The sequence below is a fragment of the Streptomyces sp. NBC_00377 genome, assembly GCF_036075115.1.
Taxonomy (GTDB): domain Bacteria; phylum Actinomycetota; class Actinomycetes; order Streptomycetales; family Streptomycetaceae; genus Streptomyces.
Window position 1 is genome coordinate 8817325 of record NZ_CP107958.1, and the last position, 378137, is coordinate 9195461.

At 69.6% G+C, this 378137-nt stretch carries 305 protein-coding genes, 2 tRNA genes and 53 pseudogenes (1 of these 360 running past the window's edge); 183 read left to right on the plus strand and 177 right to left on the minus strand.

Going from position 1 to position 378137, the window contains the following annotated elements; all coding sequences use genetic code 11:
- The 3 genes in view from kdpA to OHS71_RS39200 are tightly spaced (at most 29 nt apart) and all read left to right on the plus strand, a layout consistent with a single transcriptional unit that may run on beyond the window.
- Positions 1-194: the 3' portion of a potassium-transporting ATPase subunit KdpA gene (kdpA, locus tag OHS71_RS39190; RefSeq protein WP_328484072.1), read on the plus strand. It extends 1522 nt beyond the left edge of the window; 194 of the gene's 1716 nt are visible here — the last part of the coding sequence; the start codon falls outside the window, past its left edge; the stop codon is at positions 192-194.
- Positions 195-223: 29 nt separating this feature from the next.
- Positions 224-2320, plus strand: coding sequence for a potassium-transporting ATPase subunit KdpB (gene kdpB, locus OHS71_RS39195; RefSeq protein WP_328765846.1), 2097 nt, complete (start codon positions 224-226; stop codon positions 2318-2320).
- 24 nt (positions 2321-2344) lie between these two features.
- Positions 2345-3013: a potassium-transporting ATPase subunit C gene (locus OHS71_RS39200; RefSeq protein ID WP_328484074.1), complete on the plus strand. Its 669-nt coding sequence runs from the start codon at positions 2345-2347 to the stop codon at positions 3011-3013.
- Between the two features lie 223 nt (positions 3014-3236).
- Here OHS71_RS39200 and OHS71_RS39205 read toward each other — a convergent pair whose 3' ends face one another.
- Positions 3237-4025 carry an SGNH/GDSL hydrolase family protein gene (locus tag OHS71_RS39205; RefSeq protein WP_328484075.1) on the minus strand — a complete coding sequence of 263 codons (789 nt, stop codon included), beginning with the start codon at positions 4023-4025 and terminating at the stop codon, positions 3237-3239.
- An 852-nt stretch (positions 4026-4877) separates the two neighbouring features.
- On the opposite strand from OHS71_RS39205, the gene OHS71_RS39210 reads away from it, so the two are divergent.
- Complete coding sequence (locus OHS71_RS39210) at positions 4878-5462, plus strand: TerD family protein (RefSeq protein WP_328484076.1); 585 nt, start codon at positions 4878-4880, stop codon at positions 5460-5462.
- Between the two features lie 202 nt (positions 5463-5664).
- The gene (locus tag OHS71_RS39215) at positions 5665-6726 is read left to right on the plus strand and encodes a hypothetical protein (RefSeq protein ID WP_328484077.1); all 1062 of its coding nucleotides are present in this window, start codon (positions 5665-5667) and stop codon (positions 6724-6726) included.
- Between the two features lie 182 nt (positions 6727-6908).
- Here the strand turns inward: OHS71_RS39215 and OHS71_RS39220 are convergent, their stop codons facing one another.
- From OHS71_RS39220 to OHS71_RS39235, 4 genes are all read right to left on the minus strand, one after another.
- A complete protein-coding gene (locus OHS71_RS39220) occupies positions 6909-8888 on the minus strand; it encodes an amino acid transporter (protein WP_328484078.1) in 1980 nt (659 codons plus the stop codon).
- 434 nt (positions 8889-9322) lie between these two features.
- Positions 9323-10456 carry an MFS transporter gene (locus OHS71_RS39225; RefSeq protein WP_328484792.1) on the minus strand — a complete coding sequence of 378 codons (1134 nt, stop codon included), beginning with the start codon at positions 10454-10456 and terminating at the stop codon, positions 9323-9325.
- A 307-nt stretch (positions 10457-10763) separates the two neighbouring features.
- Positions 10764-12350: an erythromycin esterase family protein gene (locus OHS71_RS39230; protein ID WP_328484079.1), complete on the minus strand. Its 1587-nt coding sequence runs from the start codon at positions 12348-12350 to the stop codon at positions 10764-10766.
- Between the two features lie 478 nt (positions 12351-12828).
- Positions 12829-14976 carry an MMPL family transporter gene (locus OHS71_RS39235; RefSeq protein ID WP_328484080.1) on the minus strand — a complete coding sequence of 716 codons (2148 nt, stop codon included), beginning with the start codon at positions 14974-14976 and terminating at the stop codon, positions 12829-12831.
- A gap of 115 nt (positions 14977-15091) precedes the next feature.
- On the opposite strand from OHS71_RS39235, the gene OHS71_RS39240 reads away from it, so the two are divergent.
- From OHS71_RS39240 to OHS71_RS39255, 4 genes are all read left to right on the plus strand, one after another.
- Positions 15092-15478: a DUF302 domain-containing protein gene (locus OHS71_RS39240; RefSeq protein WP_328484081.1), complete on the plus strand. Its 387-nt coding sequence runs from the start codon at positions 15092-15094 to the stop codon at positions 15476-15478.
- A 603-nt stretch (positions 15479-16081) separates the two neighbouring features.
- Positions 16082-16783, plus strand: a complete 702-nt coding sequence (locus OHS71_RS39245) for an SDR family oxidoreductase (RefSeq protein ID WP_328484082.1) — start codon at positions 16082-16084, stop codon at positions 16781-16783.
- Between the two features lie 126 nt (positions 16784-16909).
- Positions 16910-17788 (plus strand): alpha/beta fold hydrolase, encoded by an 879-nt coding sequence (locus tag OHS71_RS39250; protein WP_328484083.1) that lies wholly within the window; start codon positions 16910-16912, stop codon positions 17786-17788.
- Positions 17789-18217: 429 nt separating this feature from the next.
- A complete protein-coding gene (locus OHS71_RS39255; protein ID WP_328484084.1) occupies positions 18218-18652 on the plus strand; it encodes a VOC family protein in 435 nt (144 codons plus the stop codon).
- 127 nt (positions 18653-18779) lie between these two features.
- On the opposite strand, the gene OHS71_RS39260 is transcribed toward OHS71_RS39255, so the two are convergent.
- A complete protein-coding gene (locus OHS71_RS39260) occupies positions 18780-19997 on the minus strand; it encodes a glycosyltransferase (protein WP_328484085.1) in 1218 nt (405 codons plus the stop codon).
- 508 nt (positions 19998-20505) lie between these two features.
- On the opposite strand from OHS71_RS39260, the gene OHS71_RS39265 reads away from it, so the two are divergent.
- Both OHS71_RS39265 and OHS71_RS39270 read left to right on the plus strand, forming a co-directional pair.
- Complete coding sequence (locus tag OHS71_RS39265) at positions 20506-21000, plus strand: MarR family winged helix-turn-helix transcriptional regulator (RefSeq protein WP_328484086.1); 495 nt, start codon at positions 20506-20508, stop codon at positions 20998-21000.
- Positions 20997-21476, plus strand: a complete 480-nt coding sequence (locus OHS71_RS39270) for a MarR family transcriptional regulator (RefSeq protein WP_328484087.1) — start codon at positions 20997-20999, stop codon at positions 21474-21476. Before OHS71_RS39265 ends, OHS71_RS39270 begins: the two co-directional genes overlap by 4 nt.
- A 249-nt stretch (positions 21477-21725) precedes the next feature.
- Here the strand turns inward: OHS71_RS39270 and OHS71_RS39275 are convergent, their stop codons facing one another.
- Positions 21726-21857, minus strand: coding sequence for a hypothetical protein (locus OHS71_RS39275; RefSeq protein ID WP_328484088.1), 132 nt, complete (start codon positions 21855-21857; stop codon positions 21726-21728).
- Between the two features lie 127 nt (positions 21858-21984).
- On the opposite strand from OHS71_RS39275, the gene OHS71_RS39280 reads away from it, so the two are divergent.
- A complete protein-coding gene (locus tag OHS71_RS39280; protein WP_328484089.1) occupies positions 21985-22467 on the plus strand; it encodes an ATP-binding protein in 483 nt (160 codons plus the stop codon).
- A gap of 127 nt (positions 22468-22594) precedes the next feature.
- Here the strand turns inward: OHS71_RS39280 and OHS71_RS39285 are convergent, their stop codons facing one another.
- Both OHS71_RS39285 and OHS71_RS39290 read right to left on the minus strand, forming a co-directional pair.
- Positions 22595-22903, minus strand: coding sequence for a hypothetical protein (locus OHS71_RS39285; RefSeq protein ID WP_328484090.1), 309 nt, complete (start codon positions 22901-22903; stop codon positions 22595-22597).
- Positions 22900-23718: a phytanoyl-CoA dioxygenase family protein gene (locus tag OHS71_RS39290; protein ID WP_328484091.1), complete on the minus strand. Its 819-nt coding sequence runs from the start codon at positions 23716-23718 to the stop codon at positions 22900-22902. Before OHS71_RS39290 ends, OHS71_RS39285 begins: the two co-directional genes overlap by 4 nt.
- A gap of 70 nt (positions 23719-23788) precedes the next feature.
- On the opposite strand from OHS71_RS39290, the gene OHS71_RS39295 reads away from it, so the two are divergent.
- Together OHS71_RS39295 and OHS71_RS39300 are read left to right on the plus strand one after the other, a co-directional pair.
- Positions 23789-24574, plus strand: a complete 786-nt coding sequence (locus OHS71_RS39295) for an AraC family transcriptional regulator (protein ID WP_328484092.1) — start codon at positions 23789-23791, stop codon at positions 24572-24574.
- A 365-nt stretch (positions 24575-24939) separates the two neighbouring features.
- Positions 24940-26094 carry a S8 family peptidase gene (locus OHS71_RS39300; protein ID WP_328484093.1) on the plus strand — a complete coding sequence of 385 codons (1155 nt, stop codon included), beginning with the start codon at positions 24940-24942 and terminating at the stop codon, positions 26092-26094.
- A 103-nt stretch (positions 26095-26197) separates the two neighbouring features.
- Here OHS71_RS39300 and OHS71_RS39305 read toward each other — a convergent pair whose 3' ends face one another.
- The 3 genes from OHS71_RS39305 to OHS71_RS39315 all read right to left on the minus strand — a co-directional run bounded on the left by OHS71_RS39305 (position 26198) and on the right by OHS71_RS39315 (position 29232).
- Entirely contained in the window at positions 26198-27286 is a 1089-nt protein-coding gene (locus OHS71_RS39305; protein ID WP_328484094.1) for a hypothetical protein, read from the minus strand.
- A 136-nt stretch (positions 27287-27422) separates the two neighbouring features.
- Positions 27423-28472, minus strand: coding sequence for a hypothetical protein (locus OHS71_RS39310; RefSeq protein WP_328484095.1), 1050 nt, complete (start codon positions 28470-28472; stop codon positions 27423-27425).
- A gap of 133 nt (positions 28473-28605) precedes the next feature.
- Entirely contained in the window at positions 28606-29232 is a 627-nt protein-coding gene (locus OHS71_RS39315; RefSeq protein WP_328484096.1) for a class I SAM-dependent methyltransferase, read from the minus strand.
- 202 nt (positions 29233-29434) lie between these two features.
- Between OHS71_RS39315 and OHS71_RS39320 the strand changes: the two are divergent.
- Positions 29435-29605 (plus strand): annotated as a pseudogene (locus OHS71_RS39320) (alpha/beta hydrolase); the annotation flags it as partial.
- 269 nt (positions 29606-29874) lie between these two features.
- Here OHS71_RS39320 and OHS71_RS39325 read toward each other — a convergent pair.
- Positions 29875-32226: an alpha-L-fucosidase gene (locus tag OHS71_RS39325; protein WP_328484097.1), complete on the minus strand. Its 2352-nt coding sequence runs from the start codon at positions 32224-32226 to the stop codon at positions 29875-29877.
- Positions 32227-32849: 623 nt separating this feature from the next.
- Between OHS71_RS39325 and OHS71_RS39330 the strand changes: the two genes are divergently transcribed.
- Entirely contained in the window at positions 32850-33299 is a 450-nt protein-coding gene (locus OHS71_RS39330) for a spore-associated protein (RefSeq protein WP_328484098.1), read from the plus strand.
- A 333-nt stretch (positions 33300-33632) separates the two neighbouring features.
- Here OHS71_RS39330 and OHS71_RS39335 read toward each other — a convergent pair whose 3' ends face one another.
- Positions 33633-34424 (minus strand): VOC family protein, encoded by a 792-nt coding sequence (locus OHS71_RS39335; protein ID WP_328484099.1) that lies wholly within the window; start codon positions 34422-34424, stop codon positions 33633-33635.
- 224 nt (positions 34425-34648) lie between these two features.
- Here OHS71_RS39335 and OHS71_RS39340 point away from each other — a divergent pair.
- Together OHS71_RS39340 and OHS71_RS39345 are read left to right on the plus strand one after the other, a co-directional pair.
- A pseudogene (locus OHS71_RS39340) lies at positions 34649-36116 on the plus strand (MFS transporter).
- Between the two features lie 298 nt (positions 36117-36414).
- Entirely contained in the window at positions 36415-36984 is a 570-nt protein-coding gene (locus OHS71_RS39345; protein ID WP_328484100.1) for a TetR/AcrR family transcriptional regulator, read from the plus strand.
- A 400-nt stretch (positions 36985-37384) separates the two neighbouring features.
- Here OHS71_RS39345 and OHS71_RS39350 read toward each other — a convergent pair whose 3' ends face one another.
- Together OHS71_RS39350 and OHS71_RS39355 are read right to left on the minus strand one after the other, a co-directional pair.
- Positions 37385-38110 carry an SDR family NAD(P)-dependent oxidoreductase gene (locus OHS71_RS39350; RefSeq protein ID WP_328484101.1) on the minus strand — a complete coding sequence of 242 codons (726 nt, stop codon included), beginning with the start codon at positions 38108-38110 and terminating at the stop codon, positions 37385-37387.
- Positions 38107-38421, minus strand: coding sequence for a hypothetical protein (locus OHS71_RS39355; RefSeq protein WP_443047138.1), 315 nt, complete (start codon positions 38419-38421; stop codon positions 38107-38109). Before OHS71_RS39355 ends, OHS71_RS39350 begins: the two co-directional genes overlap by 4 nt.
- Between OHS71_RS39355 and OHS71_RS39360 the strand changes: the two are divergent.
- Positions 38362-39009, plus strand: a pseudogene (locus OHS71_RS39360) (MmyB family transcriptional regulator); the annotation flags it as partial. The gene OHS71_RS39355 and the pseudogene OHS71_RS39360 overlap by 60 nt on opposite strands.
- A gap of 101 nt (positions 39010-39110) precedes the next feature.
- Here OHS71_RS39360 and OHS71_RS39365 read toward each other — a convergent pair.
- A complete protein-coding gene (locus OHS71_RS39365; RefSeq protein WP_328484794.1) occupies positions 39111-40055 on the minus strand; it encodes a GlxA family transcriptional regulator in 945 nt (314 codons plus the stop codon).
- A gap of 94 nt (positions 40056-40149) precedes the next feature.
- Here OHS71_RS39365 and OHS71_RS39370 point away from each other — a divergent pair, with 94 nt between their 5' ends.
- The 6 genes from OHS71_RS39370 (at position 40150) to OHS71_RS39395 (ending at position 47018) form a co-directional block, all read left to right on the plus strand.
- The gene (locus tag OHS71_RS39370; RefSeq protein ID WP_328484102.1) at positions 40150-40743 is read left to right on the plus strand and encodes an MBL fold metallo-hydrolase; all 594 of its coding nucleotides are present in this window, start codon (positions 40150-40152) and stop codon (positions 40741-40743) included.
- A 333-nt stretch (positions 40744-41076) separates the two neighbouring features.
- Entirely contained in the window at positions 41077-41256 is a 180-nt protein-coding gene (locus tag OHS71_RS39375) for a hypothetical protein (protein WP_328484103.1), read from the plus strand.
- A gap of 86 nt (positions 41257-41342) precedes the next feature.
- A complete protein-coding gene (locus tag OHS71_RS39380; protein ID WP_328484104.1) occupies positions 41343-42797 on the plus strand; it encodes a serine/threonine-protein kinase in 1455 nt (484 codons plus the stop codon).
- Positions 42798-43319: 522 nt separating this feature from the next.
- Positions 43320-44240 carry a non-homologous end joining protein Ku gene (gene ku, locus OHS71_RS39385; protein ID WP_328484105.1) on the plus strand — a complete coding sequence of 307 codons (921 nt, stop codon included), beginning with the start codon at positions 43320-43322 and terminating at the stop codon, positions 44238-44240.
- A 259-nt stretch (positions 44241-44499) separates the two neighbouring features.
- Positions 44500-46581, plus strand: a complete 2082-nt coding sequence (locus OHS71_RS39390) for a SpoIIE family protein phosphatase (RefSeq protein ID WP_328484106.1) — start codon at positions 44500-44502, stop codon at positions 46579-46581.
- A gap of 155 nt (positions 46582-46736) precedes the next feature.
- On the plus strand, positions 46737-47018 hold the full coding sequence (locus OHS71_RS39395; RefSeq protein WP_010358257.1) for a metal-sensitive transcriptional regulator: 282 nt from the start codon (positions 46737-46739) through the stop codon (positions 47016-47018).
- A gap of 127 nt (positions 47019-47145) precedes the next feature.
- On the opposite strand, the pseudogene OHS71_RS39400 reads toward OHS71_RS39395, so the two are convergent.
- From OHS71_RS39400 to OHS71_RS39420, 5 genes and pseudogenes are all read right to left on the minus strand, one after another.
- Positions 47146-47262: pseudogene (locus OHS71_RS39400) on the minus strand (ArsR/SmtB family transcription factor); the annotation flags it as partial.
- Between the two features lie 329 nt (positions 47263-47591).
- The gene (locus tag OHS71_RS39405) at positions 47592-48425 is read right to left on the minus strand and encodes a PIG-L family deacetylase (protein ID WP_328484107.1); all 834 of its coding nucleotides are present in this window, start codon (positions 48423-48425) and stop codon (positions 47592-47594) included.
- 502 nt (positions 48426-48927) lie between these two features.
- The gene (locus OHS71_RS39410) at positions 48928-49563 is read right to left on the minus strand and encodes an SMI1/KNR4 family protein (RefSeq protein WP_328484108.1); all 636 of its coding nucleotides are present in this window, start codon (positions 49561-49563) and stop codon (positions 48928-48930) included.
- A 341-nt stretch (positions 49564-49904) separates the two neighbouring features.
- Positions 49905-50285, minus strand: coding sequence for an antibiotic biosynthesis monooxygenase family protein (locus tag OHS71_RS39415; RefSeq protein WP_328484795.1), 381 nt, complete (start codon positions 50283-50285; stop codon positions 49905-49907).
- A 603-nt stretch (positions 50286-50888) separates the two neighbouring features.
- Positions 50889-51608: a DUF4142 domain-containing protein gene (locus OHS71_RS39420; RefSeq protein ID WP_328484796.1), complete on the minus strand. Its 720-nt coding sequence runs from the start codon at positions 51606-51608 to the stop codon at positions 50889-50891.
- 230 nt (positions 51609-51838) lie between these two features.
- Between OHS71_RS39420 and OHS71_RS39425 the strand changes: the two are divergent.
- Positions 51839-52871 (plus strand): annotated as a pseudogene (locus tag OHS71_RS39425) (PP2C family protein-serine/threonine phosphatase); the annotation flags it as partial.
- A gap of 95 nt (positions 52872-52966) precedes the next feature.
- Positions 52967-53182: an ANTAR domain-containing protein gene (locus OHS71_RS41450; protein ID WP_443047190.1), complete on the plus strand. Its 216-nt coding sequence runs from the start codon at positions 52967-52969 to the stop codon at positions 53180-53182.
- Positions 53183-53763: 581 nt separating this feature from the next.
- Here the strand turns inward: OHS71_RS41450 and OHS71_RS39440 are convergent.
- Entirely contained in the window at positions 53764-54129 is a 366-nt protein-coding gene (locus OHS71_RS39440; RefSeq protein WP_328484109.1) for a darcynin family protein, read from the minus strand.
- 72 nt (positions 54130-54201) lie between these two features.
- Positions 54202-55095, minus strand: a complete 894-nt coding sequence (locus OHS71_RS39445; protein WP_328484110.1) for an NAD(P)H-binding protein — start codon at positions 55093-55095, stop codon at positions 54202-54204.
- A gap of 107 nt (positions 55096-55202) precedes the next feature.
- Here OHS71_RS39445 and OHS71_RS39450 point away from each other — a divergent pair, with 107 nt between their 5' ends.
- The 3 genes from OHS71_RS39450 (at position 55203) to OHS71_RS39460 (ending at position 57886) form a co-directional block, all read left to right on the plus strand.
- Positions 55203-56150: a LysR family transcriptional regulator gene (locus tag OHS71_RS39450; protein ID WP_328484111.1), complete on the plus strand. Its 948-nt coding sequence runs from the start codon at positions 55203-55205 to the stop codon at positions 56148-56150.
- Positions 56151-56632: 482 nt separating this feature from the next.
- Positions 56633-57253: a DUF4232 domain-containing protein gene (locus tag OHS71_RS39455; protein ID WP_328484112.1), complete on the plus strand. Its 621-nt coding sequence runs from the start codon at positions 56633-56635 to the stop codon at positions 57251-57253.
- A 294-nt stretch (positions 57254-57547) separates the two neighbouring features.
- On the plus strand, positions 57548-57886 hold the full coding sequence (locus tag OHS71_RS39460) for a hypothetical protein (RefSeq protein WP_328484798.1): 339 nt from the start codon (positions 57548-57550) through the stop codon (positions 57884-57886).
- Between the two features lie 170 nt (positions 57887-58056).
- Here the strand turns inward: OHS71_RS39460 and OHS71_RS39465 are convergent, their stop codons facing one another.
- The gene (locus OHS71_RS39465) at positions 58057-59427 is read right to left on the minus strand and encodes a helix-turn-helix domain-containing protein (RefSeq protein ID WP_328484113.1); all 1371 of its coding nucleotides are present in this window, start codon (positions 59425-59427) and stop codon (positions 58057-58059) included.
- A 471-nt stretch (positions 59428-59898) separates the two neighbouring features.
- Here OHS71_RS39465 and OHS71_RS39470 point away from each other — a divergent pair, with 471 nt between their 5' ends.
- From OHS71_RS39470 to OHS71_RS39480, 3 genes are all read left to right on the plus strand, one after another.
- Entirely contained in the window at positions 59899-60837 is a 939-nt protein-coding gene (locus OHS71_RS39470; RefSeq protein ID WP_328484114.1) for an aldo/keto reductase, read from the plus strand.
- A 22-nt stretch (positions 60838-60859) separates the two neighbouring features.
- The gene (locus OHS71_RS39475) at positions 60860-61210 is read left to right on the plus strand and encodes a MerR family transcriptional regulator (protein WP_328484115.1); all 351 of its coding nucleotides are present in this window, start codon (positions 60860-60862) and stop codon (positions 61208-61210) included.
- Between the two features lie 101 nt (positions 61211-61311).
- Positions 61312-63405, plus strand: coding sequence for a protein kinase domain-containing protein (locus OHS71_RS39480; protein ID WP_443047139.1), 2094 nt, complete (start codon positions 61312-61314; stop codon positions 63403-63405).
- Between the two features lie 305 nt (positions 63406-63710).
- Here OHS71_RS39480 and OHS71_RS39485 read toward each other — a convergent pair whose 3' ends face one another.
- On the minus strand, positions 63711-65192 hold the full coding sequence (locus OHS71_RS39485) for an APC family permease (RefSeq protein ID WP_328484116.1): 1482 nt from the start codon (positions 65190-65192) through the stop codon (positions 63711-63713).
- Between the two features lie 89 nt (positions 65193-65281).
- Positions 65282-66937, minus strand: a complete 1656-nt coding sequence (locus tag OHS71_RS39490; RefSeq protein ID WP_328484117.1) for an amidohydrolase — start codon at positions 66935-66937, stop codon at positions 65282-65284.
- Positions 66938-67126: 189 nt separating this feature from the next.
- On the opposite strand from OHS71_RS39490, the gene OHS71_RS39495 reads away from it, so the two are divergent.
- From OHS71_RS39495 to OHS71_RS39510, 4 genes are all read left to right on the plus strand, one after another.
- Positions 67127-67744 (plus strand): TetR/AcrR family transcriptional regulator, encoded by a 618-nt coding sequence (locus OHS71_RS39495; RefSeq protein ID WP_328484118.1) that lies wholly within the window; start codon positions 67127-67129, stop codon positions 67742-67744.
- Between the two features lie 42 nt (positions 67745-67786).
- The gene (locus tag OHS71_RS39500) at positions 67787-68095 is read left to right on the plus strand and encodes a hypothetical protein (protein ID WP_328484119.1); all 309 of its coding nucleotides are present in this window, start codon (positions 67787-67789) and stop codon (positions 68093-68095) included.
- 86 nt (positions 68096-68181) lie between these two features.
- Positions 68182-69036, plus strand: a complete 855-nt coding sequence (locus OHS71_RS39505; RefSeq protein WP_328484120.1) for an endonuclease/exonuclease/phosphatase family protein — start codon at positions 68182-68184, stop codon at positions 69034-69036.
- 321 nt (positions 69037-69357) lie between these two features.
- Positions 69358-70722 (plus strand): glutamate decarboxylase, encoded by a 1365-nt coding sequence (locus tag OHS71_RS39510; RefSeq protein WP_328484121.1) that lies wholly within the window; start codon positions 69358-69360, stop codon positions 70720-70722.
- 242 nt (positions 70723-70964) lie between these two features.
- Here the strand turns inward: OHS71_RS39510 and OHS71_RS39515 are convergent, their stop codons facing one another.
- Positions 70965-71609 (minus strand): GAP family protein, encoded by a 645-nt coding sequence (locus OHS71_RS39515; protein WP_328484800.1) that lies wholly within the window; start codon positions 71607-71609, stop codon positions 70965-70967.
- A gap of 378 nt (positions 71610-71987) precedes the next feature.
- Between OHS71_RS39515 and OHS71_RS39520 the strand changes: the two genes are divergently transcribed.
- A complete protein-coding gene (locus OHS71_RS39520; RefSeq protein ID WP_443047140.1) occupies positions 71988-74120 on the plus strand; it encodes an eCIS core domain-containing protein in 2133 nt (710 codons plus the stop codon).
- Between the two features lie 207 nt (positions 74121-74327).
- On the opposite strand, the gene OHS71_RS39525 is transcribed toward OHS71_RS39520, so the two are convergent.
- Positions 74328-74549, minus strand: a complete 222-nt coding sequence (locus tag OHS71_RS39525; RefSeq protein WP_328484122.1) for a hypothetical protein — start codon at positions 74547-74549, stop codon at positions 74328-74330.
- 144 nt (positions 74550-74693) lie between these two features.
- Here OHS71_RS39525 and OHS71_RS39530 point away from each other — a divergent pair, with 144 nt between their 5' ends.
- Together OHS71_RS39530 and OHS71_RS39535 are read left to right on the plus strand one after the other, a co-directional pair.
- Positions 74694-75659: a PIG-L family deacetylase gene (locus tag OHS71_RS39530; protein WP_328484123.1), complete on the plus strand. Its 966-nt coding sequence runs from the start codon at positions 74694-74696 to the stop codon at positions 75657-75659.
- Between the two features lie 241 nt (positions 75660-75900).
- Complete coding sequence (locus OHS71_RS39535) at positions 75901-78771, plus strand: ATP-binding protein (protein WP_328484124.1); 2871 nt, start codon at positions 75901-75903, stop codon at positions 78769-78771.
- 21 nt (positions 78772-78792) lie between these two features.
- Here the strand turns inward: OHS71_RS39535 and OHS71_RS39540 are convergent, their stop codons facing one another.
- From OHS71_RS39540 to OHS71_RS39575, 8 genes are all read right to left on the minus strand, one after another.
- Entirely contained in the window at positions 78793-80115 is a 1323-nt protein-coding gene (locus OHS71_RS39540) for a hypothetical protein (protein WP_328484125.1), read from the minus strand.
- A gap of 91 nt (positions 80116-80206) precedes the next feature.
- A complete protein-coding gene (locus tag OHS71_RS39545) occupies positions 80207-80620 on the minus strand; it encodes a hypothetical protein (RefSeq protein ID WP_328484126.1) in 414 nt (137 codons plus the stop codon).
- A 511-nt stretch (positions 80621-81131) separates the two neighbouring features.
- A complete protein-coding gene (locus OHS71_RS39550) occupies positions 81132-82061 on the minus strand; it encodes a hypothetical protein (protein ID WP_328484127.1) in 930 nt (309 codons plus the stop codon).
- Between the two features lie 24 nt (positions 82062-82085).
- Complete coding sequence (locus OHS71_RS39555) at positions 82086-82871, minus strand: hypothetical protein (protein WP_328484128.1); 786 nt, start codon at positions 82869-82871, stop codon at positions 82086-82088.
- A 235-nt stretch (positions 82872-83106) separates the two neighbouring features.
- The gene (locus tag OHS71_RS39560) at positions 83107-84126 is read right to left on the minus strand and encodes a hypothetical protein (protein ID WP_328484129.1); all 1020 of its coding nucleotides are present in this window, start codon (positions 84124-84126) and stop codon (positions 83107-83109) included.
- A gap of 954 nt (positions 84127-85080) precedes the next feature.
- Positions 85081-85908, minus strand: a complete 828-nt coding sequence (locus OHS71_RS39565; RefSeq protein ID WP_328484130.1) for an SAM-dependent methyltransferase — start codon at positions 85906-85908, stop codon at positions 85081-85083.
- Between the two features lie 309 nt (positions 85909-86217).
- Complete coding sequence (locus OHS71_RS39570) at positions 86218-87513, minus strand: MFS transporter (protein WP_443047191.1); 1296 nt, start codon at positions 87511-87513, stop codon at positions 86218-86220.
- Positions 87514-87530: 17 nt separating this feature from the next.
- The gene (locus OHS71_RS39575) at positions 87531-88070 is read right to left on the minus strand and encodes a winged helix-turn-helix domain-containing protein (RefSeq protein WP_328484132.1); all 540 of its coding nucleotides are present in this window, start codon (positions 88068-88070) and stop codon (positions 87531-87533) included.
- 317 nt (positions 88071-88387) lie between these two features.
- On the opposite strand from OHS71_RS39575, the gene OHS71_RS39580 reads away from it, so the two are divergent.
- Positions 88388-89125 (plus strand): flavodoxin family protein, encoded by a 738-nt coding sequence (locus OHS71_RS39580; protein WP_328484133.1) that lies wholly within the window; start codon positions 88388-88390, stop codon positions 89123-89125.
- Between the two features lie 236 nt (positions 89126-89361).
- Here the strand turns inward: OHS71_RS39580 and OHS71_RS39585 are convergent, their stop codons facing one another.
- The 8 genes from OHS71_RS39585 to OHS71_RS39620 form a co-directional block, all read right to left on the minus strand.
- On the minus strand, positions 89362-89973 hold the full coding sequence (locus tag OHS71_RS39585; RefSeq protein ID WP_328484134.1) for a hypothetical protein: 612 nt from the start codon (positions 89971-89973) through the stop codon (positions 89362-89364).
- Between the two features lie 44 nt (positions 89974-90017).
- Entirely contained in the window at positions 90018-90821 is an 804-nt protein-coding gene (locus OHS71_RS39590; RefSeq protein WP_328484135.1) for a ferritin-like domain-containing protein, read from the minus strand.
- Positions 90822-91489: 668 nt separating this feature from the next.
- A complete protein-coding gene (locus OHS71_RS39595) occupies positions 91490-91642 on the minus strand; it encodes a hypothetical protein (RefSeq protein ID WP_328484136.1) in 153 nt (50 codons plus the stop codon).
- 120 nt (positions 91643-91762) lie between these two features.
- A complete protein-coding gene (locus OHS71_RS39600; protein ID WP_328484137.1) occupies positions 91763-91921 on the minus strand; it encodes a hypothetical protein in 159 nt (52 codons plus the stop codon).
- Positions 91922-92184: 263 nt separating this feature from the next.
- The gene (locus tag OHS71_RS39605; RefSeq protein WP_328484138.1) at positions 92185-94224 is read right to left on the minus strand and encodes a calcium-binding protein; all 2040 of its coding nucleotides are present in this window, start codon (positions 94222-94224) and stop codon (positions 92185-92187) included.
- A gap of 458 nt (positions 94225-94682) precedes the next feature.
- On the minus strand, positions 94683-95789 hold the full coding sequence (locus OHS71_RS39610) for a macro domain-containing protein (protein WP_328484139.1): 1107 nt from the start codon (positions 95787-95789) through the stop codon (positions 94683-94685).
- A 166-nt stretch (positions 95790-95955) separates the two neighbouring features.
- Complete coding sequence (locus tag OHS71_RS39615) at positions 95956-96717, minus strand: nuclear transport factor 2 family protein (RefSeq protein ID WP_328484140.1); 762 nt, start codon at positions 96715-96717, stop codon at positions 95956-95958.
- Between the two features lie 406 nt (positions 96718-97123).
- Positions 97124-97990: an NAD-dependent protein deacetylase of SIR2 family gene (locus OHS71_RS39620; protein WP_328484141.1), complete on the minus strand. Its 867-nt coding sequence runs from the start codon at positions 97988-97990 to the stop codon at positions 97124-97126.
- Between the two features lie 173 nt (positions 97991-98163).
- Here OHS71_RS39620 and OHS71_RS39625 point away from each other — a divergent pair, with 173 nt between their 5' ends.
- The 3 genes from OHS71_RS39625 (at position 98164) to OHS71_RS39635 (ending at position 103309) form a co-directional block, all read left to right on the plus strand.
- Positions 98164-99114, plus strand: coding sequence for a helix-turn-helix domain-containing protein (locus OHS71_RS39625; protein WP_328484142.1), 951 nt, complete (start codon positions 98164-98166; stop codon positions 99112-99114).
- A gap of 167 nt (positions 99115-99281) precedes the next feature.
- On the plus strand, positions 99282-100196 hold the full coding sequence (locus tag OHS71_RS39630; protein ID WP_328484143.1) for a hypothetical protein: 915 nt from the start codon (positions 99282-99284) through the stop codon (positions 100194-100196).
- Positions 100197-100903: 707 nt separating this feature from the next.
- Complete coding sequence (locus tag OHS71_RS39635; protein ID WP_328484144.1) at positions 100904-103309, plus strand: Orn/Lys/Arg decarboxylase N-terminal domain-containing protein; 2406 nt, start codon at positions 100904-100906, stop codon at positions 103307-103309.
- A 341-nt stretch (positions 103310-103650) separates the two neighbouring features.
- Here OHS71_RS39635 and OHS71_RS39640 read toward each other — a convergent pair whose 3' ends face one another.
- From OHS71_RS39640 to OHS71_RS39650, 3 genes are all read right to left on the minus strand, one after another.
- Positions 103651-104811, minus strand: a complete 1161-nt coding sequence (locus tag OHS71_RS39640) for a S1 family peptidase (protein WP_328484145.1) — start codon at positions 104809-104811, stop codon at positions 103651-103653.
- Between the two features lie 597 nt (positions 104812-105408).
- Entirely contained in the window at positions 105409-105792 is a 384-nt protein-coding gene (locus OHS71_RS39645; RefSeq protein ID WP_328484146.1) for a hypothetical protein, read from the minus strand.
- 207 nt (positions 105793-105999) lie between these two features.
- Complete coding sequence (locus OHS71_RS39650) at positions 106000-106647, minus strand: dihydrofolate reductase family protein (protein WP_328484147.1); 648 nt, start codon at positions 106645-106647, stop codon at positions 106000-106002.
- A 604-nt stretch (positions 106648-107251) separates the two neighbouring features.
- Between OHS71_RS39650 and rpmG the strand changes: the two genes are divergently transcribed.
- The 3 genes from rpmG to ykgO are packed head-to-tail and all read left to right on the plus strand — an operon-like array spanning position 107252 to position 107896.
- Entirely contained in the window at positions 107252-107416 is a 165-nt protein-coding gene (gene rpmG / locus OHS71_RS39655; RefSeq protein ID WP_328484148.1) for a 50S ribosomal protein L33, read from the plus strand.
- Positions 107417-107461: 45 nt separating this feature from the next.
- Positions 107462-107722, plus strand: a complete 261-nt coding sequence (locus OHS71_RS39660) for a type B 50S ribosomal protein L31 (protein WP_328484149.1) — start codon at positions 107462-107464, stop codon at positions 107720-107722.
- Between the two features lie 51 nt (positions 107723-107773).
- Positions 107774-107896, plus strand: coding sequence for a type B 50S ribosomal protein L36 (ykgO, locus tag OHS71_RS39665; RefSeq protein ID WP_310437034.1), 123 nt, complete (start codon positions 107774-107776; stop codon positions 107894-107896).
- 519 nt (positions 107897-108415) lie between these two features.
- On the opposite strand, the pseudogene OHS71_RS41455 reads toward ykgO, so the two are convergent.
- Both OHS71_RS41455 and OHS71_RS39670 read right to left on the minus strand, forming a co-directional pair.
- Positions 108416-108679, minus strand: a pseudogene (locus tag OHS71_RS41455) (RNA polymerase subunit sigma-70); the annotation flags it as partial.
- Positions 108672-109256: pseudogene (locus OHS71_RS39670) on the minus strand (NAD(P)/FAD-dependent oxidoreductase); the annotation flags it as partial. The pseudogenes OHS71_RS39670 and OHS71_RS41455, both read right to left, overlap by 8 nt.
- 254 nt (positions 109257-109510) lie before the next feature.
- Between OHS71_RS39670 and OHS71_RS39675 the strand changes: the two are divergent.
- From OHS71_RS39675 to OHS71_RS39700, 6 genes and pseudogenes are all read left to right on the plus strand, one after another.
- The gene (locus tag OHS71_RS39675; RefSeq protein ID WP_328484150.1) at positions 109511-109981 is read left to right on the plus strand and encodes a hypothetical protein; all 471 of its coding nucleotides are present in this window, start codon (positions 109511-109513) and stop codon (positions 109979-109981) included.
- 397 nt (positions 109982-110378) lie between these two features.
- The gene (locus OHS71_RS39680) at positions 110379-110975 is read left to right on the plus strand and encodes a GNAT family N-acetyltransferase (protein WP_328484151.1); all 597 of its coding nucleotides are present in this window, start codon (positions 110379-110381) and stop codon (positions 110973-110975) included.
- Between the two features lie 525 nt (positions 110976-111500).
- Positions 111501-111974 carry a nuclear transport factor 2 family protein gene (locus OHS71_RS39685; RefSeq protein WP_328484152.1) on the plus strand — a complete coding sequence of 158 codons (474 nt, stop codon included), beginning with the start codon at positions 111501-111503 and terminating at the stop codon, positions 111972-111974.
- A 279-nt stretch (positions 111975-112253) separates the two neighbouring features.
- Positions 112254-112769, plus strand: a complete 516-nt coding sequence (locus OHS71_RS39690) for a GNAT family N-acetyltransferase (RefSeq protein ID WP_328484153.1) — start codon at positions 112254-112256, stop codon at positions 112767-112769.
- A 163-nt stretch (positions 112770-112932) separates the two neighbouring features.
- Positions 112933-113126, plus strand: a pseudogene (locus OHS71_RS39695) (transposase); the annotation flags it as partial.
- Positions 113127-113462: 336 nt separating this feature from the next.
- Positions 113463-114329: a GNAT family N-acetyltransferase gene (locus OHS71_RS39700; RefSeq protein WP_328484154.1), complete on the plus strand. Its 867-nt coding sequence runs from the start codon at positions 113463-113465 to the stop codon at positions 114327-114329.
- Between the two features lie 673 nt (positions 114330-115002).
- Here the strand turns inward: OHS71_RS39700 and OHS71_RS39705 are convergent.
- Both OHS71_RS39705 and OHS71_RS39710 read right to left on the minus strand, forming a co-directional pair.
- Positions 115003-116121 carry a fatty acid desaturase family protein gene (locus OHS71_RS39705; RefSeq protein ID WP_328484155.1) on the minus strand — a complete coding sequence of 373 codons (1119 nt, stop codon included), beginning with the start codon at positions 116119-116121 and terminating at the stop codon, positions 115003-115005.
- A gap of 7 nt (positions 116122-116128) precedes the next feature.
- Positions 116129-117184 carry a ferredoxin reductase gene (locus OHS71_RS39710; protein WP_328484156.1) on the minus strand — a complete coding sequence of 352 codons (1056 nt, stop codon included), beginning with the start codon at positions 117182-117184 and terminating at the stop codon, positions 116129-116131.
- Positions 117185-117270: 86 nt separating this feature from the next.
- Here OHS71_RS39710 and OHS71_RS39715 point away from each other — a divergent pair, with 86 nt between their 5' ends.
- Positions 117271-118410 (plus strand): PucR family transcriptional regulator, encoded by a 1140-nt coding sequence (locus OHS71_RS39715; protein WP_328484157.1) that lies wholly within the window; start codon positions 117271-117273, stop codon positions 118408-118410.
- A gap of 124 nt (positions 118411-118534) precedes the next feature.
- On the opposite strand, the gene OHS71_RS39720 is transcribed toward OHS71_RS39715, so the two are convergent.
- Positions 118535-119056, minus strand: a complete 522-nt coding sequence (locus tag OHS71_RS39720; protein ID WP_328484158.1) for a MarR family winged helix-turn-helix transcriptional regulator — start codon at positions 119054-119056, stop codon at positions 118535-118537.
- Positions 119057-119169: 113 nt separating this feature from the next.
- Between OHS71_RS39720 and OHS71_RS39725 the strand changes: the two genes are divergently transcribed.
- From OHS71_RS39725 to OHS71_RS39735, 3 genes and pseudogenes are all read left to right on the plus strand, one after another.
- Entirely contained in the window at positions 119170-120015 is an 846-nt protein-coding gene (locus OHS71_RS39725) for an alpha/beta fold hydrolase (protein ID WP_328484159.1), read from the plus strand.
- A 217-nt stretch (positions 120016-120232) separates the two neighbouring features.
- A pseudogene (locus OHS71_RS39730) lies at positions 120233-120345 on the plus strand (transposase); the annotation flags it as partial.
- Between the two features lie 144 nt (positions 120346-120489).
- A pseudogene (locus OHS71_RS39735) lies at positions 120490-120597 on the plus strand (IS5/IS1182 family transposase); the annotation flags it as partial.
- A 40-nt stretch (positions 120598-120637) separates the two neighbouring features.
- On the opposite strand, the gene OHS71_RS39740 reads toward OHS71_RS39735, so the two are convergent.
- Complete coding sequence (locus OHS71_RS39740) at positions 120638-121042, minus strand: hypothetical protein (protein WP_328484160.1); 405 nt, start codon at positions 121040-121042, stop codon at positions 120638-120640.
- 463 nt (positions 121043-121505) lie between these two features.
- Here OHS71_RS39740 and OHS71_RS39745 point away from each other — a divergent pair, with 463 nt between their 5' ends.
- Positions 121506-122000, plus strand: coding sequence for an NUDIX domain-containing protein (locus OHS71_RS39745; RefSeq protein WP_328484161.1), 495 nt, complete (start codon positions 121506-121508; stop codon positions 121998-122000).
- A gap of 14 nt (positions 122001-122014) precedes the next feature.
- On the opposite strand, the gene OHS71_RS39750 is transcribed toward OHS71_RS39745, so the two are convergent.
- From OHS71_RS39750 to OHS71_RS39765, 4 genes are all read right to left on the minus strand, one after another.
- Positions 122015-122179 carry a hypothetical protein gene (locus tag OHS71_RS39750; RefSeq protein ID WP_328484162.1) on the minus strand — a complete coding sequence of 55 codons (165 nt, stop codon included), beginning with the start codon at positions 122177-122179 and terminating at the stop codon, positions 122015-122017.
- Between the two features lie 419 nt (positions 122180-122598).
- Positions 122599-123105, minus strand: coding sequence for a hypothetical protein (locus OHS71_RS39755; protein ID WP_328484163.1), 507 nt, complete (start codon positions 123103-123105; stop codon positions 122599-122601).
- 652 nt (positions 123106-123757) lie between these two features.
- A tRNA-Met gene (locus OHS71_RS39760) sits at positions 123758-123834 on the minus strand.
- Between the two features lie 456 nt (positions 123835-124290).
- Complete coding sequence (locus OHS71_RS39765) at positions 124291-125226, minus strand: helix-turn-helix domain-containing protein (RefSeq protein ID WP_328484164.1); 936 nt, start codon at positions 125224-125226, stop codon at positions 124291-124293.
- Between the two features lie 128 nt (positions 125227-125354).
- Here OHS71_RS39765 and OHS71_RS39770 point away from each other — a divergent pair, with 128 nt between their 5' ends.
- Together OHS71_RS39770 and OHS71_RS39775 are read left to right on the plus strand one after the other, a co-directional pair.
- Positions 125355-126398, plus strand: coding sequence for a saccharopine dehydrogenase family protein (locus OHS71_RS39770; RefSeq protein WP_328484165.1), 1044 nt, complete (start codon positions 125355-125357; stop codon positions 126396-126398).
- 597 nt (positions 126399-126995) lie between these two features.
- Complete coding sequence (locus OHS71_RS39775) at positions 126996-127448, plus strand: DUF1569 domain-containing protein (protein WP_328484166.1); 453 nt, start codon at positions 126996-126998, stop codon at positions 127446-127448.
- A gap of 66 nt (positions 127449-127514) precedes the next feature.
- On the opposite strand, the gene OHS71_RS39780 is transcribed toward OHS71_RS39775, so the two are convergent.
- Both OHS71_RS39780 and OHS71_RS39785 read right to left on the minus strand, forming a co-directional pair.
- The gene (locus OHS71_RS39780; protein WP_328484167.1) at positions 127515-129008 is read right to left on the minus strand and encodes a flavin-containing monooxygenase; all 1494 of its coding nucleotides are present in this window, start codon (positions 129006-129008) and stop codon (positions 127515-127517) included.
- Position 129009: 1 nt separating this feature from the next.
- A complete protein-coding gene (locus OHS71_RS39785) occupies positions 129010-129948 on the minus strand; it encodes a patatin-like phospholipase family protein (protein WP_328484168.1) in 939 nt (312 codons plus the stop codon).
- 58 nt (positions 129949-130006) lie between these two features.
- On the opposite strand from OHS71_RS39785, the gene OHS71_RS39790 reads away from it, so the two are divergent.
- Positions 130007-130594, plus strand: coding sequence for a TetR/AcrR family transcriptional regulator (locus tag OHS71_RS39790; protein ID WP_328484169.1), 588 nt, complete (start codon positions 130007-130009; stop codon positions 130592-130594).
- Positions 130595-130787: 193 nt separating this feature from the next.
- On the opposite strand, the gene OHS71_RS39795 is transcribed toward OHS71_RS39790, so the two are convergent.
- Positions 130788-131288, minus strand: a complete 501-nt coding sequence (locus OHS71_RS39795) for a GNAT family N-acetyltransferase (RefSeq protein ID WP_328484170.1) — start codon at positions 131286-131288, stop codon at positions 130788-130790.
- A 491-nt stretch (positions 131289-131779) separates the two neighbouring features.
- On the opposite strand from OHS71_RS39795, the gene OHS71_RS39800 reads away from it, so the two are divergent.
- Genes OHS71_RS39800 through OHS71_RS39810 form a run of 3 tightly spaced genes read left to right on the plus strand, consistent with a single transcriptional unit; the run spans position 131780 to position 135496 of the window.
- Complete coding sequence (locus OHS71_RS39800) at positions 131780-133225, plus strand: family 2B encapsulin nanocompartment shell protein (protein WP_328484171.1); 1446 nt, start codon at positions 131780-131782, stop codon at positions 133223-133225.
- A 45-nt stretch (positions 133226-133270) separates the two neighbouring features.
- The gene (locus OHS71_RS39805; RefSeq protein WP_328484172.1) at positions 133271-134596 is read left to right on the plus strand and encodes a family 2 encapsulin nanocompartment cargo protein terpene cyclase; all 1326 of its coding nucleotides are present in this window, start codon (positions 133271-133273) and stop codon (positions 134594-134596) included.
- Positions 134597-134611: 15 nt separating this feature from the next.
- Complete coding sequence (locus OHS71_RS39810; protein ID WP_328484173.1) at positions 134612-135496, plus strand: geranyl diphosphate 2-C-methyltransferase; 885 nt, start codon at positions 134612-134614, stop codon at positions 135494-135496.
- A gap of 117 nt (positions 135497-135613) precedes the next feature.
- Here OHS71_RS39810 and OHS71_RS39815 read toward each other — a convergent pair whose 3' ends face one another.
- From OHS71_RS39815 to OHS71_RS39840, 6 genes are all read right to left on the minus strand, one after another.
- Positions 135614-136036: an SDR family NAD(P)-dependent oxidoreductase gene (locus OHS71_RS39815; RefSeq protein ID WP_328484174.1), complete on the minus strand. Its 423-nt coding sequence runs from the start codon at positions 136034-136036 to the stop codon at positions 135614-135616.
- Positions 136037-136075: 39 nt separating this feature from the next.
- A complete protein-coding gene (locus tag OHS71_RS39820; RefSeq protein WP_328484175.1) occupies positions 136076-136753 on the minus strand; it encodes a response regulator transcription factor in 678 nt (225 codons plus the stop codon).
- On the minus strand, positions 136750-138006 hold the full coding sequence (locus OHS71_RS39825) for a sensor histidine kinase (RefSeq protein ID WP_328484176.1): 1257 nt from the start codon (positions 138004-138006) through the stop codon (positions 136750-136752). Before OHS71_RS39825 ends, OHS71_RS39820 begins: the two co-directional genes overlap by 4 nt.
- A 49-nt stretch (positions 138007-138055) precedes the next feature.
- Complete coding sequence (locus OHS71_RS39830; RefSeq protein WP_328484177.1) at positions 138056-140275, minus strand: MMPL family transporter; 2220 nt, start codon at positions 140273-140275, stop codon at positions 138056-138058.
- 364 nt (positions 140276-140639) lie between these two features.
- Entirely contained in the window at positions 140640-141914 is a 1275-nt protein-coding gene (locus OHS71_RS39835; protein WP_328484178.1) for an MFS transporter, read from the minus strand.
- 2 nt (positions 141915-141916) lie between these two features.
- Positions 141917-142405: an SDR family oxidoreductase gene (locus OHS71_RS39840; protein ID WP_328484179.1), complete on the minus strand. Its 489-nt coding sequence runs from the start codon at positions 142403-142405 to the stop codon at positions 141917-141919.
- A 56-nt stretch (positions 142406-142461) separates the two neighbouring features.
- On the opposite strand from OHS71_RS39840, the gene OHS71_RS39845 reads away from it, so the two are divergent.
- The 5 genes and pseudogenes from OHS71_RS39845 (at position 142462) to OHS71_RS39865 (ending at position 146584) form a co-directional block, all read left to right on the plus strand.
- Positions 142462-143466: an ArsR/SmtB family transcription factor gene (locus tag OHS71_RS39845; protein WP_328484180.1), complete on the plus strand. Its 1005-nt coding sequence runs from the start codon at positions 142462-142464 to the stop codon at positions 143464-143466.
- 34 nt (positions 143467-143500) lie between these two features.
- A pseudogene (locus OHS71_RS39850) lies at positions 143501-144013 on the plus strand (aldo/keto reductase); the annotation flags it as partial.
- Positions 144014-144463: 450 nt separating this feature from the next.
- Complete coding sequence (locus OHS71_RS39855) at positions 144464-144814, plus strand: hypothetical protein (RefSeq protein ID WP_328484181.1); 351 nt, start codon at positions 144464-144466, stop codon at positions 144812-144814.
- Positions 144815-145538: 724 nt separating this feature from the next.
- The gene (locus OHS71_RS39860; protein WP_328484182.1) at positions 145539-145886 is read left to right on the plus strand and encodes a hypothetical protein; all 348 of its coding nucleotides are present in this window, start codon (positions 145539-145541) and stop codon (positions 145884-145886) included.
- Positions 145883-146584 carry a restriction endonuclease gene (locus tag OHS71_RS39865; protein ID WP_328484183.1) on the plus strand — a complete coding sequence of 234 codons (702 nt, stop codon included), beginning with the start codon at positions 145883-145885 and terminating at the stop codon, positions 146582-146584. Before OHS71_RS39860 ends, OHS71_RS39865 begins: the two co-directional genes overlap by 4 nt.
- A 343-nt stretch (positions 146585-146927) precedes the next feature.
- On the opposite strand, the gene OHS71_RS39870 is transcribed toward OHS71_RS39865, so the two are convergent.
- Entirely contained in the window at positions 146928-148148 is a 1221-nt protein-coding gene (locus OHS71_RS39870; protein WP_328484184.1) for a metallophosphoesterase, read from the minus strand.
- Positions 148149-148595: 447 nt separating this feature from the next.
- Positions 148596-148805 carry a 4-oxalocrotonate tautomerase family protein gene (locus tag OHS71_RS39875; RefSeq protein WP_328484185.1) on the minus strand — a complete coding sequence of 70 codons (210 nt, stop codon included), beginning with the start codon at positions 148803-148805 and terminating at the stop codon, positions 148596-148598.
- Between the two features lie 203 nt (positions 148806-149008).
- Between OHS71_RS39875 and OHS71_RS39880 the strand changes: the two genes are divergently transcribed.
- Entirely contained in the window at positions 149009-149869 is an 861-nt protein-coding gene (locus tag OHS71_RS39880; RefSeq protein ID WP_328484186.1) for a helix-turn-helix transcriptional regulator, read from the plus strand.
- 259 nt (positions 149870-150128) lie between these two features.
- Here the strand turns inward: OHS71_RS39880 and OHS71_RS39885 are convergent, their stop codons facing one another.
- The 3 genes from OHS71_RS39885 to OHS71_RS39895 form a co-directional block, all read right to left on the minus strand.
- Positions 150129-150752, minus strand: a complete 624-nt coding sequence (locus tag OHS71_RS39885) for a hypothetical protein (RefSeq protein WP_328484802.1) — start codon at positions 150750-150752, stop codon at positions 150129-150131.
- Positions 150753-151007: 255 nt separating this feature from the next.
- Entirely contained in the window at positions 151008-151574 is a 567-nt protein-coding gene (locus OHS71_RS39890) for an HD domain-containing protein (protein WP_328484803.1), read from the minus strand.
- A gap of 145 nt (positions 151575-151719) precedes the next feature.
- Positions 151720-152127, minus strand: coding sequence for a RidA family protein (locus tag OHS71_RS39895; protein ID WP_328484187.1), 408 nt, complete (start codon positions 152125-152127; stop codon positions 151720-151722).
- Positions 152128-152266: 139 nt separating this feature from the next.
- Here OHS71_RS39895 and OHS71_RS39900 point away from each other — a divergent pair, with 139 nt between their 5' ends.
- Entirely contained in the window at positions 152267-152647 is a 381-nt protein-coding gene (locus OHS71_RS39900) for a winged helix-turn-helix transcriptional regulator (RefSeq protein WP_328484188.1), read from the plus strand.
- A 671-nt stretch (positions 152648-153318) separates the two neighbouring features.
- Here OHS71_RS39900 and OHS71_RS39905 read toward each other — a convergent pair.
- A complete protein-coding gene (locus OHS71_RS39905; RefSeq protein ID WP_328484804.1) occupies positions 153319-154041 on the minus strand; it encodes a trimeric intracellular cation channel family protein in 723 nt (240 codons plus the stop codon).
- A gap of 1397 nt (positions 154042-155438) precedes the next feature.
- A complete protein-coding gene (locus tag OHS71_RS39910; protein WP_328484189.1) occupies positions 155439-156563 on the minus strand; it encodes an FAD-dependent oxidoreductase in 1125 nt (374 codons plus the stop codon).
- 53 nt (positions 156564-156616) lie between these two features.
- Here OHS71_RS39910 and OHS71_RS39915 point away from each other — a divergent pair, with 53 nt between their 5' ends.
- Positions 156617-157309 (plus strand): TetR/AcrR family transcriptional regulator, encoded by a 693-nt coding sequence (locus OHS71_RS39915; RefSeq protein ID WP_328484190.1) that lies wholly within the window; start codon positions 156617-156619, stop codon positions 157307-157309.
- A 117-nt stretch (positions 157310-157426) separates the two neighbouring features.
- Here the strand turns inward: OHS71_RS39915 and OHS71_RS39920 are convergent, their stop codons facing one another.
- The gene (locus OHS71_RS39920) at positions 157427-157576 is read right to left on the minus strand and encodes a hypothetical protein (RefSeq protein ID WP_328484191.1); all 150 of its coding nucleotides are present in this window, start codon (positions 157574-157576) and stop codon (positions 157427-157429) included.
- Between the two features lie 545 nt (positions 157577-158121).
- Between OHS71_RS39920 and OHS71_RS39925 the strand changes: the two genes are divergently transcribed.
- A complete protein-coding gene (locus tag OHS71_RS39925; protein WP_328484192.1) occupies positions 158122-158688 on the plus strand; it encodes a hypothetical protein in 567 nt (188 codons plus the stop codon).
- A gap of 519 nt (positions 158689-159207) precedes the next feature.
- On the opposite strand, the gene OHS71_RS39930 is transcribed toward OHS71_RS39925, so the two are convergent.
- Positions 159208-159813: a TIGR03086 family metal-binding protein gene (locus tag OHS71_RS39930; RefSeq protein ID WP_328484193.1), complete on the minus strand. Its 606-nt coding sequence runs from the start codon at positions 159811-159813 to the stop codon at positions 159208-159210.
- 138 nt (positions 159814-159951) lie between these two features.
- Entirely contained in the window at positions 159952-160647 is a 696-nt protein-coding gene (locus tag OHS71_RS39935; protein ID WP_328484194.1) for an SDR family NAD(P)-dependent oxidoreductase, read from the minus strand.
- 369 nt (positions 160648-161016) lie between these two features.
- Between OHS71_RS39935 and OHS71_RS39940 the strand changes: the two genes are divergently transcribed.
- A complete protein-coding gene (locus OHS71_RS39940) occupies positions 161017-161421 on the plus strand; it encodes a type II toxin-antitoxin system PemK/MazF family toxin (protein ID WP_328484195.1) in 405 nt (134 codons plus the stop codon).
- Between the two features lie 506 nt (positions 161422-161927).
- Here OHS71_RS39940 and OHS71_RS39945 read toward each other — a convergent pair.
- Together OHS71_RS39945 and OHS71_RS39950 are read right to left on the minus strand one after the other, a co-directional pair.
- A pseudogene (locus tag OHS71_RS39945) lies at positions 161928-162116 on the minus strand (DM13 domain-containing protein); the annotation flags it as partial.
- Positions 162117-162304: 188 nt separating this feature from the next.
- Positions 162305-163294 (minus strand): helix-turn-helix transcriptional regulator, encoded by a 990-nt coding sequence (locus OHS71_RS39950; RefSeq protein WP_328484197.1) that lies wholly within the window; start codon positions 163292-163294, stop codon positions 162305-162307.
- 98 nt (positions 163295-163392) lie between these two features.
- On the opposite strand from OHS71_RS39950, the gene OHS71_RS39955 reads away from it, so the two are divergent.
- Positions 163393-163791: a VOC family protein gene (locus tag OHS71_RS39955; protein WP_328484198.1), complete on the plus strand. Its 399-nt coding sequence runs from the start codon at positions 163393-163395 to the stop codon at positions 163789-163791.
- Positions 163792-164497: 706 nt separating this feature from the next.
- Here the strand turns inward: OHS71_RS39955 and OHS71_RS39960 are convergent.
- From OHS71_RS39960 to OHS71_RS40030, 15 genes and pseudogenes are all read right to left on the minus strand, one after another.
- Positions 164498-166676: pseudogene (locus tag OHS71_RS39960) on the minus strand (FUSC family protein).
- A gap of 406 nt (positions 166677-167082) precedes the next feature.
- Positions 167083-168252, minus strand: coding sequence for a glutathione-independent formaldehyde dehydrogenase (locus OHS71_RS39965; RefSeq protein WP_328484199.1), 1170 nt, complete (start codon positions 168250-168252; stop codon positions 167083-167085).
- A 314-nt stretch (positions 168253-168566) separates the two neighbouring features.
- On the minus strand, positions 168567-169688 hold the full coding sequence (locus tag OHS71_RS39970) for a hypothetical protein (RefSeq protein ID WP_328484200.1): 1122 nt from the start codon (positions 169686-169688) through the stop codon (positions 168567-168569).
- A 324-nt stretch (positions 169689-170012) separates the two neighbouring features.
- Positions 170013-170405, minus strand: coding sequence for a DUF2267 domain-containing protein (locus OHS71_RS39975; RefSeq protein ID WP_328484201.1), 393 nt, complete (start codon positions 170403-170405; stop codon positions 170013-170015).
- 68 nt (positions 170406-170473) lie between these two features.
- Entirely contained in the window at positions 170474-172357 is a 1884-nt protein-coding gene (locus OHS71_RS39980; RefSeq protein WP_328484202.1) for an MFS transporter, read from the minus strand.
- A 462-nt stretch (positions 172358-172819) separates the two neighbouring features.
- Positions 172820-173317 (minus strand): Hsp20/alpha crystallin family protein, encoded by a 498-nt coding sequence (locus OHS71_RS39985; RefSeq protein ID WP_328484203.1) that lies wholly within the window; start codon positions 173315-173317, stop codon positions 172820-172822.
- 47 nt (positions 173318-173364) lie between these two features.
- On the minus strand, positions 173365-175146 hold the full coding sequence (locus OHS71_RS39990; protein ID WP_328484204.1) for an FAD-dependent oxidoreductase: 1782 nt from the start codon (positions 175144-175146) through the stop codon (positions 173365-173367).
- Positions 175146-175409, minus strand: a complete 264-nt coding sequence (locus tag OHS71_RS39995) for a UBP-type zinc finger domain-containing protein (RefSeq protein WP_020123227.1) — start codon at positions 175407-175409, stop codon at positions 175146-175148. The genes OHS71_RS39990 and OHS71_RS39995 overlap by 1 nt, the downstream gene beginning before the upstream one ends.
- A 5-nt stretch (positions 175410-175414) precedes the next feature.
- Positions 175415-175861, minus strand: a complete 447-nt coding sequence (gene trxA, locus OHS71_RS40000; protein WP_328484205.1) for a thioredoxin — start codon at positions 175859-175861, stop codon at positions 175415-175417.
- Positions 175858-178497 carry an ATP-dependent chaperone ClpB gene (gene clpB, locus OHS71_RS40005; protein ID WP_328484206.1) on the minus strand — a complete coding sequence of 880 codons (2640 nt, stop codon included), beginning with the start codon at positions 178495-178497 and terminating at the stop codon, positions 175858-175860. The genes trxA and clpB overlap by 4 nt, the downstream gene beginning before the upstream one ends.
- Complete coding sequence (locus tag OHS71_RS40010; protein ID WP_328484207.1) at positions 178488-178856, minus strand: chaperone modulator CbpM; 369 nt, start codon at positions 178854-178856, stop codon at positions 178488-178490. The genes clpB and OHS71_RS40010 overlap by 10 nt, the downstream gene beginning before the upstream one ends.
- A complete protein-coding gene (locus OHS71_RS40015; protein WP_328484208.1) occupies positions 178856-179794 on the minus strand; it encodes a J domain-containing protein in 939 nt (312 codons plus the stop codon). Before OHS71_RS40015 ends, OHS71_RS40010 begins: the two co-directional genes overlap by 1 nt.
- Positions 179795-179800: 6 nt before the next feature.
- A complete protein-coding gene (grpE, locus tag OHS71_RS40020) occupies positions 179801-180385 on the minus strand; it encodes a nucleotide exchange factor GrpE (protein WP_328484209.1) in 585 nt (194 codons plus the stop codon).
- Between the two features lie 10 nt (positions 180386-180395).
- Positions 180396-182309: a molecular chaperone DnaK gene (gene dnaK, locus OHS71_RS40025; protein WP_328484210.1), complete on the minus strand. Its 1914-nt coding sequence runs from the start codon at positions 182307-182309 to the stop codon at positions 180396-180398.
- A gap of 67 nt (positions 182310-182376) precedes the next feature.
- Positions 182377-182967, minus strand: coding sequence for a general stress protein (locus OHS71_RS40030; protein ID WP_328484211.1), 591 nt, complete (start codon positions 182965-182967; stop codon positions 182377-182379).
- A gap of 182 nt (positions 182968-183149) precedes the next feature.
- Between OHS71_RS40030 and OHS71_RS40035 the strand changes: the two genes are divergently transcribed.
- Both OHS71_RS40035 and OHS71_RS40040 read left to right on the plus strand, forming a co-directional pair.
- On the plus strand, positions 183150-184910 hold the full coding sequence (locus tag OHS71_RS40035) for a PucR family transcriptional regulator (protein ID WP_328484212.1): 1761 nt from the start codon (positions 183150-183152) through the stop codon (positions 184908-184910).
- Positions 184911-185129: 219 nt separating this feature from the next.
- The gene (locus OHS71_RS40040) at positions 185130-186167 is read left to right on the plus strand and encodes an acetate/propionate family kinase (protein WP_328484213.1); all 1038 of its coding nucleotides are present in this window, start codon (positions 185130-185132) and stop codon (positions 186165-186167) included.
- 481 nt (positions 186168-186648) lie between these two features.
- On the opposite strand, the gene OHS71_RS40045 is transcribed toward OHS71_RS40040, so the two are convergent.
- Positions 186649-187188, minus strand: coding sequence for a GNAT family N-acetyltransferase (locus OHS71_RS40045; protein ID WP_328484214.1), 540 nt, complete (start codon positions 187186-187188; stop codon positions 186649-186651).
- 312 nt (positions 187189-187500) lie between these two features.
- On the opposite strand from OHS71_RS40045, the gene OHS71_RS40050 reads away from it, so the two are divergent.
- A complete protein-coding gene (locus OHS71_RS40050) occupies positions 187501-188298 on the plus strand; it encodes a maleylpyruvate isomerase N-terminal domain-containing protein (protein ID WP_328484215.1) in 798 nt (265 codons plus the stop codon).
- A gap of 115 nt (positions 188299-188413) precedes the next feature.
- Positions 188414-188956 (plus strand): annotated as a pseudogene (locus OHS71_RS40055) (IS5 family transposase); the annotation flags it as partial.
- A gap of 7 nt (positions 188957-188963) precedes the next feature.
- Here OHS71_RS40055 and OHS71_RS40060 read toward each other — a convergent pair.
- Entirely contained in the window at positions 188964-189710 is a 747-nt protein-coding gene (locus tag OHS71_RS40060; RefSeq protein ID WP_328484216.1) for a 3-keto-5-aminohexanoate cleavage protein, read from the minus strand.
- A 563-nt stretch (positions 189711-190273) separates the two neighbouring features.
- Between OHS71_RS40060 and OHS71_RS40065 the strand changes: the two genes are divergently transcribed.
- The 5 genes and pseudogenes from OHS71_RS40065 to OHS71_RS40085 form a co-directional block, all read left to right on the plus strand.
- Positions 190274-190477 carry a cold-shock protein gene (locus OHS71_RS40065; protein WP_007387007.1) on the plus strand — a complete coding sequence of 68 codons (204 nt, stop codon included), beginning with the start codon at positions 190274-190276 and terminating at the stop codon, positions 190475-190477.
- Between the two features lie 326 nt (positions 190478-190803).
- Entirely contained in the window at positions 190804-192315 is a 1512-nt protein-coding gene (locus OHS71_RS40070; RefSeq protein ID WP_328484217.1) for a DEAD/DEAH box helicase, read from the plus strand.
- 52 nt (positions 192316-192367) lie between these two features.
- Positions 192368-192772, plus strand: a complete 405-nt coding sequence (locus OHS71_RS40075; protein WP_328484218.1) for a CBS domain-containing protein — start codon at positions 192368-192370, stop codon at positions 192770-192772.
- A 52-nt stretch (positions 192773-192824) separates the two neighbouring features.
- Positions 192825-193136 carry an SCO5918 family protein gene (locus tag OHS71_RS40080; RefSeq protein WP_328484219.1) on the plus strand — a complete coding sequence of 104 codons (312 nt, stop codon included), beginning with the start codon at positions 192825-192827 and terminating at the stop codon, positions 193134-193136.
- Positions 193137-193454: 318 nt separating this feature from the next.
- Positions 193455-194024: pseudogene (locus OHS71_RS40085) on the plus strand (serine/threonine-protein phosphatase); the annotation flags it as partial.
- Between the two features lie 991 nt (positions 194025-195015).
- On the opposite strand, the gene OHS71_RS40090 reads toward OHS71_RS40085, so the two are convergent.
- On the minus strand, positions 195016-198378 hold the full coding sequence (locus OHS71_RS40090) for an alpha-L-rhamnosidase-related protein (RefSeq protein WP_328484221.1): 3363 nt from the start codon (positions 198376-198378) through the stop codon (positions 195016-195018).
- 467 nt (positions 198379-198845) lie between these two features.
- Here OHS71_RS40090 and OHS71_RS40095 point away from each other — a divergent pair, with 467 nt between their 5' ends.
- The gene (locus OHS71_RS40095; RefSeq protein ID WP_328484222.1) at positions 198846-199472 is read left to right on the plus strand and encodes a TetR/AcrR family transcriptional regulator; all 627 of its coding nucleotides are present in this window, start codon (positions 198846-198848) and stop codon (positions 199470-199472) included.
- Between the two features lie 40 nt (positions 199473-199512).
- Here OHS71_RS40095 and OHS71_RS40100 read toward each other — a convergent pair whose 3' ends face one another.
- From OHS71_RS40100 to OHS71_RS40110, 3 genes are all read right to left on the minus strand, one after another.
- Positions 199513-199827, minus strand: coding sequence for a hypothetical protein (locus tag OHS71_RS40100; protein WP_328484223.1), 315 nt, complete (start codon positions 199825-199827; stop codon positions 199513-199515).
- A gap of 319 nt (positions 199828-200146) precedes the next feature.
- On the minus strand, positions 200147-200632 hold the full coding sequence (locus OHS71_RS40105; RefSeq protein ID WP_328484224.1) for an amidohydrolase family protein: 486 nt from the start codon (positions 200630-200632) through the stop codon (positions 200147-200149).
- Positions 200633-200871: 239 nt separating this feature from the next.
- Entirely contained in the window at positions 200872-202620 is a 1749-nt protein-coding gene (locus tag OHS71_RS40110) for a glycoside hydrolase family 6 protein (protein ID WP_328484225.1), read from the minus strand.
- Positions 202621-203304: 684 nt separating this feature from the next.
- On the opposite strand from OHS71_RS40110, the pseudogene OHS71_RS40115 reads away from it, so the two are divergent.
- The 3 genes and pseudogenes from OHS71_RS40115 to OHS71_RS40125 all read left to right on the plus strand — a co-directional run.
- A pseudogene (locus OHS71_RS40115) lies at positions 203305-203475 on the plus strand (glycoside hydrolase family 48 protein); the annotation flags it as partial.
- A gap of 246 nt (positions 203476-203721) precedes the next feature.
- Positions 203722-204846, plus strand: a complete 1125-nt coding sequence (locus OHS71_RS40120; RefSeq protein WP_328484227.1) for a GH12 family glycosyl hydrolase domain-containing protein — start codon at positions 203722-203724, stop codon at positions 204844-204846.
- Between the two features lie 263 nt (positions 204847-205109).
- A complete protein-coding gene (locus OHS71_RS40125; RefSeq protein ID WP_328484228.1) occupies positions 205110-206132 on the plus strand; it encodes a LacI family DNA-binding transcriptional regulator in 1023 nt (340 codons plus the stop codon).
- Between the two features lie 49 nt (positions 206133-206181).
- On the opposite strand, the gene OHS71_RS40130 is transcribed toward OHS71_RS40125, so the two are convergent.
- The 8 genes and pseudogenes from OHS71_RS40130 to OHS71_RS40165 form a co-directional block, all read right to left on the minus strand.
- Entirely contained in the window at positions 206182-206709 is a 528-nt protein-coding gene (locus OHS71_RS40130) for a LysR substrate-binding domain-containing protein (protein WP_328484805.1), read from the minus strand.
- A 30-nt stretch (positions 206710-206739) separates the two neighbouring features.
- Entirely contained in the window at positions 206740-207690 is a 951-nt protein-coding gene (locus OHS71_RS40135; RefSeq protein WP_328484229.1) for an expansin EXLX1 family cellulose-binding protein, read from the minus strand.
- A gap of 874 nt (positions 207691-208564) precedes the next feature.
- Entirely contained in the window at positions 208565-209767 is a 1203-nt protein-coding gene (locus OHS71_RS40140) for a heparin lyase I family protein (protein ID WP_328484230.1), read from the minus strand.
- 19 nt (positions 209768-209786) lie between these two features.
- On the minus strand, positions 209787-210209 hold the full coding sequence (locus OHS71_RS40145) for a hypothetical protein (RefSeq protein WP_328484231.1): 423 nt from the start codon (positions 210207-210209) through the stop codon (positions 209787-209789).
- Entirely contained in the window at positions 210184-211050 is an 867-nt protein-coding gene (locus tag OHS71_RS40150; RefSeq protein WP_328484232.1) for a response regulator transcription factor, read from the minus strand. Before OHS71_RS40150 ends, OHS71_RS40145 begins: the two co-directional genes overlap by 26 nt.
- A 204-nt stretch (positions 211051-211254) precedes the next feature.
- Entirely contained in the window at positions 211255-214014 is a 2760-nt protein-coding gene (locus OHS71_RS40155) for an ATP-binding protein (RefSeq protein ID WP_328484233.1), read from the minus strand.
- Between the two features lie 357 nt (positions 214015-214371).
- Positions 214372-214578: pseudogene (locus OHS71_RS40160) on the minus strand (response regulator transcription factor); the annotation flags it as partial.
- Positions 214579-214746: 168 nt separating this feature from the next.
- Positions 214747-215271: a PadR family transcriptional regulator gene (locus tag OHS71_RS40165; protein ID WP_328484234.1), complete on the minus strand. Its 525-nt coding sequence runs from the start codon at positions 215269-215271 to the stop codon at positions 214747-214749.
- A 110-nt stretch (positions 215272-215381) separates the two neighbouring features.
- Between OHS71_RS40165 and OHS71_RS40170 the strand changes: the two are divergent.
- Positions 215382-215921, plus strand: a pseudogene (locus OHS71_RS40170) (MATE family efflux transporter); the annotation flags it as partial.
- A 71-nt stretch (positions 215922-215992) separates the two neighbouring features.
- Positions 215993-216343: a hypothetical protein gene (locus OHS71_RS40175; protein WP_328482797.1), complete on the plus strand. Its 351-nt coding sequence runs from the start codon at positions 215993-215995 to the stop codon at positions 216341-216343.
- Between the two features lie 12 nt (positions 216344-216355).
- On the opposite strand, the pseudogene OHS71_RS40180 reads toward OHS71_RS40175, so the two are convergent.
- Positions 216356-217254: pseudogene (locus tag OHS71_RS40180) on the minus strand (IS5 family transposase).
- On the opposite strand from OHS71_RS40180, the pseudogene OHS71_RS40185 reads away from it, so the two are divergent.
- Positions 217238-218104 (plus strand): annotated as a pseudogene (locus OHS71_RS40185) (MATE family efflux transporter); the annotation flags it as partial. The pseudogenes OHS71_RS40180 and OHS71_RS40185 overlap by 17 nt on opposite strands.
- Before the next feature lie 401 nt (positions 218105-218505).
- On the opposite strand, the gene OHS71_RS40195 reads toward OHS71_RS40185, so the two are convergent.
- Together OHS71_RS40195 and OHS71_RS40200 are read right to left on the minus strand one after the other, a co-directional pair.
- Positions 218506-219087: a TetR/AcrR family transcriptional regulator gene (locus tag OHS71_RS40195; protein ID WP_328484235.1), complete on the minus strand. Its 582-nt coding sequence runs from the start codon at positions 219085-219087 to the stop codon at positions 218506-218508.
- Between the two features lie 263 nt (positions 219088-219350).
- Positions 219351-220238 carry an SDR family NAD(P)-dependent oxidoreductase gene (locus tag OHS71_RS40200; RefSeq protein WP_328484236.1) on the minus strand — a complete coding sequence of 296 codons (888 nt, stop codon included), beginning with the start codon at positions 220236-220238 and terminating at the stop codon, positions 219351-219353.
- Between the two features lie 868 nt (positions 220239-221106).
- On the opposite strand from OHS71_RS40200, the pseudogene OHS71_RS40205 reads away from it, so the two are divergent.
- Positions 221107-221247 (plus strand): annotated as a pseudogene (locus OHS71_RS40205) (transposase family protein); the annotation flags it as partial.
- A 49-nt stretch (positions 221248-221296) separates the two neighbouring features.
- Here the strand turns inward: OHS71_RS40205 and OHS71_RS40210 are convergent.
- The gene (locus OHS71_RS40210) at positions 221297-221698 is read right to left on the minus strand and encodes a hypothetical protein (protein WP_057603766.1); all 402 of its coding nucleotides are present in this window, start codon (positions 221696-221698) and stop codon (positions 221297-221299) included.
- 79 nt (positions 221699-221777) lie between these two features.
- Complete coding sequence (locus OHS71_RS40215) at positions 221778-222458, minus strand: hypothetical protein (protein WP_328484237.1); 681 nt, start codon at positions 222456-222458, stop codon at positions 221778-221780.
- A gap of 83 nt (positions 222459-222541) precedes the next feature.
- Between OHS71_RS40215 and OHS71_RS40220 the strand changes: the two genes are divergently transcribed.
- Together OHS71_RS40220 and OHS71_RS40225 are read left to right on the plus strand one after the other, a co-directional pair.
- Positions 222542-223405, plus strand: coding sequence for an SDR family oxidoreductase (locus OHS71_RS40220; protein ID WP_328484238.1), 864 nt, complete (start codon positions 222542-222544; stop codon positions 223403-223405).
- Positions 223402-224394, plus strand: a complete 993-nt coding sequence (locus OHS71_RS40225) for a 3-oxoacyl-ACP synthase III family protein (RefSeq protein WP_328484239.1) — start codon at positions 223402-223404, stop codon at positions 224392-224394. Before OHS71_RS40220 ends, OHS71_RS40225 begins: the two co-directional genes overlap by 4 nt.
- Before the next feature lie 26 nt (positions 224395-224420).
- Here the strand turns inward: OHS71_RS40225 and OHS71_RS40230 are convergent.
- Positions 224421-224585, minus strand: a pseudogene (locus OHS71_RS40230) (ATP-binding protein); the annotation flags it as partial.
- A 104-nt stretch (positions 224586-224689) separates the two neighbouring features.
- Between OHS71_RS40230 and OHS71_RS40235 the strand changes: the two are divergent.
- A pseudogene (locus OHS71_RS40235) lies at positions 224690-224932 on the plus strand (HNH endonuclease); the annotation flags it as partial.
- Between the two features lie 582 nt (positions 224933-225514).
- Here OHS71_RS40235 and OHS71_RS40240 read toward each other — a convergent pair.
- On the minus strand, positions 225515-228301 hold the full coding sequence (locus OHS71_RS40240; RefSeq protein WP_328484240.1) for a helix-turn-helix transcriptional regulator: 2787 nt from the start codon (positions 228299-228301) through the stop codon (positions 225515-225517).
- A 546-nt stretch (positions 228302-228847) separates the two neighbouring features.
- Between OHS71_RS40240 and OHS71_RS40245 the strand changes: the two genes are divergently transcribed.
- The 6 genes from OHS71_RS40245 to OHS71_RS40270 all read left to right on the plus strand — a co-directional run bounded on the left by OHS71_RS40245 (position 228848) and on the right by OHS71_RS40270 (position 236944).
- Positions 228848-229903: an MBL fold metallo-hydrolase gene (locus OHS71_RS40245; RefSeq protein WP_328484241.1), complete on the plus strand. Its 1056-nt coding sequence runs from the start codon at positions 228848-228850 to the stop codon at positions 229901-229903.
- Positions 229904-230250: 347 nt separating this feature from the next.
- Positions 230251-232587 (plus strand): FUSC family protein, encoded by a 2337-nt coding sequence (locus OHS71_RS40250; protein WP_328484242.1) that lies wholly within the window; start codon positions 230251-230253, stop codon positions 232585-232587.
- 657 nt (positions 232588-233244) lie between these two features.
- Positions 233245-234159: an MBL fold metallo-hydrolase gene (locus OHS71_RS40255; RefSeq protein ID WP_328484243.1), complete on the plus strand. Its 915-nt coding sequence runs from the start codon at positions 233245-233247 to the stop codon at positions 234157-234159.
- A gap of 22 nt (positions 234160-234181) precedes the next feature.
- On the plus strand, positions 234182-235672 hold the full coding sequence (locus OHS71_RS40260; RefSeq protein ID WP_328484244.1) for a carboxylesterase/lipase family protein: 1491 nt from the start codon (positions 234182-234184) through the stop codon (positions 235670-235672).
- A gap of 31 nt (positions 235673-235703) precedes the next feature.
- A complete protein-coding gene (locus OHS71_RS40265; RefSeq protein WP_328484245.1) occupies positions 235704-236087 on the plus strand; it encodes a RidA family protein in 384 nt (127 codons plus the stop codon).
- 140 nt (positions 236088-236227) lie between these two features.
- A complete protein-coding gene (locus OHS71_RS40270; RefSeq protein WP_328484246.1) occupies positions 236228-236944 on the plus strand; it encodes a hypothetical protein in 717 nt (238 codons plus the stop codon).
- Between the two features lie 365 nt (positions 236945-237309).
- On the opposite strand, the gene OHS71_RS40275 is transcribed toward OHS71_RS40270, so the two are convergent.
- Positions 237310-238257: a LysR family transcriptional regulator gene (locus OHS71_RS40275; RefSeq protein WP_328484247.1), complete on the minus strand. Its 948-nt coding sequence runs from the start codon at positions 238255-238257 to the stop codon at positions 237310-237312.
- An 80-nt stretch (positions 238258-238337) separates the two neighbouring features.
- Here OHS71_RS40275 and OHS71_RS40280 point away from each other — a divergent pair, with 80 nt between their 5' ends.
- The 6 genes and pseudogenes from OHS71_RS40280 to OHS71_RS40305 all read left to right on the plus strand — a co-directional run.
- On the plus strand, positions 238338-239444 hold the full coding sequence (locus OHS71_RS40280; protein ID WP_328484248.1) for a carbon-nitrogen hydrolase family protein: 1107 nt from the start codon (positions 238338-238340) through the stop codon (positions 239442-239444).
- Positions 239441-240400, plus strand: a pseudogene (locus tag OHS71_RS40285) (serine/threonine dehydratase). The gene OHS71_RS40280 and the pseudogene OHS71_RS40285 overlap by 4 nt, the downstream one beginning before the upstream one ends.
- Before the next feature lie 448 nt (positions 240401-240848).
- A pseudogene (locus OHS71_RS40290) lies at positions 240849-240953 on the plus strand (HNH endonuclease); the annotation flags it as partial.
- Between the two features lie 204 nt (positions 240954-241157).
- Complete coding sequence (locus OHS71_RS40295; protein WP_328484806.1) at positions 241158-241757, plus strand: isochorismatase family protein; 600 nt, start codon at positions 241158-241160, stop codon at positions 241755-241757.
- A gap of 498 nt (positions 241758-242255) precedes the next feature.
- Positions 242256-243092 carry a terpene synthase family protein gene (locus OHS71_RS40300; RefSeq protein ID WP_328484249.1) on the plus strand — a complete coding sequence of 279 codons (837 nt, stop codon included), beginning with the start codon at positions 242256-242258 and terminating at the stop codon, positions 243090-243092.
- Positions 243093-243964: 872 nt separating this feature from the next.
- Positions 243965-244687 (plus strand): annotated as a pseudogene (locus tag OHS71_RS40305) (prenyltransferase/squalene oxidase repeat-containing protein); the annotation flags it as partial.
- 209 nt (positions 244688-244896) lie between these two features.
- Here OHS71_RS40305 and OHS71_RS40310 read toward each other — a convergent pair.
- Complete coding sequence (locus tag OHS71_RS40310) at positions 244897-246297, minus strand: isopeptide-forming domain-containing fimbrial protein (protein WP_328484250.1); 1401 nt, start codon at positions 246295-246297, stop codon at positions 244897-244899.
- 824 nt (positions 246298-247121) lie between these two features.
- On the opposite strand from OHS71_RS40310, the gene OHS71_RS40315 reads away from it, so the two are divergent.
- Positions 247122-247985: an LLM class flavin-dependent oxidoreductase gene (locus OHS71_RS40315; protein WP_328484251.1), complete on the plus strand. Its 864-nt coding sequence runs from the start codon at positions 247122-247124 to the stop codon at positions 247983-247985.
- Here the strand turns inward: OHS71_RS40315 and OHS71_RS40320 are convergent.
- From OHS71_RS40320 to OHS71_RS40350, 7 genes and pseudogenes are all read right to left on the minus strand, one after another.
- Positions 247986-248348, minus strand: a pseudogene (locus OHS71_RS40320) (ATP-binding protein); the annotation flags it as partial.
- A gap of 881 nt (positions 248349-249229) precedes the next feature.
- Positions 249230-250948, minus strand: coding sequence for a cellulose-binding protein (locus OHS71_RS40325; protein ID WP_328484252.1), 1719 nt, complete (start codon positions 250946-250948; stop codon positions 249230-249232).
- Between the two features lie 285 nt (positions 250949-251233).
- On the minus strand, positions 251234-251455 hold the full coding sequence (locus tag OHS71_RS40330) for a hypothetical protein (RefSeq protein ID WP_328484253.1): 222 nt from the start codon (positions 251453-251455) through the stop codon (positions 251234-251236).
- A gap of 211 nt (positions 251456-251666) precedes the next feature.
- A complete protein-coding gene (locus OHS71_RS40335; protein WP_328484254.1) occupies positions 251667-252452 on the minus strand; it encodes a potassium channel family protein in 786 nt (261 codons plus the stop codon).
- Positions 252453-252598: 146 nt separating this feature from the next.
- Positions 252599-253510, minus strand: a complete 912-nt coding sequence (locus OHS71_RS40340) for a hypothetical protein (RefSeq protein ID WP_328484255.1) — start codon at positions 253508-253510, stop codon at positions 252599-252601.
- Between the two features lie 226 nt (positions 253511-253736).
- A pseudogene (locus OHS71_RS40345) lies at positions 253737-253935 on the minus strand (hypothetical protein); the annotation flags it as partial.
- Positions 253936-253944: 9 nt separating this feature from the next.
- Positions 253945-254673, minus strand: coding sequence for a TetR/AcrR family transcriptional regulator (locus OHS71_RS40350; protein WP_328484256.1), 729 nt, complete (start codon positions 254671-254673; stop codon positions 253945-253947).
- A gap of 89 nt (positions 254674-254762) precedes the next feature.
- Here OHS71_RS40350 and OHS71_RS40355 point away from each other — a divergent pair, with 89 nt between their 5' ends.
- On the plus strand, positions 254763-255623 hold the full coding sequence (locus OHS71_RS40355) for an SDR family oxidoreductase (protein WP_328484257.1): 861 nt from the start codon (positions 254763-254765) through the stop codon (positions 255621-255623).
- Positions 255624-255958: 335 nt separating this feature from the next.
- Here OHS71_RS40355 and OHS71_RS40360 read toward each other — a convergent pair whose 3' ends face one another.
- The 3 genes from OHS71_RS40360 to OHS71_RS40370 all read right to left on the minus strand — a co-directional run bounded on the left by OHS71_RS40360 (position 255959) and on the right by OHS71_RS40370 (position 257885).
- The gene (locus tag OHS71_RS40360; protein WP_328484258.1) at positions 255959-256657 is read right to left on the minus strand and encodes a hypothetical protein; all 699 of its coding nucleotides are present in this window, start codon (positions 256655-256657) and stop codon (positions 255959-255961) included.
- Positions 256654-257274: a hypothetical protein gene (locus OHS71_RS40365; RefSeq protein WP_328484808.1), complete on the minus strand. Its 621-nt coding sequence runs from the start codon at positions 257272-257274 to the stop codon at positions 256654-256656. Before OHS71_RS40365 ends, OHS71_RS40360 begins: the two co-directional genes overlap by 4 nt.
- Positions 257275-257486: 212 nt before the next feature.
- Entirely contained in the window at positions 257487-257885 is a 399-nt protein-coding gene (locus OHS71_RS40370) for a winged helix-turn-helix transcriptional regulator (RefSeq protein WP_328484259.1), read from the minus strand.
- Between the two features lie 77 nt (positions 257886-257962).
- Here OHS71_RS40370 and OHS71_RS40375 point away from each other — a divergent pair, with 77 nt between their 5' ends.
- Positions 257963-258880, plus strand: coding sequence for a zinc-binding dehydrogenase (locus OHS71_RS40375; RefSeq protein WP_328484260.1), 918 nt, complete (start codon positions 257963-257965; stop codon positions 258878-258880).
- An 87-nt stretch (positions 258881-258967) separates the two neighbouring features.
- Positions 258968-259186: pseudogene (locus tag OHS71_RS40380) on the plus strand (transposase); the annotation flags it as partial.
- A 563-nt stretch (positions 259187-259749) separates the two neighbouring features.
- Here the strand turns inward: OHS71_RS40380 and OHS71_RS40385 are convergent.
- Positions 259750-260328 (minus strand): TetR/AcrR family transcriptional regulator, encoded by a 579-nt coding sequence (locus tag OHS71_RS40385; protein ID WP_328484261.1) that lies wholly within the window; start codon positions 260326-260328, stop codon positions 259750-259752.
- 91 nt (positions 260329-260419) lie between these two features.
- Between OHS71_RS40385 and OHS71_RS40390 the strand changes: the two genes are divergently transcribed.
- From OHS71_RS40390 to OHS71_RS40425, 8 genes and pseudogenes are all read left to right on the plus strand, one after another.
- Positions 260420-260866, plus strand: coding sequence for a DUF1772 domain-containing protein (locus tag OHS71_RS40390; protein WP_328484262.1), 447 nt, complete (start codon positions 260420-260422; stop codon positions 260864-260866).
- A gap of 594 nt (positions 260867-261460) precedes the next feature.
- Positions 261461-262712, plus strand: a pseudogene (locus OHS71_RS40395) (IS256 family transposase).
- A 51-nt stretch (positions 262713-262763) separates the two neighbouring features.
- Entirely contained in the window at positions 262764-263318 is a 555-nt protein-coding gene (locus OHS71_RS40400; protein ID WP_328484263.1) for a hypothetical protein, read from the plus strand.
- A 70-nt stretch (positions 263319-263388) separates the two neighbouring features.
- Positions 263389-263685 (plus strand): annotated as a pseudogene (locus OHS71_RS40405) (helix-turn-helix domain-containing protein); the annotation flags it as partial.
- A 643-nt stretch (positions 263686-264328) separates the two neighbouring features.
- Entirely contained in the window at positions 264329-265684 is a 1356-nt protein-coding gene (locus OHS71_RS40410) for a GH25 family lysozyme (RefSeq protein ID WP_328484264.1), read from the plus strand.
- Between the two features lie 38 nt (positions 265685-265722).
- Positions 265723-266106, plus strand: coding sequence for a hypothetical protein (locus tag OHS71_RS40415; RefSeq protein WP_328484265.1), 384 nt, complete (start codon positions 265723-265725; stop codon positions 266104-266106).
- Between the two features lie 32 nt (positions 266107-266138).
- Positions 266139-266552, plus strand: coding sequence for a hypothetical protein (locus OHS71_RS40420; protein ID WP_328484266.1), 414 nt, complete (start codon positions 266139-266141; stop codon positions 266550-266552).
- 52 nt (positions 266553-266604) lie between these two features.
- Positions 266605-267384 (plus strand): D-Ala-D-Ala carboxypeptidase family metallohydrolase, encoded by a 780-nt coding sequence (locus OHS71_RS40425; protein ID WP_328484267.1) that lies wholly within the window; start codon positions 266605-266607, stop codon positions 267382-267384.
- A gap of 67 nt (positions 267385-267451) precedes the next feature.
- On the opposite strand, the gene OHS71_RS40430 is transcribed toward OHS71_RS40425, so the two are convergent.
- A complete protein-coding gene (locus OHS71_RS40430; RefSeq protein ID WP_443047141.1) occupies positions 267452-268573 on the minus strand; it encodes a helix-turn-helix domain-containing protein in 1122 nt (373 codons plus the stop codon).
- A 288-nt stretch (positions 268574-268861) separates the two neighbouring features.
- Between OHS71_RS40430 and OHS71_RS40435 the strand changes: the two are divergent.
- Positions 268862-268966, plus strand: a pseudogene (locus OHS71_RS40435) (IS5/IS1182 family transposase); the annotation flags it as partial.
- Between the two features lie 586 nt (positions 268967-269552).
- Positions 269553-270473, plus strand: a complete 921-nt coding sequence (locus OHS71_RS40440) for an NADP-dependent oxidoreductase (protein WP_328484269.1) — start codon at positions 269553-269555, stop codon at positions 270471-270473.
- 10 nt (positions 270474-270483) lie between these two features.
- On the opposite strand, the pseudogene OHS71_RS40445 reads toward OHS71_RS40440, so the two are convergent.
- Positions 270484-271171, minus strand: a pseudogene (locus OHS71_RS40445) (transposase family protein).
- Between the two features lie 236 nt (positions 271172-271407).
- On the opposite strand from OHS71_RS40445, the gene OHS71_RS40450 reads away from it, so the two are divergent.
- Both OHS71_RS40450 and OHS71_RS40455 read left to right on the plus strand, forming a co-directional pair.
- Positions 271408-271767, plus strand: coding sequence for an HGxxPAAW family protein (locus OHS71_RS40450; protein ID WP_328484270.1), 360 nt, complete (start codon positions 271408-271410; stop codon positions 271765-271767).
- 145 nt (positions 271768-271912) lie between these two features.
- Positions 271913-272193 (plus strand): annotated as a pseudogene (locus tag OHS71_RS40455) (helix-turn-helix domain-containing protein); the annotation flags it as partial.
- A gap of 241 nt (positions 272194-272434) precedes the next feature.
- Here OHS71_RS40455 and OHS71_RS40460 read toward each other — a convergent pair.
- Together OHS71_RS40460 and OHS71_RS40465 are read right to left on the minus strand one after the other, a co-directional pair.
- Positions 272435-273469, minus strand: a complete 1035-nt coding sequence (locus tag OHS71_RS40460) for an ornithine cyclodeaminase family protein (RefSeq protein ID WP_328484271.1) — start codon at positions 273467-273469, stop codon at positions 272435-272437.
- The gene (locus OHS71_RS40465; RefSeq protein WP_328484272.1) at positions 273466-274329 is read right to left on the minus strand and encodes a PhzF family phenazine biosynthesis protein; all 864 of its coding nucleotides are present in this window, start codon (positions 274327-274329) and stop codon (positions 273466-273468) included. Before OHS71_RS40465 ends, OHS71_RS40460 begins: the two co-directional genes overlap by 4 nt.
- A gap of 71 nt (positions 274330-274400) precedes the next feature.
- On the opposite strand from OHS71_RS40465, the gene OHS71_RS40470 reads away from it, so the two are divergent.
- The gene (locus OHS71_RS40470) at positions 274401-275255 is read left to right on the plus strand and encodes a LysR family transcriptional regulator (RefSeq protein WP_328484273.1); all 855 of its coding nucleotides are present in this window, start codon (positions 274401-274403) and stop codon (positions 275253-275255) included.
- 249 nt (positions 275256-275504) lie between these two features.
- On the opposite strand, the gene OHS71_RS40475 is transcribed toward OHS71_RS40470, so the two are convergent.
- The gene (locus OHS71_RS40475) at positions 275505-277694 is read right to left on the minus strand and encodes an MMPL family transporter (RefSeq protein WP_328484274.1); all 2190 of its coding nucleotides are present in this window, start codon (positions 277692-277694) and stop codon (positions 275505-275507) included.
- A gap of 431 nt (positions 277695-278125) precedes the next feature.
- On the opposite strand from OHS71_RS40475, the gene OHS71_RS40480 reads away from it, so the two are divergent.
- Entirely contained in the window at positions 278126-279256 is a 1131-nt protein-coding gene (locus tag OHS71_RS40480; protein ID WP_328484275.1) for an FAD-dependent oxidoreductase, read from the plus strand.
- 250 nt (positions 279257-279506) lie between these two features.
- Here the strand turns inward: OHS71_RS40480 and OHS71_RS40485 are convergent, their stop codons facing one another.
- Both OHS71_RS40485 and OHS71_RS40490 read right to left on the minus strand, forming a co-directional pair.
- Positions 279507-279722 (minus strand): hypothetical protein, encoded by a 216-nt coding sequence (locus tag OHS71_RS40485; protein WP_328484276.1) that lies wholly within the window; start codon positions 279720-279722, stop codon positions 279507-279509.
- 68 nt (positions 279723-279790) lie between these two features.
- Positions 279791-282199 (minus strand): helix-turn-helix transcriptional regulator, encoded by a 2409-nt coding sequence (locus OHS71_RS40490; protein WP_328484277.1) that lies wholly within the window; start codon positions 282197-282199, stop codon positions 279791-279793.
- On the opposite strand from OHS71_RS40490, the gene OHS71_RS40495 reads away from it, so the two are divergent.
- From OHS71_RS40495 to OHS71_RS40520, 6 genes are all read left to right on the plus strand, one after another.
- Complete coding sequence (locus tag OHS71_RS40495; RefSeq protein WP_328484278.1) at positions 282180-283382, plus strand: Acg family FMN-binding oxidoreductase; 1203 nt, start codon at positions 282180-282182, stop codon at positions 283380-283382. The genes OHS71_RS40490 and OHS71_RS40495 overlap by 20 nt on opposite strands.
- Positions 283383-283453: 71 nt before the next feature.
- The gene (locus OHS71_RS40500) at positions 283454-285028 is read left to right on the plus strand and encodes an MFS transporter (RefSeq protein WP_328484279.1); all 1575 of its coding nucleotides are present in this window, start codon (positions 283454-283456) and stop codon (positions 285026-285028) included.
- Positions 285029-285111: 83 nt separating this feature from the next.
- Positions 285112-285663, plus strand: coding sequence for a winged helix-turn-helix transcriptional regulator (locus OHS71_RS40505; RefSeq protein WP_328484280.1), 552 nt, complete (start codon positions 285112-285114; stop codon positions 285661-285663).
- A 58-nt stretch (positions 285664-285721) separates the two neighbouring features.
- On the plus strand, positions 285722-286393 hold the full coding sequence (locus OHS71_RS40510; RefSeq protein WP_328484281.1) for an enoyl-CoA hydratase-related protein: 672 nt from the start codon (positions 285722-285724) through the stop codon (positions 286391-286393).
- Positions 286394-286976: 583 nt separating this feature from the next.
- Positions 286977-287291 (plus strand): WhiB family transcriptional regulator, encoded by a 315-nt coding sequence (locus OHS71_RS40515; RefSeq protein WP_328484809.1) that lies wholly within the window; start codon positions 286977-286979, stop codon positions 287289-287291.
- Positions 287292-287536: 245 nt separating this feature from the next.
- Positions 287537-288019, plus strand: a complete 483-nt coding sequence (locus OHS71_RS40520; protein ID WP_328484282.1) for an NADAR family protein — start codon at positions 287537-287539, stop codon at positions 288017-288019.
- Positions 288020-288205: 186 nt separating this feature from the next.
- On the opposite strand, the gene OHS71_RS40525 is transcribed toward OHS71_RS40520, so the two are convergent.
- Both OHS71_RS40525 and OHS71_RS40530 read right to left on the minus strand, forming a co-directional pair.
- On the minus strand, positions 288206-288559 hold the full coding sequence (locus OHS71_RS40525) for an STAS domain-containing protein (RefSeq protein ID WP_328484283.1): 354 nt from the start codon (positions 288557-288559) through the stop codon (positions 288206-288208).
- 581 nt (positions 288560-289140) lie between these two features.
- Entirely contained in the window at positions 289141-290688 is a 1548-nt protein-coding gene (locus OHS71_RS40530) for an MFS transporter (protein ID WP_328484284.1), read from the minus strand.
- A gap of 292 nt (positions 290689-290980) precedes the next feature.
- On the opposite strand from OHS71_RS40530, the gene OHS71_RS40535 reads away from it, so the two are divergent.
- From OHS71_RS40535 to OHS71_RS40550, 4 genes are all read left to right on the plus strand, one after another.
- Entirely contained in the window at positions 290981-291562 is a 582-nt protein-coding gene (locus OHS71_RS40535) for a TetR/AcrR family transcriptional regulator (protein WP_328484285.1), read from the plus strand.
- Positions 291563-292627: 1065 nt separating this feature from the next.
- Positions 292628-293488, plus strand: a complete 861-nt coding sequence (locus tag OHS71_RS40540; RefSeq protein WP_328484286.1) for a hypothetical protein — start codon at positions 292628-292630, stop codon at positions 293486-293488.
- Positions 293489-293629: 141 nt separating this feature from the next.
- Positions 293630-294229 carry a TetR/AcrR family transcriptional regulator gene (locus tag OHS71_RS40545; RefSeq protein ID WP_328484287.1) on the plus strand — a complete coding sequence of 200 codons (600 nt, stop codon included), beginning with the start codon at positions 293630-293632 and terminating at the stop codon, positions 294227-294229.
- Between the two features lie 343 nt (positions 294230-294572).
- Positions 294573-295082: a GNAT family N-acetyltransferase gene (locus tag OHS71_RS40550; protein ID WP_328484288.1), complete on the plus strand. Its 510-nt coding sequence runs from the start codon at positions 294573-294575 to the stop codon at positions 295080-295082.
- A gap of 16 nt (positions 295083-295098) precedes the next feature.
- On the opposite strand, the pseudogene OHS71_RS40555 reads toward OHS71_RS40550, so the two are convergent.
- Positions 295099-295245 (minus strand): annotated as a pseudogene (locus OHS71_RS40555) (ATP-binding protein); the annotation flags it as partial.
- Between the two features lie 195 nt (positions 295246-295440).
- On the opposite strand from OHS71_RS40555, the gene OHS71_RS40560 reads away from it, so the two are divergent.
- From OHS71_RS40560 to OHS71_RS40580, 5 genes are all read left to right on the plus strand, one after another.
- Positions 295441-296454 carry a tyrosine-type recombinase/integrase gene (locus OHS71_RS40560; protein WP_328484289.1) on the plus strand — a complete coding sequence of 338 codons (1014 nt, stop codon included), beginning with the start codon at positions 295441-295443 and terminating at the stop codon, positions 296452-296454.
- The gene (locus OHS71_RS40565) at positions 296451-296765 is read left to right on the plus strand and encodes a helix-turn-helix domain-containing protein (RefSeq protein ID WP_328484290.1); all 315 of its coding nucleotides are present in this window, start codon (positions 296451-296453) and stop codon (positions 296763-296765) included. Before OHS71_RS40560 ends, OHS71_RS40565 begins: the two co-directional genes overlap by 4 nt.
- Positions 296766-297488: 723 nt before the next feature.
- Positions 297489-298415 carry a tyrosine-type recombinase/integrase gene (locus OHS71_RS40570; RefSeq protein ID WP_328484291.1) on the plus strand — a complete coding sequence of 309 codons (927 nt, stop codon included), beginning with the start codon at positions 297489-297491 and terminating at the stop codon, positions 298413-298415.
- Positions 298416-298448: 33 nt separating this feature from the next.
- On the plus strand, positions 298449-298913 hold the full coding sequence (locus OHS71_RS40575) for a DUF6228 family protein (RefSeq protein ID WP_328484292.1): 465 nt from the start codon (positions 298449-298451) through the stop codon (positions 298911-298913).
- Complete coding sequence (locus tag OHS71_RS40580; protein ID WP_328484293.1) at positions 298870-299376, plus strand: hypothetical protein; 507 nt, start codon at positions 298870-298872, stop codon at positions 299374-299376. Before OHS71_RS40575 ends, OHS71_RS40580 begins: the two co-directional genes overlap by 44 nt.
- Before the next feature lie 34 nt (positions 299377-299410).
- On the opposite strand, the pseudogene OHS71_RS40585 reads toward OHS71_RS40580, so the two are convergent.
- Together OHS71_RS40585 and OHS71_RS41460 are read right to left on the minus strand one after the other, a co-directional pair.
- Positions 299411-299542: pseudogene (locus OHS71_RS40585) on the minus strand (IS21-like element helper ATPase IstB); the annotation flags it as partial.
- Positions 299494-299832 (minus strand): annotated as a pseudogene (locus OHS71_RS41460) (hypothetical protein); the annotation flags it as partial. The pseudogenes OHS71_RS41460 and OHS71_RS40585, both read right to left, overlap by 49 nt.
- Positions 299833-299935: 103 nt before the next feature.
- Between OHS71_RS41460 and OHS71_RS40590 the strand changes: the two are divergent.
- A pseudogene (locus tag OHS71_RS40590) lies at positions 299936-300058 on the plus strand (IS5/IS1182 family transposase); the annotation flags it as partial.
- Positions 300059-300551: 493 nt separating this feature from the next.
- Positions 300552-301286 (plus strand): hypothetical protein, encoded by a 735-nt coding sequence (locus OHS71_RS40595; RefSeq protein ID WP_443047142.1) that lies wholly within the window; start codon positions 300552-300554, stop codon positions 301284-301286.
- Positions 301287-301522: 236 nt separating this feature from the next.
- Here the strand turns inward: OHS71_RS40595 and OHS71_RS40600 are convergent, their stop codons facing one another.
- On the minus strand, positions 301523-302242 hold the full coding sequence (locus tag OHS71_RS40600) for a TetR/AcrR family transcriptional regulator (RefSeq protein ID WP_328484294.1): 720 nt from the start codon (positions 302240-302242) through the stop codon (positions 301523-301525).
- Positions 302243-302335: 93 nt separating this feature from the next.
- Here OHS71_RS40600 and OHS71_RS40605 point away from each other — a divergent pair, with 93 nt between their 5' ends.
- The gene (locus tag OHS71_RS40605; protein WP_328484295.1) at positions 302336-302824 is read left to right on the plus strand and encodes a hypothetical protein; all 489 of its coding nucleotides are present in this window, start codon (positions 302336-302338) and stop codon (positions 302822-302824) included.
- Complete coding sequence (qcrB, locus tag OHS71_RS40610; protein ID WP_328484296.1) at positions 302821-304461, plus strand: cytochrome bc1 complex cytochrome b subunit; 1641 nt, start codon at positions 302821-302823, stop codon at positions 304459-304461. The genes OHS71_RS40605 and qcrB overlap by 4 nt, the downstream gene beginning before the upstream one ends.
- 427 nt (positions 304462-304888) lie before the next feature.
- On the opposite strand, the gene OHS71_RS40615 is transcribed toward qcrB, so the two are convergent.
- Together OHS71_RS40615 and OHS71_RS40620 are read right to left on the minus strand one after the other, a co-directional pair.
- Positions 304889-305356 (minus strand): GNAT family N-acetyltransferase, encoded by a 468-nt coding sequence (locus OHS71_RS40615; RefSeq protein ID WP_328484297.1) that lies wholly within the window; start codon positions 305354-305356, stop codon positions 304889-304891.
- Positions 305357-305664: 308 nt separating this feature from the next.
- On the minus strand, positions 305665-306546 hold the full coding sequence (locus tag OHS71_RS40620; RefSeq protein ID WP_328484298.1) for a class I SAM-dependent methyltransferase: 882 nt from the start codon (positions 306544-306546) through the stop codon (positions 305665-305667).
- A gap of 293 nt (positions 306547-306839) precedes the next feature.
- Between OHS71_RS40620 and OHS71_RS40625 the strand changes: the two genes are divergently transcribed.
- The 4 genes from OHS71_RS40625 (at position 306840) to OHS71_RS40640 (ending at position 312857) form a co-directional block, all read left to right on the plus strand.
- Positions 306840-307316 carry an ATP-binding protein gene (locus tag OHS71_RS40625; protein WP_328484299.1) on the plus strand — a complete coding sequence of 159 codons (477 nt, stop codon included), beginning with the start codon at positions 306840-306842 and terminating at the stop codon, positions 307314-307316.
- A 180-nt stretch (positions 307317-307496) separates the two neighbouring features.
- Positions 307497-307895, plus strand: coding sequence for a hypothetical protein (locus OHS71_RS40630; RefSeq protein WP_328484300.1), 399 nt, complete (start codon positions 307497-307499; stop codon positions 307893-307895).
- Positions 307896-308019: 124 nt separating this feature from the next.
- Positions 308020-309054, plus strand: a complete 1035-nt coding sequence (locus OHS71_RS40635) for a threonine ammonia-lyase (protein WP_328484301.1) — start codon at positions 308020-308022, stop codon at positions 309052-309054.
- A gap of 1175 nt (positions 309055-310229) precedes the next feature.
- Positions 310230-312857, plus strand: coding sequence for a LuxR C-terminal-related transcriptional regulator (locus tag OHS71_RS40640; protein ID WP_443047143.1), 2628 nt, complete (start codon positions 310230-310232; stop codon positions 312855-312857).
- A gap of 319 nt (positions 312858-313176) precedes the next feature.
- Here the strand turns inward: OHS71_RS40640 and OHS71_RS40645 are convergent, their stop codons facing one another.
- The 5 genes from OHS71_RS40645 to OHS71_RS40665 form a co-directional block, all read right to left on the minus strand.
- Positions 313177-313710 (minus strand): hypothetical protein, encoded by a 534-nt coding sequence (locus OHS71_RS40645; RefSeq protein ID WP_328484303.1) that lies wholly within the window; start codon positions 313708-313710, stop codon positions 313177-313179.
- Positions 313707-314600 carry a tetratricopeptide repeat protein gene (locus OHS71_RS40650; RefSeq protein ID WP_328484304.1) on the minus strand — a complete coding sequence of 298 codons (894 nt, stop codon included), beginning with the start codon at positions 314598-314600 and terminating at the stop codon, positions 313707-313709. The genes OHS71_RS40645 and OHS71_RS40650 overlap by 4 nt, the downstream gene beginning before the upstream one ends.
- Entirely contained in the window at positions 314597-315934 is a 1338-nt protein-coding gene (locus OHS71_RS40655) for an MFS transporter (protein WP_328484305.1), read from the minus strand. The genes OHS71_RS40650 and OHS71_RS40655 overlap by 4 nt, the downstream gene beginning before the upstream one ends.
- Before the next feature lie 12 nt (positions 315935-315946).
- Entirely contained in the window at positions 315947-316132 is a 186-nt protein-coding gene (locus OHS71_RS40660) for a hypothetical protein (protein WP_328484306.1), read from the minus strand.
- 328 nt (positions 316133-316460) lie between these two features.
- Entirely contained in the window at positions 316461-316658 is a 198-nt protein-coding gene (locus tag OHS71_RS40665; RefSeq protein ID WP_328484307.1) for a hypothetical protein, read from the minus strand.
- Positions 316659-316990: 332 nt separating this feature from the next.
- Here OHS71_RS40665 and OHS71_RS40670 point away from each other — a divergent pair, with 332 nt between their 5' ends.
- Both OHS71_RS40670 and OHS71_RS40675 read left to right on the plus strand, forming a co-directional pair.
- On the plus strand, positions 316991-317140 hold the full coding sequence (locus OHS71_RS40670; RefSeq protein ID WP_328484308.1) for a hypothetical protein: 150 nt from the start codon (positions 316991-316993) through the stop codon (positions 317138-317140).
- A 911-nt stretch (positions 317141-318051) separates the two neighbouring features.
- Positions 318052-320586, plus strand: a complete 2535-nt coding sequence (locus OHS71_RS40675; RefSeq protein ID WP_328484309.1) for a SpoIIE family protein phosphatase — start codon at positions 318052-318054, stop codon at positions 320584-320586.
- A gap of 419 nt (positions 320587-321005) precedes the next feature.
- Here OHS71_RS40675 and OHS71_RS40680 read toward each other — a convergent pair whose 3' ends face one another.
- From OHS71_RS40680 to OHS71_RS40695, 4 genes and pseudogenes are all read right to left on the minus strand, one after another.
- Positions 321006-322412, minus strand: a complete 1407-nt coding sequence (locus OHS71_RS40680) for an alpha/beta hydrolase (RefSeq protein ID WP_328484310.1) — start codon at positions 322410-322412, stop codon at positions 321006-321008.
- Positions 322413-322510: 98 nt separating this feature from the next.
- Positions 322511-322696, minus strand: coding sequence for a transposase (locus OHS71_RS40685; RefSeq protein WP_328484311.1), 186 nt, complete (start codon positions 322694-322696; stop codon positions 322511-322513).
- Positions 322697-322982: 286 nt separating this feature from the next.
- Positions 322983-323195 (minus strand): annotated as a pseudogene (locus OHS71_RS40690) (AMP-binding enzyme); the annotation flags it as partial.
- Between the two features lie 41 nt (positions 323196-323236).
- Positions 323237-323995, minus strand: coding sequence for a nuclear transport factor 2 family protein (locus OHS71_RS40695; protein WP_328484312.1), 759 nt, complete (start codon positions 323993-323995; stop codon positions 323237-323239).
- Between the two features lie 36 nt (positions 323996-324031).
- Between OHS71_RS40695 and OHS71_RS40700 the strand changes: the two genes are divergently transcribed.
- Positions 324032-324979, plus strand: a complete 948-nt coding sequence (locus OHS71_RS40700; protein ID WP_328484313.1) for a helix-turn-helix domain-containing protein — start codon at positions 324032-324034, stop codon at positions 324977-324979.
- A gap of 318 nt (positions 324980-325297) precedes the next feature.
- Here the strand turns inward: OHS71_RS40700 and OHS71_RS40705 are convergent, their stop codons facing one another.
- On the minus strand, positions 325298-326263 hold the full coding sequence (locus tag OHS71_RS40705; protein WP_328484314.1) for a glycoside hydrolase family 6 protein: 966 nt from the start codon (positions 326261-326263) through the stop codon (positions 325298-325300).
- A 448-nt stretch (positions 326264-326711) separates the two neighbouring features.
- On the opposite strand from OHS71_RS40705, the gene OHS71_RS40710 reads away from it, so the two are divergent.
- The 3 genes from OHS71_RS40710 (at position 326712) to OHS71_RS40720 (ending at position 329685) form a co-directional block, all read left to right on the plus strand.
- Positions 326712-327725, plus strand: a complete 1014-nt coding sequence (locus tag OHS71_RS40710; RefSeq protein ID WP_328484315.1) for a LacI family DNA-binding transcriptional regulator — start codon at positions 326712-326714, stop codon at positions 327723-327725.
- A 359-nt stretch (positions 327726-328084) separates the two neighbouring features.
- Positions 328085-328264, plus strand: a complete 180-nt coding sequence (locus OHS71_RS40715; RefSeq protein ID WP_443047144.1) for a hypothetical protein — start codon at positions 328085-328087, stop codon at positions 328262-328264.
- 467 nt (positions 328265-328731) lie between these two features.
- Positions 328732-329685, plus strand: coding sequence for a hypothetical protein (locus OHS71_RS40720; RefSeq protein WP_328484316.1), 954 nt, complete (start codon positions 328732-328734; stop codon positions 329683-329685).
- A 164-nt stretch (positions 329686-329849) separates the two neighbouring features.
- Here the strand turns inward: OHS71_RS40720 and OHS71_RS40725 are convergent, their stop codons facing one another.
- Positions 329850-330251, minus strand: a complete 402-nt coding sequence (locus OHS71_RS40725; RefSeq protein ID WP_328484825.1) for a hypothetical protein — start codon at positions 330249-330251, stop codon at positions 329850-329852.
- Between OHS71_RS40725 and OHS71_RS40730 the strand changes: the two are divergent.
- Together OHS71_RS40730 and OHS71_RS40735 are read left to right on the plus strand one after the other, a co-directional pair.
- Positions 330231-330614 (plus strand): annotated as a pseudogene (locus tag OHS71_RS40730) (transposase); the annotation flags it as partial. The gene OHS71_RS40725 and the pseudogene OHS71_RS40730 sit on opposite strands and share 21 nt — an antisense overlap.
- Before the next feature lie 11 nt (positions 330615-330625).
- Positions 330626-330949, plus strand: coding sequence for a hypothetical protein (locus tag OHS71_RS40735; RefSeq protein WP_328484317.1), 324 nt, complete (start codon positions 330626-330628; stop codon positions 330947-330949).
- A gap of 75 nt (positions 330950-331024) precedes the next feature.
- Here OHS71_RS40735 and OHS71_RS40740 read toward each other — a convergent pair whose 3' ends face one another.
- The 6 genes from OHS71_RS40740 to OHS71_RS41465 form a co-directional block, all read right to left on the minus strand.
- Positions 331025-331369, minus strand: a complete 345-nt coding sequence (locus OHS71_RS40740) for a hypothetical protein (RefSeq protein ID WP_328484318.1) — start codon at positions 331367-331369, stop codon at positions 331025-331027.
- 132 nt (positions 331370-331501) lie between these two features.
- Positions 331502-332035 carry a GNAT family N-acetyltransferase gene (locus tag OHS71_RS40745; RefSeq protein WP_328484319.1) on the minus strand — a complete coding sequence of 178 codons (534 nt, stop codon included), beginning with the start codon at positions 332033-332035 and terminating at the stop codon, positions 331502-331504.
- A gap of 209 nt (positions 332036-332244) precedes the next feature.
- Positions 332245-332673, minus strand: coding sequence for a MarR family winged helix-turn-helix transcriptional regulator (locus OHS71_RS40750; protein ID WP_328484320.1), 429 nt, complete (start codon positions 332671-332673; stop codon positions 332245-332247).
- Positions 332673-333089, minus strand: a complete 417-nt coding sequence (locus OHS71_RS40755) for a polyketide cyclase (RefSeq protein WP_328484321.1) — start codon at positions 333087-333089, stop codon at positions 332673-332675. The genes OHS71_RS40750 and OHS71_RS40755 overlap by 1 nt, the downstream gene beginning before the upstream one ends.
- A gap of 419 nt (positions 333090-333508) precedes the next feature.
- A tRNA-Met gene (locus tag OHS71_RS40760) sits at positions 333509-333582 on the minus strand.
- A gap of 348 nt (positions 333583-333930) precedes the next feature.
- The gene (locus tag OHS71_RS41465) at positions 333931-334062 is read right to left on the minus strand and encodes a hypothetical protein (protein WP_443047192.1); all 132 of its coding nucleotides are present in this window, start codon (positions 334060-334062) and stop codon (positions 333931-333933) included.
- 53 nt (positions 334063-334115) lie between these two features.
- Between OHS71_RS41465 and OHS71_RS40765 the strand changes: the two are divergent.
- Together OHS71_RS40765 and OHS71_RS40770 are read left to right on the plus strand one after the other, a co-directional pair.
- Positions 334116-334279: pseudogene (locus tag OHS71_RS40765) on the plus strand (IMP dehydrogenase); the annotation flags it as partial.
- A 207-nt stretch (positions 334280-334486) separates the two neighbouring features.
- Positions 334487-334948: a hypothetical protein gene (locus tag OHS71_RS40770; RefSeq protein WP_328484826.1), complete on the plus strand. Its 462-nt coding sequence runs from the start codon at positions 334487-334489 to the stop codon at positions 334946-334948.
- A gap of 368 nt (positions 334949-335316) precedes the next feature.
- Here the strand turns inward: OHS71_RS40770 and OHS71_RS40775 are convergent.
- Positions 335317-335628, minus strand: a pseudogene (locus OHS71_RS40775) (helicase associated domain-containing protein); the annotation flags it as partial.
- 199 nt (positions 335629-335827) lie between these two features.
- Here OHS71_RS40775 and OHS71_RS40780 point away from each other — a divergent pair.
- On the plus strand, positions 335828-336565 hold the full coding sequence (locus OHS71_RS40780) for a hypothetical protein (protein ID WP_328484322.1): 738 nt from the start codon (positions 335828-335830) through the stop codon (positions 336563-336565).
- 99 nt (positions 336566-336664) lie between these two features.
- Here the strand turns inward: OHS71_RS40780 and OHS71_RS40785 are convergent.
- A pseudogene (locus OHS71_RS40785) lies at positions 336665-337020 on the minus strand (telomere-associated protein Tap); the annotation flags it as partial.
- Between the two features lie 229 nt (positions 337021-337249).
- Entirely contained in the window at positions 337250-337816 is a 567-nt protein-coding gene (locus OHS71_RS40790; protein WP_328484323.1) for a TetR/AcrR family transcriptional regulator, read from the minus strand.
- Between the two features lie 259 nt (positions 337817-338075).
- Here OHS71_RS40790 and OHS71_RS40795 point away from each other — a divergent pair, with 259 nt between their 5' ends.
- The 3 genes and pseudogenes from OHS71_RS40795 to OHS71_RS40805 all read left to right on the plus strand — a co-directional run bounded on the left by OHS71_RS40795 (position 338076) and on the right by OHS71_RS40805 (position 339993).
- Complete coding sequence (locus OHS71_RS40795; protein ID WP_328484324.1) at positions 338076-338867, plus strand: SDR family NAD(P)-dependent oxidoreductase; 792 nt, start codon at positions 338076-338078, stop codon at positions 338865-338867.
- 406 nt (positions 338868-339273) lie between these two features.
- Positions 339274-339411: pseudogene (locus OHS71_RS40800) on the plus strand (alkene reductase); the annotation flags it as partial.
- A 153-nt stretch (positions 339412-339564) separates the two neighbouring features.
- Positions 339565-339993, plus strand: coding sequence for an ester cyclase (locus OHS71_RS40805; protein ID WP_328484325.1), 429 nt, complete (start codon positions 339565-339567; stop codon positions 339991-339993).
- Positions 339994-340206: 213 nt separating this feature from the next.
- Here OHS71_RS40805 and OHS71_RS40810 read toward each other — a convergent pair.
- Positions 340207-340495, minus strand: a pseudogene (locus OHS71_RS40810) (ATP/GTP-binding protein); the annotation flags it as partial.
- Positions 340496-340730: 235 nt separating this feature from the next.
- Here OHS71_RS40810 and OHS71_RS40815 point away from each other — a divergent pair.
- Positions 340731-341336: a hypothetical protein gene (locus OHS71_RS40815; protein WP_328484326.1), complete on the plus strand. Its 606-nt coding sequence runs from the start codon at positions 340731-340733 to the stop codon at positions 341334-341336.
- Positions 341333-345757 carry a cation-translocating P-type ATPase gene (locus tag OHS71_RS40820; RefSeq protein WP_328484327.1) on the plus strand — a complete coding sequence of 1475 codons (4425 nt, stop codon included), beginning with the start codon at positions 341333-341335 and terminating at the stop codon, positions 345755-345757. Before OHS71_RS40815 ends, OHS71_RS40820 begins: the two co-directional genes overlap by 4 nt.
- Positions 345758-345939: 182 nt before the next feature.
- On the opposite strand, the gene OHS71_RS40825 is transcribed toward OHS71_RS40820, so the two are convergent.
- Positions 345940-346569: a hypothetical protein gene (locus OHS71_RS40825; protein ID WP_328484328.1), complete on the minus strand. Its 630-nt coding sequence runs from the start codon at positions 346567-346569 to the stop codon at positions 345940-345942.
- Complete coding sequence (locus tag OHS71_RS40830; protein WP_328484329.1) at positions 346505-346885, minus strand: hypothetical protein; 381 nt, start codon at positions 346883-346885, stop codon at positions 346505-346507. Before OHS71_RS40830 ends, OHS71_RS40825 begins: the two co-directional genes overlap by 65 nt.
- Before the next feature lies 1 nt (position 346886).
- On the opposite strand from OHS71_RS40830, the gene OHS71_RS40835 reads away from it, so the two are divergent.
- Together OHS71_RS40835 and OHS71_RS40840 are read left to right on the plus strand one after the other, a co-directional pair.
- The gene (locus OHS71_RS40835) at positions 346887-347981 is read left to right on the plus strand and encodes a nucleotidyltransferase domain-containing protein (RefSeq protein WP_328484330.1); all 1095 of its coding nucleotides are present in this window, start codon (positions 346887-346889) and stop codon (positions 347979-347981) included.
- 442 nt (positions 347982-348423) lie between these two features.
- Positions 348424-349752 carry a HEAT repeat domain-containing protein gene (locus tag OHS71_RS40840; protein WP_328484331.1) on the plus strand — a complete coding sequence of 443 codons (1329 nt, stop codon included), beginning with the start codon at positions 348424-348426 and terminating at the stop codon, positions 349750-349752.
- A gap of 6 nt (positions 349753-349758) precedes the next feature.
- Here OHS71_RS40840 and OHS71_RS40845 read toward each other — a convergent pair.
- Together OHS71_RS40845 and OHS71_RS40850 are read right to left on the minus strand one after the other, a co-directional pair.
- Positions 349759-349995 (minus strand): annotated as a pseudogene (locus OHS71_RS40845) (transposase family protein); the annotation flags it as partial.
- A 609-nt stretch (positions 349996-350604) separates the two neighbouring features.
- Entirely contained in the window at positions 350605-351378 is a 774-nt protein-coding gene (locus OHS71_RS40850; protein WP_328484332.1) for a DUF3732 domain-containing protein, read from the minus strand.
- Positions 351379-351533: 155 nt separating this feature from the next.
- Between OHS71_RS40850 and OHS71_RS40855 the strand changes: the two genes are divergently transcribed.
- The 4 genes from OHS71_RS40855 to OHS71_RS40875 all read left to right on the plus strand — a co-directional run bounded on the left by OHS71_RS40855 (position 351534) and on the right by OHS71_RS40875 (position 356611).
- Complete coding sequence (locus tag OHS71_RS40855) at positions 351534-352082, plus strand: class I SAM-dependent methyltransferase (RefSeq protein WP_328484333.1); 549 nt, start codon at positions 351534-351536, stop codon at positions 352080-352082.
- A gap of 39 nt (positions 352083-352121) precedes the next feature.
- Positions 352122-352508 (plus strand): hypothetical protein, encoded by a 387-nt coding sequence (locus tag OHS71_RS40860; RefSeq protein WP_328484334.1) that lies wholly within the window; start codon positions 352122-352124, stop codon positions 352506-352508.
- A gap of 62 nt (positions 352509-352570) precedes the next feature.
- Entirely contained in the window at positions 352571-355075 is a 2505-nt protein-coding gene (gene fxsT, locus OHS71_RS40865) for an FxSxx-COOH system tetratricopeptide repeat protein (protein ID WP_328484335.1), read from the plus strand.
- Positions 355076-355723: 648 nt separating this feature from the next.
- A complete protein-coding gene (locus OHS71_RS40875; protein WP_328484336.1) occupies positions 355724-356611 on the plus strand; it encodes an SCO6745 family protein in 888 nt (295 codons plus the stop codon).
- Between the two features lie 365 nt (positions 356612-356976).
- On the opposite strand, the pseudogene fxlM reads toward OHS71_RS40875, so the two are convergent.
- A pseudogene (gene fxlM / locus OHS71_RS40880) lies at positions 356977-358554 on the minus strand (methyltransferase, FxLD system); the annotation flags it as partial.
- A 404-nt stretch (positions 358555-358958) separates the two neighbouring features.
- Between fxlM and OHS71_RS40895 the strand changes: the two are divergent.
- The 7 genes from OHS71_RS40895 to OHS71_RS40920 all read left to right on the plus strand — a co-directional run bounded on the left by OHS71_RS40895 (position 358959) and on the right by OHS71_RS40920 (position 363488).
- Entirely contained in the window at positions 358959-359777 is an 819-nt protein-coding gene (locus OHS71_RS40895; protein ID WP_328484338.1) for an inositol monophosphatase family protein, read from the plus strand.
- Positions 359778-359818: 41 nt separating this feature from the next.
- Positions 359819-360415: an NADPH-dependent F420 reductase gene (locus OHS71_RS40900; protein ID WP_328484339.1), complete on the plus strand. Its 597-nt coding sequence runs from the start codon at positions 359819-359821 to the stop codon at positions 360413-360415.
- A gap of 169 nt (positions 360416-360584) precedes the next feature.
- Positions 360585-361178 (plus strand): TetR/AcrR family transcriptional regulator, encoded by a 594-nt coding sequence (locus OHS71_RS40905; RefSeq protein ID WP_328484340.1) that lies wholly within the window; start codon positions 360585-360587, stop codon positions 361176-361178.
- An 88-nt stretch (positions 361179-361266) separates the two neighbouring features.
- A complete protein-coding gene (locus OHS71_RS40910; RefSeq protein WP_328484341.1) occupies positions 361267-361956 on the plus strand; it encodes a type 1 glutamine amidotransferase domain-containing protein in 690 nt (229 codons plus the stop codon).
- A 13-nt stretch (positions 361957-361969) separates the two neighbouring features.
- On the plus strand, positions 361970-362380 hold the full coding sequence (locus tag OHS71_RS41470; RefSeq protein WP_443047145.1) for a DUF1330 domain-containing protein: 411 nt from the start codon (positions 361970-361972) through the stop codon (positions 362378-362380).
- A gap of 252 nt (positions 362381-362632) precedes the next feature.
- Positions 362633-362755: a hypothetical protein gene (locus OHS71_RS40915; RefSeq protein ID WP_328484342.1), complete on the plus strand. Its 123-nt coding sequence runs from the start codon at positions 362633-362635 to the stop codon at positions 362753-362755.
- An 82-nt stretch (positions 362756-362837) separates the two neighbouring features.
- Positions 362838-363488 (plus strand): hypothetical protein, encoded by a 651-nt coding sequence (locus OHS71_RS40920; protein WP_328484343.1) that lies wholly within the window; start codon positions 362838-362840, stop codon positions 363486-363488.
- A 306-nt stretch (positions 363489-363794) separates the two neighbouring features.
- On the opposite strand, the gene OHS71_RS40925 is transcribed toward OHS71_RS40920, so the two are convergent.
- Positions 363795-364484 carry an NAD-dependent epimerase/dehydratase family protein gene (locus OHS71_RS40925; protein WP_328484344.1) on the minus strand — a complete coding sequence of 230 codons (690 nt, stop codon included), beginning with the start codon at positions 364482-364484 and terminating at the stop codon, positions 363795-363797.
- A gap of 143 nt (positions 364485-364627) precedes the next feature.
- Between OHS71_RS40925 and OHS71_RS40930 the strand changes: the two are divergent.
- The 6 genes and pseudogenes from OHS71_RS40930 to OHS71_RS40960 form a co-directional block, all read left to right on the plus strand.
- Positions 364628-364831, plus strand: a pseudogene (locus tag OHS71_RS40930) (helix-turn-helix domain-containing protein); the annotation flags it as partial.
- 385 nt (positions 364832-365216) lie between these two features.
- Positions 365217-366826, plus strand: a pseudogene (locus OHS71_RS41475) (transposase).
- A 113-nt stretch (positions 366827-366939) separates the two neighbouring features.
- Positions 366940-367203: pseudogene (locus OHS71_RS40945) on the plus strand (ATP-binding protein); the annotation flags it as partial.
- Positions 367204-367237: 34 nt separating this feature from the next.
- A pseudogene (gene tap, locus OHS71_RS40950) lies at positions 367238-369457 on the plus strand (telomere-associated protein Tap).
- 10 nt (positions 369458-369467) lie between these two features.
- Complete coding sequence (gene tpg, locus OHS71_RS40955; protein WP_328475501.1) at positions 369468-370016, plus strand: telomere-protecting terminal protein Tpg; 549 nt, start codon at positions 369468-369470, stop codon at positions 370014-370016.
- Positions 369992-370201, plus strand: a pseudogene (locus OHS71_RS40960) (hypothetical protein); the annotation flags it as partial. The gene tpg and the pseudogene OHS71_RS40960, both read left to right, overlap by 25 nt.
- A gap of 40 nt (positions 370202-370241) precedes the next feature.
- On the opposite strand, the pseudogene OHS71_RS40965 reads toward OHS71_RS40960, so the two are convergent.
- From OHS71_RS40965 to OHS71_RS40995, 7 genes and pseudogenes are all read right to left on the minus strand, one after another.
- Positions 370242-371316, minus strand: a pseudogene (locus OHS71_RS40965) (helicase associated domain-containing protein); the annotation flags it as partial.
- Positions 371317-371361: 45 nt separating this feature from the next.
- Positions 371362-371661, minus strand: a complete 300-nt coding sequence (locus OHS71_RS40970; protein ID WP_328475499.1) for a hypothetical protein — start codon at positions 371659-371661, stop codon at positions 371362-371364.
- A 418-nt stretch (positions 371662-372079) separates the two neighbouring features.
- Positions 372080-372994 (minus strand): helix-turn-helix domain-containing protein, encoded by a 915-nt coding sequence (locus OHS71_RS40975; RefSeq protein ID WP_328475497.1) that lies wholly within the window; start codon positions 372992-372994, stop codon positions 372080-372082.
- A gap of 86 nt (positions 372995-373080) precedes the next feature.
- The gene (locus tag OHS71_RS40980) at positions 373081-374091 is read right to left on the minus strand and encodes a helix-turn-helix domain-containing protein (protein WP_328475495.1); all 1011 of its coding nucleotides are present in this window, start codon (positions 374089-374091) and stop codon (positions 373081-373083) included.
- Between the two features lie 100 nt (positions 374092-374191).
- Positions 374192-376828: a DEAD/DEAH box helicase gene (locus OHS71_RS40985; RefSeq protein WP_328484347.1), complete on the minus strand. Its 2637-nt coding sequence runs from the start codon at positions 376826-376828 to the stop codon at positions 374192-374194.
- Positions 376825-377214, minus strand: a complete 390-nt coding sequence (locus OHS71_RS40990) for a hypothetical protein (protein ID WP_328475493.1) — start codon at positions 377212-377214, stop codon at positions 376825-376827. Before OHS71_RS40990 ends, OHS71_RS40985 begins: the two co-directional genes overlap by 4 nt.
- A gap of 91 nt (positions 377215-377305) precedes the next feature.
- Positions 377306-377689: an ankyrin repeat domain-containing protein gene (locus OHS71_RS40995; RefSeq protein ID WP_328475491.1), complete on the minus strand. Its 384-nt coding sequence runs from the start codon at positions 377687-377689 to the stop codon at positions 377306-377308.
- Positions 377690-378137 lie beyond the last annotated feature (448 nt).

The window sequence follows — 378137 nt, forward strand, 5'->3', positions numbered from 1 at the left end:
TGCCCATGGTGTTCGTGCTGGCGCTGGCCGGCTCGCTCGCCGAGCAGAAGCCGGTGCCGGCGACCGCGGGCACCCTGCGCACCGAGAAGCCGCTGTTCACGGGTCTGCTGGTGGGCGCAATCCTGATCATCACCGGTCTGACCTACTTCCCGGCCCTGGCGCTGGGTCCGCTGGCCGAAGGGCTGGCGTCATGAGCACCCGCACACAGAAGCAAGAGGAACCGATGTCCACAGCCACCCCGACGCGGGCGCCGCACAGCGACGTGCCCACCGGGTCCGCGCCCGCCGAGGGCCGCGTGGGAGCGGGCCTCTTCGACGCCAAGCAGTTGCTCACGTCCCTGCCGGACGCGTTGCGCAAGCTCGATCCGCGGGTGATGGTCAAGTCGCCCGTGATGTTCGTGGTGTGGATCGGCTCGCTGCTCACCACCGTCTTCTCCTTCAAGGATCCGGGCGACTGGTTCGGCTGGACGATCAGCGTCTGGCTGTGGCTGACCGTGGTCTTCGCCAACCTGGCGGAGGCGGTCGCCGAGGGACGTGGCAAAGCGCAGGCCGACACCCTGCGCAAGGCCAAGTCCGACACCGTCGCCCGTCGGCTCGTCGGGGACCGCGAGGAGCAGGTACCCGGTACCGAGTTGCGCATCGGCGACCTGGTCGTCTGTGCGGCGGGCGACATCATCCCCGGCGACGGTGACGTCGTCGAGGGCGTCGCGAGCGTCGACGAGTCGGCGATCACCGGCGAGTCCGCGCCCGTCATCCGCGAGTCGGGCGGCGACCGCTCGGCCGTCACCGGCGGCACCAAGGTCCTCTCCGACCGCGTCGTCATCAAGATCACGACGAAGCCCGGGGAGACCTTCATCGACCGCATGATCACCCTGGTCGAGGGCGCGGCCCGGCAGAAGACGCCGAACGAGATCGCGCTGAACATCCTCCTCGCCTCGCTCACGATCGTCTTTCTGCTGGCTGTCGCCACGCTCCCGCCGTTCGCCGACTACGCGGGCACGCACCTGACGATGGTGGTGCTGGTGGCGCTGCTCGTCTGCCTCATCCCGACCACCATCGGCGCCCTCCTCTCGGCGATCGGCATCGCCGGCATGGACCGCCTGGTGCAGCGCAACGTGCTGGCCATGTCGGGGCGCGCCGTGGAGGCCGCAGGTGACGTCTCGACCCTGCTGCTCGACAAGACGGGCACCATCACGCTCGGCAACCGGCGGGCTTCGGAGTTCGTGCCGGTGAGCGGCACCTACGAGGCCGAACTCGCCGACGCCGCCCAGCTGTCGTCCCTGGCCGACGAGACGCCCGAGGGCCGCTCCATCGTCGTGCTGGCGAAGGAGAAGTACGCACTGCGCGAGCGCCACCAGGGCGAACTCACCGGTGCCGAGTGGATCGCCTTCACCGCTCAGACCCGGATGTCGGGTGTCGACGTCGACGGGCGCAGGATCCGCAAGGGCGCGGCCGGATCGGTCGTCGCCTGGGTCCGCGAGCAGGGTGGCGAGGTGCCCCAGGACGCCGCCGCGCTCACCGAGCGGATCTCCGGGGCCGGCGGAACCCCGCTGCTCGTGGCCGTCGAAGACGCCGAAGGCGCACGGGTGCTGGGCGTCATCCATCTCAAGGACGTCGTCAAGCAGGGCATGCGGGAGCGGTTCGACGAACTGCGTCGCATGGGCATCAGGACCGTCATGATCACGGGCGACAACCCGCTGACCGCCAAAGCCATAGCCGAGGAGGCCGGCGTCGACGACTTCCTCGCGGAGGCCACGCCCGAGGACAAGATGGCGCTGATCAAGCGGGAGCAGGCGGGCGGAAAGCTCGTCGCGATGACGGGTGACGGCACCAACGACGCACCGGCGCTCGCCCAGGCGGACGTCGGGGTGGCGATGAACACGGGCACGTCGGCCGCGAAGGAGGCCGGCAACATGGTCGACCTCGACTCCGACCCGACCAAGCTCATCGAGATCGTCGAGATCGGCAAACAACTCCTCATCACCCGGGGCGCGCTCACGACGTTCTCCATCGCCAACGACGTCGCCAAGTACTTCGCGATCATCCCGGCGCTGTTCGCGGCCGTCTACCCGGGCCTGGACAAGCTCAACATCATGGGCCTGTCCTCACCGGACTCAGCGATCCTCTCCGCCGTCATCTTCAACGCCCTGATCATCATCGCGCTGGTCCCGCTGTCCCTGAAAGGCGTGCAGTACCGGCCCGTGAGCGCGGACAGGATGCTCCGCCGCAACCTGACGATCTACGGCGTCGGCGGTCTGATCGCCCCCTTCGTCGGCATCAGACTCATCGACCTGCTCATCTCCCTCGTCCCCGGGCTGTAATTTCCTGAAAGCGTGCTCAAGGCCATGAACAACTCACTGACCAGGACGGTCCGGTTGCTCGGGGCGGGCCTGCGCGCCCTTCTCGTGCTGACCCTCGTGACCGGCGTCATCTACCCGCTGGTCGTCACCGGCATCGCCCAAGGGCTGTTCCGCAGTCAGGCGAACGGTTCCGAGATCAAGGCGGACGGCAAGGTCGTCGGCTCCTCACTCATCGGCCAGTCGTACAACCTGCCGCTGAAGAAGGGCCAGGAGACCCCGGAACCCGACCTGAAGTGGTTCCAGGGTCGCCCGCAGAACGGCCTCGGCACCAACAGCGTCAACACCCGGTACAAGCTGATCCTGTCCGGCGCCACCAACCGGGCCGCCGACAACAAGGACCTGATCGACTGGGTCACCGCTGCCAAGAAGGCCGTCGTCCAGGACAACTCGACGGCCGACTACACGGTCCGCCCCTCCGATGTCCCCGCCGACGCCGTCACCTCCTCCGGCTCCGGCCTGGACCCCGACATCTCCCCGCAGTATGCGGACCTCCAGGTGCACCGGATCGCCGAGAGGAACGGGCTGTCCGTCGCCCGGGTCCGGAAGCTGGTCGTCGAGCACACCGACGGCCGCACCCTGGGCTTCCTCGGGGAGCCCCGGGTAAACGTCCTGGAGCTCAACATCGCGCTCAAGGATCTCGTGGCGAAGGGCTGATGGCGTGGCGCGCCCTGCCGGTGAGACGGGTCCGCGAGACCGCGCTCCGAGCAGCAGCCCGCCGACCACTGGGGCGTCCTCGACGGGGCCGAAAGCCGAGTGGCGTCACGCGGCGCCGCAAGCAGCACACCTGGCGCCACTCGGCGCCACACCCCGACCCCCAAACGCCGAATGGCGTGCGTGGCGCCAACATGACGCACATCGATGCCGCGCCGGGCCGTACTCAGGCCGCGCTCTGCTGTGTCACCGGCCCCGGCTGGGGCCTCTTCGCCGAGCAGCCGTCTCCCGACGAGCGTCCGCGCAGCCGCCGCCACAGCCAGGGGCCGAGGAAGTCCACCGCCCAACGCACCTCGGCGCCGACGGCCCTCCACATCGGGACGGGAGGCTGCACGGACAGCGGCTCGGCCCAGGTGTCGTGGCCCGGCAGGCCGAGCGCGTGGGCCATGCCGGAGGCGATCCGCGCATGGCCCAGCGGGCTCGCGTGCAGTCGGTCGTCGGCCCACAGGCGGGGGTCGGTGGTGACGGGGTGCGCGTAGACGTCCAGGACGACGACGCCGTGCCGTTCGGCGGCGGCACGCAGCCGGGCATTGAGGTCGACGATCCGGGGGAGCACGCGGCGCGCGAGCGGGGAAACCTTCCCCAGGTCCGGGAAGGTCACCGTGGCGACGCGGGCGCCCGACTCGGTGAGGCGGGCGAACATCTCCTCGATGTCCGCGATGACCGCCCCGGCGTCGAAGCCCGAGCGCACCAGGTCGTTCATACCGGCCATCACGGTCACCAGGTCAGGCCGCAACTCCAACGCGGGGGCCAGTTGTTCGGCCCTGATCTGCGCGGCGGTCTTCCCGCGCACGGCGAGGTTGGCGTACGACAGGCCGGGCTGGTGCTCCGCCAGGATCTCCGCGAGCCGGTCGGCCCAACCGCGGTGGCCGCCGGCCGGGTCGGGATCGCCGAGGCCCTCCGTCAGGCTGTCGCCGATCGCTGTGTAACGCGTATAGGGATGCGGGGAGGTCATCAGGGCACCCTATATTTGCGTGAAGTTCAATCAAATGGGCGCCGAAGGTGATCTGCCGAAACCGCCGAGTGGGAAGCCGCAAAACGGCCGGCGGCGGGCGGAGTGAAGCAAAGGCGGCGGGGTCTTCATGGCTGCCGCACGCGAAGTGCCTTCACGAATCACTCCCGTGGTGACCGTGGGGCCTCCGCGGGCAACTGGGCTCCCCGCTCGGTCGATTGCCGGTCGGCCAGGTGCGCCGGTCTTGACCGACTCCTTGGTTGACCCCTTAGCCGGCACCCTGCGCCTCGGCTGACGGGCGGACGCCCGGTGTCGCCCCGTGGCGAGGGAACACCTCCGGTCAGGCCGAGTTGTTCGGTGTGTCATGGAAAGGGGTGGCATTCGTCGTCTGCCAGTCTGTAGGCATTTCACCCGGAGCTCCAGATTGGCGGTGATCCGCAGGTGCGTGGGACGGGTTCCCCGGAGGGTCCTGACAGCCGTACGGAGCGCGCTTCGAGCCGACCGACGAGCCGACCGAGCGAAACCACGGCTCAGCGGTCGGCCGCGCCGGCCGGCAGCGAGGTTCTGTTCACCGCCGTGGACGTGTACGCCTGGCTCGTGGTCCGAGGAGCTCGGCCTGACACGTCCTGCCACTTCGACTGGCCGCCCGGCCGGCCGCTCTAGACTGCGCTGCTCCCTTCGCCCTGCCGGGCTCCGCCGGCCGCGCCGCGGGGGTTCCGACCGTCGTCGACCTCGACGACGGCGAGAAGCTGAGCGGAGTCCGTGCACGCTATCGGGACCCCTCACGTGGAACCACGAAGGCACCAGGCACACTCTGCGTGTTGTAGTTCTTCGAGGCGAAAGGATGAGCCACGCATGATCACCCTCACCAAGGAAGACGGCCCGGCCGACCTGGACGGAGTGACCCACCTGTCCATCGGGGTGTCCTGGGACCCCACCGCCGGCAGCAGCGGCGGGGTGCTGGGCAAACTCCGCCGCAAGACCGGCACCGACCTCGACCTGATCGCCGTCGCGATGCAGGGCGGCGACCCGGTGCGCCTCGCGGGTCTCGACTCTCTCGACCCCATGGGCAATGGTTCCCTGGTGCACAGCGGCGACAACCAGACCGGGCACGGGGACGGGGACGACGAGACGGTGACCGTCGAGTTCGCGCGGATACCGCCCAACATCACGTCGATCGTGTTCGTGGCCGCCGCGTACAAGAAGGGCAGTTCCTTCCAGAAAGCGCGCAACATCAGCTTCAAGGTCTACGACGCGACCGGGGGCAACTCCCAGCAGGTGGCCGACATCTGGCCGAGCCTGCTCACCCAGGACAACGGCTGTGCCGTGGCCAAGGCGATGCGGGTCGGCGGCAGTTGGAAACTCGAAGTGATCAACGTGACGGGCAAGCTCAAGCAGGGTGACGAGCACGCCCTGATGCGTTTCGCCGTCAGTAAGTAGCTCGTGTCTGCGGCCGCCTCGGGGAGGGGAGCCGACGCCTGAGGCAGGGCCCGCAGCATGCGTGCCGAGTGCGTTCGCGTTGCGGCCGAAACCCGTGCGCGGGTTCGTTTCCGGACCTCCGGACCTCCCACCCCCGTGACGCGGGTCCGCGGGCATATGTGAAGGTGGTTCCGCTGGGCCGGCTACGAATACGGGGGTAGTGGTGAGCCAGGTGCTCTATGGCGAACGGTCGTGGAATCCGCTCGCGCGGACCGTGGAACTGACCGAGGAGCAACTGCGCAACGGCGGCAGGACCGCGCCGCTGAGTGAGCTGAACCTCGCCGCCATGGCCGAGGTGTTCCAGCGAGGGTGCTGGCTCGGAGGCGGCGGGACGGAGCGGCCGCTCGAGCGGCTGACGGAGGGCGCGGGGACCGTGCCGGTGACCCGCATCACGGGCACCACCACGCCTGTCAGGGTCCGGCAGGCCGCCGAGTTCGCCCGCAAGTTGGGTGAGTTGGCGGTGCGGCAGTGCGGTGGGCCTGCCCAGGTGGCTGCTCTTGCGGAGCAGGCCCGGGCCGAGGAGGTACCGCTGTGGATCGCACGCCGCTTCGCGCCGGGCCCGGCCGGACCGATCGCCGTCGCCGTGGACCGGCGCCTGGTGCGCGTGGACGTCTGGGGGCCGCATGCTCCCGTCGTTCGGATCCGGGCGCCGCACGGCTTCGACCGCTACGGCGTCGAATCGTCCGGCGGTCTGCGCATGACGGTCGGAGACGTCACGGCGGAGCTCGCGCTGAAGAAGAAGCTGCGCAAATCCAGGAGTCTCGTGGAGATGCGACTGCCCGGGCAGCACTGGGTACTACGACGTGAGAACGCACTGAGCTCGCGGCTGCTGCGCGACGGACGGAGTGTCGCCGTGCTGACGCGACCCCCGCGCCGGCCGTCGCTCGAGCCAGGGACGGTGCTGCTGCCACTGGCCCCTGTGCAGTATGAGAGCCCTGATCCGCTGGATGCCGTCATGGCGCATGTCTTCGCCGTCGCCTTCGGACTCGGGGACACGACGGGCTCGGCACGGTTCCGGTCCGCGCGGCGCCCTGCGAGCGGGGGTGAGCCCGTCGCCGCCGACGAAGCGTGGGACCGCCCCTGGTTCGCCAACCTCGGTCAGGGGAGCGACGACAACGAATCCGGCGGTGGCGACGGCTGGGGCGCGGACGGCGGTGACGGCGGCGGAGGCGACAGCGGCGGTGACAGCGGAGGCGGTGACGGCGGCGGAGGAGGGGGCGACTGAGGCATCCTCTGACGATGTTCCGTCAGCGCGCCCTTGGCGAGCGTGACCGGATTCGTCGAGACGCAGAAGGCTCCCGAGTTGCTGCCCCCCTCTCCGCCCCGCGCGTGGCCGACGCTGCACCGCGGTGAAGCCACCGCTGCCCGATCGGCGGGGACAGCCAGGGACGCGCCGTCTGCCAGGTGTCAACCCGCGACGTGGATGCCGGGGCGCCGGGCGGGGTCGGGCTGGTGTTGGCGGATGATCTCGCGGGTGAGGGGGGCGGTGTCGCCGCGGCCCAGGAGGAAGTAGCGGAACATGTGGGTCAGGGGACTGCCCTCGGCCCAGGCGAAGTAGCAGTGCGGCTGGACGCCGGTCTTCTCGTGCAGGGTGAGGAGGATCGTGGCGATGGCGTTCGGTGCGGCGGGGGCATCGGCCCGCAGGATCCGGTGCCCGTCGATCTCCACACCCCGGACGGTGAGGGTTTCGCTGAAGTCGGAGGGGTCGACCACGTCGATCTCCAGGAACAGGATGTCCGCGAGACCGGGAACGGGGTTGGTGGCACGCTGCTCGCGTTCCTTGTCCGCGTACTCGGCGCCGTCCCCGGCCTGGCGGCGGTTGGCGATGATGTTGATGGCGTTGTCGTGGGCGAGGGTGTCGGTGATGAACCGGCGGGCGGCTTCGTCGAAAACGATTTTGTCGGCGCGCAGTTCGGTGGTGCGTGAGATGCGGGAGATCAGCGAGATGGTGATGATGCCGACGATGAACATCGCGGAGATGGTGATGCCGTCCGGCTTGTCGATGATGTTGGCCATCAGCGCGTAGAGCAGCACGGCGGTCAGGACGGCGAATCCCACGGCCAGGGTGCGTTGGCGACGGCGCAGGGCGGAGACGGTGACGGCGAAGGCGCCGGAGACCATCATGGCCAGGATGCCGGTGGCGTAGGCGCCGGCCTGGGCGTCGATGTCGGCGTCGAACACGATGGTGATGATGACGCACAGGGCGGTGTAGACCAGGACGACGGGGCGCACCGCGCGGCCCCATTCGGGGGCCATGCCGTAACCGGGAAGGTAGCGCGGGACGATGTTCACGAGTCCCGCCATAGCGGAGGCGCCTGCGAACCACAGGATCAGGATCGTGCTGATGTCGTAGGCAGTGCCGAACGCCTCCCCGACGTGTTCGTGGGCCAGCCAGGCCAGGGCCCGGCCGTTGGCCGCGCCACCCGCCTCGAACTCCTTGTGCGGAATGAGGACGGTGGTCACGAAACTGGCGGCCAGCAGGTAGACGCTCATGACGAGGGCGGCCGTCGTGAGCAGCCTGCGGGCGTTGCGGATGCGGGACTTGAGCCGCTGTTCGGAGTTCTCACCCGAGGCGGAGATGAGCGGCATCATGCTCACCCCGGTCTCGAAGCCGGAAAGCCCCAGCACCAGCAGCGGGAAGGCAAGCAGAGCCGGGCCCGCCAGGTCACCGAACCCCCGGCCTTCGGTGAGCGCGCCGGTCCACGCCGAGAAGGCGTCCGGGCTGGTGAACACATCCACCAGGCCGACGCAGATGGTCACGGCGTTGAGCGCCAGGAAGACGGCGACCAGCGGGATGGCCACGCTCACGGCCTCGCTGAAGCCGAGCAGGAACACCCCGCCGAGGAGTACCAGGAGCGCCACGGTGATGACGACCTCGTGCCCGTGGAGGCTCTGCGGGGCGTAGGAGCTCTCCACCATGTGCACGGAAGCATCGGCCGCGGACAGGGTGATCGTGATGATCCATGAGGTCACCACGAACCCGAGCAGGACCAGGACGAACAGCTTGCCCCGCCAGAACGGCAGCAGGTCCTCGAGCATCGCCACCGAACCGGCCCCGTGCGGACTCTCGCCGGCCACCCGCCGGTACATCGGAAGCATCCCCAGCAAGGTCAGCACCACGAGCAGCAGAGTGGCCAGGGGTGAGACCGCACCGGCCGCGAGGGCGGCGATGGCGGGGACGTAGGCCAGGCTGGAGAAGTAGTCGACACCCGTCAGGCACATCACCTTCCACCAGGCATGCGACTCGCCGGCGCCCGTCTCCGCGGCCGGATCGACCGCCTGCACCCGGTGACGCAGCAACCACCGCGCCAGAGCGCCACCTCGGCGCTCCGGTACGGCAGGATCCTCCACCACGTCCACAGCGGCCAGATCGTCCACGTCGGTCATGTCCCCTACACCCTTCGACCCGCCCGGCGTGCAGGGCTCCACAGCCCCGCGACGATCACCGAGTGGGCGGCCTCCCGCCACCGTCGCCCCACCGGGGGGACGGCTCGCAGGAAGGCGCGCGTCCCCGCCCTTCTTCCCCGCCGCTCGTCTCCTGTGCGCGCTGAGCGCAGAGGAAATGGCCACACCCGGGCGGTCGGTACCCGCGGCTGGACGTGCCCGCCGATGAGGTTCCCCCGCTGCGCGGGAGCCGCTGACCACCCGACCACGACGACAAGGTCACGTGTCTGGGCCCTGAGCCTCGACCGCACGGTCGGTTCGCCGGGTCACCGCCCCGCCGCCCCTCCGCCCGCGGGCATCAACTCCTCGCGGACGCTCGCCGTGAGCGGGACGAACGCAGCCGACTCGACACCCTCGCCGGGATTGCCGTCCTGACATCAACCGCTGCGGTGACGGTGTACCCGGCCGATGACCGGACCGACGGCGAGCAGCACGGCCAGCGCCGCGTACCCGTGCGTGAGGGTGGTCGCCGTGGCCACGGCGGCGACGAGCAACGGCCCGCCCGCGTCCCCGAGTTCGCGGCCGAGCTCGGCGGCGCCCATGGTCTGGCCGAGGCGTTCGGCGGGAGTGGACGCGGCGAGGGCGGCGAAGCCGAGCGGAGTGATCAGACCGGTTCCTACGCCGATCAGAGTCGCCCCGGTCAGGATGCCGGTCAGACCGGGAAGCGCCGCGCAGCCCAGCCCGGCGGCCGCCAGCAGCAAACCCGCGGTGAGGCCCGAACGGGTTGTCAGCCGTCCGTCGTCCAAAGCCCGCCCCGCCCGGAGCTGGACCACGGCTGCACAGGCGGCGAGCACCGACACGGCCGCCCCCGTGGCCACGGTCCCCAGACCGGCCGTCCGACCGGAGACGGGGAGGAAGCCCACGCCGACCGAGAGGGCCGCGGTCGCCGCGGCGAGGGCCGCCGTCGGCGCGAGGAACGCCGGGTCGACCAGCCGCCGGGCCAGGTCCAGCACCGTCTGCCGGGCCCGGGGGAGCGGCGGCACCGCGGGCACGGCGAGGGCGCACCAGACGGCGACCGCCGCGCCGAGCACCGCAAGGACGGTGAACAGCAGCCGCAGGCCCCCGGCCCAGACCAGGACCCCGCCGAGCAGTGGGCCCAGCGTGTAGCCCACGGACTTGCAGAAGCCGTACGACCCGAAGGCACGGCCGTGCTTGGCGGCCGGATTGAGCCGGGCGACCAGGGCGGAGGCGGAGGGAGAGAAGGCGGAGGCCGCGGCGCCCTGGCCGAGGCGGGCCGCCCACAGCCAGCCAGGGCTGTCCGCGACGACGTACGCCCCGGAGGCGGCGGCGAAGGCGACGAGGCCGCCGAGCAGCACGGGCCGGGCGCCGACGCGGTCGGCGAGCGTGCCGAACAGCGGCTTCAGCACCACCTCGGCGCCGTCGTACAGCGCCAGCAGACCGCCGAGCACCATCAGTGAGGTGACGGCGTCCTTGGAGTGGCCGCCGAGACTGGCGGCGATTCCATGCGCGCCGAACGCGGTGGTGAAGCCCGCCGCGTACAGCGGCCACATCCGGCGGGCCGGGGCCGGTCGCGCCGTTGCCCGTGTCATCGACGCTGCGCCGGGGCCTGGTGCAGGTCGGTGAAGGCCCGCTCCGCGTAGTTTTCGCAGGCGGCGGCGCACGGTGCGAGCCGCGCACCGGCCGAGGCCGCCCTGGAGGACGTGGCGCTCCGGCGCAGCTCCCGCCGGACCTCGTTCCGACGCCGGGAGGGTCGCACGGGAGGCTTCGACATGAGGACGAGCCGGTGACCACCGGGCTCGGCATTCGTCACGCTGCACAACGTAGCAGCCGTCACAACCAGCGGCGTGCGGAATCAGATCAGGCCTCGAGCCTGTCGGCGCAGAGATCGGCAACCCCGCTCGGGCGAGGATCCCTGACCGGAACGGAGGACACCCGCGCAGGGTCGTCCCCGTCGCCGATGACCGCATCCTGCAACGCCGGGGAATCGCCTGGGAGCGGGGGTTCAGGAGACGCCGGCCCCGGGCGGTGTGCCGTGCGTCGCTGCTCAGGGTCGCCCAGGTACGTGGTGGCTGCGACGTCGTGCAGGTGGATGAGGATGTCGTGAGCCCGGCCGAGGGCCGTCCTGTACTCGACGGGGTCGGGCCACCCGGCGCCGATGTTCCAGGTGACGCGTTCCGTGTCCAGCCAGGCGCGCACGAGCGCGGGGGCAGTGCGCATGTCGAGGATGTAGTCGTCCTGGCGGGCCTTGTCCAGCGTGTGTTCGTTGGAGCCCGGTTTCGCGGCCTCCACGCGGTAGGTGCGCATCACGTTGTCCTCGGTGCCGAAGGCCTTGAACGCACCCTGGTCGAAACTGAAGCCGATGCTGACGTAGTCGTTGTCCAGCGCATCGCGCAGGAAGGCACCTTGGGTCTTGGGATACCGGGTGTCGAACGAGTCGTAGGACACATGGGTGTTGTGTGCCGAAAGCAGGATCCGGTCGCCGGTGTGCCGGTGCCACCAGTCCACGTTCTCGGCCATCACCTGGTCACGGAGTCTCATCATCGCGGCGCTCTGGGTCTCGTCGGTGAAGTCGAAGGCCATGCCCCTGGCCATCTGGTGGATGGCCCTGGCGTGTTGCACCATCCACAGGTGGTCCTGCTTGGCCGCGCCGGAAGCGGGCCGCTGTTCCCGCAGCAGCTCGTACACCTTCCCGGTCCGCTCCGCCCGCTCCTGGCGCTCGGCCAGCGGCAGCTTGAAGTACTCCTCGCTGTAGGTGCCGGCGTCGGTGGTCGGCGCCAGGCCGCGGTAGAGCCCGGTGACGCGCTCCAGCAACTGCGGGTACCGACGGGACACGTAGTCGGTCACTCGCTTGTACAGCTCCGGCCCGACGTAGCCCATGTCGTCGCCCATGAACTGCACCGGATCGTTCGGGTGCCGCAGGTTGTAGCCGCGCATCCACTCGATGAGGTCGAGGTAGTCCTGGTTGTTCCAGATCCGGTAGGAACCCTGGAACTCCTCTCGCGCTACGTCCTTGAGGTCGCCCTTCCCGTCCAGCACGTACTCGTTGAGCCGCACACCGCTGCTCCACGGGAGCTCCAGGGAGAAGGACCGAAAGCCCTTCTTCTCGACCAGGTAGCGGAAGACGCGGTGCTTCATGCGGAAGAAGTCCTGCGAACCATGAGTGGCCTCACCCAGCCCGACCACCTCGGCGCTCCGGACCATTCGCCCCAGCGCGTCCAGGTCCCGCAGACTGCCGGTCGGCTCCGTGCTCCTCAGTGTGTGGGCGCTGCGCTCGATGGCAGCGACCACGCTGTCCGCGTGCTGACCGGAGGCCGAGACCGGCGATACCGGGATCGGGGTGGGTGACGACTCGTGCGCGGTGTCCGCGATGGCCGGAGTGGCAACCGCCACCGCACAGAGGGAGAGGAGGACCGAGGGGATGATCACTGCTTTGCGTCGCGTCATGCCGATAGATTTCCGTGCGCAGAGGGTGCGTCACCAACCCGTGCGCTGCCCACCTCCAGGTAGCGCGTGCACTACCGTCGGGACACCTGGTGCCACCCTGAACGACGGGGCCCGCTGTGCAGCGAGGATGATGCGCGCGGTGACCTCCTGCGTCCGGTCGTGGCTGGTGCCTTCTCGATGATCATTTTGGCGGGGGGCCGGTTGCGCTGCGCGTCTCGCCTTCACCGGAGCCGTACGCCGGCAGGGATCGGCCCCGTCGCCGCCTGCCGATCCGAGGGGCGCGACGGCCATACCGAGCCGTTGTCGGCGCCGGTCCCGAGCTTGTCCGAGCGACCGGGCTGCACGCACCTTGATGTGCCGGTTCGCGCCGTCCTGACGGTGCTCTACGGGCTCCTCCGGGTGAGTTGATGACGGTCGACCGGACCTTGGGGTAGCGGTGGGCCCGGGCAGGGCCGGGGCCCACCGGTGCCGGGAGTGCTCAGTCGTGGGAGAAACGGATGTCGGGCAGGACCTTGCGCAGCCGTGCGGGGCTCCACCACGCGGCACGGCCGGTGAGGCGGAGCAGGGCGGGGAGCAGGACGAGTCGGATGAGGAAGGCGTCGAGGAGAACGGCGGTGCCGAGGACGATGCCCATCTCCTTGGGCGGGAGCGGCTCGGCGAGGGCGAAGGTGAAGAAGACGGCGACCATGACGCCCGCTGCCGCGAAGATGACGCGGCCGGAGTGGGCGAGGGCGGCGGTCATGGCCTGACGGGGGTCGCCCGTGTGCTCGAAGTGCTCCTTGGCGGAGGAGAGCAGGAAGACGGTGTAGTCCATGGCGATGGCGAAGATCATCGCGAAGAAGAAGACCGGACCCCAGCCGTCCAGGAATCCCTGCGGTTCGAAGCCGAGCAGCCACGAGCCGTGGCCGTCCTGGAAGATCAGCCGGGCGACGCCGAAGGCGGCGGCAGTGGCGAGGAGATTGGTCAGCACCCCGAGGGCCGCGATCAGCGGGGCCTGGAGGGCGACGAGCAGCAGGACGAAGCCGAGGGCCAGGATGACGCCGATGACCAGCGGGGCCTTGTCGTCCAGAGCCTGCTTGAGGTCGATGTTCTCCACGGCCGCGCCGCCGACCAGTGCCTGGTTCGGTAGTTCGGCCCGGAGGGTGTGGACGGTGTTCCTCAGTGACCCGTCGGAGGGGTCGACGGACGGCATGGCCTGGACCAGGCTCCAGTGCGAGCCGTCGGCGGCCGACTGGGCCGGCAGGACGGCGGCGATGCCGTCAGCGGCGGCGAGAGTACGGGCGGTGGCCTGCGCCTGGGCGGTGGGCGTGAGGATCTGGAGCATGCCGGGGGCGCCCTTGCCGAGGGCCTGTTGCGCCATGGCGTAGCCCTGTCGTGAGCTGTCGGTCGCGGGGACGACGGTGATGGACGGCATCGCGGTCTTCAGCCCGGACACCGGGACGGCGAGCGCGACCAGGACCAGCACCGCGGGCACTCCGTAGCGCAGCGGGTGACGCCACAGCTGCTCGCCCCAGGCGCCGAAGCGGGGCGAGACGACCTGGTCGGTGCGGGTCCGGGGCAGGGCGAGCTTGTTGACGCGCGGGCCCAGCCTGCCGAGGACGGCGGGCAGCAGGGTCAGCGTCGCTGCGAGCACGAAGACGACGGAGAGCATGATGCCGACGGCCATGGTGCGGACCGCCGGGGCCGGCACGAGCATCACGGCGGACAGGCTGACGAGCACGGTCAGTCCGGACAGCAGCACGGCCTTGCCCGCGGTGTCCATGGTCTCCTGCACCGCTCGGCGGGGGTCGCCGTGGCGGGCGAGGGCGCCGCGGAAGCGGATGACGAGGAAGAGCGCGTAGTCGATACCGAGCGCCAGGGCGAACATCAGGGCGAAGTCCATGGCCCAGATGGAGATCGGCGTGACATGGCTGATCAGGACCAACGAGCCCACGGAGGCGGCCAGCCCGGCCATGGTGAGCAGCAGGGGCAGGCCGGCGGCGACGAGCGAGCCGAAGGCGATCACGAGCACGACCAGGGTGACCGGCCAGGACAGGATCTCGGCGTGGATCATCGCGTCCAGGTTGGCGGTGTTGAAGTCGCTCCACAGGACGGACGCCCCGGTGGCCCGCACGGTGATGCCGTCGGCGGACAGTGCGCGCAGCGGATCCTTGAGGTCGTCGGAGGCCCGCACCATGTCGTCCGGGTCGGCCTCGGCGCCGCCGAGCAGTACGGCGGTCCTGCCGTCCCGGCTGATCGTCGCCCCGGCCCGGGGCTGGACGACCTCGGAGATCCGGTCGTCGGCGGTCAGCAGCTTGGTCGCCTTGGTGAGCACGGTCTGCACGGCGGGATCGGTGACCGGCCGGTCGGCGTGGACGACGACCTGGATCGCGGTGGAGCCGGTGCCGCCGAAATGCTGCTGGGCCAGCTCGCGGACCGCGACGGACTCCGAGCCGTTGCTCTGCCAGCCCGCACCGGACAGCGCGGTGGTCACCTGCGGCGCGAAGACACCGAGCAGGCCGACCACGATCACCCACCCCGCCAGGACAGTCCTGAAGCGCCTCGCCGTCCAGTCGCCGAGGCGCCCCAGCGGGCCGGACGGAGAGGGTGGCGCTCCGGTGTTCGGGGCGTGGTCGACGACGGTCATGGAATCCTCCTGAGATACCCCGGGGGGTAATTGGTCTGCGACAAGGAGCGTACCTGAATACCCCTGGGGGTATCGTTGAACGCGTTCGCCCGCTTGTCCGTCACTGGAGAACCCCGTGAGCTATGACCGCACCGTCAGCCTGACCAGCGACTTCGCCACCACGGTCGACGCCGTACGCGAAGCCCTCGCCGCCCAGGGCTTCGGCGTCCTCACCGAGATCGACGTCAAGGCCACCCTCAAGGCCAAGCTCGGCCACGACATGGAGGACTACCTGATCCTCGGCGCCTGCAATCCGCCCCTGGCCCACCGCGCCATCGAAGCCGACCGCGCCATCGGCCTGCTGCTGCCCTGCAACGTCGTCGTGCGCCGAGCGGGCGACCACACGCTCGTCCAGGCCCTGGACCCGAACACCATGGTCACTCTCGCCGGCCTGCCCGCCCTGGAGCCCGTCGCGCAGGAGGCCGCTGCCCGCCTGGACGCCGCCCTCGCCTCGCTCGCCTGACCGCCCGTGAGGTCTCTGCCTGGCGAGGCGCGACCTGACGCGCCGCTGCGGACCGCCGCCGGGCGTCCCCCTCGCGTCGTTCGGCTGCCGGCGAGCGAAGGTGAGGACCTATGCCGACAGCCCGGGCGGCAGATGCCATGACGCGTTTCGGCCGCCCGTCGGACCGGTTCGGTGAGTCGTCGCGTCCCTCCATGCAGGGGAACGCGCAGGCGCTACCGGCGTGCTGGTCTGCTCATGGAGGACCTGGTGGCATCCTCGAGGCCGAGCGAGACGATCAGGTCGTCGACGGGGCCGGCTGAACCGCCAAGAAGATCTGCGCGGAGCCGTCGCCGTGACGCGGGCGTCGCGGGCGGCCGCTCCGATCAGAGACGGCCGGTTGGTCTTCTCCCTGCTCGGCGACCGCCCTCCGCCTGCCTCCGTCGAACCTCGCGGGCGGGCGCGTGAGGCCTGTGTGACGGCCGGGCTTCGCCTTTCGGGCGCGGATCGTCCGGGGCTCATCTGCCGACGCGACGGGGTTCGGTTCGGCACGGGGACTTGCGCGCGGAAACCGATCAGTTTACCGTGATGGAAACCGATCGGTTTCTCACCTGTGGAGGCACAGTCATGACCGCACTCAAGGGCGCCAACGTCTTCGTCACCGGCGGCAGCCGGGGCATCGGCAAGGCGCTGGTGGAGGAGCTGTACGCGCGCGGCGCCGGCAAGGTCTACGCCACGGCCCGCGACCCGCGCACCGTGACGCACCCCGACGCGGTCCCGGTGGCGCTGGAGGTCACCGACCCGGCCTCCGTGGCGGCGGCCGCCGCGCAGGCGCAGGACGTCACCATACTGATCAACAACGCCGGCGCCTCGGTCGGCGCGTCCTTCCTCGACTCCCCGGTCGACGACGTACGCCGGGAGTTCGAGACCAACTTCTACGGCCCGCTCCTTCTCACCCGGGCCTTCGCACCGGTCATCGAAGGCAACGGCGGCGGCCACCTCCTCAACGTGCACTCCGTGCTCTCCTGGATCGCCCTCGGCGGCTCCTACAGCGCCTCCAAGGCCGCCCTGTGGTCACAGACCAACTCCCTGCGCCTGGAACTCGAGCCGCGCGGCATCACCGTCACCGGCCTGCACGTCGGCTACGTGGACACCGACCTGACCGCCGGCGTCGACGCACCCAAGACCAACCCCCGTGCCGTCGCCCAACTCGCCCTCGACGGCATCGAGACGGGCGCCTACGAAGTCCTCGCCGACGACATCACACGCCAGGTCAAGACCGGCCTCGCCGGCGACCTGGCCGGACTGTACCCCCAACTGGCGAAGTAGCTCCCGCGCCCGGCGAGAGCCCCGACCGCCGACGACGGGCGTCACCGCCCCGCTGCCCAACCACCCCTCCACCCGCGGCCGTATCCGCACCCCCATCCGCGGTCCACCCGTCAAGGAGTCGACGAGATGCCCGACCACGAGCCCCGTCCCACGATCCACATCCCGGGAGCCACCAGCCACACCATCGCGCCGCGTCCAGGACGCCGCGGCCGCGAGGGAACGCTGCGCTACCTCAAAGCCGGCACCGGCGCCCCCCTGGTCCTGCTGCATACCGTGCGCACGCAGGCCGAGCACTTCCGCCTCCTCATTCCTTCGATCGCCGAGCACTACACCGTCTACGCCCTCGACCTGCCGGGCATGGGCTACTCCGAGATCGTGCCCGGCGCGTCCTACGACGAGCCGGCCATGCGCGAAGGCGTCAAGCGGCTCCTCGCCGAGCTCGACCTCCACGACGTGACACTGGTCGGGGAGTCCATGGGGGCCGTGCTCGCCCTGACCACCGCGGCCGACCTGCCGGAACGCGTCCGCCGCGTCGTCGCGGTCAACGCGTACGACTTCCGCGGCGGGATCGCCCGCTCCAGCCTCCTCGCCCGTGTGGTGGTCAGCGGTGTCCTCACCCCCGGAGTGGGCCCGGTGATCGCCAGTCAGGAGCCAAGGCCGGCCCTCAGCAAGATCCTCCAGGGCGGCCTCGGCGACAAGAGCGCACTGCGCGAGGACTACCTGGACGAGCTCCTCCAGGTCGGCGGCCGCGCCGGCTACCCGACCGTCGCGCGAGCCGTGTACCAGGCCCTGCCCAGCCTCATCGCAGCCCGCTCGCGCTACCCCGAGGTCAAGGCCCCCGTGCATCTCGTCTACGGCGAGAAGGACTGGTCCCGGCCCTCGGACCGGGAGGCCAACAAGCAACTGCTGCCGGCCGCGGACTTCACGCAGGTGGCGAAAGCGGGCCACTTCATCGCCCTGGAACGGCCCGACGTAGTGGCAGACCTGCTGGCCGCGGTGGCGTGACCACCCGGACGCAGGCCGGCGAGCGGGCTTCCGTGACAATTTCACGGGATTCTGGAACGCGGATTTCAGGACGGGCAAGTTGTAAACGGGCAAGTTGTAAACGGGCGAGCGGTCGCGCGGCGCGGTAGACGTCGCACGACGAGTTCAATGGTCACGATCGTCACCGGGAGCTTTTGCCGGGAAGCACGTGGTTCGAGCGGCGCGGCACTCGAACCGGTCCCTGTCCGCAGAACCGACGCCGCGAGGCGATGCCGGAGGGGGACGTGCCGGACATCGGCTGAAGCCTGGTCAAGGACGGCGCACCGTGTGGCGGTGCGGGTGCATCCGTCCGGGCTCGACGTCCTGCACGGGGCTCCACAGTCCACCGCCCATCGGCGCGTGCACATGTGCCGCCGGGCTGCGCTCCAACTCCCCTGCTATGGTGCGCCGATGTCACCGATCAGGCATTTCCAAGTCACCTTCGACTGCGCAGAACCTGAGCGGGTCGCTCGCTTCTGGTGCGAGGTGTTGGGCTACGTCGTACCGCCGCCACCGGAGGGGTTCGCCACGTGGGACGACTTCGATCACTCTCTGCCGCCCGAGCGGCAGGGAGCGGCGTTCAGCTGCAGCGACCCCTCCGGCGTCGGCCCGCGACTGTACTTCCAGCGCGTCCCCGAAGGAAAGGTGGTCAAGAACCGCGTGCATCTTGACGTCCGTGTCGGCACCGGACTCGTGGGGGAGGAGCGACTCGCCACGCTCGAAGCCGAGTGCGCACGGTTGGTCGCGCTCGGCGCTGCACAGGTGCAAGTGTTGCTTGCCGACGACCACAACGAGTCCTGCATCGTGATGCAGGACATCGAGGGCAACGAGTTCTGTCTGGACTGAGCGTCCTCCGAAACGGTGAGCTGGAGGGCCGTCTCTTCCGCTTCTGAAGGCGGCCTCGCACGGGGCGGGACCGGTCCCCGGCATGCGTCTCCACCGCGCTACGTGTGATGCACGCCGGCGCGGGCGACTATTCCTGGCCGACCGAGGCGAGCAGCAGTTTCGCGGCCACCGTCGCCCCGTCGCCGCGGATCGTGCCCGCCACCGTCCGTGCCCGTTCGCGGGTTTCGGGCATCAGGGCCATGGCGAGTGCGGCAGACGTGGAGTCGAAGGTCGGCGTAGGGCCGTCGTGAGCCGAGCCGATGCCCAGCTCGGCCACTCGGGCGGCCCAGTACGGCTGGTCCGCGATCCGGGGGATCACCACCTGGGGCGCACCTGCCCGGGCCGCCGCCGTCGTGGTGCCCGCACCACCGTGGTGCACGACGGCGGCCACCCGGCCGAACAGTGCCTGCTGATTGACCTCGCCGACGACGAAGCAGTCGTCGGCTTCGTCGACCGGGGCCAGTCCCGCCCAGCCGCGGGCGAGCAGCACGCGTCGGCCCTGCGCACGGCTCGCTTCGATGGCCACCTGCGCGATGTCCTTCGGAACGTGTGCGGCCATGCTGCCGAACCCCACGTACACCGGTGGTGTGCCGGCGGCCAGGAACGCCTCCAGGTCGTGGGCGAGCGGACGGTCGTCAGGCAGGATCCACGCCCCGGTCTGTACGACGTCGAGGTCCGTCATGCCCTGCGACGGACACAGCGTCGTGTCTGCCGCCAACCACGGCCGGTCGGTGAGGACGTGGTCGCGGACGTTGCCCACCGGCGGCAGACCGATCGCCGCCCGCTGGCTGTTGAGTGCCTCGCCGTACAACGCGTTCACCCTCTGGGCGTCCTGCTCCCACAGCACCCGGTTGTCGGTCTCGCCCTGCGGGGACTGCTTGCCCGGCCGCGCACCCGGAGGGAAATGCCGCGACGGCAGTCCGGACATGTGGAAGCACGCCAACACGTAAGGGACGCCCAGCTTCTCGGCCACGTCCCGCGCGCCGGCGGGCATCAGACCGGTGGCCAGCAGCGCGTCACATCCCTCGGCCGCCGCACCGAGCGTGGCGAACCGTGCGGCGACGAGCTCAGGAGCGAGCCTGAACGCGTCTTTCGCCGTCGGTGGCTTCGTCCCGGCGACCACCGAACGCACCGCCGGACCGAGAGGTACGTGCGGCACGCCGACACGCGCGAGCAGCGCCGTGAACTCCTCGTCCGGCGGCGCGCACACCCGCGCCTGCGCACCCAGTTGCCGTAAGCCCACCGCCAGGGCCGCCAGCGGTTCGACATCTCCGCGCGATCCCCACGCCGTCAACAGCACTCGCACTTCGCGTCTCCCCTGTCTGAAGGTCTGGCTTTCGGCCGCCGATTCTGCGGTACGACCCGGGTCTTGCCGCAAGCCCCCCGGTGCGCTATATGTTGAGAGTGGCAAGGAGTGGGATCTCCTTGCCTTTGTTTTTTTGGGTTGTTCCTCGGCGGTCGGACAATCCTTTTCGCGAGGCGAGCGCTCGTCGCGTGCGGCCTACGACGAGCTTCGACGCCCAGTCGGCAGGCGGTCGGACCGGCCGGGGCCGGCTGGGGAAGATGGCCGGTGAGCGGGAGGATGCGTTCAGTCGGTTGTCCGGTGAACCGGGTTCCGGTGAGGGCGGGTTCGGTAATCCGGCTCCCTCCCCACGGCCCGCGCCCTCGACTCCGGCCTTTCCTGGACGTCTTCCGTGCCGCGCCCGACCGCACCACGACGGACAGGACGGGGCGGCGGGCGGTGCTCTGTTCGTCCGCTGTCGCATCCGCCGAGATAGTAGCCATGGATATAGTGTCCATGTACTCTATTTGGTATGAGCACGGTTCCACCGGGTCCCACGCCCGGCTTCCTGGTATGGCGGCTCGCCAGCAAGTGGCGTGTCGCGGTCGATCGCGCGGTTGCTCCGCTGGGTCTGACCCATGCGCAGTACGTACTGGCCGCCTCGCTGCACGGCATGCAGCGCGAGGGCGAGCGGCCCAGTCAGCGTCGGCTCGCCGACCACACCGGCCTGGAAGCGCTGTACGTCTCGAAGCTGGCGCGCACCCTGGAGTCGGCCGGGCTGATCGAGCGGACCCGCGACCCCCGCGACCCGCGTGCGGTGCAGCTGGCCCTCACCGAGCACGGGCAGACCCTCACGCGGCAGGCCATCACGGCCGTACAGGAACTGCTTCAGCAGTTGCTGGAGCCGCTCGGCGGTCTGGACGCCCCTCGGACGCGCGCGTTCACCGAGGAGCTGGGGACCCTGCTCGACGCACCTCTCATTCCCTCAGCACCCGATGACGAGAGCACTCAGGGGGCACCATCATGACCACCACGGCATCCACCTCCACCGCATCCGCCACCACCGCACCCGTCGCCAACGCCCGCGATCTCGCCCTGGCCCACTACGCCGCCCGAGGCGTCCTGGAACGCGTTCTGGCCCGGCACGGCGTCACGTTCCAGCAGCATGTCGCCCTGCGCGCAGCCCTCGTGTGCGACGCCCCGCAGACGCCGGACGCGCTCCTCACCCAGGTTCAGCAGTCCCTCAAGGCGGATCCGGCGGACATCCGCGCCACGCTCCACGAGCTGCTGGCCGAACACCTGCTCGTCGCCGAGGATGGTCACCTCCGTCCCACCGACGCGGGGCGCGAACTGATCGCCGCCGTCGGCGCAGAGGCCGCCCCCGTCTCCGCCCGCATCTGGGGCGGGATACCCGCCGAGGACCTGGCCGTCGCCGGCCGCGTGCTCGCCCACGTCACGGAGCGTGCCAACGCGGAGCTCGAGGCGCTGGCTGCTGACGCCTGATCGCCGACGAGCCCCGGTTCCGGGCGGAACCGGTAGGGCGCCGGGCGTGGCGGAACTCCCTTCGGCCGCATGACGGAGTGCGGCTGGCGCATCTGCTCCCAGCAGGGCGCCTTCGCCGGCTGAAGCACGAGCCGGAGTTTCGCGCGCTTGTCCGGTTGTCTGTTCGGGAACGGTCCGACGACGGCATCCACGCGGACTCCGCCGTCGTCGGTCGGCCGGGGGCGTCCCCCGGGGTCCGTTCCTGTACGGCTACCAGGGCACGTCCCCGTTCTCGTCCTGGAAGGTTCCCGTCGGACCGTCCGCGTCGAGCGTCGCGAGACGCACGACGGGCCCGTCGAGGGCGGCCAGCAGGTTGCCGTGGCCGGTGGGTCGCCGACGCAACCCGGGTCAGCGAAAGCGCCGGGCCTGGCCGCCCGCAGAGCGGTCTGGCCGAACGGCACCCCTGGTGGCATGTATGACGCCGTCGCGGGTACCGGCGCACAGGAACGGGGGGAGTGAGGGCGGACGCGTGGGATCTCATGCCGACGGTGACGGCTGTACGACGCCGCACGCGTACCTGATGCGCGCCGGCTACACCCTGAGCGGGTACGACGGCTGCATCGCCGAAGCCCGCCACCACGCCGTTGCCTTCCTCGACCAGGCTCAGGCCGACCATCATCTGCCCGTAGCCGCTCGTACGAGAGAACTCACCCAGCTGGTGGTCAGCGAGCTGGTCACCAACGCCCGCAAGTACGCCCCCGGCCCTGTTCTGCTGGAACTGCGCATCAACGACCGCGCCGTGGACGTGGTGGTGTGGGACAGCGATCCCACCGTCCCCGCCGCCCGGTCCGTCGACCCCGACAGGATCGGCCAGCACGGCCTGGAGATCGTCAAGGCCGTCACCGAGAAGCTGTTCACCGAACAGGATCCGGTCGGCAAGCGCATCACGGCCCGCATCACCCTGTCCGACGACGACCTCGGCTCCTCCACCACCGGTCGCCGCTCCCCGTAGCAGCCGACGCGTTCCCCGGCGAACGCCGACGACGGTGGACCGCACACCCCGGGGTGGCGCCGCAGCCGGGCTCACCGCCGGCAGGATCCTTCTCCCGTGCCCGCAGCGCAGCCACAGCCGGCCATGGCTACAGGGACGTCGTCGTGTCCTGCCCGCGCTGCACGAGCTTCTCGAAGAAGAACTCGTGCTTGAGGAACGACGTCTCGTGTTCCGCCCCCGGGTAGGGCGGGATGAGCTGGGCGGCCTGGATGAGGCGCCAGCCGTCCTCCAGCGCGGCGACGCCCGTCTCGTACGGCGGTTCGTCGCTGTCGCCGGTGGTGGGTCGGGTCGCGCCGGTACCGTCGTAGCGGGCCCATCCGACGACCGGGGAGTCGAGGGCCGATGTGCCCAGGTACAGGACCAGCACCTGCTGCCGCACCGTGTTCGAACTGGTCACGCGCTTCTCCTCTGCGCAGGTCGGTTGGTGATGCGGGTGGCCCAGTACTCGACGTCGAAGTCCGGGTCGTCGGTCAGGGAACGCCAGAGCCTGATGCGGTTGTGGATCTCGAGCCTGCCGGTGGCCGGTTCGTACCAGGGGAACGTGTGTCCCAACTCCTCGCCCACGGCGGGGTCGTGCAGGTCCCCGGTGTCCCAGAGCCGCACCTGGGGCACGGTCGGGTTGAAGCGGATCTTGTACATGTGGCGGACGGTGTCGCTCTCGTTGCGGCGGCCCCCGTGCCAGATGCCGTGGTGCAACAGGACGACCGTGCCGGCCGGACAGGTCAGCCGGGTCTGGCCGCGCAGGTTCTGGTACCGGCCGGTGTCGGACTCGTTGATCCGGCGCAGATGACTCCCCGGGACGATGAGCGTGCCGCCCATGTCCGCGGTGACCGCCTGCGGGTAGTACATGAGCTGCACGTCGAAGGCGTCGGTCCGCAGATCGATCAGGGCGTCGGCGTGCAGTGGCTGCGCGCTGCCCTCGCGTGGTTCACGCGTGTGCACGTGGTGGTGGTCGACGGTCGGGTCCGGCCCCACGAGGCTCTCCAACGCGCCCGCTACGGCGGGCAGGTCGACGAGCCGTCTTGCGAAGGAGCCCTCGGGGAACGCCTTCGGTACAGGGGTGCCGTACGGCACGGAGGGCAGCCCCGCCGCGAAGACGCCGAGCGCCTCCTCGTTGAGTTCCCGGGGCACGACGCCGTCGAGGCGCAGGAAACCGTGTGCCACGAACCGCGCCGTCTGGAGCGAAGTCAGCAGCTGTCGTGTGGTTGGCATACGGCCACCGTAGGAAGAGACGGTGCGAAAGTCGTGGGCTGTATCCAGCGAGAACTGGTAATTTTCCACCATGACGCACTTCGTGGAGCTGGCTCTCGACCTCCCTCCGCAGGTGCACAACGCGGGTGTGGGCGTACACGGGTACGCCGGTCCTCACGATGTGTTCCGGCTGCCCCGGCTGTGGCAGCTTCACCTGTACGGCTACTCCGGCACCTTGGAGTTCGGCGGCTTCCGGCACGCGATCCGCCCGGGGCACGTGAGTCTGGTGCCACCCGGCACGGAGGTGCACTTCCACTACGACACCACCCCGTGCGAGCACCTGTATGCCCACTTCAGGTTGCCGGGCGAGGGCGAGCGGCGCCATGTCCCGGCGATGCAGGACGCCGGTCCGGACGCCGCGGTGCTCGGCGGACTGCTGCGGCAGACGGTCGCGGCCGGCACACAGTCCCCGGCGCGGGCCGCCGCGGAACTCTGGACGGTGCTGTGGCGCACGACCGGCCTGGCCGGTGCCTCCGGCGGCCGTGAGGGCTCCCGGCATCCTGTCCTGCGGACGGCCATGGCCCACATCGAGGAGCACCTGGCCGACCCGCTGGGCGTCCCGGACATCGCGCGTGCCGCCGGAGTTTCGCACACCCACCTGACGCGGTTGTTCCGGAAGGACACCGGGCTCACGGTCGTCGGCTACATCCGGCGCCGCCGCATGGAGCGCGCCCGGCACCTCCTGATCGCCTCGACGCTCGCCATCCCGGCGATCGCCGCGACCGTCGGCATCCCCGACCTCCAGGCGTTCAACAAGACCTGCCGAAGGGAACTGGGCGCCTCACCACGGACCGTCAGGCACTCGGGGCACCGATGAGCGCTTCGGCGCCGCCCCGGGTACACCCCGGGGGAGGGGGTACCGCGGACGCCGCCGACGAGAACACCGGGTGTGGACGCGCCGCCCCGGACATGAGCGCCGGGGATGAACGCGAGCGCCCCCGATCCGCGAAGGCCGCCGTCGCGGCGCGCCAGAACTGGCTGGAACGCCTCCTCGCCGCCGACTGACGGACTCTCCGGCAGGCGTCGGAGGCGAGCCGCCCTCGTCGTCGCCCCGAAGCGCTTGGGTCGGCCAGGCCGGTCGCCGGTCGCCGGGTCGCCGTGCCCGGTCCCGGCCGGAACCGCCCGCGCCCTGTGGTCGTCTCGTGCCTTGACTGTGCACGAAGCAAGGACGTGGGGGACGCTGTGACACGGAACGTGACGAAGGCCGCTCTCGTGGTGGTGGCCATGGCGACGGTGCTCGGGGCCTCGGCGTGCGGCGGGCAGGCCGGCGCGGCGGGCGGAGGGACCAGCGGGACGCCGCCTACGCCCTCCTCCGGGCAGGGCAAGGCGAAGTCCGTAACGACCTCCGGCAACGCGGCACCTTCCGGCCACGGGACGTCTTCCGGCTCGGCGCCGGGATCTGCCGGCACCGTGGAGGAGTTGTCCGCGGCCGCGCATACCGCGGCGTCACCCCTTACCCGGCACGTGCCGTGGAACCTGGACGTTCTGGACCAGCGATCACGGCCCCTGAACGGGAAGTTCACCACCACCGCCACGGGCCAGGGCGTTCACGTCTATGTGATCGATACCGGTATGGACATCGCGCACAAGGAGTTCGGCACACGTGCCCACCTCGGCGCCGACTTCGTGGGCCCGAAGGACTCGGGTGACTGCTTCGGCGAGAGCGGCATCGGCCACGGCACGTTCGTCGCGGGCATCATCGGCGGCGCGAAGTACGGGGTGGCGCCCAAGGCACAACTCGTGCGGGTCCAGGGCATCCTGTGCGAGAGCGGGGGCGGCGGCTCCGCGGCCGCGGCCGAGGCAGCCCTGGTGAAGTCGGTCAAGTGGGTCACCGCGCACGCGCAGAAGCCCGCGGTGGTGAACATGTCGCTCAACCTCGACCACCGGTCCGCGACCCTCGAGGCAGCGGTGAAGAAGATGGTCGACGTGGGGATCCCGACCGTGGTGTCGGCCGGCAACTTCCACGACGACGCCTGCAAGCACTCCCCGGCCGGTGTCCCCGGCACGATCGTCGTTGCGGCCTCCACGCCGAGCAACCGCCCCTGGAGCGACAGCAGTTCCTACGGATCGGGCTACGGACGGTGCGTCGATCTGTACGCCCCCGGCCAGAAGGTGACCGCCGCCCTCGCCGGCGGGGGAACGACCACGCAGGAGGAAGGCGCCACGTCCTGGGCCGCACCGCATGCCACGGGCGTCATCGCGCTGTACCTGTCGGCACACCCCCACGCCACCGCCAGGGAGGTCCACGTCTGGCTCGACCACACGGCCACCGTCGGTGTCCTGCGCGGCGTCCCCTCCGGCACTCCCAACCGGCTGCTCAACACCGGGGGCCTCTGACCGGCCTCGGCCGCACAAAGGACCGGAAGCCCTGGTACGAGGCATCCCGTCGATCCGCTCCCGGCGCGCAGCGCGTCTGATGGCCGATGCCGGGATCTCCTGATCAGGCGGTCGTCGCTTCCCCGCTCCCTCCGCACAGGCCGATGGTCTCCGGGAACCGGGAAGCGAATGCCCTGTGCGCCGGGTCGGTCTCCTCGCGGGCAGCTTCGAGGAAGAGGCGGATCAGCTCCTGCCGGTCTTCGTGAGGTGCCTGGTCCAGCCGCCTCAGCAGGGTTCCCGTCCATGCTTCAGTGATCTTGACGGCTTCATCGGCGTCGACGGTGTCCTCGTCCGCCATCTCGATACAGCCGAGCACCGTCACGTACGCGGCCGCGAGTATCCGGGACCGGGGCACCACGGCAGTGGCCACAGCCGGCGGCTCCTGCGTCGGGAGGCAGAGTACGTCGGGGAGTTCCAGCAGCGACCTGTCTGCCTTCCAGAAGCCTTTGCGCGCCATGTCCTGGCTGTGCATCGCTCCGGCGATCCTGCGGAGAACGCGGGCGAATTCCTGCCGGTCGTCGTCCGCCAGACGGTGAAGGCCGTCCTGCACGATCCGGATGCCCCGTCCGGTGAGCAGTGCCTTGCCCTCTGTGCCGATGCCGGCCGGCTCACCGGAATCGCCCCCGCTGGGATCGCAGGCGCGGATGGCGGCGATGAGACCGAGGACTCCCTCCGAGAGGATGGACTCGATGAACCAGTGTCTCGCCTGCCGGCCCGTGACATGGGTTCCGGGGGCCAGGTCGTTGAGCTCGAGCGCGTCACGGGTGCGGAAACCGGCGAGCGTGAGCACGCTTCTGATCGTCTCGTCCATGAGGGAACCGACGCGCGTGCCGTGCTCGATGACCGGTTCCAAGAGATCGAGGCGATCCGGCTCCATGGATCCGAGAGCGGCCTCGGTCATGGATTCACCGGCGTTCCAGCTGACGTGGACGCCGCCCGTCGCATCGTCCATGGTGTCGACCGAGACCCGCGCGCCGGCCTGTCTGTCGGCCAGGGTGCCGGGGCGTTCCACGTAGGCGGGAAGCCCGGCGTACTGCAACTCGCGGCATACCGCCTCCGCCAGCGCGTGCCACTCGGCGACGACTTCTTCCGGGGCGTGTGGAACGCCGTATTCTTCGGCGCTTGCGCGCTTCTGGGGGGCGACGTACGTCAAGGGTTCTCCGGAGGGAGTCGTCCGCGGCGAGAGGGATTCAGCTGACGATTCTTGCAGTTCCGTAGCTGAAACGCGGCGAGCGAGCGAGGTGCGGCCGGGACGGCCGCACCTCGCCCACGCCGTACGGATCAAAGGATCACGAGCAGCGCCACAGAGCCGGGAACAGCGAAGCCTGGGTGCCGGCAGGCGCGTTGGCGCCTCCCAGCGTGGCGTCGTCGCCGACCGTATACACCCTCCCGGCGCTGAGGGTGGCCACCGTCGTGGTTCCCTGCCACAGCGTGACGGCCCGGGCCCTGGCCGACGTGCCGACGATCAGACCGCTGCTGTTGACGTCGCTCGTGCCATAGGCGTCGGGCAGCTTCTTCGCCACGCCGTCCTTGCCCCACAGGACGGCGAACCGGTTGAAGTTCGCGGTCTGGCCGTCGCCCACCACCGTGCCGTTGGAGATCGCCGAGATGGTGGAGTTCGTCGCGCCCGCGGGCATTGCCAGGGCTTTGGCCGTACCGCCCTTCCAGAGGTACGCGCGCGTGGTTCCCTCGATGTCGGACACCGCGGTCACCGCCACCGTCCCGTCGGTGTCCACGCCTTCGACGCGGCTGCCCACGGGGAAGCCGGCCGGCGTCGTCACTGTCCCCGGCTTGTCGGCGGGCCAGAAGTAGACCGTGCGGTGATTGGGATCGGCGCCGTAGCCGTCGCCGTAGATGTCCCCGTTCGCCGTGACGGCCCTCGCCACGACGTCGTGCGCTCCGGCGGGCACGGGCAGTTGCTCCAGCTTCCCGTCGCGGGAGCGGAACGGGTGGTCCTCGCCCAGCGGCCAGCCCTCCGACGAACCGGTGAGTTCCCAGCCGTAGCCGACCGCGACGCCCGAGCTGTTCACGTCGTTGACGCCGAGCGTGTAGTCGGCGCCCGGCACGGTCCCCAGATCGGTGACTTTGTCTCCCGACCAGAGTGCCGCGTGCGTCTGCGCAATGACGGACCCGGGAAACTCGATCTCTCCGGCGGAGATGCCACCGCCGGCCATCGCCGTGACGGCGCCCGCGGTGGCACCGCCCGGTACCGGCAGCTGGCTCGGCCGGTAGGTACAGGACCGGGCATCGGCCTGGGCGGAGGGCGCGAGTGCGGCAACCGCGGTGGCCGCCACGACTCCGGCGACCACGGGCATGATGACACGTCTCATGGGACTCATTCATGACTCCTTGAAGGCGGCAAATACCAGACTTCAGCCTTCACGCCGGTTCTATACTCCCGCTCTGCTCGGCCTGGCGAGCATGCCCGCGCGCCGCCGCACCACCACGAGTCGAGGGGGGACACGCCTGGGTTCAGGGGGTGGCGCGGGAATGCACGCTCACGGCGTAGCCGCCGCCCGGAAGGTAGGCGTCGCCCGCCCAAGTGGCGAAACGTTGCCGCAGTGTCAGTCCGGCCTGTGCGCACCAGTGGTCGAATTCCGTCAACGTCACTGTCGGTTCCGCCAGTGGCAGGTGCTCGGCGTCCAGACCCATGCCGGTGACCAGCAGTCCGCCGGGGCGCAGTACGGCGGCGAGTTGCCGCACCACAACCGGTTCGGTGGCGGGGGCCAGCAGGGGGATGACGTTTCCGGCGGCGAGCGCGAGGTCGAACCCGGGTTCCAGACCCAGGCTGTCCAGGTGCGCCAGGTCACCGTGGAGCCATTCCTGCGCGGGGGCGTCGCGGCGCGCTACAGCGAGCATGGAGCGGTCGACGTCCACGCCGGTACAGAGGTGACCCAGCGTGGCGAGACGGACCGCGATCCGCCCGGTGCCGCAGCCGGCGTCGAGGACGCGGGAAGCACGTTCCAGCAGCGCGTCGCAGAAAGTGGCCTCGCCGTGGACGTCGTGGCCTGACTCGGCGAGCCGCGCAAACCGCCGGGCGTACTCCTCTCCGGCTTGTCCCCCTGTCAGTTCCGCCCAACGGTCGTGTCGGCTGCTCATGGTCTGCGTGCCTTTCGGTGGTCAGGACGGGAAGGGTGCCCTCGCACATTCTCCGCCCTCGTCGCTCTGAGGGCCGCGCGCAGCGGCCTCGGTCGCTGAGCGGCGGGCGGCCGCGACCTCCACCTGGGCGGCGGGAAGCTGGTCGGGGCTCGGGAGCGCTGCACGCCGGGGGATGTTCGCCACCGCACCGCCCTCGACGCAGTTCCTGATGCAGTGGGACGACGAAAGGATGGAACGGCAACCGATCCTGGACCTGTTCGGCGCCTTCGGCACCAAGGAGAAGACGCTGCACGCGAACCTGGGCGGGCACGCCGGCACCCCATGGTTCGAGGTGGACGACGCGGCCCGGTTCTTCGCCCGGCATCTGAGCTAAGGGCGGCCCCACCGTCAGACCCGTAGCGGACGGTGGAGCAACGGCGACGGCGCCGGCCATCGTCATCGAGGAGATGCCCCGCCCCTCCACGGTGACGATGGCCGGCAGACGCACCACCGCCCCGGTCGCGGCGGTGCCGCCACCGGCGGCACCGGCCCGTCGTTCCACGGCGCCGAGCGGCGCCGCGCCCGGGGGCCGCGTCGCGAGCAGCGTCATGCTGCCGTGACCACGGTTGTGCTCAGGGTCGTGCTCAGGGTCTCCCTCGGCAGTCAGGAACGCCAGTGCACCTTGAAGACCCAGGCGTGCTGCCCCGCCTTGCGTGCGGCTTCGGGGACGTCGATCACCAACGCCCCCTTGCTGAGGGTCCAGGTCAGGGGCCGGTCGTGGCCGAGCATGGTCACCTTGTCGCCGCTGCGGATCGGGATCGGCGCCTCGACGGTGAGTTTGGCGCCCGGCCTGGCCAGGGAGTGGATGTAGAAGGCTTCGTCCGGGCGGACGGTGAACCGCAGGTCCTCGCCGAGTTCGGCCATCCGGGACCAGTACGTGGTGTCGTAGATCGCCTCCCCGTTGGTGCGCAGCCAGCGGCCCGTCTCACGCAGGCGGGTCTGCATGATCTCGGGGATGGTGCCGTCGGCGCGTGGGCCGATGTCGAGGAGGAAGTTGCCGTTCTTGGAGACGACGTCGACGAGGCTGTGCACCACCGCTTCGGTCGTCATGTAGGCGTCGTCCGGTGTCGCCTGGTTGTAGCCGTAGCTGAACGGGTCCAGGCCGCGGCTGGACTCCCACTTGGCGACGACCGTGTTGTCGTATGTCGTGTACTCGGGCGTGGTGAAGTCGTGGAAGGCGATGCCCGAACGGTCGTTGACGGTGACCTCGACGGGCCGGGCGCGGTTCTTCGCGTGGTTGAAGTAGTCGGCGAGGACATGGAGGCTGTCGTTGGCGCCGCCGATGTCACACCAGATGACCTCGGGGTCGTAGCCGTGGATCAGCTCCTCCATCTGCGCGGCCTGGTAGTCCTTCACATAGTCCTTGCCCGCGGTGTAGCCCGTGTACGGCACCGGTTCCTGCGTGTACGGATTACGCGGGGCGTGGCCCATCCAGGGATTGTCCGGGTTGAACCACTCGGGCATGGAGAAGTAGAGCCCTCGGTGGAGTTCGGGTGTGTAGCGGCGCGAGGCGTCGAAGAGTTCCTTGACGAGGTCCCGTCTCGGGCCCATCTTGACGGAACTGCGATCAGAGACCTTCGTGTCCCACAGGGCGAAGCCCTCATGGTGCTTCGAGGTCAGCACGTGGTACTCCGCGCCCGCGTCCCGGAACAGTTCGACCCAGGCGCGTGGATCGAATTTCTTCGCGGTGAACATCGGGATGAAGTCGTCGTAGGCGAAGTCCTCGCCGTACTTCTCGCGGTGGTAGGCGAAGACGGCGTTTTCGGGATCCTGCATGTGGTTCCAGTACCACTCGGCGTACTGTTTTCCGACCGGCGACCAGGCGGGCACCGAGTAGACGCCCCAGTGGATGAAGATGCCGAACTTGGCGCCCTGGAACCAGTAGGGCGCCTGGTGGCCGGAGAGAGAGGCCGCGGTGGGCTGGTAGTCGGCGACACCGAGGGTCAACCGGCTTTTCTGCGCGGCGGCTTGGGTACCGCGTCCGGTGACGGTCACCGAGCCGTCCCGGGTGGTGCCGGGGGCTGTGCCCGCACGGTTGCGGATGCCCACACGGATGCGTGCCTCCTCGCCGGGGTCCAGGCGGCGGATGCGAGCGGCTTCGACGGTGCGGGCCCCCGGAACCTCGACGCGCACCGACACGCCGTCCGCGGCCAGGACGGCGACCGTCCCCGCGTTCACGACGGTGGTCTCGACGCTCTGGGCGCCGGACGATTCCAGGAGGGAGTTCGTGGACCGTGTCCCGCGCAGGGCCAGCGCGCGTCCCTGAGCGGCAGGTTGCAGGGACAGCGCGAAGATGTGGAGCGACGCCCTGTTCGCCTGCGCCGGGTTGGTCATCGGCAGCGTGACCGCTACGGCGTCGCGCTGCGGGTCGAGCCACAGCGCGGATGTCCCGATCCCCACGGGGTGTTCGTCCCTGGTGCCGTCCGGTTGGTAGCGGTACGGCACCGACAGGGATCCGCCCGTGGCGTACCAGTCGGATCCGCCGAGGGTGGCGGTCGTGGTCGAGCCGTCCGCGTAGTGCACCGTGGCCTTGCCGGAGGCGTTGCCGTAGCTGCCCGCGGTGAGGAAGACGGCCGAGAGGTAGCGGCCTTGGGGCAGTTCGAGGCGCTGGCCGAGGGCGACGACGTTGTTCTTCGCGCCGGCAGCCGAGGCCGGGAAGACAAAGGGCACGCCGTCGACCTCCAGGCGGCCCGCGGGGAGTTCCTCGCCCGGGAACGTGTAGCCCGAGCCGTCGAAGTCGCCGCCCCGGGCGGAGGCGGTGTCGACGCCGTCGTTGTCGTAGAGGGCGTCGAGCGGGACCGGGACGGGATCGGGGACGGGAGCCCACGGCCCGGCGTGTCCGGCGATCGGTTCGGCGGCGTGTGCGGCGGTGGCTGAGGTGAGGGGCAGCGCGGCTGCGGCGGCGGCGATTCCGACGGCGGTGCCGAGGACCTGACGTCTCTGATACGTACCCATGAGCGACTCCCATTCATCGGATGTCTAATGATTGGGTGGGTGTGTGGTGCTGTCAATGGCGCGTATGTAAAGGGTAGTTGGCGGGATAGGTAGGATGACAGGTGGGAGTGGCTGCGGCAGTCGGTGCGTTGAGGGGGCAGCAGTCCGGGCGCGTCGGCGACGAGCCACCGCCGCGCGAGAATGCCGCGCGCACCACCCGCGTCGGCATGGGTGACCGTCGGCGGCGGAGCGGACGGCTGCGGCGACCGGCCCCGGGAGGGCGGACGCCGTGGACTTCTACCGCTACGGCCTCGTCCCGTTCCCGGTGCTGGACCGCATTCCGGTGGCGCTGAAGGAGCGTTGACAGGCGTTCGGCAGGGCCTTCTGGCGGGCGTTCAGGTGCGACTTCCCATGATGGTGGCCCAAGCGGTCAGTCGTCGCCCCGAGCCCGAGTGTGAGCGCGAGTACGAGCCCGAGTACGAGCCCGCCACACACCGGGCACGTGCCTACGGTTGCGTCCCAACTCGGCCATCCGCGCCGCCAGTTATGACCGAAAACACCAGTAAATCCGGCACAACCATCCGAAGGCCCCGCCCATCACATAAGGCAGGAGCAAGCAACTCCTACGCATACAAGGGGGAAATATGCGCTTCACTCACTCCATGCTGGGCGCCGCCGCGCTGGCCGCTCTGTCGGTGGGGGCCACCACCGCCCTGGCGGCACCCGCCTCCGCGGCACCCAACACCACCCCGCAGAAGGTCTGCGGCAGCGGCTACAAGACCGTGAACTCCGCTGCCGTCGGCACGCTGGGCACCGTCTACCTCGCCTACAACGCCACCAACGGCAACAACTGCGTCGTCACCATCCGCAACAACCCCGGCACCGCGGTGGACATGTCCGCCTGGATCTACGTCCCCGACACCAACGAGGGCGACAGCGACGACGGGCGTTACACCTCGTACGCAGGTCCCTCCTACGTCATCGGCAAGGGCCACTGCGTCGACTGGGGCGGCGCCATCGCCAACACCTACGTCCAGGTGCTGGGCTCCAACTGCGCCTCCCTCAAGGAACAGCGGACCACCTACACCCGCTGAGCCGGCCCACCGAACCGTCCGTCGACCGGGCAGACCGCCGGTCCCGGCCGGAGGGCGGCGTGACGCCGGGCCGCGGGTCCGACCCAGGCGCCGAGCCCACACAGCCGCCCGCCCGAGCACTGACCGACTCGGGCGGGCGGCCGCGCTTCGTGGCCGTCCCGCTCGGCTCCCCTGAGTTTCCTGGTGATGAACCTCCCCTTCCTCCTGTGACGGCGGTTCGCCCCGGGGCTGAACACGCCGGCGGCGGAAATGACGGCCGTCGACCAGCAGGTCGCCGCTGAGGCTGCCGGCCTGTCCGACGTGTGCGGCTGCCCCGCCGCAGGGCCGGCCGCGTCACATCTGCGGGGCGGGCTTCAGCAGCGCGAACACCGCGCCGAAGGGGTCGGCGAGCCAGGCGATCCGGCCGACGTCGGGGACGTCCGCCGCCGGCATCAGCACGGTTCCACCCTTCGCCTCGGCCGCGGTGAGCACGGTGTCGACGTCCGTCGCATGGAAGTACGGCACCCAACGGGGCTGCTCGATTCCACCGCCCGCGCCGTCACCCATCGGCGCGGCTCCGCCGAAGGACGCGGCCTCCTGGTCGCCGTCCTTGACGCTCAGGACCCGGTACGTCATGCCGGGCGTCTGCATGTCCCGGCTGCGCCAGCCGAAGAGGCCCTCGTAGAACGAGATGCCCGCGACGGGGTCCGGTACGTGGAGCTCCACCCACAGCAGCGTGCCCGGCGCGGACGTGAGGCCCAGTCCGGTGGTTCTCCCCGGTTGCCAGAGCGCGAACTCGGCGCCCTGCGGGTCGGTGACCTGCGCCAGTCGGCCCTCGCCCATGACGTCCATGGGCTGCGTCCGCACCGTTCCGCCGCCGGCTGTGACGGCGGACACCGTTTCCTGGATGTCCTCGGTCTTGAAGTGGACCATCCAGGCGGACCTCGCTCCTTCCTCGGTGAGCGGCCCGAGGGCGGCGACGGTCTTCCCGTCGATCTGGAAGAAGCCGTACCCGCCCGACTCCGGCCCGGCGGATTCGAACTGCCACCCCAGGACCGCGCTGTAGAACTCGGCGGTTGCGGCGGTGTCGGGGCTGCCGAGGTCCAGCCAGTTGGGTGATCCGGTAACGAAGTCGGTGCCGAGCATGGGTCCTCCTGGACGACTGATGAGCCGGGCGAAGGGCCACGATGCCGCCCCGTGCCCCCACGGTCCGTGTACGGGGACGGGCGGGGACATCGATTTCACCCGCACGGAGCTCACCCCGGCCCGGGCCGTTCACTTGCACTGTGGAAACCGATCTGTTTTCCTATGGGGGAAACAGATCGGTTTCCGATGGGTGTTCCGCCTATGACCAGCAACTAAGGGGAAACGTGAGTACCACCTTCGACCGTGAGGCGCCCGCCTCCGGGAAAGCAGCGGGCCGTCGCGGCTCACATGCCGTGCGCTGGTGGGTGCTTGTCGTGCTGGGCACGGCACAGCTCATGGTCACGCTCGATGCGACCGTCGTGAACATCGCGCTGCCCGCAGCTCAGCATGACCTCGGCTTCAGCGACGGCAGCCGGCAGTGGGTCATCACGGGGTACGCCCTGGCATTCGGCAGCCTGCTCCTGCTCGGCGGCCGACTCGGGGACCTGTTCGGCCGACGTACCACCTTCGTGACCGGCCTGATCGGTTTCGCGGGAGCCTCCGTCCTCGGCGGCGCGGCCACCAGCTTCGACATCCTCGTCGCTGCGCGCATCGCCCGCGGCACTCTCCCTGCTCAGCGTGACCTTCACCCACCCGTCCGAAAGGGCCAAGGCCTTCGGCATCTTCAGCGCGCTGGCCGGTGCGGGCGGCGCGGTCGGGCTGCTGCTCGGCGGCATGCTCACCGAATGGGCGTCGTGGCGCTGGGTGATGTACGTGAACGTCGTCTTCGCGGCCGTCGCGCTGGTCGGCGCGTTGCTGTTGCTGGCCAAGCTCGCCGTCGCCGAGCGGCCCAAGCTCGACATCCCGGGCACCACCGTGGTGAGCGCCGCACTGTTCGCCATCGTCTACGGGTTCGCGCACGTCGAATCCACCAGCTGGATCGACCCGGTCACCCTCGGCTCCATGATCGTCGGCGTGGTGCTGCTCGCGGTGTTCGTATGGCTGGAGGCCAGGGTCGCGCATCCGCTGCTGCCACTGCGGCTCGTGCTGGACCGGACCCGCGGTGGTTCGTTCCTGGCGGTGTTCGTCATAGGCATGGGGATGTTCTCGATCTTCCTGTTCCTGACGTACTACCTGGAGGCCGGCATCGGCTACTCGCCGATCAAGACCGGTCTCGCGTTCCTGCCGATGGTCGCGGGCATCGTCGCCGCGTCGACCACGGCGCCTTCGCTGCTGCTGCCCAGGGTCGGTCCGAAGCTCGTGATCAGCGCCGGCTTCCTTGTCGCCGCATCCGGCATGGCCCTGCTGACCCGGCTCGAACTGGACAGCACCTACGTCGCCCACATCATGCCCGGTCTGATCCTGCTGGGCCTCGGCCTCGGCGGCGTGATGACCACCGCGTTCCAAGGCGCGACCGCAGGCATACATCACGAGGATTCGGGCGTCGCCTCAGCGCTGATCAACACCGGCCAGCAGATCGGCGGCTCGATCAGCACGGCCCTGCTGACCACCGTTGCGTCCTCGGCCGCGACCCACTACCTGTCCTCGCACAAGCCCGGCGCGCCGGCCGCGGCGCAGGCCGCGGTGGAGGGATACACGGCCACCCTGGCGTGGGGTGCCGGCTTCTTCGTGGTCGGAGCGGTGCTCGCCGCGTTCCTGATACCGAATGCGGCTCTGGCGCCGTCGGAGGGCGAGCCCGTGATCGCCCACTGAGCCTGCATCCACCCAGCCTGTATGCAGCGAGCCCGCTCCGTCGATCACAGCGAGCGAGGAGTGGGAAATGCCCTGTACCTGCGATGATCGGCGTTCTCGACACACGGTGGTGAGGGAAGTCGGTGCCCGCTGCCGGACGGTGGCCCTCAGCTGCCCACGTGCACGTGTGGCGGGGGCCGGTCGTCGCAGGGAGCGGGAGCCTACGAGGTGGGCTGAGTTCTCGAAGCCGCCCGTTCCCGCGCCACCTGCCGTAAACCGATCGGTTTTCAATTCGAGTGAAGCGGGTTAGCCTCACAGTATGACCACCGAGACGAAGCCAAGTCCCCGAGAGCGGCTGCTGGAGGCAGCGGCCACGCTCACCTACCGAGACGGTGTCAACATCGGCGTCGACGCGCTGTGCAAGGCGGCGGGCGTGTCGAAGCGTTCCATGTACCTGTTGTTCGAAAGCAAGGACGAACTGCTGGCCGCCAGCCTGGAGCAGCGCGCCTCCGCCTATGTGGCGACGCTCCTGCCCGCGGCCGACGACGGTCGTTCACCCCGCGACCGGATCCTGCACGTCTTCGACCAGGTGGAAGTGCAGTCGGGTGCACCTGAGTTCCACGGCTGCAGATATCTGGCCGTGCAGATCGAACTCAAGGATCCGGGTCACCCCGCGAGCCAGGTCGCCCGCCGGATCAAGAAGAACCTGACGGGCTTCTTCCGGGCCGAGGCCGAACAAGGTGGCGCGAGCGATCCCGGCCTGCTGGCCCGTCAGCTCAGTCTCGTGTTCGACGGAGCCAGCGCCCGTGCGGGCATCGGAGCCGACACACTGACCGGGCTCGTCGCACCCACCGTGACCACCCTGCTCGACGCGGCAGGCCTGCGCTGACGCAGCGTGGCGGGGGCCGGTCAAGAAGCAGGTGACGGAGCTGAGGCCGGATCCCGTGAAGACGACTGCGGGCCGGGCGGGCGAACCGCCCCGCAGACCGGCCCTGTCTCGCGAGCTGCGGCCCAGAGCGGCCTCCCCCGGGACGACCGCGCAGATCTGGAAGAAGATCACCGCATCGGGACGGCCCGGTCGGGGCGGCCTCGCCCGGTTCCGTGTCCTCGGTGGCCGCCCAGGAGGCGAGCAGGGCGAGGTCGTCGTCGGAGGCCGCGCCGGGCTCGGCGGTATGGGCGATCATCATCGTCGGACCGGATCGGCGGCCGGTTGCGGGAGTCCGTGACGCAGGTCGAGGTCGCCGACGACCGGGCGGTGCGCCCCCGGCCGAACAACCGCTCACAACGGCTCACAGTCCGATGCCCGTCTCCTCGGCCAGTGCATGCAGGAGGCGGTCCTGGAACGCCTCGTCGAGCACTGCCCGGTGGGGCTGCGTCCGCTCGCCGTGATACCAGTACCCGCCGGTCGTGAGGGCCTGCGGCTCGTCGCTGGAGGCGAGCCACTCCTGGGTGCGATGCCCGAGCTCCAGGTCGTCCGGTGCGCCGGGTCCGCCCATTTTGGTCGGCACCCAGCCCGGGTCCACCGCGTTGCTCAGCACGGCGGGGCGCAGGCGTGCCACGGCCGCCGCGAGCGCGGTGACGTACAGCTTGCTGTCGGAGTACGAGCCCGCGCTGTCGCCGCGCCAGTCGACTCCGTCGAGCCGGGGGCGCCCACCGAAGTGCGAGCCGCTGCTCAGGTAGACCAGCCGTCGTGGTCCACGCAGCAGGGCCGTGAGCAGGTACGGGGCGATGATGTTGACCGGCATGACCGCCCGGCCGCTCCACACGCCGGCGTTGTGGACGACCGCGTCCAACGGGTCGGCGTCGTTCAGCTCGGTGGCGATGCGCTCCACGGCATCCCGCTCCGTGAAGTCCCCTGTCACGAGGTGCGCCCCACGCTCCACCAGCGCCGACAGGTCCGCTGCCCGCTCCCGGTTGCGGGCGTGGACGACGACGTCGTGCCCCTGGGACAGCAGCGTGTCCGCGGCGGCACGTCCGAGACCGTCCGCGGAACCGGTCACCAGGATCCGGCTCACGAGCCCACCGCCCTTCGGGTGCGCACTGTCTCGGCTTGCCCTCCGTACACAGGCACCAGTGTGGTGCGTGCCGCGGCCTGGAGCGAGGTCGCGCCACCAGTCGCTCGGACGGTCGTCGTGCCCTGTTCCTCTGCGCCGACGTCGAGGTCGGCATGCGTGACTTCTCGCACGGGGACGTGTCCCTTCGCGGCCAGTCCGGTGCGGTTCCACACGTCCTCGAACAGGACGTCGTCGGTCAGCTCGGCGAGCTGCGGGGCGACATCACCGATCGTCCGGCGTCCGCCGCCGATCTGCCGGGGCTGCTCTGTCATGCACGTTCCTCTCGTGGCGCGCCGGGGCACGGGCTGATCATGGCCCCGCTCCCGGTGCGGACCGTCAGGCTGCGCCTCGACGTCCTCGCCGCCAACGACCTCGGCCGCGCCCTCTACGCCCCGCTGTTCACCGACGCCGGCGCCCGCTCCGTCAACATCGCCCGCTTCCAATTCCTCGATCCACACGGCCGTGACTTCTTCCCCGACTGGGACGAGTCCGTGAACACCACGGTGTCCCTGCTGCGCACCGAGGCCGGCCGCGCCCCGCACGACAGCGAACTGACCGGACTGGTGGGCGAACTCGTCACCCGCAGCGAGGAGTTCCGCACCGCTTGGGCCAAGCACAACGTGCGCCTGCACCACACCGGCCGCAAGTCCTTCCGTCATCCTGCCGTCGGTGCCCTCACCCTCGACTTCGACGCCATGGAACTCCCTGCCCAGCCCGGCCTCACCCTCACCGCATACAGTGCGGCACCCGGCACCCCTGCGGACGACTCCCTGCGGCTCCTCGCCAGCTGGGCCGCCACCCCCGACCGGCCGCTGCCCGCTGCCGACCTCGACGCCCGCGAGTTCCCTCCGGGCAGCTGAACAAAGCACGCCTGCGTCAAAAACCTCCTGACCGGCTTCTCGCCGTGAAGGTCACCGGCGACGTCCCGGAGAGACCTCTCGACGTCTACGGCGCGTTCCTCCTACGGCGTGTTCGTGAAGGAGCGCCGGTACGAGCGGGGCGGCACACCTCGGCGGCGTACGAACTGTTCGCGCAGGACGGCCGCGCTTCCGTATCCGACGCGGCGGGCGATCTCCTCGACCGGCAGGTCCGTGGTCTCCAGGAACTCCTCGGCGCTGCTCAGCCGCAGGCTCCGCAGCCAGGCGTGGGGGGTGGTGCCGGTCGCGGCGGTGAAGTGGCGGGCGAAGGAGCGTTTGCTCATCACGGCGCGCCGGGCCAGTTCCGCGACGGGAAGCGGCCGGTGGAGGTTTTCGCGGGCCCACGCGAGCACCTCGGCGAGACGCTCGTCGCGGCAGTCCTGCGGGACGGGGGCGGCCAGATACTGTGCCTGACCGCCGTCGCGGTGGGAGGGCAGGACCACGTCGCGGGCGACGGCGTTGGCCATCGCGGCTCCGTGTTCCCGCCTCAGCAGATGCAGGCAGAGATCGAAGCCGGCGGCGGCTCCCGCGCCGGTGAGGATGCGCCCTTCGTCGACGTAGAGGGCGTCGGATTCGACGGTGACGTTCGGATGGCGGCGGGCGAGCAGGTCGGCGAACCGCCAGTGGGTGGTGGCCCTGCGGCCGTCGAGCAGTCCGGCGGCGGCGAGCGCGAAAGCGCCGACGCAGTGCGCCGCGACCAGGGAGCCGCGCTCGTGTGCGGCCGACAGCGCCTCGAGTGCGGCGGGAGCGGGCGCTGTGCGGAAACCTGCCCATGGCAGGGCGATCACCAGATCGGCGGCGGCGAGCTTGTCCAGGCCGTTCGTGATGGTGAGCGGCACGCCGAAGTCGGTGGGGACAGGCCCGGGCCGGTCGGTGCACAGCGCGAAGTCGAAGCCCGGCAGTGTCTGCCCGTGCGGACCGAAGACCTCGGTGACGATGCCGACGGCGAGCATGCCGACCCCGGGCGGGGTGTACGCGGCGACGGTCATGAAGGGAGGCACGCGTGCAGTGTGGCACTGATCCTGCGATCAGTGGCATCTGTGCCACTCGTGAACGACCGGCCTGCCCGGAAGGATCGAGGCCATGACAGACGCACCGTTCGGCCGCAGCGCCGTGTACACGATCCTGACCACCGGATACGTCGGCTCCACCGGCCCCGGAGTCGCCGCAACCGTCTCCTACGTCTACGACGCCGGACGACATGTGGTCTTCGACCCGGGCATGGTGGCGAGCCGCGAACATATCCTGGCCCCGCTCGGGGAGTTGGGGCTCGGCCCCGACGACATCACCGACGTGGTACTCAGCCACCACCACCCGGACAACACGATGAACGTGGGCCTGTTCGGACGGGCCCGGGTGCACGACCACAAGGTGGAGTACCTCGGCGATCAGTGGAAGAACCGGGACGCGGAGGGTTACGAACTCACCCCGTCGCTACGGCTGATCCGCACCCCGGGCCACAGCGCCGAGGACATCACACTGCTGGCCGGCACGGCGTCGGGCGTGATCGCCTTCGCCGGTGACCTGTGGTGGCACGCGGACGGCCCGGCGGACGACCCGGTCGCCCCCGACCGTGAGGTGCTGCGCGCCTCCCGGCTTCGGGTGCTCACCGCCGCAGACCTGATCGTGCCCGGCCACGGCGGCCCCTTCAAGGCCGGTGACACGACGCCGCGCTAGTGCCGCGACAGGCAACGTTCGCCCCGTCGCGACGCCCGGCACGCACTCTCGCCGCACCGGCCGAAAGCCCAGGTACGTCCAGTACGAGGACTTCCGGCCGGCACGCCGAGAGCACGCACCGGACGCCGCTCCTTGACGGGCAAACGTTGCCCGCCGCGGCACTAGCCGCTCCGTCAGCTGCGTGCTGTGCCATGCCGTCCGGACGGGCCCGGCATGGGCTTTGCGGTGCCGGACGCGAGCCCCGTCGAATCCCGGGTCGGCTCGACAAGGCCGCCCGGGCCCGCATCCGCACGGGACCTGCTCCGCAGCGGCAGTGAACCGAGGCTCGGCGCCATGTCGCGGACCGATACCGACGTACTCCTCGCCCTCGCACTGACCGCTTGGGCGGCCGCACGCCGGGCCCTGTCCCTGACCTTCGCGCACTGCGCGTTCGGTGTCGCCGTCCAGTTCGGCCCGGACTCGGCCGCCGCGACCGGAACCCGGCCAGGACGATCGCAGGGACAACGGGGGTAACCAGGCGTCTCAGGGGTACTTGCGTCCGGCGTGCCTCGGTGAACGGGTGCCCGCGGCCATGGTGTATCGAAGCATGAGGAGAGGGAATGAGGCTCCGCGAGTCGGCTCTGGCGTTGGCCTCCCGGTGTTCCGCCGACATACTGGCCGGCCGCTACCGCCTGGACGCTCGTATCGGTTCGGGTGGCGCGGCCGATGTCTACCGCGGCTTCGACCTGCGTCTGAGGCGCGCGGTGGCGGTGAAAGTCTTCCGGCCAGGCACCGGCGTCGAAGCGCAGGAGGATTTCGAAAGCGAGGCAGTGATCCTTGCCCGGATGCAGCACCCCGGGCTGGTCACCGCCTACGACACCGGACGACATGACAGCCGCGCCTACCTGGTCATGCAACTGATCGAGGGCTCCACGCTGAAAGCCCGCATCACCGAAGGCCCGCTGCCCTGCGAGGAAACCGCGACACTGGGCGCCGGCCTGGCCCGGGCCCTCGCTCACGCCCACGGAGCGGGGATCGTGCACCGTGACGTCAAACCGTCCAACATCCTCCTCGACGTGTCGGGCCGCCCCTACCTGACCGACTTCGGCATCTCCCGCCTGGTCGACGCCACCACCCGCACCGCCACGGGCACACTCGTCGGCACCGCCGCGTACCTCTCGCCGGAACAGGTACTCGGACGGTCCGTCGGCCGGCCGGCCGACATCTACGCCCTCGGACTCGTGCTCCTCGAATGCCTCACGGGCAGGCTCGAGTACGGCGGAGGCCCTCTCGAAGCAGCGATAGCGCGGCTGCACCGCCCGCCGGTACTGCCCACCGCCCTGCCGGACGAACTCGGCGCCCTGCTGCGGGACATGACCGCCCAGGACGAGCAGATGCGTCCATCGGCATCCGACTGCGCCCGCACGCTGGACACTCTGGCTCACACCACCCACTCCGCACCCGCCGTGCTCACGCCGCCCGAGGCCGACGTCACGGCCATGGTGCGCAGCGGGGAACCGGCACATCATGACGACGTGACGCACCTGGACGCAGCGCGGGCTCCGGACCGAGCCGCTCCGAAGTCCGCTCCCGCACGGAGCCGGGTTCTGGTGACCGGGGGAACCGTCGCGCTCGTCACGGCCATGGCCGCCGCTCTCGCCGTCACCGACGTCTTCCCGCACCAGGGAAACGACGCGAACACGACACGAGCCGTCAGTAGCCCTGCCGAGAACGCCGGCCCCGACGGCAGCTCCGCAGGAAGGAGCGCCGCCCCCGCACCACCCGAGACTCCGCCGACCTCGACCTCGACCCCGGCCCGCGGCAGTTCCGGCGGACTGTTCCGTAATGCCGCCTCCGAGTGGAGTGTCCGTCCCACTCCCGGCGGCGCCAGCCCGAACCCGGTCGACGCGGCACGTGCCTCCCGTGACAACAGGTCGGAGAGCGGACCACAGGCCGGGACCAAGTCTGCGACACCCGGCAAGCAGTCCAGTAGGTCGGAGAAAGACGACAGAGCCGAGAAGGCGCAAGCGAAGAGCAAAAAGAAGGAGCAGGACAAGCCGGGTAAAAGTGGCTGACCGATCGAAGAAGAGGGGTGGACACCGACGGGGCGCCGAAGCGGGGGTCGGCCTGACCGGTCCGCAGCCCACCAGGTCGAGCGGGGCGCTCATCTCCGCACTGCCCGCTGAAGAATCCTGATGCTCGTGTCCAGGATTCTCGGGCCCAGGACTCTCTGGGGATGTACGGCCCAAGCTTCATCGTGAGGCCGTTCCAGCACGCCGTGTGCCAGTGCCGCCGTTCCTCCGCACCGTCGTTCGCGTTGGGCGGCCATGCCTTGCAGCGGAGGGCCTGAGCTGCGCAGGGGCCCCCGGGGCGCGGTGGTGATCGAGCAGGGTGACCGCGTGCTCTCGGTGGAGTTCGCGACCTCGGGCGGGCCGGTGCTCGCCATGAGCGGGACATGGGGCACGGAGCCGGGCCGTTCATGCCCGGACCGGTGAAGCCTGGCTTCAGCCCGCCCTCGAGGCGGGCGGCTGCACAGGTGCGAAAGCGCGGGGGCGCTCGTAGGCTGTTGCTGCTCGGGGTTACCGCGGAGGTTGGTCATGCCCCGAAGCATCTGGTCCGGCGCGATCTCGTTCGGGCTGGTCACGGTGCCGATTCAGGTTCAGTCGGCGCGGGAGGACCACTCCATCCGCTTCCACCAGTACCACCTCGAGGATCTGGGCAGGATCCGCACGAGGAAGGTGTGCGAACTGGAGGACCGGGAGGTCAGCCAGGCGGAGATCGGCAAGGGCTACGAGTACTCCAAGACCCAGGTGATCCCGATCACCGACGACGATCTGAGCAACCTGCCGCTGCCGACGGCGAAAGCGATCGAGATCGACGCGTTCGTGCCGTGGGAGTCGATCGACCCCATCCGGATCGGTGAGGGCTACTACCTGGCGCCGGACGGGCAGGTCGCGGCCAAGCCCTACACACTGCTGCGGCAGGCGTTGCAGCGGTCGTCGAAGGTGGCCGTCGCGAAGTACGCGTGGTCGGGCCGCGAACGCCTCGGTCTGCTGCGGGTGCACGGCGAGGCGATCGTGCTGCACGCGATGCACTGGACGGACGAGATCCGCGACCCTGCCGAGCTGCTGCCGCCGCCCGTGGAACTGAGCGAGGACGAGATCCAGAGCGCGCTCGCGCTGATGGAGCGCATGACCAGAGACGATCTCGAGGGACCGGAGTTCCACGACGCCTACACCGAGGCCATCGCCAAGATCATCGAGGCGAAGCGGGAGGATCGGGAACTGCCCGACGTGCCGGAGCCGGAGCAGCCGGGCAAGGTGCTCGACCTGATGGCCGCCCTCAACGAGTCCGTGCAGAGGGCGAAAGCCTCCCGAGGCGAGGACGACCAGGCGTCCGGGTCGGCGAAGCCTCGGAAGAAGGCCCCGGCAGGGAAGGCGAAGGCGGCGGCGAAGAAGCAGCCGGCCAGGAAGACCGCCGCCAAGAAGACGGCTTCGCGCAGACCGCGCAGCGCCTGATGTGGGGTGCCCGGGCATACCTGCACGACCCGAGCCGGGCACGGCAGACCGTGTAGTGGCCCGAGGTGCTGGATCCGACTCGGGGCGCGCGGCGCCGGCTCGGCGCGCCCCGTCGGCCTTCCGCAGGCGACGTGCCGCGTCGTGATCGGGTCGCTGACTTGCGGGTAGACGCCTATGTACGCGCGGGAGGGGAACCCCGCATGTGTGTGCCCAGGCGGCCGGTGTCCAGCTGAGTGACAGGTTCCGAGGGACGAGTGTGATGAGTCGAGCGAATCAGCACCCGGGGCGGGCCGGTCATTCGCGGAACGGGGTCGCGGATCCGAGCGGGTTGCTCGATCTCCTGGGCGTGTCTGCGGTACTGGTGGAGGCTGACGGCCGGATCGACATGTGGAGTCCGCAGGCCGAGGAGCTGTTCGGCTACACCGGTGACGAAGCGGTCGGCCAGTACGCCGCCCCACTGCTTCTCCATCCCGATGACCGGGAAGCGGGGATGAGGCTGTTCGCCGAGGTGATGGAGACCGGCCGGGGCTGGGCGGGATCGTTTCCCGTCCGGCACAAGGACGGCAGTGTCCGGATGGTGGAGTTCCGCAACATGCGGCTGACGGACAACGTCGGCGACCACTACGCGCTGGGGCTGGCCACCGACAGGGCCACGTTGCGGCAGGTCGAGCGCAAGGTGGCCCTGTCCAGCCAGCTCGTCACGCAAGCGCCGATCGGGTTGTCCGTCCTGGACACCGACCTGCGGTACGTCGCCGTCAACTCGGCCCTGGCGTCGATGCACGGCGTTGCCGAGGCCGACCACGTCGGCCGTCATTTCCGGGACATCCTGCCCGGCACGCCGTTCGCGACCGCGGAGTCCGACATGCTGGAAGTTCTGGCAACCGGCCTGCCTGTGGTGGACCGGCAGGTGGTGGGGCGCACCCGGGCCGACCCGGACAGCGACCACGCCTGGGCCGTGTCGCTCTACCGGCTGGCGGACCACGGCGGGCACGTGCTGGGGATCGCCAACGTGGTGGTGGATGTCACCGACCGGTACGAGGCGGCCAGGGAAGCCGACCGGGCTCAGCAGCGCCTGCGCCTGATGGCCGAGGGATCCGCCCGCATCGGTACCACCCTGGAGGTGGAGCGCACCGCCCAGGAGCTGGCGGACGTCCTGGTGCCCGACCTGGCCGACACGGTCGCGGTGGACATCCTGGACTCCGTCCTGCGCACGGGCCGCCCGGAGCTCGGCGAGGGCCCGCCGCTGTTCCGTGCCCTGGCGGTGAAGACCGCCTGCTCCACGGACGGCACGCAGGCGATGAGTGCGCCCGGCCGTGTCACCACCTATCCAGCCGACCATCCGGCTGCTCACTGCATCCGGACGCGCCGGCCGTCGCTGATCCGCCACATGGACGGCGGCGACCTCAGCCGTTTCGCCCCCGGCGACGGCTCCGCCCCGCTGCTTGCCCGAGCCGGTGTCCACAGCAGTCTGGTGGTCCCGCTCATCGCCCGCGAGCGGATCCTCGGAGTCATGTGCCTGGCTCGTGCCCGCAACCCCGAGCCCTTCGACGAGGAGGATCTCACCCTCGCCTGCGAGCTGGCATCGTCTGCCGCGCTGAGCATCGACAACGCTGTTCTGCACCAGCACATCCGCAGCGCCGCCGAGACCCTCCAGCGCAGCCTGTTGCCGCAGGTCCCGCCCCGGCACCCCGGTCTGGAGATCGCTGCCCGGTACCGGCCCGCGCAGGCCTTCAGCGAGGTCGGCGGGGACTGGTACGACATCCTTCCCCTCAGCGGTGAGCGGACCGCCCTCGTGGTGGGCGACGTCATGGGCAGCGGCATCCCGGCCGCCACCGCCATGGGCCGGCTGCGTACCGCCACCTCCACCCTCGCCGACCTCGATCTCGACGCGAGCCGGATCCTCACCCACCTCGACAAGATCACACAGGGCCTGGAGCCCTACATCGCCACTTGCGTGTACGCGGTCTACGACCCCCACCGCTGCCGTTTGCAGGTGGCCTGCGCCGGCCATCTGCCCCCGGTTCTGGTGCGGGCCGGCCAACCGCCCGAGCTGCTCGATGTACCCACCGGCATCCCGCTGGGGGTCGGCGGCGTTCCCTTCGAGACCATCACCCTCGCCCTGGATCCCGGTGATCAACTCGTCCTGTACACGGACGGACTGGTGGAGACCCGCGACGACCCCATCGACACACGCCTGGACGATCTCCTGCGCCTGCTCTCACCGCCGTGCCCCTCCGCGGAGGAATCCTGCGACCGGCTCCTGCGGGAGCTCCGCAAGCCCGCGGACCATGACGACGTCGCCCTGCTCATCGCGCATGCCCAGCCGTTGACCGCGCACTGAGCCCCCGGTCGGTGGCCGGTCGGCTCGTGCAGGCGGGCGGCCGCCCGGACGGCGGTGCGGGAGGTGAGGGGCGGCCAGGGGGATCGTCCTTTCGTGAGTTCGGGGCTCACCCTTCGGTAGGATACCCAAGGGGGTATCGCGAAGGAGTGTGGGCAGTGGAACTGGCGATGGCGGCTGAGGAACTGAAGACGGTGGTCAACCGGCTGCGCAGGGCGCAGGGCCAGATCGCGGGTGTGATCAAGATGATCGAGGAGGGGCGGGACTGCGAGGACGTGGTCACCCAGCTCGCGGCAGCGTCCCGGGCGCTGGACAAGGCGGGTTTCGCGATCATCGCCACCGGCCTGCAGCACTGCCTGACCGATGCGGACATGGCCGCTTCCGGCGATCGTGAGCAGATGCGTACCCGCCTGGAGAAACTGTTCCTCTCGCTGGCCTGACACGCAGTTCCTGAGGGCATCCGATCACTCGCCCGACTCGTCAGGTGAGGGCGTCGACCGGCATTTCTCTGTCAAATTCAGCGTGGTGAAGTGCCGGGCCGTTCGGGCGAAGCGATGAAGCTGTGACGGGAAAGTAGGAACGGAAGGCGAAGGAGAACACGTCGATCTCGCGTTTCAGCGCCGGCGACAGCCTGCGCATGGCCCGTACCCAGGCGTATTGGACGGGATGATGCTTGGGTTCCACATGTCGAGTCCGCTCTCGTCGTGCGCGGTTTCTCGCGCCACGTTGGCCACCAGGCACCAGCCCAGCAACCCGTCCGGCGTCTCTTCCGCGGTGGGTCCCGTGTCTGTCACACCGAGAATTGTGAGGCAGGAGAAGGGGCGCGAGCCAGTGCCGCATCAGGCTATGTCGCTGACCCCGTCCACCGTGCGGACGCTGAGTGCGCCGTCCGGCGTGCGTACAGGAGAGGGCGGCGCGGGCCTGGCAAGGCCACGCGCCGCCGCTGCTTCCTTCATTCACAGAGAGTGAGGAGATGAGCTCTTTCGGACGGGACGTCCGGGTGGGTGGTCGGGTCAGCGCAGTCCGCTGAAGAGGTCGTTCTCGGGCACGGCCGCGCCGGTGGCGTCCTGGACGCGTACGAAAGTCTCGACGCCCATGAGCTCGGTGAACCTTTCCTGGCCCATTTTGAGGAAGAAGATGTTCTCTCCCTGGCTGGCGTGGGCGGCGAGCGCATCGTACTTCTGGCCGCCGAACTCGCTGGTGTCCACCCAGGTGGTGATCTCGTCGTCGGGGAGTCCGATCTCGGCGATCGCGGCGGCCTCGGCGGGATCCGGCTCCCGCGCGTCCGCATCGAACTCGCGCATGACCTCCCCGAACCGCTGCATCATCGAGCGGGGCGCCGTCGTCCAGTACACCTTCGGTGTCAGCGCGGTCATCGTCAGCGCCGCCATCGTGATGCGGTTGGCCTGGATGTGGTCGGGGTGGCCGTAGAAGCCGTTCTCGTCATAGGTGACGACCACATCGGGCTGGTAGTGCCGCATGAGTTCCGCGAGTCGTGCAGCGCCCTCCTGCACGGGTGTCTGCCAGAAGGATCCGGGGGCGTCATTGGTCGGCCAGCCCATCATCCCGGAGTCCGCGTAGTCCAGCATTTCCAGGTGACCGACCTTCAGGACTTCACAACTCGCTTCCAGTTCCTGGCGGCGCAACAAGGCGACAGCGGCCGGATCGTGGCCGGGGTCGCCCGGCTTGACGCCTCCCGGTCCGTCACCGCAACCGCCGTCGGTGCATGTCACGAGAACCGTGCGGATGCCCTCCGCCGCGTACCGCGCGAGCACACCTCCTGTTCCCGTGGCCTCGTCGTCGGGGTGCGCGTGTACCGCCATGAGCGTCAAGGGCCGGTCATTCATGTGTCAGGTCCTCCTGTGCGAAAAAGCATCGGTCCGAGTCCGCGGCGGGCACATGAGCGCTCGCCCTTCACCGTCGGATCTCGGATGCCGGACGATGGGGCTCACCGCAGGGCTGAGAGCCCGGAGCGCGGGGGCATCGCCACCTGGTTACCGTGTTCCCCTCCCGCGCGGCACCGACCGGTCTTCGGCCGGTGCAACAACGACGGCCCGACCTGTTGTTCCCGCCGCACACCAGAACGCCCCGGGGCTTTCCCCTTGGCGAAGGCCCCGGCTCGCTGCACCGGGCCCGGGCCCCGGCAGGCCGATGCGCGCGTGCATGAAGACGGGAGTGGTCGCCGTGCGGTTCCCCCTGTGAGGCACGCAGGGCGGCGACGGCCCGGCAGGAACAGGCAGGAGAAGACGCAGCCTGCCCGGGTGCTGGGCGCCCGCCCGTGCCGATCGCGGTGACCGCCGCCTCCGGCGTTCGAGAGCGGGGCGCAGGAGACCGGATCAACTCGGTGATCTACGAACGGATCTCCCATGCGATGCAGGTCCTGCCGGAAGAGTGCGTGAAGGTGGTGGGCCAGTAGTGCATGAACGCAGTGCCCGTTTCCAGAGCGTCTGTCACGGCCTCGACGAACTCGGTCAGGCTCGAGCCCCAGAGAGTGCCCTCCAGATCGCCGGAGCCGATACCCATCTCGAACACGTGTCCGTACGTGAGTCCCGGCCGGTGGTCGATGAACGCGACGCCTCCGTCGTTGGGCAGCGCGAAGGGCACACACTGGTGCAGATGGCCGGCGACGTCCTCTTCGTCCGAAAACTCGGGATCGTCATTGTCCTCATGGAGCTCCACGAGAATCTCGTGCATCGACGCGATCTCAGCGGTGGAGACGAGCCGATGACTCAGCGGCAGAATGTCTCCGGCCGGGAAGACTTCTGACTCAGCTCCGATCTCCGGCTCGGCAACGCCGTTTCTGCGCTCCAGCAACCTCCTGAGCTGGGGATGGAGGGCGAAGCCCAGCTGTTCTTCCACCTCGGCGATCTCAGCGGCGGTTGCCGGAGGCCGAAGCGCGGCGTGATCCGCGGGCGAACGGGAAGCGAGCCACGATTCAAGGCGATCCCACGTCTGATCGAACGAGACAAGATCCGTCGATGTCATGGGCAGAAGATAGACGGCGGGTCTGACAGCGAGGTTGCAGGATGGCAAGTTCCTCCGCTGGGAGCCGGGTACGGTCCTGAGGTACTGCGTCCTGCGCAGGACCTTCCCGGAGCGGGACTGGTACGAGTCGGTCGTCGAGAACATGCGGCATGCCGCCGGCGACTGGTCGGCGACCTGTGGCGTGCAGTTCGAGCACGTCGAGGCCGCCGACGAAAGCGATTCACTGCGGCCGCCGGAAGTCGTCTTCCCGGTACGGCATCTCGACTCAGGGGACCAGTTCATCGCTACCCGGGCAGCTTGGCGGGACGGCGCTTGCCGCACCAGGAGGCGACTTCGGCTGGTCAGCCTGCTGTCGGGCTCCGCAGGGCCTGGGCTCGCATGAACCCGTGGCTCCGTTCCACTTTCGCGACGTGCAACGTGTAGCTCTGGTACCACTCGGCTCGCCCACGCTTTTGCGCTGCTCGGTGCTCGGCGTTGGTCCGCCACTCCGTGAGAGCGTCGGCGTCCCGGAAGTACCCGACGGTGATGCCCAGCCCGCCAGGAGTCTGCGCGTGGTCCATCCCCAGGAATCCCGGGACGTCCTTCACCAGGTCTTCCATGCGGGCGTTGGTCTCGCTGTAGCCGCTCTGTTCCTGGGCTCGCACCGTAGTGAAGACAGCTACATAGTAGGGGGGTTCATAGGCTTCGACGGGCGTGACAGAACCTTCCGGGTGATCGCTCATGGCGTCACCGTAAGGCGGGACGTGCTCAACGATCCAGCGTCTTTCCGGACCGGAATACCTGAAGGATCGCGCTCCGGAGCCCGCCTCCATGACAGGGCCACGGGCCTGCGCCGCCCAGTATGCGCCGTTGAGATCGACGGCGACGACGCTGCGCAAGCCCTCCGGGCGTTCCTTCGGGGCGGGAACCGCCGCGCCTCAGGCGTGCGAGCACGTCGACCAGGCCGTAGGCGCAGCGTGCGATCTCGCAGTTCGGCAGGGTAGACAGCTGCTCGACGGTCCGGATGACCCTGCCGTCGACGCGTTCGACGACCGAGAGGGGCACCCCGAGGACGTCGTCCGCGGACCCGAAGGCCACGACACGGGTCACCGGGACGTCACTGGCCGGCCGGCTGGGCGATGTCCAGCCCCGGGTGCCCGCGCACCAGCGGGTCCAAGCGGCGGACGTGGTCGTCCGGCTCACTGCCAGTCACAGGTTCCTGCCCTCGCAGGATGCCGAAGGGGCGGCCATGCGGGCTGGGGCGAGCCGCGTCTGCGCTGCTGCGAAGCGCCCCCGCCCGACCGCTCCCACGGGTGGGGTGCGCTTCCCGCTGCTGGACGAGCGCTCTATCCGCCGTTGACGGCCGCCCCGTTCATGGCGGGGCCCAGGTCGGCCGGGGTGGACGTGGCGTTCGGCGGCGGGGCCAGAACGACCAGGGGCTGGCCGAGAGGCGGGACCGGCGGAGTCGTGTCGGCCTTGGGGAGCTTGGGCGGGGTGGTCTGGGTGAACAGTGTGGTGTCGAAGTCGACCAGGCCGGTCTTCTCCATCACCGTGATGTGGTCCAGGACGGTGTCGTTGGCCTGGTCGGCCAGGGCGCGCACCAGAGTGTTCTTCGTCGTCGAGCGCACCTTCGCCACGGTGTTGAAGATCGATCCGTGCGTCATGCGCAGGATGTTGGCGAAGTCGACGTCGAACTGCTTGCCCTGGTCGGCCTTGAGGGTGTTGACGAACCCTTCCTGCTGCGGACTGGCGATGTTGGGCAGGACGACGTTCAGCATCGGCGCGATCTTGCGGCAGGTCTCGTCCAGTGCCGCGTGTCCGTCGATCAGGTGCTGGCTGGCGGTGAGCACGCCTTTGCTCTGCCCCTTCTGGAGCCCGATCTGCCCGACCGGATGCTCCCACAGCCCGGCGGCCCGCACCGCCACCACGAAGGCGCGGTCGCTCTCGGTGAACGGCCCCCACTGGGTGTTCGCGATGAGCCGGTCGCCCGAGGTGGACACGGTGTCGAGCCCGAGCATCGAGGGGTAGGCGAGGGCGCTCACCGTGAGGGTCAAAGCACCACCCACGACGAGAGTGCCCAGCGTGTTTCTCGAAAGTGGCACTGTTTCTCCTGCACGGTCGGGGAATCTGACGGTCACTCACTGCCCAGCCGGGGCCGTCGAAGACAAGTACGCGCGTGATGCCGTTCGGGCTCAACCCGTTCCATGAAAAGTTCAAGAGGAGGCAAAAGTCTGCCGTTGCCGGCCTCCCCGCCCTCGGCTCGCCCTTCGAACGAGGCGAGCGGGGCGATCCGGAAGTGGGCCGGCGTCTGCTGCGGGTGAGTGACAAGGGGGACACGCGGGAGCGGCGTGCCGAGCACGTCCCGTTGGCCGGCAGCAGTGTCTACGACGAGGTTCTGCGCACCCAGAAGCTGGTGCGGGCGCCGGGGGAGGTGGGGGGGGCAGCGGGTGCTGGCCCCGGTCACCAACCGGGGCGACACCATCGGGGTGCTGGAGCTGTTCCTCACCCAGGTCACGAAGGACGTGCTGGAGCAGGTCGAGGAGGCGGCGCACGCGCTGGCGTACATCATCGTCACCGACCGCCGTTTCACCGACCTGTACCACTGGGGCAACCGCACACCTCGGTCAGTCTGGCCGTGGAGACCCAGCGCCAGCTGCTGCCCTCGGCCTCCTCCTGCGAGGCCGCCGAGTTCGATCTCGCCGGCGCGCTGGTCCCGGCCTCCGACATCGCCGGCGACACCTACGACTACTCCCTCGACCAGGACACCCTGCACCTGTCCGTCACCGACGCCATGGGCCATGACGTCGACGCCTCGCTGATGGCGACCCTGCTGGTCAACGCCTCGCGCGGCGCCCGCCGTGCCGGAGCGGACCTCGCCGAGCAGGCCCGTCAAACCCATCAGGCGCTCGTCGACCACGGCCGTGCGGACCTTTGCCACCGGCCAGCTCGTGCGCCTGTCCCCGGACGGCAGCCGCGCCCAGCTCGTCAACGCCGGCCACCCCTGGCCGCTGCGGCTGCGCGACGGCAGGGTCGACGAACTGCACCTGGTGGTCAATCTGCCCTTCGGTGTGACCTGGCAGGGCGCCTATCGGGTGCAGGACCTGGATCTGCGTCCCGGCGACCGTCTCCTGCTGCACACCGACGGGATGCAGGAACGCGAGGCGGAGTGCGTCGATCTGCCCGCCCTCCTGCGTGACACCGCCGCCGAGCATCCGCGCGAGGTAGTGCGCGCCACGGTGGGCGCGGTCGCCGACGCCTACGGCGGCCACCAGCCCAAGGACGACGCCACCGTCCTGCGCCTCGACTGGCACGGTCCCCGCGCGAGGGCCCCCGTCAGGCCGCCTCGTCCGGGGAATACCGGCAGGGAGCCAGAGGCGTTGGGAACTCGCCTGCGGTCGACGCCCCCGCGACGGTCGACCCGGCCATCGGTGTTCTCCTCGCGGTTCACGGCGTTTCGCAGGCCGCTGCCCTCGACGTGCTGCGCGAAGTCTCCCGGCGCACCGACATCGACCTGCGTGCGGTCGCGGAAGCCGTGCTCGCTCAGGCGTCGGGGCATCCGCTGCCGGAACCGGTGGGCCCGGAACTGGACGCGGCGGTGCGACGCCGCAAAGCGGGAGACGCGCCGGAGGAGCCCGGGTAGGGGAGGTGCCTCTCCGGGCGGGTGGCCGGCCGGCTCGCGGAGATCCAGTACACCCTGGGTGAAGGGCCGGGCACGGAGGCTGTCCGGTTGCGGGCGCCGGTCTTCGCGGCGGCCGATCCGACGCGGGCCCCGGACACCCGACCGTTGGCCGCTGTTCTCCGTCCAGGCGACCGGGGCGGGCGCTTGGGCCGTGTTCTCGCTGCCGTTGACGGATTCGGGGGAGCCCTGGGCGCCCTGGACGGGATCCCCACGCACGGGAGGTGGATCCTCACGCACGGGAGGCGGCCCGTGCCCACGCCGGGTCGGCGGCCGGGGCGCCACGCGGGCGGTTTCCCGGCATGCGACGCTCCGTCACCTCGTCGTCGTACTCGGGCACCGTTCCAGCAGGGCGACCCTGTGGTCCCGGGCCGCCGCGGCGTCTGCTGAGCGCACCCGGCCCACTGCCCGCCGGTCCGCCACACCTCTACCCGCACGTCCTGTGTCACCTCCTCCGACCGCGCCCGGTAGCCTGCGCGACCACGGTCGCCCGTGGGCTGTCCGCACCCAGCTCGCTCGGAGTGATGCGCGGCTGGGCGAGTGCGTCAGGTGGAGACGGTGGCGACGGGTTCGAGGCCGTAGGTGCGGGCGTAGCCGTTCTCGGTGCCGACGAGGAGGTCGACGACCTCGAAGTAGCGATCCCAGAAGGGGGTTTCGCGCAGGGCGTCGACCAGGAGCTGGTAGGCGTGGTGGTCCACGGCTTCCCACACCCAGACATCGGTGACGCGAGCGGAGTAGAACTCTGTGTCGTAGAAGCGTGACCGGACGCCGGTGGTCTTCGCCTCGATGGCCGGCAGGACCTGGGTGGTGAAGGCGTCGACGCGCTCCTCGACGGTCAGAGAGAGCCACTCGGGGGTGGTCTTGACCAGCATGAACGCGGTGACCGGCGGTTCGGACTTCTCAACGGACAAAGGGTGCCTCCCATGGGGCGGGTGGATGTGGTTCGCCGGGCTCCATGGAGTGCCGGCGCCGGACAATGGGCTTCAGAACACGACGGCGGGCCTGAGGGTCCGGGCGCACCACTCACCGAAGCCGGTGGGGGAGGTCGTGTCCGGGGTGCGGGCGACGCCGGCGTCGAGGCCCGCGTCCTTGGCCCGCTTCATGTCGACCACGCCCTGGACGAACGCCTCGTCGAGGCCGTGGCCGACGAGGGTGGTGTACAGCTCGTCGAGCGACCGGCGTTCGTAGCGGACGGGGCGGCCGAGCTGCTCCGTCATGATGCGCGCGAGATCGTTGGGGGAGAGATCCCGCGGTCCGAGGACCGGGACGCTGCCGGTGCCGGTCCACGAGCGGTCCAGCAGCAGGCCGGCGGCGACGGCCGCGATGTCGGCGACAGCGACGAAGGGGGTCTTGCGGTCGGCGTCGAGGGTGTCGGTGAAGACGCCCTCCTCACGGATCGAGTCGGACTCCTCCAGGAGGTTCTCGAAGAAGGACGGGTTGGCCAGGGCCCGGTAGGCGACGCCGGTGCCCGCGATGAGGTCGTCCATCGCGAGGGAGGCGGTGACGAGGCCGGCCCGGTCGGCGAGCGGGGTGCCGCGGCCGAGCGCGGAGACGCCGACGACATGGCCGACGCCGTGGGCGGTGAGCGCCTTGGCGGCGGGCCGGGTGAAACCGCTGTAGGCGTCCTGCGGGGTCAGGGAGCCATCCGGGGGGACGAGCCAGAAGACGGCGTCGGCACCCTCGAACGCCCGGTCGACGACCCCGGCCTCCGCGTGCGAGCCGGTGACCACCTCCACGCGGCCGCGCACCGCGTCGGGAAGCCGGGCGGGATCGCGCACGATCACGCGCAGTTCCTCGCCCGCGGCGGGGGCGGACTCCAGGAGCCGGGAGAGCAGGTGCCGGCCGATGTTCCCGGTCGGAGCAGTGATGACGATCATGAAAACCTCGCAGGTCGTGCCGGTTCGGTACGTCCCTCATCCTGCTGAGGCTCTCCGTGCTGCCACAATGGGAACTTCGGCACGCAATCATTGACTGAAATGGAATAATGCTGGTGAGCAGCCCGGATCCGGTCATCGACGCCAATCTCGCCATTGCGCTGGACGCTCTGCTGGCCGAGCACAGCGTGACCCGCGCCGCCGCAAGGCTGCACACCTCACCCGCCGCCATGAGCCGCACCCTCGCCCGTCTGCGCCGCATCCTCCAGGACCCCCTCCTGGTCCGGGCCGGACAGACCATGGTTCCCACCCCACGCGCCCAGGCCCTGCGCGAGGAAGCCGCCACGGTGGTACGCAGCCTCGGAGCACTGCTCAGCCCCGGTGTGAACGTCGACCCCGCCGGCCTGCGCAGCACCTTCACCCTGCAAGCCGCGGACCTGGTCGGCGCGGCGCTGGCGCCCGGGCTGCTGCAACTGGCGCAGCGGGAGGCGCCCGGGGTCTCGTTCCGGATCCGGGCCGAAGAACTGGAGGCCGGCCCCGCACTGCGCGACGGACGGATCGACCTGGAGATCGGAGCCATCGACCACGTGGACCCCGAAACCCAGGTCGAAGAACTGGTCAGCCTGCGCATGGTCGCGGGCGTCCGGCCCGGCCATCCGCTCACCGAAGGGACGCTCACCCCGGCCCGGCTCGCTGCGGCCCCACACGTCGCGGTCAGCCGCCGCGGCCGGTTCACCGGCCCCCTCGACACCGCTCTGGCCGAGCAGAGTCTCCGACGGAGGGTCAGCGTCGTCCTCCCCAGTCACCTGGCCGCGATGACCCTCGCCTCTCGCAGCGACATCGTCTGCCTCGTACCCGTCGCATCGCCCGGTGCCGCCCCCTCACCTCTCACCCATGACGCCAGGGCCCTCGGACTGCACCTCCTCGACATCCCCCTCGAACTGCCTCCGCTGACCATCGGCATGGCCTGGCACCCCCGGCACACGGCCGACGGTGCCCACCACTGGCTCCGCAACACCGTCCGCCGGATCCTCTGCACGCCGGACAACAGCCTCTGAGGCCACCGCGGCGAACGCGATCGACACTCGGTGATCATCGCGTCGAAGCCGGTGTCGGTGCCGCCGATGCCGTTGGTGACCCGTCTGTGAGATGGCCGGAACGCGTGGCCCCCACGATGGAGTCGGCGCCCTGCGGGTCGAGGTCGCCGAGAACCTCTACGACCGCGAAGTGGTCTCCCATCCCGGACGGGCATCCCAGGCTCCCTTGTTTTTGCAGGTCAAGGCGGTGGGATCATCCCACTGTTGCAGGTTGGGCGGTGGCTGTTGTCCCAGGCCCACGAGGCAGCCGATGCTGTGGCTGTCGCACCGGCTGAAGCGGCCGACCACCCCACAGCGTCACGACACCTCGCCTCCCCTGTCCGCTGGGACACCCGTCTCCGGCGACAGCCGGCACGCACCTTGATCCGCGGTAACAGGCCGCGGACACCTGCGACTTCATACCGATCTGAAGACCTCATACCGATCAGAAAAGGAACACCCCTATGAACGTGAAGTCCTCTGCGGGCCGCCGTGTGGCCGTGGCCGCGGGTCTCGTCCTTGCCCTCGGGTGCGGAGTGTCGGCACAGGCCTCCGCCACCGGCCCGCGGACGATCACCGCCAAGACCTACGATGCGGCGGCGCACCGCTCGGGAGGCACCGCCGCCAAGGCCGCCACCATCGCCGTCTGCTCCCAGGACGTGCTCGGAGTGTCCGCCGTGAAGGAGCCAGCGGACAGCAAGACGGCCAGGCACCTCCTCCTGATCGTCCAGAACGCCGGCGACAAGAAGTGCAACCTCTATCGCCACCCCCTGGTGCGACTTGGCGCCGACGCCCGGACCACGGTTCCTGTGATCAAGGAGAGCGACCCGAACCCCGGCGTGCCCGTCACCCTCGCTCCGGGTGAAGAGGCGTATGCCGCTCTGCTCGTCAGTGGTGGCGCCAGGGACGAGTACGAGGCCAAGAGCATCACCCTCAGCCTCCAGGGCCGCACGGTCGGCAGCAGCGCGGGCAAGCCGATCGATGTCCCCATGCCGGCCCCCACGTTGTACGCGGACGACGGCCAGCTGGTCACCTACTGGACGACTGCTTCCGGCTTCGCCCTGGATTTCATCATGTCGAAGTGACAGACCTCGATCGGGCCCGGCAGGCGGGGAGAGGCCGATCAGCGATCGGCGGATTCTCCGCCTGGCCGGCAGGAACGTCCGAGGCATGCAGCGGAGCTGCGCGGGCCGAGTCCGGACGGGACGATCCGTAAATGCCTTCAGGGCGTGGGGAGTTCCGGCAGCGGCACCCGCGCACTCCAGGGCTATGCTCCCGCCTGTCATGTCCGTCGCCACTCAGGGACGGACTTGAACAGTTCACCCGTTTATGGAGGTTTGATGAAGTCCGTCATTCGTAAAGTCGCAGACTTGACGGCGGTGACCGTGGCCGTCGCGGCCATGTCGTTGGCCGGCGCGTCCGGCGCCCACGCGGAGGCCCCCACCCTGGGCTGCCCGTACCCCTGGGTCTGCTTCTACGTGGACAACGACGCCCTGCTCGCAGGCACGCCGATGTCGAAGTATCAGGACGTCACCAGTGGCTTTCAGGCGGTCACGCCCCGGCCGCACTACGGGGTCATGAACACCCGGAATGACGACGTGGTGTATCTGCGGCTCCAGGGCGGGGGCTCGATCTGCCTTCCGCCGAACCACTCGACCGTGTTCGCCAGCTCAGCCGTCGTCAACGGGATAAAGATCTCCAGCAGCTCCACCTGCTGAGCCTGTTGCAGGGGTCGGCAGGCGTGCGTGGGCGCGCCCGCCGCTGGGCGACGGGGGCTGCGTGAAGTGCCGCAGCGGGCGGCCGACTTGCCCGTGCGCGGCAAGGCCGCCTGAGTGACCCGTGCCACAGCGGTGCACCCCTCGGTCGAACCGCGCGGCCTGTTGCTGCGTCAATCGGCGGTTTCCGACTCGTCGTAGACGGTGGTCATGGGGACCCAGCCAGAGGGGTTGCGGTACCAGTAGTGCGGTAGCCCCTCGATGCTGGTGGTGCGGAACGGGTGGCCGTGGTCGTCGATGCGCATCGTGCCGGTTCTGCCCTGTGAGGACCAGTCGAGGTCGACGTACCACTCGCAGGTACAGGATTGCGTGCGAGCGGAGAGCAGCAGGATCTCCGGCTCCCGCAGGGACACCCGGTAGGGAAAGCCGACCACCGTGGTCGGTCTGCCCGGTTCGTTGCCGGACATCGGACGCGCCAGGGCCCGCGGCGCGTCGAGGTTCACGGAGAAGTAGCGGGGGATGAGGACGGCGCCGCAGCCCTCGTACATGGAGTAGGCGATGCCCCGGCGGACGGCGGGGACGGTGCGGTTGACCACGCGCACATGCAGTGCCTCAAGGACGACCGCGGCGGACCCGCGTCCCTGCACCGTGATCCGCAGATCGGTGGTGCGTCCGTGCACCGCTTGCTGGGAGGTGGCCCACCCCGCGGCGTCCGCCGGCGTGGGCGGCGGAGGGACCTGCTGCGGTGACTTGTCGATGACGTAGTCATGGTCGCATTCGAGTCGCCAGAGGTGGGAGTCGGCCGTCCAGGTCAGCGGGGCCGCCGGTGGGACCGTACCGGTGCTCGCCCGGTTCCTCTGCTGGCCACCACCGCCGGGCGTGGCCGGCGCCGAGGGTTTCGGCGTGGGGCGGGCGGGAGCGGTCGACTCACCGGCACCGGAAGGACGTCCGTCGGCGGGCAGCGGGCTGCCGTCGCTGCGTGCGGCCTGCGCCGGGGGAGTTGGCGTGATGCGGGCGGAGGCCGACGACCCACCGGCACCGGAGCGGGGTCCGGCAGCGGACGTGGCGAGGCCGGCGAGCGCAACGGCGAACAGGGCCGCCAGAGTTATCGACCGCAGGGCCCGCCGTCGGCCGTCGGGCGAGGCCGACCCCGGGCGCGCGTCGGCATGCGAGGCCGGCTCGGGTGCCTCGGCAGACGCGCTGCTGTGGCTCGCGGACACAGCCGGTGCCGCGGTGCTCGTGGTGGCGTGGGGCATCGGCGCCCGCCGGACCTCGGAGGTGCGTGAGCGTCGCCGTGCCGCGACCGCCAGGATCCAACGGCGGTGCAGTTCCACGCGTTCCTCGGGGGAGGCGCCGCACAGTGCGGCGAACCGCTCGATCCCGGTGAAGTCCAGGGGAACCGCCTCTCCCGCGCAGTAGCGGTGCAGCGTGGAGGCGTTCACGCCCAGGCGGCGGGCCAGTGCCGCGTAGCTGCGGTCCGTGCGCTCCTTCAGACGCCTCAGCAGTAACGCGAACTCCGCTACGTCATCGTGGATTGCTTCCATGTGCTCCGTGCTCGCATCCATCCGTCGGCCTGTGCAGCCATGACCCGATCCGGGACGGCATCCCAGGCGCTCCTCTCACCTGCACGTCAATACGGCTGGGATGGTTCCCGAGTTGCGCCGTCCCTGCCTTCGGCGCCCGGCGCCCGGCGCTCACGCAGCGCTCTCGGCACACGATCGCCGGTCCGGTCACGGCCGGTGACCCTCGATCCACCCCGGCCGCGCCCGACACGTCTGAGGTCCGTCCGCGGGATGCAGTGCGCGGTGCCTCGGACGGCCGGCCGGTCGACGAAACGGGATCGCGCGGAGATCGGCGGTGAGCTGGTCCCGCTTCGCGAGCCGCCGCTTCGGCTCCCCACCGAGCCGGGTGGCGGATACGGGCGACCCCAACTCCGCCCCCAGGGCGGCGGATTTCCCAACCTTTTCCCGGCACGTACTTGATCTGGAGCGCGCTCCAGGTTCGAGCATGGGGACATGAACATCACCGCCCCCCAGATCGTCCTTGGGACAATGGATTTCGGCACCCGTGTAGGTGCTGACCAAGCCTTCGCGATCCTCGATTCCTTCGTCGCCGGTGGAGGAGTGTGGCTCGACACGGCGAACTGTTACTCCTTCTGGGCCGATCCCAGTGGCGTCGGCGGCGCCAGCGAGGATGTCATCGGCTCGTGGCTGCGAGCCCGTCCCGGCGTGCGCGACGCGGTGCGGATCGCGACGAAGGTCCGGCAGAATCCGCTCGTCGCGCACTCCTGGCCGCAGAGCGCCGAAGGACTCTCCGCCCGCGCGGTACACGTCGGCGTCGAGAAGAGCCTGAGACGTCTGGGCGTGGAACACGTCGACATGCTCTGGGCCCATGCCGAGGACCGCACCGTACCCCTGGAGGAGACGGTGGGTGCTTTCGGAGAGGTGGTTGCCAGGGGAACGGCTGTGCGGATCGGGGCGGCGAACCACGCCGCCTGGCGCGTCGAGCGCGCCCGCTCGCTCGCACGGGAGCAGCGCGTGCAACCGTGGACGGCTTTGCAACTGCGCCACTCACTCGTCCAGCCGCGCCCGCTCACCCCGCTCGCGGAAGCCGGCCACCGCATGCTCACCGCCGACGACGTGGACCTCGCGCGGTCGGAGGGACTTGCCGTGTGGTCGTACAGTTCGCTCATGTGGGGTTCCTACGTGCGTGCGGACAAGCCGCTTCCGCAACCCTATGATCATCCCGGGACCACTCGGGTGCTCACCGTCCTGGACGACGTCGCCACGGAGCTTGCGGCCACGAGGAACCAGATCGTCCTGGCATGGCTGATGCGGCAGGGGATCGACCCCATCGTCGGCGCGAGCCGGGTGGAGCAGATCGAGGAAGCGCTCGCCGCGCGCCGTGTGCGGCTCAGCGACGAGCACCTGGCGCGCTTCGCCCGAGCGCGATGACAGCGCGCAGAGAAGGAGCCCCATGACCACCCCCCTGACTCCGGCCGCAGCCGCCGACCACACCGGCGTCTCCCTCGACACGCTGCGCTACTACGAGCGCGAAGGGCTCATCGGCCCGATCCGGCGCACCACCGGAGGGCGCAGGGAGTACACCGAGGAAGACCTCTTCTGGATCGGCCTGGTCACCTGCTTTCGTGAGGCCGGCCTCGGCATCGCGGATGTGCGGGGGTTCGTCGCCATCCTGCGCGCAGAGCATCCGGCGCAGGACCGGGTGGCCTTCCTGCGCAAGCGCCGTGCCGCCCTGGAGCAGCGAGTGGCGGCACTGTCCCGGGCGATGGAGGTCCTCGACGACAAGATCGCGTACTACAGCTGACCAGCGGGCCCTGTACGGAGTTCGCCGGTTCGTTGCCCGATCTCCGCAGGCCATCCAGGCCGCCACCTGGCCAGGAATTCGGTCCAGTCCTCACGCAAGAGGTGCGGATCCAGGGGCTTCAGACGTATCTGGTGCGGCCGGTCGGTCCACCACACCTCGAACTGTGCGACGGCGCCTTCCGTCGGCCAGGCCTGTGTTTCGGCAGGCAGGAGAAGGGCGTCGACGAAGCCACCCACCTCGAGCCCGAGATCCACGAACACGCCGATCGTCCCCGGCCTGGGAACCCGGACGACGGTGCCTGTGAACACCTGCCCAAAGCGCAACTGGGCGCGGATTCGGCTCCACTCGACGTCACTGACCACAGCACATCATCCCACCGCGGAGTTCTTCGGCGCGACAATACCGAGCAGTCGGCAGACCATGGAAAGGGGTGGGATCCTCGGCCGCATCACGGCGCGGAAGTGAAAAGCGCGGAAGTGAAAAGCCATGACGACACCCGATCGTTCCGCACGGTGTTCCCGCCTGCCCGCTCACGACGCGGAAGCGCCATGAGCGGCGACGAGGAGCGGCTGCTCGCTGGTCGGTATCTCCTCCTCGAACAGCTCGGACGCGGCGGAATGGGCACCGTGTGGCGTGCGCGGGACCAGGTGCTCAATCGCGAGGTGGCGGTGAAGGAGCTGACCGTCAGCGGTCTGCCACGCGAGGAGCTCGCGGTGTTGCACGCCCGCATGGAACAGGAGGCCCGGGCGGCGGCGCGGGTCAAACACCCGGGGATCGTCACTGTCTTCGACGTCCTGGAAGAGGACGGCCGGCCATGGATCGTCATGGAGCTGGTCGACGGCCAGTCACTCGCCGACGTCCTTGCCACGGAGGGAACACTGCTGCCGCGGGACGCCGCGCGGCTCGGAACGCAGTTGCTGTCAGCGCTGGATCGGGCGCATCAGCTGGGGGTGCTTCACCGGGACGTCAAACCCGCCAATGTGCTGCTCGAGCGCGGCGGCCGGGTGGTGCTCACCGACTTCGGCATCGCTGTCATGGGCGGCTCCAGCGGCCTGACGCGCACCGGAGACGTCATCGGTTCGCCGGACTACCTCGCCCCGGAGCGCGCGAAGGGCTACCGACCGGGCCCGGAGTCCGATCTCTGGTCCCTCGGCGTGACGCTGTATGCCGCAGTGGAAGGGCAGTCGCCGTTCCGCCGCACCACGACCATGAGCACCTTGCAGGCGGTGGTCGCCGAGGAGTTGCCGGAACCCCGGCGCGCGGGCCCGCTCGCCCCTGTCATAGAAGCACTGCTTCGGAAGGAACCGAACGAGCGCGCGACGGCTGAACAGGCCCAGCGGATGCTGGCCGAAGTGGCGGCCGGGGAGCCGGTGAGCACGCCCCTCCCCGGGGCGGCGGAGCATCCGCCCACGCAGGTGGCGCCACCGACGGACAGCGCTGACAAGAGGTTCCTCAGCCGGGAACCGACCCGGACGACACCGCCCACGCCGGTGCCGTCACAGGGAAGGAGCAAGCGAGCCGGGCCCGACCCGGGGGCATACGACGAGAACCAGGCCGATACGCCGCCGACCATCCGAGTGCCCCCCGGCGACGACCACGCCCCTCCGGGTGACGGGGGTGACGGTCGGCCCAGGCGGCGCAAGTCCTTGCTGATCGCCGCAGCGGCACTGGCGGTGGCGCTGGTGGGTGGCGGTGCCGCAGCCGTGGTGATGACCATCGACTCCCGAGACACCCCGCAGACCGCACCAGGCATCTCGCAGAGCGCGGTCGCTTCGCGGAGCACGGTCACTTCGCATGCCACCGTCACCCGGACGGCTGCGCCAAGTCCTCACCACAAGGCCGGTGATACCCCGACACCGGCACAGTCCAGCCCCGCGTCGACATCAGCCCCTGCGACCACCGCCGTCGCCACACCTCCCCAACGAGTCGTCGAAGGCTACTTCGCTGCCATCAACGCCGGGGACTACGCGCGCGCTTGGGACCTCGGGGGAAAGAACCTGGGCGGGTCCTACGATTCCTTCGTCGAGGGTTTCGCCGACACCGTCTCGGACACGGTCACCATCGAGTCCGTCTCGGGAGACACCGTGGCCATGCAGCTCGACGCGTTGCAGACGGACGGAACACACCAGTTGTTCGCGGGCACGTACACCGTTCGCGATGGCACCATCGTCGCGGCCGACGTCCGAAAGCAATGATGTCTCGCCCGACAGGTGATCGGGGTGCAGGAGCTGCTCGATGAGCGGAACGGCGAGGGCGCGGGTGTGGGCGGCGCTGCGGGTTGTGAGCGGCGGCATACGGCGCCCAGCTCCGTGTCGTCGAGCTCGGCGGCCGGACATGGCGTCGGGTTCTTGCGTCGGTTGAGCATGGTGGGTCCTGCACCGTCGTCGCGGTCGGGAGGTGGGTGGGAGAGTTGATCGGTGCACTGGAGAGGATCGTCCCGGTGCCCGGCTTCGGCCGGGTACCGGGACGCTGTCGTGAGCGCGTCGGGCCGTACGGTCGCTCAGTCGACGTCGGTGGTGGCGAGCCTGGCGTAGATGTCGGGCCGGGTGCGGCGCATCCGCCCGGCCAGGACGACGCCGGTGAGGAAGACGACCGGGGTGAGGGCGATCAGCGTCCAGTTGACGGCCGGGCCGGCGCCCGTGAAGAGGTTCAGGCGGTTGCAGACCAGGGCGGTGACGGCGGCGAGCAGGATCACCGCGACGCCGGGGGCGACCAGGGTGCGCAGCCGTCCCTCACCGCGCTGCGGGGGGTTGCGGCGGAAGAAGGCGACGACCGCGCAGGCCGCCAGCAACTGCAGGGCGAGGATGCCGATCACACCCGGGGTGTTCACCCAGAGCAGGAACTGGTTGTACGGATCGGCGCCGATCGCCGCGAACACGGCCACGGTCGCCGCCGCCAGGGCGGTCTGCACGAGGCCCGCGATCCACGGGGAGCCGTGCCGGGGGTGGATGCGGCCCAGGGACGCGGGCAGGGCGTGCTCGGTGGCGAGGGCGTAGCCGTATCGGGTGATGGCGTTGTGGAAGGCGAGCAGGGAGGCCAGCAGGCTGGTGACGATCAGGATGCGCTGGAGGTCGGTGGCCCAGGAGCCCACGTACTGGGTCATCGCCGTGAAGAACATCTCGGCCGGGTTCTTGGCCGCCGCGCCGACCGCGCCGTCGTTGCCGAACGCCTGCACGATGACCCAGACGATGAACGTGTAGAAGAGGCCGAGGAAGCCGACGGCGACGTAGGTGGCGCGGGGCACGGTGCGGTCGGGGTCGCGGGCTTCCTCCCGGTAGATCACCGTGGCCTCGAAGCCGGTGAAGGCGGCGACGGCCAGCCCCAGGGGCGCGCTCATCTGCGAGGTGAACACGTGGGACGGAGCGAAGGAGGCCAGGCTCAGGCCGTCGGCCCCGCCCTTGACCAGGATCGCACCCGCCAGCAGGACCAGGATCGCTGTTTCGGCGATCAGCAGTGCGGCCAGGACCTTGGCCCCCAGGGAGATGGAGCGGAAGCCGAGGAACCAGACGAGGGCCACCCCCGCGAAGGCGTACCCCCACCAGGGCAGGTCGACGCCGAGGAGGTCGTTGGCCGTGCCGGCGGCGAAGAAGCCGAACGCCCCGAACACGCCGATCTGCAGGGCGTTGTAGGAGAACACCGCGAGCAGTGCCGCGCCCAGGCCGGCCGGACGCCCCAGGCCCCGCGTGATGTACGAGTAGAAGGCGCCCGCGTTGCGGATGTACGGCGTCATGGCGGTGAAGCCCGCCGCGAACAGACACAGCAGGACGCCGATGGCCAGGTAGGCGACCGGGGCGCCGATGCCGCCGAAGAGGATCGCCAGGGGGGCGACACCGGCCATCACGGTGAGCGGCGCGGCCGCCGCCACCACGAAGAACACGATGTCGGCGAGGCCGAGCGTGCCGCGCCGCAGATGGCTGCTCGCGTCGGTCCCGGCGGTCTGCGGGGGCTGCTGAGGTGCGGTGGGGACGAGGGGCTCGGTCATGATGTCTCCGCGTGGTGCGTGATCGAGGGGATGAGCGGGTTGCCCCTGACCCGCGGGCCGGTCGTGGCGTCGGCGTACTGACCGTACGTCTATCCTCTTGCGGCACGCGAGGGGGTGGAGGGGACGGCGCCGTGTGTGCGGCGGCCGGCGAGCCAGGTGCCCAGGACGGGCAGGTGTGCGAGATCGGCCGGTGTGGTGGTGACCGGGTCGGCGGCGAGATGCACCAGGTCGGCGCGCATCCCGGGGCGCAGGGCGCCCCAGTCCTTCTCCTCGAACGCCTGGTGGGCGCAGCCCGCGGAGTAGGCGGCAAGAGCGGTCGCGGTGTCGATCCGCTCTTCGGGGAGCCAGCCGCCCTCGGGAGTTCCCCCGGGCGTCTGGCGGGTGACTGCGGTGGCGATGCCCCGCAGTGGTTCGTGGGCCGTGACCGGCCAGTCGCTGCCGAAGGCGACGCGAGTGCCGGAGGCGAGCAGAGAAGCGATCTGGTACTGCCGTCGGCCGCGCTCCGCGCCGATCCTCGGAAGGATCAGTTCGGTCATCAGGGGATCGCACTGCGCCCACAGCGGCTGGAGGTTGGCGATCACGCCGAGAGCCTTGAAGCGGGGAAGATCGACGGGGTCGATCAGCTCGGCGTGGGCGACGACAGGGCGCCGGTCGCGTGGGCCGTTGGCACGGTCAGCGGTCTCGACGGCGTCGAGGGCGGCGCGTACGGCGCCGTCGCCGATGGCATGGATGTGCGGCCGGAATCCGAGCGCGTCCACGGCGGTGACGGCCTCGGCGAGCTCGGCGGGCGTCCAGGTGGCCATCCCGTGTGAGTGCGGACAGTCGGTGTACGGCTCCAGCAGGGCGGCGGTGCCCGCCTCGATCACTCCGTCAGCGAAGAACTTCACACTCCGCACCGTGATCAGCCCCGGCGCTGCGCTCTCCACCCGTTCGCGGTCGGCCGCGAAGCGGGCGATCCGCTCCCGCCAGCCGTCGGGCTCCAGCAGGAAGCAGAGGTCGGCGCGGACCGGCAGGCCCGGCCCGGTGGTCGCGGCGGTGACCCAGACGTCGGCGAGGTCGGGCGTGACCAGGGCGTCCTGCACCCAGGTCACCCCGGCGGCGGCGAACCGGGTGGTCGCCTCACGAAGGGCGTCCACGTGCTCCGTGTGGGACGGCGTCGGAACGAGGGCGAGGACGGGGTTCAGGGCGCCGAACTCGCGCAGCGTGCCCAGGGGCTCCTCGCCGCCGTCCCGGCGGACGATCCGACCGCCTGCGGGATCCGGCGTGGCGGCGGTGTAGCCGGCGCGCCGCAGGGCCTCGCCGTTCACCCAGGCCGTGTGGTGGTCGGAGGTACGCAGCAGCACCGGGCGGTCGGGTACGGCGGCATCCAGCCACCTTGCGTCGAACAGCCCGTCCGGCGCCAGCCAGGGGTCGAAGCCGTCGCCGGTGATCCACTCCGCCTCGGGGTGCAGATCGGCCCAGCGCTTTACGGCCTCGACGATGTCCTCGACGGACGCGCACTCCCGGACGGGCACACCGCGCAGTCCGAGCCCGCCGAGCACCGGGTGGGCATGACCGTCACCGAAAGCGGGGAGCAGTGTCCCGCCCGCCAGGTCGACCACGGTCGTACGGGGACCGCGCGCGGCCGAGGCCTCCGGTCCCAGTGCGCTGATCCGGCCGTCGGTGACGGCGAGGGCATCGTGGACGGGAACGTCCGTGTCTCCCGTCCGGATGGTTCCCCCGGTGAAGACGGTGTCTGCGTGCATGGCGTGGCGGTGCCCTTCCCGACCTGGTTCTGACGCCCGAACACGTAAACTGAAAGGCGTTCGGTTTCCGGTAATGTAGGCGTCACCCCGACGGTGCGGAAGAGTTTTACTGAAAGGTATTCGGTAAAGTCTGGGTCACGGCGCCCCGAGCGGGTCCGCCTCTGGACACAGGAGACGAGGAACCACCCCGTGCCACGACCCCGCACGCCCCTGCTGGACCGGCGGCGCATCGGCGCCGCCGCACTGCGCCTGGCCGACGAGAAGGGCACGCTCACCATCCCCGCTCTCGCCCGGGCCCTCGGCGTGGCTCCATCCGCCCTCTACCACCATGTCTCGGGCCGCGCCGAGATCATCTCCCTCATGCGCGAGGAACTGGCCCTCACGACCAAAGGCGCCGACCAGGACTGGTCCCAGCCCTGGGAGCAGGCTCTGGAGGACTGGGCCCGCTCCTACCTCGCCGCCTTCGCCGCCCATCCCGGCGCGGTGTCGCTGCTCGCCGTGGCCCCGCTCGCCGAGCCCTTCATGCACGCCATGTACGAGAAGGTCGCCGAACTGCTGCTCGCGGCGGGATTCGCCGAAGCCCAGGTCATGCCGCTGATCAACGCGCTGGAGAACTTCATACTCGGCTCCGCCCTCGACCTGGTCTCGCCCCCGGTCATGGTCTCCGACGTCATCCGCGACACAGCCCCGCACCTCAGCGCCGTACTCGATCAGACCCCCACCGACCACACGCGCGCGGAGCACTCCTTCGATCTCGGCCTGAAGGCCATGCTCACCGGCTTCCGCCACCTGCTCGCCGACGACTGACCCCCGTCGGTTCACCCTTACCCGACACGCTTCCACGACCACATGGCGATCTACCAGGACGACGTATGGGAGGACCGCGACGCCGAAGGCTACGCGCTCTCACCGTCCATCACCCTGCGGAAGACCCCCGGGCACACGGCCGAGGACATCAGCACCCTCGTCACGACCGACCAGGGCCTGGTCGTCCTCACCCACCTGTGGTGGGGCGCGGACGGCCCGGCCGACGACCCCTTCGCCGACGACCGCGAGCGACTGCGAGCCACCAGGGAGCGGGTTCTCGCCCTCGGCCCCGCCGTGATCGTTCCGGGGCACGGGGAGCCCTTCGTGCCAGGGCCGTCCACGCCGCTCTAGACAGGGCGGTGCGCCCGGCCCACCCATCAAGCCAGGCCGGGTGAGTGTGCTGAGGCGGAGAAGGCGCGGTCGGGCCCTTCCGCGGCATGGGCGACAGTATGATCAACACCGTGCGCGGCTCCCTGCACGGCCCGAGGGGCCACCGGACGGAAGGTGACAAGTCCGTGAAGGCCCTGCGGCTGTTGACCATGAACACCCTCTTCACCGGCGATGTCCCGGCTCGGCTGCGCGCCCTCGGCGCGGCGCTCGACCGGGCCGACTACGACATCGTCTGCCTGCAAGAGGTCATGTTCCGCCGCAACGCCCGGCTGATCCGTCGCGCCGCCCCCGCATACCGGCACTGCGCATACTCGGGCACGGTCCTGCTCAAGGGCGGCCTGGTGCTGCTGTCCCGGTGGCCGATCAGCCGGTGGCGGTTCGTTCGGTATCCGATGACAGGCCCGGTGCGCGGCGAGCTCCTCATGCGCAAGGGCGCCCAGCTGGCGTCCGTCGCCACCCCGGACGGTGAACTGGTGGTCGTGAACACCCACCTGTCGGCCAACCGCGACGACGACTGGTCCCCCACGAATCGGTACACCCGGATCGCAGGTGCCGAACTGGCCCGGATCGCCGGGCTGATCGCGGCCGTCGAACCGTCCCTGCCCATCGCCGTGGCCGGTGACCTGAACGTCCCGCGCGACTCGGCGGCACTCGCCCACTTCGTCGCCACGACGGGGCTGCGCGACATCCTTGCCGACGACACACGTCCGACCTACCGGCCCACACCTCGATGGCCGTCGCCACCGGCGTTGGACCACGTACTGGTCCGGGCCGCAGCCGGGGAGACGCTGACCGGCGGCGCCGACCTGGTGTTCCAGGACAAGGTGACACTGGCCGACGGCCGCCAGGCCTACCTGTCCGACCACTACGGCGTGCAAGCTCACCTGATCCGGTCGAAGTGACACAGAGGCCACCTGAACGCCGAAGTGGCCGAGGGCCGTTCCCTCGGTCGGACCGCCGTCCTCGCAAGGCTGAGAGGTGCCTCGCAGCGCTGGAAAAGGCCGATGACGCCTGAGTACGCCAGGCCGCATGGTGTGGCGGCGGATCCGTCCGGCACAGGCGACGGCCTCGACGGGTCTCCTCCAGGGTCCGGCCGGCGTCATCGTCCGGCACCCGAACACAGACCGGCCTCGTGTTCAGGATCCCGTGCGTGACCGGGCGGACGGTGGGCTCATGGTGTGTCCCTCGCCCGCGGCGGACCGCGGTGCTGTTTGAATCACCGCATGACCAAGCGTGACGATGCGGATCTCTTCGGTAACCGGTTCTTGACCGTGCCCGCTCCCTCGGATTCCTTCCCCGAGAAGGGGATGGACGCAACGGACGCGATGAGGCTCGTGGATGTGGATCTCGCCATGGAGGGCGACCCACAGCGCAACCTCGCCACGTTCGTCACCACGTGGATGGAGCCGCAGGCGCAGCGGCTGATCGCCGAGAACCTGCACCGCAATTTCATCGACCATGCGGAGTACCCCATTTCCGCCGAGATCGAGCAGCGTTGCGTGCGCATGCTCGCCGACCTCTTCCACGCGCCCGGCAGGACGACCGGATGCCGGACGCAGGGCTCGTCCGAGGCGATCATGCTCGGCGCGCTGTCGCTCAAGTGGAAGTGGCGCCAGCGCCGCCAGGCGGCCGGTCTGTCGATCGACCGGCCCAACCTGGTGTTCGGGGGAGACGTCCACGTCGTGTGGGAGAAGTTCTGCCGCTACTTCGACGTCGAGCCGCGGATCGTGCCGCTTGCCGAGGACAAGTACACGATCGGCCCGGAGGACGTGGAGCCCCACCTCGACGAGAACACGATCGGCGTCGTCGCCGTTCTCGGTACCACGTTCACCGGCCACAAAGACGATGTCGTAGGGATCGACAAGCTCCTGAGGGACGTCCGCAAAGAGCGGGATCTCGACATCCCTATCCATGTCGACGGCGCCAGCGGGGCGTTCGTGTGGCCTTTCCTCTACCCGGACTCGAAATGGGACTTCCGGCTCGAGCAGGTGCGTTCCATCAACGTCTCGGGACACAAGTACGGCCTGGTCTACCCCGGCATCGGATGGCTGGTCTTCCGCGAGGAGTCGGACCTCGCCGAGGACCTCGTGTTCTACGAGAACTACCTGGGCAAGACCGATGCGACGTTCACGCTGAACTTCTCCACCGGTGCGTCGATGGTGCTCGCGCAGTACTACAACTTCGTGCGGCTCGGCCGTCAGGGCTACACCTACGTCATGAAGATGATGCAGGAGAACGCTCACGCCCTCGCGGACAACCTGCGCAGCAGCGGCCGCTTCGAAGTGATCGGGTCCGACCTCGAGCAGTTGCCGCTGGTCGCCTTCCGCCTTGCCGGCACCCACGCCTACGACGAGTCCGACATCGCCTGGCAACTCTCGGCCGAGCGGGGCTGGATGGTACCGGCATACACGCTCCCGCCCAACGCGGAGCGGGTGAAGATCCTCCGTGCCCTGGTCAAGGAGACTCTGAGCCGCGAGCAGATCGATCGCCTGAGCCAGGACATCGCCGACGCGTGCCGCACACTGGACGACAAGGGTGCGGCCCACGGCAACGAGCGGACCCAGGTCAAGCGCGGCACCGGCTACTGACGCACTCGAACCCCGGATCGGTGCTGCCCGGACTGCCGTCCCCGTGCCGCCTGGTTGCACGCGGCGCGTTCGGGGCGCACTCCGGTGGCCAAGGCGATGCACGTCGGCAGCCACTGCCGGCCCGGCGCGTAGCAGCGGCTGCCCGCAAGCCGCTGCCACGACTCCCGCGCTCAAGGCGGTCAGCCGACCCAAGCCCTTCTGGGCGGTAGGCCGGGATGCCGGTGGTGCCGGGGCCGTCCCCGTCAGGTGACCAGCTGGGCGATGCTCCGGGCTGCCAGCCACAGGCCGAGGAGCAGGGAGAGCGTGACGACCAGCTGCTCCTGGTGCTGTTCCAGCCGGCTTCGCAGTGCCTCCAACCGGGCGTTCGCGGCCGCGGGGGCCCACACCGTGTACATCTCCATGACGATGAGGCTGAGAGTGGCCAGCAGACAGTAGCCGGTCAGTGCGAGCCAGTCGCCGAGGGTGGAGAGTTTCGCGTCGACGGCGCTCGCTGCGCCCGCGCCGACCAGTGCCCATGGTTGCAGCAGCCATGCCAGACCGGCTGCCGCGGCCGGGGTGGCGTTGTCGATCCGGGCGGCCCAGCGTGGCGGGCCGTGCGGGCGGGGCGGTCGGCGGTGCCGGTGTGCGCCGTACAGCACCAGCGCCAGGCCGATCGCGAGTTTCACGCCGACCACGGCAGTCGAGGGCGCGCTGTGACGGGCGGGGGGCTGACCGCCCGTCAGCAGCACCACACAGGCGATCACCGCGACCATGTTGGCCAGCCACGACAACAGGAACGCGAGGCCCTGGCGGACCCCGCGCCGCGAGGAGAGCAACAGGATGAACGCGCTGTTGTGCAAAGGCCCCAGGGAGATGGCCGCACCGATCACAACAAGGTCGAGGACCATCGGCTCAGCCACTCCTGGATGTCAGAGCCTTCGGGCCGCCGTGCGGACGGGCGGACCGGTCGGCAGAGTGAGGCGGCGCTGCGGCGGTGCCACATCCCGACTCTGCAAGCGAGGGCCCGGCCGGTCAAGCAGGCCACGCCCGGACGGCGCCACAGGCTTCCCGTGGCTCATCCCGGCGGGGCACGCCACTGGGCTTCTCCTCGACCTGGACCTGCTTCGAGGCCGACGCACGGTTCCCTCTCGGCTGTGAGAGGGCCGACGTTGCCCTCAGATGTGCCCTTGCGGGCATGGGCAACGGAGTGCGCGTGCGGAAGGGTGGAGAGTTCGTCGTTCTCGTGAGGACGCCAGGATGTCAGCCCGTGAGGAGAAGGGGAGACCGTGCGCGCACAGCGACATGAGGCCGACCGGGAACGCGGCCAGGAGCGTGTCCGCCGAGCCGCCGGCTCTCCGACGTTGCTGCCGGGAAGGCTCTCCGTCATGTCGCCGCAGCAGGCACTGACGTTGCAGCGGTTGGCGGGCAACACCGCCGTGGCGCGGACGCTGAAGGACGAGCACGAGCACGAAGCCCTCGCCTCGTCCTCGGACGTGGCGCATGGGCCCGCCGCGAAGACCGCGGTGCAGCGCTCCGCGGTGCACGAGGTGCTGGCGGGAGCGGGGCGGCCGCTGGACGCCGAAACGCGTGCCGACATGGAGACACGGCTGGGGGCCGACTTCTCGGACGTGCGCCTGCATACCGGTTCCACGGCCCAGCGGTCGGCGGACGAGATCGGCGCCCGGGCCTACACCTCGGGCAGTCACATCGTCCTGGGCGCGGGCGCCGGGGACCGGCACACGCTCGCCCATGAGCTGACCCACGTCATCCAGCAGCGCCGCGGACCGGTGGCGGGCACTGACCACGGGGACGGACTCAGCGTCTCCGACCCGTCCGACCGCTTCGAGAGGGAGGCCGAAGCCAACGCCGGGCGCGCGCTGAGTCTCCCGGCGGAACACGCCGCGCCCGCGCACGCGGGTCCGGAGGGGCACGCGGGCCACGGCCACGCAGCGGCAGGTGGCGCCGTGGTGGCGCAGCGCATGTGGAACGGCAGCGGCTCCGGCAGCCGTGCCCGGCGCGTCGGAGCAAACGACCGCGGGGCCCAACTGGCGAGCCAGCAGTGTGAACAGATGCAGTACCTGCCCGCCCTGTATGTCCCGGCCGAGACGTTCGGCCGGGACGGCAGCCTGCCGCCCCAGCCCGCGAACGCCTACACGAGGTCCGGCCCGGGCTTCGTCGAGGTCCTGCGGATGGAGGACTCGCCCCTGCCGAGCGTGGCCCACCGCGCCCCCGGTCCGCGCGACGCGTGGGCGATGAAGTACCAGTCGGGAGACTTCATCTACCGCGTGGAGATGGTCAACGACCCGCAGGGCCGGACCAGCGAACTCCTCATCGACCCGGCCCTGCCGTTCCGCATCCTGCGGCGGACGCTGAAGATGCGGCAGGGCGGCGCGTCGGCGGGCCGTACGTATCGCTTCGCGGAGCGCTGGGCGCCCAACCCGCAGTACTGGAATCTGCACGACCGCAGGGAAGCCACCGAGGCCGAGGCACAGGCCGCGGACCGGGGTCTGTCCGACCAGGACCGTCTCAGCCGGGACGACGTGGCCGACTTCTCGCCTCTGCCGACCGCCCCCGACCAGCCCTTCGTCTTCTACGTCTCGCCGAGCTCCGTCGACCCGCACTTCCAGCGCAGGGACGGCACACAGAAGGACGACCGCAGGTACCTCAGCGCGGAACGGTTCGACAACACCGTCGCCGCCGGGTCCGCGGTGACGGGCTACGAGCAGCAGGCGTTCCAGGGGCTTTCTGCGCCGCATCAGGTGGACCGCCGCACCGCGCGTCGCGACCCGGCCCGCGCCATGGGGAACCGGCAGGCCAACGAGCTGATGGGCAACCAGGGTCGAGGGGGATCCACCGGTGAGCGCCTCGCCTCGCACGAGTGGTGCCACCTGGTCGGAGACGGCGACGGCGGCCCGGACATCCCGGCCAACCTGGTGATCGGGACCAACGCGGTCAACACCGAACAGCTCGCCATGGAGACCGCGCTGCGCCCGTTCGTCGGACGGCTTCGCACCATGGGCTACTCGATCCAGCTCCGCGTCCGGGCCCTCGTCACGCCCGTCCCCCATCCGACACTTCCCGACAGCCCGTGGAACGCGGCGCAGTACATCAGCTACCGGATCTCGCTCGTCCCACGGGGCGAACTGGACGCGCCCAACCCGTGGGAGATCCACCGGCAGATCATGGACGGTCAGCGCGGCACCATCACGGAGCTCGAGTTCACCTACCTGCACCACACGGTACGGGCCAAGCTGCGCCAGGCCATCGAGGACATCGAGTCCGAGCAGGACGACGACCGCATGAGCGACGGGCCGGGTGGGCCGCCCTCGCACTACGCGGCGTACGGCGCTCCGCACGGCTACGCGCCCGCCCTCCAGCCGGCGATGCCGGGTGCGGGCGCCGGGTACTTCCCCTACTGAGGGGTCTGCCGCGGCGTCAGCCCACGGCCCGGTCCGCCGTCCCTCGGGCGGTGTCGGCGTACAGACGGAAGAGGGCGGGAGGGGCTTCTCCGCCGTCCCGGTCGCGCAGAGCCGCCCAGCACCGGGCGAGGAGTTCCCGGGCCTGGGCTCCGGCTCCGGGGCAGGGTCGGGGTCGGGGTCGGAGCCTCGGCCGGAGCTGAGGCGGCATCAGCGGGCCGGGTTCCGTGGCGCCGCGGGTGAGTTCGGCGGGGCCGGCTCGACGGCGATGGTCAGGAGTGCGGACGCGGAGAGTTCGGCCCGGTCGGTGAGCCGGGCGAGGCGGGCCGGTGACACGGGCGAGGCGTTGGCAGCGGTCAACGGCCCGGCGGGGTGCGGGTACACGCGGTCGGCATCCGCCCGGACGGGCAGGCCCGGAGAGAACCCGCGCATGCCGCTGCACCAGATCCGCTACGCACCATCCCGCGACTCCGCATCGCGCCAGTGGGTCATCTTCATCACATGATCCGTCCGGCACCCAACCGCGTCACGTGAAACGCCCTCCTAACGCGCGTCACAGGAAAGGGTGTTGACTTCATGGACGAGAAGACCGGGGTGTCCCGGCGGTCGGTCTTTCGCACGGCTGCCGCTGTCGGGCTCGGTGCGAGTGCCGCGCCCGCAGCCGCCTGGGTGGCCGCCACAACGAGTCGCGAGCAGGCGCACGACGAACCTGCGGGCGGAGTGCAGCCCGCGGCTTCGTTCCCCCCTGTCGATCCCGTTTCCCCGACCGGTCGCCCGTTCATCTGGTTCGAGCCCCACCAGGACGACGGCCTGCTGTGGGCGTGGAAGATCCTGACGCATCATGCGCTCGCCGGGCGGCAGGTCCATGTCGTCCTCGCCACCGACGGATCCGCCTCAAGGATCCGGCGCGTGTTGAACGGCGACGCGTCCAACAGATACTGGGGCCGCCACTATCCGGAACGCGAGGGCTACGGCCACCTCACCCCCATGAGTCCGAAGGCCTTCGCCAAGGCCCGGGACAGGGAGCTGAAGGCCGCCTGCGGCCCGCTCGGCATCGTCCCCGAGAATCTGCATCTGGAACTGAACTGGCGGCAGCCGAAAATCGACGTCCCCAGAGCGCGGGAACTGATCACCCGGTACGCCGATCTGTACCCGGACGCCGGGCTGTGCACGATGTGGTGGGGGGACACGGATCCGTGCCATTCCGCTCTCGGTACAGCGCTGCGGCAGCTTCACCTGGCCGATCCCGTGCGGTTCGGGGACTGCCGATGGGCGGTGCGCCGCCAACAGGGTCCGACGGCGCCCGGGGCTGTCCCGTACCGGATCCCTCCGCAGTTCGCGGCGACCGCGCATCAGATGGCGAAGAACGCGTGCCTCGCCTACAGCTCCTGGGCACCGGGCGAGACGGAGGACGACGGCATGTACGCCATCGGGCTCCATTCGGTCGGCTCCGACCTCGCGGCAGTCAAACGCGGTGAACCCAACTGGGTCGTGGAAACGGCGGAGCCGACCCCACGAGAACTCGGCGCGGACCGCACGTAGGCATGTCACCAGGGACGGGGACCGGACGTATCGAACCTGGCACGGCTGCGCTCACGCCCGCCCGACGTCGGTCGCGAACTCCGTAAGCATGGCGACAGGCGCCGTGATCACGGCACCCGCACGCTGCTGACGGCACGTCATCCGTCCGACGGACCGAGGTGATCGACCGGGCCGCCTGCCGAAGGCGCGTGCGCGTCGATACCATCACCTGGTCGCGGACGGAAAGTGAGTCGACGGAAGCATGATTGACGGAGTCAGAGGGAAGCCCGTCGGCGGATTGCGCGGCCGGGCGCGAGAAGTTGCGATCCTGCGCGGGGTGCTGGCGGGCGAAAGTGGCACATGGTGCGTCGCGGTCACCGGTGAACCGGGGATCGGAAAGAGCCGGCTGCTGACGGAGCTGGGGAAGCTCGCGGACGCGGAAGGACGGACGGTCCTCAGCGCACGCGCGGCGGAGTTCGAGTCCCACCTCCCGTTCGGTGTGTTCGTCAACGCGATCGACGATCAGCTCGCCGAGCTGGGCCCTGCACGTCTCGCCGCCCTCGGTCCACAGCAGCTCGCACTTCTGGCGACCATGTTCCCGGCGCTTCCCGCCGCCGGCCCGCCCGACCTGGTCGACGCGGAGCGGTACCGGCTGCACCGGGCAGTACGGGCGTTGCTGGAGCTGCTCGCCGAGCCGTCCGGGCTGGTGCTCGTCTTCGACGATCTGCACTGGGCGGACGAAGGCTCGGTCGAGCTGCTCGACCACCTTTTGCGCCACCCGCCCCAGGCGCGGCTCGTCCTGGCGTTGGCGGGAAGGCCCAGGCAGACGTCGCTGCGGCTCTGGCACGCGCTGTCCCGCGCGGCAGCCGACGGCGTGGCCGAACTGCTGGAACTCGCACCGCTGAGCCAAGCCGACGCCGGTCACCTCATGCCGGAACGGCTGGGCCGTTCGCGGCGGGAGGAGCTTTACCAGGCGAGTGGCGGAAACCCGTTCTACCTGGAAGCCCTGGTGCGGGCCGGTGAGCGGGGTATCGCCGTCGGTGATGCGGCGCTCCACCCCGACGGGGCGCTCCCGGTGACGGTCCACGCGGTGCTCGCCGCCGAGTTGGCCGCGTTGACCCCGCAGGAGCGGGTCGTCGCACACGCGGCCGCAGTCGTGGGTGACGACTTCGAGGCCGCATCGCTCGCTGAAACGGCGGCAGTCGACGCCTCGTCCGTGCTCGCCGCGCTCGACCGCCTCGCCGAACGTGACCTGGTGCGGCTGGACGGCGCGACCGGCCGGTTCCGGTACCGGCATCCGCTGGTACGCAGCATCGCCTACCAGGACTCCGGCCCTGGCTGGCGGCTTCAGGCACACGGCCGGGCCGCGTCGGCACTCCGCAGCCGGGGTGCGCCGCCCGCCGAATTCGCCCGGCACGTGGAGCGATCCGCCGTCCGCGGTGACCTCGAGGCGGTCGCGGCGCTCACCGAGGCAGCCGAGGCGACGATGCACACCACGCCGACGACCGCCGGGCACTTCCTGCGGGCCGCCATTCGGTTGCTTCCCGACGCGGAGTCGGCCACGCCGCAGCGTCTGATCCTGCTCGGCCGGCTGGCCCACGCACTCGGCGCCACGGGCGATCTGCGGCAGGCCAGGGAAACCATGCACGAGGTGCTGCGGCTCCTGCCTGCCGAACTCACCGGGATCCGGGCGCAGACAGCGCGGGCCTGTGCGACGGTGGAACAGATTCTCGGGCGCTACACCGAGGCCAGGGCGATGCTGCACAGCGAGTGGAAACGCGTCGAAGGTGTCGACCCCCACTCGGCGGCCGTCCTGCTCGTCGCGCTCGTTGCCGGTGAAAGTGTCGCGCGTGAGCACGGACAGGACCGGGTGGCCGAGGCCATCGCCGCCGCGCGGGAGGTCGGGGACCCGATGCTGCTGGCGACGGCCTTGTCGGCCGCAACACTCATCGACCGGCGGGCGGACCGGCTGGACGAGGCGGCCGCACTCATCGACGCGCTGCCCGACAGCGACCTGGTCCGTGACATCGATGCGGCGTTCTGGCTGAGCTGGTCGGAGATCTCCGCCGACCGGCTCACCGCGGCGAGCCGGCACATGAGCCGTGGCCTGCACCTGGCCCGCGCGAGCAGACAGTCCCACAAGATCGCGTTGCTGACCGCGATCCGTGGCATGGTGCATGCCTACCTCGGCGAACTGACGGCGGCGGCCACCTGCTTCGAGGACAGCCTGGAGTCGGCGGAACTGACCGGCAGCGAGGAACTGCGCGTCATGGCGTTGACCTTCGGTTGCTGGATCACCACCTGGCGCGGCGACCTGACCGAGGCGATCCGTCTGGGGAAGGAGGCCATCGCCGTCGACGACCATGCGACGGCCATGAGCTCCTGGCGCAGTGGCCAGGCCGAGGCGATGCTCGCGCAGGCCATGTTGCACTCGGGTGATCCGCACGCTTGCATCGAGCTGCTGCTCACCCATGGCGGTGGGGCCGAGCTACCCGCGGTGGGCCTGCGCACCAGGCCGTTGGTGTACCTGATGCTCACGGAGGCGGAGATCGCGGCCGGCCGGGTCGCCGCAGCCACGGCATGGGCCGACCGGGCCCAGGACGCGGCCGGTCAGCTCGAGCTTCCGCTGCGCACCGCGATGGCACAGCAGGCCCGAGCGATCGCCACGCTGCCGACGGACCCGGCGGCAGCGGCATCGCATGCCATCGCCGCCGCCGCCACGTTCGGCCGGATCGGGGTGGCCGTGGAAGCCGGGCGGGCACACCTGCTCGCCGCGACGGCGTTCGGCGGCATCGGGGCGATCGACCAGGCCCGTGCACACCTTGCGTCCGCCCGCGCGTTGTTCACCCGGTGTGACGCGGACCTGTTCCTGCCGCAGGTCGCGCGCGAGGAGCGGCGCCTGAACGCGCGCGGCCCCCGGCCCGAAAGCGGCGCCGAGCGATTCGACCTGACCGCCCGTGAGGTCGAGATCGTCAACCTCGTCTCGGACGGCCTGACCAACAGGGACGTCGGGCTCCGGTTGCATCTGAGTGCCAAGACCGTCGAAGTCCACCTGGGCCGGGTCTACACCAAAGTCGGCGTCTCAGGCCGTACCGCTCTGGCCGGCGTGTGGGCCGCCGCGGCACGTGACTGACGACGCCACGGCGGCTACCACTCAGTTGCCGAGGTCGCGTACGTACAGGTTGAACTGCCGGCTGGTGCCGTCACCGCCCAGGTTCGTCGCGCTGGTCGTGAAAGCGACGTGGTGGCCGTCGGCCGAGATCGAGGGGCTGTAGCTGTAGCCGTCGCTCTGCGAGCCGTCATCCGCGAGGCTGACCCTGGTCGTGGTGGCGGTCACCCGGTCGCGCACGAACACGTCCCAGGTCGAGTTGGTGTCGCCGGTCACCAGCTTGTCCTCGCCGGACACGAACGCGATGTAGCGGCCGTCGGCGGAGAGCGTCGTCCGCTCCTGGCCGGGGGTTCTGCTGTCACTCAGGCCGCCGGGGCCAAGGTTCACCTGTGTCGTCGTCCGGGTGACCCGGTCGTACAGGAAGAGGTCGGTGTCGGTCGGACCGCCGGTGTCGCCGGCCACCAGGTTCGACGCCGTGGATTCGAACGCGACGTAGCGGCCGTCGGCCGAGACGGTCGCCGTGCGACTGGCGGAATTGCCTTCGGTGCCGTCGGGACCGACGCTGATCCGGTCGGTGTACCCGGTCAGCTGATCGTGCACGAACACGTCGTCCGCGCGGTTGTTGTCGGGGAACAGGGACAGCGTCCTCGCCGAGGAGGAGAAGGCTATGTAGCGCCCGTCCGCCGAGATCGACGGCACCTGGCTGATGTCGTCACCCTGCCGGCCGTTGGAATCGACGCTGACCCTCGTCGTCTCACCGCTCTGGCGGTCGCGCACGAAGACGTCGTGGATGTCGTTGGTGTCGCCGGCCACCAGGTTCGACGCGGGGGAGTCGAAGGCGACGAACCGGCCGTCGGCGGAGATCGACGGATGGAAACTCTCACTGTCGCTCTGCTCGCCCTGCCTGCCGACGCTGACCCTGGTCGTCTCACCGGTCTGGAGGTCGTGGACGAAGACGTCGCGGTAGCGGTTGGTGTCGCCGGCCACCAGGTTCGTGGCGGCGGACTCGAACGCGACGTAGCGGCCGTCGGCGGAGATCGACGGATTCCGGCTCACGTTGTTGGCCTGGCCGCCGGCGGAGTCGACGCTGACCCTGGTGACGACGCCGGTGCGCCGGTCGCGCACGAACACGTCGTCCGCTCGGTTGGTGTCGCCGGGGACCAGATCTCTTGCCAGCGAAGCGAAAGCCACGTAGCGGCCGTCTGCCGAGATCGACGGCCCGCTGGCGGAGTTGCTGACCGGTGCCGTGCCCGCGAGCCCCGGCTCGGCATCCGTGGCATGCGCGACGCCGCCTGACAGCAGCGCCGCGACGATTCCCGACGTGAGCACTGCGCGCTCAGCGTTGCGGGTGAGGGAGAGACGTCTCATGGGTGTCCTTCTGTGTTCGGTTGGCCGCCACGGCAGCCGGTTGCCCGGATCAGCGTTCCGTGTCGGACCGGCCGAAGCATGAGGGAACCCCCTACGCCTTCGGACGCGCTCCATGGACCTGCCACCGCAGGTCTGTCAGTGCTCGGGTCAGTTCGGCGTCGTACTGATCGGCGTCGAAAGAGAACGCTGGGGGCCGCACCCCGTCCATGGGCACCTGCCAGTCGGACCACTCCACGATCCGGCCGTGCCGCTGCACGAACACGGACAGGTAGCCACAGCATCCGCCCGTGCACTCAGGCTCGCCCAGCACCACACGTCGCCCCTCGCCGGTCGCCCAGAGGGGACCGCGACCGTGGGCGGGCAGCGACTCCTCCGCAAACGGCCCGCGGCCTCCCTCTCCGACCGCCCCTGCCACCACTTCCTCGCCGTCGATCCGGAACCGCAACTGGGCCGCCCAGCGGGTCCCCGCCGGCACCGCACTGACCTCGAGCCGATGGAACACCATCCGGGCACCCTACGTGCGTACGGCCGTCACAGGTCCTGTCCGCCCAGGTGCGGATGTCTGGCCCACCGTGCTTGTGGAGGTAGCCGGACCGGCTGTCGCAGCCCGGTCGTACTCCGCCGGAGTGTCAGTCAGCGGTACACGGTCGGGGTCGGCTTCGCACAGGGCGCGCAGCAGGCCGGGTCGCGGTCGGCGCAGCAGGATGACGGCCGTCGTACAGGCGTCGAGGCACCGCTCAGACGGTGGACCACCGGCCCACGCCCGTCCGGGACGGCGGCGGCGAAGACGGACGTCGTGCGCGTCGCTCCGTCATCACGGGCAGCGGTCCGATGCGTTGTCATCCGAGCCCTGGCTCCCCAAGCGCATGGTCGAGGACGAGACCCGTCAGTACGGGTGCCGGCGTGCGGGGAGTCGCCCACAGGCCGCCGGCGGACCGGACTGCGCCGGTCGGGTGACTGCCCTTCATTGCACGCGTGTCCTGACCGACGCCCGGACGTCGGCTCATGAAGCGGCGTCAGGAGCCGGGAGCCAGGGGTCCGCCCGCCGGCCGCGTGTGATCGAGCCGGTAGGGCTCGAACGCCTCGTCGGCGGCGGGCGCATAGGGGCGCTTGGACATTCGGGTGACCAGTTGCCACATGCGGCGTTCGTCCTCCAGGTGCTTCGGGAGGGCGAGACCGAGTCCGTCGGCCAGAGGTTTGCGTCCCAGGTTGACCAGAGCCCGCACGGCTGCGGCCCACTCATCGGTGGCGGCCACCGCCGCGTGGTACCAGACAGGCGTGAGCGCGAGCAGACAGGTGCCCGACAGAACGAGCACCGGACGATCAGCTTGAGCACTGCTCAGCGAGGCGTACGCGGCGAGCGCCACCGCGGTATGTCCGTAGAGAAGGGCCACGAAGAAGTCGACGTTCGTACGAGCCGCCACCACCTGCTTGCCGGTCGGTTCCGGGACGACGCTCGTCAGTTCGTTCCACAGCACCTGGGTGTCGAGCCGGTACCGGTCGTATCCGTACTCTTCGAACCTGCGGATGGCGTTCCCGAGCCGGGTCGGTGTGATCTGCTGGTCAGCCACCGGGTAGCGGCTGAGCCTCTCCCTGAGGAGGGCCCGCCTGATGGGCGAGCTGAGCGAGGGGTCGGCGAGGCGATCGGTCGTCTTCCTCCGCCGGGCGCGCTGCCGTCGGCAGCCTCGTTCGTAGGCGGCCGTCGGCCACAGCGCGTACCCCTCCAGGAAGCGATAGAGGGGAGTCTGGAGAGCGTTGAGGACCAGTCCGAGCAGGACGGCCGTCACCAGCAACAGAACCGCGGTGTGGCCGCCGGACGTCGGCCACTGACGCACGAGGACCGCGGGTCGGTGCAGGCTCGGGGCGACGGCGAACGCGAACACGGCAAGGTTCAGCGCGGTCGGCAGGATCCATCCCACCAGCACCGCCCATCCGCCTGTGAGCACACCTTTGGCTATGTCTCCCACGTGCTATCGCTCCGGCGTCTGTCGTGGCCAGTCGTCGTCCGGATCGTGTTCCGGCCCGGGCGGGGTGTGGCCCGAGGGGGCGTGGACTCCGTCCGGCGACCGATCGACGAGACTCGACCCGTGGTTGTCGCTGACGCCGATCGAGCCCGTGGCACGCCGCTCGTCCGTATCCTGCGCCGTCTCCTCCAGGATGCGCTCCGGAGGCCTGGAGTATCCGGGCAGCGCGACCCAACTCCGAACCGTGCGGCCCCGGTTGGTGACGAAGTCCCTGGGAGCGTAGGCCGCAGGGTCGATGCGGGGAGAGCGGCCCTGGACCACCACCGAGCCGAAGAGGTCGTCCGGGACCACCAGCACCAGCTGTGACCGGCTCGCTTGAGCGAGAACCTCTCTGACGGGCCCGGCGTCCACCAGCTCCGCCAGGTCCTCGATGGCCCTTCCCCTGAACCGCAGATCGTCAACCGCCACGGGTCCGTAGCTGATCCCGACCAGCAGTCTCATGCGATGACTGGCGTTGTGCATCTGCTGATGCGTCCGCAGATCGATGTCGAGGCTCGAAACGAACGTCTGTAACAGCTGAACCGGGGGAACCGAGCCGGGGATCAGGATCAACAGGCTGTCCCCGCGGTCCTGCGTCGGGCATTGGCCGGGGTCGAGTCCGGCGTACGTGAGAGCGGATCCGGCCATGCGGTGCATCGCTGCACGGAGTTCTGAGCGGACGGCGTCGGGCCGGGAGCCGAGGTCCTCGACATCGAGCAGTACGAGCCAGTGGTGGAGCGGGTCTCGCGTCATGTGCCTCCTCGTCGACCAGGACCGACCGCACCGACCGAGCGGCGACGCCGCCGGCCTTCTCCACCGTAGCCATCCGCGCCCTTCTGCGGTGAGAGAAGTGGGCGAGTGGCGCGCTCCTGCCTTCCTGGCCGCCCTGACGACACCAGGCCGGGCCCGCCCGGTCCTGCCGGGCAGTGATTCCACTGCCCGGCCCCCGACGGCCCGGTCATCGACGTCCGGGGCGTGACGTGCGTGTCTACGCCGCGTCCTCGAGGAAGGCCTCGTCATCCATCATCGCGGCCCCGAACCCGCTCAGGAGCTCGTCCATGTTCAGCTCGGTGGCGCCGGCCGGGGCCGTGGGCTTCTGGCCCTCGCTCATCCGCACCACCAGACCCAGCTTCTTGACCTTCGCGTTCTCAGCCAGCTTTGCGAGGTCGACAAAGACCTCGGTCAGCTCTCCGTTCTTGAGGGTGAAGTCGGCTGTGACCTTGGCGTTGGGGGCGTCCTTGAGGTCCTCGTCCGTGGGCAGCTCCATGCCCGGCGGCAAGCTCTTCGCGAGCGGACGGATCTCGCCGAGGAACTGCGTGATCAGCGTACGGAACGGTGCGGTGGCGATGATGTGCTCCGAACCGTCCTTGTCAGCGGCGGTCTTGAAGTCGACCTCGCGGGCGACGGTCTTGCGCAGCGCCTCCAGCATCTGCTTTTGCGCCCTGGCGTCGAGGGTGGACTCCGGCGCGGGCGTCGCACCGGGCTCCGCTCCCATCTCGGCGGCCGTCTGCTCCATCTCCTTGGTGTTGATTTTCACCCACTGGCCATCGAGCACCTTCTTGAGCCCGCTCGCTGCGGGAGGCAGGTCCTTGACCGACGGTACGGGAAAGCCCATCGCCCTTCCGAGGGCGTTCACGTCGGAGCGGATGTAGGTGTAGTCGCCGAGGACCCGGTACTCGGTGAGGTCACCGTCCTTGGTGCTGATCTTCAGCGCCATGCCGACGTAGTCCTTCTCGCCGGACTCCCCGATCGGCTTCTTCGACTGCACGGTGACACTGAACTTCGCGCCACTGAGCAGTTCTGCGGCCTCGGTGGGCATCTCTTCACCGGGTTCCGGATCCATCGAGGCGTCCAGTGCCTTCAGAGTCCGGGCGTCCGTGTCGAGATCGAGCTCGAAGGAGATCGTCTTCTCCTTGGCGAGCTTGTCGAAGGCCTCGTCGAGCTTCTTCCCGGCGGTGAGCTGCTCCACGGTGCCGCAGGCGGCCGAGCCCGCCAGGACGGCGCCCACAACTGCGGTGGCTGTCAGGGTCTTTCGTATGGCGGTGATGATGGTCTCCTCGTCAGTGCGACCACGACGTGATCACCGACGAAGACTCGTGACGTCAACACATGGTTGTACCCCGCGTGAGCGACGTCGACCGAACAACTGCGGCCGGACGGGCTCGATCTGATTCCGGCCGTCGAGTTGGTGGCGCGGCCATGGCCGCCCGCTGTGGAGCACCACCCTCGCGCCTGACCGCACATCGCCGACCGGCTCCAGCAGGAGGCGGACACCGTGCGCCGACGCGATCACCGACCTGTTCCCGGTGCCACTCGACCACGCCGAACGGACGTGGCGCGGACCCCGCCGCCCCGGACCCCCCGCTCGCCTCCGCCGGACCGGACGCACGGTGCGCAGCCCTGGGCCAGGCGATCAACGCCGGCGCGACGCCTCAGCGGGCCGGCCCGATCCTCCCCGGCGATCCCGCGCCGTGACCGACGCCGGCTACACCGTGGCCCGGCGCAGCCGGCGTCCTGCACGCACTGGGCGCCACCTGACAGCCCGTCAACGACGAGCACTCGAGCCCGACTTCCGCCCTCCGCCGTGCTGCTGCTCAACTCGGCGCTCCTTGTGGCGCCGGCTCGGTACAGCACCGTAGCCAGCGGCCTGCGCCGCATCCCCGACCTGCGCACCATGCCGGGTCCTGCCCGACGGCCCACCACGGCCCAGCGGTCGGCCAGACCGGCGGATGCGGGAGGGGGAGGGGGACACGGGGATCACGGTCCGGTGGACCGGTCCGCGAGAACGAGGACGCGTTCTGCCCGCAGGACGCGCCGAGTCGCGGTGGGGACGGGGGGAGGGGGCGGCGGGACCCCCGAGCATGCGCTCACGTGCCGGTGTCGGCGCCGAGGCGCTTTGCCCCCCTGACCGACCGGCGGTCAGGAGCCCAGCCTCCCGGCGATCGCCAGCCAGGGATCACGTCTAGGGTTTCCGGGCCAGTCCGGCGGCGATGAGGTGTTCCCAGACCGTGAGTTCTCGTCGCTCGCCGCTGCTCCACGGGTTGGCGATCTCGTCGGGACGCCACTCGGACGCGGGGACGATCCCGGGGTCGAGGATCTCCAGGCCGTCCAGCAGGGAGGCGATTTCCGCGTCCGTGCGCCACCGGCCGCGGCCGAACGTCTGCTGGAGGACCTTCTCGGCCTCCACGGTCTCCGGGTTGTTGCCGGAACGGAAGTGGCTGATGAAGAAGTAGCTTCCGGAGGGGACGTGGTCACGCCAGTACCGGACGATGCCGGCCGGATCCTCGTCGTCGTTGACGTGGTGGAGGATGGCGCTGAGGATGACGGCGACGGGGCGAGAGAAGTCGATGAGTTCGAGGGTGTCGGGGTGAGTGCGGACGGCTTCGGGATTGCGCACATCGACCGCGACGACGCGGGTCCTGTCGTTGTTCTCCAGCAGTGCGCGACCGTGGACCAGCACTTGGAGGTCGATGTCGACGTAGACGACGCGGGACTCGGGAGCGTGCCGCTGCGCGACCTGGTGGACGTTGTCCGCGGTCGGCAGGCCACTGCCCAGGTCGATGAACTGCCGAATACCGGTGGTCGTCGCGATCTCCCTGACCGCCCGGGTCAGGGCCGCGCGGTTGGCGAAGGCGATGGCCACAGAACCGGGCAGGTCGCGCTTGAACACGTCGCCGATCTCACGGTCCACGGCGTAGTTGTCCTTGCCGCCGAGCAGATAGTCGTAGACGCGGGCGATGCTGGGCTTGGCCGGGTCGATGGAGGAGCCTTCGAACGTCATGACGGCCATTCTTCCCCGCAACGCCCCCTGCGCACCATCGCATTGGGAACCTCCAGGCGAGACGAGGCGGCACGAGAGCATGGAGCCTGGCGAGCTCCTGCACGCTTGGCGGTGGCGGCATCGGTCCGCGGTCCGGCAGCCGGTCGCAACCTGTTCGACAAGGCCGGCGGACCCGGTCGGGGTCTGTGCCTCTTCCGGGGCCCCGGGGACGACGAGGTTCGACGACGGCGTGCCCGGCCCGCCGGGGCCACTCGTCGCGTCCCGTAAAGGCCAGGCACCTGACGCCGCGAGACGAGGCGAGGAACGCCCGAGTCGGGCTCAGCACGGCCTCAGCGGCGTCGCGGAGCTCTCGACGGCGCCCTCCTGAACGTGATCCCGGGATTCCGGATGCTCTGGATCAGCGGCCGGGGCGGCGGTACGCAGCGCCGCCTCGACCCGGAGGTTGCTGGTCATGGTCGACGTGACGGCGGTCATGGTGAGCAGGAGGCCGGCGGCGGTGTAGAGCGGGGTGCGTACGTCGTAGGCGGTGGCCAGCCAGCCGCCGAGGAAGGCGCCGAACGGGGCGGCGCACATGGCGAGCATGCGGGAGGTGGAGGCGACCCGGCCCATCAGGTGGGCGGGGACGATCGCCTGTCGCAGGGAGGGTCCGAGCACCATCGTGGCTCCCATGCCCGCGCCGCAGACGGCGAGCGCGAGGCCGGCGACGTACGGGTTCGGGGCGGCGGCAAGGCCCAGGACGGCGAGTCCCTCGACCGCGGCCGTGCAGGTCAGTGCCGTGCCGGTGCCGAGTCGTCGGCCGAGGAAGGAGGCGATGCCCGCGCCGAGCAGACCGCCGGTGGCCTCCGCCGTGAGGAGGAGGCCGAAGCCGAAGGTGCCGATGCCGAGACGCTCGTGGGCGAAGAGGGCGAGTACGGTCTCCACGGCGAGGAAGGCGATGTTCCCCACCGCCGGACGCAGCGCGAGCCCGAGCAGCAACTGGTCCCGGAAGACGTACGATGCGCCGGCCCGCGCTTGCCGCAGCAGCGACTCACGGGCCTGCGGTACGGGCCCGGGTCCGGCAGGCAGCGACCGTACGAGCACTGCGGAGAGCGCGAACGACACCGCGTCGGCGAGCAGCGGAACCGCCCGTCCGAGCGCGAGCAGGGCACTGCCCGCGGGCGGCCCCGCGAAGCCGGACGCGGCGGTCTGGGCGCCACGCAGGCGGGAGTTGGCGCGCTCCAGGAGCACCGGGTCGCGGCCGAGCAGATCCGGCAGATAGGCCGAGGCTGCCGTGTCGAAGAAGAGTCCGCCGAGGCCGAGCAGGAAGGCGACGGCCGCGAGCAGCGCGATGCTCAGCACGTCGAGCGCGGCCGCTGCCGCCGGTATCGCGAGCAGCACCGCACGCACCGCGTCCGTGACCCACATCGTGCGCCGACGGTTCCAGCGGTCCACCAGCGCACCGCCGAGTATTCCGAAGAGCAGCCACGGCAGCGTGCCGGCGGCCGTGACGACGGCGAGCGCCATCGGGTCCCGTGTCAACGTCAACGCGAGCAGCGGCAGCGCGGCATGCGACACCCCGTCACCGAGCGAGGACACCGTCTGCGCAGTCCACAGCCGTCCGAACCCGGTCGGCAAGTTCTGAACGTGTGAGGTCACCTGGCGTCCCCTTCGGTCTGCTCGCCCGGTGCGGGGTGGAACAGTGCGAAGACGAGTGACGCGTCCGGCAGTGACGGATCGGACAGCTCCCGGTACTCGTCCGCCAGTGCCTGCAACCGCGCTCCGAGCTCCGCGAACTGATCGTCGGTGAGCCGCAGATGCGCCATCCGTACGTGCCGCTCGCCGTTCGCAGGCGCTGCCTCCAGGTCCGCCACCGCATGCCGCATCAGCACATCCGGCCCTCCCTCGCCCGGATCCGGCAGCACGATCGCCCGCGCGGCCATTGCGTAGTACCGCTCGGTGACCCCCCGGACCTTCCGCGTTCGTACCACCTTCACCAGGCCGGCCCGCTCCAGCAGCCGTACGTGGTAGCTGGAACTCCCCTTCGCAAGGCCCACTCGTCCCGCGATCTGCGTGATCGTCGCGGGCTCGAAGCGGAGCACGGCCATGATCCGGTGGCGGGTGAGATTGGAAACGGCGCGTAGCTGTTCGTCAGTGGTGACGTGGAACGTCTCGGGGAGATCATCGGTAGGCATGAGCTCAATGGTCAACGCTTCTTGACCATTGTGCAAGGGGATTTCCGAATCACCTGCCCAGGACGCGAGGCGGTCGCTCCCGCGCCCCTCCCTCGCGTGTTCTGAAGCCCCTCGGCCGAAGCCCGCCCCGCCCTCCGGGCCCGCCGCTGTTCGGCGCCCTGGCCACAGCGCCCGGCACGCTGCGGGAAAATGCCGTCGACCGGTGCGTCGAATGGGGACAAACGGAGCACTGTGCGAGACGCTGCCCGAGTACGGTCCCGGGGCCTTGCCGCACCTTCAGCCCCAGGAGCCCCGCTACTCGCGTGCAGGAGTCCGCCATGAACGTCTCGCCCATCGCGTCCTCCGGCGACGAGTACCGCTTCGATGATCTGCGCGCTCTCTTCGTCAACTGCACGCTCAAGCCCTCGCCGGAGCTCAGTCACACACAGGGGCTCATCGACAAGAGCCGGGCGATCATGGAGGCCCGGGGGGTGACCACGGAGGTCGTGCGCGCGGTCGACCATGACATCGCGCCCGGCGTCTACCCGGACATGACCGAGCACGGCTTCGCGGCCGACGCCTGGCCGGCGCTTTACGAGCAGGTGATGGCCGCCGACATCCTGGTACTCGCCGGTCCCATCTGGCTCGGTGACAACAGCTCGGTCACCAAGAAGGTCATCGAGCGCCTCTACAGTTGCTCGAGTCTGCTCAACTCAGCCGGACAGTACGCCTATTACGGCCGCGTCGGTGGCTGCCTGATCACCGGCAACGAGGACGGCGTGAAACACTGCGCGATGAACGTCCTCTACAGCCTGCAGCACCTGGGCTACACGATTCCACCGCAGGCGGACGCGGGCTGGATCGGCGCGGCGGGCCCCGGTCCTTCGTACTTGGACCCGGGATCGGGCGGCCCCGACAACGACTTCACGAACCGCAACACGTCCTTCATGACGTGGAACCTGATGCACGTGGCCGCGATGCTCAAGCACGCCGGGGGCATCCCTGCCTTCGGCAACCAGCGCTCGGAGTGGGACGCCGGCTGCCGTCCGGGGGCGGACAACCCCGAACACCGCTGAAGCCCGTCTCTCAGCGGCCGCAGGGATACTGGCGTCGTGACGTCCTCCACGAGTGCCGGCTCCCGCCCCCACGCGCACCGTGGTGATCGCACACCGCGACCGGTCCGGTGCACCGGGCGAAGGCCGTGTACGCGAACCGCGTCAGCACCCTCGCGGACGACACCATGGAACGGGCCGCCGGGGTTCCAAGAACAACAACTGGCGGCTTCTGCGCTCATCTCGGCGACACCGCGTCCTCAGCCGATCCCGGACGGACCGCAGGTCTGAGCCGTGTGGAGCGGCTCGGCCAGGGTCAGCACAACGGTGGCGGCGACCGTGGCGAGCCATACCGCGTACAGCACCACGGGCCGCGCCCGGCGACGCGAGATCACCCGAGCGACCCACCCGGCCAGCGATCCGGCGGTCAGCGCCGCCACGAGGCACAGGCCCACCACATTCCACGAGACCGGATCCACGGGCACATTCCCCGTGCAGTAGTCGGCGTCGTTCGTCAGCGAGGTATCCAGCAGCACCACGAAGATCACGAGCGCCGACATCGTCCAGGCCACGGCGGCCAGCACCCGGTACGACCACCTGGGCCAGGACCGCAGGGCGCCCGCCAGCACGGCACACATCAGCAGGAGCGGCACCCCCATCCGCCCGAACGGCGCCGCCATCGCCTGCGCCGACCCCACGAGGCCCCCTCGGTACTGGCTGACCTGGGGGTCGTCAGCCCAGTAGAAGCCTCTGAACGCCGCACACACCGAGGTGACGACCACCAGTACGGCCAGCGCATGCGCAGGCACCCGTGCCCGGGGCGCATCCGGGAAGGAGGCGGGCCAGACGATGTCCTGGAACCGGCCTTCCACCCCCGGGCCAACAGCACCACTACAGCGATCTGCGATCACCCGTCTCACATCCCACGCTCCGTTCGTATGCTGCTCGCTCCCCACGGGCACACATCGCGAGAGCCGGAAGTGTTCCTCGGAGCCCGGCGGACTCCTTTCGTGCCGGCCGTCCCGAGGATCGCCGCGACCACCGGACCACCGGACGTCAGCACGTCCGCCACGAAACGTCCTCGCCCGACCCCGAGCCCGCGCAGTGCCCGCCCGTGGTCGGCGGCCACGATCAGAACCGCGCCGAGGAGCATCACCTGCCAGCCCGCGAGCAGCGGCCGCCGGGCTGCGCGCGGCAGTTCCGCGACCGACGCGCGCAGCCACGCGCAGTGGAACGGGATGTGCCGCTCCTCATCTGCCAGGATGTGACCGGCGACCTCCGACGTCAGCGGATCGTCGGTCCCGTCACGCAGCGCTCGGTAGTAGCGCAGGGCCACCACCTCCGCGACCATCAGGAGCAGCAGCTCCGTCCGTAGCCCCGGCACGCGACGCAGTCGCGCGAATGCCGCGTCGCTCCAGTGCCCGGCCCGCGTCGTCGCCCCACCCGCCTTGAGCAGCAGAGCGAGGAGCCTCGCGTGGTTCTTCTCCTCGGCGACGAACAACCGCAGCGCTGCCGAGTACTCCGGATCGCCCGCCGCGTCCGCCTTGGCGAACAGGGCCGAGCTGTCGCCGTCCTCGCCGGCCTGGAATCGCTGGACGCTCGCCCGCACCGCCGGAGGCAGTGAGGCACCCGCCTCCCAGCATGGGTCGGGCCGCGCTGCGCGGCGGTCCCGTTCGGTCTCGAAGTGACGGGCCCATTCGGCGAATCCCGATGCACTCATGCCGCTCGCTTCCATCCCCCGCCCCGCCTGGACGGGGCGGGGTCTCCTCGGTCGTGGGGACGCGGCGGGAGGTGACGCAGTTCCCGTCCCGAGCCCGCCCCCCCCGCAGGAGGCGGGCGGAGATCCCGGTCGTTCCGTCGCACCGCCTCGTGAAACGGACTCCCGCCGCTCCCGACCGGGTGGTGGACCTCGCGGATCAGTTCAGCGGCCGGCACGGCTCGCCGCTGCGGCGGGCGTCCTCGAGGAAGACAAACGCGGTCTCGGTCGCGGTCGGGCTGCGGCCGGCCCTCAGCCGGTCGGGCCCGGCACCACGTGGCTCAGGCGGTGCGTGGAGCGCCGAGGGTGGCGGGGTCCCGCCGAGGCTGAACTCACGCACGGCGCGCACGAGTTCAACCAACGCCCCAGCCCGCTTCGCCTATCGCGGACGCCGGAGCGGACGACGTGCGGCGGCCTCGGCACCCTCCACCCAGTGGAGGTACCAGCGGGCGAATCCGACCGGTGTCCCCGACTCGCCGACGGGTCGGAACGCACCGTCCCCGGGCGGTCGTCCGCCCACATACGGCCACGCTCCGGGCCTGTCAGGACGATCCAGCAGCAGTAACCGCAGCCCTCGTGACTGAGCTTCAACGCACCGCGCGTGACCCAGTCGAAGAGTTCGTCACCCGCTGTCATCCAGGCGCGTAGGCCGCGAAGTACGCCTCTTCGTCGTCGAAGCCGGACAGAAACGGCTGCCTGTCATCGTGCTCCGCCAGAACGCGCCATCGTTCCTCCCCGGTCAGAATCGGAAGCCGCAGGTAGTCGTGGCGCAGGTGGCGGTCCACGTTGCTCCACAGCCATCCCGCGTCCGTCCGGCGCAGGATGCTGAGCCCGTAGCCCGGCCCGGCTCCTCCGGCGCCGACCTCGAGCAGGAAGCCCCGGTATTCCGCCGGCAGCGGGACACCTCACTGCGCCTCCGCCCCGGCGACCTCTCGCTCCGACAGCGGATCCGCGAACCGGAAGTGATGACCCGATCCGCCGGCCAGGTCCCAGGCACCGAAGACCTGTTGTGCCTCGTCCACCGGGGCCAGCGCCTCCACCCGCTCGCGGACCCCACTCCGCATCGTCTCCCCACGAGCCGAACGGTAGGCCGGGGCAACGGCGCCCTCACGCGTTGAAGGCGTCCCGATGACGCGCTGATCTCGTGGCGTAGCCCGATCCGGCTGTCGTGAGCCGGCAGACGGGGCCCGTGATGTGGCCGGGGTGGTCACCGGAGGAACCGCCCTCGGCCGTCGGCACGCGTCAGGACCCGCGACTCGCCCCGGACACCTTCCGCGACACGGGCCCGCACACTGCGGGGCCCCGTGTCGCTGGGACGTGGCGCGGCTCAGGGGCAGCTGAGGCGGGTGTCGCCCGCGTCGGTGGTGCAGGTGTCCGTCTGAGGGCCGCCGTTGGCGGTGTCGTTGCCGGACACGTTGTCGACGGTGTCGAGGTTGTCGGTGCCGGAGTTGCCGATCAGATTGTCGTTGCCGGGGCCCGCGGTGAGGGTGTCGTTGCCGAAGCCGCCGTCGAGGCGGTCGTTGCCGTACCCACCGTGGACGGAGTCGTTGCCGTTGCCCGCGTCGACGGTGTCGTCGCCGCCGAGGGCGCAGATCACGTCGTTGCCGCTGGTGCCGGTGATGGTGTCGTTGCCGCTGGTGCCGATGCGGGTGCAGCCGCGCGCGTTGTTGACCGTCGTGGTCGCCGTGGCGGTGTTGTTGCCGGAGGTCGGGTCGGTCTGGGCGGCAGCGACCGTGGCCCGGTCGGTGAGGGTGCCGGTGGCCCGTGGTTCGGCGGTGACCGTCACCGTGGCAGCGGCTCCGGGGGCGAGGGTGCCCAGCGAACAGCTCGCGGTGGTGGCGGTGGTGGTGCAGGTGCCGGAGCTTGCGGTCGCCGAGACGACGGAGGCGGCTACGCCGCTGAGCGTGTCGGACAGGGCGACACCGGTGGCGGAGGCAGTGGTGCTGTTGTTCGTCACCCGCACGGTGTAAGTCGCCCGGTCACCGATGCTGACGGTGGTGGGGCCGGACTTCGTCACCGACAGGTCCACGCCGGCCGGGGGCGGCGGGGAGCCACCGCCTTCGAAGCGGGCCAGCGCGAAGTCGGCGTCCGGCCCGCCCCCGCCGGCGGCGACGATCTTTCCGTCCGTCTGGAGGGCCACGCCACGGGCGGCATCGGTTCCGCCGAAGTCCGCGATCGCGAGGCCGCCGGTGCCGAAGCCGGTGTCGAGGCTGCCGTCGGGGTTGTAGCGCAGGACGGCGACATCGCCGCCGGGCCCGTTGCTTCCGGCGACGACGATCCGGCCGTCACCCGGCTGAAGCCGTACGTCCGCTGCTCCGCCGCCGGGGGTGATCACCCTGCCGTTGCCGTCGAAGCTCGTGTCCAGGCCGCCGTTGGGGAAGTAGCGGGCCAGAGCGAACCTGGCGCCGCTGGCGCCGACGGCGACGATCTTTCCGTCGGGCTGGAGCGCGAGCCCTTCCACGGCCTCGTAGTCGCCGAAGTCGGTGCGGACGATGCCGTCGCCGTCGAAGCTCGAGTCCACGCTGCCGTCGGCGTTGAAGCGCATCAGCGCGAAGTCGAAGCGGGTCGAGCCGACCTGGCCTCCGACGACGATCTTGCCGTCGGGCTGCAACGCCAGGGCGCGGCCGTCACCGCCCTCCTGCACAACCGGCCCCGCCGGATTGGCGGTCACCGTGCCGTCGCCCCCGAAGGTGGTGTCCGGGGTGCCGTTGCTCGTGAGGCGGAGCACCGCCATCTGCCCCCCGGCATAGCCGGCCGCGACGATCCTGCCGGCCGAGTCGATGGCCACATCACGGGCCTCGGTGGGGCCGTCGAGGTCGGCGAAGACCCGGCCGTCGCCGCTGAAGGAGTCGTCCAGGGTTCCGTCGGGGTTGTAGCGGGCCACTACGAACCAGCAGCAGTCCTCGTACTCCCGCCAGCTGCTGCCCACCACGACGATCTTGCCGTCGGCCTGGAGCGCCACGGCGTGCGCCTCGCTCCACTGGAGGCTGGCGCCCATGTTGTTGATGGCGGTCGTCACCGTGCCGTCGCCGCCGAAGCCGGTGTCCGGGGTGCCGTCGGGGTTGTGGCGGGTCAGTGCGAAACGGCTCTCCGCGACCGAGCCGTCGAGGGAAGCGCCGACAGAGACGATCTTGCCGTCGGGCTGTACCGCCACGTCGTTGGCGCGATCGTCGTCGGCGATGCCGGTGAGCACCTTGCCGTCACCGCTGAAGGTGGCGTCCAGGCCGCCCGGAGCCGCGGTCGCGATGCCGGGGAGGGTCAGGAGCAGTGCCAGGACGGTCGCGGCGACGGTCCCGGCCCGGGCCACGAAAGACCGGCGGCGTCTGCCGTGTCGCTGCCGCGCCGGTCGTACATGTGGTGTGAACATGTGCGACAGCCTCCCGCCGTCGGCGCGGGCAGACGGTCACCACGAGAGGCGTTGCACTCACCGGACGCACCAATCCATCCGAGCGGGTGAGCGTCGTCGGCACGGCGCCTCGCACATCCCTCCCGGGTCACGGCCGGTGAGGGGTGTCTGTGTGGTGTCCGGGCCGCCTCACGGGAGCGGCGCGGACCTCGTGAACAGGCGGCACGGTGGCAGTGGCGGCCGACTGCGGCGTAGGCGCTCACGACGGTCGGCTGTGGTGCGGGAACCGTGGGCCGGCGCCGACCCGGGGGAGCCGTTCCACGAAAGTCGCCTCACCGGTCTGCTGCGGTCGATGTCCGGCCACTTCACCTGCTGGTCTCCGGGCGGACCGCACGGCAGCGGGAACACAACCCCGTACCGCATGATGCCCGACCGGAGCAGCGGTGGTCGGGAAGGCTGCGTGCCGGCCGACCGGGTCCTCACTCCCTGCTCGGTCGACCCGGGTGTTCACTCCCTGCTCGGTCGACGCCGATCCGAGCAGGTACGGCCTGCGGCGCTGCTGACCGGCGACCGCCGGCCCCATCCGGGCCGGAACGGGCGCCCGCGCCGAGGGCGTGCCGGTAGGCCAGTTCGTCGTCGTCTCCGAACACGGTGAACACCACGCGGTCGAACCGTGCGGGATGTGCAGCGATCCAGTCCGCGACGGCGTGCAGCGCGACCGGGGCGGCCGCCTCCTTGGGATAGCCGAAGACGCCGGTGCTGATGGCGCAGAAGGCGAGGGTGCGGATGGTCTCCACCTCGGCGGCGAGGTCCAGGCACGCCCGGTAGGAGGAGGCGAGCGCCAGTGCGTCGCGCGCGTGCGGACGGCCCCGGACGACAGGGCCGACGGTGTGCAGGACGTACCGGGCCGGCAGGTGGTAACCCCGGGTGATCTTGGCCGTGCCGGTGGGTTCGGGGGTTCCCTGCGCTGTGATGATCGTGTCGCAGTCGTCGCGCAGACGAGGTCCGGCGGCGTTGTGGAGGGCGTTGTCGATACAGGGGTGCAGGGGGCGGAAGCAGCCGAGCAGCCGGTTGTTGGCGGCGTTGACCACGGCGTCCGCGGCCAGCGTGGTGATGTCTCCCCGCCACAGCGCGGCCTCGGCCGCGGCCCGGAACGTGGTTCCTTGGAACTCCCCATCGATCGTGGGCAGTTCAAGCACCGGGACGGCGGGGCGTAGGCGTCGCTCCGCGCCGAGGAGTGCGTCCAGCTCCCGGTCCGCTCCCTCCGCCAGCGGACCGGGTTCACGGACGGTCAAGAGCGCGCGCAGCACCCTGCGGGCCGTTGCCGGGTCGGCGTGGGAAGCGGTATCCGTGAGGCTCCTGAGTGATTCGGACCGCAGCCCGAGCCGGGTTACGGCCGGATCGGTGCTGAGCAGGCGCAGCGCCGAGCGCGCATGGGCGTCGGTCCGCACGGCTGGGGCCGGCTCCGCGGTCGGGCGAAAGGGCTCGTCGAGGGCGACGGCTGAACGGTAGGCGGTCAGGGGCAGCGCTGAAGGCTTGGTGTCGGTCCCGGTGAAGGCACCGGCCTCGGCGCGGATCGGCATCATCGAAGGCTCCGGGTGGGGCGGTTGAACGAGGTGCGCCGATGGCCAGGCATCCGCACTGGGCACGCGGAGCCGCCTGGCCATCGGCATGTGGATCACGGGGATCGGAGTGTGCCGACGTGCAGTTCGCCGATCATGCTTCGGCTGTGCGGGCGGCGTACGGGTCCGGTCAGAACAGGCCGTTTGCGTGGGGCAGTTCGGCCGGGACGGGCGTGATGACGTCCCAGTGCTCGACGATCCTTCCGTCCGAGACGCGGAAGAGGTCGTAGTAGGCGACGGGCGCCCCGAACTCGCCCTCGGACTGCGTCAGGACGAACTCGCCCTCGGCGATGACCTTGTGGACTTTCTTGTAGACGAGCAGCTTGCCCTGGTCGGCCCATTCGGCCGCGGCCGCACCGAAGCCGTCGAGGCCGTCGGCGGCCTCGGTGTTGTGCTGGTGGTAGGTCGCGGTGGATATGTAGTCGGTGAGCACCGAGTAGTCGGCGCCGACGAGGACCTTCTCGGCGAACTCGGAGACCAGGACACGGTTGGCGTCGGTCGTGTCGGTCTTGGTGACCGCGGCGGGGCCGTCGGTCTGGGAGCGTCCGGAGGCGGTGTCCTCGACCTGTGGGGTCAGGGCGTCCCAGTGCTCGGCCAGCTTGCCCTCGGCGTCGACCCTGAAGACGTCGAACCCGACGAGCGGGTCCGGACCGAAGCCGTGGTAGGTGCCGTGCAGGGCGACCAGGTCGCCGTCGGCGATGACCCGGGCGCCTTCGTAGCGGAAGTCCTCGCCCAGGCCGGCGACGAGTGCGCGGAGGGCTTCGGGGCCGTCGGCGGCGAGCGCGCTGTGCTGCTTGTAGTTCGCGGCCACCCAGCGGTCCACGGCGGAGGGATCCTTGTCGCCGAACAGTTCGGCGGTGGCCTGAAGGACGGTGTTCTTCGCGTTGCTCATGGCTGTATTCCTTGCTTGTGGACCTGTGCGGCATGGACCCGTGGTCGAGTGACCATGTGTTCAAACTAAGTACGTGACACCAGGTGATCCGGTGTATTTACTGACTTTGAGTGTTCAAAAATTGACATCCTTTTCGGACTGAGGTGCCGGGCACGGCGTCCGGCCCGCTCGAGGGCGATCGGGAAGTGGACGAAGGTGAGCAGGTCGCCGTCGCCTTCGGTGACGCCGCGGACGGCGCGGCCAGTGAGCGGGATGCCGATACCGAAGGGGCCGTCACTGCTCGCCCGAGGGCGCCGGCCACGCGGCGACGCGGCGAATGAGTCGGTGGACTGCCGCCGGAGCGCGGTGCCACCGCCGCTCTCCCCGGAGCGGCTGACGGCCCGGTAGGCGGGCCGAAGCGATACCGTCAGGGAACGAGCCGGTCAAGGAGCCGGTCCGCCCCGAGGGGAACGGACAGGGCGCGCTCGCCCAGGTCCGCGGGCACGTCGGGGTGGTCGGGGTTGATCCGGACGAAGCGGACCCGAGGCGTCCGGCGTGCCACGTCCTCCATCGGCAGGCGGATCACCCCCGGGGTGTTGAATCCGGCGCCGAGTTCCAGGACGAGCAAGGTGCTGTCCGTCGGCGCGTCCTCGAGCCACTGGGCCAGCCGCCGTCCGGCGGGCAGGTACGCGTCGTCGACGAACTCCGGACCGACCCGGACGTTGGGGAAGACCTCGGCGCCGCAGCGGGGGCAGTGCGGCAGGGCCCGGGGATTGGTCACCCGGCCGGTGTCACGGTCGTAGGCCGCGAGGATCGTGTCGAGGAACGGTTTGCTGGGCCACGTCTCACGGGTGCACGGAACGGTGCACTGGAGGCGGCCGTAGTCGCCCTGCGGGGTGAAGACCCGGTCCGCGGCGAAACCGCTGCGGACGAAGAGGGCGTCGACGTTGGACGTCACCACCCAGTGATCGCGCTCGCCCACCAGCGCCCTCAATCGCTGGTACAGGGGGTTGGGACCGGGGCTGTAGCGGATGTCGTCGATGTGGACGGCCCAGTATCCCCACATCATGTCCTTCGGCAGCGGCACGCCGAGCAGGTAGCGCGAGCGCAGACCGAGCCGGTACAGCGCGGGCAGCAGTTCCCTGAAACGTTCGGTGTCGCCGTAGTCGTAGCTGGCTGCCGTGCTCAGGCCCGCGCCGGCCGCGACCAGGACCCGGTCGGCCTCCTCCAGCCACGTGAGGACCGTGTCGCACGCCTGCGTCGGGGTGACGCGGGCCGTGCTCGGGGCGCTCACGATGCGTACGCCCCTTCCTGCTCGGTGGCACCTGGCTCAGTCCCCACCCGTTCCTCCAGCACCCTCACCCGTGGCCGTCCTTTCCGTTTTCCGCATCCAGGGAGAACCGCCGCTTCGGCAGTACGGCCAACGTAGGGAGGGTTACAGGCTCCAGGCCGATAAACTTGCGACTGATGATGGCCAAAACCCGACAGGCTTCCTCGAAGGAGATCCTCGAGATCCCCTTCGCCGCGCCCGCGGGCACCCCCGCAGGCATCGAGGTCATGTCCCTGGCCGAGCTGCGCCGCCGCGTCTGCGAGCGCACCCTGGCCCAGCCGCGGCGCCCCGACTTCCACCACCTGCTCACCCTCACGACGGGCGCCCTCCGGCACACCGTCGACTTCGACGCACACATGCTGCGGCCCGGGTCCTGGTTGTGGGTGCGCCCGGGGCAGGTCCAGCAGTGGGGTGACCTCGGCAAGGCCGAGGGCATGCTGATCCTCTTCCAGCAGGACGTCCTCGATGCGGCCACCGCGACGGCCGCCCGTGTCGACGACCCGCACGCACCCGTCATCACCACCCCCGTGGCCGACGAGGGCCGAGCCCTGACCATGGCCGCCGAGCACCTGAGCCACGAGTTCGAGGCGCTCGGCCACCTCCCGCTGGAGGTTCACACGGCGGCCCTGCGTCATCTCCTGGCCGTCCTCCTGCTGCGGCTCGCCCATCTCACCGTCCCGAGCGGCAGCCCGGCACCGGAACCTGACGAGACGTATCTGCGGTTCAGGGACGCCGTCGAACGGGACTTCACCCGCACCAGGCGGGTGGAGGACTACGCCCGGGCGCTCGGCTATTCGGGGCGCACCCTCTCCCGGGCGACGCTGGCGGGCGCCGGGCTCAGCGCCAAGGAGTTCGTCGACCGCCGGGTGGTGCTGGAGGCGAAGCGTCTGCTGGCACACGGCGACCGGACCGCCGCCCAGATCTCGGACCACCTCGGCTTCGTCAATCCCTCCCAGTTCAGCAAGTACTTCCTGGACCGTACGGGCCAGTCCCCGATCGAGTTCCGCAGAGGGATCCGTGGGCGCGGCGAGGCCTCCGCTCCGCAGGCTGTAACCGCGGTGCGGTTGCACGATCCCACTGGCAGATAGGGCACGGAGGCGGCAACGGCAAGGACCTTCGCCACGGCGGTGCCCCAGGTCCCGCCGAGAACGCCGGTGGGTGGTGAAGCCGACGGTGAGGCAACGCTCCCAGCCCATCATCCGTCTGGTCAACCGAGATGGGGCTGCGTGGGTGCCCGTCAGGAACGGAGTGAACAGTGTTGATCGGCTTGCTGACCGCCGTCGCGGCATCCGTCTGCTACGGCACGGGCTCGGTGCTGCAAGCCGTCGGGTCCCGCCGGTCCGCGCGCAGCGATGCGGCCACCACTGGGCGCACCCAGTACGGCGGGCCCAGCCTCTCCTCGACCGCGAAGGCCGCGATGACCTGGGAATTCGCCGTCGGTACCGTCCTGGACTTCGTGGGGTTCGCGCTGGGTGCGCTCGCTGCCCGGCTACTGCCCCTGTTCCTTTCACAAACCGTGATCAGCGCCAACCTGATCATCACCGCCGTGCTGAGCGTCCGGCTCCTCCGTATCCGGCTGACCCGCGCCGAGTGGACGTCCGTCGGCGTGGTCTGCGTGGCCCTCGTTCTGCTCGCCGCAGCGGCGGGTGAGGAGGGCAGCGGACACGGCGTCCCGATCTCCACGCACGGGTGGCTCCTGGCGATCTCGCTGGCTCTGATGGTGGGCGGCACGCTCGCCGTACGCCTGCTCGGTGCGCGCGCCGCGATCCTTGCCGGCCTGCTGTCCGGACTCGGATTCGGCGCGCTCGGCGTGGGCGTCCGCCTCCTGAACGGCGTGGACCCCTTCGATCCGGCAGCCCTGCTCGCGGACCCCGCCCTGTACGCGATCGTGACGGCCGGAGTCGGTGGGATGTACCTGCACACCGTCGCCTTGCAGATCGGTTCCGTCAACGGGGCCACGGCTGCCCTGGTCGTCGGTGAGACCGTGTTGCCCGGCGCGATCGGCGTGCTGTGGCTCGGCGACGCCTCACGGGCCGGTCTCGCCTGGATGGCGGTGCTCGGCTTCGTCCTGGCGGTGTCCGGCGCGGTCGCGGTCGCATGGTTCGGCGACCCTGGGGCGCATGCGGAGGAGCAGCCTCAGCAGGCGCCGGAACTGACTCCCGTGCGCTGAACACCCGGGCTTCCCTTGGTCGGCGCGCCCAGCTAGTGCCGCGGCGGGCAACGTTTGCCCGTCAAGGAGCGGCGTCCGGTGCGTGCTCTCGGCGTGCCGGCCGGAAGTCCTCGTACTGGACGTACCTGGGCTTTCGGCCGGTGCGGCGAGAGTGCGTGCCGGGCGTCGCGACGGGGCGAACGTTGCCTGTCGCGGCACTAGCGGGCGGCCCGACAACGCAGGACACCGAACGCGCCCCGCTCACGGCGGGTGAGCAGTTCACCGGCACGTTTTCCGGGAGACGTCCCGCCGCCCCCGGCGCGCCCGGCCACGTCTCGGGGAGCGAAGCCGGCCCCTGGTGGCCGCGCTGGTGCGACGGCCTGCTGGTCGGCGACGGCCAGTGTCTGCGGGCAGGTTGCCGCGTGCTGCCGAGGGTGCCCGCACACAGGCCCGGCCACAGGCTCGCACAGAGCACCGGCGCGGGGCGTCGCGCGAACGCTGCGCTGAGCACGCCGTTCGCCGACACCGGGAGTCTGCCGGTCACACGGCGGCCTCACGTCCCGGTTCTCGCTCCGCCTCGGGGCCGGGACCCCACGCGTCAGCCGCGGCTGGTGCCGTTCCGCCCCGTGGGTGGTTTGAGGCCGTGCGGCCACGAGCGCGCCCCGATCCCCTCGGAGACTGGGCGGGGCGGCGCGCCGCCGCCGCGAGGGGACTCATGGAGGGGACTCATGACCGACAACAAGCTTCTGGTCGCCGTACGGGAGCACCCACGCGACGAGGGCGTAGGCGCCGGACAGTTGGTGCGCATCCGGGAGGCGATCGAGGCGCGGGGGTTCGATGTCCGGTGGGCGGTCGACGCCGCCGACGCGCAGGCGGTGCTGCGGACGGAGGCAGGACTGACCGCAGCACTGGTCGCCTGGGAGCTGCCGGACCCAGGGGCCACGGAGAGTGAACCCGGTGGCGCAAAGGTGCTGCGCTCCATCGGCCGACGCTTCCGGGACCTGCCCGTCTTCCTGGTCATGACTGAAGACGCCGTACAGGACCTGCCGCTGTGGGTGTCGGAGTCGGTCGTGGGGTACGTGTGGCCGCTGGAGGACACACCGGGGTTCATCGCGGGCCGGATCACCACCGCCGCCCGCACCTACCGGGAAGCTGTCCTGCCGCCCTTCTTCCGCGCGCTGCGCCGCTTCGACGACGCACACGAGTACTCCTGGCACACCCCGGCTCACTCCGGCGGCGTCGCCCTGCTGAAGTCGCCCGCGGGGCGGGCCTTCCACGACTACTTCGGGGAGCGGTTGCTGCGCAGCGACCTGTCGATCTCCGTCGGTGAACTCGGGTCGCTGTTCGAGCACACCGGTCCGATCGGCGAGGCGGAGCGCAACGCGGCCCGGGTCTTCGGGGCAGCCCTCACGTACTTCGTTCTGCACGGGGACTCCACCTGCAACCGTGTGGTCGGTCACTTCAGCGTCACCCGGGACGAGATCGCGCTGGTGGACCGCAACTGCCACAAGTCGGTGCTGCACGGGCTGGTCGTGTCCGGCGCACGCCCGGTCTATCTCATCCCGACTCGAAACGGCTACGGGCTGGCGGGGCCGCTGCCCCCTGTGGAACTCGCGCCCGACTCGGTGGCCGCCCGGATCGCGGCGAACCCCCTGGCCGAGCATGCGTCGTCGCCCGACGCCCAGTATGCCGTCTTCACCAACTCCACCTACGACGGCCTGTGTTACGACGCGGTGGCGGCGGCGCGGGCACTCGCCGTGAGTACTCCCCGGGTGCACTTCGACGAGGCGTGGTTCGCCTACGCCCGGTTCCACCCGCTCTACGCGGGCCGCTACGGCATGTCGGTGGACGAGGACGCCTTCCCCGGCCCGGACCGCCCGACGGTCTTCGCGACACAGTCCACCCACAAGCTGCTGGCCGCACTCTCGCAGAGCGCCATGGTCCACGTGACACCCGCTCCACGGGCGCCCGTCGAACACGACCGGTTCAACGAGGCGTTGATGATGCATGGCACCACCTCCCCGTTCTACCCGATGATCGCCTCCCTGGACGTCGCGACGGCCATGATGGATGGGCCGCAGGGCCGCTGGCTGCTCGACGAGGCGGTGACCGAAGCGGTCCGGTTCCGACAGGAGATGGTGCGCATCCGGCACCGTGTCGAGGAGGCCGACGACCGGCCGTCGTGGTTCTTCGGGGTGTGGCAGCCCGAGACGGTCACCGATCCGGCCACCGGCGCCCGGCTGCCGTTCGAGGAGGCACCGGCCGACCTGCTGCGCACCGAGCCGTCCTGCTGGCACCTGGCGCCCGGCGCCGACTGGCACGGATTCCCCGGCCTGACCGACGGCTACTGCATGCTCGACCCGATCAAGGTCACCCTGACCTGCCCCGGCATCGACGCGACGGGACGGACGCACGCCTGGGGCATCCCGGCGCGGGTGCTCACGGAGTACCTGGCGACGCGGAACATCGTCGTGGAGAAGACCGACACCTACACCACGCTCGTGCTGTTCTCCATGGGCATCACCAAGGGCAAGTGGGGGACGCTCCTCGACGCGCTGATGGACTTCAAGGCCCTCTACGACCAGGACGCCCGCCTCGACCGCGTGCTGCCCGCGCTCGTCGCCGAGCACTCCCGGCGCTACGCCGGTCTGACGCTGCGTGAGCTGTGCCAGGACATGCACGACCACTTGCGGTCGGTCCGCCTCGTCGACCTGCTGGACACCGCGTTCCGGGAATTGCCCGAGCCGGTCGCTCCACCCCAGTTGTGCTACCAGCGGCTGGTCCGCGGTGGCACACACCGTGTGCGGCTGGCCGACGCTCCCGGTCAGGTGGCCGCCGCCATGGTCACGGTCACCCCGCCGGGCATTCCCGTCCTCATGCCCGGCGAGAGCGTCGGCGGCCCGGACGGCCCGCTGCTGCGCTACCTCGGGGCCCTCGAGTCCTTCGACCGCCGGTTCCCCGGATTCCGCAGCGAGACCCACGGCGTCACCGTCGACCCGGACACCGGCGACTACCTCATCGAGTGCCTGCTTCCTACGGCCGACAACGCGGTGGAGACGGAAGACGGGCGGGGGAGCGGCGCCGCGACACCCGCCCAGCGCAGCCGTCGGCAGGAGAGCCGGCGGCGCTCGTGAAGTGCCGCCGTCGGGCCCGTGCTTGTGGGGTCTGACGGCGGAGGGCGCGGGGGGCCGCCGGCCGTGCGGGCGGGGCGGTTCCGTTGACGAGCGGCGGCGGAGGAGGACGCTTCGGCGGCGCCCTTCGCGTCGGCCGCCTCGCCGCCATCCCGTTCGGGACGGTACGGCGCCCGCCGGAAGGACGCGCCGGCCGCCGCCGCGCGATCTGCACCGCCGTCGCCCGGGGGACACCTCCAGGTGTCCCGCCGAGCGACTTCATCAGGGGCCGGTCACGTTCGCCACAAGGCGAATGGCGGTCAGCGACTCCAACCCCCGGTTCAGGGACCGGACCCCGGCTGCCGTCAGGCGGTGTGCAGCCTCAGCCCGTACCGGTTGAGGATCTCGTTGACCGGCTGGAACCAGGTCTGCCCGCCGCTGGAGCAGTTCCCCCAGCCGCCGGAGGTGACGCCCTGGGCCTGGTCACCGGTGATGAACGAACCGCCCGAGTCGCCGCCCTCGGCACACACGCTGGTCTTGGTCAGCTGGTACACCGCACCCTGGCTGTAGTTGACCGTCTCGTTCCTGGCCAGCACGTTGCCGCAGTGCCAGTGGGTCGTGGAGCCCGACCGGCAGACGGAGCTGCCGACGAGGGCCTCGTTCGACCCGCGGACCAGCTGGTCCGGGACCGTTCCCCAGCCCAGCACGACGGGCACGGTCCACCAGCCGCTGCCCACGTTCACCCAGGCGTAGTCGTCGCCCGGGAACGACGAGCCCTGGAAGTTGCCGACGTAGGAGCGGTCCCATCCGTAGACGCTCTGGCCGGCTCCGCCGCAGTGCCCGGCGGTGACGAACCCGCCGTACACCGAGAAGCCTATGGAACAGCGGACGTTGCCGGTGTAGTACGGGTCGCCGCCGACCGTGCCCGCGGCGAAGGTGCGGGGTGCCGAGGCCACCGTCTTCACGGTGATCGGGCCGGCCTTGCGGGCCTGGTCAAGGAAGCGCTGGACATCGTTGTCGGAGGTCTTGTCCTCGACCACCCCGACCACGAGCGAGTTGGCCGCGGGGTCGACGTACCAGTTGCTCACGCCGTCCGGCGCGGTCTGCCGGTCGATGCGGGACTTGGCTGTATCGAGGGTGCGGGCGCTGTACTCGACCGTGCGCACGGCGGCGCCCGTGGCCCGTACCGCCCGGACGGTCGATGCGGAGGCGGCCGCGGTGACGGCGACCGTCAGCTGGTTCGCCCCGGCGTCGAACCATGAGCCGCCGTAGGCGTTCCCGGCCGCGTCACGCGCCTTGGGCTCCAGGTCGGCGGCGGTGCGTTCCGCGGCGAGACGCTCCCGCGCCTCGCTCGCGGTCAGGCCGAGGTCGCGCTGCATCGCGGTGAGCAGGCCCGCGCTGAACGGCCTGGACGCGGCCGAGGCGGGGGAGTCGCTCGCCGCCGCCGGCAGGGCCGAGCCGGTCGTCCAGCTGCTGGTCAGGAGCAGGACGGCCAGTCCTGCGAGCTTGAGTCTGCTGTGTCTCACGGGAGTTGCCCTTCGTCGTTCCAACGAGGCGGGGGTGGAACAACCGCGGTGTGAGAGCGCTCTCATGCGGGTCTCTTTCGACACTAGCTATCCGACGTTGTCAGGTCCATACCAATGCCGCACGGCGTGGAAGGAGCTACCGGCGGACAACTGCCCGGGAGGAGGGCTCCGCTCACGTCCAGGAGGAGCAGCGCCTCCGTCGATGTGACTGCTGACCAGTCGGCGATCCGACAGGTCGAGCCGCAGGTGTACGGGTCGAAATTGGCGTACGTCCTTGTGGAGGTGAGCGCGTCGCCCCTGGTGCGGGAGGTGCCTGAGTGACGGTCGGCCCTGCTGGACGAGGCCGTGGAAGTGGCGAAAGCCCTCGATATGTCGAACCCGTACCGGGGGAAGGCGCTGGCGAGGGCCCTGACCGCCAGGCAGCGGGAGCTGGAGGGCCGCCCGGCGCAGCCGCTCACGCCCGACGGACAGGAGAAGCGGCGGACCTTCAGGGGCTGGACTCTCCTGCGACGACTCGTGCAGTCGACCATCGATCACGACGACCCTGAGGCCCGTCAAGTCGTCGGCACGACAACGAGCGCTGCGGCCCCGCAGCGCTCAACCTCGCGGGCACTTCGCACGCTCCAGAGCCTTGCGAGCGGCGAGGTGGCCGGCGATCTTGAACGCCAGTTCGTGAGAGCCGAACGTATCGGCACGGGCACGCCGCAGCACCACCCGGGTGGCGATCACCACGTTGTGCTCGGGCAAGTTCAGCTGCTCCTCGATCCCCCTGGCTGCGGCCGTGAAGAAGCGCGGTAGATCCTCGGCGCGTTCGTAGTCCACCGTCAGCTCTTGGGCTGCCTCGAAGGCGAAGCCCTCGCCGGCGGGCTCGAAATCCACCTCTATCTCTGCGAAATGCGGCGCGCAGTTCTGCTTCCGGTGCAGCACGCACACCCCCCGGATCGGATACGGCGGAAACGGGGGCAGCAGCGCTGGCGTCATGCCCGCAACGCTACCTCCGGGGAGGTCGAGCTCGCGGTCGGGGACGTACCTCGTCGTGCCTGTCCGTGCCCACACCGAGAGCGGCTCGGGCCGCCGCGAGCCGCTGCCCGGACTCGGCTGTCCACGCTGTGCCCGTGCGGACCTTGCCTTTCCCCCTCCTGGAGCCCTCGCGTGGGCCGTGCGCAGGTTCCCGAATCGTCTCGCTCGTCACTTACGCCAGAACAGATGGTGCGTCACGCCGCTCGGACTGGGCACGACCTCCATGTGGAACCGGTCCAGCAGCTGGTCGGGTGAGTCCCAGAGGCGCAGCCCGGACCCGAGCTCCACCGGCGCGACCACCACATGCAGGGTGTCGACGAGGTCGGCGTCGAGGAACTGCCGGATCGTGCTCACACCGCCACCGAGCCGGACGTCCTTGCCCTGAGCGGCCTCCCGCGCCTGCGCGAGAACGGCGGCGGGCTCGCCGTCCACGAAATGGAACGTGGTGTCGGACAGCGTGAACGACGGACGCTCGTGGTGGGTCATGACGAACACCGGGGTGTGGAAGGGCGGCTCGTCACCCCACCAGCCGCGCCACTGGTGGTCCTGCCACGGGCCGCGCTGGGGACCGAACTTGTTGCGGCCCATGATCTCGGCGCCGATGTTGCGGCTGAAGTCCCGGGTGAAGTAGTCGTCGAGGCCCTGGCTTCCCCCGGGGTCCGTGCGGTTGGGCCAGCTCGCCGTGGCACCGGCCCAGAAGAAGAGTTTTCCCGGATCGATGTCGTGGCCGAAGGGCCGTTCCAGGCTCTGCCCCTCGCCGGCAGCGATGCCGTCGCTCGAGATGGTGAAGTTCTGCACCCGCAGCAGCTGATCCATGTCTTTCCTCATCAGGTTCCGTCGACTCCCGTAGGGCGATGTGTCCTACATCAGGATGTCGAACGGGACGTGCCTGGATCGACAGCGGCGCCCGAGTTCTTTCCGAGCGTGTCCCGTGCGAGCGTTCACCTGCGTCATTCGGCGGTATCCCGGTATCAAGGGCTCGCTCTGTGAGGGGGAGACAGGCCGGCCCCACTGCCCCTGGGGGAGGGGGCGTGGGGCCGGCGCGCGCTCGAACGGCCGGGGGGAGGGCATCGTGTCGAGCTCGTATTCGCCTGCTGCCCCCGGTCGAGAGATGTATGCACGTTTTTTTGCGCGCCTTTTCGCTTCGGCTTGTCCGCTGGGTCGACGACGCCGTTGGCGCGGATCGGCGCGGATCGGCGCGGATCGGCGAGAGGAGGCCGGCTCTACGGGGGGCGGCCGGCCGCCCCCCGTAGAGCCGGCCTCCTGCGCGAAGTGACGACAGGGCTGCCTTGGTGGCGTCTGTTGTGCTGCGGCTCAACCGCGGGCCTGGCCGGGAATGCGGTGACCGGAGAGGTTGTTGCACAGCATGAATATGACATGCCCCGGTCAATACGGGGGGTGCGGGTGAAAGGAGGACCCCATGGCGCGCAACAACACGCGTCCCGTGGTCACGCTGAAGTCGACGGCCGGGACCGGCGTCACCTACGTGACCCGCAAGAACCGCAGCAACGACCCCGACCGGCTGGTGCTGCGCAAGTACGACCCGCTCGCCGGGAAGCACATCGCCTTCCGCGAGGAACGCTGAACCAGGCTCCCGCCCCGGCGGACACGCACCAAGGAAGGAAACCCCATGAGGCCCCGCATCCATCCCGAATCCCGGCAGGTCGCCTTCCGCGACCGCGCCGCGAACGCCCTCTTCCTCACCCGCTCCACAGCGACCTCGGCCCGGACGATCGAGTGGGAGGACGGCAACACCTACCCGCTGATCGACGTCGACATCTCCTCGGCGAGTCACCCGTTCTACACCGGGACCTCAAGGGTCGTGGACACCGCCGGGCGGGTGGAACGGTTCGAGCGCCGGTACGGCCGCGCGGCCACGGCCCAGGCCTGACCTGACCTGAGCTGACCGCGGGCCGTCGTCCAGAAAGAAGGGAAGCAGACCATGAAGGTACGTAAGTCGCTGCGCGCACTGAAGTCCAGACCAGGGGCCCAAGTGGTCCGCCGTCGCGGCGTGGTCTTCGTCGTCAACAAGAAGAACCCCCGCTTCAAGGCACGCCAGGGCTGACCACACGCCCGCCGAGTCGGCCGGGCCGCACGCCGAGCCGGCCGGGCCGCACGCCGAGCCGGCCGGGCCGCACGCCGCGCGGCCGCGCCGTCCGCGCCAGGGATCGCGCCCCGGCCGGTGAAAAGGGGCGGGAATGCCCACAGGGCGGACTGTGTTGTGAACCATGTGGCCGTGGAGGGGACAGTGTCCCCGGGCCTCACCTATAGCCTGCGGGGACGATCGTCCGGCTGAAGCCCCGCAGAGCCTTTCGCCGCGTAGGCGACCGCCCTCCACGACCACACCCTTTCGTCCGCGGCCCCGGGCCGGCGTTCTCGCCGCCCCGGGGCCGCACCCGGTTCCGCACCGCACCCAGTCAGCTCGATGCCGGTTCCGTCGTCGACGTCCTCATCCCGATGACCGTCGCGAAGGCACGGCTACGGGCGCTCGACGGATCCGCGAGGCGAAGGCGCGATCCGCGACGGACGGTACGAGCACGCTGTCGCCTCGCCCGTGCGGCCCTCGATCCCGTGTCGGCGTTGGTCACCACCGGGCGATGAGCGGCGTGTCCGGTCCGTATTGCCGCCAGGCTTCGGCGAGGCGGACGAGGCGGGTGGGGGCGGCGATGCCGCGCACGGCTGCGATCTTTCCTCCGGTGACGTCGAACGTCACGGCGCCCACGACCTGGTCGTCGAGCACGAAGAGTATGGCGGGGGCACCGTTGACGAGCGCGTAGTGGACGGCGGGCGTGCCGCCGAGGAGCCGCCGTTTCGCGGGTGTGGGCTTGAAACCGGCCCGTGTGGCTGCGGGCTCCGGCGGAGAGCTGGGCGCCCAGCTCTCCCCGGGCGACCAGCGTCACCGACAGGCCGGGCCGGGATTCGGCGATCTCCGTGGCGGTCTCGATGCCGGTCAATCCGTCGCCGACGACCAGCACACTCCCGCCTCCGTCCCGCCTGCTCAGGCTGTCCAGGCGCTCGCGCAGGCGCAGCGCGGAGGGCCGGCATGCGACATCGAAGGCGTGCTCGGCCACGCCGGGGACGCCGTGGGTGGTGACGCGGCTGCCGAGCGCGTAGAGAAGCGTGTCGTAGCCGATCTCGCCGCCGCCGTCGGCGTCGGCCACGGCGACGACCTGACGATCGGGGTCGACGGCGGTGACACGGGCCAGGCGCAGACGTATCCCCGTGCCCGCGAAGACGTCGGTGAGCTGTGGAGCCTCGATCTGCCGACCGGCCGCGAGCTGGTGCAGCCGCAGCCGCTGCACGAAGTCCGGCTCGGCGTTGACCACGGTGATCTCGGTGTTCGCCCTGGACAGTCGGCGGGCCAGGGTCCCGGCCACGTACGACCCGGCATAGCCGGCACCGAGGACGACGATGTGGTGCTTCATGTGCTGCTCCTGTCTGCTCGCTTGCCTTCGTGACCTGAGCGGAACAGCGCCCCGATTGCTGACAGGAACTGCATGTGGCGTGCGTCACAGAGCGGCAGGAGTGAAACCTGGCGGCTCATCCGCACGGTGACTCACCGCACATACGTGTGCTGCGGGCGGTTCACGCCCTGGACGCTGGATGCCTGCGTGAACACCGCTCAGCGCCGCTGCTGTACGGCAGGAACGATCGTGTCGGGACCGGAGGCGAGGGTGGGATGATCCTGTCCTCTCCGGTACGCCTGGCGGCGCCGCGCCTACCGGATCGCACCGACGAGGAAGACGAAGGATCGATGATGCTGAGCGTGGGCCAACGGGTGCGGCTGGCGGCGGACCTCCGGTTGGCCGGGTCGGCGACCCCGGCCGAGGATCCCCCGCAGGAGACGGGTGCCTTCACCGCTTCTGTGGCCCTGGCAGCAGGTATCGAAGGCACTGTCGAGCGTGTGGACGAGCACCACCGGCAGCAGAGCCACGAGGTCCGGGAGTACCTGCGCCTCAAGTCGCTCCTCGACGACTTCGGCCATCAGATGCCGCCGGAGAGCAGAAAGCAACTGGAGGAGCAGGTGGGGGCCTTGGAAGAGCATTGGGCCGCACACCAGCGACGGATGCTCCGCGTCACGGTCCGCGTCCGGCTCGACAACGGATTCGTCCTCGACGAAGCCCCCGAGGAGGCTTTCGCCTCTGCCTGACCGGCGTCTCGCCCTCCACGCCAGGTCTGTCGAAGGGCCGTGCCGGGCAGCACGATGTGTGCCTTGGTCGCCCCACACGCCGCTTGCGGCTCGGTCGGCGTGTAGAGGACGCGCACGTCCCGACCGGCGGCCAGTTCGGCACAGGCGCTCCGTACCCGAGGCGTGATCTCGACTCGGCGGGCGTGGAGATCCGTGCACTCGACCACGGGGACGTGGTCCGGTTCGTCGCTGCCGAACACCGGCACCTGCCTGACGACGATTCCCTCGGTACATACGCCGTGCTTGCGTTCATCCCCGGCCGGCGCCGGGGCCTTCTGTAAGAGTCCCGGTGAAGGGCTGTTACTTCAGACCGACCGCATTTTGCCCTTGGGCGCGAAATGCGGATACCTTCCGGTCCATGTCTGCCAGGTCCCCATTGCCCACCACGCTCACCGGCCGCCATGTACGTCTTGAGCCACTGGCGACGAGGCATCTCGGCGAGCTGTTCGCGGCTGGAGGCGGTGACGAGTTGGTCTGGCAGTGGCAGGGCGGCCCCGCGCCGCAGACCGAGGAGGAAATGGGTGCGACGCTCACCGTGCTGATGGAGGAGGCCGAGCGGGGCGAATGCGTTCCGTTCGCGGTCATCGACCGGGCCGGTGACCAAGCCATCGGCTGGACCACCTACATGGACATCGACGCAGCCAACGAGCGTCTGGAGATCGGCTGGACGTGGTACGGGCGCGCGTACTGGCGCAGCGCCGTGAACACCGAGGCGAAGCTGCTCCTGCTCACGCATGCGTTCGAAGAACTGGGCATGGGGCGGGTGCAGTTGAAGACCGATCACCTCAACCTTCGCTCTCAGGCGGCCATCGAGCGTATCGGGGCGCAGCGCGAAGGCGTATTGCGCCGCCACCGTCGGCGGCCGGACGGTACCTGGCGGGACACCGTCTACTTCTCCATCCTCGCCGAGGAGTGGCCAGCGGCCAAGAAACGCCTGATCGCCCGCCTCGCCTGACAGCGCTCCGGCGGACAGCGCCAAGAGGTCCCGCGCCAGGCGTCGCCCGGCTGACGCCACTTGCTGCTCGGCACCCAGCGCGCCAGTGTCGCCGGACACGGTACCGGCCCACCTCCGTCGCGACTGTCACCGGCGGATGCGGAGCGGTCATGCCAGGGTAGAGGGCTTCCGCTCAGGCGTGCGGGCCATCACATGCGAGATTGCGGATGCGCACCTCATGACCGTCGGGGAAGCGCAGCCACCGGGCTGTTTCCTCCGTCGACTCCGCCGCACGGCCGTGTCGACCGGCGGCTCGACGAAGCCCTCTCCCATGGCTCTGACGCCCTCCACCTCGCCGAGGTACCGGCCTGGACGAGCAGACGGCGATCCGGTACGCGAACTCCGCCTGCGCTCTCCTGGAGCGACCCGTCGAGAGCGGACTCCGGCTGTCGTGTCATGACGAAGATGGCGTCGCGTCCACGAACCGAGGGAATCGGCAGCAAAATGCCTTCGCGATGCCCCGTGCAGGGCTGGTAGCAATTGACGATGTCGACTGAAGCCCTTGACCCGATGGAACGTCTCTTGGCCGAGCGAGCTTGCGAGCGTCTGATCGTCGAGTTCGTGCGCCGCCTCGACTTGGGAGATCCTGGCAGTGTCGCGGACCTTTTCACGCTCGACGGGGTGTGGGAGTGGCCTCACGGGGACCGCAGGGTGGAGGGGCGTGAGGCGCTCCGCAGCTACTTCGGTTCGCGACCCGCAGACCGGCTGTCACGGCGCATGTCTACGAACATCCTGGTCACGGTTGATTCTGCGTCGGTGGCCACCGCCACCTCCTACTTCGCCACTTACCGGGTCGACGGCTATATCGATGGCATGGTGCCCCCGAGGCTCCCCGCGAACGTGGGCCACTACGAGGACACGTTCCGCAAGGTCGAGGACACCTGGTTCCTGGCCAACCGAGTCACGTTCCTACCATTCGGCGGAGAGACGGTGCGTCTCAGCCACTCCGACCAATCGTGACGGTGGGGCCGAACCCGGCAATTCGGCGACACGTAGGGAGGTCGGCGACCTTGCCCCGCACTGCGATGACGACCGGCAGTTCCCGTTTGCCGGAGCGCACAGCCACTCCGCAGCTCAGCCCACTCTTGACCGCCCCGATGGGGCGATCATTGATACCACTGAGCCTTCGCCAACTTGAGGGCGCAGATCAAGGGGCAGGTGTGCCCCTTGCGCTGAGGACTCACCTTGCGGCGGGAAAAGCAGTTCGGCCTGAGGCGCCCGTGCCATTACGGTGGCGCGGTGGTGCACGTGCGGGAGATGAGTGCGGCCGACATCGAAGCCGTTTCGACGATCCGAGTCCGAGGATGGCAGGCGGCGTACGCCGGCGTTGTTCCTCAGACGTATTTGGATGCCATGACGGTGGAAGGCGATGCCAGTCAACGGCGGCACTGGTTTTCTCAACCCGGACGAAAGACACGAGATCTTGTGGCGCTCGGTGAGCGTGGCCCGGTGGGGTGGATCTGCTTCGGGCCGTGTCGAAGCGAGATGCCCGGCCTGGAACGGGTCGGTGAGGTCTACGCCCTGTACATCTCGCCGGATCTCATTGGCCGGGGCATCGGCCGGATCCTCCTGGGTGAGGCTCATGCGCAGATGAAGGGCCAGGGCTTCGAGGCGTCAGCTTTGTGGGTTCTGGGTGACAACCAACGAGCCCAGCGCTTCTATGAACGGGCCGGTTATCACGCTGACGGTGGCGCTCAGGACGACATCTACGACGGGATCACGCTCACGGAGTTCCGCTACCGGCATGTGTGGTGAGTCGAGCGACGCTTGGCGCACCTTGCCAGTTCGAGGGCCGCCTCTCGCGCCAGGACCAGCTTGTCGGTTCGCACTCACCGTGATCGGGCGGCCTCTCAGGATCACGGCTACGGCCGGCAGGTCGGCGACACGCCGGGGTCGACGTCAGCGTGCGGGCCAAGCTCTGCGCGATCACCCCGGCATGAAGATCGTCTGCCGGGACGGGGCGGCCGCATACGCCGAGGCCGTCCGCCGTGCCCTGCCCGACGCGGTGCGGGTCAGTGACCGATTGCACCTCTGGCGGAAGACCGCGACCACGTCCCGCTCAAGGTCCGCGCGCACACCGGCCGCTGGGGCCGACGTCAACTCGCCCCGCCCTGCCCCGATGGAACTCGCGCTCGCGTCCATCCAACAGTTCAGCATCGACAACGGCCGGCTGCGGACCGCGCTGACGACGCCCACGCCATTGCCGCCCTGCCTCGCAGGCCGCGGAGCGTTCGGCGCCCAGCCGTTGATCACGGGCTCACGTGTACTCGTGAGGGCATTGGCGCGGTTTGCGTACCCGTAGCCGACGCTGCGTTGACGCGTGGGGAGCAGCCCTGGTTGTGCCGTACGGTCACGCCGGGCCCGCGGCTGACCGGGCCAGTTACGTCACGTGGCCGAAAGGCGCTGAGCATGTGCTCCCCGAATCGAGGACATCCGGGAACATGAAGCATGATTCCGGATGACTGGCACCTTACCCAGGACGTCGACGACTTCCTCGCCCGAGCCGGGGACTTCCTGCGCTCCCGCCCCGCCCTGCACAACACGCCGCTGACGGACATCGAGAAACTGCGTATACGCGAGTCGGGCGAACACGACGCCGAAGCTCCCGTCTTCGGCCGACTGGAGTCAGGAGGCGAGGTCCACGCGATCTTCTACCTCACTCCGCGCGGCCGCCTGGGCCTCACCCCCCTCTCCATCGAGCAGACAGACGCCCTCGCCGCTCACCTGGCCGGCCTCGACCACCCGCCCTCCAACGTCATCGCTGACCACCACACTGCCGACGCTTTCGCAGAGTCATGGCAGCAGCACACGAGCGCAGCACCGGTACCTTTCTGGCGGACGCATCTTTACCGTCTCGGCGCGCTCACCCCACCGCAGCCGCGCCCGGCGGGCCGGGGCCGCATCACGGGCGGGCAGGACCGTGAGCAAGTCGTGCGCTGGTGCCGTGAGTTCTGTGTCGATGTCGGGGAGCAGCCCTCCATCGACTTGATCGACGCCGGCTCCTGGGACGACTCACGTTTCGGCGACAGGCACTTCACGTTCTGGGAGACCCCGGACGGCACCCCCGCCTCGATGGCGGCCGCGACCTCCATCGTCGGCGGCATGGTCCGGGTGGACCCCGTCTACACCCCGGCCCACCTGCGGGGCCGCGGCTACGCGGGCGCCGTGACGGTCGAGGCGAGCCGGGCGGCGTTGGCCGCGGGCGCTACGGACGTCGTCCTGTTCACGGACCCGGACAACCCCACCAGCAATGCCCTCTACCAGCGCATCGGGTACGTCCACGTCGCCGACTTCACCGGGTACAAGTTGTTCTGACGGCGCACCACAAGACCGTCGAGGGGCATGATCGACGCTGGCGCACTTGCCATCAACACTGGTTGAGCGTGCCGCGAAGCGGCTGACGAGAGCGATGGCGCGTAAAGATCGGCGCCATGGCCGGTGACGCTCAGTCCCGCCGCCGTCGTTGTCCTCGTCATCGATCCCGACGAGCGCCACCGGATCGACAGATCTGGCCATCCGCACCCCGGCCGACGGACAAGGTCGTACACCGCCGAGATCAGACGCCTTCGCGCAGGTACAGGTCGCGCAGCAGGCCGATCTCGCCGCCGTGATGTGTGACCTCTTTCAGAGCGTGCAGCGCGAGCTTCAGATAGGTCTCGTCGGGCCCATGCCTATCGGCGCCAACAGGCGCTCGTCGCAGAGGACTGCGATACGGGAGATGGAGTGCTCCCAGTCCTCTGCGAGCGCCTGGACGCCCTCTTTGCCGCAGCCTGACAACGAGCATGTCGGGCCCGTCATCAAGGCGGGTGCCGTCAGGCGTTCAGAGGGGGACAACGGACGACACCGGGCCGGTTCCCCCGGGATCCCGTGTCGTACGGTCCGCCGTCACGGTCGCCCACCGTCCGCAACGGATCCCACCGAAACCGGCGGTGCCGCCGGTAAGGCCGGTAAGGCCGGTAAGGCCGAAAACTCTGAACCCCTACCGGGATCAGGCCGCGACGAGTTCCTGCTCGCGGTCCGGCGTCTTGACCTTGGGCTTCTTGTTCGGCAGCGAGAGCCGGAAGACCTTGTGCCAGGCGGAGAACACCTGCTTGGGCAGCGGCCCGGTGACGTATTCCAGCTCGTACTTCTCGAACAACGCGCGCACCTTCACCGCGACCTCGGCGTACCGGTTGCTCGGCAGGTCCGGGAACAGGTGGTGCTCGATCTGGTGCGACAGGTTGCCGGTCATGAAGTGCATGGCCTTGCTGCCGCTGATGTTCGCCGAGCCCATCATCTGGCGCAGGTACCACTGGCCGCGCGTCTCGCCCTTGATCGACCGGCGCTCGAAGACCTGCACGCCCTCGGGGAAGTGCCCGCACATGATCACCGAGTGGGACCAGATGTTGCGGACCAGGTTTGCGGTGAACGTGGCGGCGAGCGTGGGGAGGAACGAGGGGCCCGACAGCAGCGGGTGGATCACGTAGTCCTTGAGCACCTGCTTGCGGATCTTGCGGCCCACGGCTTTGGCCTGCGCGCGGAACTCCGGGTTCTTGCGGCGGCGCTTGTTCAGGTTCTTGCCGAGCTCCAGGTCGTACGCTGCGATGCCGTACTCGAAGAAGCAGGCGTTGAGGAAGTTCCACAGCGGCTGGCCGAGGTGGAACGGGTGCCACCTCTGGTCCTCGTCGACGCGCATGATGCCGTAGCCGAGGTCGTTGTCCTTGCCGATCACGTTGGTGTACGTGTGGTGCAGCTCGTTGTGCGAGTGCTTCCACTGCTCGGACGGCGAGACGTGGTCCCACTCCCAGGTGGTGGAGTGAATCTTCGGATCCCGCATCCAGTCCCACTGGCCGTGCAGGATGTTGTGGCCGATCTCCATGTTGTCCATGATCTTCGCCACGGACAGACCGGCGGTGCCGACCAGCCACGCGGGCGGGAAGATCGAGAACAGCAGCACACCCCTGCTGACCAGTTCGAGCTTGCGCTGCGCCGAGATGACCTTGCGGATGTAGGCGGCGTCCTTCTCGCCGCGTCCGGCGATCACCTCGTCGCGGATCGCGTCCAGCTCGCGGCCGAGCTCCTCGATCTGCTCCGCGGTCAGGTGGGCGGTGGGGTCGATGGCGGTCAAGGTGCTCCTACCGTTCGATGTCGCAGGGGCCCGCCGCGGCGGACACGCAGGTCTGGATGAGGACGCCCGGCTCGGCCTCGGTGATCTCGCCGGTGCGCAGGTCGCGGACGGCGCCCGCCTTGAGCGGTGTGACGCAGCCGAAGCAGATACCCATGCGGCACCCGGAGGGCATGAGCACTCCGGCCTCCTCGCCGATGTCCAGCAACGGCGTGGCGCCGTCGGCGTCGACGGTCTTGCCGGTGGTACTGAACGTGACCTCGCCGCCGTCGCCGGCGACGACGACGCTGGGGCGGAAGCGTTCGGTGTGCAGGCGCTCTCGTACGCCGTGCCCGGTCCAGTGCCCTTCGGCGGCGTCGAGCAGGCCCGCGGGTCCGCAAGCCCAGGTCTCGCGCTCGGCCCAGTCGGGCACGAGCTCGTCGAGACGGGCGACGTCGAGCATGCCCTCCGTGTCGGTGTGCACCTCGGTGAGCCGGAGCTTCTTGTCCGCGGCCAGGTCGTGCAGTTCGCTGCGGAAGATCACGTCCTGCGGCTGTGGCGCGCAGTGGACCATGACGACGTCGTCGAATTCGGTGTCACGCAGCATGCCCATCACGGGCGTGATGCCGCTGCCGGCCGTCAGGTAGAGCACCTTGGCGGGCTTGGCCTGCGGCAGCACGAAGTCACCGGTCGCCTGGTCGAGCTGGATCAGCGTGCCCGGTTTCGCCCTGCGGACCAGGTGGTTGCTGACCTTGCCGTCCGGGATCGCCTTCACGGTGATCGTGACGCGGCCGTCCTGGCGGTCTGTCGGCGAGGTGAGGGAGTAGGCGCGCCACAGGCGCACCCCGTCGACGTCGACCCCGACCCGCACGTACTGACCGGCCGTGTGGCCCCGCCAGCCCGCTCCCGGTCTGATCACGACAGTCGCGGCGTCACCCGTCTCGGGGTGCACGGCCTCGATGCGCCCCCGCAGGTCAGCGCCCGCACGCAGCGGACTGACCAGGTCGAGGTAGTCCGACGGCAGCAGCGGCGTCGTGACCATCTCCAGCAGTTTCCACGCCCTGCTGCGGAGCGCTGTACTCGTCATGGCTCCAGCTTGCTGCGCCTCGAGGCGTAAAGTCCTGACCGCAGGACGTAAATCTGCTCGACTGAATTGTTCGCAGGGAACAAAAAATGAGCCATGCAATCCGGAGGGCCAGCGAACTGGCCCTGGATGAGACGACGGTCACCGTACTTCGGGCCGCGCTGAAGACCACCGCCGACGAGGTCGTCCAGGCGATCATCGACGAGGTCCCTCCCTACGCCAACGCCCTTTCGGGCCACATGGGCGGCACCATCCGCCGAGCCGTCCGCACCGCCCTGGGGCACTACCTGGACCTCGCGAGCGGGAACGCCACGGGCGGCGACGCCGGTGACGCGGCCTACGAGCTGGGCCGCGGCGAGGTGCGCGACGGCCGTTCGATGGACGCCCTGCTCAGCGCCTACCGCGTCGGCGCCCGCGTGGCCTGGCGATGCCTGGCGGCGGGTGCCGTACCCGCAGGTCTGCCCGCCGCCGAGGTCGCCAAGTTCGCCGAGCTGACCTTCGCCTACATCGACGAGCTCTCCGCCGCGAGCGCCGCGGGCCACGCCGACGAACTGGCCGCCCGGGGCAGGGCCCACGAGCGCCACCTGGAACACCTGGCCCGCGACCTCCTCACCGGCGCGAGCCCGGACGTGCTGCTGGCGTCTGCTCAACGGGCCGGGTGGCAGCCTCCGGTTTCGCTGACCGCGGTCCTGCTGCCTGCCGCCCAGGCACGGCCTGCCTACCGCACGCTCGACCCGAGTGCCCTCGTCCTCGACGATCTGCCGGACACCACGGGTGTGCTGCTCGTCCCCGATGCCGACCGATCGCATCTCTTGCGGCAGCTGACCGACCGCACCGCCGTGGTCGGCCCGGCCCGGCCATGGACGCGTGCGTCCGCCTCGTACGCCCGGGCTGTACGCGCGCGCTCCCTCTCCTCTGACATCCGCGACACCGAGGACCACCTGCCCGAGCTGGTGCTGAGCGCCGACGTGGACGCGTTCGCGGACCTGCGTGCCCGAGCCCTCGCACCGCTGCGGACCTTGTCTGCGGCGACCGCACGGCGGCTGGAGGAGACGTTGCGGGCGTGGCTGCTGCACCAGGGCAGGAGGGACGAGGTGGCGGCGGAGCTGTTCGTCCATCCCCAGACCGTCCGGTACCGGATGTCGCAGCTGCGGGAGCTGTTTCCGGATCTCGGGTCGCCGCACCGGGTCCTCGAACTGACGCTGGCGGTCGGTCTTCGGGGCGCCTGACGCGTTGTTCGACCGTCCACGACCACGTCCGCGAGCGGTCCGGGAACGCCGCCTCGTCCTCGGTGTCATGAGCTGGCTCCTGACGCACTCCTCACCGGCGACTGTTCGGGCTGGGCGCCGCTGGTCAGCCCGCGGGGTGACCACGGTGTTGCTTGGGCGTGGTGTGCTCTGCGGCGGCGTCGACGTCGCGGGCGCGGGCGGCGACCGACGGGGTCAGTCGCTGGGCCAGCAGGTCCAGGGCTTGGATGACCTCGCGGATGGTGTCCGGGTGCGGGGTGATGCCGTTCGGGCCGGTCAGGAGCGAGGCGAGGGTGTCGTCGATGGTTGCGGCGCGGACTTCGGCAACACGGGCGGAGGGCGTGGCGGTCGGGTGAACGAGCCGGCGGCGCCGGTCGGCCGGATCGGGTTCTGTGTCGACCGAACCGGCCTGCTCCAGCCGGGCGACGGCGGTGGAGACCTGGCTTTGCGGCAGGCCCGTCCGTGCGGCGATTTCGCCGACTGTCGTCCCTGGGTGGGAGAGGAGATCGCCCAGGACGACGAGCACCGAGCGGGCCGGGCCTGGCGAGCCCGAGGTCGCTGGTGGCATTGCCTGTTCGCCGATCTTCATGAGGGTGCGGCCCAGGAGGAACAGTTCGACTCCGTTCATGCCCGGATAGTACATCCCAATCGATGCATCAAGATTGATGTATCCATTTGGATGCGTTACCGTCGTGGTGTCGGTCGGCAGGTGCCGCCGACAGCCGACAAGGGGGACCCTCCATGCCCACGACCGCCACCATCCGCACGCTCTCTGTCCCCGGCGCCACCCTCCACTTCCAGACAGAGGGCCAGGGCCCCGTCCTCGTTCTCTCCCAGAGCGGCGAGGGCGACGCGGACCGCACGGTCGACCTCGTCCCGTACTTGGCCGACACTTTCACCGTGGTCACCTACGACCGTCGAGGTCTGTCGCGCAGCACACTCGACGACCCTGCCCGCCCCGTCACCATGGCCGACCACGCGGACGACGTCGCCCGGCTGCTCGCCGAAGTCGGTGACGGGCCGGCACTGATGGCCGGGTTCAGCATGGGCGCCGCCATCGGCCTCCGGACCGTGACCCGCCACCCGGGCCTGGTGGGCACACTGATCGCACACGAGCCTGTGATGCCGAACCTGCTGCCCGAGGCGGACCGTGCGGAGCACGTGGCGGAGCTGACAGCCATCCAGGACGCATACACGGCCGGGGGCCTCGAGGCGGCTTTCCCGGCGATCGCCCGCCACCTCGGCATCGACCCGGCGCACGACACGACCGAAGAGGGGCTCACGCCCCAGCCGCTGACGGCCCACCGGAAGGACAACTTCGCGTTCTTCATCGGAACGGAGTTCACGGCCGTCACCACGGACGACCTCGACCGGGCGGAGCCGGTGCGGGCCGCGCGGGCGGCCGGCACGCGGATCATCCCTGCGACGGGCCGGACCACACGGCCGACGGTGCACACCTACCGCTGCGCACTGGCGCTGGCGGCGCAACTGGACACGGAGCCGGTCCAGTTCCCGGGCGGCCACAACGGCAACACTGCGTTCCCCCGTGCGACGGCACAGGTGCTGAAGGACGTACTCGGGCAGTAACTCCTCCAACGGCACACAGTAAGGACCTCCGCCGGAGAGCGTACGGACCCACCTGAAGCATGGAAGTTACCTGACGGCGAGCCAGTCGCGGCCAGGCGCTGTCCGGCGGATCATGTGACTGCCGGATGACCGGCTCGTTGTTCCCGGCGTGGGGCGGGGTGATCTGACGAATGCCGAGTGCGGCCGGTTGGAGCCGCACCTGCCGGCGTAGGGGCAGCGTGGCGGCCGGTGGAGCGATCACCGCAAGGTGATCAACGGGATCCCGTTCCGGGTCAGGACGGCGTCCCGTGGCGTGATCTGCCGGAACGCTACGGCTCCTGGAAGACCGTCGCCGACACCAGCGCACCGACGAGGTCTCTGGCGGGCCCGGGGCGGCCTGACGTGCAAGATCCACCTCGCCGGCGAGGGGCGGTGGACCAACACGCTTGGACCCAGAGCACCACCGCCGTCGCAACGAGGTCGAACGGACCCATCAACCGGCTCAAGAACTCCCGTGCTGTCGCGACCCGTTACGACAAACGGGCCTACGTCTTGCACGGAACCGTCACCGCAGCGACCATCCGTCTATGGCTCCGCTCCTGATCCAGAGGGCAGGGCGGCACCCTGATCAGGGGCGGAACGCTCAGCCCGCGTCGAATGCCGCCTGCAACGCGTCCTCTGTGGGAGCTATGACAACCGCGTTTCCCTGAAGCTCCGCAGGAAGGTGGCCACGCTCATTCTCGTGGAAGATCAGTGCGCCACCGTCCTGAGGGACGATCGAGGCTCCGAGGGCTGCCGCCAGCCGGGCGAGCACGCCGAGCATCGCGCCACGGGCGAAGTGCGTCGCTGTCACGCACGGCATCCCGCTTTCGCCATGGGACTCGTGATACAGGTCCGCTTCGCCCCCGTCCTCCGCGCGTAGCTGGGAAAAGCCCTCTTCCGGACCGCCCGCCACCACGTACGGCTCCGTCACACGGCGGAACCGTTCGGGGTCCAACGCGACAACCTCGCTGTCTACGAACCGGAGCAGGAAGATGCTGTAACTCACGGACACACTCTGCCATCCTCATGATCCGTCAGACACGCCCTAGCGGCGTGTAGGCGCAGGCCGGCGGTGCGGAAGGTGCTCAGGTCGTCCCGGACGACGATGACCGGGCGCCGAGTTGCAGGTGGGCGCGGACCACGGGGTCGCGGTAGTCCTGCCAGGCGAAGCTTTTGCGTGCGTCTTCCAGGAGCGAGTGGAAACGGGACCGGTAGATCAGCCGGGCCCTCTCGCCGACCGCATCACGTCATCAGTTCGGATGCTTGCGGGAATTCGCCTTGGCCTGGGGGACTAGTGCCGCGACAGGCAACGTTCGCCCCGTCGCGACGCCCGGCACGCACTCTCGCCGCACCGGCCGAAAGCCCAGGTACGTCCAGTACGAGGACTTCCGGCCGGCACGCCGAGAGCACCCACCGGACGCCGCTCCTTGACGGGCAAACGTTGCCCGCCGCGGCACTAGCGTGACCGGATGCCATCTGTGCACCTGCGTCATTCAGTGCGCGCGATCATTCTCGACGACGACGACTTCATCCTTCTCTGCCGGTTCGCGATTCCAGAGCCGGCGGGAACGGTGGTGTGGGCGGCTCCCGGCGGAGGGATCGAGCGGGACGAGACGCCGCTTGCGGCGCTGCGCCGCGAACTCCAGGAAGAGGTGGGACTTGCGGTCAGGACCGACCCGCCGCACGTCTGGCATCAGGAAGTCGTGGCCCCTGGACATGCTGCGGGCTACGACGGCGTCGTCAACGACTATTTCCTCGTACGCACCGCCAGGTTCAATCCGCGCGGGACGATGTCCGACGACCAGCTCGCCGCGGAGAACATCAGCGGTCTCAAGTGGTGGCACCCGCGCGAAGTCGCCCGTTATGACGGTCCCGACCTGTTCTCACCCCGCGACCTTGCGACTCCTTTGACGGCATTGATCACCTCCGGTGTTCCAACCGGGCCGGTGCTGCTCGGCCTCTGAGCCGACAGTCCTCGTCATGGCGTGAGCGGGACTCCCTTGTGCAGGAGGGCGAAGCCCGCGCGGCCGGACATCTGGTGTTCGAGCGTCTTGATGCGGTTGATGTGCCTTTCGGCGACGTCCGAGTTCCTGGGCAGGGTCAGGCCGGCGACAACGGCGTCCTGGCCGTGGTCGATGCCCACGGCGAGCGTATGCAGGCTGGGCAGCGGTCCAGGGTCGGGGGATCCGGCCGAGGCAGGAGCCGGCAGGCGCCGGCCACGAGGGTGACGCACCGCATCACCGACCGCACCACCGGCCTCCTCGACGGCCTCGGCGAACCACCCGACGAGTCGGCCGACCGACCAGTGCGGGCCGAGAAAGGCGCGGGTCTTTGACGAACTGGGCGGCGGACTCGCGGGGTTGGAGAGGCCGCTCGGCTCCGATCGGCCGCTAGCGCCGCACACTGTGGACGCGGCAGGAGCGGTGGGCCGTAGACCGTACGGCGTGAAAAGGGGCCCGTTTACCGTGAGTCGGACGGGCCCCTTTTTTCACGCGCCGCGCCGCGCCGCGCTACACCTGGCCCATGCGCGGGTTGCGTGGTCACCGCGCAGCATGTGGGTGGTTACAGGGCGGCCTTCTTGGCGCCGGAGAACGCTGCGAACGCGCCGATGGCGAGGAACAGGAAGGTCATCGGGTCGGCTGTCTCGCTCCAGCCCTTGGTCAGCACGTCGAAGTGCTCGGTGAACAGCGAGGCCGCGGAGACGCCGGTCTCGTCGGCGCCGATCATCGCGATGCCGATGAGCTGGCCGAGGTAGACCGCGCCCAGCGACAGCACGGCGCTGACCACGGGCAGTACCGGGTTGGGGCCGCCGATCTTGCCCGCCGCGAAGCCGATGAGGAAGCCGACACCGACGGCCGCGTAGCCGATCTCGTACTCGGTCGCGCCGACGATCCCGCCGTAGATACCGGCGGTGACCAGCGCCACGACGACGGCGACGACCAGGCCCAGGGCGAGGTTGTTGCGGGCCGGCGCGGCCGGAGGCGTGAACGGCGCCGGGGGAGGCAGGGTGGCACCGGGCTGCTGGGCGAACGGGTTACCCTCGGACGGCGGCGGAGTTGGCTGGGTCATGACAGAATTCCCCCCATGGGACTGCTGCGACGAGTGGCGCGATGTGTGCGCACGAGTGTGCGACAAGGCGCCGAACACTAGCAGGCGAGGCGGCCCTCTTCACCAGGGATTACACGGGCGGTGCGGGTGGGAACCGGCTGACGGGCCCGCGCCGGGAGGTGCAGGAATCGGCGGGGAAGTCGAGGGGAATCGACGGGCAAACTGCTCCCGACGTGATCATGCCGCGCATGCCTTACTCAATGGCGTCGGCGGACTGGCAGGGCTGTCCGAGTCACGAGCCGAGGAGTGTGCCTGGCCCGCGCGTTAACCCGACCGCGCTCGTGGGCCGAACCGAACGTCGAGGCCGAACGTCGAGGCCGGACGGCAGCGTCATCCGGGTGCTCGTGCCCAGTTCCGTTGTCTTCGATCGCGTGACGATCTCGCGTCGGCGGACGCCGAAGTCGAACCTGTGGTGCGTGACCTGGGGGCCTTTCGGCGGCGGAAGTCGACCTGCCGTAGAAGCAACAGGACCGTGCCCCCACCTCAGCGGGAGCGGAGCCCGGTCGCGGCGGCGCGCGACTGCGGCAAGCGGGGCATGCGGCGAGCGAGGTACCGCTCGGCGGCACAAAGGTCGGGCCCCCTGCCACACCAAGCTGTGGCAGGGGGCCCGATTTGGTAGCGGGGGCCAGATTTGAACTGACGACCTCTGGGTTATGAGCCCAGCGAGCTACCGAGCTGCTCCACCCCGCGTCGCTGAGGAAACTGTACGTCAAAGTCCAGCCGCACGCCGAGAATTGTCCTGGTGGTCATCAAGTCCTACGACGTGGGGCGGAGCGGAGGGGGTGGCCCGCACAGGTCGACCGGTCATCGAAGGCCTCGCATCGTCCGTGCGGCCGGAAGTGGCGGAACCGGCACGGAAGCTGCTGCTGACGATGGACGAGGCGCGGTCGTTCCCGGACGTCTGAGGAAGGGGACAGAGTTCCACTTCACCCCAGCCCCGGTGCCGGGCCGGGCGATCGAGGCCGCGGAGAACCAGATTTCAGGCACGCACCGCACCAACTACCTCCCGCTGTCCCTGCTCGTGTTCGCCCAAGGTGTTCGCGTTCAGTTCCTCGATGGCGGCGACGGGGAGCGTATGTTCACCACTGGGACGGCATCGTGCCTTGGCGCTGTTCGATCGGCCGCCGGGGCCACAGAACGACTCCCTCAGGGACGGAAGGTGCGGCGGTAGGTGTCGGGTGGGACGCCGACGCTGCGGTGGAAGTGGCGGCGCAGGGTGGTGGCGGTGCCCATGCCGGTGGCCGCGGCGATGGTGTCCACGGTGGCGTCGGTGGTTTCCAGCAGTTCCTGGGCGTGGCGAATGCGCTGGGTGTGGAGCCATTGCAGTGGCGTGGTGCCGGTGAGGTGCTTGAAGTGGCGGCCGAGGTGGCGTGAGCTCATGCGGGCCTGACGGGCCAGATCCTCCACGGTCAGCGGCTGGTCCAGCCTCTGAAGCGCCCAGGGGAAGAGCTCACCCAGGGGGTGGTTGCCTGGGGCGGGGAGGGGGGTGGCGATGAACTGGGCCTGGCCACCGTCGCGGTGGGGCGGGACGACCAGGCGTCGGGCGATCTTGTTGGCGTTGGCCGAGCCGTGGTCGAGGCGGACCAGGTGCAGGCACAGGTCCATGGCGGCGGCCTTTCCCGCGGAGGTGAGGACGTCGCCGTTGTCGACGTAGAGGACGTCCGGATCGACGGTTGCCGCCGGGTGGCGCCGGGCCAGTTCCCGTGTGTGGCCCCAGTGTGTGGTGGCGCGCCTGCCGTCGAGCAGTCCTGCCGCGCCCAGGACGAAGGCGCCCGTGCACAGTGAGGCCACGCGGGCACCGGCCGCGTGGGCCGCTCGCACCGCCTCGACCAGCTCGGCGGGCGGGTCGCGGTCGGTGTCGGCCCAGCCGGGGACGATCACTGTGTCCGCTTGCGCGAGGTGGTCGAGTCCGTGGTCGGGTTCCAGGCGGAAGCGGTCGACGTGCACCGGACCCCTCCCGCAGAGGGAGAAGTCGTACCAGGGGTCCACGATGTGGGTCAGGTCGGCTCCGAAGACCTCGACGGCCACGGACAGTTCGTAGTGGAGCATGCCGTCGGTGACGGCCAGCGCAACAGCGGGCATGTCCGAAACTGTACGCGCCATGTCGTTTCCGACACTCGTGCCGGGTGCTTCCGGAAGGACAGGATGTGGATGTCAGGCCGCGGCGGACCGACCTCGCAGCGGTCATTCACATACACGGGAGCGGGTTCATGGAGTCAGGTCAGCTGGTGACGGTGTTCGGCGCCTACGGTCACACAGGGCGGTTCGTGGTGGCGGAGCTGGCCGCACGTGGGTTCGTCCCGGTGCTGTCCGGGCGCAACGCGCAGGCCTTGGAAGAGCTGGCCCGCGAGCACGGGCTGGAGGCCCGGGTGGCGTCGGTCGACGACCCGGCCTCGCTGGACCGGGCCCTGGCGGGAACGGCGGCGGTCATCAACTGCGCCGGCCCCTTCGCCTCGACCATCGGCCCGGTGATCGAGGCCGCGCTCCGTGCGAACATCCCCTACCTGGACGTGGCCGCCGAGCTCGAGGCCAACCTCGACACCTTCACCCACTACCGCGAGCGGGCCCGGGATGCGGGAGCGGTGATCGTCCCGGCCATGGCCTTCTTCGGCGGCCTCGGCGACCTGCTCGCCACCGCGGCGATGGGCGACTGGACCGAAGCCGACGAGGCGCACATCGCCTACGCACTCAGCAACTGGCACCCCACCGCCGGTACCCGGCTCTCCGGCGCGGTCTCCCGCGAGCGACGCGGCGAGCACCGCCTGCGCTATAGGGGCGGACAGTGGGAGCGCCGCACCGACGCCGCGCCCACCCTGGAGTGGGTCTTCCCGGAACCGATGGGATCCCGGCCGGTGATCGGGGAGTTCACGATGGCGGACGTCGTCACCGTCCCCCAGCACCTCTCCATCCCCGATGTGACCACCTACATGACCGCCGAGGCGGCCCGAGACGTCGCCGCCCCCCACACGCCGGCCCCGACCGCCGCCGACGAGAGCGGGCGCTCGAACCAGACCTTCCTCGTCGACGTCGTCGTCCGCTCCGGCGGAGCCGAGCGCCGGGCCACGGCCGGCGGCCAGGACATCTACGCCGTCACCGCGCCCCTGGTCACCGAGGCCCTCGAGCGCGTCCTGACCGGCCGCACCAAGACCGTCGGCGTCGTCTCCGCCGGCGAGATCTTCGACGCTCCTGACTTCCTGCACGCGCTCGACCCGCACATCACACTCGACCTGCACCCGCAGAAGCAGAACGCCTGACTCGAGCCATGCGCCCGGCCGTCGGACGCGCGCGCTCGGCGAGCTGCGACGACATGGGCGTCGGCGTCCTCGTCCGATCCCGCCAAGAGTCCCGCTCCGGGCGGTCGTTCGGAGCCGGTGCCGCAGTGGATGGTAGAGGTCGTGGAACGGCTTCTATCGCTGTGGACGCCGCCAACCGGGCAGGGCACAGCTGAGGAAGTGCTTGCCGGTCGCGAGGGGCCCCGGCTCAGGGCGTCGCCCTGGAGGCCGCGCGTGAACGCGACACCGAGCGCGGCCGGTCATATCTGCTCATCACGACCGAGGAGAGCAGTGACACCCTCGAGCCGGTCCGCCGCGCAGGGGCCGTCGGCGACAGCGTCACCGTGCAGGTGCCGCACCTGCACGGCCACGGACTGCGTCCTGCGGTGCTGTATCCGAGCCACTGCGGCGCGACAGCGTATGGGGGTGCGGCCGACGGGACGCTGATCCTGACGCTGCCTCGCCGGGCACCGCTGTGCTGCTGGGCCTGCCTGGGCGGTCATGGAATGGCCCCGACCTCGGAACGGCGGGCTCGCGGCAACGAAATAGTTTCGTTTTGTATCACTGTAAGCTCTTGGCATGTCCTCGATCGATCTCGCCCGGCTCGCTGAACGGCTGCACCAGAACCTCGGCCGCCCCGAGCGCGAGCTGCTGGCGCCGGGAAGTTCCTGGACTCTGTCCCAGACGCTTCAGCACTGTGCCCAGACCGTCCGCTACTCCGTGACCGGCTATCCCGCGCTCAAGCCGGCCCTGTTCCGCGCGACGGCAGGCACCCTGGCCAAACGGGTCTTCCTGCGTCGCGGCGCCATGAAGCACTCGCTCGCTGCGGAGATCGACGGGGCGCCACCCCTGGACCCGGAACTGCCAGTGACGGAGGCCGCGGCCGGCCTTACGGACGCGGTGGCACTGTTCGCCAGCCACACGGCAGAGCACGCCCCCCACCCCGCCTACGGACGCTGCACGCACGACGAGTTCGCGCGACTGCACGCCATGCATCTCGCCGAGCACCTTCCCGGCCTGGTGGACGCCTGACAGCACGCCAAGCCGGGGGTCCGGTGACACCTCGCTGGATCGTGCGCTCGGTACGATACTCCCTGGTCACGCGGTGCTCTGCCGTAGGCCGGTGACGCCGCCGGGCGTGCGGGTGACGGTGAAGTCGCGCGCGTCGAACCGGCCGACCTCGGCGCGGAGCCGGTCGGTGGACCAGGGCCAGCTGAAACTGTTGCGGCCGTTGACGTCCAGGTAGTAGCTCCTGCACCCCCCGGAGTTGTAGACGGTGCCGGCCAGAGCGGCCTGTAGCCGGGCGTTGTACGCCGCCTGGACGTCGCCGCGTACCTCCAGCGCCGTCCAATCGCCCTCCCGCGCCGCCCTGATGGCGCTCAGGACGAGGTCGAGCTGAGCCTCCAGGATGGCGAAGGCCGACGAATGCCCGGTGCCCAGGCCGGGGCCGAGGAGCAGAAAGGCGTTGGGGAAGCCCGCGACGACGGTGCCGAGGTACGCCTCGGGGGAGCCCCGCCAGTGGTCGGCGAGCGAGCGGCCGGCTCCGTCGCGGACGAGACCCGAGAGCGGCGTGTCGAGAATGTGGAAACCGGTGCCGAGGATGATCGCGTCCACCTCGGCGGCGCTGCCGTCCGCCCCATGCACGGTGGTGCCTTCGACGGCCTGTACGGCGGCGGCGTGCACGGCGACATTCGGCCGGTTCAGTGCGGGGTAGTAGTGGTTGGAGAACAGGACGCGCTTGCAGCCCAGGGTGTAGTCGGGGGTCAGCTTGCGGCGCAGTCCGGCGTCGCGGACGGCCGCGCGCAGATGGGCCCGCGCGACGGCCTGTACGCCGCGCATCAGCGCGGGGCGCCTGAACCCGCGTCCGAGCGTCTCCATGGCCCGGTACTCCAGCGACGCCACCGCGGCCCGTACGCCGGGCAGACGGCGCATCGCCCATCGTTCGGCCTTCGGTATGTGATGGTCGAGCTTGGGGAGCACCCACTGGGCGGTGCGCTGGAACAGATGGAGTCGGGCGACCTCAGGAGCGATCGCGGGGACGAACTGCACGGCCGAGGCGCCGGTGCCGAGGACGGCGACCCGCTTGCCGCGCAGATCGTAGTCGTGGTTCCAGCGCGCGGAGTGGAACACTTCGCCCGGGAAGCGGTCAAGGCCGGGGACGTCCGGAAGAAGGGGCTCGTTCCACGGGCCGGCTCCGGCCACAAGGAACCGGGCGGTGTACTCGCCGGTCTCCGTCCGTACGAGCCAGCGGGCTTGGCCGGGCTGCCATCGGGCCTCCGTCACGGACGCCCCGAACAAGGTGTGCTCGCGCAGCCGCCAGGTGTCGGCGACCCGCCTCACGTACGCGAGGATCTCCGGCTGGTGCGCGTACACCCGTGTCCAGTCCGGATTGGGGGCGAAGGAATAGCTGTACAGGCGGGACGGCACGTCGCACTGGCAGCCGGGGTAGGTGTTGGCCCGCCACGTGCCGCCGAAGTCGCCGGCCGCCTCGATGATCAGGAAGTCCCGGATTCCGGCCTCACGCAGCCGGACCCCGGCGCCCACTCCGGAGATGCCGGCGCCGACGACGATGACCTCGAAGTGTGCGCTCAAGTCAAATGCTCCTGCCGATGGCTTGCTTGACGCGGTCGGGTGCCGTGCGCAGGGAAACGTCGAGGGTGTCCGGCCGTCGCCGCAGATCCATGAAGTTGGGCCCCATCACGGCCAGTTCCTGCGTGCCGGGCTCGATGCGGACCACGCGGCACCCCGCCGCGCGCAGCCGGAGCACTTCCGCATCGACGGTCCGGGTCATCCAGCGGCGCAAAACCCTTTCGAAACGGCTCAGGCCGGTGGCCGGCGCGCCCCCGGACGTCGCCATGGGGGCGACGATCACGACCTCGTCCAGCCCCAGGGGCACCAGCAGGTCCGCCGAGGTCGGCGACAACGCTCCACCGTCGAGATAGGTCCGTCCGCTGATCCGCACGGGTGGGAACCAGCCGGGGATCGCCCAGGACGCGGCGATCGCGCTGCCGAGGTCCGTGGTCGGGGACCCCGGCGCGCCGAACGCGACCCGCCGGCCCGAGCGCGCGTCGGCCGCGATCAGCCAGGTGCGCGTGGAGTCCAGCCAGGGTCTGCCGTCCGCCAGGGCGGCGCCGAACCGGTGCAGCCAGCCCGCATCGCCGCGGCCGCGAGGCAGTAGTCCCACCAGCCCCGAACCTGGCGAGACCCGGCCCTGGACGGCGGCCGCCACCAGCCCGGCTGCGGGCAGCCCGGGCCTCGGAACAGGAGGCAGCGCACCGGGGTGGGTGTGGACGTGGTTGAGCAGGAGCGGGTCCGCGCCGGGCTCGGCCCGTAACGCCGCGAGCAGGTCGGACACGGATCGTCCGGATCCGAGAGCAGCCACGACTTCCGCTCCGGCGGACGTCCCCACCAGCACCTCGGCGGTTCGCGCGTCCCAGTTCAGCTGCTCCTCGGCGGCGGCGAGCGCGGCGACGGTCCACGCGAATCCGAGTGTGCCGCCACACCCGATGACGAGCGCACGCCGACGTGCCACAGATCCTCCTGGAACTCAGATCTCAAGGGAATCTGGAAGCTAGCGGTATTCTGCGGGGGTGGCAAGACTGACCCGGGCCGAGAGCCAGGCCCGCACCCGCGAACATGTCCTCGACACCGCGCACGAGTTGTTCCTGCGCGACGGCTTCACGACCACCTCCATCGAGCGGGTCGCGGAGGCCGCCGGCTACTCCAAGGGCGCGGTGTACTCCAACTTCGCGACCAAGAACCAGCTCTGCCTGGCCGTCCTGGACCGCATCGCCATGCAGCAAGTGGCGCACATAGCCGCCGCCATGGGTGACGCGCCCCGCATCGAGGACCGGCTCGCCGGCTTCGCCCGCTGGGCTGAGCAGCACATCGGCGACAGCTCGTGGACCGCCCTGGAAGTCGAGTTCGCGACCGCCAACCGCCGCGACGCGCAGGTCTGCGCGCAGCTCGCCCACCGACGGCGCACCGTCACCGAGCTCCTCGCGCACCTCATCCGGGCTCAGACGGAGGAACTGGGAATCACGCCCCACATGCCCGCGGACACCGCCGCCCTGGTCCTGCTCAGCCTCGGGATCGGCATCGGCGTCCAGCGCGCATTCGACCCCACCGTCCCCGTGCAGCCAGTCGTCGACCTGCTCCACCGCTTCCTGACCGAGTGACTCTGCGCCGCCCGGTGCGGCCTTCGGGTAAGACGGTGGGCCTTCCGGCGACGCCGGCTCGTGGGCGGCGTGTGGCTGGGCGCCCCCGGTGACGGCCGTCGCCGCCGTGCGCCGCGATGACACCGGCCGCGGAGAATGAGGACCTCTCCCTGCCCGGCACGGAAGCGCAGCAGGCGTTCGACCGGATCACGCTCTACGGCTTCACTGCCAGGTCACGCTGAAACCAGGTGCCCGACTTACCGCCCAGGTCCGCCGGACCGGCCGGGCCGACCGGGACGAACCCTGCCTTGGTCAGCACTTTCCGGGACGCGACGTTCTCGTGGGAGGTGGCCGCGCGAAGCGTGCGCACCCCGTGCCGGGCCGCCGCCAGCCGGCACAGCTCCTGGACGGTCGCGGTCGCCACGCCGCGGCCGGCGACGTGCTGTGCGACCCGGTAGCCGAGTTGTGCGCCGCCGTCTTCGAAGTCGTACAGGTTGAACCGGCCCAGAACCGAGCCGTCATCGGTGACGAGCACGTAGAAGGCGCAGATGCCGGCCTCTTGTTCAGCCAGCAGTGCCCTGTGCCGGGCGGTGAACTGGTCGTAGAACTCGTCGCCGCGATCGGAGACCGAGGCAGCGAAGTAGTCGCGGTTCGCCAGCTCGAAGGCCAGGACCGCCGGGGCATGGGCGGTATGCAGCCGCTGTAGTTCGGGCACCGCCCGACTCTATCCAGCAAGTGCGCCAAGGCCACCCGGGTTTTCCGTCAACAGCAGGCAGCACCAGGACCGGCACGTATGAGTGCGCCTGCGGGTGCACAGGATCTGCGCCCGGAGCGGTAGGAGAACCAGCTTCCCCGCGAAGGGAAGTGATGCGGCGTGGCTCTGCCGTCGAGCGTTGAGGCGAAGCGGTCCCGGAAACGGGCTCCCGGCCCGCGACGCTGTTGCCTTCGGCGGGCCGGGCGCCGGGTTGCGGCGACGGCTCGGACGGGCGATGACACCTGGCGGGCTGATAAACCGCATCGAGCTGATTGTCACTGTTTCGGGGTAAGCGCCTCGTCTCACCGATGGATGCGGCCGGTTCAGCAGCTAGCTTTCTGCAGGTGGACGGATTCGCGTGATCCTTCCGCTCGTTGCCCACTCCTCCCTGTCTCCCGGTCGGCGCGCCCGCGTGCGCCGGACGCCCCGTCGTGCAAGGAGAAAGCCCACCGATGTCCGTCGACAGCATCCCGGACGTTCTGACCACCCCCGTCGCGCCGCAGCAGTCGCTGAGTACCGCCGCGGCCCGCAACCTCGCCAGTATCACCAAGTCCGCCCCGCAGATGCAGGAGATCACCTCCCGCTGGCTGCTGCGGATGCTGCCCTGGGTCGAGGCCGAGGGCGGCGCCTACCGGGTCAACCGGCGGTTGCGCCATACCCTCGGCGACGGGCGCATCGAGTTCGACCAGGAGGGTGCCACGGTCCGGGTGATCCCCCGGGGTCTCGGTGAACTGGCCCTGTTGCGCGGATTCGAGGACACAGACGTCCTCACCGCGCTCGCCGACCGCTGCGCACAGCGCGACTTCGCGGCGGGCGAAGTCCTCGTCGAGCGCGGCAGCCCCGCGGACCGCATCCACCTGATCGCCCACGGTCGGCTCATCCAGACCTCCGAGGGCCAGTACGGCGCAGAGAACACCATCGCGGTACTCGCGGGCGGCGAGTACTTCGGTGAGAAGGCACTGTCGGACTCCGACGCCCGCCACGACTGCACGGTCACCGCCGAGACCTCCGGCACCCTCCTCACCCTCTGCCGTGCCGACTTCGCCGCCGTCCAGGCCTGCGCGCCCCACCTCCGGGTCCACGTCGGCACGTTCGGCTCCCGCACGCGGCAGCGGCAGAACAAACACGGTGAGGCCGAGATCGCCCTGTCGGCCGGTCACGTCGGCGAGGCCGAACTGCCGGGCACGTTCGTCGACTACGAACTGAAGCCTCGCGAGTACGAGCTCTCCGTCGCACAGACCGTTCTGAGGATCCACACCCGGGTCGCCGACCTCTACAACGGTCCGATGAACCAGAGCGAGGAGCAACTCAGGCTCACCATCGAGGCGTTGCGTGAGCGTCAGGAACACGAGCTCATCAACAACCGCGAGTTCGGGCTGCTGCACAACGCCGACTTCAAGCAACGCATCCAGCCCCGCCTCGGCCCGCCGACCCCGGACGACATGGACGAGCTGCTCTGCCGGCGGCGCGGCACCAAACTGTTCCTCGCCCATCCCCGGACGATCGCCGCCATCGGACGTGGCTTCAACGCCTGCGGTCTCTACCCCGACCACGTCGACCTCGGAGGGCAGTCCGTCCCCGCCTGGCGCGGGGTCCCCATCCTGCCCTGCAACAAGATCCCGATCAGCAAGGAGCAGACCAGCTCCATCATCGCGATGCGCACCGGCGAAAAGAACCAGGGCGTCATCGGCCTGCGGCAGACAGGACTGGTGGACGAGTACGAACCGGGGCTCTCCGTGCGGTTCATGGGCATCAACGAACAGGCGATCATCTCCTACCTCGTCAGCACCTACTACTCCGCCGCGGTACTCCTGCCGGACGCCCTCGGCGTGATGGAGAACGTGCAGATCGCCCCCAGGCCGCGCTCAAGCCCCGGCCCGCAGCAGGTCCACCCCTGACGCGCCCCACGCACAGCGCCACCCCACCGCAGCAAGGAGCCCCCGATGCCCGACTCCGGGCCCCTGGGAACATCCCTCCCCGGGCAGCGGCCGACGCCGCCCGCAGCCGTGCCGGACGCCCACGCGCCGGCGGTCGTGGACCCTCCGGTCACGCCGAGCGCCTCTGGCTTTCTGGCGGCACTGCATCCACCGGTCACGATCCCCGATCCGCCACTGCCCCCGCCGCCCGCCCCGGCCGTACGGGACACGCCTGACAGGACCGCGCCCGGCTCCGCCCTCCCGGGATTCCTGCCCGGCCCGACCGGACTGGGCACCACCTCGCTCGCCCTCGCCGGGAAGTACAAAACCTCCCTCCCGAAGCCCGTGACCCCGGCACCCCCTCCGCCCGCCGAGGGGCGAGCCGTTCCCGGTCTCTACCACCATCCCGTCCCCGAGCCCGACCCCGCGCGCGTCGAGGAGGTGAGCCGCCGGATCAAGCGCTGGGCCGAGGACGAGGTCCAGCTCTATCCCGAGGAGTGGGAGGGACAGTTCGACGGCTTCTCCGTCGGCCGTTACATGGTCGCCTGCCATCCGGACGCGCCCACGGTCGACCACCTGATGCTCGCCACGCGGCTCATGGTCGCGGAGAACGCGCTGGACGACTGCTACTGCGAGGACCACGGCGGGTCACCCGTGGGTCTCGGCGGGCGCCTCCTCCTCGCCCACACCGCGCTCGACCACTTCCACACCACCGCGGAGTACGCGCCCGCATGGCAGGAATCCCTCACGTCGGACGCCCCGCGCCGGGCGTACGTCAGCGCGATGGACTACTTCGCCCGCGCGGCCACACCCTCCCAGGCCGACCGCTACCGACACGACATGGCCCGGCTGCACATGGGCTACCTCGCCGAGGCCGCCTGGGCGCAGACCGGTCACGTCCCGGAAGTGTGGGAGTACCTGGCGATGCGCCAGTTCAACAACTTCCGTCCCTGTCCCACGATCACCGACACTGTCGGCAACTACGAACTGCCCGCGGACCTGCACGCCCGGCCGGACATGCAACGGGTCATCGCGCTCGCCGGCAACGCGACCACCCTCGTCAACGACCTCTACTCGTACACCAAGGAACTCGACAGCCCGGGCCGCCACCTGAACCTGCCGGTGGTGATCGCGGAACGCGAGCACCTCTCCGAGCGCGACGCCTATCTGAAGGCCGTCGAGGTCCACAACGAACTCCAGCACGCCTTCGAGGCCGCCGCGGCCGACGTCGCGCAGGCCTGCCCGCTTCCCACCGTGCTGCGCTTCCTCGCAGGCCTGGCCGCCTGGGTCGACGGCAACCACGACTGGCACCGCACCAACACCTTCCGCTACAGCCTGCCCGACTTCTGGTAAGGAACGGACATTTCTGTGACCACTGAGACCACTTCCACCGCCACCCCCCCCACCGCGAAGATCCCGGCCCCGGCGACGCCGTACCAGGGAGACATCGCCAGCTACTGGAACAACGAGGCACGGCCGGTCAACCTCCGCCTCGGCGACGTGGACGGGCTCTACCACCACCACTACGGCATCGGCTCCGTGGACTACGCCGCGCTCGGCGACCCGGCACACAGCGAATACGAGAAGAAGCTCATCGCGGAGCTGCACCGGCTGGAGTCGGCACAAGCCGATTTCCTCATGGACCACCTCGGCCCCGTCGGCCCCGACGACACCCTCGTCGACGCCGGCTGCGGGCGCGGCGGATCCATGGTCATGGCCCACCACCGCTTCGGCTGCCGGGTCGAGGGCGTCACCCTGTCCGCCACCCAGGCGGAGTTCGGCAACAGGCGCGCGCGAGAACTGCGCATCGAGGACCACGTCCGCTCCCGCGTGTGCAACATGCTCGACACGCCCTTCGGCAAGGGCAGCATCGCGGCCTCGTGGAACAACGAGTCGACCATGTACGTCGACCTTCACGATCTGTTCGCCGAGCACTCGCGCTTCCTGAGGGTGGGCGGCCGGTACGTGACGATCACCGGCTGCTGGAACCCCCGCTACGGCCAGCCGTCGAAGTGGGTATCCCAGATCAACGCCCACTTCGAGTGCAACATCCACTCCCGCCGCGAGTATCTGCGCGCCATGGCCGACAACCGGCTTGTGCCGCACACCATCGTCGACCTCACCCCGGACACGCTGCCCTACTGGGAGTTGCGGGCCACGTCCTCGCTGGTCACCGGAATCGAGGAGGCGTTCATCGAGTCGTACCGGGACGGCTCCTTCCAGTACGTCCTGATCGCGGCCGACCGCGTGTGAGCCCTACGGCGGGTGAGCCCGGCCTCGCGTGAGGCCGGCCGGCCTCGCGGGGTCGGGTCCTTCAACGGAGGCCTTGGCCCAGTCGCTTTCTCCTCCGGCACGAGGCACGGGGGCTTGTCAGCTTCGGCACGTTCCTGGGCCCTCCCTCCTGCCCATGCCTGGCACCAGTGGCAGGGCAAACGCGGTGGCCGCGTGCCCCGTCCGCCCCCTCGGCCTGACGGGCCGGTCGGAGGCCGGGCCGCGGACGGCCGGAGTTCTGCCGCCTCCTGCGGCCGCCGACGCTGCATGCAGCCGTGCGCACCGAGAACGCCACCCGCCAGGTCCCGCAACGGCGACCAGCCCGGCCCGAGTGGCCTCGTGCACCATGTCGGCGCCGAGCTCGGTGACGGCGAAGGCCGGGTTGACGGTTCGCACGCGCACGCCGCGGGGCCCCAGCGGGGCACGCAGGTTGCGGGTCAACCGGGTGACCGCCGCCTTGGTCGTGCCGTAGACCGGGTCGCCGACGAAGATCACGTCCGCCGCGATCGAGCCCGGCTTCACCAGGTCCGCGGGCCGTCCGGCTTTCCTCCCTCAGGTGGGTCAGCCGTGAGGACGCGGCTTGACCAGCCCACTCTGGTACGCGACGACGACGAGCTGGGCGCGGTCGCGCGCGTTCAGCTTGGTCATGGCGCGGTGGATGTGGCTGCGTACGGTCAGCGGGCTCACCACCAGCTCGTCGGCGATTTCGGCGTTGGATTTGCCGTGGGCCGCCAGGACGACCACTTCACGCTCGCGGTCGGTCAGGGCCTTGACGGCGTCGGGGAGGGCGAGGAAGCCGTCGGTGTCGGGGGTGGCCAGGAAGCGGCTGATCAGGGCTTGCGTGGCGGCGGGTGACAGGAGGGCCTCGCCGGCCGCGACCGTGCGGATGCCGGCCAGCAGGATCTCGGGGCTGACGCCCTTGCCGAGGAAGCCGCTCGCACCCGCGCGCAGGGCCTTGGCCACGTTCTCGTCGTTCTCGAAGGTAGTCAGGACGAGGATGTGCGTACCGGCGAGTTCCGGCCGGGCGCAGATGGCGGCCGTGGCGGCCACCCCGTCGAGGTGCGGCATGCGGATGTCCATGATGACGACATCGGGGCGGTGCTCGGCGGTCAGGGCGACAGCCTCCTGTCCGTCGGCGGCCTCGGCGACCACGGTGAGGTCTTCGACCGAGTCGATGAGGATGCGGAAGGTGGCGCGCAGGAGCGCCTGGTCGTCGGCGAGCAGGACTCGGATCGTCATGTGGCGGGGCTTTCGTCGGGACTGTCGTCGCGGCTGTCGAGCGGGAGGGTGCAAGCGACGACGAAGCCGCCGTGTGGGTGGTGACCGGCGTGGAAGGTGCCGCCCACTGCGGTGGCGCGCTCGCGCATGCTGATGAGACCGAATCCGCCCTGGGGGACGGCGGAGCTCACCGGGCGGCTCGGGACGGTGTCGCTGGTGATGGCCAGGGTGAGGTAATGGGGGGTGTAGGCGAGGTGGACCTGGGCAGTCGGGGTGACGGCGTGCTTGCTGACGTTGGTCAGGGCTTCCTGGACGATCCGGTACGCCGTCAGGTCGAGCACCGGCGTCAGGCGGCTCGCCTGACCGTCGACGGTGACGGTTACCGCCAGGCCCGCCGTCGCGCAGGCGTCGACCAGGTCGGGCAGGTTCCGCAGCCCTGGCGCGGGGGCCAGGTTGTCACCGGCGTCGCTGTCGCTGTCGGTGTCCTGGCGCAGAAGGCCCACGGTGGCCTTGAGTTCCCGTAGTGCGGCGGAAGTGGTCTGGGGCAGCATGCCGATGATGCCGAGCGCCTGGTCGGGATGGGTCCGGGCGAGGTGGGCGGCGGTGGCGGCCTGGGCGTCGGCGAGAGTGAGGTGATGGGCGACCACGTCGTGCAACTCCCGCGCGATGCGCATCCGTTCCTGGAACACCCGGTGCCGGGCCTCCTCCTCACGCTCCCGGGAGGCGTGCTCGGCGCGGGCAGCGGCGTACGCGCGTCGCACCCGGACGTAACTGCCGAGGGCCGCGCACAGCAGTACCCATGCTGTGGGGTTGACGATGGAAAGGACCGGGGAGCGGTGGAGCCGGGTATCGAAGAGGCCGGTGGCCACCATGCCGAAGGCGACCACCAGCGCGCTGTTCCAGGAGGTGCGGCGAGGGTTGTGGACGCTCAGCGAGTATTGCGCGGTCAGAAGCGGACCCATGAGGAGGGGCGTCAGCAGGTAGCCCAGCGCGCCCTGGGCCACGGTGCACAACAGGGTGACGGCCAGTACCAGCTGGGGCCGGGTGCGGCGCCAGTGCAGCGCGCCGGAGGCCAGGACGGACAGCGCGAGCGCCGGCCACAGGGGGGGCCTGATCCTCACGGCCCAGGTGACCACGACACCGGAGAGCGTCAGCGCCGTCAGCAGGATCAGTGCCGCGGCCTCGGCCGCTTGCGGACGAGGCGCCGCCCAGCGCTGCCAGATCGTGTTCATCGCGCTCCGAGAGGAGTGGTCCAGGAAGTCATGCTCACACACCACAGGTGGCGACACCTCGGTACGTGGTGCCGCCACCTGTGATACGGCATCAGACGCGGGTCCCTTCCAGCGGCAGCGGCCGGAGATCGGCCGGCCCGCTGCCATGGGCGGCGGCCTCCGTGGTGAGCTCGGAGCCCTCGACGTCGACGCGGGGCAGGAGCCGGTCGAGCCACCTTGGCAGCCACCAGGCGCGGTCGCCGAGCAGGGCGAGGACGGCGGGCACGATCGCCATGCGGACGACGAAGGCGTCGAAGAGCACCGCGACGGCGAGTCCGAAGCCGATCGTCTTGATCATCGACTCCTGGGCGCTGACGAACCCGGCGAACACCGCGATCATGATGACGGCCGCGGCGATAACCACCCGCGCACTGTGCCGGAAGCCGGTCACGACCGCCTGCGGGGCCCGGTCGCCGTGGACGTACGCCTCCCGCATCCGGGCGACGAGGAACACCTCGTAGTCCATCGCCAGGCCGAAGACGATGCCCACCAGGAAGATCGGCATCAGGCTCATGATCGGACCGGGCTGCTCCACACCGAGCAGGCCCGCGCCCCAGCCCCACTGGAAGACCGCGACCACGGAGCCGAGGGCGGCCAGCACACTGAGCAGGAACCCGAAGGCGGCCTTGACGGGGACGAGCACGGAGCGGAAGACCACCAGCAGCAGGACGAGGGCCAGGCCGACGATGACGGCAAGGTAGGGCACGAGCGCGTCCTGGAGGGCCTGAGCGACGTCGATGTCCATGGCGGTACTGCCGGTGACCTTGAAGGTCGCGCCCGTTTCGCGCTCCAGGGCGGGACGTTCCGCCCGGATGGTGTGGATGAGGTCCTTGGTCTTCTCGTCGTTCGGGCCGGTGGCCGGGACCGCCGAGAACAAAGCCGTGTCGCCGGCCTGGTTGAAACGCGCGGCGGACACGGACACAACGCCGCGGGTGCCCGTGATCTCCCTGGTGATCCGCGCGACCGCCGCCTTGGGGTCGTGGGCTCCCCTGACGTCGGCGACGACGGTGAGCGGTCCGTTGAAGCCCGCGCCGAAGCCGTGCGCGAGGTCGTCGTAGGCACGCCGCTCGGTGGACGAAGTCGGCTTGGACTCGGCGCCCGGCATGCCCATCTCCAAGTGCGCGGCGGGCAGGGCGAGGACGCCGAGGCCCACCACGGACAGCACCAGCACGGCCACGGGGCGGCGCAGGACGAAGCGGGCCCAGCGCGAACCGACATTGTCCGTCTGCGGCTTCGAACGACCGCGCTTGCGGGTGGTACGGGACAGGACGGCATTGGGCCACATGCCGAGCAGGGCCGGGACCAGGGTCAGGGCGATCAGTACAGCGACAGCGACGGCGCCCGCCGCGCACAGACCCATCTTCGTCAGCAACGGCACGCCGATCACGGACAGCCCGGCGAGCGCGATGACGACCGTGAGACCGGCGAAGACGACGGCGGAACCGGCCGTGCCGACAGCCAGGCCGGCCGCCTCGCCCGGGTCGTGCCCGTTGGCGCGCTCCTCCCGGTAGCGGGAGACGACGAACAGGGCGTAGTCGATACCGACCGCCAGTCCGAGCATCGAGGCGAGTGTCCCCGTCGTCGCGGTCAGGCCGAACGTGCTGCCCAGCACCATGATGCCGAGCATGCTGATCCCGACACCGATGACGGCCGTCAGCAGGGGCAACCCGGCGGCCGCCAGGGAACCGAAGGTGATCAGCAGGACCACGGCGGCCAGGGCGATGCCGATGGCCTCGGACGAGCCGCCCGCCGCCGCCTGTTCCGCGAGCGCCGTACCGCCGACCTCGACCGTGAGGCCGGAAGCACGGACCTGGTCGATGGCCTTCTCCAGCGCGGTCTTGTCCGCGTCGGTGAGGTCGGAGGCCTTCACCCTGTAGTTGACGGTGGCGTAGGCGGTGGAGCCGTCCCTGCTCACCGCTTTCGCGGTGAAGGGGTTCACGGCGCCGGAGACCTCAGGTGCGCCGTCGGCCTCCTTGACGAAGGCGTCGATGGCGGCGCGGTTGTCGGCCGCGGTCACCTTCTCGCCGTGCTGGGCGACGAACACGATCCGCGCGTTGGCTCCGTTGGCGGAGGCGCCGGGGAAGCGCTCTCCGATCAGGTCGAACGCCTTCTGCGCCTCGATGCCGGGCATGAAGGACGTGCCGCTGTCGGAGGCGGCCGGAGCCTTGACGGCACCGAAGCCGAGGCCGCCCAGGATCACCGCCCACAACAACGCCACGAGCCAGCGCCGCTGGAAGGCGGTACGGCCCAGCCGATAGAGCAAGGTAGCCATGGGAAACGGATCTCCAGGTCTGTTCTCGGGTGAGTCACCAGCCTGGCCCGGAGAGGGGTGCCGGGGCATCGTGCCACCGCCCGCACTCTCACTTGGTGCGAAGGCACCAAGGCAGTTCCCTCGTCTCATCCTCAAGGAGGGGGCTCGTCTACTACTTCGGTAGGAGGACGGCCTTCCCCACGTGCAGTGCGTCAGCCGTCTTCTCACCGTGTGAGTCACCGTGGCCTGACTGGGTCCAGGGCTGTCCGTCGGTCACGGCTCCGGGGGAGCTCAACCGTGGCGGAGGCGTCGGGGCGTACACCCGCGGTGGTCGCGCCCTCTACGGCGACGATGGCGGACGAGATGGACTGAACGGCAGGCTGAGTCAGGCATTCCTGTTCTGCGACGGCGTCGGCTTGGCCGTGATCTCGGACGTCGTGATCTCGGACGTCACCCCGGGCGAGGGTGAGTTCTCGGATCTCCTCCGCGAGGGTGACGAAGACATGGACAGCGCCACGAGGTGTCGGACCAGGGCCAGTGCAGCGAGCAGCGCCACGAGGGCGCACACGCCGCGCCACCCGGCCTGGCTGTAGACGCGTACGCCGAGCCAGGAACCCGCGCTGCCGCCCAGGTAGGCACAGGTCATATAAGCCGTGTTGAGCCTGCTGCGAGCGTCGGGACGCAGGGCGTAGACCCGGGCCTGGTTTGCGACCATGCCGGACTGCATCGCGATGTCGAGCAGCAGCGTTCCGACGACCAGAGCGGTCAGGCCCGGCACGTCGCCCCAGGCGCCGGCGGCCAGGACTGCGGCTGAGACGAGGACCGCGAGCATGGAGACGAGGTTCACCGGGTCCGGGCCGTGGCGGTCCACCAGGCGTCCGGCGAGCGGGGTGCAGAGCATGGTTGCGCCGCCGACCAGGGCGAGCAGTCCAACGGCCTGGGCACCCATGCCATAGACCGGACCGTTGAGGAGGAGCGCCAGGCACGTCCACACGGCCGAGAATCCGGCGAAGACCAGCGCCTGGTAGAAGCAGGAGCGACGCAGGTCCGGCTCGGTGCGCAGCAGACGCAGCGACTCGGCCAGGAGCGCTGGATACGGCTGACGTGAAGGCGGGGTCGCGGCGGGCACGGTGAGGGCCACAACGCCGGCGAGCAGCAGGGTCAGGGCCGCGGTCGCGAGGTAGGGCACTCGCCATCCCAGCCATTCGCCCAGCGAACCGCTGAAGGCCCGGGCGAGCAGCATGCCGCCGATCGAGCCGCTCAGCAGGGTGCCGATCACCGCTCCGCGGCGGTCGGCGGCCACCAGCCCGGCTGCCAGCGGGCCGACGACCTGAGCGGCCACGGTGGTGATGCCGATGAGTGCGCTGGCGACGATGAGGAACGGCAGGCTCGGGGCGCATCCCGCGCCGAGCAGGCCCAGGCCCGTCAGGGCGAGCAGTGTGACAAGGAAGGAGCGGTGTGGGAGCCGGTCGCCGAGGGGCACCAGCAGAAACATGCCGGCCATGTAGCCGACCTGGGTGGCGGTCACGGCCAGGGAGGCTTCATCGGGTGGGGCATGCAACCCTGCGGCAATCAGCGGGATGACCGCCTGCGGGAAGTAGACGTTGCCCACGGCCACCGCACAGGTCATGGCCAGGATCAGGGTCGTCCGACGGTTCATCGTCAGTCCACCGGTCCGCCGGCGACGAAGACGAGCCGGCCGGAGCCGAATCCCGCCTCGCGGCTCGCCAGAAAGGAGGCCGTGTGTGCGATGTCCTCCGGTTCTCCGACCGGTCCGGCCGGGAGGGACTGCGCCGCGCTGCGCCGGAACTCCTCGTAGTCGTGGCCGAGCCGCCGGGCGGATGCCCGGGTCGTGTCGCTCACGACGAAGCCCGGCGCGATGGCGTCGGCGGTGATGCCGTGCCACCCGAGTGAGAGGGCCAGTGACTTGGTGAAGCCGATCAGACCGGCCCTCGTGCTGCCGTAGTCGACGCGGGCGGTGTCACCGGTCCGGGGCCCGCCCTCTACGGTGCCGACGCGGTCCGACTCGTCCAGGTCGATCACGCCGACCGCCAGGCCGTCCTGCGCCGGCCGTCGGGCCACCGCGGCGCCGGTGCCGCGTGCCGCGCCTGTGACGATCGCTGTGTGCCGCTGAGGAGTTGTATGCGTCATGTGCCGAAGTCCACGGCACCTGCGTGCCGTTGCCAATCGATGTAGCGTGCGGCTTAATGATCAGCTTTGTGCTCGACGTCGAGGATCTCGCGGACACCAGGTTCGCCGTTTCTCCCCTGCACGAGACCGTCGTCAGCCTACGGGTTCTGCAGGATCCGGGCCTGTCCGCGCTGCACCTGCCTTGGCGCAGATCCGTTCTCGGCCGACTCGGAGTCCTCGACACCGGCCTGTTGATGTCCCTGGTCGCGACCAGGCGCACCCTCCCTGACTTCCTGACCCCGCGGCCCACCAGCTTCGCCCCGGCGTTCGAAGAAGAACTGGCCGTCGTCCGCCGGACCTCTCCCCGGACGGTGCGCCGCGATCTGCTGGCCACGCACGCGCCGGACCCGCTTCCCGAAGCCCTGCGCGACGCCACTGCCGCCGCCGACGCGGCTGTCATCGCACTTCGCGATGCCCTCTGCGAACTCCTGCGACACTACTGGGAGATCGCCATCCAGCCGATCTGGGCGCAGATCCGACTGTTGCTGGAAGCCGACATGACCTACCGCGCACGGCAACTGGCCGTGGGAGGCGCCCGCCTGCTGTTCGCGGACATGCACCCCAACCTGCGTTGGCAGGACGGCGTCCTGCACATCGAAAAAATGATCAGCAGCTACCGCGTCGCGGCGTCCGGTCGGGGCCTGCTGCTCCTGCCCTCGGTGTTCGCTCACAAGCCCGCACCCCCGGTCAGTCCGGAGGAGCCGCCGGCGCTGTCCTATCCAAGCCGTGGAGTAGCGACGCTGTGGACCCCGGCGCCCGCCCCTGACGCCACTGCCCTGGTGGCGCTGCTCGGCGCCCCCAGGGCGAGACTGCTCGCCCTCCTCGATGAGCCACTGCCCACGGTCGAGATCGCTCGTCGCTTCAGGATCACCCCGAGTGCCGTGTCCCAGCACCTGCGTGTGCTGCACGCCACGGGCCTTCTGACCCGGGCTCGCGACGGACGGCAGGTTCTGTACCGGCGTAGCCCTCTTGGCGACCAGTTGGCCGGGCAGCATCACCCCCACCCGCTCGCGTCCCCTTGACAGGCGGTGGCCGCAGCCGGTCTGCGATGAGGTTGCGGATCTGCGCTGTCTTGGTCTCGACCGGCTCGACCTGGTCTATCTACGGGTCGGCGGGATGACCGGGCCTGGTGACGAGTCGATCGCCGAACGGTTCGCGGTCCTGGCCGAGCTCCGCAGGGAGGGGCTGATCCGGCACTTGGGCGTCAGCAACGTCGACGCCGCCCAGCTCGCCGAGGCCCGGGCGATCGCGCCCGTCGCGGCGGTGTAGAACCGGCACACCGGTGACATGGGGCTGCTGGCGGAATGCGAGGAAGCGGGCATCGCCTATGTGCCGTACTTCCCGCTCGGCGGCGGAGTCGGCAGCGGCCCGCTCGACGCCGAACGGCTCGGCAAGGTCGCAGCACGTCTGGGTGCGACCACCGAGCAGGTTGCGATCGCTTCGCTGCTGGTGACCTCGCCGACGGCGCTGGCGATTCCGGGTACCGGTTCTCGCGAGCACCTGCAGGAGAACCTTGCGGCGAACGATCTCAGTCTCAGCGACGAGGACCTGTCTGACCTGCGAGGCTAGCTGGTCGCCTCCGGAAGTCAGCTTGCCTGCCCCATGCCCGTTGCCACCGCCGTCCGCTATCCCCGACTGCCACCGAATACCGAATACCGAACATTCACCGTGATCGACATCATCGGTGAGTGATCCGACCACTGCTCGCCTGGAATACCGGGAGAACCGGAAGGTGAGGACGTCTGCGCCGCTTCCATAGGGCAGCTGTCCCTCGTCTACGCGGCTGACCCGGCGTCTGTCCGTCCTGGATCTCGTCTGGATCGGGTAGCTGCCCGTGTGCACGCCCCGACCGACCCTGCGATGCTGCGGGCGATCGGCTGATGGAACGGTGCCTCAACCCCACCCGCTGCATGTCGGTGCGCCGGACGGCGACCGAGCATTGTCACCTGGCAGCTACTCAGAACGTTTAGGTATGCGTGCCCAGGCGGGGCACGGTACGTGCTGCCTAGCATCCGTAGCATGAGTTCCGTTGAGCAGACAGCCGGGTCAAACGAACAGCTGACGGTGCGCCCGCACCGGAGGGGCACGACATCGCTTGCGCTGGGCGCTGCCGCCCTCGCGATGATGATGTGCCCGTTTCTGCCTGCCTGGGTCCCGAACTGGTTGCGCTTCTTTCCCGTGTACTTCATCGCGCCCGCAGGGATCGGTGCGGTCGTCTCGGGCCTCGTCGCGCTGCGGAGGGCGCGGGGCCAGGAGGAGGCGACTGCCTCCCGGGCGCGGGCGGGAGTCGCACTCGGCGCGACCGCCGTGGTGCTGTCGCTGGCCGTGATCGTCTGGGCGATCTGGGCGCTGAAGCAGGCATACCGGTAGAGGCCGAATACGCGGCCGGGAACGGGTGAGCTGTACTTGCGGCAGACCGTCGCGGGCCGGCGTTGTCCTGCCGTGTCCTGCCGACGGTCTGTGACGTCGCCCTGATCACGGTCACGCCAGCCGCCTTTCGGCCTGAGATGTCCTGTCAGGCGCTGTTTCGGTCGCCCTGCCCACTCTCCTGCGCTCAGGACCAAGCAGTCGATGGTTCCTGGCTGGATATCAACGGCCAGGACGTCATGCGCATAGTCGACGGCAAGATCATCGAGATCTGCCACAGGACTACGGGGCGCTGTCCCGTGCCTGTTCGCATGCCGCACGGGACTGCGATCAGTGTCCGCGGACCGTCTGCATCCCGTTCCGCCCACCTCTGCCCTCTTTTCGTGAACTCGCGGCGACAAATCCGGGAATGGCTGATTCCGCCACCCTCTTCCTCAGCGGACGTGTCGTCACACCACCAGGGCTCCGGTGGACGCCCCGGAGACACCGGTGACCGGCTTGCCCAGGTGAAACCGCCAGCCGCACCGGCCCGTGGCTGCCACACCGCCGACCGCTGCGCTGCCCAAGCCGCCACCGCAGAGAAATCCGAAAGGATCCGAAGTGGTTCGCGGCATGGCCCGAACTCACCTTAAAAAGAGGCCAGTTGAGCCCAATCGGCTGATCGGCTGTCAGTGCCGAACGTCAACATGACTGCGACGCCGGTACTCACCACCAGCTGGAGGACCACATGCCTTTTGTCCGTTCGTACGTGCGCTCCGACGGAACGCCGGTACGCGGACACTCCCGCTGGGCGCCGGGTGCGCGCCGGGAGATGACCGTCATCGCCGCAGTCGGCCTGGCCGTGCTCGGCTACGGCAACGCCCACACCGCCGACGGCTCGGACAGCACGCAGCCCACGCCGTCGGTCACCTACCCGATCCGCTTCGACCATGCCGACAGCAAGCCGAGGGCAGCCGCGCCGAGCCCGACTGTCTCCTACCCGATCCGGTTCGACACACCGACCGCCAAGCGAGCCGAGCCCACACCGAGCGTGTCGTACCCGATCGACCTCTCCGCCCTGGCCGGCCGGCGATGACCCGGCGCCCGCCGGCTCGGCGGCGCCCTGCACGGCGTCCCAGCCGGCGCCGCCAACAACAGCAGGCACCGTTCGTCGGCCTGTGCGTGAGCGCAGCCGTCGTGCTCTGGCTGGTGGCGAAGGCAGTCGGCTGGCTCCTCGCCCACTGGTGGCTGCTGCTCGGCGTGGCCGTCGTCGCCGTGCTCGCAGGCATCGGGTGGTGGCAGCAGCGGGCTCAGCGTGTGCAGTGGGAGCGGGCGCAGGAGCGCGCCCTGCGCTACGGACTGTCGCAGCTGGACGCACTGGCCCACCGGCAGTTCGAGTACGCGATCCGGGATCTGATGCGCCGGGACGGCTGCGCCGACGCCGTTCAGGTCGGCGGACAGGGCGACCTGGGAGCGGACGTGAAGGCGACCGACCCGCTGGGACGCCGCTGGGTGATCCAGTGCAAGCACCGTCGTCACGGCGAGCGCGGCGCAGCCGTGGGCACACCGGAACTGCAGGTACTGAACGGCACCGGACGCCCGGTCCACAAGGCCGACGTGGTGGTGATGATCACCAACGGCAGGATCACCCAGCCCGGCCAGGCCTTCGCCAGGCAGCAGCGCCTGCACCTCGTCGACCGCACACTGCTCGGAGCCTGGGCGTCCGGGGCTCGGCCGCTGTGGGAGCTCCTGCCTGCATTGCCTCCGCCCCGCAGGCCGTCCGCACGGCCCTGACCGTCCGTGCCGTCATGCAGGGCGCCTCACCCGGCGTTTGCTCGGCTGCCCGCTCAGGACGGCCGGGCAGCCGGTGAGGACCTGCCCATGTGCGACGGTCGACGGCATCTTCTCTCATGGCGCGCGGAGTCTCATGGCCGAACTTGCTGCCACGCCGCGCAGCCGCGACCAGGGCGTTTCCAGCAGACCCATCCCGACCGTCACCGGCCGTGCGCTGGAAGCCCGCATTCCAGGCTTTGGACATCGGCTTCGACGGCAGACTCTCCGTCTGCCGACGCCAACTCACACCGACCGAGATACACCATTGGCAGGCCAGACTCCCGCCTGCCTGCTCGGCCGGTGGCTACGGGGAGGTGGGCCTGTGCGGGGAGCGGAGCACGAGCAGGGTGATCTCGCTGGGGGCGAAGACGCGGAACGGCGGACCCCAGAAGCCGGTGCCACGGCTGGTGTAGAGGAGGGTGCGGGCGCCGTGGTGGCTGAGACCGGCGAGGGCGGGCTGGTCGAGGCGGACGAGGTGGTGGAAGGGCCAGATCTGGCCGCCGTGGGTGTGGCCCGAGAGCTGGAGGTCGATACCGGCGGTCGCCGCCCGGTCGACGAACTTGGGCTGGTGGGCCAGGAGCAGGACGGGAAGGTCGGGGTCGGCGCCGTTCAAAGCACCGGCGAGGTGGGCCCGGTGCCCCTCCAGACCGGAGGACTCGGCGGTGACGTCGTCCACGCCGGCGACCACGAGGGTGTCGCCTCCGCGTTCGAGCAGCACATGGCGGTTGCGCAGCGGCTCCCAGCCCAGCTCGTCCATCAGGTCGACCCAGCCCTGGGCCTCGCTGTAGTACTCGTGGTTGCCGGTGACGTACACCCGCGCCCGAGTCGCTCGCACGGTGCCCAGTGGGACGGCCTGGTCGCGGCGGCGCTGGGCTGTGCCGTCCGCGATGTCGCCGGTGTGGCACACCAGGTCGGCTTCCAGAGAGTTCACCGTCTCGCACACGCGTGCCGACCAGCGGGCGCGATCGAGCGGTCCGTAGTGGGTGTCGGTGATGAGAACGACCCGTAGGCCGTCCAAGCCGGCACCCAGCCGGGGGAGTTGCACGTCGAGTCGGCGCACGCGTGGCACGCGGCGGGCCTCCGCGTACCCCCAGCCCAGCAGCGCGGCGGCCACGCCGAGGACGGACCAGGTGACGATTCGGGCGCGGTCCTGACTCTCGCCGACGCCGGTCATGGCCAGGGCGGCGCGCAAGAGAACGCCGAGCAGCACGGACCAGGTGAACAGCACCCAGCTCGTGCCCAGCAGGGTGTCACCGACGATCGCGGCCCGGTCCTGCTGGCGCCGGCCGTGGCCGCGCACCATCGCGAGCGGCATACCGACGAGGCCGAGGGCGAACAAGGCGGAACCGGCCAGTGTGACGGGCAGCGGCCAGTGCTGCCCGGCGTGCAGGAGGAACCAGCAGGGCACGGCCCACAGCAGGACGGGGGCGATCAAGGGGATGTAACGCATCAGACGATGCAGTCGGCTCTCCCGCGCTGCTTGCGCTTCACCCTCGGCTGGCCGGGTCTCGCTGGTGTCGGTCACGCTTCCCCTCCTGACCGGGATGCCTTCTCGCGCACTGTATCCCGTCACTCCCGCCCTCTGACGTCCACCGCCACCACCTGCTCCCGCTGCTTCCCGACCACCTGCTCCGCACAGCCGGGGGACCGTTCCGGGACGCCTTGGTCGGGGTGGGCACGTGGAGGGCACCGGCCGAGTCCGCGCACGCGGCCACACCTTCACCCGAACCGGCTCCCGCGCTCGAGGCGAGGGAGGTGACGCCGGGCGGCTCGACGCCGGCCCTTTTCCGCTCAGACGCTGCCGGCCACGCGGAGCATGCTCGGTGAGACCGCCGTTCCGGGCCGACCGAAGCCGGATCCGACGGCCGGCGCATACGTCACCGTGGAGGACCGTCAGGGGCCGGGTCCCGCCGTGACGGGCCACCGTCGGGCGGCCTCCGGCGCCCGGCACCGGGACTGCCGTGGCGGATGGTCAGACGTCGCCGTTGAGCATGGCGGCGGTGAGGACGGTGCCGCCGAAACCCCAACCCCCGTCGGCGACTTCGTCGATCAGCACGACGGTGCTGGGGCGGGCCCGCTCGCCGTAGATCTCCGCATACAGGTCGGTGGTCCGCTCGACGATCTTCCTCTTGTCCTCGGCGGTGATGGTGCCGGCGGGAACCTTGAAGTGGGCGAAAGGCATGGGTGTTTCTCCTCGAGTGGGTTCTGCCGTGATGCGCAGGCGCGCCCATGAAAGGCGGCGCAGGCGCCGTGTCCGTGCCCGGTCGTGCACCCGGTGTCCGGGGCGTCGGCAGGCACGTTCTTCACTCTGCGCTGCACCGGGCGGCGGAGCCAGGGGATGTCATCCCCTGGGTCGACGGCCCGGTCGGAGACACAATGGCCGGTATGGGTTCTGCGAAACACACCGAGTTGGGCGCCTTCCTGCGTTCGCGGCGCGCCCGCATCCGGCCGGCCGATGTGGGATTCGTCCACGGACCGCGGCGCCGGGTGCCCGGGCTCCGCCGCGACGAGGTCGCCCAGCTCGCCGGAGCCTCGGTGGACTACTACAACGAACTCGAGCGCGGTGCCGGATCCCAGCCCTCGGAGCAGATGCTGGCCGCGCTGGCCAGGGCACTGCGCCTGAGCGCGGACGAACGCGACTACCTCTACCGCCTGGCCGGCCGTCCGGTCCCCACGCACGGCGGACCGGCCTCGCACGTCCACCCCGGCATGCTCGACCTGCTCAACCGTCTGACCTCGACCCCCGCACAGGTCATCACCGACCTGCACGTCACCCTCGTACAGAACCCGCCCGCGGTGGCGCTGCTCGGGGATCACTCCGGGTTCCGGGGCGCGCGGGCCAGCTTCGTCTACCGGTGGTTCACCGACCCCGGAGCGCGGCAGCTGTATCCAGAGGCTGACCATGAGCAGCAGTCGCGGGCCTTCGTCGCCGACCTGCGGGCGGCCGCCGCCAGACGGGACGCCAAGGACACCGAGGCCGCCTTGATGATCAGCTCACTGCTCGACAGCTCCCGGCGGTTCGCCGCCCTGTGGGCCGACCACGAAGTGGCCCTGCGCCGCGAGGACCGCAAGCGCCTCCTCCACCCCACGCTGGGTCTGATCGAGGTCAACTGCCTGAGCCTGTTCAGTGAGGACGGCCGGCAGCGGCTCCTGTGGTTCACCCCGGCGGTCGGCACCGACAGCGCCGGCCTCCTCGACCTGCTCGCCGTCCTGGGCACCCAGAACGTCACCGGAGCTGTCGGCTGACGGCTTCTGCGTGCAGCGTCGGTCACAGGAAGAACTGCGGCTGCCGTGGTCTCGCGTCGGCCAGGGTTGAAGGGCCTCCGCCCGACCGTCATGCTTTGGACGCCGACTGGGGTAGGGGAGTTCTGGTGTCCTGCGCATGTCCCGCCGTACCCCCCACCGTTCGGTGGACGTGGAGAGCCTGTTTCCCGAGCTGCTCCTGTTCCGCCGTCAGTCCGTCCGCCTGCACCCGCGTCCCGGTTCGCCGGCCTGCGAGGACGGTTCAGTCGGAGGTCCTCTGCTCTGGCCCGCAACGGAGGCGGGGCCCGTGTGCCGGGGGGAGCGCTACGACATGGACACCGTGAGCCGGCTGGAGACCGGTTGCCCATGCCGTCAGCGTGGCGAAGTCGTCGAGGGCAAGGCCGCGTCGCGGGTCGACGCGGTGCAGGAGGGCGGGACCGTCATGGTGTTGCGTCACCCAGGTACGATCCGCCTCTGTGATCTCGTCGTCGACCCAGGCGAACGCACGGCCCTTCGCCCAGGCGACGATCTCAGGCGTCTTCCAGAACACACCGCCCCCGGGCTCGGGTCTCGGCGAGGGCCAGGGAATGTAGGGCAGTTCGGGTAATCCCAGGATCGGCGCGATGAAGGCGTTGGCTTCTTCCTCCCACGTCGTCGCCCACACCAGGTCGAAGGGAAGCGTGTCCAGCGCCGGGCCGTGATCCGGGTTGAGCCACACCCGCAGCGGCTTCACGGGCTTGTTCGGCAGCCCCCACTCAGTCAGTCGGCGCCGCTCGGCGGCCTCCCAGCGAGGGGTCAACAGGCGGTGTGTCTGATAGCCCTGTGGCCGACGGTGCGGCTTCGCGGCATAGGGGTTCAGCGGTCCGTCCACATCCACCAACAGCACTGGGCGCACGAGCTCATCCCCCTTGGTCCTGCGTCGCACCGTACCGGCCGGTGACGAGACGGCCCAACAGAGAGACGTCGTGCCGCTCGTGATGCCACCGCCAGACGAGCAGCACTGTTGGCGGAGTGCCTTGACGATCTCCGCCGGTCCGAGTTTCGCCGGCCGCAGCAAGATCGGGAAGCTGAGGCTTCGGCGACCCTCGGCGCGTGGCCGGGGGCGTCCGGGGTGATCGTCACGGTGTGCGGCCGTCTTCTCTCAGCTGTGGATCGGGAAAGATGCCTGGAACGCCAGGCGCTCGTCGGCCGTGTCGCCGATGTGGGAGAGGACTTCGTCGAGCGCGATGAACTCCTCCCATGCCGCCCCGCCGGTGGCCTCGGCAAGCCGAGCCACGATGAGATCCTCCAGGTCCGGAACGCGCTTGTTCTTCCAGATCTTGTCGGCGAGGCTCACCAGGAGGTCTTCCAGACCGATACCTGGCTCCCTCCAGGATGCGTGTGTCGCGGCGAAGCGGGCGAGCTCCGGGCTGACGCCGCGGCCGAGCAGAAGAGTCCGCCCAGCCTCCTCGTGTGCCGCGCCGGGCCCGGAAAGCTCGGAAACGTGCACCGACTTCCCGATGTCGTGTGTCGCGGCCCCGAAGAGCACCGCCTCGCGGTCGAAGTGCAAGGCGGGACAGTGCCTCTCGATCCAGTCGATCAGCTGGTGTGCGGCATCGTGGACGGCCCGCAGGTGGGCCGCCAGCCGAGGTGGGCACGCCATCTCGGACACAAGCTCCGCGACGCGATCCGGCAGCGGGAGCAGAGGCGGGTCGACGGTGGCACTCATGGCCCTCGACAACAAGGCGGTGTCGGTCGTCACCCCGTCAGGGTACTGACTGCGATGTCATTCTGTGCCCTTTGAAGGACCCCACCCCACCAACTGATCACCGCAGTTGGCCACTTCGGTGCTCAGGGGGGCGAAGGGCATCTGTTCAGTCGAGGACCGCGGTGGCTTCGATCTCGACCAGATGGTCGGGAACGTCCAGTGCAGCGACACCCAGCAGCGTGGCCGGCGGGGCCGGGGTGGTTCCCAGCTTCGCGGCCGCCCGGGAGATCCCCTCCAGGAGCGGGGGCATCTTGTCGGGAGTCCAGTCGACAACGTAGAAGGTCAGTTTTGCCACGTCGTCGAAGGAGCCGCCGGCCTCGGCCAGGGCGGTGCCGATGTTGAGGTAGCACTGCTCGACCTGCGCGGCGAGGTCGCCTTCGCCGACCGTGCTTCCCTCGGCGTCCCAGGCGACCTGCCCGGCGATGAAGACCAGCTTCGACCCAGTTGCGATCGACACCTGCCGGTAGACATCGATCTCGGGCAATCCGCTGGGGTTCACCAGGGTGATGGCCATGCCGTTCGCCTCCTTGTCCGGGCATCGTGGGCCCGTGCTCGCCACTCCAGACCCTCGTGGTCTCTTGTGGTTACTCAGGAACCGTAAGAGAGTGGTCGCTGACATGGAAGAACGCACTTTTTAGTGACTGGGGAACCTGATGGTGACCGAGCAGGTCGAGGGCCGATCCGGGGAAGCGGACCTCAGGCGCGCGGACTCATTGGCGCGAGAGATTTTCTCCGACGTCGCCAACAAGTGGGCGTTCCTGATCATAGAGACTCTCGGTGAACGCACCCTGCGGTTCAGTGAGCTGCGGAACGAGATCGAGGGCATCAGCCACAAGATGCTTACTCAGAACCTGCGCATGCTGGAGCGCAACGGCCTGGTCGAGCGCAGCGTGCACCCCACCGTCCCGCCGCGTGTCGAATACACCCTCACCGAGCCGGGCCAGGGCCTACGCGCAACCGTCGACGGAATGTGCGACTGGACCCACCGGTACTTCGGTCACATCGAGGCCGCCCGCCACCGCTTCGACGCCTGACGGCTGACGGCTGATCACGATGTACAGCTACCGTGCCGGTGACCGGGCTGTGCCGAACGTGAACGCACCGACACCGAAGGCTCGATCCATCAGAACATCTGTCCGAGTCGCCTCGCCTCCTGGATGCCGGGACAGTTGTTCTGAGCGAGCGAGCTTCTGTAGGTCGTGAGGAAGATCTTCCACGCTCAGCGAATCCGTTCGCCGGTGGGTAAGGCGCTCGTGGGGCCGGAAGGTGCCACCGTGGGAGCCCGATTGTCGTAGGCGGCTGAGAGTCTGGACCGGTGTTGATACAGGGATTCGAGAACGCCCCTCTTGTCGCGGGGGAGGAGTTGTTGGAACTGCCGGGGTTCTGGGCGGCCTATCTGATGTGGCTGAGCGAGACCCAGGAGTACGACCCCGTGCCGGAATGGTTCGGTGTGGACGGGGCCGATGCCGCTGAGGCCTGGGAAGCGCTGAGCGACGAGGACCGGTGGCCTGTCTTTCGGATCCCGTTCGCGGGCGGTCACACCGCGTCGGTCCTCGGCTGCAACCTTCGTGACGACCCGGGAACGGAGTACCTCATCACTCACCCCCAGTGGGGACGGCACGGCCATTTGGCCACCCTTGGCGGTCACCAGGCCGGCCCGGGACTCTCCTGGAGCGGCGAAGCTACGCCAGCGGCTCGGCGTGATCTATCGGTGCTGAGCCGTTCGAACGTCGGCTGGCGACAGGGCGGTCTTCTCCCGCCGCCCGTCCGGCAGCGAGGCGGACTCCGAGGTTGCGCCCACACGCCGCCACTGCGCAGACCTCGGTGTGCGCCAGCCCAGCCGCACGGCCGACAGCCGTAGCGCGAAGGCGAGCAACCCGGCCGCCACCGCGGTGGCCACCCTGAGGGTGGAAGTGGCGTGCAGCAAGGTCACCAGACCGGATCCGAGCAGCGCGGGCACAACGTAGAGATCGCGGTCCCAGGCGAGTGACGACGGTATCTCACGTGCCAGCACCGAGCAGGCGACTCCGCCACCCACGGCCGTTGTCACCCCGATCGCGGCGGAGGCCGGGGAATTCAGACCATGATCCAGGGCTTTGACGGTGCCAGTGACGCAGAACATGCCCAACGCGCCCGCGTCGGCCACGTGCCAGCCCAGCTTCCAGGACTGCGCGCGGGAACTGAAGAACACCAACAGGGTCGCCAGGAAAGGGGCGGTTGCACAGCCGAGGTCGGTGAACGCGACGGGTTGGACACGCAGCACCAGGTCCCGGAAGAGGCCGCCGCCCACACCCGCGGACTCGGCCAACAGCAGTGTGCCGAAGAAGTCGAAGTCCTTGCGTGTGGCGATCAGTGCCCCGTGGACGGCGAAGGCAAAGACCCCGGCCAGATCGAGCGGATACTGAATATCGCCCGCCAACTCATGCATTTCGGATATCACTTGAAGCTCCTCGGGATCAGCCCGACCTCGGCCCTGCAAGCCGATGTGGTGTTTGGCGAAAGAGGGGCGGCAGCGGTGGCCGTCCCCGTGCTGACGGGGGCTGGTGGGGCGCCCGAGAGAGTGCGAACGGTCTGGGCGACCTGGAGGAGGGGATACGTGGTCGTCTCCATCGCCCGAATGGGCTGCTGAGGCGTGCGGAGCGAGGTGGGGCACATGACGGAGATATGGATCCTGAGAGGCTCGGTGTGAAACGGCATGCATAGCCGCCGTGCTCGGAGAGACGCCGACGCGACAGCGGCAGTGTCGTGGGGTGCTCCCCGTGACGGCATCGGCCTTACCGACAGGGCACGTTAGCGAGACGGGCCCTGCCCTCGCCCGCATTGAGCAGAGAATGAGTTGCAGTTGGTCCGTCGCAGACCAGACGTGGTCTGTGGCGAACCGAAAGATGCCGCGAATTGTCCGTCTCGCCGTGCGGCGGACAACCGGGCGCACCTACTTGGGCCTGGGGTGTGTCACCACGCGCCCTCTGACGTCAGCCGGCCACGGTGACACAGCCGCCCGGCGTGAACGGGTACGTCCCAATGGAGTACCAGCTGCCGCTCCTGGCCCTGCTTGGACAGGCCGATGACCACGGCTGGTTGCAGCGACCTCACCGCCCCGGTAACGCGTATGGGGCCGGGATGATCTTCACGTGGCGGCTCGTCAGGGCATGCTGGCCGTAGCGGCGCTCGTAGGCTGACGGTGCTCGGGGCCGCCGCGGATGTCAGCGATGCCGCGAACGATCTGTTCAGGCGCCAACAGCTTTGTCCTGGTCGCTTCTCTGAACTACGCGGGGACCAAGCCAGTGACGTAGGCCGACCCCGCCGGGCAGCGGCTCACGGAGGCAGACCACGCTCGGGTTGATCATGCTCGACTCGCCTGCACCGTCTTGGGTGTGGCTTTCGCCGGCCCCTCCGGCGCCGTCACGTTCACCGTGCCGCCTGGCCCGACGGTGACTTGGAGTCCGCTCACCGACAGAGCCGTACGCGCGCGAGCGTGGGCGCAACGGTCACCGTGCCGCTGGGCACGTCCGCGTCGAGGCCGACGGCGGCCTGAAGACCGACGCTGCGGCTGCCCATGCCGGCGGTCGGCAGGAGGAGAGGTAGGGCGCGAGCCGCCTGACGGCGAGCCCGAATGGTGCTGAGGCCGCCATCTCGGTGCCGCGCCTGGAGCGCAGCACCACCCGGACCGCGTCGACGGAGACCGACGCCCTCAACCCGTCCTTGTGCAGCCTCTGACGGGTCTCATGTGACAGTCCAGCGGTGGTCTTGCCGGAAGGGACTGCGGCGGCGCCGTGCGGTCCCGTGAGGCTTGGCTGTTGGTGCTGGTCGTCCCGCGCTGGGCAGTCAGGATGGCTGGACTTGGTCGAAGAGGGCGAGGGCTCCGGCGGGGTCCGGACTCACCAGGCGTTCCAGACCGGCCGTCGTGATCTCTGCCCACCTGCCGGCCCGCGCCCACATCTGTTCCTCGAAGGCGCGGATGGCCTCGTCCAGATCTTCAGGGCCGGTGGCGATGGACTCGGCGAGTTCGGCGCCTTCCAGCATCGCGAGGTTCGCACCCGCCCCGAGCGGGGGCATCAGATGGGCGGCGTCGCCCAGTAGCGTCAACCCGGGGACGTGGTCCCAGGCGTGGGACACGGGCAGGACGTAGAGGGGGCGGTGGACGAAAGCAGTGCCGTGGCGGAGTAGGTCGAGGACGGGAGCGGCCCAGCCGTCGAACAGGGCCAGCAGGCGCGAGCGCACGGCCTCGACGTCGGACAGGTCGAGGTCCGGGTCCGTGTGCCAGTCCAGCGGCGCACGGAACTGGGCGTACACCTTGACGTGGCCGCCGCTGTTGCGCTGGGCGACGAGGCCCCGGTTCACCCCGTACACCGCCACGGAACCGTCGCCGATCAGCCGGGCGAGGTCGGGGTGGCGGGTGTCGACGTCGTCCAGGGATGTCTCGAGATAGGTGACGCCGGTGTAGTGCGGTGTCACCGGTGAGAGTGCCGGGCGGACCCGGGACCAGGCCCCGTCCGCGCCGACCACGAGGTCGAACGCGTCCTGTCGCCCGCCCGCGAACTGGACCAGTACGCCGTCCCGGGCCCCCGGCACCACCTGCGTCACGTCCCGCCCCCACTGGACGTCGAGGGGGCCGAGCAGCAAGTCACGGAGTTGCCCGCGGTCGATCTCGGGATTGGCCCGGTCACCAGGACGCGGTCGCCAGTCGCGCAGGATGGTCCCGTCCGTGTCCAGGATGCGCATGGCCTGCCCCTCGGGACGAGACAGCTCCTGGAACTCCGCCAGCAACCCCGCCTTGTCCAGGGCGAGTTGGCCCAGCCCTTCGTGCAGGTCGAGCGTGCCGCCCGGCGGGCGGGCGTCGGGGGAGGGGTCGCGTTCGAGGACGGTGACGGGGTGGTCATGGCGGTGCAGGACGCGGGCGAAGGCAAGGCCGGCAGGTCCGCTCCCGACTACGGCGATTCGGTGTCTCATGTCGATACACTGTATTGCTCCATTACGGTGCATCGCAAGGGTACGGTGGTGCCATGACTGTCTGGGACCGTCCGGAGCCGCCGACCCGCCCCGTGCCACTCGACCGGGAGCGGATCGTCGCCGCCGCCATCGCGCTGGCCGACGAGGGCGGCCTCGAGGCGGTGTCGGTGCGCAAGGTCGCCGCCCGCCTGGACGCCGGCCCGATGCGGCTGTACGGATACATCGCCACCAAGGAAGAGCTGTTCGACCTCATGATGGACGAGGTCTACGCCGAGGTCCTGCCCGAGGGGCGGCCCGGTGACTGGCGGGAGGCGCTGCGCATCCTCGCCCACCGCACCAGGCAGGCCGCCCTCCGTCATGAATGGCTGGCCGACCTGCTCGGCGGCCGCCCGGCCCTGGGCCCGCACGGACTCGCCGTGGGCGAGGCCACGCTTTCCGCCCTCGACGGCCTCGCCGACATCGACACCGTCATGCGTGCCGTGGAGACCGTCGGCGCCTACTACACCGGCGCGATCAGGCGCGAGATCGCGAACCTGCGGGCCGAGCGCGCCACGGGCCTGTCCAAGCACGACTGGCAGCGCGCCTCTGGCCCGTATCTGACGAAAATGCTGGCCACGGGACGATTCCCAGCGCTGGCCAAGGCCGTGTACGACGGCGCGGACGTGGACGCCGAGGCATCCTTCGCGACCGGCCTGGACTGGGTCCTCGACGCCGTCGCCGCCAAACTCACCACGCCGCCGGCGTGACGCTTGGCTCATGTCCGAGCGTCGGTCGAGGGCATGATGCCGGTGGTCATTTTCGCACTGCGGGCCCGCGATCGAGACTCCTGACACCGGTCTCCGCGCCAGCGGGCCGTGGGTGACTCAATCGGTGTCGGTGCAGTCCAGGAATTCGGAGACGGCGGGGATGCCGCGGCGGCGGGCGAGCTTTTTGCGGAGGTCTTCCAGTGTGCTGGTGCCGCGTGCGGAGGTGATGTCGTCCGTCCGGGCGACGGCGTCGTACGCGGTGGCCACGGCGGCGTAGACGTCACCGAGACCGAGGTGGGCTTCGGCGAGCCGGGCCAGGTAGACGGCGTGGCCGCGGGGGAAGGCGCCGCCGTTGTACGCCTCCTGGCTGGATCAGCAGAAGGCGACGAAGAACTACACGTCCTATCTCAGGCGCCATTGCACTGGACATTCCAAGTGCGTCTCGCTTGGCTCTGAAATCGCCATTCCCGGCAAGTAGATTGTGGGAAACCAGAGTTTACGGCCACGCCTAGGCGGGCGACTACTTATTCCACGCCTCCTGGCGGGTTTCAAATGGGAGAGGCCGAACCGAGACTGGGCGGGGGAAGTGCAGCGTAATGGGCATCACGGCATTGTTCGACTGGGTGGACAATGTCGAATGATCCGACATCGTCACTTTTCAGAACCTTTGCGTGAGGAATCCGAGGCTGAGCATCTACGCACTGTTCACCTGACGATCCCCCGGTTCGATCCAAGTGGTCACATGGAATAGCATTCCGCCGGAAGCAATCCCTTCCGGCGGCATGCTATTTTGTAGGCTGAACTTTCAATGCGTGAAGGTGAATCCCATCGGAGGGCTGGCGGCGATGTCGAATTTCCCGGACTGGCGGGACAGGATGCTGCAAGCTGTCTGGCGGCAAGGAGAGTCTGTCCCGGAGGAGGTGCTGACCTGGATGTCCGAGGTGCATGCCGAATTCGGAGAAATACCGGAGGGTGAGTTCTGTGAACTCTGGACCGAGCGAACCTTTTCTATGGCGAGATCAGCCTTTGAGGTGATCGAAAAGTCCGTTTTTGACGGAACAGGAAAAAGGGTCACCGGAGGCGAGTTTGACTACGTCAAATATTATCGCGACCCGGATTTCGGGCCGGTCGGCGTAGTCCGCTTCAAGTCCACGGAAGTCTCGACGCCGGATTGGGCGGAGGTTCTGGGTGTCGTGGCGGAAGGGGTGCAGGAATTCGTCATGGATTATTACTCAACGGTCTGGCCTGTGTGCAGCCTCCACGCCTTCGGCCTGCACGTGGATTACGTCCACGATACCGCGGTCTGGAAATGCAGCGGCGGGCCTGCCGGCGGCCATGTGGTAGGAGCTCTTAACGCAATCATGGGCATTGGCCTGTAGCCTCATCTGCTGGAGACGCCTCAAGAAGGGCGTCTGCTCGACGACGTGGCGGAGCTTGCCCAGGCCCTTGATGCTCGGGGGCCCTTGCGGGAAATGACTGGCAAGGTCCGCCGCTTGCGCAGTTCCCGCCGGGTGGGGTTGGAGTCGTAGTCCTTGTCGCCGAGGAGCCAGTCGGGGTGGCGGCGCGTGCGGCCGGGCTCAGGCGTTGAACGCCTGGATGATGGCGGCCTCGGCGCGGGTGCACCGGCTGTGACGAGCGGGTCTCAGAGACGCCGGCTACCTGAGACACCCGTGCAGGTCACTTAACGCCGTCCAACGCAGTGGCGTCCGGTACCCGCACGGCCCCGGCCACGACCTCCGGAAATGCGGCCGCCCTCCCGGTGCCTCGCCTCGGGCGCAGCACCACCGGGTCCGCGTCGACGGAGACGAGCGCGTGAAGGAGCGTTCGTGACGGTACTCATTTCTCAGCCGGAGCGCCGTGCAGCCTTGGCCGCCTTGTCGCCGCGTAGGGAGCGGGGCTCAAGAGGCGCTCCAGTGGGGGGCGCGGCCGAGGTAACGCAGGAGGATCGCCACGTCGTCGTCGCCCTCGTCGGGGGCCAGGGCGGCGGTGTACGCGCCGCGGGGGCGCAGTGGCTCGACGATCTCCCTGGCGACCTTGAGGAGAGGGCGGGCCAACTCGGGTGTGAGCGGCGAGGGCCGGCCCGTCGCGGCGGCGATGTCCCAGGCGTGGACCGCTGCGTCCAGCCCGCACGCCGCCGAGCCGGACCACGGGGACAACCTGTGCGGCGGCAGCGGCACGGGCGCCTCGGCGGCGTCCCGGTCGACCCCCGCCCAGGCCTTCGCCGCGCGTGACAGGGCGTCCTCCAGGAATGTTGCCGGGTCCACCCCCTCCATGTCGCCCGATGGGGCGAACGGGTTGAAGTCGGGGCCAGGTTCTCCGGTCAGCGCGGCGGCGTAGCCGATCTGGTCGCCGACGGCGTGCTGGAAGACCTGGGCGACAGTCCAGGCCGCGCAGGGCGTCGGCAGGTGCCAGCCGTCGGCGGGGACGGCGCGGACCGCCGTGCGCAGTGCTTCGTGTGAGGCGTCCAGGACGTCCCAGCCGCTGGAGATCACGCCATCGCTCATCGGAGAGCCCCCATTCGTTGTGTCCTGACAGTGATGAAGGTTGTCGTCATGCGTCCACTCTCGGCTTGTGGCGACAGGAGAACCAGTGCCCCCTGCGACGAGAGGACTGCCAGTACCAGCCCCGAATGCGGGGGTGGATCACCAGGCCATCTCACCGTGACGGTCGCGGAAGGTCCCGGTCGGCCCGTCCGGCCCGATCGTGGCGAGTTCGACGATCGCGTCGGTGCCCTCGGTCACGGTCTGCGGGCCGCTGTGCCCGTTGAAGTCGGTCGCTGTGTAGCCCGGGTCGGCCGCGTTCACCTTCACATCCGGCCAGGACTTCGCGTACTGCGTGGTCAGCATGGTCACCGCGGCCTTCGACGCCGTGTAGAGCGGCGCGAGGTTCCTCGACTCGACGCGCTCGGCGTCATGGGTGGCCGCGAACGACCCCATACCGCTGGACACATTGACGATGACCGGGCTCGCGGACTTGCGCAGCAAAGGCAGGAACGAGTGCGTCACCCGGACGATCCCGACGACATTGACATCGAACACCTCACTGGCGTCAGCGGCCGTGATCTGGTCAGCGGGGCTGTGCGTCCCGAGAATACCTGCGTTGTTGATCAGGACGTCGATGCCGCCCTCGCGAGCCCCGATATCGGCGGCGGCCGCAGCCACCGACGCGTCATCCGTCACATCGATCTGGACGAAACGGGCACCGAGTGCGTCGGCGGCCGCCTGGCCGCGCTCCGGATCACGCGCACCGATGAGGACGGTGTGGCCGGCCCCGATCAATCGTCGGGCGGTCTCATACCCGAGGGACTTGTTGGCTCCTGTGATGAATGTGGTCGTCATGCGTCCACTCTCGGCCCGTGACGAGAGGACAACCAGTGCTCTCCGTGACGGTAGGACAGCCAGTACCAGGCACGACGACGGCCCGGCGGACTGCATGGCCGAGTGGACGAGACCCTGGGCACGGCACGTCACTGCACCGCTGGCGCGACCGCCTTTCAGAACAAGTCCTGCACCCGGCGCCGGGGTTCAACCCGCGCGAAGCGGCCCGCGATCCGCTGCATCAGGCCCTCGAATGACTCCTGCCACCGGGCACGGTCTACGCTGTGACCTGTGGCCAACGCATGATCTTCAGTCTTCACACACCGATGATCAACGGTGGCCGCACCCGTTTTCACAGCGCCCTCACCGCAGATCGTGCCAGGAGGACATATGCAACACGGCGAAGTCTGGTGGGTCGAGTTTGATGAGCGACGCCCGGTCGTGCTGCTGCCGGGAGACGAGGCGTCCGGGCTCCGGGCGATGCAGGTCGTCGCTCCGGCGGGCGTCGACATCAGCGGTCTGGGCATCGAAGTGGCCGTGGGCGCCACGGAAGGACTGCCCTTTGAAGGCGTACTGCGGTTCGCGTTCTCGCGTCCAGGCTTCACGCCTTGCACGTGGCTGACCATCGTGTCCCGGGACGACCTGGTCGAGCGGGCAGGCGTGCTGTCCTCCGTGAAGCTCAGGGAGATTGAGGACGCCCTCCGTGTTGCTGGACAGCCGCAGGAGTGGACCGCGACGGCAGCCGCGAAGCTCAGCGAGATGAAGGATGCCCTCCGCCTCGGTGGACTGGAGTAAGCGGGCAAGGTACGGACGCCGCCGATGGCGTGGGCGACCTCGTCCAGATGATCAACGCTGGCCATCTCCGCGGCGCAGTCACCACCACTTACAGTAATGGTGACTCACGGGGCCGGTGAAACCTGAAGCACCACCTGCACTGCTTCCGCCGTCGGCGGATCCGCTGCCAACTGCTTGGCGAGGCCGTCCAGTTCGCTCCGGCGAGCGGTGTCCAATACCGCCTTGCATCCCCGCAGCCTCCCACAGTCTCGTGACGTTCCGACCTGCTGACGGAGCGTAGGCGGGGTCGATCACGGGCGCAGCCGAACCCGGCATCCTGCCGGCACCGGACCGCCCGATGGTCTACACCGTGGTAATCGGCCACCGACCACGATGAGTATCCGAGTCGTCACTCACGCCAGACCGGTGACCGCGAATTCACGATGCGCCCTGTCCAGTAGTCGTACGACGGCCGGGCCACCACAGCTCTGCCGGCCCGGCCCGGACGAGCTGCGGCTGCACCGCTGTCAGAGGCGAGTGAGATCGGCGGCGCCGAATGAGACGTCGAAACGGTCGCACCAGATACTCACGCTGCTGTAGCTCGACCAATCCACGTCACTGGGCAGCGCGTAGTTCTGGCTTCCCTTGTTGCCTTTGAGCTTGCCGAGGCTGACGTACTTTCCGTCGTCGAAGACGTGCCACCCGGCCTTCCCTGAGGGCTGTGCGGAAGGCTGTCCCCGCGGCGCCCCGGCAGGAGGTGCGGAGGTCGCGACGACGCCAGGCAGGGCTTCTTCGACGGTCTCGTAACGAAGCATGGCCCGGCCGGCTCGTGCGGCATCGTCGCAGGTTTGCGCCCCAGCGTGATCGCCTAGGTGTGCCATCTCGTGACACTGGTTCCTTGCGGTCAGGCTTGGCGGGCATGGGACGCGAGGCGATCGGCGAGCGCGATGACGAGGCCTCGCAGTTCATCGGGGCGCTCGATGACGAACGGCCGGTCCAGTGCGGCGAGTACCGGAGGCAACCAATCGAGCCGCTCCACCCGCAGCTCGACGCGCATCCAGCGCTCGGCCGCCCGGTCCTCGCCTGCCGCCGGCTCGTACTCCTCCAGGCCAGCGACGCTGACGGGAAGGTGGGCGCGGATCTGCTCACCTGTCCCGTGGATACGCAAGGTCACCTCATGCCGGTACTCGGCCGTGGCGAACCCTGACAACACCCGCTGTGCCGGACCGGGCCCCACGGGTGCTTCGAATGAGCCGGGCAGGGTCCGCGCGTCCGCGATGCGATCGAGCCTGAAGGTTCGGTCCTCGCCGATCCGGGCGTCCTTGCCCGTGACGTACCACCGGCCCGAATGGGCGACGATCCCGTACGCGTGCAGTATGCGTTCGCTGCGCCGCCCGTCGCGGTCGGTGTAGCGGATCGAGACCGGTCGGTGGTGGCGCACCGCATCGGCGATGGTGAGCAGGACCCCAGCGTCCGGCGTGTCGAACTCGCCGGGCTGGTCCGTGAAGGCGAGAGCGTCCAGAAGTGTGTCGAGCCGACGGGCGATGTGTCTGGGCAGCACCCGCCGGATCTTCGCCGATGCCGTCTCGCTCGCCGTGCGCTCCGTCGTCGTCAGCCCTGCTCGGCGGCCGGCGACCAGGCCGAGCAGCACGGCAAGCGCCTCGTCGTCGCTGAGCATGAGCGGAGGCAAGCGGTACCCGGGGGCGAGCCGGTACCCGCCGTAGCGGCCGCGCACCGATTCCACGGGCACATCCAGTTCGATCAGCTGGTCCACATAACGCCGCACGGTGCGCCCTTCGACGCCGAGCCGGTCGGCCAGTTCGGCCACCGTCCGGGTGCCGCCGGACTGCAGCAGCTCCAGAAGTGTCAGCACGCGGGCAGTGGGTCGAGGCATGTGCACAACCTAACGCGAATAGAGGACCGATTCTGTCCACTATTTGTCCTAGCCTGCGCAGTGCACGCCTCGCCTCCAGTACAGCCAAGGAGATTCCCATGGACTTCGTCTCGATCCGCATCATCACCAGCGACGTAGCGCGCCTCGTCGAGTTCTACGAGCGAGCCACAGGGGTGCGGGCGACGTGGGCGACCGAAGACTTCGCCGAGCTCAAGACCGCGGGCGCCATCCTCGCGATCGCCAGCACCCGCACCGTCCCGCTGTTCGCCCCGGGTTCTGCCCGCCCGGCGGAGAACCACAGCGTGATAACCGAGTTCCTCGTCGACGACGTGGACCGCGTTCACCAGAACCTGACCGCCTTCGTCTCCGACTTCGTCACCGAGCCCACGACGATGCCCTGGGGCAATCGGTCGCTGCTGTTCCGTGACCCCGACGGCAACCTCGTCAACTTCTTCACCCCCGTCACCCCGACGGCCATCGAAAAGTTCGCACGCTGACGCCACGCACAGCCGCTCACGCGGGAGCCCTGAGATCCCAGGGCTCCCGGGGAACGCGGCCTCGCTTCCCTTCGGACGACGGGAGAGGCTTGGACGTTCGGAAACACGGCTGATTGAGTTCCTGGACCGCCAGGCCCGGAGCAGCAGGGATGACATTCCGCCGGCGAGCTGAGACGTGGTCACTCACGTGGTGGTGACCGGCGTGAGAAGGAGCTCCAGCCATGTCTATGTCGGCGGGACTGAGTCGCGCGGGCGGCACGTCCAGCCGACCGGCTGGACTGGTGCTCGGAGCGCTGATGCAGTACCGCTGCCCGCAAAAGCACGGAGCCCCGGGTCTCAGGCATCCCCGGGGCGCCCTCGCACACACCGCGCTGTCAACGACTCCGCGATGGCGGTGTCGCTGTCGCGTCGCGGACTGCCCGGCACTGGCTTGCTGCCGCGTCTGAAGACTGTCTTCTGCGTCCGGAACGCCTACAGAGTGAGCACGCGGCGAGCGTTGCCGGACAAGATCAGTCGCCTTCCCTCTCTGCCCCTGTAAGGAAAGCCCACCCGCGCCCGTCGAAGGACCGACCTGACGCACCGCGCTCAACCGGAACGCGAGCGCCGGCGGGGCACTCGCCCTCACCACCGTGCCCCCCACACCACGCCCTCCCCGGTCAGGCCGAGGTCGCGTACACGAGGTGCGACGCTCCCGTCGTCGGCGCCGTCACCCACCCCGGTGCCCGGCCGCTGATCCGTCACCTTCCGCCGCCACGGCCGCCTGTACCCGTTGCTCCTCGCGAGCGGAACCGGTGTCCTGTTCCAGGGGTGTGCGGCTCACGGCTGTCGTGAGGTCCTTCAGGGCCCGTTTCTGCAGTTCCGCCCCGTGCCGTAGCACCGGGCTCGGTTCCCGGGCGGTGGTGTCCTCCCACGTGTGGAGCGCCTCTTCCACGCGCCGCCAGTCCGGATTCCTGTGCTCGCGCACGTCGATTGCCGCCTGCGCGGTGTCCGCTTCCAGGGCGTCGGCGAGGCGCTCTGCCTCGGAGGCGGAACGGCTGTCGGCTCGCGGGACGTTGCTCTCCATGAGCATCGCCGCTCTGTCGAACTCCTTGAGTGCCTCCTGCGCCTCCTCGGCCTCGCGCGACGTCAGACCTCTGGGGCGGACCGGCTCCTGCTTTGCCTGGTCATAGGCCTCCTGCCAGGCGGTACGAGCCTCCCTGCTCGCCAGTAGTGCCCGGCGCATGTCGGCGTGACGCTCCCGGGTCGGCTCGGCGTAGTTGCGGAGTACCGCGGCCGCGTAGCGGCCGTTGGCCCCGAGCCAGTCCGCAAGCCTGCCCGGCAGCCGGGGCGTCTCCCACGCGGGGAACATCACGAACGCCAGCATCGCCAGCGCTCCGCCGAGCAGGGTGAGCACTACCCGCTCCGGGACCGTCTGCTCCCATGCCTGGCCGCCCATACCGAGGAGGAAGACGACGTAGGCGGCGGTGAAGCACTGGGAGTACGCGTAGCCGGTGCGGATCAGCGTGTACGACAGGCCCGCCGAGACCACCGCCAGCGCGCCGAACACATGGGCGTCGGGGCCCAGGGCCCGCACCATCCCGGTGGCGAGCGTGACTCCCGCCAGGGTCCCGGCGAAACGGGCCACCGCACGCGCGTACGTCCGGTGGAAGTCGGGCCGCATCACCATCACCGAGGCGATGGGCGCCCAGTAGCCGTGGCCCAGGGGCAGCTGGGCGGCGATCAGATAGCCGATCGTGGCCACCGCCGCCAGGCGGACGGCGTGCCGGAACACGGGCGAGTCGCGGCGGAACTCCCTGCGAAGCGCCCGGACGGCAACCGGGACCAGTCGCAGCATTGTGGGGCGCACCAAGAACCGGGTGTCGGCAGGGCCGTGCGGCGTGGGCATCCTCCCGCCCGCGCTGCCGCTCTCAGCGATCTCCAGTGCCTCTTGCAGCAGTTCGACGAGCCGCTCGGCGGCCTGCCGTGCGGGGCCCTCCAGCACCTCGTCCTTGTCGTCGACGTGCAGGACATCCGCCGTCCCGGGTGGTACCTCGGCGGGAGTGCCGTGGCGGACCGAACGGGCGGTCGCGTCCAGGACGTCGGCGGCTGCGTTGAGCAACTCCCGCGCGCGGTCCCGCCCGGGGCCCTCCGCCGGGGCGCCGACGTCCGGGTCGGCGAGCGCTGCGACGACCGGCCGAATGCGCTCGGCTAGGCCTCTGGGGGCCGTGGAGGACGGGGGGACGGGTGCGGGCTTGTGACGGCGTCACGGCGGCCGCGTCCCGGGCCGTCATCAACGGTTCCGGGTCGAACGGGGCGGTCGGGTCGTGCCGCAGTCGGCGGGCGTAGTCCGCCAGGGCGGCCAGGGCGTCGGCGAGTGCGTCACGATGCGCCCCCCAACGGCGGATCGGGAACAGCAAGATCAGCAGGGCCTGCACCACGCCGCCGAGTGCGATGACTCCGGCGTGCTCCAGGGCTCGTCCGAGGCTCGTGGGCAGGGTGATGGTCACCAGCATGCTGCCCACGGTCGTCGCTGCGACGATCCCAGCGGTCGATCCGAGGGCCCACGCCATCCCTGCGGCAAAGGCCCATACGGCCAGCAGGGGGAGGAACGTCATGAGTCGACCCGCCGCCAGGTAGCCCACGAAGGTGCTGAGGGCCAGTCCCGCGCCCGCGCCGAGCGCGATCACCTTGCGTGGACGCCAGGTGCGCTGGAAGGTGGCCCCACCCGCGGAGTAGGCGCCGAGGGCGGCGGACGCGGCATACGCGGGGGAAGCCAGCCAGAGCGCCGACGCGATGACGAGCGCCACCCCAGCCGCCGTGCGCAGCGCGAGCAGGGGCTCCAGCCGCGTCTCCTCGATCGTGAGCCCGGAGCGCACGACCTCCCCGAAGGTTCGCAGCCACGTCACGGGTGTGAGCCCAGCCGGAGTGCCGCGTCGGCCTGGTGGAGGTGCGACAGCCGGGCAAGGAAGACTCCCGCGCGGCCCAAGACCTGCGCGTCGGTGAATGCGTGACGCATCATCATGCGACCTCACCAGTCCCGAGGACCGCCTCGCACTGCGTGTACTGCGTAATCTTCGCCGCCGGCTTGCCGGCGAGCACGGGCGTATCGGGTGGCGTCACCGGAAGCCGGGGTGGTGGCTCCGGCGGTGTCCGGGCCCCGCTCTGTCGGGTACGCCCGGTCATGGTGGGCCGGTGGAGGCGTCCGCCGACCGGAGCGCAGGCCGCCGCCGCCGGGCCGCGGCCGGAGCCTGGGCGATCGCCGTAGGCCGGACCGGTCCGAGGAGACACGCGGGACGGCGGCCCTCGGGTCTTCTATTGCTTGTGGCCGTTCGCGTTCGGGTGCAGGACAACCTTGGTCCAGCCCTCGTCGCGGGCGTCGAAGTGCTCGTAGGCGGTGGGGGCCTCGTTCAGGCTGAGTTCGTGGGAGACGACGAAGCTCGGCTTCGCCTTCCCGCCGGCGATCAGATCCCGCAGCGCCCGGTTGTACCTCTTCACCGGCGCCTGTCCGGTGCCCATGCGCTGGCCCTTGAACCACATCATGCCGAAGTCGATCGGGACCTTTCCCTGTGCCTCCAGCTCGCCCTGGGCCTCGGCGCCACCGGGGTCCTCGGGCAGGAACACGCCCACCACGCCGATATGGCCCGTGAACCTGACCGAGTCGATCAGTCCGTTGAGCGTGAGACTGGCGTCCTCGTGTCCCTCGGGGTCGTGGGCCTGGTAGCCGACGCACTCACAGCCGTTGTCGGCGCCCAGACCGAGGGTGGCCTCCTTGACGACCTCGGCTGGATTCTGCTCGGCGGTGTTGATCGGGATGGCGCCGATCTCCTCCGCCTTGCGCAGCCGGTCGGGCTGATGGTCGGCCACCCAGACGCGGCCGGCGCCCTTGAGGAGGGCGGAGTAGGTCGCCATCAGCCCGACCGGACCGGCGCCGAAGACGATGGTCTGGTCGCCCGGTTTGACGTTGGCCATCTCGGTGGCGTGATAGCCGGTGGGGAAGATGTCGGCGAGCATCACGTAGTCGGTCTGCCGGTCGGCGGCGTCCTCGCCCAGCCGCAGCGCGTTGAAGTCGCCGTAGGGCACGCGCAGAAGTTCCGCCTGGCCGCCCTGGTAGGGGCCCATGTCGGCGAACCCGTAGGCGGCTCCGGCGAGGGCCGGTTCCGGCTGCATGGTCAGGCAGTAGTTGGTCAGACCCTGCTCGCACTGCTTGCAGAAGCCGCAGGCGATGTTGAAGGGCAGGACCACATACTCGCCGACCTGGACCTTTCGGACGGCCGAGCCGACCTCCACGACCTGGCCCATGTTCTCGTGCCCCAGCGTACGGCCGGACTCGAACGAGGTGCGGCCCTCGTACATGTGCAGGTCCGAACCGCAGATGTTGGTAGTAGTGATCTTGACGATGATGTCGCAGGGGTGCTCGATCTTCGGGTCCGGTACGTCCTTCACCGTGACCGTTCGCGGTCCTTCGTATACCGCTGCTTTCATGATTGCGATCCCTTGCTGTCGCGGCATGACCGCACCACGGCGGTGATGGAGACGGCGCGAAGAGCCTCACTCCCGGGAGTTCAACGCGTGGAGGTAGGTGGGACGCGGTCCGTGGCTCCGGCATGCCTCTGCGGGTCGTTCACCCGGATCAGGTGCAACGGCGCCGCCGGCGGCTTGCGACGCGGAGCACCGGGCCCCGGCGGCGTGCCGTCCGGGTCCCCGTCGGCCCTCGACGCGAAACGGGCACATGCGCATCAATCAGCGAAATCTTTCCGTCCGGCCGACGAGCGCCGTATCTCCGCGTCGGATCCCGGCTAGTCATCGTGGTCGTCCTGGAGCCTGCGGCGACGTTCCTGTTCGCGCTTGGAGTAGGCGGCTGCCCGGATCGCATCGTCGCTCTCCAAGCCCGATCCCAGCGCGCCACCCACGGTGGCGATCGAAGCGACGAACCAGGCCAGCGTCAAGTACTCCTCGGCGTCCAGTGGAGTTCGGGTCACGGAAGCGAACGCCTGGTCGTTGAGGATGAACAGCGCCCACACCCAGTTGATGACCATCAGACCCGCGTAGCAGACGAGCACCCCGATACCCACGGTCACGACCGTCGATGCGTTGTACAGTCGGGCCCTCTGCCTCGCCTCCGGCGAGCTCTCTGCTGATCGGTACCACAGCTCCGCGTCTATGATCAGCCAGCCGATCATGATCGCGACAGATCCGACCGTGGCGATCACGAGGCGTGGCGTGCTGAGAGACGCGGCCAGGGTCCAGACGGTGGAGTTCACGGTGGCGACCGCTCCCGTCGCGAGTGCGGCCGCCAGGGCTTTCGACAGGCCCGGCACCAACCGCCACGGCCGGTTGGCGCGGACCATACCGGCGAGCACCCGCAGGTATCCGCGGGGCCCGCCGACGACGTACCGAAGTTCGTCGGTCTCCCCCTCACCGGTTTGGCCTGGACGAACAGGCGCGAGACGTTTGACGGAGGGCCCCGGAAGCGGCTGACTTCGCGGAGCTCCTTCAGCCCCGGTGGTTCGCGGACCCGCCATGCCAAGCACGGCTTCTTCGACGGCCCGCCGGGCCCTCGTCTGCAACCGCAGGCCTCCCAGTGAAGGAAGAGAGAGCAGCACCAAGCCGTGTTCATGATTCAGATTCACAGCGAGCCTGCGCCCGTGTGAGTGCAGCGGAAGGTCGGTGAGGGCCACGACGATGTCCCAGTTCTCCGCACTCCCACGGTCCATGATCCGGCGCATCAAGGTGGGGGGGTCTTCCGCCCCCGAGGTGAAGGGCTCACTGACCACCTCGACGTCGAACCGTCGGCCCTGGCCCGACTTGTCGGTGAGCCGAGCGGAGAGTGTCCGGGCCATGCGCCGCGCGATCTCCGTCGGCGAGTCAGGATCCGCCAGGAGAGCCACGACCGTAACGCCCTGAGACGACACCTGCATGAGTGGATCCTCCTCGTCGGCTGCTCCGCCGATCCCAAGTGCCCACAGATGCCGCCGGGGTAACGTCCACGCCGCGTGACACGCCGGCCTCCGCCAGCAGGTGCAGGCAGCCCGCCGATCCGTACCCGCAAGAGCCGCAAGGCGCAGCCATGACGGGGGAGGACGGCCGGGGCGCCGTAGGCCTGCTCGGCGCGTTGGACCGCACGCGTGACCTCCTCCGCCGGGGGCACGGCAGGAGCGCGGCAAACGACTTCGGCACCCGGGATGTGAGATGGCGCCACTCGACCACGTGAGTGGGCCTTTCGTTCTGAGCGCCTCACGAGCTCAGTCCGCGAGGTCGGCCTTTCCGAACAGAACCGCGTAACTGGAGGGGAGTTGGCTGATGACCTGATTCAGTTCTCCGCCGGTCACAGCGTCGGCAACGGTGGTCAGGACCGCGCTGGCGTCCCACTGCGCCGTACGCGGCCGGGCCTGGATGCGCTCGGTGACCCGCCGGTAGAACTCTTCGATCCCGAAGCTGCGCGCCTTCTGCGGCGTTGCATCGTTCAGAACCTGTCCCAGCGGGCCGGGCAGCTGGGATGCGAGGTCCTTGACCTCTCCAGGGCTGATCCGCTGGGCCAGCACTTCCAGCACGGCGTTGGTGACGTCCGCGGCTTCGTCCTGGTCCTTGTATTCGCCTCGCTCACGTACTTGGGCGAGGAATCCGTCGTATTTCATCACTGCCTCCTAGTGTCCCGCTCACCGCTGGTCATGGTGGTTGCCTGGTGCTCTGTGCGCCGGCCGGGTCAGTCCGACGGCGCGTAGCTGCCGTTCGCAAGGCTCTTGGCCCGGGACTCCCGCTCGGCCTCACGCAGGGCGCGGCGGAAGCGGCCGGGGCCCCAGGAACGGCCGCCCACGGCCTGTTCGAGTCGGTCGCGGCTCGTCGGGCCGGCTTCGTGGAGTGCGTGGGTGATCTGTTGGATCTCGTCGTCGAGGCCTTGTTCGGCCATGGCGGACGTACGGCTCGCCGTGCCCGCGGTGCCGGCCATCCCCGGCGAGTACAGAGTGCTGCCCGGTCCGGTGCCCGGGCGGTAGCGGCGGGTTCCGGCGCGCTCCCGCTCCCGGCGGCGGGCGGTGCGGTCGGCGATACGCAGGTCCCGCTCGTGCGCGGCCTGCCGGACGTGCGCGGGCCGGATGTGGTCCCGTGCCTCCTGTGGCGCGGGCTCGTCGCGCGAGGCCGCCTCGGCTTCCTCAGCGGTGAGCGGCCGGGCGATGTTCTCCAGGGACTGTTGTTCGGCCCGGACACCGAAGAACACCTCGGCCAGCCCGCCCAGCGCCATGGCTGCCGCTCCGACGAGGAAGCCGATGGCCACCAGGTTGGCATCGCCACTGTGGATCAGGTGGCCGAACAGCAGCGGGCCGGTGATTCCGCCCACGGCCGTGCCGATCGCGAAGAACAGCGAGATGGACAGGGCTCGGGTCTCCATGGGGAAGACCTCGCTCACCGTCAGGTAGGCCGAGCTCGCTCCCGCGGACGCCACGAAGAAGGTCAGCGAGACCAGCAGGAAGAACGACCATGTCGTCAGGGAGTCGTTGATCAGCAGGACGGCGAGGACGGCTGCCACGGCTGCCGAGCCGAAGTAGGTGCCCGCGATCATCGGCTTCCTGCCGACGGTGTCGAACAGTCGGCCGAGAAGGAGTGGTCCGAGGAAGTTGACGATCGCGAAGATGGCAAGGTAGTAGGGGATCGAGCCGGAGCCGATGTCGAAGAAGCCGTTCAGGATCGTGCCCAGGTCGAAGACGATCGCGTTGTACAGGAACGCCTGTCCGACGAAGAGCGCCAGACCGAGAAGGGCGCGACGCGGGTACCGCCGCAGAGCCACGGCGGCGATCTCCCTGAACGGGATGACGTCGCGCTGCCGTACGGTGACCGCCTCGCCCGGTTCCGGCAGATCGAGGCCGGTCTCCTGGCGCACTTCGGCCTCGATCTGGTCGACGATGCGTTCAGCCTCGGCTTGATGCCCGTGGATGAACAGCCAGCGCGGACTTTCCGGCACGTGGCGGCGTACCAGCATGATGCCCAGGCCCAGAATGCCGCCCAGACCGAAAGCCAGCCTCCAGCCGAGGTCCGCTGCCAGGAGACTCTCGTTGAGAAGGAGGACGGCGACCAGGCTGCCGGTCGCCGCACCGACCCAGTAGCTGCCGTTGATGGCCAGATCCACCTGCCCACGGTTGCGGGCGGGAATCAGCTCGTCGATGGCCGAGTTGATCGCGGCGTACTCTCCGCCGATGCCCATACCGGTGATGAAGCGGGCGAGGTAGAGGTACCAGGCGTCGTGGGCGAACGCGGTCGCGACCGTGGCGAGGATGTATATGCCGAGCGTGAGCATGAACAGCTTCTTGCGCCCGTAACGGTCGGTGAGCCTCCCGAACAGGAGAGCGCCCGCACATGCGCCTGCCACGTAGATGGCGGCCGCAGTGCCGATGTCGGCGCTGGTCAGGTTGATGCCGCTGTCCGGCTCGGTCATACGGGCGGCAACCGCCCCGACGATGGTCACTTCGAGCCCGTCCAGAATCCAGACGGTACCCAGACCGATGACGATCCGCCAATGGAATCGGGACCACGGAAGCCGGTCGAGCCGGGCCGGGACCTTGGTCGTGACGACACCGAGTTCGGCAGTGGTGGTCATGCCATGCCTCCTCGTTGAGGGCCATGGGCTGTCACCTGGAGAGGGACAGAACGGGCCGAAACGGGCAGATCTGCATAGGGTGGTCTGCTGTGCTGCGCTGCCACCTTCTGGGACACCGTTTTCGCTTTCTCCACGAGGGCGACACGATGCGCTGGCACTGCGCGCGTGGGTGTGGAGCGCAGGGAAGCAAGCGATATCCGACGGCCCAGGACGCCGAGCGCTACGCCCGTGCATTCGACCGCGAGGACCAGGTGGACCTGGGCCGACGAGCACCGCTGGGTCTGCTCCCCCTTCGGCTGCTGCGCGCCTGGCGCCTGCGGGGCCGAAAGGAAGCCGGTGGGGAGCCACCTGCCGCGTCTCCGCCGTCGTGAGGGGGTACGTCGTTCATGAGCCCCGCGGTGTCGAGCCTCGCCGGCCCGGCCGCGGTGCCGGACATGTGTCCGGAACCGCGGCGTTCGGGTCTCAGCCCTTGCTCTCGGAGCTTTCACTCGTCTCGCTGATCTCGACGTGCCGGGGCTTTGCGACCTCGGCCTTGGGGACGGTGATGCTGAGCACGCCGTCCGAGATCTGCGCGTTGATCTTTTCGGTGTCGATCTCCCCGGGCAGCCGCAGGCGGTACTCGAAGGATCCGGTGCGGCGGGTGCTCCGGCGCAGGACGCCTTTGCGTTCCTTCTCCTTGATCTCTCCGGTGACCACCAGCTCCTGGCCGTTCGCCTCGACGTTGATGTCCTTTTTCTTGACGCCGGGGAGTTCGATCTCGACGTGGAAGGCGTCGTCGGATTCCGTGACATCCGCCAGGGGAGTCCACGCGACTGCGGCCGCCGCGCTTCCCACCGTGGATTCCATCAGCCCGCTCATCTCGCTGAGCAGTTGATCGAACTCCGTCAGCGGATTGCGTGCCCAGCCGACGGGCCTGTCCTGCATCGCGCCACCTCGGTGGCGCCGGACGGGCGTGGCCATGGCCATCGCCTCCTTCTCCTTCTCGTGGTGTCGTCGCCCGCTGGGCGTCATGCGAGCCAAGCGGACTGTTTCGGACGGGTGTGCGGGGAGGTGTCGGTGTTGCCGAGCGCGGCGGTGCGGCCCAGGTAGCGGTGCACGAAGTGGATGCTCATCGAGCCTTCGCCGACCGCGGAGGCCACGCGCTTCACCGAGCCGCTGCGCACATCGCCGGCGGCGAAGACGCCGGGCAGGCTGGTCTCCAACGTCAGGCAGTCGCGGCCCTGGCTCTGCCACACTTCGGGAACGGAGCAGGCCTGCGCCTCCGCCCCGGTGAGCACGAAGCCGCGCGCATCGAGAGCGAGCACGCCGGACAGCCAATCGGTGTGCGGGTCGGCGCCGGTGAAGACGAACAGGGCCCGCACCTCGAGGTGGCGGTGCTCGCCCGTACGGTGGTCGACCACGGTGACCGCCTCGAGCGTCTTGTCGCCCAGTGCCTCGGTCACCTCGGTGTGCAGCAGCACCCGCACTCGGGGGTGGCGCTCGATCTGATCGATCAGATAGCGGGACATGTGCGCCTCGAGGCTCGGACCACGGACGAGCAGATACACCTGCGGTACGTATCCGGCCAGGAAGAGCACCGCCTGGCCCGCGGAGTTGCCGCCGCCGACCACCGCCACCGGGTCGGTACGGCACTGCTGGGCCTCGTAGACGGTCGCCGAGTAGTGGACGCTCGAGCCCTCCAAAGGCTCGATGCCGGGCACACGGAGGCGGCGGTAGCGGGCACCGGTGGCCAGGACGACGGTACGGGCGGTGACCTCGCTGCCGTCGGCGAACCCGACGGCGTAGTGGTCGTCCCGCCGTTCGAGCCGGGCCGCCTCCGCCGGGACGCTGATCCGGGCGCCGAATTTCTCCGCCTGGAGCACGGCGCGCTCGGTGAGTTCGGCGCCGGAGATGCCTGAAGGGAAGCCGAGCAGATTCTCGATGCGGGACGACGTCCCGGCCTGGCCGCCGGTGGCCAGCGCCTCGACCACGGTCGTGCCGAGGCCCTCCGAGGCGGCGTTCACCGCGGCGGCGAGACCGGCCGGACCGGAGCCGACGATGAGGAGGTCGCCGCGGCCGTTGCCCGGTTCCAGGGCCGGCAGGCCGATGAACCGTGCCAGTTCGGCGTTGCTCGGATTGCGCAGCAGGGTCGTGTCCCGCCAGATGACCAGCGGCGTCTGCTCCGGCCCGACCCCGAAGCGGCGCAGCAGTGCCTCGGCCTCCTTGTCCGTCTCCAGATCGATCCAGCGGTGCGGCAGCCGGTTGCGGGCGGCGAACTCGCGCAGCCGACGGGTGTCGGGCGAGTAGCGCGAGCCGATGATGCGGAAACCGGCGCCCTGTCCGACGAGCAGAGCGCGGCGCCCCAGGCAGGCGCGCAGCACCACATCGCCGAGGGTGGCGTCCCGGGTCACCAGGTCACGGAGCTGGTCCATGGACAGGGCGAGGATCTCGCCGGGGTCCCTGACCACAGCGGTGTAGAACGCCACCTGTCCGTTCAGGAGGCCGAGTTCGCCGATGAAGCGGCCAGGGCCGTGCACACGCAGCAGGTGTTCATCGGGCGTGCCGTAGTTCTCGACGATGGCGACAGAGCCACTGAGGACGACATAGAACGTCTCGCACCGCTCCCCCTCCCGGATCAGCTCGTCACCGGCGTCAACCGCACGCCGCCGGCCGTGCTGCGCCAGGCGGGCGATCTGGTCGTCTTTCAGGCGGGGATAGGCGCCGTAGATGTCAGGAGTCTCGAAGGGGACGCTCTCCTGCTCCTCGTCCGGCACCGGCGGCATGTCGGGCCGCGTCTCGTCGCCGGGCATCACACGAACGCCTCGTGGACGTAGCACCACCGCCAGTCCTCGCCGGGCTGGAACGACTGCACGATCGGATGGGCGTCGGCAGCTGCGTGCTTACGCGCGTGCTTGTTCGGTGAGGAGTCGCAGCAGCCGACGTGGCCGCAGGTCAGGCAGAGCCTGAGGTGGACCCACGGGGAGCCGAGCAGCAGGCACTCCTGGCACCCTTCTGGGGTCAGCGGCTGGACCGGCCGGACAAGCGCGAGGTGGGGATCTGCGTGCAGGGTCATGTGGATCACTCTTTCCGGGCCGCGATCGACTGCTCCACCCACCGCCGAAGGGCAGGGGCAGGTGCGGCACCCGCCTGCCGGGCGATGGTCTGTCCTTTGTCGAGGACCAGCAGCGTCGGTACCGCCTGGACCTCGAACCGCTGTGCCAGACGCGGGTTCTTGTCGATGTCGACCTTGACCAGCTTGATCGTTCCTGCCAGGTCGGTGGCGACCTGCTCCAGCGCGGGGCTGACCATGCGACAGGGGCCGCACCAGGTGGCCCACAGGTCGACGACGACGGGCACGGTGGCCTGCTCGACGACTTCGGTGAAGTCGTCGTCGCCCGCATCGGCCATCCACGGCAGCGGCTGCTTGCAGTTGCCGCACGTGGGGCGGCCCTCGGCGGCCACCGGCACCCGGTTGGTGCGCCCGCAGTGCGGGCAGACGACGTTGGTGGCTTGCAGGGTGCTCATGCCGCCCTCGCTTCCTTCACATCCTCGGGCTTGTCGTAGGTGACCACCAGTTCTCCGTGCTCGGCGTCGACGCGGACCGTCGCGCCGTCCTGGACGTCACCGCGCAGCAGGGCGCGCCCGACCATGGTCTCGACCTCGTGGGAGATGTAACGCCGCAGCGGCCGGGCCCCGTACACCGGGTCGTAGCCCTGGTGGGCGATCAACTTCCGTGCTGCTTCCGTGAGTTCGACGGTGATGCGGCGTTCGGCGAGGCGCCGGCGCAGCTCGTCGAACTGTAGCTCGACGATCCGCTCGATCTGCTGCTCGCCGAGCGGCTTGAACAGCACGATGTCGTCGACGCGGTTGAGGAACTCCGGGCGGAAGTGTCCGCGCAGCTCGCCCATCACCAGGGCGCGGGCGTCCGGTTTGATCTCACCCTCGGCGGTGGCGCCGTCGAGCAGGTGCTCGGAGCCGATGTTGGACGTCATGATGATCACGGTGTTGCGGAAGTCGACGGTGCGGCCCTGAGCGTCGGTGATGCGGCCGTCGTCGAGGATCTGAAGCAGGGTGTTGAAGACGTCGGTGTGCGCCTTCTCGATCTCGTCGAACAGCACGACCGAGTAGGGCTTGCGGCGTACGGCCTCGGTGAGCTGGCCGCCTTCCTCGTAGCCGACGTATCCGGGCGGTGCGCCCATGAGCCGGCTGACGGTGTGCCGCTCCTGGTACTCGCTCATGTCGAGGCGGACCATGTTGTCCTCGGAGTCGAACAGGGCCCGGGCGAGGGTCTTGGCCAGCTCGGTCTTTCCCACACCGGTGGGGCCGAGGAAGATGAACGACCCGATGGGCCGGCGCGGGTCGCGAATGCCGGAACGGGCCCGGATAACGGCGTCGGCCACCAGCTTGACCGCCTCGTCCTGGCCGATGACGCGCTCGCGCAGGATCTCGTCGAGGCGCAGCAGCTTCTCGCGTTCGCCCTCCTGGAGGCGGCTGACGGGGATGCCGGTCCAGGCGGCGACGATCTCGGCGATCTCCTCCTCGGTGACGACCTCCCGCAGCAGTCGGTTCTGGCCCTGCCTGGCGGTCAGTTGTTCCTCCTCGGCGGCCAGCCGGCGCTCGAGGTCCTGGAGGCGGCCGTAGCGGAGTTCGGCGGCGCGGTTGAGGTCGTAGGCGCGTTCGGCCTCTTCCGCCTCGTGGCGGACCTGCTCCAGTTCCTGGCGCAGCTCCTGCACGCGGCGGATGGCCTGCCGTTCCGCCTCCCACTGGGCGTGTTTGGCGTCGGCCTCGGCGCGCAGGTCGGCCAGTTCCTTGCGCAGTTCTTCGAGGCGGGTTTCGCTGGCGGGGTCGGTCTCCTTGGAGAGGGCGGCTTCCTCGATCTCCAGGCGGGTGACGCGGCGGGTGATCTCGTCGAGTTCGGCGGGCATCGAGTCGATCTCGGTACGCAGCCGAGCGCACGCCTCGTCGACGAGGTCGATGGCCTTGTCGGGCAGGAAACGGTCGGTGATGTAGCGGTGGGAGAGCGTCGCCGCCGCGACCAGCGAGGTGTCCTGGATCTTCACGCCGTGGAAGACCTCCAGGCGTTCACGCAGGCCGCGCAGTATGGAGATGGTGTCCTCCACGCTGGGCTCCTCGACCAGGACCTGCTGGAAGCGGCGCTCGAGGGCGGCGTCCTTCTCGATGTGCTTGCGGTACTCGTCGAGGGTGGTGGCGCCGATCATGTGCAGTTCGCCGCGGGCGAGCATCGGCTTGAGCATGTTGCCCGCGTCCATGGCGCCCTCGGCGGCGCCCGCGCCGACGACGGTGTGCAGTTCGTCGACAAAGAGCAGGATGCCTCCCTGGGCGGCCTTGACCTCGGACAGCACGGCCTTGAGGCGTTCCTCGAACTCGCCGCGGTACTTGGCGCCGGCGACCAGGGAGCCCATGTCGAGGGCGAACACGATCTTGTCGCGCAGGCCCTCGGGCACGTCGCCGCGGACGATGCGCTGGGCGAGACCCTCGACGATGGCGGTCTTGCCGACGCCGGGGTCGCCGATCAGGACGGGGTTGTTCTTGGACTTGCGGCTGAGGATCTGGGTGACGCGGCGGATCTCGGCGTCCCGGCCGATGACGGGGTCCAGCCGCCCGGACCGAGCCTCGAGGACCAGGTCGCGGCCGTACTTCTCCAGGGCCTCGTAGGCCACCTCGGGGTTGGCGGAGGTCACTCGCTGGTTGCCGCGGACCTGGGTGAGCGCGCCGAGGAAGGACTCCCGGGTCACGCCGTGCTCCTTGAGCAGGCGTCCGGCGGCGGTCGCCGAGCCCTCCTCGGCCAGGGCCAGCAGCAGGTGTTCCACGGACACGTACTCGTCCTTGAGACGTTTGGCCTCCCGCTCGGCCGCGTCCAGCAGCCGGGCCAGGCGCTGGGTGACGAAGACCTGGCCCGGCGCCGCGCCCGGGCCGGTCACCTTGGGCCGACGGGAGAGCTCCTCGCGCACGGCCGCGCGCAACTCGTCGGGCTCGGTGCCCGCCTGCTGCAGCAGCCGCGGGATCAGGCCCCCCTCCTGGTCGAGGAGGGCGAGCAGCAGATGCTCGCCGTCGACCTCGGTGTGGCCCAGACGGCCGGCGGCGCTCTGCGCCTCCTGCAGGGCTTCCTGTGACTTCTGGGTCAGGCGGTTCATGTCCATGGTGGTAGATCACTCCTCACGCCTGCGCGCCGCAGCGCGGCTTCGAGCAGGCTGATGCGGTCGAGCAGGTCGAGCACCAGACCGAGGGATGCGTAGTTCAGGCACAGCCCGGTGCGCAACCGCTGGACACGGGCCAGGGCGGCCGGGGCCGTGGTGTCGAACACCAGCCGTCCTGAGGCGTCGGGGCCGGCGTCCACCAGTCCGAGGGCCACGAACCGACGGATCAGATCGGGATGGAGGCCTGAGCGGCGGGCCACGGTCTCCAGCGAGAGCCCGGGCACGGGCACGATCGTGTACCGCGCGCCCACCTCGGTCGTGCGTGCGTGGGACGGGCGGGCCTTGGCCGGTCGGTCGCTCATCACGTCCTCCTGGGGTCGAACGAGGAGACAGCGGCAAGTTCCTCCAGCAGCTCGCGCTCCCGGTCGCTCAGCCGGGGCGGCACCATGATCCGCAGCTCCGCGTACAGGTCTCCGTTCGCGCCGCGCGGGCCCGGCATGCCCTCGCCGCGCAGCCGCAGGCGCCGTCCGCTGGAGGACCCGGCGGGCACGGTCACCTTCGCCGTGGCACCGCTCGGCGTGGACACCGGCACGGTCGCGCCCAGCGCGGCCTCCCAAGGGGTGACCGGAAGCTGCACGTACACGTCCCGGCCCTCGAGGCGGAACCGGGGGTGCGGCTGGATCCGCACCCGCAGATACAGATCTCCCGCGGAACCGTCGCCGCTCCCGCGGCCGCCCTCGCCAGCCAGCCGGATGCGCTGACCGTCGGTGACGCCGGGCGGTACGTCCACCTCGTACCGCCGCTGCCCGTCGGGCCCGGCGAGGGTGACGGTGCGGCGGCCTCCGCGGTAGGCCTCCTCGACGGTGAGCGGCAGTTCGGCCTCCTGGTCGGCTCCGGGGACACGCATCCGTCCGGCGCCCCCGAACAACGAGCCGAACAGGTCGTCGACATCGACGCCCTCGGCGCCGAAGCCGCTGGTGGCGTACCGGGCCCGGGGGCCGCCCCCGGTGGACCACCGGAAACCGCTGCCGGCTCCCGCGCCGGCACCGGCACCGACCCGTTCCTCCCAGTCCTCCGGGACCTTCCGGAAGTCCTCACCGAAGCGGTCGTACCGGGCTCGCTGCTCCGGATCGGACAGGACGCTGAAGGCCTCATTGATCTCCTTGAACCGCTCCTCCGCCTCGGGATCCTTGTTGACGTCGGGGTGGTACCTGCGAGCCAGGGTGCGATAGGCCCGCTGGATCTCGTCCCGGTCGGCGGTGCGCGGAACACCGAGCACCTCGTAGAAATCGCGTGCCATGGCCGCTCACTCCCGCTTGGCGACGGTCACGGCGGCAGGCCGCAGCTGCCGCTCGGCCTCCCCGTAACCGGGTCGCAGTACCTCGACCACGGTGTTCGGATCGGCGTCGGGCTCCTGGACCACGCCGACCACCTCGTGCCGGGCGGGGTCGAACGGCACGCCGCTCTCCGCATGGCGCGGGTAGCCCAGCCGCTCCAGGACGTTCACGGCCTGGTCACGCACAGCCCGGACACCTTCGACGATCGCGCCGGGGTCGGCGGCCGCGTGGCTCAGGGCAAGCTCCAGGTTGTCGATGACGGGCAGGAAGGCCGCAGCCGTACGGGCGCGCTCGGCCTCGGCCTGTCCCTTCAGCTCCCTGGTATGGCGTTTGCGCAGGTTGTCGAGGTCGGCCAGGGCGCGGCGCCAGCCGTCCTCGGCCTCGCGCAGCGCGGCCGAGGACGCGTCGTCGCGTGTGGCGGTACCGGTTGCGGCGTCGGGCCCCGGCTCGGCCTGCTCGGCCGGCGGTCCGGGCTGCGTAAGATCCCCGCGCGGCGGCTGTACGGCGCCTTCCGGTCGCGGATCGGGCTCTGGGCCCCGGGGTGGGATGGGCATAGTGGGCACCTCAGCCCTTGTCGAACTCGGCGTCGATCACGTCGTCATCGGCCCCGGCGTCGCCCGGCGCGGCTCCGCCAGGACCGGATCCGTCCGAGCCGGTGCCCGCAGGACCGCCCGCGGCGGCTCCCGCCTGGTGGGCCCCGAGCGCCGCGAAGACCTGCTGGAGCTCGGACGTCAGTGGCCGGGCCTTGTCCGCCCCGACCTCGTTCTTGACCGCCTCGCGGGCCTCGGACACCAGCATCTCGGCGCGGGCCTTCTCGTGTGCGGGCGCGGCGTCGCCGAGCTCGCCGAGGCGCTTTTCGACCTGGTAGGCGATGGCGTCCAGTTCGTTGCGGGCGTCGACCGCCTCGCGCAGGGCCTGGTCCTCGCCCTGGTTGCGCTCGGCCTCCTGGACCATCCGCTCGACCTCGGTGCGGTCGAGGTTGGAGCTCTCGCTGATGGTGATGCCCTGCTCCTTGCCGGTGTCCTTGTCCCGCGCGGTGACGTTGAGGATGCCGTTGGCGTCGATGTCGAAGATGACCTCGATCTGCGGCTCTCCGCGCGGCGCGGGGCGGATGTCGGTGAGCTGGAAGCGACCCAGGACCCGGTTGTCGGCGGCCCTCTCACGCTCGCCCTGCAGGACGACGACGTCGACGGCGGGCTGGTTGTCCTCGGCGGTGGAGAAGGTCTCGGAGCGGCGCACCGGGATGGTGGTGTTCCGCTCGATGATCTTCGTCATCACGCCGCCGCGTGTCTCCACGCCCAGCGACAGCGGAGTGACATCGAGCAGCAGGACGTCCTTGACCTCGCCCTTGAGGACCCCGGCCTGGATCGCGGCGCCCATCGCCACGACCTCGTCGGGGTTGACGCTCATGTTGGGGTCCTTGCCGCCGGTCAGCCGCCGCACCAGGGCCTGGACGGCGGGGATGCGGGTGGAGCCGCCGACGAGGATGACCTCGTCGATGTCCTTGTCGCTGACCTTGGCGTCGTCCATGGCCTGGCGCACCGGGCCGAGGCAGCGCTCCACCAGGTCGGCGGTGATGTGCTCGAACGTGGACCGCATGATCGTCGTGGTCAGATGCTTGGGCCCGGAGGCGTCGGCGGTGATGAACGGCAGGCTGACCTGTGTCTGGGTCACCGAGCTGAGCTCGGTCTTGGCCTTCTCGGCGGCCTCGAAGAGTCGTTGCAGGGCCTGCGGGTCCTTGCGCAGGTCGATGCCGTTCTCCTTCTGGAAGCCGTCCGCGAGCTGGTCGACCAGCCGGCGGTCGAAGTCGTCGCCGCCCAGATGGCTGTCGCCCGCGGTGGACCGTACCTCCACCACGCCGTCGCCGACGTCGAGGATGCTGACGTCGAAGGTTCCGCCGCCCAGGTCGAACACGAGCACCGTCTCGTGCTCCTTCTTGTCCATGCCGTAGGCGAGGGCGGCCGCGGTCGGCTCGTTGATGATCCGCAGCACCTCCAGGCCGGCGATCCGTCCGGCGTCCTTGGTGGCGGTGCGCTGGGCGTCGTTGAAGTAGGCGGGCACCGTGATGACCGCTTCCGTGACCCGCTCTCCCAGCTGCTTGGAGGCGTCGTCGGCGAGCTTGCGCAGCACCTGCGCGCTGATCTCCTCCGGCGCGTAGAGCTTGTCGCGCACCTTGAAGCGGGCCGCCCCGCCCTCTCCCTCGACCACGTCGTACGTGACGGCCTTGGCCTCTTCGGAGATCTCGTCGAAGTGCCGGCCGATGAACCGTTTGGCCGAATAGATGGTGCCCTTGGGGTTGAGGATCGCCTGCCGACGGGCCAGCTGGCCCACCAGGCGCTCTCCGGTGTCGGTGAAGGCCACCACGGACGGCGTCGTGCGGTTGCCCTCGCTGTTGGGGACGACCGTCGGCTCTCCGCCCTCCCAGACGGCGATCACCGAGTTCGTGGTGCCCAGGTCGATTCCTACTGCTTTGGCCATGAGGAACTCCTTCCGCGACGGGCGCCTCCGTTCGGTCTCGAAGCAGCGCCCGGTCTTCCGTAATCGCTCAGGTGACGGCGGGGCCGCTCCGCGGGCGGCCGCTGCCCTTCCATGCCCCGCTGCTTGTGCCGGTACTGGTCCCGCCGGGCAGCTCGGCCAGCAGCCGCACCGCCTCGTCGGCGACCGCGTCGTCGGCGACGACGTCGTACCGGCTGGGCTGCATGAAGCTCACCGAGGCGAAGTCCCGGCGGCCACGCTGGGCCGCGTGCACCAGCAGGCCGAGCAGTGCGCCGACGAGTGCTCCGAAAATCAGCCCGTACAGGGCGAGGAGCAGTCCTGACACGACCGGGTCCAGCCAGTTCAGCAGCCCGAAGATCCATCCGATCAGTGCGCCGGGCAGGGCGCCGCTCGCCGCGCCGTGCAGGGCGGCCCCGCCGAGTCCCATGCGGCCGGTCACCTGCTCGACCAGGCGCACGTCCTGCCCGACGATGGCCACCCTCTCGACGGGGAAACCCCGATCGGACAGGTGATCGACGGCGCGTTCCGCCTCCTGGTAGGTCGTGTACGAAGCGATGGTCCTGCGGGGCTCGTTCATCTGCCAGTCCTTCCCGCCACGGCCGCCGGTGCGCCAGGCGATCGTTCCGGTCCACAGTGGCAAGAGAGCAGTGCGCTCCGCCTGCACCCCGCAGGTCAGAAATCGGCGTACTCAGTCGGTCCGTGAGAACAAGGAAAAATCCAGACAAGCCGGATGGAGCGGTCCGGGCTGGGTACTCAGGGCACGCCCAGGCGCGGATCCCACCATTCGCTTGCGCCTCCGATGACCGGAGAACGGAGTGATCCATGGCCAGCCGTCCGTCAGAGAGGCTGTGGCCGCACGATCCCGACCAGGAGGTCAGCCGCCACCCGGGCGACACCGCGGGCACCGAACCACACGACCCCCGTCAACTCGCGGCGCTGGACCCACACGGGCTGCTGACGCTGTCCCACACCCTGTTCACCTGCGCGGAGCAGAGCGAGATCGTGCGGCTGGCCATGCGGCAGGTCAGTGCCCTTGGTCCCTACCGCGCCGAGGCCGGATACCTCGCGACGGGCGACGGTTTGTCCCGCGTTCCCGGCCACGACGCGGGAGCGCCGACGGTCGACGACGCACGGATGAAGGAGCTGGACGAGGCCGACGGCTCCGTATCCCTTCCGGAGCGGTCCTGGAACTGGGCGTTCGGTCTGCGCGGGGCCGGCGGCCTGCTCGGCTACATCGTGGTCTCCTCCCGCTCCCGACCCGATGAGCAGGGGCGCTTCCTCCTGTCGACCCTCGTGGCGCTCACATCGGCGGCCCTGGCACTGGCGGCCTCGCGTGCCACGCACCGCGGCAACGCCGGTGAACTGAGCCGGCTCCGCACCGAACGGGACAAAGCGCTGCGGCAGTTGGACACCGTGCGCTCCAAGCTGAACCTGCAAAAGACCGTGCACGAGGCCCTGGCCGGCGTCGCTGCCCGGGGCGGCGGCGAGGACGCCATCACCCAGGCGCTGTACAAACTCACCGGGCTGTCCGCCCTCATCGAGGACCGGTTCGGCAACCTGCGGTCCTGGGCCGGTCCCGACCGGCCCGACCCCTACCCGGTGCGGTCCCCGACCTACCAGGAGAGGATGCTGCGACAGGTCGCGCGCGAGGCGGGCCCGGTCAGAGTCAAGGACCGGCTGATCACCCTCGCCCGGCCGCGCGGCGAACTCCTCGGCGTACTCGCCATCGAGGACCCCGAGATGACTGCCGACGAGCACACCATGTTCGCCCTGGATCACGCCCAGCGGTCGCTCGCCCAGGAGCTCATGCATCTGCGCGAACTCACCGAGGTCGAACTGCGACTGCGCCGCCAGCTGATCGACGACCTGTTGGATGGTACTGACGAGACAAGCGCCTGCGCCCGGGCCGAAGCCATCGGCCACGACCTGAAACGTACCCATTACGTGGTCGTAGTGCACTGGCCGGGCAACGCCCCTGACGATTCCTTCAACCGTGCCGTCGAGCGAGCGACGGCCACCACGGCAACCCGTTCGCTGATCACCCGTCGCGGCGACCGGGTAGTCCTGCTGACCGAAGCAAGGTCCGACGACGACGCCATGCACGCGGCGCTGGCCCATGAGCTGGTGAAGCCCAACGGAGCGATCGGGGTGAGCACCCGCTGCGACTCCCCGGAAGCCGTTCCCCGCTGCTACCAGGAGGCACTGCGGGCCCTGGAGGTGCGGCAGAACTCCCGCCGGCCCAGCGGGACGACGTTCTTCGACGACCTCGGGCTGTACCGGATCCTGGGGCCCGGCAACGATCTCCAGGAGCTCGAAGGCTTCGTGCGAGAGTGGCTCGGCCAGCTGATCGACTACGACGCAGGGCACGACACGGAACTGGTGGAAACGCTCTCGCGCTACTTCGACTGCGCAGGCAACTACGACGAGACGGCCGCCGCCCTGACCATCCACCGCAGCACCCTGCGCTACCGGCTCCAGCGCATCCGTGAGATCAGCGACCACGACCTGGCGGACGTGGACACCCGGCTCAGTCTGCAGGTGGCAACCCGCGTCTGGAAGATCATCCTGGTAGGGCGGCGCTGACTGCGGATACCCGGAAGGCGGGAGACGACCGGGGGCTTGGGAGACCTGCACCGGGCCGTTTGCTGCGCAGCGGGCGCACCGTGCCGGAGGACGCGAGTGAACTGGAGGTGTGCGATGAGTGCAGGCCATCCCCACGAGAGCCCTGAGGGTCACGTACTTGTCCTCGATGCCGGCTCAGCGAGCCTTCGTCTCACTCTGTTCACAGCGGACGGCGATCGTGTGGCGGATCAACACGGCTCGGAGCCCCCGGGGCCTGCCGCGGCGGCGGAACTGCGGAACTTCCTCAGCGAGGTGCCCACTCCTGCGGCGGTTGGTCACCGCATCGTGCACAGCGGTCCGCACCTGACTGGGCATACGCTGATCGACGCACGTGTCCGGGCTCTGCTGGCGGACGTCGCCGATCTCGCGCCGCTGCACGTGACTCCTGCCCTTCAGGTGGTCGATGCCGCACGGGTACTCCTGCCCGACGTTCCTCATGTCGCCTGCTTCGACACTGTCTTTCACAAGGATCTGCCGCCCCAGGCGCACACGTACGCCGTGCCGGAGCGATGGCGAACCGAGTACGGGCTGCGCCGGTACGGCTTCCACGGGCTTTCCTACACGTGGGCACTGCAAAGGACGTCGCAGGCCCTGGGCCGACCCGTCGACAACCTCCAGGTCGTGCTCGTGCACCTGGGCGGCGGCTGCTCGGCCTGCGCCGTCCGGAACGGACGCAGCGTGGACACCACCATGGGCCTCACTCCGCTGGAAGGACTGGTGATGAGCCGGCGCAGCGGCAGCCTGGACCCCGGCGCGTTGCTGTGGCTGCAGCGGCAGCACGGTCTGAGCACGGACGAATTGGATGACACACTCCACCGGCATTCCGGTCTGCTCGGCCTCTCCGGTACCTCGGGAGACACCCGGGATCTGGTGCGCGCCCGCGCGGAGGGTGATGCTGCGGCCGCGTTGGCGCTGGCGACGTTCACACTCAGCTGCCGCAGGGGTATCGCCTCAATGGCCGCCTCCCTGGACCGGCTGGACGCGCTGGTCTTCACCGGGGAGATCGGCGAAGACCAACCGGAGGTACGCGAGGAGATCTGCTCGGCCCTGGCTGTTCTCGGTGTACGAGGCGGGCTGCTCGTCCCCGAACTGGAGGATTTGATGCGGGAAGGTCTCCGACGCATCGATCAGGCAGGGAGCGGTGTCCCGGTCCTTGTGGTCGCAACCGGTGAGACACAGCAGATCGCCGCCGAGACCCGCCGGGTGCTCGGCATGTGACTGGTCAAGACTGTCGGTGTCAGGTCTCAGGAGAGGCTTGACCGTTTGTGCTCTGGGCATGGGTGACAGGTTCGGCTGAACGTCCGCCAACTCCGAGATGTGCGAACTGCGTCTTCGGCATCCCCGATGCGGTGCCCGGCGGATCTCCTGCGAGTTGACCGGCCGCAGGCTTGAGCCGGCACCCTCGCGGGCCACGGTCCGTCGGGTGCTGTCCCGCAACGGCCTGGTCCGCGACCAGGAGAAGCAGCATCCGCGCAAGCACCATCGGTGGCAGCGTGAGGCGCCGAATGCGCCTGTGGCAGATGGACCCGGTCGGCGGGGTGCCGCTGGCCACGGGCGGGAACTGGATGCTATCCAGGGTGGGCCCGCGAGCCGTCAGGCCGAGATCACCGGGGGTGAGCGGCTGGCCGACTCGTCGCCGGGCGCCCGTGGGGGACGTCGAGGGCTGACGGTCGGCGTATCACCTCTTTCGTGGACGGGCTCAGGAGGACGGTGTGAGTGGGGGCCGTAGGCCGAGCCACTGTTCGGCGTCCCAGGCTTGGAACCGCTCTATCTCGGTGAATCCCAGCTTTTCCGCAAGGCGCATCGAGGCGACGTTGGCGCTCTGGGTGGTGAGCACCACCGGCTCGCCGGGAAAGGCGTCGTCGAACCAGTCCAGTGCTGCCGCGCACGCCTCGGTGGCGTACCCGAATCCCCATGCCCGCGGCAGGAACAGGTAGCCGAGATCGGCCTTCCCCGCGGCAGCCGGGCGACGGTGGCCCGTTGCTCTCCTGAGCAGGATCTGGCCGATCATCGCCCCGTCGAGATCAACGACGAAGCTCCCGGGCCACCGTTCGGGCGTCGTGGGCATCTCGCGCTCAAGCTCGTCACGCGGGTGAGGGCCGCCGAGGTAGGTGTGCACCTCTGGCGACGCCAGCAGCTCGATGAACGCCGCACGGTCGCGGGCCTCGGGCTCTCGGAGGACGAGCCTGTCGGTCCTGATGGGGGCAGGTGGCCAGGCGATGGACCCTAGATCAGTCATGGTGGGCAACCTACCGCGCGCCCGCAGGCGCGCTTTCACAACTCCCGGACAACGCGGCGGCTTCGGCGTCGGATGCCACTGAGGATGGGGCGCCGCGAAGTCCTGAACGTCACACGGCGACGTGCGGAAGCGTGGTCACTCCGGGGGCTCGGGCGGAACTCTCACAGAAGAACATGTATGAGTCTGGCCGTGGGTGATGCACGGTCGGCGGTGGAGAGGGTTTTCATCGTTTCTCCGTGAGGGTGCGCGTCCGCCTGCGGCGGCTGTGAAAATCGCTGTCCGGTTGCTGGAAGGCGGTGATAGAGAGTCCGGGTGACAACGACACTTGAGTTTCCCGCTCTGCTGCGACTGATCGATGAACGGTCGGCCGCCTTCCGCGCCGCGGTCGCCGCCGCGCCCAGCCTCGACGTGCGGGTGCCGACCTGCCCCGAGTGGACGCTGTTCGATCTGGCGGAGCACATCGGGGAGGGGCGCCGCGACTGGGCCGCCACCGTTGCCGCAGGGCCTGCTCCGGCCAAGTCGGCAGCGCAGGGCGCCCCCGCTGCGCCCCGGGAGCGCGAGGCGCTGCTGGCCTGGTTGGCGGAGTCCACGGAGCAACTGCTGGACGCACTGCGCAAGGCCGGCCCGGATCGCGGTTGCTGGACGTGGTGGGAGACGTCGCAGTCGCCGCAGACCTGCGGTGCCGTAGCTCGCCACCAGCTCCAGCAGATCGCGGTGCACACCTACGACGCGCAGATCACCGTAGGTGCCCCGCAGCCGCTGCCGGCCGAGGTGGCACTCGACGGTGTCGACGAGTTCCTGTCCACCTGCGTGGCAACGACGAGTGCCTGGCCGCACAAGCCCGCTGCTGTCGACTTCCACGCCTGCGAGGGCCGCTCCTGGCGCCTCTCGCTCTCCGCCGACGGCGCACGGACCACCCTTCTTCCCGGGCCCGGCACCATACCGGCCACCGCTGCCGGCCAGGACCCGGACGCGGCCGACGCCTCCGCCCGGGGCACTGCCGGCGAGCTGGTCCTCATCCTGTACGACCGTATCCCGTTCAACTCCCTGGAGCTCGACGGCGACCGACGTCTCTTCGACCAGCTCAGCGCCTGGGACCCGGATGAGTAGGACGTGACGATGCGCCCCCTCGTACGCCCCGAAGCATGATCAGGAATTCGGTCAAGGAACCCGGGCTGCTCAGCGAATGGCACGGGGGAGCCTTTCGTCGCCGTCCGCGCGGCAAGAACGAGGACGTATCCGGCGTCGGCACAAACTCCGGCTGAAGGCCGCCCTCCTCGGACGTTCCAGGGGTGGGCAGACCAGCAAGGTCCACCTCGCCGCCGACCGCAAGTGCCGCCCGCTGGCGTTCATCCTGACCACAGGCCAGGCGGCGGACAGCCCGCAGTTCATCCCCGTCCTGAAGAAGCTGCGGGTACGCGGGCCCGCCGGCCGACCCCGCATCCGGCCGGACGCGGTCGCCGGGGACAAGGCGTACTCGTCCTGCGGCAACCGCGCCCACCTGCGCAAACGCCGTATCAAGGCGGTCATCCCGGAGAAGAAGGACCAGGCCGCCAACCGGAAGAAGAAGGGCTCCAGAGGTGGCCGACCCGTCAGCCACGACGCCGATCTCTACAAGGAGCGGAACGCCGTCGAACGCCTGATCAACAAGCTCAAGGCATGGCGAGGCATCGCCACCCGCTACGACAAGACCCCCGAGAGTTACCTCGCAGGACTCCACCCCCGCGCCTCCATGATCTCGATGAAGGACCTCACGCGGGCCACGTGATCACGACTCAATAATGCGCAGCCTCGGGGGTGCATCCGGGTGCGTGCTGGATGATCTCGCGTGCTGCGCGGACGAGGTCTGCGTTGGTCTGGGCGGGGGTGCCGTCGGGGAGGTGGAGCACGTCTTCCAGGCCGATCCGGGTGTCCAGGCGGCGGGAGGCGGCCAGTTGGAGGATGGGCCAGGCGGCGGCGTCTTCGCCGTGGAGGAGGATCGGCGAGGTAGCGGATCCCAGGTCGTCCAGCAGGCTGGCCGCGGCGTGGAGCGCGGCCTGCGGGGTGGTGTTGGTGATTTCGGCGAGGACGCGCAGGACTCGGTGGGATTCGGGCCAGTCGAGGAGGCGCTGTGCCGCCGAGGTCCCGGAATAGACGCCGGCTTCGATGCCGATGCCCCGGTCCAGTAGAACGGCGGCGACTTGGGTGGCGCCGTCCTCGTGCCAGTTGACGGAGGCGTGGTCGGGGAGCACGGTCCAGGACCGGACCTGCGCGGCGCGGGCCTCAGGGTCCGGGGTGGCCCAGGCGCCGGTGGTGACGCCGACGGGGACGCCTGGGACGGCGGCCCGTACCGCGGTGACAGCGGCGGTGACGGCGGCGGCTTCCAGCGTGTCCTGGCCGTCGCGGTCCTTGGGGTGCAGGTGGACGTCCTGCGCGCCGGCGGCGACAGCCTCGCGGGCCGCCGTCGCCAGCTCGTGGGGGGTCACGGGGAGGTGAGCGCATGCGGCGCGGCTTCGGGCACCGTTGAGACAGACCTGCAGCATGGCGTCATCTTCTCAGGTCAGACCAGTGCCCCCTTGCAGGCGACCGGACACAGGGCGAGATCGAGTCCTGCGGATTGATCACGACTCGATACGCGACGCGGCAGCAGCAGCAGCCGCCAAGGAGGCCACGAAGGACCTCGCCGACGCCAAGGCCGAGGCGAAGAAGACCGGCGCACGGGCCACCGGGGTGCACGCCGGGCAGGAAATCCCCACCGGAATACGCGCTCTTTTGAGCACTTAACGGCGGCCGCTGTTCCTGAAACGCTGCGCTTCGGGTGGGTCAATATCTATGGCCGCGAAGTGAGGGTTTGACACGTCACGCGGAAAGTGTTTTTGCTGCAATCAGCAGGACGGACCCATTTGACGCACTCGGCCCGCCATCTCGTGCTACTGTCGACCCCAGTTGCAGTTGTGGTTCCCATAAAACTTCAAGCGCCTTCGTCAGAACTTCAGTTGATGGCGGCGTTTTCGTATGGCCGGTTGTTTCCGGACGGGGCATCATCGCAGCGACCCGGTATCCGTGCATCACGGGTCCCGGCGTACTGCCCAAGAGGAGATATGACATGGCGTCAGGCACTGTGAAGTGGTTCAACGCGGCCAAGGGTTTCGGCTTCATCGAGCAGGACGGTGGGGGCGCCGACGTATTCGCCCATTTCTCGAACATCGCCGCCCAGGGATTCCGCGAGCTGCTCGAAGGCCAGAAGGTCACCTTCGACATCGCGGCGGGCCAGAAGGGCCCGACGGCCGAGAACATCGTCCTCGCCTGACGCTGACGCGCACTTCGTAGCTGGGGCCCGCATCCCTCGGGGTGCGGGCCCCAGCTACGGACATTCCCGCAGTGGTGCGACCTGCGGGACGAGAAGCGCCCGCAGTCCCTCGTCCAGGGCCGCGCGCCTCGTCGACGGCGCAACCGGTAGGCACCCGGCGTCCGGGGATTCACGTAGATATGGCGTGAGAATCGATGCAGCCGGCGCCCGATCCAATGCACGCTCCAGATTCTTTTCCGCATTCCATTCGGTCCGTTCTTGAGATTCCCCGCGCTGCTTCTGTTGCGGGAATTCCTTGATGCGTGCCGTATCAAGGAAGGTTCTCAATGAACTCCGCACGTACGTATGACCGCTCTTCCGGCCGCAGCCGCGGCGACGGCCCCGCTTTCGGCTCCGGCGCCGGTTCGAAGCGGGGCAGCCGTTTCGCATCCGCCCCGAGCCGTTCCGGCGGTCCGAGTCGTTCGGGCGGCTACGGCCGGCGGACCGCAGCGGTGCAGGGCGAGTTCGCCCTGCCGGAGACGATCACTCCCGCGCTGCCGGCGGTCGAGGCGTTCGCCGACCTCGACATGCCAGGGCAGCTGCTGGCTGCGCTGACCGCGCAAGGCGTAAGTGTCCCGTTCCCGATCCAGGGCGCGACCCTTCCCAACACCCTCGCGGGCCGCGATGCCCTGGGACGCGGACGCACCGGTTCCGGCAAGACCCTCGCTTTCGGCCTGGCCCTGCTCGCCCGCACCGCCGGACAGCGTGCCGAGCCCCGCCAGCCGTTGGCCCTGGTCCTCGTACCGACGCGTGAGCTGGCCCAGCAGGTGACCGACGCACTCACCCCCTACGCCCGCTCGGTGCAGCTGCGTCTTGCCACGGTCGTGGGAGGCATGTCGATCGGCAGGCAGGCCCACGCGCTGCGCAGCGGTGCCGAGGTCGTCGTCGCGACGCCGGGCCGGCTCAAGGACCTCATCGACCGCGGTGAGTGCCGGCTGAACCAGGTCGCCATCACTGTCCTGGACGAGGCGGACCAGATGGCCGACATGGGCTTCATGCCCCAGGTCACCGCGCTCTTGGACCAGGTCCGCCCCGAGGGCCAGCGGATGCTGTTCTCCGCCACCCTCGACCGCAACGTCGACCTGCTCGTCCGCCGCTACCTCACTGACCCGGTCGTCCACTCCGTCGACCCGTCCGCCGGTGCGGTCAGCACGATGGAGCATCACCTGCTGCACGTCCACGGAGCGGACAAGCACTGGACGACGACACACATCGCGGCGCGCGAGGGCCGGGTGATCATGTTCCTGGACACCAAGCACGCCGTCGACCGGTTGACGCAGGACCTGCTGAACAGCGGGGTGCGGGCGGCCGCCCTGCACGGCGGCAAGTCACAGCCGCAACGTACCCGAACCCTGACCCAGTTCAAGACCGGGCACGTCACCGTGCTCGTGGCCACCAACGTCGCCGCCCGCGGCATCCACGTGGACAACCTCGACCTCGTCGTCAACGTCGACCCGCCGACCGACCACAAGGACTACCTGCATCGCGGCGGCCGCACCGCCCGCGCCGGTGAGTCCGGCAGGGTCGTCACCCTGGTCACCCCCAACCAGCGCCGCGACATGACCCGCCTTATGACCGCCGCCGGCATCGTGCCCCAGACCACCCAGGTCCGCTCCGGCGAAGAGGCACTCAGCCAGATCACCGGCGCCCAGACCCCCTCCGGCATCCCCGTGACGATCACCGCGCCGGTCGCCGAGCGGCGTCAGCGCAGCACGTCGTCCTCACGCGGCCGACGCAGCCCCGCCTCGGCCACCCGGCGCAGGACCGGGCGGCAGTCGTCGTTCGACGCGGCGGCGTAAGGACTTCATGTTCAGCTTCAGGAATCTGGCCCACCTCTGCAGGAGGCACGTTGTGACGACAGTTCAGATGCAGCCCCGCTCGACGGGCGCCGCCCCCGTGCCCCGGACAGTGGCCGACGCCATGGAGACCGCCGGACCGCAGGTCTGCGACGACATGACCGTCGAGGTGGCCCTGTCCGTCATGGCGAGCGCCCGCACCGCACACCTGCTCGTCTGCGACAACGACGGCGTGTGCACCGGAATCCTCACCCAGGCCCACCTCACCGCGGCCCGTGACAGCTCCCTGTACACCGACCGGGTGCAGTTGCGGGACATCCTCGTCGACCCGGGGCCCTTCGCCTCACCCGTGACCACCATGACCGAAGCCGAGCACGCGATGCGCTACCGCTGCCTCGATGCGCTGCCCGTGGTCGACGAACACGGCAACGCCCTGGGCGTCCTCGCCCTGGCCCGCTGAACCGCCCCAACCGCGGCAGAACCAATTCCTCGTTCTTCTCCTGTGAGGCATCATGCGCTGTGTCATCGCCCGTTTCCCCTTCGACCTCACCAAGAGCGGCGTCCTGGCATCGATGAAGGGCGTCAAGCCTGAGGAAGTCTTCGGGGCGTCCGTAATCGTCGGCCGTCGCACCTACCCCGTCAAGCAGGTCGGGCAAATCATCACCCGCCAGGACCGCCGCGACTTCAGTGCCGCAGAAGTCCTGCGGGCCATGACCCAGCTCGGCTTCACCTGCCGCGACCATCCCCAAGCCGCTGCATCCACGCGCCCGCTCAGCGCGCTCCAGGCGGCTTCCGCGGCGCTCGGGGTCTCCGCAACCGTCTGACCGACGGGCAGGCGTGAGCCGCCGTCGCAGCAGCAGTGAGCTTTCACCGCCGTCACGGTCCACTTCAGTGCCAGCCCTCAGGCAGCCGCATGGGCCAGCGCAGCGCACGGGGCTTGAACCCTGACCGCACAAGTCCGAGAGCGGTGGCGGTCGGGCGGCTGGGTACCCGGGCCCCCGCTGGGACACCACACCTGGTGCCACATGAACCGTTCGGTGCTGGACTGGACACCGGCACCCGCGTGTCCGGGACGCCAGTCCTGAGCGGCATCGAGTCGAGGAGTGAGGTGGCGCCGTGACCGCGTGGGGGCGGGCGGGGCGTTGACGCTGGCGGGGACGCTGGAGGCGGCGGATGCCGCGCCGCCCGTGGAGTCGCTCGACGTGGTCGCCCGCATGCTCAAAGAGCGGCTGGGGGCGGCGTCGGTGTCGTTCCTGATCACCGACTTCAACGGCAGCTCGGTCGTACGGCTGGGCGCCGCGGGCAGTGTCGAGACCGGTGAACCGGCCCGGCGCATCCCGCTGCGGGGCACCCTGTACGACGATGTGATCCGCAGCCAGCGGCCGGGTGTCCAGGACACGAGTGAGGGCGCACTGGTGCGGATCGTCGCTCCGGTGACCAATCGTGGGGACGCCATCGGCCTCCTGGAACTGTTTCTGCCGGCGGCGCCGGATGCGGAGACGATGCGGGAGATCGGTGAGACGACGCACGCGCTGGCCTGCATCGTCATCGCGAACCGGTCGTTCACCGACGTCTACCACTGGGGCCGGCGCACTGTCCCGCTGAGCCTGGCCGCAGAGATCCAGCACCGGCTGCTCCCGGTGTCACTGGCGTGCGAGGCGGCGCAGTTCGCGGTGGCCGGGGCGCTGGAGCCTGCCGACCACGTCGGAGGCGTGGCCGAGGACGGCTGAGGTCCCGCCGAACGGGTTTGCGCGGCTGGAGTCTGCACCGCTGGCTGCCCGCCCGCATCCTCACTTCTGCCGCGACTGCGGCCACTTCCTGCCGGCTGGCCCCGGCCCGCATGCTGTGACGGCGCGAAGGCCAGGGCCTGGTGCCGGGGGCCGGCGCTCACCGGATCCCGGCCGTCGCAGCACTCAGCTCAGGTGTGAGTAGCTCTCCTCTCGTGGCCGGGGTCGGCCGGCAGGGCGAGGCGTGCGGGTCGGCCGGTGGGGGAGGGGCGGCGGTCAGTGGCAGAGGCAACGGCTCGTCAGGGTGCTGGTGTCCGTCCGCACAGAGGGAGGACGAGCGTGCGGCGGGGGACGTTGGCCGGAACAGGTGAGGGATCGCGGTGGCGAGGGGCTCGAGGCGACGGCGAGGTGTTCGGGCAAGGAACCTCCGTTGCGGTGCTCTTCCCGGCCCAGTGACCGGGCGATACTGGTGAGGGTGCGCTTCAGGCCGTGGGCCGGCTTCTCGGGGACCACGGTGCGAGGGCGGTGGTGGGCATCTTGACGCCGTCGATGAGCGGGGTCAGGTGCTGCGGCTCGGGCAGGTCCTCGGTGACCAGGCGGACTTCTCCTCCGGTTTCCGGTCACCTGGCGAGCGGGCGGCGGTGCGGGCAGTCTTCTCCCGTGCGGCGGTGATGCGCCGGTAGGCGTCGATGTAGGCCTGCTGGTCTCCGGGGACGCCGCAGGCAGTCGCGAATGTTGAGCATCTGCCGCACCCACGGTGGAGGGCAGGGCCGTGCGGTTGACGACTCCGCCAGACGGTGATGAGCGGCAGCGGTGCCCGGCCAGGCAGGTCGAAGTCGCGCACGGCCCTGGCCGCCGCCGGCTCGTTCGTAGGCGGGCAGCCCGGGTTGCGCTGAGGTGGTCAACGGTCTCAAGGCGTCGGGGTGATGCCGGTCGTGGTGCATGGCCGACACCACCCCCGTTACGGCTAGGACTGCTACTTGATACGGATCTCGGTCAGCTGGAGGCGGTACCTGGTGCTTTCGTCAGAGGCGGGCTTGCCGAGCTTCGTGGCTTCGAGTCGTAGACAGCGGCCTGTGGCGGAAGTGAGGGTGTAGGTCTGGGCGGCTCCGCCGGGGTCGGGTTCGGCGGTGACGGTGCGGGCGGTGGTGTAGGTGCTGGATCCGTCGGGGCGGGTCTGGATCGTGAAGTCGACGGGGAAGCCCGGTGTGCCGCCGCCGACCGCGCCGGTGTCGGTACGGGGGTGGAGAGTGACGGATCCGATCGCCCGGTCGGCGCCGAGGTCGATCTCGATCCACACCGGGGTGGCGCTGACGTCGGCGGAGGGGAAGTCGATGCTGGTGAAGCCCTTGGTGCCGGCCACGCTGGTGAGGGTGCCGTCGAGGAGCCGGGTCTTGCCCCAGTCGCCGTTCTCCAGTGTGTAGTTGGCGGTGACGGCGGTCGCGGCGGTGGGGACGGCGAGTTCGGCGAGCTGGAGACGGTACTTGGTGGTCTCGTCGACGGGAGGCGTACCGAGCTTGGTGGCCTGCAGGCGCACGTAGCGGGCGGTGGTGGTCTTGAATCCGTATGTCTGCACGAGCCCGCCCGGGTTGGGTTCGGCGGTGACGGTGCGGGCGGTGGTGTAGGTGCTGGATCCGTCGGGGCGGGTCTGGATCGTGAAGTCGACGGGGAAGCCCGCCGTGCCGCCACCGCTCGCGGGTGTGTCAGTGCGCGGGAAGATCCGCACGGCGTCGAGGTCGGTGTCGGTGCCGAGGTCGATCTCCACCCAGACGGGGTTCGCGCTGACGTCGGCGGAGGGGAAGTCGATGCTGGTGTAGCCCTTGGCGCCGGTCACGCTGGTGAGATTGCCGTCAGTGAGCCGGATCTTGCCCCAGTCGCTGTTTTCCAGGCTGCTGTTGCTGGTGACGGGCCGGCCAAGGGCGAGGTCGTCGAGGCGGCCTGCGCCGGTGACCGTGAACGTCCAGGTGCCCGGCTGGAGGGTGAAGTAGACGTACGAGGTGTCCTTGCTCGCGTAGCTGAGGCCCGAGACGCTTCCGGTGGATGCGCTGCCCGCGAAGACGGTGGTTCCGTTGGCCTTGATGACCGGTGAGGAGCCGCCGTACGTCGGAACACCCACCCGTGCGGTCGTTGCGCCCGGGGAGGTGAGGGTCAGGGTGACCTGGCCGCCGTCGCGCGTGATGCCGAAGCGGATGTCGCCCTTGACGGTCGGCGTGACCGTGGTGATCTTCGTGAGTGTGCCGGTCTGCGGGATGACGTCGTACGTCTCCCAGCCGGGCTTGGTGGGACGGACGCCGGCGGCGTAGGCGGACAGCGTGTACAGAGGGCCGCCGTTCCAGGCGTGATTGTCAGTACCGCCGGATTTATCCCATATCTCCCACAGGGTGTAGCAGGCGGGGTCTGCCACCTGGGCTGCGTAGCGGTTGCGCATCCGCTCCTCGGCGACGGTGGCGGCGCCCATGAGGTAGAGCGCTTCCAGGACGTAGAACTCCATGTAGGGGCTGGCGTTGAGGTGGGTGCGCAGCACCTCGGTGATCGCCCGGTGGCGGGAGGCGGGCGCGAGGCCGGCGACGACGGCGAGGCCGTTGGCGCGGTCGTCGGTGTCCTTGGTGTAGCCGGGCGAGCGGTACTCGTTCTTGGAGGTGTCCCACAGAACGCGGTCGAAGTTGGTCTTGATGCTGTCGCGCTTGGCCTGCCAGGCGGCGACGTCGCCGCTGTTGCCGCTGAGGCCGGCGAGCGTGATGGCCGTGCCGAGGGCCAGGTAGTACCAGCAGTTGTCCAGGACGCGGGCATCGATGTTGGTGCCCCAGTCCTCCCAGTCCCAGTCCCCGATGCGGTGACCGACCAGCCCGGCCGAGTCCAGGCTCCACAGGTTCAGGTACGCCTTCACCGACGGGTAGGTGCCGGAGACGGCGTCGGCGTTGCCCGTGTAGAGGTGGTACGTGCCGAAGGCCCACACCGAGGCGAGCATCTGGACGGGCAGTTCAGCGGTCCAGATGGTGGACGGCGTTGGCGAGTAGAGCACACCGCTGGGCTTCTGCCAGGCGGCCAGCTGGGCGATGGCCTTGGCTCCGAGGGCGTGGGAGCGGGTGTCGAAGGTGTAGAAGCCCTCTTTGAGCTGGTTGACCACATCACCCCACCACTGGGCGCGCTCGCGGGTGGGGCAGTCCATGTAGTTGTCGCGCATGTTGACGTACATCGTGCGCGCCGCCTTGCCCCACAGGGTGTCGAAGAAGGGCTCACTGCTGCTGAACGACCCGTCGCAGTCGGTGTCGTAGCCGGACTCCCGGTACTTCAGGTCCAGGATGGTGACGCCCGCGGGGATCGTGTACTTCACCGCAGTGCCGCTCATCCAGGCCAGTGCCTCGAACTCCTGGACCCCGCCGACGCAGACGTAGGTGGCGCGAATGTTGTTCTCCGCCGCGGGCGTGAGGCCGGTCAGGTCGTCGCCGTCCGCGTAGTGGTCGGTCTGCATGCCGATCACCGCGCCGGCCGGAGCGTTCACCTTCAGATACGGGGTGACCTGGAGGTTCGAGGGCAAGGTGGCCGTGATGGCGGTGGCGCCCTGGCCCATGGACGGCAGTGAGGACGCGTTGCCGTAGGACTTCAGGCCCGAGTACCGGAGCTGCGGCACCGGTCGGCGGACGAGATCGTTCCAGGGCGCGGCACCGGCTGCCCCGAAGTCGGTGGGGGCGCTCCAAGCGCTGTCGTCGAAGCCGGCCGATTCCCAGGCGGTCATGGCGGTGGCGCTTCGGGCGTCGTAGTAGATGTTCGACTCGGCCAGGCGGAAGTTGACCTGGGTGCCGCTGGTGTTGTTGGAGTAGCCCGGGTGGACGGTGTGCTTCCAACTGGTGTCGCTCACGACCCGGGTGGTGGTGGATCCGGCAGTGATGTCGGACTGGAACAGCAGACCGCCCCTGCCGCTGCTGCTGTGCGAGAAGCCTTCCTTGCCGAAGTACCACACCAGCAGGGCCACCGTGTTGCGCCCGCTCGCGAGGTACGGGGCGAGGTCGATCTCGTCGTAGTAGGTGCCGGTGCGGTTGGGGCCACGCTTGAGCTGCCCGTCGAAGACGACGAGCGTGCCGTTGACCCACAGCCAGTACTTGGAGTCCGCCGCGATCTGCGTCACGGCCATCGACGGCGCGGAGCCCAGGGTGAACGATCTGCGGAAGGCCACCCACTGGTTCGCCGTACTGGACGGAGCCCAGACCCACTTCGCGGTCCAGGCGACGGCGGCGGACGCCGCGGGAGCGAGCCCCGGCAGAAGCGCCGAGCCGAGGGTGGGCGCGTGCGCCACGGCTATGGCCGAGCGCAGGACGGACCGGCGCGTTACAGAGGGCATGCGGGCTCCTGCTGTTCGGTGTGCGGGGATGGTCGGGGGGAGGAGAGGCGTCCCGGAAGCCGGGCAGGGGAGGGGTGCGTAAGGAGCGTGGGACGCCAGGGTTTGAATCGTTTCATCCACGTGTTTGCAGCGGGAATTCTTTGCTGTCCCGCGAGACGGTGTCAAGGTCTGTGCAGCGGCCGTCTCTTCAGGAGCCGATATCGGCGAGGCGGGGCCGCCGAGGTCCCCGGAGCGGGTCCCGCTTGCGTGACGCGATGCTTCTGCACTGGTCGGCCGGGGCAGCCGCGACCGTGAACCACGCGCTGCCGGTCCGGACGTTCCGGCAGCCTGCCTGGGTCCCGGCGGACGCACGTCTGCCGGCTTCAGCAGCGCAGCTGATCGAGCAGGGAGGTGGACGTTCCGTGGCGGCAGCTGATCCCAGGCGAGCCGGCGGGGCACCGGCGCGACGTTCCCCGGGGCGCCCGCCCATGCCGCTGGAACGCATTGTGTCCACGGCCCTGCAGATCGTGGACGAGGAGGGCGCCGACGCTCTGTCGATGCGGACGCTGGCCCAGCGTCTGGGCTCGGGCACGGCGACGCTGTACCGGCACTTCGACAACCGGGCCGCACTGATTGCCCATGTCGTGGACCGCATGTTCGGGGCCGTGGAGCTGAACGGCGACGAACTCCACGCGATGGCCTGGCAGCAGGCGTTGCGGACGGCAGCGCACAGCATGTTCGACGCCCTGTCCCGGCACCGGAACGCGGCACACCTGATGGTCGCGCAGCTCCCCCTGGGGCCGAAAGCGATGGCAGTGCGGGAGCGCTGTGTCGCGGTGTTGCTCGCCAGTGGCTTCCCGCCGCGGCTGGCCGCGCACGCGTATGCGACCCTGGCCCGCTATGTTCTCGGATTCGCCGTGCAGATCAACAGGCTTGAGGTCTCGGGCCATTCCGAGGACGAACAGGCGGCGGTTGCCTTCCAGAGCCTCGATCCGGACCTGTTCCCGGCGACCCTCGCTGTTGCCTCCGAGATGCCCGTTCCGATCGAGGACGAGTTCTCCTTCGGCCTCGAACTCCTTCTCGGCGGGCTCGAACGCCTGCACGGCGACGTCTGACCGAACGAGCGACGGGCGCCTGCCATCCGCGGCCGCAGCGTCAGAAACGGAGTGCTCCTTCTGGCAGATCCTGTTCCGCGGTGAGCGGCAGCTCCAGAGAAGTGAGCATGTCCCGGTAGCGTTCCGCCGATGGGGAAGGAGGCTTTCTGCTGAACACCACCACCTCCCGGAAGCAACCCGACCCGATCCGCCGCGCATGGCGCGACCAGCGCAGCGGCACCGCGTTCTCCGGTGTCACCTTCACACCGATCCCCTCGACCGCGAACAGGAGCGCAGCCGACACCTGGACGGTGCACGCCACGGCACGCGGAGCGAAGCCGTGGTGGCCCGCCAGCCGGTCCACCACTTCACTCATCCGCTGGGTCCGGCTTCCGAGGAGCACAGGTATCGCGGGACCGTGGCCAGGCTGTGGGCCTTTCGCTCGATCCTTGGACGCTGTCAGCACGCCCCCCGAGTCATCAGGCATGGGCGGCGGCCTGGCTTCGACGCCGTCGTCTCCTGGACTGCCCGGCGGCGCACCCCCACGGTGGTGGAACTGGGACTGCGCACGTCACGTTCTCCTGGGGGAGTGCGGCCGCGATGCGCGGCTCCGGGGCGAGTGGTCGTCGCACCGACGAGGGACGGCAGGTCGTGCGCGCCGGTGCCCGTTTCGTACGTCGGGGCCGCTGCGTGTGTCAGGCGTGCCTGCGCACACTCCCGATGCCGTGCAGCAGCCGCTGCCCGGACTCACGGAGTCGGTCCCTGAGTTCGTCGAGGCCGGGGGCGAGGAGGGCGTGATCGCGTTTGCGCCAGCTGCCGGCGACCAACACTGCTTCGATGTTGGCGATGTCGGCGTGCAGGACCGTGGCGACGGGGTCGTGCGCCGGCCACAGGTTGAATGCCCGGGCGTCGACGGCGACCAGGTCGGCCTGCATGCCGACCTCGATCCGGCCCACCCGGTCGGCCAGGCCCAGTGCCTTGGCTCCTTCGACCGTGGCCCAGGCCAGTGCCTGTTTGGCGGTGACCGAGGCCGTGTTGGCGTGCATGCCGGTCGCCTCCCGGCACTGGGCGTGGTCCAGGCTGCGTTGATGGGCCAGGGCGATCCGGGCCGCGGCTGCCCAGTGGGGTGCGGAGGGCCGGCAGCCGCCCTCACCGCTCGTCCGGTCGCAGAGGTCCGGCACTGCCTCTTGTCCGGGCTGGGGGACCTGATGGTTGAGCCCGAACACATCGGTCCGGCAGCGTCCCGGCCCAGGTGACAAGTGGACTTGTCGGCGATGACCGGGCGAATGGACCACCGCTCCGTCCGGCAGGGCGGGCTTCACCCGGTGCTTCGCCGAGCATCCGTGGACGGTCCTGCACGCCTGCGCCGGGGCCGGTCACGTGACGACCGGCCCCGGCGGCCACTCACCGTGTCACAGGGTTACGGCAGGGGCGGGTAGGCGTTCTGCATGAGCTGCTGGAACTGGGCGGGGAACCAGCGCCCGGCGAGGGGTGCGTTCGGCAGCGCGCCGGTGGGGTTGTTGCCATTGCGGGCGTTGCCGCCGTAGGTGGGGTCGCACATGCGGTCGAATCCCTTGCCCTCGTCGTTGGGCACGGCGGCGCTGTTGCCGTCGGACTCACCCGGCGGCTTGACCCACACGTAGGCGTCGACGCCGGCGGCAGGAGCGGCGGTGGGTCGCTCACCGATTCCGGCACCGCTCTGGTTGCACCAGTTGCCGGCGTGGATGCGCCGGTCGGTGCGACCGCCGTTGACGTAGTCGTCGACGGAGGTCATCGGGCCGGGGCCGCTGGGCCGGGCGGAGCCGCCCCAGCCGTTGCGGGACGTGTCGATCAGCATGCCCAGACCGGCGTCGAACCCGGCGGCGACCAGCTTGTCCCGTAGTCCCAGGGCGAAGGACTGCTCGTCGACGTACTGGTTCCAGTCGACCCACTTCGCCTGGCGTATGGTCTGCCCGTTGACCATGTCGGTGACCTTGAAGTTGGGCTCCTTGACGGGGCTGTAGTTGGCGGTGTTGACGATGAAGCCGGCCACATCGCTCATGCTCGCGCCGTTGGTCGTGGCGACCTTCGCGAACCCCTGCACCGACGGGCCGAGGTTGCTGTCCCAGCCCAGCCAGCCGTGGTGACCGGCGTCGATGTAGTTGTAGACGTTCGCGAGGGCGCCGAGCTTGTCGAGGGCGTAGGAGACGCCCTTCTCGTAGTTGCCATTGCTCTTCATGGTCACGCACGCGTCGGTGGTGGTGCTGGTACCACCCGCGTTGGTGACCAGGTTGGGCAGGGAGTCGGGCTCGATGACGGTGGCGATCCGCAGGCCCGCGTACTTCGACTCGGAGAGGACCGAGGTGATCGGGTCGATGTACTGGCTCTTGTACTTGTCGAGGTCGTTCGGTCCCAGTTCGCCGTTGGAGGCGAGGGCGGAACAGTCACGGCCAGGCAGGTCGTAGATGACCAGCTGGACGACGAGTTCTCCGCTGCCCTTCTGCTTCAATGCCTCATCCAGGTGAGCCCGCAGGCCCATGCCGCCGTTGACGCCGTTGATGGCGGCGATCCGGTCCAGCCACACGGCGGTGGGCTGGTTGGAGATGCGGCTGCCGCCCGGTTCGGCGGCCGCCCTCGCGGACCACTCCGGATTCACGTAGACCTTGGCGCCGACATAGGGGTTGGCAGCCTTGGGCCCGCCCGGGCCGGGATCGGTCGGCCCCGGATCGGTCGGCCCCGGGTCCGTCGGCCCCGGGTCTGTGGGTCCGCCGCTGTCGACGTTGCAGGTCGCGCCGTCGAGGGTGAACGTGGCCGGAATTGCGTTGGTTCCGCTGTAGGACGCCTGGAAGCCGAAGCCGGCCGAACCTCCGGTGCCGAGCGAGCCGTTGTAGCTCTCGTTGGCCGCCGTCACGGAGGAGCCGCTCTGGCTGACCTTTGCGTTCCAGCCGTTGCTGATCTTCTGGTTCCCGGCGTACGACCACTTCAGCGACCAACTCGACTTGGCCGCGCCGTTGTTGGTGACCGTGACGGCGGCGGTGAAGCCGGTGTCCCACTGGTTCTGCACCGTGTAGTCCACGGTGCAGGGCACGGACGCGGCGGTGGCGTCGGCCGGGCCGGCGACGACGGCGGCGCCGGAGGTACCGGCAAGCAGCGCCAGCGCGGTGAGCAGTGACATTCTTGTACGACTCATGGGAGGAGTTCCTTCTCCTTCTGGGGGGCGAGCGGCTCAGAGACGCGAGCAGGCGATCGCGTGACCGGAGCGATCGGGGGCAACTGCCGCCACCACGGCGCGGCCAGGCGTTCGGGCGGGGTGCACACGGGACGAAGCGGTCCCGCCGGATTGCCTAAGCCCTGGCCATGGGCGCTGTGGGGGACAGACGTTGGGGTGATGGCGTGCTGCGCGGCCCGCTGTCAGGCTCTGGGCTGCGCTGAAGCCGCCGCCGTATGCAGGTTCGACGGCCAACTGCATGTGCCGCAGGCGCCGGCGGGGCCGAAGTGAGCGCAGCCCGCATGGGCGGCGATGAAAGCTGCTGTACGCGGGGGGTGTCGCATGAGCGACTCCTTTCAGCTGGGCGCGCCGTGATGACTGCGCCTAGTGATGGAACCGCTCCCACTGGTGCGATGGACGCTAGCGCCAACCGCCGCGATTTCACAGGGTGGTTGCTTAACTTTTCTGTACGTGAACCGGTTCGGACGATTCAACTCCTCAACGTCTTGACCTGAACGGTGTCCGTCCTCAAGATGGGAGCGCTCCCACTGGTTCAGGCCTTGATCCCCCACCGAGCCGCATACGGCAAGGAGGAACCAGCACATGGATCCCGGACGTTAGTGCAGAGCCGCGCGGCGGTTGTGGACCGCCGTAGCGGCTACGTTCGCCCAGTCGACCTTCCTTTCCCTCCGGTCCTTCTGCAAGAGCGATCCGGCGTGGTCGAAGATCGAGGCATACCTGAAGGGCGGCGCCGCCCCCGTCTTCACCTACCACCGGTTCTGGGCCCAGGCCGACATCGCACTGGCCGTGGGCTCGTACGCGGAGCTCCTCGAATAGCCCCCGCCACGGCTCCGTGTACATGACTCCGCCGCATGCGGACGGGGTCACCTGGCCGGACGGCCCCACCCTCCCGGGGCCGTCCGGCGCTCCGAAATCAGGTACGGCACACATGGATTGCACCAGGACGCCCCTCACGTCCTGGCGAGGGCGTGCACACCATCGCAATCGTCCGAGTTTTGGGAGCGCTCCCAAAACCTTGGCCAACGATCTGTCACTTCTTGGAAGCACCCGTGGAGGTACTGCATGCAACCCGTACAGCACAGGCCAGGAACGCGAGCTCTGTGGGGCGCCGTGCTGACCGTTCTCGTCGCACTCGCGGCGCTTCTCGGCGCGGCTCCCGCATCACAGGCCGACACGACGATCTGTGAGGCCTTCGGCACCACCACAGTCCAGGGCCGTTACGTCGTGCAGAACAACCGCTGGGGCACCAGTGCCACCCAGTGCATCTCCGTCACGGACTCGGGCTTCAGGGTCACTCGGGCCGACGGCTCGGTCCCGACGGACGGCGCCCCGAAGTCGTACCCGTCCGTGTACAACGGCTGCCATTACACCAACTGCTCGCCCGGCACGAATCTCCCGGCCCAGCTCAGCTCCATCGCGAGCGCGCCCTCGGGTATCTCCTTCAGCTACGTGAGCGGTGCGGCCTACGACGCCGCCTACGACATCTGGCTGGACCCGAACCCCCGCACCGACGGCGTGAACCGCACCGAGATCATGATCTGGTTCAACCGTGTCGGGTCCGTGCAGCCGGTGGGCTCGCCCTCCGGTTCCGCCACCGTGGCCGGACGCCAGTGGCAGGTGTGGTCCGGCAACAACGGCTCCAACGACGTCCTGTCCTTCGTCGCGCCGTCGGCGATCGACAGCTGGAACTTCGACGTGATGGACTTCGTCCGGCAGGCCGTCTCCCGCGGACTCGCGCAGAACAACTGGTACCTGACGAGCATTCAGGCAGGCTTCGAGCCCTGGCAGAACGGCGCGGGGCTGGCGGTTACCTCGTTCTCGTCCAGTGTGAACCTCGGCGGCGGCACCGGCGGCGGTTCGGGCGGCTCGTCGGCCTGCAAGGTGGCCTACGGCACGAACGTGTGGCAGGGAGGGTTCACGGCGGACGTCACCGTGACCAACACGGGCTCGTCGTCCGTCGACGCCTGGAAACTCGCGTTCACGTTGCCTCCCGGGCAGAAGGTCACGAGTGCGTGGAGCGCCGAGATCTCACCCTCGTCGGGAGCAGTGAAGGCGGGTGGTATGGCCTACAACGCGTCCATCGCACCGGGCGGCCAGGTCTCCTTCGGGTTCCAGGGCGCCTATGACGGCGCCTTCGCCAAACCAGCCGCATTCAGCCTGAACGGCACGTCCTGCACCACCGCGTGAGGGCACCCGGACGGGCAGCCTGACCGGCCGCCCTGAACGCCTGCCCGCCTCCAATCGCATGCACCTGGCACCGCGGATCCACCCGGCTGACATCTCTGCCGGACCGGGCGGATCCGCGGTCTCTCCCGCGTTGCGGCGGGCTCTGCCGCAACGGACCACCGCTATCGCCTTCTCGTTCGTGCCGAGCCCGGTCGATCATGCGCGGAAGGCATGTGCCCCGCTTCTCCGCCCCGTAAGATCGGCGCGGGTGGGGGGAGGTGGTCATGGCCAGGCGACGACCCGGGGTGCCGACTCTGGAAGAGGTGGCCGCCCACGCCGGCGTGGGACGGGGCACGGTCTCCCGGGTCATCAACAACGCGGCCGGCGTGAAGGAGTCGACACGCCGGGCCGTGCAGCGGGCCATCGAGGAACTGGAGTACGTGCCCAATCTCGCGGCCCGGTCCCTGGCCGGGCAGCGTGCGGACGCCGTGGCCCTCGTGCTGACGGAGCCGGACTGGAGACAGTTCGCGGAGCCGTTCTTCTCGGAGATTGTCCGCTCGCTCGGCGATGCGCTGGCGGACACCGGGATGCAGCTGATGCTGACCCTGGTCCGCTCGGAGACCGAGCGGCAGCGCTTCCTGGAGTACGCACGAGGCGGCCGGGTCGACGGAGCCCTGCTGATGTCGGTACACGCCGACGACAGGCTGCCCGACATGCTCGCCGAGGCACGGTTGCCGACCGTCCTGCTGGGGCGCCGCTCGGGCGACGAGTATGTGAGCTACGTCGACGCCGACAACGTGGGCGGCGCCCGAAATGCCGTATCCCACCTTCTGAAACAGGGCCGCACGGCGATCGCCACCATTACGGGGCCACTGGACATGTACGTAGCGCAGTGCCGACTGCGCGGCTATCAGGAGGCGCTGGCGCTGGCCGGCCTGAAGACGTCACGGTCCTGGGTTGCGGAGAGTGATTTCTCGGAGGAGAGCGGTCGTCGCGCGATGGTGGAACTACTCGAACGGCACCCCAAGATCGACGCCGTCCTCGCTGCGTCGGACACCACGGCGGCCGGGGCGCTGCGCGCACTGCGCGCGGCTGGACGGCGGGTACCCGAGGACGTCGCCGTCATCGGTTTCGACGACTTTCCACTGGCCCAGCGCACCGAGCCGCGCCTGACCACAGTGCGACAGCCGCTGGAGCAGATGGGGCGGGCCATGATCAGGCTGCTGCTGGAGGAGATGGAGGAGGAGTCCGTAGCCTGGCGCCACGTCATCCTCCGCACAGAGCTGGTCGTCCGGGAGTCCTCCTGACAGCCCTCCGTCTGACAGTTTGATTCCCGCCCGTGGTGGAGGAATCCGATCAGTCTCCCAACACCCCACGCAGATACGCACTGGTGAAGCGCCGGTCGGGGTCGCTTCGGTCGCGTGGAGTGGTGGATCCACCGAAGCGGAGCATGGACACTGGCGACTCGTTCGGCGTCGCGGGCATAGAGCCTGCCATCATGCGGGCGCCCCTCAGCGCGTACCAAGATGCGCTCCGCCTGCGTGAAGCAGGGCTCGTACGGCACCGGGCCCGGTGGAACGCCGCATCCACCTGCGCGCGCAGACCCGCATCGGCGGGCACGCATTCGAGGAAGCGTTCGTGGGTCGGCTTGCCCAGATCCGTGCCCTCGATCCCGTGCAGCCGGTGACGGCGGCCCACAACGGCCACCAGCGGTGCGAGGCGCAGCAGGCGGTAGGCGATGCCGGGGGGCAATGGGTGCTCGTGCAGGGCGACGACGGCGACCTCCAGTTCACCTGTCAGGAGCTGTGCGGTGGCGTCCCCACCGCCGGAGTCGAAGAGAGTGACCTCGACCGTGGGGTACGCCTCCTGGTAGTCCCGAAGCAGGCCGAGCTGGTCGCTTGGACGGCTGGCGGATCAGTGCTGGGCGAACTGGACCCGTGTGGGTTGTACGACGTTCGCCAGCACTGTGAGGCCGCTGACGGTCAGCTGTTCCCCGTAGATGTCGGTGACTCTGATCGCTTTGCCGCAACCGCTGCCGTCGGCGGAGATGAAGTAGTTGAAGCCGGTGCGGGGCAACGACCGCCAGCCGCCCCCGGTGCTCACCTCCAGCCGTGCGACCGGGTTGCGGTGACCGATTACCTGGATGCCGCACCAGTAGGCGCTTGACCCGGTCTTGTACCGGATGGACATCGTGCCGATGGAGGCGGGGCTCACCAGGCTCCAGGTGATGGGGAGCCGGCCGACCTTGAGGTCGGCGAGCTTGGCGAACGCCTGCTGGCTGAGGTCGATCTGCCCGGGTGCACAGGGCAGAGGACATTCGTTGGTGATCCGCACCGTGATCGACTTGCCGTTGGCCGCGCGGACGAGCACGTACGCGCCGCAGGCCCTGGAGGTCTCGTAGTCGGTGGTGTTCATCGCCGCGATCATCATGTCCGGGCTCGGACCGAACAGACAGGCCCCGTCCCCGACACCGGCCTCGTAGGCGGTGGCGACGCCCTGGTACGAGGTGTTGGGTCGGATCCGCCCTGCCGACGGGGGCGTGGTGGACGTGCGTGAGGACTTCTGGGTGCCCTTGGGCGAGGGCTTCCCCGCCTTGGGGGTCGCTGTGGCTTTCGGGCTGGCCGAGGCGCTCGCACTCGGGCTTGATGATGGGCTGGGAGGCGCGCTCGGGGACGCCGTGTCGGCGGCTTTGGGCTGGGTGGTGACGAGGGGAGTGGCCGCAGCCGGCCCCGCATCGACCTTGTGGCCGGGGAGCAACGCCATGACCAGGTAGGCGAGAATGCCCGCGGCGGTCAGCGCCACCGTGGCGCCCAGCACGAGTCTGCGTCTGCGTCGGCGCTGCCGCGCGACCTGCCTCGTTGTCATGATTACCTGTCCGTTCAGGATCGAGCCGTTGGTGCACTGGTCAGTGGCCGCCCATGGCGAAAAGGTTGCCGACGATTTTCCGCCGCCCCGCCCGAGCGGACCTGGTGGAGTCCCCGCGGGGTCGACCGGAGGTCCGGGTGTCCACGCCCGTGGTCCTTCAGCGGCACGTCGTCGCCCGGTGGGGAGCCACCAATGGGCGCGCAGGGGTGGACAACCTACGCGCCGCTCCCTTCCCCTGGTCATGGTGCTCAAAGCGCTCCCGCGCCGCCCTCCTCGGTGCGGCCAGGCGCAGCACCCCGCGCACGCCGTCCGCAGCCAGACGCAGCGCGTCCGCTACTGCGAAGCTCTCCCCGTTGCCGGCCACCGAGGACGACAAGCACACCCTGGGCATCTCCAAGGCCTCCGCGTACGGCTCCAACGAGGGAAACCAGCCCGACAGCTCATCGGGACGCCAAGGCCGACGACACCGACCCGGCAGCCTGCCACCCGGCCGGTCCCGGCGAGGTGGACTGAGCCGCCACGCGGACGGACGGGACCTCGGTGGCCCCTGTCGACGACCGCAGCAGGCGGGCCGATCCTGCGCTCCACGACTCCCCGGGCCTGGGGCGTCCCCCGAGCGCTTGGCACTCGACCGCCGTAGAACTGGCGAGCCGCTTCGGAGGACCGCTCGACCGGCTGGAAGCGGGCCTTGAGCCTGGACCAGGGTGGCCACCGCAGCAGACGGACGACCAGATGCGATGTAGGCAGGCTGGGCTGCGGTACTGAGCCTCGGTCCACGGTGCCGACGAGCGCGGATGGACGGGGCCCAGTCATCGTGAAGGAGGGCGGGGTGCCTTGGGCGGGCACCCCGCCCTCCGTCACCCCGCCCTCCGTTTCACAGGCCCAGAACTGCGGCCTCGGTGATGCTCGCCCAGTCGTTCTCGGGGTTGCCCCGGAAGGTGATCTTGACGTAGCGGGCGTCGTACGCCCCGTTGGTGAACAGCGTCTTCTCGGGCGCGGTCGTGGTTCCCGAACTGCGCCCCTCCCACGCCTTGCTGTAGGTGACGCCGTCCTGGGACACGTAGACGGTGTAGTCGTTCCATCGGAGGTCTCCGCGGTGCCAGGCCACCGTGGCTCCGCAGAGTTGGCGCCGGACGCCGAGGTCGAGGATCAGTGAGGCTCCGGAACCCTGCCCCGACCAGCGCGTGGTGAGGTTGCCGTCGACGGCGTTCCCCGGCGGATTCACCGGCTCGTAGGTTGTCGCCGTCGCGCCAGCCGGTGAGATAGCCCTCCCGCACGCACGTACGGGGCTGACGTCCGTGTAGGTGGCCCGCTCGTCCCCCAGCCGCAGTGCGTCGTAGTGCATCACACGCTGGGTCGTGTCGGAGGGCGCCCCGGTGTTCCAGTCCCATTTGTAGATGCCGAACTTGAAGTACGGCGATCGTGGACCGCCGCTGTGTGTGGCTCCGGTACTGCGCATGACCTGCTCCCCGTCGCGCCAGACTTCGAGCACGCCCGCGCTGTCGGTACGCCATGTGACATGGAAGACCCAGTCGGCCCAGGCACCGGTGGTGTACGGGCCGAGGTCCGTGATCTGGCCCTTGAAGTCGATCTTCCACCGGCCCTCGTCCGTGAGCAGGGCCAGGGGAGGGGAACCGGAAGGGCACTGAGTGTCGCACTGGTGCCACTGACTGACGATCTCGGCTGACCTGTCGTAACTCCAGGACGACGGCAGGTTGATGCTGAAGCCGTACCAGCGCTCGGCGTTGAGGGGCTGATCGTCGCGCTGGGTGATCTCCGCCCGTTTGCTGCTCGACACCACCGGGTCGTTCTTGCGCAGTTCGAAACGCGCGGCGTAGGAGCCGTCACGCACCGGGGATGTGGTGGTCGTGGCGCCGTAGGAGGTGGCCCACTGCTTGCCGAAGCCGCTGGGCGCCGCCGCGGGAAGGGTGCGGTCGGCAGGGTTCTCCCAGTCGAGCGTGCGCTGCACTCCTGCGGGGTCCGCGCTCACGGCGGGGGCTGACGCCCCCACGGCACCGGCCGCCAGCAGCGCCACGGCAACCAGTACGGATCGCGCCCTGTGTCGTTTGAGTGTCATGTCTCAGCTCCCGTCTTGCTCAGCGCGCGGTGACGGACAACGGCGAGTACGCGTTGTTCCTGACATTGATCGGCACCCCGCCCCACCAGCGGTTGATGCACCGTGTCGTGCCGGCCTGCACGGGGATGTACTCGGGCGACGCGCCCAGGCGGGTCTGGACGCGTGCCTCGCCGTACTGCGTGCCCTGGTTCTTCACGCACAGCTGGGTTCCGCCGAAGAACCAGGTGGGGAAGTCCGCGCTGCTGCCGTGGGTGCGCAGCTCCGCCGGTCCGGTGACTGCGGCCCGCAGGGGCATGCCGGGCCGTGCGCCCTGCTCGGCGACGGACCCCGCGGGGTGTGTCGACGCCTGGGCCTGGCCGGCGATGCCGGCCCCCAGGACACCCGCAAGGGCAACAGCCAGGGCCATGGCCGTGGCATCACGCCGGATCGATCGCCTGTTCATGGTGACTCCTTCGCGGATCAGTGAAGCGGTCCATGTCACGAAGCCAGGGGGGCTCGTCCGAAGCCGCGTTCGCCGTCGGGGCGGCCCCCTCGGGCCGTGGCTTTTCATGCTGATCTCCTACCTGTCCCGGGAGCGCCGCCCAACGGCTCCTGGATCGTCCCGCACCCTGGGCCGGCCGGCCGGGAGGGCTGTGCCCGAGACCGTGACCGCGCGCCAGAGCCGCTGCCTTCTCGCGGTTCTCCACCCCGAGTTTGCGTACGACACAGGACACGTAGTTGTGCACGGTGTGGCGCTCCAGGGTGAGTTCGCGGGCGATGCGGGCGGGCTCCATGCCGCAGGCGAGCAGTTCGAGGACCTGGCGTTCGCGCCTGCTCAGTGACGGGAAGGGAACCGTGTCCGCCAGCAGACGGGCGGCGGAGTGGGCTACGGCGGTGCGCACGTGGTGCTGGACGCGTTCGTCAAGGACAGCCAGGCCATGGGCGGTTGCGGTGATCGCGGCCAGCAGAGCCTCGGCGGAGCACCGCTTCGACGCGTATCCGCTCGCGCCGACACACAAGGCCTCGCTCACCAGCGCCGCGTCGTCACACGCCGAGACCAGCAGTACAGGCGTCCGGGGCCGGCTGTCCGCCAGGGCGCGGACGCCGCTGAGGCCTCCGCCGTCCGATGTCTGCGGCTCGAGCACCACCACGTCGGGCTGAACGCCTGCGATGACGGCGAGCGCTTCATGGCTGTTGCCCGCTTCTGCGACCACCTGCATACCGACGGCCTCAGCGCAGTCGCGCAGACCTTTGCGGAACACCTGGTGGTCATCGACCAGGACCAGTCGGATGGGATTCATCATGGGCCGCCCCCTTGGCTCATTCGGCTCGCTGCCGACGCTACGGCCGGGGCGGTGCCGGGCACCCCAGGGACGGACTCGGGGGCGACCCCGGGTCGGTGCCCGGGGCCACGCCACCGTCGGGACGCAGGGCAGGGGTGGGTACGGACGGGGTGCAGCACGAGATCGGGCTGCACCTGATCGGGCTGCGCCTGATCCGGCGAGTGATCAGGTGTCCCGGGCGAGCTTGCCGAGCAGGTCGGTGCGGGAGGAGATGCCGAGCTTGGCGTAGGTGTTGCCGAGGTGGTACTCGATCGTCTTGACGCTGAGCACCAACTCCCGCGCGATGTGGCGATTGGTCATCCCTCGGGCTGCCATCTGGGCCACGGTGAGCTCCTGGGCGGTCAACACCGGGTGGACCGCCTCCTGCGGGCGGACGGACACACGGCCGCAGGCTGCCAGCTCGGCGTCGCACCGCTCCAGATACGGGGTCGCCCGGAGGCGATGGAAGGTCCGCCAGGCGGCTTCGAGCTCCGCCACCGCGCTGCTGCGCCTTCCCGCCCGGCGCAGGAAGGCTCCGTAAGACAGGCGCAACAGCGCCTGCTCCCAGCACGGCTCCCCACGGTGGCAGTGGGCGAGCCCCGCCCGGAAGGCGCGTTCGGCGGCCTGAACATCACCGCGGGCCCCCTCCAGGACGCCGCGGCAACGGGCGGCCGCCGCTTGGTCGAGCCAGCGGCGGCGTTCGGCGGCGCCGGCTTCGTAGGGGACCAGCACCTCTTCCGCGGCGTCGGTCTGGCCGGTGCGCACCAGGGCCTCGACGAGCAGGGGCCGCCACCCGACGAGCCCCACTTCGTCGATGCCGTGCCGGTGCATGATGTCCTGCCCCAGAAAGGGGCTGAGCGCGGCGACCGTCCCTTCGTGATGCCCCCGCGCCGTGTGCACCAGGGCGAGCGCCGTGGCCGCGAACGCGGCGTCATTGACATCCCCCAGCACGCGCGCGTGTTCCGCCGCCGCGGTGGCGTGGGCCTCGGCTGCGCGGAAGTCGCCACGGCCGGCGAGAGGACAGGCGGCGAAGGCGTGCACCACGGCAAGGATGGAGATCTGATCGGTGTCCTCGGCCAGCGACACAGCCTGCGTGCCGTGCGCGATCGCCTCGTCCCACCAGCCGGAGCGGTATTCGGCATCGGTGAGGAAGCCCAGCGCCACGAGAGCCGCGTACGGCAGTCCGCCGCGCCGGTGAGAGGTGAAGGCGTCCTCCAGATCTCGCCGGGCATCACCGAGCTGCCCGTTCCACAGGTGCAGCATTCCGCGCGCGAGCAGGCCGTCCAGCTGCTCCGGGCTGTTGCGCGGACCGCGGGCGGGCAGGTGGGCGAGGGACGCCATGCCCTCCCCGTAGTCGCCGGAGATCGCCAGTCCGATCGCCAGGGAGTCCCGCAGGAACGACGACCGCGTGCCGGGCGGCAGGCCGAGGCCGCGGCGTGCCCAGGCGACGATGCCTCGCGCATCGCCCTGGATGAGACACAGCCAGGCCATCTGCTCGGCGGCACTGCGCAGCGTTTCGACTGCGGCCCCGCCGCTCTCCCAGCACGCGCTCAGTTCACGGCGCGCCTCGTCGAGCCGGCCGGCGGTGAGGGCCTGATGGCCGAGCACGTAGTGCTGTTCGGCGCCGGGCGGCATCTCCCGTACGCTCCCCTCCAGTTCGGCGGCCTGGCTGACGTCGCCGGCGAGCAGCAGGTATTCGACCGCCCGCAGCGTTTGCTGCGCGCCGAAAGAGGGGGTCGCGGACAGGCGGGCGGCGGCGATGGAGGCGGAGGCAGCCGTGGACCAGGCCCCTTTCTCGCTCTGGCCGACGGCGAACCGGACCAGGTCGTCCGCGAGTTCCGCGTCGGGTCCGACAGCGGCATGCACGCGGTGCCCCAGCGTGACGCCCGGCTCGTGCACGGCGTCTGCGGCCAAGCCGTGCAGGCGGGAGCGTACGGCCGGTTCGAGACCGCGGTAGACGGCGGCCCGCAGCAGCGGATGAGGGAAGACAGCCCTCGGTACGGAGCCGACCGCTCCCTCCTCCAGCAGCTCACGCGCTATCGCCTCCGACAGAGCCTCCAGGGGATCGGGCACGGTGCCGATCTGTGCTGCCAGGTGCAGCGGGCTGGACATGCCCAGGACGCTGACCGCACCGACCAGCCGGCGGGTATCGGGCGCGCAGGCCTCCAACCGCTCGGCGATGAGCCGCTCGTAGGCACGCGGTGCGGGAAGCGACGTGCTGCCCCCGCTGAGCACCTCGGCGGGGAGCTGCTGGAGCAGCGCCCTGGTGTGCAAGGGATTGCCGTCCGTGTGCTCTCTGAGGCGGGCGATGGCCCAGCGGGGAAGCGGAGAGGGTCCCACGGCGGCGTTGAGGGCGGTGAGTTCCGGCAGGCCGAGGCCGGTCAGCGCTACTTCGAGCGTCGTGTCGGCGTGGAGGATCCGGCGCAGCCCCGGCGGCAGCCTGAGGTCGGTGGCGTCGCGGGTCACCAGCAGCGTCAGGACCCGGTCGAACCGCAGACGCCGCAGCACGAACGTGAGCGCGTGCAGGGAGGGGGTGTCGGCCCAGTGGATGTCGTCGATCACCAGGATGCCCGTGGCTTGGTCCTGGATCCGGTCCAATGTGTCCAGCAGGCAGGAGCCCACCGCGATCGGATCCGGCACAGGACCGTCGGGGCGTGTGGTGCGCTCGAGTTCCTCCTCGGGGACGTCGACCACCTTGCGCGCATGGGCCAGCAGCTGGGCGACCGCCCCGTACGGCAGGTGCATCTCCATCTCCTCACCGCTGGCGCGCAGGACATGGCAGCCCGGATGCGCTGAGGCGAGGAAGCGCCGGACCAGCGAGGTCTTGCCGATGCCCGCGGGCCCGTCGACGAGGACGATCTGGGGCTCGCTCCGGGCGGCTCTGGCCAACCGATCGCCCAGCTGCTCCAGTGCGCTCACCCGGCCGAAGAACGGCGCCTCAGACACAAGCCTCCATCCCGAAGGAGGCCGAGTGCAGCGCAACGGGAACCTTCGCTGTCTTTTCGTGGCGCACGCCGTCTCCTCGTTGCCGTTCTGTCCGACCATGGTGGCGAACCACACGCGGCTCGGAACGAGAAGATCAAAACCGGGGACAAGCACACGTCATTTCAGCTAAAGCGGCCGAGTCCCGGAGAAAGCGCCCGCTTTCCGAAGCAGGCGAGGCAGGGTTCCCCATGTCGGGTCCCAGCAGGGAGAGGGCCGCTTCGGTGTGGAGGTCCTGGCCGAGGTTCCCGTGGCACGAGACGGCCGACAAGTGCAGGCCCGCAGATTCCGGCGTCGTGTATTCAGAGCTGTTGCCCACGAGCTCAGGATCGAGCTGACGTGGTCCTTGACGGTGCCCGCGCTCAGATGGATGCGGGCGCCGATGTCGGCGTTGGACAGTCCTTCGGCGATCAGGACGAGGACGTCACGCTCGCGGTCGCTGAGCAGGTTCACGCGCGCCACGTCCGCGTCCTGGGGCGCGCCCGGACCCGGATGGCTGTGCAGCAGAGCCCGCGAGGCTGAGGAACTCGCGGCGGCGCAGCAGGTCACCCGGCTTCCGGGCCCGAGATGAGCTGGACGAATGCCCGGCTGAAGATGGGCATATCCCATCCCATGGTGGCGCGGGCCGCCGCCCGGCGCAGTCCGCGGGCCGGTGACAACGGACTGTCGGCGGGGTAGCGCCCCATCGGCCAGCGTTCAACCTTCCAGGCTGCCGATGGCCTCGGCCAGCCACTTCTTTTCCTCAGTGCCGGTGGCTCGAGCGATGCGCAGCATGCCCTGCCGGAAGAGGCTGGGCGCTTCCTCGGCTCGCACGGGCTCGCCATCGCGGTAGAAGAAGCTCGCCGGGATGTTGAGGAAGGTCTGCCGCCGACGCAGCACCGCAGCCTGCTCGGCACGGTCCGGGAGATGGTGCAGGAAGGCAAGCAGAGTGAAGAAGCGCTGCCCATCGGTGATTTCGGCCTCCTTGGGGTGCCGCAGTCGGGCCAGCAGTTCGGTGCGGCCCGCCTCGGTGAGGGACAGGATCCGGCGGGGTGCCGCACCGCTTCCAGGCTCGGTGTGCTGATTGACCAGACCCGCTTTCGCAAGCCGGGAGATAGCCGGATAGAGGGCTCCGTCACTTACTGGGCGGATGTGGCCACTGAGGCCCTGGATGCGGGCTTTCACCTCGTATCCGTGCAGAGACTCTTCGAAGAGGAAACCCAGAATCGACAGCTCCAGCATGTCCCGAGCTCCTTCCTGTGCCTGTCGGCGCGCTTGCCCGTCCCGTCCCGCCATGCTATCTCTTTTCGCTGTACCTCGATTAGAGGTACAGCGAAAAGAGGGGTGCAGTCATGGGGGCAGCAGCCGAACACCGGCGCAGACTGGTTTCGCTCGCGTATCCGGTCTACTTCGAGCTTCTCGCGGGGGTCACAGCCGGGATCATCAACATGGTCTGGGTGGCCCGGCTCGGCGGGAGCGCCGTTGCCGCGGTGGCTGTCGCCACCAATGTCGAGAACCTGCTGCTCGGCGTCATCCTCGTCGCCGGCTCGGGCACGACTGTGCTCGTCGCACGAGCCGAAGGAGCGGGGGATCCGGCAGCGATACGCTCCGCCGTGCGCGGCGGATGGGTCCTGTGGGCACTCGTCACACCCCTGGTCGCCATCGGTGGATACCTGTGCCGCGAACCCCTCGCCCACCTCGTACTCGGCCGCAGCGGCAGCGACTCGCCGTCACTCGCTACTGGATATTTCTCGATCGCATTGCCAGGAATCGCGGTGTTCTTCGCCACCAACGTCGTGGACGGCATCCTCAAAGGCGCGGGCGACACCCGCACCCCGATGAAGCTCGCGATCCTCGCGAACGGTCTGATACTCGGACTAGGAGCTCTCTTACGGATCATGAGCGGAGATCCGAGTGCAGACCTGCTCGCGTTGGCAGAACTGCCGCCTGCAACGATGCGTCTGTGAGCTATGACCTTGCTGTATGGGACGGTGACCGTCCAGTCGACGACCGCCAAGCGGGCTCGATGTATGACGGGTTCTACGAGCGCTACCTGGAGTCGGACGATGTCGTTGTGCCTCCGGCGCCGCGCATCGTGGCGTACGTGGATGCCCTCGTCGCGCGGTATCCAGATGACGTCGACCACAACGTCGTGTGGGCGTCGACACCGGTCATCGATGAGGCATCGGGCCCGATCGTGTACTTGGTCATGTCTTACGCCAGGGCCGAGGAAGTGTCCGAGTACGCCGCTGAACTGGCGCGCGAGCACGGCCTCGTCTGCTTCGATCCGCAGAGCGAATGTCTCCGCCCCTGAGCTGGCTGTTGATCAGCGGGCGGACCAGAGGAAGATGCCCGCAAGGAGGAGGCCGGCGCGGTAGACCGTGGCGGTTTTCTCGTAGCGGGTAGCCAGGCCGCGCCACTGCTTGAGGCGATTGATGCAGCGCTCGACGGTGTTGCGCTGCTTGTAGGCTTCGCGGTCGAATCCGGGCGGGCGCCCGCCGCTGCGACCCTTGCGCTGGCGGTTGGCGATCTGGTCGGCAGGCTGCGGGATCACAGTCCGTACTCCGCGCCTTCGCAGAAGGTCCCGAATAGCTCGTGACGAATACGCCTTGTCGGCCAGCACCATGAAGGGCCTGGTCCTGGGCCTACCGATACGACGTGGGATCCGGATGGCAGCCATCACGTGATCGAACGCCGGCGCGTCTCCGGCCTGGCCGGGCGTGAGCACGAAACACAGCGGGCGACAGCGACTGTCAGCGGCGAGATGGATCTTCGTGGTCAGTCCACCACGCGACCGTCCGATCGCGTGGTCGGCGGGCTCATCAGCCGGGGCCCCTTTTTACGGGCCCCGGCGCCGTTCTGGTGCACGCGCACAACCGTGGAGTCGACCGCGACGACCCAGTCCAGCTCGCCGTCCGCATCGGCTTGGGCGAGCAGGGCAGTGAAGACGCGATCCCAGGTGCCATCGATCGCCCAGTTCCTCAACCGTGTGTAGACGCCTTTCCACGAGCCGTACTCCGCGGGGAGGTGCACCCATTGTGAGCCAGTCTGGAACTTCCAGGCGATCGCGTCGATCACCTGTCGGTGATCGCGCCACCGCCCGCCGCGCCTCGGTGTCCGGTCCGGCAACAACGGCTCTATCCGCGCCCACTGCGCGTCAGTCAACGGCACGGCCAGACCAACGATCCGATGATCGGTAAGAAACGCCCTAGATCCCTTGTTCATCCTGGGGTTCGACCTCGGGGTACGTGGAGCTGCAATCGCCACAGTGCTGGGCCGGACGGTCGCGCTCATTTGCGGTTTTGCGGCGCTGCACCGCAACCGCGTACTGCGACAGGCGACCCAGGCGGCCCCGGACCGGGCCGGCTCGCTCAGCGCCGATGCGCGCAGGACCGCTGCGACCGGACTTCCCATGTCGGCCGACTTCGTCGTACGAATGGCGGGGGCGCTCGCACTCGTCGCCATCGTCGCCCGGATCGGCGTCAGCGAGGTCGCCGCGTACGGGATCGCGACGAAGGCGATGTACGTCGCGACCATGGCCTTCTACGCGGTACGCCAGGCTGCCGCCATCTGCACCGCGCATCTGCTCGGTGCCGGACGCGACGAGCGGCAGGCCATCGGACGGCAGGTGTTGCTCCTCGCCGGATCGCTGGGGTTCACGGCTCTGCTGACACTGCTCGCCGCCGGGCCGTGGATCATGCGGGCCTTCGGCAGCGAGGGAGAGGTGGCCGAGGCGGGGACACTCTATCTGCGTTGCCTGGGGCCGTACTTGGTGCTTCTCGCTTGCTTCATCGCGCTGGGCGGGGTGTTCGAGGGCAGCGGTGGCAGCCCGGCCCTCGCAAGGATCACCACGTGGGGTGTGGCACTCCAAATCGCGCTCGCGTACTGCCTGTCGGGTTTGGGCCTGCCGGGCATCTGCTCGGCCATGGCGCTGGCCATGGCACTCCAGTGCGCAGCCATCGCCAGGATGTATCGGCGCACGGACCAACCGACAGCCACTGACCACGACAGCAGTGGTGTGAAAATCTCCGTCGCAGAATCCGACAGTCCTTCGCCCGACAAACGACTTGCCTAATGAAGGAGCTGGAGGTCGCCGTGGATGAGGGTGTTCGGCTGGGCCTGACCCAGCTCCCGAATGGTCGCCACGGCGGCATCCAGCACCTGCCGCGGCAGTGCATGTGGCGGCTCTGCGGCATCGCCCCCGTCCGAGCGTGAGCAGACCGCACCCGTCCGGCGTGGTTGCGGGGGAGCAGCAGTTGCCGCGATGTGGCTGGGCCCGTCGTGGGAGCTCCGCTCCGCGCGCCACCGGTGTCGGAGTCGCCCCCCCCGGCCGCGCGCCACACCCGATGAGCGCGGACGGGGGACGCCGACTGCGGCCTTCCCCTGGGCGATGCCATCCGAGCCGGGCAGAGTGGCGGTGCAGGTACCAGGCGGCGGAGCTGGACGCCGAGGATCACCCCGGTGGCGAGAGGCGTGTCACGTGCTCGACGGGGTGGCTCGCAGACCGCCGAGCAGTGCGGCGAGGTAGCGGTGTGCTGTGTTGATCCGGTCGGCAGGAGTGCCGCCGTGGACGGTGACGGCATGGGCGATGCCGCACATCAGCGGGACGAGATCGGCAGCGGACAGATCGGGACGGACCACTGCGGCCTCGCGGGCCCGGTTGAGGAGTTCGGTGCCGGTCGTTGTCAGCGACTGCCTGAGCTCCGTGGTGCGTGGGAGGGCGTCGGTCGGTGCGGCGGTGACCAGGGCCAGGGAGGCGTCGGTGATCTGCGCGTCGAGGGTCCGCGTCAGGAAGCCTTCGAGTGCGCGCCAGGGATCCGTATCGGCCAGTGCCTGTTCGCCGTGGGCGGCCAGGGCTTCCAGGCAGGGGGTGGCCACGGTCTCCAGCAGCGCCTCAGGGGTGGCGAAGTGCCGGTAGACGGTGCCGACCCCGAGTCCGGCACGGCGGGCGACATCGTTGAGCTGCAGCGTGACGCCCTGGTCGACCAGGACGCGGGCGATGGCGACGATCCGGTCCCAGTTGCGGGCAGCGTCCTTGCGTAGCTGTGTGGTCGTCATGTGTGGCCAGTCTCTGTCGCGTGTCCCGTCATGGGTGTCCAGCGTTCGATCATACGCAGTCGTTCCTGGCTGGGAGGTCGGCGCTGTGGCGGGTGGGCCGTGCGGCCCACCCGCCCGCGAGGTCTTTCAGCCCCGGTCCTGCCGTCGGCCGAGGAAGCCGGTGATGATCTCCAGCCACTCCTTGGGCTGCTCCAGGAAGGGCAGGTGCCCGGTGGCGAGCTCGGCGGTGCGCGCGCCGAGGTCCACCGGCGCAGGTGTAGCGCCTACCTGGCCGCGGCGGGAGCGTGGGCTTCGCTGAGCCGGCGCACTGCTTCGGCGACGCGGCGGTCGGTGGCCGGGCGGAACGGGGCGACCGGACGCGCTTGGGGACCGATGACGAGTCCGGTCTTGCCGATCAGCGCCTCGTCGGTGGCGGCGACGATCGACGGCCTGGCTGCCGCGGACGCCGGGCCGGACGTGGACCGTTCGAACTTGCGGCGCACCAGCGGCCACAGCAGTCGCAGGGCGGGAGAGACGATCTTCGGGTCGGTCAGGGTTCCGTTGGTCATGTCGGTCGCGGCGCCTCCGGGGTCGGCGGCGAAGACCGATACGCCCGTGCCGTCCAGCCGCGCGGCAAGGTCGAGGGTGTAGGCGAGGTTGGCGAGCTTGGCGCGGCCGTACCAGTGGAAGCCGTAGTAGCCGCCGGGCGGCTCGACGGCGTCGAACACCTGCTTCGCGACCCCAACCGCACCCGAGGTCACGTTCACGATCCTGCTCGGCGAACCGGCCGTCAGCGTGGGCAGGAGCAGTTCGGTCAGCAGGTACGGCGAGAGGTGGTTGACGACAAACGACGCCTCGAGGCCGCCCAGCTCGCGCCGGTTGGGGAACATCGCCCCGACATTGTTGACCAGTACCGCCAGCGGATCCCCTGAGGCCTGGTGCTCGGCTGCGATCCGGTCGGCCAGCGCACGCACCTGGTCGAGCGAGAAGAGGTCGGCGGCCAGGAACCGACCAGGCTGCGCCGGGCCCATGGCGTTGATCCGGTCCACCGCCTGGGCACCCCGGTCGGCGCTCCTTCCAACCACGGTGACCGCGAACCCTGCGACGGCAAGCCCCAGCGCCGTCTCCAAACCGATTCCGGCCGTCCCGGCGGTGACTACAGCTTTCCTCATGCGCTCCTCCACCCCATGCAAAAAAACGGATAGGTCATCCGATTACTGGAGGTGACGCTAGCACACATTCGGATGACCTATCCGGTTCGCTTGGAGTCAGCATGGCCGCCATGGAACGCCCTGGGACCGCAAGCCCCTCGCACCCACACCGGGCAAGACGCTGCCCGCTGCCGAGGTCTCCGCGTCGGCCGCAAGCGGGAAGACGCGGTCATCCTTAAGTCAGCGCCCACGGCGGACAGTGGGGGAATTTCGTGACCACACCCCTGGGGAATTCCGTCGCCTGCTGCGCACCGCCTGCGGCACCAGCCGATCCATCAAGCCGACCCGGCGCTTGGGATCGCGGACGGGGCGCCAGACAGCGGCAGCGTGTCCGTGCTGGAGGAGGTCGGTCATTGGCGCGGCCGGCACGGTTACCTTCCGCAGGAACAGGGGCCAGCAAGGTCCACGTCAGCTGCCGCGGGCAGGGCACCGGTACGGGTGTGTGCTGGCGGGGCCGGTGCGGCCTTGTCGCCTCGAATGGGGTGGTGGACTTCCGGGAGAAAGTCTGAACTCCGCCTCATGGGACGACGTTCAGCCGGCGTGACCGAGTGTGCCCATATGCGGGCGGCGGGTGTGTCGCGGACCCAGGTGAGAAGGCACCGCCATGGAGCGCCGGACGTCGTCCAGCGCTCCATGGCCGGCCGTCACCTCCCGGGCCTGCGCCGTGCTGGGCGGGAGTCGTGCCTGTTCGGCAACATCGTCCCGGTTCTGATCGTGCTTGCCGTACCTACTGCGCGGCGGCGGGTTCTGGAAGAGACGGACCAGCGCCTTGATACTGGCCGCGGCAAGGGCGGGACCGTAGCCTCATGCCCTGGTCGAGTGGGTCACCATGCTCATCGGCACCCGTGAGGGTGACCGCCGCTGCAAGCTCCCACCGCACCAGCCTGCCCTGGTCGGCCTGGTGTACCTGCGGCGGCACGACACCCTCGCCCAGCTCGCTGCCGGGTTCCCGAGGCGGGCTGGGCTCGCCGGTCCTTGCCGTCTGCTGCGCCGGCGAACGCCGCCACGGATATGGCTTGTCAGGTCAGCAGGGCGACCGAGTAGTCGAAGGTGGTCCCCGTGACGGTGTAGGTGGCCGTCTGGCCGTTGTCGCAGTAGGACACGTAGGAGCTGCCGTACTCGTTGGTCCCGCCGACCGCCTCGACGTAGGGGCGGATGTCGGTTCCCTCGGGTAAGGCGGTGGTGGACAGGTCGATGATCCTGGTCTGGTTGATCGGGTAGTCGCCGGTGGAGGCCGACTGTTCGCCGGTGCGGGCCGAGGCGGTCCAGGACAGGACGAAGCCCGCGTTGTTGACGACGGCGACTTTTTGCACACAGGGCTGGGCCTGCGCGGGGGCGGCGGCTGCGGTCACACAGGGCAGTGCCGCCATCGCCGTGGCGCTGGTCAGGATTGCGGCCGACCGCCGCAGTATCCGGTTCATGATCAGATCTCCCGTCCCGGCCGGAACTGTTCCGGCCGCTACCCGCGAGTGACCCGATGGGGCATCAGGAAACCTGTGCTCAAACGGAGTTGTGAGTGTCACGGGTGGCGCCGTCGACCAACGTGCCGGCGGCCCCATACGACCGCAGCCGCAACGAGGAGGCGTCAGCCCGTCGCCCCTTCGGTGGCGTAAGCAGACGCTGGCAAGCCCCGCTCGGATCGGAGGGCAGGATGCGGCGCACCCTCTCGATCAGCCTTTTCGCCTGACGGAGTACTGCGATCCCGGCGCCGCGCTGGAGATCCTGGTCGGCATGCGGCGCGGACTGGCGCTGCACACCGGCCACGTCGACGGCCTCGCCCGGCTCCGGCGCCACGCCGGCGGCACCATCGGTGCCCGCAGCACGCCCCAGGGCGGCCAGTGCTTGCATGCGACTGCTGCGCCGGTCGGCGTTGCCTCGGCGCACGGTTCGCGCTGGTAGAGAACACTCGTCCTCACCACACTTGCCCAGCGCCTCCACCTCGACATCGAAGGCGACCCGACACCCACAGCCGGAGTGCAGCTCCAGCCGGCCACACCGCTGCACGCCACCCTGCGAACCCGATGACCCGACCGCCCCGCATCCCAGAGCCGAGCCCGGCACGGCATTTGTTGCTGCGACCGGGCGAGCTGTTCCGGTGCCGTAGGCGTTCAGCGGAAGCGGCACCGCAAGGGGCCACAACCGGGCTTCTTCTGGGTCGTTGCTCACCGTGTGGGTGCGCACCAGGCGCGCCTGGTGGATTCGCTTAGGGGAGTGGGGCAGGGGTGGCGACGGATTCTTCGGTGGGGTGGCCGGTCCCGCGGAGCGTGCTGGTGACGGGGGCAACTGGTGGCATCGGTGAGGCGACGGCGCTGCGTTTGGCCGGTGCTGGCTTTGATGTGATCGCTACAGCGCGCAGCCAGGAGAAGGCGGACGACCTCATCGCTGCCGCCGGGGCGCGCGGGCGGTCGCTGCGCACTGTGGTGGTGAACCTCGCTGATCCGTCTTCCTGCGTCGAGGCGATGGCAGAGGTCGCCCGGATGACGGGTGGCGGCGTGTGGGCGGTGGTGAACAACGCCGGGGTACCGCAGGCCGGGTCGCTCGAGGACGTGCGTGATGAACAGGCGCGATATCTGCTGGAGGTGAACCTTCTGGGGGCGATGCGGATCTGTCGCCTCGCTCTTCCGCAGATGCGTCGGCGTGGTGAAGGCCGCATCGTGAACGTGTCGTCGGGTCTGGGGCGGGTGCCCTGGCCGCTGGGCGGCTGGTACAGCGCGAGCAAGCACGCGTTGAGCGCGCTCACCCACTGCCTGCGCGTGGAGATGGCGCATGCCGGTGTCCGGGTGTCTTTGGTGGAGCCCGGAGCCTTCGCCACCGCGATGCTGGACCGGGCGGTCGATGATCTCGTCGCGGCCGATTGCGGCGGGGCGGCGGGATACGACCGTTCGCGGGCCCTGTTCGGGGCTGTCAACGCACGTGTCCCCGGTCCGGAGCCGGTCGCCCGGACCATCGAGAAGGCGCTGACCTCCCCCCGGCCCAGGGCCCGTTACATGGTCGGCTTCGACGCCCGTCTCCTGGTGCCGCTTCACACCCTGTCACCGCTGTGGCTGTCGGACTGGGTGAAACACACGGTCAGCGGCCTGCCCCACAAAGCCCCGGCGCGTGCCGACGTGGTGAAGGAGTCGGCATGAGCCTCTACAGCCGCATCACCCAGGTCGCGGTCCACCTGCCTGAAGGCCGCCAAGGCGCGCCAGCTATCGAGGACCAACTGCGCGAGCACAGTCCCGGTGTACGGGTTCCGACCGGCTTGCTGTCCAGGCTCTATGGGCTGGAAGAGCGCGTCGTCGCCGCGGAGGGCGAGTTGCCCTCCGACCTCGCCTCCTATGCTGTCAGCCGTGTCCTGGCTCAGGCGGACCTCGAACCGGGCCAAGTCGACCTGCTGCTGTTCGCCGCCGTCAGCGCCGATGTCCAGGAACCCGCCAACGCCCACATCGTCGCCGCCCAGACCGGGCTGTCCTGTCCGGTCTTCGACATCTCCAACGCCTGTAACAGCGTCCTGAACGCCCTGGAGGTCGCGGACGCTTTCATCCGTGCCGCCCGCTACCGGCGGATCCTGATCGCGTGCGGGGAAACCCTCAGCCGCCTGAGCCGTTGGAGCCTGACTCCCACCACCCTGCGGACCGGGCTGGCTTCCCTGACCGGCGGGGACATGGGTGCTGCCCTGCTCGTCGAAGCCTCCTCCCGCCCGGGCATCATCGCTCACACGTTCATGGCGAACTCCGCGGGCTGGCCGGCTGCCACCCTCTTCAACTCCCACCACACCCCAGGCAGCCCGCAGGGACTCCACATCGACTCCGAACGGCTCCTCGCCTCCTTCCTCGGCATCGACACCCGCGCCGCACAGTGGCTGAAGGAACACCACACCGACCCGAACGAACTCGGCCTGGTCTGTCTCCACCAGCCGTCCGTCCCCTTCGTCCGCACCTTCTGCGAACGCCTCGGCATCCAGCCCGAGACGGTCGTGCCCACCTTCCACCGCACCGGCAACATGGGCGCAGCCACCCTCCCCCTCCAACTCGCCCACGCCGCCGACCAAGGCCGGCTACGCCGGGGCACACAGGTGGTCCTGTTCGGCATGGCCAGCGGCGCCAGCGGCGGCGTGATGCTGATCAGCTGGTAGGCACCTGGCGCACAGCCTTGGCGCCCAGCGCGCAGCAGGTGGGACTTGCCGGTGCCGGAGTCGCCGGTCAGGCAGAGGGACTGTTCCTTCTTCACTCACCCGCAGGTGCCAAGGGTGTGGACGACAGCGGCATCAAGGTTGGGATTGGCGTCGCAATCGAACTCCCGCAGCGACTTCTGCCTCGGGAAGGCCGGCGTCTCACTCATGCGGGTCTGGATCACCGTCGTGTGATCTCGGCGGAGAACCCGGGTGGTCAGTTTGGAGGCGCCAACCTCGGCGGGCTGGCCAAGGCAAGCTGGCAGGATATGCGGCGAAGCGCGATGGTGACACGGAGTCCCGGGACGGCTACGACCGGGACGCCTTCCGTCACTGGAACGCCGGCGCCAACCCGTCCGACGGCTGTAACACGCGTGCCGAGGTACTGATCTCCGAGGCCGTCGAACCTCCTTCGGTCGGAGCCAACTGCCGTCTGACGGGTGGGAGCTGGTGGTCGTACTACGACCAGGTGTGGGTGACGTCAGCCTCCGGACTGGACATTATCGGTAAGTCCGGCTATCAGAACCTGCGGAGTGCTCGGGGCGAGAGCCTCCGCCAACTGTCCGGGTGCGGAGGCGTCCTGGAAGCCGGGCTGCTGTTCAGCCGTGCCGCTAGAAACAACCGCACACGATGCTGGCCTGTCTGGCCCACAAGGCGCGGATGCGGGTGCGGGACGATCCGGCGACGATGTTCTGCAAGCGGATTGCCATGAAGATCAAGAAGGCCAAGGAGGAGCTGGAGGCGATCCGGCTCGCCGAGCGGGAGATCGTGGAGGCTCTGATCGGGAACTACCGCACCGTGCTCAAGAACATCGATGTCGACGGTCCGGCCCAGGAGGCGTTGGCGCGGGCGGCGGCGATGACCGCCGAGGCGGTGGCAGCTCTGGACGGGCTGGATGAGGCGGCGCCGGCGGAGGAGGTCGCCGGAGTCTGGGCGGGAAGGTTTCTCCGGCGGTCCTGGCCAGGCCCAGTTGGTGCAGGCCGGGGGCGTATGGGCGGTCGCCAAGGCGGTGGAAGGCTTCGGTGGGTTCGCTGGCATGCCGGACAGCCTGCGGGCCGGTACGCGTGGAGCAGCGGACGCCGTCTCAGATCTGGGCGCCCAAGCCGGACAGGGTGCCTTCGACCACGTCGCGGAGCTGTGACCGGGCGGTGATGCCCAGTTTGGGGAAGACCCGGTACAGGTGGGAGCCGACCGTGCGCGGCGAGAGAAAGAGTCTCTCTCCGATCTCACGGTTCGTCAGGCCGCGAGCGGCGAGCTGGACGATCTGCTGCTGCTGGGGACTGAGTTCAGTGAAGGCACTGGGCACCACGCTGTCGGCGGCCTCGATGCCCGCAGCGCGCAGTTCGGCCTTCGCCCGCTCGATCCATGGCTGCGCGCCGAGCCGTTGGAAGGTGTCGAGTGCCGTGGTCAGCAGTGGGCGGGCCTCGGCGATACGACGCTGCCTCCTGAGCCACTCACCGTAGTCGAGCCGTGTCTGAGCCCGCTCGAACGGCCACTGCTCGCCCGTTTCGTCAGCCAGTGCCGCCTGGAAGTACGGTTCCGCGTGCTCCGGTTCGGCGAGCAAGGCGCGCCCTCGGTCGAGCAGTGCGGTGATCCGTGCCGACATGCCTCCACCCAAGCGCAGCGCCGACCGTTCCAGCAGTTCGGCGGCCTCCTGCTGTCGCCCCCGGCGGACGGCCGCCGCGGCGAGTTCGGCGAGGACCATGTAGGAGACGTGGTAGTGCACCGGATGGCCGCCGTCGGTGAAAGCGGAGCGGAATCGCGCATACGCGGTGTCGTAGTCGCCCTCGGCCACCGCCGCCAGGCCCAGGGCCCGATGCGCGAAGACCGCGACGGAGCGGCTTTCCAGCGGGTCGACGAGGGCCAGCGCCTGCTCGGCCATCCGACGCGCGTCGGCCGACTCGCCAAGCAGCGCGAGAACCGTCGCGTCGAGAGAGCGCGCACACGCCTCGGCGTGGTCCAGTCCAGCCGTCGACGCCACGCCCGCGATCTCGGCGGCCACCGAGCGGGCCTCGGCCCACCGGCCCTGCTCCAGGTAGGCCCAGCCGGCGGCACATCCCAGGCCCTCCGGCAGCGAACCCCGGGCCTGCCACCGGCCGAACGCCGCGTCGAAGGTCCGGGCGGCGAGGGCGGTCCGGTCCAGGAGCCAGGCCACGATGGCGAGCGCGGTCAGACTGCCAGCGTCGTCCTTGGCCTCGGCGATCAGCCCAGGAAGCGCAGGGGCGAGAGAGGCTCCCGCGCCGTTGGGGTCGGAGACGGCCAGCACCCAGGCGCGCAGGGCGCCCCCGACGCTGGAGTCCTGTATGGCGGGCAGCAGGTCCTCGATCCGCTGTTGCTGGGACTCCTCGCCCGAGTAGTAGCGGACCACCGCCGCCGCGGCGAGCGCGTCCAGCACGCGGGGCGAGTGGGCGGCTGCCGCCTCCTCGGCGATATGGGTCAGCAGAGCGAAGGCCGCCGCATGGTTCGGGCGCAGGGTCATGAGCTGCCCGGTGGCCAGCAAGGCCCTGCCGATCAGGGCCGGGTCGTCACTGCGCCCCCGGACCTCGGCAGCCAGGTGTTCCACCCAGCCGAGCTGACCGGTGAAAACGGCCATGGTCGCGGCTTCGCTCAGCAGTCTCGCCTGGTTCTCGCGGCGCGGGCTCAGTTCCGCGGCGCGCTGCAGAGCAGCGGCAGCGGCCGCGTAGCCGCCCCGGCGCCGGGCCCGGTCGGCCGTCTGCTGAAGGGCGGCCGACACGTCTTCGTCGGGACGCATGGTCGCGGCGGCGAGGTGCCAGGCGCGGCGGTCGGGTTCCTCGCTCAGCAGCTCCGCGAGGGCGAGATGTGCTTGCCTGCGTTCCTCGAAGGACGCGGCATGGTAGATGGCCGAGCGGATGAGCGGGTGGCGGAAGGAGATCTGAGGGCCGTCCTGGCGTACGAGACCGGCCCGCTCCGCGGGTGCCCACGCCCTGTCGTCAGTCTCAGGCAGGCCCCGAGAGGCCGTCGGCGCGTCCGTGGCATCAGCGGCCGCGAGAAGCAGCAGAGGGCGGCGGGTTGCCTCCGGCAGGAACTCCGCGTGTTCCGCGAAGATCCGCTCCAATCGGTCGGTGACGGGCAGCGGGCCCTCCACGCTGCTGCCGTCGGACTGCCGGGTGGCGGTGGCGCGGGCGAGTTCGACCAGGGCCAACGGATTTCCGGCTGCCTGCTGAAGGATTCGTACGCGGGTTCGACCGGTGGGTGGCGTCGGTTGCTGGTCGAGCAGCCGGTTCGCCGCCTCGCTACTCAGGGGACCGATCTCCAGGCGCTGGTATCCCTTGTCGAAGCCGGGCAGCGTAGCCGCGGCGCGCACACCCACCAGCAGCGTGACGGGTTCGCTGTCCATGCGCCGGGCCACGAAGGAGAGAACGTCCAGCGATGCGCGGTCGATCCACTGGGCGTCATCGACCACCACAAGCAGCGGCGCCGGTTCGGCCAGGTCCGACAGCAAGGTGAGAACGGCCAGGCCGACGAGCATGCCATCGGGGGCCTCGGTGCATTCGTCCAGCCCCAGGACGGTCCGGAGCGCGGAGCGCTGCCGCGGCGGCAGGCTGTCCAGCCCGCCGTGCACCGTGCGGAGCATCTGATGAAGGCCGGCGAATCCAAGGTGCGCCTCGGACTCGCTGCCGACCGCTCGCAGCACCCGTCCGCCCTCACTCCGCGCGCGGTCGGCCGCGAAGTCGAGCAGCACGCTCTTGCCGGCACCGGGCTCGCCCGTGAGGATCAGCACCTCGCTGCGGGACCGGCCAGCGGCGACCCGCCGCATGATTTCCGCGGTCTCGGTTTCCCGGCCCGTCGTCGGCAATTCAAGATCGCGTGTTGAGCCCTGGTTCCCTTGAGCTCTGCCACCATTTCCCACGGATGCTCCAGGAATTGAGATTACCCAGATAGTAGCGTGGAGTACCTCGGTCTCACCTATGGAGGGCAGAGCGCCGTTCCTGAACTGCGGGTTTGGACCCGTATTAAACGTATGCTCAGCCCAGGATATTCCAGCCGTCCGATGCCTGTTCGCTACCGTGCCCGTCTCGTTCCCGTGCCACATGGCCGGCCGGCGGCCTGGCCGAGGCCGACCGCGGCAGTGAAGGACACCGACTCGGCGGCATCGGGTGGGGACGGGCGGGACAGGTCTCTTCGCGCGACCATCCAAGTGACCGAGCGTCGGATCATTCTGTGATTGCCGTAACACGGTCCTGCCCGCAGGAATATGAGCGCCAGTAGGCGGCCGACTTCGCCGCGACTTCAACGGCGTACCTCTCAGTCGAGTGACTGATACCGGTCGGCGCTTGCAATGCGCACGATGGTGGGTATCCGGCCGCGGCCATCCAGAAGCGGCCTATCACGGTCCTGGCCTTACCTGATCGCAGGCGTTGCAGGACGTGATGATTGATTCCATTGGAGTGCAGAAATGGACAGCGTAAATCCTTCACGTTCCCTGAGTCGGCGCGGCTTTGTCGGAGCCACGGCGGGCATCGGCGCGGCCGGGCTGCTGGGCAGCCCGTTGGCTCAGTCGGCCAACGCCTCCGCCGCGGCCCTTCCCAAGTCAGAGAGCCGGACACGCGTCGAGACGATCCAGCTGGGCAAGGTCACCGTCACACGCGTCGTGGAGTTCAGCGGACCGGTCGGCCTGACGTCACGACAGTTCTTCCCGGACAGTCCGAAGGAACTGTGGGAGGAGAACAAGGACTGGCTGAGCCCGGACTTCTGGAAGCCGAGCACCGACATGGTCAACTCCGCCCTGCAGACCTGGGTCCTGCGCAGCGAGGGCAGGACGATCCTGATCGATACCGGCGCCGGCAACGACAAGTTCCGTCCGTACGCCAAGCAGTGGCAGTACATGGACACGGACTTCCTGCGCCGTCTGTCCCGCGCGGGAGTCAGGCCGCAGGACGTCGACGTCGTCGTCAACACGCACCTGCACAACGACCACGTCGGCTGGAACACCCGACGTGAGGACCGTGACTGGGTGCCCACCTTCCCCAACGCCACCTACCTGATCCCGAAGATCGAATTTGACTTCTGGAACCCTGAGGGCCCTGTGCGGCCGAAGTACTGGCAGGGGAACCAGAACGTCTGGGAGGACAGCGTGCTTCCGGTGCACGAGGCGGGATTGGCGAAGCTGTGGGAGGGCTCGTACACCCTCGACTCCAGCCTGAAGTTGAACCTCGCCGCCGGGCACACTCCCGGCTCGTCCGTGATCCGGCTGGAGTCGGGACGCGACAGAGCGGTATTCATCGGCGACCTGCTCCACACACCGCTGCAGCTCGAACACCCCGAGTTCAACAGTTGCTTCGAGGAAGACGAGAAGCAGGCACTCGCGACCCGGCGCCGCGAACTGGAGTGGGCCGCCGACCACAAGGCCCTCATCCTGCCCGCGCACCTTCCCGGCCATGGCGCTGCCGAGGTGGAGCGCAGCGGCAGCAACTTCAAGATCAAGGACTGGGCGGGTTTCAGCCGCAGCTGACCCGGTGGAAAGGGCGGCCCGGTCCCGCAAGCGCCCGCCCCATGCCACTGGGCGATGAGCGGTGAGGCCCGCGACCGCCGGGCTCGAGCCGGACGGGGCACCCGACACGGGCCCGGCGCGCCGCATCTTAGAGAGCAGTCACCTGACGCATACCTGCCGGCTCGCCGGCCCACCGAGACTGGTGACGAGACATCGGCCCGTCGAGGACCTCCGGTGCCCCTTCCTCATCGGCCCTCGGCTTGCCGCGGCGGTGAAGGACCTCGGGCGGACGGCATGGCGGCCGACGGCTTCACGCTGTCGGCCGGCGATCGCCTCGTCCGCTCACGAAAGGATGTACGGAGACCCCCATGGTGGCAAGGAAGCTGGCGTTGCTCTGGGACCGCTTCGCCGCCTTCGATCCCGGGCTGATGCGTCTGGCCTCCGCGCTGCGCGCCGTCCTCGGTGCCGCGGCGTCCCTGACTGTCCTGACGGCCCTGCGACAGTCGGACACGTCGTTGCTGGTCGGCGGGTTCACCGCGATGGTGACCTCGCTGGCCGTCAGCGACCTGCACCCACGCAACCAGCTCATCACGCTGGGACTCGGGGCTCCGCTCTTTCTCGCGGCCCTGGCCGCAGGAGCCGTGCTAACGCCGTACCCGGTCGCGGCGGGGATCGTGTTCCTGCTTCTGATCTACATCGCGGTCCACGTCCGCCGGTACGGCGCCAGAGGCCAGGGCGTGGGCATCTTCGGCTTCATGGGCTTCTTCCTGGCGCAGTTCACCGGGGCACGAGCGGTCCAGCTGCCGCCGATGGGTGCGGCTGTCCTCGTCGCGTTCGGTGCCGTCGTGGCGGTTTGCTATTGCCCGGGATTCATGACGGCGTCCCGTGTCCTCGCCCGGCTGCTGCGCACCTTCGACGTGCGGCTGCGCGACGTCCTGCGGGACACGGCCTCTCTGCTTGCCGCCGGGCAGGACACCGACGCACTGAGTCTGTCGTTGGAGCGCCGTCTGGACAGGCTGCACGCGGCCGTGCTCCTGATCGAGGACTTTCTCGGTGAGCGCGCGGTCGACGAGGCCACCAACGGCCAGATCCTGCGGCAAATCTCACGCGCGGAGGTGGCTGCGCAGCGGCTCACCGTACTCGCGGTCCGTGCGGCCCGTACACCAGTGGCCGCCGACGATCTCGCGGAGCCGGCCGCACGGCACGAGCTCGCGGCACAGATCCGAGTTCTCGGCCACCAGCTCACCCCGGGAACCGCTACCGCCCTCCGGCAGCGGCAGCAAGAACGGGAACGGGAAGAGGCCCCGGCGGTCCTGCCAGCCACATCCGCGCCGTTGCAGGACTGTCTCCAAGCAGTCGACGAACTCGCCGCAGCCGTGCGCCTTCTCGGTCCGCACGTCAGCTCCCCGACGGCGACCGGGGCGGCTCCACACGAGCCCGCCACACCGCGGACACGGGCTCTCAGAGTCAGACGGTACCGCGAAGCGGACTCCGAAGACCGCAAGCACGGACCGACCCGGCAGGCCCTCCAGGTGACCGCCGCCTCCGCGCTGTCCATCCTCGGCGGTCACCTGTTGTCCCCAGACCACTGGTACTGGGCCGTCATGGCCACCTGGGTCGTGTTCATCAACACCGAGAGCACCGGCGAAGTCCTGCTGCAAAGCGTGCGCCGGCTGGCGGGCACAGTCCTCGGCGCGGTGTTCGGCTACGGCCTCGCCACCCTGGTCGGACCGTACGGCCCGCTGCTCCTGGCCCTGCTGCTGGTGTGCATGTTCGGGATCTTCTACACCCCGTCCGACGCCTACTGGGCGGTGACGTTCTTCATCACCGGCGGGCTGAGCATGCTGCTCGCGCTCCTGGACACCTTCTCGACGGACGTGCTCGTCCTGCGCGTGCAGGAGACCGCGCTGGGAGTCTCCTGCGGCGTCCTAGCCACCGTAGTGGTGCTGCCCCTCACGGTCCGCCGGGCCAGCGACGAGGAACTGGTCCACTTCCTGCTGGTCCTCAGACGCCTCCTGTACGCGACGACGCAGAGCCTGAGCACCGACCCCACGACGAGCCTGATACGCGCGGCCCATGAACTCGACCAGGCACTGGAGTCCTTCCGTAAAGCCTGTCTGCCGCTCACCCACCCGCTCAATCCCCAGCGCGGCCGTCGTGATCGCGCCCGCCACCTGCTGGAACTGATGGAAGCCGGGGCCTACCACGCACGGAGTCTGGCCGCCGTGGCCGGGCGCCTCCCGCAGGACGACGACGAGTACGCCACCCGCGTCGCTGCGGCCGCCGACCGCACGCAGGAGAGGATGACGCACCTGATTCGCCTCGCGAGTCGTCGGCCGGGCACCGCCTCCCCGTCGGCACGCCCCAAGGTCACCAGAGCACTGTCCCTGCTCTCCGACGAACCGCGTATGCGTCGCGGCCGACTGTCGCCGCAGCAGCGCCTGCTGCTCCACATCGACCGTCTCGACATGAGCCTGATCGCGCTCACGCAGGCCTCGGACCCGGCCGCGCCGGCTGCCGAACACACCGCGTCCTCCTCGGCAGGCGGTGAGGTCCCCTCGCTGCCCAGCCCGGCCGCGGACGTTGCCGCGCCGATCTCATGGACCGCTGCGCACACTCGCCCGTCGGTCAGGATCTGCCCGGCCGATCATGCAGTGGGCGCCGCGGACACCGCGAACAGCCCGGGACGAGCAGCCGCCTGCTGAGCGCGTCGATGCCGGCCGGTGGTGATCAGAGGCCGTTCCCATGTTTCCTCAGGACCGGCCGCAGCGGCTGACGCAGTCCCGCGACCACCGGTTCGGCCCTGCCCTGCTGCCCGTACACCGCGGTACATGGGCCCTTGCAGGGCCCCCGCACGGGGGCCTGAACACCCCGTTCGTCCGAGAGCACAGGGCAAGGACCAGGATCCGGCCTCCCGTCGCAGGGGCGCCCGCCCACCCGGCCCGGAAGGGCACAGAGGGGCGCCGGGCATCGCCACGAGTCCATGTACGGCCCGTCCAGCTTTCGCGTTGCCTCCGGACCAGCAGCGAGGCCCTCTGCGTCCAGGTGCAGTCACGTGACTCATACCGCCGCACACCCCGCGCGCCGCACCATGGCTGAGCAGGGTCGTCCACGGAACGGGCCCATACCAGGCGCCCCTGTTTCCACCGGCGAACACCCCACCGTCCGATGTCCGCACCCGGCTTCGGGCGGTGGAACCGCCGAAGCCGAAGCCGAAGACGCCGCGGCCGCGGTCACCGCGCCACCGGTGCACTGCCCCGCAGGGGCGCGGCACCCCCGTACCCGTCATGAGCAGCCGCTCATCCGTGTCTCGCCCGCGCCTGCGGCCCGAGCACGCGGAACCGATCGAACTGGAGAGAATCGTGGACACCATCACCCTGGGCGATGTCACGTTGACCCGTGTCTGGGAGTACTTCGGTCCTGTGGACATGACGCCCGAGGCGTTCTTCCCGGAGAGCCCGGCGGAGGCGTGGGAGGCCCACCGGTCCTGGCTGGTTCCGGACTTCCTGGACGCCGAGACCCGGATCGTCAACTCGGCCATCCAGACCTGGGTACTGCGCAGCGAGGGCAAGACCATCCTGGTCGACACCGGCGTCGGCAACCACAAGGACCGCCCGTACGCGCCCGTGTGGAGCCGGCTGAACACCGACTTCCTGGGCAACCTCGCCCGCGCCGGTGTCCGCCCCGAGGACGTCGACATCGTGATCAACACCCATCTGCACATCGACCACGTCGGCTGGAACACCTACCTCGACGGCCGGACCTGGGTGCCGACGTTCCCCAACGCCACCTACCTCATGCCCAAGGCGGACTTCGACTTCTGGAACCCCGCCAACGAGCACAAGCCCCTGCTCGGCCGCGGCAACCAGAACGTCTTCGAGGACAGCGTCGCCCCCGTGCACGAGGCCGGCCTGACCCAGCTCTGGGACGACAGCCACCGCATCGACGGCAGCCTGCGCCTCGACCTCGCCCCCGGCCACACCCCGGGCTCCTCGGTGCTGACGCTGGAGTCCGGATCGGACCGGGCCCTCTTCGTCGGCGACATGCTGCACAGCCCGGTCCAGATCCACGAGCCCGACGCCAACAGCTGCTTCTGCGAGGACCCCGCCGAAGCCCGCGCCACCCGCCGCAAGCTCCTGGGCTGGGCGGTCGACAACAACGCCCTCGTCATCCCCGCGCACCTCGGCGGCAACGGCGCCGCCGAAGTCGTCCGCGAGGGAGACAAGTTCGCCATCAAGGGCTGGGCACCCTTCGCCCCGTACACCGAGCAGGCCTGAGCCCCTACGGAAAGGCACCACCGTGAACCACCACCCCGACCCCGTCGCAACCACCGCTCAGGGAGCCATCCGCGGTCTGCGCCAAGGCGACACCCTCACCTTCCTGAACATCCCCTACGCCGCCCCGCCACGCGGCGCCGGCCGCTTCGCACCGCCCCAGCCCCACGAGCCGTGGGACGGCGTGCGGGACGCCACCGTGCCGGGTCCCAACGCGCCGCAGTCCGAACGCAAGCTCGGCAACGTGGACATGACCCCCTACTTCGGCACCGGCTGGAACCGCGGCGAGGACTACCTCACCGTCAACGTCTTCACGCCCGCCGCCGGCGGTGACGAACTGCCGGTCATGGTGTTCGTCCACGGCGGCGGATTCGTCGCCGGATCGACCCGGTCCACGATGTACGACGGCTCCGCCTTCGCCCGCGACGGCGTCGTCCTGGTCACCCTCAACTACCGGCTCGGCATCGCCGGGTTCCTCGACATCCCCGGCGCACCCGCCAACCGCGGCCTGCTCGACGTCGTCGCCGCACTGCGCTGGGTGCGCGAGAACATCGCCGCCTTCGGCGGTGACCCGCACAACGTCACGCTCTTCGGCCAGTCGGCCGGGGCGACCATCGTCGGCGGCGTCCTCGCCACCCCCCAGGCCGCCGGCCTCTTGCGCCGCGCGATCGTCCAGAGCGGCAGCGGCCTGGGCGCGTTCACCACCGAGCAGGCCGCCCGCGTCACCAAGGCGGCAGCCGAGGCGCTGGACATCGAGCCCCACGTCGACGCCTTCGCGGGCATCTCCGACGAGCGCCTGGTCGAGGCCGCCTCCCAGCTCGCGGGCATCGACTTGCAGACCGAGACCCACGGCGACCCTCTGATCGGACTCAGCCCCTTCAGCCTCGTCCTCGACACCCAGCCTGCCGAATCCGTCGCCGCTGGCCTGAGCGCCGACGTCGACCTGCTCGTCGGCACCAACACCGAAGAGGGCAACCTCTACCTGGTCCCCGTCGGCAAGTACGCCACCTCGACCGCAGCCGACGTCGACGAGGCGGCCGCGCGCTCCCACCCGAACCCGGCGCAGCTCGTCGAGACGTACCGCAAGTCGCGCCCCGAGGCGTCCCACGCGGAACTGCGCTCGGCCATCATGGCCGACGCGCTCTTCGGCGCGGGCAGCCGCGCCCTGGCCGGCGCCCACGCCACCCACCCGAAGTCCGCCACCTACACCTACGAGTTCGCCTGGCGCTCGAAGGCCCTGGACGGAGAGCTCGGCGCCACCCACGCGGTCGAACTGCCCTTCGTCTTCGACCTCGCGGAACGGCCCGAACTGAACGGCTCCAACGCCCTGCTCGGCCCCGACAAGCCCCCCGCGGACCTCGCCACTCGCATACACGAGGCCTGGATCCGGTTCGCCAGGACCGGCGACCCAGGCTGGGACCCGTACGACACCGAGCGCCGCGCCACCATGCGCATCGACGCGGAGTGGACCCAGGTAGACGACCCCCGCAGCCAGGAACGACAGGTCTGGAGCTGACGCTCCGACCGACCCTTCTCAAGGACACACCATGACCAGAACCATCATCACCACCGAGAACGCACCCTCGCTGCCGGCCCCACTGTCCCAGGGCATCCGCAAGGGCCCCGTCCTGCACGTCTCCGGGCAGCTCCCATTCGACCCGAAGACCGGCGAAGTCGTCGGCACCACGGTCGGCGAGCAGACCGCGCAGGTACTGCGCAACGTCACCGCCGTCCTCAAGGCGGCCGGCGCGGGCCTGGAAGACGTCGTGATGCTCCGCGTGTACCTCACCGACCCCGCCCACATGGCCGAGATGAACGAGGCGTACGCGGCAGCCGTCGGCGAGCCCTTCCCCGCCCGCACCACCGTCTACATGCAGCTTCCGCCGGGACTGCTCGTCGAGATCGACGCCCTGGCCGTACTGGACGACTGATCACGATGGCCGGTCGTCTGACAAGGGCGTGCACCAACCTGAGGGTTCCTCCGACGCACCTGCTCGACGCCCTGTGCGCACTGGTCGGACGACCGGCACCTCCCCGCGGGCCCCATCCCGTACGCCGCATCCACGAACGGGTGCTCCAAGCAGCCGGGTCGGTGGCGCCGGGCGTGCTGGAGCCGGGCGACGTGTGCGCGGCCACATACGTGCGCGCGGGCCTCCTGAACGCCGAAATCCCGGCCCCGTCGGACACGGCCGTCCTCTGCATCCGGCGCACGGTCGACGACCTCGGACCGGCCGACCTGTGGGAACTGGCCCGCGCCACCGCCATGACCCGAGACGATCTCTCGTGGGGCGCCGCCGCGGTCCTGGCCGAAGAAGGTCCCGGCGCCGCAGACCCGCTGGACGAACACGCCGCGCACACCCTCGCGCAGGAGGTCGCCACGCGATCCCCGTGCCACTGGGGCCGAGGCCACACCGAGGCGGTACGCGCCGCGCTGTACCGGATTATGGCCGACCTCGCGGACGCCCTCCTGGAGGTATCGGAATCGACCCCGACACCCCTGGACTGGACCATCCACGACAACGGCGGGCGGTATGCCACCACCGCAGCGGGCGACAGGGTGATGTACGAGGTGCAGGTCCAGACGGCGCGGAACGCTCTCCCGGCTGCGGCACCCGTCTGGCACCACCCGTCACTGCCCGCCGCATGCGCCGCCTGGCAGTGGCGGATCACCAGCGGACCGGCCGACCGTGCCTCTCACAGCTGCGCACCCTTCCCCTCCGCACTCGCGGCACGGCACGCCGCCGAGTGCGCCATCACCGCACTCACCGCCGGGAGATGTGACCTGTGAGCAGCCTCATCTGACCTGGGCACTCATCACTCTGTTGACCCGCAGGTCACTCGACGGGGCCCGCACCAACTGGTCGAAGAATCCCTGAGAGGTCGTTTTCTCCCGTTGTTTTATCCCGTGATGCGGATTTGGTTCTGTGATGTCGGGTCACGCCACGAGATGGTGGTCTCGCCGCGGCGGGGCAGGGAACCGGCAGCGGCTGCATGAGGAGATTGTGCAAGAAGTCCGGAACATTCCGTGCGCAGAACGTGGTCGCCGCCAATCGCCAGCGGACCGCCCTTCACCTTCACTGGCCTGACCGGGTCCTCGGATGGGTCTGTGACGTGCGCCGTTCGAGACCGGATCTCCGATGGCAACTCGCCGCTTCAGGCTTCGTCAGCGAGGGCTTCTTTCGCGTCAAAACCCGCGCCGACGTCTCGGCTCTGGATCGTTGCGGCTGCACGGTGCAGTTCAGTGAGCACCATCCGTACGGCTCGCCGTGCGGCACGTTCAGGGCGGTGGAGCACATCGATATGGCGTCGGGTGTGCACGCCGCTGAGCGGTCTGAGGATCAGTGCGGGGTGCGGACGTGTGGTCCAGCGGGGCATCAGGGCCAGGCCGCCTCCGGCGGCTACGGCTTCGGCGACCACCGCGAATTCGTTGATGCGATGGACGATGTTGAGCCGGCGGTTCGCGGCGGTCGCGATGGCGTCGATGGTGGCCATCAGCGGGAAGCCGTCGTTGACGGTGATCCAGGGTTGATCCGCGACGTCTCGCGGGGTGAGGCGTCGTTTGGCGGCCAAGGGGTGGTCGGCCGGCAGGGCGATGTCGAGCGGTTCACGCAGCAGCGTGCCGACGGTGACCGTGGTCGGCCACGGTGGCCCTTGGTCGAGACGGTGGGCGAGCACGAGGTCGTAGTCCCGGGTCAGCCGCGGGAAATGGTCTTGCGCGACGTCCTGGTCGGCGAGCGAGAGCCGCGGGCGTCCAGGGCCGGCCTGGGCAAGCAGCAGCAGTGGGAAGAATGAGGCGGCCGCGCTGTGGAAAGCCGTTACCGACACATCAGCGTCCGGCTGGTCGACGAACTCCTCAATGGTGTGCCGTGCCCTGGCCAGCGCGGTCTCCACCTCGATCGCCGCACCGGCCAGGGCTTGCCCGGCATCGGTGAGCACCAACCGCCGTCCGTCACGTTCGGTGAGTGGGACCGGGATCGAGCGTTGCAGCAGCCGTAGCTGTTGGGAGATTGCAGAGGGAGTCATCAACAGCGCCTCGGCGGTCGCGGTGACGCTTCCCAGCTCGCCGAGCTCCCGCAAGATCTGCAACTGCCGTTCATTCATCCTCTCAGTGTAGTGATGCTTCAGGATTGTTGAAGAACCTCGCTCTTGGCTTCAGGGTGGAAGCAGTGCATTCTCACGGTATGACCAGTGACGACAGCACTTACAACAGCCCGGGCGCAGGTCCCGGCCGGGCGGGAATCGTTCGGGCAGGCGTGGTGCAGGCCGCCCCGGTTCCGTTCGATCCGGTGGCCACGTTGCGTGTGGTGGAACGGTGGCTGTCCGAGGCAGCCGAGCGGAACCGGGATCTCGTGGTGTTCCCTGAGGCATTCATCGGCGGGTACCCCAAGGGATCGGCGTTCGGGGGAGTGGTGGGCGACCGAACCACTGCCGGACGAGAGGAGTTCGCCCGGTATTGGAACGGCGCCGTGGAGGTGCCCGGCCCTGTCACGGACCGCCTGGGCGAACTGGCGGCCGAGGCCGGCACACACCTGGTCATCGGCGTCGTCGAACGGGAATACGGCACGCTCTACTGCACGGTCCTGTTCTTCTCAGACACAGGAGCCTTCCTCGGGAAGCGGCGCAAGCTCATGCCTACCGGAGCCGAGCGGATGATCTGGGGGTTCGGCGACGGCTCGACCCTTGAGGTGCACCCTACGAAGCTCGGCCGGCTCGGGGCCGTGATCTGCTGGGAAAACATGATGCCCGCGACGCGGATGGCCATGTATGCGCAAGGCATTGAACTGTACTGTGCGCCGACGGCGGACAGCAGGGATAGCCACCACGCGACCATGCGCCATATCGCCCAGGAAGGCAGATGCTTCGTGCTGGCGGCGAACCAATGCCTGCGTGTAGGGGACTTCCCCCCGGACCACCCCACGCCGTACGGCGACGACCCGGAGCAACTCATCTCCCGGGGTGGCAGCAGCATCATCGGCCCGCTGGGCGAAGTGCTGGCCGGCCCCGTCCTGGATCAGGAGGTCCTGCTGACCGCGGACCTCGACATGGCACTGATCACCCGCGCTCGCTACGACTTCGACCCCGTCGGCCACTACGCGCGGCCCGACATCTTCCGCCTCCACGTGGACACCACAGTCCGCCGCGCCGTACAGACCAACGACAGTCTGAGCGCATCCCCCTCGGCCGACCTGCCCAACACGTTCACCCCGTCGCGTGCCACGCCTGACGACACGACCGACATGTCCATCCTCTCTCAGAGGTCTTCCGGCTCCCTTGGACACCGCCCATGAACGCACAGTCCGTCAACATCCCCTCCTCGAACGACATCGCGTCCGCAGCCAGACGGATCCGCAACATAGTGCGCCGCACACCCGTGATACAGGTGGCGGCCGGGGAACTGGACGTGCCCATCCCCGTCAATCTGAAGCTGGAATTCCTCCAGCACACCGGCTCCTTCAAAGTCCGCGGCGCATCCAACGCCGTCGCCCTCCTGCACGCCACGGAACGCGGCGCCCCGACCGCCGGCGTCTCCTGCGCGTCCGGAGGCAACCACGGGGCCGCCGTGGCCTGGGCGGCGCGCGAAGCGGACCTGCCCGCCACCGTGTTCGTGCCCCACTTCTCACCCAAGGCCAAGACCGACATCATCGAATCCCTCGGCGCACGCCTGCGCCGCGTCGAAGGCTTCTACGCCGACGCACTGGCAGCCAGCCAGGACCATGCCCGGCACGAGGGCGCCTTCCACATCGACGCCTACGACGCCCCGCAGACGGTCGCAGGGTAGGGCACGCTCGGCCTGGAGCTCGCCGAGCAGGTACCGGAGGGGCAGCCCGTGCTGGTCGGGTGCGGTGGAGGAGGCCTGTACGCAGGGGTCGCCCTGGCGCTGGATGGACGCAACCGCGTGACCGCAGCTGAACCGTCCTCAGCGCCCTCGCTCACAGCAGCGCTGGAGGCAGGGAAACCAGTGGACGTGGAAGTCGGCGGGATCGCCGTGGACAGCTTGGGTGCCCGCCGGGCGGGCCGCATAGCCACCGCTGTCGGCCTCTCGCTCGGCATGAAGACCCTCACCGTCGCGGACGAGGATATCGCCGCCGCCCGCGCACTCCTGTGGCAGCGGCTACGCATCGTGGCCGAACCCGGCGGAGCCACCGCTCTCGCCGCGCTGCTCGCCCACCCCGAACACTTCCCGGACGGGGCCACCGTCGTCGTCTCAGGAGCCAACACAGCACCCTCGTCGAGTTTGGGCTGATGAGGAGCCGATGCCGTACCGAGAGATTGGCTTGGCCTGGGTCTTGCCGGGATTGCTGCTGGATTGAACGGTAAGGGTGTGTCAGCCCCCGAAGGCGCGCCGGTGATCGTCGAGTTGCACCTTGGGACTGGTAGGCGCACCGGTTGAGGTGTCGCGTATCCGTCAGCGCAGACGCGTTCATGCCCTGATGGTGTGACGGACAGTGATGTTCGGGAGCCCTACCCCTCCGCTGTTTGACTTCGCCTTGTGCCTGCGAGCTTCGACTTACTCCATAGAGAGAGGTGCCAAGCGGGGCAGTCCGTGAGTCATTTCGCTGTGGTCGTCGAAATCGAAGTTCCAGGTGGGTTCCAGCTCCGGGTATCGGATGGTGAACGCGTCGTCAGGGGGTGTTTGCCGGTCGCCATGATGTGTGCGTTCCAGACAAGGCTAATTAGGTTCAACTATTGGGAAGCTCCGCTGGAGCCTCACGGCTGATGAGGCCGAGGTGGCCGCCTTGCGCGAGGTGGCGGCCGGGTGCCCGGACCAGAGCGTGACGTACGAGCCAGTCGCATAACCGGCCTGCTCGGGCCCGCCGCCTGCGGGCGGTAAGGCCGCGGGCAGCGGCCCCGGGCGCGGCATGGCCTTCGCCCCGGTGCGAATCGTTCCTGCGGTGAAGCCCCTGGGCCGTGCGGGTGAGCCCGGCGGCCTAGGCCCCCGGGGGGCGTGCAGGGCGGGTAGAACGCGGGGGGTTGTTCCGTCGTGATGAAGGGTGGTCATGGTGAGCCGAGGCTTGATCGTCGTGGACGTGCAGAACGACTTCTGTGAAGGAGGCAGTATTCCCGTACCGGGCGGCGCGCGGATCGCGACCAAGATCGCCGATCTGGTGGAGCAGAGCGCGGGACGTGACTACCAGTACATCGTCGCCACCCGTGACCATCACATCGACCCGGGAGGTCACTTCTCCCAGACCCCGGACTTCAAGGACAGCTTCCCCGTCCACTGCGTGGCCGGAGGCGAGGGCAGCGAATTCCATCCCCACTTCGTCCCCGCCGTCACCGGCGGAAAGGTCGACGCCGTCTTCTACAAAGGCGCCCACAGCGCCTCCAAGAGCGGCTTCGAAGGAGCCGACGAGGAAGGAACCCCCCTCGCGGACTGGCTGCGAGCCCGCGGGGTCAAGAAGGTCGACGTGGTGGGCATCGCCACGGACCACTGCGTGCGTGCGACCGCGCTGGACGCCGTGAAGGCCGGCTTCCGCGCACGGGTACGCCTGGACTATTCGGTCGGAGTTGCCCCGCACACGACGGCCGCCGCGGTGAACGACTTCCGCCAGGCAGGTATTGCGGTATCCGGCAAGGCGCCGGGACCGGAACAGTCCTGACACCGGGCGACATCGTCCAGGACCACCGGCCACCGGCAGGCCCGCTGCTCTGCCGCGGGCTGCGGCCGGGCCAGGAAGCCTGCCTGCGAGGCAAGGGGGCCTACCTGGTGCGGCCACACGGCCGGTGGCCGCAGACGATCACGCCGCCCTTTGCCCGTGACAGGGCCGTAGAGCGCACCACGACAGGGATCGCTCACGTCACGCCCGTCGAAGCACGCCGCTGCGGTGCGCCCCAGGCCGGTGAAGCGCTTGGGCGCTGCCCTTTCTGCTGCCGCCCTCCGCTGTGAGAGACGGGTAGAGATGGTGATCGCCTATACGGGGCAATTCAGGTGCCTGTCCCTGCCGGCAGGGCCTTGGTTCGGTCACCGTGGGGGGATGGACGACCGGCAGTCAGTCTGGGTGGGCTCCGGGTCCGGGGCGGTGCTGCGGTGGGCTCGGGCCATGGGACTGGTGGTGGATGAGGGGGAGGAGCGGCGGCTTGCCGCGATGAGGTTGGAGATGCTCGCTGAAGGGGCTCTGCCGCAGGCCCGCGCGCAGGATGTGGCGCTGACGGTCCGGTGGGCGGTGTTCATCTGCCTTGTGGACGACCTGATCGACCGGCGCGGCCTGGGGCTGGTGCCCGGCGAGGTGGAGGAGTTCACCGCGCCGATGCGTGCGGCCCTTGCCGCCGACGGTGAGCCGCTTCCTGTGGCGACGGCCCCGCACGCCGCGGTCCTGGGGGAGCTGTTCGCGCACACGGCTGAGGGGATGTCCGCCCGGTGGAGGGAGCGTTTCACCGCGGACTACACCGACTTCCTGGATGCCACCGAGGAGGAAGCGGCCCTGCGCCGCAACGGTGTCCGGCTGTCCCTCGAGCCGTATGTGCGGTTGCGCCGCCGCACGATCACCCTGCTTCCTCTTCTCGACGTGCTGGAACGCACCGGTAACGCCTCGCTGGTGGAGTGTCCGCAGACCAGTGCCCGACTGCGCGAGCTGCGATGGACGCTGGCCGACGTCGCGGGATGGACGAACGACCTGGCTTCTGCGGCCGACGACGCGGCCGCCGGCCAGGACAACCTGATGACCGTCCTCGCTCGGCAGGACGGCTGCTCCCTGGCCGTGGCCCGGGCACGGGCGGCCGCCATGATCGCCGAACGCCGCAGTGACTTCCGCTCCGCCGCCACCGCTCTGCGCACGGGCCAGGACGTGCCGCCCGAGCGGGCGGAGGACGTGTGCCGGTACGTGGACCTGACGCAGACGTTCATGGCCGCCACACTGCGCTGGCTGGCCGGCACGGCCCGCTTCACCCCCGATCCCGGGCCGCCCGCCCCCCACGTGTCGGGGCTGAAGCCCTGACACGGAAGGCAACCTTCCAACCGGACGCACCCAGTGGCAGGCCGGATGCGTCGATGCAGGAGAACGGACCCCCGATGAGAATCGCTGCCCCGGCCACGGCTATGCCCCCCTGGCCGCGTACCGCGCTGCCTGCCGGCCTGGCGCCGGCCACCGCACGGCTGCGCTCCCATCTGCTGGACCTGATCCGGCCGGACGGAATCCTGCACAGTCCGTGCCGCAGCCGCGTCCTGGAATCCGCACTGCTGCTTGCGCTCCTGGAGCGAACCCGCCTGGAACCTGCCGCGCGCAGCCGCCTGGCCGCCTACCTGGCCTTGCACTGCGACTCTCGTGAACCGCTGGACCGCCTCCTGGCCCGGGCCGCCCTGCACCACAGGCCAGACCCCGCCGGCCTGCTGGATGTGGAACGGTTCCTCACCCGGGCCCCCGACTTCACCGGCCCTCGCAAGCGGGCCCTGTTGCACGCGGTCCTGACGCTCCTGGACGCCGTCCCCACCGAGGACGAGATCACCGCCGCCCCCGAGGCGTTCAATCTGCACCGTCTGCATGCCTGGGCGCGCGTTCAGGTCACCGCGGTCAAAGCGGTCCTCGCCCACGCCCGCGGATACCGCCTGATCGACGAAGGCGACCTGGAACTGCTGCGCTCCACGCAGCGGCCCGGAACCGTCTGGGAGGCCAACCTGCTCATCCACCTCTCGGTACTGCACGCCCTGCTACCCGTCCCCGGCCAGTACCCGCTGGTCGTCGAGGGGGTGCGAACCGCAATGCAGCACCAGCGTCCCGATGGCGGGTTGCCGTTCATCTGCGACGAGGACACCTGGGTCTCCGCCACGGCCGGCGTCGCCCTGCACGCCGCCGGCGCCGGCGCACCAGTCATGGACCTCATCGCCCGGCGTCTGGCGGCTCTCCAACACCCCGCAGGCGGCTGGTCCTACACCGACGGCGTCCAACTCACGGACGTCGACTGCACATCGGTGGCGATCGAAGTCCTCCACCTCGCCGGCCCCGACGCCTACCGCGCACCGCTGCGCCGCGCACTGGGCGCGCTGCACGCTCTGCGTGGCGCGGACGGTGGCTTCCCGACCTACCTGACCGGCGCGCCGTCGGAAGCCTGCATGACCGCTGCGGCAGCCAACGCCCTCAGCACTCAGGGGACGGCCTACCACCATGCGTTCGAATCAGCCCTGAGCTACCTCGCCTCCCAACAGCGTCCCGACGGCTCCTTCCCACCGGACTGGAGCAGCAGCCGCCTGCACACCGTCTCCCGCGCCGTCCTCGCGGCCTCCCGCCACCCCCGCATCAGCTCCTGCCGCGCCGCCCAGCGCATCATCGACACGGCCGTGAACCTGCTGGCGGATTCACAAAATGCCGACGGCGGGTGGGGCCAGCAGGACGGCGACGCGAGCGACGCCCTGAGCACCGCCTACGCCCTGACGGCCCTCAGCACCCAGAACACTCCCGGCCCCGCCGCCCGGGGCGCCGCCTACCTGCTCACCCAGCAACGCCCCGACGGATCGATCCCCAGCATTGCGGACTCGATCGGACCCCGCCCGTTCGGTTTCACCGTCCCCGCGCTCGCCGATGTCTTCGCCCTGCTCGCCCTTGGCCACCTCACCGGCCGCCTGGAACCTGCACCACGCCGAATACCCGCGGTGACCAGCGGCGGCACGGGTGAACACCGCCGTGCGTTTTCAGCCCGCCACAAGCTGCCCCCAGCCCGCCCGCTGGGGGCAGCGCGGCCCCGGAACTGCTGGGGGACGGCTCGGTGGTGGGTTCCTGGAGCGTTCCCGGCGGCGGCGGTGCAGGGCTACTTCTGGGTGGCGCAGGGGTCGCAGCAGGAGGGGGCCGGTTCGACGCAGACGGTGACGGTGTCGGTGTTGTTGGTGGTGTCGGGGTCCTTTTCGTTGCCGGTGGCGGTGGCGGTGTTGCTGGTCAGGCCGGCCTTTGTGGCCTTGGCCCGCAGTACGAGGCTGGCGGTGGCGCCGTCGGCCAGGTCGCCCACGGTCCACTGCCCGGTGGCCGGGTCGTAGCTTCCGGCGCCTTCGGTGGACAGGAAGGTGAGGCCGTCGGGGAGCTGGTCGGTGACGGTGACGCCGGTGGCGTCGTTCGGGCCGGCATTGTGGACGGTGATGCGGTAGGTCACGGTCTGGCCGACGGTGACGGTGGTGGCGTCGGCTGCCTTCGTCACGGTCAGGTCGGCGGCCGGCTTGACCTGGGTGACCTGCTCGTTGGAGGTGGACGTCAGGGGCTCCGGCGTGTCGCCGAGCCGGTTGTCGTAGGAGGCGGTGGCGGTGTTGCTGATCTGCTTGCCGCCGCTGGCCCGGTCGATGACGGCCCGGTACTCCACCGTGGTCCCTGCCGGCAGGGATTCGGTGCTGGGCAGGCTGCCCCCGTCCGCGGCGGTGGCGCCGTTGCCGAGATGGAAGACGACCTTGTTCGCCGCGGCGTCGTAGTACGCCTGGTCGTCCCCTTGCGCGTCGCTCTTCGCTCCGGCGTTCGGGCCGTCGACGATGCGCAGGGAGCCGGGCAGGTACGTCGTGCCCTGCGGGACGACGTCGCTCAGGATGAGGTTCTCGGCCCCGCCGCCGCCTTCGTTCTTGGCGGTGATGCGGTAGGTGACGACGTCGCCCACCTCGAGCGGCCCCGCGGGAATGGCGGTCTTGGCGAGTTCCACGTAGGGAGCGGTGCCGAAGAAGATGCCGTCCAGGAAGTTGCCGACGCCGCGGTTGCCGCCGGCGGCTGAGATGGAACGGAAGGCGAAGCGTGTCAGGGTCTGGCCTGCCGGGACGGTGTAGGTGCCGGTGTAGTAGCCCCAGGCGGTGTTGCCGTCAGTGAAGCGCCTCTGCTCCGCTGTGGAGCCCGGTGCGCCGATGTCCAGCGCCATGGTGTCGTCCCCCTGGCGGCCGCGGTGGTACAGCCGCCAGTACAGCTTCGTGCCGGGCGTGGTCGGCAGGTCTTGGTAGAGCGTGGAGACCTCGTTCGCGTTGAGCTCGGCGAACTGGACGCCGTCGGCTGCCGCCACTCCCTGAAAGCCCGAATGCCACAGCTCGATCTTGTGGTCGGAGGCGGTGGTGAGCCAGCCGGGGACCCGCTTGGCCGCCTGCGTCTGTGAGGCGTCCGGCAGGATCTCCACACTGGTCACGGCAGGCTGTTCGAAGCTGCCGTTGGTCAGGGCGACGCGGAGCGGAGCAGCGGGAGGTGTGGTCATCGTTCTTCCCCTCGAGACGCTTCTGGAACGCGCTCCTGGCCGGCCGCGCACTGCGCGCCCGGGGCGGAGCCGAAACGACTAGTAGCTCAACGCATTCACGTGAACACGCAAAGTGATGAGCGGGTGGGATCGGCCAACCTCCAGCGGCAGGTTTGTGAAGCCAGCGCCCCCGCGGACCCCGCCACGCCGTCACTCATGCCGCGGCCGGCCCACCACTCTCACCACACACGCCTCCCAGCTCTCTCCCGCACACTCCCGCGATGACCTAAAGTCCCTGTTGCTCCCCATAACTCCCTATCGCTCAGGGTGAATCAGCCACCAGTGAGGTTGACGCTCCCCCCAGCAGCGGCCAGCTTCCCCAGCGAGTACGAGGCGCTGGGGGGTCATCAACGGGGTGCGGCAGCCCGGGTGTGGACAGCGGCGTAGGCGCAGGCAGCGGCAGAAGGTCGACGAAAGCGAAGGTCTCCGTTCGGAGGACGCCGGCCCTCCAGGTGCCCACGATCAAGAGGAAAGCGAAGCCCGCCAGCACGACCATCGGGTTGCGGGTCCGGCGGGCTGAGCTGGCTGGCCGGTATGGGGAGGGCGCATTCGGCGCATGTGTCGTACACGGGAGCGGAGCGGGTCAGGGTGCGCGCCGACACCGGGCCGAGGTGGCGGCCGTAGCAGTTGGGCCCTGCTCGTGACGCGGCCAGTCTTGAAGTCCAGCTGCGGTTCGCGGATCCCGATGGAGCATGCGTAGTCCTGCGCTTGTCGGCGGCCTGCTGTGAAGCCGCCTGGCCAGGAATCCGATTGCTCCTTCGCGGCCGGATGCGCATCCTGCTGGGATGCGCTTCTCCATCAACATCCCCAACTTCGGTGACTTCGCGGACCCTCGTAACGTGGCGACCGTGGCGGCTGCGGCCGAACAGGCCGGCTGGGACGGGCTCTTCGTCTGGGACCACGTACTGCATCGACAACACCAGGGGCGCCCCTTCGGAGACCCCTGGATGCTCTTGACCGCGGCTGCGCTGGCGACCTCCCGGATCCGGCTGGGCACCCTGCTGACGCCGGTCCCCCGTTACCGTCCGCAGCAACTCGCTCGCCATGTGGCCACCCTGGACTACTTCAGCGGCGGCCGGGTGATCTTTGCAGCAGGTCTGGGCGGTCCGATCGAGGACGAATACCACAGCTTCGGCGACGCCGCCGAGCCACGCCTCCTCGCCGAGCGGCTGGAGGAGGGACTGGAGCTGTTGAGGCGCTTCTGGTCCGGCGAGCCGGTGAACCACCACGGCCGGCACTACGAGGCCCGAGACGTGACACTGCTGCCCGCCACCGTGCAGCGGCCCGGTCCACCGGTGTGGATCGGCGGGTTCTGGCCGCGTCGCCCGCCCATGCGGCGGGCAGCGCGGTGGGACGGCGTGGTGCCGCTCTTCGAGACGGCCCGGCATGGTCATGTGCCGGATGTGGCCGAGGTGCGGGATCTGGTCGGCTATGTGCGCAAACACCGTGCAACTGGGGCGGAGGATCCCTTCGAGTTCGTGCTCGGCGGTGCCACGCCCCCGGACGCGGCCAAGGCCAAGGACGTGATCGGTCCGCTGCACGACGCCGGCGCCACTTGGTGGGACGAGCGACAGGTCCAGACCGGCCCAGACCTGGACCGCCTGCCTCCAGTACTCCAGCGCATTGAGGCAGGGCCGCCGGTGGTTTGATCAGCCGTTCGCGGGTGTGCCGGGCTTGTCGCTGGGTCCCTTGGGGCGCTTGTTGGTCCGGTAGCTGGGGCCGTTCATGATGACCTGTTGGCTGGCGTTGATCAGCCGGTCCAGCAGCGACTCGGCGACGACGGGGTTGGGGAAGAGGGGATACCAGTCGCTGGGCGCCCTGTTGCTGGTGATGATCAGGGACCGGCCCTGCCGTTCGGAGACGAGTTCGTAGAGGTCGTCGGCCTGGGACGCGGACAGCTGGCGCATGGCGAAGTCGTCGAGGATGAGCAGGTCAGGGCGGATGAGTTCGCGGATGCGCTTATCCCAGGTGCGGTCGGCGTGGCCGCCGGCGAGCTCGGCGAGAATGCACGACCTCGTGGAACAACGACCGCGACACCGCGACCCTGCGCTCCGACCGCGGCCGTCTCGTCGACGAGGAGTCCTGGGGCCCCGCCACCACGGCCGCTCCGGCGACGAGGAGTCCTGGGGTCACCACCGCCACGGCGACTTCCGTCGCTGACCCACCCGCCCTCCCGCAGGGCACAGCCACAGGGTGATCACTCGGTGGCGTGACAGTCGGCGGCGCGCGACCCGGTGGTGCGGTCGCGCGCCGCTTCACGTTCGGCGGCCTCCTGCATGCCGGGGGAGGCCCGGGTTTCGTAGGCGGGAGGTGCTCGGGGCTCACGCCATCTCCCGACCTTGCCGACTGGTGTGCCCTTGAGAGCGACGGTATGCGCCGCCGTGATCTGCTTCCACCGTTGATCGGCCCAGAGCGGTTGGCATCGTTGCACGCTTCGGCGCGACCTCACGCCGGCCGAGACACTGACTGTCCCGCTGCCGGAGGTTGGCGCTGCCGGGCGCTTGCACCACCACCCCCACTGCTGCCGAGTGCGCCGGGACCACGTCCCGCGAGTGGGGTGATGTGCACGGGAGTCAGCTTGGACAGGATGGCGGTTGGTGATCTTGCCGTCATGGCATGACCTGTGTCGTTTCCACGCGGTGTGCCGTGCTGTACGAGATCGGCGTCGACGACCGGGACCGGCGCCGCCAGCGCTACCCCGAGCCCGCCGGCCGCTGAACGTCGCCCACGACGCCGGGCGCGTCCTTGCGTACGAAGGGCCTGCCCGGCGCCCGGAGCCGATCTGCCGCTTGTTTGTTTTCTGACCGCCGACGCCGGCGCGGAGGCCGACGGCCCGGCGCGTACGCCACGGGTGGGTGGCGTGGCTGCCGGGCCGTCAGTCACTCACGCGGTCTCACTTCCCGTGCAAACCCCTGCGACGACGTCCGCGAAGCACCAGCACGCCGCCAGCAGCGATGACCAGCAGGCCGCCGAAGGCGCTGTACGTGACAACAGCGTTGCTCGCCCCGGTGGAAGCCAGGTCGCCGGACGCGCTGCTCGGGCTCGCCTGGCCGACGGGCGCGCTGATCCCCCCCTGCGCACGGGTGCCGATCGTGCCGGAGGAGGAGACAACCGGCGTGGGGGCGGTCGGCGTGGGGGCGGGCGTCGGCTTGTCAGCTATGGCGGTCCCCGGCGCGGGCTTCAGCTGAAGAGTCGTGATCGAGTACGGCGGCAGCGTCTGTGCGACCGCCGTGCCCCGCTTCGCCGTCGTCAGGGCGGTGCCTCCCTTGGCGTACGAAACGGTCGTGACCGCCCCTGCGGCCGGGGTGAATCCGGCGTACGAGAGCGACACCTGCGCCGCGTTCTGCGGGCTCTTGTTGGTCAGCATGACGTTCAGACCGCCGGTGCTGTTCCGCACCGCGTGCACAGTGACCGACGAGTTGCCCGAGGACGACTTGACGATGGTGTCGCCAGGCTTCGCCAGTGAGGTCAGCGAGCGGATGCCCCAGTAGGTGGGGAAGGTTGTGTCGCGCGGCGGTTCGCACTTCCCCCCGGCGCAGGTGCCGGCGGAGAGAATGCCCCCGTCCTGGTAGTCGGTCTGGCCGTTGACGGTGGTGGGTGCTTGGTCCGTGCCGTTGTGCAGGTTCCACCAGTCCACGTGGGTGGCACCCTGCTCGAACCAGGTCATGTAGGTGTCCGGCGCGAACAGGGCCGCGGCCTGGCTGGTCAAGGCGGGCGAGCCGACGCCGTCGGTCTCGGTGACCGCGATCTCCACCGAAGCGGCGCGCGAGCCCGCGTACTTGGCGATCAGCGAGCGCAGCTCGGACGTGGTACCGGCGATCCGGGAGGGGGTGTTCAGCAGGTCGGCCGTGGTGGTGCCGCCCGGATACCAGTGGACGATGACGAAGTCGATCGAGCTTCCCGCGATGGAGAGCACCGTGTTGTTCCAGTCGGCGCTGTCACCGGGAGCCTTCTCCTTGTCCGGCCAGCCGCCGGGGGTGGTGAGCACCGCTCCGATCTTCACCGTCGGGTCCACGGCCTTCATCGCCTTCGCGTAGGCGACCAGGTTCTTCCCGTACTCCCTCGGGCTCTTGTCGGCGTGATTGTCGATTTCCCAGCCCTTGCCGTTGCCGTAGTGCCCGTTGCCGTATACCTCGTTGCCGATCTCCCAGTACTTCACGCCGTAGCCCTTGTCGACGTTGGAGTACTTGACCCAGTCGGCGGCCTCCTGGGGGGTGCCGGAACCGTAGTTCGCGGTCAGGATCGGCTGGGCGCCGACCTTCTTCGCGGTGGCCATGAAGCGATCAAAGTTGGTGTTGGAGGGGATCCAGCCGCTGCCGTCGCCGGAGGTATGGGTCTTCCAGTGGTAGTCGTCCGCGCCGGAGCCACCGGGATAGCGCAGCTGCCGAACTCCCGCCGCCTTCATCAGCGATGTCACCTTGGCGTCCCCCATGTGCTCGTCGCCGAAGCCCGTGTTGAGGCCGACACCACTGCTGGGCACCGTGCCCAAGGAGGTGCGGGCATCCACACGGATGCCGATGGTCGGCGCTGCGCCCGCGCTGGGCGCCAGGGCGCCGACGCCGACCGAGGCGGCGAGCACCGCCACCGCCCCCGCGACAAAGCGGCGGCGCATCCGGCTACGGCGGGGCGTGCGACCCCGAGGCATCGGCTGCTCGGCGGATCTCGGGTTGTCTGGTGACACGTGGGGCTCCGATCGGGTGTTGACACAGAGGGCGTAGCGCCGCTGACCACGGCTCGCCCTCGTCGGTACACCCCCCAAGTGGCCACCCAGAGCGAAAAGGTTGCCGCTTCAATCGTTTATTCGCCGAGACGCGGTCGCACCGTGTCACCGGACCCGGTGACACGGTGCCCCGGTGACACGCCCCGGGCTCCCTTTCCACCTCGACGGCGCGAACCATCACATGCTTCCGGCCGCACACCGCCCCGCGGTGGCCGAGCGGCTGAAGCCGCACAGGAAGCACAGGAAGAGGGTCGCCTCACGGGCGTTGATGTCCTCGGGTAGATCGAGGCCGCCAGCCGTACAGCACCATCCCGACGGTGCCGCGTGCCGGGTGCAGCCCGAGAGTTCCTCCTCGCCGGGCCTACCGATCGAGATGTGGTGCGCTACCGGGGGCATCATGGCGACAGTCTGGGGCGATCAGGGTCAGCGCCGGAAACGCGGGGCTCAGGTCCGATCCCTGCCGAGACTGCACCCGAACCAGGTCGGCGCGCGCGAAGACGATAGTCCTGAACCCGTCCGGCTTCTGCTCGTAGTGCAGCGATCCGGGCAGCATGCCGTCGGGCGGCAGTGCAGGCCGGGCCTCGGCAAGCATCGGGTCAAATCGGAGGAGTCAGGACCACACGCCACACCTACCCCCTGCCAGTCCGGTCGGCGCGCCGAGCGGATCCGAAGGGTCGGTGACGGCCCCCAGCCACGGGTGGCACAGTGGCAGCATGTGCGGCCGATACGTTTCCACCCGCAGCCCCCACGACCTCGCCCCCCTCTTCCACGTCTCCTTCGTTCCGACTACCCCGCCGTCCCGGCCCCGCAGAAGGAACTGGGCGGAACGCCGCGGACTCACGAGGTGGCCAAGCCGTAGGCGAAGACCGGAGAGGCGCCGTCGCGTTCCGTCCGTACCGAGGCGGCCGTCACCGCGTGTCCGGCGTCCCTTCGTCCGGTCCTCGCCTGCGGCCTGCTGCTGCGTTCTGGCCTGCCCGACCGCTGCCACAACGTACCGGGCCGCGACACCGACCAGCAGCAAGTTGGCTGTCATCTGCTCAGTGACCAGCAACCCCGGTTCGCTGCGCGGACTGATGTCGCCGAAACCGACCGTGCTGAACACGGTCACGGTGAAGTACAGCGCGTCGGACCGCGACAGCGGCTCGCTGAAACGGTCGGAGGCGTTGTGCTCGATCAGGCGGTAGGTCGTAGCGAACAGGAGCAGATAGATCGGGAGGGTCGTCCCCAGGGCTTCCATGGCCCGCAGCCCGGGCCGCTGCGAGCGCGATATCTTCCGGACCTGCCAGGACAGGAGCAGAGCCACCACCGCGATGCCGCCGACGAGCCCGAGGACGAGCTGCGGCAGCAGCTGTGCCAGACCCCGGAAATTTGTGATGCTCCGTGAGTCGTGGCTCATTCCGGACGTGTCAGGAGACATGAAGGGCCGGGAGTTTCCCGGCCCTTCATGGTGTGGGGGGTCGTGTGAGCTTGACGCCTGGCCGCCGCGGCCGTGCGCCGGGCGGAAGTGGCTGCCGTCCTGCACGGACGCGGGTGCGGGTACGGTCAACGTGGTACACGGCGGGCGCGGCGCCAGGCGCTTTGCCAATGGCGCCAGTGGTCCGCGCCGTTGACAGCGACGGCCGCCGCCACGGCGGGGATGGACACCAGCCCGAAGATCCAGGAGAGGGAGAACCCGAAGAGGATCGCCATCCCCGCAAAGCTCACCCCGGTGTACGTGGCGACCAACCGCTCGGCCAGTTCGGTGTACCGACTGGGCCCCTCGATCAGCAGCACGTTCGCGTAGTGCAGTACGAACCAGCCGCCGACCAGGATCAGTCCGAGATAGATGAGTGTCCAGAGCGGCCATGGTTCGTACAGTTCCTCCCACCGGTGGTGCACGCTCTCCTGCCAGGCCCACACAATGCCCTGCGATTCGGCGACGACGACCTCCGAGCTGTGTCGCTCACTCCAGTTCGGCCCGATCTGGAACGTCGGCTCCGAGGCCCCGTCGAGATACACGAACAGCACGGACAGGCCGCCCCAGTCATCCCGCTCGTCTGTTTTCGTGATGGCGGCGGTCCGCACAGGCAGGCACTGCTCGACACCACGCTCGGCGATACACGCCGCCACGACCTGTTGCTCGTGCTCGCGGTGGTGCGCCGGCCCGATGCGCCAGGCGCCCAGTCCCACGAGAACCAACCCGAACACGATGCCTGCGACCCACCATGAACTGCCGTTGTCTCGCCAGCGCATTGGGCAAGTAGAACAGCGAAAGGCGGAACCGTACAGGTGGTAGCGGATCCGCTGTTCCTGACCCTTCGTCGCACTGCGGACCTGGAGTCCGCCGAGCGGTCCTCCCTCGACCAGGGGGACCGCAGGGCGCGGCCAGGGCAACGACTGAATGTCCACCGCCTGCGGAGCAGGCGGCCCGGTTCGCTCTGCCAGCTGTGCAGCCTGGCGAACGAACTTGCTCACCAGTCACGGACGGTCACCGATCAAGGGACATGGCACAGCTTCTGAGATTGTTTTTTATGGTTTGTGAGCTTTGAGCTAATTACGTTCAGCGATGCTTTCTGGGTGCCTGGTCGATTTGCCCACGTCGTAACGGGTGGCGGGTCATCGGTTCCTCGAGCCAAGTGAGCTTCCTGGGCCGGGAGTTGATGGAACGGTCTTGGAGGACTACAGCCAGACGGGAAGTGGAGTCCTTGACGACGGGGTGTTCGGGGGTGGCTTCCGGCGGTGCGGGGTCCATCGGCTCGGTGCCGAGTGAGCCGGGGTTGTGGCCGGACACCCAGTGGCCGCAGCGCCGTCATCAGCTCAAGGCCCGATACGGCTGTGGAGCCGCGCGGGGTGATGACGCGGGTGGCGTAGACGCCTAGGGCGTGTCGCTCCGGTGGTGGCGCGGAGGTTCAGGCCTGCGGCGTGCCGTAGTCCGCCGCCAGGCGGGTGAGCCACTCGCGCAGCAGGCGCTGTTCGGCCTCGCTCAGCACGTCGGCGTCGTCGGGAAGGGCGGCGCGCAGCGCGCGGGCTGCCGGCGCGGGGCCGGACTCCGCGGCGGGGACCGTCGGTTCGGCGCGGGTGACGGCGGCGACCATGGACTCGCGAAGGATGGTCAGCAGCGCCGGGTTGCGGCGTTCCGCGGGGGTGGCGTGCCATGTGGTGACCCCGCCCTGGCCGGTGGCCTGGATGATCTGGGCGGCCAGGTCCTCGTCGACGCGCAGCCATCCCGAGGCCGCCAGCCGGCGCACCCGGGCGCGGAGGATCTCCAGGCCCGCGCGGTGTGCCGCGTCCGTCCCCGAGCCGGTGGCCCGGTTCATCAGGGCGAACAGTTCGGGGCGCGAGACTCCGAACTCCACCACCATGTCCCAGCCGCGGCGCAGCTCTTCCACCGGATCCTCGGGCGTGAGGTCGAGCTGCGCGTGCTTGCGCTCCAGGAACTGCGCGTAGCCGTGCTCGGCGACTGCGTGCAGCAGCCCTTCCTTGTCGCCGAAATGGCGGTAGATGGCCGGTGGCTGCATCCCGGCCGCGGCGGCGACCGCGCGGGTGCTCAGCGCGTCGGGGCCGCCGTTCTCCAGTAGCTCGACGGCCGCCTCGATGATGCGGTGGCGGGGGCTGTCGGGGGTGTCGCGGATCGGCATGTATCGATGATATCCGGGGTTTGCTTCCACCGTTAGTTCCAGTGTTATCGTGCGACTGATTCCACTGGAACCATTGCTGGGAGATCCTCATGATCATCGTGACCGGAGCCACCGGAAAGCTCGGCCGCCGCACCGTCGACCGCCTCCTGGAGCGTCTCCCCGCCGACCGCGTCGGCGTCAGTGTCCGCGACCCGCACAAGGCCCGGGACCTCGCCGAGCGCGGCGTCCGCGTCCGGCGCGGCAGCTTCGACGACCCCGCCTCGCTCCTCCACGCCTTCGAGGGCGCCGAACAGCTGCTGCTCGTCTCCCTCGACCGCACGGGCGAGGAGTGCGTCACCGGCCACCGTGCCGCGATCGACGCCGCCGTGAAGGCCGGAGCCGGCCGCATCCTGTACACCAGCCAGATGGGCGCCGCCCATGACTCCCGCTTCCAGGCATGCCGTGACCACGCCCGGACCGAGGACCTGCTGCGCGCCACCGGCCTGCCCTGGACCGCGTTGCGCAACGGCTTCTACGCCGCCAGCGCCCTGCAGTTCCTGGAGTCCGCCCGCCGCACCGGCGACATCGCCCTGCCCGCCGACGGCCCCGTCGCCTGGACCGGCCACGACGATCTCGCCGAGGCCACCGCGGCGATCCTCACCGACGAGGGCCGCTTCGAGGGGCCCACCCCGCCGCTCACCGGCCCGGCGGCGCTGGACTTCGACGCCGTCGCCGAGACAGCGGCCAAGGCCACTGGGCGGCCCTTCACCCGCACCGTCCTCCCCGACGACGCCTTCCGCGAACAGGCCCTGGCGCACGGCGCCCCCGCCCTGATCGCCGACCTGATGCTGAGCATCTTCGCGGCGGCACGCAACGGCGAGTTCACCGCCGTCGACCCGACCCTGGCCGAGCTGATCGGCCGGGAGCCCGCCACCTTCCGCACCGTGCTGGAGCACACCTGGGCCGCATAGACCCGGCGGCGCGCACCCGCCGCCGCGGCGGGATCCGGGCACGAAGCGTCGCGCGGTACACCTTGCCGGACGCTTCAGCGGCAGACCGGTCGACCTGGTACCCGTGCGGAGGCAGCGCCCAAGGTTGCAGGCAACGGAAGGTTACGGTGACGGGCACACACACTCCGTGAAGCCGGGAGGGCGCCTGGCCACGCACGGCAGGCGCCCTCTCGCAAAGAACGATCAGTCTGGCGAGTCGATGGCGGTCACGCCACGGTCGCCGAGGCGAGTTCCTCGGCGGCCTCGTCCGGCCTCTGCGCATCGTAGGAGACCTTCTCCGTGTCGAAGATCGAGACTTAGCAGGGGCCGTAGCCCACGTTCGCCGAGCCGCATCCGAGTGGCTGTCCCGCAGGCCAGTGTGGGTTCGGCATGCCGTCATCGCTCATGTGCGCCCGCTGCCAGATCCCGTTCCAGCTGAATGGGGTCTCCGGTACGAACCGGTGCCGCTGGCCGCACGGACATGGGGCCAGCACCCACGCGCACCCACGGCACAGCTCGACCCAGCCATGCCCGGTAGAGCTCAGCACTCGCGGTCCCTCGTCCCCGCAAGCCGTGCAGCCGGGCAGATCGGCGCCGTCCAGAAGCGCGTTCTGCCGCCGGACGTACTCGGACAGTCGCAGCGACGGGTGGCGAAACGGATCTTCGAACCAAGCACGCTCCGGGCCCTCCCACCAGCTCCGCAGCCACCACGGCCGAGGGTTCGGTACAGCCCGCCGCCCGCCCTGCTTCTCCGCCCGCCGCTGCACGGCGTACTCCTCTGCCCGCACGAGCCACAGCACCCGCGCCTCGTGCAGTTCCTCCACCGCCCGCGCCAGCGCGTCCGGGTCCGCCTCCAGCCTTCGGGGGATCGCGGCGCTGAGCGTGAGGTGGTGGTATGTCGCCCGCAGGCCGTAAGGAGCAAAAACGGTGAGACATGTGCGCAGCGCGCTGTGCCGCCGGTGCAAGGGGAGCTGGGCGTCGTGCACACGCGCCCGGTGGGACAGGAAGCTGGTCACTGTGTGAGCTCTAGGTCCAGCGCCCGGGCCAAGGCGGCCGTGACGGCGGCGGCGCGTGTCGGCAGGTGTTGTTCGGCCCAGGTTCCGGCAAGGCTGTGGAAGTCCCGCAAGTCCGCCTCGGCACCGGTGACGAGCGCGCGCACTTGGTCCACCGGCAGTTCGATCACCGGGCTTTGGTCCTTCGCGTCGGCGTCGAGAGTCAGCCGGACACTGTCGTCGACACGTTCGGCCGCCGAGGACGGGTCGGGACCGAAGTAGGAGCAGTCGGTGCCGTCTGGCACCTCCCGCCAGTCCCGCCAGGTCTCCAGGCCGTTGCAGCAGCCCGGCACGACGAAGACGGTGTCGGTGGCTATGTCAGTCACCCGGAACCCGCCGGCGACGAACATGTTGGGCATGGTGAGCAACCCATGCAGGAATGCGCCGAGCGGGTCGGTCGGGCACGGCCCGTGCTCCTCCTCCGGCTCGAAGTTGTTGCAGTCGGCGATCCGCAGAACCGCCGTGCCGACCTCCGCCGCAGTCAACTCCCCGTCCAGTACGAGGTAGCCGTACGACTCGTGCTCGCCAACCGGCCAGAGCGCGAAGTCGTCTGCGGCAAAGATCTCCAGAACGGGTTGCATCACAGTCACACAGGGATGATGCCGGACCCGATGCCACACCACCACAGGCTTTCGCTGCGGCATGAGGCCCGGCGGCCGCCCGCTACCTGGGCAGTTTCGCGGTTCGCTCCGGGTAGGCGATGCCGGCGTATCGCATGGCGGTCTGTTCGGTGATACCGAAGAGCCGGATGAGCGTGAGCACTGTCGAGCCCGGGAGCCGGTCCGGGCCCGTTTCAGTCGGCGTCGGGTCCCCGCTGCGCCGCAGTGTCGTAGGCGGCGCGGGCCTCGGCGATGGCGGACCGGTGGCGCTCGGCCCAGCCCACCAGTCCGGTCAGTGAGGCATGAAGTTCTCGGGCCATCGGCGTGAGGCCGTACTCGACCTTGGGCGGGACGGTCGGATACACGGTGCGCACGAGCAGCCCGTCCCGCTCCAGCCTGCGCAGGTTGAGGGTGAGCATCCGCCGGCTGATGCCGTTGATGGAGCGTTCGAGTTCGGTGAAGCGGACCGGGCCGTGGGCGGCGGCGATCAGGATCCCGATGCTCCACTTGCCCGCCACGCGGTCGAGCACCTCGGTGACCGGGCAGGCTTCGTCCTTCAGCGCATCGGTAACACGGGTGTGACTGCGTGACATGAAAGTGCCTCCTTTCGATGAGCAGCAAGGTTATCGATGATGACTGTTGTTACAAGTCGTGAACCAAGGGGAAAAACATGTCTGTTCGTGCTCTCGTCGTCGATCCGTCCGCATCCGCCGCTGTGCGCCTCTCCGAGGTTCCCGACCCCGTGCCCGGGCCGGGTCAGGTCCTGGTGGACGTCTCCCATGCCTCATTGAACTACGGCGACCTCAACGACGCCCGCTCCGGTCGGGTCCCTGTGGGTGCGGTGCTCGGTTCGGACGCTGCCGGGGTTGTGGTTCAGGCCGCCGCCGACGGAACCGGCCCGGCGGTGGGCACCCGGGTGGTAGCCCTGACCTCGGGGGCATTCGCTGAGCGCGTGGCGATCGACGTGGGTGCGCTCGCGAAGGTGCCGAAGGGCTTGGACCTGGCGAAGGCGGTTGCTCTACCGGTGGCCGGAGTGGCCGCACTGCGCTCGCTGCGGGCCGCCGGGCTCGGGCCGGACAAGAGGGTGTTGGTCACCGGTGCCTCCGGGGGAGTCGGCCGGTTCGCCGTCCAGTTGGCGGCGCGTGCCGGTGCCCACGTGATCGCGTCCGTGGGCTCGACGGCCCGCGCGGAGGGGCTGGTCGAGGCCGGCGCCGACGAGGTGCTGATCGGTTTGGAGGGACTCCAGCGACCGGTCGACGTGGTCATCGACAGCATCGGCGGCCCCCAGCTGGTCGCGGCATGGAACCTGCTCGCTCCCGGGGGCAGCGTGCAGAGCGTCGGCTGGACATCCGGGGAGCCGGCGGTCTTTCCCCCGTATGCGACCGTCGGCCCGGCCAAGTCGCTGACATCCTTCGTCATCGAGGGCGGCGCCGATGCGGACCTGGCCATTCTCACCGAGCTGGCCGCTGAGGGGGCCATCACCGTCGAAATCGGCTGGCAGGGATCCTGGGACCACTTCGCCGAGGCCGCCGAGGCCCTCCGCGGGCGCCGTGTCTCCGGAAAAGCGGTCCTGCATGTCACGCGGTGAGTGGCACACGCCGGCGCTCCCTCCGCAGGACTAGGACCTGCCCGCCTGATGGTGTGGCTGTCTTCTTGCCGGGTCGTTGGTCTGTCCCTGGGACGGGGTGACTTGACGGACGCCGAGTGGGAGCGGCTTGAGCCGTTCCCACCGGTCAGCCCTGGGCGTTGTGGCCGGTGGAGGGATCACCGGCAGGTGATCGACGGGATCCTGCACCGGGTGCGAACGGGGGTGCAGTGGCGGGATCTGCCCGAGAGGTTCGGGCCGTGGAAGACGGTCTATGAACGCCACCGGCTGTGGTCGGCCGATGGCACTTCGCCGGGCAGCCGGGCCGGGCGTTGCGGGTAGCGGAGGCCGGGGCGCTGCGGGCGGGGCCGGCCGATCCGGCGGCGCGGAACGGGGAATGCGTACGAGCGTTCCTCCAGAGGTCGGTGGACAGCAAGCACCCTGCGCCGCCACGTTCGTCGGCGGGCGCGTGGCGAGGCGGCCGGACGGTCTGTCCGGTCCTCGCCCGGCCTCGCGCGTGGAGGGGCGGGGACCAGGCGGAGCGACCGGATCAGTGCTGGCTCGGGCGGATGACTGTGCTGGCGGGGGTGTCGTCGGAGGCGCTCGCCGGGGCGGGGACGCTGTGGAGGTGCAGGACTCCGCCGTCCTGCCACGCGGTGCGCCATGCGGTGCGCAGTCGCGCGAGGGGGAGGGCGCCCGGGTCGGTGGGCGGGACACCGGTGCTGTTCGGGCGGTGCCGGCCGTAACCACTTGAGTTCGCCCGCTACTCGGCGGTCATTCGTGGGGTCTCCCTTGTCGATGCGGCCTCGGCTTCGTAGGGAAGGAGGGCGGCAGCGGGTCCGGGGACCCCGGCTGCTCACTGGGGCGCTACGTCAGACCACGGCGAGCCGGTCCACCACCAGCTGCACCCTGCGCTCGGTGTCCTCCGGCGGGAGCCGTCGCGCCCGGGTCAGGGTGGCCAGTCCATGCAGGGCCGCCCAGAACACCTCGGTGAACAGGCCCCGGTGGACGCCGTCCCCGGCCACCTCACCGAGGCTTTCCAGCAGGGCGGCGAAGGCGTCCTTGAGAGGTTCCGGGGTGTCCTCCTGTGCGTACGGGAGACCGCCGTCGAGCTGGAAGATGGCGTCGTAGACCGCCGGGTTGCGTGCGGCGAAGTCGAGGTAGGCGCGGGCGAGGGCGGAGACCCGGGCGCGCGGGCTGTCCGCGGCGGCGGTCGCGGTGCGCACCGCCGTGGCCAGCTCGGTGGCGCCCTCCAGGGCGACGGCGCCGATGATCTCGCGCTTGCCGCGGAAGTGGCTGTAGAGGACGGGCTGGCTGTATTCGATGCGCTCGGCGAGCCGGCGGGTGGTGACCGCGTCCCAGCCCTGCTGCTCAGCGAGTTCGCGGGCCGTCGCCACGATGAGGCGCTCGCGGACCACCCGTTCGCGCTCCTTGCGTTCCTGTACCGACATAGCTCGATCCTAGCATCGCTAGACAATCAAGCGGCAATAGTACTAGCGTTGCCTCATCTTCTAGCAATGCTATATGTCAGGAGGGGCCGTCATGTTCAACGCACTTGAGGTCGTCACCACCGTGGTCGTCGGCTTGATGGTGGGGGTGGAGTTCGCCGTCGCCTTCGTCATGAACCGGATCCTTAACGCACTCCCGGAGGACAGCAGCCAACTCGGCCACGCCCACGGGGGCCGGATGCTCGGCGCCGTGATGCCGGTCTGGTACATCGGCTCGCTCGTCCTCGTCGCGGTCTGGGCCATCGCCGGATGGCACCACCGCGGCACCGGCCTCGTCGTCACCGCCGGCGCGCTGCTGCTCCTCAGCGTGGTCATGTCGGTCCTGCTGCTCGTCCCGATCAACAACCGGAACAAGACATGGACCCCCGAGAACCGGCCCCAGGACTGGCAGGAGCAGCTGCAGCGCTGGGAACGCTTCCACTACCTCCGCGTCGCCGTCATCATCGCTGCCTTCACCCTGCTCGTCGCCGCCCTCGTCTGAGCCCGCGGTCCGGCCGCGCGCTGGCGGCGTACCCGCCCCCGCTCCCCCGCTCGGCCCGCTCCCCCACTCCGAGGGCAGGGGAGCGGCGTGTTGCGGCCGCATTGGGCTTCGAGGAGTTGGGCTCCCAACTCAGCATCGAGATCGCTTAAGAGGGGCGGTGTGGTGGGACTCCGTGGGGATCAGCAACGGTAGTCGCCCGTGCATCGCATCCACGTACGACAATTCGACGCAGGGCCTCGTCTGATCCACCCCAGTCGGCACAGCCATCCAGCGCGCCCCCAGCGCACTCAGTTGCGCGACTAGGTTCGCTGAGACAGAAGCCCGAACGACTCGGTTCGTTGAGAAAACGACTCGATTGAGTGCGACAGGACAACACGGGAGGTCCTGTAGTTCAGTCAGCCTCCGTGGGTCGGGCGGTGATTACGGCGTAATCACCCCGAGGGGGCAAGCCGGTGCGTCAACTTGGTCTAGAGCAATGCTCAGGACTTGTGGATCGGTTCCGGGAGGGTGCACGGAGGGCGTCCCTTCCCGAATGATCCTGTGATGGTCACCGAGTAGGCCCGCGTTCGCAGCGCGGGTCGGGAAGGCACGCCCGTGCTCAGCGTAGTAAATGCCGACGGTTTGACGGAGTCCGGCTCCCTTATCGACGAGATCGTCCGCGAGGGCGTCCCGGCGGATGCTGGCCGCCACGCTGGAGGCGGAAGTCAACCAGTACATAGCCGAGTTGGCGGCCGAGACCGATGAGCGGGGGCGGCGCCCGGTGGTGCGCAACGGCCGTCACAAGCCGCGGACCGTGACCACCGCGGCCGGCCCGGTGGAGGTCACGGCGCCTCGGGTGAACGACCGCCGCGTCGACGAGGCCACCGGCGAGCGAAAGCGGTTCTCCTCGAAGATCCTGGCGCCGTGGTGCCGCAAGTCGCCCAAGGTGAGCGAGGTACTGCCGCTGCTCTACCTCCACGGGCTGTCGTCGGGGGACTTCGTGCCGGCGCTGGAGCAGTTCTTCGGCTCTGCCGCCGGCCTGTCGGCCGCAACCGTGACCCGGCTGACGAAGCAGTGGGGCGAGGATCATGCCGCGTTCCAGAGCTGGGACCTGTCGGACCGGGATTTCGTTTACGTGTGGGCCGACGGGGTGCATCCGAAGGTCCGGCTCGGGCAGGCGCATTCGTGCGTGCTGGTCCTGCTCGGCGTCCGCGTGGATGGCTCCAAGGAGTTGATCGCGCTCGCGGAGGGGCTGCGGGAGTCGACGGAGTCGTGGGCGGACCTGCTGCGGGACTGCCGCCGACGCGGCATGCGCGACCCTGAGCTGGTGGTCGGCGATGGTGCGATGGGACTGTGGCGGGCCCTGGCTGAAGTGTTCCCGGCAGCCCGGCATCAGAGGTGCTGGGTTCACAAATCCCGGAATGTCACCAATGCCCTGCCGAAGTCGGCCCAGCCCGGCGCGACCAGGGCGATGCAGGAGATCTACAACGCCGAGGACCGCGCCCACGCCGAGAAGGCCATCGAAGCATTCGCGAGGACCTACAGCACCAAGTGGCCCAAGGCCGCCGCGAAGATCACCGACGACCGGGACGAACTGCTGGCGTTCTACGACTTCCCCGCCGAACACTGGATCCACCTGCGGACCACCAACCCAATCGAGTCCACCTTTTCCACTGTCAAGCTCCGCACCAAGGTCACCCGTGGTGCCGGCAGCCCGGCCGCCGCCCTGGCGATGGTGTTCAAGCTGGTCGAGTCCGCCCAGGACCGATGGCGGGCGATCACCGGTGCCCACCTGGTGGCACTCGTCCGCACAGGGGCCCGGTTCGAGAACGGCGTCCTGGTCGAGCGCCAGGAGCAGGCCGCGTGACCACGCGAAACCAGGTGCACAGATCCGGCTCAGCGGTGCGACACTGCCCCCATGACCAGGCCAGAGCTCTCCGAACTCGACTATCTGCGGGAGATCGAACGGCTCGCCAAGGCAGTTGTCTCCGCGGCCGCCGGTGAGCAGTGGTACGCCGGCGACACCGAAATTGAGGGGCCGCTCCAACGTAGTGTCAACGCCTTGGGACGGGCGCTGCTGCACTACCACTTTTCTTTGGACGGGTGCCTGGAGGAGGAGGCAGAGCGCCCACAGGTTCCTCTCGCCGCCGTGGCCATCATCCGCCCCGAGGCCATGCCCGTCGGCAGCGACGAGACCTACCCGCATGCCTGTGTTCGGCTGGGAGTGGAAGCACGCCCCGAAGGGTGGGCGTTGTGGGAGACCTGGGCCGACGGCAACGTGAAGGTCACCATGGTCGTCTCTGCCGTGGACACCACCGAGGGCTTGCTCACCAACTGGGCCAAGGGCAGAAACGTGCTCCCGGTCATGCCGCTGCCCTCCCAGATCGCCCAGGTCCACGCCGGTTGGACCAACTGGGGGTCGATCTTCTCCCCCTACGGCAAGAGGAAGCTCGGCCTCAACGGACAGCCGTGATCCACAGATATTGACTATTGCTCTTGGGGGAGGTGTTCGAAGTCTTCAACCCACACGCACAGGAGCCGCGTTGGTTGGGTATTCTGCCGCACTCGACCTGCCTCACGCCTTGGTCGAGTGGGTCACGATGCTTATCGTCACCCGCGAGGGTGGCCGCCGCTGCAAGCTCCCGCCGCACCAGCGTGCCCTGGTCGGCCTGGTGTACCTGCGCCCGCACGACACCCTCGCCCAGCTCGCTGCCGGGTTCGGCATCTCCGTCGGCATCGCGCACGCCTACGTGGCAGCCGTCGTCGACCTGCTGGCCGACCGCGCGCCCGGCCTGCTACGTGCCCGGCGCGAGGCCGATCCGGACTACGTCCTGTTGGACGTGGATGCAGGAAGCCCGGCGGCGCTCAATGACCTTGTCCAATACGGCGTCGACCTGCTTGCCGCAGGTGATGTGCTCTGCCTTCCAGACGACTTTGACACTCCCAGGAAAGGGGCGAGCGGTTTCAGGCCAGCCTCCTTCATGATCTCAACGGCGATGTCAGGATCTGTCGCGCGCTGAGCGCATTACCGGCAGGGGTACTTCGTCTTGCGGGCGTTGTACAGCGTTGAACGCACGCAGGGACCTGCTGACGCAGTGCCTCGATGGCCTGCTGCCGGGGCGCCGGGCGGCGCCGGCCATTCTTGGCCCCTCACGCGCCACGGACGGTCACTGTCGTGATGCAGCGCCATACGCTCAAGGTAGGGCAACGAGCGCCACCTTGACCCGGCCCGGCCTCTCCCGGCTTCCCAACGGCCGTCTCCGTACGTCCCGTTCGGCCGCCGCCACATCCGGCCGCGGGACCCGCCCCGGTGTCCGCGTCCCGAGCCCGTCCCAGCGCCGGTCCGTCCGCGCAGGTCACAGCCGTGCCGGCGTCCCGGCGTCCCGATCTCGGCCGGACGCGACCACGACGGGACGTCCGCTGCCAGCATCACTCGGGCCGGGAGGGCTCCTGGCGACTCACCAGCAAGAGGAGGAACACCAGATGGGAAAGAGGACGCTTCTGCGGGGTCTGACCCTCGCCGTGGCAGCGGTCCTGCCCCTGTACGGGCAAACGGCCATGCAGGCGGCACAGGCCGCGGCCACCGCGGTCGCGGTCTGCGGGCACACGAGTGCACAGCCCACGCTGGAGCAGGGATCGACGGGGGACGCGACGGTCGAGGCGCAGTGCGAGCTCGACCTCGCGACGAAGCCGAGCCGGTACGCGCCGATCGCGGCTGACGGCACGTTCGGTACGGCAACGGAGACGCGCGTCAGGGAGTTCCAGCGGTGCGCCGGGCTGAGCGCGGACGGCGTGCTCGGCCCGAACACCTGGGTCGCGCTCAACACCTGGGCCGCCCAGCCGCACACCTGCGCGACCCAGGGCACGGCGGGCACGGCGGGCACGGCGCAGGCGACCGTGTGCGGCCACACCGACTCACGCCCGACCCTGAAGAAGGGGGCGAAGAGCGACGAGGTCAAGGAGGTGCAGTGCCGGCTCAACCTCGCCATGGAGCCGTACCACTATCCGCCGCTGACGATCGACGGCGACTTCGGCGGCGGCACCGAGGACCGGGTCATCGAGCTCCAGCACTGCGCCAACCTCAGCGCCGACGGCACGGTGGGCCCGAACACGTGGGCGAAGCTGGTCGAGTGGTCCAGCCGTGACACGTACTGCACCCCGCCACGCCCGGCCGGGCACTCGATCGACGGGCTGGACACGGCCAAGTACCAGCACCCGGGCGGTGCGCCGATCGACTGGAAGGCCGTCCGTGCTTCGGGCGTCGAGTTCGCGACGGTCAAGGCCACCCGGGGCATGAACGTCACCGACGAGTACCTCCCCACCGACCTGGAGGCGGCCCGGGCGGCGGGGCTGGCCGTCGCGCCATACCACTTCTACACGGGCTCGGCCGCCGACACGGGTGCCGCGCAGGCCGACCGGTTCATCGCCGCCGTGCGGGCGACCGGCTACACCGGCAAGCGCGCGGGCGACCTGCCTCCCATCTTCGACCTGGAGCGCATGGACGACGGCAGCGGACGCTGTCCCACCTACGGCACGGTGGCCGACGCCAAGGCCTGGCTGGACCGGGTCGAGAACGCCTTCGGCCGCGTCCCGATGATCTACACCCAGAAGTCCTTCCTGGACGACTGCATGGGGTCGACCACCGCCTTCGCCCGGTATCCGCTTCAGCTCGCGGACTACCGCCAGTCGATCACCCAGCCTCCGCTGCCGAACGGCTCGACGACCTGGGCGATGTGGCAGTACACGGACGCCGCGCTCTTCCCCGGCCTGCGGGCGCCGGCGACCGGGGACGTGTTCAACGGCACCCAGGCCGACCTCGACCGCCTGGCCAACCGGTGATCCCGGCCGTGGCCATCACCGTACCGAGGAGGAACACCATGACCGACCGCTTCTCCCGCGCGGCCCTCGTCGCCCTGCTCGCCGTCCTGGGCTTCACCGTCCCGGCGCCCGCCTCGGCCGCCACCGCCGCCACAAGCTGCTACGGCGGAGCGGTCACGGTCCACTACGGGGAGGTCCGCGACTTCGGTCCGTACGTGACCACGAGCCGCTGCACGGACATCAACATGCGGATGACCGGCGGCGACGCCGACTTCGGCTGGGCCTGCGTGCAGTTCGCGAGGGCCAGCGGCTGTAACTACTGGACCAAGATCGGCCGGAGCTGGACGACCATCGCCACCGACGTCCTGAACGGAACGAAGTTCACCGTGCCCAACGGCGTGGACCTGGAAGGCAGTTCCGCCACCTTCCAGATCGCCTTCTGACCTCCCGCCCACTTCACCGAACGGAGACCACCATGCTCAAGACCCGGGCGCTCGCCTCGGCTCTCGTCACCGTGGCCGCACTGCTGGCAGCGGGTGCCGCGCCCGCCGCCGCACAGTCCTCGGCCGCGGCGACCAGCTGCTACGGCGGCGCGAAGAACCTCAACTACCGCTACCAGGTGGGACCCAAGGACTACGGGCCGTTCACCACGTCCTCGCGGTGCGGTGACATCAACATGCGGCTCACCACGGACGATGGCGGATTCCTCTACGCCTGTGTGGTGTTCGTCGAACACACCGACAAGTGCAACCACGACAACACGTACTCCCTGCACGGCACCCCGTGGGCGACGGTCGCCACCGACGTCAAGGACGGTACCCGCTTCGTTCTGCGCGTCGGCCCCTACGACACCGACGCGCAGAACGTGAACTTCCAGCTCGCCTACTGATCTCCTTCCGTACTTCTCGCACCACCGTTCCGACTGTTCCGAAAGGACGACGATGACCTTCCTCTTCCGTTCTGCCGACGGGCGCTCCGCCGCAGGCCACCCGCTCGACCGCCGCAGCATGCTGCGCGGCACGCTGGCCGTCGGCGCCGGCCTGGCGTTGGGCCCGCTGCTGCTCTCCGGTACCGCGCAGGCCTATTCGTGGTCGCGCACCATGAAGCAGGGCGACAGCGGCGCCGACGTGCTCGAGCTGCAGATCCGGGTATCCGGCTGGGCGGCCGACAGCGCGAGCCACACCCGGGTCGGCCTCGACGGCGACTTCGGCCCCGGCACGCTCGCGGCCGTCAAGCGGTTCCAGGCCGCGTACGGCCTCGACGACGACGGGGTCGCCGGCCCCAACACCCAGGCGAAGCTCAACGCGCTCGAGCAGTCGGACGGCTCCACGGCCCACTTCAACTGGAGCGAGTTCGTGGACCAGTCGAGCGGCACCTTCAACGGCGGCAAGCTGAGCGCTGCGCAGACCAAGGAGAACGCCCGCCGCTGCATGTACAAGCTGGAGGCGCTGCGCAAGAAGCTCGGGGACAAGCCGATCACGGTCAACTCGGGCTTTCGCAGCATCGCGCACAATGCCGACATCGGAGGGGCCAGCGACAGCATGCACCTGTACGGCACGGCGGCCGACCTCGACGTGCCCGGCGTCGCCACGAAGACCGTCTACCAGAAGGCGGAGACCTGCGGGTTCTCCGGCCTGGAGCGGTACACCGTCGACCACCAGCACGTCGACAGCCGGGCCGACCTGGGCCGCGACTGGTGGTGGGAGAGCGGCACGATCTGACGCGGTCGCGGCCCGGCCGCGACCGTGCAGCCCGGGTATCGCGGCGGCGGTACCCGGGCTTCGCGCCTCAGGCCTTGGGCGTGTCCTTCAGCGCCGCCTCGCAGGAGGGCCAGTCGTGAAAGTCGTGCTGCGCACTCCACAGGCGGTGGGCTGCCTTGATGTTCCACTCCGGGTCGAACGCCCGCAGCGGGGTGCCGCCGAGCTCGCGCAGGCGGCCGTCGGAGATCTGGAAGACGCCCCAGTTGCGGCTGCCGTTGGTGTTGGGCAGGACCCACAACGGGTCCAGGAAGGACGCGCAGCGGGCGACGGCCACTGCGGACGTGGGATCCTCGGTGAACACCTGACGGATCCGCTCCGCCACTCTGACCGGCGACCAGGTCGACATGCTCACCGTCCGGGCGTAGAGCGCCTTCTTGGTGTCCTCGTCGACCACGTTGTTGGCCGGCAGGCCCGCCAACACCTGGAAGGCGGTCAGCCTGCGCAGGGTCTCCGGCCCGAAGTCCCCGTCGACGGCGAGCCGGCCCTTCGCCGCCACCAGCAGGCTCTGGACCTCGCGCACGCACTCGTCGTGCTGGCCCATGCTCACCGATCTGCATGCGGGGGAGTACAGCAGCCCGTCGTCCGCCGCCGGTGACCCGTCGGCGGAACGACCGCCGGGCAGCCACACGAAACCGGCCACCAGCAGCACCGCGACCACGGCCGCCAGTACCGCGAAACGGGGAGAGAGCTTCTCGGGCATCCGGGACCGTCCAGGCCGCCCCGCCGTCCCGAGCTCTATCTCCAGCGGGACGACGTCGTCCGCCCCCGCGTCCGCCGCCACGGGAGATACGCCGTGCCTGGGCCCGGGCTCCGCAGCCCCGGCCTCAGCCGTGGTTGCCGCCGGGCTGGCCTCCCGGCTCGCGTCGGCGTCCGATCGTGCCACCGTCTCCGCTCCGGCCTCGGGTTCCGCTGCGGGGCTCTCCTTGGCGGTCCCGGTGGGTGCGTCCCGTTCGGTGTCCGCCAGTGCCCAGAGCCGGTGGAGGTCGCGGAGCTCCTCCGCACTGGCACCGCACACCTTGGCGAAGGAGTGCACGACCCGGTAGTCCGTCGGAACACCGAGCCCCGAGCAGTACCGATGCAGACTGGAACCACTGACGCCCGCCTCCTTGCCGAGACGGTCGTACCCCCGGCCGCTGCGCTCCTTCAGCATGCGAAGACAGGCGGCGAACTTATCGGTATGCGGAGAGGCAACCACACTTCCACCCTTGCTCAAGCCCCTACTGACGGGTAGAAGCTACACCGCACGCCGGAGCGCGTGCGCCCTTTCGCCCATGCAATACGATCGCCATTAGTCTTTCTCTCGACGCAATTCGAAGCAATGTGAGCTCTTTCAGCGTGGCCGCTGATCGGGTGACGGGATCGGGGCCCGCAACGCACGAGGCTCCCGTGCCGTTGGGGGAGGTGTTCGAAGTCTCAACCCACAGGCACAGGAGCCGCGTTGGTTCCGTATTCTGCCGCACTCGACCTGCCCCATGCCCTGGTCGAGTGGGTCACGATGCTCATCGTCACCCGCGACGGTGACCGCCGCTGCAAGCTCCCACCGGCGACGGGCACAAGGTGTCGCAGTGGAGCATCTATGACGGTGCCGGCCTGGGACACGGGCCGCGCGCGGCCGCACTGCGCGCGGTGTGCTCCTGCGGTTGGACCGGGCCGGAGCAGCAACTCGATTGGGATGAGATCGGAGACGGGCAATTCGCGCGTCGGGCTCAGGCGAAGGGTATGCGCTGGTCTGGCGGGTCCTGGCTGCGGGGGAGTCGGTCCTGCGGTGGTGCCAAGGCCAAGCGTGTGGCCTTCCTGGGGGCTGACCAGAGCCGGGCCGGCGGTATTGGTCCGGGACGAGGGAGTTCCTTCTTCATGCGGCCGCGCCGGCGGCCCCGGCTCGACGGCGCCCCTGGCCTGTTCGGCCAACGCGCTCCTCCTGTGGTCGGGATCCTCACTGCACCTGAGTAGTCACCGTTCATCCGTTCATCCGGAAGTAAACCCGCAGGACAGCGGGTTCCATCGGCGGAGATGCACCGCGTCTGGCGTCCTTGGACACTCCCGACGGGAGCGTCCTTCCTGGGATCGGCGCGGATGTTGAGTATGTGCTACTCACATGTCCGCGGTGTCGGCCTGATATCGATGGATACATGCGCCGAGTAATGCAGAGCAGGTTGGGTGGTCCGGATGTTCTCGAGGTCGTCGAGGTTGATGTGCCGCAACCTGGACCGGCAGAGGTCCTGGTCGAGGTGAAGGCCGCCGGCGTGAATCCGGTGGACTGGAAGGTGCGCACCGGGGGAGGCCTGGGCGAACCGCCCTTCTCGGTCGGCTGGGACGTCTCAGGAGTGGTGGCGGGCGTCGGGGCCGGTGTGACGCGCTTCAGGCCCGGAGACGAGGTCTTCGGAATGCCACGGTTTCCGGCCGAGGCGGGAGCGTACGCGCAGTTCGTGACCGCTCCGTCGAGACACCTTGTTCTCAAGCCGCCCGGCATGAGCCATGTCCAAGCGGCGGGCCTTCCCCTAGCGGGTCTTACCGCTTGGCAGGCGCTGGTGGCGGTGGCTGGGCTCGCTGTCGGAGAGCGGGTACTCATTCCGGCTGCGGCGGGAGGCGTCGGCCACCTCGCGGTTCAGATCGCCAAGGCTCACGGCGCCTACGTCATCGCGACCGCCAGCGGAGCAAAGCACGATTTCGTCAGGGGCCTCGGCGCCGATGAGGTCATCGACTACAGGAGCTCTGAAGTGAGCTCGCAGGTGCGAGACGTCGATGTCCTTCTGGCTACCATCGCCGGGCAGATCCGGGACCTGGCTGAGGTGTTGGTGCCCGGTGGCCGAGTCGTCGCACTCAACGGCGTCGATGCGGACACGGTTCGATGGGCCGCGCAGAACGGTCTGCGAGCCGACTTCATGCTGGTGGAGCCTGATCGGGCCGACCTGGAAACCCTGGCTTCTCTCGCCGAAGAAGGTCGGATCACGGTCCACATCGATCGCACGTTTCCTCTTGACCAGGTGATCGACGCCCACCGCCTGGGCGAGGAGGGTCGAACCACAGGGAAGATCGTTCTGATTCCGTAGATGAGGTCTTTCAGCGTTGCCGCTCCAGGGTGAGGACCGCTGCTGCGATTGACGACAGTCGATTCGGGCTGCACCGTGCTCTCCGGAAGATACGCCAGGACTTCTGACGGGCGACTCCGTCCTCGATCGGGGCTCGCACCCTCGACAGCGCCCGGTTTACGGTCTGTTGGGTGAGCGTCAGTTCGCTTCTCGCAGGCCGTCTGGCCGGTGTGGTCACCCACGCGCCGGCGCCGATGCAAGCGCGATCGGCGAGGATCGGCACCCGTTGGCGCTCGCAGATCCTGATGATCCGGTGGGTACGTGTGCGGTGAGGTTGTGGCAGCGCCCCGGCAGGGCTGAGGGGACGGCTACAGCAGTCGGCCGTGGGGATCGGTGATCACCCGCACGTTCACTCCATGCCGACGGTGCTTGGCCGAGTAGTCGGCCCTCATCGAGGCGGTCGCACTCGGCCAGGGTGCCGTCGAGCAGGACGAACGCTGGGTGCGCCTCACTCAGAGTACGCAGCAGACCGGGGCGCGGGCGGCCAGGAGATCGATGACCGCGGTGGTGTAGGCATGCGCGGTGCCGACCGAGATGCCGAACCCGGCGGCGATCTGTGCGAGGAGCTCGTGCTTGCGCAGGTACATCAGAGCGACAACAGCATGCTGGTGCCGTGGGAGCTTGCACTGTCGGTCACCTTCACGGGTGACGACGAGCATGGCGACCCACCCGACGAGCCTTGTGCGTAGTGGCCAAGGTTGCCGTGACCCGATCGGTGGCCTCTGAAAGACCTCATTGGTCGACAGCTCCCTGCTTCAGGTCCCTGCACAGTCGCCTACAAGGGGCCCGTGCGAAGAAACGAGTACCTCTTACTCATCCGGTGGCCTCGCGAGTGGTCCAGCGTTGCTCGTGGGCATGGGCTACCGGCTCATTGCCATGAGACCTAGGAGGACTGATGAGCGCGCACGGCCATGTGGACCTGGGCCACACGGTGGCGGGATGGACCGGCACCTTCATCGCCGTGGCCGGCTTCGGGATCGCCGGCATCGGCGTGATAGCCGTCTCGGCCCTCGTGATCGCCGCTGGGGCTGCGACCGTCCTACTCGCTGCGGGCGTCACGTGGGTGCTCCACCTGGCCGGATGGGGAAAGCCGAGCGGACCTCGTCCCGATGACCAATGGGACTGGCGTGTGCGCGATCTGAGTGCGCGCGGCGGCCACCCGCACTGTCTCGGATGCCGCATGGCCGGCCGGCGACCGGCCACTGTCGTGGAGGGTCGTCATCCGATGCAGGAAACCGCTGACGCCGGGATCTAAGGCAAGTTAATCCTCTGCGAGCCCTTACTGAGCTTTTTCAGAGTGGTCACCGATGGGGTGATGGTGAGGTGGGCCGCAACGCACGAGGCACCGGTGCCGTCGAGGGAGGTGTTCGAAGTCTCAACTCGTCAGCGCAGGTGCCTCGTTGGTTATCTATCCTGCCGCACTCGATCTGCCCCACGCGTTGGTCGAGTGGGTCACCATGCTCATCGTCACCCGCGAGGGTGACCGCCGCTGCAAGCTCCCGCCGCACCAACGTGCGCTCGTCGCTCTGGTGTCCTGCGCAAGCATGACACCCTGGCCCGGATCGCGGCCGGCTTCGGCATCTCGGTGGGTACCGCCCATGCCTACACCACCGCCGTGATCAGCCTTCTCGCTGGTCGGGCACCGGGCCTGCTCAAGGCCCTGCGCGAACACGAACCGGAAGATCGCGATGCAGCCCGAATCGAATGACGTCAATCGCCAGGGCCGTCCTCACCCTGAAGAGGCAGCGCTGAAAACGCTCGATGAATGCGCGCGACAAGGGCATGCCGTGCTGCAAGCCGGTCGGCGTTGTCGGTGAAAGGGTGGGCGGTGTGTCCCCCCTCAGGGTCTTGACGTGGGAGGCGTCGGCCACGCAGCGACACCAGTCCGGCCAGGAGGTCGCGTTGTGTTCGCCGGCAGGACTTCAGGTGACCGCTGGCGTGCCCGCCTCCGCCGTCTGCCGATGCACCTCCCGTGAGTGCGCAGGAATCTGTGGGGAACGGCGGGGTGCACCGAGCATGTCGAGAGCCACCTCCGCGGCGGCCAGGTCCTGGACGCCGAGGCCGATGAGCTTGCAGATGGTGATTTCCTCGTCGTTCTCGCGGCCGGGTGCCGTTCCGGCGAGGACCTCACCGAGTTCCGCGTCGACCCGGCGGTCCTCTTCCGCAAGCCGTGACAGATCGCCGTGGACGGCGGTGAGTTCACGGCTGTCGACCACGATCCGGTCCGCCCGTCTCAGGCTGTCGGAGGTCAGCTCCGCCTTCGTCGGATCGTCGGCGCCGACCGCGTTGATGTGCACTCCGGGTGTCAGCCATGAGGCGCGCACCAGTGGTTCGGTGCTGGAGGTCGCGGTCACCACTACGTCGGCGCCGTCGAACGCGGCGTGGGCGCTGTCCACGCCGATGACGCGCAGATCCGGCCGCCTGGCATGCAACGCGGCGGCGAGCGACTGGACGTGGGACGCGCGCCGTCCCCACACGCGTACGTCGCGCAGCGGGAGTTCGTCGGCCACGGCGAGCGTCTGGAGGTAGGCCTGAGTGCCGGTGCCGATGACCCCCAGGACGCGGGAGTCGCGCCGCGCCATCATCCGCGCGGCGAGGGCTCCCGCGGCGGCCGTCCGCACGTCCGAGAGGTGGTGCTCGTCGTCCAGGAGTGCCCGCAGGTCACCGGTCGCCGCGTCGAAGACGGCAATGACGCCGCTCGTGGGTGTTCCTGCGCGACGTGCACGCTCGAGGAACCACGAGGCGACCTTGACGGTGAAGACCTGCCGGCCCGGCAGCCACGCCGACTTCACGTGGACGTCGCCGTCGGGACCGGCAGGAGCGAACACGGCGGCCGGTGAGTCCCCGAGCCCTCGGCTGTAGTCACGCAGGGCGGCAGCGACGGGCTCCAGCACGTCCCGGTAGCCGACCGTGCTGCGGATCTCCTGCGGCCCGAAGTAGGCGGGCCCGCCGATCACTGCGGCAGCCCTTCGAGGCGCCCTCGGGCGACGACGGCGACCTCTCCGCCGACTCGCACGGAGGAGATGTCCTGTGGCCCGCCGTGGGCGCTGATCGTCATTTCGCTGGGGCGGCCGCAGAACTGGCCCTGGCGCAGCACCTGTCGGTCGCCGTCCCCGAGCCTTTCGTGCCGACGGAGGTAGGCGGCCACACACCCTGCCGCGCTGCCGGTGGCCACGTCCTCGACGACGCCGTCGTTGTTCCAGTGCCGTCCTTCCAGGGCGTCGGCGTCCAGAAGGTAGGCGAACTGCGCTCCGACCTGGGCCAGCGGTTGTGTGATGTCGGACGTGATCCTGGCCCGCTTCAGCGCTCCCGTCCGTACGGGAACGATCAGATAGCGCAGCCCGGTCGAGACGATCTCGGGACGCAGTTCGGCGTGGAGGTCCTCCTCGTCCAGGCAGAACCAGGAGGCCAGGTCGTTCAGCACGGGCCGTCCGAGGAAGTGGGGAGGGCCCTGGTCGAGAACGCTCGCGTATCTCCCGCGGGCACGGCGCTCGGTGACGACCTCCACCGTGCGCGCCTTCAGCTCGAGTGACCATGTACGGCTGGTGTCGCCGCCCGCCACGGCATGCAGAACGCTTGCCGCCCCGATGACCGGATGCCCGGCGAAATCCAGCTCCTCACTGAGATCGAACACCCGTGCCCGCCATGCGTCGCCCGCCTCATCCTTCTGATCCAGGAAGATGGATTCGAAGTGACGCATTTCCTCGGTGATCCGCTGCATTTGGGATCCGTTCAGGCCTGCTGCACCGGGAAAAACGGCAAGACTGTTCCCGCTGAAAGGCGTTCCGCTGAAGACATCGACATGAAAGTAGTGCATAGAACAACGCTACCGATGGGCTGAAACGAGCGGAACCCTCCCCCTGAACAGAGGGGGCATAGCATGTCGTTATGGCCCCCGATCTCGAAACGGCACTGCTGCGCGCATTCGTCAGCTCCGTGCGGTCCGGAAGCATCAGCCGGGCCGCCGCGGCCCTCGGTCACAGCCAGCCCGCTCTCAGCAACCAGCTGCGCAGGCTCGAACGCACCGTGGGCCGGCGGCTGCTGCACCGCGGGACGACCGGTGTGTCCCTGACCAAGTCCGGAGAGATCTTCCTGCCCTACGCCGAGCGGATCCTCGCCATGTCCGCGCAGGCGCTCGCGGCGGCCGGCCCGGTTGTCACCGGACACTGTGGTGTGGGGTTGATGGAGGACTTCGTGACGCCGTCGCTGGTCGAGGCGCTGAGCGATTTCAGTGGCCTCCACCCGGGCGCCAAGCTGGAACTGGTGACAGGCCCCGGGCCCTTGATGAAGCAGTCCCTCGCCGAGGGGCGGATCCAGCTCGCCCTGTGCGACCCCTTCTACCTGGCCGAGGCGCCTCGCTGGACGGCACGCCTCCCACTGGCCTGGTCGGCTGCGCGGACCTTGGACCTGCGCCAGGACCCACTGCCACTTGTGCTCTTCTCCCAGCCGTGCCGCTGGCGGGCTCCCGTGTTCGACGCCCTGGAAGCCGCGGGGATCCGATGGGACGTCGTGTTCGAGAGCACGGCTCTGGGCGCAGTACAAGCCGCCGTGCGTGCCGGCCTCGGCGCCACCGCGCTGCTCCCGGCGAACGTGGAACCGGGGACGGCAGCCGAGGGGCTTCCCGCCCTCCCGGAGGTCGAGATCGCCCTGACCCGTCACACCGGGACAGGCGGCGACCCGCTCCTCGATGCCGTGGAGAACCTCCTGAGGCGACTGACCGACCTCGCGGCGTCGACAGGCTGAAGGACGAAACCGACGCCAGGTCCGGCAGTGGGAAAACAAGACGGTCCGCCCCCGTCGCCGCCCACGAACGAAACGCAGGCGGGATGAATGTGACTCCAACCGCCGCCCGGATGGGCCGTAATCACTTACGCTCGCCGGCCTCGCGTTTGAATCCATTCTCTCGCCATGCGCCGGCAGGGCTGTCGGTCCCCATTCGAGAAGAAAAGCAGTTCACTTGGTCATGGCCGACGCCGGAGTGAGTCTTCGGCTTCACAAAGCAACGCGTTGATCGACTTCCGGGCGCTCGTCGACTGTCGCGTCAGGGCTGGAAGACGTGAGGGGTGCGAACGAGCTCGAGAGCTTTGCTCCCTCGATGTCGATGTCCGGCAGGAGCGCGTCCAGTCGACGGGGCAGCCACCAGGCTTTCTGGCCCAGCAGGGCCAGGACTGCGGGAACGATGGCCATGCGGACGACGAAGGCGTCGAAGAACACCGCGATGGCCAGTCCGAAACCGATCATTTTGATCATGGGCTCACCTGAGCCGATGAAGCCCGCGAAGACAGCGATCATGATGACGGCGGCAGCTGTGACCACCCGCGCGCCGTGCCTGAAGCCGGTGACGATCGCCGTGTGCGGCTGCTCGCCGTGTACGTAGGCCTCGCGCATCCGGGTGACCAGGAAGACCTCGTAGTCCATGGCCAGTCCGAAGACGACGCCCACCATGAAGATCGGCATCATCGAGACGATGGGCCCGGTCTGCTCGACTCCGAAGAGGGAGCCCAGCCATCCCCATTGGAAGACGGCCACGACGGCGCCCAGTGCGGCGGTCACCGACAGAAGGAAGCCCAGGGCTGCCTTGAGGGGCACGAGGACCGAGCGGAAGACGATCATGAGCAGGATGAACGCCAGCCCTACGACCAGTGCGAGGTAGGGCATCAGCGCGCTGTTCATCTTCTGCGAGAAGTCGATGTTGAGGGCCGTGGTCCCGGTGACCAGGACGTCGTCTGCGGTCTCTTTGCGGATCTCCTGGACGAGATGTTCGGTGGACTCGGAGGAAGGACGGTGTGCGGGGACGACCGTGATGACAGATGTGTCTCCGGCGGCATTGGCCGTGGGTGCAGTGATGACCGCGGCGCCCGGGATCTTCTTGAGGGTCGTCACCGTCTGGTCGGCTGCCGTCTTGTCTCCGTCGACGACCACCAGCAGCGGGCCGTTGACGCCGGGCCCGAAGCGGTCGGACAGCAGGTCGTATGCCTTGCGCTGGGTGGTGCTGGCGGGCTGCGCCCCGTCGTCGGGCAGGCCGAGTTCCAGGGACGAGGCGGGAAGGGCGATGGCCCCGAGCCCCAGCACGCCCAGCAGGAGCACGTGCCGGGGGCGCCGCAGGACGAAGTGTGCCCAGCGGGTGCCTCCATTGCGTTCACGGCGTGCTCGAGGCCTGTGACTCTTCTTGCGGCCGGTGATCCGCTTTCCTGCGAATCCGAGGAGTGCGGGTATGAGGGTCAGGGCGATCAGGACGGCGATGAGTACGGTGCCGGCGGCGGCCAGGCCCATTTTGGTCAGCCCGGGGATGCCCACCACGGACAGGCCGGCCAGGGCGATGACCACGGTCAGACCGGCGAAGACGACGGCGGAGCCCGCGGTGCCGACAGCGTGGCCGACGGCTTCCTCGCCTTCTTTGCCCTCGGCTGTTTCTGCTCGGTACCGGGAGACGATGAACAGGGCGTAGTCGATTCCCACGGCAAGCCCGATCATCATGGCCAGGGTGGAGGTGGTGGAACCCAGGTCCAGCACGTTGCTCAGCGCCGTGATGGTGGAGATGCCGATCCCGACGCCGACGATGGCCGTCATCAGCGGCAGACCGGCCGCCACCAGGGAGCCGAAGGTGAGGGCGAGGACGACGCCGGCGATGACGACGCCGATGATTTCGCCCGCGCCCGGTTCGGGCGAAACGGCGAGGGCATCGCCGCCGATCTCGACGTGCATGCCGTCCTGCTCCGCCCGCGCACCGGCCTCGTTGAGCGCCTCTCGGGTGGCATCCGTGATCTGCGGTGCGGTGGCGTCGTAGGTGACGGTCACGAACGCGGTCGAACCGTCTTTCGAGACTGCTCCGGTTTCGTACGGGTCGGCCACCGAGGCGACCTGAGCAGACCCGGCACGCAGGTCCTCGATCGTCTCCTGTACCGCGCTCTGCTGCGCTCTTGCGGTGATCTGGGTGTCGGCAGGGGCCCGCAGGACGACGCGGGCCGTGGCGCCGTCGGCATGAGCGTCGGGCATGCGCTGCTCGAGCAGATCGAGGGCCCTTTGTGACTCCGTGCCGGGCAGGGAGAAGGACGACGACGTGGCGGTGGACGCTGTCGCTGCACCCAGGCCCACCAGGGCCAGAAGAGCCAGCCAGAGGAAAACGACGATCCGGCGTCGGCGGAACGCCAGGCGGGCGAGTCTGTCGAGGTAGGCGGCCACGGGAACTCCCGGAGACTTCGGTGGGCGAAGGGAACAGAGTTGGCCTGCTGCGGCGCGCAGCCGCTTGAGCAGCTTGCTTTCCGGACCGGATGAGCATCCGGCCGGGCGGATTCCCTCAGCACCGATGCTTCCGGCCCCGGCTTCCACGCGAGTGAGTAAACGGTGCCTATGTCGCAGGTCACCCGGTCGGGCCGCTCGGAAGACGTCCGGTGCCGCGGGCTCAAGCCGCCGGCCGGGCCCCGGCGGCGCAACGGCCGTCGTGAGTACGGCAGGTGGCGCCGCCGAGAGGGAAGGCGAGCCCCCGGCCCCGTCGCGCCAACGACTGTGGGCCAACGCGTGTTGACTCTGGCTGGGATTTCGAGCATCCTGTCAACGAGCGTCGGCCAACGCCTGTTGACCTGCTTCCCGGATCAGAAACGGAAGGCTCCGCCATGAACGCCACCGCACTTCCCGCCCGCACCGAAGTCGCCGTTGTCGGCGCCGGACCGGCCGGTCTCGCACTCGCCGTCACGCTCGCTGCCGCGGGCATCGACTTCGTTGTCCTGGACAAGCTGGCGGAGGGTGCCAACACCTCGCGCGCCGCCGTGGTGCATGCCCGCACGCTGGAGGTCCTGGACGAGCTCGGTGCCTCCGAGGAGCTGATCGCGCGAGGCGTCAAGGTCACCCGGTTCGCCGTCCGCGACGGCGCGCGCCGGCTGCTGACGGTGCCGTTCGACACGCTGCCCACGCCCCATCCGTACACGCTGATGGTTCCGCAGTACGAGACCGAGAGCGTGCTGCTGGACCGGCTGCGGGCGCTCGGCGCCGACGTGCACCGCCCCTACGAGGTCGCCTCCGTCGTCCAGGACGAGGAGGGCGTGACGCTCACCATGACCACGGGCGAGACGCTGCGCGCCGCCCACGCCGTCGGCGCCGACGGCATGCACAGCACCGTGCGTGAGGCGGCGGGCATCGGTTTCACCGGCAACGCCTACGCCGAGTCCTTCGTGCTCGCCGACGTGGTGATGGACTGGGTCCCCGGGCCGGACGAGGTCTCGCTGACCTTCGGCACCTTGGGGCTCGCCGTCGTCGCCCCGCTTCCCGGCGGCCACTACCGGGTCGTCGCCACCGTGGACGACGCGCCCGCCTCCCCGGACCTCGACTTCGTCCAGAAGCTGCTCGACGAGCGCGCCCCCGGCCAGGCGAAGGTCACCGGTATGGCGTGGTCGTCACGGTTCCGGGTGCACCACCGGGTAGCCGACCACTACCGCGCCGGCCGTCTGCTGCTGGCCGGCGACGCGGCCCATGTGCACAGCCCCGCCGGCGGTCAGGGGATGAACACCGGCATCCAGGACGGCTACACCCTGGGGCGGGCGTTCGCCACCGGCCGGCTCGACGGCTACGAGGCGCAACGCCGCCCCGTGGCCGAGCGCGTGGTCGCCTTCACCCACCGCATGACCCGCGTGGCCACCACGCGCAGCTCCGTGGCCCGCAGTGTCCGCAACCTCGCACTGCCTCTGCTGGCACATACCCCGATGCCCAAGAAGCTCGCCACCGAGCTCGCCGAGCTCAACTACCGCTAGGCATCGCCCTCCTCGCCGCCGTGCAGGGGGAACCGGCCTGCCCGGCACACCGAACAGGAAGGAAGAAGGAACGTGCGCCGGACCGAACGGCCATCGCGCTTGCGCGCCAGCCCGTGGCGGCACCGACGGACAGCGGGAAGCCAGTTGTGCCCCACCGCAGTTCGGGTCGGCGAAGATCCCCTCACCCGGATGCCGCCTGGAGATATGTCGTCGTGGGACTCCCGCCGCGGCAGGTTCGCCGCGGGACGTCTCAGACCGTCACCTCCTCAAACGTCAGCACCTCGTGGCCGGCATCCCAGAGCAGGTTCAGCAGAGCGCGGACCGATGCCTGGTCCATGGCTTCGGCGACCAGCACGGTGCCGTCCGTGCCGGGCGTGGACACGTGGTCGAACCGCGTCGAGATCACGTCCAGCAGGGAGCGGGCGATCGGTCCGCGCAGCGTCAGCTCGAAACGGGTACGGGTCATACCGTCCAGAAAACCCGTGGCCCGGGTGCCCGCGCACCACCCGCTCGAAAAGAGCACCCCGGGTGGCCTCAGATCAGGCCAAGATCGCGCGCAGCTGCGACGGCGTCGTGCCGGGACGCGACGCCGAGCTTGCGGTAGAGGCTCTTGTTGTACGCCTTGACCGTGTTGATCGACAAGAACAGCTCCGCGCCGATCTCACGCTGGGTCGCCGGCCCTTGCAGAGCCCGCAGGATCGACAGCTCCCTGTCGGTGAGCTCCTCCACAAGAGCACCCGAGCGCACGGCGGTGCGGGCGCCGGCCCGGCCCAGCCGTGCCTCGGTCTCCTCCAGCCGCCGCCGCGCGTAGGCGCTCACCGGCTCCTCGTCCACCACCTCACGGGCCCGCGACAGCGCCGCACGGGCCGCCGACCGCTCACCGCAGGCGAGTTCGGCGTCGGCCAGGTACACCAGCCCGAGGAAGCGCACCGTCGGCCGCGGGTGCAGTTCTGCGAGGGGGACGACCCGCCGCAGCAGGACGGCGGCCGCCTCCATGCGGGCGTTCTGGTAGTTGCGCCTGGCCTGGGCGATGCGCAACGAGGCCACCCCTGGCATGCTCGCCTCCCGGCCCATGCGCTCGACGGCGTCGGCGAGCGGGCCGGCCTCGCCCATGACCCGATCGCACTCCTCGCCGCGGCCGGCTTCGACAAGACTGATCATCAGAGTGCCGGCGGCCTGAAGAACGAGCGTCGGCGGCCACGCCTTGCGGTCGCGCGGCGACGACCACAGGTCGAGCAGCAGGGTTGCCGCCTCGTCGAAGCGGCCGTCACGGCCCAGCATGGCCCCGAGCGCCGCCCGCACGGTCGGATCCCCAGCGCCGCCCCCCTCGGTTTCCTCGCGCAGCGCCTGCTGCACCATGACGACGGATCGCGCGGCCTCGGAATCTGGCATGCCGTAGCCCGCACGCACGCAGCGCACGGCACTGCGGAAGTTGTGCCAACCGGGGACCACGGCGGAGCTATCACTCGCCTCACAGACGTCCAGCCAGCGGTTCACGCCCGCCTGATCGCCGCAGAGCGCTGCCGAGTAGGCCAGCGAGAACGCCAGGGCCGGGCCCACCACCCGGCCGGACAACTCCTCCCCGAACTCCAGGAACGTCGCCGCCTCGCCGCGGGGAAAGAACCACGTGTCCGCGTTGCGCAGCATCAGCTCGGCGGCGGCATCATCGCGGTGGGCCCGCAGCAGGTGGCGTACTGCGTCGTCGATCCGGTCCTGTGCCGCGAACCAGTCCGCGGCATGGCCGAGAACCTCCTTCGGGTCCGTCGTCGTCTCGCCTGCCAGAACATCCCGCAGCAGACGATGGCACCGGTACCACCGCTGTTCGTCGTCCAGCGCGGCCACGAAAAGATCCGCCCTGACCAGATCGGCCAGCACTGCGGCCGAACCCGTCACCTGCAGCGCAGCGTCACACAGCGCACCCGAGAGCCGTTCGAGCGGCGCGGCCCGCACGAGCAGGTCACGCTGCCTGGGCTCGAGAGCGGGCAGCACCTCGGCCGCAAAATAATCCAGCAGATGCCGATCACCGGCGGGCGCCTTCGCCGGGTCCGCGCGCAGCGCGAGGGCAGCCAGCTGCAGCCCGGCAGCCCACCCCTCCGTCCGCTCCCACACGCCGGCTGCGGCCGCGCCGTCGAGGTCGTGCCCCGACACCGCCGACAACAGGGCAGCCGCCTCGCCGGGCGAGAACCGCAGCTGTGCCGCCCGCAACTCCGTCAGGTCGCCACGGGCCCGAAGCCGCGCGATCGGCAGCGGCGGATCCGTACGTGCGGCGATCACCACCCGCAACGAGGCGGGCAGGTACGTCACGAGGTACTCGAGCGCCTCGTGGATCCGCGGATCGGCGAGCAGATGGTAGTCGTCGAGCACCAGTACATGCGGTACCGCGGACGCGGCCAGCTCGTTCAGCAGCATCGGCAGAGCAAGGTCGATCGGGGGGACGCCGGCCGCGTCCAACGCCTGAAGCGGACCTGCGCTGACCACCCCGCCGGCGCCGCGCAGCGCGGTGAGGACATAACTCCAGAACCGCACGGGCTCGTCGTCGCTCTCGTCGAGCGAGACCCATGCGATGCGGCGCTTCTCTTCGGGATCCGCCGCCCAGCCGCTCAGCAGACTCGTCTTGCCCCAGCCGGCGGGCGCCACCACCACGGTCAGCCGGGTCTCGGCCAGACGCAACTGCCGCTGCAGGCGTTCGCGCGGGACCGCGCCGGCCCGGGCCGGCGGGACCACCTGTTTCACCGTGAGCAGTGGCCGCGTAGATATCTTCGACGTCACGACGCTCCCGACCTGCGGCGCCCAGCACCGCAACCCGACGCCGATTCTGCCAGCTCCACCACCCCGGGTACATCTTGTGGCGGGGTGGTGCGCGAGCACCCTGTCCCACGCGAATCTCCTGCCACGACCGCGGCCGCGCGACAGGAGAGACGCAATGGCCACGAACACTGCCACACAGGATCACCCGGAAATAGCCCTGACCCGCAGGGACGGGCTGAAGCTGGCCGGCCTCGGCCTCGGCTCGATGGCGGCACTGGGCGTAGGCGTCGGCGGAGTCCGGGCCGTCACCAACGGCGCCTTCAGCGCCGGATCCGGCGATCCGTACGACCTCTGGCACGACTGGAGCTCGATGACAGGCATCGAGCGGGTGGTCGCCGCCGGCGTCCTCGCCTGCAACCCGCACAACACCCAGCCCTGGCGAATGATCGTCGACGGCGACACCATCGACGTCCACTCCGACCCCAGCAGGAGGATGCCGCTCAACGACGTGAGCGGCCGCGAACACTTCGCCGGCCTCGGCTGCGCCGTCGAGAACATGGTGATCGCCGCCGGAGCGGCCGGCGCGACGTCGCAGGTCACCCTCTTCCCGCACGGCCCGGCCTCGGACCACGTCGCGCGCATCGCCCTCAGGAAGGACCGCACCAGGCAGGACCGTGACCTCGCCGCCGCGATCCCGCACCGGCACACCAACCGCGGCCCGTACACATCCGCACCCGTCGACCTGAGCGGCTTCACCGAACAGAGTTCCCGCATCGACGGAGCGAATGTGCTGTGGATCACCGAACCGACGACGCGCAAGCAGCTGGGCCGGCTCTACGTCGAGGCCACCGAGGCGATCACCGCAGACACCGCCCAGTCGACGGAAGCCTTCAGCTGGTTCCGCAGCGCGCGCGGCAGCATCGACAAGTACCGCGACGGGCTCACCCTCGACGCTCAGGGCCTCGGCGACCTGGCCCTGTTCGCCGCGAAACTCCTCCCGGCGCAGTCCCGCACGGACGGCGACGCCTACTGGGTCAAGGCCACCCGCGAGGTGCACACCGCGACCGCCGCCGCCTACGGCGTCATCACCGTCGACGACGTCACCGACCGAAGCGCCCAGGTCAACGGCGGACGGCTGCTGGCCCGGATGCACCTCACCGCCACCGCACTCGGCCTGGGCCTGCACCACATGAACCAGATCACCGAACGCATCGACCGCGACAAAGCGGTCGGCAACCCCGATGTCTTCTCCGCACGCTGGGCCGCCCTGCTCGGCCGCCCCGCCTCGAGCGGCCTGCTGTCCTTCCGTATCGGTCACCCCGAGCGCACGCCGGGCCTCAGCCCGCGCCGCAGCCTCGACGACGTCGTCGCCGGCTGACTACTGCGAAGAGCGGTGGGGCCAAGTGCACCGTCGCTGCTCACCAGGTTTCATCCAAAGGAGGTTCCCCCATGACCGGCATTTCTGACCAGGCCGGCGGACCGGTGCGCACCTTGCGCCCCGGTGCCGTTCTGGCCGTCACCTGCCTGGCACTGGCGACCGTCGTCTCTGCGATGGCTTCGCTGAGCGTGGCGTTGCCCGACGTCGCCCGCGAGACGCACGCCAACCAGACCCAGCTGTCGTGGATCATCGATTCCTACAGTCTGATCTTCGCTTCGTTCCTGCTGTTCGCCGCGACCCTCGGCGACCGCTTCGGCCGTCGCAAGGCACTGCTCGGCGGCGTCGCAGTGTTCGGTGGAATATCACTCGCCGCGACCTTCACGGCCGAGCCGGGCGTCCTGATCGCCCTTCGTGCGGTGCTGGGCGTGGCAGCCGCGTTCGTCATGCCCGCCACGCTGTCCACGATCACCAGCACGTTTCCCCGAGCCCAGCAGGCGCGTGCCATCAGCATCTGGGCGGGGGTCGCGGGCGCCAGCGCCGCGCTGGGACTGCTCGCCTCCGGAATACTGCTCGAGGCGTGGTCGTGGCGATCGGTGTTCTGGCTGAACGCCGTCATGGCCGCGGTGGCGTTCATCGGCACCTACCTCTTCGTGCCGGAGTCCGCGCAGCCGGGCAGGCAGCGCATCGATGTGACCGGGGCGGCTCTCACCGTGGCGGGACTGGGCGTGCTGGTCTACTCGGTCATCGAGGCGCCCGAGCACGGCTGGGGCAGCACGCGCACCCTGGCAGGCATGGCCATCGGGCTCGCCGTCCTGGTCGCCTTCGTCGCCTGGGAGCTCAGGCACCCGCACCCCCTGCTCGATCCGCGGCTGTTCCGCAACAAGCTGTTCGCGGCCGGGTCGATCTCGACCACTTTGCAGTTCTTCGCGTTCTTCGGGTTCATCTTCGTCACCATGCAGTACCTCCAGCTGGTGCGCGGCGACAGCGCACTGATGGCCGCGGTGAGCGTGCTGCCGATGTCCGCGGCGATGATCCCCAGCGCCCGCCTCAGCCCGCTCCTGGTCGCCCGGCGAGGCATGCGAGCCCCCTGGACCGTCGGCCTCGTCCTGGTCACCACCGGCCTGGTCGTGCTGGCCCAGCTCGACGCCGGCAGCTCGTACTGGCTGGTCGTCGGCGGTCTCCTGCCGCTCGGTGCGGGCATGGGCCTGGCCACGACGCCGGCCACCGCGGCCATCACCGACGCCCTGCCGCCCCGTCTGCAGAACGTGGGATCCGCCGTGAACGACCTCTCCCGCGAACTCGGCGGCGCCCTGGGCATCGCCGTCCTCGGCAGCCTCATGAGCGCCCAGTACCGTGACTCCCTCGACACCGGCGGCCTCCCCGCCCCGGTCGCGGAAGCAGCCCGCTCCTCCCTCGCCGCCGCCAACCACATCGGCCACGCCACGGGCAACCCGGCACTGATCGACGAGGCCCGCGACGCCTTCGCCTCCGGCATGCAGCTCTCTCTCATCGGCGGCGCCGCGACCACCGTCCTGGCCGCCGTCGTCGTCACCCTCCTGCTGCGCCGTCCCGGCAAGCCCGGCACGGAGCAGGCAGAGACGCCGAACAGCGGCACACACCGCGACACGGCCAAGTCGACCGCGTAGCCACGGCCGACCGCCCGACAGCCACCACGACGGCGCGAGGGCCGCACCCCGCCGCCCCGCGCCGTACCAGGAAGGACCCGGCCATGACGCTGCCGCACCAGCCCCACCCTCCGCACCTGCCCGAACCCCTGGTGCCCCTCACCCGGGCCTTCTCCCTGCTGGGCAGACGCGGGACCGGGCTGATCATCACGGCCCTCGCCAGGGGTCCGGCCGACGTCGCCCAGGTGTGCGAGCGCCTCCCCGGCCTCAGCGAAGGCGTGCTCACCCGGCGCCTGCGCGAACTCACCACCCTCGGCCTCGTGACCCGAACCGCCGCGCCGGACACGCCATCACGTTCCCGCTACGCGCTCTCCCCCCACGGCAAGGCCCTCCTCATCCCCCTGGCATCCCTGACCGTCTGGGCGGAGGACCACCTCTGCGCCAACACCCCGCAGGCCAAGACCGGTCGCAGAAGGCAACCGGGGCACCCGGCTCGGGTTCCTGGCCTCCACCAGCGCCATACGCACGCAGCTGGCCGAGGAAACGTCCGTGAAGGACGTGAAGGTGAGCAGACGGCCACACCTGCGCCGCGAGGGCGTCGTGACAGCAGGCGCGCCCGAGCCTCGCTGCGCGCCTCACGCCTGGGCAACCGGTAAAGCGCCTCGACGACCTTCGCCCCTCTACACCCGATCCCGCCTCACTTGAAGGAGTCAGATGCCCACGCTCGATCGTCACGACGACGTTTTCGTTCTCGACCTCGGAGACGGCGAGAACCGCTTCCACCCCGACTGGCTCGCCTCCCTCGCCACTGCACTGGACAAGGTCGAGAAAGAGAGCGGCCCGCGCGCCCTGGTGACCACCGCGACGGGAAAGTTCTACTCCAACGGCCTGGACCTGGACTGGCTGCTGGCCCACCTGGACGAGCACCCCGACTACGTCGTCCGCGTCCAGGAGCTCTTCGCGCGCATGCTGTCCCTGCCGATGATCACCGTTGCGGCTCTGCAGGGACATGCCTTCGCGGCCGGAGCGATGTTCTCCCTCGCTCACGACTTCCGCATCATGCGCGCAGACCGCGGGTACTGGTGCCTGCCCGAGGCAGACATCGACATCCCCTTCACCCCTGGCATGTCCGCACTCATCCAGGCCCGGCTGGGCCCGCACACCGCGCACCGGGCCATGCTCACCGCGCACCGCTACGGCGGACCCGACGCGGTGGCCGCCGGCATCGTCGACCGAGCAGTCGCCGAGGACGACGTGCGCACGGCGGCCATCGCACTGGCCCAGTCACAGGCGAGCAGAGCGGGGGCCACCCTCGGCACCATCAAGGCCCGCATGTACGCCCCGGCCCTGACCACGCTGCGCGACACCACCCTTCCTCTCAGCTGAAGCGCCGTACACGCCGTCGTGCCGGCCGGTGCGGGCCGTCGCGAAGGAGCAGGCGCGGCACGTCCGCGGCGCGTCCTCCGCAGGCCGCAGGCCGCGGACGAGCTTGGCGGGCGTGCGGGCCGGAGCCGGGTAGGACGCGGCGATGATCAGGCAGGTTCCAGCGGCCGCCGCATCCGGAATCCCGCAACCCGGGCCTGGTGCGTAGTCGTTGCAGACCCCGAGGTCCACCTCACTCCTCTAGGGGCCACGGGCACCGGAGCGTGTGAAGGTGTCCTTCGGCGTCTGGCATGTGCGAGCTGCGGTGGCGGACCCCCGGAGAGCTAAAGGGCCCACTCCCGACAGCCTCCCCACCAAAACCATGGTGCTCGGAACCGGCAGGCACTCGGAAAGCACTGGCCAAGGACATCCAGGGGGTCTACCTTCAGCGGCGACGAATTCAGGGGAGTGGTCGGCAGCGACGGGCGACTGGGCAGACACTCAGCGAGAAATGGGTAAGGTCGGCCTCCAGATATAGCTGGGGAACTTCGGATGACGAAAAATCACGTTCTACAGCAAAGAAGGCAAAGCAGTGCCGTGGAATGAGATGGAGTGGTTGCGCGCTGCCGCCTGCGTGGGCGAGGACCCCGAACTGTTCTTCCCCGTGGGCACCACCGGGCCGGCGCTGCGGGAGGCCACCGCCGCCAAACGCGTCTGCGCCCGCTGCCCGGTGAGGGGCGAGTGTCTGTCCTACGCCCTCGGCACCGCACAGACGTCGGGTGTGTGGGGAGGGACCGGCGAGGAGGAACGCACGGAGCTGCTCCGAACCGCCAGGTATGAAGCGACGAGGAGGAGTCTCGCCCGAACCGAGCTGGGACGCATTGAGCCCTTTCCAATGGCGTCGGCTGGGCAGTTGGCCTGACGGGCGGATGGAGCCCCTGGTAGTTGGGTTTTCCGCCAAGAGAACCGTCTCTACTCGAGGCTTCGCATGCTTGTCTACCCGTCCGGCGTCGACGTGGCCAGCTCTGCCCTCCGCTAGTGCTCTGGACCGGGAAGGTTCACCGGGTCGTTGGTGCGTTGAAAGGCCGGGCCTGGCGAGGAAAACTGGTTGCGGGGCTGGGGCATGCCTGACACGGTGCGGGTTTCCGTAACACCCGTGAGGTTCCCATGACGATTTACTTCTATGGTGCCGACGAAGTCCCTTATGGATGCTTCTCGAACTTCTCCGATCACGGCTTCGACCTCGACGGGGTCTGGTGGCCAACATCGGAGCACTACTTCCAGGCGCAGAAATTCAAGGGCACTCGTCACGCGGATCTCATCCGGCGTGCTCGCACGCCGCTGCGCGCAGCGGAGCTGGGCCGTGACTCGTGTAAACCTCTGCGGAGGGACTGGGAGCGGGTCAAGGATGAGGTGATGCGCCGTGCGGTGGGAACCAAGTTCCGCGCGCATGCCGATATCCGTGACATTCTGCTGTCCACCGGTGACGAAGAGATCGTCGAGGACACCACCACCGATCACTACTGGGGTCGCGGCAGGACCGGGAACGGCAAGAACATGCTCGGGCGGATTCTGGTGCGCACCCGTAGCCAGCTGCACGCCGAACTCACCGAAGCTCTCGACAGCGATGGCCGCCGCCCGAGGCGGTGATCCGGGAGATGTGTGCGGTGTGTCGCATGTGTAGGACGGGTCAGGCCGCGGTCTCGAGTACCGGGCGTCCTCTCCAGCGGATGCCTTTCTTCCCTTGAGCCGGGACGGTGGTTCGCAGGGCCTGTCCGGCCGGCGTACGTGGCGGATGCCTGAGACTCGTGCTGTTGGCGGCTTCGGTCGGCCTCTTCAGGGGGAGGGGAGAGCAGCCTGGAGCGTGGCATACATCGGCAAGAGGTCGCCCAGGCCGACGATGTACAAGAGCCGCTGCACGCGCTGGGGAACGCGGGCCAGGCGAAGCCAGCCGTTGGTCTCCTGCGCGGCACGGTGAGCGTAGACGAGGAAGGAGATGCCGCTGCAGTCCATGAACGTGACGTGTTCGAAGTCGATGACCGTGCACGGCGCGCATCGGTCGCCTGCGCCGCTGTCGAACGCCCAGCCCACGAAGGACACGCTGCTGTAGTCGATCTCCCCGCTCAAGGCCAGGACGTGCACACCGGCAGGAGTGGTGTGCTGGAAGACGGTCAGGGGGGATACGTTCATGGGACCACCTCGTTTCCTCCGGAGATCCACGCAACGGAGTCGGCGTCCTCCCCCACGCAAGCGCATGGACGGTTGCAACGTCAACAAAATCCGGGTTCGTATACCGCACCGCTCCATGGAAGGGTGCGAGGCCAGTGACCGGGACCGCGAGGCGCTCTCGTCGGACCGGGACACGCTGACCGGGGTGAGCATGGCCTCCAAACGCTGGTGCGCCAGTCAACTGGCTTCAGTGGCAGGCCGGCGATTTCGGTGCCGGCGAAGGCGCGAATCCTGGAAGCGTTGCAGTAGTAGTGCGGCGGGCGGGGCCAGGCTCGCTGGGCTCCTGAATTGGAGAGGGTGCCTGTCAGCGCAGTCGCGCCGGTTCTGCGAGGTTGTGTAGGTCGTCGACCCCGACGGCGAAGACGTACGGATCGCGTCAGCGCGTCCCACAGCTGCCGCAGGTGCGATCAGTCGTGACGGGACCACGACGCGCAGAATCCGCAGTGCACCCTCCCGGCCTCACGGCCTTGGCCAAGCACGACGCTGCCCGTGCCGGCACGAGGCGGGGCACAGGCAGCGCGGGGGAGGAGGGCGGGAGCCGGTCATTCCTCCGTGGCGATGCCGTCGAGAGCGTCGGCACTGTCACGGGTGCCGGGGGAGCGCCGCAGAAGGAAGGCGACCGATGCCGCACCCAGGACGGCTGCTCCCGCGCCGGTGACGAGAGCGAGGTGCAGACCGGAGGCGAAGGCGTCGCGGGCCTGATTGACCAGGGCGGCGTCACCTGTCTTGGCGCCGACGATGTTGGCTGCGGCGAGGGAGGAGCGAGCTGCCTCGGCCACGTGAGCCGGGAGCCCCTCGGTGTCGAGAGTGTTGCGGTAGCCGGCGTTCAGCGCACTGCCGAGTACGGCGATTCCCAGGGCGCCGCCCAGTTCACGGGACAGGTCGTTCACCGCAGAGCCCACGTTTTGCAGGCGGGAGGGCAACGCGTCGGTGATGGCCGCGGTGGCGGGCGTCATGGCCAGCCCCATGCCGGCGCCCAGGGGAATGAGCCCCGTCACGATGAGCCAGTAGGAGCTCGTCTTGTCGAGCTCGGCGAGCACGCTCAGACCGACGGCGACGGCGATCAGCCCTGCGATCCAGGGACGGCGGGCGCCGACGCGTGCTGCCAGCTTCGGGGACAGCCGGGCGCTCGGGATCATGGCGGCGGGCATGGGCAGCACGCTCAGGGCGGCGATCAGCGCACTGTCGCCTCGCACGAGCTGCAGGTACTGCATGACGACGAAGATGAACCCGAAGAACGCGAAGAACTGCAAGGTGATCGACAAAGTCCCGGCTGCGAACGTCTTGTTGCGGAAGAGCCGGGGATCCAGCAGAGGGTAGGGGTGGCGCAGCTCCCAGACGATGAAACCGGCGAGCACGAAGAGTCCCACGGTGATGCCGGCCAGGGTGCGGGTGCTTCCCCAGCCGTGCTCGGGCGCCTGGATGACCGAGTAGACCAGGATTCCCAGGCCGACGACGGTAAGCGTGGCGCCGACGGTGTCGACGCGCTGCTTCGTTGCCTCGGCCGACTCCGGCACGAAGACGTAAGTGCCGATGAACGCCACGACCGCCAGAACGACGTTCACCCAGAAGACAGACCGCCAGGACCATGCTTCGAGCACGGCGCCGGAAGTCACCAGGCCCAGGATGGCGCTCGCTCCCGCGACGGCCGCCCAGATGCTGACAGCACGCGTCCTTTGTTCGCGGGGAAAGGTGCTGGTAATGGTCGAGAGCGTGGCGGGCATGACAAAGGCGGCCGCCACCCCCAGCAGAGCTCGCAGGGCTATGAGAACCCCGGGTTCCGAGGAGAACGCGGCCGCGACCGATCCGGCCGCGAACAGAGCGAGGCCGCCCAGCAGGGCCCGGCGTCGGCCGAACCGGTCGCCCAGAGTCGCCGCCAGCAGCAGAAGGGCGGCAAAGACCAGGCTGTAGGCGTCGATGATCCACGACAGCTGCGTCTGGCTTGCGTGGGTCTCCCGGGCGATGTCTGGCAGGGCCACGTTCAGCGATGCCATGGCCGAGACGACGGCTGCCAGAGCCAGGCATGTGACGGCCAGTACCGCGCCGTGACGCACCACTTTGTGACCTTGTTCTGTGAGGCCTCGGTTCATGAGAGGCGTCCTTTCCCGCTGGACAGAGGTGCGCTGGTGCGATGGACGGATCCGATGGCGGATGCAGCCGCCCTGGAGGCGCGGCGTCCAGCAGGCAGCGCAGGGTTATAGCGCGCTAGCGCAAAGTGATGGGAGGCCGGTGTCGACCGCTGCCGTCCGTGCTGCCCGCCCCGGGCGGGACGGGCAGCACCACGAAAGTCACCGGATGCCAACGCATGTTGGCCAACCTGCGTTGACATTAACGCACTCATGGGGATGGAAAGTCAACGAGCGATGGCCTACATTTGTTGGCATGACAGCAGACAACGCAGAAGCACCCCCCGGCCCTCGACGCTCCGACCGCACCCGGACAGCGATCCTCGACGCCGCCCGCCAGCGCTTTGCCGCTCAGGGCTTCGAACGCACGACAATCCGGGCCGTCGCGGCCGACGCGGACATCGACCCCTCCATGGTCATGCGCTACTACGGCAGCAAAGCCCAGCTCTTCGACGCCGCCCTCGACATCGACCTGCACCTTCCCGACCTGTCCGCCATCCCGGCAGAGGAACGGGCCGAAGCCCTCGTGCGGCACTTCCTGCACCGCTGGGAGCACGAGGGCGCCGACGACGCGCTCCTGCTGCTTCTGCGCTCCGCCGTCACCAACGACCAGGCGGCACGCCGCATGCGGGAGATCTTCGCAGCCCAGGTCTCCCCGGCCCTCGGCCCAGCCACCAAAGACAACGTCGGCCTGGTCTCCGCCCAGTTGCTCGGCCTCGCCCTCACCCGCTATCTGCTGCGCATCCCAGCCGTGGTGCGCATGACGCCTGAAGAGATCGTCGCCGCCTACACGCCCGCCGTCCGGAGCATGCTCGAACCGCAGGCATCCGCCCATTGAACAGGCAGATCAGACGACGCAACCGGTCGGAGCCCCAGGCGGTGCCGTCGGCCACCTCGTGTCCACCGCCGCGGGGCTGAAACCGCGAGCGGTCAGGTCGCCAGTCTGTGCGGCGGCCTTCATGGTGGGACGGCGCTTCCTGCGCAGTCCAGTCCTGTCAGGCCGGCCCAGCGCATGACCGGCCGCCCGTTCGTCGCTGACACACTTGCCCATCTCCCGTACTTCGGCGGTGATCTGGGCGCCACCGGGTGCCGTCCGTGGCGTGCACCTGCGTATCCGGGTGGCGGGTCCGGCATCAGCTGCACGGTGGGGCCGCATTTTCTGTGCCAACAGCACGAAATCAAGCAAGAGACGGCGAGGACGGTGCACGGCCGCTCCACGCCGGAGCGCTGCGGCCGCCGAACAGGAAGCGTTCCTCCTGCGCAGCCTCGCTGACCTTTCCTGCGTGCGTAGCCGCGTGATGCGTCTACAAGAGCGCGGGGTTGCTCGGCGGCCCGCTCCGGCTCCTGAGCGTCTTCGAGACGGTCCCAGATCAGCGGCGAGCTCCCTGACACGTCGCTGCCGGACGCGATCGGCACAGCGTGGCCGCGGCCACCTCGGACCCGGCGCAATCACGCTGAAGGACCACGAGATCTACGTTTCAGATCGACCCGGTGCCTCGGAGGTCTGAGATCAGAGCCAGCGCCTCCGGTGAGACGTATGGCCTGCCCCCGGCCGCCCGGATGGGCAGAGATTACTCATCTCCGCTTCCCCGGCTCACGGTTGACTGACTCTGCCTGCCCGAGCAACCGCAGCGGTGCCAAAGGCGGGCAAGTTCGCGGTGGGGGAGGGCGGCCGACCTGGAACGCCCCTCAGTGCGGGGCCCGGACTCCGGCCGCTCCCGGTGATGCCGGCGGGTCGCTGAGACGGCAGGGCGGCCGGTTCCCGTGGCACGGCGCCGTGCGACGGCTGATCCCGCCCGCAGCACTGCACGACATCCGGCTGTGCCGCTCGCCCCCCGCCCTGCAGGCAGTAACCGACTCCGCCACGGCAGAACAGCACCACAGAAAGAGGAAGACCAGCACGATGAACAAGCTCATAGGCCCCCTGTGCGCAGTGTCGACAGCCGTTCTCCTGGCGGTCATGCCGGCGACGGCGCAGGCAGCCGGAACCGAAGACGGCGCCCCCCTGGTGGCCGCCGAGAACGAGATCATCGACCAACTCGCGACACTCGGCTGGCCAGGACAGGACCCGGAGAACTTCTACCCCGGTGCTCTCGACCACGCGGACTCCGCCACCGCCACGGTCGTCTGGGGCACGCCCGGGAATCCCAGCTCCTATCAGGTCGAGGCCAAGTGCGCGCAGTTCCTCACCGCCTCGATGAAACATGCCTACTCCTGGGCCACCGACGCGTGGTTCACCGCCGGTATCGGCTTCCGCAGCCCTACCTCGGAGCAGTACTACGACGCCTTCACCGACACCTCCGCCGGCGGTGCGCTCGATGACATGAGCGATCACGTCAGCCGCCCCTCCGCACAGCGGGTCAGCGACCTGCATGCGGGTTCCGTCATCGCGGTGAAGTACCTGGACAGCTCGGACGGGGGCGCTACCGGGCACATGATGGTCGTGCAGTCCGTGACACCGTTCGAGCGCGACGGCAACAGCGCCACCCAGGAGTACGCGGTCAGGGTCTCCGACAGCACCTCCGCCCCGCACGGCGTCGCCTTCTCATCCAGGACGTCGCCGCACTGGGCGTTCCGCGACAGCCGGGTCGAGGGCTCTCCGGGGCTTGCCACGAAGGAATGGAGCGGCGCCGGCCGGGGAACGGTCTTCATCCAGGCCGACGCGGTCACCGGCAAGCCGACGGGTCACTGGTGGGGCCGCAACGAGGCCGCGTTCCACACCGTCGCCGACCGGCCCATGGCCTTTGTCGACATCACCCGCTGAGCCCGCAGGGCGGCGGCAGCGGCGCTCACCGCCGCGGCCGTCGCCCCCGGCCGCCCGCTGGGCGCCGGTGAGGCGTGACCTGGGTTGTGTGAGCACCTGCGGCGCCGCGCGAGGGTGTCCGTCGCATGATATTCAATGGTGATGAATAAATCTCGTGGACGTCCGCGTGGAGGCTCCGACGCCAAGGAGAGGATTCTGGCGGCGGCGAAGGCGGCGTTTCTGCGGCGCGGCTACAACGCGACGACGATGCGAGCCGTGGCGTCGGCAGCCGACGTGGACCCGGCCCTGATCAGCTATCACTTCGGCTCCAAGCAAGGGTTGTTCGGTGGGGCGATGGCGCTCGGGATCAGCCCGGGCCAGGTGATGGCCCGCGTGCTCGAGGGTGATCCCGAGCAGATGCCTCAGCAGATCATCCGGGCTGTCCTGGCCGTATGGGACGATCCGGAATTCGGTGGTTCGCTGACGCTGCTGGTCACCCAGGCCCAGCGGGACCCGGCGCTCCTGCGTGCGTTCCGCGAGTACGTCGAGCGGGAACTGACCGCCCGGCTGGCGGAACGCATCGGCGGGACCGACGCCGCGGAACGAGCTGGGGCCGTGCTGATGACAACTCTCGGACTGATCTTCAGCCGTTACGTTCTCAGGCTGAACCCGCTCGCCGTCATGGACTCCGAGCAGATCGTCGGCCTCCTGGCTCCAGGACTTGGTGCACTTCTCCGTCCGGCCCGATCCGCCGATGAATGAGAGAGCCGGGGCGGGGCCGGCGCAATCCGGGACGCCGCCGGTCGCCTAGCTACGTTCACTTCTGAGGACAGCGTTTGTCGACCAGTTCGGACGGCGGGCAAGGGCAAGACTGCCCCCGAATGTTCACGAGTTCCGACAATGCCGGTAAGCGCGTGTGGCACAAGCCACACTGTCTCCGCAGCCTGAAATCAGCGAGCTGGGAGGTCCTATCTCACACGCCAGTCAGACCAGTACGGGTCGGAGCGGCTGCCGGATAATTTTTGAGCCGATATGCACTAGACCCGCAGTGGTTCGACTATAAGGTAAACTCGAATTTGCCCACATCGTAGAAGAGTGTAAATGAATGAGTGATATGACGAGCGCAGAGTCAACTCGATTCCGGATGATCGCAAATATATCTAGAACGGCCGAGCGCCTACCGAATCATGAATTCACAAACCCGCTGTCCACGGACATTGCCGCCCTGGGTGAACTGATGCTGGCGGCTTATCGCGGGACCCCCGACGAAGCGGACGCCGGGCAGACAATTACGTCCGCTGTCGAAGAGATTGGTCGGGTTTTCCGTGGAGAGTATGGGCAGCTGATACCAGAGGCGAGCTTTGTTGCGAGCGAACGTAACGAGCCAGTCGCGGTGACATTGGTGACGGGTTGGCAGGGGGAACCGCTACTGGCTTACGTATTTACAGCGCCAAGCCATACGGGGCGGGGGCTCGCCCGAAACCTCATTAAGGCATCGATGAACGCTTTGGCCGCTCACGGTCATGCGCGACTGAACCTAGCAGTGACTGAAAACAATCCTCGGGCTTGGAAGCTCTATGAAAGTATTGGTTTTCAGCGCTTCAATTCCGTTTGATGCCACGTATAAACCGTCACGCTACGGAGGGCGTTCCAGTACGGGCGCGGGTCTGGGCGAGGTGGTAGGAGTCGGTGCCGGTTTCGATGATGGTGCCGTTGAAGGTCAGGCGGTCGACGATGGCCGCGCAGAGCCGGGGGTCGGTGAGGGTCTTGGTCCAGCCATCTGGGGCTGGCACATGTTCCTTTTCGTGGATCGCCGCTGCCACCGGCCCGTATCCTCTTCTGCTGTCCTCGTTGGTCTTCGTGGTGGTGCCCGGATTCTCCAGGTGCCGCCTTGAACGGTCAGGTTCGAGGAAGGTGTGCCGGTGGCATCCCAGTTGAGGGTGGTCCAGGGCGGTGCCGTCCTACTGGAGCCGGTGACCGTCGATCCGCGGGAGTTCCAGGCCGACTGCGTTGAGGCGTTCGTCGCCTCATGGCGGGCCCGTGGGTTCAGTCCGGTGACGGTTGAGAACGACATCGGCCTGCTGGAACGGACGCTCACCGCGCTGGGCCGGCCCGCCTGGGACGTCACTCCCGAAGACATCGACCGTGTCGTCGGCGACCTGGCCCTTGCCGGGCGAGCCGCCTCGACCCGGCGCGAGTACGTGCAGATCTTCAAGGGCTTCCACCGGTTCCTTCAGGTCCGCAAGGCCGTCGAGATCGAGGCTGGTTTCGGCGTCCGTCTGGTCTGTCCGGTCGATGAGTTCAACGCGTCCCGGCATGTCGGCGACGACTCTCCGGCCCAGTTGCCGCCACCGACCCCAGAACGGGTCGCGGAGTTTTTCGACTTCCTCAAGGCCCGGATCGCCACCGCACGCAAGTACGCGCCCGCCGCCCGGGACTATGCGATGTTCCGGACCCTGTATCACGCCGGCCTGCGCTCGGAAGAGGTGTCGCTTCTGGACCGCCCGGACCTCCACTTCACGCGGGGACCGTTCGGGAAACTCCACGTCCGGTTCGGCAAAGGCGCCCGTACCTCCGGGCCGCGGCCGCGCTGGGTGCCGATGCTGGACGGGCTTGACCTTGTCCTGCGCTGGTTCCTCGACGACGTCCGCGGGAAGTTCCCCGACTCACCGGTGCTATTCGCGGACGAGTCCGGCGGGAGTCTGCACCGTGGGACGATCCGCAACCGTTTGCGCTATCTGATGGAACTCGAAGGCCGTCCGGCGACCGACCGGTTCAGTCCGCATGCCCTGCGTAGGGCCTGCGCGACCCACAACTATGAGCGCGGTGTGGACCTGGTGGCAATCCAGCAGCTCCTTGGTCACTGGACGGTCAGCTCGACCATGAGATACGTCCGTCCCTCCGCAACGTTCATCGAGGATGCCTATCGCCGCGCGGTGACCACCACGCTCGGCGAACTCACCGCCGAGGGGGACAGCTCCGCATGAAGATCCGATGGCGTCTGCGGATGGCCGCCGCCCAGCGCGAGGTCTGGACTGGCACCCAGCTGCAGCGGCTGCTGGCCGAACGCGCCGGGCTGCAAATGTCCTCCGCCTCGGTGTCCGCGCTGTTCAGCAAGGAGCCATCCCAGGTGAAGATGTCAACGCTGATCGCGTTGTGCACCGCGCTGGAATGCACCCCCAACGACCTGTTCGAGGTCGATACCACCCCCGTCGAACGTCCCGCAGCCCCACCGCGGCCGGTCGCCGACCTGCCGAAGGCAGTCTCCGCGCGGGGCCGTTCGATGCCTCCGCTGTGACCTGGAGAGGGCGGCATCGTGGGCGTTAAGCAGAGCGACTGCACCGGTTGCGGAGCCCCGGTCGGCTTCATCGACCGGCACTACTGCTGCCGCTGCACCGCCCAACAGAAGGAGGCCGCGACCCGGGCCGCTTGTCCCCGGTGCGGCCAGCAGCGCGTCCTCCAGGCGGACACCGGCCGGTGCATCACCTGCTCGCGCGTATGCACCGCTTGCGGTAGTCCGGTACGGAGTAAATCCTCGGCTCTCTGCCGCACTTGCCTGCGGGAGTCCCAGCGCGACGCCGCCAAGGCGGCATGCCCTCGCTGCAGCCGGCCCGGATATCTACGCGAGGACACCGGCTGGTGCGGGCACTGCTCGCGTCCCCGGCAGACCAAACAGCCACCCCGTACCTGTGAACAATGCGGCAGAGTACGGAAGCACGCAGGCCTGGGACTGTGCACGGCCTGCTGGCAGCGCCACCCCGACCGCCCCTTCATCCGGGCCGAGCACCTCATCGCCGAACTCGACAATCCCCCCGACTGGCTGCAGGACTTCACGACAGATCTCGCCGCCAAGTACTCCGTCGGCCGAGCCTGCACGATGATCACTTCCCTCGGACGGCTTCTCCGGGACGGCCAGCCCAGTCTCCCCCAGTCCGTACTCGAACGCTCCCGCCGCCCGGGCCGCTCGATGGGCCCCCTCGCTCGTGCCCTGGAAACCTTCTTCACCAGTCACGGTCTGGCCATGGCCACCGACCAGGCCGAGCGGCTCGCGGCGGGCCGCCGGCAACGCCGGGTTGTCGCGGTCCCAGAGCCCCTGCGACCTTCGGTAGAGTCCTTCTCCGACTTCATGATCCGCTCACGCGAGCGGTCCCGGCGTGCCGGAACGCTGCCCCGCACCAATGCCACCATCGAGGCCGCACTGGCCATCGTCCGTGACCTCGCCCTGTTCCTCGCCGGTGAGCGCGGGAAGCAGGACTGGGCACTGACCGACGTGCACGATCTCGAAGCCTTCCTGGCCACCTCGCCGAAGGCCCGGAAGCGTCGACTGGTGGTGCTCGGACAGTTCTTCCGCTTCGCGCGATCCCAGAAGATCATCCTCGTCGATCCCGCCCGCGGTCTGACCGCCCGAGGACCGAGCGGCTTCACCGGTGCGACGCTGACACTTGACGAGCAACGTGTGCTGTTCCGCCGCTGGACAACGGATCCGGCCGTCCACCCGCACGAAGCCTTGCTGGGCATGCTCGCCTTGTTACACGGTGCTTCAAGCCGCGAGGTCAAGATGCTGCAGGCCGATGACCTCGACGTTCGTGCCCGGACCGCCCGGCTCGGACACCGCCCACATCCGGTTCCTTTGGATCCGCCGTCTTGGGCAGCAGTGGAACGCTGCCTGGCCCACCGCGAAGACCAGCGGACGGACAACCCGCATGTGATGGTCACCCGCCAGACGAAGTCCGCCCAAGGTCCGGCATCCACCGCCTATGTCAGTCACGTCCTCGACGCCTGCGGCTTCCCACCGCGCATGATCCGCTGTACTCGATTGCTCGACCTGGTCAACACCATGGACCCCAAGCTCGTCGCCGCAGCGTTCGGCATGGACCCCGAGGCCACCATGATCTATCTCGCTGACCACGTCGACCCCGGCCGCCTGCCTGACCTGCAATCACAGTGACGACAGGCACCTCCTTGACTTACTGTTCCTGGGATGAGCTCCCGAGATGCCGTCCCCGACGAACCAGCCGAATTGACCGTCCGCTGCCAGGACGACCGGGCCGTCTCCGTGAAGTTCTGCGACCTCTTCGATGAGGACGAAGACTGCGTGCACTACGCCATCGAGGCCTGCGCGGCCGGTCTGAACGCTCGCCTGGACGGCGTGGCAGCTTGGAACTGGAGTGCCGACCTGGCTCCTTTCCTGGAGAAGCTCTCCGAGGACTTCCGGGGCTGGGAGGGAGAGCGTGTCTGGCAGACCATCGACCGCGATCTCACGGTCAGAGCGGTCTTCCGCTCGGGCGGCCATGTCGGGCTGACCTGGACCCTGCGTCCGTGGCGAATGTCCGTTGGCAGCTGGGAGGCATCCGTCACCACCTGGCTGGAAGCCGGCGAGCAGATGTCCGCTCTCGCAGCCGATGTCCGGCACTTCCTCGGCCAGGAAGCCGGTCATCGCGGCTGACATGCAGCTCGTTTGGACCCTCAGCGGGCGGGGATGGGCAGACTGCACCATCTCCGATCATCAGGCGGAAGCCGAGGTCACGGCCTCATACATTTCCACAGCCCCCGAGGACCTACTGACGGCGGTGGCCCGCCTCGTCACCGGTGAAGCGGAGGCACGCGTGCAGTTCGAGGCGGAACCCACCGCGTTCCGCTGGATCCTCTACCGCGAGGGCACCGACGTGTGGCTTCGTGTGCTGGAACTGGCCGACGGCAGCAAGCACGACAACGTCGGAACCGAAATCTGGTCGAGCCAACAAAGCATCGGCACCGTGGCTCGCGCTGTCGTCCGCTGCTTCGACGAGGTCGCGCGGACGTACGGGGAGAGCGGGTATCGCGGCAAGTGGGGTGAGCACTTTCCCCGCTTCGAACTCGAAGCCCTCAGAGAGGCCTGGCACAAGAGCCGCCTCCTGGAGAACACCTGAGCCTGGTCGAACCTGGTTGGTTTCGGCGCCGCCTGGCACAGGTTCGCCGGAACGTGTGCGCTTTGCCGAAGGGCTCGTTGGGCGCGATGGTGACGCTGTTCTTCTCCTCACGTTCCCTCAGCACCTGGAAGAGGAGCTCGGCGCCGCGGCGGTCAAGTTCCATGTGTTGGGTCGGGGACAGGATGCCGTGCACCGTTTTCGGTGTCGGTTTTCCCGTCCCCGCCCGCCGAACCGGACGTACCCGTTGGCCGAGCATCCGCCGCCCTCGGTGATGCGGTCCGCCCCGTAGTAGCGGCGCCGCAACTGTTTCCAGGTCAGGTGTGGGTGCTTGTAGCGGATCCAGAGAAGCAGTCTCCACCACGCGTACCAGTCGAGGAGAAGCAGTCTCCACCACGCGTACCAGTCGAGGTAGGAGAACGTTCTCTTCGATGCGCCGTAGCGGAAATAGGCAGCCCAGCCCCGAAGGACGGATTAACCGACCGCAGCACCTGCTCCAACGAGAGCGACGTCGTACTTCGCCCCGTCAGTTTCTTGATCTTGTGCATCACCGATGCCAACCGCCTGGCTCCACCAGTTCAAACGACTCCGGATCCGCTACGAGATACGCGCCGACCTCCACCTCGGACTGCTCCAACTCGCCTGCAGCATCATCTGCTTGAGACGACTCCGAACCTCATTCTGAAACAATCAGCTAGGCGGGCACGGCATCCCGTTCGCCGGCACCGCCGCGGCACTCGCTGAGCGGCAGCCGGGCACCCTTCTGGTCGCTGTGACGGGCAACGCCGGCCCGTCGGCGAGCGACGCGATTTCGCCGTGGGCGGGTGACTGCCCGGGAGAGGGAACGCGCGCCCGGATCCCGACAAGGTCGTCACCGGCAACCGGAGCGAGGCCGAGGGGTGCCGGCCGGCGCCGGCGCGGATGCCGGTGCGCTCGCAGCCGGGCTGAGTAGCGCCTGCGGTCGGCTTCAAAGGGGTGATCCGGCGCGGTGGAAGCGCGGGCGGGCAGTGGTGCCTCCGGCCTCCGACATCATGCCAACAACTGTAGGCCAACCAGCGTTGACTTTCGTGTCCAGGGGCTGGCATCCTGTCAACGCATGGTGGCCAACGCTTGTGGGCCTCCTGTCTCGCACCTCATCGCACCGAGGCCGACGGCCCCTGGACCGGAAGGCGACCGCTATGAAACTGCTGCTCCCCTCGAAGTCCGGTGCGGCGTCCAAGGTGCAGCGCAGGGGCCGGCCGGGGGCCGGTGCGGACGGGGGGTGCCGGCCCGGCCCGCTCGCCACCTTCGCCCGGTTCGTCCTGTGCGGCGGGGGCGTCGGTCTCGCTTCCGGCCCGGCCGTGGCACTGATGGCCGCACTGATGCCATGGGTGATGGCGAACGCGCTGGTCACCGCAGCTTCAACCCTCCTGTGTACAGAACTGCACGCACGTTTCACCTTCCAGGCCGGTAGGCATGCCGGATGGCGCCAGCACTGGCAGTCCGCCGGGTCGGCCTCGGCCGCCTACGTGATGACCTGTGCGGCGACGTTCCTCCTGCACCTGCTGCAGCCGTCGGCCGGCATGCTGAGTCAACAGGCCGTCTACCTCGGCGCTTCCGGCCTCGCCGGAATCGGGCGATTCCTCGTTCTGCGCCTGGTCGTCTTCGCCGGCAGTTCGGCCGCGGTGCAGGACGACGGCCCCGCTGGGGTGCGGCAAGCGGGCGGGGTCACATCTCGACGCGTCGTGACGTCGCGGCCCAGGGCCGCACAGCCGACGAGCGAGCCGTCATGTGCGGCGGTGAGGACGGCCGTAGCGGTGTCGACCGTGCGGGCGGGCATGCCGCCCGGACGCTCGGATGGCCCTGCGTCTGTTCCTTGGCCGATTTCTCGCCCTGTTCGCCCTCGCCGCGTCCCTGCCGCCGCAGGCCCCTGAGGTGCGGTGACGGGAAAAATGAGTGCCGATTACTCATTTCGAGATCTCGTGGGTGATCCATATTCCTGCGCATGGGCTGTCTGTTCACTGACATGAGATCCGCGAGCACGGAGGCAGCGTGCAGCAGCGACCCACTCAACGGGGCGGCTGTCGCGGGTCTCGCCCACCGCTGTGCGGAAAGGCGTAGCCCTTCGGATTGGGGGCGACCCGCGATGTCGTGGGCACGCAACGCCCCGTCACGGTCCCTGGGTGAGGCCCAGCATGTCGCTCAGCTCGCTCAGGCATTGCTCGAAGAGCGGTTGCATGTCGGTCAGGACGAAGTCCATCTGGTGAAGGACTTCCAGACACAGCAGCCCGTAGAGCCGGCTCCAGCAGGTCACGTACACGTGCACCGCTTCGGGGGGCAGGCGTCGCTCGATCAGGCGGGAGTACGCGTGCAGTTGCTCGGGCAGGCCCTCGGGCAGCTCGTTCAGTTCCGGCACCGGGAACGGACGGGTGTTCCACACCTCGACGATCATGTCGATGAAGACGCTCTCGAAGCGCAGGCCGGCCTGGTGCCGGGCGGAGTCGGGCTGGTGCTGCGTGCCGCTGACGGGGCTGGCGAAGATCCACTCGAACTCGGCAGGATGGGATACGGCCCAGGCGCGCATCGCGCGGCACGCGCCCAGAAACCGGTCCGCGGGCGGGGCGCCCGTGCGCTTGTCCCGGTCGCGTTCCATGGCTTCGGCCAGCTCCTGGAAGAACCCCGCGGTCACCGCGTCCACCAGCGCGTCCCGGCTGGCGTAGTAGTGGTAGAGCGAGGGCCCGCTCATGCCCATCTCGCGGGCGACGGCATTGATCGTGACTGCGGCCGGCCCCTTGGTGACCAGCAGTGTCCGAGCGCTCTGGTGAATCTCCCGCACAGTGGCCTCGCGCACCCGGTCGCGTCGGCCGTCGCCCGTCGGTCGCCGGTCCATGAACACCTGCCTTCATCGCATTGATCTAGAGGGTCTAGAATTATCTAGAGCCTCTAGAGAGGTTGGGGAGCGGGCCGCAAAGGCGGACAAGTCATGCACAGACAAGACATTCCACGAGAGATCGTTCGAGTAAGGAGGGAAAAGGAGACATATGTCCACGCATTCGTGACGGTGCCGGTCTGGCGCAACCCGCGCGCCGATCAGGGGCGCCCGCGCCGCGATCATCTCACCCCACCCGGCGCCGCACCGGCCACCAGGCGTTCCGAGCGCATGGTCGCAGCGCCGTTCACCGCAGCGGTGCTGGCAGGCGCCGGCTTCGTCGTCTCGTACGCGGCGATCCCGAACGATGCATCGATCCTCGTCATGCCCATGGGGAGCAGCAGGGCGCTGAACTTCGCGCTGGGCTTGACGCTGAGCGTCGCCCTGAGCTGCCTCGGTGCGGGTTTCCGCCGCTGGGCGCGCATGCAGATCTCCCGTACCGCTGCGATGCCCCCCTTCCCACAACGAACAGATGAAGGCTGCCTCGAAGCGCCCCGCGACTTCGAAGAGCCCGTCGTCCCTGTATTCCGGGAGCGCGCTTGAGCACCGAATCCACCACCGAATCGCCCGCGCGCAGCGAGGCTCCGGCAGGCGAGCGCCTCGCCGACTGGGCCGACGGCCGGCTGGGGATCTACACCCTGGCCAAGGCCAACATGCGCAAGATCTTCCCCGACCACTGGTCGTTCATGCTGGGCGAGGTCTGCCTCTACAGCTTCCTGATCCTTATCCTGACCGGTGTCTATCTGACTTTGTTCTTCCACCCGTCGATGACCGAGGTCGCATACCACGGCAGCTACGTCCCGCTGCAGGGACAGATGATGAGCGAGGCGTACAAGTCCACGCTCGACATCAGCTTCGACGTACGGGGCGGGCTGCTGATCCGCCAGCTGCACCACTGGTCGGCGCTGGTGTTCCTCGCCGGGATGATCGTGCACATGATGCGCGTCTTCTTCACCGGCGCGTTCCGCAAGCCGCGCGAGGTCAACTGGGTCTTCGGCGTCCTGCTGTTGTTCCTGGGCATGTTCACCGGGTTCACCGGCTACTCACTCCCTGACGATCTGCTCTCCGGCACCGGCCTGCACTTCATGGAGGGCGCGATCCTGTCGATCCCGATCGTCGGGACGTACCTCTCCTTCTTCCTCTTCGGCGGCGAATACCCCGGGCACGACCTCATCCCGCGGTTCTACTCCATCCACGTCCTGCTGCTGCCCGGGATCATGCTCGGCCTCGTGGTGGCGCACCTGATCCTGGTCTTCTACCACAAGCACACCCAGTTCGCCGGGCCCGGACGGTCCAACAAGAACGTGGTCGGCATGCCACTGCTGCCGGTGTACGCGGCCAAAGCAGGCGGCTTCTTCTTCCTGGTCTTCGGCGTCCTCGCGGTCATCGCGGGCATCGCCCAGATCAACCCGATCTGGGCCTTCGGCCCCTACCGGGCCGACCAGGTCGCGGCAGGCTCCCAGCCCGACTGGTACATGGGCTTCGCCGAGGGGCTGCTGCGCATCATGCCGGGCTGGGAGATCAACTTCTGGGGCCACACACTGGCCTTGGGGGTATTCATCCCGCTCGCCGGCTTCGCCGTGGTCCTGGCGCTCATCGGGGTCTACCCGTTCGTCGAGTCGTGGGTCACCGGCGACAAGCGCGAGCACCACATCCTGGACCGCCCGCGCAACGCGCCCACCCGTACGGCCTTCGGAGTCGCCTGGCTGACGGCGTACTTCGTGACGATGATCGCAGGCGGCAATGACATCTGGGCCACCCAGTTCCATCTGTCGCTCAACGCGATCACGTGGTTCGTGCGGATCTTCTTCTTCGCCGGGCCGGTCATCGCCTTCGTCGTCACCAAACGGATCTGTCTCGGCCTGCAGCGCCGGGACAAGGACAAGGTGCTGCACGGCCGGGAGACCGGCACCATCAGGCGCCTTCCGCACGGTGAGTTCGTCGAGGTCCACGCCCCCCTCAGCCAGGAGCAGCTGCACACCCTGACCGCGCACGAGCAGTACGAGCCGGCCGCGCTGACGAGCCCGCGGGTCGACGACGACGGCGTCGAGCGTCCGGTCACGCGAGCGCAGAAGCTGCGCGTGCGGCTCAGCAAGGCGTACTACGGTGCGGACGGCCAGATCAGCAAGCCGACCGCCCAGGAGTACGAGGAGATCACCAGCGGCCGCGGCCACCACTGACCGCTTACGTATGACGGCCCACCCGTGGCCGGCCTGCGGCTGGGCGCGCCGCCACCAGCCGCAGGCCGGCCCGCCAGGCAGTCAGCCGTCGCACGAGATGCCATGAAACAGGGGCAGCCGGCCGACGACAGGCCTGGTCAGCAGGGCCGCCGACCATCCGGCGACCTCGGCCCGTTGTGTCCCGTCGGCCGGATCCTGTCCGAGCGGCGGCCCTCCCGTACTTTGGCGGCCACCGCTGCGGGTGGGGCGACCGTCGGCACAAGATGCCGAGACGGCCGGGACGGCTGCTGGGCAAGCATCGCGCTCGATGTCGTCCGGGAAGGAAACCGGCAGGTCGGCGTCGCCGGATCCCCGCAGGCCAATGCAACAACGGCATCGCATCGAGGTGCTCGCGCCGGCGAGGGCAGCGACGAGGCGGCCTGTGGTCCTATTCCCGCGCAAGCCGGAACTCGGCCATGAGCAGGCCGGGCGCCCGCTCGACGGTGCCGACACGGGTGAAGCCGAGACGCTCATAGAGAGCGATGGCCGGGCGATTGTCCGCGCCCGTGCTGACCAGCGCCTGCCCGGTGGGGGCCAGCTCGGTCAACAGGTGATCGAGCAGTCTCAGAGCCAGACCGCGGCGAAACCATGTCGGATCGACGCATACCCGGTCGATATCGATGCCGTTTCCTCGCGCCAGGCGCTGCCAGGCAACGAAGGCGGCAATGTGACCGTCACGCGTCGTCATCCCGAGCCAACGCAACGGCTGGGCCCGCATCTCTTCCAGGCTCTCCACGAGAGTGGGTATTCCGTCAAAACCGATCAGCGCGGCCTCGACTGCATACGACCGGCGGCCGGTCAGGTGCACCGCCGTCGCCGTCGCCACGTCCGTCAGGTCCAGCTCGCTGACGAACACAGCCGGACCGCATTCACTGCCCCCGCGCCGCTCGAGATGAGACGCAACTCTGCTGTATGAACGCATGACCTGCCTTGCCGTAGAGGTCCGAAGGTCAGCGACAAGCGTGTGTCGCGGCCGGCATGCAGCACCTGAGCAAGAGGCACTCATGTGCCCACGACTCGCCGCTGCGCAGCCGACCATCCGTTGACTGACTGCGGCCCGGTACCCCCGGCTGGTGACGACCGTGGCAACGCCGCACCGAAACGCGGGGCAGCCGTTGGCTTTCGCGTACGGGCGGCCCCCTGAACGTCAGAGGGAGGACGCGATCAACTGCCGCTCGGCGGCGTGCGTGGCGCGACAGCCCGCAGCGAGTACATGATCGGCAGGTAGGTGTCGCTGAAGGGGAACCGGTAGAGACCGTCGGCGCCTCGAGGCAGGATGTGGCGGCCGTCGGATTCCGTCTCCGTATGCTCTGCCAGCCGTTCCACAACCAGGCCCGCCGAAGCGGCAGCAGTCACGATCTCACCGAGCGAGTAGGGGAACTGCACCGTCTGCCGTGGCGCCGTCACGACGCTCGGATCTGCATAAGTGCCGGTCAGAGCGACGTACTGAGCCTCGCCGCCGCCGTAGGGCCAGTCGGCCACGAAGGGTTCGAAGCTGAGGACGCTCTGGAAGGCCGGATGAATGTCCACCAGGACCAGTCGGCCTCCTGGCCTGAGCGCCCGCGCGGCCCCCCGCATCCACGCGTCGACATCCGCGATCCAGGACAACACGCCGTACGTGGCGACGACGACGTCGAACCCGGCCGCAAGGCTGTCGGGCAGGCGCTGAGTGTCCGCCACGACGAAGTCCGCGACCAGTCCCGCCTTTTCGGCGAGGTCCTGGGCACGGGTGATCGCTACGGGGGAGAAGTCGACTCCGGTGACCCTCGCGCCCAGGCGGGCCCAGTTCAAGGTGTCCATGCCGAAGTGGCAGTGCAGGTGGAGCAGATCCTTGCCCGCTACGTCACCGGCCAGTTCACGCTCGATGCTGCGCAGCGTCTGCTGACCGCCGAGAAACGCCTCCACGTCGTAGGACTGATCGGTGGCCGTCGTGCCGTGGGTTTCGGCCAGGGAATCCCACAGCGCCCGGTTGGCGGCAAGCCCCTCAGCGTGCCCGTCCCTGCGCGCGTCGGCCTCCTCCACGCCGAAGTCGTCCTCTGTAGCCATCGCGAACCTCCTGCTCCTGACCGCACTCGCGTGCGGCCCCACGCGTCGGGATTCTCCAGGATGCAGGAGCACCCCCACATGAGTAGGAGATACTCGGCTGGAGCAGAAGCTGCTCGCCCAAGCGTGCTGAGCCCTCCGGCGCGGACGGCCCGCCCCGACACGCGCCTCGCCCTCGAAGACCAGCCTTGTGACCGGCCTTGTTCCGGGTTTGAGTACCGCTTGCTCAGTCGCCCCAGGACTGCGCGGCGTCTCCTGGAAGAGTCACACAGCAGCTCTCCGAGGCCGTGATCACCATGACTTGCACCGCACCTCCCACCGCCGCCAGGACGACAGAAGACTCCTTCACCCTCGCCGCGACCGGACCGTCCACGCAGGCTCGGACCGCCGGCGCGTGGGGGCTGTCGTTGCAGTGCGGTCCGCCGGCGCCCGCGACCGCACGCCGCGAGGCCCGCAGGGTGATGCACGCCTGGGGAGCCGACGAGGAAACCGTGGACGACGCCCTGCTGGTCGTCTCGGAGCTGGTGACCAACGCGGTGCAGTACGCCGAGCCGCCCGTCGCCGTGTCCCTGTGCTTCTTCGACGACCGGGCGATCCTGGTCGCGGTCACCGACGGCGGCCCCCGCACCGAGGACCAGTACGACGACCGGCCCGCCGACGAGCACGGACGCGGCACCTTCATCGTGGACGCTGTGACCGTAGGCGCCGGCGATGTCACCGGGCAGGACGGGCGGGTCAGCCACTGGGCAGTCGTCGGGCCCTCAGCGCTGTGACGGTGTACGGCCGGAACGAGAGGTCCGGCCCAGCCGGGACAACGGCGATCGTGACCTTGAGCGCCCACTGCTCCCGCCCCGCCCCGCCAAGCCGCATGCCGGCGCGGGCAGCCGGCCGCCCGTCCAGCCGCAAGGCCACACCCCCCGAGATCCGCGCACCGAGCAACCAGGAGGACAGCAATGCACGAGCCCCTGAAAGCAGTAGCCCTCACCGCAGCTGTAGCCGGCGTGCTGCTCGCCGCTCCCATCGTCTCGATCGTCGCGGCGAGGGCGGCGGCCCCGGTCCACATGGACGACAGTGCCACACTCCACGATGCAGAGCACGAAATCGTCGATCGGCACGACGACACCGGCTGCCCGTGTGAGAACGCGGACGAATTCCATCCCTGCGCGGTCGACCGCCCGGACGGCGCTACGGGAACGGCCGCCTGGAGAACGGCCGGGGAACACACGGTCGTCATCAGCCTGGGCAACGCGACCGGTCTGCCCGACGGCTGCTGGTGGGGCCCCGACGCGCCCGCTCTGCGTACGGCCGGCGACCGTCCCATGCTGTTCGTCGGCGTCACCCGGACCGGGTGATCCGTCCCCCCGGCGCATGACGGCCGCGCAGAGGCTCCAGCCGGCGCTGAGTGCACAGGGTGCGTCCACCCCCTGTGAGCGGCTCGCCAGATGACCGCCATTACCTGACAAGGATGACCGACCCATGCCTCTCGTCACGCTCAACGACCTGCACTCCGCCCGTCAACGCCTGGAGCCAGTGGTCTCCCGTACGTCGCTGCTCAGGGCTCCATGGGCCTCCTGCGGACATCGGTCTGTCTTTCTGAAACCAGAAAACCTGCAGATCACCGGCTCGTTCAAAATACGTGGCGCATACAATCGGCTGTCGCGGATGTCCGAGTCGCAGAAGACCCGCGGCGTCATTGCCCGATCGAGCGGGAACCACGGCAAAGCACTTGCCTACGCGGCCCGGCAGGACGGCGTGAAAGCGACGATCGTCATGCCCTCCACGGCCGCCAAGGTGAAAATCGACGGGGTCCGGGAGTACGGGGCCGATGTGCGCTTCGCTTCCCCCGAAGAATGCCCAGCCCTCACTGAGCAGTTGGCCGCGGAACACGGCTATGTGATCGTGCCCCCCTTCGACGACCTGGACGTCATCGCGGGCCAGGGAACGGTCGGCCTCGACATATACGACGAAGCGGTGGCTGCGGGACTCGACATCGGCACGGTGCTGGTGCCCGTCAGCGGAGGCGGACTGATCTCAGGTGTCGCCGCTGCACTGAAGTTCACACACCCCGGCATACGGGTAGTGGGCGTAGAGCCGGAGCTGGCGGCGGACGCCGGAGAAAGCCTGCGCGCCGGACGGCGCGTGACCTGGCCGACCGAGCGTGTCAGCCGGACCATGGCCGACGGCTTGCGCATGACGACCGTGGGGGAGCACACCTTCGAGCACATGCGCGTTTTCGTCGACGACATCATCACCGTCACCGAAGAGGAGATCTGCTCGAGCGTGGCCCTTCTGGCGCGGCATGCGGGCATGATCGTCGAGCCGTCCGGGGCGGTCACCACCGCGGCGTACCTCTACCACGAGCGCGACCTCCCCGCTGCCGGGGGCCACGTGGCGGTGATCAGTGGAGGGAACGTCGATCCCGACCTGTTCGAACTGCTGCGTAAAGAAGCCCCGTTGCCCTTCCAGCCCTGCCGCAGGCGAAGCAAGGCCGGGCACGAAGCGGAGCACTGAGACCATCTTCCACGCAGTGAGGCGGACGAGCCCTTGCCACCACACCCCTGCCGGGCGCGTGACCCAGGATGAGCACCCATTACTCAAGCACCCTCGCACTCTCGTACACAGGATGAGCGCACGAGGTGAATACGCGTGCCTCATCGCCCAATGCGAAAGCCTCCAGATATCACCTAGGAGCAGGAGAAATGAGCAAAATAAGAAGGGTCATAATCGTAGCGGGGGCGGCCGTCGCCGTCGTGGCTGTGCCCTCGCTGGCACATGCCGCCCCCGGCGGCGGCCCGTCGGACGGACACCGCACGTCCACCGCGGCGAGCCGGACCATGGACCCGGGCGGCGGCGGAGGCAGACTCGCAACCGATTCCTCGAGTCTCGGCCGGACCATGGACCCGGGCGGCGGCGGAGGCAGACTCGCAACCGATTCCTCGAGTCTCGGCCGGACCATGGACCCGGGCGGCGGCGGAGGATGACCGCGCTGTCGAGGGCCAGGCGTTGGGAGGCGCCGGGGCGACGCGGCGTGGACGAGGACATGACTGGACGACATCGTTGATCGTCCGTGTGATGGGTTACGCGCAGGACAGCGCCGACCGCATAAGACATCCACGTCATCGCGGCAACCGCCTTTGACGTGTCGGCGGCCGGCCCGCCGGCTCCTGGTTTACGGCCGATGGGCGGCTGGGCTGGGACGAGGGCGCCACACCCTCGTTCTTCTCGGCCCGCCCTCGCCGCCCACATGTCCGGCAGACTTCGTCATGCCGGACTCAACGGCACTGTCCCGCAACCCGTGCCGCTCCCGCGCGCTTCGGCGTCAAACTGGTTGTTCCGAGTCGGCACGACGGAGTCCTGGGCCGTCAGCCATTCTGCGGGTCTGGAGAAGTTGACGCCCACACAAGCCCAGTCAGGCCTGGCAAAACGGCAAGGGCGGGACCTGCTCAGCTTATAGACATCGTGTTCCATGTGATGCTTTGGAACAGCCGCTGGCAGTAGCACACCAGGCGAAGCTCCGCTGCCGGTGTGAAGGCGATGTCGAGGCTTACGATGTCGAATCTCCCGCCCCTCGATCACCATGCTGCTCATGCGGTCCGGTAGCATTTGTCTGACCGGTCGCCCCTTGAGGGAGCAGTCGAATGCAGGGCTGGGCAGACAGATGGCCGCTCATCGGGCGACAGCCATTCATGGATTCCTTCGCCCGGGACCTGTCCGACGGACACACCCGGGGCTGGATGATCTGCGGGCCGGCGGGAGTGGGTAAGACCCGCCTGGCTGATGAGTTTCTGGAACTGGCAACCGCCCAGAGCGGACGACGCACTGCGAGGGCCGTAGCAGGCAAGGCTGCCGGGCAGGTACCCCTCAGCGCGATCGCCCACCTGCTGCCCCCGGACGTCGACCTGGCAGACCCGGTCAGCGGCTTCCGAGCCGTCGCCCGGACCATGGCCGCAGAGCCAGGCAAGCCCACCGTGGTCTTCGTCGACGACATGCACCATCTGGACAGCTCATCAGCCGTTCTGCTCGGCCAGCTCCTGGACTCCCAGGTCATCGTCCTGGTCGGCACCGCCCGCACCGGTGAACCAGTCAATGACGCTGTCGAGACCCTGCTTCGACGCGGGGACCGCGTCCGCCGCATCGACCTGTCCCACATGGACCGCACCCAGGTCGAGACACTCGTCCAGCGCGTCCTCGGCGGCCTCGTCGGCCACCGCACCCTGCACGCCCTGTACACCGCAAGCGGTGGAAACGTCCTTTTCCTGAAGGAACTCGTCCTGGGAGCCGTCGAAGCAGGCACCCTCAGCCTCAACGGCGAAGTCTGGGAGATCCCCGATCACTGGCTCGCCGTCACCCCTCACCTCAACGACCTGATCACCGCCAAGATCGCGGCGGCGCCGCCCGCGGCGCTCCCGCTCCTGCAAGCCCTTGCCCTCTGCGGCCCCCTGTCCGTGACCGACGCCGCATCTCTCATCGACCGCGCTCACCTGGCCGAAGTCGAGAGCTCAGGCATCATCCGGGTCACCCCGAACGGACGAAGAATCACCGTCGCGCTGTCCCACCCCCTGTACAGCGAGGTCATAGCCGCCGGTATCTCACCCCTCCAGCGCTACGACCTGGGTCTTCGTCTGGCTGAGCGTCTCGAGACCCACGGACTCAGACGCCGCGACGACGCCCTGCACGTCGCTTCCTGGCGACTGGCGGCCATCGGCACCGCCGATCCCGCCCTCCTGGTCCAGGCCGCCGCCATCGCGATGAACGCCAACGACAGCGAACAGGTCATCCAGCTGCTCACTGCGATCAAACCGGACCAGCACACGCTGGAGACCCGGATCCTGCTGGGCAGAGTGCTGACGTACACCGGCCGCCTGGAGCGCGCCGAAGCGGTCCTCGCCGAGGCCGACGCCCACGCCCGCGACGATCAGGAGAAGATCACCGCAGTCACCGCCCGGAGCATGAACCTGTTCTGGTCCAGCCCGCGCCTCGACCAGGCACTGTCCGTGTTGGCTGATGCCCGCACAGTGCTGCGAAGCCGGACGGCGAAGCAACAGCTGCATTTCCTGGAAGGAGCCATGCAGGCCGTCTCCGGGCTGCCGGAGGCCGGGCTCCAACTGCTCGAGAGCCTCCCCGGAGCCCCGCATCAGGACAGCCCTGACATCTGGCTGCTGGCGGCGACGACGAAAGCCGTGGGTCTGGCCGTTGTCGGCCGCGTGGCGCAGGCCAGGGCACTGGCCGAGCACGGGCACAGCATGCACCAGGCGATCGGTGGAGGAACGCTTCTGCCGCATCCCGCGATCCAACTGGCGCCGCTCGTGCTGGCGCTCTCGGAGGCCGGTCTGATCGGTGAGGCCCGCGAGACCTGCCTGAGCGCTTTCGACACGCTTCATGATTCGCCCTCCCCCCTCGGCCGCCAGTGGCTCGCCTACTTCATCGCGCGAACGGAGTGGCTGGCCGGGCGCCCCTCCAGTGCCCGCCGCTGGTATGCGGAAGCCGCCGCCATCGCGCGTACGCACCAGCACACCAGGACCACCAGGCTCTACGTATCGGGTTTGATCGCCTGCGCGGCACTGGCCGGCGACATCGACACGGCCGAGTCCCTGCTCCCGCAACTCGAACAACACGCACCGAGCGGGTTCATGGCCGGCGAGGAGACTCTCGGCACTGCCTGGCTGCACGCCGCCCAGGGCAAGCTCAGCCGCGCCCGCGACGTCCTGCGCACCGCGGCCGACGACGCTCGTCGCACCGGCCACACCCTGTCCGAGGTCCTTCTGCTCACCGACATCGCACGCCTCGGTGACGCCGTGAGCGTCCAGCACCGCCTCACCGAACTCGCGACCCAGTGCGACGGAGCCCTCACCCACACCCGCGCACGGTTTGCCACCGCACTCGCCGACAACGACCCAGGCCGCCTCATGGAGTGCTCACACGCTTTCCAGCAGATGGGCTCGCCCATCCTCGCCGCTGAAGCATCAGCCGCATCAGCCGGCGCCTGGACCCACCAGGGCGACCCCCGCAAAGCCACCGCCGACGCCACTCGGGCCGCAGCCCTCGCGGCCCAGTGCGAAGACGCCCGGACCCCGCTCCTGTCCACGCTCGGCGCCCCCTCCGTCCGCCTGACCAAACGCGAACAAGAGATCGCCCTGATGGCCGCCGCCGGGAATTCCAGCAAAACGATTTCCGAACACCTCACGCTTTCCGTCCGAACCGTCGACAACCACCTCCAGCACATTTATCTCAAACTCGGCGTACGCACCCGGGCCGACCTCGCAAAAGCCCTTGAATACGAAGCGGGACGCCAACAAAAATCACCTGGAGTGTGACCTACTGCAACTATTCCGCCAGTCAAACCGGGAACGTCTCGTTCTTCAGGTGGAACGGCGGCCCCATGTCGGACCTATGGCTTCTCCGGAACTGAGACGGCCGAGAATCTGCACCGGAAGACCGTCCAGCAGTTGGGTGACGCCTGCTGTGTCGCAACCGGCACCCAGCAGCTCCCGATCTGCGATGAGTGCAACGCTTTGGCGCTGCGTTCATCCCAATTGCGCCGCCAGGCTTCCCGAGCGGGGTCGCCTGGCCCACGCCACCGCCTACAGTGCCCGTGGTTGTTCCACGCTGCCGAGAGGGCCTCACGTCTCGCACTCAGCTGCTTTTCGCCCGGGTGACCGCCGCGTGGAGTTCGTCCAGGAGTGCATGGCCTGCCGAGTCGTCGCTGACTCCTATGTAGAACGAAGCCGCCTCTGGTGCACCCGACCACAGTGCGGTGACGCTCATCCCGAAGTCGTCGGGAAGCAGCCTGCTCAATCGCCCGGCCGATGTGGAGTTCCCGCGGGCCAACCGCTGAAATTCGGACGACTCGCTGAGACTGATGCCGTCCAGCCGCGCAGAGTGGACATGGACGCCGCGTTTCTTCCCCTCCACAGCCACGAGGACGTACCGGGGCGTGACGACAACGACCGTGCGGTGCTCGGTGTCCGGATCTGCCGGGCCGGTGAGCCGTGACAGCAGTCCCGGCTTGCGCAGGCGCACGCTCCAGGTCTCGTGCAAGTTCACTGCTGCGCCGAGGACGTCGCCGAGTTGGTGAGCCTCGGCGTGCGCGGTCACCTCGGTCCGCAGCGCTGCGTCGAGCTGAGATGCCGTACGCCGCTTGGTCGTGCGTTCATACAGGCGGTTCATGCATACGGACCTTCCGTACCGGACAAAGAAAGGCCTCGCCGGGCAGCTGACAGGGTGGGGTGATCGGGGGTGACGTGGGGAGTGAGGATGGCGATGGCTCGGGCGTAGTGCCGGGCCGCCTGGTCGTGCTCGCCGCGCTGACGGTGTGCGGTGGCCAGGTTGACCAGGGTGGTGGCGAGGTCGGGGTGGGAGTCGCCGAGGAGGCGTGCCTTGATGGCGAGAGCTCGGGTGTAGCCGTTGATGGCGGCGGTGTGGTGGCCTCGGCGGTGCTGGATGGCGGCGAGGTTGTGTGTGGTGACGGCGATCTCGTAGTGCTCGGCGCCGTGGACGCGCTGGAAGACCGTGAGAGCGGCGCGCAGTTGGGTTTCCGCATCGCAGGGGCGGCCGCAGCCGTCCAGGAGAGCGGCCCAGGCGGCCCGGTCGGCCGCGACGAGCAGGTGGTCGGGACCGTGCAGACGGCTGCGGATGCTCACCGAACGGGCGGCCCACGGCTCGCCCTCGTGGTGGGCGCCGCGGGTGTGGGCCAGGCCGCCCAGGTTGTGGCACAGGGTCGCGACGGTGTCGTGGTCACTGCCGTAGGTGTTCTCGCAGATGGCCAGGGCTCGCAGATAGAGGGTCCGGGACCGGTCGAAGTGCCCGGCGTACTTGCCCAGTACGCCCCACTCGTTGCACACCTCGGCGACATCGGGGGAGTCGGGGCCGTAGGTGTGTTCGGCGGCGTTGAGCGTCAGCGCCAGCAGGACACCGGCGCGTCGGTAGTCGCCGCGCTCACGCCAGAGGCGGGCCAGGGCGAGCTGGGCACCCAGACGCCCGGCGGGATCGTGGCGATGGCGGGCGACGGCTGCCCGCAGGGCGGCTTCGGCGGGCTCGGTCTGTCGGGGCGGGGTCATGATGCTGAGTCCTTGGGCAGGGGGTGCTGCGGCGTAGCGACCGGGATACGCATGAGCGGTACGGGCAGGTAGCGGCCTCTGCGATGCCACAGGAAACCCGCGGTCAGTGCCAGGGCGGCGGCGCAGACGGGGAAGAGAGCGCGCAGAGCGCCGGCGGCGAGCAGGGTGCTGGTGGCCGCGGCGCCGACGGTGAAGCCGCCGGTCCAGGCGAGCATGTGGGCGCCGTTGTAGCGGCCGAGCAACGCGGACGGAGCGATGTCGTTGACCAGAGTGGGCGGCACGGGGCTGAACAGCGTGCCGCCCACGGCGAAAATGACCGCCGCGACGGCGAGGATCACCGGCGAGGGATGGCGGGAGACGGCGATGACGGTCCAGGCGAGGGCCATGCACGTGAGCGCCGCAGCCAGGACGCTGGCCCGGCTCCTTCCTGGCAGTCGTCGCTCGACGGGGATCTGCAGGACCGCGCTGGTGACCATGAACGCGGCGAACATCCAGCCCAGTGCGGCCTGCGTGCCGTCGGCAGTAGCCAGGGCGGGGAGGCCGATCTGAAGCTGGGCGAACCCGGCGGCGACAGTGAAGCCCACCAAAAGGCATATCCGACGCAGGACCGGGTCTGCCACCGCCGTGGCGTACCCGACGCCCGGCCCCACCGCCAGGGGCCCAGCCGGCTCCTTCCCCTGCGGGGCCGCGGGTCGGGTGAAGGAGGTGACCCGTAGGGCGAGAAGCAGGGCGAATCCGGCGAAGGAGAGAGCGTCCAGGACGTAGAGCATCGTCAGTCCGCTGCCGGTGCCCAGCACGACGAGCGTGACCGAGGCGGCTGCGGCGCCCAGAGCACCCCCGAGGTTGACGGCCGTGTTGCGCCAGGCGAATGCCGCCTGGCGGACGGGGCCCGGTGCCGCCTGGGCCAGCATCGCGTCCAGGGCAGGGGCCAGGACGGTGAAGGCGGCAGTGTGGGCGAGCATCGCCGCGCCGCCCGGCAGCGGACTGGCGGAGGTGGCCATCCCCAACGAGCACACCGCAGTCACGGCCAGGGCCGCGACGACGACCGCTTTCGGCCCGATCCGGTCACACAGGACGCCCCCGAGGGTGGCACCGGCCAGCGCCACGAGGGCCCGTGCGACGAGCAGCAGGCCGACGACGCCGTCCGGGGTGCGACACACCTCGTCCAGATAGACGAGCAGAAACGGGACGGTGGTCCCCGTCCCGATGCTGGACAGCAGTTCCCCGCCCACCACGATCCGCGCCGCCGAGGGAAGACGGCGAGTCCTTTCCGCGTGGGGGGCGGACCGGAGCCGGGCACGGGCACGGTCGCGGATCGTTTCGGATGTCGGCACGGCCGGGGCTCCCTATCGGTCCCACGTGCCGTCGCCGGCGGCCGCTGTCTGCGCGACCAGCGGACCGGTGTCGGGGTGGACCTTGTCGTACAGGTAGACGGAGTGGGCGCTTGCGGGGAAACACTGGACAGTGGTGAAGCCCCGTTCCGACACCGCGTCCTCCAGGTCGTCGCGGCTCCGCCGCCGGGCGAAGCGCACGTCGAGGCGGGCACGGCCACGGGCCTTTCGGTGTGCTGGGCCGAGCGCACAGCTGCGTGCCGGGCGGCCGAATGCCGCGACGATGTCCGCCCGTTCGGCCGGGACGCCTGGAACTCCGGGATTCCCACCACACCCGGACCGGTCAGCTGCGCGACCCGCGTGATTGCCATGGGAGGAACCACACGTAGCGGCCGTCATCAGCTGGCCGGTTCCACCTCTACCGCCCAAACCCCGTCGATCCGCATCAGCGGACATGGAGGGTGCCCCGGCCGCCAGATCCGCCATTGCGAAAACGGACCGAGGCCGCCCCCCATGCGCGCTGACAGAGTCAGTCGGAAATGAGGATCTCGTTGTGGTTCGACCAGCCGATCCTGCTGACGGCGAACGTGGTGTCCGCGGGGACGAAGCCCAGCTCGTCGCTCGCGTTCACGCTGGCGTCAAGGTCGACGGGCACGACGATCTCGTTGTGGTTGTAGCTGCCCGTCCTGCTGGCCCAGATGATCCCGACCTCGGCAACGTCCTTCATGGCGTCTCCTGTTTCATGTCCAGTGGTCCCCGCGGGCGCGCGGCGACTCAGGTGCCTGAAACGTATGCGGGCGCACAACGACCTCGGGTGAGTAATCGGTACTTCCTTGCAACGCTCAGGGCACCCCGGCGATGGTCTTTTGCCTGCCGCCTGCCGCCTGCCGCCTGCCGCCTGCCGCCTGCCGCCTGCCGCCTGCCGCCTGCCGCCTGCCGCCTGCCGCCTGCCGCCTGCCGCCTGCCGCCTGCCGCCTGCCGCCTGCCGCCTGCCGCGCCCAGTGGTCGCCGGTGGAGCAGTAGCAGGGGGCGGCAAGCGCCGTCCGTGCCGGGCTGGGCGTGGCGTCCGTACTTCCCGCCCAGGTCGAGCCCGATATGGCGGTGCGCGGCCTGCCAGATCTGCCCGACGTGGAACTCGGATTGGTACGGCGTCCGGGCACCGACGGCGATCTCCTGGTCGACGCGGTCGAAGACCTCCTGACAGCCTGATCTGACGCACTCACGACAGTGGTCTGTCCCAACTCGGTGTCGACTCGCCCGATATCGCAAGCCTACGGAGCTTGATCGGGTGACGTCGGCTCGTTCGCCGGACGGCAGACGGGTGTCTTCGGTAGTCCTGGTGAGGTGAGATATCCGCAGGGTGGCGGCTTGACCGACGCCGAGAGAGCTGCGCGACTCCGCCCTTACAGCCCTGCGATTGCGATGTCCGCTTCGCTGACTTCCTGGACCGGTGCCTCTTCGTATGCGCTGTCGGTGGATGCGGCCGGAGTCGGCGTGTAGAGGGTTACGTCCATGGTTCCGGTGATGCTGCGGAATCCCGCACGCTCCAGATGTCCAACATCAAGGGGAAGCAGCGATCACCGCACCCCTTTGGGCCACTCCGCCCATTCATGCGGCATGTGGGCAGCCCCGCCTATATTTGTTCCATGGTCGGGGCGCATCCTCGGCGCGGGCATCGCGGATCGGCAGGTGATCGGATGGCTGTGGATCGAAAGGGACCACATGCCGAAGAGAGCCTGCAGGCGTCCGGCTCAGCGGCCTCAGCTTCCTCCTGCCTCGGTCCACACAGCGCTCCGGACCGGCCGGAAACGCTCAGATTGGGCCTTCTCGACGCCATGAGTGAAGGTCTGAGTGATGCAGAGCTGCTGCGGCTCGCCCTTCAGCACGCAGTGGCTAGCCTCGGAGGACTGGGCGGCTTGGCGCATCTGCGTGGCCCGAGCGGCCGGGGGCTGCATCTGGTGTCCGTCAACGGCCTGGCCACAGCCTTTGTCCAGCAGTGGGAGAACCTGACACAGGACGCTCCGGTGGCGGCGGCCCTGTCTGCCCATGGCGATCGCTTTGTGTGGCTGCCCCTGGGAGAAGGCGAAGCTGCGCACTCGCCCATCCCGTCCATCACGGGGATGGCATCCGTTCCCCTGCCCGGCCCCGACGCACCACTGGGCGTGCTGTCCGTACTGACAATGTCGTCCGGCCCGCCCGGACCGGAGCAGTGCGCCTTCCTCACCGCAGTGGCCCGGTGGACCGCGGAGCACCTCGAGCTGTCCTCGGCCCCGCGCCCACTGGACCTCGCCTGGGGGGAGCAGGAGCCCTCCGAATCCCACGAACAGCAGGCGCTCAAGGCAACCAAGGCGGGTTCCTGGGAGTGGGAGATCAGAACAGGGGAGGTGAACTGGGACGAGGCGGGGCTGACAGTTGTGGGCATCGGCCCGGACCGTCCCCCGAGGCGGATCGAGTCCTGGATGTCGGTCGTCCACCCGGAAGACCTGCCCCGGGTCCTGGCGGAGACGGAGGAGGTGATCCGCAGTCACCGTCTGTATGACGTCGAATACCGGGTCTGCCGTCCGGATGGAACGTACGGCTGGGTACAGGCCCGCGGGCGGGTGGTGCTGGACCGGGGCGGGGAGCCGGTCCGCATGGTGGGCACGGTGCGGGACACCACGCAGACCCGTGCCACCCAGGACTCGGTCGGTCGGGCGCTGCGGTATATGAGCGACGGGTTCTTCGCTCTGGACGCCGACTGGCGGATCACCTTCGTCAACGTCGAAGCGGAGCGTCTCCTCGGTGTCTCTCGCAAGGCACTCGGCCGGGTGCTCTGGGACGTGGTGCCCGGCAGCGTCCTTCCCCGTCTGGAAACCCGGTTTCGCAGGGCCGCGGGCGAGGGCACTCCGACCGGCTTCGACTTGCGCTGGCCTACCGATGAACGCTGGTACCACATGCGGCTGGTGCCGATGCCCGACGGGTTGATGGTCTACGGCACCGATATCACCGAACAGCGGGTGCGGCGCGAAGAGCGGGTCACCGCAGAGCGGACAGCCGCTGAGCAGGCCGCCCGGATCACGGAGTTGACCAGCGCTCTGGCGAAGGCGGTCACCTCGCAGGAGGTCGTGAGCGCCACCGCTGACCGAGTGCTGCCGCTGTTCGGCGCTTACGCCCTGAATGTTCTGGTTCCCGAAGGCCGGCGGCTCCGGGTGGCCGGGACCGTGGGCTATCCGCAGGAAGCTCTGGACCTCATCGACAATGTGCCGCTGACCGGACGTTACCCGGTTCCGGAAGTGATCAGTACCCAGAACCCGCTCTTCATCGGCTCCGTGGACGAGTTCCTCGCGCGCTATCCCTCGCTGGCCGAACTCCTGTCCCTGATACAAGACCAGGCATGGGCCTTTCTGCCACTGATCGCCTCTGGGCGACTGGTCGGTGTCTGCGTCATCGCCTTCGACCGTCCGCACCGCTTCACCGACGAGGAAAAGGTCCTGCTGACCGCCGTCAGCGGGCTGCTCTCCCAGGCAATTGAGCGCGCGCGCCTGTACGACACGGAGCACACCCGCGCCCAGGAGCTGCAACGCGGCCTGCTGCCCCGCGTACTGCCCTGCGTCCCCGGGGTCGCCACCGCCGCCCGCTACCTGCCGGCGACCGAAGGCCTCGAGGTCGGCGGCGACTGGTACGACGTCATCCCGCTGTCCTCCGACCGAGTGGCCCTGGTGATCGGCGACGTGATGGGCCACGGCCTGGCCGAGGCTGCCACCATGGGACGGCTGCGCACTGCCGTGCACACCCTGGCAGACCTCGACCTGGATCCCGCCGAGCTCCTGACCCACCTCAATGAACTGGTCAGCGGCCTCGGAGACGACTTCTACGTCACCTGCCTGTACGCGGTCTACGATCCCACCAGCGGTATCTGCGCCTTCGCCCGCGCAGGCCACCCTCCACCTGCCATGGTGCATCCCGACGGCTCGGTCCGGTTCCTCGACAGCGCTCCCGATCCACCCCTGGGGGCCGCCACCCCGCCCTTCGAGACCGTCGAGACCTGCCTGCCGGACGGCAGTCTGCTCGTCCTCTACACCGACGGACTGATCGAATCCGCCGACCGCGACATCGACTGGGGCGCACGCTGTCTCGCCGATGCCCTCGCCACGGCCTGCAACAGCCCCCGCAGGGGCACCGATGAGCTCGACCGGCTGTGCGACACCCTCACCGAGACTCTCGTTCCCGAGCAGCAGCACACCGATGACGACACCGCCCTGCTGATCGCCCGGACCCGCACGCTGGCATCCGAAAACATCGCTTCGTGGCCACTGTCCGAGGACCCCACAGCCGCACGCCAGGCGCGCGGCCTGGCCAGGGAGCAACTCGCCACGTGGGGTCTTGAGGATCTGTCCATGACGACAGAACTACTGGTCAGCGAGCTCATGGGCAATGTCGTCCGACACGCCAAAGGCCCTGTCCGACTGCGAATGCTGCGCAGCCGAACCCTCATCCTCGAGGTGTCCGACGGCAGTCTCACCACTCCCCGGATCCGCCGGGCCTCCTTCACCGACGAGGGCGGGCGAGGACTCCAACTGGTCGCGGCCCTCTCCCAGCGCTGGGGCGCCCGTTACACACCCACCGGCAAGTGCATCTGGACAGAGCAGGCCCTGCCGACCGACTGCCAGCAGTGAAATGTGCTGACGGGGTCACCGTGGCGCACGGACTCGCTGGCCGCGATGACGTGTGAGCCGTTGGGGTGTGCCGGTCAGTGCGGGATCCGACAGCAGGGCTTGGTCCCACCAGGAAACTACCCTGAGCGATCACTCGGTCCTCTCGTGTGCTGCCCCGTGGTCCATGGGGTCAGGACGCCGACAGGCGGGATCCACAGCAGGGCGCCTGCGGCGAAGTGCTTCGTGCCGCGCTGGATGTCGAGGCCGGCTCCCACCTTGCCGGGACCCACCGCACCCCCGAGGGACGGGACCGCCCACGACGACGCTCACGTCGCCGCGGGCGGTCCCGTGGTCGTTCTCAACCGCTGCACCGCTGTCAAAAGGACCACGGCCAGCCGATCGACCGTTCGAGATGCTGTGAGCGACTGAGCGGTCCCATGTCAGTGGCGGGTGGCGCGCGCCGGGTGGTCGTCGCGGCCGACGGACAATTGGGCCGGTTGGTACGGGACATACGCCGCGCCGTCAAGACCGAGCGCGGTGGCCGACTTCTGGAGCGCGATCGGAGTCGCGACGTTGTCCCAGTGGCCGGTGCTGACGCGGTGTTCGAGCGCGTGCAGGGCGGCCACGGTCTCGGCTGTGGTGAACGTGCAGTGGCCCTGTCGCTCGACGAACGCCTGCCGCAGCAGCGCGCCGTCGCCGGAGGCGCGCACACGGGCGGCGAAGCGGTTCTCCTGCTCCACCGGAACCAGGTTGTCGCCGGTGGTGTGGATGTCGAGCAGGGGTACGTCGAGTCCTTGGCCGGCGGAGGACGTCTGCTGCGCTCTGCGGACGGCGGCGGGATCTGCGGTGATGGTGGCGCCCTTGGTCAGCGCGCTCAGGTCGGCCCGCAGGTCGAGGCCGGCCGCCTGGTAGAGGGCGTGGACCTGGGGTGCGTGTGGGGAATTGGCGAGCAGGTCGGCGTAGTCCACGCCTCGGTTCCAGGAGTTGTTGCCGCCGACGGACTGCTCCATGGCGTACCGGGGGATCTCGAGGAAGGACAGGAGGCTCTGCGCGAACCAGTCGTACTGCTGTGCCTCCTGCCCCGCCCAGTCGGTCGCGGCGGGCCGGTCCTTTCCGGGCGACCAGGCGGGCAGGTTGAGGTAGGCGGCGGCCAGCGCGATCCGGGCCCGGCCCTGCGGTGTGGCCTGGGCGGCGGTGACGGCCTTGGTGAGCAGGGTGGCGGTGGCGGTCGCCTCGTCGGCGGAGCCGAAGCGGACCAGCTTGACGTCCTGTTCCGGCAGGAGCAGCTGGGCGATGGTGTACTCGGCGTCGAGCTGGTAGTTGTCCAGGTCGGTTCCGCCCGCGACCAGGCCGCACTGGCCGAGCGCGCCGTCGATGCGCCCGCCGCCGTCCCGGGCGAGCTGCGCGTTGATGAGCCCGCCCATCGAATTGCCGATGGCCAGCGTGCGGCGTGGGGTGCCGATCTTCGCTGTGACGGCGTCGAGTGTGGCGAACTGGTCGCGTTCGGCGCTGTTCAGGGCCCACATCGGGCCGTTGGGGTCGTACGACGACCCGGCCATTGCGTAGCCCTCGGCGAGCAGTTCGGTGCGTACGGCGTCGGTGGGGGCGTCCTGGGCGGTGAGGGTGCCGAAGCCGTGGCTGAACAGCAGCAGCGTGCCGTTCCAGCGGTCGGGTACGTCCGCGACCCAGGTGGCGTCGTCGGAGAGGGTGCCGGTGAGGTGGGTGGTGGCTGGCGTGTCCGCCTCGGCGGCCGACAACGGAATGGAGACGAGGGCGACGGATGCCAACGCGGCCAGGGCGATACGCAGGCGGGTGCGGCCGACGCGAGGACGGATGCTTGCAGACATGGAACAGCTCCTTGAGAGCGGCTGCGGAAAGGGACGGGCTGATACTCAGTGCACTGAACGAAGATGCCGAGGAATGTTGGGCTTGTTTCTTGCAGCCCTCAAGAAAATGCACAACATTGACTCGCCTGAGGGCAGTTGGCCCACTTGGCGCCGTTGTCGGCCACATAGCGCACCGCGTCGATCATCTGCCTGTGGCAGAAGCCCTTCGGTCGGCCACCCTGCCCTTCCAAGGAGGCAGGAACCGGCAGCACGACCCGGATGACCTGCCACTCCGCCTCCGGCATGTCGAAGGCGTGGGACGGGGTGCGGTCCGGCCGGTCCGCCCGTTGCCGGACCTGTGTGCGAGGCAGTCACACCGCTGGGATGGCGAGTTGGACTCCACGCACACGGGCACGGGAGCCCGCGGCAACAGGACGTCCTGGTGATCGGTTTGGTTTGCACCCCCGAGCTACCAAGAGGCCCTGCTGTCATGCGCCGGCCCTGCGCGATCACCCGATCAGGAACCCTGTCCGGCCAGGCCAGCCCCGTGATCGGCAAGCGGATGGCGTCCAGGCGGCGGCTGGTGCAGCGGCACGAGGTCGGCTGCTTGTAGCCGCTGAGGCTGCGCGCGGCGAGTGCTTCCAACGCCGCCGGATCGACTGTCGGACTTGGTCGTGGCTGCACATAGGCGACGACGACTTCTCCCCATTTCTCGTCGGGGACGCCGATCACAGCCGTCTTGAGGACCGACGCGTCACCGGCCGACAGTTGTCGGCGCTGAGTGCGATCGTCTTTCCGGCACATCGGGGTGTGCCCGCCGCGTCATCGGCTTTCTGGTCCGGCGATCAGAACAGGCCGTTGTCGTGCGGCAGGGTGTCCGGGATGGGGGCCACGATGTCCCAGTGCTCGACGATCCTGCCGTCGGCGACACGGAACAGGTCCCAGTACGCGACCGGAACATCGAACACGCCCTCGGTGACCACCAACACGAAGTTGCCCTCGGCGATCACCCGGTGAGTCGTCCCGTAGGCGATCTTCTTGCCCTGCTCGGTCCACGCGGCGAAGGCGGCGCCGAGTCCGGCAAGCCCGTCAGCGACCTCTGGGTGGTGCTGGTCGTACTGCTCGGTGGAGATGAAGTCGGTGACCACGGAGAAGTCACCACCCTTGAGGATCTTCTCGACGAACCCGAGGACCAAGGCACGGTTGGCCTCGGTCCTGTCGAGCTCGGTGACCTCTGTCGGGCCGTCCACCTGCGTGCGGCCCGAGACAGTCTTGGTCGCCTGGGGGGTGAGGGCGTCCCAGTGCTCGGCGAGCTTGCCGTCGGCGACGCGGAACAGGTCGAGGGCGACCAGCGGGTCCGGACCGAAGCCGTAGTAGACGCCGTGGACCGCGACCAGGTCGCCCTCGGTGATGACCCGGGCGACCTCGTGACGGACGTCGTCGCTGAGGGACTCGATCAGCCCACGCAGGCCTTCGGGGCCGTCGGGCGCGGCCGAGCTGTGCTGGCGGTAGTCGGCGGCGACCCACCGGTCGACGGCGGTCACGTCCTTGTCGCCGAAAAGCTCCTCGACCGCGGTGAGGACGGTGGTTTTGTTGTCGCTCATGTTCGTCGTTCCCTTGCTTGTGGCCTGGTGGGCGGCTTGTGGTTCCTGGCATCAACATTGGGCCCAAATTCGGTCGGTGCTGCGGTAGGTTCTGGTCTCGTGATGGTGAATTTCGGACAGAGCCCCCGTGATGGCATCCTGAGGGTGGACTTCGACGCGGGCGTCGGAACTCCGGCCGGCGTCGAGGTGATGTCACTGGCCGAGTTCCGGCGGCGTGGGGCCGTCAGGTTCACGACGCCGCAACGCCCCGATTTCCACCACCTCATCGCCGCGGTCAGCGGGACGCTGAGGCAGGAGGTCGACTTCACCACCTACGAGGCGACCCCCGGGAGCTGGTTGTGGGTTCGTCCGGGGCAGGTCCACAGGTGGGGAGACCTGCGCAAGGTCGAGGGGCATCTCGTGCTCTTCGAGAGCGACTTCCTCGATCCGATGGTCGCGGCGCGCTTGGAGACGCCGGGTGGCCCGGTGCTGTACCACGCCGCCGACGACCATGCCGTCGATCTGGCGATCGAGCACCTCTGTCACGAGTACGGTGCCGTCGGCACGAGTCCGCTCGACGTGCACATCGCCATCCTGCGACATCTGCTGTCCGTGCTGGTGCTCCGGCTGGCCGACCGGCCGGGTGGGCTTCCCGGCCCTACGGAAGACAGCGAGACCTTCCGCCGATTCCGCGAGGCAGTCGAGCGTGACTTCACCAAGACCCATCAGGTCGCTGACTACGCGAGAGCCCTGGGCTACTCCCCGCGCACGCTGAGGAGGGCAACCGCATCAGCGGTCGGCACCAACGCCAAGGAGTTCATCGACGAACGAGTCACGCTGGAAGCCAAGCGCCGCCTGGCCCACAGCGACGAGACCGCCGCCCGCATCGCCGCACACCTCGGCTTCAGCAATGCCACCAACTTCAACAAGTACTTCCAGTCCCGAACCGGACAGAGCCCGATCCAGTTCAGGAACGCGGCCCGCCATCCGCGAGGTGGGGCCTGACGCCGCGGACAGCACTCAACGACGCGACCTCAGCACGGCCACGACCACCGGCGCGACCGGTCCCCACGGCCGCACCGCAGTCCCGCCCGAACCACCCAGCCGCAGATCCGCAAGATCGTGCACCTGCGCTGGAAGCAGCGGCTGGCCCGCCGGACCGCGGCCGCGCGGCGCCGCGGACGAGGTGTTGTCATGGCTGCTCCTGATCGATGGGGGATGGATGGATGGACGGGGGAACGCCCGCGGTCCGTGGCCCGTTCGCCGGGAACGGGCCACGGGAACGGGCCACGGGAACGGGCCACGGACCGGGAGAGCGGGGGATCAGTAGCCGTAGATCATCTTGTAGGCGACCTCCGGGAGGAACTGACCGGCCGAGGAGCCGCCTCCGACGCCGCAGTTGCCGTCTGACTCACCCGGGGTCTTGATCCACAGGAGCATCTCGGCGCCTCCGCCCAGCCGGGTGGAAGTGCCGATGCGGCGACCGGAGGGGTTGCACCACTGGCCATTGGAGCCGTTGCCGTTGCGGCTGGTGTCCGCGACGAACGGCTTGGTGTAGCCGTAGCGGGAGCTCAGTTCGCGGTTGACGGCATTGCCGTAGGCGGTGTTCTCGGCCGAGGAGAAGTAGTTGGAGATGTTGAGCGAGAAGCCATGGGCCTGCCGCAGACCGGCGTTGTGCAGCCGCTGGGCCATGGTCGCAGCGTCGGCCCAGCCCGGGTTGCCGGCGTCGAGGTAGACCCAGGTGTTGGGGGCCTGTCGGCTGAACTGGCTCAGGGCGCCGCTGAGCATGCCCTGCCGTTCGTTGATCTGGGCCTGGTTCATGCAGCCGTAGTCCCCGAGGGAGTCCGGTTCGAGAAGCACGACCGCCGGGCGGTTGGCGATGCCGCCGGCGAACTGCGCGATCCAGTTGGCGTACGCGGAGGGCGAGGCGGCGCCGCCCGCCGAATGGCCGCCGCAGTAGTCGCGGTTGTAGATGTTGTACGCGACGAGGAGGGGCAGTTTGTCCGCACGGTCCGCCGCCCCCGCGTACGAGCCGGCGGCGGTGCCGATGGCCCCGCTCCAGGAGCCGAACCAGCGGGCGGCCGGAGTGTTGGCGAGGGAGGCGCTGATCGCGGGCGCCCGGCCGTCGCCGGGGTTGGCGGCGACCCACCGTTTCGCGCTGGCGTCGGGGTCGACGTAGAACCCGCTGGTCATGGTGGTCGGGTCGGCGGCGTGTGCCGACGGTGCGGCGGCGAGTGCCAGCGGCAGAGCGAAGAACGCTGTCACGAGGGCGCGGAGCCTGCGGCGCATGACTGAACCTCGATTTCCTGGCCGGGATGCGTCGCACGCGCTCGTCCCGAGCATGCGACGCGCTGCTGAGGTGCTGAGGTGCTGAGGTGCTGAGGTGCTGAGGTGCTGAGGTGCTGAGGTGCTGAGGTGCTGAGGTGCTGAGGTGCTGAGGTGCGAAAGCGTTGACCCTGGGAGCGCTCCCACTGGAAGCGTTCCCAGCAGTGCGGAGAGCTTTGGGGTGTGGTCGGTATGGTGTGGCGGGGCGTCAGAACTGTCAAGCGCCCGCGCGAAAGGCGCTGCTCCCGTGCTCATGCAGCCCGTCGCGGAGCGTCAGACGCCTTCCCAGGGCGAAGAAGAGGATCTAGAGTCCTTGAACTGGAAGCGCTTCCACATCTTGTCCCGACCGCGAAGGGCTCCGGTTCCCCGGTTCTCCTGCTCTTCGGGGCCATGACGGAAAGGCTCACGGTCCATGGCAGAAGCCGCGCCTCAACGGCAGCCGACTCTCGACGAGGTGGCCGCACTCGCCGGCGTCTCCCGTTCCGTGGCCTCCCGCGCCCTCAACAACGCTCCGCACGTCAGCCGCGCCAAACGGGAGGCAGTCGAGCGGGCCGTCCGGCAGCTCGGATACGTGCCGAACCCGCGGGCCCGTGCCCTGGCCACCCGTCAGACGGGAGCGGCCGCCCTGGTCGTCTCCGGCGAGGATCCGTCGATCTTCGCGGACCCGTTCTTCGCCCAGGTGATCGTGGGGGCGTCGGCCGCCCTCGAGGAGGCCGACCTGCACCTCATGCTCTGCCTGGCCGCTTCTGACCGGGGGCGCAAGCGGGTGGAGGAGCTGTTCCGGTCGAGGGGCGCCGACGGCGTCATGCTGATGGCTTTGCGCGAGGACGATCCGCTGGCCCGGATGGCCCAGGAGGCCGCGATACCCGTCGTGTTCGGCGGACGCCCGGTCGGTCCGGCTCCGCGGTGGTACGTGGACGTCGACAACGTCGGCGGAGCGCGCGAGGCCACCGAGTACCTGCTCTCCCACGGCCGGACCCGGGTCGCCGCGATCTGCGGGCGCCTCGACACCGAGGCCGGCCGCGCCCGGTACCGCGGATACCGCGACGCCGTGCTTGCGGCCGGCCTCGAACCGTTCCCGCCGCTGGAGGGGGACTTCACCGAGCCCAGCGGCGCCACCGTCATGGCGGCCCTGCTGCGGAGCCACCCCGATGTGGACGGGGTGTTCGCCGCCAACGACAACATGGCGGCGGGGGCGCTGCGCAGCCTGCGAGGGGCCGGCCGGCTGGTCCCCGCCGACGTCGGCGTGGTGGGCTTCGACGACCTGGAGATCGCCAGGATCGCCGACCCGCCGCTCACCACCGTCCATCAGCCCATCACGGCCCTCGGCCGGGAGACGGCCCGCATGCTGGTCGCACTCCTCGACGGTCAGGACCCCACCCCGCTGATCCTGCCCACCCGACTGGTCACCCGGTCCAGCGCCTGACGGGCCGGTCGGGTCCGTCGCCGGGTGGTCTGCAGCGGCCCACAGGTGCGGGCGCCCGGGCCGCGAGGTCACCCGGCGGACCTGGTCGCCCCCACCGTGACCGTCCTGGTCGACACGGCGCACCCGCGCTGACGCGCCGCCGCGTCCCGGGCGGAGGTTCGTCATCCTCGCCTCGGTTCTCATTCCGGCGCCGATGTTCGCCCTGCCGTTGTTCCTGCTCACGGCCAAGCTCGACCTCACCAACTCCTGCTGGTCGGTGCTAGCTCGGACCGACCTACCTCGTCATCGAGCGGTCCCCGGCCCTCACGGCCGAACGCCACGATCGCTGCCGGCCAGGACTGAACCACCTCGCCTTCCACGTGAAGGACACCACCACGGTCGAGGAACTGGCCACCGACCCTGCCGAGCACGGCTGGCAGCTGATGTTCTCCGAGCGGCATCCGTACGCCGGCGGCGGACAGCACTACGCCGCCTACCTAGAGAACGATGAAGGCTTCGAGGTCGAACTCGTCGCGATCAACCCACCCGAACGAACCTGACCTCAACCGGTCCACAGGCCTTGACGATTACTCATCCAGCCCTGACCTGCACCTCTGGCCCAGGGCGTGAGCGCTCTCGGCTGGTGAGATGACCCACCGCGCGGCGTCGGCGGCGGAACGACGGAAGCGGTCGTTGGTGATCAAAGTGTCTGACGCGTCATCACCGACAACCGTGCACCCCGATCACGGACTCGACCTCATCGTGACCGAATCATGAGAACGCTCGCGCCTTGCGTCTCACATGAGGTCGTCTCTGGCAGGCGAGCTGAACAAGCTCAGGTGAGACGGAGGCGAGGTGCCATGAGACGGAACACCTGCTTACCAGCCCACCCAACCTTCGGCCCATCGGCCGCCGAGCCAGTGCGACGAAGGTGGCACACATCCGCTGGTGGCATGACCCCGGTGCAGATACCTTTCTGCACCGGTGCACACTGCGCCTGGCCTGGACAGACGACGGAGGAGTGTGCATGACACAGACCATGCCTGCGGGGTGGGGACAGGCGGTACTGCTGCCCCAGCCAGGACGTCCCTCGGGGAGCGGTGCCTGGGCGGCCTGGCTGGCCGGGGCGGTGATGCTCGGCGCCGAGGCGGTGACTGTGGTGACGGCGGCGTATCTGCTGAGCTTCCAGGACGAGTGGTTCCTGGCGGGCGGCTTCCCGGCGCTGTTCGGGTATCTGGTGACGGCCGTCGTGATGGCGATCTCCTTGGCCCTCTTCGCCGTCTTCGGATCGACGGTCGCGGTGCTTCCGCTGCATCTGCTCTCGAAGTGGGTTACCCGGCGGAAGGGCCGGCGGGACCGCTGGTGGTGGTGCCTGGGAGTGATCGCCGCGGTGGCCGCCGCAGTCGCGAGCGTCGTGGGTTCGCTGGTGCTCGGGTCGGGGGAGGCAGGGTTGCTGGTCTATCCGTTGCTTTGGTTCGGACTCGTCGCCGCACTGGCCCCGGCCACCCTCGTCGCCCGGGCCGCGGCGGGTCGACGCAGCACCGGAGCCCGCTGGGCCGTCGTGGCAGCGGCTTCAGGCGGGGGCGTGGCTCTGTGGCTGGTGGTGCTCGTCGCGGGGATCGCCGCGTATCCGGCAGGCATCCTCGTGGCGTATGAACCACCGCGGCTCACCGCCGGCGAGCTGGCCGGGACCTGGTCCGACGGCCACGGCGGCACGCTGCGTCTCGAAGCCTCCGGCAAGGCTGTGGCGCACGGCGCGGACAGCTATCCCTTCGCCGCGGAGTATGAAGACGAGCCTGAGGAATGCAACGGTACCGGCCACTGGAGGGAGGGCTTGCAGGAGGACGGCATCGGCCTCGACATCGAGGGCTGCGAGCTGCCGTTCATGACCTTCGGCGGTACGCAGGACAAGCCGACGCTCTATTACTGGATCGGCGACCCGGACTCGGGCAACCGGTACATCCTCACCCGGCAGGACTGAAGCCGCCGAACGGCGGCTGCGGTGCCGGCAGCTGGAGGCCCGGGTGGCCGTGGTGGCTGCATTCCGTGCGGCGTCGTGTAGGACATCGGCAGCAGCGATCAGGTAAGGACCTCAGATCCACAGGTATTGACAATTACTCGATCTCTACACCGATGCGCCGGAGTTCACTGGTGATGGTGGACTGTTTCGGCGGTGCGCCAGCTGGCCGAGCGCTCCTCGGGCGCCGCGGCGTGCTGGGCTGCCAGAGCGCGGGCCAGGTTGGGCTGGTTGTGAGCCGACAGGATGTCCACCGGCTGGCGTTCGGTGGCGGCGGTGGCCCAGCGCAGGATGTCCATGCCGCTCAGTCCTTCGAGCGCCGCGGCATGCAACCAACATGTCATGAGCATTTGGGCGTTCATGACAAAGTATCCGCCGTTTTTCGTCCCGTCATCCGACTTGGCGGTTCCAGTAAGGGTTTCCGCTCGTTTGCGGGCAACGGTGAAGTCCTCGCAGCCGTCCGTGACGGCCCGCTGCAGCTGCATCGGCCAGTTGGACAGGCCCGTCGCAGCGCCGAGGACAAGGAGCACGCGGCCAGGGCGGTCAAGGGGTTGGAGAAGCAGTACAAGGCGAAGTTCCCCAGGGCCGTCAAGAAGATCACGGATGACGAGGCCGAGCTGCTGGCCTTCTACGACTTCCCCGCCGAACACTGGATCCGTCTGCGCACCACGAACCCGATCGAGTCGACCTTCGCGACCGTGCGGATGCGGACGAAGGTCACCAAGGGCGCTGGCTCCCGCGCGGCCGCCCTGGCGATGGTGTTCAAGCTCGTCGAGTCCGCCCAGGCACGATGGCGGGCCGTCAACGCACCCCGCCCAGTCGCCCTGGTGAGGGCCGGGGCCCGCTTCGAACGCGGCGAGCTCCTCGAACGCCCCGAGGCGCTCGCGGCATAAGGTCAGCCACCATGACCGACTACGACACCTACGGGACCAGCACACATACCGCGAGTGAACTGGTCCGCCTCGTCACCGGCCACCTCGATGTGGTCTTCACCGAGCGCGAAAGTGACTACCGGGGCGTCTACCACCTCGCCCAGGGCACGTACGGACGCATCGAGATCCAGCCGAACGCCATACGCGGCGATGACCGCCAGCATGACCTCTACACCCCGGAACACCCGGCGGTCCCGGTCCTGTTGCTCACCGACACACCGGCCCCAGAGCCCACTCTGCACACCCGCCTGGGCGCCATCCAAGGTCTCGTGCACCTGAGCCGCGAATCATGGTGAGCCGCTGCTGATCCACAACTCTTGACAATTACCAGCGTTGGCGCCGTCCCTTTCCTGTCCGGAGCGTGTCGGCAGCTACTGACGGGCGGCGGCCAGTGTCACTTCGATGTCGTCGCTCCATGAGCACACTTCCAGCCAGGAGAGGTAGCCGCCCTGGGTGAAGACCAGGACCTCACCTGGGCACTCGCCGGCTTCGGTGACGAGCTGCGCTTCGGCCGCCACGACCGTGCCGGGACCGGTGGGCGCAGCGGCCACCTTGCTGGTGTCGAGCTCGAAGTAGGCGGTGCCACACCCACATGTGCAGCGCGCTCGCACACTGAGGTGCGGAATCTGCCTTTGGAGGGCGATGTGAACCGCGGTGTCCCCGTCCAGGACTGCCGCAAGCACGTCGGCTACGTCAGTAGGCAGGCTCTCGTTCATCTTGTCACCGTATCTGACCAGCGGTTTCATACTCTGACCGGGCAGGCTGCCCTGTCGCCGATCGGCCGTCCAGTGTACGCATCCTGAGCTGCGGGCAGGTGGCGGTCAGGTGGAGGCGGACGTTGTCCCAGATCAGGACCGGGCGAGGGGTGACCCGTCGCCCGGAGTCAGATGACGGGCCAACACGCGGGTGGTGCTGCCGTCGTCCTCTGTGATGTCCCGGACATGCGCGAAACCGATTCTGTCCAGCAGGGTCAGTGAGGCCTTGTTCGGTGCGGCCACGGTGGCGTAGACCTCGGTCAGCGCGAGGGTGTCGAAGCCATGAGCGACGATCGCCTCTGCCAGCTCGGTCCCCAGGCCAGATCCCCATGCCGCCGGGGCCAGAGCGTAGATGATCTCGTGGCCCCCGACGACGTCGGTCGGCTTGATCTCGGCATGCCCTACCAGGAGTCCGTCCCGACGGACAGCCCAGACATCGAACAGTCCCTGGGCGTAGACCTTCGTGAAGATCCGCCCGAACAGGGCCCGGTCTGCTGCTTCGGAGGCAGGGCCGTCACCCATCCACTGCGACACCCTGGTGTCTTGGAACAGAACGACGAAGCCGTCTTCGTCCTCAGGGATGTAGGGCTCCAACAGGAGCCGCTCGGTGCGCAGAGTCGGGGTCACGGACGGCGACCCTAGCCACGCGGCATCCAGACCGGCAAACCACTTTTCACCTTCGCGGAGATCGCCCCGCCCGGCCCCCTGCGGGACATCGCCCGGCACCGCAGGCCGAGCCGTCATGCCGTGCGATTCACACGGCCGACCATCCGAGCCGCTTGAACCGCCCATTCCGGCGCGGGCGACCAGAAGGAAACGCGCCTTGGCGCGGGGGTTCAGGGTTCGGGGTGGGCCAGGCGGCGGAGCAGGGTCAATGCGTCGCCGCGTGCGACGGGTTGGAAGAAGTGTGCGTCGACGTCCTCGACCGCGGCGATGGCACGGGGTGCAAGGCCGGCGCCGGCGGTGGTGACGTGGAGGAGTTTGGCGCGGGTGTCGGCGGGGTCGACTTCGCGTGTGATGAGGCCTTTGGCTTCCAGGGCGCGCAGGACTTGGGAGGTCATTTTGACGTCGGTGCCGGCTTGGCGGGCCAGGGTGAGCTGGTTGGGGTGTTCGTCGTGCTCGTTGAGCCACCAGGTGCAGGCGAGGAGGACGAACTGAACGTGGGTGAGGTCCAGGGGGGTGAGGGCAGCGGCGATGTCGCGTTGCCAGCGCAGGGCGGCGTGCCAGAGCAGGAAGCCGGGGCTGTCGCCGGGGCTGAGGGCCATCAGCGCTGTGCCAGCTTGACCAGAGCGGCGATGGTCTGGGGCCAGTCCGCGGTGACGGCCGGACCGATCTGCGGGCCGAGCTCGTCGGCGTGCGCGCCGGTGATCTCCATCCGGTAGGTGACCCGGGTGCGGCCTTCCTCGCCCGAATCGAGCCGGTGGACGGTGCGCAGGAGCAGACCCTCGAACCGGGCCTCGTCCACGAACCCTTCATTGGCGCTGGTCTCGGCGACGTGCAGGTGCACCGGGTCGTCACCGGCCGGGTTCATCACGATCTCGGCGCCTGCCTGGAACGGGCCGTCGATCCGGATGCTCGCGATGTCGGCGTTCCAGACTCCCCAGTTCTCGACGTCGGCCCACAGGTGCCAGATCGCCTCGGGCGCGGCGTCGGTGTCAAGGCTGTGCTCATACGTCCACATGGATGGTCTCCCCATCTCGAATGATTATCTACGCAAAGACTATCTGTGCGAAGAGTATCTGTCTACGGTGCGGCGCTGGCTCAGGGGATGTTGCGGTCGCCGGCTCGCCGCATGCCCGAACCGTCCTGGCAGGAGCGTGGCGACACCGGCCAACCGGCTGACCTCGTGACGGGAGCGTAGTGCGGCATGACACGCCCGGCCCAACCTGATTCAGCGGCTGCCATGCCGCGGTGATGCGCTGCTGCGGCGGAGGCCCGGCCGAGCCTCAGGAACAACGAAAGTGCGCCCGGCGCGAGCGCGGAGCCGAGCTCTGTCGCAGTGACGCACGGCCGACGGCGAGCGGGGCAGGCGAGGTACCGGTCGGCCGCACAAACGCTTTGGCCCCTTCCACACCAAGGTGTGGAAGGGGCCAAATGTAGTAGCGGGGGCCAGATTTGAACTGACGACCTCTGGGTTATGAGCCCAGCGAGCTACCGAGCTGCTCCACCCCGCGTCGGTAAGACCAGGGTACAGCAACGGCCATCCATAGGCCGGGAATTGTTTTGGTGGCCGTCAGCCCCTGCGATCGAGGCTGAGGTACAGCCAGGGGGCCGATGTCCCGGAGTCGTCCAGGTGCCTTCAGGAGCAACTGTGCATTCTCTCCGCCGAGGTGAGGTTGTCCACGACGTGCCGCAGGAAGCCGGCCGCCGTGTCGCCGTCACACCTGCGGTGGTCGCTGCTCAGCGCAGCTGGTCGGTGGCCTCGGTCGCCCCGGCGGGGGTGGCTGCCAGGCTGGCGAGGATTAAGGCGCTGATTTTAAGACGCTCTTCGGAGGTGGTGCCCGGTTCAGCGGTGTAGAGGCTCAGGCCGTGCACAGCTCGCTGCGACGGGCAGGTCCAGAGACTGGTAGGTCAGCTCCAGGAGGCCGACCTCGGGGTGCTGTAGCCGCTTGATGACCTCGTGGCCGGATTCGGACGTCGTGCGCGGCCCACATCGTGCGGAAGTCGGCGCTGACCGTGGACAGCTCGCGCAGAGCCCGATCATGCCGGCGGACCCGCACCGGTGCGCGCCTACATCGAGGAACTCATGCCTGACATCCTCGACGGCGCCATCGAGCCCGGCAAGGTCTTCGACGCACCAGGAACCTCGACGGCGTCCCGGCCGCCTACCAGGACATGGCCGACCGCAAGAGCCTCAAGGTCCTCGTCAAGCGCTCAGCGGCAGTAGCGCCAGGCACCTGGAAAACCGTGGTGCGAGAGGTCAACGAACATGTGAAGCTGGACCCAGTCTTCGTGGAGAAGCTGCTGTCCTTCGTGATTCGCGGCAGCCTCCGGGGGCCACCCGGCCGTACTCGTCGGGCACACAGCGCACCACCGACCCCGGCCGGTGCGGACTCTGTCGCGTGAGTGAGGCGGCACATGGATGTCGAGCTGACCTATGACATGCTCGGTGCCCGCTTGCGTGGTATCGGCAGTGCGGCGATCACCTACGACCAGCTGGGCAACCGACCCCGCACCCTCGGTTCATGGACCCTCGAATACGACCGACTCGGCACGCGTCTGCGCTCCGTGGGCGCCGCCGAGATCACCTACAGCCGGTGGGCCGGCCTGCCTCGCACCGTGGGCCAGTGGAGCTGCACACACAGCAAGGTGGCCTCCCGACTGCTGTGCATCGGCCTTCTTGAACTGAGATACGACCAACTCGGCAGCCGTGTGCGGGCCATTGGCCCTCTCGAGATCTTCTACGACCGGCTCGGCAGCCGACCCCATCGAGTGAGGCTGCCCGGCGAGGCCGAGGCGCTGTCCGACGATCTCCTCCTCGCGCTCTTCCTCGTGCTGTATTGGCAAGATGAGAGGGCAGCGGCTGCTGAGCGGCGATGAGCTGACTGCCCCTGAGCGCCTTCTCGGCTCAAACTTCGATGGGGTGTCCGGGGCTGCCAGGATGGGCCGGTGAGCACCCCTCGCCGCCCTCTGGGAACCGGCCCCCGCCCCACCTCCACCGCTACAGAACCCGCTGGCCGGCCCGGCACCGCCGCGCAGCGCGCAGCCGACCGGCTACCCGAACCGACCGCCGACGCCGCCCCGGCGTGCGCACCAGACGGCGCGTCCTCGGCCCCGGCCAGGCCCCGCTCGACTCCGAGCCGTGACTCCACGCCGGCGCCCTGGCGCAGCCTGCCGCGTCCGCTGTGACGTAGCTGGTAGGCGCCGTCCTTGCTGCGCTGGTTGGACAGCCAATGCCCCAGCTTGAGTCCGTCCTGGACGGTGTCGGTGGTCGCGGTCGCCAGCGTGCCGTGGGTGTCGGTGTAGGTGCGGGCGCTGGCGAGGACGCGCTGGAAGTGGGTGGCCATGTGCTTGCGGCGGGGCCGGGCCGCCCGAGCCGTCTCGTGGGTGAGGCCGATGTCGGCCAGGAGGCGCCGCTGGCCGGGGTGCAGGCTGTCGTGGCCGGTGGTTGTAGAGCCATTCGCCCAGGCCGAAGCCGGTGGTGGGGAAGCCGTGTTCGGGCCGCAGGGCTCCGCGGGCGCGGGTGTGGTCGCGGGCCTGTAGTAGAAGTGCTGCCACATCACCGTCCACGGTGACCGCCACCACGGATCCGGTGCCTCGAGTTCCGCGACGTGTTCGGGTGGCGTCGCGGGGCATTTCCGGTTGTTCGACAGCCACCCCCAGGGCAAAGCCGTTGAACCGGCTGTGGGAGGCCCGAGCGGTTCGGTCTGGCTGGTAGGGCCCCACAGATCGTGAAGGCTGCCCCTCTAGCCTGGCCCTATGACGGATGCGGGTGATTTCCGGGTCGGTGACGTGCTGTCGGTTTCCTGCCCTTTCACGCCGGCCAGAGTCGAGCAGGCTGTGCGGTGGGGTCACGTGTCGGTGCGATGGCCGTGGTGGGACATCGACGCTGACAGCGATTTCGTGCACTGGAACGGGATCGTCGCCCTGGGCGTGAACGGCGGCGGGCGTGCCGCGCCTGAGGTGGAGATGGAGTTGTTCCGAACCGATCCACTCCCCGGGCTTTTGGAGGCGGGGGACCTCTGCCAGGTCGGAATACCACCGACGGTGGTGCACGTGACGGCTGTCGATCACCACGACCCGCCGCGGCAGACGGGCTGGCTGCCGCGCCCCCACCACACTGTGTCCGTGCTGCGCCGCGGCCTGTCCTACCGTGATTACCCAGACGGGAGCCATCTCGACGGCACGGGCTACGCCCTCCACCCCGGCAACGGAATCCCCTACGCCTTCGAGCTGCTGATGCGCCCCTACGCGGCCCTCTCACCCGGCGATGAGGTCGCCGACGCAGCAGGGCGGGCGTGGCAGTTCAAGGGGCCCTGGGACTGGACCGCCTTCGACGGAGCGGGCCCCGAGTGGCCGCTCGCCCTGTTGGCCCATGCAGGGATGCCGTGGTCCGAGGGAGATGCGGAGGCAGTGGCCGCAAGCACGGCGATCGGTTCCCACCAGGAGACCGTACGCCAGTGGATGTCGCTCACCAACGCCTCGCCCACGCCCTGACCGGACGACACGCCCGTCCCGCAGGCCGGGGCCGGGCCTGCTGACCTCCGGTGACAACAAGCCTGTCTATGTGACACCTATCGTGCTTCGGCTCAGCAGGGTGAGCCGCCACTTCGCCTTCACCACCTGCTTCACCACCCGATGATCCTCAGGCAGCCGCAGAGAACGGCGCTGCTCGTGGCCCTCCAGGCGCTCGGGGAGTCCGAGTTTCACGGCGGCCGCAGCGGTGAGAACGATCAGCGGATCGGAGTCCTTGCCGTTGCGGTGCAGACGCGGCGCGCCGAGGCGGACTCGTGCAGCGTCCACTCCCGCTCCACCACGCTTGTCGCGGGGCAGTCGAGCACGATCCCGTCGACGCCGTACGCGCTGCCGTCACCGTCCAGGCCCGCGAGAGGGCCGTGCGGGAAGCGCGGGTCGGCTGCCGGCGGCGCCGCCGTCTCGGCCCGGCCCCGCCGCGGCGCGCTTTCCGACCGCTGTGGACGTGGTGAACAAGGGTGCGGAACGTCCAACTGCATTGGGCTTGCAAGGCCCCCACCATCATGATCATGGTGAAGAGCCCGATGGCCTTGCTTCGGGAGGAGCCGGCGGCCGGAGGGCTACCGCCACCGCGTACAGCTGGGATTCCGGAGATTGCCTACCTGTGTGGCGCCGGATCCCAGTCGCACAGCCCCGTCCCGATCCGGGTCAAGGCCCGTGTGGTGCGGTCAGGGCTTTGTGGGTCGACTCCAGGATCTTGTCCGACAGTTCTGTGCCTGCTGTGGCCCGGGCGAGCAGGATCGCGCCCACCAGAGTGGCCACCACGGGAAGGCCGTCCTGGTCGTCGGTGGACATCCACGCCGCGAATTCCTCGACCCCGGCCGCGTACGTGTCGCGGACCTCCCCGGCTGTGGGCTCGCGAGCCATGTCCCCTGCGAATCCCGCGGTGGGACAACCGGTGCCGGGCTGTTCACGGTGCTCGGCCGACAGGTAGAAGTCGAGAAGGGCGCCGCGCGCGGTGTCGTGATCGCCGTGGTCCGTATCGAACGACGCCAGGAGTGCGTCGAGGTCCCCGAAAGCGGCTTGAGCCGCCTCGGCGATCAGGGCCTCCTTGGAGGGGAACTGCTTGTAGAAGCCACCCGTGGTCAGCCCGATGGACTTCATCAGGTCGGCGACGCTGATGCCGTTCACGCCGCGCTCCCGGAAGAGCTGGGAGGCCGCGGCGACCGCACGCCTGCGGTTCTCGAGCGCTTGTGCTTGCGAAACGCGACTCATCACTCACCTGCCCACGTTAGATAGTTAAGTGCATCTATCGTACGCGCAGCGCCGACGGTCGGCCGCGAGACCCTTCCCGTACGGCTTTTTCTCGCTGCCGCAAGGCGGGGGCCTGTGGATCCGCTTCGGTCTCCGACCGCGGGCGGTGGCTGACGGGATCGCGGGCGTTGACCGGAGCGCTTTAGATATCTATCGTAATCTAAAGCGGGGTCGACGCTTCGGCCCCTGCTCATCCGCCGGCCCAGAAATGAGATCCCCCATGACCACGCAGAACAAGACCGCTGTCGTCACCGGCGCCTCCGCCGGCCTGGGCACCGCCTACGCACAGCGGCTCGCCGACCGGGGCTACGACCTGATCCTGGTGGCCCGGAACACTGCGCGGCTGGAGACGCTGGCAACGGACATTCGCAGGCGCACGGGCCGCGCGGTGGACGTCGTCTCCGCCGACCTCACCGATGCGGCGCAGATCGCCGTGGTCGAGGAGCGGCTGCGGACCGATGAGAGCATCGAGATGCTGGTCAACAACGCCGGCGCTGCGCTACTCACGCCGCTGACAGGTTCCGACGCGGCGGCCTACGAGGCGCTGATCAACCTCAATATGACCTCGCTGACCAGGCTGACCATCGCGGTCCTGCCGGGCCTGACGGCCCGCGGACGCGGCACCGTCGTGAACATCTCCTCCGCCATGGCCCTTAACATCATGCCCATCAGCGCCGTGTACAGCGGCACCAAGAGCTACGTGCTGACGTTCACCCAGGCCCTGCAGCAGGAACTCGCCGAGAGCCCCGTCACGGTGCAGGCCGTCCTGCCAGGCGCCGTCCGCACCGATCTCTGGGACAGCTCCGGCGTCGACCTCGCGACGTTCCCCGACGAGATCGTCATGAACGTGGACGACGCAGTCGACGCGGCGCTCGCCGGCCTCGACGCCGGGGAGCCCGTCACCATCCTGTCGCTGCCGGAGATCAGCGACTGGGAGGCGTTCGAGAAGGCGCGTCAGGCGCTCGTCCCGAACTTGTCGCTGCGGGTCCCGGCTGATCGCTACCGCGGCTGATCATCGCTGCGACTCCCGTACGGGGGAGTCCCTCTGCGACAACGGCACGCCGCTGTCGCACCAGGCCGATGCGTCGTGCGGCGTGCGGGAAGACCGGCACACTCGCCACCTTCTCCTCGCCCAACAAACAGCCGGGGTCCGGCACCGCAGTGGTGGCGGTCATGTGCACGGCAAGCCCGTCCGCACCGTCGACTGCCCGTCCGTGCAGCTGCCTTCCATGGTGCAAGGACCCGGGCCCATCAGGCCACTCACCGGATACACGCTTCTCGCGGCAACCCGCCACCCCGTGGCTCTCTCACACCCCTCATTTGAGGAAACATCCATGTCGAACGCCCTGTGGAACCCGACGACCGTCGGAGAGATCCCCTTGCCGCACCGGCTGGCGATGGCCCCCGACGTCATCACCGTCGGCACCATGGCCCTCGCCAACCCCGACCTGGTCGAGCGAGTCCGCACCGGCGCCCCGCTGAACACCCCCGACCCCGCCACCATCTACGGCGGCAACGAGGCCGGCTACACCGACTACCCCACCCTCACCGCCTGACCAACCCCGGCCGGGCGCATCGCCTCCGCGAGAAGCAGCAGCCGCTGCCCGGCGCCATCGCCGGATTCTGCTCGTCCAACCCGCCGGTTCGACCCGATTCCGCTGTCCATCACCGGGGTGGAGCCGCTCCGTCCATCCACATTGGGGAAGCACATGTCTGCCTCGAAAGTCGAAACCCAAGCGTCCACCGCCGACCTGCACCGCCTTGCCGATGAGTACGTCAGGCGCGTCAACCTGCGTGACCTCGACGCCCTGTTCGCCCTGTACGCGCCGGACTTCCGCAACCACGCCGCCGACGGCACCGCCACCGGCCTCGAGGAGACCCGCGCGGTGCTGGCGTCGTTCCTCGACGCGGTCCCCGACTTCGCCGCCACGCCGGTCCGTGTCATCGCCGAGGACGACTGGTTCGCGGTCAGCTTCATCCTCACCGGCACGAACACCGGATCCTTCAACGGCACTCCCGCCACCGGCCGATCGATCAAGGTGCTGGAGCTCCGCATGTTCAAGGTGGCCGACGGGAAGCTCACCGAGCACTGGGGCCTCATCGACCTGGCGACGCTCTTCGCCCAGCTCCAGTCCTGAGCGGGGCGTACGTGAGTTGAGGCCTGTTCCACCCTTTCGCAAGGGGCAGGCGCACCGGCCGCGGCGTCGCCGGGCGGCTACGGCCACGACTGGGTGCCCAAGCCCCCGAGCAGTGGCCGAACCGGGGAGCGGGACGGACGGTTGAGGCAGACGCCGCCACTCAGGGCTGGCGTTGCGGGGGCGTCCGGTGGCGGTGCGGTGCCCGGGCCCGCCGGCGAACTCGCTGATGAGCATCTTCGGGGTGGAGGACGGCGGCACGGTGATGAACAGGACCGGCAGACGCCCGTCCTGGTTCGGATGGCGGCGCCGGTCGGCGAGTCGACGGTGCGCCCGAGCTGCTGCATCGCGGTGGTCTTCCCGGTGGTCGCCGGCCCGGAGATGATCAGGCCACGCCGGGCTCCGCCCTGCTGGCCGCGGTTAGCAGCAGCAGACGGCGCACTGTCTTCAGGACCACGAACCGGTAGTCCTCCGGCTGCTCCGGGGTCCACTCATGGTCGCCAGCGATGGCCAGGTCACGATCTTCTTGAAGGCGCTACTGGTTTCCTGATGTGCCCCGGTGGGCGGGGACGCCGTGGGCCCGGCTGGTGTCGCCCCCCGCTTGCGCTGGGCGCGAGCGGGGCAGGGGCAGCGTGGTGGCCGTGGGGCTGTTCTGAGGTAGTAGTTTCCCGGGACTCAGGATGACTCTCCGAAGTGCGGGAACTCGGGGCGAAAGGTCAGGGGCCGACCTGAGGAGAGTCATGAGCGAGCAGAAGTCGCAGCAGCGGGAGCTTCCACAGCCGCTGCGCGCAGCCGCCTCAGTGCTGCGCAAGGTGCCTGGCGCCGGGATGGTCGCCCGGGCGGGCGAGGACGTGCTGGACAAGGTCGGGGCGGTGTCGCCGCGTGGGCGGCGGATCGCGGTGTACACCGGGGCCGGGGTGCTCGGCGTCGCAGGCGTCGTCGAGTGGCCCGTCGCGGTCACCGGAGCGGCGGTGGCGTGGCTGACGCAGCAGCATCGGGAGAAGTCGCCGCGGCCCCAGGGGATCGAAGAGTCCGAGGCCGAACAGATCCAGCAGACCGAGGAGGGCGCCGAGGCGATCGGCGGGACCGCCGTGCGCACCGGCGGAGCGGAGCCTGCCGACACCTCCGGAGCGGCCGAGGCCAAGGCGTCCGGCCAGGTGCCCACGCCGAAGGTCATGGCGTCGTCCGGCAACTCCTCCACGCACGGTAGGGCAGTACCCGACACACCCTCCGGCAAGTTGCCCCCGCACGGCGAGGCGTCATCCGCCGCATCCCCGCAAAGGGCGGACCCGGCGGCTCGGCGACCACCCGTCGTGCCGGTACGAGCGGCGGAGGGAGAACGATGAGTGGAGGGCTTCTGAGGCGTCCGACGGCGGCCGCGGCCGGACTGGTCCTGGCCGGGCCGCGGCTGCTCGCCCGCGGCGCGGTACCGGCGGTGGGCGCGGCCGCCGGAGCGGTGGCGGGGACGGCACGGGCCGGCGTACGGGGCGCGGACTTCGCCCTGCGGCTGGCCCGGGTCAGCCGTGCGGCCCTCCCCGGCGGCGCCAACGACTGGCGAACCGGAACCCGGGCGCACCTGGCACTGCGAGAGGCCACGCCGGCAGGGCGGCTGGACCGTGAGGAGCACCTGACTGGTCGGCTCGACGGTGAGGAGCACCCGGCGGTGGCGCCGGACGGTGAGGCGCGCCCGAGCGGGGCGCCGGGCGGCGCCGAGCACGCCGCGTCGTGGTCCCGTCGTACGGAAGACCTCGCGCGGCGCGTGGCCGTGGATCTGGCCGAGCATCCGGACGTGGCGCTCGCGTACTGGGACCGTGGGCTGGCGCGACTGGTCGTGGTGGCGACCGAGGACGCGGTCAGCGACCAGGTCATGGAGCGCGCTGCCGCCCTCGCCGAGCGGCACGGCCTCGTCCGGGACGAGGACACCGTGGAGGAGCTCGGTCACCCCGGCGATCCGGCTTCCGTGCGCACCGCCGCAGCGGCGCTCGCGGCCGACGCCGTGGGCGTCGCGGCGGCACTGACTGGGTCCGCGCTGCGGCTGCCGTCCTCGCCCCGCCTGGTGACCGCTACGCTGACGCTGTTGCGCGAGAACCCGCGCTTCCGCTCCTGGCTGCGCGCCCGGCTCGGCAGTGCCCGCATGGACGTGGCACTGGCCGTCGCGAACGCGGCCGTCCACGGCGCGGGCCAGTCCCCGACCTCGCTGCTGCTCGACGGTGCGCTGCGCACCTGCCAGCTGGGGGAGGCGCTGGTACGCACCGTCGCCTTCGAGACCGTGCACGACCACCTCTGCGATCCGGGTCGGGACAGCGTGCCCGCAGACGCGTCGCTGCGCCCGCCGCTCAGGACCTCCCCGGCCCAGGAGTACGCCGCCCACGCCTCGACCGGCAGCGTCCTGGGCGCGGCGGCGACGCTGCTCGTCAAGCACGACGTCAACGAGGCGGCTGAGGCCGTCCTCGCCGGCTCGCCGAAGGCCGCCCGGTACGGGCCCGCCGCCTTCCACGCCGTGCTGAGCGGCGCGCTGTCCCGGGCGGGCGTGCTGGTGCGCGACCCGGACCGGCTGCGGCAGCTGGAGATGGCCGGCACCGTCGTCCTGCACCCGAGCGCGCTGCGCACGCCCGGCGACGGAGCGGACCCGTGGGCCGAGGCCGTACTGGACGCGGCTCGGCATGGCGGGCTGCGGGTCGTCGTGGTGGACGATCCGGCGCTGGCCGACTTCACCGGGCTCGCCGACCAGGTCGTCAGCGCCGAACGGCCGTTGAGCGAGGTGGTGGACGAACTGCGCGAGGAGGGCGGTGTCCTCACGGTCGCCCGTCCCCGCCCCGGCGGGGACGCCGACGTGACCCGCGGCCTGCTCCACGGCGACGTCGCCGTCGCTCTCACCGACGGCGACGGTCAGGTCGTGTGGGGCGCGGACGTCCTCGCCCCGCACGGCCTCGCCGACGTGTGGCGGCTGTTGACCGCGGTCCCGGCGGCCCGCGCGGTCGGCAGCCGGTCCCAGACCCTGGCCCGGTCCGGCGCCGCGCTGTCCGGACTGCTCGTGGCCGTCGGCGAGTCCCGCCGAGGGACACCTGCGCCGCTGCCCGGACTGCGGCACGCGCCGGTCGACGTGGCCGCCGCGGCGGCCCTGTTCTCCGGCACGCGCGCCGCCCTCGGCGTGGCGGTGGCCCGCGCCCCGCACCCCCGGCCCAGGGTGGCCTGGCACGCGCTGGACCCGGAGGACGTACGCGAACGGCTGGCGCACGAAACACCCCCGGAGCCGACCGCCGTCGAGCAGGCGATCGCCCGGATGCGCGAAGTGGTCGACCCCGTCGTAGCCCTGCCCGTGCTGGCTCCGGCCCGCTGGTCGCTGCAACTGGCCCGGGCCGTCCGCAGCGAACTGGACGACCCCCTCACCCCGGTCCTGGCGGTCGGTTCGGCAGCCTCGGCGATCCTCGGCTCCGCGATGGACGCCCTGCTGGTCCTCGGCGCCCTCGACCTGAACGCCCTGGTGGGCGGTGTCCAGCGGCTGCGGGCCGAGCGGGCCCTGTCCGGACTGTTCGCGCAGCAGAAACAGAAGGCGCGGGTCGCGGAGGAGGAGCCGTCGGCCGAGCCCCATGTCGTGGACGCGGCCAAGCTCAGCCCCGGCGACGTCATCGACCTCAAGGCCGACGATGTCGTGCCCGCCGACGCCCGCCTGCTGTGGGAGGACGGCCTGGAGGTCGACGAGTCCGCGCTGACCGGTGAGTCACTGCCGGTGGACAAGTCCACGGAGCAGGCTCCCCGCGCCCCCGTGGCCGAACGGCGCTGCATGGTCTTCGAAGGGACGACCGTGGTGGCCGGACGTGCCCGGGCCGTCGTCGTGGACACCGGCGAGCTCACCGAGGCGGCCCGGGCAGTCGCCCTCGCCGCCCGCGTTCCGTCGGCCGCCGGAGTGCAGGCCCGGATCCAGGAACTCACCCGTAAGGCGATGCCGTTGACGATGGCGGGCGGCGCCGCGGTGACCGGCCTGTCGCTGCTGCGCGGCACGCCGATCCGGCAGGCGGTGAGCGGAGGCGTGGCGGTGGCCGTGGCCGCCGTACCCGAAGGGCTCCCGCTGGTGGCCACGGTGGCGCAACTGGCCGCGGCCCGCCGGCTCAGCAGCCGCGGACTCCTCGTCCGCACCCCGCGCACCCTGGAGGCGCTGGGCCGCATGGACACCATCTGCTTCGACAAGACCGGCACCCTCACCGAGAACCGGCTGCGCCTGGTACGGGTGGCCGGCGCGGACGGCACGGTCCACACCCTCGACAAGCCGGACGCCGCCGACACGCTGCGGGTCGCCGCCCGCGCCTGCCCCCGGCTGAACGGCGACTCGCTCCGGCCGGTGCACGCCACCGACGAGGCCGTCCTGGACGCCGCCGGACCCGACCCGCAGTGGACGCAGACCGAGGGCCTGCCCTTCGAGGCCGGCCGCGGATACGCCGCCGCCGTCGGCCGCACCGAGGACGGCTCACCGGTGCTGGTCGTCAAGGGCGCCCCGGAGACCGTCCTGCCCACCTGCTCCGACCTCCCCTCCCACGCCTTTGACCGGGCACATGCGCTGGCGGGTCATGGGCTGCGCGTCCTGGCGGTGGCCCGGCGCCCGCTGAGGGAGGGCGAAGAGACGACGGACGCACTCCAAGAGCCCTTGCAGGACCTGGAGTTCACCGGGCTGCTGGCGCTGGCCGACGTGGCGCGCGAGACGTCCCCGGCCCTGGTGCGCGGGCTGCGCGAGGCGGGCGTACGGCCGGTGGTGCTGACCGGCGACCATCCGCAGACCGCCCGTGCCATCGCCGCGGACCTGGGCTGGCCGGACGACGCGAGCGTGGTCACCGGTGACGAACTGGCCGCCGCGGACCGCTCGACCCGTGCCCGGATGCTGCGGGACGCCGACGTGGTGGCCCGGGTCGCGCCAGAGCAGAAGCTCCAGGTCGTCGAGGCCCTCCGGGACGCCGGCCGGGTGGTGGGCATGGTCGGCGACGGCGCCAACGACGCCGCGGCCATCCGCGCCGCCGACATCGGCGTCGGCATCAACGCCCGCGGCTCGGCTGCCGCCCGCAACGCGGCCGACCTCGTCGTCACCGGCGACGACCTGTCGGTGCTCATCGAGGCGGTCCACGAAGGCCGCTCCCTGTGGCACAGCGTCGCGGACGCCATCGCCATCCTCATCGGCGGCAACGCGGGCGAGGTCGGCTTCGGCATCCTCGGCACCGTCCTGTCGGGCGCCGCGCCCCTGTCCACCCGCCAGATGCTGTTGGTGAACCTGTTCACGGACCTGTTCCCGGCGATGGCGGTGGCGGTGACGCCGAAGAGGACGGCAGAGGGGGAGAGGGCCGGCACGGACGCCGACGAGCCCCTCGGCACGACCCTCCTCGGCGCCCCCCTCATCCGCCAGATCCGGCACCGCGCCCTGACCACGTGTCTCGGGGCGACCGTCGCCTGGCTGTTCGGCCGGTTCACGCCCGGCACGGCCCGCCGTTCGACGACGATGGCCCTGTGCGCGGTGGTCGGCACGCAACTCGCCCAGACGTTGACCGACCGCCGGGACAGCCCCCTCGTCCGTGTCACGTCCCTGGGGTCCGCCGTCGCGCTTGTCGCGCTGGTCCAGACCCCCGGCGCCAGCCAGCTCTTCGGCTGCACCCCTCTCGGCCCGCTCGCCTGGGCCGGAGTGGCGGCGGCCATCGCCCTGGCGGTGGCCGGGCAGCGCGCCGTTCCGAAGGTGGAGGAGGCGCTCGCCAAGCACTGGCCGTCGCTGGCCGAACAACTGGGCTGAGCGGCACGGTTTCGTCCGGCCGGAGGCACTTCATGTTCCGGCCGACGAGCAGATCTCGTGGACCGGCCGGACCGTCCGGCTGGCGATCGTCAGCCGCATGAGTGAGCACACGGAAGTGCGGACGACGACTCTGCCTGCACGGCTCACCGCCGCCCTGGAGGCAGATCGTTGTCGCCGCGGGCTCACACGGACGGCTGCGAGGCCTGCTTCTCGCCGTCTGCGGCCGTCTCGGCTGTATCGGGGGTGGTGTAGAAGACGGACGTGCCCTGCTTGGTCCGCTGGGTCTGGTTCTTGGCCACGAGCCCTTCGAGCGTCGTACGCACCACGGTTGTCTTGATGCCGCGCTCGGGATGCTGCTGTGCCAGAGCGGTGGTGACTTCGGCGGCGGAGCAGGGCTCGCCCTGGCTCTTCAGGTGGTCACGCACGAGGTCCACCAGCGTGGACGGGGCCGACTCGGCTGCCGGCGCCTTGGCGGTGGCGTTCCTGCTCGCTCGCCTCGGGGCCGAGGCAGCCGGCTTCCTGGCCTTCGTCTGCTTGGCCGCCCCTGAGGCGGCCGCCGGCTTCTTGCGGGGAGCGGGTACTGCGGTGACAGGTTCGTCCGCGGGTGCCTCGGGCGCCGCCGGGACGCCGAGGGCCTGCTGAATGCTCACCAGGACACTGTGGTCGTGCCGCAGAGCCGCCAACTGCTCCCGCAGCGCGTCGATCTCGCCGTTGAGGCGTTCTTGTTCCTTGAGGTTGCGTTCAAGGTCACCGGCTACTTGGGCGTGGTACTGCGAGGTCAACTCGGTGGTCTTGGCGGTGGTTTCCGACATGATGCTCACAGTCGCCGGCCGTCCGGCGCAGGACGCCGCTCGCGACGGAGTCGTCGACGCATGCGGTGTCGAACTCCAGCCTCGGCAGCCGTAGCGCCACGTCGGTGCGTTCGGCCAGGACCGCGTCGATCTTCAACCTGTGGTCCCGGTCGATCCCGGTCAGCAGCGCCTGTTCGGCCGGGGCGAGACCGGCGATGACGGCGATCTCGTCCGCCACGATGGGGCCCACGTCACGGGAGAGACGCTCCACGGTCGCGCGCAGTGTCCCGTCGCCGGCGAGCCGCGCTACGGCGAGCAGCGCATACGGCTGACGCACGGTGTCCTTCTCCAGCCAGACCAAGTACTGGGAATTCGACGGCGACAAGGGCGTGGGCCGCTGCTCCAACATCGAGCCCAAGTCCGACGCGCTGCCCGACTGGCTCGACCTGGACGTCCCGGACGACCGGTTCATCGCCTCGACCCTGCTCCTGCAGTCCCGGCACCCCGGCTCCGCGTGGTACGTCGCCACCAGCGACATCAACCTCCAGACCAAACTGCACGCCGTCGCCCTGCCGTGCTGGTCGGATCCGTTTTCCGGGCTCGGATCCGTCAGGGTTTGTAGCGGTCACACCGGGGGGTGGAGAATCCCGTCGCCTTTGGTCAAGGGGTCTGGAACACTGACCGTTATGGACGTGAACCACGCTGACCAGGCGCGACGTGTTGCCCATGGCCGTTTCCCCGATGCGCTGAGCGTGATTCTTGCCGGGTCGACGGCCGCGGGGCGAGCCACTGCCAGTAGCGACCTGGACCTTGCGATACTCATCGGGGACGATGGCGATACTCGCCGGGAGACGATCCGGTTCGAGGGCCGTGTGGTGGAGTTCTTCGTCCATACCCGTGCCGGTCTCGTGGACCTCTTCGCTGCGGACGTTGCTGGGCGTCGTGCGGTCCTGCAGAACATGTATGCCACCGGTCTCGTCCTCGTCGATACAAATGGTGAGGCCGGGCGTGCCCGGGCCCTGGCCGAAGCGGACCTCCGCGAAGGTCCGCCGGCGCTGGAACCGCAGACAGTCGAAACGAAGAGGTACGGGCTGACGAACGCGCTGGACGATCTCGCCGACACGAGTGACCGATTCGAGCGTCTTGCGGTGGCCGGGTTCGTTCTCAATGCTGCGGCCGATCTGCTCTGCGACTACCACCACGCGTGGATCGGCGGCGGGAAGTGGCTGCCACGGCGTCTTCTGGAGGCGGACGATCAGCGCGGGGCCGCCCTGCTTGAAGGGCACCTGCACCTGTGCGAGTCGGGAGACCCGACGCCGATGATGGACGCAGTATCGGAGATCCTCGACCTTGTCGGCGGGCCGCTTCGTGAGGGCTATCACCGGACCTGGCGTGGCGTCATTGGATCGGCGTCTACTACTACCGGGCGTTGACGGAAGCTGAGGTCAGGACGGGGAGGGTGACCACTGATCAGCTGGTATCGGCACGTTCGGCCTGGGCTTTGGTCTGTGCGAGGCCCTGCCCGAGGCCACCCGCCACGCCCGGAAGTTCTGCACCTCCCGATGCCGCGCACGAGCCCAGGTCCTGCGCAACCGCGGACTGATGCCCGGCGGCCCACGCCCCCTGATCCCCGGGCCTCGCCCCCCGCGTCCAGATCTCCCCGGCGACGCGTCGGTTATGAGCCTCACATCCCGTCTTCCCAGGTAGACGTGCTGGGCTGTCCAGGTGTGAGGCGAGGGTTCACCTCGCGCTGTCCACCTCAGCTGTCCTTTGACAGGCGATCTTGACCGATTGACAGGTGAGTTGGGCCGCTGGGCTCAAGGAGACAGCTCGTCCGCGGGATCGGTGTCAGCGGTTCCTGGGAGCATACGGATCATGAAACGATCCGACGATCTCTTGGCAGGGCTGGATGACATCGACTGGGCAGCCCTGGGGCACGCCTACGGCAGCGCCGAGGACGTGCCCGGCCAGCTCCGGACGGTGTGCGGGCCGGACCAGGAGGCCCGGGAGAACGCCTTCCGCAGCCTGTTCAGCAACATCTTCCACCAGGGCACGCGGTACTCGGCCTCTCCGTACGCCGTGCCGTTCCTCGCCCGAATCGCTGTCGCAGGGCCGGCCGGCGCCCGGGCCGACGCGCTGCTGCTGCTGACCCGTCTGGCTATCGATTGGCACGACGAGTACAAACTCCCGCTCGGCATCGACACCGCCGCGTGGCGCGCCGCAGCCATCAGTCCCGAAGAAAATCTGCGCTGGTACGACGAGCAGATCGCCGCCGAGACCGACGAGGAGCGGCTGAAGAACTTGCGCGTGGGACGGACGTACTGTGCGGCAGGGCACCCCGTCGATGCCCGCGAGGGCGCACTGCGCTCCTATGACGCGGTCCGCGCCCAGCTTCCCGTCCTGCTCGAACTGCTCGGCGACCGGGACCCGGAGATCCGCACCAAGACCGCGTACCTCCTCGGCTGGTTCCCCGAGGAGGCCGACGCCATCCTGCTCCCGTTGCTGGCCTGCCTCGACGGCGAGCGGGACCCAGTCTGTGTCGCCACGGTCCTTGTCGCGGTCGGGCTGCTCGCCGACCACGACCCGGACGGCCGGATCCGGCACCACCTCGACCACGAGCACCCCTTGCCGCGCTGGGCCGCCGCCACCGCCCTGACCCGCTTGCTGGTCGCGCACCCGGCTGCCGCGCCCGGCCTGCCGCCGGCGGAGCGCATCGCCGCCGAGCTGGCGGCCTTCGGCGCCGGGCCGGCCCTCGAGTCGGCCACCGCCCACCATGCTGGCGACCTGCACAGCTACACCGTCCGAAGCCTGCTGCACCTGATGGGCACCACCGAGGACCCGGACGTGGTTCTCCTGGAGATCGTCCGCGCCCTGCCCCATCTTGAGAAGACCGGCGTCGTGCCCCGCCCGTTGGCAGTCCGCGCCGCGAACCTGCTGGAAGCCCTGTTCGAACCCACGGACACCACAACGGTGTTCACCGAGCTCTCCCCTGGACGCCAGAAGCTGCTGAAGGTCCTGGCCGAGCTTCTGACCGCCGAGGACTTCCAGCCCGTGCCGTTCGGCTCAGACCTCCACGAGCAGTTCACCCAGTACGGCCTCCCCGGCACCCGCCCTGCCCTCCGCGCCTACGTCGGCCTGCCCACCGAAGGCGAGGACCCCAGTGCTCCCCTACCCGATCCCTGGGAACCATTCCGCAACCACTGAGCTTCTTCAGCGTTGCCGCTCCAGGGTGAGGACGGCTTTGGCGATTGACGTCATGCGGTTTGGGCTGCATCGGGATCTGCGGAAGATCCGCCAGGACTTCAGGCGCGCGACGCCGCGCTCGACCGGTGCCCGTGTTGCGGCCAGGGCCCGGTTGACGGTCTTCTCGGTGAGGCTGAGTTCCTGCAAGGGCCTGCGTTTGATGCCTGTGCTCACCCAGGGGCCGCCGCCCTGGTAGGCGAGTTCGTGTGCCTGGAGGTGGTTCGGGGCGGCGCAGAGGCGCTGAGCTCAGGATCTCACGTCTGAACTGCTCCAGCCCGCGGTGAAGCTGGCAGTGGTGAGGAGTTGTTGTTGGCTGGGGTGGAGGGTGCTCCGTTGGCTGCGTTGGGCGTTGGCCCACCGTTGGAGTGTGTCCGAGAGGGTGTCGTTCCCGCTGATCGTGGCGCGGTATTGCTGCCAGGTGCGGTGCCAGGTGTAGGGCCAGGGTGGGTTCCACCACGGGTCCAGGGCAGTGAGCGCCTCAACGGTTGTCGTCGCCCAGTCTTTCTGGGTTGTTGCTGTGGCTACGAGCAGGGGCTTCTCAGTTTTGTGAGTCGTCTTCGTGGTGGCCGGGGACGCTCGGGGTGTGGGGCTGAAGCGCGGCGGTGGCTTCTGACCTCTGTGCATGTGGTGTGTGCAGGTTGATCGGGCGCAGTGCAGTTTTTCTGGGTCGCTACTTGAGGTGTCGGTGGTGTCAGGGGCCCTGAGGCCTTGCCTCTGGGAGTCGGTCGGTAGCACGGTGGCGCGGTCGAAGAACGCTGTTGTCGGTTCTGTCCACGGCGGATGCCGACGGTGGAGAGTGGGGAGGGTGCCTGGCTACGGAGTGGGGTTGTCGTCGAGCCAAGTGGTCGGGATGAGTTTTTCGCCGTTGCGCCAGTTGTAGCGGACGGAGTCCTGGTACCAATCGTGGGGCAGGTCCGCGTGGTCGCTGACGATCATCTGGAAGTTCGGAGAGAGGTCCCTGACGACCTGATGCATGAGTTCGAAGAGGCGGGTGACGGTCACGCGGTCTTCGTCCAGGGCGATGTCCTCCAGCCGGCCTCGCTGTTTGGCCATGTCGGAGGGGTAGTAGGGCTGGGTCGGCTGGTCGAGCATGAGGAAGCGGGGTACGGGCCTGCTGTTGACGACGAAGTACTGGTGGAGGGCGAGATGCGTGGCCACGTGGTAGCCAACGTGGTTCTTGCCGCTGCCGATGCGGAGCAGTTCGGTGATGCCCTCGACGGTGTCGGCGACGATGGTGAGCTTTTTGAGGTCCAGACGGACCAGGCGGTCGCCGTGTTCGAGTTTCAGGGTTTGGGCATGGCCGGTCATCTTGCCGCTGAGGTAGCTGAGGCCGTGGGTGAGTTTGTCGTCGATGGTCTCGGTGTCGAGCTGCTCTTCGAGGCCTTGGACGAGCCGCTGGGCGACGGCGACGTCTGACTCCAGGCGCTGGAGGTGTCCGCTGTCGGCATCGTGTTCCTCGCTGAAGCAATGCCGATCTTCACCCTGCCCCGCGTGCTGGGCGAGGCCACCGGCAGCGCCATCGTCCGTCGGCCGGTCGCCGGATGGGAGCAGGCCCAGCCGGTGATCGAGGCGATGGAGGCCGAGCACGGGTTGACTGCGGGCCGGCGCTACAAGGTCGCGGAGATGGTCCGCCCGGCGCACGCCGCCGCTGCTCGCAACTGCGCAGACAGGTAGTGCTTTGCGTGCCTCTGTTGCTACCTTCGGAGAAGATGATGGTCGATCCACGGGGGAGCGGTGGTGCCATGGCCGAGTACGGTGCACACCCGTCGCAGCGAGCGATCGTGGACAACCAGCTACAGACAGCTGCCAGCAGGTATCCAGGCCGCGAGCTCAACCAGGTCGCCGAAGCCAGCTGCGGAATTGGTCAGATCACCGACGTCCTGACCCCCCAGGCACGACGGGTCACCGCAATCGACTTCACCCCCACCATGCTCGCCGAAGCCCAAGCCCGCTGGGACGACCTCGCCAGCGTCGACTTTCAGCTCAGCTCCCTGCAGGACTTTCCCCCCTGGGCCGAGGATTCGTGTGACGTCACCATGACTGTCCGGGTGCTCATGCACATCTTCGACGAGGCCGATCTCACCCAACCTTGCCGGGCAATCGGTCGGGCAAGTCGGCTGGTCATCACCGGCGAGTACACCAGCGCCGCGACTCAGGTCGGCGCTTGGTCCCGGCTACGGTCACCCCAGCAGGACGCCGACCTGTTCGGCGGACAGAAACCGGCACGGGAAACCCTTGACTACGCTGGAGACTTGAGCACGTTCATGCTGCTGCAAGCCGGCACACGCTGACGTGCAGAAGCCCGTCACCGCTGATCCATGGGAGGGAATGTGCTCGACGCTGACATGATCCTTACCGCGCTGGGCGCCGGCGCAACCGCTGGCATGACCACCACCGGCGCCCATATGATCACTGACGCCTATGCTGAACTCAAAAGCGTGATCCGGCGCAAGCTCACCGCAGGAGGGCAGCCGGACGACATCATCGACGGTGTTGTCGAGACCGCCCGAGCCCGTCAGGCTCTGAACGATGCGGGCATCCCCAGCGATCCTGAGGTCATCGCAGCCTACCGGCAGGTGGTCGCCCTGCTTGACCAGTCCACCACCTTCACAGTGATCAATTCGGAGACCGTCAACGGTGCAGCCGGTACCTTCCAGGCTCCAGTGACCATCCACAACGCCCCACCAGTCGGCCAGGAGGCCGCCGACCCTCGGTAGCCGGCGCCCAGCCCGGCTCACGGGGCACCGGCGAAGTCCCACCCGGGGCGCAGCCACTGGAAATGACTGTCTACGGCGCGGTGGGGATCTTCCACGGCCCTGTCACCATTGCAGACCGGCAACCGCCGACCCGACTGTGGAACGTTCCGCCACGAAACCGGCTGTTTACCGGCCGCCGTCAAGAACTGATCCACCTGCACGCTGTTCTGACCACCCCGCCGACAGCAGCCATCAGCGCGCTGCATGGCACAGGTGGCGTGGGCAAAACCTCGCTTGCCGTTGAGTACGCCTACCGTCACCACGACAACTACGACCTGGTCTGGTGGGTGCCAGCCGAAAACGCTGCCCTAATCCCGACGGAACTTGCCGGGCTTGCCGCCGCACTGGCACTGACCAGCCCGGCCGACCCAGTTGCGGTCGCGGTCAAGCGGCTGCACGCCCACCTACGCGATCGCAGACGTTGGCTGCTTGCGTTCGACAACGCCGAAGCCCCGGCTCAGCTCTCCCCGTTCCTGCCGGCCGGCCCAGGCCACGTCATCATCACCTCCCGCAACCCCGGCTGGGACGACCTTGCTGTCCCTGTCGGGATCGACGTGCTGCCGCGTCGGGACGCGGTCACCCTGCTGCGCCGTCGCGCCGACCAACTGCCAGCCAACGACGCTGCGTCCGTCGCAGCCGCGCTCGGCGGGCTACCTCTGGCTCTGGTCCAGGCAGGTGCGTTCATCGCCACCACCGGCACCACCGCCGACCGATTCCTGACACTTCTGCGTGAACGCACCGCCGCATTGCTGGACCAGGACCGGCCCGCCACCTACCCGTCCACCCTCGCCGGTGCCACCGGGCTGACCCTCGACCACATCGCCGATCGGTCGGGGGCCGCCGCGCAACTGCTCACCGTAGTCGCCCACCTTGCCCCAGAACCGATCCCCTTCACTCTGATCACCGGGCAGCCGCACCTACTGCCCGCCGAACTGGCCACCGCGGCCACAGACGAACTCGCATTCGGCCACGCCTGCCGGATACTGCGCGAATCCGGTGCCGTTCGCGTCGGACCCGGCACCCTCGAGGCCCACAGGCTGCTGGCTGCGATCATCCGCAGCCGCGTTCCCGTCGGGGGCTCCTGGCGGCACATTGCGGCCAGCCTCGTCCGCAACGCAGTGCCGGCCGACCCATGGGACAACCCGGCCACATGGCCGTCCTGGCATACCTTGCTGCCACACGTCCTGTTCGTCCTGGAGGACGACACGAACGCCAGCCTCGCCCCACAGAACATAGGCTTGGCCACCTCAGCCGGGCGCTACTTGCACAGCCGGGGTCGAGCTCGTTCTGCCGTGCCGCTGCTCGACCGGGCGCTGCACCACTACCGGTCATTGGCTGGACCCGACGACCCGGCCACTCTCGGCGCGGCCTGCGACCTGGCTACCGCGTTGCGCGACTCAGGGCGGCTCCGAGAGGCGCTGCAACTCGGCGCGGACACACTTGCCCGCTGCCGGATCCGGCTCGGCGGCAACCACCGACTGACCCTTCAGATGGCTGGACGGCAGACTGCCATCCTCTGGGAGATTGGGCAGTACCCCGCCGCAGCTTCTCTGGGCCACGAAACCTGGCAGCGATGCCATCGCATCCTTGGGCCCGCCGACCCGCGCACCATCCGGTCGGCGTTCATCCTCGCTGTGTCCCTGTGGGACCTCGGCCACTACCTGGAGGCGCTACGGATCGGCGAGGACACCCTGCACCACTGTCGGCAGTCGCTGGGCGACACCGACCCTTACGCCCTGCGCACCGCCATGGTCGTCGTCGCCGTGCTGCATGATGCCGGTCACGACGTTCGCTGTGAGCACCTCACCAGAGCCCTGCTCAAGCAGATGGGCCGCACCCTCGGCCCCGATCATCCGGACCGGCTGCGCACCCGCAGCATCCTGGCCGCCGCCTGCGCCGGGCTTGGCAAGTATCCGGAGGCGCTCAATCTCAGCCGCAGCGCCCTGTCACGAATGCGTACCGTACTCGGCACGAAGCACACGATCACGTTGCGGCATAGTCGGCAGCACGCCGCACTGCTCCATGCCATCGGCCGCGACCAGGCCGCCTCCACGCTGGCCCGCAGAACCCACGAAATGTCGCAGAGTGTGCTGGGCCACGAGCATCCTGACACATGGTCCGCTGCGGTCACCTTGGCTTCGACAACTCTCACAGCGGACCCGCATCGAGCCGCTCAACTAGTGGAGCAGGCCCGCGCTGAGATCACTGGCCTGCTCGGCACCCAGCATCCGCTTGCACTGCGCGCCGCGCACCAGCACATGCTCGCGGTCGCCAAAACTGGCGATCTGTCCGCCGCCGTCGCCGAAGGCGCTGCGGTGGTGGCCGACCTGCGGCAGCACCTGGGCGCTGACCACCATGAAACCATGCAGGCCGCCGCCGCCTACGGCGTGCTTGCATCCAGTTTCGAGCCGCACAACGGGCAACTCTTGGCGGCCGCGCACGCCGCCGTCGGTGCCCTACGCGCACACGGCCTCCACGGGCCGACGTGGCTTCCGGACCTGCCCTGTCCGAGTCCGGAACCCCAATGACGAACTCGGGGTCCGGGGCCACATGCGGCGCGCGGAGCCCGGACCGTACTGGGCGACGTCGACGAGCCGACGGAAGTCGGGGTCGTCGACGGCTTCCAGCTCGACCCTCGCGGCGGCGGCCAGCCACTGGGTGGTGGCGATCCGCTCGACCATCGGCTCCAGGCGCCCGGCGCGAGAGGTCGACCGCGCGGCCAGGAGTCCGGCCTGGGCAGAGTTATAGAAAGACCCCAGCGTGACGGAGCCCCGCCCAGACCCACCCGGTGCGAGGCTGCAACGTCTGCATCAGCTCCCTTGGGCCACCACGTCGGTGATCTCCACGGAAACCCTCGTGCCCGACGATGCAGTGCTGATCATGGACGGCCTGTAGTTCAGGCTCGTCTCGTTCGACAGCTCGGCCGTCTGGATGATCGTCCGGGCTCGTCGCCCTGGATTTCGTAAGTGATCTCGCACTCGGGCGCTCGCGCAGGCGGTGTGGGTGCGCAGTGCGTGGTCGTCGTGAACGGGTGTGGAGAACCGGTTGCAGGGCAGTGGTCGCCGGAGCCGCATTCGGATAACGTACCAACCAGACGGTACGTTTAGTGTGCTCCAAGGGCCGTCGCGTGCTTGATCAACACAACGTTTCATCCGCCACTGGATGGAGAGCCGCACATGACGGAGAACGTGAACCGCGACAGCCTGGCCCTTGCACGCAAGACCTGGAGAACTCTCGAGCCTTATCACGGGGGTGTCTATTTCTCGCCCGAAGCCGCAGATGAGTACGCCGCGTTGGGCGTGGACGCCAGGACGGGGTACTTCGCGTCCCGCTCCGCCGCGCTCGGCGCCGCTCCGGCGGATTTGGTCATCGCCACGTTCTACAACTTCAACCCCCAGCTGGTGCGCCAGGCCATACCCGCGGCATGGGAAGCCGCCACGCCGCAGCGGTTCGCCGCCGCCCGGCTCTCCGGGATCGATACCACGCTCCGCCGCATCCTCGGCGCGGACATCTCCTCACCGGCGCTGGCTCGCGCGGCGGAATTGGCCCGCAGCGCGGCTGAAGTGACCGGGTGCCATCCACAAGGCCGCCCCCTGTTCGCCGCGCACGCGGCACTGCCGTGGCCGAGCGCGCCCCACCTTGTGCTCTGGCATGCACAGACGCTGCTGCGGGAGTTCCGCGGCGACGGTCACGTGGCAGCACTGCTGTCTGCCGGACTGAGCGGGCTCGAAGCTCTCGTCACGCACGCCGCCACAGGGGAGATCGGCGCGGGGGTGCTGCGCGACTCGCGGGGTTGGACGCCGGAGCATTGGGAACAGGCCGTGCGGAACCTGCGTGAGCGTGGATGGCTCGAAAACGGACCCCGCCTGGCTCTGACCGAGCACGGTGCGCGGCGCCGGGCGGAGATCGAGCAGACCACCGACAGGCTGGCCGCCCTGCCCTATATCCATCTCGGCCCTGCCGCGGCCGCCGAACTCCGTTCGCTGATGCGGCCGTTCAGCCTCGCGGTTGCCAAGGAGCTCCTGCCGTGGGCGGTTGACCGCCTCAGCGAAGAGAGCGGATGACAGAAGTGTGGCAGGTGAGGAAGTCCCGACGGCGGGCCCGTCGTGACGGCCGCGACGGCTTCGTTCACGTGAGAACAGCAACTGCTCGCTCAGCTATACGAGGGTTGTGGGTTGAGCCGGACTGCCAACCGGTTCCCTACGATCCGGATGACGTGTCAGGCAGCTCAGTCGCTTTCCCTGCAAGGGGTGCGCCGAGGGCCGTTCGCTTGCCTTGGCCCAGTAGTTCGGGCGGCAGCGAGAAATGAGGGGGAAGCGCTGGGCTGCGGGGCCGTGCGGGTCCATGAGGTCTCGCCTGGAGTCAACGGCGAGGAGCGCGGCGTGGGGTGCCCGCCGGCGGGCGGCGGACACCCCACGCTGATGGGCTGCTGCCAGGTGACGAGGACGCGGTTCAGCGGGGTGTCCAGGAGGAAGACACCGGGCTGCTGCTCGATCGCAGGGCCGTCGAGCGGAAGGATCTCGAACGTTGCTTCACGGCTGCGGTATGCGCGGTCCCAGGTGCGGATGGCGTCGGCGACCTTCGCGGTCAGTTCCTCGCTGCCGGGTCCGTGGCCGATGACGCCGAACTCCCACAGCCTGCCGCCCTCGACGGACTTCTCCTCGGACAGACGCCGGGCGAGGTAGGTGACCGCGCCCTTGTCCACGGCCGCTGTGGAGGACGGGTACGGGTCCTCGGTGAGCACGCTGTTCTTGGCGGTCGCAGGGAACAGCATGCGGATCAGCCCGGAGGGCAGGGAGCAGGAGACGAACAGCTCCATCCACTCCGGGCTCTCCCTGGCGCGGACCGTCATGCCGGTCCACTCCTCAATGCGCGGCTGGTTAAGGACGCCGGTGAGGGCGTCGGCGTCGATCTGATGCCCGGCGGGAGCCTGGAGCCGTACGGTGCCGTCTGCTGTGAGCGGGACGAGGCGCCGGTCGTCATCGGCGATGCCGCGCCTGAGCGGCATGAAGGTGTTCATCTGCGAGCCGGACGACACCCACCGTCCGTTGCGCTCCTCGTAGACGATGGAGCGCGAGACGCTGCCCTTGAGCCGCTGAGGGGTGACGAGCCGTCCGCCGGGGGCGAGTTGTTCGAGCCAGGCGTGCGGGATGCCGTGCGCGCCCACAGTGGCGATGATCCGGTCGTAGGGTGCTCCCTCGGCGTGGCCGAGGGCTCCGTCGCGGGTCAGCGCCTCGACGTGGGTGAAGCCGGTGGCGGCGAGGTGATCGCGGGCGCCCTGGACCAGGTCGTCATCGACGTCGAGGGTTGTGACGTGTCCGTCGGGGCCGACGATGTGGCCGATCAGGGCGGCGTTGTATCCGGTGCCGGCGCCGAGTTCGAGGATGCGCTCACCGGGCTGGGCCTGGAGCTGGTCCAGCATGAGGGCGACGACGTCGGGCTGGGAGGCGCAGGAGATCGATGTGCCGTCGGTGTCGTACTTGATGTTGACCGGAGCGTTGGCGTAGGCGTCGCTGAGCGGCGCTTGCGGGACGAACAGGTGCCGGGGCACGGTGCGCAGAGCGGTTTCGACCGCTGGGGTGCGGGCGTGGCCGTCGGCCTGGATCTTGTCTACCAGGGCGTTGCGGAGCCGGGCGGCCTCGGCCTCGGACGTGGTGAGCGTGGCGGTGTTCACTGCCCCGACGCTATCGGCCTGGGAACCGGTCGCTGCTGGGGACGCGGTGTTGTCACTTGATGTCATGACTGCCTCTCGTGCGATGTGGAGCAGGGCGTGCTGATCGGCGCCAGGCAGATCTGCGCGGTTGGCGTGGAAGATCACGTGGTGGGCGCTCACGGCGCGCACACCGCGTGTCAGCTCCCCTTGGACGGCCAGGTAGGGCGGCGTGGTACCGGCGCGCTCGAAGGCAGAGCCGCGGCATCGAAGCCGAGGCCGACCGGCTCCGCGAGGTCTTCCGGGGTGACTGCGCGAGCCAGCCGCAGCTGGTCGAAGACGCGCTCGGCAAGCAGGCCTTCGCCCTCCTCCGGCAGTTGGAAGCCGCCTGCCTTGCTGCTGACGCGCTCGCCGAGGCGGTCGAGGAGTCTTTTGTCCAACACCCGGACGCCAAAGTCATCTTGAGTTTCCCCGGCCTCGGGGTCCAGCTCGGCGGCGAATCCGGCCCGGACTTCGGCTCATCGCGGGGGTGGTGACATGCGGGCGGGCCGCCGCTACGGGTCGCGCTGCCCTCCTCCGGCAGCGCGTCGAGCGCGACGAGCAGGCTCACATCCAATTGCATTTGAGTAATCCTAGGCGTGACTGGCATGCATTTGAAGTTAATCGCGGGGGTGCATACCGTTGAGGCGAAAGCGCAGGAAGCAACGCGCAGTTCGGCCCTCGACCGGCCTCGGCACCCCTCCTCAGACGGGAACACCACCATGTCCGAAACGCTTCAGACCACTGATGTCGCCGCCTCCGACGCGGACCTGCTCGCCCGGACCGTGACCGCCGTGCGTGAGGCGGGTTCGGCGCTGCGCGAGCGCTTCGGCGAGGTGGTCCGCTACCGGAGCCGCGAAGAGCTCATGCGCGCGCTCGCCGTCAACGACGACACGGCCCTGGACATCCTGCGCCCCCGCCTCACGCGCCTTCGTCCGCAGGCCGGCTGGGTGGAGGACGAACTGGACGGCGGGGCGCTGCCGTCCGGTGAGTGGTGGGTCGTGGATCCGTCCGAGGGCAATGTCAACCACCTGCACGCCCTGCCCGAGTGGGCGGTGACCGCCACCCTCGTGCGTGAGAACCAGCCGGTGCTCACCGTGGTCCACCTGCCGCTGGCCGGCGAGACCTACACCGCGCTCACCGGCGCGGGCGCCCGCCTCGACGGCCGGCCGCTGCACGTCTCCCAGAGCGCGGACCTCGGCCTGAGCATCGTGGCCACCAGCCAGGCCCGGCCGGACGAGGACGAAGACGTCGTGCGGCGCGTCGGCTCCTCGATCACCGCGATGCTCTTCGACGCGCTCGTCGTCCGCGTCGCTGTGCCCGCGACCCTGCACCTGCTGAACGTGGCCGCCGGCCGGATCGACGCCTTCTGGCAGTTCGCCGGCGCCCGCGCGGACCTGCTTCCCGGAGCACTGCTCGTCACCGAGGCCGGCGGACGGATCTCCGACGCCGAGGGCCGCCCCTGGACCCCGCAGAGCCACAGCTTCCTGGCTGCCGCGCCCGGCGTCCACGCCGAGGCCGTCTCCACGCTCTCGCGCTGACCACGCCCCTCACCCTGCACACACAAAAGGACCAGATCATCATGACCACGATCGCAGTTCTCGGAAACGGCCGCGTCGGCGGCAGCCTGGCCGCAGCCCTCGCCCGGGCCGGACACGAAGTGACGGTGGCGGACCGCGCGCCGGGCGCGGCCGCCGGCGCCGCCCTGGCGGCCCGGATCGTCATCAACGCCACCCCGGGTGCCGGCTCGCTGGACCGGCTCGCCGCTCTGCGCGAAGAACTCCGGGACAAGATCCTCGTCGACGTCTCCAACGCCACCACCGACGGACCGGACGGACTGCCCGCCGATCTGATGTACCCCGGCTCGAGCCTCGCCGAACAACTCCAGGAAGCGCTCCCCGGAACGCGCGTCGTCAAGACACTCAACACCATGCTCTTCCCGGTGATGACCTCGCCGGCCACGCTCGCCCGGACTCCGACCGCCTTCCTCTCCGGCGAGGACCCGCAGGCCAAGCAGACCGTGCGCGAACTGCTCACCGACCTCGGCTGGCAGAAGGAATGGATCACCGACCTCGGCGGGATCCGGACCGCCCGCGCCACAGAGGCCGCGATCCTGTTCGTGCCGCACGTCATCCGGTCCGCCGGATTCACCCCCTTCGCGATCTCAATCGCCCGCTGACTGTCGAGCTGCGCTGGCTGGAGACAGCCGCAGACGGCGCGTGGCACGGATGGTCTCACCGGCCAAGGGGCGGTAGTCGGAACGTGCGGTATCGCGCTGTTCGAGGACGCCGGCAACCCGGAAGCCCGACTTCTAGACGACTGGTCTACTCTGATGCTAGGGTTCCTGCATGCCAGCCGCCACCCGCACCACGGACACCCGTCGGATCGTCCTCGATGCCGCCCAGCGGATCATGGCCCGCAAGGGATACTCGGCTGTCGGTATCAATGAGGTGCTCGCGGAGGCCGGCGTGCCGAAGGGGTCCTTCTATCACTACTTCGCCTCGAAGGACGCCTTCGGTGAAGCGATCCTGAAGAGCTACTTCGCGGACTACCTCACGGACATGGACGGTATTCTCGCCCGCCCGGGTCAGCCGGCGGCCGAGCGGCTGATGGCCTACTGGCAGCAGTGGCGGCAGACGCAGAGCCTCCAGGAGTGCCAGGGCAAGTGCCTGGCCGTGAAACTCGGCGCCGAGGTCGCCGACCTGTCCGAGCCGATGCGCCTGGCCCTGAAGGAAGGCACGAGCGCCATCGTGGACCGCATCGAGCAGGCGATCACCGGCGGCCTGGAGGACGGCTCTCTCTCGGTCGACGGCGAGGCCCGCGATGTCGCAGAGGCCCTGTACGACATGTGGCTCGGTGCGAGCGTCATGGCCAAGATCCACCGTAGTCTGGCCCCGCTCGACACCGTCACCGCGACAACCCGCAGGCTTCTGCACCTGTAGAAGGCCCGCGCCCCATGCCCCGTCCGGTCATGGGGAATCCGGCTTCAGCGTCACTAGTAGACTGGTCTAATCACACAAGGAGTGTGTCATGAAGGTTCTGATCGTCCTCACCTCGCACGACGAGCTGGGAAACACCGGCCACAAGACCGGGTTCTGGCTGGAGGAGCTGGCGGCTCCGTACTACCGCTTCAAGGAGGCCGGCTGGGAGATCACCCTCGCCTCCCCGAAGGGCGGACAGCCGCCGCTGGACCCCAAGAGCAACGAACCCGGCTTCCAGACCGACGACACCCGGCGCTTCGAGGCCGACCCCGAGGCGACCAACGCACTGGCCGACACCGCGCGCCTCGACGCGGTCTCGGCCGGCGACTTCGACACGGTCTTCTACCCGGGCGGGCACGGACCGCTGTGGGACCTGGCCGAGGACACCGTCTCCGCGCGGCTGATCGAAACCACTCTCCGCTCCGGCAAGCCGGTGGCACTCGTGTGCCACGCACCCGGCGTCCTGCGCCACACCGTCAACGAGGACGGCACCCCGCTGGTCTCGGGTAAGAAGGTCACCGGATTCGCCAACTCCGAGGAGGAGGCCGTCCAGCTCACCGACGTCGTCCCCTTCCTGGTCGAGGACGAACTCACCAAGCTCGGTGGCCTCTACTCCAAGACCGGCGACTGGCAGCCCTACGTCCTGCAGGACGGTCTGCTGATCACCGGGCAGAACCCGGCTTCCTCGGCTCCCGCAGCCGACGCCCTGATCGAGCTGGTCACCAAGGGCGGCGTGTGAGCGCTACGTGGTCATGCTCCGCGAGCGCGTGACAAACCCGGCCGAGCCGGCCCTCTGCGCCGTCTCGGCCCGGGCCGCCCGGGCAGGCCACGACGTGACACCCCTCGTCGGGTACGGGGCGATCGAAACCCTTCAGGGCGCGCCGTTCGACGGTGTGCTGATCCATCGCTTCCCGAGCGTTGCGCACGCGCGGGCCTGGTACGAGAGCCCGGCCTACCAGGCAGCGCTGCCCCCACCGCCGGGCCGGTGCGGACTGCCGCGTGCTCATCGTCGAAGGAGCCGACGACACCCGGGCCCGCTGAGACGACGAGGTGTCCGTCTGCATCGCACTGCGGCGCAGACGGACACCGTCCGGGCAGCAGGCACCACACCGGTCAGCGGCGACCTGATCGCCGACGCGAACTCGCCGCCCGGCCGGCCATGACGCAGTCGTTGTCTTCCCCGGCGGCAGCCACGGCACGGGAGCGGACCGGACCGGACCGGACCGGACGACACTCATCGACGGCCGTGGCCCGCACAAGGCCGCCGACGCAGCCCACTCGGCGCCCGCAACGGCTTCGGCCCGAGGCGGGGCGCCCTCGGCCGACGCCGTGCCGCAGAAGTCAGACACCCAGCCTTCAACCCAGCCTTCAACCCTGCTGAGCCCACCCGCGGGCCGCGCAGGGTCTCGGCGGCGATGCCGCCGCGGGACCTGGCGCCGAGCCTGAACGGCGCCACCCTCTACCCGCTGATGGCCGCCGCCGAGCAGTGGCCCGACCCGTGGTTCGAGCCCTGGAAGCCCGCCGCGCCCGCCCGCTGAGGGCTACGGGCCGTCAGAAGCCGTGCCCCATCGGCCCGGATACGGTCGAGGCGCTCTTGCGGACCGGTCCTACGCTGGAGGCATGGCCACCGATCCCTTGCTGAGACACGGCCCCGACTCGACGGATCTGGTCCTGCGCGCCGGACCGGCCGGGCCGGCGTGGAACGCGCTGACCTCGGCGGGGCCGGCCCTGTTCACTCCGCTCGTCCTGGGCGTGCCGACCCTGCTCGTCGCCTTCTGGATGGCGCTGGCCGGGGCGCGGGCGTCGACCGTGTTCGTGGTGGTGGGGGTGATCGCCGGGCTGGAGTACCTGATCGGCTGGCCGGCGCTGGCCTTTTCCCGGGCCCGGGACATCCTGCGGGTGGAGTTCGCGCCGGCCGGGGTGCCCGCGTCCCTGCGGTTGGTCCGGGCCGCCGGGCCGGACGACTGGCTGCCCGTCAAGACCCTGCGCGAGGTGCGGCTGACGCACAAGGTGGTGGAGCCGTACCAGGGGGACTACAAGCCGGCCGTCTCCACGCTCGCGCTGGAACTCGTCCTTGGGGGCGTCCGCGAGCGGCACGCGCTCCCGTTCGGCGGCGACCCGCAGCGGCTCGCCGACGCGCTGGAGGCCCTGCTCGGCCCGGCTGGGGTCGTGGTGGAGCTGCGCACCGAGCGCAGCACGCGCGACCGGCCGCAGCCCAACTCCAACTGGACCTCCGGCGGTTCGGCCTCGGCCGGCTCGGGTGGCGGCTGACCCCGGGCTGTCCGTGGCGCTCCCCGGCCGGGGAGCGAGCGTCGATGCAGCCGGCGGCAGGCGGTGCGGGGCAGCCCGCCGCTGCTTGGGCGCGTTGAGCCGCCGGGTAGATACGGCGCGCTACGTGTCACCAGCAGATCTCGGCGTGATCGACGTGGCGAACGCGCGGCCGCAGGCAGCGGGCGCCCGCCCTTGCCGCGCCGATCGTGACGTCCCTGGCGCTACCTGGTGGTGGCCCTGATGGCGGTGGCGGGGCGGTGTTGGTGGGGCGGATCCGCGGTGTTGAGTGGTGGGGCCCAGTGACCGTCACAGGGCTCCGGCGTCCCGGGCCGTCCAGACGCTCGGGTAGATCGGCCGGAAGCCGAGCTCCCGGCGAATCCGCTGGCTGGACATGATCCCGAACCACGGGTCGGGGTCCGTCAGCTCGTGGAGCCCGGCGGGCACCTCGACGCCGTTGAGCCGGTACAGCTCGACCGTCGTGACGGGGGCGTCATCGGCGATGTTGTAGATCCGGCCGGCGATGCCCGGCGCGTACAGCAGTTCGCGCTCGGCGGCGGCCTTGGACTCGGGGTAGGCGCCCCACATCTCACCGCCCGGCCGGCTCTCGTCCTCCTCGGTCAGCGGACGGCCCCGTCCGACGCCGTACACATTGTCCGTGCTGACCTGCACGAACCGCTCCACGCCCAAGGCCTGCGCGGCGCGGCCCAGGGCCACCGCGGCGTCCCGGTTGACGGCCCAAGCCTCCTCGTCGGGCACCCCGCGGAAGGAGGCGGCGACGTTCACGACGGCGTCCACGCCGGCGAGTGCCTTGCCCAGTGTCTCCTCGTCGCGCATGTCTCCTACGGCGACTTGCGCGCCCAGCTCCGCGAAGCGCTCGCCGCGGGCCGCGTCCCGTACCAACACGCGCACCTGTTCGCCCGGCTGCCGCTGGGCCAGCAGCCTCGGCACGAAGCGGCGCCCGACCTGTCCCGTCGTACCAGTCACCAAGGTCAGCATGATGTGCTCCTCACTCACTGTGTCTGTGTCGCCTGTCATCGGCGACCAGCCTCGACGGATGCCGCGACGTCCGGGAGAGCCCTCTTGATCAGGGGACCGGGAGTCCCTGGATAAAGCCGGCCGACGTCCCGCACCCTGGAGAGGTGAACCGAGCCGAACCCGCCGACTTCCTGCGCGGTGCTCGCTCCCGCCTGGACCCCTCCGACGTGGGCCTCACGGCCGGAGCCCGCCGCCGTACGCCGGGGCTGCGCCGCGAGGAGGTGGCCCAGCTGGCCGGCATGTCCGTGGACTACTACACGCGGCTGGAACAGTCCCGGGGCCCGCGCCCGTCCCGCCAGATGCTCACCGATCGAGCCGGCCGACGTGGACGCCATGCTCCGCCAGCTGCTGCTGGCGGGCCGGGCCGCGGGGACCAGGTGCGATCTCTCGGTTTTGTGGCAGTGGGGTGAGAGACAGTGGGCCGGGGTGAGTTGATGCTGGTTGGTGGCGGTTTCGGGGTGTGGGGTCACTGTCCTGGGTGTGAGAGATCCGCAGGGCTTCGCTGTCGTGGAGCGTTATCGCGCGAGGGGTGACGCTGTCTCAGTTTCGTGAGTTCTGATCCGCTGGCCGGTGGGTGTTGGTGTGCTCAGGGGTGTGGATCAGGGAAAGCAGGACCCGGCCCCGGAAGGGGCGGGTGGTGGTTCGGGTGGGGTTTTGCCGGCTGTGTCGGTTCGGGCGTTGCGGGGGCCGACGGTGCGCCGTCTGTTGGCCCTGCGGCGGGAGGGGAAGCTCACCACTGGGCGGGTGAGGTCGGCGGCGGACGTGCTGGGGGTGCGGGAGCGTGCGGTGTGGCGGTGGCTGGCGGCCGCTGAGCGGGACGAGGCTGCGGCACGGGCACCGGGGGAGCGGTCTGCGTATCCCGGCCGGTTCACGGTTACTGATGAGGTCCGGGCTCTGCTGGGGCTGTGGAAGGGGAACGTCGCGGCGGTGCATCGCGAGTTGACCGCTCGCGCGGCCAGGGGCGAGGGCGAGTCTCCTCCGTCGATCCCGACGCTGCACCGGGCGATCCGCCGTGATCTGACGCCGGGGGAGCGGGCCGGGCTCGCAGGTGGTGAGCGGGCGGCGCGCAAGCATGATGTGTTCCTGGCCCGGCCGCGGGGCTGGCGTAACAAGGTGTGGGAGACCGACCACAAGCAGGCGGCGGTGCTGGTCGACGTCGACGGCAGGGCTCGCAGGCCGTGGATCACCTGGTTCACCGACTGCGCCACGAACGCGATCACCGGCGTCGCGGTCACGCCGGTGCATCCGTCGCGGGAGTCGGTGCTGGCCGCGCTGCGCTCCGCGGTGCTGCGCGAGGACCCCTACGGCCCATCGGCGGCCTGCCGGAGAAGGTGCGGGTGGACCGTGGCAAGGACTTCCTGTCCAGGACAGTGACCGCTGCGTTTGATCTCCTGGACGTGACGGTGGAGGACCTGCCCGCCTACACCCCCCACCTCAAGGGCACCGTGGAGGGCCTGAACCGGGCGGTGGAAAGCATGTTCCTGGCCGCGCTGCCCGGCTACGCCCGCCAGCCGCGCCCCGGCAAACGGGCTTCCCGTCCGAAGGACGAGGTGCTGCTCAGTTTTGAGGACTTCACCGCCCGGCTGCTGGATTGGATGCTGTGGTGGAACACCGAGCACCGTCCCGCGCCGCTACGGGGCAGGACCCCGCTTGAGGCGTGGCAGGAAGATCCCACCCCGCTGCGGGACGTGCCAGCCGCAGATCTGTGGACGTTCACCCTGGAAGACGCCGGCACCCGCACACTGACCACCCGCGGCATCCGCTTCAAGAAACGCGACTACGTGGGTCCGTGGATGACCGGCCAGGCCAGGATCCAGGTCCGCATCCGCTTCATGCCCCACCACGACCACCGCATCGAGGTCTACCACGCGGCCACCGGCCGCTACCTGGGTCCTGCGGACCTGGCCGACCAGGCCACCGAAGAACAGCTCCGCGCCGTACGAAGAGCGCGGTCCGCCCGTGCCCGCCGTCTGAAAAAGAACCTCGAAGCTTCCCAGCGACAGCGCTACGCCGCCGCCACCCAGGCCGAGCCCCCTCGGCGGCTCGGCGCACTGACCGGTGCGCAGGCCGACGCCGAGCTCGCCCGGAGTGCCGGCACCAGCCTGTCGCAGCTTGCGCTGCCGGACGTCATCCCGCCCGCTGCACCCCCGGCCGACTGGCGCACCCCGGCTTCCCTGGTCGCGCTGACCACGCCGGGCCGGCCCGACCCGTTCCCGTCCGGCCGTGACTCCGCCCCTGCAGTCCCGGACGGCCCGGGCGGGCAGGCCGCACCTTCCACCACCGACGAAGACGGAGACACCTGATGACCGCGGCCACCTACCAGTACGTCGACCTGCCCGATGCGTCCGTGGTCACCACCCGCGCCCTGCTCACCGCCCGGGAGAACATCACCGACACCGTCGCCGCACGCGCCATGATGTGCATCCACGGCGGCGCCGGCCACGGCAAGACGCTCGCGGTCAACACTTGCCTGCACGAACTCGAACCCGCAGAGGACGTCCGACGGGTCACCTTCCGCGCCCGCCCCACCGCCCGGGCCGTGCGCTACGAGCTGTTCACCGCCCTCGACCTGCCCGGCGAGCCGCCCCGCCACCCCAGCGAGTTCGACCGCCTGCTGAAGAACGCCCTGGCTGAACACCCCCGCACCTTCCTCGTGGACGAGGCCCAGTGGCTCAACGGGGAGGCGTTCGAAGTTGCGGGACTGGAGGTGCTGCATGTCCGAGCTGTTCGACGCAGTCGACGCGCTCATCGCGTCCCGTTCCCCGCTGCCGCCCCCGGCGGAGCGCAGGCGGCTGCGCCAGGCGCACGGCCTGACGCTGGACGAGGTGGCCGCCGCACTACAGGTGCGGCGCGCGACGGTCGGCGGCTGAGAGGCCGGTAAGACCGAGCCGCGGCCGCCGGAGCGCGACGCCTATGCCCGCATGCTCAAGCAGCTCGCCCGGCTCTACCCCGCCAACGCTCCGGTGCGCTTTGAGGACACGACGGTCCCCGAGACGCCTGACGTTGTGGCCGTTCCTGCGCCATCGGCAGCTGAACCGGCCCAAGCCCGCACCGAACCCACAGGCTCGATCCAGGAGCCGGCTTCTGAGGACACCGCGCTGCGCCCTGCCGCTGTGCCGCATCCGGGGGCCACGACCAGGCCGACGTCGCGTCGGTCGCCCGCGCGTAAGGCCGCCCCCGCCAGCAGCCCAGCCGGTGGCGCCGATGCGCGGTTCGAGAACGGTCCGCTCGCGGTCGTCGACGTTGAGGACGGTCAGGTGCTGGCGTACTGCGTCGGCGGCCTGGTCCTGGACGTACCGGCCAAGTCGATTGCGGCCCTGGTGGAGTGGACGCTGAGCGAGGGGCGGCTCGGTCAGCCGAAGTTGTCCGGGCCGGGCAAGGACGCCGACCCGCTGATCGTGCTGACCGGGGCCGCGTGCGAGCACTACGGCCTGCCGGTCACGCTCACCAAGGAGGAGCGCCTGGCCGGGCGGATCCCGGAGGGCCACAAGGTCATCAAGCAGTTGACGCGCGCCGACTGGCAGCTGACCAAGCGCGGGTTCGGGCCGTGGGCGAGGATCTACCGCCCCGCGCAGGGCTCGGAGCGCTCCTGCGTGCAGTTGTGCATTCCGTCGTGGGACGCGCTCGACACCCGGCACTGGGCCGACACAGGGCAGTTGCCGCCTGCGGACCTGGCCAGGCTGCTGGGCACGTATGCGGCCCGCGTGATGACGCCGCGCGGATCGACCGCCGTGACCGGCCTGGAGCTGATGACCGCGCTGCACCCGCCGACTCGTGCCTCCGAACCGGACGCAACGGGCAAGCGGCACTCCGAGCACAACCCCGGCTCTCTGGGCAAGGATCCGGTGGACTGCGCACCGTGCGAGGCCCCCGACGGGCACCCGCTGCTCGCAGACCTGCCGCGCTTCCACCACCGCACCCCGGCTGAAGTCTTGGTGGAGGAGGCGTACGACTGGGCGCGCCCGCTCACCGACGCCGAATGCCTTCGCCCTCACCTGGTGGGCGTCGACGTGAACATGGCCTTCGCCGCTGGCGCGAACGGACTCACGGTCGGTCTGGGGGCGCCGACGCACGTCAAGAACCCCGTCTTCGATCCGAAGCTGCCCGGTTCCTGGCTGGTCGACCTGTCCCACGTCGACCTGTCCCGCGTGAAGGTGGCCAAGGACAAGTGGGCGCAGCTGGACGCCGGGCTGCTGCCCAGTCCGTTCACGCCGAAGGGGGAGCGGCCCGAGGGCTCGGCCTGGTACGCCACGCCGACCGTGGCGTACGCAGTGGAGCTCGGCTACGACGTCGCGCCGGTCGAGGCGTACGTCCGCCACGACAACGGCCGCTACCTGGACGCCTGGTACAACCGGCTGCGCGACGCCTACCTCGCCACGATGGCCGACCTCGGCGTGCACGCCGACATGGAGCCGGCCGACTTCCTCGCAGCGATGGACGGCTACCGGCAGCGGGACCCCCAGCTGGCGATCGTGGTGTCCGCGATCAAAGCGACCGTGAAGGGCGGCATCGGCAAGCTGCGCGAGCGCCCGCGCGGGGAGGGCTGGAAACCCGGCCAGCCGTGGCGGGCCCTTGCCCGGCCCACCTGGCGCCCGGACATCCGCGCCGCCGTCATCTCCCGGACCCGGATCAACATGCACCGCAAGATCGTCAAGCACGCCGCCTTCACCGGGCAGTACCCGGTGGCCATCCTCTCGGACTGCGCCGTCTACGCCTCCGACGGGCCGTCACCGCTGGACTTCCTGCCCTACCGGGACGGCAAGCCGCTGCCCGGCGGATTCAGGCTCGGCGTGAACCCGGGCCTGGTGAAGTGGGAGGGCACTCAGAGCGTGCTGTGGGGCGAGGGTGTCCGCGAGCAGTTCGACGCCCCGGACCTCAACCTCGCGCGGTACATCAAGGACGGTACCGTCACCGACCAGGACACCGGGGAGTAGGTAGAGCGCGATGAGCCTGTTCGGCAACGGCCTGGACGCCGCAGTGCACAAGGCGTTCACCCGCCCGGCGCCCAAGAGCGCGGGAGCGCAGATGCGGTACCTGGTCAAGCAGCTCAAGGGCACCAAAGCGGTCGCCCAGATGCTGCGGATCTCGCAGCGCACGGTCGAGCGGTACGTGAAGAACCAGATCAAGAAGCCCCGCCCGGACCTCGCCGCCCGCCTGGAGCGGGAGGTGAAGAAGCGGTGGCAGCCGCAGATCCGCGCCCAGGCGCGGCAAAAGGCGGCGACCACCGGCGGCATCGTCATCGACACCCGCGCCCGCATCGGCTACACCGCACCAATCGGCACGACGGACGAGGACCGCCTTCGACACCTGACCGTCGCGCTGCCGCCCCGCTACGCCGCCCGCCTCTCCGACGGCCAAGAGGCCGGCGCCACCGACCGGCAGCTCCAGCAGATCGCCGCCGAAGCACTCAAGGAGATGTACTTCCAGGACAACGGCCGCCGCGCCGGCCAGCTGGAGGAGGTCCGCGCATCCTTGAGGAACGCCGTGCCCTGATCAAGCAGCACCTCGGGAAGGACGAAGGCGCGCTGTTCGAGATCGCCAACCGCTTCGACCTGCGCCACCGCCGGGCCGACCAGCGCGGCGAGTACGACGAAGCATTCCTCGACTGGATCTTCTGGTGGTACCTCGCCACGGTAGAGCTGACCAACCGGCTGATCGCGTCGCGGAGCCGCGCCTGAGCCGTGGCGCCGAACGTGCCTCCCCGATCGGGTGACTGTCTCAGTGATCGTCCTGTTCGGAGGGCGGTCCGTACTGCTCGATGAGGTCACAGGTGCAGGTGCCGCCGTCGTACACCGACTTGTCGCACTCGTCATGGTGGTCCTGCTGCGGCTGCGGCTGCGGCAGCAGCTGCGCCGGGACGGTCCGTGCGGTGACTGCTCCGGGCCGGGCCGGGGCGGGCTGGTGGGCGGCGCGGAACTCGGTGTCGACCACGGTGGAGGCGATTTCGTCCTTGCTCCACTTCTCGGGGTTGTTGTACGGCATCAGGCCGCCTGCGTAGGCCATGCGCAGCAGTTCGGCCTTGGTGTGCTTGCGCATCAGCTCGTTCATGCGCCGCGCCCGCGCACTGCCCTGCGCCGCCTGGGTCTCGTTCTCCGTCACGGTGTCGCCCTGGTCGTGGCCCTTCTGCGCCTGTGCGTCCGATGGCGCGGGCTGGAGGGGACCGTCGTCGACCGATGCCGGGCTGGACGGGGCCGGCACCGCTGCCTTCGCCCAGGGCACGCCCAGGGCGGCGAGGGCGGCCTGCTGCTCGGGGCTGAGCTTGTCCCACCTGGCACGGGTGTTCGAAGTCCATACATCCAGCTTCACGGCCACCGGCTCCGCTTCCTCGTCGACCGCGATCTGCTCGCTGTGGCCGCGCGGCACTGACCGGTCGAAACCCTCCCGCTCGACCCACTGCGCGAGGGCCGCCAGGCCGCGCTGGAAAGCCTGCTGCGCCTTGCCCGGGCCCTTCGTCGCGCGGGTGGCCGCCGGGGCGGGAGACGGCGTCTGGACGGGCTTCACACCAAGGGGTGGACAGCCGCTCCTGCTGCTCGGTCGACAGCTGCGCCCAAGTAGCCGGCTAGGACTGCCGCTGGAGCCACCGCCCGATGTCGTCGCCGTCCATCAGCACGCCGGGCTGGATGTCGGGGAGGCTGCCGTCGGCGTCGACCAGGTCGGCGAGGACGCGGTAGTGGCGTTGCCAGTCCAGTGGCCACGGGCAGTTCCTATCCGGGTCGATCGCCGTCAGCTGCTGCGCGCGCTCCGCCGCCCGTTCCTGGTCCTTCCCGAGGCCGCCCTTCCGGCGCAGATCCGCTTCGGAGGCCCATCCGCGGGCCGTTGCGAGTCCGCGACGTTCCCATTAGCAGTGGTTCGTGAAGACGCCTCGGTTGTTGAGGTACTTCATGCTGAACCAGCCCTCTTGCTGGGTGCCCTCGATCCGTCCCCATATCCAGTTGGGTTCGCCGTCGATCGACTCGCCAACGACGTAGCAGTGGAAGTAGACCTTCGCGTTCCTGTTCGCGTAGCCGTAGGCGTCACAGGATGTGGAGGGGCCGCTGCGGCGGGCGAGTGCGTCGACGAGCACGTAGCCGTACGAGGAACTGTTATTGGTGTGGCTCGGATGTGTGCATGCTGGGGCAGCCACAGCTGCGGTCGGCATCAGCATCAAACTCGCGGACGATACAGCAGTGACGAGCGTTGCAGTCACAATTCGGAGCGATTTGCGCATGACTTCCCCCTTGGTCGTGGACGTGAGAATTTGGAGCGGGCTGGCCATGGGCCCTCAATGCTGCCCTCGCCCTTCGGGCGGGACGCCCGGGGGCCGCAGGTATGGCGGCAGTGGCGCGGCCGTCAGCGGTTGCGGACGGTGTGCAGACGGCTTTCAGTGCGCCGAGCCGACGGCCAGATGGTGTGGCCTGTATCGGCCGGAACTGAGGACGGCGCAATTGTCACTGCCTCCCTCTGAGATCCGTGGCTGTCTACCCGCGATTTAACGGGCGGTTGAATAGACATGGTGCTGGATGTGTTCGTGGTGTTGTTGGCATCGCGTGCACGGTTGTTGGCACTCAGCGCACGGCCTATAACCCGCGGTACCGGGTCTGGTGGCGGTGGTCGCGTGGTGTGATGCCGTACAGCGTCTTGAAGGCGCGGCTGAAGGATGTGGGCTCGAGCAATCCCCAGCGTGCGGCGATGGAGCTGATGGACCGGGCGTTGAGGCGGGGGTCGGCCAGGTCGCGGTGGATGCGTTGCAATCTGCTGCGGCGTATGCCGTCGGCGATGGTGGTTCCCTGGCCCTGGTAGAGCTGGTGGAGGTAGCGGACGGAGATCTGGTGGGCGGCGGCGATGGAGGTCGGTGTGAGGCCGGGGTCCTCGAGGTGTTGCTGGATGAACGCGTTGATCCGGGTACGTAGGGCGGTGTGCTGCGTTTCGGGCGGCAGGAGGTCTTCGGTCCGGGCGGCCTGGGCGAGCATGGCGCTGAGCAGATCGAGGGTGACGCCTGCCAGGCGGGGTGCGTCGCATTCCTCGTACTGGGGCGCGTGGTTCATCAGGTCGGTGAGGTAGTGGCGGAACAGTGCGCCGATGCCTGTCTGTCCCTGGATGCGGGTCAGGGTGAGCCGGTCGAGGGTGTTGGAGTGCAGGGGCAGTCTGGCCCGGGGTATCTGCACGATCAGTGATGAGACGTCCGGGTGGTCACGGGCCGCGGTTTGGGCCTGGCAGGGCCGGGAGGAGTCGTAGAGCACCAGATCGCCCTCGCCGACGCCGACGTGCCGGCCCGACTGGCTGAGCCCGACTTCCCCACGGACGGTGAGCCACAGCTGGAACACCTCCGGATCACCTTGCCGGATCATCGCCGGGGTCCGGCGCGCATGCATGGGCGGGTAGCTTTGCGCGAAGGTCTGGATGTCGCCCAGGTTCAGTGCCTGAGAGCTGGCGAGGAAGTCATCCAGGTGATCGCTGGCCATCGTGGTGCGAAAGTGCGCCTGGGAGATCATCGCTTCCCAGTGGTCGAATCGTTCGGTTCCCGACAGGTGTTCCGTCGAAAATGCCGTCCAGATCACTGTCCCGCCGTTCCTCTCTCTCAGGGCCCTACATTCGGTTGGCGGTCGGTGCGCTGTGTGCCGAGGAGTGCCTCTTGCCGATACGTGTTCGGCGGGATCCCGTAGGCCCTGCGGAATGCGCGGGTGAATTCGGAAGCACGGACATAGCCCCAGCGTGCGGCCAGGAAGCCGATGGGCCTGTCGGACAGTTGGGGACTGACGAGGTCCCGGCGGCAGCCCTCCAGGCGCCGGTGCCGGATCCAGGCGCTTACGGTGACGCCCTGAGCCTGGAACAGTCGGTGCAGGTACCGCACGGAGATGTGGTGGGAGGCGGCGACGGTGGCGGGCGACAACTGGGGGTCGGCCAGATTGCGTTCGATGAAGGAGTGGATGCCGGCCATCAGCGCCTGCTGACGGCTCTCACGTGGAACGCTGTCCTCGGTGTCCGTGTGGTGCGCGAGGAACGCGGTGATCAGGTCCACGGTGAGTCCGCCCAGACGTATGGCGTCCTGCGGCCGGCATGCGTGGGACTCAGGTGCCAGGCGGATCAAGAACTGTGACAGGAGGGCCCCCATACCGCTGTCGCCCGGTAACGGAGCCCCGAGGAGGCGGTCCACCTTCGCCGCAGGGAGAGGAATCGCCGTACGTGGCACGTTCACGACGATCCCCTCGACGGCACCGGCGTCGTCGGGGAAGGCCGAGGCGTCGCACGGCTGCGAGCTGTCGTACAGCAACAGATCCCCAACCCCCACTGACGCGTCACGCTGGCAACGGGAGATGCTCTGTCGGCCTCTGACTGTCAGGGCCAGGTGGTACAGCTCGGGGTCGGAGCGACGCACCAGCGCCGACGTGCGACGTGAGCGCAATGACGGATAGGACAGCACCGACACCTGAGCGGCCCCAAGGTCCAGCAGCTGGAAGCAGGCACGGAAGTCATCGGCGTGGTCGCTGGTGATCTCCGTGGGCGTGAGTGTCTGCGACGTCATCTCCCGCCACCACGCGAAGCGATCGGCTATTGGTAGGTCCTCACTGCGCAACACGGTCTCGATCACGTGACCACCCCCTCCCATCATGTCCTCATCAAGCCATCGAAGGGTAGGGCCGCCGGCTCTGCGTGTACGGATCGAAAGACCATGACGGACTGGGTGTCTGTCATGCCCATTCGACGCCCAACTTCCGGAGCGCGACCAGCTGCTCCTGGGTGAGCTTGTCGCGCCTGGTCTTGATGTTGCTGTACCAGATGCCGAGCTTGGTCTCGGTCCCGTCGGGCAAGGTCTCCACCGCCTTACGGGGTACCGGTCGGTGGCCTTCGCGCTCGATCCATTGCGTGAGGGCTGTCAGGCCGCGTTGGAACGCCTGCTGCGCCTTGCCTGGGCCCTTAGTCGCACGCGTGGCAGCAGGGGCGGGAGACGGTGCCTGGACGGGCTTCACGCCCAGCTTGGACAGCCGCTCCTGCTGTTCGGTCGACAGCTGGGCCCAAGTAGCCGGCTGGGACTGCCGCTGGAGCCACCGCCCGATGTCATCGCCGTCCATCAGCACGCCCGGCTGGATCTCGGGCAGGACACCGCCGGGTTCGTCCTCGACGAGGTCGGCGAGGATGCGGTAGTGGCGTTGCCAGTCCAGTGGCCAGGGGCAGTTCCAGTCCGGGTCGACTGCGGCCAGCTGCTTCGCGCGCTGTGCCGCCCGCTCCGGGTCCTTGCCCAGGCCGCCCTTCCGGCGCAGGTTGGCCATGTGCTGGCCGACCGGCACCATCGCCTCGCCCTCGCCCCACACCGCGTCCTGACGCGGAGCGAGGTGCCCCATGGCCCGTCGGTAGGACCGCAGCGCGGCGAGCTTGTTCTCCCAGGCTTCCTCGCCCGGCTCCCACACCATGCCGGCCTCCGGGTCGTCGAGCAGGGTCTTGCGCCGCTCCTCCAGCTCTCCGGCCCGCAGTGCCTTCCGCTGCTGGTGGACCCAGCGCCCTAGCGGGAAATCCTTCGTGACCCCGACTTCGGTCTCGACGTCGTAGGGAACGGCGTAGAGGCCGGTGATCTCGTTCTCCTTCCGCCACCGGAGCAGGGCCTGGTAGCCCTCCAGCCACACCAGGGACTCCGGCCGGTAGACCCGGGTGCGCAGGAAGGCGGCGATGGTCGCGGCGTCGCGCGGGCTGGAGAAGTGCAGCAGGGCCGCCTCGGCAGCGGCGTCGGTGTCGTCCTGCTCCTGGTCCTCGCCGCCGGCCTCGACGATCTGCCCGTCCTCGTTTCGCCGGACGTGGACCTTGCGCTTCCCGCTCGTGAGCGCACGGGAAGCGAGCTGCTCGACCAGACGTTCGTCATGCGAACGCAGGCCCTGAAGGACCGCTACGAGGGGGCGGAAGGAGGCGCTGGCGACCATGTCGGTGGGGTCCTCGCCGGGCTCCAGGAAGATCGGCACGATGATCCTGGCGACCTTCGTGGTGCCGTCGCGGTTCAGCCTGAGCGCGCGGCCGATGTTCTGCACGATTTCGACCTGGGAGCCGCGGGTGTCGGCGAAGCAGATGGCCTCCACTCCCCGTTCGCCGGTGATGTCGACGCCTTCCCCGAGAACGCGAACGCTGGCGAGGAAGGCGCGGTGGACCCGGCGCCCGGCCGCGTCGATGCCGTTGGCGAACTGCCGCAGGATCTCGCGCCGCTCACTGACGAGGTGGTCGCCGCACAGCCACGCCGACCACACCCGCTCCGGCGGCACGTGCCGGCCGGTCTCCAGTTCATAGAAGGCCGCGTCGATCGACGACGCGGGGAGCCGGTCCGCGGCCGCCAGGTCCTCGTCGGAGGCGTCGTTCATGTACAGCTCGGCTGCCGTCTCGGGGAGCTTCTCCGCGAACGCGGCGGCTTCGTCGACCTTCTGGTGGAACGTCATGACGGTGCGCAGATTCCACGCGGCGGCGTGCTCCAGGAGCGCGGTCTGCAACAGGGCCAGGCGCCGGCCGCGCCGCGCCTCCTCGGATTCCCCGAGGACGGGTGAGGGGTCGCGGATCTCCAGCACGTCGATCTCGAAACCGGCGAGGATTTCGCGCTCGATCGCCTCCGAGAGTCCGAGCTCGGCGAGCCATGCGCCGTAGGTGCCGTCGAGGTCGTCGGCCATGGTCGCGATCTCCGCCTCCTGGCCGCCCGCGCCTTTCTGCGGCCGGGGCGCGGCGAGGATGCGCGGGGTGGCGGTGAGGTAGAGCCGGAAGTCAGCGGGGATGCGGGCGTTGTCGTGGATTGCCGCCCACGGACGGCCAAGATCGCCTGCGGTTGAGTGCGCTTCGTCCACGATCGCGAGGTCGAAGCCGTCCATTTGCTGTCCGTAGAGCCGCTCCCCGCCCGTCAGGGCGGCCTCCAGCGGCCCGCGAACCTTCCGCTGGCCCGTCGGGTCCTCCGGGTCGTCGCGGTCCACGAGAGAGGCGTACGTGGCGAACACGACCACCGGCCCGGACCTGGCCCACAGGGCGAGCTGGATCGGGTTGGTGGTGGTGCGCACTCCCAGCTCGTTCAGTACCGGGTCGTTCTCCAGCGAGCACACCGCGACCATCGGTGCCCGGTGGCCCACCAGCCGCCACGCCTGGGCGGTCTGCACGAGCAGGTCAAGGGTCGGGACGGTGACGAGGATCCGCCCGCCGGGGAAGCACTCGAGCGCACTCGCGGCAGCGGTGATCGTTTTCCCGGATCCGGTCGCGGACACCAGCATGCCCCGCGCTCCCCGGGCAGGCATAGGCGATCTTGCAAAGAAACTAGCCCACTCCCGAATTTTTGCTTTTTGTGTTACCTGATGCTCCCGGAGGCTGATCACAGAATTCCACCCCTTCTTTTCCCGGGAGAAATCAGTTTCCTCCACCACGAGCAAGTAGAAGCTGGTGACCTGTCGGAGGCAGGAGGGAAGGGGTATCTGTCCGCCCCGCCGCGTGCGGGCAGTTCGTCCTCGAAGTCACAGGCGGCCACAGCTTTGAAGCCGCCACGCCACAGTGCTTCGAGTACGACCGCGACGGCCTGCACCACATCGGCCGGCGCTCCTGCGGAGGCCTCGCACTCCAGCACGGCCGGCCATTCAAGGAAGTCGAAGGGATGGGCCCGCTGGCCCGTGGCGTAGCCGTTGTCCTCGCCGGACACACACAGCGGCCCGACGGCCAGGCACGGCCCGCTGTCCTCGAGACCGAGAGAGCCCTGAAGCCAGGTCACGACCCGAGCCCCGTCCACCGCATCCACATAGATCGAGACATCCTCGTAAGAACAGCCCGAACCGTGGAGGGAAGGTACCGAAGGTTCCCGATCATTCGCCACGCGCACTCCCTGGAGCCTCAACCGTCGTGGGCGCCAGGAAGCGCTGAAGCAACCGCTGCGCCGGCTCGTGGTCGTAGTGCTCGGCGATCTGTAGAGGAGTCTCCCCATCGGCGGCTGGCAGACGCGGATCGGCACCGTACGCCAGCAGGATCGCCGTGGTGGCCGTGTGAAGTGGATGCCCCGACTGCAGGTGACTGTCCCCCTCGAGGTCGATCGCGTGAGTCAGCAGCGTGTGCCCGAAGCACATCTCGTTCGGGTCGGCCCCGGAGTCCAAGAGCACGGCGAGTGTCTCGTAGTCACTTGTCTCCACGGCCTGATGCGCGGGCGTCCACGGCTCCACGTCACGAACAGTTTTCAGCACATCGGAAACCATAACGCCTTTCTCCCCACCCAGTCCGCAGGCCGCTAAGTCACCGGCTCCGTACGAGTGGTTGGTGGGTATCCCGTATTTTCTCCAACGCTACATGCTGCATCACTCTTAGGCACGCACTACACCGAAACCCGACCCGAACGAGCACCCCCCTTCCCCCTAGCCAGCCCGGCCCGCGTAAGCGGGCTCAACGGTTCTGGAGGCGCAGCCGGAAGAGCCGTCAGGCGGGGGAGCGCAGCGGACCCGCCGACCAGGCTGGAGCAAAGCGGAGGCCTGAAATCGGGACGGAAGTCCCGCAGGCCCGGGAGCGCAGCGGACGGGCCGTCACCCAGCTTGCTGCGCAAGCTGGGTGCGCGGGTGGCGCAGCCACCCGCCAGCGCTCCCGCGGAGCGGGAGCGCAACCACCGCGCGCAGCGCGGTGGTTCGCTTGCACATCGCGCAGCGATGTGGT

What these genes read in the sequence shown, in the direction of transcription:
- OHS71_RS39830 (WP_328484177.1), bottom strand. Translation starts at nt 140,275, where the DNA reads ATGGCTACCTTGCTCTATCGGCTGGGCCGTACCGCCTTCCAGCGGCGC.
- OHS71_RS39775 (WP_328484166.1), top strand. Translation starts at nt 126,996, where the DNA reads ATGTCCTCGATCGATCTCGCCCGGCTCGCTGAACGGCTGCACCAGAAC.
- OHS71_RS40300 (WP_328484249.1), top strand. Translation starts at nt 242,256, where the DNA reads ATGCTCGCTGAAGGGGCTCTGCCGCAGGCCCGCGCGCAGGATGTGGCG.
- OHS71_RS40685 (WP_328484311.1), bottom strand. Translation starts at nt 322,696, where the DNA reads ATGCCGGAGGCGGAGTGGCAGGTCATCCGGGTCGTGCTGCCGGTTCCT.
- OHS71_RS39475 (WP_328484115.1), top strand. Translation starts at nt 60,860, where the DNA reads ATGACCACCCCCCTGACTCCGGCCGCAGCCGCCGACCACACCGGCGTC.
- OHS71_RS39500 (WP_328484119.1), top strand. Translation starts at nt 67,787, where the DNA reads ATGGCGATCTACCAGGACGACGTATGGGAGGACCGCGACGCCGAAGGC.
- OHS71_RS40900 (WP_328484339.1), top strand. Translation starts at nt 359,819, where the DNA reads ATGACCACGATCGCAGTTCTCGGAAACGGCCGCGTCGGCGGCAGCCTG.
- OHS71_RS40095 (WP_328484222.1), top strand. Translation starts at nt 198,846, where the DNA reads ATGCCGCTGGAACGCATTGTGTCCACGGCCCTGCAGATCGTGGACGAG.
- OHS71_RS39490 (WP_328484117.1), bottom strand. Translation starts at nt 66,937, where the DNA reads ATGCACGCAGACACCGTCTTCACCGGGGGAACCATCCGGACGGGAGAC.
- OHS71_RS40425 (WP_328484267.1), top strand. Translation starts at nt 266,605, where the DNA reads ATGACCTTCCTCTTCCGTTCTGCCGACGGGCGCTCCGCCGCAGGCCAC.
- OHS71_RS41465 (WP_443047192.1), bottom strand. Translation starts at nt 334,062, where the DNA reads ATGTGGGCCGCGCACGACGTCCGAATCCGGCCACGAGGTCATCAAGCG.
- OHS71_RS40695 (WP_328484312.1), bottom strand. Translation starts at nt 323,995, where the DNA reads ATGAGCGACAACAAAACCACCGTCCTCACCGCGGTCGAGGAGCTTTTC.
- OHS71_RS39310 (WP_328484095.1), bottom strand. Translation starts at nt 28,472, where the DNA reads ATGAGTCCCATGAGACGTGTCATCATGCCCGTGGTCGCCGGAGTCGTG.
- OHS71_RS39840 (WP_328484179.1), bottom strand. Translation starts at nt 142,405, where the DNA reads ATGACGCATACAACTCCTCAGCGGCACACAGCGATCGTCACAGGCGCG.
- OHS71_RS40790 (WP_328484323.1), bottom strand. Translation starts at nt 337,816, where the DNA reads ATGAGTCGCGTTTCGCAAGCACAAGCGCTCGAGAACCGCAGGCGTGCG.
- OHS71_RS39530 (WP_328484123.1), top strand. Translation starts at nt 74,694, where the DNA reads ATGGACGAGAAGACCGGGGTGTCCCGGCGGTCGGTCTTTCGCACGGCT.
- OHS71_RS40875 (WP_328484336.1), top strand. Translation starts at nt 355,724, where the DNA reads ATGACGGAGAACGTGAACCGCGACAGCCTGGCCCTTGCACGCAAGACC.
- OHS71_RS39725 (WP_328484159.1), top strand. Translation starts at nt 119,170, where the DNA reads ATGCCCACGACCGCCACCATCCGCACGCTCTCTGTCCCCGGCGCCACC.
- OHS71_RS39845 (WP_328484180.1), top strand. Translation starts at nt 142,462, where the DNA reads ATGATCAGCTTTGTGCTCGACGTCGAGGATCTCGCGGACACCAGGTTC.
- OHS71_RS39970 (WP_328484200.1), bottom strand. Translation starts at nt 169,688, where the DNA reads ATGCAGGTGTCGTCTCAGGGCGTTACGGTCGTGGCTCTCCTGGCGGAT.
- OHS71_RS39485 (WP_328484116.1), bottom strand. Translation starts at nt 65,192, where the DNA reads ATGACCGAGCCCCTCGTCCCCACCGCACCTCAGCAGCCCCCGCAGACC.
- OHS71_RS39800 (WP_328484171.1), top strand. Translation starts at nt 131,780, where the DNA reads ATGTCCGTCGACAGCATCCCGGACGTTCTGACCACCCCCGTCGCGCCG.
- OHS71_RS39345 (WP_328484100.1), top strand. Translation starts at nt 36,415, where the DNA reads ATGACCACCGAGACGAAGCCAAGTCCCCGAGAGCGGCTGCTGGAGGCA.
- clpB (WP_328484206.1), bottom strand. Translation starts at nt 178,497, where the DNA reads ATGGACATGAACCGCCTGACCCAGAAGTCACAGGAAGCCCTGCAGGAG.
- OHS71_RS41470 (WP_443047145.1), top strand. Translation starts at nt 361,970, where the DNA reads ATGCTCCGCGAGCGCGTGACAAACCCGGCCGAGCCGGCCCTCTGCGCC.
- OHS71_RS40505 (WP_328484280.1), top strand. Translation starts at nt 285,112, where the DNA reads ATGACGCTGCCGCACCAGCCCCACCCTCCGCACCTGCCCGAACCCCTG.
- OHS71_RS39615 (WP_328484140.1), bottom strand. Translation starts at nt 96,717, where the DNA reads ATGAGCAACGCGAAGAACACCGTCCTTCAGGCCACCGCCGAACTGTTC.
- OHS71_RS40465 (WP_328484272.1), bottom strand. Translation starts at nt 274,329, where the DNA reads ATGCACTACTTTCATGTCGATGTCTTCAGCGGAACGCCTTTCAGCGGG.
- OHS71_RS39720 (WP_328484158.1), bottom strand. Translation starts at nt 119,056, where the DNA reads ATGAACGGAGTCGAACTGTTCCTCCTGGGCCGCACCCTCATGAAGATC.
- OHS71_RS40710 (WP_328484315.1), top strand. Translation starts at nt 326,712, where the DNA reads ATGGCAGAAGCCGCGCCTCAACGGCAGCCGACTCTCGACGAGGTGGCC.
- OHS71_RS40975 (WP_328475497.1), bottom strand. Translation starts at nt 372,994, where the DNA reads ATGATCTCCCAGGCGCACTTTCGCACCACGATGGCCAGCGATCACCTG.
- OHS71_RS40135 (WP_328484229.1), bottom strand. Translation starts at nt 207,690, where the DNA reads ATGACAACGAGGCAGGTCGCGCGGCAGCGCCGACGCAGACGCAGACTC.
- OHS71_RS39325 (WP_328484097.1), bottom strand. Translation starts at nt 32,226, where the DNA reads ATGGGTACGTATCAGAGACGTCAGGTCCTCGGCACCGCCGTCGGAATC.
- OHS71_RS39250 (WP_328484083.1), top strand. Translation starts at nt 16,910, where the DNA reads ATGCCCGACCACGAGCCCCGTCCCACGATCCACATCCCGGGAGCCACC.
- OHS71_RS40635 (WP_328484301.1), top strand. Translation starts at nt 308,020, where the DNA reads ATGCCTCTCGTCACGCTCAACGACCTGCACTCCGCCCGTCAACGCCTG.
- OHS71_RS40825 (WP_328484328.1), bottom strand. Translation starts at nt 346,569, where the DNA reads ATGTCGGAAACCACCGCCAAGACCACCGAGTTGACCTCGCAGTACCAC.
- OHS71_RS40780 (WP_328484322.1), top strand. Translation starts at nt 335,828, where the DNA reads ATGACGGATGCGGGTGATTTCCGGGTCGGTGACGTGCTGTCGGTTTCC.
- OHS71_RS40550 (WP_328484288.1), top strand. Translation starts at nt 294,573, where the DNA reads ATGAGTGATATGACGAGCGCAGAGTCAACTCGATTCCGGATGATCGCA.
- OHS71_RS40265 (WP_328484245.1), top strand. Translation starts at nt 235,704, where the DNA reads ATGACCAGAACCATCATCACCACCGAGAACGCACCCTCGCTGCCGGCC.
- OHS71_RS39660 (WP_328484149.1), top strand. Translation starts at nt 107,462, where the DNA reads ATGAGGCCCCGCATCCATCCCGAATCCCGGCAGGTCGCCTTCCGCGAC.
- OHS71_RS40540 (WP_328484286.1), top strand. Translation starts at nt 292,628, where the DNA reads ATGAACAAGCTCATAGGCCCCCTGTGCGCAGTGTCGACAGCCGTTCTC.
- OHS71_RS39905 (WP_328484804.1), bottom strand. Translation starts at nt 154,041, where the DNA reads ATGCATGAGTTGGCGGGCGATATTCAGTATCCGCTCGATCTGGCCGGG.
- OHS71_RS40375 (WP_328484260.1), top strand. Translation starts at nt 257,963, where the DNA reads ATGTCTGTTCGTGCTCTCGTCGTCGATCCGTCCGCATCCGCCGCTGTG.
- OHS71_RS39860 (WP_328484182.1), top strand. Translation starts at nt 145,539, where the DNA reads ATGCCTTTTGTCCGTTCGTACGTGCGCTCCGACGGAACGCCGGTACGC.
- OHS71_RS39225 (WP_328484792.1), bottom strand. Translation starts at nt 10,456, where the DNA reads ATGTGGCCGCTGTACGCGGCGGGCTTCACCACCGCGTTCGGCGCGCAT.
- OHS71_RS40355 (WP_328484257.1), top strand. Translation starts at nt 254,763, where the DNA reads ATGATCATCGTGACCGGAGCCACCGGAAAGCTCGGCCGCCGCACCGTC.
- OHS71_RS40620 (WP_328484298.1), bottom strand. Translation starts at nt 306,546, where the DNA reads ATGGCTACAGAGGACGACTTCGGCGTGGAGGAGGCCGACGCGCGCAGG.
- OHS71_RS40805 (WP_328484325.1), top strand. Translation starts at nt 339,565, where the DNA reads ATGTCTGCCTCGAAAGTCGAAACCCAAGCGTCCACCGCCGACCTGCAC.
- OHS71_RS39765 (WP_328484164.1), bottom strand. Translation starts at nt 125,226, where the DNA reads ATGCCCGCTGTTGCGCTGGCCGTCACCGACGGCATGCTCCACTACGAA.
- OHS71_RS40640 (WP_443047143.1), top strand. Translation starts at nt 310,230, where the DNA reads ATGGATTCCTTCGCCCGGGACCTGTCCGACGGACACACCCGGGGCTGG.
- grpE (WP_328484209.1), bottom strand. Translation starts at nt 180,385, where the DNA reads ATGCCCATCCCACCCCGGGGCCCAGAGCCCGATCCGCGACCGGAAGGC.
- OHS71_RS40625 (WP_328484299.1), top strand. Translation starts at nt 306,840, where the DNA reads ATGACTTGCACCGCACCTCCCACCGCCGCCAGGACGACAGAAGACTCC.
- OHS71_RS39820 (WP_328484175.1), bottom strand. Translation starts at nt 136,753, where the DNA reads ATGACGATCCGAGTCCTGCTCGCCGACGACCAGGCGCTCCTGCGCGCC.
- OHS71_RS40755 (WP_328484321.1), bottom strand. Translation starts at nt 333,089, where the DNA reads ATGTGGACGTATGAGCACAGCCTTGACACCGACGCCGCGCCCGAGGCG.
- OHS71_RS39605 (WP_328484138.1), bottom strand. Translation starts at nt 94,224, where the DNA reads ATGTTCACACCACATGTACGACCGGCGCGGCAGCGACACGGCAGACGC.
- OHS71_RS39445 (WP_328484110.1), bottom strand. Translation starts at nt 55,095, where the DNA reads ATGATCGTCATCACTGCTCCGACCGGGAACATCGGCCGGCACCTGCTC.
- OHS71_RS40665 (WP_328484307.1), bottom strand. Translation starts at nt 316,658, where the DNA reads ATGAAGGACGTTGCCGAGGTCGGGATCATCTGGGCCAGCAGGACGGGC.
- OHS71_RS39880 (WP_328484186.1), top strand. Translation starts at nt 149,009, where the DNA reads ATGGGTTCTGCGAAACACACCGAGTTGGGCGCCTTCCTGCGTTCGCGG.
- OHS71_RS40515 (WP_328484809.1), top strand. Translation starts at nt 286,977, where the DNA reads ATGGAGTGGTTGCGCGCTGCCGCCTGCGTGGGCGAGGACCCCGAACTG.
- OHS71_RS39330 (WP_328484098.1), top strand. Translation starts at nt 32,850, where the DNA reads ATGCGCTTCACTCACTCCATGCTGGGCGCCGCCGCGCTGGCCGCTCTG.
- OHS71_RS39355 (WP_443047138.1), bottom strand. Translation starts at nt 38,421, where the DNA reads ATGACAGAGCAGCCCCGGCAGATCGGCGGCGGACGCCGGACGATCGGT.
- OHS71_RS39555 (WP_328484128.1), bottom strand. Translation starts at nt 82,871, where the DNA reads ATGACGCGAGACCCGCTCCACCACTGGCTCGTACTGCTCGATGTCGAG.
- ykgO (WP_310437034.1), top strand. Translation starts at nt 107,774, where the DNA reads ATGAAGGTACGTAAGTCGCTGCGCGCACTGAAGTCCAGACCAGGGGCC.
- dnaK (WP_328484210.1), bottom strand. Translation starts at nt 182,309, where the DNA reads ATGGCCAAAGCAGTAGGAATCGACCTGGGCACCACGAACTCGGTGATC.
- OHS71_RS40080 (WP_328484219.1), top strand. Translation starts at nt 192,825, where the DNA reads ATGCGCTGTGTCATCGCCCGTTTCCCCTTCGACCTCACCAAGAGCGGC.
- OHS71_RS40410 (WP_328484264.1), top strand. Translation starts at nt 264,329, where the DNA reads ATGGGAAAGAGGACGCTTCTGCGGGGTCTGACCCTCGCCGTGGCAGCG.
- OHS71_RS39265 (WP_328484086.1), top strand. Translation starts at nt 20,506, where the DNA reads ATGAGCACGGTTCCACCGGGTCCCACGCCCGGCTTCCTGGTATGGCGG.
- OHS71_RS40570 (WP_328484291.1), top strand. Translation starts at nt 297,489, where the DNA reads ATGGCCACCGACCAGGCCGAGCGGCTCGCGGCGGGCCGCCGGCAACGC.
- OHS71_RS40970 (WP_328475499.1), bottom strand. Translation starts at nt 371,661, where the DNA reads ATGCCGACCGCAGCTGTGGCTGCCCCAGCATGCACACATCCGAGCCAC.
- OHS71_RS39675 (WP_328484150.1), top strand. Translation starts at nt 109,511, where the DNA reads ATGATCCTGTCCTCTCCGGTACGCCTGGCGGCGCCGCGCCTACCGGAT.
- OHS71_RS39405 (WP_328484107.1), bottom strand. Translation starts at nt 48,425, where the DNA reads ATGAATGACCGGCCCTTGACGCTCATGGCGGTACACGCGCACCCCGAC.
- OHS71_RS39390 (WP_328484106.1), top strand. Translation starts at nt 44,500, where the DNA reads ATGAGTCGAGCGAATCAGCACCCGGGGCGGGCCGGTCATTCGCGGAAC.
- OHS71_RS40600 (WP_328484294.1), bottom strand. Translation starts at nt 302,242, where the DNA reads ATGGACCGGCGACCGACGGGCGACGGCCGACGCGACCGGGTGCGCGAG.
- OHS71_RS40770 (WP_328484826.1), top strand. Translation starts at nt 334,487, where the DNA reads ATGGATGTCGAGCTGACCTATGACATGCTCGGTGCCCGCTTGCGTGGT.
- OHS71_RS39955 (WP_328484198.1), top strand. Translation starts at nt 163,393, where the DNA reads ATGGACTTCGTCTCGATCCGCATCATCACCAGCGACGTAGCGCGCCTC.
- OHS71_RS40485 (WP_328484276.1), bottom strand. Translation starts at nt 279,722, where the DNA reads ATGACCCGTACCCGTTTCGAGCTGACGCTGCGCGGACCGATCGCCCGC.
- OHS71_RS40500 (WP_328484279.1), top strand. Translation starts at nt 283,454, where the DNA reads ATGACCGGCATTTCTGACCAGGCCGGCGGACCGGTGCGCACCTTGCGC.
- OHS71_RS39685 (WP_328484152.1), top strand. Translation starts at nt 111,501, where the DNA reads ATGTCGACTGAAGCCCTTGACCCGATGGAACGTCTCTTGGCCGAGCGA.
- OHS71_RS40430 (WP_443047141.1), bottom strand. Translation starts at nt 268,573, where the DNA reads ATGCTGAAGGAGCGCAGCGGCCGGGGGTACGACCGTCTCGGCAAGGAG.
- OHS71_RS40400 (WP_328484263.1), top strand. Translation starts at nt 262,764, where the DNA reads ATGACCAGGCCAGAGCTCTCCGAACTCGACTATCTGCGGGAGATCGAA.
- OHS71_RS40100 (WP_328484223.1), bottom strand. Translation starts at nt 199,827, where the DNA reads ATGAGTGAAGTGGTGGACCGGCTGGCGGGCCACCACGGCTTCGCTCCG.
- OHS71_RS39895 (WP_328484187.1), bottom strand. Translation starts at nt 152,127, where the DNA reads ATGGCCATCACCCTGGTGAACCCCAGCGGATTGCCCGAGATCGATGTC.
- OHS71_RS40210 (WP_057603766.1), bottom strand. Translation starts at nt 221,698, where the DNA reads ATGAACCGGATACTGCGGCGGTCGGCCGCAATCCTGACCAGCGCCACG.
- OHS71_RS40165 (WP_328484234.1), bottom strand. Translation starts at nt 215,271, where the DNA reads ATGCTGGAGCTGTCGATTCTGGGTTTCCTCTTCGAAGAGTCTCTGCAC.
- OHS71_RS40920 (WP_328484343.1), top strand. Translation starts at nt 362,838, where the DNA reads ATGGCCACCGATCCCTTGCTGAGACACGGCCCCGACTCGACGGATCTG.
- rpmG (WP_328484148.1), top strand. Translation starts at nt 107,252, where the DNA reads ATGGCGCGCAACAACACGCGTCCCGTGGTCACGCTGAAGTCGACGGCC.
- OHS71_RS39235 (WP_328484080.1), bottom strand. Translation starts at nt 14,976, where the DNA reads ATGACCGTCGTCGACCACGCCCCGAACACCGGAGCGCCACCCTCTCCG.
- OHS71_RS39650 (WP_328484147.1), bottom strand. Translation starts at nt 106,647, where the DNA reads ATGGATCAGCTGCTGCGGGTGCAGAACTTCACCATCTCGAGCGACGGC.
- OHS71_RS40415 (WP_328484265.1), top strand. Translation starts at nt 265,723, where the DNA reads ATGACCGACCGCTTCTCCCGCGCGGCCCTCGTCGCCCTGCTCGCCGTC.
- OHS71_RS40535 (WP_328484285.1), top strand. Translation starts at nt 290,981, where the DNA reads ATGACAGCAGACAACGCAGAAGCACCCCCCGGCCCTCGACGCTCCGAC.
- OHS71_RS40045 (WP_328484214.1), bottom strand. Translation starts at nt 187,188, where the DNA reads ATGACTGATCTAGGGTCCATCGCCTGGCCACCTGCCCCCATCAGGACC.
- OHS71_RS40750 (WP_328484320.1), bottom strand. Translation starts at nt 332,673, where the DNA reads ATGGCCCTCAGCCCCGGCGACAGCCCCGGCTTCCTGCTCTGGCACGCC.
- OHS71_RS39835 (WP_328484178.1), bottom strand. Translation starts at nt 141,914, where the DNA reads ATGAACCGTCGGACGACCCTGATCCTGGCCATGACCTGTGCGGTGGCC.
- fxsT (WP_328484335.1), top strand. Translation starts at nt 352,571, where the DNA reads ATGACTGTCTACGGCGCGGTGGGGATCTTCCACGGCCCTGTCACCATT.
- tpg (WP_328475501.1), top strand. Translation starts at nt 369,468, where the DNA reads ATGAGCCTGTTCGGCAACGGCCTGGACGCCGCAGTGCACAAGGCGTTC.
- OHS71_RS39715 (WP_328484157.1), top strand. Translation starts at nt 117,271, where the DNA reads ATGAGCCATGCAATCCGGAGGGCCAGCGAACTGGCCCTGGATGAGACG.
- OHS71_RS40910 (WP_328484341.1), top strand. Translation starts at nt 361,267, where the DNA reads ATGAAGGTTCTGATCGTCCTCACCTCGCACGACGAGCTGGGAAACACC.
- OHS71_RS40650 (WP_328484304.1), bottom strand. Translation starts at nt 314,600, where the DNA reads ATGACCCCGCCCCGACAGACCGAGCCCGCCGAAGCCGCCCTGCGGGCA.
- OHS71_RS39380 (WP_328484104.1), top strand. Translation starts at nt 41,343, where the DNA reads ATGAGGCTCCGCGAGTCGGCTCTGGCGTTGGCCTCCCGGTGTTCCGCC.
- OHS71_RS40110 (WP_328484225.1), bottom strand. Translation starts at nt 202,620, where the DNA reads ATGAGTCGTACAAGAATGTCACTGCTCACCGCGCTGGCGCTGCTTGCC.
- OHS71_RS39990 (WP_328484204.1), bottom strand. Translation starts at nt 175,146, where the DNA reads ATGCCCGGCGACGAGACGCGGCCCGACATGCCGCCGGTGCCGGACGAG.
- OHS71_RS39910 (WP_328484189.1), bottom strand. Translation starts at nt 156,563, where the DNA reads ATGAGACACCGAATCGCCGTAGTCGGGAGCGGACCTGCCGGCCTTGCC.
- OHS71_RS40200 (WP_328484236.1), bottom strand. Translation starts at nt 220,238, where the DNA reads ATGAGGAAAGCTGTAGTCACCGCCGGGACGGCCGGAATCGGTTTGGAG.
- OHS71_RS40090 (WP_328484221.1), bottom strand. Translation starts at nt 198,378, where the DNA reads ATGCCCTCTGTAACGCGCCGGTCCGTCCTGCGCTCGGCCATAGCCGTG.
- OHS71_RS40915 (WP_328484342.1), top strand. Translation starts at nt 362,633, where the DNA reads ATGCCGCCGCGGGACCTGGCGCCGAGCCTGAACGGCGCCACCCTCTAC.
- OHS71_RS39515 (WP_328484800.1), bottom strand. Translation starts at nt 71,609, where the DNA reads ATGGTCCTCGACCTTGTTGTGATCGGTGCGGCCATCTCCCTGGGGCCT.
- OHS71_RS39370 (WP_328484102.1), top strand. Translation starts at nt 40,150, where the DNA reads ATGACAGACGCACCGTTCGGCCGCAGCGCCGTGTACACGATCCTGACC.
- OHS71_RS40735 (WP_328484317.1), top strand. Translation starts at nt 330,626, where the DNA reads ATGACCGACTACGACACCTACGGGACCAGCACACATACCGCGAGTGAA.
- OHS71_RS39985 (WP_328484203.1), bottom strand. Translation starts at nt 173,317, where the DNA reads ATGGCCACGCCCGTCCGGCGCCACCGAGGTGGCGCGATGCAGGACAGG.
- OHS71_RS40995 (WP_328475491.1), bottom strand. Translation starts at nt 377,689, where the DNA reads ATGGTTTCCGATGTGCTGAAAACTGTTCGTGACGTGGAGCCGTGGACG.
- OHS71_RS40795 (WP_328484324.1), top strand. Translation starts at nt 338,076, where the DNA reads ATGACCACGCAGAACAAGACCGCTGTCGTCACCGGCGCCTCCGCCGGC.
- OHS71_RS39465 (WP_328484113.1), bottom strand. Translation starts at nt 59,427, where the DNA reads ATGGAAGCAATCCACGATGACGTAGCGGAGTTCGCGTTACTGCTGAGG.
- OHS71_RS40390 (WP_328484262.1), top strand. Translation starts at nt 260,420, where the DNA reads ATGTTCAACGCACTTGAGGTCGTCACCACCGTGGTCGTCGGCTTGATG.
- OHS71_RS39375 (WP_328484103.1), top strand. Translation starts at nt 41,077, where the DNA reads ATGTCGCGGACCGATACCGACGTACTCCTCGCCCTCGCACTGACCGCT.
- OHS71_RS40060 (WP_328484216.1), bottom strand. Translation starts at nt 189,710, where the DNA reads ATGCTGCAGGTCTGTCTCAACGGTGCCCGAAGCCGCGCCGCATGCGCT.
- OHS71_RS39940 (WP_328484195.1), top strand. Translation starts at nt 161,017, where the DNA reads ATGCAACACGGCGAAGTCTGGTGGGTCGAGTTTGATGAGCGACGCCCG.
- OHS71_RS40630 (WP_328484300.1), top strand. Translation starts at nt 307,497, where the DNA reads ATGCACGAGCCCCTGAAAGCAGTAGCCCTCACCGCAGCTGTAGCCGGC.
- OHS71_RS39805 (WP_328484172.1), top strand. Translation starts at nt 133,271, where the DNA reads ATGCCCGACTCCGGGCCCCTGGGAACATCCCTCCCCGGGCAGCGGCCG.
- OHS71_RS40510 (WP_328484281.1), top strand. Translation starts at nt 285,722, where the DNA reads ATGCCCACGCTCGATCGTCACGACGACGTTTTCGTTCTCGACCTCGGA.
- OHS71_RS40245 (WP_328484241.1), top strand. Translation starts at nt 228,848, where the DNA reads ATGGACAGCGTAAATCCTTCACGTTCCCTGAGTCGGCGCGGCTTTGTC.
- OHS71_RS39565 (WP_328484130.1), bottom strand. Translation starts at nt 85,908, where the DNA reads ATGGCCGTCATGACGTTCGAAGGCTCCTCCATCGACCCGGCCAAGCCC.
- OHS71_RS39590 (WP_328484135.1), bottom strand. Translation starts at nt 90,821, where the DNA reads ATGAGTGCATCGGGATTCGCCGAATGGGCCCGTCACTTCGAGACCGAA.
- OHS71_RS39915 (WP_328484190.1), top strand. Translation starts at nt 156,617, where the DNA reads ATGACTGTCTGGGACCGTCCGGAGCCGCCGACCCGCCCCGTGCCACTC.
- OHS71_RS40675 (WP_328484309.1), top strand. Translation starts at nt 318,052, where the DNA reads ATGGCATCCGTTCCCCTGCCCGGCCCCGACGCACCACTGGGCGTGCTG.
- OHS71_RS39770 (WP_328484165.1), top strand. Translation starts at nt 125,355, where the DNA reads ATGGAGTCAGGTCAGCTGGTGACGGTGTTCGGCGCCTACGGTCACACA.
- OHS71_RS40140 (WP_328484230.1), bottom strand. Translation starts at nt 209,767, where the DNA reads ATGACACTCAAACGACACAGGGCGCGATCCGTACTGGTTGCCGTGGCG.
- OHS71_RS40525 (WP_328484283.1), bottom strand. Translation starts at nt 288,559, where the DNA reads ATGAACGTATCCCCCCTGACCGTCTTCCAGCACACCACTCCTGCCGGT.
- OHS71_RS40365 (WP_328484808.1), bottom strand. Translation starts at nt 257,274, where the DNA reads ATGCAACCCGTTCTGGAGATCTTTGCCGCAGACGACTTCGCGCTCTGG.
- OHS71_RS39865 (WP_328484183.1), top strand. Translation starts at nt 145,883, where the DNA reads ATGACCCGGCGCCCGCCGGCTCGGCGGCGCCCTGCACGGCGTCCCAGC.
- OHS71_RS39450 (WP_328484111.1), top strand. Translation starts at nt 55,203, where the DNA reads ATGCTGGTGAGCAGCCCGGATCCGGTCATCGACGCCAATCTCGCCATT.
- kdpB (WP_328765846.1), top strand. Translation starts at nt 224, where the DNA reads ATGTCCACAGCCACCCCGACGCGGGCGCCGCACAGCGACGTGCCCACC.
- OHS71_RS40895 (WP_328484338.1), top strand. Translation starts at nt 358,959, where the DNA reads ATGTCCGAAACGCTTCAGACCACTGATGTCGCCGCCTCCGACGCGGAC.
- OHS71_RS40520 (WP_328484282.1), top strand. Translation starts at nt 287,537, where the DNA reads ATGACGATTTACTTCTATGGTGCCGACGAAGTCCCTTATGGATGCTTC.
- trxA (WP_328484205.1), bottom strand. Translation starts at nt 175,861, where the DNA reads ATGAGCACCCTGCAAGCCACCAACGTCGTCTGCCCGCACTGCGGGCGC.
- OHS71_RS39540 (WP_328484125.1), bottom strand. Translation starts at nt 80,115, where the DNA reads ATGAGACGTCTCTCCCTCACCCGCAACGCTGAGCGCGCAGTGCTCACG.
- OHS71_RS40015 (WP_328484208.1), bottom strand. Translation starts at nt 179,794, where the DNA reads ATGGCACGCGATTTCTACGAGGTGCTCGGTGTTCCGCGCACCGCCGAC.
- OHS71_RS39255 (WP_328484084.1), top strand. Translation starts at nt 18,218, where the DNA reads ATGTCACCGATCAGGCATTTCCAAGTCACCTTCGACTGCGCAGAACCT.
- OHS71_RS40470 (WP_328484273.1), top strand. Translation starts at nt 274,401, where the DNA reads ATGGCCCCCGATCTCGAAACGGCACTGCTGCGCGCATTCGTCAGCTCC.
- OHS71_RS40545 (WP_328484287.1), top strand. Translation starts at nt 293,630, where the DNA reads ATGAATAAATCTCGTGGACGTCCGCGTGGAGGCTCCGACGCCAAGGAG.
- OHS71_RS40330 (WP_328484253.1), bottom strand. Translation starts at nt 251,455, where the DNA reads ATGATGCCCCCGGTAGCGCACCACATCTCGATCGGTAGGCCCGGCGAG.
- OHS71_RS40565 (WP_328484290.1), top strand. Translation starts at nt 296,451, where the DNA reads ATGAAGATCCGATGGCGTCTGCGGATGGCCGCCGCCCAGCGCGAGGTC.
- OHS71_RS39875 (WP_328484185.1), bottom strand. Translation starts at nt 148,805, where the DNA reads ATGCCTTTCGCCCACTTCAAGGTTCCCGCCGGCACCATCACCGCCGAG.
- OHS71_RS39980 (WP_328484202.1), bottom strand. Translation starts at nt 172,357, where the DNA reads ATGACCACCACTGCCGAACTCGGTGTCGTCACGACCAAGGTCCCGGCC.
- OHS71_RS39680 (WP_328484151.1), top strand. Translation starts at nt 110,379, where the DNA reads ATGTCTGCCAGGTCCCCATTGCCCACCACGCTCACCGGCCGCCATGTA.
- OHS71_RS39995 (WP_020123227.1), bottom strand. Translation starts at nt 175,409, where the DNA reads ATGACCCTGCACGCAGATCCCCACCTCGCGCTTGTCCGGCCGGTCCAG.
- OHS71_RS40495 (WP_328484278.1), top strand. Translation starts at nt 282,180, where the DNA reads ATGGCCACGAACACTGCCACACAGGATCACCCGGAAATAGCCCTGACC.
- OHS71_RS40580 (WP_328484293.1), top strand. Translation starts at nt 298,870, where the DNA reads ATGTCCGGCACTTCCTCGGCCAGGAAGCCGGTCATCGCGGCTGACATG.
- OHS71_RS39635 (WP_328484144.1), top strand. Translation starts at nt 100,904, where the DNA reads ATGACCGACAACAAGCTTCTGGTCGCCGTACGGGAGCACCCACGCGAC.
- OHS71_RS40145 (WP_328484231.1), bottom strand. Translation starts at nt 210,209, where the DNA reads ATGAACAGGCGATCGATCCGGCGTGATGCCACGGCCATGGCCCTGGCT.
- OHS71_RS39930 (WP_328484193.1), bottom strand. Translation starts at nt 159,813, where the DNA reads ATGAGCGATGGCGTGATCTCCAGCGGCTGGGACGTCCTGGACGCCTCA.
- OHS71_RS40120 (WP_328484227.1), top strand. Translation starts at nt 203,722, where the DNA reads ATGCAACCCGTACAGCACAGGCCAGGAACGCGAGCTCTGTGGGGCGCC.
- OHS71_RS40420 (WP_328484266.1), top strand. Translation starts at nt 266,139, where the DNA reads ATGCTCAAGACCCGGGCGCTCGCCTCGGCTCTCGTCACCGTGGCCGCA.
- OHS71_RS39580 (WP_328484133.1), top strand. Translation starts at nt 88,388, where the DNA reads ATGAACGTCTCGCCCATCGCGTCCTCCGGCGACGAGTACCGCTTCGAT.
- OHS71_RS39205 (WP_328484075.1), bottom strand. Translation starts at nt 4,025, where the DNA reads ATGACCTCCCCGCATCCCTATACGCGTTACACAGCGATCGGCGACAGC.
- OHS71_RS39455 (WP_328484112.1), top strand. Translation starts at nt 56,633, where the DNA reads ATGAACGTGAAGTCCTCTGCGGGCCGCCGTGTGGCCGTGGCCGCGGGT.
- OHS71_RS39315 (WP_328484096.1), bottom strand. Translation starts at nt 29,232, where the DNA reads ATGAGCAGCCGACACGACCGTTGGGCGGAACTGACAGGGGGACAAGCC.
- OHS71_RS39600 (WP_328484137.1), bottom strand. Translation starts at nt 91,921, where the DNA reads ATGCGGAGTGGGGTCCGCGAGCGGGTGGAGGCGCTGGCCCCGGTGGAC.
- OHS71_RS40385 (WP_328484261.1), bottom strand. Translation starts at nt 260,328, where the DNA reads ATGTCGGTACAGGAACGCAAGGAGCGCGAACGGGTGGTCCGCGAGCGC.
- OHS71_RS39365 (WP_328484794.1), bottom strand. Translation starts at nt 40,055, where the DNA reads ATGACCGTCGCCGCGTACACCCCGCCCGGGGTCGGCATGCTCGCCGTC.
- OHS71_RS40530 (WP_328484284.1), bottom strand. Translation starts at nt 290,688, where the DNA reads ATGAACCGAGGCCTCACAGAACAAGGTCACAAAGTGGTGCGTCACGGC.
- OHS71_RS40195 (WP_328484235.1), bottom strand. Translation starts at nt 219,087, where the DNA reads ATGACGACCACACAGCTACGCAAGGACGCTGCCCGCAACTGGGACCGG.
- OHS71_RS40250 (WP_328484242.1), top strand. Translation starts at nt 230,251, where the DNA reads ATGGTGGCAAGGAAGCTGGCGTTGCTCTGGGACCGCTTCGCCGCCTTC.
- OHS71_RS40855 (WP_328484333.1), top strand. Translation starts at nt 351,534, where the DNA reads ATGGCCGAGTACGGTGCACACCCGTCGCAGCGAGCGATCGTGGACAAC.
- OHS71_RS39855 (WP_328484181.1), top strand. Translation starts at nt 144,464, where the DNA reads ATGAGTTCCGTTGAGCAGACAGCCGGGTCAAACGAACAGCTGACGGTG.
- OHS71_RS39755 (WP_328484163.1), bottom strand. Translation starts at nt 123,105, where the DNA reads ATGACCCAGCCAACTCCGCCGCCGTCCGAGGGTAACCCGTTCGCCCAG.
- OHS71_RS40440 (WP_328484269.1), top strand. Translation starts at nt 269,553, where the DNA reads ATGCGCCGAGTAATGCAGAGCAGGTTGGGTGGTCCGGATGTTCTCGAG.
- OHS71_RS40605 (WP_328484295.1), top strand. Translation starts at nt 302,336, where the DNA reads ATGCACAGACAAGACATTCCACGAGAGATCGTTCGAGTAAGGAGGGAA.
- OHS71_RS40450 (WP_328484270.1), top strand. Translation starts at nt 271,408, where the DNA reads ATGAGCGCGCACGGCCATGTGGACCTGGGCCACACGGTGGCGGGATGG.
- OHS71_RS39525 (WP_328484122.1), bottom strand. Translation starts at nt 74,549, where the DNA reads ATGCGCGGGTTCTCTCCGGGCCTGCCCGTCCGGGCGGATGCCGACCGC.
- OHS71_RS40350 (WP_328484256.1), bottom strand. Translation starts at nt 254,673, where the DNA reads ATGCCGATCCGCGACACCCCCGACAGCCCCCGCCACCGCATCATCGAG.
- OHS71_RS39220 (WP_328484078.1), bottom strand. Translation starts at nt 8,888, where the DNA reads ATGACCGACGTGGACGATCTGGCCGCTGTGGACGTGGTGGAGGATCCT.
- OHS71_RS40125 (WP_328484228.1), top strand. Translation starts at nt 205,110, where the DNA reads ATGGCCAGGCGACGACCCGGGGTGCCGACTCTGGAAGAGGTGGCCGCC.
- OHS71_RS40720 (WP_328484316.1), top strand. Translation starts at nt 328,732, where the DNA reads ATGACACAGACCATGCCTGCGGGGTGGGGACAGGCGGTACTGCTGCCC.
- OHS71_RS40370 (WP_328484259.1), bottom strand. Translation starts at nt 257,885, where the DNA reads ATGTCACGCAGTCACACCCGTGTTACCGATGCGCTGAAGGACGAAGCC.
- OHS71_RS40925 (WP_328484344.1), bottom strand. Translation starts at nt 364,484, where the DNA reads ATGCTGACCTTGGTGACTGGTACGACGGGACAGGTCGGGCGCCGCTTC.
- OHS71_RS39935 (WP_328484194.1), bottom strand. Translation starts at nt 160,647, where the DNA reads ATGACGACCACATTCATCACAGGAGCCAACAAGTCCCTCGGGTATGAG.
- OHS71_RS39200 (WP_328484074.1), top strand. Translation starts at nt 2,345, where the DNA reads ATGAACAACTCACTGACCAGGACGGTCCGGTTGCTCGGGGCGGGCCTG.
- OHS71_RS40335 (WP_328484254.1), bottom strand. Translation starts at nt 252,452, where the DNA reads ATGAGCCACGACTCACGGAGCATCACAAATTTCCGGGGTCTGGCACAG.
- OHS71_RS39890 (WP_328484803.1), bottom strand. Translation starts at nt 151,574, where the DNA reads ATGAGTGCCACCGTCGACCCGCCTCTGCTCCCGCTGCCGGATCGCGTC.
- OHS71_RS40070 (WP_328484217.1), top strand. Translation starts at nt 190,804, where the DNA reads ATGAACTCCGCACGTACGTATGACCGCTCTTCCGGCCGCAGCCGCGGC.
- OHS71_RS39645 (WP_328484146.1), bottom strand. Translation starts at nt 105,792, where the DNA reads ATGACGCCAGCGCTGCTGCCCCCGTTTCCGCCGTATCCGATCCGGGGG.
- OHS71_RS40150 (WP_328484232.1), bottom strand. Translation starts at nt 211,050, where the DNA reads ATGATGAATCCCATCCGACTGGTCCTGGTCGATGACCACCAGGTGTTC.
- OHS71_RS39410 (WP_328484108.1), bottom strand. Translation starts at nt 49,563, where the DNA reads ATGACATCGACGGATCTTGTCTCGTTCGATCAGACGTGGGATCGCCTT.
- OHS71_RS39270 (WP_328484087.1), top strand. Translation starts at nt 20,997, where the DNA reads ATGACCACCACGGCATCCACCTCCACCGCATCCGCCACCACCGCACCC.
- OHS71_RS40480 (WP_328484275.1), top strand. Translation starts at nt 278,126, where the DNA reads ATGAACGCCACCGCACTTCCCGCCCGCACCGAAGTCGCCGTTGTCGGC.
- ku (WP_328484105.1), top strand. Translation starts at nt 43,320, where the DNA reads ATGCCCCGAAGCATCTGGTCCGGCGCGATCTCGTTCGGGCTGGTCACG.
- OHS71_RS40815 (WP_328484326.1), top strand. Translation starts at nt 340,731, where the DNA reads ATGAGCGAGCAGAAGTCGCAGCAGCGGGAGCTTCCACAGCCGCTGCGC.
- OHS71_RS40275 (WP_328484247.1), bottom strand. Translation starts at nt 238,257, where the DNA reads ATGAATGAACGGCAGTTGCAGATCTTGCGGGAGCTCGGCGAGCTGGGA.
- OHS71_RS40010 (WP_328484207.1), bottom strand. Translation starts at nt 178,856, where the DNA reads ATGAGCGACCGACCGGCCAAGGCCCGCCCGTCCCACGCACGCACGACC.
- OHS71_RS39505 (WP_328484120.1), top strand. Translation starts at nt 68,182, where the DNA reads ATGGGCGACAGTATGATCAACACCGTGCGCGGCTCCCTGCACGGCCCG.
- OHS71_RS40035 (WP_328484212.1), top strand. Translation starts at nt 183,150, where the DNA reads ATGGCCAGCCGTCCGTCAGAGAGGCTGTGGCCGCACGATCCCGACCAG.
- OHS71_RS39745 (WP_328484161.1), top strand. Translation starts at nt 121,506, where the DNA reads ATGCCATCTGTGCACCTGCGTCATTCAGTGCGCGCGATCATTCTCGAC.
- OHS71_RS39950 (WP_328484197.1), bottom strand. Translation starts at nt 163,294, where the DNA reads ATGCCTCGACCCACTGCCCGCGTGCTGACACTTCTGGAGCTGCTGCAG.
- OHS71_RS39710 (WP_328484156.1), bottom strand. Translation starts at nt 117,184, where the DNA reads ATGACGAGTACAGCGCTCCGCAGCAGGGCGTGGAAACTGCTGGAGATG.
- OHS71_RS40820 (WP_328484327.1), top strand. Translation starts at nt 341,333, where the DNA reads ATGAGTGGAGGGCTTCTGAGGCGTCCGACGGCGGCCGCGGCCGGACTG.
- OHS71_RS39210 (WP_328484076.1), top strand. Translation starts at nt 4,878, where the DNA reads ATGATCACCCTCACCAAGGAAGACGGCCCGGCCGACCTGGACGGAGTG.
- OHS71_RS39245 (WP_328484082.1), top strand. Translation starts at nt 16,082, where the DNA reads ATGACCGCACTCAAGGGCGCCAACGTCTTCGTCACCGGCGGCAGCCGG.
- OHS71_RS39290 (WP_328484091.1), bottom strand. Translation starts at nt 23,718, where the DNA reads ATGCCAACCACACGACAGCTGCTGACTTCGCTCCAGACGGCGCGGTTC.
- OHS71_RS40680 (WP_328484310.1), bottom strand. Translation starts at nt 322,412, where the DNA reads ATGTCTGCAAGCATCCGTCCTCGCGTCGGCCGCACCCGCCTGCGTATC.
- OHS71_RS39625 (WP_328484142.1), top strand. Translation starts at nt 98,164, where the DNA reads ATGATGGCCAAAACCCGACAGGCTTCCTCGAAGGAGATCCTCGAGATC.
- OHS71_RS39415 (WP_328484795.1), bottom strand. Translation starts at nt 50,285, where the DNA reads ATGAGCGATCACCCGGAAGGTTCTGTCACGCCCGTCGAAGCCTATGAA.
- OHS71_RS40310 (WP_328484250.1), bottom strand. Translation starts at nt 246,297, where the DNA reads ATGACCACACCTCCCGCTGCTCCGCTCCGCGTCGCCCTGACCAACGGC.
- OHS71_RS39975 (WP_328484201.1), bottom strand. Translation starts at nt 170,405, where the DNA reads ATGAAATACGACGGATTCCTCGCCCAAGTACGTGAGCGAGGCGAATAC.
- OHS71_RS40225 (WP_328484239.1), top strand. Translation starts at nt 223,402, where the DNA reads ATGAGCCTCTACAGCCGCATCACCCAGGTCGCGGTCCACCTGCCTGAA.
- OHS71_RS39575 (WP_328484132.1), bottom strand. Translation starts at nt 88,070, where the DNA reads ATGCCTACCGATGATCTCCCCGAGACGTTCCACGTCACCACTGACGAA.
- OHS71_RS40705 (WP_328484314.1), bottom strand. Translation starts at nt 326,263, where the DNA reads ATGCGCCGCAGGCTCCGCGCCCTCGTGACAGCGTTCTTCGCTCTGCCG.
- OHS71_RS40065 (WP_007387007.1), top strand. Translation starts at nt 190,274, where the DNA reads ATGGCGTCAGGCACTGTGAAGTGGTTCAACGCGGCCAAGGGTTTCGGC.
- OHS71_RS40575 (WP_328484292.1), top strand. Translation starts at nt 298,449, where the DNA reads ATGAGCTCCCGAGATGCCGTCCCCGACGAACCAGCCGAATTGACCGTC.
- OHS71_RS39545 (WP_328484126.1), bottom strand. Translation starts at nt 80,620, where the DNA reads ATGGTGTTCCATCGGCTCGAGGTCAGTGCGGTGCCGGCGGGGACCCGC.
- OHS71_RS39335 (WP_328484099.1), bottom strand. Translation starts at nt 34,424, where the DNA reads ATGCTCGGCACCGACTTCGTTACCGGATCACCCAACTGGCTGGACCTC.
- OHS71_RS39610 (WP_328484139.1), bottom strand. Translation starts at nt 95,789, where the DNA reads ATGATGCCGATCCGCGCCGAGGCCGGTGCCTTCACCGGGACCGACACC.
- OHS71_RS40905 (WP_328484340.1), top strand. Translation starts at nt 360,585, where the DNA reads ATGCCAGCCGCCACCCGCACCACGGACACCCGTCGGATCGTCCTCGAT.
- OHS71_RS40595 (WP_443047142.1), top strand. Translation starts at nt 300,552, where the DNA reads ATGAAACTGCTGCTCCCCTCGAAGTCCGGTGCGGCGTCCAAGGTGCAG.
- OHS71_RS39700 (WP_328484154.1), top strand. Translation starts at nt 113,463, where the DNA reads ATGATTCCGGATGACTGGCACCTTACCCAGGACGTCGACGACTTCCTC.
- OHS71_RS40325 (WP_328484252.1), bottom strand. Translation starts at nt 250,948, where the DNA reads ATGCGCCGCCGCTTTGTCGCGGGGGCGGTGGCGGTGCTCGCCGCCTCG.
- OHS71_RS40315 (WP_328484251.1), top strand. Translation starts at nt 247,122, where the DNA reads ATGCGCTTCTCCATCAACATCCCCAACTTCGGTGACTTCGCGGACCCT.
- OHS71_RS39295 (WP_328484092.1), top strand. Translation starts at nt 23,789, where the DNA reads ATGACGCACTTCGTGGAGCTGGCTCTCGACCTCCCTCCGCAGGTGCAC.
- OHS71_RS40645 (WP_328484303.1), bottom strand. Translation starts at nt 313,710, where the DNA reads ATGAACCGCCTGTATGAACGCACGACCAAGCGGCGTACGGCATCTCAG.
- OHS71_RS39900 (WP_328484188.1), top strand. Translation starts at nt 152,267, where the DNA reads ATGGTGACCGAGCAGGTCGAGGGCCGATCCGGGGAAGCGGACCTCAGG.
- OHS71_RS39510 (WP_328484121.1), top strand. Translation starts at nt 69,358, where the DNA reads ATGACCAAGCGTGACGATGCGGATCTCTTCGGTAACCGGTTCTTGACC.
- OHS71_RS40840 (WP_328484331.1), top strand. Translation starts at nt 348,424, where the DNA reads ATGAAACGATCCGACGATCTCTTGGCAGGGCTGGATGACATCGACTGG.
- OHS71_RS39230 (WP_328484079.1), bottom strand. Translation starts at nt 12,350, where the DNA reads ATGACGCGACGCAAAGCAGTGATCATCCCCTCGGTCCTCCTCTCCCTC.
- OHS71_RS39470 (WP_328484114.1), top strand. Translation starts at nt 59,899, where the DNA reads ATGAACATCACCGCCCCCCAGATCGTCCTTGGGACAATGGATTTCGGC.
- OHS71_RS40740 (WP_328484318.1), bottom strand. Translation starts at nt 331,369, where the DNA reads ATGAACGAGAGCCTGCCTACTGACGTAGCCGACGTGCTTGCGGCAGTC.
- OHS71_RS39535 (WP_328484124.1), top strand. Translation starts at nt 75,901, where the DNA reads ATGATTGACGGAGTCAGAGGGAAGCCCGTCGGCGGATTGCGCGGCCGG.
- OHS71_RS40280 (WP_328484248.1), top strand. Translation starts at nt 238,338, where the DNA reads ATGACCAGTGACGACAGCACTTACAACAGCCCGGGCGCAGGTCCCGGC.
- OHS71_RS39965 (WP_328484199.1), bottom strand. Translation starts at nt 168,252, where the DNA reads ATGAAAGCAGCGGTATACGAAGGACCGCGAACGGTCACGGTGAAGGAC.